This is a genomic window from Duganella sp. CT11-25 (assembly GCF_047302815.1).
In the GTDB taxonomy this organism is placed as follows: Bacteria; Pseudomonadota; Gammaproteobacteria; order Burkholderiales; family Burkholderiaceae_D; genus Rugamonas.
This window is the reverse complement of the sequence record NZ_JBKBFD010000001.1, coordinates 3083482-3535059: the sequence shown is the minus strand read 5'-3', so window position 1 is coordinate 3535059 and position 451578 is coordinate 3083482. Positions and strand designations below refer to the sequence as shown.

The window sequence follows — 451578 nt, the reverse complement described above, 5'->3', positions numbered from 1 at the left end:
GCCGCACCGTCAGCGAAGCGGACATCGTCAACTTCGGCGGCGTCTCGGGTGACTACTTCTACATGCACTTCGACGACATCGCCGCCAAGGACACGCAGTTCGGCCAGCGCATCGCGCACGGCTACTTCGTGCTGTCGGCCGCCGCCGGACTGTTCGTCTCGCCGGCGCCCGGTCCGGTGCTGGCCAACTACGGCCTGGACAACCTGCGCTTCATCACGCCGGTGGCGATCGGCGACACCATCCGCGCGCGCCTGACCTGCAAGCGCAAGGTCGACCGCAACCGCACCGACGACAAGGGCATCGGCCAGGGCGTGGTCGCATGGGATGTGCAGATCACCAACCAGCGCGACGAACTGGTGGCCAGCTACGACATCCTGACGCTGGTGATGAAGCGCGCCTGACGCCAAGCTGTAAGCGCAATTTCTTCTGTTGCGTTAGTATTGGAGAGAATTTCCAATGGGCAAGGCGGTTATGATGGCGCTCCAATGCCTATCTTCCTCTTTCTCCGCCTGCTCTTGAGCGCCTGCCTGGTCATTGCCGTCAGTGGCTGCGCGGTGCAGCAACTGGCCGCCGTGATGGCTCCTGCTGAAAGCGCCGAATATACGCTGGTGTCGGCCGCCGAACTACAGCTGAACACCGGCTACCGGCGCACCCTCAAGCAGGGTAGCCGCTGGACGCGCATTGGCCGCCTACCCCAGGGCGATGTGTACAAACCCTCGACGGACGTGTTCACCGTCGAAGGCGCGCATGTCCACGAAGCGTACCTGGTGGTGGATGGCGCGTCGTCGCTGGCGGGCTTCTACCTGCCTGCCGAGAAGAGCTATTCGGCATTGGATCAAAAAATCAAAATCCATTTCACCACTACAGGAACTCCATGAAAATCTTAAGCCTGGCTTTGATCAGCGCCACCCTCGTCCTGACCGGCTGCGCCGCCAGCGGTCCGAAGTTCACCGAAATGCAGGCGTCGACGCCGAAGCTGAGCGCCGATCAGGGCCGCGTCTACTTCTACCGCAAGAACAGCATGTTCGGCGCGGCGATCCAGCCAGCCATCAGCATGGACGGCAAGGAAGTGGGAAAATCGCAGCCGGGCGGCTACTTCTACGTCGATGCCGTCAGCGGCAGCCATGAGGCCAGCGCCTCGACCGAAGCCACCAACAAAGTCAGCTTCGTGCTGGCCAAGGGCGAAGTCAAATACGTCCGCACCGCGCCGCAAATGGGCCTGCTGGCCGGCCGCATCGTGCCGGAACTGGTGAGCGCCGACGAAGCGACCAAGGAACTGCTGGAAACCAGCTACACCGGCGGCGCCAAGTAATCTGCACTAGCCAAAAAAAAACGGCAGCACTTGCGTGCTGCCGTTTTTTTTCGCCTTAGCGCTGCAGACCGAATGGATCGTCGATGCTGTGGGCCGGTTCGGTGAACCATTTCGGACCGTTTTCGGTCATGTAGAAATGGTCTTCGTGACGCACGCCGAATTCACCTGGGATGCAGATCATCGGCTCGTTGGAGAAGCACATGCCGACGTCCAGCGGCGTCTTGTCGCCGCCGACCAGGTATGGCCACTCGTGGATGTCAAGGCCGATGCCGTGGCCGGTGCGGTGCGGCAGCCCGGGCAGCTTGTAGCCGGGACCGAAGCCGTCGGCTTCCAGCGAACGGCGCGCGGCCTGGTCCACCTGCTCGCACGGCACGCCCAGCTGCGCCGCCTCGAACGCCGCGGCCTGCGCCTTCTTCTCGCTGTTCCACACCGAGCGCTGACGCTCGCTGATCTCGCCGTACACATAGGTGCGCGTGATGTCGGAGATGTAGTTATGCAGCTTGCAGCCGGTGTCGATCAGCACCGTGTCGCCCGGCTTCAGCGTCTGCACATAGCTCACGCCGTGCGGATACGCCGTCGCCTCGCCGAACAGCACGATCACAAAGTAGGAGCCCGAAGCGCCGACCTTGCGGTGCGCCAGGTTGATGAACTCTTCCACCTCGGTGGTGGTGATCCCTTCGCGCAGCATGCTGGCGGTGGCCACGTGCACGGCCAGCGTCATGTCCTTGGCGCGCTGCATCAGTGCGATCTCGGCGGCCGACTTGCGGGTGCGGCAGTGCGCCGTCACGCTGCGCGCATTCTCCAGCGCATAGCCTTCGGCCAGAGGGCGGATACCGTCGTAGATGAAGAAGGCAGCGCTTTCGCAGATGCCCACGCGCGGCGGTTGTGCAGGATTCGGCGCGATGCCCATGCGTTTCAGCACAGCGACGAACAGCTGGTAAGGGCTCTCGTGCTCATGCCAGCAATTGACGCCGCCTTCGACGACCATGAAATCCTTCAGCGTGCTCTCTTCAAACGCGGGAGCGATGTACTCGACCGCGCCGCTGGCCGGCAGGATGGCGCCCACCATGCGTTCGCTGGCGTGCCACTTGGTACCGGTGAAGTAGGTCAGGTTGGCGCCGGCGTTGATGTAGATCGCGGCGATTCCCTGCGCCTGCATGTAGGCCTGGGCGCGCGCGATGCGCTGCAGATGTTCTTCCTTGCCGATAGGGACCGCGCCCGCGGTCATGTCCGACAAGGAGGCCAAAGCCTGTTCTATGGTCTTTCCGCCAATAGTCATTTTTATATCCCTGGTGTTGTTGTGCGAGGCTTGCGCAGATCGTGTGCTGCGCAAGCCTTCGATGATACCAGCAGCACGGGGGATCGTGTATGCCTAGCGGGTCAGCAGGCTGACCTTGTCGAGCACGAAGGAAGTCTGCTTCGAGCGGTCCTCGCGCATCGCGAACGATAGCGTCACGCTTTGCCCCTTCCAGGCGATCAGGTCGAATGTGCGGACCTGGTAGCCGTTGGCCGGTTCCAGGTTGCTGTAGGTGGCCAGCGTCGCCAGCACGGCGCCGCTGGTGTTCTTGACGGTGACCACCAGCCGGTCGTAGGCGGTGGCGCCGGTTTCGTCGGTGTCGATATGCAGCGCGAAGCTGAGCGCCGCGCGGGTGGCCGCGGCCGGGATGTCCACGCGCTGGGTCAGCGTCTCGGTCGCGCGGCGGCCGTTCCCGCCCAGCCATGCGAAGCGCGTGCCTTCGTAGGCGGTCTGGCCGGTGTGGCTGCCGATCACGCCGGTGGTGCCGCTCCAGCCGGTGATGCCGTTCTCGAAGCCGCCGTTGATCACGCGTTCGGTGTCGCCGCCGCCACCGCCGCCGCCGCCTTCCTCGTCGATGTCGGCGCCGACGTTGATCGCCGCATAGGCCCGCTGCACGGCAATGGCTTCCTTCGAGGTCGCGCCGTACAACTCCTGCGCGGCCTGCAGCACCTTGTTGCGGGCGTCGGCATAGTTGGTGGCCGCCGTGAACTTGGTGGTCAGCGCCTTGAACCAGATGCGGTAGGCCTTGTCGTTGCCGATGCCGGTCATGGCGGCCGGCGTCTTCACCAGGTAGGGGCTGTAGTAGTCGCTGGTGGCGCTGGCGTTGGAGCCCTGCGACAGAAAGTAGAACATGCGGTTATTCGGCCCGCTGGAATAGTGCACGTCCAGGTTTTTCAGGCTGGTGCTCCAGGCGTCGGGACTGCTGCCGTCCTTGATCGGCTTGTACATCCAGCGCAGCGGCTGGCCGGATCTGCTGATCTCCTTGCCCATCATCCAATCGTTGCCGGTCGCCGGGATCACCGTGCCGGTGCCGCCGTTGCGGGCATAGGCTTCCACCATCTCGCCACCGATGTCGGAATTCGATTCGTTCAAGCCGCCCGATTCGCCGGCGTAGATCAGGTCCGCCGTGGAAGCCGTCACGCCGTGCGACATCTCGTGGCCGATCACGTCGATCGAGCCGAGGCTGTAGAAGCTGTTGCCGTCGCCGATGTACATGCACTTGCAGCTGTCGTCGTAGAAGGCGTTGTCGTAGGACGTGCCGACGTGCGCGGCGATGTAGGTGGCTGTATTGTTCCCGTCCAGCGACTGCCATCCCAGCACGTTCTTGTTGGCGTCATAGGTGTTCATCAATCCCCACAGCGCGTTGACCGCCGCCGTCTGGCCGTTGGCGTTGGTGGTGCTGCCGCCGTTGTATTGCTGGCCATCGCCCCAGGTGTTGGCGGTGTTGGTGTAGACGGTGCCCGGATTGGGATTGTTGGGCGAGCTGTGATTGGCGTTGGTGATCGCCATCGCGCCGAACTTGCCGCCGGCGCCGCGCGAGGCATCCAGCATCTGGTAGGTGCTGCCGGACAGCGTGGTGTTGATCGGCACCACGCCGTTGTACTGGCTGTTGCCGGTGCCGACCACGGTTTGCAGCGCCGGCCACTGGCTGATGATGGCGCCGTTCCTGGCATCGACCACGACGTCGTAGTAGACCAGCTTTCCATCCTGCGCCATGCGCAGCTGCACCAGGTAGGCCAGCGCGTAGCGGTCAACCACCTCCTGTACATCCAGCGCGTTCAACTGCTCGTCCGGCTTGCCGGCGGCGGACGGCACGCGCACCGTTTTCATCACGGGATAGATCAGCAGTTCCGCGCTCGGCGTCCAACGGTGCGTGCCGTTCGGCGCGACCACCTGCGTCGCCAGCCGGATCGCCTCGCCGCTGCTGATGGTCGGTGTCATGTCGACCGGCGTAGTGGGGACGGCGGGCGTGACCGCGCTGGGCGCCAGGCCGGGCCGGCGGTCGGAGGTCGAGACGCTGACGATCTCGCCGGCGGCGTTGGTCACCACCACCGACTCGGAGCCCAGCACGCGCAAGCCTTTGTAGGTGTGCTGCGCGCGCGTGATTTTTTGGCCAACCACGCCCGGATGCTGGCTGCTGATGCGGAAGCTGTAGTCGGCGCCCAGGCCTTGCCGGTTTTCCAGCGCCGTCAGGCGCGCGACCAGTCCCGCGCTCTCTTGCGGCGTGGCGATGGCGACCGGCGCCGACATCAGTTGAATCGGGGCCGGTTGCGCCATCGCCGTCGCGACGCATGCAGAGAGGCATGCAAGGAGCAAGTGCTTACGTGGTTTCATCTCATCCTCCGGAGTTCAGTGGCAGATGATTCAAGCTAGACCGTGGAGGCCTGTGAGGTTCTGTCCTGGATCAACAAGGCAGTAGATAGTCAGCGCTTGATGCCGTTGCCCTGCGACGGCGTGAACAGATCGTAGGGATAGGTGAACACCCAGTCGGCATAGCGCGATTTCCTGGCCAGGCCGGCGTCGTCATCGTCGAAGTTATCCTGTTTGATGGGACGCTGCGTCGACAGCGAACGTATGCCGACAATGCGGCCTTGCTGCAGCACCAGACTCCATTCCGCCTTGCCGGTGATGGGATCGGCGTACAGGCGCCGCAGGTGGCGCCTGGCGTTGGGGAAGCGCGGATCCTTCAGCAGTTCCTCCAGCGTCAGCGGATATTGGTTCTGGCCCGGGTCGGCGGTGTAGTAGCGTTCCAGCGCATGGCGGAACTCATGGCCGATGAACAGCAGTTCGCGTTCCTTGTCGCGGCGCATCGCCGTCGCATACAGATCGGCGGCGATGGTCAGGCCGACACCCATGAAGGCCACCAGCATCAGCGTCCACAGATAGGCGAAGCCGTCCTGCCGATGGCGCATGTCAGAGTTGCCCGTAGGGCGTGCCATCGCGCGTCTTGCCTTTGGCGCCGCTGCGGATATCGGCCACGCCGGGCTTGTCGGCGTCGGCCGATGGCTGCAGCTGCCAGGTCGCAGCGGATTCCGTCACCGGGTCCATCGGGACCTTGCGGAAGTAGTGGTGGTTCACCAGGTCGTCCAGCGCGGCGGGGTACTCCCCCTTGTCGGCATAGTATTTATCGATGCCGCTGCGCAGCACCTGCAGGTTCTCCCGCAACGCCACTTCCTTCGATTTGTCGACCGAACTGAAATAGCGCGGCAGGGCGATCGTCAGCAGCAGCGAGATGATCGCCAGGACCACCAGCAGTTCGACCAGCGTAAAGCCTTTGGTGCGGTTCATGGCGTCACCATTGTTTGAGAGGGATGCCGTTCAAGCCGGTCTTGCCCGAACGGGAACTGACGTCGAATACGTCCTCACCCTCGACCGGGTTGTCGGGCGCGGAAGCATAGGAGCGCAGCGCCCAGCCGCTGCCGCTTGCCTCGGCCGGCGCGAAAGGATCGCGTGGGATGCGGCGCAGGAAGTACATATTCTGCTTGCGCGGGCTACGCTGGTCCGGCACGCCGGTGACCAGGTCTTCCAGTTTTTTCGGATAGCCGGAGTCGCCGATGGACAGCTTGATGCGGCCATTGTCGGCGGCGCGCTTGTAGGCGTCGATGGCTTCCCGGATCTCGATCAGGGCCGCGCGCAGCTGGTGCTCCTTGTCGCGTTGCACCGCAACCTGCGCCATCGGGGCGGCCACCATCGCCAGCGTGGCCAGGATGGACAGGGTGATCATCAGTTCGATGAAGGTGAAGCCGCGCTGGCCGGTGCTGGCCATGCTACTGGCCCTTCTTCGGCGCATCGCCACCGGTCATGCCGGAGCTGCCGCCCATCGCGGCGCCGCCCGCTGCCGGCGTCGCGATGGATTGCGGCTGCGGCATGGTGTCAGGCTGCGCGTCGCCCGCCGACGCCAGCGTCGTGCCGACCTGGCCGCGTCCACCGATATCGGACTCGGTGCCGGAATAGAATTCCGCCGCCGCCAGCTCGGGCCGGCGTATCGATCGCAGCACGCGCGGTGTGATCGACAGCACGATCTCGCTGCGGGTCGAATCGTCCTTCTGGCTGCCGAACAGGCGGCTCAGCATCGGCAGATCGCCGACGCCGGGAATCTTGTTGGCGGTGGTGCGGTCCTCGTCGCTGATCAGGCCCGCCAGCACCTGGGTCTCGCCATCCTTCAACCGCAGCACCGTCGCCGCGCTGCGGGTGCCGATCTGGTATGCCTGCGTGCCGGACTTGCTGACGATCTCCTTGACCACGCTGCTGACTTCCAGGTTGATCTTGATCGCCACCTCGTCGTCGAGATAGATATTCGGTTCCACATCCAGCTTCAGGCCGACGTCGACGTAATTGACACTGTCGGAGCTGACGCCGTTGTTGGTGGTCACGGTAATCACCGGTACCCGGTCGCCGATCAGCACCTTGGCCTTGTCCTTGTTGCGCACGCGGATGCGCGGATTGGCCAGGATATTGCTGTCGGTGTCGCTCTTGTTCGCATTGAGCTTGACGGAGCCGAGTTCCAGGCCGATATTGCCGCCGTTGATGTGCCGCAGGTCGCCGACGTTCAACGCGCCGTACTGGCCGCTGCCGAGCAAGGTCAGGCCGGCCGAATCGGGCCAGCGTATGCCCAGCTCCTGGCCGCGCGTGCGTTTCACCTCCAGCACTTCCACCTCCAGCATGACCTCGGGATCGGCGACATCCTGCACCGAGATGATGCGCTCGGCCATGCGTATCATTTCCGGCGTGTCGCGCATGATGATGGTGCCGATGCGCTCATCGGTGACGATGTCCCTGGCCTTCAGCAGCGTCTTGAGCGAGAAGGCCACCGTCTTGACGTCGGCGTTCGCCAGGAAGAAACTGCGCACCAGCAGCTGCTGGTAGTCCTTCTGCTTTTGCGGGTTGTTCGGGTAGATGGTGATCGAGCGTTCGCCGGTGATGCTTTGTTCCAGCTGGTTGGCGCTCAGCAGCATACCGATGGCATCCTCGATGCTGGTGTCGCGTACCGAAATGGTGGCGCGCAGCGCCGGATCGACGTCGCGGTCGAAGACGAAGTTCAGGCCCGACACCTTGCTGATGAAATCGAACACGGCGCGCAGCGGGGCGTCGCGGAACTCCAGCGTGACCGGCTTGCGATAGGCTGCGGCCAGGCGTCCGCTGGCGGGCCGCAGCTTTGCCTGCGCATCGGCGAGACGGGTTTTCAGGCGCAGCAGGTCGCGCTGGTTGGGACGCTCGACCAGCAAGGGCCGCAGCATTTCCTGCGCCTGAACCAGATTGGCCTCGCCGCCGCGCTGATACAGCGCCTCGGCGTCGCCCATCACCTGCTGGTGGCGCTGATCCTGCGCCAGCGAGGCCAGGCCCTGGCGCGCGACCAGGTTGGCGGAATCGATGGACAGCGCCTGCTGGTACAGCGCCTCCGCTTCGGCGGACTGTCCCTTCAGGCGCAACGTGTCGGCGCGGCCGTTCATCGCGTTGACCAGTTTGAGCTTGCGGTTCAACAGGACGATCCGATACTCGGCGTTGTGCGGATCGTCGTGCGCGGCCTGTTCCAGCTTGGCCAGGCCCTGGTCGACCTGCCCGGCGTCCAGCAGGGCGTTGCCTTCCTTGAAGGTCTGGCTGCCGGCGCAGGCGCTCAGCAGCAGGCAGGCTGCAAGGATATGCAGGCGTTTGGTGGCGGTCTGTTTCAATTGGTGTCCCCTACAACTAGAGTTTGTTTCTGGTTGAGCGGCAGGTAGATGAAGTTCATCGTATCGCCGCTCACGCTGTCGAGCAGATAGCTATCATTGACTTTTTCGCCGGGGCGGGCGACGACGTTCTGGCCGTCGATTTGCAGGAAATAGGCGGTTTTTCCTTCGTCGGTAAAGCGGCCCATGAACTGGAACGGCAGTGCCGGCGGACCGGATTGCGCGGCGGCCTGCCGTGCCTGCGGCACCTCTTCCTGCATGACCTTGAGCGGCGCCTGCGGCGCCCAGCTTTGCTTGGCGAAGACGTTGCCCATCTCGTCGTCGGCCACGCGCGGATGGATTTGCAGATCGACGCCGGGAGCCGGCGGCGGCCCGGCTTCCGTGGCGACGTCGATCGGAGGCCCCGCGATCACGGCTGCCGGCGCCGCATCGCGGGTGGTCGCGCCGGCGGGGCCGACCACGCCGCCGTCCTGGTCGGGTGCGAACCAGGCGGCCAGCAGGGTGGCGGCGGCCGCCGCGCCGATGACGATTTTTCTCATCGGCGCCGCTCCTGCCGCCGCACCAGCAGCATGAACTGGATGCGCGCCTCGACCTCGCCGGAGGCGATCTGCTCGCGCTTGAAGGCGACCGATTCCAGCGTTAGCGTCGGCAATGCCTGCAGCGCGTCGATGAGGAAGCTTTGCACGCTCGCGAATTCAGCCTTGACCGGCAGCGTAATGCGGTAACGCAGGAAGCCCGCCTTGTCGTCCTGTTCCGGCTTGTATTCGGCTTTGGACAGGGCGATGCCGCTTTGCTGGGCAATGCGCACCAGTTCCTTGAGCTGGTCGGGAATCGCGTCGTGCGGCGGCAGGTAGGCGTGGAAGGCTGCGACGCCGTCCGCTTCGGTGGCCGCCGGCGCGCGCGGCGCGGCGGCCGCGCGGACGGCGGCGTTCAACTGGCGGGCAAGCGCGGCCTGGCGCTGATCCAGTTGCGACGTGTGCCATAGCGCCAACAGCGCCAGTGTTGCGCAGACGGCGCCGATGATGGCGCCGGCGCCGGCCTGGCGCAGCAGGCGGCGCGCCTGCCACGCCAGGCGTGGCGCCAGATTGGGCGCGATCTTCAGCTTGAGCTGCAGGCCGGATTTTACTGCCGCCATTGGGCCTCCAGCTGGAATTGGTATGGCCGTTCCGGGCCGCCGCCCGCCGCCGCCATCTCGTGCTTGAGCAGATAGACGGAACGGAATATCGGCTGCTGATTCAGGAAGGCCAGGTAGTTGATCATGTCCTGCGCGGTTTCCGCCTCGGCGGCGATCTTCAGCGCGCCGGCGGGCGTGGTCAGCGCGGCAGCGCCGCTGTCCTGTGCCGGCTGGCTGTTCAAGTCGAGGCCGAGCAATGCGACGCGGACGTCGGCCGGCGCCTGCACGGTCTTGATCAGGCGTGCCACCGGCAGGTTCAGTTGGCGCACGGCTTCCGCCACGGCCTTCACCTGCTGATCCAGCTCCTGCTGCTGTGCGGGCGCCAGCGCGGGCCTGGTCAGGTGCTGCGGCCGCAGCGATGCCGATTGCGCGTCCAGGCGGGCCTGCAGGCGGTTGACGGTCTGCAGCTGGGCCATCCAGTTGGCGGCGGCCGGCAGCAGCATCAGCACGCCGAGCGCCGCCACGGCAAGCCGCCAGCCGGCAAGTGGCGCGGCGGACGGCAGGAAGTTAAGGCGGGTCATGCTGCTTCCTCCATGGGTCTGGCGGGCGGCGTGCCGAACGGGCTGTCCGCCAGGCGGAAGCGCGTCGGTAGAGCTGCTGCCTGGGCCGGGACGGTGTCCAGGTCGACCACAACCACCTGTTCGATGCCGGCCAGCTCGGGCGCGCGCAGCGTCCAGCGTTGCCACGCCTGCGGCAGTTCCAGCATCCACGCCACGCCGGCGGGCTGCGACTGCATGGCCGTGATGCGCCCGCCGTCCAGCGCCGCCATCGTGATGCGCCCGGTCTCCACCAGCGCAAGTGCCGCAGGCGGGGCATCGCCGCGTTGCGCCATCAGGCGCAGCACGGCGCCCAGCGCAGGTTCGATGGCATGGCATGGATGGCCGCACTCGGCGCCAGTCTCTTTTAGCGCCTGCAGCAGCGCGCTGTCCGCGCCGCTCACCGCGCGTGCCTGGCCGTATGGCGCGTCGTCGCTGGCGATACTCCAGCCGCGCGCGGCGTCGCCGTACAGCGCGGCCATCTGCGATTGCAGAAAGCGCGCGGCGGTCGACTCGGACAGCAGTGCATCGCTCCACGGCGCCAGCAGCATCTGGCTCCAGCGGCTGGACAGGCTGATCTCCAGCGGCAGCCCCGCCCATTCGGCGGCCTGTTGTTGCAGCAGGCCGCGCAGCGCATCCACGCTGGTTTGCCAGTGGCCATGGGGATTGGCGATGTCGACACGCAGGGCGCTGCCTTCGATCACGCGCCGTCCCTGGCGCGCCACGCACAGCAGCTGCTGTGGCGCCAGGTGGATGCCAAGGCTGCGCCGCGCCAGTTGCCTGAGATGGTTAGTAAGTGACACGGTTCAGCTCCAGTAAAGTCGTTTCTCCCTGCCGCACCAGATCCAGGCCGGCGCTGCGCGCCAACCGGAAACCCATGGTGGCGGCTTCCTCTTTCATGCGGCTGACCGGCGCGCGGGTGCAAATCATTTCGCGCATGGCGTCGTTCAGGATCAGGACTTCGGCTACCGCCTTGCGGCCTTTGTAGCCGGTGCCGCGGCAATGGCCGCAGCCGGCGCCGGCCTTGAAGCGCCACTCGCGCACGTGATCCGCGGTCAGGCCGCTGTCCTGCAGGTCCTGCGGATCGGGCGCGACGTCGACCGCGCAGTGCTCGCAGTTGAGCCGCAGCAGCCGTTGCGCGACGATGCCGTTCAGCGCCGCCGCAAAGCTGTACGGATCCACGCCCATGTGCAGGAAGCGGCCGACGACGTCGAACACATTGTTGGCGTGGACGGTGGTGAACACCAGGTGGCCCGTCAGCGAAGCCTGCACCGCGATCTGCGCGGTCTCGTCGTCGCGGATCTCGCCGATCATGATCTTGTCCGGATCGTGGCGCAGGATGGAGCGCAGGCCGCGCGCAAAGGTCAGCCCTTTCTTCTCGTTGACGGGAATCTGCAGCACGCGCGGCAGACGGTACTCGACCGGATCCTCGATCGTCACGATCTTGTCGCGTCCCGTATTGATCTCGGTGATGGCGGCGTACAGCGTGGTGGTCTTGCCGGAGCCGGTCGGTCCGGTCACCAGCAGCATGCCGTGCGGCTTGGCCGCCAGGCGGCGTATCTGCACGATGGCGTCGGCGTTCAGGCCCAGGCTCTCCAGCCGCAGCGCCTGCGCCGCCTCGGTCAGCGCGCGCCGGTCCAGCAGCCGCAGCACCGCGTCCTCGCCGAAGATATTCGGCATGATCGAGACGCGGAAATCGATCTCGCTGCCCTTGACGCGCACCTTGAAGCGGCCGTCCTGCGGAATCCGGCGCTCGGCGATGTCCAGCTCCGCCAGCACCTTGATGCGGGAGATGATCTGCTCGGCCATCTGCAAGCCCTGCACCTGGCCGGCCTGCACCAGCACCCCGTCCACGCGGTACTTGATGACCAGGCTGGCGGCGTCGCACTCCAGGTGGATGTCGCTGGCCTGGAACTTGAGCGCGTCGTAGATGGTCGAGTTGACCAGCTTGACCACCGGGCTGCTGTCCTCGCTGATCCGTATCAGCGAAATATCCTCGATGCTCTGGTCCAGCCCCGACAGCTCGCCGTGGCTGCCGTCTTCCATCATGTCGGCCATGGCCTGCTGCACGCTCTCCTGCTGCGCCAGATACGCCGTGAGGTCGTCCGGATGCGCCAGCGCCACGCTGTAGCCGCCGCCGATCGCATAGCCGGCCCAGTGCAGCGTATCCTCGGCAAAGGGATTGCCGATGACCAGTACCGGCTGGGCGTCGGCGCCGGCTTCGGCGCGCAGCAGCACGCAGTCGCGCTGTGCGCAGTCGGTATAGGACAGCAGGTCGAACGCCGGCGACGCCGCCTGCAGCCTGCTCATCGGCCAGGCCGGATAGCAGAACAGGCTGGCCAGCTGGCGGGTCAATTCTTCCGGCGTCAGGCCGGAGACTTCCTGCAGCACCGCCATCTGCGGCCGGCCTTGCGCCAGCGCCGTGGCGCGCGCGCCGTGCAGCATCTCGGGGTTGAGGACAGCCGGTTCGCGTGCGTTCAAGACAAACTCCCCGCCAACTCGAAGATCGGCATATACATCAACACGACAACGCCGCCGATCACCACGCCGATCAGCGTCATCAACACAGGTTCCAGCAGGCGCGAGGCCCAGTCCACCCAGCGCGCGAATTCCTCGTCGTGGAACTTGGCCGAGCGTTCCAGCATGTCGCCCAGGCGGCCGGTGTTCTCGCCGACCTTGAGCAGCGACTGCGCCACCGGCGTGGCCAGCGCGTTCTGTTCCAGCGCGGTGGAAAATGGCAGGCCCTGTTCGACCGCGCGCCGGGTCTGCACCAGTTGCAGCTGCTGCGCCGGCAGCAGCATGGCGTTGGTCATCGCCAGCGCCTTCGACAGCGGTATGCCGGCGTGCAGCAGCAGGCTGAGGGCGCGGTAGAAGCGCGCCAGCCGGAACTCGGCGGCCTTGGAGGCCAGCACCGGCAGCCGCAGCACCGCCAGCACCAGGCGCTGGCGCAGCGCAGCGTTGGCCAGGCCGAACACCACGCCGCCCGTCACCGCGGCCAGCGCGCCCGCGCACAGCCATGGATGGGCCGCCAGCGTCTGGCCGAAGCCCAGCAGCATTTGCGAGGCCCATGGAATCTCGCGCCCCGAGCTTTCGTACACCACGCTGAATTTGGGTACCACATAGCCCATCAGGAACAGCGCGACCAGCGTGCCGACCACCAGCAGCATGGTGGGATAGATGGCGGCCGAGATGAGTTTCTTGCGGATGGCGTCGAACTGCAGCTGGTAGCTGACGAAGCGCGCCAGCGCCTCCGGCAGGTTGCCCGAGCGTTCGGCGGCGTGCACGGTGGCGACGTAGAGTTCGGGGAAGACGGCCGGGAAATCGGCCAGGGTGTCGGAAAAGCTTTTGCCCTGCTGGAGCGAGCGCTGGATCGCCGCCAGCGTCGCGCGCGGGCCGCTGCGGTTTTCCTTGTTGAGCAGCGTGGCGGTGGCCTCGCTGAGGTTCAGCCCCGCTTCGAGCAGGGCCAGGAGTTCCTGGCTGAATTGCAGCAGCGGGAACGGTTGCTTGCCGATGCCGGAGGGCGCACGCTCCCCCGCACCGGTATCTCCGGTACTGTCGATGGCCAGCACGCGCCAGCCGCTGCGCGCCGCCTGCCGGATCGCCTCCGCCTCGCTGGCGGCGTCGATCGCTATGGTTTGCCGGCCCGCTGGCCCGCCTTGCACTTGTAAATGGAACTGCATCGCATGCTTGCTGCCTTACCTGACTTGACCTGACAAACAGCCCCGCCGTCGCCGGCGGGGCTGCCCTGTACTCGCTTAGTTGGTGATCAGGCTCACCTTGTCGACCACGAACGAGGTTTGCAGCGACGAGTCTTCCGTCATGGCGAACGACAGCGTCACGGTCTGGCCCTTGTACGCCAGCAGGCTGAAGGTACGGGTCTGGTAGCCGCTCGCCGCGTTCGCGTTCGAGTAGGTCGCCAGGGTACCGAGCACGCTGCCGGAGCTGTTCTTCACGGTGACGACCAGCTTGTCGTAGACGGTGCTGCCCGATTCGGCGGTGTCGATGTGCAGCGCGAAGGTCAGCGAGGCGCTGGTGGCGGCCGACGGGATCGTCACGCTCTGGGTCAGCGTTTCGGTCGTGGTCTTGCCATTGCCGCCCAGCCAGGCGAACCTGGTGCCTTCAAACGCCGTCTGGCCGGTGAAGCTGCCGATCACGCCGGTGGTGCCGGCCCAGCCGGTGATGCCGGACTCGAAGCCGCCGTTGGTCACGCGCTCGGTGCCGGCGCCGGTGGTGCCGACGGTCAGCGTGGCGTTGCCCGACGTCGCGGTCTTGACCGGCGACGACGCGTCGCTGACCACGGCGTTGAACACCGCGCCGTTGTCGGCCGTCTGTGCCGTCAGCGAGTAGGTGGCCGAGGTGGCGCCGCTGATCACGGCGCCGTTGCGGTACCACTTGTAGGTGTATGGCGCGGTGCCGCCGGTGGCGCCGACGCTGAACGAGGCGCTGGAGCCGGCCGCCACGTTCACGCTGGCAGGCTGGGTCGAGATCGACACGCCGGAACCGCCGGCGGCTTCGTCGATGTCGGCGCCGACGTTGATCGCCGCATAGGCGCGCGTGACGGCGATGGCTTCTTTCGAGCCGACGCCATACAGTTCCTGCGCCGCCGCCAGCACCTTGCTGCGCGCGTCGGCGTAGTTGGTCGAGGCGGTGAACTTGGTGGTGGCCGCCTTGAACCAGATGCGGAAGGCCTTGTCGTTGCCGATGCCGGTCATCGCCGCCGGGCTCTTGATCAGGTACCTGGAGTAGTAGTCGCTGGTCGTGCTGGCGTTGGAGCCTTGCGACAGGAAGTAGAACATGCGGTTGTTAGGGCCGCTGGAATAGTGCACGTCGAGGTTCTTGATCGTGCTGCTCCAGGCGTCCGGGCTGCCGCCGTCCTTGCTCGGCTTGTACATCCAGCGCAGCGGCTGGCCGGAGCGGCTGATCTCCTTGCCCATCATCCAATCGTTGCCGGTGGCCGGGATCACCACGCCGGTGCCGCCGTTGCGCGCATAGGCTTCGACCATCTCGCCGCCGATGTCGGAGTTCGACTCGTTCAAGCCGCCCGATTCGCCGGCGTAGGTCAGGTTGGAAGTGGCGTCGGTCACGCCGTGCGACATCTCGTGGCCGATCACGTCGATCGAACCGAGGCTGTAGAAACCGGAGCTGGAGCCGTCGCCGATGTACATGCACTTGCAGCTCGGGTCGAAGAAGGCGTTGTCGTAGGCCGTGTCGACGTGGGCGGCGATGTAGGTGGCGGTGTTGTTGCCGTCCAGCGACTGCCAGCCGATCACGTTCTTCAGCGTGTCGTAGGTGTTCATCAAGCCCCACAGCGCGTTGACCGCGGCGGTCTGGCCGTTGGCGTTGGTGGTGCTGCCGCCGTTGACGTACTGCTGGCCGTCGCCCCAGGTGTTGCTGGCGTTGGTGTAGATGCTTCCGGCGTTCGGATTGTCGGCCGAGCTGTGGTTGGCGTTGGTGATCGCCATGCCGCCGTACACGCCGCCGGTGCCGCGCGTGGCGTCCAGCATCTTGTAGGTGCTGCCGGACAGCGAGGTGTTGATCGGCACGGCGCCGTTGTACTGGCTGTTGCCGGTGCCGACCACGGTCTGCAGCGATTTCCATTGCGTGATGACGGCGCCGGTCTTGGCGTTGACCATGGTGTCGAAGTAGACCGGCTTGCCCTTGTCGGCCATGCGGGTCTGCACGTAGTAGGCCAGCTCGTAGTGGTCGACCACGTCTTCCACGTCCAGCGCGTTGAGCGCCGCTTCGGACTTGTTGAGGGCGGACGCGACGCGCACCGTCTTCATCACCGGATAGATCAGCAGCTCGGCGCTCGGCGCCCAGCGGTGCACGCCGCGCGGCGCGACGGCCTTGACCACCAGCGCGATGGCGTCGGTGGGGCTCAGCGCCGGCGTCAGGTCGGCCAGCGGCGCGGCCGCGCCTTCGGCGGCGACGGTGTTGCTGCCGGCGGCCAGGCTGGCGCGGCGGTCGGAGACCGACTCGCTCAGGATGTCGCCGGCGGTGTCGGTCACCACCACCGATTCCGAGCCGAACACGCGCAGGCCTTTGTAGGTGTGCTGGGCGCGGGTGATCTTCTGGCCGACCACGCCGGGATGCTGGCTACTAATGCGGAAGCTGTTGTCGGCGCCGAGGCCGCGCGCGCTGTCGATCGCCGCCAGCTTGGCCACCAGTCCTTTGCTCTCTTGTGGAGAGGCCAGGTTGACCGGTGCGGCCATCAACTGGTTGGCCGCGTGGGACGCCATCATCGGCAGGGTGGCGACGACGGATGCGGCAAGTAGGGTCTTACGTAGATTCATCTCTTCTCCATGGGTTTTGTGTGTTTGCGCGAAGTGCTGCGGGGCCGGGATAGGTGGCCCACCCGGCGTCCCCGGCGCTGCGTTAGCGGTTGGCTGTGCAGCGTCTTTTGTGCGGCTAAAACGGCGAGTAGGCTGGACACTATTCCGTTCGCGACGGCGAAGTCAAAAAACTTTGGAAATTGGTCGCGGGCGAAAAAAATGTCTTAAATTGGACATTCTTCGGGGCATTGGATGATGCATGCGCGGGCTCCATACCAAATGCGGAGCGTTGAGGCGCGCACGATTGAAGCCTTCTGTCTGAAATCCACAACGAACTAGGGCAGTCCCTCTATTTTCGGTGGCTACGCAACACTATGCCCAAAATTTCAGCAAAAGGTGGTTGCAGATTTTTAATATTGCGAATTAAACTAGTTGTAGCCGAGTCGGGTTATCTCCCGGCCGGCAACATAAAAAGCGCAGGGCACGACCCGTATAAAAACGCGCGTATCGGGAACCACAGGAAGAAGAAAATGACAGCACACCCAACGCAAGATTTGATTTCCGCCCACGCGCTACGCGCCTCTCGCACGACGCTGCCTCCCCCTATCTGACAGCGCCTCCGCACACCACATAAGCTGCATATCCGCCGCCGGCCGCGCCCCATCCGGGCACGCCGGCGCGGGCATGGTATCGCCCCGCGTTCGCCGACCAAGGCGGGCGCGCGGCGCAGCGCCTGCTGTTATTCAGTATTTGTCCGCCGGCGCGCGGGCAGGGGGATCTTTTATGCTGTCGATTGCCACCAAGGTAGAACGCATCGTCATGGAGTCGTCCTTTCTGACCGAAGGACTGCGGCGCGGCTTGATCAATTTGTCCGAACTGGCGCGCCAGCTGCAGCCGCAGCTGGAGAGCGATTTGTGGAAGCCGGTCGGCCAGGCCGCCGTGGTGATGGCGCTGCGCCGCGTAGCCGAACGCCTGCCGGAGGCGCAGCGCAGCGAGATCGCGCTGGCGCGGAAAACCGGCGAGCTGACCACGCGCACCGAGCTGACCGAATACACGTTCCGTTATTCCGACAGCATCCACGAATGCCATCGCCAGTTGCTGGCCAAGGCCGAGCCTTTGCGCGGCGCCTTCGTGACGGTGACGCGCGGCGTCAATGAGGTGATGGTGATCTGCAGCCGTACGCTGACCTGCGTGGTGGAGGAGGTGTTTGCCGGCGAGCGCCTGCTGGCGCGGCAGGATAACCTGAACGCGGTGACGCTGCACCTGAATCCGGACACCAGCCGCACGCCGGGCATCTATCACGCGATACTCAAGCAGCTGGCGTGGGACAAGATCAACCTGGTCAACATGATCTGCACCTACACCGAGCTGACCATCCTGCTGGAGCAGAACCAGACCGGCGCGGCGTTCTCCGTGCTGTCAAAGATGGTGATGCACTAGGAGCGCGGGCGCGCGGATGCCGCGCGCCCGGTGTGGCTTACTTCGCCAGCTGCCCGCGCACGCGGGCGATGGCCTGGCGCACCTGGTTCGGAGCGGTGCCGCCGACGTGGTCGCGCGCGGCGACCGAGCCTTCCAGCGTCAGCACGGCGAACACGTCGTCCGCGATCAGCGTCGAGAAGGCGCGCAGCTGCTCCAGCGTCATCTCGGCCAGGTCGATCTTCAGGTCGTCGCAGGCGCGCACGGCGTGCGCCACGGCTTCGTGGGCGTCGCGGAACGGCAGGCCCTTCTTGACCAGGTAGTCGGCCAGGTCGGTCGCGGTGGCGTAGCCCTGCAGGGCGGCGGCGCGCATCGCTTCCGGCTTGACGCTGATGCCGCCGGCCATGTCGGCGAAGATGCGCAGCGTGTCGACCACGGTGTCGACGGTGTCGAACAGCGGTTCCTTGTCTTCCTGGTTGTCCTTGTTGTAGGCCAGCGGCTGGCCTTTCATCAGGGTCAGGAGGCCCATCAGGTGGCCGTACACGCGGCCGGTCTTGCCGCGCGCCAGTTCCGGCACGTCCGGGTTTTTCTTTTGCGGCATGATCGACGAACCGGTGCAGAAGCGGTCGGCGATGTCGATGAAGCCCACGCGTGGGCTCATCCAGATCACCAGCTCTTCCGACATGCGCGAGATGTGCGTCATGATCAGCGAGGCGGCGGCGGTGAACTCGATCGCGAAGTCGCGGTCCGAGACGGCGTCCAGCGAGTTGTGGCAGACGTCGTCGAAGCCCAGCGTCCTGGCCACGCGCACGCGGTCGATCGGGAAGGTGGTGCCGGCCAGCGCGGCGGCGCCCAGCGGCAGGCGGTTGACGCGCTTGCGGCAGTCGGCCATGCGCTCGGCGTCGCGGCCGAACATCTCGACGTAGGCCAGCATGTGGTGGCCGAAGGTGATCGGCTGCGCCACCTGCATGTGGGTGAAGCCCGGCATGATGGTGTCGGCGTTTTTCTCGGCCAGGTCGGTCAGCGCGGCGCGCAGGGCGCTCAGCAGCTCGACCACGTCGTCGATGGCGGCGCGCACGTAGAGGCGGATGTCGGTGGCCACCTGGTCGTTGCGGGAGCGGCCGGTGTGCAGGCGCTTGCCGGCGTCGCCCACCAGTTCGGTCAGGCGTTTTTCGATATTCAGGTGGACGTCTTCCAGGTCCAGCAGCCATTCGAACTGGCCGGCGTCGATCTCGGACGAGATCTGCGCCATGCCGCGCTCGATCTCGGCGCGGTCGGCGGCGCTGATGATGCCCTGGGCGGCCAGCATCTCGGCGTGGGCCAGCGAGCCCTGGATGTCGGCTTTTGCCAGGCGTTTGTCGAAGAAGACGGAAGCGGTGTAGCGTTTGACCAGGTCCGAGACCGGTTCATTGAAGCGGGCCGACCAGGCTTCGGCTTTTTTGGAAAGTTGTGCAGTCATAGGGAAAGTAGTAGTTTGCGCTAGAGGTCAGCTTGGATTATAAACCGCAAGCTGCTCTAAAATACGTCAACATTGCCTTTTTAATCACGGAAAACATGACTACTCTGCACATCAGCACCGATAAGGACGCCCTCGACCTGCCTTTGATTTACCAATTCCTCAGCGAGCAGTCGACTTGGGCGATCGGCATTCCGCGCGCGGTGGTGGAGCGGGCGATTGCCAATTCCTTATGTTTCGGCGCGTATCTGGACGGCCGCCAGGTGAGATTTGCGCGCGTGACGACCGACCGCGCCACCTTCGCCTACCTGGCCGACGTGTTCGTGGTGGCGGCGGAGCGGGGCAAGGGCTACAGCAAGCGGCTGGTGGAGGCGGTGCTGGCGCACCCGGATCTGCAGGGGCTGCGCCGTTTCATGCTGGCGACCGCCGACGCGCACGAACTGTACGCGCGCTACGGCTTCACGCCGCCGGCCCGCCCGGCGACGCTGATGGAACGCTACTTCCCGACGATCTACGCGAATTGATGATGGACGGAAGGACCGCCGCATCGGCGATCCAACTGGCGTATTCGGTGCGCGTCATGCCGAGAAATTCGTGCAGAGTTTGTTTGCCCGGATTTTCATGCCATTGATCGATGAATTCATCGATATCTTCAGGATTGGCCTCGCGCGCCAGACACTTTTCAATAAAGTTAGACATCGATTTTCCTCCCCGCGACTGCGTCTTTGATGAATGTCCCTGTGACGGCGTCAAGGACGCCCAGATGGCGGCCGCGCTTGTTGAATACTTCAATTTCGCCGTGGGTCCAATCCCACGTATAGAGTCTAGTCCTATCTTTTGATATCCAGCGCTTCTCTCCATTGCGCACCCCGATGTAGATGCACTGATCGAGATAAGACGGTTTCGGGATAGGTGTCGGTGCCAAGTTCATCCCCGGTAGCGCCGGCCAGGCGGCAGGCCGGGTTTTAACTTAACACCTTTGGCTACTCACTTTTTGAGGCTGATCACTGCCAGTTCATCAGCACCGGCGGCACCAGCAGCGCCATCGCCATCACGGCGTAGATCAGCTGCAGCGGAATCATCCACTTGGCCCAGGTGATCCATGGCACCCGCGCCAGCGCCAGCACGCCCACCGTGATGCCGGAGGTGGGGATCATCGGCGTGGTCAGCTCGCCGAACTGGAACGCCAGGATCGCGGTCTGGCGCGTCACGCCCACCAGGTCGGCCAGCGGCGCCATGATCGGCATGGTCAGCGCGGCCTGGCCGGTGCCGGAGTGGATGAAGAAGTTGATCACGGTCTGGATGCCGAACATCTTCCACGCCGTGAAGATCGGGCTGGACGACTGCACCAGCGGCGTCAGCGCGTGCAGCATGGTGTCGATGATCTGGGCGTCGCGCGCCAGGATCATGGTGCCGCGCGCCAGCGCGATCACCAGGGCCGTGCCGACCAGGTCGCGCGCCCCCTGGATGAAGCCTTCGACGATCTGCGACGAGTCGAGCCGGCCCACCAGGCCGATCACCACGCCCATGGTCAGGAACAGCGCGGCGATTTCATCGATGTACCAGCCATAGTGGACCACGCCGGTCACCATGACGATCAGCGAGCCGGCGAAGATCCACAGCACTTGCTTGTGGCGCGCGGTCATGCCGTGGAACTCGCCCAGGCCTTGCGGCCGCTCCCGGCGCTTTTCCAGGTCCAGCGCGTAGGTGGGGCTGAGTTCGGGATTTTTCTTCACGCGCGCGGCGTACCACATCAGGAACAGCGCCGTGATGGCGGTGGCGATGCTCCATGCGATCAGGCGGTAGCCCCAGCCGGAAAACACCGGCACCCCGGCGATGCCCTGCGCGATGCCGACGTTGAACGGGTTGAGGAAGGCCGCGCCGAAGCCGACCTGCGAGCCGAGGAACGGGATCGAGACGCCGGTGATGGTGTCATAGCCCAGCGCCAGCGCCAGCGGCACGAAAATCAATATAAACGGTATGGCCTCTTCATTCATGCCGAAGGTGGCGCCGCCGATCGAGAACATGGTGACGAACACCGGTATCAGCGCCTTCTGGATGAACGCCGAGCTGGCGTGCGCGCGCGCCAGCGCCTTGATCATGGAATCGACCGCCTCGGTCTTCTGCAGCACGGCGAAGGCGCCGCCGACGATCAGCACGAAGCCGATGATCTGCGCCGCTTCGACGAAGCCCTTGATCGGCGCCTTGATCAGCGCCACCGGCCCCTGCGGCGCGCTCGGCACGTAGTGGAAGCTGTCGGGCACGATCAGCTGCTTGCCGTTGACCAGGTGGGTGTCGTATTTGCCGCCGGGGACCAGCCAGGTCGCCGTCGCGATCAGCGCCAGGATGATGAACAGCAGGACGAAGGTGTGCGGCAGCTTGAATTTTTTAGTGGTCATGGGTTCGACGATCATTGGCTCAGCAGGTCGCCTGCGCGGTAGGCCTTGGCGCCGGCGACCTTGCCGACGTTCATGCCGCGGATGACGTGGCGGTGCGCGCTGCGCGCGAAGAACACGCCGTCGACGGTGGCGCGCAGCACGGTGGTCCCGCCGCCGACCGGGTCGATCAGGTCGGCCAGCGCATCGCCGGCCGCCACCCGCGCGCCCAGCTCGCGGGTGTAGATCAGGATGCCCGCGTGCGGCGCATAGACCGGTTCCACCCCTTCCAGCGGCGTCGCCTCGCACAGCGGCGCCGGCAGCACGGCGGCGGCGGCGCCGCCATCGTCGGCCAGCAGCACGCCTTGCAGCGTCAGGAACTGCAGCAGGCCGGCGGCGTCCTTCTGCGCCAGCGCGTAGCTCACCTCCATTTCGCCGCGCAGCTCCACCGTGGTCGACAAACAGGCCGGCGGAATCGGGTAGCGCTGCCCGAAGTGCTGGTCGAGATCCCACCACAGGCGGCTGCAGGCCTCGTCGAACGGCTCGCCGCCGGCCTGGTAGGCCAGCAGCAGCGCATGCGCGCCGAGGATGGCCGACAGCGGCGCGATGGCGTCGGCCAGCGGCGTGCCGGCGTAGATATGCAGCACCGCCTCGTTGTCGCAATGCAGGTCGAGCACGATGTCGGCGTCGATCGCCAGCGTCATCAGGGTTTTCTTCAGCGTCTCGGCATCGGTGGCCGGCTGCCAGTCGGCGATCGAGGCGCGCGCGTGTTCGCGGATCAGCGCCACGTTGGCCTGCGCGTCCTGGCCCAGCTTACCCTCCAGCGATTTTTTCAGGTCCTCGGCCACGTGCTTGTAGGCGCGGTTGAAGTTGACGCCGGTGGTCAGGTCGAAGCGGCCGAAGGCGGCGCCGTGGATGGCCTGCGCCAGGCCGATCGGATTCGCGGCCGGCACCAGTATCACTTCGCCGGCGAGCTTGCCGGCCGCCTCCAGCGCGAGCAGCTCCTTGCGCAGGAACTGCGACACCAGCATGCCGGGCACTTCGTCCGCGTGCAGCGAACCCTGGATATAGACCTTTTTGCCGGCGCCCGGGGTGCCGAAGTGGAAGCTGGTCAGTTCATATACGGCGTTCGCGTGGGGGCCGGAGAGGGAATGTTTGTGTACTTGCATGGCGGGGGCAAATTTTCGGGTAAAGATTGAGTATGTAGCAGTATTTTCACAAAGTAAATCGTGCGGCGGCGAAAGGCGGGCCGCTTTCTTGAGTTTTCGGCTACAACTGCGTACAGTTAGTTTAAATGAAATTTTTATATATCAATCATCGGGGAGAGAATACATGAGTGAAATGCATACGCGGCGCAATGCGCCGATGGTGCGCGCGGTACGCCTGGCGCTGAGCGTGGGCGCGGCGGCCGGCATGATCGGCCAGGCGGCGGCGCAGGACGCGCCGCTGCCGCGCGTCGAGATCACCGGTTCGGCGATCAAGCGCATCGAGTCGGAGACGGCGCTGCCGGTGCAGGTCATCACGCGCGAGGAAATCGACAAGGTCGGCGTGACCACCGCCTCGGAAATCCTGGCGCGCCTGTCGGCCAACGTCGGCGGCCTGACCGACAGCGTCAGCATCACCGACGGCAAGGACCAGCGCGGCTTCAACAGCGCCAACCTGCGCGGCATCGGCACCTCCTCGACCCTGGTGCTGCTGAACGGCCGCCGCATGGCCAACTTCGCCTCGCCGGGCGACGACACCGGCGTCGATTTGAACAACATCCCGGCCGCCGCCATCCAGCGCGTCGAGGTGCTGCTGGACGGCGCCTCGGCGCTGTACGGTACCGACGCCATCGGCGGCGTGATCAACTTCATCACCCGCAAGGACTTCCAGGGCCTGGAGCTGAATGCCTACGGCCTGAAGACCAAGGAGGGCGGCGCCGGCAAGCGCACCGCCAGCATCACCGCCGGCCACGGCGACCTGGCCAAGGACGGCTACAACGTGTTCGCCGTGGTGGACCTGCAGCGCACCGACGCGCTGAGCACCTCGCAGCGCGGCTTCATCAACGACCTGCATATCCCCGAGCGCCTGCCGCACCTGCTGTCCGGCTGGACCTCGCCGGCCAACATCCGCCTGACCGGCGCCCAGCGCGACTACCTGAACGACCAGGGCTTCACCATCAACGGCAAGCCGCTCACCAACCGCACCATCAATCCGGCCGTGCCGACCTGCGCGCCGCCGGCCAATCTGTACCTGCCCACCGGCACCGGCGGCGTCGACGCCTGCACCTACAACTACATGGGCGACACCGAGCTGTATCCGAAGTCGGAAAAGGCCAACCTGCTGTCGCGCGGCGTGCTGCAGCTGAACGCCGAGAACCAGCTGTACGCCGAGGTGGCGCTGAGCCGCTCCAAGACCTGGTACGCGGCGTCGTCGGCGCGCGTGACCGGCTACCTCGATTACCGCAAGATCCCGGCGCTGGCCAAGTACGACCTGCTGTCGGAGGAAGCCAGCGCCGATGATGACGTGCCGGGTGAGGTGCAGGTCAACGTACGCCTCAACGAGGCCGGCCGCCGCACCTCGGAGCTGATCAGCGAGAGCCAGCGCTTCGTGGTCGGCTGGACCGGCAGCCGCAACGGCTGGGACTACGACATCGGCCTGAATCACAGCGTCAACACCATCAAGGACCGCGACACCCACGGCTACCTGCTGTACGACAAGCTGTTGGAAGGCATCGCCGACGGCCGTATCAATCCCTTCGGCCCATCGAGCCAGGCCGGCGTCGATCTGATCAACAGCATCCAGGTCAACCAGGAAGTGCGCCACGCGCGCGGCACCATGGATTCGCTCGACTTCAAGGTTTCGCACGCGATCGGCACGCTGGCCGGCGGCGACGCCGCGCTGGCGGTCGGCGGCGAGGTGCGCCGCGAGAAAACCGAGTTCAATCCATCGGCCCTGCTGATGAGCGACAACATCAACAACGACTTCGCGCCGGCCGGCGGCGAGGCCACCAGCTATGCGCGCAACATCCAGGCCGTGTACGGCGAGCTGCTGCTGCCGTTCACCAAGCAATGGGAAGCGCAGCTGTCGGCGCGCTATGACCACTACCAGGTGGTCGGCGGCGCGGCCAGCCCGAAAGTGGGCGTCAGCTACACACCGACCAAGACCATGCTGTTCCGCGCCTCGGCCGGCCGCGGCTTCCGCGCGCCGTCGATGACGGAACTGTACCGCCCGACCCAGATCGGCAGCACCGCCACGCTGCCGGATCCGGTCTACTGCGCCACGGTGGACAACAACTACGCCGACTGCGCCGAAAACTGGGAAGCCCACCGCTACTCTAACCCCAACCTCAAGCCCGAGCGCAGCCGCCAGTTCTCGGTCGGCATGGTACTCCAGCCGAGCAAGCAGGTGCTGTTGTCGCTGGACTACTGGAACATCAAGCGCACCGACCTGATCGCCGAAATCGGCGACGACATCATCCTGGCCAACCCGTCCAAGTACGGCAGTCTGGTGCACCGCGATGAAGACGGCTACATCGAATACATCGACATGTTCAAGGAAAACCGCGGCGCGCAGAAGGCCGCCGGTTTCGACCTGACGATCGACTACAAGGGCGTGCAGACCTGGGCCGGCCGCTTCGGCGGGCGCCTGTCCGGCACCTATGTGACGGACTCGAAGATCCAGAACGAGGTGGGCGACGCCTACGTCAGCAACCTGGGCCGCTTCGTCACCGACGGCGTGGTGCAGCGCTGGCGCCATACCATCTCGCTGGACTGGGACAGCGGCCCGTTCGCGGCCACCCTGTCGAACACCTTCTCCAGCGGCTATGAAGACCAGAACTCGGCGATCAACATCGACGACGGCAGCGTGGTGGCGGCCAACCGCGTGAAGTCGTATTCGCTGTGGGACCTGTCGGGCGCCTGGCAGGCGACCAAGGCGCTCAAGCTGCGGGCCGGCATCCAGAACCTGGCCGACACCGCGCCGCCGTACTCGAACCAGGCCTACCACTTCATTTCCGGCTACGATCCGACCTATACCGACGTGCGCGGCCGGCGTTTTTATGCGAGTGCGAACTATGCGTTCAAATAATGTAATCCCGTCTTAAGTAATTGATTGGTATCATCTGCACTATTAACGGCGCCCGGCGAGAGCCCTGGCGCCGGTTTTCATCGGAAGGGCAACATGAAATTAACAGGTTCTACGCTCCAGCGCCTCTGCATGCTTTGGCTGCTGGTGTTCGCCGGCGCCGGCGTGCAGGCCGCGCAGGCGGCGACCACGACGCCGGTGGCCAAGACCCCGCAGGTGACGGTCAAGGCCAGCAAGCCGGCCAAGGCGGTGCCGCCGCCGAAACCGGTGCTGGCGCCGCCGGCGGGCAACCTGGTCATCATCGGCGGCGGCCTGCGGGCCGAGAACGCGGAAGTATGGCAGCGCATCGTGCAGCTGGCCGGCGGCAAGGGCGCACGCATCGGCGTGTTCGGCTCGGCGTCGATCAACCCGGAGAAATCCGCCCAGAACACCGTCAATAAACTGAACCAGTACGGCGCCCAGGCGTTCTTCATCCCGCTCGGCGTGACGCTGCCCAACAGCGACTACCGCAAGGCGGCCGAAGACCCGGAAGTGGTGGCGCTGATCCATTCGGCCACCGGCATCTACTTCACCGGCGGCGACCAGGCCCGCATCACCAAGGCGCTGGTGCGCGCGGACGGCAAGCACACGGCGGCGCTGGACGCGGTGTGGGACGTGTACCGCGACGGCGGCGTGGTGGCCGGCTCCAGCGCCGGCGCGGCCATCATGAGCACCACCATGTTCTACGACGCCAGGGCGACGCTGGACATGCTCAAGCAGGGCGTCAACGACGGCCATGAAATCGCCTCCGGCCTGGGCTTCATCGGCGACGATGTGTTCGTCGACCAGCACCTGCTGGTGCGCGGCCGCTTCGCCCGCATGATCCCGGTGATGTTGAAAAAAGGTTACCAGATCGGCCTGGGCATCGACGAGAACAGCGCGATGGTGGTCAACGCCCGCCGCGACGTCGAGATCATCGGCTATAGCGGCGCGCTGCTGCTGGACCTGTCGGCGGCGATCACCGACCGCGGCATCAAGGGCTTCAACATCAGCAACGCCACCATCAGCTACCTCGACCGCGGCGACAAGTTCAACCTGGTCACGCGCGAGTTCACGCCGTCGCCGGACAAGGCCGACAACAAGCTCGATCCCAACCAGCCCGACACGCGCGAGCCGGTCTACACCAACGACATCCTGGGCAACAACGCGGTGCTGGACCTGATGGTCAACCTGATCGACAACGCCCAGCAGGAGGCCATCGGCATCGCCTTCGGCAACCCGCGCGACGGCAATCCGGACATCGGCTATGAATTCCGCTTCAGCAAGACCATCAACAGCGTCGGCTACAGCTCGACCGAGGTCGAGGCGTATTCCGTGCTCAAGCTGAGGATGGACATCCGGCCCATCCAGCTGCAGCAGCCGCTGTATCGCTACCGTTAGCCTCTCAAACAGGTATATATTAACGGGACGGCGCCGCAAGGTGCCGTCCCGTTTTTCTTTGGAGCCGTTATGCGGATGTCAATAAAATCGCTGAAGCGCCTGCTGCAGGCCGCGCTGGCGCTGGCCCCTGCGGGCGGCGCGCTGGCCGCGCCCATGGCCGGCCCGGCGCCCGCGCCGGACGCGCCCAAGGGCAATCTGGTGATCATCGGCGGCGCCCTGCGGCCCGACAACGCCGACGTCTGGCAGCGCATCGTGCAGCTGGCCGGCGGTCCGGGCGCGCGCATCGCCGTGTTTCCGTCGGCGGCGGCCGATCCGGCGCCGGTGGGCGCGGCCATCGTCGGCTATCTGCAGCGCTACGGCGCCGACGCCTTCCTGGTGCCGCTGGCCGTGCGGCTGGCCGACAGCGATTTCCGCAAGATGGCCGAGGATCCCCAACTGGCGGCCGATGTGCGCGGCGCCGGCGGCGTGTTCTTTTCCGGCGGCGACCAGGCCCGCATCACCCAGGTGCTGGTGCGCGAGGACGGCAGCCGCAGCGCGGTGCTGGAGGCGGTGTGGGACGTTTACCGCCGGGGCGGCGTGGTGGCCGGTAACAGCGCCGGCGCCGCCGTCATGAGCCGCACCATGTTCTACGCGCCGCCGCCGACCGTGTTCGCGACGCTGCGCGGCGGCGTCACCGAGGGCCGCGAAGTGGCGCCGGGGCTGGGCTTCATCGGCGACGACGTCTTCGTCGACCAGCACTTCCTGGTGCGCGGCCGTTTCGCCCGCATGATCCCGGCGATGCTCAAGACCGGCTACAAGTTCGGCCTGGGCATCGACGAGAACACGGCGATGGTGATCGATAGCCGCCGCCGCGTGGAGATCGTCGGCCACAAGGGCGCGCTGCTGGTCGACCTGACGCGCGCGACCACCGACGCCTCGCGCCCCGGCTTCAATGTCTCCAACGCGGTGATCAGCTACCTGGACCGGGGCGACCGCTACGACCTGGCCACGCACACCTTCACGCCGTCCGAGTCCAAGGCCGGCGGCAAGCTCAATGCGCGCAAGGCGTCGCTGGCGCAGCCGGTGTTTTCGGCCGATATCCTCGGCAAGAACGCGGTGGTCGAGCTGATGGAAAACCTGATGAACAACCGCCGCAGCGAGGCGATCGGCATCGCCACCAGCGGCCGCCACGCGACCTTGCCGGAGCTGGGCTTCCAGTTCACCTTCAGCAAAACGCGCGACAGTGTCGGCTATGCGTCGGTGGAGCCGCAAAGCTACTCCATCCTCAATATGCGGCTCGACATCCATCCGCTCGATATCGGCCAGTCGCTGGCGCCTAAGTGAGTCGTCAGGCAAGTTATCACGAAAATGTTAAGCCTTTGATTTGATCATGCTGGTACTATTTATCTCATCCGATTAAAGCGTGTACGATAAATAACCTGGAGTGATGATGAATCAAGCAACCGCGCCTGTGGGCGCACCCCCGGCGCTGATGGCGCGCCTGACGCGGCGCCTGCTGCCGCAAGCCTTGCAGCTGCTGCTGGCCCGCGTCGGCATCGCCGCCGTGTTCTTCCTGTCCGGCCGCACCAAGGTGCAGGGCTGGCTGACCATCAAGCCCTTCACCTACGAGCTGTTTCGCAGCGAGTACAAGCTGCCGCTGATCTCCGCCGAACTGGCCGCGCCGCTGGCCGCCTACGCCGAGCACCTGTTCCCGCTGCTGCTGCTGGCCGGCCTGTTCACCCGCTCGGCGGCGCTGGCGCTGCTGGGCATGACGGCGGTGATCGAGATCTTCGTCTATCCCAACGCCTGGCCGACCCACCTGCTGTGGAGCGCCGTGCTGCTGCCCCTGATCGCCCACGGCGGCGGCAGGTGGTCGCTCGACCGGCTGTTCTTCGATAAGTAAGTCGTATCCGCTGTTATCGGATGCGTTTCATGTAGTGCCTAACCACCGAAAGGAATCACCATGGGTATCTCCCGTTCCGCACTGGCCGCCTCGCTGGCCTTCTCCCTCGCCGCGCTGACCGCCGGCGCCCAAGCCGCCGACGCCCCCAAGCCGACCGAAAAATGCTTCGGCGTGTCGCTGGCCGGCCAAAACGATTGCGCCGCCGGCGCCGGCACCAGCTGCGCCGGTACCTCGGTCACCGACTACCAGGGCGACGCCTGGACGCTGGTCGAGAAGGGCACCTGCACCAAGATCAAGACGCCGAAGGGCTACGGCTCGCTGACCGCGAAGGACAAGAAATGAAAGCGTTGAACGCGATCGCCATGGCCGCCGCGCTGCTGGCCGCCGGCGCAGCCGTCACCTCGTCCGCATCGGCTGCCGAGGTGACGAGCGGCGCCAAAAACATCGTGCTGGTGCCGGGCTCCTTCGTCGACGGCTCCGGCTGGCGCACGGTGCACGACATCCTGTGGCTCAAGGGCTATCGCATCACCGTGGTCGGCCAGCCGCATACCAGCTTCGCCGACGACGTCGCCGCCACCCGCGTCGCGCTGGACCAGCAGGATGGCCCGGCGATCCTGGTCGGCCACAGTTCCGGCGCCGCCGTGGTTTCCACCGCCGGCGACAGCGACAAGGTCAAGGCGCTGGTGTTCGTGGCCGGTGTGCTGCCGGACGTCGGCGAGAGCCTGGGGCAGGTGATCGGCACCAAGCCGGCACCGAGCAACGACATCGTCGCCACCGCGGACGGCCACCTGTACTTCGACCGCGCCAAGTTCAACGCGGACTTCGCCGGCGACCTGACGCCGAACCGCACCAACTTCCTGGCGGCCTCGCAAGTGCCGGCCACCGCCGCCGCCTTCAGCACGAAGATCACCACGGCGGCATGGAAGAGCAAGCCGAGTTACGCGATCGTCTCCACCGAGGACCGCGCGCTGAGCCCGGACCTGCAGCGCTGGATGTACAAGCGGGCCGGCGCCAAGGTCACCGAGGTCAAGGGCAGCCACCTGGTCTACATCTCGCAGCCGGAAGCGGTCGCCAAAGTCATCATCGAAGCTGCGCAGAGCGCGCAGTAATTTTTCTATCTTACCTGGAGCCATAAAATGAAATCATCCGTCACCACCCGTGTCAGCCTCGCCGCCGCGTCCGCCCTGCTGGCGCTGGCCTCGCTGGGCGCCAGCGCCGCCGAAACCGGCGCCGAACCGGCCGCCGTCAAGGAGCCGCTGGGCCGCTGCTACGGCATCAACACCTGCAAGGGCACCAGCCTGTGTGCCACCGCCAAGAACGATTGCAAGGGCCTCAACTCCTGCAAGGGCGAGGGCGTGCTGGTACGCACCAAGACCGCCTGCCTGGCCGAAGGCGGCACGCTGACCGAAACCAAGTAAGCGGCGCGCGCCATGAGCACGAACAGCACGCATTTCTCAGGCTATGGCCTCGGCCTGCGCAAGGAGCACTACCGCGATTTCCTGGAAACCCGGGTGGCGGTGGACTTCGTTGAAGTCATCTCCGAAAACTTCATGATCGCCGGTGGCCAGCCGCGCCACATCCTGCGGCAGATCCGCGAACGGCATCCGGTCGCGCTGCATGGCGTGTCGATGTCGATCGGTTCCGCCGATGGCCTGCGCGCCGACTACCTGCAGCGGCTGAAGGCGCTGGCCGACGAGATCGAGCCGCTGTTCGTCTCTGATCATTTGAGCTGGTCGCGCTACGGCGCGTTCAACTCGCACGACCTGCTGCCGGTGCCGTACACCGAGGAGGCGCTGGACCTGGTCTGCGCCAATATCTCGCAGGCGCAGGATGTGCTGGGCCGGGCGATGCTGTTCGAGAATCCGTCCAGCTACCTCGCCTTTGACGGCGCGGACATGACCGAATGGGAGTTCCTGTCGGCGATGGCGCAGCGCACCGGCTGCGGGCTGCTGCTGGACGTGAACAACGTCCACGTCAGCGCCACCAACCACGGCTTCGACGCCCATGCCTACATCGCCGGCATCCCGTTCGAGCATGTGCGGCAGATCCACCTGGCGGGCCATAGCCAGGGTGCCGACCTGCTGATCGACACGCACGACAGCCCGGTCAGCGAAGCGGTGTGGCGCCTGTATTCGGAAGTGATGGGGCGTGCCGGTCCGGTCGCGACCATGATCGAGCGCGACGACGCTATCCCACCGCTGGCCGACCTGATGCTGGAGGTGTCGGTGGCGCGTTCGCTGGGCGCGTTGCGCGCATGGCATAGGGAGGCCGCATGATGCTGGCCGACCTGCAGCGCGATTTCCAGGCCTGGCTGGTGACGGCCACGCCCGGCGCTTCGCTCGGCAGCGATGCGCGCGCGCTGGCCGGCCTGGCGGTCTACCAGAACAACTACCGCGCGCAGCTGATGGGCTGCCTGGAGCAGTCCTACCCGCAGCTGCGCGCATGGATAGGCGAGGAGGCGTTCCGCACCGCCGCCATCACCCACATCGACGGCCATCCGCCGCATGCTTGGACGCTGGACGCGTATGCCGAAGGCTTCGACAGCACGCTGATCGCGCTATTCCCGGATAACCCGGATGTGCACGAACTGGCGTGGATCGAGCACGCGCTGGGCGCGGCCTTCATCGCATCGGACGCGCGCAGCGTGCCGGCCGATGCGCTGGCTGATATCGACTGGGACACGGCGTTGCTGAGCATCGCGCCATCGTTCCGCAGCGCCGTCGCCACCACCAACGCCGAGCAAATCTGGTCGGCATTGTGGGCGGGCGAGACGCCGCCGGAGAGCGCCATGCTGGAGCGGCCGGGCGGCCTGCTGGTCTGGCGGCGCGGCTACACCTCCTGCCTGAAGCAGGTCGATGCGCTTGAGCGCGAGGCCTTGCTGCGGCTGCATGCCAACGGCAGCTTCGCCGGCTTGTGCGACTGGCTGGTGGAACGTCTCGGCGAGGCCGATGGCGTCGCCAGGGCGGGACAGTTGCTGGCCGGCTGGCTGGCCAGCGAGCTCATAACCGGTATCGACGCGGCCTGACCGCACCCCACTTTATTAAGGAGCATCATCATGTCTGACTCTGTTCTGAATCGCCGTGGATTTTTGCTGTCGGCCGCCGCCGGCGCCGCAGGGTTGTCGTTGAGCGGCGTGGCCGCTGCCGCAACGCCGCGCAAGGACTTGCCGCCTCCGGTCAAACCCAACCAAGGTCCGCTGCCGGTGATGGCGGTGCGCCAGGTGCAAACCGACACGCTCGATATCGGCTATCACGAAACCGGGCCGGAGGACGGCCACCCCGTGATCCTGCTGCACGGCTTCCCGTACGACATCCACAGCTACGCGGACGTGGCGCCGATGCTGGCGGCTCAGGGCTATCGTGTGATCGTGCCCCACCTGCGCGGCCACGGCAGCACGCGCTTCCTGGACCGCGCCGCGCCGCGCTCGGGCCAGCAGGCCGCCATCGGCCAGGATGTGATCGACCTGATGAATGCGCTGCACATACCGGAGGCGGTGCTGGCCGGCTACGACTGGGGCGGCCGCGCGGCCTGCGTGGCGGCGGCGCTGCGGCCGTCGCGCGTGGTCGGGCTGGTGTCGGTCAACAGCTATCTGATCCAGGACATCGCCAAGGCGGAGACGCCGGCGCCGGCCAAGGTGGAGGCGGGCTTCTGGTATCAGTTCTACTTCCTCACCGAGCGTGGCCGCGCGGGGCTGACGGCCAACCGCGACGACATCGCCCGTATCATGTGGGAAGGGAATTCGCCGACCTGGCGCTTTGACGGTCAGACCTTCGACCGCGCGGCCAAGGCGTTCGACAATCCCGACTACGTCGAGGTGGTGCTGCACTCGTACCGCCATCGCCTGGGCCATGCGCCGGGCTTCGCCGAGTACGCGAAGCAGGAGGCCATATTGGCCACCGGCCCGGTGATCACGGTGCCGGCGATCACGCTGGATGGTATCGACGATGGCGTGATCCGCGCCACCGACGGCAGCGCGTCGGCCGCCAAGTTCAGCGGACCGCGCAGCCACCGGCGCATTCCGGGCGCCGGCCACAATCTGCCGCAGGAGGCGCCCAAGGCGTTTGCCGAAGCGGTGGCCGAGCTGGCGCGCAACGGAAAATGGCGCACCTGAGGCGGGGGCGGGATTACAATGGCGGTCACGTTTTCAATGACCGCCGAGAATCCCATGAACCGTTTCTTCTCTTTTGTGCTGGCGCTGGCCGTCACCGTACCGGCGCTGGCCGCGCAGCCGGCCACCGTCCGCCTCGATTATCTCCATAGCGGTAACGCGCTCGATGAACACTACGCGATGGAACGCGTGGTGATCGAGCCGTTGCCGTGGCCGGGCGATCTGCGCAGCACCATCGACAACACCAATCGCGGCAACAACCTGGTGGAAGTGGTGGATGCCAAGTCCGGCGAGCTGCTGTACTCGCGCGGTTTCTCGACCGTGTTCGCCGAATGGCGCAGCACCGAAGAGGCGGCGCGCATCAACCGCGGCTTCCAGGAATCGGTACGCTTCCCCAAGCCGGACAAGCCGGTGCGCGTGCGCATCCTCAAGCGCGACGAGCGCGGCGCTTTCTCGGTGGTGTGGACCGCCGATGTCGATACCGACGCGATGGACGTGGTGCGCAAGCAGGCGCCCCTGCCGGCCTCGGTCAAGCCGATCGGCATCCGCGTCAACGGCCCGTCGGCCGACAAGGTCGACCTGCTGATCGTCGGCGACGGTTACACCAAGGCCGAGATGAAGAAGTTCGAGGCCGCCGCGCGCCGCCTTGCCGATCATTTGTTCGCGGTGTCGCCGTTCAAGGAGCGCGCCAAGGACTTCAACGTCTGGGCGTTGGCGCTGCCGACCGAGGAGTCGGGCGTGTCGCGGCCTTCGACCGGCGTGCATCACGCTTCGCCGCTGGGCACGCGCTACGATATCTTCGGCAGCGAGCGCTATGTGCTGACCACCGACAACCGCGCGCTGCGCGAGCTGGCGCAGTTCGCGCCGTATGAGTTCATCGAGATCCTGGTCAACAACGAGACCTACGGCGGCGGCGGCATCTTTGGGCAGTTCAGCACCGCGGCGGCGGACAACGACTGGGCCAACTACCTGTTCGTGCACGAATTCGGCCACCACTTCGCCGGCCTGGCCGACGAGTACTACACCTCGCCGGTGGCCTACGCGACCGGCGGCGCGCGCCAGGAACCGTGGGAACCCAACGCCACCGCGCTGCGCGATCCGGCCAATGTGAAGTGGAAGAAGTTCGTCAAGGACGGCACGCCGCTGCCGACGCCTTGGCCGAAGGAGGCCTACGAGACCGCCTCGCGCGCCTACCAGAAGGAACGCGCCGCGCTGCGCGCCGCCAACAAGCCGGAGTCGGAGATGAGCGCCCTGTTCCGCAAGGACCTGGAATCGACCCATGCGCTGTTCTCCAGGGATCCGCACTTCCATACCGTCGGCGCGTTCGAGGGCGCCAACTACGAGGCCACCGGCTACTACCGCCCCGAGATGCAGTGCATCATGTTCGACCGCAGCGACAAGTTCTGCTCCGTCTGCGCCGATGCGATCAGCACCATCATCGACCTGTATTCGCGCCCGGCGAAATAAGCTTCAGATGCTGCCGCCCGGGAGTTCCATCCCGTGCAGGCGGCGGAACAGCGTCAGCGCGTAGGAATCGGTCATGCCCGAGACGAAATCCGTTGCGCCCAGCAGGCGCTGGTAGGGCGTGCCGCCGGAGGTGAACTGCTTCGGCAGGATCTGCAGGATTTTCTTGTGCGCGTTGCTGCGCCCGGCCTCGGGCGACAGCAGCGGCGGCACGATCTTGTTCAGCAGGCCGCCCAGGATGTCGTAGCCGGCCGCCTCGATCTGCAGCACCGCCGGCGTGGCGTAGATCTGCGTCCGCGACGCCGTCGAGATGCGCTTCAGGTCATCCGCGAACTTGCAGCCGCTGACCAGGTCCTGCTCGAACGTGCCCGCCATGATGGCGTCGTAACGCTCCTTGAACACCACCACCGCGGCCTGTATCAGGTTGCCGATGGCGCGCGCCCGCAGGTATTCGATGCGCCCCGTGTCCTCGTCGATCGCTTCGTAGGAGGGGCCGGGCTGCTGGCCGGACGGGAAGGCGATGGGCCACATCAGGTCGCGCGTGTCGGCGAACGAGACGCGGCCGAGATTGTGGCCGTCCTCCAGGTCGACGATGCCGTAGCAGATGTCGTCCGCCGCCTCCATCAGGAAGGCCAGCGGATGGCGGCACCAGGCGCCGTCGCTCTTGGCGATCAGGCCCGTGGCCTCGGCGACGGTGCGGAAGTTGTCGGCGTCGTGCGCGCAGTAGCCGAACTTCTTCTCGCTGATGCGGGCCTTGTCGGCGCCGGCCATGACCGAGCCGCGCGGATACTTTGCGAACGCCGCCAGCACCGCGTAGGTCAGCTGGAAACCGCCGCGATCGACCGCGCTTTGCAGGCGCGTGATCAGGCGGAAGCCTTGCGCGTTGCCTTCGAACTTGAGCAGGTCGGCGCGCTCGGCGTCCGACAGCGCTTGCAGGTAAGGGGCGCCGTTGAGGGCGAACCAGGACTGGATCGCGTCCTCGCCCGAGTGGCCGAACGGCGGATTGCCGATGTCGTGCGCCAGGCAGGCGGCGGCGACGATGCTGCCGAAATCCTGCGGACCGACGTCGAGTCCCGGCGTGTTGTGCAGGATGAATTCCCCGCACAGCGTGCCGAGCGAGCGGCCGACCGACGACACTTCGATGCTGTGCGTGAGGCGGGTGCGCACGTAGTCGCTTTCGGCCAGCGGAAACACCTGGGTCTTGTCCTGCAGCCGGCGGAAGGCGCTGGAGTAGACGATGCGGTCCCAGTCCTTCAGGTATTCCGAGCGCATGTCCGACACGCTGGGCGGCGTGCTGCGGCCCAGCCGCTGCGCGGAGACGAGTTTGTTCCAGTCCATTGCCATGTTCTGCCTCTTGCTCTGCTGTGATGGCGTACACGATAACAGTTTAGGTACGGTACCGTACAGAGTGTGGCGGCCTGAAGGCATATTCTGTACCCATGCACTCCAACTACACCGAAAGGAAATAACATGAATAAGATTATTGCTACCCTGATCGCCGGCCTGTTTGCCACCGCTGCCTACGCACAGACCCCTGCAGTCGACAAGGCTCAAGTTGAAGCCAACAAGGACGTCGCCAAGGCCGAACAGAAAGAACTGAAAGCCGATGCCAAAGCCGACAAGAAAGCCAACAAGGCGATCTCGAAAGCCGACAAGGCACATGACGAAGCCCAGGCCAAAGTCGCCGTAGAACACGCCAAAGCCAACGAAAAAGTAGCCAAGGCCGACCCGGAAGACAAAGCCAAAGCCGCCGCCAAGGGCGACAAGTCGATCGCCAAGGCTGAAGAAAAAGCCGAAAAGAAGACCGTGAAGGCCGACGCCAAAGCCATCAAGGAAACCGTTGACGCCACCGCCGACAAAGCGCTGGCCGCCAACAAGACCGACGCTGTGAAAGCGAAAGCCGCAGCCGACGTCAAAGAAGCCGCCGCCAAGCACTAAGCTGCCGGCAGCGTAAAAAAAGCCGGGCCCCGTTGAACTGGGTCCGGCTTTTTTCGTTGGGTGTCAGTGCCGACATTCGGACACGGGTTCAGCCTTAGCCTCAGCTATAGCTAAGCCCGTGTCCGAATGTCGGCACTGACACCGCGGTTTTTAGACGATAGGCGTCAGCGCATCCGGCTTGATCTTGGTCGCCAGCGCCTTGCCCTTGCGGGCGCGCTTGCCGAAGTGGACCGCCAGCGCCGATGCCGACAGGCGTTCTTCCTGCGGCTTGGCGCCGCGTCCGATGCCCGAGACGATCACGCCTTTCTGGCTGATCGGCTTGGCCGCGATCAGCGTTTCCTTCGGATCGAGCTCCATCAGGATCACGCCCCGGCCGCCGTTGGTCAGCACCTTCATCTCGTCCATGCCGAACACCAGCACGCGCGCATTGGCCGACAGCACCGCGACCGCGCTGGCGTTCTGGTCGACCACCGCCGGCGGCAGCGGTACGTCGCCGTCCTCCAGCGTGATGAAGGCCTTGCCGCCCTTGATGCGGCTGACCATGTCGCCGGCCTTGGCGATGAAGCCGAAGCCCGCGCTGGTGGCCAGCATCAGCTGCGTGGTGCCGCTGCCCGCGTAGTAGTGCAGGATGCGGGCGCCGCTGGCCAGGTCGATCAGGGTGGTGACCGGCACGCCGTCGCCGCGCGCGTTGGGCAGGGCGGCGACCGGCACGGAGTACACCTTGCCGTTGCTGCCGAAGGCCAGCAGGTTGTCGACCGTGCGGCATTCGAACGCGCCATAGATCGCGTCGCCGGCCTTGAAGGTGAATTGCGCGGCGTCGTGGCCGATGCCGGTGCGCGCGCGTATCCAGCCTTTTTCCGAGATGATGACGGTGACCGGCTCGTCCACCACCTTCTGCTCGACGACCGCTTTCTGCGCTTCTTCGATGACGGTGCGGCGGGCGTCGCCGTAGGTCTTGGCGTCGTTCTCGATTTCCTTGATGATGGCGCGCTTCATCGACGATGGATTGTCGAGCAGGTCCTGCAGCAGGCCCTTTTCCTTGCGCAGCTCGGCCAGTTCCTGCTGGATCTTGATCGCTTCCAGGCGCGCCAGTTGGCGCAGGCGGATTTCCAGGATGTCTTCGGCCTGGATATCCGACAGGCGGAAGCGCTCCATCAGCGCCGCTTTCGGTTCGTCCGAGTTGCGGATGATGTGGATCACTTCATCGATGTTCAGCAGGATGGTTTCGCGGCCCTCCAGGATGTGGATGCGCGCGTCGACCTTGCCCAGCTTGAACTGCGTGCGGCGGGTGACGGTGGCGAAGCGGAATTCGATCCACTCCTGCAGGATGTCGGTCAGGCCCTTCTGGCGCGGACGGCCGTCGCCGCCGATCATCACCAGGTTGATCGAGGCCGACGATTCGAGCGAGGTATGCGCCAGCAGCAGCAGCATGAATTCGGTCTGGTCCTGGTTCTTCGATTTCGGCTCGAACACCAGGCGCACCGGCGCGGCGCGGCCCGATTCGTCGCGGATGGTGTCGAGCGAATTGAGGATCAGCGATTTGAGCGCCAGCTGTTCCGGCGACAGCGCCTTCTTGCCCATCTTGATCTTCGGATTGGTCAGCTCTTCGATCTCTTCCAGCACCTTCTGCGACGAGGTGCCCGGCGGCAGTTCGTTGACCACCGCCTGCCACTGGCCGCGCGCCAGCTCTTCGATCTTCCAGCGCGCGCGCACTTTCATGCTGCCGCGGCCGGTCGCGTACATATCGCTGATCTGCGAGGCCGGGGTGATGATCTGGCCGCCGCCCGGGAAGTCCGGCCCGGGCACCAGCGCCATCAACTCGCCGTGCGAGATCTTCGGATTGCGGATCATGGCGACGGCGGCCTGCGCCACCTCGCCCAGGTTGTGCGACGGGATTTCCGTCGCCAGGCCGACCGCGATGCCGGAGGCGCCGTTCAGCAGCACCATCGGCAGGCGCGCCGGCAGCAGGCATGGTTCCTCGGTCGAACCGTCGTAGTTGGCCTGGAAGTCCACGGTGCCGAGGTTGATCTCGTCCAGCAGCACCTTGGCGATCGGCGTCAAACGGGCTTCGGTGTACCGCATCGCCGCCGCGCCGTCGCCGTCGCGCGAACCGAAGTTACCCTGGCCGTCGACCAGCGGATAACGCAGCGAGAAGTCCTGCGCCATGCGCACCATGGCGTCGTACACCGACTGGTCGCCGTGCGGGTGCAATTTACCCAGCACGTCGCCGACCACGGTCGCCGACTTGCGCGGCTTGGCGGCGCTGTTCAGGCCCATTTCGTTCATCGCGTACAGGATGCGGCGCTGTACCGGCTTCTGGCCGTCGCACACGTCCGGCAGCGCGCGGCCCTTGACCACCGAGATGGCGTAGTCGAGGTAGGCGCGTTCGGCGAAGGTGGACAGGGTCAGCGTGTCGCCGCCGTCGCCGCCGTCGCCCAGCGGACCGCCGGCGTCGCCGCCGCCACCGCCGTTGCCGCCGCCAGCACCGCCGGCGCCGCTGCCGCCCATGTCGCCGATCATGCCGCCGCCGATGTCGCCGACGCCGGCGTCATTGGTATCGCCGGCGGCCGGCGCCTGGGCTTCGGGCACGGCGCCGGTTGCGGCCGCCGGCGCGGCGCCGGCAGGCTTGCCGGCTGCTTGCGCCGGCTCGTCAAAGAGATTTGCTTGAGTCATAGTCAGTTCAAATATTAGATGTCTGCTTCGGCTTCGTTGCCGTGTTCTTCGATCCAGGCGCGGCGGGCGGCGGCTTCGCCTTTACCCATCAGCATGTTGAAGCGCGCGGCCGATTCGTTGTGCGCGTAGGCGCCCAGCGAGACCGGCAGCAAACGGCGCGTGTCCGGGTTCATCGTGGTTTCCCACAGCTGTTCGGCGTTCATCTCGCCCAGGCCTTTGAAGCGCGAGATCGACCAGGCGCCTTCCTTCAGGCCGTCCTTGCGCAGCTTGTCCTCGATGGCCACCAGCTCGCCGGCGTCCAGCGCGTACAGCTTCTGGATCGGCTTCTTGCCGCGCGCCGGCGCGTCGACGCGGAACAGCGGCGGGCGGGCGATGCAGATGTTGCCGTTGGCGATCAGGCCGGGGAAGTGCTTGAAGAACAGCGTCAGCAGCAGCACCTGGATGTGCGAGCCGTCGACGTCCGCATCGGAGAGGATGCAGATTTTGCCGTAGCGCAGGCCGCTCAGGTCCGGCATGGTGTCGACCGTGTGCGGGTCGACGCCGATGGCGACCGAGATGTCGTGGATCTCGTTGTTGGCGAACAGGCGGTCCTTGTCGGTCTCCCAGGAGTTGAGCACCTTGCCGCGCAGCGGCAGGATGGCCTGGAATTCCTTGTCGCGGCCCATCTTGGCCGAACCGCCCGCCGAGTCGCCCTCGACCAGGAACAATTCGGTGCGGGCGACGTCGGTCGATTCGCAGTCGGTCAGCTTGCCCGGCAAGACGGCGACGCCGGACGATTTCTTCTTCTCGACCTTCTGCAGCGAGCGCAGACGCGATTGCGCCTGCTTGATCACCAGCTCCGCCAGCTTCTTGCCGTAGTCGACGTGGTGGTTCAGCCACAGCTCCAGCGCGGGCTTGGAGTAGGTCGACACCAGGCGCACGGCGTCGCGCGAGTTCAGGCGCTCCTTGATCTGGCCCTGGAATTGCGGGTCCAGCACTTTGGCCGACAGCACGAAGGAGACGCGCGCGAACACGTCCTCCGGCAGCAGCTTGACGCCTTTCGGCAGCAGCGAGTGCATCTCGACGAAGTTCTTCACCGCGCCGTACAAGCCGTCGCGCAGGCCCGATTCGTGGGTGCCGCCGTTCGGCGTCGGAATCAGGTTGACGTAGGATTCGCGCACCACGGCGCCCTGTTCGGTCCATGCCACCACCCAGGCCGCGCCTTCGCCCTCGGCGAAGCCTTCGGCGTCGGGGCCGGCGAACTGCGCGCCCTCGAACAGCGGGATCAGGGTCTCGCCGTCGGTCGCCTGCGCCAGCGCCTCGGTCAGGTAGCCGCGCAGGCCGTCGTTGTACTGCCAGGTCTGCGATTCGCCGGTCTTGGCGTTGGCCAGCGTGACGGTCACGCCCGGCAGCAGCACGGCCTTGGAGCGCAGCAGGCGCTGAAGCTCGGTCTGCGAGATCGCCGAGCTGTCGAAATATTTGGCGTCCGGCCAGGCGGTGACGCGGGTGCCGGACTTCTTGCCGTCGCGCGGCGCGACCACCGAGGACAGCGGCTCGACCACGTCGCCGTGCTCGAAGGCCAGCTTGTGCAGGCCGGTGCCGTCGGGTTCCTTGCGCCAGACGGTGATCTCCAGGCGCTTGGACAGCGCGTTGGTGACCGAGACGCCGACGCCGTGCAGGCCGCCCGAGAAGGCGTAGGCGCCGCCCGAGCCCTTGTCGAACTTGCCGCCCGCGTGCAGCCGGGTGAACACGATTTCCACCGTCGGCACGCCTTCCTCCGGGTGCAGGCCGACCGGGATGCCGCGGCCGTCGTCTTCGACGGTGATGCTGCCGTCGGCGTTCTGCGTGACGATGATATTTTTGCAATGACCGCCCAGCGCCTCATCCGAGGCATTGTCGATCACCTCCTGGATGATGTGCAGTGGATTCTCGGTGCGGGTGTACATACCCGGGCGTTGCTTGACGGGTTCCAGGCCCTTGAGGACGCGGATGGATGATTCGCTGTAGTCGGAAACTGGTTTTTTAGTGGCCATACGTGATCAAGCTTGTAATTTCGATACTGGGTTTATGTACAGTTTTATGCGGACGTTTGCGTATTCTATCCTCAACCGGGCGAAATCGCGGGCAAAAAATCCGCGCGGCCCAATTTATACACGATGTTTACAACGGCGGGCCGCCTTTTTAGACCGTTTTTACGCGGGCGTCGATAAGCTGTTTTGTATCGCAACGATCAAGACGGAGGTCCCCGATGCATGCATTTTTCCATACCAAGGCAGCACAGCGCCGCTCATTCTGGGCCGCCGAGGCCCGCGGCAGGCCGCCGCGTCCCTGCCTGATGCAGCTCACCGTGGACACCCAATCGGTCACCGCGCTGCGCGCTTTGGTGATGCGCACCTGCGGCGGGACGATGGAATTCATGCGGGTCGAGGCCTGCGACCACGGCGCCCGCGTCAAGGTCTGGCTGTGCCTTTCCCGCGCGCTGGCCGGGCAGGTGATGGAGGCGGTGATGCGCGCCCTGCCGGGCGCAGAATTCGGCCGCATGACCGGTTTCGATGCGCAGGGGGCGGCATGATCGTCGCCATCGCCAACCAGAACGGCGGCGCCGGCAAGACCATCATCGCCAACAACCTGGCGCTGCTGCGTACCCGTAGCGGGCGCCGGGTCATGCTGGTCGATACCGATCCCAAGGCCGCGTCCTGCGCCTGGTGCAGCGAGCTGGCCGCCGCCGGCGTGCAGCCGCGCATCGCATCGCGCGCCATCACCGGCCGCACCCTGGTCAACGACCTGGAGATGCTGCGCAGCCGCTACAACGACATCGTCATCGACACCGAAGGGCGCGACACCGTCGAGAGCCGGGCCGCGCTGATCGCCGCGCGGCTGGTCGTGGTGCCGGTGACGCCGGAGCAGGCCGACCTGACCAGCCAGTACAAGCTGATCGCCCGGCTCAATTCGGCGCGCATGTTCAATCCGGGCCTGCGCGTGCTGTTCGTGCTGGTCGCCACCGATCCCAGCGACGACGAACGCGCCGCCGTGCGCGCCTATGCGGCGCGGGTGATGTCGGCGACGCTGGCCAGCACCATCATCCACGGCCAGGGACAAGCGGCGGCCGATATGGACGCCTTGTACCGCGAAGTATTTTTCACCCACCACTAAGTAGAAAGACCGTACCATGAAGAAGATCATTCTTGCCGCAGCCGTCATCGCTGCTTTCACCGGCAGCCGCGCTTACGCCGAGGATGCCGCGCCGGCGGCAAAGCCCGACAACGAAACCAGCTTCAACGCCGCCGTCGTCAGCGACTACCGCTATCGCGGCATTTCGCAGACGCGCCTGAAGCCCGCGCTGCAAGGCGGTTTCGATTACGTCAACAACCCGACCGGCCTGTATGCGGGCGTCTGGCTGTCGACCATCAAGTGGACCAAGGACGCGGGCGGCGACGGCGATGTCGAGATGGACATCTACGCCGGCAAGCGCGGCCAGGTCAGCGACGCGGTGGCGTACGACGTCGGCGTGCTGACCTATGTGTATCCGTCCAATGGCTTGAAGGATGTCAGCGGCTTCGTCAACGCCGACACCACCGAGATCTACGGCCAGCTGGCTTATGGTCCGGCCTACGTCAAGTATTCGCACTCGCTGACCAACCTGTTCGGCTACGTCGACAGCAAGAACAGCGGTTACCTGGATATCGGCGCCAACATCGACGCGGGCGAAGGCTTCACCATCAACCTGCATGCGGGCCACCAGGAAGTGAAGCACAATGACGCGGCCAGCTATACCGACTGGAAGATCGGCGCCACGCGCGACTTCGGCGTGGTGACCGGCGCGCTGGCCGTCATCGGCACCAACGCCAGCAAGACCGCCTACGCCTCGCCGGCCAACGGCAAGTTCCTCGGCAAGACCGCGCTGCAGCTGACCGTCAGCAAAGTGTTTTAACAGCGCTCTACAGGGAGTCGCGGCAGCTTGCTGCCCGCTCCCAGTTCTCTCCCGGCATTCGCAGCCAGATCACGCGCCATGCGTTGCGCACCGTGCCGTGCGCGTTGGCGAACTGGGACGGGGATAATCGTCGGCCTTGGCTGACGATGTCGTTGCCTTCCACGGTGGCATAGTATGCTTGTGCCTTGATCGTGACGCGCAGCAGCGTGCCCTCGGGCAGGAAAATCTGCTTCCATTGATAGCCGGCTTTGGAGCGCGGCTTGCCGTCGGGGTTCTCGCGTTCCTTGGCCAGCCAGTCGGTGACGGCTTCGCAAAGCGCCGCTTCGGTTTTGTCGCCGAACCACCCCTCGCCGGTGGCCTCGCACAACTTGATGAGCAGGTCTGATCTGAGGTGTATAGGTATGGGGTGTGCCATTTTCTCGCTCCCGGTCTATAAGGTCTGTTTCGGTCTAGAACGGTCTATGTAGGTCTATAACGGTCTATAAACGTTGCTTGCGGGGATAGAAAAAGTCTAGAACGGTCTATTCTTTCGCGCGCTCCCGCCATTTATAGACCGGTCTAGCCCGAGATAGTTCAATCTAGCCCGATCTAGACTTTCTAGACCGCCTGTCGCGGAAATAGGGCGCCCACATAGATCTCCTCCATGCGGTTGCGGAAGATCTCGCGGTAGAGGTGGCGTACTTCGGGGGCGCAGAGTTTGCGGTCCGCTTTGTAGGCATCCAGCTCAAGTTCGCTGTGGTGCGAATGGTAGGAGTCACCGCCGTCGTCGAGCACCAGGGTGTCGGCCAATCGGGCATGCCGCAGTTGGGCGACGAACACCAGTACGCAGCCCGTCTGATGCGGCGACAGCGGACGGCGGCCATGCGCCACCGTCACCAGCACCTGGGCGCCGGGATTTGCATGCTCCGCCCTGCGCAGGCGCTCCAGCAGCAATTGCTGGCCGCTTTGCTCCAGCGCCTCCGGCCGCAGCAGCACCACGATCACCGCCGCCCGCGCCAACGCACGATCCTCGCCGCGTTGCGATGCATCGATCAGAAGATCGTCGAACAACTGCGGATCATAAGGGCCGGGATTCGGCGACACCAGCAGCACGCGCTTGCCGGCCGCCACCCGCAACATCGCCAGGTCTTCGGCCAGATCGGAAACGGCGCCATCGCCGTCCATGCCAGTCAGCGCGACGATCATATGGCCTCCAGCGCTTCCAGCGCCGCCGCCAGCCGCGCCTTGCACTCGCCCGTGGCGGGCGTCATCGGCAGGCGCAGCTCGTCGCGCATCAAGCCCTGCATCGCCAGCGCGGCCTTCAACGGCGCCGGATTCGGCTCCGAGAACAGCAGTCGTATCATCGGCAGCAGCTTCCTGAACAAGTCGCGCGCCTCGTCGATCCGCTGCGCGCGCGCCAGTTCGTACAGCCGCACAAACAAATCGGGCCGGATATGCGCCGACGCCGATATCGCGCCGTGCCCGCCTATGCAAAGCGAGGAAAACAGCAGCGCGTCGTCGCCGCACAGCATGGCCAGCGGCGTATGCTGGACCAGGTCCGTCATCTGCCGCAGACTGCCCCCGGCCTCCTTGATGGCGGCGAACTGCGGCCGCTCCGCCAGCCTGCGCGCGGCGGCCAGCTCCAGGTTGACGCCGGTGCGCGCCGGCACGTTGTACAGCACGATGGGCCGCTCGGTCGACTCGGCGATGGTCTCGAAATGCCGCACCAGCCCTTCCTGCGAAGGCCGCACATACGCCGGCGTCGACACCAGGTAGCCGGCCAGCTCCATGTCGTCGAACTGCAGCACGCGGCTGGCGGCGGCGAAGGTATCGCTGCCGCCTATGCCCATCAGCACCGGGCAGCGCTTGTGCGCCGTCTCCAGCACGGCGGCCAGCACGGCGCTTTGCTCGGCCAGGTCCAGCTGAGGCGCCTCGCCGGTGGTGCCGCAGGCGACCAGCCCGTGCACGCCGCGCGCGATCAGGCCGTCGGCCAGGTTCTGCAAGCGGGATAAATCGATTTCGCCATGATGCATGGGCGTGACCAGCGGCACCCAGATGCCGCGCAGGGAAGTAAGCATGATTTCTTCAGGTAGTGACAATGGAAAAATCGTATTCCCCGGCGCGTAAAAATGTTCTAAAGAGTCGCACCGCGCCCGTAAACAAAGCGTAAATGCCGGCCATTTTTACGGTTTGTTTACACCCCGTCTCCAAGTCTTTACAAAATCTTTAGACCCTTCCCGCTAACCTTCTCCGTATCAAAACAAGACCTGTGAGGGTGTGATGGACATAGTATTTATCGGTGCAATGGTGGCGTTCCTTGCCGTGACCGTGGCGTTCGCCATCGGCTGCGACAAGCTGGGAGGCCAGCCATGAACATCTTCTATCTGATCGGCGCAATCGCCTCCTGCGGCCTGCTGGTGTACCTGGTGGTCGCCCTGTTGAATGCGGAGGAACTGTGATGACCGCTCAATCCCTGATACTGCTGGCGGCCTTCCTGGCCGTGCTGCTGGCGCTGGCCTGGCCGCTGGGCGTCCTGCTGACCCGCGTCGGCGACGGCGTCGCTGCATCCAGCCCCATGCGCGGCATGGGCTGGATGACCCGCATCGAAAAGCTGCTGTACCGCGCCGCCGGCATCGCCGGCAAGGACGGCGCCGTGGCCGGCCAGGGCTGGAAAGCCTACGCCATCGCGCTGCTGCTGTTCAACGGCATCGGCGCGCTGGTCACCTACGGCCTGCAGCGCGTGCAGGCCTTCCTGCCGCTCAATCCGCAGGGACTGGCCAACGTCAGCCCCGACTCGTCGTTCAACACCGCCGTCAGCTTCGTCGCCAACACCAACTGGCAGGGCTACAGCGGCGAGCAGACGATGAGCTACCTGACCCAGATGCTGGTGCTGGCCGGCCAGAACTTCTTCTCGGCCGCCACCGGCATCGCCGTGGCCTATGCGCTGATCCGCGGCTTCTCGTCGCGCTCGGCCAAGTCCATCGGCAACTTCTGGGTCGACGTCACCCGCTCCACGCTGTACGTGCTGCTGCCGCTGTCGCTGGTGTTTGCCGTGTTCCTGATGGGGCAGGGCGTGATCCAGAACTTCTCGGCCTACAAGGACGTGCAGCTGCTGGACACCGTCACCTACACCCAGCCTAAAGTGGGCGCCGACGGCCAGCCTGTGCTGGACGCCAAAGGCGCACCGGTCACCGAGACGCTGACCGCCACCACGCAGACCATCGCCATGGGCCCGGTCGCCTCGCAGGAGGCGATCAAGATGCTGGGCACGAACGGCGGCGGCTTCTTCAACGCCAATTCGGCCCACCCGTATGAGAACCCGACCGCGCTGGCCAACTTCATGCAGATGCTGGCGATCTTCCTGATCCCGGCCGGCCTGTGCTTCGCCTTCGGCCGCATGGTCGGCGACAGGCGCCAGGGCTGGGCGGTGCTGGGCGCGATGACGGTGCTGTTCGTCGCCTGCACGGTGGTGGTGCTGGGCGCCGAGCAGGCATCCCATCCGGCGCTGCAGGCGCTCAACGTCGACCAGGCCATGAGCGCGCTGCAATCGGGCGGCAACATGGAGGGCAAGGAGACCCGCTTCGGCATCAGCGCCTCGGCATTGTTCGCGGCCGTCACCACGGCCGCCTCGTGCGGCGCGGTCAACGCCATGCACGACTCCTTCATGCCGCTGGGCGGCATGATCCCGATGCTGCTGATCCAGTTCGGCGAAGTGATCTTCGGCGGCGTGGGCTCGGGCCTGTACGGCATGCTGGTCTTCGCCATCATGGCGGTGTTCATCGCCGGCCTGATGATCGGCCGCACGCCCGAATACCTGGGCAAGAAGATCCAGGCCTACGAAATGAAGATGACGTCGATCGCCATCCTGGTCACGCCGACGCTGGTGCTGGCCGGTACCGCCATCGCCGTCATGTGCGACGCCGGCAAGGCCGGCATCGCCAACCCCGGCGCGCACGGCTTCTCGGAGATCCTGTACGCCTTCAGCTCGGCCGCCAACAACAACGGCAGCGCGTTCGCCGGCCTGTCCGCCAACACGCCGTTCTACAACAGCATGCTGGCCGTGGCCATGTGGTTCGGCCGCTTCGCGATGATCGTGCCTATCCTGGCCATCGCCGGTTCGCTGGCCGGCAAGCAGCGCCTGGAAGCCAACGCCGGCACCATGCCGACCCACGGCGCCATGTTCGTCGGCCTGCTGTGCGGCGTGGTCGCGCTGGTTGGCGTGCTCAATTACGTTCCCGCGCTGGCGCTCGGTCCTGTGATCGACCACCTGCAGCTGTTCGCAAAATAAGGAATCACCATGTTGAACTCAACTCAAAAAGAGATGACGATCTTTACCAATCCGCCCGCCAGGAAGCTCGGGATGTTCGATTCCGAGCTGCTGATGCCGGCCATCGCGGACTCGTTCCGCAAGCTCAGCCCGCGCACCCAGCTGCGCAGCCCCGTGATGTTCGTCGTCTACGTCGGCAGCATCATCACCACGCTGCTGTACGTGCAGTCGCTGGGCGGCAAGGGCGAGGCCAGTTCAGGCTTCATCCTCGCCACCACCGTGTGGCTGTGGTTCACGGTGCTGTTCGCGAACTTCGCCGAGGCGATGGCCGAGGGCCGCAGCAAGGCGCAAGCCGCCTCGCTGCGCAGCCTGAAGCAAACCGTGGTCGCCAAGAAGCTGGCCACGCCCAAGCACGGCACCACCTGGCTGCCGCAGCCGGCGCTGGACCTGCGCAAGGGCCACTACATCCTGGTCGAAGCGGGCGATGTGATCCCGATCGACGGCGAAGTGATCGAAGGCGTGGCCTCGGTCGACGAAAGCGCCATCACCGGCGAATCGGCGCCCGTGATCCGCGAATCGGGCGGCGACTTCTCGTCCGTCACCGGCGGCACCCGCGTGCTGTCGGACTGGCTGGTGGTGAAGGTCACCGCCAATCCCGGCGAGACCTTCCTGGACCGCATGATCTCGATGGTGGAGGGCGCCAAGCGCCAGAAGACGCCCAACGAAATCGCGCTGACCATCCTGCTGGTGGCGCTGACCATCGTGTTCCTGATCGTCACCGTGACGTTGCTGCCGTTCTCGCTGTTCTCGGTGGCCGCCGCCGGCTCCGGCACGCCGATCACCATCACGGTGCTGATCGCGCTGCTGGTGTGCCTGATCCCGACCACCATCGGCGGCCTGCTGTCGGCCATCGGCGTGGCCGGCATGAGCCGCATGATGCAGGCCAACGTCATCGCCACCTCCGGCCGCGCGGTCGAAGCGGCGGGCGACGTCGACGTGCTGCTGCTGGATAAAACCGGCACCATCACGCTGGGCAACCGCCAGGCCTCGGCCTTCTTCGCCGCGCCGGGCGTGACCGAGCAGCAGCTGGCCGACGTCGCGCAACTGGCCTCGCTGGCCGATGAAACGCCGGAAGGCCGCAGCATCGTGGTGCTGGCCAAGCAGAAGTTCAACATCCGCGAGCGCGAGATGGCGTCGCTGAACGCCGTGTTCGTGCCGTTCACGGCGCAGACCCGCATGAGCGGCGTCGACATCGGCGAACCGGGTTCGGCCCGCGCGGTGCGCAAGGGCGCGGCCGACACCGTGCGCCAGTACGTCGAGTCGCTGGGCCAGCCCTATCCGGCCGACATCGCGCGCAGCGTCGACGACGTCTCGCGCCGCGGCAGCACGCCGCTGGTGGTGGTCGACGCCGGCCGCGTGATGGGCGTGGTCGAGCTGAAGGACATCGTCAAGGGCGGCATCAAGGAGCGTTTCGCCGAGCTGCGCCGCATGGGCATCAAGACCGTGATGATCACCGGCGACAACAAGCTGACCGCCGCCGCCATCGCCGCCGAAGCGGGCGTGGACGACTTCCTGGCCGAAGCCACGCCGGAGGACAAGCTCAAACTGATCCGCAGCTACCAGTCCGAGGGCCGCCTGGTCGCCATGACCGGCGACGGCACCAACGACGCGCCGGCGCTGGCCCAGGCCGACGTCGCCGTGGCGATGAACTCGGGCACGCAGGCCGCCAAGGAGGCCGGCAACATGGTCGACCTGGATTCGAATCCGACCAAGCTGCTGGAGATCGTCGAGATCGGCAAGCAGATGCTGATGACGCGCGGCTCGCTGACCACGTTCTCGATCTCGAACGACATCGCCAAGTACTTCGCCATCATCCCGGCGGCCTTCGTCGGCACCTATCCGCAGCTGAAGGCGCTCGACGTCATGCACCTGGCCAGCCCGTCGTCGGCCATCATGTCGGCGGTGATCTTCAATGCGCTGATCATCGTCGCGCTGATCCCGCTGGCGCTCAAGGGCGTGCAGTACCGCGCCATCGGCGCCGTTGCGCTGTTGCGCCGCAACCTGCTGTTGTACGGCGTGGGCGGCATCGTGCTGCCGTTCATCGGCATCAAGGCGATCGACATGGTGCTGTCGGCGTTCAACCTGGTTTAAGGAGTCCATCATGTCCCACATCCGTCCCGCCATCGTCGTCTTCAGCGCATTGACGCTGATCTGCGGCGTGATTTATCCGCTGGCCGTCACCGGTATCGGCGCCGCCGCCTTCCCGGCGCAGGCCGCCGGCAGCATCGTCGAAGTCAACGGCAAGGCGGTCGGCTCGTCGCTGATCGGCCAATCGTTCTCGTCGCCGCAGTATTTCTGGGGCCGGCCGTCGGCCACCGGCCCGATGCCCAACAACGCCGCCGGTTCCGGCGGCTCCAACCAGGGCCCGAACCATCCGGCGCTGCTGGACGCCGTCAAGGGCCGCATCGACGCGCTCAAGGCCGCCGATCCGTCCAACACGCTGGCGATTCCGGTCGACCTGGTGACGGCGTCGGCCAGCGGCCTCGATCCCGAGATCAGCCTGGCGGCCGCGCGCTACCAGGCCGGCCGCGTTGCCGCCGCCCGCAAGATGACGGCGCAGCAGGTGCTGGCGCTGGTTGACAGCCTCCAGCAGAAGCAGTACCTGGGCTTCTTCGGCGAGCCGCGCGTCAACGTGCTGGCGCTGAATCTGGCGCTGGATCGCGCAAAGCCGTTCAGCAAGGGGTAAAATCCGCGCATGGCCATGTTCCCCAACGATAGTGTGCGACCCGACCCCGATGCGCTGCTGGCGCAGGTGCAGGCGCAGGAGCGCAAGGCCGCGCGCGGCAAGCTGCGCATCTACTTCGGCGCCTCGGCCGGCGTCGGCAAGACCTACGCCATGCTGGCCGCCGCGCGCAAGCTGCAGGCCGGCGGCCAGGCTGTGCTGGTCGGCGTGGTCGAGACGCACGGCCGCGGCGAGACGGCGGCCATGCTGGAGGGGCTGGACCTGCTGCCGCCCAGGGCGGTGGACTACCGGGGCAAGCGCATCGCCGAATTCGACCTCGACGGCGCGCTGGAACGCCAGCCGCCGCTGATCCTGATGGACGAGCTGGCGCACTCCAACGCGCCCGGCTCGCGCCATCCCAAGCGCTGGCAGGATGTCGAGGAACTGCTCGACGCCGGCATCGACGTGCTCACCACCGTCAATGTGCAGCATTTGGAAAGCCTGAACGACGTGGTCGGCGGCATCACCGGCATCCGCGTCGGCGAGACCGTGCCGGACACGGTGTTCGACCAGGCCGACGAGGTGGTGCTGGTCGATATTCCCGCCGACGAGCTGCTGGCCCGCCTGAAGAGCGGCCGGGTCTACCAGGAGCAGCAGGCCGAGCGCGCGTCGAAGAACTTCTTCCGCAAGGGGAACCTGATCGCGCTGCGCGAACTGGCGCTGCGCCGCACCGCCGACCGCATCGAGGACGACGTGCGCGCCTACCGCGTCGAGAAGTCCATCGCCGACATCTGGAAGACCGGCGCCGCGCTGCTGGCCTGCGTCGGCCCGCGCCCGGGCGGCGAGCACACGGTGCGCAGCACGGCGCGGCTGGCCAGCCAGCTGGGCACCGGCTGGCACGCGATCTACATCGAAACGCCGTCGCTGCAACGGCTGCCCGCCGCCCAGCGCGAGCAGATCCTCAAGACCTTGAAGCTGGCCGAGGAACTGGGCGCCACGACGGCCGTCATCTCCGGCCACGACATCGCGCTGGCGGCGGTGGACTACGCGCGCAGCCATAACCTGTCCAAGATCGTCATGGGGCGCGGCCACCCGAGCTGGCCGTGGCGCGCGCCGCACATCAAGCGCATGGCCGGCTACGCGCCGGACATCGACCTGATCGAAATCGGCGAGGCGAGCAACGAGGCGGGCGGGGCGCAGCGCCCGGCCGGCGCCGGCGGTGGTGCGGACGGCTGGGGCGAGAGCCAAGGCGCCGGCGCCTCCGGCGGCATGTCCGCCGACGGCACGCCGGACGGCGAACCGCATAGCGCGCTGGTACGCAAGCGCGCCGTCGGCTACAGCGTCGCCGGTGCCGCCAGCCTGGCCACCGCGCTGGCGGCCACGCCGCTGCTGGCCTATCTCGACCTGGCCAACATCGCCATGCTGTTTTTGCTGGTGGTGGTGCTGGTCGCGGTGCGCTACGGGCGCGGACCATCGGTGGTCGCCACCTGCGTCAGCGTGGCCTGCTTCGACTTCTTCTTCGTGCCGCCGCGCTTCACCTTCGCCGTTACGGATTTCCAGTATGTGATCACCTTCCTGGTCATGCTGGCGGTCGGCCTGATCACCGGCCACCTGACCGCCGACCTGAGATTCCAGGCGCGGGTCGCCTCGCACCGCGAAAAGCGCTCGCGCGCGCTGTACGAATTCGCCCGCGAACTCTCCGGCGCCCTGCAAACCGAGCAAATCTTCGAGACCACGCAAAGCTTCATCCAGCGCGCCTTCCGCGCCCGCGCCACGCTGCTGGTGCCGGACGACGACGGCCGCCTGCAACTGCCGCCGCTGAACGCCGCCGACATCGCCACCAGCGCCCACCTGTCGGTGCTGGACACCGGCATCGCCCAATGGGCCTTCGACCGTGCGGAAAGCGCCGGCCTGGGCACGGGCACGCTGCCGGCCAGCCGCATCTTCTACCTGCCGCTGGTGGCGCCGATGCGCACGCGCGGCGTGCTGGCGATCGAACCGGAACACCGGCGCTGGATACTGATCCCCGAGCAGCGGCAGCAGCTCGACACCTTCGCCGCGCTGGCCGCCATCGCGCTGGAGCGCGTGCACTACATCGAAGTGGCGCAGAACGCGCTGGTCAACATGGAATCGGAACGGCTGCGCAACTCGCTGCTGGCGGCGCTGTCGCACGACCTGCGCACGCCGCTGACGTCACTGGTCGGCCTGTCCGAATCGCTGGCCGGCTCCAGGCCGGCGCTGGCGCAATCGCAGCTGGACGTGGCAGCGGCGCTGCACGACGAAGCGCTGCGCATGAGCGCACTGGTATCGAACCTGCTCGACATGGCCCGCATCCAGAGCGGCGAGGTCAAATTCAACCTGCAATGGCAGCCGCTGGAAGAAGTGGTCGGCAGCGCGCTGCGCGCCAGCGGCTCGATGCTCAAGGGGCACCTGGTGCGCACGCAGCTGCCATATGACCTGCCGCTGCTGCGCTACGACGCGGTACTGATCGAGCGGGTACTCAGCAACCTGCTGGAGAACGCCGCCAAGTACACGCCGGCCGGTTCGCGCATCGAGATCAGCGCCGCGCTGCACGGCGTGTGGATCAACATCATGGTCTACGACGACGGCCCGGGACTGCCTCCTGGCCGCGAAGAAGCGATCTTTGAAAAATTCACCCGTGGCGAGCGCGAATCGGCCAAGCCGGGCGTCGGGCTGGGGCTGGCGATCTGCCGCGCCATCGTCGAAGCGCACGGCGGCCGTATCGCCGCGGCCCCTTCGCCGCTGGGCGGCGCCGCCTTCGTCATCACGCTGCCGTTGGGCACACCACCGGCCATGCCGGAGCTGGAACAGGAACACCATCATGAATGACGTCACCGCCGCACCGACCGCGCTGCTGGTCGAAGATGAACCGCAAATCCGCCGCTTCGTGCGCGCCGCGCTGGAAGAGGAGGGCTGGCAGGTGCACGAAGCGGCCACACTGCAGCGCGGCCTGATCGACGCCGGAACGCGCAAGCCGGACCTGATCGTGCTCGATCTCGGGCTGCCGGACGGCGACGGCATCGACTTCGTCACCGACGTGCGCAAATGGTCGACGGTGCCGGTGATCGTACTCTCGGCGCGGGTCAACGAAGCCGACAAGATCCGCGCGCTGGACGCCGGCGCCGACGACTACCTGACCAAGCCTTTCGGCGTGGGCGAACTGCTGGCCCGCGTGCGCGCCACGCTGCGCCGCCAGCGCCAGCCGGCCGCCGACAACGCGGGCCTGATCCAGTTCGGCGACGTCGCGGTGGACCTGAAGAACCGCCGCGTCACCCGCGCAGGCGACAACGTGCACCTGACGCCGACCGAATACCGGCTGCTGGCGGTCCTGGTCAGCAACGCCGGCCGCGTGATGACCAATCCGCAGCTGCTGCGCGCCGTGTGGGGGCCGTCGCAATCGGAGAACGGCCACTACCTGCGCATCTACATGGGCCACCTGCGCCACAAGCTCGAAGCCGACCCCACCCAGCCACGCTACCTGCTGACCGAAACCGCGGTCGGCTACCGCCTGCAACTGCCTTAAACTCCGGTGTCAAACTCCGGTGTCAGTGCCGACATTCGGACACGAACTCGTCAATAGCGAAGAGCCACAGTTAAGCCCGTGTCCGAATGTCGGCACTGACACCGGCTTTGGATACTTCGCTCCAGGCCTAAGCGTCACTGCGGCGGCGTCGCTATAGTTTCTCCATCATTTTTGAGGAGAGCGTATGACCATCCATTCCTTCACGCTGTGTCGTGACGGCCAGCCCACGCTGGCTATGCGGATGCAGCGGCCAGTCGTGTCGCGGGCCGATGTCCTGTATGTACATGGCTCGACCTTCGGCGCCGACCTGTCCATCTTTCATGCGCTGGATGGCCGTAGTTGGGCCGATGCGCTCAACGATGGCGGCTTCGCGGCATGGGGTTTCGACTTTGCCGGTTATGGCGGCTCCGGCCGCTACGCCGGCGACTGCGGCCGCGCAGCCGGGCGGCTGGAGGAGGCCGTACCGCAGTTGCAGCGCGCGATACGGGCGGTGCGGGAACGCGGCGGCGACCAGCGCGTCCACCTGCTCGGCCATTCCTGGGGCGCGACGGTGGCCGCCGCCTGCGCCGCCGCATGCCCGGAAGATGTCGCCTCACTGGTGCTGTTCGCGCCCATCGTCATGCGTGGCGCGCCGGCGCGGCCCATCGGCGCCTACCTTCCCGCCGCCGTGGATGCTGGCGCCGTGCAATCGCATTTTCCGCTGACGTTGTGGGCGCAATATCGCCGCTTCGTCGAGGACGTGCCGCGCGGGCAGCCGCAGGTGTTTGGCGAGGCCCATTTCCAGGCCTGGGGCGAGGCTTTCCTGGCGACCGATCCGCAAGCGCAGTCCCGCGTGCCGCCGTCCGTGAACACGCCGGCCGGCCCGCAGCGCGATGTACAGGCGTTGTGGTCGGGGCAGCCGCTGTACGATCCGTCCCATATCTTGGCGCCGACGCTGCTGGTGCGCGGCGAATGGGACACGGTGTGCGATGCGAGCGACGCCGGCTCGCTGCTGTCGGCTCTGGGCGCGCCGGTGCGCGATAGCGCCGTCATCGAGCGCGCCACGCACCTGATGCATCTGGAGGCGCAGCGCGGCCGGCTCTACAATGTGGTGAACAACTTCCTGAACAGGAGTACGCAATGATCGCCGTGATATTTGAAGTGCTGCCGAGCGCCGAGGGCCGAGCGGCTTATATGGAGCATGCGGCCCGCCTGAAACCGATGCTGGAGCAGATCGATGGCTTCATTTCGGTCGAGCGCTTCCAGAGCCTGAGCAATCCGGACAAGTTGCTGTCGCTGTCGTTCTGGCGCGACGAGGAGGCGGTGCGCGGCTGGCGCGAGCACGGCGAGCACCGCGTCACGCAGGCGGCCGGCCGCGCCGGCATCTTCGAGGACTACCGCCTGCGCGTGGCCGCCGTGGTGCGCGACTACGGCATGTTCGAGCGCGACCAGGCGCCGCCACGCACCACAGGCTGACGCCTTACTTGCTCAGCGTGCGCATCGCCCGTTCCAGCCCGTCCATCGTCAGCGGGAACATGCGGTTGTTCATCAGCTGCCTGATGATGGCGATCGACTGGCGGTACTGCCAGACGCCTTCCGGTTCCGGATTGAGCCACACGAACTTGGGGAAGGCGGCCGTGAAGCGCGCCAGCCATGCGCTGCCGGCTTCCTCGTTGTTGTACTCGACCGAGCCGCCCGGCTGCAGCACCTCGTAGGGACTCATCGTGGCGTCGCCGACGAAGATCAGCTTGGTGTCCGGCGGGTACTTGCGCAGGATGTCCCAGGTCGGGAAGCGCTCCGAGTTGCGGCGCCGGTTGTTCTTCCACATGTAGTCGTAGACGCAGTTGTGGAAGTAGAAGAACTCCATGTTCTTGAATTCCGTCTTCGACGCCGAGAACAGCTCCTCGGTGCGCTCGATATGGTCGTCCATCGTGCCGCCGACGTCGAACAGCATCAAGACCTTGATGTTGTTCTTGCGCTCGGGCCGCATCTTGATGTCCAGGTAGCCGGCGTTGTTGGCGGTGGCGCGGATGGTCGCGTCCAGCGCCAGCTCGTCCTCGGCGCCCTGGCGCGCGAACTTGCGCAGGCGGCGCAAGGCCACCTTGATGTTGCGCGTGCCGATCTCACGCTCGCCGTCGTAGTCCTTGTAGGCGCGCGCTTCCCATACCTTGACCGCCGTGCGGTTGCCGCCCTTGCCGCCGATGCGTATGCCCTCGGGATTGGTGCCGCCGTTGCCGAACGGCGAGGTGCCGCCCGAGCCTATCCATTTGCTGCCGCCTTCATGGCGTTCCTTCTGTTCCTTCAGCAGCTCGTTCAGGCGGTCCATCAGCTTGTCGTAGCCGAACTTCTCCAGCGCGGCGATCTGCTCGGGCGACAGTTCGCGCTTCATGCGCTGCACCAGCCAGTCCAGCGGGATCGCGCTGTTGGTCTCGAAGGCGGCGTTGATGCCCTTGAAGTACTGCGCGAAGGCGCGGTCGAACTTGTCGAAGTGCGCCTCGTCCTTGACCAGCGTCAGGCGCGCCAGGTAATAGAAGTCGTCCATCGACGCTGCGATGACGTTCTTTTGCATCGCCTCCAGCAGCGTCAGGAATTCCTTGATCGTGACCGGGATCTTGGCGTCTTTGAGGGTAAAGAAAAAATCGATCAGCATGTCATTCCTTGCGATGCTGTTCCAGCTTGTAGCGCAGGTGCGCCTTGATCTCAGGCCATTCGCCGGCCGCCATGCTGTACATGACGGTGTCGCGCACCGTGCCGTCGCGGCGCTGCGCGTGGTGGCGCAGCACGCCGTCCTTTTTCGCGCCCAGCCGCTCGATGGCGGCCTGCGAGGCATGGTTGTAGTTGTCCGTGCGCAGGCCGACCAGCGCCGCGCCCAGCGTTTCGAAGGCGTGCGTCAGCAGCAGCAGCTTGCAGGTGGTGTTGACGTGGCTGCGCTGGCGGCTCCTGGCGTACCAGGTGTAGCCGATCTCCAGCCGGGCGATGGCCGGGACGATGTCGTGATAGCTGGTGGTGCCCATCACCGCGCCGCTCTCGATGTCGATCACGGCGAACGCCAGCCGGGCGGGGCGCATCTCGATGCCCTTGAAGATGTAGCCGTCCACCTCGTCCGGCTCCGGCACCGAGGTCACGCGCAGCTTCCACAGCTCGCCGTCCGCGGCGGCGGCGCGCAGGCCTTCGGCGTGATGCGGCGCCAGCGGCTCCAGGCGCACGCCGTTCAGTTCCAGCGTCGTCGGCAGCACGTTGTCCATCAGCGGTTGGTCCTCGACATGTACACCAGGCGCTCGAACAGGTGGATGTCCTGCTCGTTCTTCAGCAGCGCGCCGTGCAGCGGCGGCACGATGGCCTTGGCGTCCTTGCTGCGCAGCGCCTCGGCCGGGATGTCTTCCGCCATCAGCAGCTTGAGCCAGTCGAGGAACTCCGAGGTCGACGGCTTTTTCTTCAGGCCCTGGACGTCGCGCACTTCGTAGAAGGTCTGCAGCGCCTGCGCCAGCAGCTCCTGCTTCAGGTGCGGATAGTGGACGGCGACGATCTGTTCCATCGTGTCGCGGTCCGGGAATTTAATGTAGTGGAAGAAGCAGCGGCGCAGGAAGGCGTCCGGCAGCTCTTTTTCGTTGTTGGAGGTGATGATCACCAGCGGACGGTGCTTGGCCTGCACCATTTCGCGCGTCTCGTAGACGTAGAACTCCATGCGGTCCAGCTCGCGCAGCAGGTCGTTCGGGAATTCGATGTCGGCCTTGTCGATCTCGTCGATCAAGAGCACCACCGGCTCGGGCGCCGTGAAGGCCTGCCACAGCACGCCCTTGACGATGTAGTTGTGGATGTCGCGCACGCGCTCGTCGCCCAGCTGGGAGTCGCGCAAACGCGACACCGCGTCGTATTCGTACAGGCCTTGCTGCGCCTTGGTGGTCGATTTGATGTGCCACTGCATCAGCGGCATGTTCAGCGCGGCGGCCACTTCCTCGGCCAGCATGGTCTTGCCGGTGCCCGGCTCGCCCTTGATCAGCAGCGGGCGCTGCAGCGTCAAAGCCGCATTCACGGCCAGTTTCAGGTCATCGGTCGCGACGTATTGGTCGGATCCTTCAAAGCGTTGCTTGGCTTGCATACGAATGTGTCTCAATCAGAAAGGGGATAGTCGCGAGTATAGGGGAGAACGCTAGAGGAAGGGTTCAGGTCGCCTTGTCAACTGTGTGTTGTTCCGGCAATGATTCTGTGTAGCTTTGAAAAAATTCTTGAGTTAGAATCGCAGGTTAATAGTGCAAAAGTCAAGTTTTGCATCCGCGGTAGTATCCGATTACTTACCTTGCAAACACCATGAAAAAAATCACCGCACTCCTCGTGCTCGCAGGCATCGCTCAAATCGCTGTAGCCGCCGACGTTGTGGGCAATGTCCAGAACGCCAAGGCAAAGATTGAAATGTGTATCGGTTGTCATGGAATTCCCGGCTATAAAGCCACCTTTCCAGAAGTGTTTCAAGTGCCGATGATCGGCGGCCAGTCGGCCAAGTATATCGAGAGTGCGCTGCAGGCGTACAAGAAGGGTGATCGCAAGCATCCGTCCATGAAGGGCATCGCCGCCAGTCTGTCGGACCAGGATATCGCCGATGTGGCGGCGTTCTATTCGCAGCAGACCCGTACCGCGGACCCGAAATGAGGACTGGCCAAATGAAAAAACTGATCACTGCACTGTTCTGCTCCGCCGTTTCCTTCTCCGCCGTGGCTGGCGGCAACGTGGCGGCTGGCAAGGCGCTGTCCGACAAGTACAGCTGCTTCGCCTGCCATGGCAAGGACTACAACACGCCGATCGACCCGAGCTATCCGAAGCTGGCCGGCCAGCACCAGGATTACCTGGCGCACGCGCTGACCGCCTACAAGCGCGGCGACGGCGCCAACGGCCGCAACAACGCCATCATGACCGGCCAGGTCAAGCCGCTGAGCAACCAGGACATCAAGGACCTGGCGGCCTATTTCCACAGCCTGCCGGGCACGCTGGCCACGCACCGCTGATCGCTGCGCCGCAGCATATCCCGTCGGGGTCAGTGCCGACATTCGGACACGAGCTCAACTTTGAAATAGTTGAGCTCGTGTCCGAATGTCGGCACTGACCCCGATGTTATTTGAGGCGGCGCTTGACCGCTTCGATGTAGGCGTCGCCGTCCGGCGGCGTGCCGTTGCGCTGGGCGTTCCAGATCATCTCGCCCAGGCATTCCATGATGTCGTGCTGCGCCGCGTGGGCGTCGTCCAGCTTCAGGGTCAGCGCCGTGGCGGCGTCGCGGATGCCGCGCGGCTGGTCGATCGAGATCTGCTCGTCGATCGACAAGTGCATGGACAGGTGCAAAAACGGATTCGCCTGCGCGCCCTCGACCGAATAGTCGCGCGCCAGCGCCGCCTCGACGTCGGACAGCACGTCGTGGTACTCGGGATGGTGGCGTATCCAGTCGGACGCCATGGTTTCGAGCGGCGTCAGGATTTCGTTGGCCCGCTGTTTGCGGAAGGTCTCGCAAAAGAAACGGCGGACGTCGTCTGAAGAGGGATTAAACATGCCGATATTGTACCCGCTGGCGAAAATGTGTACGCTGCACTGCTCATGACCATTCAACAACCTTGACGGATACGCCATGCTGAACCAAGCCGCACTCGATACCCTGTTCTATCACGCCCATACCCACAACGGCTGGCTGGACCGCGAAGTGACCGACGCCCAGCTCGCGCAGCTGTACGATGTGCTGAAATGGGCGCCGACCGCCGCCAACGGTTCGCCGGCGCGGCTGGTGTTCGTGCGCTCGGCCGAGGCCAAGGCCAGGCTGTTGCCGGCGCTGTCGGCCGGCAACGCCGCCAAGACCATGGCGGCGCCGGTCACGGTGATCGTCGGCATGGACATGGCGTTCTACGAAAAGCTGCCGCAGCTGTCGCCGGCGGTCGATGCGCGCTCCTGGTTTGCCGGCAACGAGGAGGCGATCCGCTCGACCGCCTTCCGCAACTCCTCGCTGCAGGGCGGCTACCTGATCCTGGCGGCGCGCGCCATCGGCCTCGATTGCGGCCCGATGTCCGGCTTCGACAACGCCGCGGTGGACGCGGCTTTCTTTGCCGGCACGGCGGTCAAGTCCAACTTCCTCTGCAACCTGGGCTACGGCGACGTGTCCAAGGTGCGCCCGCGCGCGCCGCGCCTGGCCTTCGATGAGGCGTGCCGGATCGTCTAGGCGTAAAAAAAGCGGGACAGTCTGCGACTGTCCCGCTTTGGCGCCCCGGCCTAGCTGCCGGTCTTGACCGGCTCGGCCGGCGCCGCTGCCACCGGCGCCTCGGCCGGCGTGCCGCACGCCGAGCCCGGCGGTTCCGGATTCGGCCGCGGCGGATGCGGCTGGCGCAGATAGCGCGAGCCGTGTTGCCGGCGGTCGTGGCCGTTGGCCGGCCAGGTCAGGAAGCGCGACAGCTCCTGCAAGGCCCGCTGATACACTTCCCGCTTGAATTCAATCACGACATCCAGCGGCACCCAGTACTCATGCCAGCGCCAGGCGTCGAACTCGGGATGGTCGGTCAGGCGCAGGTTGACGTCGTTGTCGCGCGCGCACATGCGCAACAGGAACCAGATCTGCTTCTGGCCACGGTAGTGGCCGCGGATTTCCCGCTTGATGAAATGATCCGGCACCTCATAGCGCAGCCAGTCGCGGGTGCGGCCGACGATCTTGACGTGCTCGGCCCGCAGGCCGATTTCCTCTTCCAGCTCCCGATACATCGCCTGCTCAGGCGTTTCTCCATATTTGATGCCGCCTTGCGGAAACTGCCATGAGTGCTCGCGCACCCGCTTGCCCCACCACACCTCGTTCTGGGCGTTTAGCAGGATGATGCCGACGTTGGGCCGAAACCCTTCACGATCGAGCATATTGCACCTCAAACTTTCTGCGACTGAGCTCCCTGCTTATATTTTTGCCCACAAAAAGGCGCTCCGGCTGGGTTTTCGGGGTACGAAAACGGCCGGAGGCCTCTGATTTGAACGCATTTGTATAAAGTATGGACGCATCAGCCAGCTAATCCTTTAAAATTAGGTTGATTATAACTCTCTCTTTTTAAAAAGAATTCACCGTATGCGCGCCTCACGATTTTTTATTTCCACGCTTAAAGAAGCGCCTTCCGATGCCGAGATCGTCAGCCATCAATTGATGATGCGTGCCGGCATGATCAAACGCCTGGGTTCGGGCATCTACACCTACATGCCGATGGGCTTGAAAGTCATCCGCAAGGTCGAAGCGATCGTGCGCGAAGAGATGAACCAGGCCGCCGCCATAGAGCTGCTGATGCCGCTGATTCAGCCGGCCGAGCTGTGGCAGGAGACCGGCCGCTGGGACAAGATGGGCGCCGAGCTGCTGCGCATCAAGGACCGCCACGGCCGCGAGTTCGCCTTCCAGCCGACCGCCGAGGAAGTGATTACCGATGTTGTCCGTTCGGAAATTAAATCGTACCGTCAACTTCCGTTGAATTTTTACCACATTCAGACCAAATTCCGCGACGAACGCCGTCCGCGCTTCGGTTTGATGCGCGGCCGCGAGTTCACCATGAAGGATGCGTACTCGTTCGACCGCGACCTGGCCGGCATGCAGGCCTCGTACCAGATCATGTATGACGCCTACACCCGCATCTTCACCCGCTTCGGCCTGAAGTTCCGCGCGGTGGCGGCCGACAACGGCGCCATCGGCGGCACCGGTTCGCACGAATTCCACGTCATCGCCAGCACCGGCGAGGACGCCATCGTCTACTGCCCGAGCTCGGACTACGCCGCCAACATGGAAGCGGCCGAGGCGCTGCCGCTGGCCGCGAGCCGTCCGGCCGCCGCGCAGGCGCTGGCCAAGACCTCGACCCCGGACGCCACCAAGTGCGAAGCCGTGGCCGAGCTGCTGAAGATCGACCTGTCGCAGACCGTCAAGACCATCGCGCTGACGGTCGAAACCGAGAAGGACGGCAAAACAGCCAAACAGTATTTCATGCTGCTGCTGCGCGGGGACCATGAGCTGAACGAAGTCAAGGTCGGCAAGGTGGCTGGCCTGGGCGCGCACCGCTTCTCGACCGAAGCCGAGATCCTGGACGTGTACGGCTGCGTGCCCGGCTACCTGGGCCCGATCGGCACCAAGGCCCCGGTCACCGTGGTGGCCGACCGCACGGTCGCCAACATGGCGGACTTCGTCTGCGGCGCCAACGACGCCGGCTACCACTACACCGGCGCCAACTGGGGCCGCGACGTGGCCGAACCGGCGCTGGTCGCCGACCTGCGCAACGTGATCGCGGGCGACGCCTCGCCGGACGGCAAGGGCGTGCTGGCGATCGAGCGCGGCATCGAAGTCGGTCACGTGTTCCAGCTGGGCACCGCGTATTCGGAAGCGATGAAGGCCACCTTCCTCGACGAGAACGGCAAGCCGGCGCCGCTGCAGATGGGCTGCTACGGCATCGGCATCACCCGCATTCTGGGCGCCGCGATCGAGCAGAACTTCGACGACAAGGGCATCATCTGGCCAAGCTCGCTGGCGCCGTTCGAACTGGTGCTGTGCCCGATGGGCATGGACCGCAGCGAGGCGGTCAAGGAAGCCACCGAGCAGCTGTACGCCGAAGCGGTGGCGGCCGGCATCGACGTCATCCTCGACGACCGCGGCCTGCGTCCGGGCGGCATGTTCGCCGACTGGGAACTGATCGGCGTACCGCACCGCGTGGTGATCGGCGACCGCGGCCTGAAGGAAGGCAACCTGGAATACCAGGGCCGCCGCGACACCGAAGCGACCGCCGTGCCGGTGGCTGACATCGTCAGCTTCATCAAAGGCAAAATGGCGGCGTGATGATGAGCCGTCATTCCCGCGCAAGCGGGAAGCCATGCGGCGCTTCCGCGGACGGGGTCCATGGCTTCCCGCGTGCGCGGGAACGACGCCGGTGGTGGGGCGCCCTGTTGCTGGTGCTGGCCGTGCCGCTGGCGCTGGCCGGCAACCAGAAGGAAGAAGCGCTGGCCGATTCGGTGCGGCTGGCGCTGTCGAACGCCATCAAGGATGCGACGCCGCCGCAACCGACCTTCCGCAACGAGTCCGAACGCCTGCGCTACCAGGGCTGGCTGGCGCAGATGTCGTCGCGCCTCAAGCGCAAGCTGCCGGACGAGCAGACGCGCGGCGAGTTCCTCTCCACCGTCTGGTACGAAGCGCGCCGCGCCGGGCTCGATCCGGGCATGGTGCTGGGGCTGATCCAGGTGGAGTCGGCGTACCGCAAGTACGCGGTGTCGATCGTGGGCGCGCGCGGCTACATGCAGGTCATGCCGTTCTGGACCAACGTGATCGGCGACCGCAACCGCCGGGCGCTGTTCGACATGCAGACCAACCTGCGCTACGGCTGCGCCATCCTGCGCATGTACATCGACATGGAGGCGGGCAACCTCTACCTGGCCCTGGGCCGCTACAACGGCAGCCGCGGCAAGCCCGAATACCCGAACGCCGTACTCTCGGCCTGGAACAACTGGAAATAATCCCTTCGGTGTCCGCATGTCGGCACTGACACCGGCCATAAAAAAATGCCGTCGTCGCGTGAGCGAGGACGGCATCTCCGGCGCGGCTGTACTGGCCGCTGCGCTTATTTCAGGTGGTCGGAAATGAGCTTGGTCATTTCGAACATGGACACTTGGGCTTTGCCGCCGAATACAGCTTTCAGCTTGTCGTCGGCATTGATCATGCGGCGGTTGGCCGGATCTTGCAGGTCGAGCTTCTTGATGTAGTCCCAGACTTTCTTGGTCACTTCGGTGCGTGGCAGCGGTGCGGCGCCGACCACGGCGGCCAGCACGGTCGATGGCGTCATCGCTTTCATGAATGCGGCGTTCGGTTTGCGCGCTGCGGCCGGAGCGGCTGCTTTTTTCACTGCTGGTTTGGCTGCTGCTTTTGCTGGTGCTGCTTTTTTCGCGGCTGCAGGTTTCGCTGCCGCGGCCTTCTTAGCGGGTGCTGCTGGGGTTTTTTTGGCTGTTGCCATCTTCGAGCCTCCTTAACGAACACATGGAAAATTGCGCAATTGATCGCACCGGCTAATATTGGTGGTGATTTAAGCCTTATGCAAGTGTTTTTCGCGTTTTTTCCCGGAAACACCACGTAAACACGGGGTTTCCCGGGCTAGCGCACCTTCCAAGGGCGTAAACAGCGGCTTTTCGTGGCGTCTCCCCAGCTTAGCGCATGCCCGGCATCATGCCCTTCATCGAGCGCATCATCTTCATCATGCCGCCGCCGGACAGCTTCTTCATCATCGTCTGCATCTGCTCGAACTGGGTCAGCATGCGGTTCACTTCCTGCACCTGCACGCCGGCGCCGGCCGCGATGCGGCGCTTGCGGGTGGCCTTGATCAGCTCCGGCTTGGCGCGTTCCTGCGGCGTCATCGAGTCGATGATGCCGACCATGCGCCGCACCTGCTTGTCCGCCTGGTCCATGTTGGCGCCGCCGGCGGCCTGCTGGAACTGCGCCGGCAGCTTGTCGACCAGGCTGGCCATGCCGCCCATCTTCTTCATCTGGCCCAGCTGCGCCTTGAAGTCGTTCATGTCGAACTTGCCGCCCGATTTGACCTTGGCGGCCAGGTCGGCGGCGGCCTTGGTGTCGACGCCTTTGCGGGCTTCCTCGACCAGCGCCATGATGTCGCCCATGCCCAGCACGCGGCTGGCCATGCGGGCCGGGTCGAACGCTTCCAGCCCGTCCAGCTTTTCCGACACGCCGGCAAACTTGATCGGCTTGCCGGTGATGTGGCGCACCGACAGCGCCGCGCCGCCGCGCGCATCGCCGTCCAGCTTGGTCAGCACGATGCCGGTCAGCGGCAGCGCGTCGTTGAAGGCCTTGGCGGTGTTGATCGCGTCCTGGCCCAGCATGGCGTCGACCACGAACAGGGTTTCGATCGGCTTGACCGCCGCGTGGACGGCGGCGATTTCCTTCATCATCTCTTCGTCGATGCCGAGGCGACCGGCGGTGTCGATGATCAGCACGTCGTGGTAGTGCTTCTTGGCCCAGTCCAGCGCGGCCAGCGCGATGTCGACCGGCTTGTCCTGCGCGGTGGACGGGAAGAAGTCGGCGCCGACCTGGCCGGTCACCGATTGCAGCTGGGCGATCGCGGCCGGACGATACACGTCGGCCGAGACGGTCAGCACCTTCTTCTTCTTTTCTTCCTTCAGGTACTTGGCCAGCTTGCCGACGGTGGTGGTCTTGCCCACACCCTGCAGACCGGCCATCAGGATGATCGCCGGCGGCTGCTGGGCAAAGCTCAGCTGCGCCGCTTCCGGGCCGAGGTCGGCGCCCATCAGGGCGGCCAGCTCGCGCTGCACCACGCCGACCAGCGCCTGGCCCGGCGTCAGCGAGGAAATGACTTCCTCGCCCATGGCTTTTTCCTTGACCCGGGCGATGAATTCGCGCACGGCCGGCAGCGCGACGTCGGCCTCGAGCAGCGCCAGGCGCACTTCGCGCAGCATCTCGGCGGTGTTGGCTTCGGTCAGGCGGGCCTCGCCGCGCATGGTTTTAACGACCTTGGCAAGGCGTTGGGTAAGATTATCTAGCATGATGAACAGTCTGTAGGTAGGGGCGCCCGGCGCGGAGCCGGACAGTGGCCGCCATTTTACCCCATCGCGACCGCGGCACAGCCCCGGCGGCGCCGGAATCGGCCACTTGCCAAAAAAGTATAATTTCTCGTTGACAATACTGCAAGGAATAGGCATCGTCGAAGCTTCGCCTATCGAATGTCTGGAGAGAGTATATGGAGCAGTTTCTGGAACCAACGCCGGCCGCCGCGCAGGCCGAGCCGGCCGGACCGCAGCGCATCAAGTTCCACGCCAGCGGCAGCGAGTACTTCCGCATCTGGATCGTCAACCTGCTGCTGACCATCGCCACGCTGGGGATCTACTCGGCCTGGGCCAAGGTGCGGCGCAACCAATATATGTATTCCTGCACCGAGCTGGCCGGCGCCAGCTTTGAATACCACGGCAAGCCGATCCCGATCCTGAAGGGGCGCATCATCGCGCTGGTGCTGTTCGGCGGCTACAACCTGGCGTTCAAGTTCTCGCTGATCGCCGGCCTGGTCATGGTGGCGGTGCTGGCGGTGGTGATGCCGCTGCTGGTCTGGAACAGCCTGAAGTTCCGCCTGTTCTACACCAGCTATCGCGGCATCCGCTTCGGCTTCGACGGATCGGTGAAGGGGGCCTATGTCCATTTCCTGCTGCTGCCCATCCTGTACGTGTTCAGCCTGGTGCTGGCCTTGCCCTTTGTGCACCAGCGCATCAAGCGCTTCCAGCATACCGAGAGCCGCTACGGCACGCAGCATTTCTCGTTCGACGCCACCGTCGGCAGCTTCTACAAGCGCTACGGCATCCTGGTGGGGCTGGCCATCCTCGGCGGCGTGCTGACCGCCATCCTCGGCGCGGTGCTGACGTCGGCGATCGGCCGCTCCGGCGTGCTGGTGGCGATCGTCATCGGCTATGTGTGGATGCTGATGCTGGTCCCGGTGTTCATGAACATGATCCAGAACCTGATCTGGAACCACACCGGCCTGGGTCCGCACCGCTTCGCCTCGGACATGCAATGGAAGTCGGTGGCGTGGATCTCGCTGACCAATGTGCTGGCCATCGCTTGCACGCTGGGCCTGTTCACGCCGTTCGCCGTGGTGCGCTGGCAGCGCTATCACCTGGAGTCGATCTCGCTGCTGCCGGACGGCAGCCTGGACGACTTCGCGGCCGGCGCCGACGACGCCGTCTCCGCCACCGGCGTGGGCGCGACCGACATGATGGACTTCGACCTGTCGATCTGATGAGCGATACCGTCGAAGCCAGCTATTTTGACGGCCGCAGCTCGCGCCTGTACCGCGTGACGCTGCGGGTCGAGAACGGCGTGGCGCAGGTGCGCGGCGAGGCCGAGCGCGATAGCGCGCTGGGCGAACTGCGGGTGTCAGAACGCAGCCGCCACGCGCTGCGCAAGGTGACCTTCCCGGACGGCGCCTACCTGGAAATCCGCGACCTGGCCGGCATCGAGGCGATGCTGCACCGCACCGGACACAGCGACAGCTGGGTGGTCCGCATCCAGCAAAGCTGGCGCGGCGCGCTGGCGGCGGCCGTCGCCACCGTCGCGGTGCTGGGCCTGGGCTATGTCTACCTGCTGCCGGTCGCGGCGGACCGGCTGGCGCGCGCCATGCCGCCGAGCATGGAGCGCAAGCTGGGGCAGGGCGTGCTGGAGGTGCTCGACCAGCACATGTTCAAGCCGTCGCGTTTTTCGGACCAGCGCATGGAGGAACTGGAACGGCGCTTCAAGCAGCTGGCGCCGCCGCAGCAGGACGGCGCGCCGGCATGGCGGCTGGCCTTCCGCCAGAGCCGCTACGGCCCGAACGCTTTCGCGCTGCCGTCCGGCGACATCGTGCTGACCGATGAAATGGTGCGCCTGCTGAAGGACGACGACGCCGTGATGGGCGTGCTGGCGCATGAGCTGGGCCATGTGCACCAGCACCACATCACGCGCCGCATCATCCAGGGTTCGGTGGTGACGGCCGGCGCGGCGCTGCTGTTCGGCGACATTTCGTCATTGCTGACGACGGCGCCGGCCGCGCTGCTGGACATGAAGTATTCGCGCGACGCCGAACGCGACGCCGACGATTACGCGATCGCCTTGATGAAGCGTAACGGCATTCCGCTGGAACATCTGGTGCTGGTGTTCGAACGCTTGGACAAGCTGGAGCAGGAGCATGGCGGCCAGGCGGCGGCCTACCTGTCCAGCCATCCGGCCGGCGCGGAACGCATCGCGCGCGTGCGCGCCGCCATGGCCAATTAGTGCGGCACCACCAGGCGCAGCACGGCTGAACCGGAAATCACGGCGAAGCTGCCCGGGCCGGTAGGCACGACGCTGGCCGGCGTATCCAGCCCGCCCGGCAGCGCCCCCAGGCGGGTGCCGCGCAGGTTGGGCACGCCCGCCGCCACGGTCTTGCTGCCGTCGCCGGCGACGCGGTACACCACCGAAGCGTCGCGGTCGGCCGTGTAGGCATAGCCGTCGGGCGCCTTGCCCAAGTCGGCGGGCAGGGCGCTGATCGTGCTGACCTCGCCCTTGGGCGTGACCTTGCGGTAGCTGGTCTTGGTCGGCGTGACGCTGGCGTTGATGTCGGTCACATACAGGTTGCCGGCCGCGTCGATGCCGTTCAGCGCCGGGCGGGTAAAGGCGGCGGCCGCGCCGCTGCCGTCGACCGGGCCGGGCGGCGTGCCGTTGGCGCCGCCGCCGGCCAGCGTGCTGACGACACCCTGCGGCGTAACTTTGTAGACCTCGCCGCCCGCCGGTATGCCGGTCAGCGTGCCCAGCGGCCAGCGCGCCGAGATATATACATTGCCTTCACCATCGGCGGCGATGCCGGTCGCCACCAGCGCGCTGCTGACCGGGATACTGCCGACGTCACCGCCGAGGCTGATTTTGCGTAAATAGATACCGCTGGGCTCTATCTGATAGCCGTAACCCGCACCGCGCGGGCGTTCCAGCACAAACACGTTGCCGCCCAGGTCGGCGGCCAGCAGGGCCGGGGTGTTGAAGCGCGCCGCCGCGCCCTGGCCATCCTGGTCCTTGCCGCTGTCGCCTTCCAATCCCGCCAGCAGGGTGGCGCCGCTGGCGTTCTGCTGCGCCTGCAGCTGGCCTTTGCTGGCCAATACGATGGTGCCGCTGCTGCTCACGCTGATCAGGCCGTTGCTGGTCTCGGTACCGGCCGGCGCCAGCACGCCGTAGTTGACCGGATCGGCGCCGCTGTAGGGCGTGGTGACCACGCCGGCCGGCGTCACCTGGCGGATCAGGTAACCGCTGCGGCCGCCGCTGCTGTCGCGGTCCAGCACTAGGATATTGCCGCCGGGGCTGATCGACAGCGACAGCGGATTGCCGAAGCGCGCCGCGTTGCCGCTGCCATCGATGGCCATGTTGGCGCCATCGGAGGCCGGGAGGCCGGCCACGGTGCTGAGCACGCCGGCCGGCGTCAGCTTGCGGATGGCGTGGCCGTCAAGGATGTAGAGATTCCCCGCGCTGTCGGCCACGGCGTCGTTGATGTAGCTGAAGCGCGCGGCGTCGCCGCTGCCGTCCACGCTGCCGCTGCCGCCTGCCTCGCTGCCGGCCAGGCGCGCCAGCGCACCGTTGCCGACGGTGTAGGCGCTCAGCCAGCTCAGTACCGTGACGCGGCCGCCACCATCCACCACCACCTTGGCGCTGGCGCTGAAATTAAGCGCCGGCGCCAAGGTGGCGATGGTGCTCAGCTTGCCGTCGCGGGTCAGGCGGCGCAGATAGCTGGCGGCGCCGTCATTGTCGATCAAGTAGATGCTCTGGTCGGGCGCGACCGCCACCGACGCCACCTTGCCCAGCCTGGCTTGCGCGCCGCCGCCATCGGCATGGCCGAAGGCCGGACTGGCCAGGGTGCCGACCATGCCGGCGGCGCTGACCTGGCGGATGGCGGTCGGATACAGCAGCGCGGCGTCGCCGCCGGTGTTGTCGCCGAGGTCGGCCACGATGAAGCCGCCGCCGCCGTCGGGTGCGATGGCGGCGATCTGGTTGAAGCGCGCATTGCTGCCGCTGCCGTCGATGATGGCGTGGCCGCCCAGCGAGCCGGCCAGCAAACTGAGGCCGGGCGCGCCGGGATCGGGATACAGCGCCAGGCGCATGCCCTGGCTGACGCCGGACGAGGTGGCGGTGATGGTCACCGGCGTGATGGCGCTGACGCGCGCGGCCGGCGGCGTATAGCTGACGCTGCCGCCGCTGGCGGCCGACAGTGTGCCGGGGTTGCCGCTGCCCAGGCTCCAGCTGACGTCGGCCGCCTGGCCCAGCGCAGCGTTCAGGGTCACCGGCGCGGTGCCCAGCATGGTGCTGCCGGACAGGCCCAGGGTGACCGTCTGCGCCGGCGGCGGCGGTGTGACTGGCGGCGTGGCCGTGCCGCCACCCCCGCCGCAGGCGGCCAGCGCGGCGGCAATCAGGGCGGCAAGCACGGTGGCGGAAGAGGAGGTTGGCAGCGAACGGCGGACGGATATGGACATGGGCGTTTTCTTGCGGAAAAGGTTATATTTGCGATTTAACAATCGCATGGTACAACAATGAGGAAAAATGTGATCACGGCAGCAGTTCGCGTGTTTGCGTCACATAAGTAGCGATAGGCAAGCATGAACGGGCTTGGTATGATTTATAAACACACATAACAGGAGAGACGGATGAAACTGAAAGCGATCTGCGCCGCATTGTTGATGACCGCCGCGTTCAGCACGGCCCAGGCCCAGGAAGTGGTCCGGCTGGGCAACCTGAAGTTCGCCCACTACGGCGCCGTCTCGTACATCAAGGAGATCGCTCCCAAGTGCGGCATCAAGGTCGATGAGCACGTCTTTCCCAAGGGCCTGGATGTGATGCAGGCCATCATCGCCGGCGAGCTCGATGTCGGCACCACCGCGTCCGAGGCGGCGATCTCCGGCCGCGCCGGCGGCGCGCCGATCTACGTCGTGGCCGGCTTCGCCAAGGGCGGCGCCCAGCTGGTCAGCCGCGCCGACCTCAAGCTGAAGACCGTCAAGGATTTGAAGGGCAAGAAAGTCGGCGTCACCCGCGGCGGCATCCAGGAAGTGCTGCTGCTGGCCGAGCTGCAGCAGGCCGGCCTGAGCGTCGCCGACCAGCCGGGCAAGGACGTGCAGTTGGTGTTCCTGGCCTACGCCGATCTGAACCAGGCGCTGCTGGGCAAGCAGATCGACGCCATGATGCAGTCCGAGCCGCAGTCCTCGCAGGCGATCAACAAGGGCTTCGGCAGCGAGATGATCAAGCCCTACGACACCCCGATCGGCGAGCCGATCCGCACCATGGTGATGACCGAGAAGTTCTACAAGGAGAAGCGGCCGCTGGCCGAGAAGTTCATGAGCTGCTTCGTGCAGGCGACCAAGCTGTTCATCGAGAACAAGGCGGTGGCCGAGAAATATGTGCGCGAGGTGGTGTTCAAGGGCCAGATCACCAAGGATGACTTCGACGACGCCATCGGCAACTCGCCGTACAGCTACGACATCACGCCCGAGCACATCCAGACCACCACCGACGTCATGGTCAAGACCGGCGTCGGCCGCATGAGCAAGCCGCCGGTGGCCAAGGACTGGGTCAAGACCGATCTGCTGGACGCGGCCAAGAAAAGCCTGGGCGTCAAATAATGGCAACCGCCTCTTCATGGCGCCAGGGCGCCGTCGGCCTGGTGGTGCCGGCCGTCATCATCGCGCTGTGGCAGGCGTCGGCGATGCTGGGCTGGGTCAACCCGCAGGTGCTGCCGTCGCCGGTGGCGGTGGTGGAGAAGTGGGTGGCCTACCTGCTGCCGCTGCAGCCGCATGACCCGGCCGCCGGCAGCTGGCTGGCGTGGGCCTTCTCCGGCGAGCTGATCACCGATTCGATCGGCAGCCTGTACCGCGTGGTGGTGGGCTTCCTGATCGGCGCCGGGCTGGCGCTGCCGCTGGGACTGGCGATGGGGGCCAGCCAGCGCGTCTACGACTGGTTCAACGTGCTGGTGCAGATGGTGCGGCCGATCCCGCCGATCGCCTACATTCCGCTGTCGATGCTGTGGTTCGGCCTGGGCAACCCGCCGGCCATCTTCCTGATCGTGCTGGGCGCCTTCTTCCCGGTGCTGATGAACACCATCGCCGGCGTGCGCCAGGTCGACGGCATCTATCTGCGCGCGGCGCGCAACCTGGGCGCCACCGGCAGCACCATGTTCCTGCGCGTGATCCTGCCGGCCGCCGTGCCTTATATCTTGTCGGGCGTGCGGATCGGCATCGGCACCGCCTTCATCGTGGTGATCGTGGCCGAGATGGTGGCGGTCAACAACGGCCTGGGCTTCCGCATCCTGGAGGCGCGCGAGTACTTCTGGTCGGACAAGATCATCGCCGGCATGATCAGCATCGGCCTGATCGGCCTGGCGATCGACGTCGGCATGAACAAGCTGAACAACCACTTGCTGCGCTGGCACCGCGGGCTGGAAAACCAATGAGCGCTCATATCGTCGTATCCAACGTCAGCAAGGTGTTCAAGACCGCCGAGCGCGACGTCGTCGCCCTGCAGGACATCAACCTGGAGATCCCGCAGGGCCAGTTCGTCTGCCTGCTGGGGCCTTCCGGCTGCGGCAAGTCGACCTTGCTGAACGCGGTGGCCGGCTTCGCGCCGCCATCGGCGGGCAGCATCACCGCCGACGGCCAGCTGGTCACGGCGCCGGGCCCGGAGCGCGGCATGGTGTTCCAGGAATACGCGCTGTTCCCGTGGATGACGGTGGCCGACAACGTCGCCTTCGGCCTCGAGATCAAGGGCATGGCCAAGGGCGGGATCGACGCCATCGTCGACCAGCTGCTGAAGATGCTGTCGCTGCAGGACTTCCGCAACCGCTACCCGAAGGACCTGTCCGGCGGCATGCGCCAGCGGGTCGCCATCGCCCGCGTGCTGGCGCTCGATTCGCCCATCATGCTGATGGACGAGCCGTTCGGCGCGCTCGACGCGCTCACCCGCCGCAACCTGCAGGACGAATTGCTGCGCATCTGGGCCGAGCTGAAAAAGACCATCATCTTCGTCACCCACAGCATCGAGGAGGCGATCTACCTGGCCGACCGCATCGTCGTCATGACCTACCGCCCCGGCACTGTCAAGCGCGACATCATGGTCGACCTGCCGCGCCTGCGCGATCCGGCCGCCGCCGAGTTCAATGCGCTCAAGCGCGAACTGGGCCAGCTGGTGATGGAGGAGCAGCAGCGCCACCATAACGACGAACTGCGCATGGCAGCCGTGGATTGAGCGATGGTGTAAACTGAAGGAATGCAGACCTATTTATTCATCGCAGCCATCGCGCTGTACATCCTGTGCGCGGCCTTGCCCGCGCGCCGCGGCGGCCTGATTTCCGTCGTGACGCTGGCCGCCTGGCTGCTGCACGGCGCCGGCCTGTGGTCGGAAGTGGCGGCCGCCGGCTCGCTGCGGCTCGGCTTTGCCTCCATGCTGTCGTCGGCGCTGTGGGTGTCGGTGGCGGCCTACTGGGTCGAAAACCGCAACTTCAGCCTGGACGGCCTGCGCCGCCTGGTCATGCCCAGCGCCGCCGTCGCCACCGCGCTGCAGGCCATCTTCCCCGGCAACCTGATACCGCTGGGCGACAAGTCGCCGCTGTTCGGCTGGCATATCGCCATCGCCACCATGGCCTACAGCACGCTGACCATCGCCGCCTTCCACGCCGTGCTGATGGCCTTGCAGGAGTCGCGCCTGCACGCCGGCACCGACCGCAAGTCCTTCCTGTCCGGCGCGCTGGACCAGCTGCCGGCGCTGCTGACCATGGAGAAGCTGCTGTTCCGCATGATAGGCTTCGGCTTTGCCTTACTGAGCCTGACCGTGTTGTCGGGCATCGTGTTTTCGGAGCAGCTGTTCGGCCAGGCGCTCAAGTGGGACCATAAATCGGTCTTCACGCTGCTGTCGTGGGTGCTGTTCGCCGCGCTGCTGGCGGGCCGCCGCTTCCGCGGCTGGCGCGGCAAGACCGCGCTGAGCTTCACCTTGGCCGGATTCGCGACCTTGCTGCTGGCGTATGTCGGCAGCCGTTTTGTGTTTGAAGTCGTTTTGCATAAGGGTTGGGCATGAGCCGTATTATCTTTTGGCTGGGATTGATCTTCCTGGTGATCTTCGCCATCCGCAGCAAGATCCGCGCGGCGCAGAAGCGCCATCAGCAGCAGTTCCGCCAGCCGCAGCAACCGCCGCCGGTCCAGCCCGGGCAGCAGGGTGGTTCGCCGTTCTCGTATAAGGCGCGCGCCGCCGAAAAGGCGGCCAACGACGCCGAAGTCATGCTGCAATGCGCCCATTGCGGCGTCTATTATCCCGCCTCGGAAACGGTGCAGGCCAACGGCCGTGACTTCTGCAGCACGGCCCACGCCGCGTTGCCGGCCGCTTAAGGCCATCGGGGGTGTTCGCGCGCCTGCAAGCCCTGACGGCTGAATCGCGCGCCACCTTCTGGCGTTCGCTGCAAACGCTCAACGCCACCCGCGTGGTCATCGCGCTGGTGCTGCTGGTCTATCTGAGTTTCGACAACCGCGGCCTGCGCGCCTCCGGCCAGTACCTCTACCTGCAGATCTGCCTGATCTACCTCGGGCTGTCGATCGCCTTCGCGCTGTCGGCGGCCTATCTGCAGCGCCGCTTCCTGCTGCAGCTGCTGTCGCAGATCGCCTGCGACCTGGCCATCATCTCGCTGCTGTACCTGGCCGGCGGCGGCGCGCGCAGCGGCCTGGCCATCCTCTACCTGTTCCCGCTGGCCGGCCTGGCGATCCTGGCGCCGCTGCTGCTGGCGCTGTTCTGCACCTCGCTGGTGACGCTGTTCATGCTGGGCGAAAGCACCTGGCAGGTGTTCATGATGGAGGGCGACCGCGGCGTGCTGCAGTCCGGCCTGTACGGCGCGGCCTTCTTTGCCGCCGTGCTGGTGGTCAACCGCATGGCCGCCAAATTGATCGGCCAGGAGGAGCTGGCCAACCGGCGCGGGGTCGAGATCAATGTGCAGCAAGCCGTCAACAAGCTGGTGATGGCCAATATCGGCGACGGCATTTTGGTGGTCGATCCGGACGGCCAGGTCTTCGCCGGCAATCCGGCCGCGCAGCAGATGCTCGGGTTGCTGGGGCCGGAACTGAAGTTCAAGCTGTCGGCCGCCGCCGCGCTGGCGCCGCTGGCGCAGGCCTACCACGAATGGCGCGCCGACCCGGCGCGCAGCACCGCCTTCGTCACCATCAAGCCGTTCACCGACGCCGCGCTGGAGGGCGTGACCGCCGCCTGGAGCGCGCGCCGCGACCTGGCCGCGCATCTGAAGGTGCGCTTCGCGGCGGTCGACACCAGCGGCCCGGCCGCCGAGCGCAGCGTGATCTTCCTGCAGGACGTGACCGGCATCGAGAACCAGGCGCAGCAGCTCAAGCTGGCGTCGATGGGGCGGCTGACCGCCAGCATCGCGCACGAGGTGCGCAATCCGCTGTCGGCCATCGGCCACGCCACCGCGCTGCTGGGCGAAGACCTGGACAGCGCGGTCCACCTGCGGCTGCTCAAGATCGTCGGCGACAACGTGGCGCGGGTCAACCGCATGGTCGAGGATATCCTGCAGCTGTCGCGCAAGGTGCAGCCGCACAGCGAGCCGCTGGCGCTGGACGTCTTCCTGGCCGAGCTGAGGGCGGAATTCATCGAGACCCACAGCCTGCCGCCGGACCTGGTCGGGGTCTCGGTGGCCGGCGGCACGCGGGTGCGCTTCGATGCGCTGCACCTGCGCGAGGTGGTGCTCAACCTGCTCAACAACGCGGTGCGCTACGCCAGCGGCGGGCCCGGCTCGATCCGCCTGGACCTGGTGCGCGACAAGGCGCAGCGGCTGGAGCTGCACGTGCAGGACGACGGCCCCGGCATCTCGCCGGAAGTGCGGGCCCATTTATTTGAACCGTTTTACACCACCTCCAGCAAGGGCACCGGACTGGGGCTGTATCTGGCGCGCGAATTGTGTTTGAATAACGAGGCGCGGCTGGATTATGAATATCGTTTCGACAACCTGGACAGCGCCGACGGCAACCCGGTGTCGAGCGGGCGCTTTGTGATTACCTTCGCCTATCCGGCGCAAAAGCAAGTAAAGGCTGTTTGATGAATGCAAAAGGTTCCCAACGCGCGCCTCGCGTGCTGGTGGTCGACGATGAAGCCGACCTGCGCGAACTGCTGGAACTGACCCTGCTGAAAATGGGGCTGGACGTCGACAGCGCGGAAACGCTGAGGCAGGCGCGCGTCCTGCTGGCCGAAGCCGAGTACCAGCTGGTGCTGACCGACATGCGCCTGCCAGACGGCCTGGGGCTGGAGCTGGTGCGCGAAGTCTGCGCCGCCTATAAGAACACGCCGATCGCGGTGGTGACGGCCTTCGGCAGCGCCGACAACGCCGTGGTCGCGCTCAAGGCCGGCGCCTTCGACTACATTTCCAAGCCGGTGGCGCTGGACCAATTGCGCCTGATGGTGCAGTCGGCGCTGCGCCTGAACGCCGAGCCGGCGCCCGGCCTGGCGGCCAGCGCCGAACCGGCCGCCAGCCGTTTGAAGGGCGACTCCGCCGTGATCCAGGCGCTGCGCGCGCAGATCGCGCGGCTGGCGCGCTCGATGGCGCCGATCGCCATCAACGGCGAATCGGGCAGCGGCAAGGAGCTGGCGGCGCGCGAGATCCACGCGCAAAGCTCGCGCGCCGGCAAGCCCTTCATCGCGGTCAACTGCGGCGCGATTCCGGAGGCGCTGATGGAGGCCGAGTTCTTCGGCTACCGCAAGGGCGCGTTCACCGGCGCGGCCGACGAGCGCGACGGCTTCTTCCAGGCGGCCAACGGCGGCACCCTGATGCTGGACGAGGTGGCCGACCTGCCGCTGGCGATGCAGGTCAAGCTGCTGCGCGCGATCCAGGAGCGGCGCGTGCGCAAGATCGGCGCCACCGCCGAGGAGCCGGTCGATGTGCGTATTATTAGCGCGACCCATAAAAACCTGGAGCACTGCGTGGAGCAGGGCAGCTTCCGCCAGGACTTGTTCTACCGCTTGAACGTCATCGAACTGAGCCTGCCGCCGCTGCGCGAGCGGCTCGACGACCTCGGCGAGCTGACCGGCGCGATTCTTGAGCGGCTCGGCACCTTCGAGCACAAGGTGGTCCTGGGGCCGGGCGTGCTGGAGACGCTGCGCGGCTATTCCTTCCCCGGCAATGTGCGCGAGCTGGAAAATATCCTGGAGCGGGCGCTGGCCTTCGCCGACGACGGCGTGATCGAAGTCGGCGACCTGGCGCTGAAGGGCGCGCGCATGGTGGAGGCGGTGGTGCCGTTGCCGGTTCCGGCCACGCCGCTACCGCATCTGGCCGCGACCGAAGCGGAGATGTTCGGGCTGGCGCCGGCCGTGGCGCCAACCGCCGCGCCATCGGCCGCCGGCCAGCCGCCGCTGCCGCACCTCGACGCGCTGCCGAGCAGCCTGCCCGACTACCTGAACCAGATCGAGCGCGACATCATCCTGCGCGCGCTGGCGCAGACCCAGTTCAACCGCACCCAGGCCGCCCAGCTGCTGGGCATCAGCTTCCGCCAGCTGCGCTACCAGATGCAGAAGCTGAACATCCAGGAGCCCGAGGCATGAGCGGGGCCGCCGCGCTGACGGCCGACGGCTGGTGGCCGGCCGCGCAGCGCTACGACAGCCCGCACCGCGATCCGCGCCCCTGCGCGGGCTCGGGCCTGGCCGACATCACGCTGCTGGTGATACACAACATCTCCCTGCCGGGCGGCCGTTTCGGCGGCCCGCACGTGTCCGACCTGTTCACCGGCCGGATCGACTATAATGCTGACCCCTCGTTCGCCGGGCTGCGCGGGCTGAAGGTGTCCAGCCACTTCTTCATCCGCCGCGACGGCCGGGTGATCCAGTACGTTTCAGCCGACGACAGGGCCTGGCACGCCGGCCGCTCCAGCTTTTGCGGACGGGAAAAATGCAACGATTATTCGATCGGCGTCGAGCTCGAAGGCACGGACGACACGCCGTTCGCCGCGGCGCAGTACGCGGCGCTGACCGCGCTGACGCTGGCGTTGCAAACGCGCTATCCGCTGGCCGCCGTGCAGGGCCACGAGCACATCGCGCCGGGCCGCAAGACCGATCCGGGGCCCTTGTTCGATTGGGAATATTATCAAAAACTGCTTAAGAAAGAGGCAATGTTAGTAGGTGCTAGCGCTGAACTTGGCTTCCCTATTGGGCTTCTTTAATGTCAAGAGCAAAATTGCTGGAAACATCAAAATTTCTCACTTGCCGTGCTACGGTGTGACCACTACAATCAGTGGATAGGTTCTGGTCAATCACTAGATATAGTGGTTCTCAAGACATTGAATCTTGAGAGAATTACAAGTCTGCCGGGCCGGGTTACACCCTTTTATGGCATTTTTTTACACAACATACGCCGCGCAGCCATGACTGCACGCTGTTATCGGGGAGCTTAAATGCAATCTACTCAAGACATCACCATCAATCCAGCGCTGGTACCAGCAGCGTCTGCGAGCACCGCCAGCAGCCCGGTCACGGCCGCCAGCGACCTCGGTGACTACCGCATCATCCGCCGTAACGGCGCGGTCGTCGCGTTTGAACCGTCGAAAATCGCGATCGCCGTCACCAAGGCCTTCCTGGCCGTGAACGGCGGCCAGGGCGCCGCTTCGGCCCGCATCCGCGAATTGGTAGAGCAGCTGACCGCCAGCGTGGTCTCGGCGCTGGTGCGCCGCCAGCCGTCCGGCGGCACCTTCCACATCGAAGACGTGCAGGACCAGGTCGAGCTGGCGCTGATGCGCTCCGGCGAACATGACGTCGCCCGCGCCTATGTCCTGTACCGCGCCAAGCACATGGAAAAGCGTCTCGCCGCCAAGGAAGCGCAAGGCGCCGCCGCCGCGATCGACGCGCCGCAGATCCACGTGCTGGAAAACGGCGAGCGCAAGCCGCTGGAAATGAGCCGCGTGACCAGCCTGATCAACGCCGCCTGCATCGGCCTGGAAAAACACGTCGACGCCGACGCCATCGTCGCCGAGACCCTGAAAAACCTGTACGACGGCGTGCCGGTCGAAGAGCTGCACAAATCCGCCATCCTGGCCGCCCGCGCGCTGATGGAAAAAGATCCGGCCTACTCGCAAGTGACGGCCCGCATCCTGCTGCACACGATCCGCAAGGAAGTCTTCGGCAAGGAAGTCGCGCAGGGCGCGGCAGCGGCCGAATACGTGACCTACTTCCCGCAATACATCGCCAAGGGCATCAAGGAAGAACTGCTGGACGCCAAACTGGCCGAGTTCGACCTGGCCCGCCTGGCCAAGGCGCTGGTCGCCGACCGCGACCTGCAGTTCGGCTACATCGGCCTGCAGACCCTGTACGACCGCTACTTCTTGCACGTGCGCGACATCCGCATCGAAATGCCGCAGGCCTTCTACATGCGCGTCGCCATGGGCCTGGCCCTGAACGAAGGCGACCGCGAAGCGCGCGCCATCGAGTTCTACAACCTGCTGTCGACCTTCGACTTCATGTCGTCGACGCCGACCCTGTTCAACTCGGGCACGCTGCGTTCGCAACTGTCGTCGTGCTACCTGACCACCGTCTCGGACGACCTGGAAGGCATCTACGACGCCATCAAGGAAAACGCGCTGCTGGCCAAGTTCGCCGGCGGCCTGGGCAACGACTGGACCCCGGTGCGCGCGCTGGGCGCCCACATCAAGGGCACCAACGGTAAATCGCAAGGTGTGGTGCCGTTCCTGAAAGTGGTCAACGACACCGCCGTCGCGGTCAACCAGGGCGGCAAGCGCAAGGGCGCGGTCTGCGCCTACCTGGAAACCTGGCACATGGACATCGAAGAGTTCCTGGACCTGCGCAAGAACACCGGCGACGACCGCCGCCGCACCCACGACATGAACACCGCCAACTGGATCCCGGACATGTTCATGAAGCGCGTGATGGAAAAGGGCGAGTGGACCCTGTTCTCGCCATCGGACTGCCCGGACCTGCACGACCTGGTCGGCAAGGCCTTCGAGAAAGCCTACCTGGGCTACGAAGCCAAGGCCGCCGCCGGCGAAATCCGCGTGTTCAAGAAGATCGTCGCGCTGGACCTGTGGCGCAAGATGCTGTCGATGCTGTTCGAAACCGGCCACCCATGGATCACCTTCAAGGACCCATGCAACATCCGTTCGCCGCAGTCGCACGTGGGCATGGTCCACAGCTCGAACCTGTGCACCGAGATCACGCTCAACACCGGCCCTGACGAAATCGCCGTCTGCAACCTGGGTTCGGTCAACATGCCGGCCCACATGAAGGAAGGCAAGCTGGATCACGTCAAGCTGCAGAAGACCATCCGCACCGCCATGCGCATGCTGGACAACGTCATCGACATCAACTACTACGCGGTCGCCAAGGCGAAGAACTCCAATATGCGCCACCGTCCGGTCGGCCTGGGCGTGATGGGCTTCCAGGACTGCCTGCACATGATGCGCGTGCCGTTCTCGTCGCCGGAGTGCGTGGCCTTCGCCGACACCTCGATGGAAGCGGTGTGCTACTACGCCTACCTGGCCTCGACCGAGCTGGCCGAAGAACGCGGCCACTATCAGTCGTACAAAGGCTCGCTGTGGGACCGCGGCATCCTGCCGCAGGACTCGATCAAGCTGCTGGCCGACGAACGCGGCGGCTACCTGGAGCAGGACACCTCGGCCGCCATGGACTGGACCCCGGTGCGCGAGCGCATCAAGAAGTTCGGCATGCGTAACTCGAACTGCGTGGCGATCGCTCCGACCGCGACCATTTCGAACATCATCGGCGTGTCGGCCTGCATCGAGCCGACCTTCCAGAACCTGTACGTGAAGTCCAACCTGTCGGGCGAGTTCACCGAGATCAACGCCTACCTGGTGCGCGACCTGAAGGCGCGCGACCTGTGGGACGAGGTCATGATCGCCGACCTGAAGTACTTCGACGGTTCGCTGGCCAAGATCGACCGCATCCCGAACGACCTGCGCGACATCTACGCCACCGCGTTCGAAGTGTCGCCGACCTGGCTGGTGGAAGCCGCTTCCCGCCGCCAGAAGTGGATCGACCAGGCGCAGTCGCTGAACATCTACATGGCCGGCGCCTCGGGCAAGAAGCTGGACGAGACCTACAAGCTGGCATGGCTGCGCGGCCTGAAAACCACCTACTACCTGCGCACCACCTCGGCGACCCACACCGAGAAATCGACCTCCAAGACCGGCGCGCTGAACGCGGTGGCGGTGGACGGCGGCATGTCGGCCAGCGCCAAGGCTGCGGCGGCGCCGGCTGCTGCGGCCCCGGTGGCGGCGGCCGTGACGGCCGAGGCGGACGGCGAAGCCTGCTACCTGCGTCCTGGCGACGACGGTTTCGAGGAATGCGAAGCCTGTCAGTAAATCGTACTAATATATAGAGTGAACCGTCCCGGCCCGCCGGGCGGTTCTTTTTACACCGAATTCAGAAGGAAACTCACTATGTCGCTGTCCTGGGACGAAGAGGCCGCACCGGCCGCATCGCAAGCTGCTGTTAATCAAGCCGCGCTGGCCGCCACCGAAGGCAGTGTCGAGCAGGTCGCCCTGCGCGTCAACGCCGACGACAAGCGCATCATCAACGGCAAGACCGACGTCAACCAGCTGGTGCCGTTCAAGTACAAATGGGCATGGGACAAATACCTGGCCGGCTGCGCCAACCACTGGATGCCGCAGGAAGTGAACATGCAGCGCGACATCGAGCTGTGGAAGAACCCGAACGGCCTGACCGACGACGAGCGTCGCCTGGTCAAGCGCAACCTGGGCTTCTTCGTCACCGCCGACTCGCTGGCCGCCAACAACATCGTGCTGGGCACCTACCGCCACATCACCGCCCCCGAGTGCCGCCAGTACCTGCTGCGCCAGGCGTTCGAGGAAGCGATCCACACCCACGCCTACCAGTACATCGTCGAGTCGCTGGGCCTGGACGAGGCCGAGATCTTCAACGCCTACAACGAAGTGAAGTCGATCCGCGACAAGGACGAGTTCCTGATCCCGTTCATCGACACGCTGACCGACCCGGCCTTCACCACCGGCACCGTGGAAAACGACCAGAAGCTGCTGAAGTCGCTGATCGTGTTCGCCTGCCTGATGGAAGGCCTGTTCTTCTACGTCGGCTTCACCCAGATCCTGGCGCTGGGCCGCCAGAACAAGATGATGGGCGCCGCCGAGCAGTACCAGTACATCCTGCGCGACGAATCGATGCATTGCAATTTCGGCATCGACCTGATCAACACGATCAAGATGGAAAACCCGCTGCTGTGGACTCCGGCCTTCAAGGAAGAGATCAAGCAGCTGTTCCTGCAAGCGGTGGACCTGGAGTACGCCTACGCCGAAGACACCATGCCGCGCGGCGTGCTGGGCCTGAACGCCACCATGTTCAAGGGCTACCTGCGCTTCATCGCCAACCGCCGCGCCACGCAGATCGGCCTGGAGACGCTGTTCGACCAGGAAGAGAACCCGTTCCCATGGATGAGCGAGATGATCGACCTGAAGAAAGAGCGCAACTTCTTCGAGACCCGCGTCATCGAATACCAGACCGGCGGCGCGCTGAACTGGGATTAAGCTTTACAGTCACTTCGCATGCAGCCTCTTACTGTCAAAGTAAGGGGCTTTTTTTCGCACCTTCACTTCACATTCCCGGCCTTGCTTCCATGATCAAATCTATCGTTTTGGCAAGCTTGCTGCTTGTCGGCGCCATCAACTCCGGCGCCGCCGAGATCGATCGCGCCAAGGCGCTCTATCTCGCGGGGAAGCATGAAGAGGCCTTCCCACTCTAAATCCCTCTACTGGTATCAGAAGGCAGCCGCATCCGGCGACGCGCTGGCGCAGTACTATGTCGGACTGGCGTACACCCATGGCAGGGGCGTTGAGCGCGATCCCGCGAAGGCCGTTGAGATGATGTCGCTGTCCGCGAAGCAGGGCAATATGATGGGCCAGCACAACCTTGGCGTGGCCTCTCGCCGCGGACCCGGTCAAGGCGCAGGCCTGGTTCATGAAAGCCGCCGAAAGCAAGGACCGCGACACGCAGTATTCGGTTGCCAAGGCCTACATGCAGGGCCAGATCGTTTCGGCGGACAGTGTGAAAGGCGTCGACTACTTCAAGCGTGCGGCCGCGCAGGGCCACGTCGAGGCGCAGTACAGCCTGGGCTATATCTACACGAATGGCATGGGGGCCGCCCGCAATCTGGCCGAAGGCGCGCAATGGATGATTCTTGCGCAGCGGGGAGGGCATCCGCAGGCCGCCGCCGCGGTCGAATCTCTCCGCAAAATAATGGCCTCCGGCGATTTCGACGAGGCGGACAGGCTCGCGCAGCGCCGGTTGTAAACGCATCGCGCGATGCTCGCGCAGCACGGCCGGTACCGCTGCAGTGCTTAGCTTTGCAGGCCCACGGCCGCCAGGTACGCCGCCAGCGCCGGGCTGTGCTCGTCGCGGGTGAGGGCGGCGAGGTAGCCGTCGGGGCGGACCAGGGCGATGTCGCCGGCCTGGAAGCCGTAGGCGTCGCGCAGGTGGCCGCCGTTGTCGCGCAGCTCGGCGCCGGCGCCGACGTCGATGATGCGCAGGCCTGGGCGTGCCGGAATCGCCGGCGTGTCGCGCGCCTCATAGCGCAGCATAATCCACTCGCCGCTATTCAATAGTGTAAACAAACGTACAGCCTGTCCGGCCGCGCCGATGCATGGCGCATCCGGCGCGCGGTCGCCGGCGCGCGGCGCGGCGCCGTCGCCGCGTTCATCGAGCGACAAGGTGGACGAGCGATAGCCCAGGTCGAGCTGCTGCGCCTCGCGCCCGCGACGCACATCGCCGCGCTCGCGCATCGCGTCGAGCAGCCTGGCGGACAGTCCCAGCATGCCGGCGGCGATCCCGCGCCGCTCCGCTTCGTAGGTGTCGAGCAGCGCGTCCGGCGCGCCGGCCAGCACCGCCGCCAGCTTCCATCCCAGGTTCCAGGCATCCTGCACGCTGGTGTTCAAACCCTGGCCGCCGGTCGGCGGATGGATGTGCGCGGCGTCGCCGGCGATGAACACGCGGCCGACCCGGTAGCGATCCGCCAGCCGCGAACTCATTTCATACACCGAGCGCCAATGCACCGCCCGCACGTCGATGTCGCCGCGGCCGGTGCGCTCGGCGATGACGGCGGCCAGCCCCGCATCCGACGCGTCGAACTCGCCCTCCAGCGCGATCGGCATCTGCAGCTGGAACAGCGCGGTCCCCATCAGCGGGCACAAACTGATCTGGCGGGGGCCGTCGCCCCAGCGATGCCAGGCGTCGCGCGACAGCCCGGCCAGCGTCAGGTCGGCCACCACCGCGCGCATCTTCATCGCCTCGCCGGGGAAGCCGATCGCCAGCGCCTTGCGCACGAAGCTGCGGCCGCCGTCGGCGCCGACCAGGTAGCGCGCCCGCAGCGCGACCTCGCCGTCCGGCGTGACCACGCGCGCGGCGACGCCGTCCGCATCCTGCTCGAAGCCGTCCAGCGCATGCGCGTAGCGCGGCGCGTGGCCCAGCTCCGCCAGCCGCGCGCGCAGGATCGCTTCGGTCAGGTGCTGCGGCAGCATCAGCGGCTGGCCGTAGGGTTCGGACGGCGAGGGCGCCGTCGCGTCGATCGCCTGCTGCTCGTCGTAGCCGCCGTCGGCGCGGTACTTGCGCTGCGGCGGATAGTGGCCGCCGGCCGCCGCCATGCGGTCGGCCACGCCCAGCGCTTCGAAGATTTCCAGGCTGCGCGGCTGGATGCCTTTGCCGCGCGAACCGCTGAACGGCTGTTCAGCTTTATCGATCAGCACAAAGCCGACATGGCGCCGCGCCAGGTCGATGGCGAGCGTCAGGCCGGCGGCGCCGGCGCCGCAGATGAGGATGTCGGTGTGGATGGGATTCATGCTTCACTCCTATATGTGTGTATTTTGCACATATTATTCTTGGCCGAAAATCGTGTCAAGAATTATGTGTATAATGCACATATGAATAAAGATATCCGGGATATGCATGACGCGCTGCTCGACATCATCGGCTTCATGAGCCGACCCGAGCCCGACGTCGCACTGATGGCCGACATGTCGATGCCGCTCGAACGCGCGCTGCTGCCGCTGTTGGTGCGCATCGACCGGCGCGGTCCGATCGGCGTGGTGGAGCTGGCCGAAGTGGTCGGCCGCGACTACACGACCGTCAGCCGCCAGGTGGCGCGGCTCGACGAACTCGGGCTGGTGGTGCGGCGCGCCGGCGCGCGCGACAAGCGGGTGCGCGAAGCGGAGGTGACGGAGCTGGGACGCGAGATGGCCGACGCCATCGACCGCACGCGCGAGCAGCTGGTCGGCGAACTGATGGCCGATTGGACCAACGCCGAACGGCGCGATCTGGCGCGCCTGCTGAAGCGCGTCGCCGCCGACATGAACGAATGGCTGGCCAACCGCAGGCACGACGACGCCGAATAACTCGCCGCGCCATCTCGCAAGCAGCCCAAGCCGGCGCTGCTTAACGCCGATTTACAATCACGAAGCTGAGCGCGGGCGCGCTGGCGAAACGCAGAGGCGCTGCGGCGCACCGCTGTATTCTGCTTGCCATTCCTCGCACTCTGTCTCATAATCGCGACGAATTTAAAAACAGTGAGTAGCGGCGGCGCGCAGGCGATGCGCAAGCGCTCTCGAATTCGGAAGCGGGCGGCGCGATTTTCGCGGCGGCGATGGAGACATCGCAGAAACCCAGGCGGAATAAGGCGCGCTTTGAAGCGCGGATTTTCCGCGCGGCGCGCGCGGCGCCTTTCCGAACGAGATTGAGCGCGCACATCGCGAACGCGGCGACGCAAGCCGGCATGCCGAACCGGCATGCGTATGTGAATTGGCGAGCTTAAGTCGAAAAAAAAGCGCGTGATATCTATCGTGCTGGTTGCGCACCGACAAGGTTTTCGTGTACTTTACGAGATTGAAAATGCGTGAATGTAAATGCAGCGTTTTTTTAAAGCGCGCATGCCGCAGAAATGATCGCGATACGGGATTTGATTCACACAGATATGCACAAGACCACACCGTTTTTGTTCAACCGTCTTGCCTGATTAGGTTCGGGCTGGGCGGTTTTTTCTTTGAAAACGAAAACCGTGAATGGCTGCGACGTAGGTCCCTGGAGCTGAGTACACGCCCGACCACCCGCAAAACGTCGCAACAAGATTAGTACCTGTACGCCGCTCCGGCCACGGACGGCGGGCAGGTCGATGGCTGAAGCGCTGCACTCGTGAGGGGTTGCAGCAGTTCAGCTGGTGCCGAATTCATTAGCGCAAACCGTATTCTGTTTGTGCCGATGAATAATTCGCCTGGCCCAATCCGGGGCCGGACGGGTTTAAATCTTGTAATGAATTTTTCCCATCCCCGATGAAGGAGAACTAAAAATGGCAACTGCCGCAAAGAAACCAGCAGCAAAAAAGCCGGCCGCTAAAGCCGCCGCCCCAGCGAAAAAGCCTGTCGCAGCGAAAGCCGCCGCCAAGCCAGCAGCCAAAGCTGCCGCTAAACCAGCCGCTAAACCAGCAGTGAAAAAAGCCGCTGCCAAGCCAGCAGCGAAAAAAGTCGCCGCTAAACCAGCAGCTAAACCAGCTGTGAAAAAAGCAGCCGCCAAGCCGGCAGCGAAAAAAGTAGCCGCTAAACCAGCAGCGAAAAAAGTCGTCGCTAAAGCAGCCGCCAAGCCGGCAGCGAAAAAAGAAGCCGCTAAGCCAGCAGCGAAAAAAGTCGTCGCCAAAGCAGCAGCCAAGCCGGCAGCGAAAAAAGAAGCCGCTAAGCCAGCAGCGAAAAAAGTCGCCGCCAAGCCAGCAGCGAAAAAAGTCGTCGCTAAAGCCGCAGCCAAACCAGCCGCTAAAAAAGCAGCCGCCAAGCCAGCAGCAAAAAAAGTAGCAGCTAAGCCAGCAGCGAAAAAAGTCGCCGCCAAGCCAGCAGCGAAAAAGCCGGTTGCCAAAGCAGCAGCCAAGCCAGCAGCTAAAAAAGCTGTCGCCAAAAAACCAGCAGTAAAAGCGGCAGCCAAACCGGCTGCAAAGGCCGCGGCTAAGCCAGCAGCAAAAAAGCCGGTTAAGGCGGCCGCCAAGCCAGCAGCCAAGCCAGCAGCTAAACCAGCAGCCAAGAAGCCAGTCGCTAAGAAAGCCGCCGCTAAACCGGCAGCCGCTCCAGCACCGGTGGCAGCGGCAGCACCGGCAGCCGCTCCAGTAGCAGCTAAACCAGCTGTGAAAAAAGCTGCGCCGAAGAAGGCTGCACCGAAGAAGGAAGCTGTCGCCAAGCCAGCCGCTCCTGCTCCAGCAGCTGCTCCAGCAGCAAAAACCGTGTTGGCGCCGGCAGCAGCATGGCCGTTCCCAACCAGCACGCGTCCTTCCTAAGCCTCATCGCTTAGGTGCCTGCTGAGGCAACCGGCCGCTGTGTGAGACAATCACACAGCGGCTTTTTTATTGGAGGGGATTCGTGCTTAGTATTGTCATGTTGATTGTCGACGCCATTGCCACCCTGTTGGGCGGAGCCTTGTTGCTGCGCTTCTGGATGCAGGCGATCCGCGTCCGTCCGCCATCGTCGGTGGCGCAATTTACTTTCCAATTATCGGACTGGCTGGTGCGCCCCATGCGCCGCATCGTGCCGGGCGTGGGCGGCTACGACTGGGCCAGCCTGATCGGCGCCTTCCTGATCGTGCTGCTGGCGACGTCGGTGCTGTTCATGGCCGGCTGGAGCGCCCAGGCGGTGCTGCTGATGGCCTTGCAGCGCTTCCTGCAGTGGATTTTGTACGGCTTCATGGCGCTGCTGGTGATCGAGGCGGTCTTCAGCTGGATCAATCCGCATGCGCCGCTGGCGCCGTTCGTGCGCGCGCTCAACGAGCCGCTGCTGCGTCCCATCCGCCGCGTGGTGCCGCTGGTGGGCAACCTGGACCTGTCGCTGCTGGTGGCGCTGATCCTGCTGCAGATCGCGAATATCCTGCTGGGGATGGCGTTCAGCGGACGCTGAAACCCGTCGCCATAAAAAAGCCCCGTCGGCCCGAAAGCGCTCAAGATCGCGTTCGGTGCCGACGGGGCTTTTTTACTGCTGCTTAGTAGCGGTAGCCGAAGGCGGCTTCGAACTTGTCCGCGATCTCGGCGGCGGTCGGCTTGTGGTTCTGCGCGCCCTTGCTGGCGATCTTGATCGCGCCCAGCAGGCTGGCCAGGCGGCCGGTGGTTTCCCATTTCCAGCCGTTGGTGATGCCGAACAGCAGGCCGGCGCGGTAGGCGTCGCCGCAGCCGGTCGGATCGATCGCCTCGGCCACCGGCACCGCCGGGATCTCGATGCGCTGGCCGCCGGTGTAGATCTCCGAACCCTGCTCGCCGCGCGTGATGATCAGCGCTTCCAGGCGGCTGGCGATGTCCGGCACGGTCAGGCCGGTACGGTCCATCAGCAGTTCGATTTCGTAGTCGTTGGTGGTGACGTAGGTGGCCTTGTCGATGAACTCAATCAGTTCTTTGCCGTTGAACATCGGCAGCTGCTGGCCCGGATCGAAGATGAACGGGATCTGCAGCTTGGCCAGGTCGGCGGCGTGCTTCTGCATGCCCAGGTGGCCGTCCGGCGAGATGATGGCGAGCGCGGCAGGACCGGCCTTGGCGACCTCGTTCTCGTGCGCATACGACATCGCGCCCGGGTGGAAGGCGTTGATCTGGTTGTTGTCTTCGTCGGCGGTGACGAAGCACTGCGCGTTGTAGGCATCCTGCTTGACCAGGATGTTGTCGGTCGCCAGGCCCAGCTTGCGGAAGCGCTCCATGTAGGCGGCGTTGTCCTGGCCCATGACGCCGACGATGCGCGGGTCGCCGCCCAGCAGCTTGAGGTTGTAGGCGATGTTGGGCGCGCAGCCGCCGAACTCGGTGCGCATGGTCGGCGCCAGGAACGAGACGTTGACTTTATGCAGTTGGTCGGCCAGCAGGACGCTGTCGAAGCGGCCGGGGAATTGCAGGATGGTGTCGATCGCGATCGAACCGCAAATCAAAGAGGTTTTGGTCATGATAGTTCTTTATGGATAGAAGACTGCGATGTGATAGCCGGATGCTTTCAGCTCGCTCAATTCGAAGTACAGTTTGACAGATTGTTCGGTGTGCGGTGCGAAGCCTTTGTCCGGTGCGGCATCGGCGCCGAGGTAGTCGCGCGGCGCGAACACGCGGCGCAGGATGCGCTTGTCGGCGGCGTCGTCCAGCACCAGTTCGATGTGCGGCCAGGCTTGCGCGGTCGCACCCTGGTTGCGCAGCAGCGTGGTGAAGGAGAAGGTGGTCTCGCTCAGGGTCTGCAGCTCGCCCTGTTCGATGGTGAGGTCGTCGATCTGGGCCGGCAGTTCGATCTTGCAGCCGAGCGCGTTGCAGGCGGCCAGCAGCGCCGGCTTCAGCGGCGGCATGGCGGCGGCGATCTGGTTGCGGAAGGTGGTCAGGCCTTGCGCGGCCAGCGCGCCGACCAGCAGCAGCGAGCCCAGGCTCATGGCGATGGTCGCGGCCTTGCCGAACTTCTGGCGGCGGCGGTCGCGCTTGACGAAGCCGGGTTCGTCGGCATCCGGTTCGGTTTCTTCTTCGGGCGCTGCCGCTTCCACTGCGGCATGCAGATGAGCATGGGCGCGGGCAGTCTGTGCTTCGGCCAGGCCGGCGGAGGAGAGCTGGACCAGCGCTTCCTCGTCGACATCGTCGAGCTCGTCCGCACGCGGCGGGCGCGCCGCTTGCGGCTCTGCGGCGGATTCGGTGACGGACTCGGCGACGGCGTCGTCGGCCGCCGGCTCGTCCCACGTCGGCTCGCGGCGGTCGCCGGCGGCCAGCATTTCCGCGAAGAAGTCGGGCGATGGTTCGTCGACGGTCTCCGGCTCGCGTTCCGGCACGATGGACTGCTCCATGACGGCCAGTTCCGCTGCCAGCGCGGCTTCCAGTTCGTCGTCGGACAGCGCCTCGACGCTGAGCGCGTCCTCGAAAGGCGGCTCGTCCTCGGGCCGCGGTTCGGATTCGGCGGCCGGCTCAGGCTCCACGATCGGCTCTGGCTCCGGTTCAGGTTCGACGTCCAGGTCGAGATCCAGCGGCGCTTCGGCTGTGGCCGGCAGGATGGCGGGTTCGGCTGGCAGCGCAAACGGCGCCGGATCCGGCTCGACCGCAGGTTCGGGCGTCAGTTCTGGTTCCGGCTCCGGCGCGATGTCGAGCGCGATATCATCCGCGGGCGGCGCCGCTTCGGCGGCATCCAGCGCGGTGTCGAGTTCCAGCGTATAGATAGCTTCATTGCCCAGCACTTCGGCGGCGCGGGTGTCCAGCGCGGCCATCTTCTCGTCGAAGGGCGTGGTGTCGGGCAGGGGAGTCGCCGGCTGCGGTGCCGGCTGGGATTTGGCGATCGGCTCCAGCAGGGCCGCATTGCCGTCGAAGACTTCATTACAGGAGCCACAGCGCACTATGCCCCCACGTAATTTCAGCTGGTCATGAGCGACCCGAAATGTCGTGTTGCAGTGGGGGCATTTAGTGGCGAGCGCCATTGCCGTGGTTAGCGTGCCGCCGGAGCCGTGTCGCTGCCGAGGCGGCCGTGCAGCGCCACCCAGCCTTCTTGCTCAGCCCATACGCCCAGCTTGATGAACGGCGCGTAGGCCGCGGCCACTTCTTCCGCCTGGCGCGCCAGCACGCCGGACAGGATCAGCGCGCCGCCTTCGGCCACGCGGCCGGACAGCATTGGCGCCATCAGCTTCAGCGGGCTGGACAGGATGTTGGCGACCACGATGTCGAACTTCTGCGTCGCATGCTTCGACTCGGCGAAGGTATCCGGCAGGAAGAACGCGATCTCGCAGTGGTTGCGCTGGGCGTTGTCGGCCGCCGATTCGATCGCTTGCGGATCGATGTCGACGCCGGCCACTTCGCCCGCGCCGACCTTCTTGGCGACCATCGCCAGAATGCCGGAACCGCAGCCGTAGTCCAGCACGGTCTTGCCCGGCGCCGGATTCGCTTCCAGCCACTCCATGCACAGACGGGTGGTCGGATGGCTGCCGGTGCCGAAGGCCAGGCCAGGGTCCAGCTCCAGGATCAGGGCGTCGGGATTCGGCGCTTCATGCCAGCTCGGCACGACCCAGATGTTCTTGCCGATATGAATAGGCGCGAACTGCGACTGCGTCAGGCGCACCCAGTCCTGCTCCTCCACCTTGCGGGTGGTGAACTTCGGCAGCGATGCCAGGCCGACTTGCCCCGCTGCCGCTGCCACGATCACGGCCTGGTCGTCATCTTCGTTGGTCAGGGCGACCACGCGGCTGTGATCCCACGCCGCTTCGGTCGGTTCCATGCCCGGCTCGCCGAACAGCGGTTTTTCCGCGTCCGTGCCTTCGTCCGCGTCTTCCACGGACACCGACAGCGCGCCCACGTCCATCAGCGCTTCCGACAGTGCTTCCGCGTGCTCGCGCGCGATTTCGATGACGATTTCAGTCCAGCTCATTATTGTGGCGCCTTGTTGCTCAAGCTAAGTTTGTGCAGTTCCGGCATGTCGGCCAGCTTCTGCTCCAGGTAGTGGATGTTGGTGCCGCCTTCGATGAAACGGGCGTCGACCATCAGCTCGCGGTGCAGCGGGATGTTGGTCGAGATGCCTTCGACGACCATTTCCGACAGCGCGATCTGCATGCGGCGGATCGCCTGCTCGCGGGTGGCGCCGTAGGAGATCACCTTGCCGATCATCGAATCGTAGTGCGGCGGTACATAATAACCTGCGTAGGCATGCGAGTCGACGCGCACGCCCGGGCCGCCCGGCACGTGCCAGGAGGTGATGCGGCCCGGCGACGGCGTGAACTTGAACGCGTCCTCGGCGTTGATGCGGCACTCGATCGCGTGACCGGACAACATCACGTCGCGCTGGCGGAAGCGCAGCTTCTCGCCGGCGGCGATGCGGATCTGTTCCTGCACGATGTCGATGCCGGTGATCATTTCGGTGACCGGGTGTTCGACCTGCACGCGGGTGTTCATCTCGATGAAGTAGAACTCGCCGTTCTCATACAGGAACTCGAAGGTGCCGGCGCCGCGGTAGCCGATCTTGCGGCAGGCTTCGGCGCAACGGTCGCCGATTTTCTCGATCAGTTTGCGCGGGATGCCGGGCGCCGGCGCCTCTTCGATGACCTTCTGGTGGCGGCGCTGCATCGAGCAGTCGCGTTCGCCCAGCCAGACGGCGTTTTTGTGTTCGTCGGCCAGGATCTGGATTTCCACGTGACGCGGATTTTCCAGATACTTCTCCATATAGACTTCCGGATTGCCGAAAGCGGTGCCCGCTTCGGTCTTGGTCATGGCCACGGCATTGATCAGCGCCGCTTCGGTATGCACCACGCGCATGCCGCGACCGCCGCCGCCGCCGGCCGCCTTGATGATGACCGGGTAGCCGACCTTGCGCGCAATTTGCACGATCGCCTTTGGATCGTCCGGCAACGCGCCGTCCGAACCCGGCACGCACGGCACGCCGGCCTTGATCATGGTCTGCTTGGCCGATACTTTGTCGCCCATCAGGCGGATCGATTCCGAACGGGGGCCGATGAAGACGAAGCCGGATTTTTCCACGCGCTCGGCGAAGTCGGCGTTTTCCGACAGGAAGCCGTAGCCGGGGTGGATCGCTTCGGCGTCGGTCACTTCGGCCGCGCTGATGATGGCCGGCATGTTCAGATAGCTGAGCGTCGACGGCGCTGGACCGATACACACCGATTCATCCGCCAACTTCACGTATTTGGCGTCTTTGTCCGCTTCCGAGTGGACCACGACCGTCTTGATACCCATCTCGCGGCAAGCGCGCTGAATACGGAGGGCAATTTCGCCACGGTTGGCAATGAGGATTTTTTCAAACATGATAGGTTCGCGTATGTCTGTGAGCGCCGGCGGACCGGCAACGTCAGGTAGAGGAGGGAATGCGGACCAAGCCGGCGCGCCCGTCACCGATGGGGAGGGCGCGAGCCGGTCTTAGCCTATCACAAACAGCGGTTGGCCGAACTCGACCGGTTGGCCGTTTTCAACCAGGATCTGGGTGATCGTGCCGGATTTGTCGGCGTCGATTTCGTTCAGCAGCTTCATCGCTTCGATGATGCACAGGGTGTCGCCTTCCTTGACGGTGGCGCCCACTTCGACATAGGCAGGGGAGCCTGGCGCGGACGAACGGTAGAAGGTACCGACCATCGGCGACTTCACGATGTGGCCGGTCGGCTCGGCGGCGACGGCGGCGATCGGCGCGGCGGCTGCGGGAGCGGCGGCTGGGGCCGGGGCGGCATGGTATTGCGGCATGCCTTGCGGCTGCATCATCACCATTTGGTTTTGCGGCATGGCGGACGACTTGACGATGCGTACTTTGCTCTCGCCTTCGGTCACTTCGAGTTCGGCGATGTCCGATTCTGCGACCAAATCAATCAAGGTCTTCAGCTTGCGTAGATCCATGTAACCCCCAGGAATATCTTGTTATGAGTGTGAGCGGTGGCGCCTTGTGGGCGGAACCGAGCTTAAAATAAGCGCAGATCGCGTAGATTAACGCCTTTTAAGGGCGAAGTCGATGGCAAACCGATATCCTTCGATACCCAGTCCGCAGATCGTTCCTATTGCGATCGCGCTAAGGAAAGAGTGGTGGCGAAATGATTCGCGCTGGTAAATATTCGAAATATGCACTTCCACAAACGGAATCGCCACCCCCGCCAAGGCGTCGCGCAAGGCCACGCTGGTATGGGTCAGGCCGCCCGGATTGATGACGATGGCGTCCACGCCTTCCGTTCTGGCGGCATGGATGCGGTCGATCAGCGCCCCTTCGTGGTTGCTCTGAAAACAAGACAAGCTCGCGCCGGCGGCCTGGGCTTGCGCCTGGGCCGCCTGTTCGATGTCGGCCAAAGTGCTAGCGCCGTAGACCTCAGGCTCACGGCTTCCCAGCAAATTCAGGTTGGGGCCGTTGAGTAACAGGAGGTTTTTTGCCATGGGTTCAGGACCGTTTTCCGCGAAAGTTCCGCATTTTGCCGCCAACTGCGGGCATTGGCAAGAGAAAAAAACTTATGAATCTGCTTACAGCGTGGCCAGGTCCTTGCGCAGCTCGTCAAACTTCAGCTTGCCCAGATAGGTCTTTTTGACCTGGCCGTCGGCGCCGATCAGGACCGTGTAGGGAAGGCCGCCGCCGCTATTGCCGAACTGGCGCGACAGGTCGGTGCCACTCATACCGGCCACCAGCACCGGGTAGGTGATCTTATATTTGTTGCTAAATTCGGCGATATTTGTTGGCGAATCGATACCGATTCCGATAACTTGCAGCTTCTTGCCTTCTTCTCCGGCGGCCAGCGCCGACAGCTCCGGCATCTCCTGCACGCATGGGCCGCACCACGGGGCCCAGAAATTGACCAATAAAGCCTTGCCTTGGTACTGCGCCAGCGCGGTCGCCGCCCCTTTTGCGTCCGGCAGGGTTTGTTTATACAGCTCGCCCACCGGACCGGTCACGCCGGCCGGCGCCGTGGTGGTCACGGGTGGAATATCTTGTTTCTTATAGCCGACATAAGCGCCGGTGGCGGCGAATAGCAAAGCGACAACAACATAGGCGGTCAGGTGTTTTTGGTTCATGGCTGTGGAGGGGAGGTTGGGGTTTCGTGGGTGCTGTTAACTAGTAGGGCGCGCACGGCGGCGAGATCGGCGCGCAGCAATTTGCCGTCGCCGCGGGTCTTGACGGCGCCGCGCAGATCGTCCAGCTCATATAAAGCGGCATGCACGCCTTCTTTATGCCACATGAAGCTGACGGTCTCGACGGAGCCATGGCGCGGCCCCTTGAAGTGCGGCGTCTCGGAAATGTCGATTTGCAAATTGCGGTTCAGCAGGAAGATTTCCACTTCCTTGGCGCTGTCGGCAAACAACTGCAGGTGGATATCGTCGTGCGGACCGGCCGTGCCATTCAATACGGCGCCGGTCAGGTAGGGATGGAAGGCGGACAGGCCTTCCATGATGTCGACCGCCAGCGTGCGCAGCCGGAACAGGCGGGCGGGCTGGGTGTCGGCCTGGAACAGCGACTGGTAGATCCGCACTTCCGCCTCGATCTGCGCGTTGTCCGGCAGCAGGTTCAGCGGCGGCTGGGTGTCGCCGAGGATTTGCCTGGCGGCCTTGCGCTTGGCGGTGTTGTAGTCGGCGCCGTCCTGCACGATCAGGCGCGCGGCCGCCGCGGCGATCTCCGCACGCAGCAGCAGGACTTCTTCAATAACATTCGGCGTCATGGACGAGATAATACTCTGAACCGGGAAAAGCGCGGCGGGTCGGGTAAAATCCCGTATTCATTCGTCCTGTTACACACCATGCACATTCATATCCTCGGTATTTGCGGCACCTTCATGGGCGGCCTGGCCGTCCTGGCAAAAGCAGCGGGCCACCGCGTCACCGGTTGCGACGCCAACGTCTATCCACCGATGAGCACGCAGCTGGAGGCGCAGGGCATAGAACTGATACAGGGCTTCGGCCCGGAGCAGGTCGCACTCAATCCCGACCTGTATGTGATCGGCAACGTGGTTTCGCGCGGCAATCCGCTGATCGAGGAGATCCTGAACCGCGGCCTGCCCTACGTGTCCGGCCCGCAGTGGATCGGCGACCATATATTAAGAGACAAATGGGTGCTGGCCGTGGCCGGCACGCACGGCAAGACCACCACCTCGGCCATGCTGACCTGGATCCTGGAAGACGCCGGCTACGCGCCCGGCTTCCTGATCGGCGGCGTGCCGATGAACTTCGGCGTCTCGGCGCGGCTGGAAGGCGACAAGGATTCGATCTTCTTCGTGATCGAAGCGGACGAGTACGACACCGCCTTCTTCGACAAGCGCAGCAAGTTCGTGCACTACCACGCCAAGACCGCGATCCTGAACAACCTGGAATACGACCACGCCGACATCTTCCCCGACCTGGGCGCGATCGAAACCCAGTTCCACCACCTGGTGCGCACCGTGCCGGGCATCGGCCGCGTGGTCTTCAACGCCGACGAGGCGGCGCTGCAGCGCGTGCTCAAGCGCGGCTGCTGGAGCGAGAAGGAAAGCTTCGGCCGCGGCGTAGGCGCCGATTGGGCGCTGAACGAATACGACGACGGCAGCTTCGACGTGCTGTTCGGCGGCGAGGTGGCCGGCCATGTCGCTTGGTCGCTGACCGGCAAGCACAACCGCGCCAACGCGCTGGCCGCGATCGCCGCCGCCCGCCACGTCGGCGTGCCGGTGGCGCAGGCGGCCAAGTCGCTGGCCACGTTCGAGAACGTCAAGCGCCGCATGGAAGTGCGCGGCGTCGTCAACGATATGACGGTGTATGACGATTTCGCCCACCACCCGACCGCGATCGCCACCACGGTCGGCGGCCTGCGCCAGAAGGTGGGCAAGGACAGCCGCATCCTGGCCGTGCTGGAGCCGCGCTCCAACACCATGAAGCTGGGCGCGATGAAGGATGCGCTGCCGGGCAGCCTGGTCGATGCCGACCTGGTATTCGGCTTCGGCAGCCAGCAGGCCCTGGGCTGGAGCCTGGGCGCCGCGCTGGCGCCGCTGGGCCAGGTCGCCAGCGCCTATGAGGACATCGACGCGCTGGTCGCCGCCATCGTCAAGGCGGCCAAGCCGGGCGACCATATCATTGTGATGAGCAACGGCGGCTTCGGCGGCGTGCACGACAAGCTGCTGGAAGCGCTGGCCTGATGATCCTCTATCTGCACGGATTCCGGTCCTCGCCCCACTCCATGAAAGCGCGCCTGGTCGGCGAGCGCATGGCGGCGCTGGGCCTGGCCGACCAACTGATCTGCCCGCAACTGCCGGCCTCGCCGAAAGCGGCGATGGAACTGGCGCTCGCTTTAATAGAGGGCGTGCCGGCCGAGGCGTTGAGCATCGTCGGCTCTTCGCTGGGCGGCTACTACGCGACCTGGCTGGCCGAGCGCATCGGCTGCCGCGCCGTGTTGCTCAATCCGGCCATCGTCCCGCTCAAGGACCTGGACCAGCACATCGGCGTGACCACGCAATACCACTCCGACGAGCCGTTCGAGTTCAAGCGGGAATATATCGAAGAGCTGCGCGCGCTGGCCGTCAAGCCGGTCACCAGGCCGGAACGCTACTTCCTGATCGCCGCCACCGGCGACGAAGTACTGGACTATCGCGACATGGTGGCGCACTATGCGGGCGCGCGCCAGCAGGTGATCGACGGCAGCGACCACGCGATTTCCGAGTTCCCCGACTATCTGGAGGCGGTGCTGGCGTTCTGCGGCGTCGAGGCCGGGCGTTGAGCACGCCTTCGCTGCGACAGGCGCAATGGCAGCCGCACGTACTGGCGCTGAACGCCCCGCCGGGCTACCGCCCATGGCTGACGGCCGGCGGTTCGCTGACCGCCAGACTGAAGGCGCACAGCGACACTTTCCGCGTCCAATGCCTGCACCAGCGCACCGCGCGCTGCCTCACGGACGAGGCGGCGGCGGTCGGCATGCACCGCCCGGGGCGGGTTTGGGAGAGGGAAGTGCTGCTGAGGTGTGATAATACGCCCGTGGTGTTTGCGCACACGGTGGTGCCGATGTCGGCCACGGCGGCCGATTGGCCGCTGTTTAGCGCGCTGGGCGAACGCTCGCTGGGGACCACCTTGTTTGGCGACCCGCAAGTGCGGCGTGGTGTTTTGGAATTTGCAAGATTGCGCGAAGGTCATCCTTTGGCGCGGCGCGCACGCGAGGCGCTGGGGCTGGATGGCCCGAATGAACTCTTATTATATGCACGGCGCTGTCTATATCGGCGCCGTCAGGGTACCCTGCTGGTGACGGAAGTGTTTTTGCCTTCCGTGCTGGATTTAAAATTAACGAACACAAACAAGCAATGAATCTATTTTTCGAAGAATCCGGCGACTTCAAGGTCGGTACCATGATGTCGCAGGCGGGCGAGGCCTATCAGGTTGAGATGGCCAGCGGCAAGCGCACCAAGGTCAAGATCAAGGACGTGCTGCTGCAGTACGAGAAGCCGTCGCCGTCGGATCTGATGGAGCAGGCCAAGGCCGTCGCCGCCGACATCGACCTCGAATTCCTGTGGGAAGTCGCGGGCGAAGAGGAATTCGGCTTTGCCGAACTGGGCGCGGAATACTTCGGCCACGCGCCGCTGCCGGCCGAAGCGGCCGGCCTGATCCTGTGCCTGCACTCGTCGCCGATCTACTTCTACAAGAAGGGCCGCGGCCGCTACAAGGCGGCGCCCGAGCAATCGCTGCGCGCCGCCCAGGCCGGCATCGAGAAAAAGAAACAGCAGGCGCTGGTGCAGGCCGAGTACGTTGAAGAGCTGAAGGCCAACAAGCTGCCGGCGTCGATGCAGAACATCGTCATGCAGCTGCTGTTCAAGCCGGACAAGAATGCCATCGAGTACAAGGCGCTGGAAGCGGCCTGCAATGAACTGCACACCAATCCGCAGCGCCTGATGCTGGCGGCGGGCGGCATCGCCTCGCCGAAAGCGCTGCACATGGCCAAGTTCCTGTTCGAGAACTTCCCGCGCGGCGCCGGTTTCCCCGACGTGCCGGTACCGGCGACGCCGACCAGGCTGCCGCTGGCCGACGTGCGGGCGTTCTCGATCGACGACGTCACCACCACCGAGATCGACGACGCCTTCTCGGTCACCAGGCTGGCCGACGGCAACGTCAAGATCGGCATCCACATCGCCGCGCCCGGCCTGGGCATCAAGCCGGACGACGCGGTCGACAAGATGGCGCGCGCGCGCATGTCCACCGTCTACATGCCGGGCGACAAGATCACCATGCTGCCGGATTCCATCGTCGAAGCGTTCACGCTGGCCGAGGGCAAGACCTGCCCGGCGCTGTCGCTGTACGCCACCTTGAACCCGGCCGACTGGTCGGTGCTGGCCACCGAGACGCGCGCCGAAATGGTGCCGATCGCCAGCAACCTGCGCCACAACGACCTGGACGACCTGGTCAACGAGGAAACCCTGGCCAGCGGCGAGGGCGAGTACAAGCACAAGGAAGAGCTGGGCCTGATCTGGCAATGGGCGCAGGTGCTGGAGGCGGCGCGCATGGTCAAGCGCGAAGGTTTCGGCCTGAAGCCCGAGCAGAACAACCGCGTCGACTTCAACTTCTACGTCGAGGACGACGTGGTCACGGTCAGCCGCCGCAAGCGCGGCGCGCCGCTGGACAAGATCGTCGCCGAACTGATGATCTTCGCCAACAGCACCTGGGGCAAGCTGATGCATGACCACGGCGTGCCGGGCATCTACCGCAGCCAGGGCCAGGGCGTGGGCGGCTGGGCCGCCAAGATGCAGGTGCGCATGGTGACCCATGCCGCGCCGCACCAGGGCCTGGGCGTGGATCAATATGCGTGGAGCACCTCGCCGCTGCGCCGCTACACCGACCTGGTCAACCAGTGGCAGATCCTGGCCTGCGCCGAGCACGGCGTGACCGCGCCGCTGGTCGCGCATTTCAAGCAGAAGGACGCGGAGCTGTTCGCCATCGTGTCGCAGTTCGACGCCGCCTATGCCGCCTACGGCGACCACCAGGCCAATATGGAACGCTACTGGTGCCTGCGCTGGCTGGGCCAGGAAGACCGGCGCCAGGTCGAGGCCGTGGTGCTCAAGGATGAAGTGCTGCGCCTGGTCGACATTCCGCTGATCATCCGCCTGCCGGGCATGCCGTCGGTGGCGCGCGGCGCGCAGGTCAAGCTGGATATCCTGCGCTGGGACGAGGTCGACCTGACCATCGAAGCGCGCATCCTGGAAATCCCGACCTCCGAAGCGGTGGCCGCCGATGCCGAGCTGGACTATGAGGACGAGGAAGTGGTCGATGTCGGCGCCGAAGCCGATGCGGCGCCGGAAGCGGTCGAAGAGACCGTGGCTGAGGAACCGGCCGCGGAATAAAACCCGCAGCCTCGCGCTCGCTTTGACGTAAAATCAGCCCAATCTTTTCTCAGCCCGGCCTTCGCGTGAAGTCTTTCAAAGAAAATCGGTTCTTGTATCTCGCCACCGGCGTCTCGCTGATGGCGCATGGCGCCTTGCTTGCGGTGCACTTCGTGGCCCCGCAGCCGACGCCCGTGCAAGCCACCGATCCCGGGCTGGAAGTGATCCTGGTGAACGCCAAGCACAGCAAAGCGCCGCTGAAGGCCGACGCGCTGGCCCAGGCCAACCTGGACGGCGGCGGCAATGTCGACAAGGGCCGCTCCAAGTCGCCCATGCCCGACATGCGCAAGATGGAAACCGGCGACAGCATCAAGGCGGCCAAGCGCCGCATCGCCGAGCTGGAGGAGCAGCAAAAGAACCTGCTGACCCAGGCCGCCAGGCAGGTCCCGTTCAGCGCCGCGCCGGTGACGGAAAAATCCAGGCCCGATCCGCTGCCGAGCGGCGCCGACCTGCTGGACGCCAGCAAGGCCATCGCCCGCCGCGCCGCCGAGATCAGCGAAACCATCGACGACCAGAACAAGCGGCCGAAGAAGACCTTCATCACGCCGAGCACGCGCGGGGTCGGCTACGCGATGTACTACAAGACCATACAGAAAAAGATCGAGGATGTCGGCACGCTGAACTTCCCGAACGCCAACGGCCGCAAGCTGTATGGCCAGCTGGTGCTGTCGATCCCGGTGTTCCAGGACGGCACGATCTACGAAAAAGAAGGCGGCATCAAGGTGGACCGCAGCTCGGGCAATGCCGCGCTGGACGAGGCGGCGATGAACATCGTGCGGCGCTCGGCGCCGTTCGGCAAGTTCCCGCCGAATATGCTGTCCAATGAAAAAGACGATCTGTGGGTGATCGTCACCACCTTTAAATTTACCCGCGACGACAAATTACAAGCCGACTTAAGCGGCGGAGGACGTTAACCCATGGACCGCTACTGCGTATTCGGCAATCCGATCGCCCACAGCAAATCGCCCGAGATCCATGCCGCCTTCGCGGCGCAGACCGGGCAGGACCTGCAATACGAACGCCGCCTGGCGCCGCTGGACGGCTTCGCCGACGCCGTGCGCGGCTTCATCGCCGAGGGCGGCAAGGGCGCCAACGTGACGGTGCCGTTCAAGCTGGAGGCGGTCAAGCTGGCGCAGGCGCTGACCATCCGCGCGCGCGCGGCGGGCGCGGTCAATACGCTGCACTTCACCGAAGACGGCATCATCGGCGACAACACCGACGGCGCGGGCCTGGTGGCGGACATCGTCGACAATGCCGGCGTGCCGATCGCCGGCAAGCGCGTGCTGCTGCTGGGCGCGGGCGGCGCGGCGCGCGGCGTGCTGCTGCCGATCCTGGAACACCGTCCGGCGCAACTGGTGATCGCCAACCGCACCGTGGCCACGGCCGAGGCGCTGGTCGAGCAGTTTGCCGCGCTGGGCGGCGAGGGCGTGGTCTCTGCCTGCGGCTTTGCGCAGATCGAGGGCGCGTTCGATATCGTCGTCAACGCCACCGCCGCCAGCCTGAGCGCGGAAGTGCCGCCGGTGCCGCCGTCGGTATTCGCGCCGGGCGCGCTTGCCTTGGACATGATGTACGGAGCGGCCCCCACTGTATTTTTGCAGTTTGCCGAACAACACGGCGCACAGTTGCGCGATGGTTTGGGCATGCTGGTCGAACAGGCGGCGGAAGCGTTCGGCCTGTGGCGCGGCGTGCATCCGGCCACCGCCGAGGTGCTGCAGAAGCTGCGCGCGCAGCTATGAGCAAGTCGGCCGGCAAATGGCGCTGGGTGAAGTGGCTCTTCATCGTCCCGATGCTGCTGATCCTGGCGGTGCAGCTGTATTTCTTCCTGCAGATCTGGTGGTGGGTCGACCACAACCCGACCATGACCAGCTTCATGCGCGAGCAGCAGTCGGCGCTGCAGGAGAAAAATCCCAAGGCGAATATCCAGCAGGTGTGGGTGCCGTACAACCGCATCTCGAACAACCTGAAGCGCGCCATCATCGCCTCCGAGGACGCCAATTTCTCCGAGCACGAGGGCGTCGACTGGGAGGCGCTGCAAAAGGCCTACGAGAAGAACGCCAAGAAGAAAAAAGTGGTGTCGGGCGGCTCGACCATCACCCAGCAGCTGGCCAAGAATCTGTTCCTGTCCGGCTCGCGCAGCTATGTGCGCAAGGGGCAGGAGCTGATCATCACCTATATGCTGGAAACCCTGATGGACAAGGAGCGCATCTTCGAGATCTACCTGAACGTGGTGGAGTTCGGCAAGGGCACCTTCGGCGCCGAGGCGGCGGCGCGGCATTATTACGGCGTCAGCGCGGCCAACCTGGGCGCGGCCCAGGCCGCCAAGCTGGCCGTGATGTTGCCGAATCCGCGCTTTTTCGACAATCATCGCGATTCGAACTACCTGGCGCGGCGCACCGGCGTGATCCTGCGCCGCATGGGATCGGCGGAGCTACCTTAAGGAGATGCGCATGTTTCATCGGCAGCGTGGTATCGGTTTGATCCAGGTGGCCATCATCATGGCCTCGCTGGCGGCGATTGCGATGGCGTTTTTGATGTCGGCCCGCCATGAGCGCAACTTCTTCAGCGAGGGGCTGGCCAAGCTGGCCGGCAAGCCGGTCCCCGGCGCCGGTGCCGCATCGGCCGCCGCCGCCATCGTCCCGGCGGCGCCGGCCGGCGTGCTGCGCAAGTGCGTCGTCAACGGCAAAACCGTGCTGTCGGACGTCGACTGCAAGGACGGCCAGGTGGTCAAGGCCATCGACACCAAGGGCATCGAAGCCCCCAAAGCACCCAAGCCGGACCCCGCCGGGTCCGCGCCACAGTCGGCAACCGACAAAATGATTGAAAAAGCCACCCGCTAAGCTGAAAAACCGCATGGCAGGCTGGCCTCGGCAGGGGCTTTGCGGGTACACTTGCGCTGTTTTCCAGAAGGCGCGCTTCCTATGATTAATGTTTTCGTTCTCCAGAATGGCCGGCTCAACCAGGTGCCTATCGACACGCGCGCGGACCTGGAACAGGTCGAGCCGGTCTGGGTCGACCTGACCGACCCGACGGATGACGAACGCGCCTGGGTCAAAGCCATCTACGGCGTGACCCTGCCGGGCGAGGACGAAGTCAAGGACATCGAAGCGTCGGCCCGCTACTACGAAGCGGAAAACGGCGACCTGCACCTGCGCACCGACTTTTTGCTGGAGGAAGAGGACGGCCCGTCGCGCATCGTCACGGTGGCGTTCATCCTGGCGCGCAAGATGCTGTTCTCGGTGCATACCGACGATTTGCCGGTATTCCGCCTGGTGCGCATGCGCGCCCGTTCGCGTCCGGGCTCGATCGCCGACTACATGGACGTGCTGCTGGACCTGTACGCGACCGACGCCGAGTATTCGGCGGACGCGCTGGAAGGCATATACCAGAACCTGGAAGAAGTCAGCGGCCGCGTGCTGCAGGAACAATTCACCGACCAGGACGCGGCCTCGGCGCTGAACGCCATCGCCCACGAGGAAGACTTGAACGGCCGCATCCGCCGCAACATGATGGATACGCGGCGCGCGGTCAGCTTTTTGATGCGCGGCCGGCTGCTGAATTCCGAGCAGTTCGAGGAGGCGCGCCAGATTCTGCGCGACATCGAATCGCTGGACGGCCACACGTCCTTCCTGTTCGACAAGATCAACTTCCTGATGGACGCCACGGTCGGTTTCATCAACATCAACCAGAATAAGATCATCAAGATCTTCTCGGTGGCCAGCGTCGCCTTCCTGCCGCCGACCCTGATCGCATCGATCTACGGCATGAACTTCAAGTGGCTGCCGGAGCTGGAATGGGAGCTGGGCTACCCGTTCGCCATCGTGCTGATGGTCACCAGCGCGATCGCGCCGTTCCTGTACTTCCGCCACCGCGGCTGGCTCAAGTAGGTCGGAGTCGTTCCCGTGTTCGCGGGAATGACGGCTTATATGGGCTGCGGGCTGAACTCCAGCGAGAGCGTGCTGTAGTAGGGCGCGGCGCTCCATTTTTCGTGCAGGGCCAGCGCGCGGTCGTAGAGCGCGGCCTTGAGGTCGATCGCCAGGCCGGCGAAGTCGAACGGTTGCTTGTTGCGCGCCGTGCAGGCCGACGCGGCGCCCGCCAGGAACGCTTCCTGGTCGAAGGCGCCGGACCATAACTGGGCCTGCAAGCCTTCCACGATCGCCTCCGCCTGCACCGCCTCGGTCTCGACGTCCAGGTTGGCCTTGTCGTGCACCGCCTCCATGACGAATTGCGCATCGGCGCCGCGCGCCAGCAGGCTCAGGAAACCGTGCCGCAGCGGCAGCGCGGATTCCACCACATAATGCACCAGGTCATGCGGCAGAATGCCCTGGCGCGGCATCACCGCGTCGGTGCAGCTGCCGTTGTTGCGCACAAAGCGCAGGACATCGTATTTGTCGGTCTTGGACCTTTTCTCTGCTATCAGTTTCATCTTGCTTAATGTGGCTAAATCAATCACACCATTATGCCCTTTATAACAGCCTCCAATATTCACGAACTTTCACGATCGTAATAATTCGGTAGCAAAATCCAACTAAAATGGCGGGCTGTAGCCGAAGAAAGTAGAAATCATGAGCAAAAAACGGCAATTTTTCCCCCGCCAGGTGGTCGAAGCCGGCGGCAACCGCTGGGATTGGGCGCTGCTGCCCATCGTGCTCGCGGTGTTCGTGCTCCTGGCCTACGGCAGCCAGCAGATGGCGCGCCCGTATGAACTGGGCCAGGCGCTGCCGCTGTCGCTGGACCCGAGCTACCTGCCTTACTACCTGTTGCGCACCACGCTGCGCATGTTCATCGCGCTCGGCCTGTCGGTCATCTTCAGCTGCGTGTTCGCGGCGCTGACGACCAAGTACCGCATGGCTGAAAAAGTGCTGGTGCCGCTGCTCGATATTTTGCAATCGATCCCGATCCTCGGCTTCCTGTCGATCACGGTGACGGCGTTCATCGCGCTCTTTCCCGGCAACCTGCTGGGCGTGGAATGCGCGGCGATCTTCGCCATCTTCACCTCGCAAGCGTGGAACATGGCGTTCTCCGCCTACCAGGGCTTCCGCACCGTGCCGGCCGAATTGTCGGAAGCGGCCAGCGTGTTCCAGCTCTCCGGCTGGCAGCGCTTCTGGCGGCTGGAACTGCCGTTCGCCATGCCCGGCCTGTTGTGGAACATGATGATGTCGATGTCCGGCGGCTGGTTCTTCGTGGTCGCCTCGGAGGCGATCTCGGTCTCCAACCAGAACATCAAGCTGCCCGGCATCGGCTCCTACATCGCGATGGCGATCGAGCGGAGCGACATGGGCGCGATCGGCTGGGCCATCGGCGCCATGCTGGTCGCGGTGCTGATGTACGACCAGCTGTTCTTCCGTCCCTTGCTGGCCTGGGCCGACAAGTTCCGCTTCGAGGAGACCGGCAGCGACACCGCCCAGCAATCGTGGCTGCTGACCTGGCTGCGCCGCACCGAGCGCACGCAGGCGCTGGTCGAATGGTTCGGCAATATGCTGTCGCGCTCCATCGCGCTGTTCCGCCTCGGGCATGACGGCACCTCGATCCGCGCGCGGCGCGACAAGCCGACTCTGGTGCCGCAGCGCGTGTGGGACGCGGTGATCGCCGCCGTCGTGTTCTACGCCTTATGGAGCCTGGTGCACTTCATCAGCACCGAAGTGGGGTGGAGCGAAGTGGGGCATGTGCTGGTTCTCGGCCTGTACACGATGATACGGGTGGTGGTGCTGCTGGCGCTGGCCGCCCTGGTATGGGTGCCGATCGGCGTCTGGATCGGCATGAACCCGCGCTGGTCTTCGCGCACGCAGGCGGTGGCGCAGTTCCTGGCCGCCTTCCCGGCCAACCTGGTGTTCCCGGTGGCGGTGATCCTGATCGTGCGCTACAACCTGAACCCGGACATCTGGCTGTCGCCGCTGATGATCCTCGGCACCCAGTGGTATTTGCTGTTCAACGTGATCGCCGGCGCCTCGACGATCCCGACCGAGCTGCGTCACGCCGCCAAGAACTTTGGATTGACCGGATGGCTGAAGTGGCGCCGCTACCTGCTGCCGGCCATCTTCCCCAGCTTCGTGACGGGCGCGATCACCGCGTCCGGCGGCTCGTGGAACGCCGCCATCGTGGCGGAGTTTGTCAGCTGGGGGCCGACCACGCTGAAGGCGCACGGCATCGGCAGCTACATCCAGGAGATGACCGTGGCCGGCGACTTCCCGCGCATCGCGCTGGGCATCGGCGTGATGTGCATCTTCGTCATGGGCTTCAACCACTTCGTCTGGCGCCGTTTGTACACCATGGCCGAAAGCCGGCTGCATTTCTAGGAACAGAATCATGAGCACTCCTATCGTTGAATTGAAATCGGTCGGCAAACACTTCCGCGGCGCCGACGGCTCCGCGCGCTCGGTGCTGGAAGGCGTGGACTTCACGCTGAACGAAGGCGAGATCGTCGCGCTGCTGGGGCAATCGGGCTCCGGCAAGTCGACCATGCTGCGCATCATGGCGGGGCTGATCCAGGCCGACAGCGGCCAGGTGCTGTATCGCGGCATGCCCTTGTACGGCACGGCGCGCGGGATCCGCATGGTGTTCCAGTCGTTCGCCCTGTTCCCGTGGCTGACGGTGCAGAAGAACGTCGAACTGGGGCTGGAAGCGCAGGGCATGCCGGCCGACGAACGCGCGCGCCGGGCCGAGAAGGTGATCGACCTGATCGGCCTGTCGGGCTTCGAAGGCGCGCTGCCGCGCGAGCTGTCGGGCGGCATGCGCCAGCGGGTCGGCATCGCCCGCGCGCTGGTGATGGAACCGGAAGTGCTGCTGATGGACGAAGCGTTTTCCGCGCTGGACGTGCTGACCGGCGAACGGTTGCGCGAAGAGATCCTGGAGCTGTGGCAGTCGGGCCAGATCCCGACCAAGGCGATCCTGGTGGTCTCGCACAACATCGAGGAAGCGGTGATGATGGCCGACCGGGTGCTGATCTTCGCCAGCGATCCTGGCCGCGTGCGCGCCGAGTTGCCGATCTCCTTGCCGCAACCGCGCAAGGCCGAGGGGCCGGAAGTGCGTCAGCTGATCGACAAGGTCTACGAGTTGATGACGGCAGGCGCCGGGCGGCGTGGCCTGATCAGCGAGAAGGAAGTCAAGCTGCAGCTGGGCGACCGCCTGCCGCAGGCCGGCATCGCGCACATGGAAGGTATTTTGGAGTTGCTGGCCGAGGAGCCGTTCTCCGGCCGCGCCGACCTGCCGAAGCTGGCGGAAGAAACGGAGCTGACCGACGCCGAGCTGCTGGAAGTGCTGAACGCCTTGCTGCTGCTGGGCTTTGCCTGGCTGACCAACGGCGACATCCTGATGACGGAACTGGGAAGCCGCTACGTCGCCGCGACCAACACCGAGCGGCAGGAGATGTTCGGCAAGCAGCTGCTGGAGCATGTGCCGCTGATCGCCTACATCTGCCATGGGCTGCAGCAGGACAAATCGGGCGACTTGCCGGAGGACCTGTTCCTCAAGCTGCTGCGCTTCACGTTAAGCGAAGAAGAGGCCGAGCGCGCGCTGCGCGTCGCGATCGAATGGGGCCGCTACGGCGACCTGTTCGAATACAACTTCAACACCGGCGTCATCCAACTCTCCGAAGAGGACGAGGAAGGCGACGCCTGACCCCGGCGTTCTACAGGGTCTTGAAGGCGCGGCGGGCGGCTTCGATGGTGGCGTCGATCACTTCGTCGCCGTGCGCCGCCGAGACGAAGCCCGCTTCGAACGCGGCCGGCGCGAAGTACACGCCTTCGTCCAGCATCGCGTGGAAGAAGACGTTGAAGCGCGCGCGGTCGCCCGCCATCATTTCCGCGTAGTTGTTCGGCGGCGTCTCGCTGAAGTACAGGCCGAACATGCCACCCACCGAGTCGGCGCAGAAGACCACGCCCGCTTCCCGGGCCGCCGCCGTCAGGCCCGCGGCCAGGCGCGCGGCCGTCGCGCTCAATCTGTCGTAGAAGCCCGGCTGCTGGATGATCTTCAGCGTCGTCATGCCCGCCGCCACCGCGACCGGATTGCCCGACAGCGTGCCGGCCTGGTAGACGGCGCCCAGCGGCGCCATCTTGCTCATCAGTTCCGCGCTGCCGCCGAAGGCCGCCACCGGCAGGCCGCCGCCGATCACCTTGCCCAGCGCCGTCAGGTCCGGCTTGATGCCGTACAGTTCCTGCGCGCCGCCCAGCGCCACGCGGAAGCCGCACATCACTTCGTCGAAGATCAAGATGGCGCCATGCTTGCTGCACAGCGAGCGCATGGCCTTCAGGAAGGCTTCGCTGGCCTTGATCAGGTTCATATTGCCGGCCACCGGCTCGACGATGACGCAGGCGATCTCGCCGCCGAATTCTTCAAACGCCCGCTCCAGCTGCGCCACGTCGTTATAGTCCAGCACCAGCGTGTGCTTGACGAAGTCCTCCGGCACGCCGGCCGACGTCGGATTGCCGAAGGTGAGCAGGCCGCTGCCGGCCTTGACCAGCAGCGAGTCCGCGTGGCCGTGATAGCAGCCCTCGAACTTGACGATCTTGTCGCGGCCGGTGGCGCCGCGCGCCAGGCGCAGCGCGCTCATGGTCGCTTCGGTGCCCGACGAGACCAGGCGCACCTGCTCGATCGACGGCACCAGGCGGCAGATTTCTTCCGCCATTTCCACTTCGCCCTCGGTCGGCGCGCCGAACGACAGGCCGCGCGTGGCGGCGTCCTGCACCGCCTTGACCACCACCGGATGCGCGTGGCCGACAATCGCCGGACCCCATGAGCCGATGTAGTCGATATAGCGCTTGTCGTCCGCGTCCCAGAAGTACGGACCGTCGGCGCGCGTGATGAAGCGTGGCGTGCCGCCGACCGAGCGGAAGGCGCGCACCGGCGAGTTGACGCCGCCTGGCGTGGTTTTCTGGGCGCGTGCGAAAAGCGTGTCGTTCTTCGAGATCGTGGTCATGATGGCATCTTCAATATCAAGTTGGTAAGCGTCTGCCGCGGGCTATTGCATGTCCGCCGCGGTGGTCAGCAGATGGAAGAAACGGTTGGGCACGAATTTTCCCATACCGTAGCGTTGTGCGTGCGCCAGCGCGCCGACGGTGTATTCCTGCGCCGCCGCCACCGCTTCCGGCACGTCGGCGCCGCGCGCCATGAAGGCGGTGATCGCCGCCGACAGGGTGCCGCCGGCGCCGATGAACGGCCCGGCCAGGTGCTGCCAGGCCTCGTGGCTGACGACGCCGTCGGCGCCGAACAGGGTGTTGGCCAGCGTGTTCGGCGCGGCGCTTTCGCCCTGCGCCGCGGCGGCCGGCGTGCCGGTGACCAGCACGAATTCGCAGCCCAGGGCCAGCAGATGCTCGACGTCCGATTCCAGCGTGTCCTCGGCGCCTTCGCGCCAGGTTTCGGCCATGCGCCCCAGTTCCACCGTCGACAGCATCAGCAGCGTGGCCTGCGGCACCAGCAGCTGGCGCACGGCCGTCAGCAGTTCCTCGACGTCGTCGTCGGGCGGATCGGGCAGGCGCGAACTGAAGGGATCGAGGATCAGCGGCGCGTCCGGATAGTCGGACAGGATCTCGGCGATCGCCGCCACCTGCTCGACATTGGTCAGCGCGCCGACCTTGAAGGCGGCCATGGTCATGTCCTCCAGGACCACGCGGGCCTGGTCGGAAACCCAGTCCGGATCGATGTCCTGCACGTCTTCGACGCGCGCACTGTCGCCGATCAGCAACGCGGTGGTGACCGAGAGTCCGGTGCAGGAGAGGGCCGAAAAAGCCGCCAGGTCGGCCTGGACGCCTATCGCGCCAGCCGGATCGGCGGCGCCGAAGCTTAATATGAGAGGAGAAGTTTGGTTTTGCACGGCGGGTAGATTAAGATACCTAATTCAGCATTTTACTAGATTGAAGGGTGGCAGAACGTGAGTAGCAATGAAACAACGCAGGAGTTCAAGACCTGGATGTGCCTGATCTGCGGCTGGATCTACGACGAGGAGGCCGGCCTGCCCGACGAAGGCATCGCCGCCGGCACCCGCTGGGCCGACGTGCCGATGAACTGGAGCTGCCCGGAATGCGGCGCCCGCAAGGACGATTTCGAGATGGTAGCCATCTGATCTCCCCTGCGCAAAGCAGGCAATATCCCGCCAGGAAGGCGCACTCGCCGCCTTCCCTATGCTATGGTATAGCACCATTTCAGCGAACCGACTATGACGACCACGCCGCAAGCTAATGCCCTGAAAATCATGGTGATCGACGATAGCAGCACGATCCGTCGTTCCGCCGAGATCTTCCTGACCCAGGCCGGCTACCAGGTGGTGCTGGCCGAGGATGGTTTCGACGCGCTGGCCAAGATCAACGACCACCACCCGGCGCTGGTGTTTTGCGACATCCTGATGCCGCGCCTGGACGGCTACCAGACTTGCGCCTTGATCAAGAAAAGCGCGAAATTCCACGCCACGCCGGTGCTGATGCTGTCCTCCAAGGACGGTCTGTTCGACCGCGCGCGCGGCGCGATGGTCGGCTCGGCCGCCTATCTGACCAAACCTTTTACCAAAGACAGCCTGCTGGCGGCGGTGCGCGAGCACACCGGCGGCGCTGTCCCATCAGCCGAATAAGAAAGCAGCAGGGGGAAAACATGGCCATACAAAGAATTCTGATCGTCGACGATTCGCCCACCGAGCGCTATTACCTGACCGATATCCTGGTCAAGAACGGCTTTTCCGTGTCGGTCGCCGAAAACGGCGAGGAGGCGCTGGCCAAGATCAAGGCCGACAAGCCGCAGCTGATCCTGATGGACGTGGTCATGCCCGGCGCGAACGGCTTCCAGGTCACGCGCTCGATCGCCCGCGATCCGGAGCTGCAGGACGTGCCGGTGATTATCTGCTCCAGCAAGAACCAGGAGACCGACCGTATCTGGGGCTTGCGCCAGGGCGCGCGCGACTACCTGGTCAAGCCGGTGGACGCCGCCGAGCTGCTGGCTAAAATCGCGGCGCTTGGTTAACCGATGAGCAGCCAGACGCCCGACACGCCCAATCCATCGGCCGGCCCGGAGCGCCGCAGCCGCCTGCGCCAGTACCAGGTGCAGCTGCTCGAGCGCATGCAGGCCGCCAAGACCGGCGCCGCCGTCAGCGGGCGCGAATTGGGCGTGCAGATCGGCGGCCGTCTGTGCCTGCTGGACCTGACCCAGATCAGCGAGATCGTGCCGCTGCAGCCGGTCACCACGGTGCCGCTGGCGCAGGACTGGTATCTGGGCCTGGCCAATATCCGCGGCAACCTGACCGGCGTGATCGACATGGCGCGCTACCAGGCGCAGGACGCCGGCGAGACGCCGCTGGCCGAACGCCGCCTGATCACATTCGCGCCCGCATTGGGTTTCAATTGCGCGCTGCTGGCGGAGCGCGTGCTGGGCCTGCGCAAATTGTCCGACATGGCGGCGGCGGCAACGCCGGCCGATGGCGCGCCGTTGTGGCGCAACCAGCTTTTCCACGACGGCGAGGGCCAGCAATGGACCCGTCTCGACCTGGCGCAGCTGGTGCGTGAATCCCGTTTTTTGCAGGTTGGTCTCGTGTAGGAATCAGTAGCAAATTAATCCGGAGAGGGTGTAATGGCTTTCAACTTGGGTATTTTTTCGCGCGGCAACCGGAATGCCGGCCAGGACATGGCAGCGAATTCAGAATTCGGCGAAGCCGGCGACTCGCAGTTCCTGCAGTCCGCCGGCACGCCGGCAGCCGCGCCGGCAGCCGCACCGGCTTCGGCGCCCGCCGACACCGGTGGCGACAGCGCCGCGCCGCTGCGCCTGCGTGATGCGCTGGGCCGCCGCCGCGATGCGCCGGAGGCGCCGCCCGAACCGGGCGTCGGCTTCAAGCTGCCGCTGATCGGCCATTTGCCGGCCCAGCGCCAACTGAGCGTGCTAACCAGCGCGCTGGCGGTCAGCCTCGCCTTGAGCGCGGCGTTCGTCGCGCTGAACACCATCCACGGCGCCAACCGCTCCGCGCAAACCCAGGTGGCCAGCGATGCGCTGATGCACTCGCAGCGCATCGGCAAGGCGGCGCCGAACGCGGTGCAGGGCAGCGCGGAAGGCTTCCGCCAGCTGGAGGAAAGCCGCAAGGAACTCAATAACGACATCAAGCTGATGACCAGCGGCGGCCAGTACCAGGGCCGCAATGTCGGCGAACCGAGCGCGACCATCGCGCCGGTGGTGGCGGCCGCGCGCAAGCAGTGGACCGCGACCGACCTCGCCGCCGGCACCATCCTGACGCTGAAGGCGGACCTGAGCGGTGTCGACAAGACGCTGCAGAAGCTGAACGCGATGTCGCCGGACCTGCTGTCGCGCACCGAGGAAATCAGCGCGCTCAAGGTGCAGCGCGGCGGTTCCGCGCGCGAGATCGCGGCGCTCGGCAAGCTCACCATGCTGACCCAGCGCATGAGCCGCAGCGCCGGCGAATTCCTCACCGCCGGCGGCATCACTTCGGAGACCGCTTTCCAGCTGGGCCGCGACACCACGGTGTTCCGCAACACCATCGACGGCTTCCTTGCCGGCAGCGTGCCGCTGGGCCTGGGCGCGGTGCGCGATGCCGACCTGCGCGAAAAATTCACCGCGCTGAAGACCGACTTCGAGGAGTATCAGAAGCTGGTCACGGCCATCCTCGACAAGCTCGATAAGTTCAGCGCCGCGAAGGCCGCCGAACAGCTGATCTTCAACGACAACGAAGCGCTGCGCCAGCGCCTGTCGACCGTGCAGGCTTCCTACCGCGACGCCCAGGATTCGCTGGACATGACCTTCTGGCTGATGGTGGCCGGCGGCATGCTGACGCTGGTCTCGGCCGCCGCCATCGGCCGCGTGCTGCTGATGGATTCCTACAACCGCACGCGCGGCGCCGACCGCCGCCGCCAGGAAGCCGAATCCATGCGCCAGCTGTCGCAGCGCAAGGAAGAAGAAGCCAAGGCCATGAACGACCAGAACCAGGCCGCGATTCTGCGCCTGATGAACGAGCTGCAGGAAGTGGCGGACGGCGACTTGACGGTGCAGGCCACGGTGTCCGAGGACATCACCGGCGCCATCGCCGACTCGGTCAACTATACGGTGGAAGAGCTGCGCGGCCTGGTGGGCCGCGTGACCGCGACCGCCGAGCAGGTGACCAAGGCGTCGACCCACGCGCAAAGCATCTCCAGCGACCTGCTGCTGGCATCCCAGCAGCAGTCGCGCGAGATCCAGGACGCGTCGGCCACGGTGGTGAAGATGGCCAACGAGATTACCGACGTTTCGCGCTCGGCCAGCGAATCGGCCGACGTCGCGCTGCAGTCGGTGGCGGCGGCGGCGCAGGGTTCGACGGCGGTGGAAAACGCCATCAAGGGCATGCACGAGATCCGCGAGCAGATCCAGGATACCTCCAAGCGCATCAAGCGCCTGGGCGAATCGTCGCAGGAGATCGGCGAGATCACCGAGCTGATTTCCGATATTACCGAACAGACCAACGTGTTGGCGCTGAACGCGGCGATCCAGGCGGCGTCGGCGGGGGAGGCCGGCCGCGGCTTCTCGGTGGTGGCGGAAGAGGTGCAGCGCCTGGCGGAACGGTCGGCCGAAGCGGCCAAGCAGATCGGCGCGCTGGTGCGCACGATTCAGACCGATACCCACGACGCGGTGGCGGCAATGGAAAAATCGACGCAGGGCGTGGTCGAGGGCGCGCGCCTGTCCGACGCGGCCGGCGCCGCGCTGAACGACATTTCGCAGGTGTCGCACCGCCTGGCGGAGCTGATCTCCGGCATCTCGCTGGCGACCGGCCAGCAGGCCACGTCGGCGACCGGCGTGGCGCAGAACATCCAACACATTTTGACGGTGACCGAGCAGACGCAGGACGGTACCCAGCAAACCGCACAATCGATTCACAAGCTGTCAGTGCTGGCGCAGGAATTGAAAAACTCGGTGGCGCGATTCCGTATCGCGAACTGAGCCAGCTATCACTGAAAGACTGAAGGATTAAGGGAAGCGCATGACCACAACTGATTTTTCGACATCGCCGCAACCGCAATTGGACACCGGACCCCTGTCTTGGGTGATGGTGGAGATACGCGAGTCGCTGGCGCGCTCCCGCACCGCCTTGTTCGAGGCCGGTGGACGGGCGCCGGAAGATCAGGTCACCCAGCTGCAGCACGCGAAATCGCACCTGCACCAGGCGCACGGCGCGCTGCAGATGGTGGACGTGGACGGCGTCAGCCTGATGACCGAGACGGCCGAGGCGGCGCTGGACCGCTTCAAGGCCGGCACGCTCAAGTGCAGCACCGACAACGCCGAGACGCTGGCGCTGCTGTACCGCGCGCTGGTGGAGTATCTGGAAGAGCTGCTGGAAGGCGCGCCGTCGCAGCCGGCCAGGCTGTTCCCCTATTACCGCGCGGTGCTGGAGATGATGGGGGCGGACCGCATCCATCCGGCCGACTTGTTCTATCCCGATCTGTCGCAGGTCGCTGATCTGCCGCCGGCCGCCGAACCGGCAGCCGACGCCGATTACGCGGCCTACCGCCAGCGTTTCGAGCGCGCGCTGCTGCCGTACATGAAGAGCGGCGAGCCCGCGCAGCAGCAGGAGCATGCCGCCGCGCTGCTGGAGGCGGTCAAGCTGGTCGCCGGCGCGCAGCAGGACGGCAAGGCGCGCGCCTTCTGGCTGGCCATGCAGGGTTTTGCGGAGCTGGTCGCCGGCGGCGAGCTGGCGGGCGGCTTGTACGTCAAGCAGCTGTTCGGTCTGATCAATTTGCAGATACGCCGTTTGAGCCAGGGCCAGGCGGCGCTGCCGGACGCGATGCTGCGCGATGCGCTGTTCTTCATCGCGGCGGCGCCGGATTCCGCGTCGGCCACGGTGCGGCAGCTGCGCGGCGCCTACGCGCTGGGCGGCCTGGTGCCGGCCGACTACGAAACGCGCCGCTACGGCCAGATCGATATCGAGGCGCTGGAGCGGGCCAAGGCCGGCATGGCGCAGGCCAAGGCGAGCTGGGACCGGCTGGCCGACGCGGAGATCGATCCCGAGCTGGACGCGGCCTTCGGCAAGGCGCTGGCGGATGTCGCCGCCGGGTGCGACACACTGGATATTCCGGCCCTGAGCGCGCTGCTGCGCCAATTGGCCGATGTCGCGCACACGGCGGTGTCGGCCGGCCGCAGCGAGGAGCTGGCGCTGGAGATGGCGACCGCCTTGCTGTTCGCCGAGCATGGACTGGAACAGATACGCCATCTGCCGGACGAATTCGCCGCCCACGCCGATACCATCGGCGCGCGCTTGCTGGCGCTGGTGTCCGGCGATACGCCGCCGGAGCCCGCGCAGTGGCAGAACGGCCTGGCGCGCCAAATGCAGCAGGACGATACGGTGGTCGCGCTGGCGATGGAAATGAAGACCGGCCTGCGCCAGGTGGAGAAGGTGCTCGACGAGTACTACGCCGATCCGGCCCGACGCCCGGCGTTGACGGAACTCGACCCGGTGCTGCACCAGCTGCAGGGCGCGCTGGCGATCCTCGACCAGGAAGACGCGATGCAGGCCGCGCTGCATGTGAAGGCGGCGGTGCAATCGCTGGCGGCCGGCGGCGGCGACCCCGCGCTGGAACCGAAGACGCTGGACGATATCGCGCAGAACGTCGGCGCGTTGGGATTCTTTGTCGATATGCTGGCGCAGAACGCGGCCGGCGCGCGCGAGCGCTTTGCTTTCGACGCGGAGCATGGCACCTTCCGTTCGGTGCCGTTCAAGAAGATGCCGGCGTCGGAATCGATACCGGTGCTGGACGAGCAGGTGCCGGCGCCCGCGCCGGCATCCATGCCGGTCGAGGCGCCGCCGCCTGCCGCCAGCGATGCCGCGGTCGAGGCGGAGCTGCTGGAGATCTTTATCACCGAAGCGCAGGAGGTGCTGGCGTTTGTCGATGCGACGCTGGCCAAGCCGCGCGCGGAGTCCGGCAGCGAAGATAACCTGACCATGCTGCGCCGCTCCTTCCACACGCTCAAGGGCAGCGGGCGGATGGTGGGCTTGAACCAGTTCGCCGATGCCGCGCATGGCATCGAGCGGGTCATGAATATGTGGCTGGCGGACGGGCGTCCGGCGACGGACGCCTTGTTCGCGCTGCTCAACCACGCCGCGCTGGACATGGGCGCGTGGGTGGCGGAGCTGGCGGCCGCCGGCGTTTCGTCGCGCAATGCGGATGCGCTGGTTGCCGCCGCCGGGCGCGTGCAGGAGGGCGAAGATTTTGTCATCGACGAGCCGGCGCTTGTTCCTGCTCCGGCATCGGCCGATGAAGCACCGCCGGCCTCCGAGGAAATCGAAGCGCTTGCGCCGCCGGAGGAAGAGCTGGAGGACATCGCCTTCGAACCGGCCGCGCCGGCTCCGCCGCCGGTGCCACCAGCGCCGCCCGTCGTCCACGGCAACGTCATCGAATTCCCGACCATCGCGCAGCCGGTGCCGCGCGACGACAACGTCAAGCATATCGGCGAGCTGGAAATCGCTCTGCCGCTGTACAACATCTATCTGCACGAGACGGACGAACTGGTTCGCCTGCTGGTGCAGGACTTCGGCGAATGGCGCCATGAGCCGCGCCGTCCGGTCAATCCGGATGCGTTGCAGGCGTCGCATACGCTGGCCGGCACCTCGGGCACGGTGGGCTTCAAGGCCTTGCGCGAACTGGCGCTGGCGCTGGAGTCCACGCTGCAATCGCTGCTGCCGCCCGCGCCGCATCTGGACCAGGTGCAGCATGATTTGCTGGACTTTACGATCGAGCGCATTCGCCAGATGCTGCAAAGCTTTGCGGCCGGCGAGATGCCGGCTTCGCAGCCGGAGCTGATCACCGCGTTGCAGGACCTGCGCACGGAGCTGGCGGCCACGCCGCCGGCAGCCAGCAACGCTATCGAAGCGCGGTTGGACGACCTGGTTGCCGAGACGATGGACAGCATCACGGCGCCGCCACCACCAGCCGTGGAGTCGCCGCTCGACCAGCTGTTCCGCGAGGCTTACAACGCCATCAGCGGCAGTGTTCCGGAATCGGAGGCCGCCGCGTCGGCGTCGGCGCCGGCGAAGAAAAAGCCGGAAGTTCATGCGGACGACGGCATCGACGATTTATTCAACGCCGCCTTCGACGATGCTTTCGCCGAGCCGCCGCTCAAGATCGCCGAGCCGATTGCACCGGTGGCGCCGCCCATACCTGAACCGCAGCCGGAACCAGAGCCGGTGCCGGTAATCGAAGCCTTGCCTGCCGCTGAAGCGGAGCCAGAGCCAGAAATGGTCGAGGAGCTGGAGCCCGAGCCGCTCGCCGAGCTGGAACCTGCGCCGGAAATCGAACCGGACATCGAAGCCGATGCCGAAGTCCTGACGCTGGCGCCGGCCGAACCTGAAATCCTGACCGCCGCGCCAGCGCTCTTCAACGACGAACTGGATGCCGACCTGCTGCCGGTCTTCCTGGAAGAAGGCGCGGACCTGCTGCCGCAAGTCGGCGAAGCGCTGCGCACGTGGCAGCACAATCCCGCCGACACCGCGCAAGCCCAAAGCCTGCTGCGCCTCCTGCACACCGTCAAGGGCAGCGCCCGCATGGCCGGCGCGATGCGCCTCGGCCAGCATGCCCACGAAATCGAAACGCACATTGAAAACATGGTGCACGCCGGTTCCGCCACGCCGCAAGCGTTCGAGGAACTACTGGCCCACTACGACCATGCCTTGCTGCTGTTCGAGCAACTGCAGCACCCGGATGCGCTGCAAGGCGTCGCCGGCCTGGCCGCCGATGTCGCCAGCATGGACGCCGGCGCGCCGGCCATCAGCGGCGACAGCGATACCAGCACACTGGATGTCGGCCCTGGCCACGAGCCTGAGGCGGAACCAGTCATGGCCGCCGTACCGCCCGCAGCGCCGGTCGACGAACTCCAGCCTGGCGTCAAGTCCCCGCTGGTCCGCGTCCGCGCCGACATTCTCGACCGCCTGGTCAACCAGGCCGGTGAAGTCTCGATCTCCCGCTCCAAGCTGGAAAACGAAGTTGAAACCCTGCGTTCCTCGCTGTTCGACTTCTCCGAGAATCTGACCCGCCTGCGCCGCCAGCTGCGCGAAGTCGAAATGCAAGCCGAATCGCAAATCGCCTCGCGCATGTCGATCTCCAGCGAGCGTGAATTCGATCCGCTCGAATTCGACCGCTTCACGCGCCTGCAGGAACTGACCCGCATGATGGCGGAAAGCGTCAACGACGTCGCCTCCTTCCACGAAAGCCTGACCCGCAGCGTCGACAACGCCGGCAACGACCTGGTACTGCAAGCGCGCCTCACGCGCGATCTGCAGCGCGACCTGATGCGGGTGCGGATGGTGCCGTTCGCCAGCATCTCCGAACGCCTGTTCCGCGTCGCCCGCCAGAGCGCCAAGGAAGTCGACAAGCGCGTCAACCTCGACATCCGCGGCAGCGCCGTCGAAATCGACCGCAGCGTATTGGAGCGCATGGCCGCGCCGTTCGAACACCTGCTGCGCAACGCCATCGCCCACGGCGTGGAATCGCGCGCCGCCCGAGCCGAGGCGGGGAAGAACGAAACCGGTGAACTGCTGGTGCAGGTCGCCCAGCAGGGCAATGAAGTCGTCATTGAATTCAGCGACGACGGCGCCGGCCTCGATCTGGAGCGCATCCGCGCCAAGGGCATCAGCAACGGCTTGCTGGAAGAAGGCGAGGAAGTCACCGACGCCCAGATCGCCGACCTGATTTTCGAGCCGGGATTCTCCACCGCCGAAGCGCTGACCGAACTGTCCGGGCGCGGCGTCGGCATGGACATCGTGCAGTCCGAGGCGCAGGCGCTGGGCGGCCGCATCGACCTGTTCTCCGAGTCGGGCAAGGGCACGCGCTTCACCATCCGCCTGCCGCTGACGCTGGCCGTCACGCAGGTGGTGCTGCTGTCCGCCGGCGGCAAGACCTACGCCTTGCCGGCGATCCTGGTCGAGCAGGTGCTGCAGATGAAGGACGCCGCGCTGGCCGAGGCCCACCGCATCGGCCACGTGCCGATCCACGGCCAGCACGCCGCGCTGCACTACCTGCCGGCGTTGCTGGGCAGCGCCGACGCGCATCCGCCGGCACAGCGCTCGTCGCCGGTGATGATGCTCAAGAACGGCAATGAGCGTCTGGCCGTGCAGGTGGACGAGGTGCTGGGCAACCGCGAGGTCGTCATCAAGAACATCGGGCCGCAGCTGTCGCGCATGGTGGGAATCGCCGGCGCGACGGTGCTGGGGTCGGGCGATATCGTATTGATCCTGAACCCGGTCGCCCTGGCGCAGCAGCTGGCGCATCACCCCGAGATGGCGCCGCAGTACGCGCAGGCGGCGGGCGAGAGCCCGGCGGTGCGTCCGCAGGGGCGTTCGATCATGGTGGTGGACGATTCGATGACGGTGCGCCGCGTGACCCAGCGCCTGCTGGAGCGCGAGGGCTATCACGTGCTGCTGGCCAAGGATGGCGTGGATGCGCTGGAGCAGTTGCAGGGCATGCCGCCGGACCTGATGCTGGTCGATATCGAGATGCCGCGCATGGACGGCTTCGACCTGACGCGCAATGTGCGCGGCGACGACCGCACCAAGGACATCCCGATCATCATGATCACTTCGCGCAGCGCGGACAAGCACCGCAACTACGCGCTGCAACTGGGCGTGAACGCCTACTTCGGCAAGCCGTTCCAGGAGCCGGTGCTGCTGGACGCGATCAGCGGCCTGCTCAAGCGGTAGGCTTTTTCACCACCTCGTAGCGCTCAAGCGTACGCTTGCGCGCTTCGTCGTGCATGACGATCGGTGCGGGATAGTCCAGCGGCAGCATGCGCGGCGTCAGCCACGGCGCGTGGATTTCCTTGTCCGTCAGCTCCTTCAACTGCGGCAGGTAGCGGCGGATGAACTTACCGCTGCTGTCGAACTTCTCCGACTGCGTGATCGGGTTGAAGATGCGGAAGTAGGGCTGCGCATCGCATCCCGACGACGACGCCCACTGCCAGCCGCCGTTGTTCGACGCCAGGTCGAAGTCGTTCAGGTGTAGCGCAAAATAGGCCTCGCCGCGCCGCCAGTCTATCCCCAGGTCCTTGATCAGGAAGCAGGCCGTCACCATGCGCAGGCGGTTGTGCATGTAGCCGGTCTGGTTCAGCTGCGCCATCGCCGCGTCGACCAGCGGATAACCGGTGCGGCCCTCGCACCAGGCGGCGAACATCTCGTCCGCTTCCGGGCCCGTCTCCCACTGGATCGCGTCGTAGGCCGGCTTGAACGAAGCGCCCACCACGTGCGGATGGTGGAACAGGATCATCGCGTAGAACTCGCGCCAGATCAGCTCCGCCAGCCACACCGGCGCGCCTTCGCCGCCGGCGCCGCGCGCCATCAGATCCAGCACGGTGCGCACCAGGTGCCGCACCGACAGCGTGCCGAAACGGAAATGCAGCGACAGGTACGACGGCCCCTTCACGGCCGGGAAATCGCGCGCATCCTTGTAGCTGGCGATGCGCGGCAGGAAATCCTCGAACAGCCGCGCCGCGCCGGACATGCCGGTCGGAATCTTCAGCTCGGCCAGGTTGCTCGGTTCGAAGCCCAGCTCGGCCAAGGTCGGCAGGGCCGGCGCGGGCGAGGGCGGCGGCGCCAGGCGCGCCGCATGCGGTTCGACGTGGTAGGGCGCCAGCACCGACGGATCGGCGTCCAGCTTTTTCAGCCACGCATTCTTGTACGGCGTAAACACCGAGAACACGCCGCCGGTCTGCGACAGCACCTCGCTCTTCTCAAAGATCACTTGATCCTTGTAGCTGAGAAACTGCCTGCCGGCATCGCGCAGCGCGCGCCCCACCGTGGCGTCACGCGCCATCGCTTGAGGTTCATAATCGTGATTGCAGAACACCGCGTCCACGCCCAGTTCGGCCGCCAGCGCCGGAATCTCGGCCACCGGATCGCCGTGCCGCACGATCAGGTGGCCGCCGAGCTGCGCAAGTTCGGCGGCCACCTCGGCGATGCTGGCGTGGATGAAATCGACCCGGCGGTCGCGGCGCGGCAGGGCGTCCAGGATGGTGGTGTCGTAGATGAAAACGCAATGCACGATCGTGCTTGCCTGCAATGCCTGATGCAGGGCAACATGGTCGAAAACCCGCAGGTCGCGGCGCAGCCATACTAGTGAGGAATTCAGTTTCATTCAGTCTGTGTCAATCTTGTGCGGGACTCAATCATGGGCCGCATCGGCAATTCAGTGTAAACTATCGTTTAGACGGCACAGAAAGATCAAGCACCCTGCAGAGAGAGCAAAGCGTATGAAGAAGAGCAAAATCGACAAAACTCTACCTGTACCCGGCCTGTTACAGGATGCCGGCGATCCCTTGGACCCTATCGGTGCCAGTGACGCCGGCACCCTGAACCTGGCAAATCATTTCCTGATTGCAATGCCATCCATGCAAGATCCGGTTTTCGGCGGCACGGTGGTGTACGTTTGCGAGCACAATGAAAACGGCGTGCTGGGTGTGGTGATCAACAAGCCGACCGACATGACCATGCAGGTATTGTTCGAGCGCATCGACCTGAAGCTGGAGGACGGCCTGCAGTCGCACGTCGACGAGCCGATCATGTTTGGCGGTCCGGTCCAGGACGACCGCGGCTTCGTGCTGCACACGCCGGGCAACCGCTATTCGTCGTCGCTGACGGTGACCAAGGATGTGGCGTTTACGACATCGATCGACGTGCTGGAGGCGGTGGCCGCCGGCGATGGTCCGTCGCAGATGCTGGTGTCCATCGGCTATTCGGGCTGGAGCCCGGGCCAGCTGGAGGACGAGATCAGCCGCAACGGCTGGCTGACCGTCGGCGCCGATCCGCGCATCCTGTTCAACCTGCCCATCGAGGAGCGCTACACGGCGGCCATGCGCCTGCTGGGCATCGATCCGCTGATGCTGACTTCCGAGGCGGGGCATGCTTAATTCGATGCATAAGATGATGCGCCAACCGTGAGCATCGAAACCATATTCGCATTCGATTTCGGCGTCAAACGTATCGGCGTGGCGATGGGCAATACCATGATCCGCCAGGCCGCGCCAGTCAAAGTCATCACCGCCATCGACAACGCCACCCGCTTTGCCGATATCCAGGCGCTGCTGGACGAGTGGAAGCCGGCCCGCCTGGTGGTCGGCCTGCCCATGCATCCGGACGGCGCCGAGCACGAGATGACCGCGCGCGCCCGCAAGTTCGCCAATCAGTTGAACGGCCGCTTCAACCTGCCGGTGGAACTGGTCGACGAGCGCTATTCCTCGGCCGTGATTTCGGCCAAGCGCGGCGAGGTCATCGACGACCGCGCCGCCGCCATCATCCTGCAACAATACTTCGACACGAACTAAAAAAACCATGTCCACACTGAACCCCAACCAACTCGACGCCGAGGCGCTGTACGCGGCGCTGCTGGCCGACGTCAAAGCCGGCCTGGCCGGCGTGGCCGATGTCGCCATCGTCGGCATCCACTCCGGCGGCGCCTGGATCGCCGAGCGCCTGGCAGCAGACCTGGGCCTTTCCGCCCGCTGCGGCGTGCTCGACGTCTCCTTCTACCGCGACGACTACGCGAAGAAGGGCCTGCCGGCCGACGTCAAGCCGACCAGCATCAGCTTCGACGTCGCCGCCGCCAACATCCTGCTGGTGGACGACGTGCTGTACACCGGCCGCACCACGCGCGCCGCGATCAACGAGCTGTTCGACTACGGCCGCCCGGCGCGCATCATGCTGGCCGCGCTGGTCGACCGCGGCGAACGCCAGTTGCCGGTCGCCGCCGACTTCGTCGCCGCGCACGTGCAGGTGCCCCCCGGGCAGGCGCTGGTGCTGAAGCGCGCCGACGATGGAAAATTTACGCTAACCATAGATAACGCCTGAACATAACCATGCTTAATCCGCAACTGAATAAAAACGGCGAGCTCCAGCACTTGCTGTCGATCGAGGGACTGCCCAAGTCCATCCTCAATCACATCCTGGACACCGCCACCTCGTTCGTCGGCATCTCCGACCGCGATGTGAAGAAGGTGCCGCTGATGCGCGGCAAATCGGTGTTCAACCTGTTCTTTGAAAACTCGACCCGCACGCGCACGACGTTTGAGATCGCCTCCAAGCGCCTGTCGGCCGACGTCATCAACCTGAACATCCAGGCTTCGTCGGCCAGCAAGGGCGAATCGCTGCTGGACACCATCGACAACCTGTCGGCCATGCACGCCGACATGTTCGTGGTGCGCCACGCGCAATCGGGCGCGCCCTACCTGATCGCCAAGCACCTGCACGACACCAGACAGTCGCACGTCCACGTGGTCAACGCCGGCGACGGCCGCCACTCGCACCCGACCCAGGGCCTGCTGGACATGTACACCATCCGCCACTACAAGAAGGACTTCACCAACCTGACGGTGGCGATCGTCGGCGACATCCTGCACAGCCGCGTGGCCCGTTCGGACATCCACGCGCTGACCACGCTGGGCGTGCCGGAAGTGCGCGCCATCGGCCCGCACACCTTGCTGCCGGGCGGCCTGGAGCAGATGGGCGTGCGCACCTTCACCAACATGGACGAAGGCCTGAAGGGCGTCGACGTCATCATCATGCTGCGCCTGCAGAACGAGCGCATGAGCGGCGCGCTGCTGCCGTCGGCGCAGGAATACTTCAAGAGCTACGGCCTGACGCCGGAACGGCTGGCGCTGGCCAAGCCGGACGCGATCGTCATGCACCCGGGCCCGATGAACCGCGGCGTGGAAATCGATTCCGCCGTGGCGGACGGCCCGCAGGCAGTGATCCTGCCGCAGGTGACTTTCGGGATTGCAGTACGGATGGCGGTGATGAGCATAGTGGCGGGGACGCAGGGATGAAAGCAGGAATGAAACTTCATATCAAGAACGGCCACCTGATCGATCCGGCCAACGGCATCGACGGCAAGAACGACCTTTACATCGCCGACGGCAAGGTGCTGGCGGTGGGCATGGCGCCGGCAGGCTTCGCCGCCGACCAGACCATCGACGCCAGCGGCCTGATCGTCTCGCCGGGCTTCGTCGACCTGTCGGTGCGCCTGCGCGAGCCGGGCTACGAATACAAGGCCACGCTGGAATCGGAAATGCAGGCGGCGATGCAGGGCGGCGTCACCAGCCTGATCTGCCCGCCGGACACCGATCCGGTGCTGGACGAGCCGGGCCTGGTGGAAATGCTGAAGCACCGCGCGCGCGGCCTGAACCAGGCCCACGTGCATCCACTGGGCGCGCTGACCGTCGGCCTCAAGGGCCAGGCGCTGACCGAGATGGCCGAGTTGACCGAAGCGGGCTGCATCGGCTTCGCGCAGGCCGAAGAGCCGATCGAAGACACCAACGTGCTGCTGCGCGCCATGCAGTACGCCAAGACCTTCGAGTACACCGTGTGGCTGCGTCCGCAGGATGCGCACATCGGCCGCGGCGGCATCGCCGCCAGCGGTCCGCTGGCCTCGCGCCTCGGCCTGTCCGGCGTGCCGGTGATGTCGGAAACCATCGCGCTGCACACCATCTTCGAACTGATGCGCGCCACCGGCGCCCGCGTCCACCTGTGCCGCATGTCGTCGGCCGCCGGCCTGGAGCTGGTGCGCAGCGCCAAGAAGGAAGGCTTGCCGGTCACCTGCGACGTCGGCGCCCACCACATCCACCTGACCGACGCCGACATCGGCTTCTTCGATTCGAACGCGCGCGTCACGCCGCCGTTCCGCAGCCAGCGCGACCGCGACGCGATCCGCTTCGGCCTGCTGGACGGCACCGTCGATGCGCTGTGCTCGGACCACACGCCGGTCGACGACGACGAGAAGCTGCTGCCGTTCGGCGAAGCCTCGCCCGGCGCCACCGGCCTGGAACTGCTGCTGTCGCTGAGCCTGAAGTGGGCCGACGACTACGCCGCCTCGCAGGACACCGGCAAGGTGCGTCCGCTGGCGCGCGCCGTGGCCCGCATCACGTCCGACGCGGCGCGCGTGGCCGGCCTCGACGCCGGCACGCTGTCGGTCGGCGCGGTGGCCGACGTGTGCCTGTTCGATCCTGAAGCGCACTGGACGGTGGAAGCATCGGCCCTGGCCAGCCAGGGCAAGCACACGCCATTCCTGGGCTACAACCTGGCCGGGCAAGTTCAAACCACCATCGTGGCCGGCCACGTTGCTTACCAGCGTTGATCTCGTTGCATGAAACTTTCGATGATTTTCCGCCTTGCGCGGGTGATGTTGCACGTGTTCTGGGGCATGGCGATCTGCGCCACGGTGTTTCCGTGGCTGGGACAGGAAAAGCGTAACGGCCACATCCGCCGCTGGTCGACCAAGTTGCTGCGCATGTGCAATGTGACGGTGGAGCAGCGCGCCGGCGGCGCGCCGGTGCTGGCGCATGCGATGGTGGTGGCCAATCACGTCTCGTGGCTGGATATCTTCGTCATCCACAGCCTGCATCCGAGCCACTTCGTGGCCAAGGCGGAGATCCGCGCCTGGCCGCTGGCCGGATGGCTGGCGGAGAAGGCCGGCACCGTGTTCATCGCGCGCGGCAACCGGCGCGACCTGCGCCACATCTTCAAGGGACTGGTGCACAGCCTGGAGCGCGGCGAGCGCGTGGCTTTCTTCCCGGAGGGGACCACCTCGGCGCAGGGCAATCTGCTGCCGTTCCACGCCAACCTGTTCGAAGCGGCGATCGACGCCAGGGTGCCAGTGCAGCCGTTCGCGCTGACGTATGAGGATGCGGCGGGGCGCTCCCATCCTTCGGTGGACTTCATCGGCGAGATGTCGTTTGCCGAGAGCATCGTCGCCATCCTTGGCGGCGAGCCGGTCAAGGCCAAGCTGGCGATCCTGCCGGCCATCGACACCATCGGCGCGCACCGGCGCGACCTGGCCGAAACGACCCATGCGGCGGTTGCCGCGGCCTTGGGCGTCAGCTAGCCAACACGTCATTCCCGCTGTCGCGGGAATGATGCGACGCGGTTGCTTATTTTTTTCCGCTGTGCTGCTGGAACTCCGGGCACGGCACTTGCAGCAGGCTGCGGTCTTCCAGGCACACGGCCGACAGCTGGCCGCCCCACACGCAGCCGCTGTCGAGCCCGATCAAATGCGGCTTCAAGGTCAGCCCCAGCGCCGACCAGTGGCCGAACACCACCGTCTCCTTGGCCGATTTGCGGCCCGGCACCTCGAACCACGGCATCAGGCCCGAGCCTTGCTCCGCCGTGCCGCTTTCCTTCATCTTGAAATCCATCACGCCGTCGGCCGTGCAGAAGCGCAGGCGCGTCATGGCGTTGATGATGCAGCGCAGCCGGTCCGAACCCTGCAGATCGTCGGACCAGCGGTCCGGCATGTTGCCGTACATCTCGGCCAGGAACTCCGCCAGCCCCTCGCCGCGCAGCATCTGCTGCACCTCGCCGGCCAGCGCCATGGCCTGCGCCGGCGTCCATTGCGGCAGCAGGCCCGCATGCACCAGCACGTGGCCCGGCACGCGGATCGCCAGCGGACGATGGCGCACCCAGTCGATCAATTCGTCGCGGTCCGGCGCATGCAGGATCTCGGCCAAGGTGTCGGACTTGTGCTCGGGGCGGATGCCGTAGGCCACCGCCAGCAAGTGCAGGTCGTGGTTGCCCAGCACGCTATCGATGAGGCCGCCGCTGCCGATGGCCAGCTTGCGCACGTGGCGCAGCGTGGCCAGCGAGTCCGGGCCACGGTTGATCAGGTCGCCTGCGAACAAGATGGCGGGCTCGGCCACACCATCGCTGGCCGCGTGCGCGCGTATGCGGTCGAGCATGCACAGGGCCTGCTCGTGACAGCCCTGTAAATCCCCGATTACATAGGTTTTCATATGGATGCTCGCTGGTTCGTTGCTTTGGAATCTGAAATACCCTGAAATCAGAGTGAGCCATGTCGATTTTTGCCCGTTACCAGGACAGTTTCACATAAAATCATGCTTACGACTAATTTGACTCTTGCTGCGGGATACTAAATGATTTTTGTGACAGGTGGTGCTGGTTTCATAGGTTCAAATTTTGTCCTCGACTGGCTGGCCCAGTCGGATGAGCCTGTTATCAACTACGATAAGCTGACCTACGCCGGCAATCTGAACAACCTGGCCTCGCTCAAGCAGGACGCGCGCCACATCTTCGTGCGCGGCGACATCTGCGACCAGGCCCAGGTGCTGGCGCTGTTCCAGCAGCACAAGCCGCGCGCGGTGGTGCACTTCGCGGCCGAGAGCCACGTCGACCGCTCCATCCTCGGACCGGGCGAATTCATCAACACCAACATCAATGGCACCTTCAGCCTGCTCGAAGCCACGCGCGCCTACTGGTCGGCGCTGGCGGACGACGACAAGGCCGCGTTCCGCTTCCTGCACGTGTCGACCGACGAAGTCTACGGCACGCTGGGCCCGGACGATGCGCCGTTCAGCGAAACCACCGCGTTCGCGCCGAACAGCCCGTACTCGGCGTCGAAGGCCGCCTCCGACCACCTGGTGCGGTCCTACCACCACACCTACGGCCTGCCGGTGCTGACCACCAACTGCTCCAACAATTACGGCCCGTATCACTTCCCCGAGAAGCTGATCCCGCTGATCATCGCCAACGCGCAGGCCGGCAAGCCGCTGCCGATCTACGGCGACGGCCAGCAGGTGCGCGACTGGCTGTACGTCAGCGACCACTGCGCCGCGATCCGCCGCGTGCTGGACGCCGGCCGCCTGGGCGAGACCTACAACGTCGGCGGCTGGAACGAGATGGCCAACCTGGATGTGGTGCACACGCTGTGCGACATGCTGGACCAGCTGAAACCGAAAGCCGGCGGCGCCAGCTACCGCGCGCAGATCACCTACGTCAAAGACCGTCCCGGCCACGACCGCCGCTACGCCATCGACGCCCGCAAGCTGGAGCGCGAACTGGGCTGGAAGCCGGCCGAGACCTTCCAGACCGGCATCGCCAAGACCGTGCAGTGGTACCTGGACAACCAGGCCTGGGTCGCCGACGTGCAGTCCGGCGGCTACGCCAAGTGGGTGGAAACCAATTACTTTAACCGCGAAGGCCAGGCATGAGCACTCCAACCAATAGCCGCAAGGGCATCATCCTGGCCGGCGGTTCCGGCACCCGGTTGTATCCGGTGACGATGAGCGTATCGAAGCAATTGCTGCCGATCTACGACAAGCCGATGATCTACCATCCGCTGACGGTGCTGATGCTGGCCGGCATGACGGAAATCCTGCTGATCTCGACGCCGCAGGACACGCCGCGCTTCAAGGATTTGCTGGGCGACGGCAGCCAGTGGGGCATCAGCATCAGCTACGCGGTGCAGCCATCGCCGGACGGCCTGGCGCAAGCCTTCATCATCGGCAAGGAGTTCGTCGGCGACTCGCCGTCGGCGCTGATCCTCGGCGATAACATCTACTACGGCAACGACCTCGACGCGCTGCTGCGCCACGCCACCGAGCAGACCGACGGCGCCACCGTGTTCGCCTACCACGTGCAGGACCCGGAGCGCTATGGCGTGGTCGAATTCGACGCCGACCGCACCGCCGTGTCGATCGAGGAAAAGCCGAAACAGCCCAAATCGAACTACGCCGTCACCGGCCTGTATTTCTACGACAACCAGGTGTGCGATATCGCCGCCGGCATCAAGCCGTCCGCGCGCGGCGAGCTGGAGATCACCGACGTCAACCGCGTCTACCTGGAAAAGCAGCAGCTGAACGTGGAAGTGATGGGGCGCGGCATGGCGTGGCTGGACACCGGCACGCACGAGTCGCTGCTGGACGCCTCGCAATTCATCGCCACCATCGAGAAACGCCAGGGACTGAAAGTGGCGTGCCCGGAAGAGATCGCCTACCGCAAGGGCTACATCGACGCCGCCCAGCTGCGCAAGCTGGCCGAGCCGCTGAAGAAAAACAACTACGGCCAATACCTGTTGCAGATCCTGGAAGACAAGGTCGTGCCACGATGAACGTCATCGCTACACCGCTGGAGGGCTTGCTGGTGCTGGAGCCGCGCGTGTTCGGCGACGACCGCGGATTCTTCTTTGAAAGCTATAACGCGCGCCGCTTCACCGAGCTGACCGGCGTGACGGCGGAGTTCGTGCAGGACAACCATTCGCGCTCGGCCAAGGGCGTGCTGCGCGGGCTGCACTACCAGATCCAGCAGGCGCAGGGCAAGCTGGTGCGCGCCACCGCCGGTTCGGTGTTCGACGTCGCGGTCGATATCCGCAAGAGCTCGCCGACCTTCGGCCAGTGGTTCGGCATCGAGCTGTCGGCCGAGAACAAGCGCCAGATGTGGATACCGCCGGGCTTTGCGCACGGCTTCGTGGTCACCTCCGATGCCGCCGAATTCCTCTACAAGACCACCGACTACTGGGCGCCGGAACACGAGCGCGCCATCCTGTGGAACGATCCGGCCATCGGCATCGAATGGCCGGTGCTGGCGGCGGCCCCGCTGCTGTCCGGCAAGGACCAGGCCGCCGTGCCGCTGGCCGGCGCCGAGGTGTTCGCGTGAAGATCCTGCTGACCGGCAGCACCGGCCAGGTGGGCTACGAACTGGCGCGCAGCCTGCAGGGCGTGGGCCAGGTGGTGGCGGTGGACCGCAACGTCATGGACTTGTCCGACCTGGACCAGGTGCGCGATGTCATCCGCCGCGAAAAGCCCGGACTGATCGTCAATCCGGCCGCCTACACGGCGGTCGACAAGGCCGAGAGCGAGCCGGAGCTGGCCTACCGCATCAACGCCGAAGCGCCGGGCCTGATGGCGCAGGAAGCCAGGCTGCTGGGCGCGGCCATGGTGCACTATTCGACCGACTACGTGTTCGACGGCTCGCAGCCGGCGCCGCGCGTGGAGGACGACGCCACCGGCCCGCTCAATGTCTACGGCGCCAGCAAGCTGGCCGGCGAGCACGCCATCGCGGCGGCCGGCATCCCGCACCTGATCTTCCGCACCAGCTGGGTGTATGGCATGCGCGGCAAGAACTTCCTGCTGACCATGCTGCGCCTGGCCAGGGAACGCGACGAACTCAAGGTGGTGGCCGACCAGCATGGCGCGCCGACCTGGAGCCGCACCATCGCCGACATCTCGGCGCAGGTGCTGTCGCAGGCCCATGCGGGCGGGCGCGAGTGGTGGGTGCAGAACAGCGGCGTCTACCACCTGAGCGCGCAGGGCCAGACCACCTGGTTCGAGTTCACCCAGGCCATCGTCGAGGCGGCGGGGCTGGAATGCCGCGTGCTGCCGATCGCCACCGCCGATTATCCGACCCCGGCCAGGCGCCCGCAGTACTCGGTGATGTCGTCCGAGCGGCTGACGGCGCGCTTCTGCCACCTGCCGGAATGGAAGGAAGCGCTGCGCCTGTGCCTCGGTTGAGCCTGGCCGCACTTTGTATCGATTGGTAAGCGATATCCACCTGGCCCACCCCGTGCTGGTATGATGCCGGCGCGCGGTTCGCCGGGCATGGTTGCTTGCATGCGTGTCCACTGTTGCAAATGTGCTATTTTTGCGGCGACGGCCGTACTCCCTGCGATCAATCTAAATCGGCCGTTCCTAATCCGGTACAATCGGCGGATGGCGCGCTGACAATGCTTCGTGTTGCGGTGCAACGCAAAACTCTAAATAAAATATGTTTTCCTTCCTACTGAGCTTCGTCGCTTCCGCGCTGCTAACCCTGCTGGTGATTAAAGAAGCGCGATTGCACGGTCCGGCGCTGGATTCCGACTTCCAGGGTGTACAGAAAGTACACGCGCACCATGTCGCCCGCATCGGCGGCCTGTCGATTTTCCTGTCGGTGGCGCTCAGTTCCTGCATTTCCATCTGGCGCGTGCCGGCCATGAGCCACTGGCTGATGTCGCTGCTGGCCTGCTCGGCGGTGGCCTTCATCGGCGGCATCGTCGAAGACTACACCGGCCGCGTCAGCGCCTCGCGCCGGCTGATCCTGACCATGGCCGCCGCCGCGCTCGGCTATTTCCTGCTGGACGCGCGCATCGACCGCATCGACTGGGCGTTCTCGGTCTGGCCGCTGCAATACATGTGGATCACGCTGCCGCTGACGGTGCTGGCGGTGGCCGGCATCGCCAACGCGGTCAACATCATCGACGGTTTCAACGGCCTGGCCAGCGTGGTCTGCATCTGCATGCTGCTGTCGCTCGGCTATGTGGCGCTGCAGGTCAACGACATGTTCGTGCTGATCGCGGCGCTGATGGTGGCCGGCGCCACCGCCGGCTTCCTGATCTGGAACTACCCGGTCGGCATGATCTTCCTGGGCGACGGCGGCGCGTATTTCATCGGCTTCATGCTGGGCGAGCTGGCTTTGTTGCTGGTAATGCGCAATCCGCAGGTTTCCACCTGGTACGCCGCGCTATTATTGATTTATCCTACGTTTGAAACTTTATTTTCCGTGTATCGGCGGATGTTTGTTCGTGGAAAGTCCCCGGCCATGCCGGACGGCATCCACCTGCACAGCCTGATCTTCCGCCGGATCGTGCAATGGGCCGTGGGCCGCAAGGAGGCGCGCGCACTGATCCGCCGCAATTCGCTGACGTCGCCGTATTTGTGGATGTTCTCGCTGATGGCGGTGATACCGGCCACCGTGTTTTGGCGCCATACCTGGATTTTGATGTTGTCGTGTATTTTGTTTATCGGAAGCTATATCTGGATTTATGTTCGCATTGTTCGTTTTAAAGCTCCACGCTGGATGATTCGACATAAAAAAAATTAAAAAAAGTTGGTCCAAAAATCAGGGTGAAGCATGATTAAGACATTACAGCTGGGCCGTGGCCTGGCTGCGGTAAGCGTCATTGCGTTTCATTTGTCGTATATGATGGCGTCCCCCAAGTACGGTGGACAAGCCATCCTGGCGGATTACACCAGGCACGGGCATTACGGTGTCGAGTTCTTTTTCGTGTTATCCGGCTTTATCATTTTATTTGCCCACATTAACGATCTCGGGCGCCCGCAAGCCTTGGGCACCTTCCTCTACCGCCGTTTCGTGCGGCTATTCCCCACCTACTGGCTGTACACCGCCATACTCACCGGGATGATCCTGCTGGGATTGGGGAATTCCTCGATTCCCGCCACCGTGGAAGGCTGGTTCAGCGCCCTGACCCTGGTGCGCATCGACGGCTCGGCGCCGCCGCTGGCGCCGGCCTGGAGCTTGTTCCACGAAGTCGTTTTTTATTTGGTATTTTCAATACTAATACTTAATTTTCGTCTGGGACTACTGGCTTTCGCATTGTTTGTATGCACCGGACTATTCCTTCAGGAAATCACCATCGAGGGTCACCGCACGCCGCTGAGCGTGTACGGCTCGGTCTACAATGTGTTTTTTGTCTTCGGCATGGCGGCGTACAAGCTCTACCAGCGCGCCGGCAACGGCGTGCCGGAGCTGGTGGCCGGCGCGGCCCTGGCCTGGGCGGCGTTCTGGCTGGCGCCGGGCGACGATAGCCTGACGCGGCCGGTGGTGGTCGGCCTCGGCTTTGCGTTATTGCTGGCAGGTATTACCAAATGCGAGCGGGCCGGTTATATCGGCGTGCCGAAGTTTTTTGTGTATCTCGGCGATGCGTCTTATAGCGTCTATCTGATTCAGATTCCGGTGATGGGCGCCATGCTTAAACTGATGCGGAAAGCGCAGGAGTATACGGAACTCAGCCCTTATGTTGTTTATGTTATCGTTCTGGTGGCGACAACGGCGATCGGCTGTTGCGCTTATAGCGTTATCGAACGCCATATTATGAGCCAGCTGCGCCGCCGCGAAAAAAGCGCCGCCGCGCTACCAATCCAGGCCGCGAAAGCTTAATGCGCGCGTATTTATTTTTGAGGAAGGGAAGAATATGGATCTGACGAATATGTCTTCCGCGGATTTACGTAATCTGCAAGAGCAACTGAAGCGGGAATTGAAAAAGCGCGAAAGCCAGGACCTGGCCAAGGCGCGCGAGCAAATACTGGCCATCGCCCATAGCGTGGGCGTGCCTTTGAAGGACCTGGTCGGCGCCGCCGCCCCGCGCGGCAAGACCGGCAAGGTCGAACCGCGCTACCGCAACCCGGCCGACGCTTCCCAGCAATGGACCGGCCGCGGCCGCCAACCGAAATGGGTCAAGGACTGGCTGGCGGCGGGCCACAGCATCGACGGACTCAAGGTTTAACCCGGCGGCACCCGCCTGACGCGGCGGCGGCACTTGCCTGCCGCCCGCATCGCCCTTACTATGTGGTTGTTGTGCCTGCCGGATGCTTATCGCCGCAGGCGGCACTCTCCTCCAATCCGCGCATTGAACTCTGCAGCCCGGGCCGCAGCGCCTCGGTGCGCATCACGCTCATTCCAATTATGGTCAGCTTATCCAAAACGATTTTCAAAGCCTACGATATTCGCGGCATCATCGATAAAACCCTGGATGCGGGCGTCGCGCACCAGCTCGGCCAGGCCTTCGGCCGGGCGGCCCTCGCCAAGGGCGAAACCAAGGTGGTGATCGGCCGTGACGGCCGCTTGTCCGGGCCGTCGCTGTCCAAGGCGCTGGCCGAAGGCCTGCAGGCCGCCGGCGTCGATGTCATCGACCTCGGCGTGGTGGCCACGCCGATGGTCTACTTCGGCACCAACGTGCTGGGCGCGGCCTCGGGCATCATGGTCACCGGCAGCCACAATCCGCCGGACTACAACGGCTTCAAGATGGTGCTGGCCGGCGAAGCGATCCACGGCGAGTCGATCACCGGGCTGTACGACAGCATCGTCGCCCACGACGGCTCGTCCGCCGCCGCCCCGGGTGCCTACAGCACCCACGACATCCGCGCCCAATACCTGGAGCGCATCATCGGCGACGTCAAGGTCGCGCGCCCGATCAAGATCGCCGTCGACTGCGGCAACGGCGTGGCCGGCGCCTTCGCGGGCGACCTGTACCGCGGCATGGGCTGCGAAGTGATCGAGCTGTTCTGCGAAGTGGACGGCACCTTCCCCAACCACCACCCGGATCCGGCGCACCCGGAAAACCTGCAAGACCTGATCCGCTGCCTGCAGCAGACCGACGCCGAGATCGGCCTGGCCTTCGACGGCGACGGCGATCGCCTGGGCCTGGTCACCAAGGATGGCCAGATCATCTACCCGGACCGCCAGATGATGCTGTTCGCGGCCGATGTGCTGTCGCGCAACCCCGGCGAGCAAATCCTGTACGACGTCAAGTGCACCCGCCACCTGGCGCCGTACATCGAGAAATCGGGCGGCGTGCCGCTGATGTACAAGACCGGCCACTCGCTGGTCAAGGCCAAGCTGAAGGAAACCGGCGCCCCGCTGGGCGGCGAAATGAGCGGCCACATCTTCTTCAAGGACCGTTGGTACGGCTTCGACGACGGCCTGTACGCCGGCGCCCGCATGCTGGAAATCCTGACCAGGGAAGCCGATCCGTCGGCGCTGCTGAACGCGCTGCCGCAATCGGACAGCACGCCCGAACTGCACCTGCACCTGAAGGAAGGCGAGAATTTCTCGGTGATGGACAAGCTGCGCGCCGACGCCAAGTTCCCGGGTCACAAGCAGATCATCACCATCGACGGCCTGCGCGTGGAATACGAGGACGGCTTCGGCCTGGCGCGTTCGTCCAACACCACGCCGGTGATCGTGATGCGCTTCGAGGCGGAAACGCCGGCCGCGCTGGCGCGCATCCAGGGCCAGTTCAAGAGCGTGATCCTGGCCGCCAAGCCGGACGCGGAACTGCCGTTCTAAGCGGATGGCGACGCAAGCGCGCGGCGGCAAGCCGTTGAACATTTTGCTGGTGCGCGTGTCGTCGCTGGGCGACGTGCTGCATAACCTGCCGATGGTGGCCGACATCGCCCGCCATTTCCCGGACGCGAATATCGACTGGGTGGTGGAGGAGGGCTATGTCAGCCTGGTGCGGCTCAACGCGCGCGTGCGCACCGTCATCCCGTTCGCGCTGCGGCGCTGGCGCAAGAGTCTCGGCAAGCCGGAAACGCGGGCCGAGATCAAGCGTTTCTTCCGTAACCTGCGCGCGCAGGAGTACGACTATGTGTTCGACACCCAGGGACTGCTCAAGACCGGCATCATCATGGGCGCGGCCCGCGTGGTGAAGGGCGGCCGCAAGGTCGGCCTGGCCAACGGCAGCGAGGGTTCGGGCTACGAGGGCATCTCGCGCATCTTCCATCACCTGAGCATTCCGACCGATCCGCGCACGCACGCGGTGGCGCGCGGGCGCATCGTCGCCGGCGCGGCGCTGGGCTATGCGGTCGATACGCCGGCCGATTTCGGTTTGCCGGACGTGTCGGACAGCGAGCCGCGTCCCGATTGGATGCCGGCCGAGCCTTATGCCGTCTACTTCCACGGCACGGCGCGCGACCCGAAGAAGTGGGCGCCGGACAACTGGATCGCCCTCGGGCGCGAGCTGGCGCCGATGCCCATCCTGCTGCCGTGGGGTTCGCCGAAGGAGCAAGCCGAGGCGGAGCATATCGCCGCCGGCCTGCCGAACGCGCGCGTGCTGCCCAAGCTGTCGATGGCCGACGCCATGCTGCTGGCGCGTCACGCCGGCCTGGTGATCGGTGTCGACACGGGGTTGACCCATATCGCCGCTGCCTTCGTGCGGCCGACGGTGGAGATCTACGCCGACTCGCCGCGCTGGAAGACCGAGGGCAACTGGTCGCCGCGCATCGTCAACCTGGGCGATAGCGGCACGCCGCCGTCGGTGGCGGAAGTGCTGGCCGCGGCCAGGCAGCTGCTGGTCTGATCATGCGTATCTTATATTCTGTCATGTGGTGGCTGGCCTTGCCGCTGGTGCTGACGCGCCTGTGGCTGCGCGGCCGCCAGGAACCGGGCTATCGCCGGCATTGGGGCGAGCGGCTGGGCTTCTACAGCGGTGCCCCGTCGTCCGCGCCGACCCTGTGGGTGCATGCCGTTTCCGTTGGCGAGACACGCGCGGCCGAGCCGCTGGTCGATGCGCTGCTGGCCGAATACCCATCATCCCGCATCGTCCTCACGCACATGACGCCGACCGGCCGCGCGACCGGCAAGGCGCTGTTCGCCAAGCATGGCGAGCGGCTGGTGCAATCGTATCTGCCGTATGACACGGGCTTCATGGTCCGCCGCTTCATCAAGCATTTCAAGCCTTCGGTCTGCATCCTGATGGAGACCGAGGTGTGGCCCAACCTGATCGCCGTGTGCCAGCTGCGCAGCGTGCCGGTGGTGCTGGCCAATGCCCGCCTGTCCGAGCGTTCGCTGCGCAAGGCCACGCGGCTTGGCTCGCTGATGCTGAACGCCGCGCGCGGCATATCGCTGGTCGCCGCGCAGACCGAGGCCGACGCGCAGCGCGTGCGTTCGCTGGGCGTGCAGCGCGTGGAAATCACCGGCAGCATCAAGTTTGACGTGGTGGTGCCGGATACGGCGCTGGCCATCGGCGCATCGCTGCGCGCGGCCATCGGTGCGCGGCCGGTGCTGCTATGCGCCAGCACGCGCGAAGGCGAAGAGGAACTGATACTGGAGGCACACCGCCAGGCGCGTTCCACGTTGCCGGCCAACGTGCTGCTGCTGATCGTGCCGCGCCATCCGCAGCGCTTCGATGAAGTGGAGAAGATGATCGGCGCCCATGGCCTGAACGTGCAGCGCCGCTCGCTGCTGGCGCTGGATGGCGCCGTGCTGCCGGCCTTTGTGGATGTGCTGCTGGGCGATTCGATGGGCGAGATGTTCGCCTACTACGCCGCGTGCGACGTCGCCTTTGTCGGCGGCAGCCTGCTGCCATTGGGCGGCCAGAACCTGATCGAACCGGCGGCATTGGGCAAGCCGGTGTTGATCGGTCCCCATACCTTCAACTTCGCCTTGGTGACGGAAGATGCGCTGGCCGCCGGCGGCGCCCAACGCATCGCCAACGCGGCCGAGCTGATATCGCAAGCGGCGCGCCTGCTGGGCGACGCTGCTGCGCGCGAAGCGATGGGCGGGAATGCGCTGGCCTTCGCCAACCAGCATCGGGGCGCCACCCGCCGCACGCTGGCGTTGCTGCCGTCGCTGATTCAAAAGACGTAGTGCAGGCCCAGTTCCGCTGCGAACGCGCTGGAGTCCGCGATCGGCAGGCGGTTGGCGCGTAACCGGGCGCGGAACACGCCAAGCTCATACCCCAATCCCACCATGTTGAAACGCGTATCGTAGCTGGTGCTGAACGTGCCCCAGCGCGAGCGGTAGCTGCCCGATACCTGCGGGATGCTGGTGCCGTAGATGCGCTCGACACCGGCGCGCAGCGACCACTGGTCCTGGGTGTAGGTCAGGTTCAGCGCGCTGCTGGCGCCGATCGTGCCGCGCCTCTCTATCAGGCTGCTCTTGCCGTAGATCTGCGGCTGGTAATTGAGGTAGCCGTCGCTGTCGACCGTGCGCACATCGGAGTGGATCACTTTGTCGATGGACGGCAGGTCGGACCAGCGCATCCGGCTCCATAGATCGTTCACCGCCAGGTTGGCCGTGAGCTGGCTGGTCAACGGCCATTGCAGCGCCGCCGACATGCTGGCGCCGGACGATTTCTGCTCCGCATCCGGCATGAAGGGATACGTATAATTGCTGCTCGAACCGAAATACCTGGCATCGAAGCGATAGGTGTCGGATGGCAGGTAGTCCACCGTGCCGGACACATCGCCGTCGCGGTTGCGCGCATGGCCGTACAAGGCGCCCGAAACCATCAGCAGCGGCGCTTTGCCCGCAGCACTGCCCAAGGCGAACGTGCGCCCGACGCGCATGCCGGCCGCAAGCCACGATTTCATATGCGCGTCCGCCACGTAGCCGCGAGCGCCCTCCGGGTCGCGGCGCTGCAGGTAGAGGTGGTACATCTCCACCGTATCCCGGTTGGCTTCCAGCGAAATCTCCAGCCTGTATTCAAGGCCAACGCGCCAGCCATCCTTCTCCACACCGAACTCGGCGCGGTCGCGCTGCAGGAACACATTGCGGCCCTGGCGCGGCGTGTAGCGGGCGCCCCAATCGCCGGTGAAGTCACGGATCGGGATCGCGTCATAAGCAGCCCAGGCCTGGACCTTGCCATAGGCATGCCAGGCCTGATCCGGCGCGTGCAGCTGGATGTCGCTGTCCGCCACGGACATCTGTGCCGAAGCGGCCGGCGAGAGCAGCAGCCCCGCCAGCAAAAAACGATAACGCATGCCGGCCTTACTTGAGCGTCTCGAAGCTGCCGTCGCTGTAGGTGATCACTTTCGTGCCTACGTTGATCAGCGCGACTTTGCTGTTGTTGTTGAAGACGTCCAGGAACGTCGCGCCGTCGACCCACTTCAAGCTGATGCCGCTTGAGCTGGCGAGGTAGATCGTTCGTGGCAGGCTGTTGTCGCCGTTGAAGGAAATCAGATTGGCGTCGTCGGAATAGGTGCCGTTGTATTCCGTCGTCTTGTAGCCTGTATTCCGCAGCGCGAAAGTGACGGTCAGCGGCTTCAGGTTGCTGGCTTTCAGCTTGCCGCTGAACGATACGCTGCCGGTCGCGAAGTTGGACGCCGATTGCGGCGCGACACTGTCGACGGCCTTGTAGTTCAGGGCCTGCATGGTGATCGTGCCGTCGAAGCTTTCGCTGCGGGTATTGGTGAAACTGCCGATGAACTTGAGGTTGGTCGGCAGATAGCGGTTGCCGTTACGGTCGGTGGAGAACTGACTCAGCGACAGGCTGCCCTTGACGGTGCTGCTTCCCGCCGTCACGCCCACGGCCAGCAGTCCTTCCACCATACGATACTTGTCGTTGTTGCTGGTGGCGCGGATGAAGGAGGTGTCGTACACGGTGACCGCTCCCAGGCTGGCGCCATTCTTCTGCGCGTCGATCTTGCCGGAGAAGGCGTACTTGCTCACGCCACCGCTTTCGGCCGTGACGGCGTAACGGATGCTCCAGGTTTCACGGTCGGTCAGGGCGGCGCCGTTGGCATCCACGCGGGCCGGCATGTCGCCATTGATGGTGGCGGAGGTGACGGTGCCGCCGCTCATGGCGTAAGACAGCGTGCCACTGGCCGTGCTGCCGATCGGGGTCTTGCCGCTCAAGGTGCTGAAATCGTAGCCGGCGCCCGACACGTCCTTCCGGTATTCCTGCGTTTCACGCTGGGTGCCGGAGGTGTAGCTGAAGCTGGTGCTGCCGGTGGAAATCAGGGTGATGGTGCGGGCGATCTGATCGCGGTCGTACAGGCCGGGCGTCGATGCGGCGCGTTCCGAGTTGTCCAGCGTTTTCTTGTTCAGGATGCAGGAGACGCTGCCTGGGGCCGTGCCGGCATCTGCCGCGGTCATGGCGATCTGCGCCGCCGAGTCCTTGTACAGCGCGCAGGCACCGAGCGAGGATGCATCGCCGAGGTCGCCGACGGTGGTGCTGGTCGATTTGCGCTGGGCGAAATCATTGAACAACTTGATGCCGCGGCCGGAGACGACCACCCAGTCGGCCAGACTTTGATCCAGCGGCACGACGGCGTTGTTGAAATCCGCTTCTATCGTATCGAGACTGTTGCGCAAGCCACCGCTTTGGCTGGATGTTGACCAGGCCTGGAGATTGGTGCGCAGGCTGCCGAAGAATGTCTTGGCTTCACCGACCGGGTCGGGGGCTGGCGTCGGAGTTGGCGTAGGCGTCGGTGTTGGAGTCGGCGTCGGAGTAGGTGTCGGAGTTGGGGCCGGTGTCGGCGTAGGTGTCGGAGTCGGAGTTGGAGTTGGCGTAGGAGTTGGCGTCGGCGTAGGGGTTGGCGTCGGCGTCGGCGTCGGCGTAGGAGTCGAAACCGGAACGTCCGCGAATAGCTTTTGACCGTCCAGCGACTTGATCGTCGTCTTGTTGATGGCGGGGTCTTTGATCGTATCTGCCAGCGCGGTCAGCAGCGCATCCTTGGCCGGGCCGGAGATCGCCACGGTGCCGCCTGTCATGGTGACGGAACCTGTCGTCGCCGTCACGGCGCATTTGATTTTTTCGCTGTCCGTGCCGCTGCAACCCAGGCCGCTGTGATGCGCGATCCCTGAAATGGCGGCGAGTGCCAGCGCTTGCAGTTTCTCCGCCGCGTCCGAGGTATTGGCGGCGGCATCGCTGTTGGCGTTCAACGGCTTGGTGACGAGCGGATTGAAGCCGAGGATCTTGGTCACTTCCGCCTGCGCCTGCGCCACGTTGGATACGGTCAGGCCGCCGTTTGCATTGGCGCTGATCGCCGCCGTGACCAGCATGTCCGTGAACGGCGTGACGTGACCGGTGACGGTGCTGTTGCTGTTTGCGTCGAGCTGGACCAGTCCGCGCATCGTCATCCCGGCCGGCATGGGGATGGTGCCGCTGTACTCGTCGTCCATGGTGGTGCTGGCGTCGGGGCTGATTTCAACCGTAAACAGGCCCGTGCGCGAGCCGAGGTTGATACTGTAGCTGCCGTCGGTCCTGGAGGTGCGGGTCGTCAGGATGGGCGCGCTGGAGCGGTTGCCCGCGGCATCGTAGGCATAGACGTTGACGATGGCGTCCTTGATCAAGCCTTTGGATGCGACGCCGCCCAGCGTGATGCTGGGCGCGCCTGTTGGCGTGCTGGGAGTGCTGGTGTTCGGGGTGCTGCTACCGCCGCCGCCGCAGGCCGCCAGGGTGGAAGTCAAGGCACATGCCAGGCTCAAACGGGTTAATTTCATGCTTATTACCAAGAGTTTTAATCAATTGGCAATTGTAACATAAATAATATTCCTTCTGGAAAATTAACCTTGTTCCTGGTGAACTATGCCGGCGGCCTTGCGGTGCCTAGACCGCCGCCAGCGCGATATCGTCGGCGAATCGCAGGATGTCGGCGTGCTGGCGGCAGAACCGGGTCGCGGCCTTGTAGCCTACGTCGAACAACAGCTGCATGTTCGATGTCGACCAGTCCATCGTGTAAGGGATGTGCTGGTCAGGCACCGCCGCCATCAGCTCCAGCTTGAGCATGCGGCGCCTGGGCTCGCCGGTTTTCGGGTCGGTGTTGTGCTCCAGCTCGAACAGGCGCAGCTGGTTCTGCGACACGCTCACCAGCGGCGTGATCATCGAGCCGACCCACGAATCGTACAGGTCGCGCGGCTTGCGGAGCAGGCGCTCGTCGCCGAGGATGTCGAGCACGATCAATGTGTCGACGTCATGGTGTTCGCCCCTGCCTTCGATGAAGGGATCGAAGTTCAGCGTTTCCAGCGCGGCGCCCTCGATGTAGTCCTCGCCGTCGATTTCGGTCGGCGCGTACAGGAAGGGGAACGACAGCGCGGCGCGCACGTGCGGCGCCTGGATTTCATGCTTGCCCCAGCTGACCATGCGGTGTTGGTTCAGGTTGTAGGCATTGATGTAGAACTCCGGCTTCATGCTGGCGATCGCGGAAAAATCGACCGCGCCTTCCAGGAAGGGCGCATGGGCGCACAGGCCGAGGCTCTTGGCCGACAGGTTGGACGGCGACATGGTCGACATCATCAACTGCGTCCAGTCGGACCAGGGCGCGGTGCCGCCGGTCATCATGTCCCGCATGCCCTGAAACAGCGGATTGCCGGCCGGCGGCGCGAATGCGCCGCGGTAGGCGTCGGCTTCCTTGCCCGGCTTGTGGAAGATCTTGTAGTTGACCGGCATCATCTTGTAGATGGTGTCGGCCACGCCGGTGTCGGCCCAGCGCTTGAGCGCATCGCGCGGCACGCCTTCCAGCGGCGCCGCGTACAGCAAGCCCATCAAAACGCCCGCGCCGGAGGCCGAAATCACGTCGAATTCGACCTCCTGGTCGAGGAACGCCGCCAGCGCCCCCGCGATCAACGGCGAGTTCGGCGCGCCGCCACCCAGTACCAATCCCGTCTTCTTTGCAGCAGCCTTCTGACTCATATTGCCCCCTGATTGGTGTGGAACAAGCGAGACACAAGCTATCACAATAAAATGCCGTACGGCAATTTTATTAAAAGATAACGGATATTCACAAGCTGGATAAAACGGGCGTAGGGTCAGGGAAACAGCACCGGCAGCTCCTGTGCGCGCTTGCGCAGCAGGTTCTTGGCTTCCTCGTATTCCGGATAGATCAGGCCGACCGTGTTCCAGAACTGCGCGCTGTGGTTCATCTCGAGGATGTGCGACAGTTCGTGCGCGATGACGTAGTCGATCAGCGGCAGCGAGAAGTGGATCAGCTTCCAGTTCAGGCGGATCTTGCGGTCCACCGTGCACGAGCCCCAGCGCGTGCCGGCCGACGACAGGCCGAACGAGTGATAGCGCACGCCCAATCTCTCCGCATACATGTCCAGCCGCTGCTCGAACAGCACCTTGGCCTCCTGCTGGTACCAGGCCTTGACGCGCTCGCGCAGCAGCGTCTCGGTGGCGCCGGGCACCAGCACCATCGACAGCTCGCGCGTGGCCGGGTTGTAGCTGGTGCGATTGCGCCCGCCGACCAGCAGCCGCAGCGTGATGTCGGCGCCCAGGTAGGGCAGTTGCGCGCCATCGGTCCATTCCACCGGCGGTTTTTCGAGGCGCGCCGCGCGGCGTTCGCGCCGCTCTTTGAGCTTGCTCAGTATCCAGTGCTGCTTGGTGCGGATGGCGTTGTCGATTTCGGCGATGCTGATGCGCTTGGGCGCCGTCACGCGCAGGCCGTCGTCGTCGATCATGAAGCCGATCGAGCGCCGCGTCGAGCGCCGCAGTTCGTATTCGAGGATGAATTCGCCGACCATCAGCTGGCGCTTGGGCGGCTGGTCCGACGGTGGAGTCACCAGCGCGCGCGGCTTGACCGGCACCGCGGTCTGCGGCGGCGCGACGTAGGGAGAAACAGGAGGAGGGGTATTCGATGCGGACGGCGCGGGCACCGACCATACGGGGGCGGTATAGACCGGCTTGAGGGAAGCTTGTGCCTGCGCCTCCCGTCCAAACAGGTCGAGCTGGCTGGCGTCGTCGGCGGACGACGCCGGCTTCACCAGCGTGGCCAGATCATCTAGCCAGCGTTGTAGGCGTGGGGCGAAATGACGCGCATTTCTGATTCTATCCAATTTTCCACCTGTTGCATCATGCCGTCCGGCGTCTGGCCTTCGGGCGAAATTGGCTTACCTATCGATACTGTAACAAGGCCGGGGCGTTTGATGAAAGAGTTTTTTGGCCAGCACTCGCCGGAGTTGTGCGCGATCGGCACCACCACGGCGCCGGTCTCGATGGCGAGGCGCGTGCCGCCGCTCTTGTACTTGCCGGCCTGGCCGACCGGAATCCGCGTCCCTTCCGGGAACATGATAATCCATTGGCCGTCGGCGAGACGGCGCTTGCCGTGGCGGACCACATGCTTGAAGGCGTGCTTGCCCTGCGAGCGGTCGATCGGGATCATGCGCAGCAGCGCCATCGCCCAGCCGAAGAAGGGAATGTACAGGATCTCTTTCTTGAACACGAACACCAAAGGGCGCGGCATGTTAGGCAGCAGGAAGATGGTCTCCCACGCCGACTGGTGCTTGGACAGCACGACGGCCGGCGCATCCGGGAAGTTTTCGGCGCCCTTGATTTCGTAGCGGATGCCGCAGATGACCTTGAGGCACCAGATCATGAACACGTTCCAGCGCGAGGTGACCCAGAAGCGCTGGTTGTACGGCAGCGGCGCCACCAGGAAGCAGACGCAGGCCCAGACGATGGTCGACACCACCATGATGATGGTGAAAATAAGGGAACGCAAAAACAGTACGGGATGACCCAATGAAGACTCCAAAAACGCTAATTAGCTAACGACGTGCAGCGCCGGCGGGGCGCTGGTTTTCAGCAGGTGGCCCACCATCGCCGCGAGGTCGGCAAAAACCATTGTACCGGGCGGCAGGCCTCCTGTGGCCTGGGTTTTTTCACCCTTGCCGGTCAGGACCAGGTAGGGCACGCAGCCGCTGACATAGCCGGCCTGCAGGTCGCGCAGCGAGTCGCCGACCACCGGCACGCCCTTCAGGCTGATTTTGTAGCGCTGCGAGATTTCCGTGAACATGCCAGGCTTGGGCTTGCGGCAGTCGCAGTTGTCGGCCGCCGCGTGCGGGCAGAAGAACACCGCGTCGATGTCGGCGCCGACCTGCTGCGCCAGGTTGTGCATCTTCTGGTGGATCGCGTTGAGGATGGTCATGTCGAAGAATTCGCGGGCGATGCCCGACTGGTTCGACGCCACCACCACCCGGTAACCCGCCTGGTTCAGGCGGGCGATCGCTTCCATCGAGCCGGGGATCGGGATCCACTCGGCCGGCGACTTGATGAAGTCCGGCGAATCATGGTTGATGACGCCGTCGCGATCGAGGATGATCAGTTTCATGGACGGCGCACCCATTTAAGCCGCCAGTTTCGAGATGTCGGCCACGCGGTTCATCATCCCGTGCAGGGAGGAGAGCAGCGCCAGACGGTTGTTGCGCAGGGCGACGTCTTCGGCCATGACCATGACGTCGTTGAAGAAGGCGTCGACGTCGTCGCGCAATTGCGCCAGCGTCTTCAGCGTGCCGGCGAAGTCGCCGCGGTTGAACGCCGCGTCGATTTCAGGCAGCACGCGCACCACGGCGGCGTTGAGGTTCTTCTCCGCCAGGTCCTGCAGCAGCGAGACGTTGACGCCGGTGTTGCCGGCGGCGGCCAGCGCTTCCTCGTTCTTCTTCAGGATGTTGGTGATGCGCTTGTTGGCGGCGGCCAGCGAGGCCGATTCGGCCAGCGCGGCGAAGGCTTGCACGGCCTCCAGGCGCTGCACGATGTCGTCCAGGCGGTCCGGGTTCTGCGCCACCACGGCCTCGATCTCGTTCGGCGAGAAGCCGCGCTCGCGCAGGATGCCGCGCAGGCGGTCGAACATGAAGGTCGCGACGTCGGCGCTCGGGTCCTTGAAGCCGGCCACCGAGGCGAACAGGCCGGCGGCGTCGGCCAGCAGGCCGGAGATCGACAGCGGCAGGCGCTTCTCGATCAGCATGCGCAGCACGCCCAGCGCGTGGCGGCGCAGCGCGAACGGATCCTTGTCGCCGGTCGGGCCCAGGCCGATGGCCCAGATGCCGACCAGGGTTTCCAGCTTGTCGGCCAGCGCCACGGCGGTGCCGGTGACGGTGGACGGCAGGGCGTCGCCGGCGAAGCGCGGCTGGTAGTGTTCGGAGGCGGCCAGCGCCACGTCTTCCGGCTCGCCGTCGTTGCGGGCGTAGTAGGTGCCCATGATGCCTTGCAGCTCGGGGAACTCGCCGACCATGTCGGTCAGCAGGTCGGCCTTGGACAGGCGCGCGGCGCGCTGCACCAGCGTGACGTCGGCATCCAGCTTGGCGGCGATGGCGCCGGCCAGCGCGGTGACGCGCTCGCTGCGCTCGGCCTGCGTGCCCAGCTTGTTGTGGTAGACCACGTTCTTCAGCAGCGGCAGGCGCGATTCCAGCGTCTTCTTCTTGTCCTGCTCGAAGAAGAACTTGGCGTCGGACAGGCGCGGACGCACCACGCGCTCGTTGCCGTCGATGATGGCGGTCGGCGTGTCGGTGGCGATGTTGGAGACGATCAGGAAGCGCGAGCGCAGCTTGCCGTTGGCATCGGTCAGCGCGAAGTATTTCTGGTTGGTCTGCATGGTCAGGATCAGGCATTCCTGCGGCACGGCCAGGAATTCTTCCTCAAACTTGCACTCGTAGACCACCGGCCATTCGACCAGCGCGGCCACCTCGTCCAGCAGCGATTCAGGCATCAGCACCTGGTCGGCGCCGGCCTTGGCCAGCAGCTCGGCGCGGATCTGTTCCTTGCGCTGTTCGACGCCGGCCAGCACCTTGCCTTCGGTCGCCAGCGTGGCGGCGTAGCTGTCGGCGTTGGCGATGGTGATGGCGCGCTTGCCCGGCGCGGTCAGGAAGCGGTGGCCTTCGCTGACGTTCGATGCGGTCAGGCCCAGCAGGGTCAATGGCACGACGGTGGCGCCGTGCAGCGCGATCAGGCTGTGGGCCGGACGCACGAACTGCACGGTGGCCCCGTCCGGACGCTGGTAGCTCATCACTTTCGGAATCGGCAGCTTGGCCACGGATTCTTCCAGCGCGGTTTGCAGGCCCGATTGCAGCGCGCTGCCGGCCGCGGTGTAGGTGTAGAAGAAGCTGTCGGCCTTGCCGTCCTGCGCGCGTTCCAGTTCGGCCACGGTCAGGTTGGGGAAGCCCAGCGCGGCCAGTTTCTTGGCCAGCGGCGGCGTGCCGTTGCCGGCGGCGTCCAGCGCGACCGACACCGGCAGCACTTTTTCGCGGATCGATTTGTCCGGCGAGGTGGCGCGCACCCTGGTGATGGACACGGCCAGGCGGCGCGGCGTGGCGTAGGCGGTGGCGACGCTGTCGTGTTCCAGGAAGTCGCGCGATTTCAGGCCTTTGACGATGCCGTCGGCGAAGGCCGCGCCCAGTTTGGCGAGCGCCTTCGGCGGCAGTTCTTCGGTCAGCAGTTCGATGAGCAGAGTTTGAGTCATATCGTTTATATCGTTTATTCAGCGGCCGAAGGGGCGGCGACAGCGGCGGCTGGCGCCATAGGGAAGCCCAGGCGCTCGCGCGAATCGTAGTAGGCTTGTGCGACCAGACGCGACAGGGCGCGCACGCGGCCGATGTAGGCGGCGCGCTCGGTCACGGAGATGGCGCCGCGCGCGTCCAGCAGGTTGAAGCTGTGCGAAGCCTTCATGATCTGCTCGTAGGCGGGCAGCGTCAGCTGCGCTTCGATCAGGCGCTTGGCTTCCGATTCATGGTTGTTAAACTGCGAGAACAGCAGCTCGGTGTTCGAATGCTCGAAGTTGTAGGCCGACTGCTCGACTTCATTTTGATGGAACACGTCGCCGTACTTGAGCGTCTTGGTCACCCCGTTTTCTTCCCAGGTGGTCCAGACCAGGTCGTACATATTCTCGACGCCCTGCAGGTACATGGCCAGGCGCTCGATGCCGTAGGTGATCTCGCCCAGCACCGGCTTGCAATCGAGGCCGCCGACTTGCTGGAAGTAGGTGAACTGCGTCACTTCCATGCCGTTCAGCCAGACTTCCCAACCCAGGCCCCAGGCGCCGAGGGTCGGCGATTCCCAGTCGTCCTCGACGAAGCGGACATCGTTTTGCTTCAGGTCCAGGCCCAGCGCTTCCAGCGAACCCAGGTACAGGTCGAGGATGTTTTCCGGCGCCGGCTTCATCACCACCTGGTACTGGTAGTAGTGCTGGCCGCGGTTCGGGTTCTCGCCATAGCGGCCGTCCTTCGGGCGGCGCGACGGCTGCACGTAGGCGGCGCGCCAAGGCTCCGGGCCGATCGCGCGCAGGAAGGTGCCGGTGTGGAAGGTGCCGGCGCCGACTTCCATGTCGTAGGGCTGGAGCAGGGCGCAGCCTTGCTTGTCCCAGTAGGTTTGCAAGGTCAGGATAATTTGTTGAAATGTCAGCATCTTGTTTGGTCGGTGGCGCGCACTCAGTTAGCACTGGACAGCGCGCGGTTGCGGTTTCGCTAAAGCGGCAATTTTAGCGGGTTTTACAGGGAGCCTGTAGAGATTAAGCGGCTTTTGGCCGGTTTTTTGCGCGTCGCGCCCAAAACCATGCGCCAGCCAGCGACAGCGCGGCCAGCGCCAGGAACAGCTTGTTCCCCCACAGGATGTACGGGGTGCTGCCGGCCGTGCCTTGCACCTGCGCCGCCAGCACGCCATAGGTGTTGACCGGCAACTGCTGGACGATCACGCCGGCGCCATTGATGATGGCGGTGGCGCCGGTGTTGGTGGCCCTCAGCATCGGGCGGCCGGTTTCCAGCGTGCGCATCTGCGAGATCTGCAAATGCTGCGGGATGGCGATGGTGTCGCCAAACCAGGCCAGGTTCGAGGTGTTGAGCAGCATGGTGGCGGGCTTCTGGCCCTGCGCCGGGTGGTTCAGCTGGGCGGCGATTTCTTCGCCGAACAAGTCTTCGTAGCAAATGTTCGGCAGCACGCGCTGGTCCTTGATGGCGAACGCCGGCTGGATCTCGCGGCCGCTGGTCATGTCGCCCAGCGGGATCGACATCAGGTTGACGAACCAGCGGAAGCCGAGCGGAATGAATTCGCCGTACGGCACCAGGTGGTGCTTGTCGTAGCGGTAGTAGCTGGTGCCGAGCCTGGACGGAATGCCGATCACGCTGTTGAAGTAGGCGGTCTGGCTGTCGGCCATCGGGATGCCGAGGATCAGGTTGCTGTTGGTCTGGTTCAGGAACTGGGCGATGCCGGACAGGTAGTCCGGCGGCAGTTGCTGCGGCAGCATGACGACCGCCGTTTCCGGCGTGGCGATCAGGTCGGCCGGCGCCGCCATGATGGCGTCCTGGTACAGCTTCATCGTCGCCATCACGTGGGCGCCGTTGAATTTTTCGTCTTGCGGGATATTCCCCTGCAGCAGGCGCACCGAGATCGGCTTACCTTCCGGGTAGGTCCACTGCAGGAAGCCCAGGCCCGCGCCGGCCGCCGAGATGGCGAGGATCAGCGCGCCGGCTTGCAGGCGGGTGCGGTGCAGCAGCAACAGCAGGGCGCCGGCGATCACCGCCGCCAGCCAGCCCAGGCCGTACATGCCGATGATGGGTGCGTAGCCGGCCAGCGGGCTGTGATTGTGGGCGTAGCCGGCCGACAGCCACGGGAAGCCGGTGAACAGCCAGCCGCGTATCCATTCGAACAGCGCCCACATGGCCGGCAGCACCAGCAGGTTGGCGGCCGGCAGCGGCAGCGCCCAGCGCTTGCGCAGCCAGGCCGCGCCGCCCATCGCCAGCGCGACGTAGATGCCCATGGCGGCGGCCAGCAGCAGTACGGCGGCCACCGCCAGCGGCGCCGGCATGGCGCCGTAGGTGTGCAGGGAAACGTAGAGCCAGTGGGTGCCGGCGGCGGTCCAGCCGAAGCCGAAGGCCCAGCCGATCAGCGCGGCGGCCTTGACGTCGGCGCTGCGCAGCACCTGGTAGAACAGGGTCGCCAGGCCGAGGATCTCCAACGGCCACCAGCCGAACGGCGCAAAGGCGAATACGCACAGCGCGCCGGCCAGGCCGGTGATGATCATCCGGCCCCGGGTACTGCGTTGCGGCTTGGGGGGATCGTTGGGACGGGCGCGGCGAAAGCGCATTATGCGTCGTCGCCTTCGGCTGCCGCCGGCGGCAGTTTTTCCACCAGCAGCACGTGGATCTGGCGGGCGTCGGCGCGCAGCACTTCAAAGCGCATGCCGTCCATGTCGAAGGTGTCGCCCTTGTGCGCCATGCGGCCCAGGTGCTTGGAGACCAGGCCGCCGATGGTGTCGGCGTCGTCGTCGGGCAGCGCGGTGTCGAGTTCCTCGTTGAACTGCTCGATCTCGGTCAGCGCCTTGATGCGCCAGCGCGGGCCGTGCACGCCTTCCTTGATCGACAGGATGTTGTCCTCTTCCTCGTCGAAGTCGTATTCGTCCTCGATGTCGCCGACGATCTGCTCCAGCACGTCCTCGATGGTGATCAGGCCGGCCACGCCGCTGTACTCGTCGACCACGATCGCCATGTGGTTGTGGTTGGCGCGGAAGTCGCGCAGCAGCACATTCAGGCGTTTGGATTCTGGAATGAAGATGGCCGGGCGCAGCATGTCGCGCACGTCGAACGATTCTTCGGCGTAGTAGCGCAGCAGGTCCTTGGCCAGCAGGATGCCGATCACCTTGTCGCGCTCGCCTTCGATGGCGGGGAAGCGCGAGTGGGCGGTCTGCAGCACCGCGGGCATCCACTCCTCGATCGGCTTGGAGATGTCGATGACATCCATCTGCGAGCGGGGAATCATGATGTCACGGGCGGACAAGTCGGAGACCTGGAACACGCCTTCGATCATCGACAAGGCGTCGGCGTCGATCAGGTTGCGTTCGTGGGCATCGTGCAGAACTTCAAGCAGTTCCGCTCGGTTCTCTGGCTCGGGGGAAATCAGTGCGGTCAGGCGTTCAAACAGTGACCGATGGGGTTTAGCGTCAGTCTTGACGCTACTAGAGTGCTCTTGCATAGGAGGCGTGAGCCGTTGTTTCGAAGGGGTATAGGATACACCAAAAGCGGGAAGGGACTGGTTTTTGTCAAAAAAACAGCAGGTTTGATGGCATGGCCGAATTGTTTTCTCTTGTGCTTTCTCAGCGCCCCCGGTATGCACACGGAGCATGCTATACGGATTGTTCAGTATGGCGGATGCGACATGAGTATGTTTGCAGGCTCCATCCGGGCCATTAATCCCGGCCGTGGCACTATGAATTGTGTTAATTGCGCCATTGCGACGGACGCGCTTTGGGCTGGTCGCCCAGCATCGGCTTTACTTGGCGGCCCATACAAGATCGGTGCACTTGAGCAGATATTTGGAGCAAAATTCAGTGTGCCGGTGGATATTGGCAAAGTAGTTGAAGCGCTGTCGGCCCCAGGCTCAGGCAGCCGTGCGATTGTTTTTGGCATGAGGAGTAGCGGCGTTGGGCATGTCTTTAACGCAGTCAATCAACACGGTACCATTCGCTTTCTCGATGGACAAACAGGAACTGCGGCGGCACTCACCGGCTATGCCGAATTTCGCTTTTTGAGGACTAACTAATGGATACGATCAACCACAGTGCAGCTTTAAAAATAGCGCAAGCGAAAGTCCGTGAACTTGCCCTCGCTTCTGGTGACGAATTTGAGATTCTTTCCGGCGAAACGCGAGAGATGGAACAGGGCTGGGTATTTTTCTTTAATTCGTCAGATTACGTCCGTACCCAGGACTCCATGTCTGCACTGGCCGGTAACGGCCCTCTTTTGGTTCTGCGGAGTGGACAGGTTGCTATGTTGCCTGCATCGGTGCCATGGCAAGAGGCCGTGATGCAAATACATCAGCTGAATACCGGGTGGGCGGCTTGATCTGATCGGAGTTATTCCGCGTACGGGTCGGCCATGCCGAGGCCGGCCAGGATCTCGGTTTCGATGCCTTCCATCTCGGTGGCCTCTTCATCGTCCATGTGGTCGTAGCCCTGGGCGTGCAGCACGCCGTGGACGATCAGGTGGGCGGCGTGTTCCTCCACGGTCTTCTTTTGCTCGGCCGCTTCCCGCTCCAGCACGTCGGTGCAGAGGATGATGTCGGCCTGGGTCGGGGCGTCGTCCGGCAGCTCTTCCTCGCCTTCGTTGTAGGCGAAGGTCAGCACGTTGGTGGCGTAGTCCTTGCCGCGGTATTCGCGGTTCAGCGTGCGGCCTTCCTCGGCGTCGACGAAGCGGATGGTCAGCTCGGCCGGCGCGAACAGCGCGGCCTGCACCCAGCGGCGGATTTTGGGACGGGTGATGGTTTCCTGCAGGCGCGTGTCGGGATATTGCACCGACAGCGCCAGTTTATTTTTTGCGGACATTTTTAAGAGCGGTGGCTTTGAGTAACGGGGCGATCTCGGCTTCGTGGTTGTGCGCCGTTTCGTAGGCGTCGACGATGCGCGCGACCAGCGGATGGCGCACCACGTCTTCGCTGTTGAAGTGGCTGAAGGCGATGCCGCGCACGTCCTTCAAGACCTGGATGGCGTCGACCAGGCCGCTCTTCTGGCTCTTGTGCAGATCGACCTGCGTGATGTCGCCGGTGACCACGGCCTTGCTGCCGAAGCCGATGCGGGTCAGGAACATCTTCATCTGCTCGACGGTGGTGTTCTGCGCCTCGTCGAGGATCACGAACGCATGGTTCAGCGTGCGGCCGCGCATATACGCCAGCGGCGCGATTTCGATGACTTGCTTCTCGAACATTTTCTGCGTGCGGTCAAAGCCCAGCAGGTCGTACAGCGCGTCGTACAGCGGGCGCAGGTACGGGTCGACCTTTTGCGCCAGGTCGCCCGGCAGGAAGCCCAGGCGCTCGCCCGCTTCGACGGCGGGGCGGGTCAGGATGATGCGCTTGACGGCGTCGCGCTCCAGCGCATCGACCGCGCAGGCCACGGCCAGGTAGGTCTTGCCGGTGCCGGCCGGGCCGACGCCGAAGCTGATGTCGTGTTCCAGGATGTTGCGCAGGTAACGGATCTGGTGCGGCGTGCGGCCGCGCAGGTCGGCGCGGCGGGTTTTCAGGATAGGGCTGTTGATGTCCGGTTCGACGAACGGCGCGATGACGTCGACCGCCGCGTGCGGCTTGTCGCCGCCGCTGGCGGCGATGGCGGCGTGGACGTTGGCGCGCTGCTCGACCAGCGCCAGTTGCACTTCCTCGATCGGCACGATCTTGTTGGCGACCGCATAGAACTGTTCGAGGATCTGCACCGCGCGTTCGGCGTTGTGGCCGCTGACGATGAATTTCTCGCCGCGACGGAAAATGGTGACGTCCAGCGCGGCGGAAATCTGGCGCAGGTTTTCGTCGAGGGGGCCGCACAAATGGGCCAGGCGCGCGTTATCGAGCGGCTCCGGGACAAAGTAGTGCGGCTGGACTGGAGTTTTGGTTTTCAATGGGATGCTTTATGAGAGGGGCCGGCCTTGCCGGCACAGGCGATAGTTTAACGTAATTTACCGGCCGTAACCGCGATAGTCCTTGATTTTGGCGGTCGGCGCTTCTACAGTGAAAGAGTAGCCTGCTGGCAATTTCCGATGGGAGGAAGACATGGCGGTGAATGTGATGTCGTCGCTGGACCGGGTCCAGGCGGCCAACCTGCGCGAGGCGCGCGCCGACCGCGCCGGGCAGCGCAGCCAGGAAGCGCGCCAGGCGCAGCGCGCCGAACAGGGCGAGCGCAGCGAGAAGAGCGGGGTGGAATTGAAAAAGCGCGTCGAGCAGAACGCCGACGCCGGACGCGCGCGCGCCCAGGCCAACGACGATGCCGCCACCGCGCAGCGGCGCGCGGCCCAGGCCGCCGACAAGAAGGCCGACGCCGACCGCCGCCAGACCGAAAAATCCACCATCGGCAGCCGCATCGACACCACCGCCTGACCCCCTCCGCCGGGCCGCTCGCCCGGCTCACGCCGCCTTGTAAAGACGAACTTGCTTTGTGTAACAGTTTCCTACAAGTTCTTGCGTGCGACACCCTCCAGCCCCATGTGATGAAATAGCATTGTTGCTAAGGTTTCTAGCCACTGATTGATGTCGAACAATCTTCGCTCGGCGCGCGCTGGCGGGAACGGTCCCTTTTAAGCATAGAATAACTTGCACGAAAGGCAATCATCAGTATGCGAACTTTATTGAAAGCACCTAAGTTGTCCTTAAGTTCGGACTAGCACTATCTCTACACCCAACCACACGAGGAAAATCATGGCACACCACGCTCTCGCTTCCCAGGAAAGCTACAACCCCAACCATCTCCTGGATATCTTGCTCGGCAAGATGCAGTTGAAAAACGACGCTGCGCTGTCGCGCCTGCTGGAAGTCGCGCCGCCGGTCATCAGCAAGATCCGCCACCACCGCCTGCCGGTCGGCGCCTCGCTGCTGATCCGCATGCACGAAGTGACCGGCATGAGCATCCGCGACCTGCGCGACTTGATGGGCGACCGCCGCACCAAGTATCGCCTGTCCGACGCCCAGGGCCGTCCGAAACCAGAGGAACGCACTGAAAAGGCTGAAGCAGGCAACTACGCGCGTCACTGATGTGCCCGCAGCGCCAGCACTTGCCGCGCCGGTGGTCAAAGCCGGCCCGGCGGGTAGCCGCTTCAGCTCAGCAGCACCATAGAAATTTCTTCATACTGCAGCTCCGTTTCGCGGAATAACTGCAGATAGATTTCTTCATCGAGGCCCAGCGCAGTCCAGGCCACGGTGGAAACGGGCGGCACCAGATCGTCCTGCACCTGCGCCAGATCGAGCGCGTGCACGATAGCGTCGGCCACATGAATGATGGCCGCCAGGAAGCCTGCGCCCGGCGCTTCCGGGTCATGGTGACCGCCGATGGCCAGCCGCATCGTGTCTGAAAAATTCCAATGTTCCGCCAAGGCCAGGCCGGCGTCGACGTGATCGACGCCGAGCACGGTGCGTTCCGCTTCCAGCAGGTAGCAGTCATGCTGCGCGCGGTAGGCGATGGTTTCCGAATACTGGTTCGGGAAGCACGACACCAGCACCAGCCGGCCGATATCGTGCAGCAGCCCGGCCGTGAAGGCGTAATCCTGGTTGAAGCGCATCTGCCGCGCCAGCACCTTGGCGCAGGCGGCGGTGGCGATCGAATGGCGCCAGAACGCCTTGTGGTCGAAGCCGGGGCAATGGCCCTCGGCAAAGCAGCCGGTGACGGCGGCCGCCGTGATCAGGTTGCGCGTGGTCTGGAAGCCCAGGTAGGTGATCGCCTGCTGGATGGTGGTGACCTTGACCTGCAGCCCGTACAGCGAGGAATTGGCCAGCCGCAGCGTCTTGGCGGTCAGCGCCTGGTCGTGCGAAACCTTCTTGGCCAGCACCGAGATATCGATGTCGTCCTGGTCTATGCTGTTCAGCAGTTCCATCACCACCGCCGGCAGCGACGGCAGGTCGTCGAGGTTGCGCACCACGTCGTCGTAACTCAGCGTATTACTCATGTTCGGGCGTCTCCTCTATGCCGAGGCGGAAGTCGGTGACAAAGCGGCGCAGCGTGGCGGTGGCCCAGTCGCTGTCGCTGTCGGCGTCGTTCTTGCGGAACAGGTGGGCGATGCGCGCCTCGTGGTGATGCAGGGTGGCCTCCGCCTGCTCGGGCGAGACTTCGTCCTTGACGATGGGCAGGACGGCGATGCCGTGGCGCGGCATCAGCGCCAGCATGGCCTCGGTCAGCACCGTGCCTTGCGGCAGCAGCACGTGGCCCTGCACGTCGAGCAGCACGTCGGACAGGATCATGCCCGGCCGCACCTCCGCCAGCGTCAGTTGATGATAATTGCCTGTCATGCTGCCTCCCGGTTGCTTCCTGAACTATATTTCCCGATCTTACCATTCCGGGCCTGCAAAGTCTGCCGCGCCGGATCAAGGCCCGGATCCGCCGGTTTTGCCTATTTCTTGCCAAGTCGCAGTCCATACCGTACATTGGGACGTTGCCGTCAAATCCATATTGTCGGGGAGGTTGGTAGATGTTTGGTATTCAAGGCCGCTTGACGCTGCTTTTCGTCGTCATCGTGACGCTGGTGCTGGGCATTTCCGGCACCTACGCGCAATACAGTCTCGGCCACGAACTTGAAGTCAGCAGCCAGCGCCTGCGCCAGGGCGTGCTGACCCGGCTGCAAACCAGCCTGCCGTCGGCGCTGTGGGACCTGGACAAGGCCAAGGTCGACAACATCGTCGCCGCCGAAATGCTGCCGCCGGAGCTGGTCTCGATCCGCGTCTACGACACCTCGGTGGGCCTGTTCTCCGGCAAGCTGCGCAATGAAAACGGCACCATCAGCGCCATCGAGAACGATGCCGCCGTGGCCGGTTCGCCGGTGGTGGCCGACCTGGCCTACCGCGATTCCGGCGCCGCCGGCGCCTCGCTCAAGCCGGTCATCGTCGGCCGCGTGGTGGTCAACTTCAGCCGCGCGCAGATCGACGCCACGCTGGCCGCCGAGGTGCGCCGCAAAGTCACCGAGGTACTGCTGCTGGACTTGATCCTGGTGGCGGCGCTGGCGCTGTCGCTGCGCATCGTGTTCGATCCGCTCAAGCAGCTGCGCGACGGCCTGTTCGACCTGGCCACGCGCGGCAGCGACGAGGTGGAAGAGCTGCCCGACAGCCGCCACGACGAGCTGGGCGAGGTGATCCGCGGCTTCAACGCCATCCAGCGCAAGGTGAAATCGAATATCCAGCGCATCCGCGAGGCCGAGGACGAGGCCCGCAAGTCGGCCCAGGCCACCACCAAGGCGCTCGACGACCTGCGCCGCACGCAAGAGTCGCTGTTGCAGGCCGAGCGCCTGGCCTCGCTGGGCGGGCTGGTGGCCGGCGTCGCCCACGAGATCAACACGCCGGTCGGCATCGCGCTGACCAGCGCCTCGGTGCTGATGGAGGCCACCGAGAAGGTGCAGCTGGCGGTCCAGGACGGCAACATCAAGAAATCCGACATCACGCGCTACCTGGAGACGGCCGGCGAAAGCACGCGCCTGATCATGAACAACGCCTACCGCGCCGCCCACCTGATCCACAGCTTCAAGCAGATCGCGGTCGACCAGGTCAGCGAGGCGCGCCGCCGCTTCGAATTGCGCGACTATATCAACGAGGTGGTGTCCAGCCTGCAGCCCAAGCTGAAGAAGACCCGCATCACGGTCAGCATCGCCTGCCCGCCGGACATCATGCTCGACAGCTATCCGGGCGCGCTGGCGCAGGTGATCACCAACCTGACGCTGAATTGCGTCGAGCACGCCTTCGACGCCGAGGACGAGGGCCGCATCATGATCGGCGTGGCGCAGCAGGCCGACTGGATCGAGATGCAGGTGACCGACAACGGCAAGGGCATCCCGCCGGACATGCTGGACAAGGTGTTCGATCCCTTCGTCACCACCCGCCGCGGCCAGGGCGGCACCGGCCTGGGCCTGAACATCGTCTTCAACCTGATCGCCAAGCAGTTCGGCGGCAGCATCACCGTCTCCAGCGTGCTGGGGCAGGGCGCCAGCTTCGTGCTGCGCATGCCGTGCGTGACGCCGGCCGACGATGCCGCCGCGCCCGCCGACGCCCGCCTGCACGCCTGAGAGGAAACGCCATGCCTGTTGTTACCGGAGAATTCGACGTCAAGATGAACCCCGAAGCCATGTCCGCCGTGGCGGACGGGACCGGCTTCGGCCGCATGTCGCTGGACAAGCGCTACCACGGCGCGCTGGAGGCGAGCGGCAAGGGCGAGATGCTGGCCTATATGGACCGGGCGCTGATGTCCGGCGCCTACCTGGCGATGGAGCGGGTGGAGGGCCGGCTGGAGGGCCGCAGCGGCAGTTTCTTGCTGCATCACACCGGCGTCATGACGCGCGGCGCGCCGGGCTTGACGGTGGCGGTGGTGCCCGATTCGGGGCGCGACGAACTGGCCGGCTTGAGCGGCACGCTGGATATCCGCATCGAAGGCGGAAAACACTACTACGACTTCGACTATACGCTGTCTGCCGTTGCTTAAGCGCATGGCGCCACGCTAGAATGTGGCATGGATAAAGAGACGATCAAAGGCTTGTTGATACTGGCCGGCATAGTGGTGGCGGTGGGCTTGTTTACGGTGATCGCCACCGACAACGGCTGGCAGAAGCTGGGCTGCGTCTGCCGCGCCATCCTGCACGGCGTGGCGCTCAGCAATATCCGTTCGATCTGCCTATAAAAAAATCCCGCGCCAGGCGGGATTCTTGTCGGGGCCGGCGCAGCTCGCTTAGCCTTTGAATTTTTCCGATTTGCGGCGGCGCGAGGTAAAACCCAGCACCACCAATCCCAGCATCAGCATGACAAAGGTTTGCGGTTCCGGCACCGGCGCGGCCGGATCGGCCGCCTGTTGCTGTTTCGGGTCCGCCGGCGGCAAGGCATGCAGGTCGACTTCGGCAGCCTTGCTCTCCTTGGCATTGATGCCGCATGGCGCGGGGCTGTCGGCGTCGCATTGTGCGAGTTCAATTGTTGCAGGTGCAATATGGTTTGCGGCAGGCGCGGCTGCCTGGGCCGGGGCGGCGCCGGCGAGGCTCAAAGCAAGTAAGACAGTCGAAATCAAGGATAAAACTTTCACATTACACTCCTGGCACACAGCATGAACAGGGCGTTAAGGGCTATTTAATATGGAGAACCTACAGTGCACGGTCCGAAGTGTTGCATTACCTACCGTTTTGACATTAAACCACATGCAGTAGCATAATGCCATCTTTATTTCTCGGGATGCAATCTATTTTTTGCGCCGCAACAACAGCCGCGTCCGCTGCGCCAGCGGCGCGGATGATTTACACTTCTCCAACGATGCAACAGGATGCCTAGCGCCGCAGATCAGATGATTTCCACCTACACCAAGAAGTTGACCGCCGGCGCCGCCGCGCTGGTCTTGCTGGGCGGCTGCGCCAGCGGCGGCAAGCCGGCGGCACAGACCGGCGAGCTTGCCTCCGGCAATCCCCAGGTGCTGCTGCTGGGCGAAGTGCACGACAACGTCCAGGGCCACAAGCTGCGCTACGAGCTGCTGCGCCAGCGGGTGGAGGCGGGCTGGCGCCCGGCCATCGTCATGGAGCAGTTCGACCGCGAAAGCCAGGATGCGCTGACCCAGGCCCAGAAGGGCTGCCTGGATGCGCAATGCGTGATCCGCGTGGTCGGCGGCGCGCGCTGGGACTGGCAGCTGTACTATCCGGTGATCCAGCTGGCGCTGACCTACCACCTGCCGCTGGTGGCCGCCAACCTGTCGCGCGCCGACGCCTCGCGCGTGGTGCGCGACGGCGTGACGGCCACCTTCGACCAGAAAAGCATCAAGGACTACCACCTGGACCAGCCGCTGCCGGCCGACATCCGCAGCGCCCAGCAGCAGGAGATCGTGGTCGGCCACTGCAATATGCTGCCGGAGATGATGGTCGGCGGCATGGTCGAGGCCCAGGTGGCGCGCGACATCTGGATGGCCAAGATCCTGCGCGACCAGCAGCCGCGCGACGTGGTGCTGATCGCCGGCAACGGCCACGTGCGCAAGGACATCGGTGTCGCGCGCTGGATCAACCAGACTGCGCCTACACTGACGGTGCGCAGCATCGGCTTTACCGAAGGGCGGGAGGATGCCGGCCGCTACGACAGCATCCAGACCGTGGCCACGCAGCAACGCAGCGACCCATGCACACAAGTCAAGGCAAAATGAAGACACGTTATACAAGCGAGGCGCCGCAGCGCGCCGAAGTCGACGCCCTGAAGGGCGCCACCCTGCTGGAGTTCGGCGCCAACTGGTGCGGCCACTGCATGGCCGCGCAGGCGCCGCTGGCCGAGGCTTACGCCGGCCACGACGGCGTGGCGCATTACAAGGTCGAGGACGGCCCCGGCCGGCCGCTGGGGCGTTCCTACCGCGTCAAGCTGTGGCCGACGCTGGTCTTCCTGCGCGACGGCCAGGAGGTGGCGCGGCTGGTGCGGCCGTTGGCGGCGGACGACATCGCCGCCGCCTTGGCGCAGATCGATACCGCCGTGTAATCATATCTGCTTGGCAAGCTGCGGAGGGGGTGTGTATGATGGCCCGCACCACCCATCCGCGCAGGAGCGTCAAGCATGAGTCAGTCCCACTCCGGATCGATCAAGACCAATTCCCCGGCCACCGTGCTGTTCGCCAGCCTGATCGGCACGACCATCGAATTCTTCGATTTCTACATCTACGCCACCGCCGCGGTGCTGGTGTTCCCGAAACTGTTCTTCCCCGGCAGCGACCCCGCCGCCGCCATCCTGCAATCGCTGGCCACCTTCGCCATCGCCTTCTTCGCGCGCCCGGTCGGCTCGGCCGTGTTCGGCCACTTCGGCGACCGCATCGGCCGCAAGGCCACGCTGGTGGCGGCGCTGTTGACGATGGGTATCTCGACCGTGGTGATCGGCGCCTTGCCGACCTACGCCTCGATCGGCACCTGGGCGCCGGCGCTGCTGGCGCTGTGCCGCTTCGGCCAGGGCCTGGGCCTGGGCGGCGAGTGGGGCGGCGCGGTGCTGCTGGCCACCGAGAACGCGCCGCCGGGCAAGCGCGCCTGGTACGGCATGTTCCCGCAGCTGGGCGCGCCGATCGGCTTCTTCCTGTCGGGCGGCATCTTCCTGCTGCTGAGCCAGACCCTGAGCGATGCCGAATTCTTCAGCTACGGCTGGCGCATTCCCTTCCTGGCCAGCTCGCTGCTGGTGATCGTCGGCCTGTACATCCGCCTGAAGATCCACGAAACGCCGGACTTCCAGAAAGTGCTGGAAAAGAACGAGCGCGTCAAAGTGCCGATGGTCACCGTCTGGCGCGACCATCGCCGCGTGCTGGTGCTGGGCACGCTGATCGCGCTGGCCACCTTCGTGCTGTTCTACCTGATGACGGTGTTCGCGCTGAGCTGGGGCACCACCGCGCTCAAGTTCTCGCGCAAGGATTTCCTGATCCAGCAATTGTTCGCCGTGATCTTCTTCGGCCTGACGATCCCGGTCGCCGCGCTGTGGGCCGACCGCTACGGCCGCCGCATCACGCTGATCTGGGTGTCGGCCGCGATCGCCGTGTTCGGCCTGGCGATGGCGCCGATGTTCGGCTCCGGCAACAGCGTGCAGGTCACCATCTTCCTGTCGCTCGGCCTGGGCCTGATGGGCATGACCTACGGCCCGCTGGGCACCATCCTGTCCGAGCTGTTCCCGGCCGAGGTGCGCTACACCGGCGCCTCGCTGACCTTCAACCTGGCCGGCATCCTGGGCGCCTCGCTGGCGCCGTATGCCGCCACCTGGCTGGCGACCAACTACGGACTGCAGTATGTGGGCTACTATCTGTCGGGCGCAGCGCTGATCAGCCTGGCGGCGCTGGTGCTGGCGAAGTCGGCCAAGTGAATATTGTAAAAATAGTCATCATACAACATTGACTGACTGTCGCAGGGGAAACTGGCGTTTCAGCGGTTTCCCCGCATCTTCCGCTTGCTTATCGCGTTTTATGGTTGTACGATGACATACGACTAGAATGATCTCGTGGAGACCGAGAGATCATCACCAAAAACCAAATATAAAGTGATGCCATGAACCTGAGCGAGCCTGTAAATGCGCAAGCGGTGGGACAGACCGTCGGTAAATACCGCTGGACCATCTGTGCACTGTTGTTTTTTGCCACCACCGTCAACTACCTGGACCGCCAGGTACTGAGCTTGCTGGCGCCGGCCTTGTCCACCGAGTTTGGCTGGAGCAATACCGACTACGCCAATATCGCCGCCGCCTTCCAGTTCGTCTACGCGATCTCGATGTTGTTCGCCGGCCGCGTGGTCGACAAGATCGGCACCAAGGCCGCGTACGTGGTCGCCATCTGCGTCTGGTCGATCGGCGCGCTGATGCACGCTGCCTCGGTGCCGATGGGCGAGGCGGCCGTCAAGGTGCTGGGCCTGTTCGGCGTGGTGGCGGTGCCGTCCATCATGGGCTTCATGATTTCGCGCGCGGTGCTGGCGGTCGGCGAGGCGGGCAACTTCCCGGCCGCGATCAAGGCCACCGCCGAATACTTCCCGAAGAAGGAACGCTCCTTCGCCACCGGCATCTTCAACTCCGGCGCCAACGTCGGCGCGATCCTGGCGCCGATCTGCGTGCCGCTGATCGCCGCCATCTGGGGCTGGCAGTCGGCCTTCGTCATGATCGGCATGCTGGGCTTCATCTGGATGAGCGTGTGGCTGTGGCTGTACGAAAAGCCGGAGCAGCAAAAGCGCTTGTCGAAGGCGGAACTGGCCTACATCCGCAGCGACTCGGCGGCGCCGGTGGAAAAGACCGAGGAAGCCTCGATCGCCGCGGCCAAGAAGGTCTCCTGGTTCCAGCTGCTGAAGTATCGCCAGACCTGGGCCTTCGCGTTCGGCAAATTCATGACCGACGGCGTCTGGTGGTTCTTCCTGTTCTGGCTGCCGACCTACCTGTCGGCGCAGTACAACATGAAGGGCGAAGCCATCGTGCTGCCGCTGGCCGTGTTGTACAGCATGACGATGGTCGGCTCCATCGGCGGCGGCTGGTTCCCGAGCTACTTCATGGCGCGCGGCTATGCGCCGTATGACGGCCGCATGAAAGCCATGCTGGTGATCGCCTTCTTCCCGCTGGTGGTGCTGCTGGCGCAGCCGCTCGGCTCGATCAGCTACTGGGTGCCGGTACTGCTGATCGGCGTCGGCGCTTCGGCGCACCAGGCATGGTCGGCCAACATCTTCACCACCGTGTCGGATATGTTCCCGCAAAAATCGGTGGCCTCGGTGATCGGCATCGGCGGCATGGCCGGCGGCATCGGCGGCGTGCTGCTGACCAAGCTGGGCGGCTGGGTGTTCGACTACTACAAATCGGTCAACGACATCCACACCGGCTACATGATCATGTTCGCCATCTGCGCGCTGGCCTACCTACTGGCCTGGGGCGTGATGAAGGCCCTGGTGCCGCGCCACAAGGAAATCACCGATCTGTAAGCGTGCCATATGGATGCTGGTCCCGTTGCTGGCCGCAGGAGCGGCGGCAGCGGCCACCGGCATCCGCGTCCAGCCATACGGCGTGACCAGCAAGGGCGCGCCGGTGGACAAGGTCGTGCTTGAAAACGACAACGGCATGCGGCTGGCCTACATCGACTACGGCGCCACGCTGGTCGCCGCCGAGGTGGCCGACCGGCGCGGCAAGCGCGGCAACGTCATCCTCAGCCTGCCCGACCTGCCGGCCTTCGAACGCACCCAAGGCCGCTACGGCGCCATCATCGGCCGCTACGCCGGCCGCATCGGCGGCGCACGCTACACGCTCGACGGCAAGACCGTCCAGCTCAGCGCCAACGCCAGGGGCGTCGCCATCCACGGCGATCCCGACCCGTACGACAAGCGCGTCTGGCGCCGCCAGGATTTCGCCGACCGCGAATCGATCGGCTCGGTCTACCGCCTGCACAGCCCCGACGGCGACCAGAACTTCCCGGGGGCGATGGACATCAGCGTCACCTACCGCCTGCTGCGCAAGCGCGACGAATTCCGGATCGAATACCGCGCCACCACCAGCGCGCCGACGGTGCTCAACCTGACCAACCACGTCTACTTCAACCTGGCCGGCGCCGCCGCCGGGGTCGAGGGCATGGAGACGCACCGCTTCCAGATCGACGCCGACCGCTACGCCGAAACCGACGCCCGGCGCGTGCCGACCGGCGTGCTGCACAGCGTGGCCGGCACGCCGCTCGATTTCCGCGGCGGCGCCAGCGTCAGCGCGCGGCTGCGCGCGCCGCAGGGCACGCCGCTGCAGGCGCCGAACGGCGGACTGCCCGGCTACGACCACAGCCTGTTGTTCAGCAAGAAAGAGGGCGCGTATGCGCGGGTGGCCGTGATCGGCGAAACGGCCAGCGGGCGGCGCCTGGAAGTGCGCACCAGCGAGCCGTCGGTGCAGCTGTACAGCGTCAATGGTTTCGACGGCCGGGAAATCGGCGGCGAGGGCGTCGGCTACCAGCGTTATGGCGCCTTCGCGTTTGAAACCCAGCACCTGCCGGACAGCCCGAATCACGCCAACTTCCCGAGCACGGCGCTGTATCCGGGGCAGCGTTTCGAGTCGCTGACCAGTTTCCGCTTCTCCGCCGGATCGTCGCGCCGCTAGACCGGCCATGCCGTCATGCTAAGATTGTCCCTTTGGCGCAGCAGCCGCCACGCTTTCCGACAGTCTGATCATGAAAAAAAACGTAGCAACCATCCGCGATGTCGCGGCGGCAGCCGGGGTCTCCACCGCCACTGTCTCCAAGTTCGTCAACGGCGCGCAGCGCTTTTCGCCTGCCGTTGAAGCGACCATCAAGGAAGTGATCGCCAAGCTGGGCTACCGTTCCAACCCGCTGGCGGCGTCGATGATCACCGGCCGCACCAAGAGCATCGGCCTGTCGGTGCTGGACGTCAGCAATCCCCACTTCACCAGCATCGTCAAGGGCGCCAACCGCGTCGCGCAGGCGCACGGCTACACGCTGCTGCTGGTCGACACCGAAGAGAATCCCGGCCGCGAACGTCCCCTGCTGGAAGCGCTGAGCCGCCGGGTGGACGGCATGATCGTGTTCTCGCGCATGGTCGAGGCGGAGATGGACTGGATGACGGAACTGGGCAAGCCGCTGGTGTTCTTCGGCCGCCTGACGCGGCTCGACATCCCATGGGTGATCAGCGACGACCATCGCGGCGCCTACATGCTGACGCGGCACCTGGTCTCGCTGGGGCACAAGCGGATCGCCTACCTGGGTTTCCCGCGCTCGCGCCGCGACGAGGAGCGCCTGGGCGGGATCCGCGAATGCCTGGCCGCGCACGGGCTGGCGCTGGCGATGCACGAAGGCAGCGCGCCGACGTCGGCGGAAGGGGAGCGCGTCTGCTCGTCCATCATGCTGGGCGCCGAGCACCCGGAAGCGCTGATCTGCTACAACGACCTGATGGCGCTGGGCTTCATGAAATCGGCGCAGACGCTGGGCTTCAAGCTGCCGGAGGATATCTCGGTGGCCGGCTTCGACAACATCCAGTACGGCCTGTACACCTCGCCGCCGCTGACCACGGTGGATCTGCAGAGCGAGCGCATGGGCGCCGCCGCGATGGAAAAACTGCTCGCCGCCATCGACGGCAAGCCGGCACCCAGCGCCACCACCATCGAGCCGCAACTCATCCTGCGCAGCTCGATCGCCAAGCGCAATTGAGCCGCCAACGTTCAGCCGGCGCTCTGTTCCTTAGGTGCCGCTGGCGTTTCGTCGCGTTGTCTACCCAGCAGCTTCGATTCTTCGTCGCTCAGCTGACGTATTTTCACCATGAAGGTATTGAACACCTGTAGATCTGCTTCGTCGTCAAATAGCAGGCGCCCGTCCTTCAGGTGCAGCTTGCCCAGCCGCGATTGCGAGAAAGCCAGCACGCGGCCAAAGGTGTCGAACAGCGCGCGCTGGTTTTCGCCGAAGCCGACGATGAATTCGTATTGGCGCGTGATCATGGGCTCGAACGACGCCAGCGACTGCGGATTTTGCACCATCTTTGCCAGACGCTGGCGGAAAGAGGTCTGCAGCAGTTCCATCACCCGCAAAAAACGCTCCATCCGCTCTTCGCTTTGTGTCAGCCCGCGCTTGCTGAGGGCGATGCCGTCCGCCGACGCCAGTCGTTCCTTTGCCAGTATGCCGCGGATATCGTAGCTCTCCAGATCGCTGCGCATGGCGATGCTGGCGTTGCTGAGGGCAATGGTGTGCTCGGCCATCAGTGTCACCACCTTGTCCAGCGTGGCCAAGCCGGTACGCTGGAATGTCAGCTGCGGCTCGGGATCGCCTGGCTGACGCCGGGACACCGTGGTGTTGAGTTCATGCAGCGCGGCCAGCCCCCGCCGCGTATAGCTTACGTAGTAGGCATTGCGCCACGCCGTCATGGTACTGATGGTTTCTGCCTTGAGCGTATCGCTCGCCGCAGCGATGGCCTTGCTGGCCGGCAGCGCATCGATCGCACGCGCCTCGCGTACTTCGGCGGCGGTGAGGGGCGGCTTGCGCAGACCTTCAAGCACGCCTTGCTGCGCCAGCAGGTTGGAGATCAGGCGGCGTCCGATGGTGGATTCATAGGCGCTCGCCAGACGCTCGATCTCGGACGCTGGCGCATGTTTGGCGTAGACCGGCGCCAGCACGGCGCAGAGTTCGGGATCGCTGGCATTGCGGCTCATGTGTTGCGCGACATCGTAGCTCTCCTGGTCGATATTGGGGGCGCGCGCCATCGCATTGCGGATAATCTTGGGCATCGCCATCGCCTGCATCAGGTGGCGGGCCGCAGTCAGTTGCTCAGGGCTGGCGCTCGTCGACGGCGCAGCCGGCGCGGACAGAACCGCCAGCGCCAGGCCGGCAAAAAGGATCAGGGAACGGTGTATTGTCTTCATGCGATGGTGGTGGATGTCATGGCAGGCGCGCCAGTTCGAGGCGCGCCAGTTGGTGGTAGCGGCTGGTGAGCGCGCCCTTGTCGATGGCGCGCTGGAAGTACACGCGGGCCCGCAGTTTGTCCTGCGCCATCAGATACGATTTTCCGGCGTAAAAATAGGTTTCGACCAGGCGCGACTCCAGCCCGCTGGCGCCGTCGCGGCTCGCCAGGCGCAGCATCTGTTCCGGGGAGCCTTGGGACTGGAACATTTCCAGCGCGGCGCTCAGCCAGGTTTCTGTCAGCGGAAGATCGGCTGCCGCGGGACGCGGCCCGGCCGGCGCGCCGCCGATCGCTTCCCAGATCCGCCCCCGCGTTTGCTCGAGCGGATCGCTGGCGGCTTTGCCGGCGCGGGAGAAATCGCTCAAGGCCTCGCGCTTGTTACCCTGGTAGAGATTGGCCCAGCCTTTGAGCAGCCAGGTGCCGCTGTCGTTCGCGCCCAGCGCCACGGCACGCGCGAAGTCGGCCGCGCTGTCTTTGAAATTGCCGGCGGCGAAACCGGTCTCGCCACGGCAGGCCAGGCTTTCCCAGCCGTCGCCCTGCTGTTGCACAGCCTTGGCCGCATCCTTCAGCGCCTCGGCGGTCCTGCCCAGCAGCGAATACGCGCGCGCCCGCTCGCACCATGCGCCGCCGGGATCCTGGCCGGTCAGCGCCGCATCGTTGATGACCTTGGTCGTGGCCTTGACGGTAGCCTCGATGCGGGCCTGCATCGCCTGTTTGTAATCCAGCGCGGCGCCGGTCTTGATGATGCCGGGCTTGACGTACAGGCTGCCCTGCAAGGCCTCGTTCATTTTGCGCGCGGCGCCGACAAAGGCTGGCACTTCGGCGGCGGGCACGCGGTCCGACGTCGTCTCCAGCCGCAGCTTGGCCTGCGCCAGGCGGCCGTTGAACGACAGCGCCTCGGTCAGCGTGAAGCCGCTGCTGCTGACGGTGTTCTGCGACGGCGTGTAGCGCGCGTCCACTTCCGGCGGCAGCGTCACCTCGAAGTCGTAGTTATGGATGGCCGGATAGAACGGCACCAGCAATGGCAGCGCGCGCTGGGCGACATCCGGCACGTACAGCTGGTCAATCAGGTTGCTTGGCCGGTAGCGCATCTGCCATCCGCGCTCGTCCTTTTCCATGAACTTGTCGATGCGGTAGCGCAGGTCGATGCTGAGCCGGTTGTTGACGCGATCGTCGGTGATTCTGGGATCCTCCAGCAACGCGAACTCGGTATAGCGCCGGCCCATCGAGGCTTCGTAGAACTTGCGCAACTGCTGGGCGCTGACATTGGCCAGCTGGACGCGACCATTCTCGGCATCGGCGCCGGCGAATTCGAGGTGGGCCCGCAGTTCGGCAGGCTTGTCCAGCGCGCTGACCTCCACGCGCTCGCTGCGCTGGTCGGTGTACAGCGCGGCGTCGGCCGGATGCGGGATGTATTCCAGCGCTTCGGTGCCGGCGGCGATGGCCAGCACTTGCGCGCCGCCGTGGATCTGGCCCATGCGGTCCAGTGCGCCGTACTGGCCCAACCGGGTTGGATCGAAGTAATACGTCTTGCCCTGCACGCGGGCGCGAACGATGGCGTGATCGAACAGCGTGGGACTGGGCAGCATTTGCTCCAGCCCCTTCCTGGACGCGGTGGAGACCAGCACCGGGTGCGCCTCGATGCCCAGCGCGCGCAGCATGGTCACCATCAGCAGCGTCTTGTCCTTGCAGTCGCCGTAGCGGCGCTGCAGCACCTGCGCCGGCGGGTAGGGGCGGTGCGAGTTCTCGCCCATCGACAGCGACAAGTAGCGGATGTCGTTCTGTACGAATTCAAGCACCTTGGACACCTTGTCCGGCAACGTGGCGGCCAGGCGCGCGCTGCGCAGGGCCTCCTCCAGGGCCGGGCCGGCCGGCCCGGTTTCGAACAGTCCGAGCGCCCAATGGTTAACCTCTCCCCAGTTGTCCATTTCAGAGAACTGGATGAAGCGGTAGCCATGCACGTCCCGGGGCACGTACGGCTCGCCCAGCAAAGCCGGCATGCCGCGCGCTTCAAAGCGCAGGATACGGCGGCCGTTGGCGACGGTCTCCGCCGGCTTGAGCGTGGCGCCGACGCCGATCATCCGATAGTGGATGGTGCGCTGCTGCGGCATGTCGATCGACACGCGGCGCAGGCTGAGCGGCGCCGGGCTGTCCCATGACGCGGCTTCGAAGAATTTCCCCTCGAAGACAGGATTCTGGCCGATCACCGAATACGCCAGCTCCAGCGTGTCGCCCACGCGCACGTCCTCGGTGACGATGGCGGCGGTGACGGTGCCCGAGTACAGGCCCTGGTCCAGGCCGGTCTCGCGCTGCAGGAAGCGGATGTCGGCGGTTTTTAGCTTGTCGATCGTTTGTCCGCCGCGCAGGACGCGCAGGCTATGCAGCTGCACGCGTTGGTACTCGGGCTGGAAGCTGATCTCGTACTGGCCCAGCGCCGACAGGCTCGCGGCCTCGTTGGCGGTCAGCGCGCGGTGCGCGTAGACGGTCGGACGCTCGGCCACATGGAACTGCACGTCCGCCAGACGTACGGAGAGCGGTCCGCCCTTGAGCGGCGGCGGAATCTCGCGCACATCGTCGACCCAGGCCGGTACCGGATCGCCGCGGGTAAACGCGCTTTCCGCGACTTGCACGCTGCGGGGCCCGCTTGGCTGGGCTGGAAGTTGCTGAGCTATCGTACAGGTGGAGAGCAGCAGGACGGATACACAGCAGGCGTGCAAGAAACGGGAGGGACGCATTGTAGAGGCAACGGATTAATTTCAATAAGGCAATTTTACCTTATAAAATGACTAACGCCCTTGGCTTTCCACTATTGGCCGGGGTTGCTCCTCCGCCGCTTTCTCAAGCTGGTCCAGCATGGCGTTGAACAGCGGGACATCATCGTCGTCGTCAAATTCCAGCTGTTCATCTTTCAGGTGGATTTTGCCTTGCCGCGATTCGGCGAAATCGAGTACGCGCCGCAGCGCGTCCAGGCCTGCGCGTTCGCTCTCGGCGAATGCCACTTCGTGGCTGTACAGTGCGGACCAGCCGGTTGCCAGTCCCGCGCGCAGCTTGCGGTCGGAAAACAGCGCCTCTGTGCGCGGCCGGTAGCCTGCTTGCAGTTTTTCCCGCTCGTGGAGGTAGCTTTCCAGTTGTTCTTCCAGCTTGAGCAAACTTGCCCTGGATCGGGCGATGCCGGCCGGGCTAGCCAGACGCGCGGGCTGCAGCAGTTCCCCAAGCTCCGGGCTCCTGAAGACCTTCTCCAACGCCTGGTCCAGCCGGGTGGATGTGGCCCTGATTTCCGCTATTAATGCCAGTGCCTGGTCCACGGCCGGCAGGCCGATGGGCGGCGGCGTCACGTCCGGAACCGGCGCGCCGGCCGGCTGCCGGTCAATCGCCGCGTAGATGCTTTTTATGCCGATCGCCAGGCGTTCGGTGTAGTAGTCGCGGCACCAATCGACCAGCGCGGTATCGAACTCCGGCTCGACCAGTTTTTTCAGGTTGCCATAGGCTTGGGCATTGGCCAGGCCGGTGGACAGCCGGTTGGCGTCGCTGATCGAGACATGCCGCGCGTAGAGCGGGGACATGCCGCGATAGATGTCGTCATCTGTGGCATGGGTACTCATGTAGACCATGACTTCCCGCAGGCGCGCATCGGCCTCCGGCGGGTGCGCCAGCCGCTGTCGTATCATCGGCGGCAGGTCGAAGCGCTTGAGCAGTCTGATCACCGCCACATTCTCGGTAAAGACGGCAGGCTGTTGCCGGGCTTGAGCATGGCTTGCTTCGGCGATGGAAGCGGCGAGCAGCATGGGCAGCAGCTTGCGGATTGCTGGCATGAAGCCAGGCGGATAAGTCGTCATTGTAACCGGCGTGAAATCGATAAGGCATTCTACCTTATCGATTATTTAAGCTCGCAAGACCGCCGGTCCGGTACCGCTTAGAACAGCGTGCTGACGTCGGGACGGGTCGCCAGCGCCTGCTGGACGATGGCGGTGACGCGGGCGCGGTCGGCGCCTTGCAGCGGCTGGCGCGGACGGCGTACGTTTTCGTTGCCGACGCCGGCCAGCGTTTCCACCAGCTTCAGGTTCTGTACCAGCTTGTTCGAGACGTCCAGGTGCATCAGCGGCATGAACCACTGGTACAGCTTGAGCGCTTCATCCCAGCGCTTGGCTTTCATCAGCTTGTACAGCGCGACCGTCTCTTTCGGGAACGCCACCACCAGGCCGGCCAGCAGGCCGTCCGCGCCCACCGCCAGGCCTTCGAACGACAGGTCGTCCACGCCCATGAACAGCTGGTAGCGGTGGCCGACGGCGTTGCGCAGGTCGGTGATGCGGCGCACGTTGTCGGTCGATTCCTTGATCGCGACGATCCATTCGCAGTCGGCCAGTTCCTTGAAGTCTTCCGGCGTCAGGTCCACCTTGTACGAGACCGGGTTGTTGTAGACCATGATCGGCAGCTGCGCCGCCTTGGCGATGGTGCGCAGGTTGTCCATCGCTTCGCGCGAGTCGGCCGCGTACAGCACCGACGGCATCACCATCAAGCCCTGCACGCCCAGCTCGTGCGCCTTCTCGACGAAGCGGCAGGCGGTCGCCGTGCGCGTTTCGCTGACGTTGACCAGCACCGGCACGCGGCCGGCGGCGACGTTCAGCGCGGTCTTGGTCACTTCCAGTTTTTCATCGAAGGACAGGGTGCTGGCTTCGCCCAGCGAGCCGCAGGTCAACAGCGCGTTGACGCCGCTGTCGATCTGGAAGGCGAAGTGCTTTTCCATTTCGGCGTGGTCGAGGTCCTCGTTCTCTTTGAACTTGGTGGTGACTGCGGGGAAGACCCCTGCCCATTTTGCTGCTGTCATGCTGTTCTCCTTTGAGTTGGTGCTAATCGATGATGCTTGAGACCCGTGCGGGCGATATCGGCAGGCGGACGGCGTCGGGACGCCAGCCGTACAGAATTTCAGTGGCGCCGCCGCAGATGCGGCCCTGGCATGGCCCCATGCCGCAGCGCGTTTGCAGCTTGGCGCTGCGCCAGGCGGTGTGCGTGCGCAGCTCGCCGTGGCAGACGTCTTCGCAGCGGCAGACGATGGTGTCGTCTCCGGCCAGCGTCCGCAGTTCCGGCCGCAGCGCAAAGGCGCGCTCCAGGCGGCCGGCGAATTTCTGCCAGCGCGCGCGGCGGCCGAAGGCTTCCTGCGCCGCTTCGACGTGGCCGCTGGCGGCCAGGCCGGCGATGCGGCCTTCGGCCAGCGCCAGGTCGACGCCGCCCACGCCCGTGCCTTCACCGGCGCAGTAGATGCCGGGCACGGAGGTATGCTGCCATTCGTCCACCTCGACCACGGTTTGGGCGCCGCGCTGAACGGTGGCGCAGCCCAGCGCTTGCGCCAGTTCCAGGTTGGGCAGCAGGCCGTAGCCGCAGGCCAGGTAGTCGCATTGCAGCGCTTCCAGTTCGCGTTCGCCGCCGCGTTGTATCTGCACCGATTGCAGCGTGCCGTCGCCATGCGCCGAGCACACGTAGCTGTCGCGCATGTACGGCACGCCTTTGAGCTGTCCCGCCAGTTGCAGCGCCTGCGTGATCTTGGATGGCGTCGCCAGCAGGCCGAAGCCGAAGCGCGCCAGCGCCGGCGTCGACGCCTGTTCGACGATGGCGACGATCAGCGCGCCCTTGGCTTGCAGCGTGGACGCCACCGCCAGCAGCAGCGGGCCGCTGCCGGCCACCACCACGCGTTTGCCCTGCAGCGGATAGCCGCCCTTGGCCAGGGCCTGCAAGCCGCCGGCGCCGGTGACGCCGGACAGCGTCCAGCCGGGGAAGGGCAGCAGCCGCTCGCGCGCGCCGGTCGCCAGTATCAGTTGATCGTGGTGCAGCGTGTCCGACGCCGTTGGCGTCTGCACCAGCAGCCGGCCCGTTTCCGGCGCGTACAGCACGCGCGTCTGCTGCAGGAAGTGGACGCTGGCCGATGCCCGCAGCTCGCTCCACAACTGCTGCGCGCGCGGATCGGTTTGCCTGTCCAGTCCCCCGCGCCAGATCTGGCCGCCCGCCAGCGGGTTGTCGTCGACGATGGCGATGCGCGCCCCGTGCGAGGCGGCGGCATGGGCCGCCGCCAGTCCCGCCGGGCCGGCGCCGACGACGATGATGTCGTAGCGTTTCATGCGGCGCCCTCCGTGACCACGTGCATGCCTTCGGCGCACAGGGTCTGGCAGGACAGCTGGTGCATGCGGCCGTCGATGGTGACGCGGCATTCCTGGCAGATGCCCATGCCGCACAAGGGGGCGCGCGCGGCGCCGCCGACCGAGCGGCGGGTCACGCCGCTGCCGGCGATCGCGATCGCGGCGGCCACGGTGACGCCCGCCTCGACGCTGACGCTGCGGGCGTCGATGCTGAGGGTGACGGTGGTGCCTGTGCCGGCGCTAGTCATGGAAGCGCCCCGGCAGATACGGCGCGGCGGGAATGCGCGCGCTTTCGCCCTGGATCTGGGCGGCCAGCAGCTGCGCCGTCGCCAGCGAAGTGGTGATGCCGAGGCCTTCGTGGCCGGTGGCCAGCCACAGTCCGCGCCGCGCGGCGCAGGGGCCGATCAGCGGCAGGCCGTCCGGCGTGGCGGCGCGCAGGCCGGTCCAGCAGCGCACGATATTCAGTTCCGCCAGCTGCGGCGTGAAGGTGGCCGCATGGCGCAGCATCCGTTGCAGCATGGCCGGCTCCACCGCCGGGTCGATTGTGTCGAACTGGCGGGAGGAGCCGATCAGGATTTGTCCGGTAGGACGGGGCTGCAAATTGAAGGCGACCGAGTCGCCGCTGGCCGCATGGGCGCTCTTGATATAGCCCAGTTCCACCAGCTGGTGCCGGACGAAGCCCGGATAGCGGTCGGTGATGGCCAGGTGTCCTTTTTTGGGCTGCACCGGCAGCTCCGGCAGCAGCGCGGTCGAGCGCGAGCCGGCCGCCAGCACGATGTGCTGCGCCTGGTGGCGGGTGCCGTCCGTCAGCAGCACGCCGTGGTCTTCGATCGCCGCCACCGTGGCGCGCCTGGTGACCGTGCCGCGCCGCATGGCGCGGTCCAGCAGGATGCGCGCGCTCTTGGGCGGATAGACCAGCCCGTCGCCGCCGACCAGCAGGCCGCCGGCCAGCCCGGCGCGCAGTTGCGGTTCGCGCGCATACAGCGCGGCCGGCGACAGCAGCTCGCAATCGAGGCCGTGGGCCGACAGCGTCCGCGCCTTGACGCGCGCGGCGTCCATTTCTTCCTCGTCGGCGGCGACCCAGATGGTGCCGCAGCCGCTGTATTCGTGACGCTGCGGGCGGTCGCCCACCAGGTCCTTCCACAGCGAGACCGAATACGCCGACAGCGCCAGCTCGGCCTCGTTGTCGTCCATGACCACCAGGTGGCCCATGCCGGCCGCGGTGGCGCCGCCGCCGGCGATGTCCTGCTCGATGACCGCCACCCGCACGCCGCGCTCGCTGAGCGCGTCCGCACAGGCGGCGCCGACGATGCCGGCGCCGATGACGATCACTTCGGCGTTATTCACCGGATGCCCCACACGAAAGGATCGGCCGGATCGAGGATCAGCTGCGCCTGCGCGTTGACCCAGGCCTTGCCGCGGATGCTGGGGATCAGCTGCTGGCCGCGATAGGCGTAGGACGCTTCGAACACGCTGCCGATCACGCTTTCCTGCTTCCACAGCGCGCCCTCGGCCAGCTTGCCGTCGGCCGCCAGGCAGGCCAGCTTGGCGCTGGTGCCGGTGCCGCAGGGCGAGCGGTCGTAGGCCTTGCCGGGGCAGAGCACGAAGCTTTGGCTGTCGGCGCCGGTGCGCGAGTCCGCGAACAGCTCGATGTGGTCGATCAGCGCGCCGTCGTCGCCGGTGATGCCGGCCTGCGACAACGCCGCGCCGACGGCCACGCTGTAGGTGGTCAGCGCCTCGACATTGTGGACGCCCAGTTCCAGCCCGTGGCCGGACACCAGGAAGAACCAGTTGCCGCCGTAGGCGACGTCGCCCGTTACCGTGCCGTAGCCCGGCACCTCGACGCCGACCTGCGCGCGGCTGCGGTAGGACGCGACGTTGTCGACGGTGACGCTGCCGTCCGCATGCAGTTCCGCCTCGACCACGCCGACCGGCGTATCGATGCGGTGGCGCCCGGGCGCGATGCGGCCCATGAAGGCCAGCGAGGCGACCAGGCCGATGGTGCCGTGGCCGCACATGCCCAGGTAGCCGACGTTGTTGAAGAAGATGACGCCGGCCGCGCAATCGGGTTCGTGCGGTTCGCACAGCAGCGCGCCGACCAGCACGTCCGAGCCGCGCGGCTCGCACACCACGGCGGAGCGGAAGTTGTCGTGCGCGGCGCGCAGCCGGGCCAGGCGTTCGCTCAGCGGGCCGGCGCCCAGGTCCGGGCCGCCGTCGGTGACCAGGCGGGTCGGTTCGCCGCCGGTATGGGAGTCGATGATGGAGATGGTTTTCATGCTTAAATCTTAGGCTTCCCGGCCGCCGCTGTCTTGCACCGTTTGCGCACGTTGAATGACGAAATCTGCACAACCGCAAAAAAAGCTGGCACAATCGGGCCATGAAAACCGAATCTCCGCACGACGACGCCCGCCGCGCCCTGGGCGCCGGCATCGCTGATCCCTTCTTCGCCGAAGCGCTGTTCGACGCGCTGCCGGACGTGGTTTTTTTCGTCAAGGATGCGCAGGGACGTTATGTGGTGGTCAATCAGACGCTGGTGCAGCGCTGCGGCCAGCGGCACAAGTCGGCGCTGATCGGGCGCACCCCGGCGGAGCTGTTCGCCCATCCTTTCGGCCAGACCTATCTGGCCCAGGACATGGCGGTGCTGGCCGGCGACAGCGATATCGCCGACCAGCTGGAACTGCACCTGTATCCCAACCGCGATCCCGGCTGGTGCCTGACGCGCAAGACCGCGCTGCGCGACACCGGCGGCCGCATCGTCGGCCTGACCGGCGTCTCGCGCGACCTGGCGATGGCGGACAAGAAGAATCCGGCCTACCGCAAGGTGGCGGCGGCGGTGAGCTTGATCCACGAGGAATACGGCCAGCCCCTGCATTTGCCGGAGCTGGCGCGCACGGCGAATATGTCGGTGGCGCAGATCGAGCGCTACTTCCTGCGCATCTTCCACCTGACGCCGCGCCAGATGATCATCCAGACCCGCGTGGAAGCCGCCTCGCGCATGCTCAACGGCGACGCCAGCGTGGCGGAGATCGCCCAGGCCTGCGGCTACGGCGACCATTCCGCCTTCACCCGGCAGTTCAAGGCAACCACGGGCCTCACGCCCAGCCAGTACCGCCAGCTGTCCGCCGGCGGCTAGGCGCCGGTCCCGGCGTCATCCGGTTCGACGAGGTGGTCGCGCCGCTGCCTGGCGCTGAGCGCCGCCACCAACTCATTGGATAGCTCCAGCTCGCGCGTGCGTTGGCGCACGCGGCTTTCCAGTTCCCGCTCGCGCGCCTGCAGCTCGTTCAGCAGCACCGCGAAGCCGATGCCGACGATGCACAGCGTGAGGATGAATTCCTGCGCCCGCACCGTCTCCAGGTGCACTGGCACGTCGCCGAAGGGTTTGAGGCCGGTCGTCATCATCATCGCCGTCGCCAGCGAGATCAGGGCCACGAACAGCGTGGTCAGGCGGGTTCCGAAGCGGAAGGCGATCACCGCCACCGCCGGCAGCAGCAAAGTGGGGGTGACGGAGACGCCGTCGATCTCGCCGCCGTGGGCCGACAGCACGGCGGTCGCCAGCAGCAGCGTCAGGACCAGCGCCGCATCGTCCCAGCGGGTCAGCCGCACGCGCTGGTGCTGGCGCAGCGTGAAAGCCAGCAGCAGCGGCGTGTAGATCAGCAGCCCAAGGCCGTCGCCGAACCACCACAGGCGCGCCAGCGTGAAGTAGGAGGTGGTGGAGCCGCCCACATGCTGCAGCACCAGCGCCGCCAGCAGGCCCGCCATCAGCGCGCCGAATACCGGGCCGGCCAGGATGAAAGTGACCAGGTCCCGCACGCGCTGCAGCCGGAACGAGGCGCGGTGGTGGCGCATCAGCAAATAGGTGACGACCACTTCCAGCAGGTTGACGACGCTGAGCAGTACCGCTTCGTACCAAGGGAAGGGGACCAGGTTGGCCAGCACGTCGGAGGTGAAGGTGAGGGCGGCCAGCAGCGGTCCGCGCTGGCCGCGAAAGCGCAGCAGCGCGGCCAATAGTACGGCATTGGGCAGCCAGACCACCACCACGTTTTCCGGCGTGACGGCGCAGAAGAAGGTCAGTTTGACACTGGCGAAGTGGAACAGGGGCAGCAGCAGGCAAAACAGCCAGGTGGGCCGCTCCCAGAATTTATGACGGTTGATCATCCGCGGTTCGCCTTTAGTCGGGCAGAATGCGTGATGATTGCCTGACAACCCGGGGACTGTCAATCCCCGGGTTGTCAGCGGTGCGCGGGCCTAGCCCTTGGCCAGCTGGTCGCCGACGTAGACGCGGTAGCGGCGGATGCGGCCGGTGACGCCCTCCGGTCCCTGGCGCGGCGTGTAGCGCATGCCCGCCACGATGGCCGGCTTGCCCAGGTCGATGATGATGCGGTGCGGATGGGCGGCGTGCGGCGCCTTGCCGCTGTAGGCCGTGTGCCAGTGGTCGGTGGCCTGGCCGTTGATGGCGTTGAGCGCCGAACCGTCCTCCCTGGTCGCCTCCTCGCTGCTGGCGTAGGCGATGGTCCAGTTGGACTGGTTCAGCGGCTTGCCGTCCACGCCCAGCAGCGCCAGTTCCGCCACGGCGGCAAAGGCCTTGCCGTCGAAGGCGTCCAGCGATTCAAGGCAGAACTGGCGGCCGCCGGCCGGCTGCGCAAACATCACGTCCTGCGTGGCGGCGCCGCGCGCGAACTCGCCTTCATGCACCGGCTTGACGCCGTCCAGTTGCGGCTTGACCTTGCTCGGCGGGCGGGCCAGGTCGCGGTCGGGACGCAGCTGGTCGAGGATCGGCGCCTTCAGGCCGGCGATGCGCGCGCTTTGCGGCCCGGTCAGGTCCAGCACCACCACCTCGTTGCGTCCGCGCTTGAGCCACGGGCCGGGCAGATACATGGTCTGGGTCGGGCCGATGCTCCAGTAGCGTCCCAGGCAGCGGCCGTTGATCCAGACGATGCCCTGGCCCCAGCCGGACATGTCGAGGAAGGTGTCGCCGGCCTGGGCGGCGTCGAAGCCGCCGCGCCAGAAGGCCGGACCCTGGGTGCGGCCGGTCTTCCACGTCAGCGGCGGCAGCACGCCGTCGGCGTCGAAATCGATGGCGCGGATTTCCCAGTTTTCCAGCGGCTGTCCGCCCAGCCGCACCGGCCCGTGCAGGCCCTTGCGGTCGTGGATCTCGACGCCGAAGTTGACGCGGGCGATGGTGTACAGCAGGATCTCCAGCACCGCCGGTTTGCTGCGCGCCGGCAGCTCGACGCTGAAGCGGCGGTGGCGCGTATCCATGGTGCCGACCTGCTTGCCGTCGACGTAGACCCAGGCCAGGTCGCGCACCTTGGCCGCTTCCAGCGTGGCGGCCGGGCCGGCCGGCAGCGTGACGCGGTACGACACCATGCCGCGGCTGATGTCGTACTGCTCGATCGGCTGCGGCGACACGGCCTTGATGGCGGCGGCGGGCAGCGCCGCGAACACGGACGAGGACTCCTTCAGCGCGAACGGCGCGATGGCGATCAGCGGATTTTGCGGCGGCGCCGGCGGCAGCTTTTCGCCGGCCTGCAGGTAGGGCTTGATGCCCTCGCGGTAGGCCTGGAATTTTTCGCCGGTCCATCCGGCCTCGCTGATCGGCGCATCGTAGTCGTAGCTGCTGGTGTCGGGCCGGAACGGGCGGTCGCAGCCGCCCCACAGGCCGAAGGTGGTGCCGCCGTGCGCCATGTACAGGCTGAAGGAGCCGTTCGCCTTCAGCATGGTCTGGATGTCGGCGACGGCGCCGTTGGCCGAGCCGCGCCGGTGTGGCGCGCCCCAGGTGTCGAACCAGCCGGAGTAGTATTCGCCGCACATGCGCGGGCCCTTCTGGACCTTGTCCAGTTCCTTGAAGCCGGCCACCGGATCGCTGCCGAAGTTGGCGACGTCGAACAGGCCTTCGATATGCGACTTGACCACGGCATTGGTCGGATTGCACTGGAACAGCGGCACCTCGAAGCCGGCGCCGAGCAGCATGCCGCGCATCTCGCGCATGTAGTCCAGGTCCTCGCCGAAGAAGCCGTATTCGTTCTCGACCTGCACCATCAATATCGGGCCACCCTTGGTGATCTGCTGCGCGCCAAGCACGCGGCCCACTTCCGCCATCCAGCGGCGCGCGGGCTGCACGAAGGCCGCGTCGCGCGTGCGCAGGAAGGCGTCGCCGGGACTCTTCAGCAGCCACCACGGCAGGCCGCCCATTTCCCATTCCGCGCAGGCATAGGGACCGGGGCGCAGGATCACCCACAGGCCTTCCTGCTGCGCCAGGCGGCAGAATTCGGCGGCGTCGCGCTGGCCCTGCCAATCGTATTTGCCCTCGCGCCATTCGTGGTAATTCCAGAACAGGTAGGCGCAGACGGTGTTCAGGCCCATGGCCTTGATGGCCTTCAGGCGATGGGTCCAGTATTCGCGCGGGACGCGGGCGAAGTGCATCTCGCCGCAGCGGATCTGCAGGCGCTGGCCATCCAGCAGGAAGTCGCTGTCGCCGATGGCGAAGCGCGCGGAGGCGGCCGCATGGACCTGCGCCGCGACGGGCAGCAGCAGGCTGCCCACGGCGGCGCTGGCGCCGCGCAGTACGCGGCGTCGTGTAACCAGGTTGGAAGTCATAGGCTCAATAGCTCATCGGCTCAATAGTTTACAGGGTAGTCTTTCGGGAATCGGGCGCCGGCGAACGCCTTCTTCTGCGTCCAGTCCTGCGCCGGCTCGGTCCAGTAGCTGTCGCTCTCTGGCAGGCCCAGCGGCAGCAGGCTGGCCGAGGCGATGTACATGCTGCCGTTGTTCGAGTACCAGTCGCCCAGCTCCGGCTGATGGCCGACGAAGCCGATGGTCAGGTAGCCGTCCTTGAAATTGCCGGGCGCCGACCACACGGCCTTGTGCACCGCCTGCAGCGCGGCGCGCACCTGGCCTTCCGGCAGGCTGGCCGGCAGCTGCTTGCGCAGGGCCAGCAGCGCCAGCGGCTGGAACGCCGCCGTGCGGTAGGTGAGCGAGCGGCCGATGGGCGGGAAGCTGCCGTCGGTGGAAATGAAGCGTTCCAGGTGCTCGCTGTAGCGCTGCATGCGCTTGACGGCTTGCGCGCGCAGCTCTTCCGGCTTGCCGTTCCAGAACGCGCCCTTGCGCTGGTCGAGCACGTCGAGGATCTCGACCAGCATCGGATGCATGACGAAGGCGTTGTAGTAGTCGAAGTGGAAGGCGTCGCCGTCCTTGATCCAGCCGTCGCCGACGTACCATTCGTTGATTTTTCGGATGGCGACGTTCATGCGCAGCGGATCGAACTCCTCGCCGATCGACATCAGCCAGGCCTCGTTCATGGCGGCGAACAGCATCCAGTTGATGTACGGCGGCTCGATGCGGCGCAGCGACTTGATCTCGGCGATGATGCGCTGCTTGGTCCTGGCGTCGAGCGGATCCCACAGCGCCTTCGGCGCGCGTATCAGCGCGTTGGTGAAGTAGGCCGAATCGACCAGCGTCTGGCCCGGCCCTTTCCACAGCAGGTAGTCCGGGTTGGACGGATCGACCGAGTTGGCATAGCTTTGCAGCGCCAGTTGCTGCAGGCGCTTGCGGGTGCGGCCTTCCGGCGTGCCGTCGTCCGCCAGGGCCAGCCACGGCGCGACGCCGGCGATCAGCCGGCCGAAGCATTCGAGGTAGGCCACGCCCTTGTCGCGGCCATCCCAGGTCGGGCTGACCTCCAGGACGAAGTTTTTCTTCAGGGTGCCGGCCGCCAGATTGGTCAGCACCGGTTCGGACATCTTTTGCGCCAGCGCCGCCAGCTGCGCGCGGGCGTCGCCGGCCGCCGCAGGCTTGGCGGTTGCAGCCGCCGCGCCCTGCGCCGCCATCACGCCGCCGGCGGCGGAGCCGGCCACCATCGCCTGTATGAAGTTACGTCGTTCCATCGTGTCTCCGTATTATTGTCGCAGCAGGCGTACCAGCTCCGACGAGGCCAGCAGGTAAGCGCCCACGCCGAACGCCGTGGTCGAGTTCTGGTCGACCACCTGTCCGGGTATCGCGCGGTCGCCGATCGGCTGCACATAGCCGATCTTGCCGTCCGCCTGCAGCGCGGTCTTGCTCAGGTAGTGCCAGCCCTTGCGCACCGTCGGCAGGTACGCTTCGCGATCGAGCACGCCGTTGTTGATGCCCCACAGGTAGCCATACACGAAGAAGGCGGTGCCGCTGGTTTCCGGCCCTGGCGCGTGCTGCGGATCGAGCAGGCTGCGGGTCCAGTAGCCATCGCTGGTCTGCGCCTTCTGCAGCGCCTGCGCCATGCCCTTGAACTTGGCAAGGTATTCGGCGCGGTAGGGATCGCCCTTGGGCAGGTCCTTCAGCACCTTGGCCAGGCCGGCGAACACCCAGCCGTCGCCGCGCGACCAGAAGTCCTTCTTGCCGTTCACGCTCTGGTGCTTGGGATAGACGTAGCGCGCGTCGCGGTAGTAGAGCTGCTCGGCGTTGTCGAACATGATGCCGTTCGAGTACTCGAAGTATTCATGCAGCTTCTCCAGGTACAGGCGGTTGCCGGTGATGTTGTACATCTTGGTCATGACCGGCATCACCATGTACAAGCCGTCCGACCACCACCAGTAATCCTTGTTCGGCGTGCTCATCTGGTATTCCATCACCTCGCGGGCGCGGGCGATCTTTTGCGGGTCTTGGTCCAGTTGATAAAGATCCGCATAGGTCTGGAAGCAGATCTGCCAGTCGCCGAACATCACGTGGTCGTCGGTCTCGCCGTACTGGTACTTCCATTTGGATTTGTCGGCGGCCTTGGCGCCTTGCCACTGGTTGTGGGCGGCCCAGTCCTCCGAGTATTTGCGCCAGGCCGGATTGCCGGTGACCTGGTAGGCCTCCATATTCCCCGTATGGTAGGCGGCGATATCCCAGAACGACCATTTCTGCGGCGTCTCGCGCTGCTGCCAGTAGCCGTTGACCTTGTTGATAATGCCGACCACCTCCTGTTCGGAGGTGCCGACCGCCGGCTGCAGCGCGCTGCAGCCGGCCAAACCCAGCGCCAGGGCGCTGGTTGCCAGGAGTCGTTTCATCATGGATTAGAGTTTTCCCCGGATACCGAACTTGATCGTCCGGCCATCATACTTCGCGTAGTCCATGCGGGTCTTCTTGCCGCTGCCGTACTGGCCGCTGGCGTCTTCGAAGTAGTCGTAGGCCAGCGTGTTGCTCAGGTTGAGCGCATCGATGCGGAACTCCAGCATGTCGTTGATCTTGTAGCTGACGTTGGCGTCGAGGTAGCCGCGGCCTGCGCGCCAGCGGATCAGGTCATCGCCCAGGTTGCGCGGGTTATCCGGATGCAGCGACTTGTCCTTGTAGTTGTAGGACATGCGCAGCGCCAGCGGGCCCTGCTCGTAATAGACGGTGGCGCTGTAGGCATACTTCGGCACCGAGTTGACGTCGATGACCTTGCCCGCATTGGTGATCCAGGCCGCGCTGTTGAACGGATTGATGTGCGTGTAGCTGGCCAGCGCGCCCATGCCGTTGAACGGCGCGGGCAGGAAGCTGAACGCCTGCTGGTAGGCCAGCTCGTAGCCCTTCAGCGTCTGCTGGCCGGCGTTGGTGTAGCTGCGCAGCGTCATCGCCAGGTTGGGATCGACGTGGCCGTTGGCATCCTGGAACAAGGGACCCAGGGCCGTATCCGGCAGGCCCAGCGAACCGAAGGTGACCACCTGGGTGTTGGCGACGGTGGCGTCGGTCAGGTCTTTCTTGAACACGGCGGCCGACAGCATGCTGCCCGGCTGGAAGTACCATTCCAGGCTGGTGTCCAGGTTCTTCGACTGCTGCGGACGCAGGTTCGGATTGCCCGAGGTGGCCGAGTTGTCGAACTGGTTAGGGATCACCGTCTGGCCGGCGATGATCGACAGCGAGGCGCGGGTGATGGTCTTGCCCCACGAGGCGCGCCACATCAGGTCGTCCGTCAGGTCCAGCGCGCTGCTGACGGCCGGCAGCACATTGCTGTACGAGCCGCTTTCATGGTTGGGCGAGTACACCAGGCCGGCGCCCTTCTGCTTGAAGTTGTCGATGCTGGTGTCGGTGCCGGAGAAGCGCACGCCGGCGTTGAAGCGCAGCGCATGGCCGCCCACATCACCCTTGAAGTCGGACTGCACGAAGGCGGTCTTGACCGCTTCCTCCGCCGAGAAGCTTTGCGACGGCGTGAACGAGGAGTCCGGGTTGTAGGCGTTCGGGTCGAACTGCGAATAGAAGTAGCTGCTGTTCCAGGTGGCCCAGCTGTGCGGCCAGCCGGCGCCGAAGTCCAGGTTGTCGATCGGCAGTTGGCTGGTCATGGCGTTGCGCAGGCCGGCCGCGCCGATGCTGTTCAACTTGGCGGTGGCCAGCGCGGTGCCGTTGCGCTTGTTGACGCCCTTGGTGGTGGAGACGTAGCTCAGGCCGGTCTTCAGGTGGCCGGTCCATTCGCCGGGCAGGTCGTAGTCCCAGTCGGCGATCACGCGCGCCTGCTTGCCCTTGTCGGTTTCCTTGGTCCAGCCGGTGCCGATGGTGAAGCCCGACCAGCTGTTCGGATCGGTGTAGCTGGTCGGCGAGGAGATCGACGGGTAGACGTGGTCGCTGCCGTAGTCGATGGTCGATTGCGCGCCGTAGATGTAGCCGGACAGCTGGCCGGTGGCGCTGGTCGCGGTGCTTTGGTTCAGGCTGGCCTGGCCGGACAGCGTCAGCTTCGGACTGGCCTTCCAGCTGCCGTTCAGGGCGCCGTAGCCGAACTTGGTCTCGTCTTCGGTGTAGGCCGCGCCGGCGTTGTAGGTGGTGTTGGCAAAGGTGCCGGTCAGCAGGTTGGTGGCCGGGTCGATGTGGACGTTGACCGGAATCAGGCCGTTGTTGCCGGTGGCGCCGGCGGGCAGCGTGCGGTTGGTGGTCTTGGTGCTGCGGACCAGGATGCCGAACAGCTGTTCGGCGCGGGTGTTTTCCAGCTTGGAGTACATGGTGTCGAAGCTGAGGTTCAGCGTCGGCGTCTTCCATTGCAGCGACGACACCAGGCCGTCGCGCGTGCGCTCGTTCTGCGAGCCGTAGAAGCGGTAGATGCGCGGCAGCAGGGCGTTGTCGATCTGGTCCCTGGTGTAGCCGGACAGGTTGGCGCGCGGATCGTCGTAGTCCAGCGTGACGGCGAAGTTGCCCTTGACCGGATTCTGGCTGCCGCGGAAGGAGCTGTTGTAGCCGCCGGTCGCCTCGAAGCCCGAGCGCGTGTTGATGCTGCCCGAGTGCGACACGCCGACCAGGAAGCCGAGCTTGTCCCAGGTGTTGGAGTACAGCGCGTAGCCGTTCGGGTCGTTGTGCTTGGAGCTGGTGTTGTAAGTGTCGGTCAGGCCGTAGCGGATGGTGCGCTTCGGATTGTCGAACGGGCGCGGGGTCTGCAGATCGACCACGCCACCCAGGCCGCCCTCGGTCAGCTCGGCCAGCGGCGATTTGTAGAAGTCGACGCGGCCGAACAGCTCGGAGGCGAAGACGTCGTAGTTGAAGCCGCGCGCGGCGCTGCCGATGGTGGCGGTCGAAGTGGTGTTGACCGGCGCGCCGTTCAGCGTGGTGACCGAGTAGTCGGTCGGCAGGCCGCGGATCGAGATGCGCTGGCCTTCGCCCGACGATTCGTCGCGGTTCAGGATCACGCCCGGCACGCGCTGCAGCGATTCGGCGACGTTGGCCTCGGGGAACTTGCCGATGTCCTCGGCAACGATGGAGTCGCGCACGCCGATGGCCTGCTGCTTCAGGTTCAGCGCCTTTTGCAGGCTGGAGCGGAAGCCGGTGACGACCACGGTCTCGACCTTTTCTTCCGGCGCGGCGGTCGGCGCGGTGTCGGCCGCGCCGCTGGCGGGCGCCGCCTGGGCGAACGCCGATGGGTTGTACAGGGCCGCCAATGCTAGCGGTACCATTGTCTCCAGTATTTTCTTTTTCATATCGTCCTCAGTGGCAAATCGGGATCTCTGAGTAATCTTCTCAGTATGGTCAGACTAAGCACTTACACGGCGGGCGGCAATGTGGCGAAAATCGCCATGTGCGGCAAGAAAAACAACGGGTGGCATGGGCTTGCACTCTGAAACGCAGTCCGCCGCCTGGCCGCGGAGCGGAAAATAATCAAGATGGTGATTATTTAAATGGGCTGCTATTCCGACTTCGTATAGGCTAACGCAAATTTTCTATACGAGTTGTGGGGAAAAAACTACGCCGCGGCCGGCCCGATGAACTGGCGCCGCGCACGCAGCATCTGCTCCAGTTCCGGCGCCGGCACGGGCCTGGAAAAATAGTAGCCCTGCATGGTGTCGCAGCCGGCCTCGCGCAGGAATTCCATCTGCTGCGCGTTCTCCACGCCCTCCGCCACCACCGACAGATCGAGGCTGTGCGCCAGCGCGATGATGGCGATGGCGATGGCGGCGCCGTCGCCCGGCACGTCGCTGACAAAGCTGCGGTCGATCTTGAGCTGGTCGATCGGGAAGCGCTTCAGGTAGGCCATCGACGAGTAGCCGGTGCCGAAATCGTCGATCGACAGGTGGATGCCGGCGTCCTGGATGCGCTGCATCAGCGTCAGGTTGGCGTCGACGTTTTCCATCATCGCGCCCTCGGTCAGCTCCAGCTCCAGCAGCTGCGGCGGCAGCCCGTTCTCGGCCAGCAGCGCCAGGATGTCGTCCATCAGGCCGGTGTCGCAGGTCTGGCGCGCGGACAGGTTCACCGCCACGTGGGCGATGCCGTCCAGCAGGCCGAGCCGGTGCCAGGCGCCGGCCTGGCGGCAGGCGGTCCGCAGCACCCAGCGCCCGAGCGGCACGATCACGCCGCTGTCCTCGGCCACCGCGATGAACTCGGCCGGGCTGACCGGTCCCAGTTCCGGGCAGGTCCAGCGGGTCAGCACTTCGAAGCCGGTCATGCGGCCGCTGCGCACGTCGATCTGCGGCTGGTAGTGCAGCGTCAGCTCGTCGTTCTGCAGCGCGCGCCGCAGGTTGGCCTCCATCTTCAGCCGCTTGTGGGCGCGCAGCGTCATCTCCTGGCGGAACATCTGGTAGCCGTTCTTGCCCAGGTTCTTGGCGTGGTACATGGCGGTATCGGCGCCGCGCATCAGCGACTGCGGGTTGTCGCCGTGCGCCGGATAGGCGGCCATGCCGATGCTGGCGCTGACATGCAGCAGCTGGTGCTCGATCGAGAACGGCGCCGCCAGCGCCAGCAGGATCTTGCGCGCCACCGCGTCGGCCTCGCGCGCGGCTTCCGCCGCCTCGATGATGACGACGAATTCGTCGCCGCCGATGCGGCAGATGACGTCGTGCTCGCGCAGGGTGTCGCGCAGGCGCTGCGCGACCAGCTGCAGCAGCAGGTCGCCGCTGTTGTGGCCCAGCGTGTCGTTGACCACCTTGAAGTTGTCGAGGTCGAGCAGCAGCAGGCTGACTGCGGTGAGCTGGCGGTCGGCGCGTTTCAGGCTGGCGCTCAGGCGTTCGTTGAATTCGTTGCGGTTCGGCAGGGCGGTGACCGGGTCGACGTGCGCCAGGTAGTGCAGATGCTGTTCGGCGCTGCGCACGGCCGCGCGCATGCGCGTCACCAGCAGCCAGGCCAGCGCCAGCGAGGCCAGCGCCACCGCCACGGTGAAGCCGGCAAACGACGCCAGGCGCCGGTGCAGCGGCGCCAGCGTGGCGCGCATGACGACGTGGCCGATCACTTCGCCGTTGGCGCGGATCGGTTCCAGCACTTCCAGCGAGCCGGCGCTGAAGTGGTGGCGCTCGGCCAGCAGTTGCGCGCTGGCGGCTGGCGGCGGCTGGCCGGCGCGCCGGTAGCTGGCCAGTGGTTCGCCGCGCGGATCAAGGATGGCGGCGCCGTCCACCGCCGGCGACAGCGCCAGCCCGGCCAGCGTTTCGGTGGCCGCGCGCTGGTCGCGGAACAGCAGCGCGGCGGTGCTGTTGTTGCCGGCGATGCGGGCCTGCACCAGCAGGTCCTCCAGCAGCGCCCCGCGCAGCGCGATGTACTGGAACAGCACCAGCAGCACGCCGGCCACGCTGAGGGCGGCGCCCGCCACCAGCATGTTGCTGCGGGCGACCTTGCTGCCGAGCGGTCCGGCGCGCAGCGAGACGTTGGGCGTGCGCGTCGTCATTGCGCGCTCCTTGCCAGGCGCAGCAGCTTGGAGCTGAGCGTCAGGCCGGCGCCGCGCAGCGCGGCCAGATTGGCGTCGAACACGATGCGCTTGTCCTCCATGGATAGCGCCAGCATCGCGCCGTCGGCGGCGATCTGCCTGTCGTCGGCGATGGTGAGCACGCTGGCCGTGCCGAGTTCGCGGTGCAGCTGCGGCCAGCGCTCGCGGTCCTGGCGGTCCAGCACCAGCAGGTGGCAGTTGCGCGCCGCGCCCCCGGCCGCCAGCGCGCGCGCTTCCAGCCGGTGGCCGTTGATGTTCTTGTCGGCCAGCGCCTGCAGCGCCGCCAGCAGGGCGTTACCCTGGTAGGCGCACAGCGTCAGCGGGCCGGCCGGCGGCAAGGCGGCGGCCGGCCATTCGGCGAACACCGCGAAATTGAAGATGACGGCCGCTTTCAGCTGGTATTCCGGCACGGCCGCCTGCGCGTGCGTGACGCCGCTCCAGCCGCCCAGCAGCAGGGCCAACGGCAAGGGCAGCGACCACGCCGCGGCCGGCCAGCGCGCGCAGCGCCGCCACAGCGCGCAAGCAGCGCGGGCGGGGGAAGCGGCGGCGAAGGAGGCGGTCGGCATCTCAGTACGCCAGGGTCAGTTTCAGCTGCAGGCGGCGGCCATCCTGCGCGATCGCGTTTTGCAGATGCTCCTCGGAGGCCGGATCGGCGTAGCGGCGGTCGAACAGGTTGTAGGCCGTCAGCGCCAGGTCGGCATGCGGCGTCAGCCGCTGAGAATACAGGTTCAGGTTGGCCAGCAGCACGGCGCCGGTGCGGCCGCCCTGGAGCATATTGCGCTGGCTGATGTACTGCGCCTCCAGGCCGGCGCGCCACGGGCCGCGCAGCGGCAGCGTCAGGTTCAGCTTGGCCAGGTGGGCCGGCGTGTTGACGCTGTCGTCGGCGTCCTGCGTGGTGCGCTGCCAGCTGTAGCTGGCCCTGAGGCGCGCCGCGTTCTCCCAGTTCTGCTCGTATTCGGCCTCGACGCCGCGCGCCACCGCGTGGTTGGCGTTGACGAACATCGGCAGTTCGCCGCGCTCGACCTGCGAGATCAGGGCCGAGACCTCGTTGCGGAAGACCGACAGGGTCAGGCGCCGGTTGTCGGCCAGCTGGCGTACCAGCGCCAGTTCGGCGCTGCGGATACGCTCCCGGCCCAGCGCCGGATTGGCCAGCTGGCCGCCGGCGCCCGGCACGCCGTAGTACAGCTCGTAGTTGTTCGGCGCGCGGTAGGCGCTGCCGTACAGGGCCTTGACGGTGGTGCCGTTGCCCAGTTGGCGCACCAGCGCCAGGCGCGGATTGAACACGCCGCCGGTGGTGGCGTGATGGTCGTAGCGCAGGCCGGCGTTCAGCAGCAGCTCGGGCGTGAGCGCCAGCTGGTCCTGCAGGTACAGGCCGTAGCGCTTGCCGCTGTGGCTTTCGGCCAGGTAGCTGTGGTAGGGATCGAGATCGAAGTTGAGCATGCGCTGCCGGTAGTCGTCTTCGAACTCCAGCCCCGCCAGCAGCTTGTGGCCGCCGGCCACGGTGGCCAGCGCGGTCAGCTCGCCGCCCCACCAGCGGCTGACGCTGAGGTCGCGGTTCAACGTGGCGTGCTCGTCGTCGGTCGCATAATCGCCGTCCGATTGCACATTGCCCCAGTACAGGCGGGCGTTGACCTCCAGCTGCGGCGTCGGCGTCGCGTGGTAAGCCAGGTCGGCGTAGTTCTGGGTATCGATGGTGCGCGAGCGCGGATCGTTGAAGCGCTGGCTGAACGAGGCGGTCGGCACGCCCTTGTCGCGCCGGGCGTGGATCAGCGTCGCGGTATAGTCGCCATGGGTGGCCTTGGCGAACAGCCGCCGGCCGCTTTCGTAGTCGAGGCCGCGGGCGACGCCGTCGCCCTGGTTGGGGCCTGTCCCGGCGTATTCGGGATAGAACAGGTCGCGGCCGTCGGTCTTGACGCGGCTCGCGGCCAGCAGCCATTCGGTGCCCAGGCCGTCGCGCCATGCCTGGCTGGCCGCCGCCCGGCGCGCGCCGTCCTGGCCACCGCTGAGCGTGGCGTTGCTGCCTTCGAGGTCCTGCGGCCGGCGCGTGATGACGTTGATCACGCCGAAGAAGGCGTTGCTGCCGTACACCGACGAGCCGGGGCCGGGGACGAATTCGATACGCTCGACCAGCTCCAGGTCGAGCGGGAATTCGCCGCCCATCGGGGCCTGGTCGAACACGGCGTCGTTGATGCGGTTGCCGTCGATCTGCAGCAGGAAGCGGGTGTTGTAGTCGCCCGGACGCAGGAAACCGCGCGCGCCCAGATAAGTGTAGTTGCGGTCGTAGCTGGCGTACAGGCCGCGCACGCTGCGCAGCGCGTCGCCCAGCGTGCGCCAGCCGTAGGCGCGGATATCGGCCGCGGTCAGCACGGTGACGCTGGACGGCGCCTCGCTGGCCAGCTGGACGAACTTCGAGGCGCTGTAGACCTCCAGCGACATCAGTTTCTCCAGTGGCAACGCGGTCAGGTCGTCGCCCTCGGCGGCGCCCTGCGCGTTGCGCTGCATCGCCAGCAGCAGCGCGCACAGCAAACCTGCCTGCACGCGCGATGAACGCGCTTTTATTGTCATTGGCATATATAGCTTTGTTTTAGTCTTGCCTCCGTACAAGATGTTGGCAGGTTGCCCTGTGCTTGTACAGGCGGACGGGGCCGATAGCGCGGTTGCACGGGCTTTTCCGCAACAGTGGCGCGACACCGGTATCGCCGCGCAGCGCGCCGAAACATTAAATTTCATTGGGCATTTGGTGATTTTCGCAATTGCGACACTATTGCACTCAGTACAAAATTGTCGGCCTGTAATCACAGGATACGTCCCATGAAACTGCTCCCTCTTCGCGCCGCCTCGGCGGTACTTGCCTCGGGCCTCGCGCTCGCCTCCGCAGCGCAGGCCGCGCCGCTCGTCACCCTGGACCGCAACGGCGCCTGGGTGTCGGTGCAGGCCTATGGCCCGAACATCGTCCACGTCACCATCGCCGCCGACAAGGCCGAGGCGCTCAAGACGCCGGGCTACGGCATCATCGCCGAGCATGCCGACAGCGGCGCCTTCAAGCACACGGCCGGCGCCGACGGCGACACCTTCGCCTCCCCGGCGCTGACGCTGCACATCAATCCGGCGCCGGCGCCGAGCGTGCCGACGATGGGACAGAAATACTTCGCGCCGTCGTTGGCGCCGGTCGGCCTGCAGGTGCGCAACGCCCGGGGCGAGACGGTCCTCAACATGAACGGCTGGGAGATGTCGCCGCAGACCGTCAACACGGAAAAGACCTACCAGGTGGGCGCCTCGTTTGCCGCGCCGGCCGACGAGCATTACTACGGCATGGGCCAGAACCAGGAATCGACCGGCGCGCTGGACCTGCGCGGCCGCACCATCGACTGCGCGCACTGGTATGACGCGCCGGCCGGCGAGACGGTGTGCGTGCCGTTCATGGTCAGCTCCAAGGGCTATGGCATCGTCTGGGACAACCCGGCCGCCACGCGCTTCGTGGCCGGCATCAATGGCCGCACCTCGTTCCAGTCGAAAGTGGGGGAGCGCGTCAGCTTCTTCGTCATCACCGGCGACAAGCCGGAAGCGCTGTACTCGGGCTATGCGCGGCTGACCGGCAAGACGCCGATCCCGCCCAAGGCCGCCTTCGGCCTGATCCAGTCCAAGGCCCGCTACGACAGCCAGGAAGCGCTGCTGAACGTGGCCAAGACCTACCGCGAGAAGAAGTACCCGCTGGACGTCATGGTGCTGGACTGGTTCTACTGGACGCGCATGGGCCAGATGGACATCAACCCGGCCGAGTTCCCGGACCCGGACGGCATGAACAAGCAGCTGCACGAGATGGGCATGCAGTCGATCATCTCGATCTGGCCGCGCTATGAAACGGCGGGCCGCTACTTCAACGAGCTCGATACCAAGGGCTATCTGCTCAAGGACAAGGATGGCAAGACCGTCGACGGCCTGCCGTTCCGCTCCGACCGCACCGGCGGCCTGATCGACCCGACCAACCCGGCCGCGCGCGCGTGGTTCTGGGAGAAGGCACGCGACAACATCCTGTCGCACGGCTTCGACTATCCATGGCTGGACGAGACCGAGCCTGACCTGGTACCGGACGGCTTCTTCTACTCGATCGGCTCGGGCGACCGCTATCACAACCTGTTCCCGCTGCTGCACGTCGAAGGCGTGGCGCAGGGCCTGCGCGCGTGGAAGCCGGGCAAGCGCGTGCTGATCCTGTCGCGCGCCGCGTATCTGGGTTCGCAGCGCAGCGGCGCGCTGTTCTGGTCGTCGGATATCCAGCCGACCTGGGAAGCGCTGGCGCGCCAGGTGCCGACGGGCCTGAACATGACGGCTTCCGGCATCGCCTATTGGGGCAACGACATCGGCGGCTGGCAGAAACTGTCGCCGACCACCCAGGCCACCAAGGCACCGTTGCTCGATCCGTCCGACGCGCGCGACGTGGTCGGCCAGTATCACGACTATCCGGAGTTGTTCACGCGCTGGTTCCAGTACGGGACCTTCCTGCCGACCTTGCGCGTGCACGGCGACCGCAAGGGCGTCGAGCTGTGGGCCTTCGGCCGCGCCGCCGAAACCGTGCTGGCCGATTACGACCGCCTGCGCTATCGTTTGATCCCGTACCTGTATTCGAGCGCCAAGAACACCTACGACACCGGCGCGCCGTTCATGCGTCCGTTGTGGATGGACTTCGCCAACGATCCTAACGTCAGCAACATCGGCACCGAATACATGTTCGGCCCGGCCTTCCTGGTGGCGCCGGTGACGGAGCAGGGCCAGACGCAGAAGGATGTCTACCTGCCGGCGGGCGCCGACTGGTACAACTACTGGACCAACGAGAAGTTCAGCGGGGGCCAGTGGATCAAGGTCGCGGCGCCGATTACGCAGATACCGGTGTTCGTCAAAGCGGGATCGATCGTGCCGGTGGGCGCCGACATCCAGTCGACGGCGACCAAGCAGGCGATCGCCGCCATCCACGTCTATCCGGGCAAGGACGGCGAGTTCGCGCTGTACGACGACGACGGCGCCAGCTACGACTACGAAAAAGGCAAGGGCGCGACCACCACCACGCTGCGCTGGAACGACGCCACCCAAAGCCTGACCGCCAGCGGCGGCGACAAGGCGCTGGCCGGTTCGGCGGCCAAGCTGGTCAAGGTGATCGGAAAGTAAGATTGGCAGCGTGGAGAGGCTATGGGGTCATAGCCTCTTCCCGTTGGCGTTTGATCTGTTGAAATATAAATCCGTTGTCCGCGCTGAGACCGATATCGATGAGATAACGATCTAGACCGATTTGGCTGTCGCATCTGGCTGCGCACCAAAGACGGAAGGTCATTTCATATTTTTCGGGTACTACCAGCATTATCGTTCTCATGAAGCCATTGCTGCTATTGCGCACGTCCAGCCGCAATTGGGCCAGTCCTTGCGGCGTGAGGTCGAACCATTTGTTATTGATTTCCGGTTGCCACCCTCCGGCCTGGAATTGACGCTGTAGGCGTGCGAGCTCCGCCGCTGCTTTATCGAAAGTCAGCTTGTGCAGCATCGGCGAGGTCGCAATCGTGCTTACTTTATTGTCGATATAGCTAATTCCGGCAAATGTCGTGGGGGGAAGGGTGAATCCGTGTTTGGCGTCGTTAAAGAAAATGATGACCGCAGGCTCTTTTATCAAAGTGACGCCAAAACCAACTTCTTCATCGTTAGGGATGTTGGATGATGCCTTGACAGGAAAAGTCGACGAACGTACCACTTCTTCAAATGTCTGACCGACTCTTACCGATATCATCGTCGAGCTGGGAGTGGAAAACAGTGCCAACGTAACGCAGCCAAGGATCAAAAGTCCTGCTATATAGCGGGTTTTCATCGTGTGCCACCGCTGATCGCAATGTCGCCAATCGACTTTTCGACCGCCGCACGTTCGCTACCATGCAGTAGCATGTCGAAGCGATTTGCCGCCTCATATACGAATGCCATCCGCTGGTCTTGGTCATACAACTTTGCCGTTTTTTTGTTGGAGAACCATATGGTTGCCGGTCCTGGTCTTGATTGGCATTCCGCTGATAAAGTCAATTGGACCTCAGCGGCTACACCGGAATAGGGAAAGTTAGTCGCCCAAGAAAATTGGTTGGAATCTAATGCACGCCTCATTGCGAAATCCTCGTACATTGCTGTCTGTAGTATGTTGATTTGTTCGTGATACGCTAGGAATTGGACACTTCTGGCGATTTCATCACCTTCAACCATGGCGAAGCCGGTGATAATTTCATTGAAAAACTTACCGAATGGGAGCTTGGCCTCCTCAATTGGCCACACAACCTTGTCTGAAATCGTCGAGCGTTGCTGTAGGCACTTCTTTAAATGCTCGAATCCGCGCAGCATGTAAAAACGATGTAATGGATAAATGTCGAGAAAGAGTAATGTGTTTCCTAAGGCAAGCTGCTCATGCATATATGCTGAGCCAAATCCAATGCTACTCGGCATGACGTTGATCGCTGCGCCGTCGCTGCTGTTCAGGATGTCGGTTCGAAGGTGATTCTTCAGCATCTCTTCCTGCGACTTCTTGATATTGTCGGCCGAATGTAGCAAGCCGCACCCCACTTGCTTGGAGGCAAATGCCGCCAAACCCGCCCATTGAAAACGCTTGTCCGCCAACCACAACTGGGCATAGGCCTTGTTGATTTGGCGATTGCGCTGAATCGGATCGGCAATGAGTTTTCCATCGACAGTAATCCACGCTTCCGCTTCCTTTTGCACGCGCAACCAGACACTCGCGCAACTGAGGATGGGGACGTCGATTGCCTTGCACGGCTTGCCGCCGACGGTCGCGCTGTGCACGCCGCATTCGGCGACGGGCATCGTATTGCGATGCAGTGGAACAGGATCATGCTGGTGCTTGGTGAAGACCTCGTTCGACATGATCGGCTCCTGTGTCTAGTCAAGGATTTGCCATGCGACCAGGCGAGTGCGGTCGCCGGCGTCGATGGGTTGCGTGTAACCGTCGGCGTCGGTCAGCCCTTCGATGACCCGCTCTGGCAGTTCCAGCCGGTAACGCTTCGAGGCGATCGGCACCTGCGTGAATTCGTCCACGAAGCGCAACGCGACCTGTCCGGCCTGCTCAGCCAGGGCCGCCGCCTGCGCCAGCACGCGGACAGCGGAGGCGGCGCTCGCCGCCGCCGGCTTGGCGTGCGCGGCGCCGCCGCCACCGCCGCCGCCGACGACCTGGCATTTCAAGCTTTGACTGGCGACCAGCCGGGGCGGCGACGGACATGCGCAAACACACAGGTCGTCCTGCAGCGCGACTTGCTTGCCGTTCCAGCTTTCCGGAATGCGTGGGCCAAAGATGTGGATGACGCCTTGAGACCGGCAGGCGGGACAAACGATGGAGTCGCCTTCGACGGCGACCTTCACGCCGTTGATCGAGCAGCAACTGCCGGCGGAGATGACGGTGCCGCCGGCTGTGGTCTTGGCGCCTAAGGTGATGTGATAGCGTTTCATGGGCATCTCGCACAGAGGCGGAGAGGCTCAAATGTAGCGGCGCGGCTTGTGTATTGTCTTGTCACAGGACAATAAACACCTGAATTTCCGCAGTGCTCGCCACGGCGATAGCGTATTATTATTAATTATTTGATATTGCTTAAGCTGCTCTTAATTTCAATCGAGATACTGTTGGTCGGGACATAAATTGAACGCCCGCATCCGCGCGAGTCGCATCTTCGTACACAAGGATCTCCATGCGCGTCTGGTTCAACCGAACTTTCTCCTCCGTCTATACGGCGCTGCGACTGATCCGCGAAGCGGACCAGGAGCGGCGCTATCACCTGATTTACACCAGCACCTCGCCCGTCCCGGCCGGCCAGGCGGCGCATCAGTTCGAGCTGGAGCCGGTCGGCCTGAAAGGCGAGGACTATGTCGGCTGGTGCCTGGATTTCTGCAGCCGGCATGGCGTCGGGATCTTCGTGCCCGGCAAGGAGGCGCGCCTGATCAGCGCCGCTCGCCAGAGCTTCGCCGACGCCGGCACACGCGTGCTGGCAGTGGCGCAGGCCGAGGTGCTGCAGCTGCTGCACGACAAGGCGCGCTTTTACGCCACCGTCGATTGCGCCGCCGCGCCGCCGCCGCACTCGATCGCGGTCCACACCGTGGCGCAGTTCGACGCCGCCTATGCCGAGCTGCGCGCGTTGTATCCGAAGCTGTGCATCAAGCCGTCGGAATCGGTGTATGGGCTGGGCTTCAGCGTGATCGACGAGCAGCGCAGCTGCGCCGAGCTGTTGCTGGCCGGGGCGCAGTACACCATCGGCCTGGCCGACCTGCGCGGCGGCCTGGCGCAACTGCCGGAGTTCCGCACCATGCTGGTGATGGAGTATCTGGAAGGGCACGAGTACAGCGTCGATTGCGTGGGCGACCATGGCCGCCTGCTGTGCGCCGTGCCGAGGAAGAAGCCGCTGGCGGCCGGCGTCGGCCAGACCATCGATTTGAATCCGGAGATCCTGGCGGCCAGCGCGGCGCTCGCCAAGGCCTATGGGCTGAATGGCGTGTTCAACGTCCAGTTCCGCGAGACCGGCGGCGTCGTGCGCCTGCTTGAGATTAATCCGCGCATGTCGGGCGGGGTCGGTATGGCGTGCATGGCGGGACCGAATTTACCGTACATCGCGCTGGCCGGCTTCGATCGCGGTTTCGACCAGGTCGGGATCCCCGCGATCCGTGCCGGCATGCGCGTGGCCGAAGTCTCCAGCGCGGTCGAGGTGTTCTGATGGAGTTGCTTGCCGAACGCGAAGCCACGCGCGCCGACGTCCTGCGCGAAGTGCGGTTGCCGACAGGTCTGCTCAAGGTCAAGGCCAGGCTGGGGCGCTACGCGCTCGATGCGCTGGTCGGTTTTGCCGCGCGCGCCAACGCCAAGCGCGGCTTCCTGTTTGTCAGCAAGGTTCTGGGCAAGCACTGGCCGGCGCGCCCGGGCGTCATGCGCGAGCTGCATGTGTCGCTGGCGCGCGACCTGCCGGCGGCGCTGCCCGGACCCGTGGTCTTCATCGCCATGGCCGAGACGGCGGTGGGGCTGGGGCAGGGCGTGTTCGAAGCCTGGCTCGATGCCGATGCGGGGCGCGAGGCGGTGTTCCTGCACACCACGCGTTATCGCGTCGGCCAGGGCGCGCTGATCGAGTTCGAGGAAGCGCACAGCCATGCGCCGCGCCAGTTCCTGCACATGCCGCAGGATCCGGCGATCGCGGCGCGATTCGCGCGCGCCCGCTCCATCGTGCTGATCGACGACGAGGCCAGCACCGGCAACACCTTCGTCAACCTGGCGGCGGCCTGCCGCTCGGTCAACCCGGCCATCGAGCATGTGCACCTGGTGACGATCACCAATTTCATGGGCGAGGAGGGCAGCGAGCGCCTGATGGGACGCTTCGGCGTGCGCGCCAGCCATAGCGCGGCGCTGAACGGCGAGTTCGCGTTCGAGGCCGGCCAGTTGACGCCTGCCGAGGCGCCGGCCCAGCGCTACGATGGCGAAGCCGATCGCGGCGCCAGCGGCGCTTTCGGGCGGCTGGGTGTCGCCGCGCAATTGCCGCCGCCGCGCGAGCTGGCGGCCAGCCTCAAGCCGGCCATCGCCGCCGGCGAGCGCGTGCTGGTGCTGGGCACCGGGGAATTCATGCATCCGGCCTTCCTGCTCGGCCGCGCGCTGGAAGCCTGTGGCGCCGACGTTTCGGTGCAGTCGACCACCCGTTCGCCGATTCTTGAATGGGGCGCGGTGGCCAGCGCGCTGGCCTTCCCGGACAACTACGGCGAAGGCATCGCCAACTTTGTCTACAACGTCGTGCCCGGCCAGTACGAGCATGTCTTGATCTGCCACGAGACCCCGCCCACCGCCGCCTTGTACGAGCTGGCGGCCAAGGTGCGGGGACGTTTGTTCCATTTCCAGCCGGAGAACATCGTTGAAGAAATACCTGTTCGTTGATCTTGACGATACCCTGTTCAGTTCCCTCGCCAAGTGCGAGAGCGACGCTGGGCTGCAGCCGGCGGCCTATCTGAAGGACCGCACGGCGTGCTCGTTCACGACCGCCAGACAGCGCGCCTTCTTCGGCATGATGGAGGCGTCGATGACGCTGATCCCTGCCACCGCGCGCAACCGCGATGCCTTCGGCCGCGTCGACCTGCCGTTCAACAGCTACAGGATACTCAACTACGGCGGCCTGATACTGAAACCGGACGGCGAGCCGGACGCGCACTGGATGGAACACATGGGCAGCGCGATGGCGGCCGCGCTGCCCGGCCTGCGGCAGGCGATGGCGCTGATCGACAGCTACGCCGACAGCGTCGGCCTGAAGACGCGCGCGCGCCTGATCGAGGATTGCGGACTGCCGTTCTACGTCGTGGCCAAGGATCCGGACAAGATCGGCGAGCGCCTGGCGCCGTTCGACACCGAGGCGCTGGCGCCATGGGTCGCCGGCGCCGGCAAGGATTTCTACATCCACCGCAACGGCAACAACCTGGCGCTGCTGCCGAACGCCTTGAACAAGGCGCGCGCGGTGGAATACGTCACGCGCCTGCTGCGCGAACAGCACGGCGAGATCCTGACCATGGGCATGGGCGACAGCCGCTCCGACGCCCGCTTCATGGCCGCCTGCGACTATGCCATCGTCCCGAACGGCACCCAGCTGGCGGCGTTGACGGTGGGTGCGCTATGACCTTCTTCTCGGGCAGCTACCGTGCGGACGACGTGCAGATCCTGCTCAAGCGGCTGCCGTTGCAGCAGTTCGTCAGCGTCGAAGAAAAAGAGGTGCTGATCCAATCGAGGCAAAAGCACTACAGCGAAATGCTGTCGCCGGAATCGCTGCCGTCCGGGCGCTACCTGCAAATCTTTGAAGACGCCTGCGCCGCCAACCTGCCGCAGATGGCGCGCGACTGCCTGAAGCTGGCCGGCCTGATCGCCGAGCGCCGCGAAGGCGACATCACGCTGGTGTCGCTGGCGCGTGCCGGCACGCCGGTCGGCGTGGTGCTCAAGCGCCTGCTGGGCGGGATGTTCGGCCGCCGCGTCAGCCACTACTCGGTGTCGATCATCCGCGACCGCGGCATCGACGAGGCGGCGCTGCGCTTCATCCTCGGCAGCGGCCATGCGCCGGAGTCGATCGTCTTCGTCGACGGCTGGACCGGCAAGGGCGTGATCTCGCGCGAGCTGGCGCGCCGGGTCGGCAAGTACAACCAGGAACATGGCACGCGCATCGACTCCGGCCTGTACGTGCTGGCCGACCTGGCCGGCACGGCGGCCTGCGCCAGCTCGTCGGCCGACTACCTGATCCCGTCGAGCATCCTGAACGCCACCGTGTCCGGCCTGATCAGCCGCTCCATCCTCAACGACGCCATCGGCGCCGGGGATTTCCACGGCTGCGTCTACTATGAAGAGTTCGCGCCGCACGACCGCTCGCGCCAGTTTGCCGACGCCGTCGTGCAGGCCGCGATCGGGATCGGCCGCGATGGCGTTCCGGCGCCGGTGGCGCAGGATCCGCAGGCCTCGGCGCGCGTCTCGCGCGCCAGCATGGCGCGGCTGCTGGAAGCGCACGGCATCGCCGATCCCAATCTGATCAAGCCAGGCATCGGCGAAGCCACGCGGGTGCTGCTGCGCCGCGTGCCGCGCCTGCTGATCCTGCGCGACGCCGACGCGCCGGATGTGCGTCACCTCAAGTTGCTGGCACAGGAAAAGCATGTGCCGGTTGTGATCGACCCAGCACTGCCTTACCAGGCGGTGTCTCTGATTAGGAGTGCGCTGGATGGTTAACAAACCGATGGGTGCATCGCTGTATGTGCCGGCAACCCACAAGGAACTGCTGGAAATCGCCAATGGCGAAAAGATGCCGAAACTGCGCTCGGTGATCTTCTGTACCGAAGACGCGGTGGCCGACCGCGAGCTCAGTTACGCGCTGTTCAATCTGTCGATGATGCTGGAGAATATGGATCCGGTCGGCGTGCTGGATCGCTTCGTCCGCGTGCGCAACCCGGAAGTGCTGGAGCGCGTGCTGGCCATGAAGGGCGTGGAAAACCTGACCGGCTTCGTCATCCCCAAGGCCACCCGCTCCAACTTCGACGCCTATTTCAAACAGGTCAAGCACACCAGCCACCTGCTGATGCCGACGCTGGAAACGGCCGAGGCGTTCGACGACCGCGAGATGGCGCTGTTCCGCGACGTGCTGCGGGCGCCGGGCGTGGTCGGACGCATCCTGGCGCTGCGCATCGGCGGCAACGACTTGCTGGCGCTGCTGGGCATACGCCGTCCGCGCACCATGACGATTTACCGCACGCCGCTGGGGCCGGTGATCGCGCGGCTGGTGACGACGTTCGCGCCGTACGGCTTCCGTTTGACGGCGCCGGTGTTCGAGCATCTCGACAACGAGGAACTGCTGGATGCCGAGGTGCTGGAAGACCTGGCGCACGGCCTGGTCGGCAAGACCGCGATCCACCCGGACCAGCTGCCGCTGATCGAGAGCCACTACCGCGTGCAGCCGATCGACGTCGCGGTGGCGGAGAAGATCATGGAAAAGGACAGCCCGGCCGTGTTCAAGATGGGCAATTCGATGTGCGAGGTCGCCACCCACCGCGCTTGGGCGCAGGCGGTGATCCTGCAGGCCAACCATTTCGGCACCTATCCGAACAACAATCTGCCGGTGTACAACCCTGCCGGCGACCCGAATTAAGCCGAACGGCAACAAAAAAGCCGTTGACCCTGACGGGACAACGGCTCTCGGAATCTTGGTGGTGATAGGTGGACTTGAACCACCGACCCCAGCATTATGAATGCTGTGCTCTAACCAACTGAGCTATATCACCTGCAACGCCCAGCATTATCGGGGTTGGGACTTGGACTGTCAAGACCGACCCAAAACTTTTTTGAAAAAAGTGCGCCGGATCGCGCGGCAGTCGTCAAAACGTTGGCATATTGGTATTCTGGCCCCTGGCGTGTGATTATTTTTCTAACGGGGACAACATGGCTACCAATATCTATGTCAACTTGCCGGTGCGCGACTTGCAGGCGTCGGTCAAGTTCTTCACCCATCTGGGCTACAGCTTCAACCAGCACTATACCGACGACAGCGCCACCTGCATGGTGGTGGCCGAGAATATCTTCGTCATGCTGCTGACCGAGGCGCGCTTCAAGGAGTTTACGCCGAAACCGATTGCCGACGCGCGCGCGTCGACCGAGGTGCTGGTTTGCCTGCAGGTGGAGTCGCGCGACGCGGTGACCTCGCTGGTCAACAAGGCCATCGAGGCCGGCGGCAGCGCCTACAAGGAGCCGCAGGACCACGGCTTCATGTACGGCCACGGCTACCAGGACCTGGATGGTCACCTGTGGGAACTGGTGTATATGAGCGGCGAGCCGCCGAAGGCGTAATTCAGCTGTCTAGCCCAGCCGGTCGGCGATCCGCGCCAGCATGGCGCCGGCCGGATCGGGCGCGAGGCAGTCCAGCACCACGCGGTCCGGCATCGAGCGCAGCCACGTCAGCTGGCGCTTGGCCAGTTGGCGCGTGGCGATGATGCCGGTCTCGCGCATGGTCTTGTAGTCGATGCTGCCGTCCAGGTATTCCCATGCCTGGCGGTAGCCGACGCAGCGTATCGACGGCAGGCCCAAATGCAGGTCGCCCCGGCGGCGCAGCGTCTCCACTTCGGTCAGCAGGTTACCGTCCGGCGTTTCTTCCAGCATCAGGTCGAAGCGGCGCGCGATGCGTTCGTGCAGCACGGCGCGGTCGGATGGCTCGAGCGCAAACGACAGCAGATCGAAGGGCAGCTCGGTCTTCTCGCGCTGGGCCAGCAATTCAGACATCGGCCTGCCGCTCAGGGCATGAATTTCCAGCGCGCGCTGGATGCGTTGCGAGTCCGCCGGCGCCAGCCGCGCGGCGGTCTCCGGGTCCACCGCGGCGAGGCGCGCATGCATGGCGGGCCAGCCGAGACGGGACGCTTCTTCATCCAGCGCGGCGCGCACCGCGGGATCGGCGCCGGGCAGGTCGTCCAGGCCGTCCGCCAGGCCCTTGAAATACAGCATGGTGCCGCCCACCAGCAAGGGCAGCCTGCCGCGCGCGACGATGTCGTCGACCAGCCGCAGCGTGTCGATGCGGAACTGCGCCACCGAGTACGCATCCAGCGGGTCGATGATGTCGATCAGGTGATGCGGCGCGGCGGCCAGCTCTTCGCGCGTGGGCTTGGCGGTGCCGATGTCCATGCCGCGATACACCAGCGCGGAATCGACGGAGATGATCTCGGACGGGATGCGCGCGGCGATGGCCAGCGCGGACGCGGTCTTGCCCGACGCTGTCGGCCCCATGATGGCGACCGCCAGCGGCTTTGATACTGTGGCGCCCATGTTATTGGCCGCGCAGGAAGAGCTTGTCGAGCGCGCCGATTTCGACCTGCACCCAGGTCGGGCGGCCGTGGTTGCACTGGTCCGCGCGTTCGGTGATTTCCATCTGGCGCAGCAGGGCGTTCATTTCCTGCGTCGCCAGGATGCGGTTGGCGCGCACCGCCGTGTGGCAGGCCAGGGTGCCGAGCAGTTCGTTCTGGCGCTCGATCAGTACCCGCGAGCCGCCGAATTCGCGCACGTCGCGCAGCACGTCGCGCGCCAGCGTCTGGGCATCGGCGTTCTTCAGCAGCACCGGCACCGAGCGCACCGCCAGCGTGGTCGGCGACAGTACGGCGATGTCGAAGCCCAATGCCTGCAAGGTCTCCTGGTGTTCTTCGGCGGTGCCGACTTCCACCGCGTCGGCATAGAAGGTGACGGGGATCAGCAGCGGCTGCACCTGCATCTCTTCGCCGGCGACGCGGCTGTCCAGCGCGGTCTTCAGTTGTTCGTACAGGATGCGCTCGTGCGCGGCGTGCATGTCGACCAGCACCAGGCCCTTGGCGTTCTGCGCCAGGATGTAGATGCCGTGCAGCTGCGCCAGCGCGAAGCCGAGCGGGAATTCTTCCTGCGCCATCGCGGCGGGCGAGACGCTGAACGGGCTGGCCTGCGGCAGCGCCATGTCGGACTCGGCGCGGTAGCTGCTGACCGGACCGGCGCCGCCGAACAGCGCGCCGTATTTTTCCGTGCTCTGGGCGACGCCGCCTTCCGCAGCGCCGAAGCGCGGCGCAGGGTAGCCGTTGCCCGCGCCACCGCCGCTGCCGCCGTCGCGCGATCCGAACGGCGACGGCGAGAACGTCGGCGCGTAGTTGGGATCCAATACCGCCGGCGCCAGCAGCGAGCCGAAAGACGTCTGTTCGCCGCGCCAGGTGGAGCTGCCCAGGCTTTCGGCCGCCGGCAGCGGCGACGGCACGCTGCCGTGCGACGTGGCCGAGGTCTGCGCCAGCGTGCGCTGCACCGCGTGGAACACGAATTGGTGCACCGCGCGGCTGTCGCGGAAGCGCACTTCGATCTTCGATGGATGGACGTTGACGTCGACCAGCGCCGGATCGAGATCGAGCGCCAGCACGTAGGAAGGGAAGCGGTCGCCGTGCAGCACGTCCTGGTAGGCGGCTTTCACCGCGTGCACCAGCACCTTGTCGCGCACGAAGCGGCCGTTCACGTAGAAGAACTGGCCGTCGGCGCGCGCCTTGGAGGCGGTCGGCAAACCGACAAAGCCGTGGATGCGCAGCGGGCCGGCCGATTCGTCGAGCGCCAGGCGCGCCTCGGCAAAGCCGTCGCCGAGGATGTGCGCGCTGCGCTTGGCCATTTCGGTGACGTTCCAGTGGTCGATGGTGCGGCCGTTGTGGCTCAGCGAGAACGACACGTCCGGCCGCGCCAGCGCGATGCGGCGCACGACTTCGGCGCAGTGGCCGAATTCGGTCTGCTCGGACTTGAGGAACTTGCGGCGGGCCGGCGTGTTGAAATACAGGTCCTGCACGTCGACGGTGGTGCCCTGGGCGCCGGACGACGGCGCGACCGCGCCGTTGTGCGAGCCGACGATTTCCCAGGCGTGGGCGCCGTCGGCGGTGCGCGAGGTCAGCGTGACGGCGGCGACCGAGGCGATCGAGGCCAGCGCCTCGCCGCGAAAGCCCAGCGTGCCGACGTTTTCCAGGTCGTTCAGCGAGGCGATCTTGGAGGTGGCGTGGCGCGCCAGCGCGAGCGGCATCTGCTCGGGCGGGATGCCGCGGCCGTTGTCGGTGATGGCGATGCGTTTGACGCCGCCTTCCTCCAGCCGCACGGTGATTTGCGTGCCGCCCGCGTCGAGGGCGTTTTCCAGCAGCTCCTTGACCACGGCGGATGGCCGCTCGACCACCTCCCCGGCGGCGATTTGTGAAATCAGCTGATCAGGCAGGGCCTGGATGGGGCGCGGGGCGCGGGAGGAGGTGTCTGGAGCGTTCATCCCGCGATTATAACTTGGGCCGCTCGCGCACCGGGATTGTGGCGTTGCACAGTTCGACGTAGTTGGCCGCGTATTTATTCCACGGCCCGCCGCGATTGCGCTGGGCTTCGATCACCTTCTGGTAAATCGGCGCGTCGCTGCGCATCACTTCCAGGTTGCTGCGCTCCGCCTCCGGCACGTCGGCCGCCAGCCGCACCGATTTGATCGGCAGGCGGGCCTCGCTCTCACCATAAAAGCCCATCGTCTCACCACCGCGCGGCAGCGTCGCCAGCAGCGCCATGCCCGACACCACCCGGCCAACCACCGTAATATTGCGGTCCAGGTGGCGCGGCGCGTGGCCGTTCACCGCATACAGCTCGGCGCCGTTGCCGCTGTCGGTGTCATTGTCGCGCCCCACGCCGACCATGCCGTAGCAGTGCGCCAGCCAGGTCGTCCTGGCCTTCGGATCGCGTCCGACCGGGAAGCCGTTCGAATGGCCGACCTGCGGCGCATAGCCGTCGAAGTCCTTCTGGCGCACAAAGTGCCTGTCGTTGGACATCGGCACCGTGAACTCGCCCGGCACCTTGGCCTTGGCCGAGCCGAGCGGCTTGGGATTTTTCTCGGCGTTCGGGTCGCCCCACTGCGCCACGTAGTTGTCCTGCGAGCGGTTGACGGCCAGTCCGTCGTAATAGCGTTCCCTGGCCAGCGTCTTGATATTGGCGACGTTCAGCGGCGCGAATTCCGGCGCCAGCTCGATCACCACGCGGCCGGTCGGCAGCTCCATATAGAGCGTGTTGTCGGGGTCCAGCGGGCGCCAGTCGGACGGCTGCGAGGTCTTGATGATGTCGCCGGCGCTGGCGCGGACAGGCAGGTCGGCGGCGGCAACGGAAGCGGCCGCACCCAGGCTGATGGCCAGGGCAGGGAGGGGCAGGGTGCGTAACAGGTGGGTCAAAGACATCCGGAATCTCCTTAGTTGGTCGAGCCCGCTTGCTGAGGGGGCTCGGACGATTGTAAACTGGATATCATGGGGCTGGAAACTTCCGCCGCGGCGCCGCCGGTGGTGTATGATTCCGGCGCACACTTTATGGGAAGAATATGGATTTTATGCAATTTTTTGACATGATCCTTCATGTCGACAAAACATTGGAAGTTCTGATTCAACAATACGGAACGCTGATCTATGTCGTGTTGTTTGCCATCATTTTCTGTGAAACCGGCCTGGTCGTCCTGTTTTTCTTCCCCGGAGACACCTTACTGTTCATCGCCGGCGCCCTGTGCGCGGTCGGTGAAATGAACCTGCCGCTGTTGATGGTGCTGCTCAGCGTGGCGGCGATCACCGGCAATACGGTCAACTATTGGATAGGCGAGAAGGTCGGCCAGCGGGTGTTTACCCATGATTACCGCTGGCTCAACAAGGCCGCGCTGACCCGCACCCACGAGTTCTTCGAGAAACACGGCGGCAAGACCATCGTGCTGGCGCGTTTCGTGCCGGTGGTGCGCACCTTCGCCCCGTTCGTGGCCGGCGTGTCCGACATGACCCATACCCGCTTCCAGCTGTACAACATCTCCGGCGCCGTGCTGTGGGTGGTGCTGCTGACCACGGCCGGCTACTTCTTCGGCAACATGCCGATCGTGCGCGACCACCTGACCGAGATCGTCCTGGTCGGCGTCGGCGTGGCCGTCGTGCCGATGGCGCTGGGCGGCGTGTACAAGCTGGTGCGTCGCCTGCAGACGCGCTGAAATCCGCATGCATGCACGCTGCGCGGGCCGCGCGGCGTGTTGTTGTGGAAATAATTTCTCTGTGCAAGGCCGGCACGTCTCAAGTTTTGCCCAAATGCATCCGTAAACCAGTATGTAATTCCTTTACTTCTGGACACCCATGCGCACTCTCCTCACCCTGATTGCCTGCTGCTGCGTCGCTGCCGCCGCCAGCGGCGCAAACGATCCGCTCATTTCGCCGTCGACGAAATCGGCGGTGGTCGGCGGTGCGGGTGCCATGTCGTCCGGCGGCGCTTCGTCCGCCTCCGGCGCGTCGTCCGCGCCCGCGCGCAAGCTGACCGAGCGCGAACGCGAGGCCGAGGCGGAAGCGGATTTGTCGGCCAAGATCGCGGCCCGCCTGGCCATCATGCGCGCCAACCAGCAGGCCCGCGTGGCCGCCGCGGCCAAGGCCAAGAAGGCCGCCGCCGTTGCCGCCGCCGCGCCGCCGCCGCCCAAGGTGTTCAGCAATGTCTGGTCGTACGAGGGCGAGTACGGCCCGGCCAACTGGGGCAAGATCAATCCGGCGTGGGCCAAGTGCGGCGACGGCAACCGCCAGTCGCCGATCGATATCCGCGACGGCATGAAGGTGGAGCTGGAGCAGATCACCTTCGACTACCATCCTTCTTCGTTCAACGTGACCGACAACGGCAAGACCGTGCAGGTGATGGTCGGCAGCGGCAATTTCATCACGGTCAACAACCGCACGTATGAGCTGATCCAGTTCCATTTCCATCGTCCGTCGGAGGAGCGCATCAACGGCAAGGGCTACGAGATGGTGGTGCACCTGGTGCACAAGGACGGCGAGGGCCGCATCGCCATGCTGGCGCTGCTGCTGGAGCGCGGCAAGCCGCAGCCGGTGATCCAGACGGTGTGGAACAACCTGCCGCTGGAGAAGCTGGAAACGCTGGCGCCGGCCATCGAGCTCGATCCGATGGACCTGCTGCCGGCGAAGCGCGAGTATTTCACCTTCATGGGGTCGATGACCACGCCGCCATGCCAGGAGGGCGTGCTGTGGCTGGTGATGAAAGAGCCGGTGCAGGCTTCGCCGGCGCAGATGGCGCTGTTCAGCCGCCTCTATCCATTGAATGCGCGGCCTACCCAGCCGAGCTCCGGCCGCATCATTAAAGAGTCGAACTAAACACAGATCCGGTGCTTGCCGGTCCAGGCGGCGCCGGCTTCCAGCGGCTGCTGGTCGATGCGCGCGGGTTCGATGCAGACGAAGCGCAGGTACTCGTCGTCCGCCAGGTCCACCAGCGCGGCGGCATCGGCCCGGCCCGGATTCCACACCACCCATTCGCTAAAGCCTTGCTGCTCCAGGCGCAGCGTGGCGTTGGCCGTGTTCAGCGTCAGCGCCGGCGTCGACTTGTACAGCCGGTCGTGCTTCTCGGTGAAGTGCAGCGCCGGATGTTCCTGCGCCAGCGTGTTCAGATGATGGTCGGTGTACTGCTGGTGCTGCAGGCCGCTGATGCTGGTCGCCGCCAGCTGGCCGACGTCGTAATAGGTGTGCAGCGCGACGCCGAACGGGAAGGCCTGGGCGCCGGTGTTATTCACCGTGAACGCGACATCGAGCGCGTCGCCGTGCAGCGTGAAGCGCAGCGTCAACGCGAAGGCGTGCGGCCAGGCTTGCGCGTGTTCCGGCGACAGGTCGTTCTGATCGAGGCTGAATTCCAGGAAGGAGCTGCCGCCGTCGCCGCCGCTGCCGGCCAGGCGCCAGGTGCTGACGCGCGCGAAGCCGTGGCGCAGGCCGGGGCCGCGCACATTAAACTGCGGGAAGATGACCGGCACGCCGCCGCGGATCGCCTTGCTGCCGTCGAGCGGCGTTTGCGCGCTGACGAACAGGCGCTCCTGGCCGTCGGCGGTTTTCCAGGACAGCAGGTGCGCGCCGAACAGCGACACCGTCGCCTGCGCGCCGTCGGCCGCGGTGATTTGTACTGCCGGCAGCGCGCCGTATTCGGTCATCGTTACAACAGCCATGTCTCTTCCAGTGAGGTGATCGGTTAAGTAAGCCGGTTCTTCGCCAGCGGTGGGTTCTTTGCGAAATAGCGCCGTATGCCCTTGACGATGGCATCGGCCATTTGGTTCTGGTAGCGCTCGTCGAGCAGCTTGGCTTCTTCTTCCGGGTTGGAGATGAAGGCCGTCTCGATCAGGATCGACGGGATGTCCGGCGCCTTGAGCACCGCGAAGCCGGCCTGTTCGACCGATCCCTTGTGCAGGCGGTTGATGCCGCCGATCTCGCCCAGCACCGAGCTGCCCAGCTTCATGCTGTCGTTGATCTGGGCCGTGGTGGACAGGTCGAACAGCACGCTGGCCAGCTGCTTGTCGTGGCTCTTGACGTTGACGCCGCCGATGGTGTCGGCCAGGTTTTCCTTGTCCGCCAGCCAGCGCGCCGCCGTCGAGCTGGCGCCTTTTTCCGACAGCACGAACACCGACGAGCCGCGCGCGGACGGCTGCACGAAGGCGTCGGCGTGGATCGAGACGAACAAGTCGGCCTGCACCTTGCGGGCTTTTTCCACGCGCGTGCCGAGCGGGACGAAGTAGTCGCCGTCGCGGGTCAGCATCACGCGCATATTCGGATATTCCTCGATCCTGGCCTTGAGGCGCTTGGCGATGGACAGCACGATATCCTTCTCGCGGCTGCCGTTCTTGCCGGAGGCGCCGGGGTCTTCGCCGCCGTGGCCGGGGTCCAGCACCACCGTCAGCATGCGTACCAGCTTGCCCGGCTTGTCGCCCTTGGCCTGCGCCTCGGCGGTTTTCAGTTCGTTTCGGAGTTCCGCGCGCGGCTCTTCCTTCAGGTCCGGCTTCAGCGCTTCCAGCTGTTCCTTCGGCGGCTGCGGCGCGGCGGCGACGGCTTCCGCCTCGCCCGGCTTCAGCGGCGGCATCTCGGCCTTGCCCTTTCCGTCGTTGGACCAGTCGCCTTTTTCGATCATCGCCGCGATCGGATCGACCGGCTTGACCGGATACAGGTCGAAGATCAGGCGGTGCTTGTAGTTGCCGGCCGGCGCCAGCGTGAACACCTGCGGCGTGATTTCTTCCTTCAGGTCGAACACCAGCCGCACCACGTTGGGCCGGTTCTGGCCCACGCGCACCTGCTTGATGTACGGGTCGTTGGACTGGATCTTGGCCACCAGGCTCTTGAGCGTCGGGTTCAGCTCCAGGCCTTCGATGTCGACCACCATGCGTTCCGGGTCCTTGACGATGAAGTGGGTGGCCTTGAGCACGGCGTCGTTTTCCAGCGTGACGCGGGTGTAGTCCTCGGCCGGCCAGACGCGCACCGCCAGGATTTGCGCGGCGTAGGCGCGGATCGGCGCCACAACGGAAAGCAGCAGGGTGGCGCCGGCCTTCAGGACGGTGCGCCGGGAGACGGCGTTGGCGCTCACATGTTGGGAGCGAATTTGAGGCGTTGAAGGCATGAATGACCCAGGGCGGTGGACGCCTGCAATTCTACATCACGACCGTGGCCGGCCACAGTCAAAAACAGGTTCAGATCGGGCGGCGGCAGCACGCCGTCGGCCTTTTCCGGCCATTCGACGATGCAGATGTTGTCGCCGTTGAAATCCTCGCGGAAGCCGGCGTCGAGGAATTCCTCGGCGCTGCCCATGCGGTACAGGTCGAAATGGATGACGTTGACGGTGCGCTCGCCGAGCCGGATCTGGTACGGTTCGGACAGCGTATAGGTCGGGCTCTTGACCGTGCCGACGTGGCCGGCCGCGTGCAGCAGGGCGCGGGTGAGGGCGGTCTTGCCGGCGCCGAGGTCGCCGTGCAGGTGGATCGCCAGGCCGGGCGCCAGCGCGCGCGCCAGCGCCGCGCCTAGGGCGGCGGTGCCTTCTTCGTCGTGGAGATGGGCTGTAAAGTGCTGCATCGAATAGAATGTGGTGTTGGTGGTACTGCCAGCCATTGTAACCGCTCTTATTGCCCCGCCGATGTCCCTGCCTGAATCCAATTTAGCCGAACTTGCCCTCAGCATCAAGCGCTGGGGTGTGGAGCTGGGCTTCGCCGAAATCCGCATCACCGATATCGACCTCAGTCACGCCGAGGCCGGCCTGCAGGCGTGGCTGGACGCGGGCATGCACGGCGAGATGGACTACATGGCCGCCCACGGCATGAAGCGCGCCCGCCCGGCGGAGCTGGTGCCGGGCACGGTGCGGGTGGTCAGCGCCCGCATGAACTACCTGCCGGGGGACACGGCAAGCGACTGGCGCGAGCGCGAGGCGGCGCGCCTGGCCGATCCCGGCGCGGCCGTGATCTCGGTCTATGCGCGGGGGCGCGACTACCACAAGGTGCTGCGCGCGCGGCTGCAGCAGCTGGCCGACAAGGTCAAAGCGGAGATCGGCGACTTCGGCTACCGCGTGTTCACCGACTCGGCGCCGGTGATGGAGCTGCCGCTGGCGGAGAAGGCCGGCCTGGGCTGGCGCGGCAAGCATACCTTGCTGCTGAGCCGCACGGCCGGCTCGATGTTCTTCATGGGCGAATTCCTGGTCGACCTGCCGCTGCCGGTCGACCAGCCGACCGGCGCCCATTGCGGCCAGTGCACCTCCTGCATCGACATCTGCCCGACCCAGGCCATCCTCGGGCCGGGCCGGCTCGACGCCCGGCGCTGCGTGTCCTACCTGACCATCGAACTGAAAAGCGCGATCCCGCCGGAGATGCGCCCGCTGATCGGCAACCGCGTCTACGGCTGCGACGATTGCCAGACCGCCTGCCCGTGGAACAAGTTCGCGCAACGCGCGGTGCTGCCGGACTTCGACGAGCGGCATGGCCTGGGCTCGGCGTCGATGGTGGAGCTGTTCGGCTGGAGCGAGGACGAATTCAATCGCAAGATGGAAGGCAGTCCGATACGCCGCATCGGCCATGAGCGATGGCTGCGCAATCTCGCGGTCGGCCTGGGCAACGCGGCGGCGGCCGGCGCCAAGGGCGACGCGGCCATCGTCGCCGCGCTGTTGGCGCGGCGCGACAACCCGTCGGCGCTGGTGCGCGAGCATGTCGAATGGGCGCTGGCCTGCCACGTCTGACTGGGCTACACTCGCTGGGTTCTTTCCTTACAAAGGCCCAATGTAATGACTTCAACTAAATTCATCGCGCTGCTCGCCGGCGCATCCTTGTCCATCGCCGCACAAGCCACAAGCTTCGACGACTGGGCCGACAAGGTCGCCAACGCCAAGGTCCGCAGCGACCCTGAGCAGGCCACGCAGAAGCAGTACTTCGACGGCAGGGAGCAGGACGCGCTGGATCGCAGGCTGACGCCGAACACCATCGTCTACCGCGCCGGCGAAGTGGCGAACGCCAAGAAATCGCTGGCGCAGCTGGCCAGGATCAACCAGAAGACGCTGACGCCGCAGCAGCGCGCCAGCGCCGCCACCATCGCCTGGAACCTGCAGGCGACGGTCGATGCGTATCCGTACATGGACTACAACTTCGTGTTCAACCAGTTCACCGGCGTGCACGTGCAGATCGTGAACTTCCTGACGCAGGCGCATCCGATCCGCAATCGCCGCGACGTCGAGAACTACCTGGTGCGCCTGAAGGCGGTGGCCGGCAAGATCGAGACCGGCATCGTGCAGTCGCGCGGCGTGGCCATGCGCGGCATCCTGATGCCGACCTTTATCACGCAGGCCTCGATCGGCCAGCTGGACCGCTTCCTTGACGGCGCGCCGGAGCACAACGTCTTCGTCGCCACGCTGACGCAGCGCATGAGCGGCTTGAAGGATGTCTCCGCGGAAGACCAGGCCAGGTTCGCCGCCGAGGCGACGGCCATCGTCAAGCAGTCGGTGATCCCGGCATTCGAGAGCACGCGCGCCCTGCTGAAGGAGCAGCTGCCGCGCACCAACAACGACGCCGGCCTGTGGCGTCTGCCGAACGGCGACAAGGCCTATGCGGTCGTGCTGCGCCAGATGACGTCGACCGACTACACGCCGGAGCAGATCCACAACATCGGCCTGAAGGAAGTGGCGCGCATCGAGAAGGAGATGGACGGCTTGCTGGTATCGATCGGCTACACCGAGGGTTCGATCAAGGACCGCATCGCCAGGCTGGAGAAGGATCAGCAGCCGAAGGACGCCGATCCGCGGCCGCAGCTGCTGGCGCGCTACGACGAAGTGCTGCGCGACGCCGAGGCGCGCGCGAAGGACTTGTTCGACATCACGCCGAAGGCGCCGGTGGTGGTCAAGCGCGAGCCGGTCTTCACGGAGAAGACGGCGGCGGCGCACTACACCGGTCCGGCCAAGGATGGCACGCGCCCGGGCATCTTCTGGGCGCCGTTGCCGGGGCCTGATTTCCGCATCGTCGGCATGCGCACGCTGGTGTATCACGAGGGCGTGCCGGGCCACCACTTCCAGGTCGCGCTGCAGCAGGAGAACAACGGCTTGCCGCGCTATCGCCGCGACCGCGTGTTCGGCGTCGGCTCGGCGTATGGCGAGGGCTGGGCGCTGTATGCGGAGCAGCTGGCGTCGGAGAACGGCTGGTACGGCGACGATGTGGTCGGCCGCTTGGGCCAGCTGGATGCGGAACTGTTCCGCGCGCGCCGCCTGGTGGTCGACACCGGCCTGCACGCGATGAAATGGACGCGCCAGCAGGGCATCGACTTCGGCATCCCGCCGGCGGAAGTGGACCGCTACGTGGTCATGCCCGGCCAGGCGTGCGCCTACAAGATCGGCATGATCCGCATCCTCGACCTGCGCGCCAAGGCGAAGGCGGCGCTGGGCGACAAGTTCAACATCAAAGGCTTCCACAACACGGTGCTGGAGACCGGCAACGTGCCGCTGCCGGTGCTGGAACAGGTCGTGGACGAATGGATCGCCAGGCAGAAGGCCGCCTAAAACCCCGAAGGTTATTTGAGCAGGCCGGCCAGCTCGACGGCGGTTTTGACCTGCATCTTGTCGAAGATGTGGGCGCGGTGGACTTCCACCGTGCGCATGCTGATGCCGAGCTGGTCGGCCACCACCTTGTTCATCTTGCCGGCCAGGATCAGGTCCAGCACTTCGCGTTCGCGCACCGATAGCGTCGCCAGGCGCGCGTGCACCGCCGCCATTTCGCTGGCCTGGCGCGAGTTGGCCAGGCCTTCCTGCACGCGGTCCATCAGCTGATTGTCGTTGAACGGCTTTTCGAAGAAGTCGAAGGCGCCGCGCTTCAGGGTGTCGACCGCCATCGGCACGTCGCCGTGGCCGGTCAGGAAGATCACCGGCATGCGCTGGATCAGGCCGCGCGCGCTCAACTGATCGAATACCGCGACGCCGTTCATGTCCGGCATGCGCACGTCGAGCAGCACGCAGTCGCCGCCGGCGTCGAACTGGCCCGCCTCCACCTGCTTGAGGAAGCCCGCGCCCGAGTCGTAGGCGCGCGAGGCGATCGCCCGCGAAGTGGCCAGCCAGGTCAGCGAGTCGCGCACGACCGCTTCGTCATCGACGATATGCAGCATCTGTTATGTCTCCTGTTCCGTCTCCACCGGCGCCGCCGGCAGGACGAACGTGAATATGGTTCCGCCTTGCGGATTGGGGCGGTAGCTCAGCGAGCCGCCATGGAATTCTATCGCAGTCCGGCAGATGTTGAGGCCCATGCCCATGCCTTCGGCCTTGGTCGAGAAGAACGGCGAGAACAGCCGCTCCGCCACTTCCTGCGGGATGCCGTGGCCCTGGTCGATCACCGCCACTCTGACCTGCGCCGTGGCGGCGTCGTACCCGGCCACCACGTTGAGCACGCGCCGCTGCGGCGGGATGTGCTGCATCGCCTCGATGGCGTTGCGCGTCAGGTTCAGCAGCACCTGCTCGATCATCACGCGGTCGGCGCGCACCATCGGCAGGTCGGCCGGGATGTCGGCGCGGAACGAGACGTAGCTCTGGCGCGCCTGCAGGTCGATCAGCGCGCGGATGCCGTCCAGCAGCGAGGGGATGGCGATCGACTGCCGCAGCGGCTCGCGCTTCTTGACGAATTCGTGCACGCTGCGGATGATCTGGCCGGCCCGCTGCGCCTGCGCGCTGGCCTGTTCCAGCGCCGGTTTCAGGACGCCGCAATCGACCGCGTCGCCGCCGGCCTCGGCCCGTCCCAGCACGTTGAGCGCGCCGGTGGTGTAGCTGGAGATCGCCGCCAGCGGCTGGTTCAGCTCATGCGCCAGCATCGAGGCGATCTCGCCCATCGTCGCCAGCCGCGCCGACGCCTGCAGCTTTTCGTGCTGCTGGCGGTTCAGTTCCTCGATGCGCTTGCGGTCCGAGATGTCGAGGATGGAACCCATCCAGCCGGTCTGCCGACCGTCCTTGTCGACCAGCGGCGCCTCGAAGATCAGCACCGGCACGCGCTCGCCGTCGGGACGCTGGAAGACGGTCTCGAACTGCGGCGTGACCTTGCCCGCCAGCACGTTGGCGAAGCGGGTCTGGTATTCGGCCATCGCTTCCGGCGCCCAGTAGGGCATGGGCGGCAGCTTGCCGACGATGTCCTCGGCCGGATAGCCGACGATCTGGCAGAACGCCGGATTGACGTAGGTGATGCGCCCTTCCAGGTCGCGCGCGCGCAGGCCGGTCACCAGCGAGTTCTCCATCGCGGTGCGGAACGACATTTGCTGGCGCAGCGCGCCTTCGGCCGCGAGCCGCCGCGAGATGTGGCCCCACAGGGCCAGCAAGCTCCAGAGCAATCCCAGCGACAGCACGATCACCGAGCCGACCAGCAGGTTGGGCAGCAGCCGCGGCTCGCTCTTGACGCTGTCGGTGACCAGCGTGACCGTGGCGCCCGGCAGGTCCAGCGCGCGCTTGTGGGTGTAGACGCCGTGGCCGGGGCCGGCGGCGGCGCGCCGCGCCAGCACCTTGTCGTCGCGGTCGACCAGCGTCACCTGGTTGTCCTGCGCGAACCACCACGGCACCATTTCGTCGAGCAGCGCGCTGGTTTTGTAGGTGGCGACCAGATCGCCCAGGTAGTCGTCGCCGCGGTACAGCGGCACGTGGTAGTCCATCAGCACGGCGGCGGGGGCGGCCGACTGGTCGGGCGTTTGCGCTTCCGGCTGGGTGTACATCGGCCGCCGCGTCTTGCGGGTGATGTCGGCGGTGGCTTTCGAGGCCTCGGTCAATTCGACCGGCGCCGGCAGCGGATCGCTGCTGGCGGCCGGCGCGCCGTCCGGCTTGAGCCAGACCACGCGCAGCAGTTCATGGCCGTTCTTCAGCAGCCGCGCCATGTGCTCGTGCAGCAGCGCCGGCGACAGCCGGCCGGCGCTGATCTCCAGCGCCAGGCCGCGCAGGCTTTCCTCGTCCCGCCCCAGCTGGAAGCGGATGGTTTGCTCGACCCACAGCGTGTCGGCGATCAGCTGTTCCTGGCGCTCGTTGCTCTCCATCTGGCGCGCCTGCCATGGCAACCAGATCAGGATCGCCAGGAAAAACAACACCAGCATGACGGGCAGCAGCCAGCGCAGCACATAGCTGGTTTGGGGGCGGCGGACTGATGGCGTGAGGGTTGGCGCGGACATGGCGATCAGGGTATATCCTTGGGTTGGGAAGGGCATTGTGGTTTTCCACAATTGCCAGCCTTGCCACGGATGGCAAGAATGATTCAAACTAGAACAAGTGTAACTTTAAACCCCCAGGAGACTCCATGAAACTGAAATCCGTCCTGCTCGTCCTGAGCGCCGCCCTGAGCTTCAGCGCCCACGCGCAAGCTCCTATCGTTATCAAGTTCAGCCACGTAGTGGCCACCGATACGCCGAAAGGCCAGGCCGCCGAGCGCTTCAAGCAGCTGGCGGAGAAGGCCACCAACGGCCGCGTCAAGGTCGAGGTCTACCCGAACAGCCAGCTGTACAAGGACAAGGAAGAGCTGGAGGCGCTGCAATTGGGCGCGGTGCAGATGCTGGCGCCGTCGCTGGCCAAGTTCGGCCCGCTGGGCGTGAAGGAATTCGAAGCGTTCGACCTGCCGTATATCTTCCCGTCGAAAACCGCGCTGTACAACGTCACCGAAGGCGAAATCGGCAAGGGCCTGATGAAAAAGCTGGAGCCGAAGGGCATCACCGGCCTGGCGTTCTGGGACAACGGCTTCAAGGTCATGTCGGCCAACAAGCCGCTGCGCGCGCCGGCCGATTTCAAGGGCTTGAAAATGCGCATCCAGTCGTCCAAGGTGCTGGACGCGCAGATGCGCGCGCTGGGCGCCAACCCGCAGGTGCTGGCCTTCTCCGAGGTCTACCAGGCGCTGCAGACCGGGGTGGTGGACGGCACCGAGAACCCGCCGTCGAATATGTACACCCAGAAGATGCACGAGGTGCAGAAATATGTGACCGTGTCCAACCACGGCTACCTGGGCTATGCGGTGATCGTCAACAAGAAGTTCTGGGACGGCTTGCCGGCCGATATCCGCGCCGCGCTGGACAAGGCCATGAAGGATGCCACCACCTTCGAGAAGGCGATCGCCCAGCGCGACAACGACCTGGCGATGGACGCCATCAAGAAGACCGGCAAGACCGAGATCTACACGCTGAGCGTGAAAGAGCAGGCGGAGTGGCGCAAGGCCCTGCTGCCGGTGCAGCAATCGATGGAAGGCCGCATCGGCAAAGACCTGATCTCCGCGATCAACAAAGAAGCAGCCAAGTAAATCGTCAGGCAACAAGCTGCCACGGGGCGGCGCAAGACCGTCCCGTTTCCGTCCTCCTCTAGAAGGTTACATCATGAAATTCCTCGATAAGCTCGAAGAATGGCTGATCGCGTCCCTGATGGCCGCGGCAACCATCCTGATCTTCGTGGCGGTGCTGCACCGCTACCTGTCCGGGTTGCCGATTCCCGGCCTGCAGGATTACCTGATCACGCTGAACACCAGCTGGGCCCAGGAAGCCTGCATCTATATGTTCGTCTGGATGGCCAAGTTCGGCGCGGCCTACGGCGTACGCACCGGCATCCACGTCGGCGTCGACGTCCTCATCAACCGCATGAACACGCCTTGGCGCAACAAATTCATCGTCTTCGGCCTGCTGGCCGGCGCCACCTTCACCGCCATCGTCGGCACGCTGGGCGCGACGTTCGTGCTGCACATGTCGCAGACCGACCAGACCTCGGCCGACCTGGAGATGCCGATGTGGATCGTCTACCTGGCGGTGCCGCTGGGTTCCTACCTGATGTGCTTCCGCTTCCTGCAGGTGCTGGTGTCCTTCGTCAAGACCGGCGCGCTGCCCAAGCATGACCACTCGCACGTCGAGGGCCTGGAAGACGAACTGACGGCGGAAGAAAAAGGAGCCAAAGCATGAACGCCATGATTATCTTCGTGCTGCTGCTGGCGCTGATGTTGACCGGCATGCCGATCTCCATCTCGCTCGGCCTGACGGTGCTGACCTTCCTGTTCACCATGACCCAGGTGCCGATCGAATCGGTGGCGCTGAAGCTGTTCACCGGCATCGAGAAGTTCGAGATCATGGCCATCCCGTTCTTCATTCTGGCGGGCAACTTCCTCACCCACGGCGGGGTCGCGCGGCGCATGATCAACTTCGCCAGCTCGATGGTCGGCCACTGGCACGGCGGGCTGGCGCTGGCCGGCGTGCTGGCCTGCGCGCTGTTCGCGGCGGTGTCGGGCTCGTCGCCGGCCACCGTGGTGGCGATCGGCTCCATCATCCTGCCGGCCATGGTGCGCCAGGGCTATCCGAAAAGCTTCGGCGCCGGCGTCATCACCACCTCCGGCGCGCTGGGCATCCTGATCCCGCCGTCGATCGTGATGGTGATGTACTCGGTCACCACCAACACCTCGGTCGGCAAGCTGTTCATGGCCGGCGTGGTGCCGGGCATCATGCTGGCCTTCTTCCTGGGCCTGACCACCTGGTACTTGGCGCGCAAGCACGACTACCCGCGCATGGCCAAGGCCAGCTGGGGCGAGCGCTGGAGCACCTTCCGCAAGAGCGCCTGGGGCCTGCTGCTGATCGTCATCGTGATGGGCGGGATCTACTCAGGTTCGTTCACGCCGACCGAAGCGGCGGCGATGGCGGCCGTGTATGCCTTCTTCATCGCGGTGTTCGTCTACAAGGACTTGAAGATCAAGCAGGTGGGCAAGGTGCTGCTGGATTCGGCGGCGATGTCGGCCATGCTGCTCTACATCATCACCAACGCCATCCTGTTCTCGTTCCTGATGACCAGCGAAAATATCCCGCAGGCGATGGCGGAATGGATCACCGGCCAGGGACTGGGCGTGATCAGCTTCCTGCTGGTGGTGAACGTGCTGCTGCTATTGGCCGGCAACGTCATGGAACCGTCGTCGATCGTGCTCATTATGGCGCCCATCCTGTTCCCCGTGGCGATGAAGCTGGGGATCGATCCGGTGCACTTCGGCATCCTGATCGTGGTCAACATGGAGGTGGGCATGTGCCATCCGCCGGTCGGCCTGAACCTGTATGTGGCCTCGGGGATTACCAAGATGGGCATAACAGAATTGACCGTTGCCGTGTGGCCTTGGCTGCTGACAATGCTTGCGTTCTTGATATTGGTCACATATGTACCACAAATTTCTTTATGGCTCCCCAATTTAATTTACTCTTAAAGTAGTACCTGTTCTTGCTACAAAAAAAGCTGGGAAAAAGCCAAAAACTTACGTTATGATTGCGTCGCTCTCAAGGGATAAGCAGATAACGATATGATGCCTTGTAGCAAGAGCCCAGAATTGTTAGTGGGGAGTGTATATAGAACGGTAATCCATACCGCCGATAGATCGAGGAGACACACGTTTTACAGAATGTCGTTGTTATAGTCGCTGAAGGCCGCCACAAGCGCGCTACGGGGACAGGCAAACGACCGGGAACGTGAAGCAGGATTTGAAAACGCACCTAACGGTGCGTTTTTTTTTGCCGTTGGCATTTACAATGCGGCCATGGCGGTTTTTTGCGTTTGTTTGGTTGTGGCATGCATGCAACAAGTTGGTGCGTTAGCACATAAATGAAGTACTTTTTTGGTGCGGAAACTGTGACGAGAATACAACAGGGCAGTGAAATCTTTTCAGCCATCTTGGAATTGCCATTCGGAAAGCTCGGCGTGCGCACGGCGGCCGGCCTGGTCACCGAACTGTGCTATCTGCCGCCCCATTTTGATGCGAAAGCGCCACAGGACGCGACGGCCGAACTGGCGGCCCATCAGCTGGCGCAGTATTGCGAGGACGCCGACTTCAGGTTCGCGCTGCCGCTCAAGCGCGCCGGCACCGACTTCCAGCACACGGTGTGGGACGCGATCAGCTCGATCCCGCGCGGCAGCGTGCGCACCTACGGCGAGCTGGCCAGACACATCGGTTCGGCGCCGCGCGCGGTCGGCCAGGCCTGCGGCGCCAACTGGTTCCCGGTGGTGATACCCTGCCACCGGGTGACGTCGTCGACCGGCCTGGGCGGCTTCGCCAACAGCGACGATCCCAACGGCTACCTGCTGGGCGTGAAGCGCTGGCTGCTGGCGCATGAAGGTTCAAGCGAGTACGCATGGCAACAGACAACACTGCTCTGATCGACGAGTTCTGCGACAGCCTGTGGCTGGAGGACGGGCTGTCAAAGAACACGCTGGACGCCTACCGGCGCGACATGCGGCTGTTCGCCGCCTGGCTGGAGACGATGCGGCCCGGCGTCGGCGGCCTGGGCGCCGTGGCCACGCACGACATCCAGGGTTATATCGCGGCCCGCCACAACGACAGCGGCAAGGCCACCTCGTCCAACCGGCGGCTGTCGGTGATCAAGCGCTTCTACCAGATGCTGCTGCGCCAGCGCCGCATCACGGACGACCCCAGCCTCAAGCTGGTGTCGGCCAGGCAGCCGCAGCGCTTCGTCCACACCTTGAGCGAAATTCAAGTGGAGGCCTTGCTGGGCGCGCCCGACGTCAACACGCCGTTGGGCCTGCGGGAACGCACCATGTTGGAGCTGATGTACGCCAGCGGCCTGCGGGTGTCCGAGCTGGTGGCGCTCAAGCTGCTGGAGCTGAGCCTGAACGACGGCGTGCTGCGCATCACCGGCAAGGGCGCTAAAACGCGCCTGGTGCCGTTCGGCCAGCAGGCCCGCATCTGGATCGAACGCTACCTGAAAGAGGCGCGTGGCGTGATCCTGAACGGCCAGCAGGACGATGCGCTGTTCGTCACGGGGCGGGGCGGGGCGATGACGCGGCAGATGTTCTGGGTGTTGATTAAAAAGCATGCCTTGAAGGCTGGCATCACGGCGCCGCTGTCGCCGCATACGCTGCGCCACGCGTTCGCCACCCACCTGCTGAACCACGGCGCCGACCTGCGGGTGGTGCAGCTTTTGCTTGGTCATTCGGATATCTCGACCACCCAGATTTACACCCATGTGGCGCGCGAGCGCCTCAAGCATTTGCATGCGCAACACCATCCGAGAGGGTGAAAAACTTGCGCCGGCCCTAACTGCGTCATAATGTGACCAGGTAATCGAACCGGATAAAGAAGAGGTAGCAAATGGCAAAGACAAACTTCGCGTACGAAAAACGGCAGCGTGAGTTGGAAAAGAAGAAAAAAGCTGAGGAAAAAGCCCGCCGCAAGGCCGAGCTGAAGCAGAATCCCGGCCTGGCTGAGCCGGGCGAGCTGGACGACGACGACGGCGAAGCCGCCGGCGACGACGCAGCCAAAGAATAATACCGGGGTCAGATCCGACATTTCAGAAATGAAAAAACCGGGCGCTGCATCTGCCCGGTTTTTTTGTTTTACGCCACCTCGGCTTCCTGCTTGACCTCGTGCAGGTGCTCGTCCACATCGTGCTTGCCCTTGAAGAAGCGGGCGCAGCGCTTGCCGAGGCTGTCGAGGTAGGTGTAGGCCACCGGCACCACCACCAGGGTCAGCAGGGTCGAGGTGATCACCCCGCCGATCACCGCGCGGCCCATCGGCGCCTGCGTCTCGCCGCCGTCCCCCATGCCGATCGCCATCGGCAGCATGCCGAACACCATCGCCAGCGTGGTCATCACGATGGGACGCAGCCGCACCTGGCCGGCGCTCATGATGGCGTCGAACTGGCTCAGGCCTTCCTTCTGCGCATGGTTGGTGAAGTCCACCAGCAAGATCGCGTTCTTGGTCACCAGGCCCATCAGCATGATGAAGCCGATCACCGAGAAGATGTTCAGGGTGCTGCCGGTCGCCAGCAGCGCCACCAGCACGCCGATCAGCGACAGCGGCAGGGACATCATGATCGCCACCGGCTGCAGGAAGCTGCCGAACTGCGAGGCCAGCACCAGGTAGATGAAGATCACCGCGATGCCCAGCGCGATCATGGCCGAGCCCATGCTTTCCTCCATGTCCTGGGCGTTGCCGCCGACATCGAAGCGCACGCCGGCCGGCAGGTCGATTTCCTTCATGGCCTTCTTGACGTCGCTGTCGACGTCGCCGCCCGGACGGCCTTCGACGCCGGCGTACACCGCCACCCGGCGCTGCAGCGCCTGGCGCTTCAGCACCTGCGGGCTGAAGCCCGGCACGAACTCCACCACCTGGCGCAGCGGCACCATCACCGGACGGCCGTCCGGGCCCAGCTTGCTGGAGGCCAGCGACAGGTCGGCCAGGTCGGCGATCTTCTGGCGGCCCGACTTCGGCAGCTGCACGTTGACGTCGTAGTTCTGGCCGTCGTCCGCCAGGAAGTGGCTGGTGGTGTCGCCCGCCACGAACGGCCGCAGCGCGATGCCGATCTGCTGCGTCGTCAGGCCCAGGTCGCTGGCCAGCTCGTTGTTGATCTTGACGTTGGTCGACGGGTTGGCGCCCTCCTGGCTGTACTCCAGGTCGGCGACGCCCTTGATCTTGCGCATCTTGTCCATCAGGCGGTGCGCCACGTCGTCCAGCTTGCCCTCGTCGGTGCCGAGGATGGCGATGAAGATCGGCTTCCAGCCCACCGTCAAGGTGATGCCGGCGATCTTGCCCAGCCGTTCGCGGATCGCCGCCTCCATCTCCTTCTGCGAGCGCCGATGGTGCAGCTTGCGGTCCAGCAGCTTCATGTCGATCTGCGCCGTGTTGCGGCCGTCCTGGGTGCCGACCACCGCCACCACGCTGGCGATCTCGGGGAAGGCCTTGAGCGCCGCCTCGACCTGCTGCACCTTGTTGTCGGTATATTCCAGGCTGGAGCCGACCGGGGTCTTCATCAGCAGGTTGACCCAGCCGTTGTCCTGCTCCGGCATCATCTCGCCGCCGATCATCGGCACCAGGAACAGGCTGCCGGCGAACAGCGCGAACGCGCCCGCCAGGGTCAGCTTGCGCCAGCGCAGGGCCACGCCCAGCACCTTGCCGTAGACCCTGTGCAGCCACTCGACGCCGCCCTCCAGCCAGTGCATGAAGCGGCCCAGCCACGGCACGTACTTGAAGCGGTCCTTGACCGGGTCCGGCCACACCGACGACAGCATCGGGTCGAGCGTGAAGCTGACGAACAGCGACACCAGCACGGCCACCGCGACGGTGATGCCGAACTGCAGGAAGAAGCGGCCGATGATGCCCTGCATGAAGGCCACCGGCACGAACACGGCGACGATCGCGAAGGTGGTGGCCATCACGGCCAGGCCGATCTCGTTGGTGCCGTCCTCGGCTGCCTTGCGATGGCGCTTGCCCATGCCCAGGTGGCGCACGATGTTCTCGCGCACCACGATGGCGTCGTCGATCAGCAGGCCGATGCACAGCGACAGCGCCATCAGGGTCAGGAAGTTCAGCGTGAAGCCGAAGGCCTTCATGGCGATGAAGCTGGCCATCACCGCGATCGGCAGCGTCAGGCCGGTGATGATGGTCGAGCGCCACGAGTGCAGGAAGAAGAACACGATGATCATCGTCAGCACCGCGCCTTCGATGATGGTTTCCTTCACGTTGTCGAGCTGGCTTTGCACCTTGACCGATTCGTCGTTCAGGATGGTCAGCGTGATATCGGACGGCAGCGTCTTTTGCAGGTCCGCCGCCACCTTCTGGATGCGCTTGCCCACTTCGACCACGTTGGCGTCCTGCACCTTGGTGATGTCGATCGACACCGCGCGCTTGCCGTTCAGGCGCGAGATCGACAGTTCTTCCTGGGCGCCGTCGATCACGGTCGCCACCTGTTCCAGGTACACCGGGCCGTTGGCGCGGCGGGCGACGATGATCTTGTTGAACGCGCGCGCATCCTTCATCTTGCCCTCGACCCGCACCAGCTGCTCGGTGGCGCCGAACGCCAGCGAGCCGGCCGGCAGGTTGGTGTTGGTGGCCTGGATGGCGGCGATCACCTCATCGACGCCGACCGCCTGCGCGGTCAAATCGTTGGGGCGCAGGCTGATCAGGATCTGGCGCGAGGTGGTGCCGTTCAGCCGCACCTGGCCGACCCCGGCCACGCCCTGGAAGCGCTTGCCGATCACCTGGTCGGCCATGGTCGACAGTTCGCGCAGCGTGTGGTCGCTGGCGGTCAGGGCGATCTGCGCGATCGGGCGGCTGTTCTCGCCCTCGAAGCGGACGATGAACGGATCCTTGGCTTCCTTGGGGAAGCGCGGGCGCACCTGGGCCACCTTGTCGCGCAGGTCCTGCATGGCCTTGTCCATATTGGTCGACAGCTCGAAGTCGATGTAGACGCCGGCCCGGCCTTCCCACGAGTTGGCGCGCAAGGTCTTGATGCCGCTGACGGTGTTGACCACGTCCTCGATCGGGCGCGTGATGTCGTTCTCCACCGCCTCCGGCGAGGCGCCCGGATACTGCACCTCGATCAGCGCGCCGGGAATGTCGACGTTGGGCATGGCCTCCAGGCCCAGTCCCCGGTAGGAGAACAGGCCCAGCACCACCAGCGCCACCATCACCATGGTGGCGAAGACCGGGTTCTGAATACTGGTTTTAGTGATCCACATGATTTAGCCTTTCGCCAGCATGGCGGACTTCGGCGGCTGGGCCGGGGTGGCCACATTGGCGGGCAGCTTGACCTGGCTGCCGGGCTTGACGCTGCCCAGCTTGGAGACGATGACGTTGGCGCCGGCATCCAGGCCGTCGGTCACTTCGACATAGCCTTCGTCGTCGTTGCGCAGGCCCAGCTTGACCGGCTGGGCGATCACCTTGCCCTGTTCGATCTTGTAGACCACCTGCTGGCCGTCGGTGGTGCGCAGCGCCGCCAGCGGCACGATGGGCGCCACGGCCGAGCGGTCGGTGACGATGCTGCCCTTGGCGAACATGCCGGCGCGCAGCGCGCTGTCGTCGTTCTTGACCGAGATATAGACCAGCATCGCGCGCGAGCCCACTTCCGTGGCCGGGTTGATGCGCGCCACCTTGCCGTGGAAGTCGCGCTGCTGGAAGCCGTCGACCCTGAACTTGACGTCCTGGCCGACCTTCACGCGCGGGATTTCCGAGGCCGGCACCTGCGCCTCCAGGGTCAGTTCCGACAGGTTGACGATGCTGTAGACCGGCATGTCCGGCGCCAGCTTCTCGCCGGCCTGCACGTGGCGCTTGCTGACCACGCCGCTGATCGGCGCCTTGATCACGCCGTCGTTGAGGGCGATGCGGGCGATCTCCACCATCGCCGCCGCCGACTTGACGTTGGCGCGCGCCAGGTCGACCGTGTTCTGGGTCGAGTCGTAGGCGTTTTGCGAAATGTATTTCTGCTTGAGCAGGGTCTGGCTGTTGCCCTCGTTCTTGCTGGCCATCGCCAGCTTGGCCTGGGCTTCGTCCAGCATCGCCTGCTGCTGTTGCAGGCGCGCGCGCAGGTCGGCCTGGTCGATGCGGGCCAGCACCTGGCCGGCGCTGACGGCCATGCCTTCCTGCAGAGTGGTGGCCTCCACCACGCCCGAGACCTTGGACTTGATGGTGGCCGAACTCAGGGGCGCCAGCGAGCCGGATAAGGGCAAGCTGACCGCCAATGATCGTGCTCCGACCGCCGCGATGTCGCCGCTGGACAGCTCGAAGACTTCCTTCTTGTCTTTCTTGTCGCCTTGCGCCGCCTGCGCCGGCGGCGGCGCCTCCTTCTTGTGCAGCACGGTCCAGCCGCCGCCGGCCAGGCCGATCACGATCAGGACGGCTACCGGCGCGCGCCAGCGCTTGCTGCGCGCGGTAGGCTGGAAGGAAGGTGGCAAGGTTTCAAGTTTCATATCGTTCTTCTGGTGAGGTTGGCGCATGTTGTCACTTTAGGCATTTTCAAGGGCGGCGGCCACCTCAATGCGATGAGCTGTGCAAAAACACGACTGAAATGCAGAAAGCCGGGATCGAATGCATTTGAGCCAAGTCAATGGCGGTTTTACCCGGAGGGCAAGAATGGGGCAGGCCTGAGAGGGCGTCCAGCCAGAGAGGCACCCCGTGCTTGCCGATTTCAGTGACATGTTCCAAAAGACCAGCGACGCCGTCATCTTCACCCGGCAGGAGTTGATCGTCGATGTGAATCCGGCCGGGCTGGCGCTGTTCGGCTGCGAGGACCTGGCGCAGATGCAGGGCCGGCGCCTGGCCGACTTCTCGCCGCTGCAGCAGGCCGAGGGCACGGCGTCGGCGCCGACGCTGGCCGGCATGGCGGCGCGCGCCCACAGCGACGGCAACCACCGCTTCGAATGGTGCTGGGTGGGCGGCGGCGGCCGCCAGTTCTGGGGCGACGTGCTGCTGACGTCGATGGCGCCGGACACGCTGTGCGCGGTGATCCGCGACATCTCGACCCGCCGCATGGACCAGCTGCTGCTGTCGCTGGCGCTGATGCGCGGCGTCAGCGACCGCCGCCGCTCCGAGGCGCGCACCCGCCACCTGGCCGAGCACGACTTCCTGACCGACCTGCCCAACCGCGTGCTGCTATTGGACCGCATGAGCCTGGCGCTGGCGGCGGCGCGCCGCCGCGGCAGCATGCTGGCCATCCTGTTCCTCGACCTGGACCGCTTCAAGAACATCAACGACACGCTGGGCCATCACATCGGCGACCTGCTGCTCAAGGAAGTGGCGGCGCGGCTGGTCAAGTGCGTGCGCAGCGTCGACACCGTCAGCCGCCAGGGCGGCGACGAGTTCGTCATCATCCTGGCCGACATCGGCGGCATCGACCAGGCCGCCCATGTGGCGGCCACCATCCTGCAGGCCTTCGAGCAGGAGTTCGTGCTGGAGCCGCACCGGCTGCATATCACGACCTCGATCGGCGTCAGCATCTTCCCCGGCGACGGCGCCGATATCGACACGCTGATGAAGAACGCCGACCTGGCCATGTACCACGCCAAGGAGAGCGGGCGCAACAGCTACCAGTTCTTCAGCCCGGAGATGAACGCGCAGATCGTCGAGCGGGTGGCGTTTGAAAACGAGCTGCGGCGCGCGCTGGCGGAACAGCAGTTCGTGCTGGAGTACGAGGCGCAGATCGATATCGACAGCGGCCGGCCGTTGGCGGCCGAGGCGCTGATACGCTGGCGCCATCCGTCGCTGGGCCTGCTGCGGCCGGAGCGCTTCATCGGCGTGGCCGAGGACAGCGGCCTGATGGTGCCGATCGGCCGCTGGGTGCTGGAGCAGGCCTGCCGCGAGGCGCAGCGCTGGCGCGAGGCCGGCCAGCCGCTGGTGGTCGCGGTCAACCTGTCGCAGACGCAGTTCCTGCAGCGCGACCTGGCCGACAGCGTGCAGGCGGCGCTGGCGGCGTCCGGCCTGCCGCCGGCGCTGCTGGAACTGGAGCTGACCGAGGCGGCGATCATGAAGCACAGCGCGATCGCCCATGCCCGGCTGGCGGCGCTGCGGGCGCTGGGCGTGCGGCTGACGATCGACGATTTCGGCACCGGCTATACCCGCGTCGGCCATCTGCGCGAGTACCCGGTCGACAAGCTGAAGATCGACCACAGCTTTGTCTACGGCATCCTCGACGGCGACGGCGCACCGGTGGTCGCCATCATCGCGATGGCGCACAGCCTGGGCCTGACGGTGCTGGCCGAGGGGGTGGAGACCGAGCATCAGCTGCTGTTCCTGCGGCAGCACGGCTGCGACCAGTACCAGGGCCGCTACGCGATGCAGGATGGCCGGCTCGACGGGCTGAACGGCCTGCTGGACGGGGCGTGACGCTAGCGCGCGCCGTACAGGCGCAGCCGCACCAGCACCTGGCCGTGGTCCGACGCCTCCGGCTTGTCCTGCAGCAGGTGGTCGTTCAGGTAGGTCACGTCCAGCACCTCGCCGACCGCGCAGCGCGAGGCCGGATTGAATTCCTCGGACACCAGCACGTGGTCGATGGTCATGTAGTGGCCCTCGTGGATGCTGGTGTAGCCGACGTTGCGCAGGCGGTCGCGGCCCAGCTGGATCTGGTTGCAGTCGAACATGCGGCCGCTCAGCTCCTCGCCCTCGACGCCGGCCGCGCCGGAGCCCATGACGATGTTGGTGGTGACGGCGTCGGCGGTGTCGTTGAAGTCGCCCAGCACCACGCGCGGGCGGCGGCCGGCGCGGTCCATGTCGCTGAGCAGGGCGCGCAGCGCCACCGCCTCGGTGCCGCGCCGGATCAGCGAGCGCAGGTTGGCCTGGGCGTACAGCATGGCGTCGTCGCCGCTGTCGCCGCTGCGGTAGTCGGGGCGCTTGGACTTCAGGTGGATCACGATGACGTCGACGATGCTTTGGTCCGGCAGCACCACCTGCGCATGCAGCGGCGCGCGGGCGAAGCGGTCGGCGTCGCGGCTGCCGGCCGGCAAGGTCACGCCTTCCGGGAACAGCAGGTAGGCGGCGGCCGGCGCGGCCAGCGGCAGGCGCGAGACCAGCGCCACCTGCGGCGTCATGCGGCTGTCGCCGGTGACCGGGTCGGGCGGCGGGTCGAAGCCGGCCAGCTCGGCCTCGCGGTAGCGCCGGCTGCGGGCCAGCACGTCGCGCAGCGCCGCCATCGAGAAGATTTCCTGCAGGCCGATGACGTCGGCGTCCAGCTGGTCCAGCTGCTGCGCGGTCCAGGCGACCTTCGCTTCGTACTCCGCCTCGGTGAGCGGCGACAGATTGTCGTACAATTTCGCCCCAGGCTGGGAAAGATTGCAAACATTGAAAGTGGCAAAGCGAATTTCCTGCTGCATAATGAGAAACTCCTGATAGAACCTACTTCACAAGCAGCGTATCACGCATGGCGAAAAAAGAGCACATCTCCGAAACTCCGGCCACCCAGCTGCTGCGCAAGCACAAGGTGGCGTTTTCCGAGCATCCCTACGACTACGAGGACCACGGCGGCACCAGCGTGTCCTCGCGCGAGCTGGGCGTCGACGAACATCACGTGGTCAAGACCCTGGTGATGCAGGACGAAGCCGCCAAACCTTTAATTGTGCTGATGCACGGCGATTGCAAGGTCTCGACCAAGAATCTTGCGCGCGGCATCGGCTGCAAGTCGGTCGAACCGTGCAAACCCGAGGTGGCCACGCGCCACAGCGGCTACCAGATCGGCGGCACCTCGCCGTTCGGCACCCGCAAAGCGATGCCGGTATACGTCGAGGATAGCATCCTTGCGCTGGAAACGATTTATATCAATGGCGGCAGGAAGGGCTATCTGGTCGGCATCAAGCCGCAGGTGCTGGTCGAACTGCTGAACGCCAGGCCGGTGCACTGCGCTCTGGCCGAGTGAGACGCGACAGTGTATATTCGTCTGCCCCCAAGGGCATGACACTACTTTGAGGAAATAATGAATACAGTTTGGATGACCGTCGCCGCCTATCTGCTCGGCTCGATCTCGTTTGCCGTGATTACCAGCAAGTTGTTCGGCATCGCCGATCCCCGTACCTACGGCTCGAAAAATCCCGGCGCCACCAATGTGTTGCGTAGCGGAAATAAAGCGGCGGCCATCGTCACCCTGATCGGCGACGGCGCCAAGGGCTGGCTGGCGGTGTGGCTGGCGATCCATTTCCAGTCGCAGCTCAACATCGGCGACGCCACCATCGCGCTGGTGGCGATCGCGGTCTTCCTGGGCCACCTGTGGCCGGTATTCTTCCGCTTTGTCGGCGGCAAGGGGGTGGCGACCGCGCTGGGCGTGCTGCTCGGCCTGGATCCATGGCTGGGCCTGGCCACCCTGGTGACCTGGCTGGCGGTGGCGTTCGCGTTCCGCTACTCGTCGCTGGCGGCGCTGGTGGCGGCCTTGTTCGCGCCGTTCTATTATGGTTTATTGTTCGGCATGGAGCCGCAGCTGCTGGCCGTGTTCGCGATGAGCGCGCTGTTGGCTTTCCGTCACAGCAAGAATATCTCCAACCTGATCGCCGGCAAGGAAAGCCGCATCGGCAGCAAGAGCAAAGACGCGGTTAAAAAGAAAGGGAAATAATGGCTACGCCTGTCAAAATCGATTTTGTCTCCGACGTTTCCTGCCCGTGGTGCGCGATCGGCCTGAAGTCGCTGCAAAAAGCGCTGACGGCCATCGGCGGCGAGGCCGAGGTGGCGCTGCATTTCCAGCCCTTCGAGCTGAATCCGAACATGGGGCCGGAAGGCCAGGACATCGGCGAGCACCTGGCCGAAAAATACGGCTCGTCGGCCGCCCAGCAGGAGCAGGCGCGCGAGATGATACGCGCGCGCGGCGCCGAAGTCGGCTTCGATTTCGCGATGGGCAAGCGCAGCCGCATCTACAACACCTTCGACGCCCACCGCCTGCTGCACTGGGCCGAGGCCGAGGGCAAGCAGCGGGAACTGAAGGAAGCCCTGTTCGCGGCCTACTTCACGCTGGGCGACGATCCGAGCTCGCACGCGGTGCTGCTGCGCGTGGCCGGCGAGGTGGGCCTGGACACCGACGGCGCCCAGCATGTGCTGCAGTCGAACCAGTACGCCGACGAGGTGCGCGAGCGCGAGCAGTTCTTCCAGCGCCACGGCATCAACTCGGTGCCGGCCGTGATCGTCAACGAGCGCCACCTGATTTCCGGCGGCCAGCCGGCCGAGGTGTTTGAAAAAGCGCTGCGCGAGATTATGGCCAAAGGATAAATAAAAAAATGCCATCATCGGCGGGGGCGGTTGCTCCCGCCGCCCCTGTTTTGCGATAAACTGGCCGGGTAGCACCACATTCATGACCCGCGCCTACGTCGCTACAACAGGGAGGCCCATGCTGGCCGCAGAAAAAGTACATACGCTGACCACCGCCCGTCCGCAGGCAGACCAGTTCCGGCTGGCCGCGCTGCATCGCTACCACATCCTCGACACCCCCGCCTGCGAAGACTTCAGCTTCCTGACCGAACTGGCGGCGAAGATCTGCGAGGTTCCCTACGCTTTCATTTCGCTGGTCGACGCCGAACGGGTGTGGATCAAGTCCTGCGCCGGCATGCGGATGGGCGAACTGCCGCGCGGCGAGAGCTACTGCTCGCTGGCCGTGCTGGGCGAGGCCGCCACCGAGATCCCCGACCTGACGCAGGACTTCCGCACCGCCCACATGGCGTTGACCGTCGGCGAACCGCATATGCGCATGTACAGCAGCGTGGCGCTGACCTCGTCCGACGGCTTCGCCATCGGCACGCTGTGCGTGATGGACACCAGGCCGGGCGTCCTGAGCACCGCGCAGCGCGCCACGCTGGCCAGGCTGGCGCGCCAGGTGATGGCGCTGATCGAACTGCGCGCCAACGAAAAGACGCTGTCGGCCACGGTGCGCGAGCTGGAGATGCTGGCCACCACCGACGAGCTGACCGGCCTGCACAACCGCCGCTCGCTGCTGCACCGCTTGAAATTCGAGACGGCGCGCGCCAAGCGTTTCCGCTCGCCGCTGTCGGCGGTGATGATCGACCTGGACCGCTTCAAGCAGATCAACGACGATCACGGCCACGCGGTCGGCGACCAGGTGCTGGCCAATGTCGGCCGCCTGCTGCGCGAGAGCGTGCGCGTGATCGACGTGCCGGGCCGCTACGGCGGCGAGGAACTGTGCGTGATCCTGCCGAACACGCCGCTAGAGGGCGCCGGCAAGTTCGCCGAGACGCTGCGCGCCAAGCTGGAGGCGCAGCTGCACTACGCCGGTCCGCGCCAGCTGTCGGTGACCGCCAGCATCGGCGTCGGTTCCTTCGACCATATGGAAATCGCCGACGCCGAGAGCCTGCTGCGCCAGGCCGACGCCGCCCTGTACCGCGCCAAGCACGCCGGCCGCAATCGCGTGGAGTGCGGCTCCCCCTGAAAGGATTTTGTCATGCCTACCGCCAGCTGGAACGGCGTCGTCATCGCGCAAGCGAGCGACGATGAAGTTGAAATCGTCGAAAACAATGTCTACTTCCCGCCGTCCAGCGTGAAGCGGGAATATCTGCAGCCCAGCGCGCACACCTCGCGCTGCCCGTGGAAGGGCCTGGCCAGCTATTACAGTGTCAGCGTGAACGGCAAGGTCAACGAGAACGCGGCCTGGTATTACCCTGAGCCGTCCGAGAAGGCCGCGCAGATCAAGGACCACGTCGCCTTCTGGCGCGGCGTGGACGTGCAGCGCTAGGAATGGGCCTGCTGGCCAAGCCCTATCTGCAACGGATCACGGCGCAGTTTGGCGATCATATCGACTTCGAGCGCCATCCCTACAATGTGCCGTCGATACGCGGGCTGGCGTCGATCAGCTTTCACGCGGACGTGACTTTCTTCATCGGCGAGAATGGCGCCGGCAAGTCGACCATGCTGGAGGCGATCGCGCTGGCGCTGGGCTTCAGCATGGAAGGCGGCACCAAGAGCGTGCGGCTCAACACCGCGAGCGAGGCGGCGCCTTTGCACGAGTCGCTCAAGCTGTCCCGCAGCTACAAGACGCCGCGCGACGGCTACTTCTTCCGCGCCGAGAGCTTTCACAACGTCGCGACCTACATGGACACGATGCCATCGGAGTATCTGGACAGTTACGGCGGCGGCTCGCTGCATGCCCGGTCGCACGGCGAGGCTTTCATGGCGGCCTTGCTGCACAAGTTCAAGGGCAGGGGCCTGTACCTGCTGGACGAACCTGAAGCGGCGCTGTCGCCGAACCGCCAACTGGCGGCGCTGAGCGCGATCCATCAACTGGTCGAGCAGGACTCGCAGTTCATCATCGCCACCCATTCGCCCATCCTGCTGGCCTATCCGAACGCCAAGATCCTGCAGTTCGACGGCAGCGGCATTTCCGAGGTGGCCTATGAAGACACCGAGCACTTCGCCATCACGCGCGACTTCCTGAATCACTACCCACGACGGCTGGAACAGCTGCTCAAATCCGAATAGGTCCATGGACAATATCACCCACAGCATCATCGGTTTCGGCGTCGGCGAACTGGTACATCGCAGCTTGCCTGACGAGGCGGATGATGGCGCGCAGCGCGTGCGGCACCGGCTGTTGCTGGTGTCCTGCGCGCTGGCCAGCAACTTCCCCGATCTCGACCTGTTCCTGACCAAGCTGCTGCCCGATCCTCTGGGCTATCTGCTCAATCATCGCGGGCATACGCATACGGTGTTGTGGGCCTTGCCGCAGGCTTTGCTGCTGGCGGCCTTGCTGTGGCTATGCTGGCCGTCGGCGCGGGCGCTGCTCAAGGCCAGCGGGCCGGCGCGGCTTGGGCTGGCGCTCAGCGTCGGCGTCGGCTTCGCGCTGCACCTGCTGATGGACTTCACCAATTCGTATGGCATCCATCCCTGGTATCCGCTCGATGGGCGCTGGTTCTATGGCGACATGGTGTTCATCATCGAGCCGCTGTTCTGGGTGGCGATCGGCGTGCCGATGGCGCTGATCATGCGCTGGCGCTCGCTGCGCATGGCGGGCCTGGCGTGCCTGCTGGCGGCGCTGGTGGCGTTTGCGTCGAAAGGCTATCTGGGTTGGCCTTCGTTTGCGGGCTTGCTGCTGATCGCCGCGGTGTGCGGCGCGGTGCAATGGCGCGCCGGCTTGCGTGGCATGGCGGGGTTGCTGCTGGCGCTGGGCGTCGGCGTGGGATTTATCGCGTTGCAGGGCTATGCTTCGCATGTGGGGCGCGCGCAGATCATCGCTGTTTTGCAGCAGGCGGATGCTTCATCGCGCGTGCTGGATGTGTCGATGACGGCGTTTCCGTCGCAGCCTTTGTGCTGGGCTTATGTCAGCGTGGAGAGCAACGAGGCGGCGGACCGCTATCGCCTGCGGCGCGGCGTGGCCAGCATCGCGCCGGACTGGCTGGCGCCGCTGGCTTGCCCTGCGGGCCTGGTGGAGCGGCTGCCTTCGGTGGCGCTGTCCACCGGCGTGCGGCAGTTCGATATGGCCGAGGCCAGCTTGCGGCAGCTGCGGGCCTTGAAGGCCGGGCGTTGCGATGTGGATGCCTGGCTGCGCTTCTCCCGGGTGCCGAAGCTGGATACGGCGGCCCACGAGTTATCCGACTACCGCTTCGCCGCCACGCCGCGCGGCAACTTCACGACGCTGCATTTTGCGCAAGCCATGAAGTGCCCGGACGGCGTGCCGCGCTGGGGCTACCCGCGCGCGGACCTGCTGTCGCCGCAACCGTAGCATGCTCTGTATGGATTCCCGCCTGCGCGGGAGTCCATGCCGAGTAACCTTAAGCAGCTTGCTTCAGCGCCGTGTGGTCGGTCGACACGGCCAGCTCCAGCCACTCGCTCATCTCTTTTTCGACGAACAGGTTTTTGGCGCGCACGCGTTCCACCGTATCCGAGCCCAGTTGCAGGCGCACCGGCGGCTGTTCGCTGTCGGCCAGTTGCAGCAGGGCGCCGGCCAGCTTGAGCGGATCGCCCGGCTGCTGGTGATTGGCTCCGTCGGCAAACTCGCGCATGGCGCCGACGGTGGCGGCGTAATCCTCGATGCGGTCGCGGGTGGCCACCAGCGACGAGGCGTCGAGGAAGTCGGTGCGGAAGAAGCCCGGTTCCACCACCGTCACGTCGATGCCCAGCGGCGCCAGTTCCATCGACATCGCCTCGCTCAGTCCCTCGACGGCAAACTTGGTCGAGCCGTACACGCCCCAGCCGGCGTAGGCCGAGTAGCCGCCGACCGACGAGATGTTCATGATATGGCCGCCGCCTTGCTTGCGCATCGCCGGCAGCACGGCGCGGGTGACGTTGAGCAGGCCGAAGACATTGGTCTCGTACAGCGCCCGCACTTCCTCGGCGTTGGCTTCCTCCACCGCGCCCAGCAGGCCGTAGCCGGCGTTGTTGACCAGGACGTCGATGCGGCCGAAGCGCGCCACCGCCTGTTGTGCCGCGGTGATGGCCTGGGCTTCCAGCTTGACGTCCAGGCGCAGGGCCAGCAGGTTTGGATGTTCGCCCAGCGCGGCGATGACGGTGTTGGGATCGCGGGCGGTGGCGACCACGAAATCGCCGCGTTCGAGCGCTTTTTGAGCGGTCAGCACGCCGAAGCCACGCGATGCGCCGGTGATGAACCATACTTTTTGTGCAGTGCCAGTCATGATCGTTTCCTTGAGGTTGGGTGAGTTGGTAGACGCAAGTTTAGGCCGCCGTTACCTGTTACACTAGCCATAGGAAAGCTGTTTGATTTTCACCTTATAGTTGTAAATGAAAACATGGATAAAGCCCGGGTCATCAGTTTGTTCATCGGCGTGGTGCGCGCCAGGAGCTTCAGCCAGGCGGCGGTCGATGCCGGCCTGACGCCGCAAGCGGTCAGCAAGGCGGTGCGGCAGTTGGAGGATCACCTGGGCGTGCGCCTGTTCCACCGCACCACCCGCAGCCTGAGCCTGACGGACGAAGGCACGCGCCTGTTCGAGCTGGCCAACCCCGGACTGCGCCTGCTGGACGAGGCGCTGGACCAGATCCAGAACAGCCGGCTGGAGGTGGACGGCCTGATCCGCGTTGCCGCGCCCATGTCGATCGGCAACTCCATCATCGTGCCGCTGCTGCGTGAATTCCAGGAGCGCTACCCCGGCGCGCATTTCGATATCCAGCTGGACGACCACTTCACAGACTTGGTGGAGAGCAAGATCGATGTCGGCTTCCGTGCCGGCAGTCCGCCCGAGCGCAACCTGATCTCGCGCAAGCTGGGCGAGATCACGCTGCTGACCTGCGCCGCGCCGGCCTACCTGGACCGGCATGGCACGCCGAAGAAGGTGGCGGACCTGGCCGAGCATCGCTGCACCGGCTTCCGCCAGCCGAATACCGGCCGCCTGATGCCGTGGGAACTGCATGTGGACGGTGCCACCGTCTACCTGGACGCGCCGGCCGTCGCCAGTTTCAATACAGTGGAGGGGGAGTTGACGGCGGTGCTGAACGGCGTCGGCATCGGCCAGATGCCGGTATTCATGATCGAGCGGGAGCTGGCCAGCGGCGCGCTGGTACCCTTGCTGACCAATACGCTCACCGCCAACAACGGCGTTTTCATGTACTACCAGCAACGTACGCAGATGCCGATGCGGGTGCGGCATTTCATCGATTTCGTCTCGGAGCGGGCGCCGCTGCGGCTTCAGGCCCAACGGCGGGCCGTCAATGCCTCCAAGGGCAGATAGCGGGCGGCGTGCCCGGTGATGGTGCTTTCCCGGCCGTATCGTGTGGCGTCTTCACCACAAAAGCGCCTAGAATCAAGCTGTATAGGCAAATTTATGCTTATTTGGTTGGCACGACAATTGCATTGCCCTCCAGAAAGGAAGATGATCGACAAACATGGAGGCTGTTATGAATACCGCAACTGAACAAAAAGTAAAGAACACGGTGGCACACGAATCGCCGGCCGACGAACACCGCTTGCGCAGCGAGCGCATTGCCGCCCGTGGCGTCAGCCTGGGCAAGGGCAAGGCGAAATACCTGATCCCGTTGGTCGGCCTGGCCGTGCTGGCGTCGATGGCTTTCGCCCAGGGCTAATTACACGACCTTGATCTCGTCCAGCGGCCAGCGCGGCCGCACATTGAACGAATAGTCCTTTTTCGCCGCTTGCGGGTTGATCATCAAGCGCATGGCGCCGGCGAAGGCGATCATCGCGCCGTTGTCGGTGCAGAATTCCAGTTCCGGGTAATAGACCTTGAACTTCTTCTTGGCTGCCGCCTCGTTCAGCGAGGCGCGCAGTTGGGCGTTCGCACCCACGCCGCCGGCGATCACCAGCCGCTTCAGGCCCGTATGCTTGAGCGCGGACACGCATTTGGCCGTCAGCACCTCGACAATCGCGTCGACGAAGCCGCGCGCGATGTTGGCCTTGTCCTGCTCGCAGATATTCGCGATCACTTTTTCCTCGTGGTTCTTCACCACCGTCAGCACCGCCGTTTTCAGGCCGGAGAAGCTGAAATTGAAATCCTTGGTATGCAGCATCGGGCGCGGCAGCTTGTACGCCAGCGGATCGCCGAACTCGGCCAGGCGCGAAATCGCCGGACCGCCCGGGTAGCCCAGGCCCAGCAGCTTGGCCGACTTGTCGAAGGCTTCGCCGGCGGCGTCGTCCAGCGTTTCGCCCAGCAGCGTGTACTGGCCGACGCCGTCCACCCGCATCAGCTGGGTGTGGCCGCCCGAGACCAGCAGGGCGATGAAGGGAAACTCCGGCGGCTGCGAAGCCAGCAGGGGCGACAGCAGATGGCCTTCCAAGTGGTGGACGCCCAGCACCGGCTTGTCCAGCGCCAGACCCAGGCTGCAGGCCACGGAGGAGCCGACCAGCAGCGCGCCAGCCAGGCCGGGACCTTGGGTGTAGGCGATGGCGTCGATGTCGGCCAGCGTCTTGCCGGCGCCTTCCAGCGTCTGCGTCAGCAGCGGAATGGCGCGGCGGATGTGGTCGCGCGAGGCCAGTTCCGGCACCACGCCGCCGTACTCTTCGTGCATCGCCACTTGCGAATACAGGGCGTGGGAAAGCAGGCCGTGTTGCGTGTCGTACAGCGCAAGGCCGGTTTCGTCACAGGAGGATTCGACGCCGAGAACGATCATGAAAGAAGCACAAAGTGAAAGGGGAATCCGCCATTGTAAAGGAAAGTGCGCTCCGGCATGCACCAGCGCGGGTCCGGCCCGCACTGGCAAAGTGCGAAATTTTGCCATTCGGTCAGGATTTGCACAGGCCTTGCCCCTGCGGGCGCGTGGCATCGCTTTTGCTTAGACAACGCCATGAAGTCGATAGCAGGAGGTCGCGATGTCTGGACAATGGAAGCAGATCTGCAAACTCAAGGACGTGCCTCTGGACGGCGCGCGTCTGGTGCCGCGCGGCCTGGCCTGGCAGGAATTGCCGGGCGTGGCGCTATTCCGCACGGATGAGGAAAGCGTGTATGCGGTGCTGGAGAGCAGCGGCGTCGACCCGCGCTGCAGCAACGCGCGCAAGTATTCGGTGAAGGTGGAAAACTTCAAGGTCTACCTGGACCTGGAGGAACTGAGCGCCCCTGCCAGCAAGGCCGAAGCGGCGCTGGCGGGGGCGTTTGGCGTGGCCACGCGCGTGATGGCCTTCGGTTAAACAGCGGGGTTACGGGCGCTGTTGCAGTTGCTTGTGCGCGTCGCGCAGCATCTGCTCGGTGGTTTCCCAGTCGATGCAGCCGTCGGTCACGGAGCAGCCGTACTTCAGCTCGCTCAGGTCCGCCGGGATCTTCTGGTTGCCGCCGACGATGTTCGATTCGATCATCACGCCGACCAGCGACTTGTTGCCCTGGACGATTTGGTGGATCACGTCGGCCATCACCAACGGTTGCAGTTCCGGCTTCTTGTAGCTGTTGGCGTGCGAGCAGTCGACCACCAGGTTGGCCGGCAGCTTGGCCTTGGCCAGCGCCTGCTCGGCGATCGCGATCGATACCGAATCATAATTGGGACGGCCGTCGCCGCCGCGCAGCACCACGTGGCCGTAGGCGTTGCCGCGCGTGCGCACGATCGCCACATTGCCCTGCGCGTTGATGCCCAGGAAGGAGTGCGGATGCGCCGACGACAGGATGGCGTTGATGGCGATGCTGATGTCGCCGTCGGTGCCGTTCTTGAAGCCCACCGGCGTGGATAAGCCGGACGACATCTCGCGGTGGGTCTGCGATTCCGTGGTGCGGGCGCCGATGGCGGTCCAGGCGATCAAGTCGCCCAGGTATTGCGGCGAGATCGGATCCAGCGCCTCGGTCGCGGTCGGCAGACCCAGTTCGCAGACGTCCAGCAGGAACTGGCGCGCCTTTTCCATGCCGACGTTGACGCGGAAGGAGTCGTCCATGTCCGGATCGTTGATATAGCCCTTCCAGCCGGTGGTGGTGCGCGGCTTTTCGAAATACACGCGCATCACCAGCAGCATGGTGTCGGCCACTTCGGCTTGCAGCGCCTTCAGGCGGCGCGCGTAATCCAGGCCGGCCACCGGATCGTGGATCGAGCATGGACCGACGACCACGAACAGGCGCTTGTCCTGGCGGTCGATGATGTTGCGCAGGGCTTCGCGGCCCTTCATCACGGTGTCGGATGCGCTGTCGGTCAGCGGCAGCTTGCTGTGCAAGGCTTCCGGCGACGGCATCGGCGCAAACGAGGTGACGTTGATATTTTCGATGTCTGGGGAGATCATGATTCTCTACGATATTTATTTCGGGGGAGAGATAGTGTAGCCGAAATGCGGCTTAGTGGTTTAAGCTTGCTGCCATGACGACATCGAACACTGAACCATTCCTGGCCGCCCGGCTCATCAAGGAAATCGGCCGCGGCAAGAACGGCGCCCGCAGCATGAGCCGCGACGACGCCCACGACCTGTACCAAGCCATGCTGGATGGCCGCGTTTCCGACCTGGAAATGGGCGGCGTGCTGTTGTCCATGCGCATCAAAGGCGAGTCCGTGGAGGAGATCGCCGGCTTCCTCGATGCGGCCGAAGCCGCTTTCGAGCCGCTGACCGCGCCGCCGGGACAGTTCGCGCCGGTCGTGATCCCGACCTACAACGGCGCCCGCAAGATGGCCAACCTGACGCCGCTGCTGGCCATGCTGCTGGCGCGCGAGGGCGTGCCGGTGCTGGTGCACGGCGTCTCCCGCGACCTGGGTCGGGTGGCCACGGCCGAGGTGTTCGAGGCGCTGGGCGTGACCGCCGCCAGCCACCGCGCCGAGGCGGAGGAGGCGCTGGCGCAGGGGCGCCCGGCCTTCATCACCATCGACGCGCTGGCGCCCAAGCTGGCCTATATGCTGTCGCTGCGGCGCCGGCTGGGCGTGCGCAACTCCACCCACACGCTGGTCAAGATCATGCAGCCGTTCGCCGGGCCGGCGCTGCGGCTGGTGTCCTACACCCACCCGGAATACCTGGAAATGCTGGGCGAATACTTCACCACGGCGGCGCTGCACGAGCGCGGCGACGCCTTCCTGATGCGCGGCACCGAGGGCGAGACCGTGGCCAACGCCAACAAGGCGCAGCAGATCGACTGGTTCCACGGCGGCCTGCGCACGACGCTGGTGCCGAAGCAGACCCAGGTCGGCGAATTGCCGCTGCTGCCGGAGGACAAGGATGCGGTCACCACGGCGGCCTGGATCGCCTCCGTGCTGAAGGGCGAGGTGCCGGTGCCGCCGTCGATCGCCGAGCAGGTGGCGCAGTGTCTGCTGGTGTCGCGCACCCTGCAATCGCGCCAGCGGGTCAGCGAACCCATCGAGTAAGGCGGGCCCTTCAAGTACAATACGCCTTTGGACGATTGGATTTGATATGGCAAAGTTTGATGTAGCGGTAATCGGCGCGGGCGCGGCCGGCATGATGTGTGCGGCAACGGCGGCGCAGCGCGGCAAGCGCGTGGTGCTGATCGACCACGCCACCAAGCTGGCAGAGAAAATCCGCATCTCCGGCGGCGGCCGCTGCAACTTCACCAATATCAACGCCGGACCGGCCAACTTCCTGTCCGAGAATCCGCACTTCTGCAAGAGCGCGCTGTCGCGCTACACGGCGGCCGATTTCGTCGCGCTGGTCAAGAAGCACCGCATCGGCTACCACGAGAAACATCGCGGCCAGCTGTTCTGCGACGACTCGGCCGAACAGATCATCGACATGCTCAAGGACGAATGCGCCGGCGGCGACGTGCACTGGCGCATGCCGTGCAAGGTCGAGAGCCTGGAGCAGGGCGCCGACGGCGGCTTCGTGCTGCAGACCGACAACGGCGAGATCGAGGCCGACGCCGTGGTGATCGCCACCGGCGGCCTGTCCATCCCGAAGATCGGCGCGACCGACTTCGGCTACCGCATCGCCAGGCAATTCGAGCTGCGCATGGTCGAACCGCGCCCGGCGCTGGTGCCGCTGACCTTCGACCCGCAGCAATGGGCGCCGTTCGTGGAAATGGCCGGCATCGCGCTGGAAGTCGACGTCGAGACCGGCTCCCTCAAGGGCCGCAACCCGACCGGCGGCCGTTTCCGCGAGGATTTGCTGTTCACCCACCGCGGCCTGTCGGGCCCGGCCATCCTGCAGATTTCCTCGTACTGGACGCCGGGCACGCCTATCGTCATCAACCTGCTGCCGGAGCTGGACCTGGCGCAGACGCTGATCGAAGGCAAGGGCACGATCAAGAAGCAGCTGGGCAATGTGCTGTCGCAGTGGCTGCCGGCGCGCCTGGCGGAAGGCTTGCTGCTGGCGCACGGTTTCGAACTGGACGCGCGCCTGGCCGACATGCAGGACGCGCAATTGCGCAAGCTGGGCGCGGCGGTCAACCAGTGGACCATCACGCCGAACGGCTCCGAAGGCTACAAAAAGGCCGAAGTCACGCGCGGCGGTGTCGATACCCGCGAGCTGTCGCAGCAGAGCATGATGGTCGCCAAGGTGCCGGGCCTGTACTTCATCGGCGAGGCGGTCGACGTCACCGGCTGGCTGGGCGGCTACAATTTCCAGTGGGCGTGGGCATCCGGCGTGGCCGCGGGCCAGGCAGTCTGATATAATGGCTGTCCTTGCTGTAGCGGCGCCTGTGCAATCGTTGAGTTTGTTGAAAGATTGTCTAATACGCCGCGTTGTTTTTGCCATGAAAGCCGCTCAACAGGCCATCCTGATGGTCGGGCATCTTCCATTTTCCGGCAAAAGCTGCTATAGTCTCTTTCTCCCTATAACCTCAACGGTTTGAATTTTTACATGACCACTATTCGCCTTAAAGAAAACGAGCCGTTCGAAGTCGCAATGCGTCGCTTCAAACGCACCATCGAAAAAACCGGTCTGCTGACCGAACTGCGCGCACGCGAGTTCTACGAAAAGCCAACGGCTGAGCGCAAGCGCAAGCTGGCAGCTGCCGTAAAGCGTCACTACAAGCGCATCCGCAGCCAACAGCTGCCGAAAAAACTCTTCTAAGACTGCTTACGCAGACCCAACCCGGCAGCATGGCGCATACGCCGCGGGTTGTATCTTGCTGCATCTAGAGAACACCCGCTCCGGTTCGCCGCGGCGGGTTTTCGCATTTTTACTCCACTAATTTTCTGAGAGAAATCCTATGGGCTTGAGAGAACAAATCACCGAAGACATGAAAGCCGCGATGCGCGCCAAGGAAACCGGCAAGCTGAACACCATCCGCCTGATCATCGCCGAGATCAAGCGCAAGGAAGTGGACGAGCGCATCGAGATCACCGACGACCAGACCGTGGTGGCCATCGTGGAAAAAATGATCAAGCAGCGCAAGGATTCGATCACCCAGTTCGAAGCCGGCGGCCGCGCCGACCTGGCCGACATCGAAAAAGCCGAACTGGCGGTGCTGGCCGCCTACATGCCCGCCGGCCTGTCCGACGAGGAAGTGGCGGCCGAAGTGGCCGCCGCCGTGGCTGCCTCCGGCGCCGCCGGTCCGCAGGACATGGGCAAGGTCATGGCCATCGTCAAGCCCAAGCTGACTGGCCGCGCCGACATGACGGTGGTGTCCGCGCTGGTCAAGAAAGCGCTGTCGCCGGCCTGACCGCCGCGATGTTCCTCTGCCTTCCTTGATCCGTGTCAAAACCGGGTCTGGAAGGCGGTATAGTCTGATCAATAACAAGACCGCCCAGCCAAGTGATCCCACAATCTTTTATCGCCGATCTGCTGAACCGCGTCGATATCGTCGACGTTGTCGGACGCTACGTGCAGCTGAAAAAAGGCGGCGCGAACTTCATGGGTTTGTGCCCGTTTCACAATGAAAAATCGCCCAGCTTCACGGTCAGCCCGACCAAGCAGTTTTATCACTGCTTCGGCTGCGGCGCGCATGGAACCTCGATCGGTTTCCTGATCGAGTACTCCGGCATGGGCTTTGTCGACGCCGTCAAGGACCTGGCGCAAAACGTCGGCATGGTGGTGCCCGAGCAGGACGACAAAATCCCGCCGGCCCAGCGCGCCCAGATGCAGGCGCAAAGCATGGCGCTGAGCGAGGCGATGACCAAGGCGTGCGACTTTTACCGCGGCCAGCTGCGCGGCGCCACCGACGCCATCGCCTACCTGAAGAACCGCGGGCTGACCGGCGAAATCGCGGCCCGCTTCGGCCTCGGCTACGCGCCGGCCGGCTGGGACGGCCTGAAGAGCATCTTCCCCGACTACGAGGCGGTGGCGCTGGCCGAGGCCGGCCTGGTGATCGACAAGGTGGACGAGGATGGCGGCAACCGCAAGCGCTATGACCGCTTCCGCGAGCGCATCATGTTTCCGATCAAAAACACCAAGGGCCAGGTCATCGCCTTTGGCGGCCGGGTGCTCGATCACGGCGAACCTAAGTACTTGAATTCCCCGGAAACGCCTTTATTTTCTAAGGGATTCGAGCTGTATGGCTTGTTTGAAGCGCGCCAGGCGATCCGCGATGCGGGGTATGTGCTGGTGACGGAAGGTTATATGGATGTGGTGGCGCTGGCGCAGATGGGGTTCCCGCAAGCCGTGGCGACCCTGGGCACCGCCTGCACCACCAACCACGTACAGAAACTGTTGCGTCAGACCGACACGGTGATTTTCAGTTTTGACGGCGACAAGGCCGGCCGCCGCGCCGCGCGGCGCGCGCTGGAGGCTTGCCTGCCGCACGTGACGGACAACAAGACCATCAAGTTCCTGTTCCTGCCGACCGAGCACGACCCGGACAGCTACGTCCGCACCTACGGCAACGAGGCGTTCGAGCAGGAAATCCACGAGGCCATGCCGCTGTCGCAGTTCCTGGTCAAGGAAGCGGTCGGCGAGCATGATTTGCAGAGTCCGGAAGGCCGGGCCCGCGCCCAGTTCGACGCCAAGCCGATGCTGCAGGCCATGACGCCGACCGCGCTGCGCCTGCAGATCGTGCGCGGCCTGGCGCAGCTGACGCAGAGCACGCCGTCCGAGATCGAGGTGCTGTTCGAGCTGGCCAAGCCGGTCGCCACCGTGCGCAAGGCGCCGCCCAAGACGGGCCGCCCGGTGCCGGTGGGGCTGGAGTTGCAGATAGTGCGGCTGGTGGTGGCTCATCCGCCGCTGGCGCTGGACATCGATGCGGCGGCGCTGGCGGCGTTCCAGTTTTTCGGCGCCGAACCGGGCGAGCGGCTGGCGCAGCTGGTGGCGACGGCCCAGGCGCTGGGGCCGAATGGCGGTTTCGCCGCCTTCGCCCAGCACCTGAAGTCGCAGGGGGACGAGTACGACGGCATCATCTCGGACATCGTCAAGGATGTGGAATCGGATATCGATGCGGTGCGGCTGGAATTGCGCGGCTTCATCCGCCAGGTCAAGAATGACGCGTTGAAGCAGGAGCTGAGCCAGTTGTTCGCGGCCGGCCTGTCTTCCGACGAGATCGGCGTGCGCTACCGTGAGTTGACGGCGCAGCAGGATCAGTTGTTGCGGGAGGCCCAGGCGGAGTTGGCAGGTAGGTAAGATCGCGGGGCGTTTTGTGACGTAATGTTTCTGACATTCTTCCGGCGGCGGAAGTGGGGTTCTGCCCTCTGGAAATTGAAAAGTGACGTGCTATAATAAAACGCTAAGTGTTGTATGTTTTGGCATCGTTTTTCTGTTCAGAGTGTGTTTGTTTTCAGTGAGTTAGGCTCTTGATCGACGCGGATGGACGGGTGTCGGCGGCCAGGGCCAGCTTTGGTTTAGTCAGCGTACCGTTACGGTCGCTGTTAGCAGACGTTCTGTTTGCTTTCTAACCTAGTCATGGTTTCTTGCCCCCACGCACGTGTCTGATGCAGTAGAATTTCCGCCAACGAGGGGGATGTTCTGTCGGGGTCGGTCGGCCTGACCAGGTGTAAGTAAGTCGTAGTATTGTCGAACTTGTGTAGTCGGCATGTTCGAAGACGTAGGATCCCACAAGGATCGCAAGAACTTTATCCTAAATAAGCAAGTCGTTGTGTAATCGAAAGCGCCTGTGCCAATCAAGAAACCTGAATCCAAAGCGGCTGCAAAGCCGAGCAAAGTGACCGCTCAATCCGCCAAAACAGCGGACAAGCCGGAAACGCGTGTCGCCAGCAACCCGCCTGTGGTCAGCCAGACCACGGACGCGGCCACGCTGGCCGCGATCGATACCTCGGGCTATGTGCTGCCATCGGTCAAAGTACCGGGCCGCCGCGGACGCAAGCCGAAAGAATTCCAGCCGGAAAACGACGAAGTCGCCGCGCTGAATGCGGTCGAGCGCGCCGAGCTGAAGGCGGTCGACAAGGCCAAGGCCAAGGACCGCAAGGCCAAGGAAAAAGCGCTGCTGAAGGATGCTTTCTCGTCGGACACGGAAGCCACCGAGGAAGAACTCGAACGCCGCCGCCAGAAACTCAAGACCCTGATCAAGTTCGGCAAGGAACGCGGTTTCCTCACGTACGCCGAGATCAATGACCACTTGCCTGAAAATATCGTCGATCCGGAAGCGATCGAGGGCATTATCGGCACCTTCAACGACATGGGCATCGCCGTCTACGAGCACGCGCCGGACGCCGAGACGCTGCTGCTGTCGGACAACGTGGCCACCGTCACCAGCGACGACGAAGCCGAGGCGGCCGCCGAAGCGGCGCTGTCGACCGTCGACTCCGACTTCGGCCGCACCACCGACCCGGTCCGCATGTACATGCGCGAAATGGGCTCGGTCGAGCTGCTGACGCGCGAAGGCGAAATCGAGATCGCCAAGCGCATCGAAGACGGCCTGAAGGACATGATCCAGGCCATCTCCGCCTGCCCGGTGACGATCGCCGAGATCATCGCCGCCTCCGACCGCATCCGCGCCGACGAGATCAAGATCGACGAAATCGTCGACGGCCTGGTCGATGAAAACGAGGAAGTCGCCGCGCCGGTCGCGGCCGCGCCGGCCGAAGAGGACGAGGAAGAGGAAGACGAGGAAGAAGAGGAAGCCGAGGAAGAGGAAGAAGCGAGCGCCTCCGGCGCCGCCGGCTTCTCGGCCGAACAGCTGGAAGCGTTGAAAAACGCCGCGCTGGAAAAATTCGACACCATCTCCCTGCAATTCGACAAGATGCGCCGCGCCTTCGAGAAAGAGGGCTACAACTCCAAGGCCTACATCAAGGCGCAGGAAGCGATCTCGTACGAACTGCTGGGCATCCGCTTCACCGCCAAGGTGGTCGAGAAGCTGTGCGACACGCTGCGCGGCCAGGTCGACGAAGTGCGCCACATCGAGAAGCAGATCCTCGACGTCGCGGTCAACAAGTGCGGCATGCCGCGCGCCCACTTCATCAAAGTGTTCCCGGGTAATGAAACCAACCTGGACTGGGTGGATGGCGAAGTCAACGCCGGCCACGCCTACAGCGCCATCCTGGGCCGCAACATCCCGACCATCAAGGAACTGCAGCAGCGTTTGATCGACTTGCAAGCGCGCGTCGTGCTGCCGCTGCCGGACCTGCGCAACATCAACCGCCAGATGGCGGCCGGTGAAATGAAGGCGCGCAAGGCCAAGCGCGAAATGACCGAGGCCAACTTGCGCCTGGTGATCTCGATCGCCAAGAAATATACCAACCGCGGCCTGCAATTCCTCGACCTGATCCAGGAAGGCAACATCGGCCTGATGAAGGCGGTCGACAAGTTCGAATACCGCCGCGGCTACAAGTTCTCGACCTATGCGACGTGGTGGATCCGCCAGGCCATCACCCGCTCGATCGCCGACCAGGCGCGCACCATCCGTATTCCGGTGCACATGATCGAAACCATCAACAAGATGAACCGGATTTCCCGCCAGATTCTGCAGGAAACCGGCGCCGAGCCGGATCCGGCCACGCTGGCCATCAAGATGGAGATGCCCGAGGACAAGATCCGCAAGATCATGAAGATCGCCAAGGAACCGATATCGATGGAGACGCCGATCGGCGACGACGACGACTCGCACCTGGGCGACTTCATCGAGGACAACAACACGCTGGCGCCGTCGGACGCCGCGCTGCACGCCTCGATGCGCGGCGTGGTCAAGGACGTGCTCGACTCGCTGACGCCACGCGAAGCCAAGGTGCTGCGCATGCGTTTCGGTATCGAAATGTCGACCGACCACACGCTGGAGGAGGTCGGCAAGCAGTTCGACGTCACCCGCGAGCGGATTCGTCAGATCGAAGCCAAGGCCCTGCGCAAGCTGCGTCACCCTAGCCGTTCCGACAAGCTGAAAAGCTTCTTGGAAGGCAACTAAGACTTGACTAGCGCCTGCGCTAACCCTTATGCTCGCGAGTTCGTTTAAAAGCGAGCGCGTGTCAGAGGGTCTAGCCAGGCCCCAGCGCATCTGCAACACTCTGGGCCTCTAGCTCATGCTTGGTTAGAGCAGCGGACTCATAATCCGTTGGTGCCGTGTTCGACTCACGGGAGGCCCACCAGACTCAGAATCAAGCCCTTACGAGTGATCGTAAGGGCTTTTTCTTTGCATCAGCAGAAGCGTTCAGATGCCATCAGCGCGCCGCCAGTACATCTTTGCGGAACCAGTCGTCGAGTAGTTGTTTCTCGTGTCCGTACATCTCGTTGTTGTAGCGGTTTGAACCCATCAGGTAATTTGGATCGGCCAGCTCGCGGTCGCCGCTGCGCAGCACTTTGCCGTCCTGTTCGATGGTGTAGCGCAGGTGCACCCTGGGCCAATCCGCCCGGCCCTTCATCACGCGGATGTCCCGCACCGCCACGCGCGGGAAGACATCGCCGGCGAGATCGATATCGAGAAACTCGACTTTCAATTCCTGGCCTGCGGGGAGCTTGGCCGCCAGCTCGTCAAGGTGCTCGCGAAACACCATCTCCATCGATTTGAGGTCTGAGGCGAAGTGCGGCACATCGGTCATCTTTTCGGGATTGACGAAGCTGACTGTGGCAGCGGCCGATGCACTGGCGGAGGTCATCAGGCACACTAAGGTTATCCCGACTCCTCGAATGAAGTGACTCATGAATGACAACTCCTTCTTACGTATGCGAGTCATTAATATACGCCGATTCCTCTGGGGGTTTTGTTTCAGATGGCCTTTATAGGCCCGGGGTATTGGGCGACCAATGGATCGGCTGTTAGCAACGTGAGGTCGTCAACAAGCGCTTGTGCTACAAGTCTTCGATGCAATGCCATAACCTTCACCAATGGTTTTCCACCTTGGCAATGATGAAGGGTTCGCCTTTCACCGCAAGTTCTACCAGGCGAGAAAGATGGGTCTTTGCTTCGTGGATATTGGTGATTTGCATAACGGAGAAGGGAGGGGACTAAGTCGTCCTAGTTTAGTTTTCGCTTCAAGCTTGTCAAATGAATGCACGGAGCTCTCCTGCAGTGCTACTGGCTTGTGATGGCATGCTTTTTTCATAACGATTAAATTAATTAGTTCAACCGTTCAACCAATGCGTTGTATTCATATTAAAATTGCTTGGCAATCTTGATGACAAATACAAGGAGACATTGGAATGATCGATTTGAATCGGCGTGGTCTTGTTCTTGCCGCTGGCGGCGCGCTTGCCGCGTCTGCGGTGGGCGCACCTGTCTGGGCAGCTACCCCTGAGCGCAAGCTGGGCTATGCGGTTGTCGGCCTGGGCGGATACGGACTCGGGATCATCATCCCGCAATTTAAGAATTGCCAGCACAGCAAGCTGGTCGCGCTGGTCAGCGGCGATCCGGCCAAGGCCAAGCGGGTGGCGGCCGAGTACGGCGTGCCCGACAGCGGCATCTACGATTACAAGAATTACGACAGCATCAAGGACAATCCGGACATCGATATCGTCTACGTCTGCCTGCCTGTTTCCATGCATGCGGAATATACGATTCGCGCGGCCAAGGCCGGCAAGCATGTGCTGTGCGAGAAGCCGATGGCGCTGTCGTCGGCTGAGTGCGAGTCGATGATCGCGGCCTGCAAGCAGGCGGGCAAGAAGCTGATGATCGGCTATCGCTGCCATTTCGAGCCGCACAACCTGGAGGCGCGGCGCATCGCGCGGGCAGGCGAGATCGGCAAGCTGCGCTATTTCCGTTCCGAGCACGGCTTCACGCAAGGCAATCCGAATTCATGGCGCCTGAAGAAGGCGATGTCGGGCGGCGGTTCGATGATGGATATCGGCATTTATGCGCTGCAGGCGGCGCGTTACATGACGGGCGAGGAGCCGATTTCCGTGTACGCGCATGAAACCACCGACCGCTCCGATCCGCGCTTCCGCGAGGTGGAGGACATGATCGAGTTCCAGCTGGAGTTCCCGTCCGGCGTGATCGCGTCGTGCATGTCGATGTACAGCGCCAACCAGAATCACATTCTGCTGATGGGCGACAAGGGGCGTGTCGAGCTGGAGCCTGGCACTGGGTATAACGGCAACCGGTTGTGGGTCGGCAATGGCCGCAGCAATGAGGTCACGCCGCCGCCGGGGCCGGGTGCGACGCAGTGGGCAGGCCAGCTCGATCACATGGCGCAATCGGTGATCCAGAACCGCGAGCCTATCGTCTCCGGCGAAGAAGGCTTACGCGACATGCGCCTCATCGAGGCGATTTATAAATCGGCGCGAGAGCAGAAGCGTATCGTGCTGCGCTAGTTACTGCGCCGCCGCCTCGGCGACTTTGACGTCCAGCATCGACACCACGATGTCGGCTTCGGCCAGCCATTCCTTCAACGGGAAGCCGTCTTCCAACGCGACGACGGCGCCGTCGGGAATCGGGCCTTTGCCGTCGTTGCCGGGGCTGTGCGGCATGTAGGCGAAGTGCGGGAATTTGGTCTGGCCGTTCTGCGCGATCTCGTGCACCGTGCGTGGCGCAGCGCGCAGCAGGCCGTTGCGCACGCAGTGCTGGCGCTCGTCGCTGCGCTCTTTCAGCATCGCCGTCAGATGCGCGATCTGCTTGCCCAGCCGGTCGGCTTCCGCGCGGTAGTTGTGCAGCTCATCGTCGCTGAGCGCTTCTTCCCATTGGGTCAGCTTCAACAGGCCGCGCTTGTACAGGCTTTGTCGTTCGAGGTCGATCTCCAGTGTGGACAGGCGCGCCTTGTGCGCTTCCAGATCCTGGACTTCCTGCACGTCGCCATTGGCGCGATGCCATTTGTCGCTGAAGTCGAATACCAGGCCGTCGAAGTAGAAGTACATCGGCAGGCCGTGCTCCAGCACTTGGCGGGAGGTCTTGTTCCAACGCGCGGCCAGCTCTGCCACCGTCAGGGTGAGGGGTTCAATCATAAAATTTCTGTCGCAAGGTGATGGCACGCTATTTTCTCATGATGTGCGCGTGTTGCGCCGCCGTTTATGTTTGGCGCGCGGCGGTGATCCAGGCCGTCAGCGCCATGTCGGACCACACGGACTATCTCAACGCAAACGCTTGCGCATGAAGAGGGTGGCCTGCGGGTTGTCGTTGTAGCGCTCGCAGCGTTCGTAGCCGAGCCGGCCGTACAGCTTGATGGCGCCGATCAGGTCGTCCTTGGTGTCGAGGTAGACGGCGTCATGGCCGGCCTTGGCGGCGTGCGTTTCCAGCGCCTGCATCAGCGCTTCGGCCAGGCCGCGCCGGCGGTATTGGTCGACCACGTACAGGCGCTTGCATTCCGCCGCGCCGGCCACTTCCGGCAGCCGGCGCATCGCCACGCAGGCGGCCGGCGCGCCATCCACATAGGCGATCCACATGGCCGAACTGGGATCGTTGAGGAAGGCGCGGATGGCGGCGTCGTCATCGCGCAGCACGACGCCGATGATGTCGAAGTATTCATGGAGCAAATGACGCGCGTCCTTCAGGTGCGCGGCGGTGGCGCGGATCACGCGTACCGACGGCGGCGACAGGATGTCCTGCACCTTGCGCATCGCTTCCAGCAGCTCGGTGCGTTGCCCTTCGCCCAGCTGGTTCAGCATGCGCACCGTTTCCGCCGACGCCTGCCGGTTGATGTCGGCCACCGTCGTTTGGCCGAGCTCGGTCAGGCTGAGCAGGGTGGCGCGCTTGTCTTGCTCGGAGCGCGCGCCTTGCACCAGGCCGCGTTCGGTCAGCGAGCGCAGCAGGCGGCTCATGTAGCCGGCGTCGAGGTCGAGCTTGTTGCGCAGCTGGTTGGCGGTGCAGCCGGGATTTTGCGCCAGTTCGTACAGGATGCGGCCTTCGCTGAGCGAATAGTCGGTGTCCAGGTAGCGCCCGCGCAGCAAGCCCAGGTGCACGGTGTAAAAACGGTTAAATTGCCGCACAACGTCGGCTTGCTGCTGCATGCTCTTGTCCATACGATCTCTCTATTGATTGCTTTTGGCAACTATATCCCTGTCGGACGATGCGGTCAACCGGGTGGGCGCGACAGGCAGTAAAATGGGCGCCTTCCTGTCGCGGAGTATCGAAGATGATGTTTCTAAAAGTGCCGTTTGCGGAAAAAGATGAGGCCAAGGCGCTGGGCGCACGCTGGAACGGCGAGCGCAAGTCCTGGTATGTCCCGGACGGCAAGCCGACCGAGCCGTTCGAGCGCTGGCTGGCGCCGGGAGGGACCGATTTCGTGCCGGCCAAGGCAGCCGTGGCGCCCAAGGCCAAGCCGGCTTCGGTCGATTCCTATATCGGCAAATCGGTGGTCGGCAAGCTGTACCTGGAACTGCCGCACGATTGCAATCCTTTCGAATCCTGCCCGGTGTGCGCGCCGGCGCTGGCCACGTCCGGCTGGCAGGCCGGGCATGACAGCGTTGTACAAATGCTCGCCACATTGCGGGCGGCATAGTAGTTTATTTACAAATCGGGCCGGAAGTGCAATGCTCGCAAGCATTTCCAACTGCCTGACGCCCGATGAATCGTGTATCCCCGCCTGGCGCCGCCATCCTGGCCTCCGCCGTCCTGACCATCATCGGCTCCAGCCTCGGCGGCGATGCCTTGTGGCTGCACTACATCTTCAAGCCGGCCACCACGCTGCTGGTGTGGTGGAGCGTGTGGCGTACCACCGCGCCGCTGCATCCACTGTACCGTCGCGCGGTGCTGGTGGCGCTGTTGCTGTCGCTGTGCGGCGACGTCTTCCTGATGCTGCCCAAATCCGTGATCGGACTGGGGTTTGAGCTGGGGCTGGCCAGCTTCCTGGTCGCGCACCTGTTCTTCCTGCGCGCTTTCACGCGCGACGCGCCGCTGTTTGGTCGGCGTCTGCCGCTGGTCCTGTTGCTGTTGTTGAGTTTTGCCAATCTGCTGGTGCTGTGGCCGGGCATAGGCAAGGCACTGCAGCTGCCGGTGCTGGCTTACATGCTGTGTCTGGTGTGCATGAGCGCGCAAGCGGTGTCGCGCGCGATCAGCCTCGGCACGCCGAGAGGCCGGCTGGCGGCGTTTGGCGGCATCGCTTTCCTGGTTTCCGACACGACGCTGGCCTACAACAAATTTCACGCGCCGATTCCGGCCTCGGCGCTGCTGGTGCTGGGCACCTACTACGCGGCGCTGTACCTGATCGCCCGTTCGGTGGAAACTAGGGATGAAGCAGCCATTTGCGTGCAGTAGCGATCACGTTGTCCGACAATGCGCGCGTAAATGGCGTCTGGATGTCCCACATATGCCATACCAGCGGGATGTCCAGCCATTCTCCCGGCGTCAGGTCGATCAGCGTGCCGGCCTTCAGTTGCCGCTCGCATTGCAGGATAGGCAGCATGCCATAGCCGAATCCGGCCTCGACAAAACGCACAAACCCATCCGAACTGGCAAATGAATGGTGCGGATAGCGGCCCGTGTAGCCGGTGTGTTTGGCGATGAAGCGGGATTGCAGCGCATCCTTGCGGTCGAACTCCAGTACCGGAGCATGCTGCACCGCCGCCGCCGTCACGCCGCCGGGGAACCAGCGCGCCGCGAACGCCGGGCTGGCCACGCACCGGTAGCGCATCACGCCCAGCGGCGTCGCCGTGGTGCCCGCGACTTGCGCCGTTTCGCTGGTCACGCAGCCGAATACGCGGCCTTCGCGCAACATCGTCAGCGTGTGATCCTGGTCGTCCAGGCGGATTTGCAGCATGCAGTCGCCGCTGCTCATCAGCGGCGTCACGGCTTCCTGCAGCCAGGTGGCGGCGCTGTCGGCGTTGATGGCGATGGCGATCTCGGGCCTCGCTTTACTATCTTCGTCGCCGGAACTGCGCGGCAGGGCCGCCTCCAGCAGCCGCACCTGGCGGTAGTGGGCGATCAGTTTCTGGCCCGCCTCGGTGGGCGAGGGCGGCTGGCTGCGCACGACCAGCAACTCGCCGGCGCTGTTTTCCAGCATACGGATGCGCTGGGAGACGGCCGATTGCGTGATCGACAGCGCGGCGGCGGCCTTGTCGAAGCTGCCATAGTCGATCACGGCGTCCAGCGCCGCCAGTCCCCGGTAGTCGACTCGGCTCATTAGTTTTCCTAATATTTAGCAAATAATATTAATTATACTTATCTTTCGGCGAAGGCTAAGCTGGCGTCCTTGTTCAGGGAGGAAAACATGGAAGTCAGCGCTTTTTTGAAAGGCATGGGTTTGGGCGGCGGCCTGATCGTTGCCATCGGATCGCAAAACGCCTATTTATTACGGCAGGCGCTGAAGCGCGAATTCGTACTGACGTGTATTGCGATTTGTATCGCTTGCGACGTGGTATTGATCGCCGCCGGCGTGGCGGGCATGGGCCAGTTAATCGTCGATGCGCCAACGCTATTACTCTGGATTAAGGTGGCCGGCGCCGGTTTTTTATTCTGGTACGGTTTGCGGGCGGCGCGCTCCGCACTGAATCCCTCGGCAATGATTACTGGAGATGAAGCCACTGCCGGTAATCGCGGTACTGTTATTGCGGCGATGCTGGCGTTCAGTTTATTGAATCCCCATGTTTATTTGGATACCGTCGTTTTATTGGGATCGATAGGTGGCCAGCAGGCGGGCAATGGACGCTGGTATTTTATGTTCGGCGCAATGCTGGCATCGGTAATCTGGTTTAGCACTTTAGGTTTGGGCGCGCGCTATCTGACGCCGGTTTTTGCCAAGCCGCGTGCATGGCAGATATTAGACGGAATAATCGCCTTGGTCATGTGGACCCTGGCCGCCTCTTTATTTACTTAAACCCCGAGTCCGGTGCCAAGCGTCGTGCACGCCGGATTCGGCACATCGGCCCGGCTTTGGCGCCCCCCCTCGGAGTCACGCTGGAAATTGGCAAGTACATGCCAATTTTTGGCATGAAACGGACATGAAACGACGAGGAGAAGGGGGTAAAACGGCGATCTTTGGATAAAAAGTAATAGTGGCGATTAGTTATCCGATGTGCCAATAGGCAACAGCAAAACCACCAGGTTCGCCGCTGTGGCTGCGGTTCGGCATACAATGCGGATAGTCACTATGAAGCAGCGCCGCAAGGCGGTGAATATCAATGAGCATCGACCCTGGCCTTCCCATCAATATCTCAGTCATGGCGGCTGCATTTGCAGCGGACGCCATTTTGAGCGCATTGCTTATTTTTCTTTGGCTGATGCAGCCAAAAGAAAAGCATGCGCTATTCTGGGGTTTGGGCCAATTGGCCATTATGACAGGCAGCATATTATGGTTTTTAGGTGGCGCTTATTTATCTGATGTGCTGCGCCTGACTTTATGCGCCATATTATTATGTTTAGGTATGGCAGGTTATTGGGCTGGGACGCAATTCTTCGTTGGCGCTTTACGCCGTTATCACCTGCGTTGGATGGCGACAGTCGTCATATTCATGAGCGGAATTTTCGCTTTAATATGGCACTGGAATGAAACCTGGGTGGTTCCCGGCAGCGCCGCCGCTCTCGGTATGGTCATGTGGTGGTCCGGCACGCGGCTGGTGGGCGTACAAAACCGTTATCGCTGGCTGGGCTTGACATTGATGCTGCGCGGCGGATTTAATATGCTCAGCGCATTTACCTTGGGGCCGGATTTATATCCGATCTGGTTTGCCGGCACCACCATCCTGAAAACCCTGTCCATGCTGGGGCTGATCTATGCGGTCCAGGATGAAATCCAGCAGCGTTATGTCACCACCATCGATAGCCTCAGCCATGGCTTCCTGATACGCGACCGGCGCGGCTATGTGCATGTCGCCAACGAGCGCTGTGCGAAATTGCTTGGCTACAACGGTCCAGGCGACCTGATCGGCCGCCACGTCAGCGAGCTGCTGCCCGGCCTGACCCGCGACATGGCCGACGAATACTTCCGCCGCTTCGAGACCGATGGCGTGCAATACCCGATCAGCGAAACCGCGACCTTCAACTTGCATAACGGTACCCGCCTGCCGGTCGAGCTGCTGGGTTCGCCCTACATCGAGCGCGGCAGGTTGTACTGCCTGGTCCAACTGCTGGACATCAGCGAGCGCAAAAAGAAGGACGATTTGCTGTATCAGGCGGCGCGCATCGATCCCATCACCGGCTATTTCAACCGCCATGCCCTGTCGTCGCGGCTGGCGCAGGAGGTGGCCCACGCCGCAGCCGCCGGCCGCGAGTGCGCGGTGCTGTTCATCGACCTGGACAAATTCAAGCGCGTCAACGATTCCTTCGGCCACGCCGCCGGCGACGAGCTGCTGCGCGATGCCGCCCATCGGCTGCACAGCCTGCTGTTGCCGGCCGATATCCTGGCGCGCTTCGGCGGCGACGAGTTCATCGTCGTCATCCCCGACCTGGCGCCCGGGACCGGCGCGCGGATGGCGGGCGACTGCGCCGAGCAGATCATCGCCGCCATGGCCAACGGTTTCGAGCTGTCCTACCATGCGATCAGCGTCTCGGCCAGCATAGGCGTCGCCTGCTATCCGATGCACGGAATCGATAGCGAGACGCTGATACGCAACGCCGATATCGCCATGTACGAGGCCAAGAAGGCCGGCCGCGGCGAGTTGCGCTTCTTCAACGACGCCATGAACGCCGCCGCCAAGGATGCGCTGGTGATCGACGGCGCGTTGCGCGGCGCCATCGAGGCGGGCGAGTTCCATCTGGTTTACCAGGCCATCACCGACGCCCACACCGGCAAGCTGACCAAGGTCGAAGCGTTGCTGCGCTGGCATAGTTCGTTGCTGGGCGCGGTGCCACCCGACCGCTTCATCGCCGTGGCGGAAGACAGCGGCATGATCGTCGCGCTGGGCACCTGGGTGCTGGACCAGGCTTGCCGCCAGGTTGCGCTATGGCGCGGCGGCGCGCTGGGCGAGGTGACCATCAGCATCAATGTCTCGGCCCGGCAGCTGGCCGACCCGGCTTTCGTGGCGCTGGTAACGCAGGCGCTGAGCCGCAACGGCCTGCGCCCGCGCCAGCTGGAGCTGGAGCTGACGGAACGGGTGCTGATCGACGACGGCGGCGCGGTGCACAGCGTGCTGGAACAGCTGCGCATGCTTGGCGTCAGTATTTCACTGGACGATTTCGGCACCGGCTATTCGTCGCTGAGCTACCTGACCCAGTTCCACCTGAATACGCTGAAGATAGACCGCGCCTTCGTCATGGACATCGAGCATAGCGAGCGCAGCAACAATCTGGTGCACGCGATCATCGCCATGGGCCACAGCCTCGGTTTGCAACTGGTGGCCGAAGGCGTGGAAACGGCGGGCCAGGCGGCGATCCTGGAAAAGATGGGCTGCCATTACCTGCAGGGCTATCACATCGCCCGGCCGATTCCGCCGGACGACATGCTGCGCTTCGCCGACAGCCTGCCGCCGCAGCAGCCGATGCAGGCGGACTTCGCTATTTAGCGGCGGCCGCCTCGGCCGCGGTCGGCACCTTCAGCGCCGCCTCGTCCGTGGTGAGTATCCAGATGCGGTCGATATCGCCCACGCCATCGACCGTGTAGTTGACCACGATATTGCTGCCGCGCAGGGCGGCCGGCATCTCGATCATATTGTCCTGGTTGAAGATGCGCGCGGACGGCGCCAGCTTGCGCGCCTTGCCGTCGATGGTCAGGTCCGGGTAGTAGCCCGGCGTCATCTTGCCGCGCAGCGCGCCGGGCGGAAACGGCCGGTCGAAGGCCAGCGCGGGCAGGGCAATCAGCGCGGCGAAAAACAGCGCAAGCAATCGCGGCATGGTGGCATCCTGAAAAAAAATACCAGCTTACCCGATTATTTTCCCATCGTGGCGAACATCGCCAACACCGCCGCCGCCATCACGCCGGTGCACAGCCAGCCCAGCACGGCCAGCCGGCGCGAGATGACCAGCGCGCCCATGACGGCCTTGCGCGTCGCCAGCAGCATGACCAGCACCATCACCGGCACCGAGATCACGCCGTTGACCACCGCGCTCCAGTACAGCGCCCGGATCGGATCGATATCGGTAAAGCACAGCGCGGTGCCGATCAGCGTGGCGCCGATGATGATGGCGTAGAACTTCCTGGCGCCCGAGTATTGCAGTTCCAGGCTGTTCTTCCAGCGCATGGCGCCGGCGATGGCGTAGGCGGCCGAGCCGGCCAGCACCGGTACCGCCAGCAGGCCGGTGCCGATGATGCCCATGCTGAACAGCGCGAAGGCGAAGTCGCCGGCGATGGGCCGCAGCGCGGAAGCCGCCTGCGCCGACGATTCAATCTGCGTCACGCCATGCGCGCCCAGCGTGGCCGCCGTGGTCAGCATGATGCACAGCGCCACCAGGTTGGAAAAGCCCATGCCGACCACGGTGTCGACCTTGATGCGGTGCAGTTGCTCCTCGGCCTGCGGCTGCGCGCGCTTGAGCGGTTGCGCCTGCGGATCGGCGCGCAAGTCCTCCACTTCCTGCGAGGCCTGCCAGAAGAACAGATAGGGACTGATGGTGGTGCCGAAGATCGCCACCACGGTGGTGATATAGACCGGTTGCCAGGACAGCTTCGGCAGCAGGGCGTCGTGCAGCAGCGTCAGCCACGGCAGCTTGAGCGTCAGCGCGGTGCCGACATAGGCCAGCAGCGCCAGGGTCAGCCATTTGAGCACGCGCACGTAGCGGCGATAGGGCAGCGCCACCTGCAGCGCCAGCGACAGCACGCCGGCGCCGGCGGCATACCAGTGCGCCGGGCCGCCGGCCAGCAGGCGCACGGCCTGGCCCATGGCGGCGATGTCGGCGGCGATGTTGATGGTGTTGGCCACCAGCAGCGCGCCGACCACGGCGTACAGCAGCCAGGCCGGGAAGTGGCGGCGGATGTTGGTGGCGAGGCCGTGTCCGCTGACGCGGCCGATGCGGGCGCTGATGGCCTGGATGCCGACCATCAGCGGATAGGTCAGCAGCATGGTCCACACCATGCCATAGCCGAATTGCGCGCCGGCCTGCGAATAGGTGGCGATGCCGCTGGGGTCGTCGTCGGCGGCGCCGGTGATCAGGCCGGGGCCGAGCTTGCCGAGCCAGCCGTTTTTCGCGGCCGGCGGCGTGGCTGCCGTTTCCCCCGTGCCGGTGTGCATGCCGTCCATGAAGTCTCCTTGTTTTCCTCATGCTAGGGCGCGTAGACGTGCCGGTCCGTGCGATGACGTACTGAGACTGGATGAATAGCTGTTGCTCTGTCATCAAGATGTCATGGTTGCGTCATCCCGGCGTCACATGCTCTTCCTACAATCTTGCCAGTTGTTAATCCACTAACCAGCAAGAAAGAAGAACAATCATGCAACAGCGCTTCCCTCTGAAACCTTTGTGCCTGGTCGTCCTGCAAGCACTGGCCGTCCACGCCTACGCCGCCTCCGCCGATGCCGCCGCTGACGACAGCGCCGTGGCGGGCGCCGCCGTCGGCCCGATCCAGACGGTGGAAATCACCGGCCGTGGCCAGTCGCGCCAGGTACAGAACATCAACAAGGCCGATCTGGCCGAAGCGCTGCCGGGCACCAGCCCGCTGAAAGTGCTGGAAAAACTGCCGGGCGTGAACTTCCAGTCCGCCGACCCGTTCGGCGCCTACGAGTGGTCGACCCGCTTCAGCATCCGCGGCTTCAACCAGAACCAGCTGGGCTTCACGCTGGACGGCATCCCGCTCGGCGACATGACCTACGGTAACAACAACGGCCTGCACATCAGCCGCGCGATCTCGTCGGAAAACATCGGCAGCGTGTCGGTGTCGCAAGGCGCCGGCGCGCTAGGCACCGCCTCGACCAGCAACCTGGGCGGCACCGTGCAATTCTTCACGCTGGCGCCGACCGACGAGCGCGGCCTGACCTTCGCGCAAACCTTCGGCAGCGACTCGACCTCGCGCACCTTCGCCCGCGTCGATACCGGCCTGATCAACGGCGTGGTCAAGGCCTACATCAGCGGCACCCGCCAGCGCACCGACAAGACCAAGGGCGAAGGCGGCCAGGACCAGGATCAGCTGAACTCGCGCTTCGTGTTCAACTTCGGCGAAAACAGCCTGACCGGCTTCGTCAACTACTCGGACCGCCGCGAAGTCGACTACCAGGACATGTCGCTGGAAATGGTGCGCCGCCTGGGCTACGACTGGGACAACTACCAGCCTGACTGGCAGCGCGCGGTCAACGCCGCCAAGGGCGTGTTCACCGGCGGCGTCACCAGCCTGGACGATGCCTACTACTCGGCCGGCGGCCTGCGCAAGGACACCATCGGCGGCCTGACGCTGGACCTGAACTTCACCCCGACCCTCGGCCTGAAGACCACCATCTACCACCACGACAACGAAGGCCAGGGCCACTGGTACACGCCTTACGTGCCGACCAACGCCACCAACCCGATCTCGCTGCGCACCACCGAGTACAGCATCGGCCGCGACGGCATCACCAGCGACCTGACCTGGGAACTGGGCAGCCACACCATCAACGCCGGCCTGTGGGGCGAGCGCAGCAACCACACCGCCAGCCGCAACTACTACGCGGTGACCGGCCCGGCCGACACCATGTACTTCCTGTCCAATCCGTTCGCCACCGACTGGAAGCAGAACTTCATCACCACCACCTCGCAGTACTACCTGCAGGACACGCTGAGCCTGATGGACGGCAAGCTGAAGATCAACGCCGGCTTCAAGTCGATGGACGTCGACATCAAGGCCACCAACCTGGTCGGCACCCGCGCCGCCGGCGAGCTGACGGCCGAGAAGAAATTCCTGCCGCAGGCCGGCTTCAACTACGCCATCACCGCCGACGACGAAGTGTTCGGTTCGGCCTCGAAAAACATGCGCGCCCACCAGCCGGGCGTGACCGGTCCGTTCTCGCAGACCCAGGCCGCCTACAACGCCGGCGTCGCCAGCCTGAAGCCGGAAACCTCGACCAACATCGACCTCGGCTACCGCTTCAAGCGCGCCAACATCCAGGGCTCGCTGGCCGTCTACAACGCCGACTTCGACGACCGCCAGCTAAGCGTGGCGACCTGCGCCGGCATCGTCGGTTGCGCCTCGACCTTCGTCAACGTCGGCAAGGTGGCGACCAAGGGCGTGGAAGCGATCGCCGTGTGGAAGTTCAACCGCGAGATCAGCTGGTTCAACTCGGCCACCTTCAACGATTCCAAGTACAAGTCGAACTACATGGACGGCACCACGCTGGTCGCGGTCAGCGGCAAGACCGTGGTCGACGCGCCGCGCACGCTGTTCAACACCGAGCTGTCGTATGACAGCGGCGCCTGGTTCGCCCGCGCCGGCGGCAAGTACACCGGCAAGCGCTACTACACCTACCTGAACGACGGCGGCGTGCCGTCGTTCTGGCTGGCCAACCTGTCGGGCGGCTACAAGATGAAGTCGCTGGGCTTCGTCAAGGACCTGACGCTGCAAGTCAACGTGACCAATCTGTTCGACAAGCAATACATCAGCGCGATCGGCACCAACGGCTTCCAGGCCAGCGACGTCAACGGCACCGCCCAGACGCTGCTGACCGGCGCCCCGCGCCAGGTCTTCATCACGCTGAACGGCAAGCTGTAACGGCCAGCGTGCCAGCGCTGTTGCACGGATAACACATCGTAAGTGTGGCGCTGGCACGGCGCTCCACATAGCTGCATACTGGCTAGCCCGGTAGAAGCTATGAGGAGACGGCCATGAAATGGTTTTATGATCTGAAAATAGCCACAAAACTGATTGTTTCTTTTGGTGCAGTGCTGTTGCTGACGCTTGCCATGGGCGTCAGCGGCATCTATTCGATGAGCCTGGTCAACCAGGCCTCGACCGACATCGCGGAAAACTGGATGCCCAGCGTGCGCGCCGTCATGGACCTGCGCACCGACGTGGGCGAGCTGCGGCGCTGGGAGCTGGCGCATATGCTCAACGACGATGAAAAGGGCATGACCGGCTACGAAAAGCGCATGGAGGAATCGCTGGCCACCATGAAGACGCACCGCGACGCCTATGAAAAAATGATCTCCAGCCCGGAAGAAAAAGCGCTGGCGACGGAATTCGATAAAAGCTGGTCCGCCTTCATGGCCGATCACGCCAGGATGATCGCGCTGTCGCGCGCCAACCAGAAAGTCGAGGCGCGCGCCGTGGCCAGCGGCAGTTCGGCCAAGACGCTGGGCGAGATCAACGGCATCGTCAGCAAGCTGGTGACCCTGAATACCGAGGGCGGCGACGCCGCCAGCGACGCCGCCACCGCCACCTACAACAGCGCCCGCATGACCTCCATCATTTTGCTGGTGCTGAACATCGGCATCGGCATGGCGCTGGCGATGTGGATCGCCCGCATCGTCTCGGCGCCGCTGCAGGAAGCGGTATCGCTGGCGCGCGACGTCGCCGGCGGCGACCTGACGCGCTCGATCGACGTCAAGACCGCCTGCGAAACCGGGCAGCTGATGCAGGCGCTCAAGGACATGACGGGCAATCTGCAAACCCTGGTCAGCCAGGTGCGCCACGGTACCGACACCATCGCCACCGCCTCGTCGGAAATCGCCAGCGGCAACCAGGACTTGTCGTCGCGCACCGAGGAGCAGGCCAGTTCGCTGGAGGAGACGGCGTCGTCGATGGAGGAGTTGACCAGCACCGTCAAGCAGAACGCCGACAATGCGCGCCAGGCCAACCAGCTGGCGCAGTCGGCGTCCGGCATCGCGGTCAAGGGCGGCGACGTGGTGGGGCAGGTGGTCGGCACGATGGCGTCGATCAACGAATCGTCGCGCAAGATCGTCGACATCATTTCGGTCATCGACGGGATTGCCTTCCAGACCAATATCCTGGCGCTGAACGCGGCGGTGGAAGCGGCGCGCGCGGGCGAGCAGGGCCGGGGCTTCGCGGTGGTGGCGTCCGAGGTGCGCAACCTGGCGCAACGCTCGGCGGCGGCGGCCAAGGACATCAAGGCGCTGATCAACGATTCGGTGGAGAAGGTGGAGGCCGGGTCGTCGCTGGTCAACCAGGCGGGCAGCACCATGAACGAGATCGTCACCAGCATCACGCGGGTGACCGACATCATGAGCGAGATCACCTCGGCCAGCGTGGAGCAGAGCGCCGGCATCGAGCAGGTCAATACCGCGATCGTGCAGATGGACCAGGTGACGCAGCAGAATGCGGCGCTGGTCGAGGAGGCGGCGGCCGCGGCGGAATCGATGCAGGAGCAGGCCGCCAGGTTGAGCGAGGTGGTCAGCGTGTTCAAGCTGCTGGCGTCGGCAACGCCGGCGATGGCGGCGCCGGCGCGCAGGGCCGCGCCGAAACCGGCGGCGCGGGCGGTGACAGCCGCCGCGCGTCCCGCGCTCAAGAAGCCGGCGACGACCGCCGGCGACGAGTGGGAAACCTTCTAAGCCATGCCGCGTCGCTCCCGCGACAGCGGGAGCCCATACCGGGCATGCGTTCCATGGACTCCCGCCTTCGCGGGAGCGACGGCTATTCGGGGTGGCGTTGTTGCCACGCCTTCAGCGCGGCCTGGTAGCGCTCCAGCTCATCCTGGTACATATCCTCGACGCAGAAGGTGCAGCCGCTGTGGCAGCAGTCGCCCGGTTCGGGCGGTTGCGGCGGCACCGGTTTCGGATCGTCGTCGTTGCTCGCGTTCATCGCGCACTCACATCGGCGGCATGGCCAGCAGCGCCATGTTGCGGCCCTTTTCCTTGGCGCGGTACAGGGCGCGGTCGGCCATCTGCACCAGCAGCTCCGGCGAGGTGTCGTCGGTCGGCACCATCACCGCCACGCCGATGCTGATGGTCAGCATGCCGAACGGCGATTCCGCGTGCGGCAGCTGCCGGCGCGCCAGTTCCGCGCAGATTTCCTCGGCGATGCCGAAGGCGTCGGTCGCATCGGTGGCCGCCGCCAGCAGCGCGAATTCCTCGCCGCCGTAGCGCGCCACCAGATCGGTGGTGCGGCGGCCGTGCGAGGTGATCAGCTCGGCCACCGTGCGCAGCGTGGCGTCGCCGGCCAGGTGGCCGTAGTAATCGTTGTACTTCTTGAAGTAGTCCACATCCAGCATCGACAGCGCCAGCGTCTGGCCGGTGCGGGCGGCGCGGCGCCATTCGGCCTCCAGCGCCAGGTCGAAGCCGCGCCGGTTGCTGACGCCGGTCAGGCCGTCGGTGGTGCTGAGCGCGGCCAGCTTGCGGTTCGATTCCTCCAGCTCGGCCGTGCGCGCGGCCACCGTCTGCTCCAGCTCGGCCTGGTGGCGCGTCAGCCGCTGGATGCGGATCTTGTACGCCAGCAGCAGCGAGCCCACCACCAGCGCGGCGGCGCCGGTGCGGAACCACCAGCGCTGCCAGAACGGCGGCGTGATGGTGATCTTCAGCGTGGCCGGTTCCTCGTTCCACACGCCCAGGTGGTTGGCGGCCTTGACCCGGAACACGTAATGGCCCGGATTGAGGTTGGTGTAGCTGGCGCTGCGGTGCGCGGCGTCGGTCTCCACCCAATCGCGGTCGAAGCCCTGCAGCTGGTAGGAATAGCGGTTCTCGGACGGCTCGGTGTAGTGCAGCGCGGCGAATTCCAGCGAGAACACCGAGGCCTGCGACGACAGCGTCAGCGCGGTGGGCGCGGTCACCGGGCCCTCGGCCTTGACGTTGGCGCTCGGCTTGCCGTCCTGCAGCGAGTGGTTGAACACGGTGATGTCGGTGATCGCCACCTGCGGCGCGACCGAGCTGCTGCGCACCGCCGACGGCGTCACCGCCGTCATGCCGTGCACGCCGCCGAAGTACAGCACGCCGTCGGCCGAGGCCGACGACGAGTTGACGGTGAAGCCTTCGGTCAGGCCGTCCGACGAGGTGAAGTGGCTGACCTTGCCGGTGGCCGGATCGAGCCGGTACAGGCCGGCGATCGTGCTGCTCCAGATCTTGCCGTCGTTGTCGTGCTGGATCGACAGGATCTTGTGCGCGCGCATGAAGGCCGCATACGACTTGAAGCTGACCGCGCCGTCCGGCTTGAACACCACCAGGTTCAAGCCCTTGCTGGTGCCGACCCAGATGCGGCCCTGCGCGTCCTCGTGCAGGCTGGCGATGTTGTCGTCGCTCAGGCTGGCGGGATTGGTGCTGGAGTAGCGGAAGTGGCGGAACTTGCCGGTGACGGGGTCGAGCATGTCGAGGCCGCCGCCGTTCCATTCCGAGCCGGCCCACACGCGGCCCTGGCGGTCTTCCAGCACCGCCGAGGTGCCGTTGACGCTGCGGCTGTTCGGGTCTTGCGGATCGTTGTAGTAGATCTTGCGGGCGTCGGTCTTGATCTCGTAGCGGATCAGGCTGTTGCCGGTGGCCAGCCACAGCATGCCGCCGGCGCCGGGCGCGATGGAGTTGATGTAGTCGCTGGCGGTGTTGCCGAAGTGGATGGCCTGGAACGGCGAGTCCGGCGTGTCGAGGCGGTTCAGGCCGTTCGACGTGCCCAGCCACAGCGGGCCCTTGCCGTCGTCGTCCTGGTACATGCTGTAGACGATCGAGTGCGACAGCTTGCCCGGCGTCTTGTCGTCCGCGCGGTAGCTCTTGATGACGGTGCTGGTGGCCGGGGCGTACAAGCTCATGCCGACGTTGCCGCCCAGCCAGATGCGGCCGTTGGGCGCGCGGGCCAGGCTCAGCAAGGCGTTGCTGGCCGGCGCCGAGCGGCTGTCGATGCGGAACGGCACGTGGCGCGTGAAGCCCTCGCTCGACAGGTTGGCCAGGCTGATGCCGTCGGTGAAGGAGGCGATCCACAGCATGCCGCCGCGGTCCTGCATCACGGCGCGCAGGTTGTCGCCGGGCAGGCTGTACGGATCGTCGGCCGCGTGCACGAACTGGTCGAACTCGGCGTTGGCCTCGTTCCAGCGCAGCAGGCCGGCCGACAGCGTCGTGCACCACAGCACGCCCTTGTTGTCGACGTTGAAGTTGGTGATGCGGCTGTACGGCGAGGCGATCGCCTTGCGCGTGTCCCAGTCGCCCTTGCCGTCCCAGCGGATCACGCCCGACTCGGTGCCTATCCACAGCGCGCCGCCCTGGTCGAACTGCAGCGCGCGGACGATGTTGACGCGCGCGTCCGGCTTGGGCGCCGGATCGACCTGGTGGTGCTTGAACACGGTGGCGCCGGGCGCCAGGTAGTCGAGGCCGCCGGGCCAGGTGCCGATCCAGACGCCGCCCCTGGCGTCGAGCGCGAGGGCGTTCAGGTCGTTGCTGGCCAGGCTGCCGGGATCGGCCTCGTCGTGCGCGTAGACGGTGAACTTGCCGGTGTTGGGATCGAAGTGCTGCAGGCCGCCCCAGCTGCCGACCCACATGCCGTTCTTGCCGTCGGAAATGATGTTCTTGACGATGCGGTGGTTCTTCGGCGCCTTGCCGGCCGGCGCGAACACGGTGAAGTTATTGCTCTCCGGGTTGAAGCGCGCCAGCCCGTTCTGGGTCCCGGCCCAGATGCGGCCCTGCTTGTCCTCGTAGATGGCCGAGACGCGGTCGTGCGGCAGGCTGTGCACGTCGCCGGGGTTGTTGATGTACTTGACGGCCTGGTAGCCGTTGTAGCGGTACAGGCCGTTGGTGTGGGTGCCGACCCAGACGAAGCCCTTGCGGTCCTGCATCAGCGACAGCATCGACGGCTCGTCGCCGCCCAGCGGCCCGAGCTTCTTGAAGCGCAGCGAGGGGGCCGGCGCGGCGCCGGCGTCCAGCAGGGCCAGCAGCAGGGCCAGCAGGGGGAATAGGAAGAGAAAACGGCGAACTACCGGCGAAAGCACGAGCATGTGGGGGTATCCGATGGCGTAGCTGGGTTGCGCGACTCTGGGCGGCGTTGGCCCGCGATTCACATAGATTCTGGACAGAATGGCTATTATACATGCCATTGATGCAATGGTTTCGTTATAAAGACTGCTGGTTTTTAGCGCAGTTGCCGGAAGTAGGGTATAGTTTACGGCGCTTCATTGTCTCTCTTTCTGTGACGGCGTACTTTTTCCAGCCCCGTCACCCTTCTGCACACACTATGTCCGACACCGAGATTATCACCCCGTCCATTCCCGAGCAGGCCGCCGCCGACTCCGTCGCCGCCGCTCCGGCCCAAGTCCGTTTCGCCGATTTCGGCCTGTCGCCGGCCATCCTGCGCGCGCTGGACGACCAGGGCTATGTGCATCCGACGCCGATCCAGGCCCAGGCCATTCCCGTGCTGCTCAAAGGGCGCGACGTCATGGGCGCGGCGCAGACCGGCACCGGCAAGACCGCCGGCTTCTCGCTGCCGATCATCCAGATGCTGCTGGCCCACGCCAGCAGCAGCACCTCGCCGGCGCGCCACCCTGTGCGCGCGCTGATCCTGACGCCGACCCGCGAACTGGCGGTGCAGGTGGCCGAGAACGTCAAGGCCTACGCCCAGCATACACCGCTGCGCTCGACCGTGGTGTTCGGCGGCATGGACATGAAGGGCCAGACCATCATCCTGAAGGCCGGCGTCGAGATCGTCATCGCCACCCCGGGCCGCCTGCTGGACCACATCGAGCAGAAAAACATCAGCCTCAGCCAGGTGCAGATGCTGGTCATGGACGAAGCCGACCGCATGCTGGACATGGGCTTCCTGCCGGACCTGCAGCGCATCATCAACCTGCTGCCGAAGCAGCGCCAGAACCTGATGTTCTCGGCCACCTTCTCGCAGGAGATCAAGAAGCTGGCCAACACCTTCCTCAACGATCCGGTCACCATCGAAGTCGCGCGCAGCAACCAGACCGCCGACAAGGTCACCCAGATCGTCTACAAGGTGGCGGACAACCAGAAGCACGCGCTGACCGCGCACCTGCTGCGCCAGCGCGAGCTGAAGCAGGTGATCATCTTCTCCAACACCAAGATCGGCGCCTCGCGCCTGGCCAAGGGGCTGGAGCAGGAGGGCATGAAGGCGGTCGCCATCCACGGCGACAAGACGCAGCAGGAACGCATGGCCGCGCTGGACGCCTTCAAGAAGGGCGAGATCGACATCCTGGTCGCCACCGACGTCGCCGCGCGCGGCCTCGACATCACCGACCTGCCGTGCGTGATCAACTACGACCTGCCGTACAACGCCGAAGACTATGTGCACCGCATCGGCCGCACCGGCCGCGCCGGCGCCTCGGGCGACGCGCTGTCGATCTACTCGGACAAGGACGAGCGTCTGCTGGCCGACATCGAGAAACTGATCAAGCAGACCATCAAGCGCGGCGACCTGGACGGCTTCAATCCGGCGCCGACCTTCGCCGACGAGCGCGGCGAACGCCGTCCGCGCCGCAGCGAAGACGCCGGCCGCCCGGCGCCGCCGGCCCGTTCCGGCGAGCGTGGCGAACGTCCGCCGCGCGCCGCCGGCGCACCGTCCTACGGTGCCGGCCGCCGCGAAAAAGTCGATCCATGGTTCCTCAAACCGTACGAACCGGCCAAGGCCGCCGTGCCGGCGCCAAGCGCCGCGCTGGGCAGCGCGGCCGCCAAGCCGAAGCAGAAGGTCGCCTTCCTGCTGGGTGGCGCACCGAAGCAGCCGGCCCAGTAAGCACCGGGGCCGCGCCCAAAGACCGCCAGGCCGACTGGCGGTTTTTTTTCGTCCGCTGCCGGCCGTGGCGATGTTGTATTATTCAATTCGATAACATTTCTTATTTCCAAATGAAACTGGCGCGTACCTACCTGCTGCTGGCGCTGATCGCCACGTTGTTCAACATCGGCGTCCAGGATGTCTTCATCCGCGTGTATTCCGGTCCGTACGGCGTGCTGCTGGCGGCCTGCGGCGGCACCGGCGCCGGCCTGGTGCTCAAGTACCTGCTGGACAAGCGCTACATCTTCCGCTTCCGCGCCGACAGCGTCGGCCACGAGGGCCGTGTGTTCGTGCTGTACACGGTGGCCGGGCTGGCCACCACCGCGATCTTCTGGGGCTTCGAGTTCGGCTTCGACTACCTGTTCGACAGCCGCGCGGCGCGTTACACCGGCGCCGCGCTGGGCCTGGGCATCGGCTACCTGTGCAAGTACCAGCTCGACCGGCGCTACGTGTTCCGTACGGCGGCGGCCTGATGCGCATTCACGGCTGGGGACGCTACCCGGTGGCCGAGGCGCGCGTGCTGGCGCCAAGCACCGCCGGCCAGCTGGCGACGGCGCTGGCCGGCGCGGACCAGCCGCTGATCGCGCGCGGCCTGGGCCGCAGCTACGGCGACAGCGCGCTGGCGCCGCTGGTGCTGGACAACACGCCGCGCCATCTGCTGCTCGGCTTTGACGAGGGCAGCGGCGTGCTGCGCTGCGAAGCGGGCGCCACGCTGGCCGACCTGCTCGACGTGCTGCTGCCGCGCGGCTGGTTCCCGCCGGTCACGCCGGGCACCAAATTCGTCACCGTCGGCGGCGCCGTCGCCAGCGACGTGCACGGCAAGAACCACCATCTCGACGGCTGCTTCAGCGCCCACGTGCTGGCGCTGGAACTGATGCTGGCCGACGGCGGCGTGCTGCGCTGCTCGCGCAGCGAGCATCCCGAGCTGTTCCGCGCCACCTGCGGCGGCATGGGCCTGACCGGCGTCATCGTCGCCGTCACGCTGCAAATGCGGCGCGTGGCCAGCGCCTATATCGACCAGACCACCGTGCGCGCCGGCTCGCTGGCCGAAGTGCTGGAACTGTTCGAGATGCACCGCGCCGCCACCTATTCGGTGGCCTGGATCGACTGCCTGGCGCGGGGCGCCAGCCTGGGCCGCTCGCTGCTGATGCTGGGCGAGCATGCGGCCGAAGGCGGACTGGCGCCGCTGCCCAGGCGCAGCCGCACGCTGCCGGTCGACCTGCCGCCGCAGCTGCTTAACCGCTATTCGATCGCCGCCTTCAACGCGCTGTATTTCAACAAGCCGCGCAGCGCGCAACAGCGGGTGCACTACGAACCGTATTTCTATCCGCTCGACGGCCTGCTGCACTGGAACCGGCTGTACGGCAAGGCCGGTTTCGTGCAGTACCAGTTCGTCATCCCGCGCGCGGCCGGCGCCGCGCCGCTGGCGGCGATCCTGGAACGCATCGCGGCGGCCGGACGCGGCTCCTTCCTGGCGGTGCTGAAAACCTTCGGCCCGGCCAACGACAACTACCTGTCCTTCCCGGTCGAAGGCTACACGCTGGCGCTGGACTTCAAGCTGGAGCCCGGCCTGTTCGCCATGCTCGACGCGCTGGACGCCATGGTGCTGGCCGCCGGCGGCCGCCTCTACCTGGCCAAGGATGCGCGCATGAGCGCCGCCACCTTCCAGCAAAGCTATCCCCAGCACACCCAATTCCAGCAGGTGCGGCGCCAGTACGGCGCACTGGGCGCTTTCGCCTCCTGCCAATCCAACCGACTCGGACTCTGACCCATGCAAAAAATCCTCATCATCGGCGCCACCTCCGCCATCGCCGAAGCGACCGCGCGCCGCTTCGCCCAGCGCGGCGACAGCCTGTACCTGCTGGCCCGCAACGGCGAACGCCTCGATGCGCTGCTGGCCGACCTGAAGCTGCGCGGCGCCGCCGCCACCGCCGGCGCGCGCTTCGACGCCAACGACCATGAGCGCCACGCGGCCGTCGTCGCCCAGGCCGCCGAGGCCATGGGCGGGCTGGACGCGGTGCTGATCGCGCACGGCACGCTGCCCGACCAGCAGGCCTGCCAGGCCGACGCCGCGCTGGCCTTGCGCGAGATCGGCACCAACGCGCTCAGCGTGGTCGGCCTGCTGACCCATGTCGCCAACCGCTTCGAGGCGCAGCGCGGCGGCGTCATCGCTGTGATCGGCTCGGTGGCCGGCGACCGCGGCCGCCAGTCCAACTATGTGTACGGCAGCGCCAAGGGCATGCTGGCGATTTTCCTGCAGGGCTTGCGCAACCGCCTGCAAAAGGCCGGCGTCCACGTGCTGACCATCAAGCCCGGCTTCGTCGACACGCCGATGACGGCGGCCTTTCCCAAGGGCCCGCTGTGGGCCACGCCGGAGCAGGTGGCGCAAGCCATCGTCAAGGCCATGGACCGGCGCCGCAACGTGCTGTACACGCCGTTCTTCTGGTGGGGCATCATGGCCATCCTCCGTTCCATCCCCGAAGCCATCTTCAAGAAACTGAGCCTGTGATGCGGGCGGTCAAATGGATGGCGCCGGCGCTGCTGGCGCTGCTGGCGGCCGCCTGCCTGGCGCTGGTCTACCTGAAGCAGGGCGTCGAGCCTTCGCTGTTCTTCAACTCCGACGCCAGCTACCTGCCGGCGCTGTACTACGACCTGTTCGAGCGCGGCGGCCACCTGCGCGCCTGGTTCCTGACGCCGGCGCCGTACTTCTTCCCTGACTGGCCGCTGTACTTCGGCATGCGCTGGCTGACCGGCAGCGCCTACCACGCGCTGGCCGGCGTCATGGCGGCGCAGGCGCTGCTGATGTGGGGGCTGGCGGCGCTGGTGCTGCGCCATTTCGCCGCCAACGCCAACGCGCTGGCGGCATCGGCGCTGGCGACCGTGGCGGTGTGCCTGGCCGCCGTCAACGGTCTGTTCCCCTACACCTATGTGATGCTGGCCAGCTACCACTTCGGCACCTTCCTGGTGCTGCTGGCGGCGCTGGCGCTGATGCTGCCGCTGCTGCGGCAAACGGCGCCGCCGCCGCGCGGCCGCCTGGCCGGCCTGGTCCTGCTGACCGCGCTGACGGTGCTGTCGGACCGCCTGTACCTGATGCAGTTCGCGCTGCCGGCGCTGGCGCTGCTGGCGCTGATGCGCGGCCGCGTGCCGCAATGGCGCCCGCTGGCGCTGGCGCTGCTGGCCGGCTGCGTGGCCGGCGTGCTGCTGTACAAATGGAAGCTGCTGGTGCCGAACAGCGTCAGCATGCCGTGGCATTTGTCGCTGCGCAGCGCCGGCGCCAACCTGCAGGCGCTGGCCGCGATCGGCGAGGCCGTGGGCCGGCGCTATCCGCTGCTGGCGCTGTACTGCGCGCTGTACTATGCGCTGCTGCTGTCGCTGGCGCCCGGCACGCTGCTGAACCGCGGCTGGCGCCTGGCGGAGACCGGCGCCGCCTGGATGAACATGCTGGCGCTGGCCGGCACGGCCGGCCTGCTGCTGGTGATGACGGTGTCGAAGGCGCCGCCGACCGAGCGCTATCTGATCCCGGCCTTCCTGCTGCCTGTGCTGCTGGGCGCCGCGCTGGCCTGGTCGCTGGCGGCGCAGCTGCGCGGCGGCGCGCGGCGGCGCAACGACGTCGGCGGCGTGACATTGCTGCTGGGCGGCGCGCTGCTGGCCTGGCCGCTGATGCAGGTGGTGCTCAGGTCGGGACCGATCCAGCAGGATTATTATCCGCCGCAGATCGCCTGCGCCGACCGCATCTTCGCGCAATACGATGTGCACCACGGCTATGCCGGCTATTGGGATGCGTCCTGGCTGGCCATGAACAGCCGGCGCAAGCCGGTGGTGGCGGTCACCGAGGGCGAATTGCTGGAGCAGCACTGGATCACGACCGGCGAGAATTTCCGTCCGCGCTACGACTTCGCGCTGGTGGCGATGGATGCCGCCGACCGCGAACGGCCGTCGGAGGCCTTGGTGGTCCGGCACAACGGCGCGCCGGAGGCGATCGCGCAGTGCGGCACGCTGAAGATGCTGATTTATCCGCGCGGCAGCCTGAAGCCGCTGGCGCCGATCAGGTAGGGCGCTTCAGGTCGCGGCCCAGAAAATCAGCGCGAACAGCGCGCCGACCGCCAGGCTGGCGCGGTCCTTGAGCGCGAACACCACCGGGTCGTCGTGCATCTGGCCGCGGTGGGTCAGCATCCAGGTGCGGGTGACCCAGAACAGCAGCAGCGGGCAGGCCAGCCAGATCAGCTGCGGCTGGCGGTACAGCGCCACCGTCGCGTGGTCCTGCGTGTACAGCGCCAGCACCAGCACCGACAGATAGCCGGACGCCGCGCCCAGCGCGGAAATCATCTCCAGGTCGCCCGGGAAGTAGCCGCGTCCGCGCGCCTGGCCATGGTCGCCGCGATGGCGCGCCTCGCGCAGCTCGGCGTAGCGCTTGACCAGCGCCAGGCTGAGGAACATGAACATCGAGAAGGCCAGCATCCAGAACGTCAGCGGCACGCTGAAGGCGGCCGCGCCGGCGATCAGGCGCAGCGTGTACAAGCCGGCCAGCGTGATCGCGTCCAGCGCCATGACGCGCTTGAGCGCCAGCGAATAGGCCAGCGTCAGCGCGTAGTAGCCGAGCAGCACGGCGCTGAACTTCCATGGCAGCAGCCACAGCGCCAGCCCGAACGCGGCCGCCAGCAGCAGCGGCGCCAGCGCCACGCCGGCCAGCAGCGGCAGCGTGCCGGCCGCGAACGGACGGTGGCGCTTGCTGCGGTGGTGGCGGTCGTCGGCGATGTCGAGCAGGTCGTTGAGCAGGTAGACGCTGGAGGCGCACAGGCTGAAGCAGACGAACGCCAGCGCGCCGGCCGCCAGCCTGGCCGGCTGGTCGAGCACATGGGCCGCCAGCAGCGGCAGGAACAGCAGCAGGTTCTTGGCCCACTGGTGGGCGCGCAGCGCCTTGAACACGGCGCGCAGCCGCTCGCCGCGCGGCGCGCGCGGCAAGATCTGCGCGACGTTGCCGTGGGCCTGGGCGCGCCGCAGCAGCAGGCCGCCGGCGCCGACCACGTAGGCGTGGCGCGCGGTGGCCCATACCGCCAGGTCGTCGCTGGAATTGCCGGCGTAGTCGTAGCCCTGGTGGCCGTAGCGCCGCAGCAGGCTGTCGCGCTTGCGCTCGGCCGACAGGTTGACGCCGTCCTCGGTGGCCAGCACCTCGTCGAACAATTGCAGGTGGGCGGCGATGCGGTCGGCATACAGCCGGTGGCTGGCGGTGGCCAGCACGATGCGCCGCCCCAGCGCGCGCTCGCGCGCGATCAGCTCCAGCACGCGGACATCGTAGGGCAGGGTGGCGACGTCGATCTCGGCCGCCTCGGCCAGGCGCTGCTTGAGCGCGGCCTTGCCGCCGCCCAGCCAGGCCAGCGGCGCCAGTGCGCGCAGCGGCTGGGCGCGGGCGAAGGCCAGCGCCGATTCCACCAGCAGGTCCGAGCGCAGCAGCGTGCCGTCGAGATCGACGACCAGCGGCACCCCGCCTTGGTCGCGGGCGGCAGGCCCGGTCACAGGGCCTCGCGCAGGGCGCGCAGCACGCGCTCCTGTTCGTCTTCCAGGCCGACCCACAGCGGCAGGCGCAGCAGGCGGTCGGACAGCGCGTTGGTGTGCGCCATGTCGCCGACGTGGCGGCTGTGCTTGACGCCGTACGGCGCGCTGTGCAGCGGCACGTAGTGGAACACGCAGCTCACGCCCTGGCTCTTCATGCCGGCGATCACCTTGCTGCGCTGCTCCAGCGAGTCCAGCAGGATGTAGTACATATGGGCGTTGTGGACGCAGCCTTCCGGCACCTGCGGACGGCGCAGGCGGCCCTCGGCCTCCAATGGCGCCAGCGCCGCGTGATAACGGTCCCACAGCGCCAGCCGGCGCGCGGTGATGCTGTCGGCTTCCTCCATCTGCGCCCACAGGAAGGCGGCGATCACTTCGCCCGGCAGGTAGGACGAGCCGATGTCGACCCAGGTGTACTTGTCGACCTGGCCGCGGAAGAACTGGCTGCGGTTGGTGCCTTTTTCGCGGATGATCTCGGCGCGCTCGGCCAGCTCGGGATCGTTGACCAGCAGCGCGCCGCCCTCGCCGGCGATGATGTTCTTGGTCTCGTGGAAGGAGTAGGCGCCCATGTGGCCGATGGTGCCCAGCGCGCGGCCCTTGTAGGTCGACATGATGCCCTGCGCCGCGTCCTCGATGACGATCAGCTTGTGGCGCCTGGCGATGTCCATGATGGTGTCCATCTCGCAGGCCACGCCGGCGTAGTGCACCGGCAGGATGACCCGGGTGCGCGGCGTGATCGCCGCCTCGATCTTGCTTTCGTCGATGTTCAGCGTGTCCGGGCGGATGTCGACGAACACCGGCACCGCGCCGCGCATGACGAAGGCGTTGGCGGTGGAGACGAAGGTGTAGGACGGCATGATGACTTCATCGCCCGGCTGCAGCTCGGCCAGCAGCGCCGACATTTCCAGCGCTGCGGTGCACGAGTGGGTCAGCAGCGCGCGCCGGGTGCCGGTGCTGCGCTCGATCCAGCCGTGGCATTTCTTGGTGAACTGGCCGTCGCCGGACAGGTGGCCGTTGGTGTGGGCCTGGGCGATGTACCACAGCTCGCGGCCGGTCATGAAGGGTTTGTTGAAGGGAATCGGGTTCACGGGCTCTCCTTAGCCTTGGGCGGCGACGACGGTGCCGATGCAGATCAGCGCGACGCCGGCCATGCGGGTGACGGACATGGGTTCGTTGAACAGCCAGGCGCTCAGCACCAGCACGATGACGAAGTTCAGCGCCATGAACGGGTAAGCGTGGCTCAGTTCGAATTTGGTCATCGCGCCCATCCACGAGATCGACGCCAGGAAGGCGGCGGCGAAGGCGCTGATGATCCAGGGGTTGAGCAGCAGGCGTATCAGGAACGCCAGCTTGTCGCCGCCGGCTTCGGGCAGCGCGCCGGCCTGCGCCACCTGCATCTTGATGGCGATCTGGCCGAACACGGTCAGGGCGATGGTCAGGACGATGTATAAATAATTCATGGCATGCTCACTTGACGATGCGGTGATAGATGTCTTGCGGATTCTTGAAGGAAAAGCCTTGCGTGGCGTACAGGTTCAGCACCGCCATGTTGCCGGCCGAAATGGAACTGGTGACGGTGTCGTGGCCGGCTGCGAACAGCTCGGAGATCACCTGGCGCCACCAGTACTTGGCCAGGCCGCGGCCGCGGAAGGCCGGCGCCACCGCGTGCAGCACCAGCGCGTTGCCGCTGTAGCCGATGAAGCCGGCCAGCTCGCCCTCGGCGAACAGGCCGTAGACCTGGCCGGCCGCGGCCAGCTGGCGCAGCCAGTTGTCGTAGCGCAGCTTGGCGCCGGCCGGGTCGATCTGGAAGTCGCGCTGGAAGCGGCCGTGCGCGAAGGCGCCGTGGCAGATCGCCAGCGCGGCGTCGAGGTCGAACGCGCGGCCGATGCCGACGATCTTCGCCGCCACCGACATATTGTGGCCGTCGAGCGGCTTGAGCGCGCGCAGCTGGTCGCGCGCGGCCCAGGTTTCCAGCAAGGTGTCGGTGTAGTAGAAGCCGCGCTCGTGCAGCGCGCGCTTGTCGGCCAGCGGCGCGACCTTGATGGTCTGGTGGCCGGGCGTGGCGTCGGCGGCGGCCAGCGCCGCCGCGCTGTATTCGCTCAGCTCCCACGCCGGGAAGCCGAACGCGGCCTGGTCCCACGGCGCCGCCTTTAACAGTTCAGTCATCGCTGATCTCCCGCGCGTTCGGCGTCAGGCGGCGCACGATGTACAGCGGGCGCTTCTTGGTCTCGTCGAAGGCCTTGCCCAGGTAGACCCCCATGATGCCCAGGATGCCGATGATCAGGCCGCCGATGAAGTACAGCGAGACGATCAGGCTGGACCAGCCGGGGATCGGCGAGCTGTGGATCATCGAGCGGATCAGGATGAAGGCGCCGAAGCCCATCGACACCGCCGCCATCGTCAGGCCCAGCCGCGCGGCCATGCGCAGCGGCTTGTCGGAGTAGGCGATGATGGTGTCGGCCGCCAGCTTCCACAGCTTGGCGAAGGTGTAGGTGGACTTGCCCTCGGCGCGCTCGGCGTGCTGCACCTGCAGGCCGGTGGTGGGAAAGCCCATCCACTGCACGTGGCCGCCGAAGAAGCGCAGCTGCTCGCGCATGCGGTTGAAGTTCTTCACCACCTGGCGCGACATGATGCGGAAGTTGCCGCTGTCGCCGCTGAAGTCGATGTCGGCCAGGTAGCTGAACAGGCGGTAGAACAGCCACGAGGTGAAGCGCTTGAGCGGCGGGTCCTGGCGCTGGCCGCGCAGGGCCAGCACCACGTCGTAGCCTTCCTGGGCCTTGTGGTACAGGCGCGGGATTTCCTCCGGCGCATCCTGCAGGTCGCAGTCCATCACCACCACCCAGTCGCCGCGGCACTGGTCCATGCCGGCGGTGATGCCGTAGTGCTGGCCGAAGTTGCGCGAGAATTGCAGGCCGACCACGCGCGGGTCGGCCTGGGCCAGGCGCTCGATCACCTGCCACGAGCGGTCGCCGCCGCAGTCCTCGACCAGCACGATTTCAAAGTTGGGGCTGACCGTTTCCAGCGCGTCGCGCAGGCGGGTGTACAGCTCGTCGAGCATCTTCTCGGCCTTGTAGACCGGGATCACGACCGAGATCAAAGGTGTTGCTTGCATTACGGTTTCTCCGGGGAAGGGATGCGTTCGAGGTCGATGCCGCTCAGCGCGAAGCGCCCGCGGCCGCTGCTGAAGACGCGGAATTCCACCTGTTCCAGCACGGCCGCGGTGTCGAAGCGCAAGGTCACGCGCTGCTTGCCGGCGGCGGTGATGGCCTGGCGCGCGTGCAGCTTGGCGCCGGCCTGGGTGACCACGTCGACCATGCCGAAATCGCCGGCGCCGCCGCCTTCGCCGGCGTCGATGTCGAAGCTGACCGCGTAGGCGCCGCGGCCCAGCGTGCGCATCGGGCCGAAGTGCAGGTTGCCGTCTTCGCCGGGCTGGGCGCTGACCACGCCGTTGTCGACCGCGCCGCGCTGGTGCAGGGTGCGCTGGTCCATGCGGTAGTGCACCGGCCGGCGCACGTCGATGTCCCAGGTCGGCAGGCTGGCGGCCAGGTTGGCCGGGTAGACGAAGATCGTCATGTCCTGCAGGCGCAGCACGCGCGGCTGGCCGGCATAGCTGGCCAGCAGGGGCTGGTCCAGGTACTTCAGTTCGTCATCGCGCAGGATCAGGAAGCTCGGCCCCTGCCAGGCGTCGGGCGTGTACCAGCGGTTGGACGCCAGCTTGCGCACCGGCAGCGGCAGGCCGCGCTCCATCATCACCTGGCGCACGCGCACGGCGCCGTCGCTCAGCACCGAGGTCTTGCCCGCGGTCCAGAAGGTGGCGTAGCCGTAGCGCAGGCCCTCGCGCTGCAGGAAGTCGGCCAGCTGCTGCTGCGGGGTCAGCAGGATCACGCCGCGCCACGGCAGGTGGGTCTGCACGAATTCGTTGAACGGGTACAGGTAGGAGGCCGGCGCGCTGGTCGCCAGCAGCGCGATGGCGGCGATGCCGGCGGCGCGCGTCAGCGGCGCCACGGCGCGGCGCTCGAGCATGACGCCGACCAGGATCAACAGCAGGAACAGCAGCGACGGCACCAGGTAGCGCACCGAGCCGTCGGGCGAGCTCATGTCGGCCAGCGTGGTGGTGACCATCATGAACAGGTTGGCGGCGAAGGAGATCGCGGCAAACACCACCACCAGCTGGCGCGGGCCGCTCCGCGGCTGCAGCGCCTTGTACAGCGCCCACGGCAGCAGGAACACCAGCAGCAGCGCGCCCACCAGCCGCAGCGCCGCATAGGCGCCGGCCAGCGAGGCGACCTTGCCGCTGGCGTTGGGGATGCCGTCGAACAGGATCACCACGCCGTTGAGCACGCCCAGCAGATTGCGCGCCATGCCGTTGAAGTCCAGCCAGGACAGCTGCGTCAGCCCCAGGTTGTTGTTGACATGCAGCAGCGTATAGCCGTTCAGCTGGATGCCGGCCAGCGCCGCCGCCAGCACCACCGCCAGCGCCTGCAGCTGGCGCCACGACGGCCGGCGCCGGTCGTCGCGCGCGGCGCGCCATTCCAGTCCTTGCTGGACGGCGCCGGCCGCCAGCAGCGGCAGGCCGTAGCACAGCGCGGCGCGCTGCGGATTGGCCCAGAACACCAGCAGCGTCAGCACCGCCGTGGCGGCGCCCCACAGCACGCGCTGGCCGCCGCGCGCCTGGCCCAGCGACCAGTAGGCATGGAGCAGGAAGCAGGCCATGTAGTACATCGAGCCGTAGGCGGCCTGGCCGTAGATATGTTCGGCCATCATCAGCGACATGCCGCCCGACACCACCAGCATGCCGGTCAGGCGCGCCAGGCGGCCCTGTTCCAGCAGGCCGGTCAGCAGCCAGCTGCTGTACAGGATCAGCGCCGCCGACACCAGGTCGGAGCCGAAGTGGGCCAGGTAGCCGTTTTGCATGAACAGCAGCAGCGGCACGACGAAGGTCTGGGTGTAGAACACCCACAGATCGCCGTTGGTGTAGTTCCAATCGCGGGGGAAGTACTGGCCGGTCTCGACGATCTCTTGCGCCAGCAGGTTCTTGACGGCGGAATCGGAGTGGAAAATTAACTGGTAGTCGATCAGCAGGAAAAACACCAGCAGCAGGATGTTGAAACAGAGCAATAGCGGCAGCCAGCGTTTCGTCAGCAGGTGAGTGGAGAATAGGCGCGGCGGCATAGGCATCGGAGGCAAAAGGTAAAATTGGGTAAAACCCGGCTAGTATATCGCGGGGTTATAAAATCAGCAATGCGGCCGCCGCGCCGGGGACGCCGGCCTGATCGCGAAAACCCGCATGGATACAGGGTTTGCGCGGCGCCGGGACGGCCGGGCTCGGGGGCATTAAATTGTGAAACTTTGTAACCTGGGGTCGCTGCGGGCTCAGGCCAGCCAGGTGGGCGCGGCGCGGTACCAGTTGCGGCCCCGCAGGCACTCGGCGATGCCGGCCGCGCATTGGGTCCAGCTCAGGTAGGGCAGGCCGGCCGAGGACGGCGCCTGGCCGGCCGCGTGCAGCGCCAGCCAGGCGTGCAGCGCATCGGCCAGCGCTTCGCTGCCGTCGGCGTCGAAATACCAGGCATGGCCGGCGCCCACTTCGCGGAACACCGGCGTGTCGCGCGCGATCACCGGCAACCCGTGCTGGGCGGCCTCGATCAGCGGCAGGCCGAAGCCCTCGGCCACCGAGGCCGCCAGCAGCGCCGAGGCGTGCGCGTACAGCTGCAGCAGCATGGCGTCGCTGGCGCGCTCCAGCCAGAACAGCCGCCGTCCCGCCTCCGGGTGCTGGCGCAGGCGTTCGCCCAGCAAGCCCATCTTCCAGCCCAGCTTGCCGACGATGACCAGGCTGGCGTCGTCGCCGCGCCGCCACAGCAGCTCGAAGGCGTCGAGCGCCTGGCCGTGCATCTTGCGCGGCTCCAGCGTGCCCACCATCAGCAGGCTGGGGCGCGCCGGCAGGCCGGCCAGCAGCGCCGCCTCGGCGGTGGACAGCGGCTGGCCGGCCGCTTCGCGCGGCAGGTCGGCGCCCAGGTGGCAATAGCCGACGTGCAGCGTGTCGGGGCGGCGGATGCCGTCCTGTTCCAGCCATGCGATCAGTTCGTCGGCCACCGCGCGCGAAATGCAGATCAGGCCGTCGGCCATGTGCGCCACCGTGCGCAGCCAGTGGCTGAACCACGGGCGGGCGCCGGCCACGAACATCTCGGCATGGTTGATCGGCAGCAGGTCGTAGACCATGAAATACAGTTGCACGCCGTGGCGGCGCAAATCCTGCAGCACCGCCGCGTTGGCCGGCACTTCGTTGGGGCACAGGTCGAGGCCGTAGAAGATGTCGCCGGCCCGCACCTGGATCGGCGTGTCGTCCTCCGCCGCGCTGGCGCCGAACTGGCGCGCGTAGGCGTAGTAGCCGCCGGCGTCGTACACCGGCTCGATGCGCATGCCCGGCGGCGGCGCCAGCTGCAGCTCGCGCAGCACGCTGCGCACCACGCGCTGGATGCCGGACTGGTCGTCCTGCTTGACCAGCACCGACAGGTCGACCAGCAGTTGCGCCTTAGCCTGCATGGCCGCCATCCTTGGCCAGCAGCGCGGGCAGGCCCAGCGCCAGTCCGGCCAGCACGGCCTGCCAGTCCGGCTGCGGCTGCAAGGCCAGCAGCAGGTCGGCGGCGGCCAGCGGCGCGATCGACGGATCGGCGTCCAGCAGGCGGTAGCGGCCGTCCCGCGCCAGCGGCGATTGCCGCCAGGCTTCGCGCACGGCGGCGTGGCGGGCATCGTCGGCGCCGGTCAGCAGCACCAGCACGTCGTCCGCTTGCAGGCCCAGCGCGGCGCGGGCGGCGGCGCGGCCCTGGCCGGCGGCGGCCGGCAGCCAGGCGGCCGCGGCGTCGCCGGCGGCGGGACCGGTCAGGCACAGCAGCTCGCCGGCTTGCGCCAGCACCGGCAGCAGCGCCGGCAGCGCGGCCGACTGCGCATCCGGCGCGCTGAATTGCAGCGTGCCGTGCAGGATGCCGCGATTGCTCAGCGCGCGGTCCTCGTCGGCCGCCGCATCGTTCCAGCGCAGCACGATATCGTTTTGCTTGAGCTCGGCCACGCTGTCTTCCAGCACCAGTTCCGGGCGGCCGATCAGCGCCAGCGCGGCGGCGCGCGCGTAGCGGTGGACCGCGCCGTCGCGCCGCAGCGGCTCGACGCGGAAGCCGGCCGGCGGCGTCGCCAGCAGGTGGCACAGCAGCGCTTGCTGCGCCGAGCCGTCCCGCACCCCGCCGGTGTCCGGCAGCAGCTGGCGGCCCTGGTGGCCGGCCTCGTTGGCGGCGATGCAGTTGGCGACCTGCATCCAGTCCTGCTCGCCCGGCTCGACCGTGGTCTGGATCGCGGCCAGTTCGTCGCGCAGCTCGGCGTAGCGGGCGGCGCGGCTGTGCTGGGCGAAGTGCTCGATGGCGGCGCGGTACAGCACGCCGACATGGGCCGGCTGGTGCACGCGGCGCATATAGTCCTCGGCGCCGGCGCTGAGCCGGGCGGCCAGCGCGCGGTCCTGGCGCAGGCGCTCCATGGCCGCGCTCAGCTCGGCCTCGGTGCAGGCGTCCGGCAGCTTGATGGTGATCTCGGCCGGCACCTCGACCGCCGAGCCGTGGCTGTTGATGATGGTCGGCAGGCGGTAGGACAGGCAATCGAGGATGGTGGCCGAGGTCTCGCCGCGCGAACGGCTGCGCAGCTGGACGGCGGCGTCGGCCGCGCCCAGGTAGTTGCGGTACAGCTCGGGCGAGGCGAAGCCGGTGATCTTGATGCGCGGATGGCTGGCGATGCGCTTGGCCAGGTCGTTGCCGAACTTCTCGATATTGTTTTCGCCGACGAACACCAGGTGGCAGCGCGGGTCGTCCGCCAGCGCCGAGTTCAGCCAGGCTTCGACGATCAGGTCGTTGCACTTGGTGATGGCCAGCAGGCCGAACGAGCACATCACGAAGTCGTCCGCGCCCAGGCCCAGGCCGGCGCGCGCGGCGGCACGGTCGATCTCGCCGGGCAGCACGCGCAGCAGCGGGATCTGGCGCCACTCGTCGGCGCGGCCGGCGCCATACCATTGCTCGGCCAGGTCGCGCGAATAGGACGAATGCACGATCACGCCGCTGGCCTGGTCCAGCACCGCCTTGTTGCACGGGTACTGGTAGTAGGAGGCTTCGCGGCCGTGTTGCAGTTCATGGATCAGCGCGGCATAGCCGTGCGATTCGTACAGCGTGCGGCCGTAGGCGTTCGGCTCGCGGCCGACCGCCGAGGCGTAGTGCACCACGCCGCTGAGGAAGAAGTCGTGCAGCACCACCACGCCCGGATGGCGTTGCAGCATCGGGAACATGTGGCGGTGGAACGACGAGTTGCCGAAGTGGTAGACGATGCGGTCGTAGCGCTCGGCGTTGGCGTCGAACCATGCCACGCTGCGCTGCGGGAAGTTGGCGGCGGCCCAGGTGTCGTGCAGCGCCGGCTGGTCCAGCACCACTTCGATCTCGTAGTAGCGCGCCAGTTCCGGCAGCAGCTCGGCGCTGTGGTCGGCGATCCCGGAGCGTTCCGGCGGCAGCGGCGAGACATAGGCCAGGCGTGGTCGGCGCGCCGGCGTCGCGCCGACCGCGACCGCTTCGGCCTGGCGGCGGTGCGCGTGGCCTTCCTCGAACGCGTCCAGCGTCTTGCGCGCGCTGGCGTCCCACGAGAACAGCCGGGCCTGCGCCAGGCCGTGCTCGCGCAGGCTGGCGTGGAAGCCGCCGTCGGTGACGGCGCGCTGCATCAGCGCCGCGATCTCGGTCGGCCGGGTCGGGTCGAACAGCGCGTCGGCGCGGCCGATCACTTCCGGGATGCTGCTGTTGTTGGAGCCGATGGTGGCGGCGCCGCAGGACATGGCCTCCAGCGCCGGCAGGCCGAAGCCCTCCTGCAGCGACGGGAAGACGAACAGGTCGGTCAGGTTGTACAGCGTCACCAGGTCGTCGTCGGGGACGAAGCCGGTCAGCACCAGCTCGTCGTCGGCCAGCCGGAAGCGCGCCGCCAGTTGCTGCAGCTGCAGGCGCGCGGCGTCCGTCACGCTGCACACTACGGCCAGCTGGTAGCGGCTGCGCAGCTCGTACGGCAGCAGCGAGAAGGCTTCGATCAGGCCGTCGATATTCTTGCGGTAGTCGATGCCGCCGGTGTACATGATGAACGGCCGCGTCAGGCCGTAGCGGCGGCGCAGCGCCTCGGCCGCTTCCGGCGCGATGGCGCGCTGCTGGAAGATGTCGTCCACCGCCGACGAGATGTTGACGATGCGCTCGTCCGGCAGCTGCAGCGCGTCCATCGCTTCGCGCTTGGAGTGGCCGGAGATGGCCAGCAGCAGCTCGGCGTTCTTCAGGCTTTGCAGCTTGCGGTAGTACCAGCTGGCCACGCCGGGGTCGGTCAGGTAGGTCTGCTTGCGGATCAGCGGGATCAGGTCGTACAGCGTGACGGCGGTGTCGAACTCGCCGCGGCTGTGCAGCACCGAGCCGCAGGCGTTCTCGCCCAGCCCCTCGAACAGGCTGGACATGTGCACCACGTCCGGCCGCAGGCTGGCCAGGTGGTATTCGCGCAGCTGCTCGGCGGCGCGCAGGCGCCAGCTGTTGCCGCGCTCCTGTTCCCACAGCGGCACCGGCAGTTCGTAGGTCGAGATCTGCGACTGCGGCAGCACGCCGTCCAGCGCGCGGCGCAGCTGCGCCACGCTGTCGGGGAAGTGGCCGTTGAGGACGATACGGTAGTCGTGGCCGGGTCCCTGGCGCAGCATGGCCTGGGCCAGCGCCATCGAGTAGCGGCCGATGCCGCGGTGCATGCTGGAACCCTGGCATGCTTGCAGGTCGAGAACGATACGCATAGGTGTTTTTTCTATTGTGCGCTGGATGAGGTGGGCCTTAGCGGCGCGGAACGGCCTGGCGGCTGCGGCGCAGGTCGTCGTAGACCTGGCGCGCGGCGGCCGGCAGCTGCTGCAGTTCGGCCGAGGCCGGCGCCTGCGCCGCGTCGGCGGCCTGGGCCTGGGTCTGCATGGCGATGCGGCGCAGCACGCGCACCAGCAGCGGGAAGCGCGCCGCCGCGCGGCGCACCAGGAACGACAGCCGTGGACGCGAGGTGACGAAGTGCACCGCGTAGCGCAGCACGCGCTTGACGGCGCCGACGGCGCCGCGCTTGACGCGGCCGGCGACCCGGCGCGCCAGCCGCACGGCCTTGCCGGCGTACAGCTTGCCGGTGCGCAGCGGCAGCGTCACGCGCCACGACAGGCTGGCGTAGACGGCGCCCAGCGTGCCTTCGGCGTGGGACGTGCGCTCGCGCAGCGGGCCGAGCTGCGATTCCGCCGCCAGCGCGCGCGCCGTCATCAGTTCCAGCGCGGCGCTGGCGCGTTCGGCGCGCAGCTTGTTTTCGGTCGACAGGTAATCCTTCTGCTTCCATTCCTCGACGTGGGCCATGGCCCAGGTGCGCGATTCCTGCGACGCCGCCTCGGCCGTCGCGGTGCGCTGGCGCCATTCGGCCAGCGGGTGGCTGTACGGGTGGTCTTCGCACAGCTGGAAATCGTCGGCCGGGTGCGGCGGCAGGCGCAGCGCGGCCAGCACGGCGGGCTGCTCGACGGCGGCGTAGTAGTGCTGCATGCCGTCGTCGTGCGCCAGCGCATAGCCGTTGTCCAGCAGGCGCTGCTGCGGGCCGCCGGCGGCGATCACCACCCACGGCCGCCAGCGTCGCAGGTCCAGGCCGGCCAGGGCCTCGGCGGCGTCGGCGCCGGCGTGCAGCAGGTGGATGGCCGGCGCGGCGTGTTGCGCGCACAGCTGGTCCAGCGCGTGCACGGCGATCTCGCGCTGCAGGACGTCGCGGCCGGCGGCGCGCTGTTGCTGCGCCTGTTCGGCGTCGCGGGTCGCGGTGTGCAGGTCCGGGATTTCATACAGCATGGCGCTGCCCGCCCGCGGACCGGCGGCGCCGTCCAGCGTGGCGTCGGCCGGGCGGGCGACGCGCAGCGCGCGCGCCAGCGCCGGCGAGGCCGCCAGGTTGAGGCCGCGCCAGCCGCGCTGGTAGAACGCGTGGGTCACCGAGCCGACGGGCGCGGCGTTCGGCTGCAGGTCGATGTAGTAGCCGTGCCCGATGTGGCGCAGCGCGCGCCACAGCAGCACGTCCTCGAAGTTCGGGGCGTAGGAGATAAAGCTCATGTCGGCTCGCTGTCTAGCAATTCAACTTGCGGGGCCAGCCAGGTGCTGCCCTCGAAATACACGTGCTGCAGGTTCATCACCTGGAACACCAGCGCCAGGTCGCGCCATTCGTAGTTGTCGACCAGGTGGGTGTCGGCGCTGTGCAGCGCGGTGGCCACCGAGTAGCTGCCCGGCCCCAGGTTGAGCGGGAAGCGGAAGCGCAGCGTCAGTTCCTGGCCGGCCACCACCGGCGGCAGCTCCTTGCCCATGTGGAAGGTGTTGGTGCCGAACACCGGCTGGCCCAGCCGGTCCTTGATGCGGAAGCCCAGCGTCAGGCGGGCGATCGGCGCGTGCACCGCCACCGTCACCGCCAGCGTGACGTCGCTGCCGACGCCGTGCACCTCGGCCGGGTTGCCGTCGGCGTCGAGCAGGTCGATCCGCTTGACGGTGGCCTCGCCGCTGCCGGAGATGGTCTGCACCTTGCCGCTCTCGTGGGTTTCCTGGCGCACGCTCTGGTTCTCGCGCTCGGCCAGCATGGCGTTGTAGAAGTCCATGATTTCTTCCGGCGAGCCCTGCTTGGCGATGCGGCCGGCGTCGAGCAGGATGGCGCGGTCGCACACCGACTGGATCGCGCCCTTGTCGTGCGAGACGATCAGCAGCGTCGTGCCCTGTTCGCGGAAGCTGCGGATGCGCTCGAAGCTCTTGTGCTGGAAGTAGGCGTCGCCGACCGACAGCGCCTCGTCGACGATCAGCACGTCCGGGCGGCGCGCGGTGGCCACCGCGAACGCCAGCCGCATCTGCATGCCGCTCGAATACACGCGCACCGGCTGGTCGAGGTAGGCGCCGATCTCGGCGAAGGCTTCGATCTCCGGCATCAGCGCCGCCATCTCGGCGGCGCTGATGCCGAGCAGCTGGCCGGCCATCAGCGCGTTCTGGCGGCCGCTGAAGTCCGGGTGGAAGCCCATGCCCAGCTCCAGCATCGCCGCCACGCGGCCGCCGATGGTGACGCTGCCGGTGGTCGGCGCGGCGGTGCCGGTGATCAGCTTGAGCAGCGTGCTCTTGCCTGCGCCATTGATGCCGATGATGCCGACCGCTTCGCCGGGCTGGACGTCGAAGGCGATCTCGCGCAGCACCCACACGGTGTCGTGGCGCGGCGCGCCCTTGGGCAGCAGCCATTCGAGCAGGCGGGCGCGGTGGGTCGGATAGCGCTTGTAGGCCTTGCCCAGGTCGCGTACTTGGATTTGACCGTTCACAGTTCGTCCACCATTTCTCCCGCGCGCAGGCGGAACAGTTGCAGGCCCAGCGCGCACAGCAGCAGCGCCAGCACCGCCGGCACCAGCAGCGTGCCCCAGTGCGGCCATTGATGGCTGACCAGGACGTCCTGGTAGCCGACGATCAGCGGCGCCATCGGGTTCCACACCAGCCAGGCGCGCACGTTGGCCGGCAGCACGGCCACCGGGTAGACCACCGGCGTGAACCAGAACCAGAACTGCAGCGCGATGCTGAAGAACTGGCCGACGTCGCGGAAGAACACGTTGAGCACGCCCAACACCAGGCCGAGGCCGATCGCCAGCGCGATCTGCAGCGCCAGCAGCGGCAGCAGCGCCACGAAGGTCCAGCCGGGGAAGTTGCCCGACACCAGCAGGAAGGCGGTGAACAGGCCGAAGATGATGGCGAAGTTCAGGCTGGCGTTCAGCACCACGATGATCGGCAGGCAGATGCGCGGGAAGTTGATCTTCTTGATCAGGCCGGCGTTGTCGAGGAACATGCTCTGCGCCTTGGTGGTGATCTCGGCGAAGTAGTTCCAGGTCAGCACGCCGGCGCACAGGTAGATGCTGTAGGCGAAGGTGGTGTCGCTGCCCGGCAGGCGCGAGCGCATCACCTGGGCGAACACCACGGTGTAGACCACGATCATGGCCAGCGGGTTGAGTACCATCCAGGCCGCGCCCAGCACCGAGTTGCGGTATTTGGACTGGAATTCGCGCTGCACGCTGCCCTGGATGAAGCCGCGGAAGTTGGCGATATTGCGCAGCTGTCCCAGCGCCATCATGGGGCGGCTCCGGGCGTCGGGCAAGCGAGAGTAGGGTGGGGCATCATGGTCGTTCGTTGATTGATAAGCGGGCGCGCGCGCTGGCGGCGCCCGGGTGCGGCATTCGGGGCGGCATTATATACCGGGCCGTGGCGCGCGGCGCGCACGCGGCGGCGCCGTCACGGCGGCCCTTCGACCAGCTTTTGCAGCGCCTGCGGGTCGAGGATGATCAGGCGGTGGGTATCCTTTTGCACGATGCCCTGCTGGGTCAGCGTGGCCAGCGCCCGCGTCACCGTCTCGCGGCTGGTGTTGATCATGTTGGCGATGTCCTGGTGGGTCGGCAGGTTTTCCACCACGTCGGGCTGGCCCGGCTGGTTCTTCTTGAGCTGGGTGATGAAGGTGTAGATGCGGCGCGTGGTGTTGTTAATGCTGAGCAAGGTGCGGAATTCGGAATCGCGCTGGATCTTCTCGGCCAGGTGGCGCAGCATCTTGTTGGCCACCGACGGCGCGTGCGAGAACAGGTGCAGCGCGGCCGGCGCCGGCAGGAAGGCCACCAGCACCTCGTTCATCGCCACCACCGAGGCGGTGCGGGTGGAGCCGCTGATGACGGCGATCTCGCCGAAGAAGTCGCCGGGCGCCAGCATGCGCAGGCCGATCGCGCGGCCGTCCTCGGTGACGTCGATCACCTGCAGCTGGCCCGACAGCAGGAACAGCAGGCCGTCGCCCATGCCGCCCTTTTGCAGCACGACGTCGCGCTTGCTGTACTGGCGGTAGCGCAGCTCCGGCCGGATGCGCAGGAAGTCCTCCTCCTCGAGGTCGGACAGCAGCGGAATCTTGCGCAGGTGGACCTGCACATTGACGGTCTTGGGCTCTTCGCCGGGGGCCGGCTGGCCGGCGGCGGCGGTATCGAGGGGGGCTTTGGTCTGGGACTTCATGGGCGTATTGTAGCGCTAGGACCGCGGTCAGCGTCCGTCCTGCCATCGCCAGCTCAGCTGCAGCTGGCGATTGTCGTATTGGAAAATGGAAATATTCTCGCGGTTGTGCACCTGGCGCCATTCCAGCTGCAGCGTGGCGTTGCGGCTCAGCGGGTACAGCAGCGCGGCGCGCAGCGTGCGCGTGTCCTGGCGGCGCACGACATCGATCACTCCCGGCGAATAGTCGGTGGCGCCGGCCCCGCGCTGGGCCGACCAGTCCAGTTCGCCCTCCAGGCCGCGCCCCAGCGCGCCGTGCGCGAACAGGCCCATGCTCCAGCCCCGGCGGTCGCCGCCGGGACGGTCGGCCACCGCGTGATCGTTTTGCCAGCCCAGCGTGACCTGGGTCTGGTAGTCGGCGCCCCGGTAGCCGAGCACGTTGCGCAGCTCGGTGATGTTCGAGTCGAAATTGCTCAACGTCTGGTAGTTCATGTGGGTCAGGCCGCTCATCACGGTCCACTCCAGGCCCTTGGGCAGCTTGAGCGGCGGCGTCACGCGCACCTGCAGCTGGCCCTGCTTCTGGTACAGCTGGCCGCCCAGCGACAGCGCGCCCAGCCCGCCGGTCACGCGCAGCAGCCAGCGCCGGTAGCGCCAGGCCCGCTCGACGCCGCCGTAGGCCGAGATGGTGTTGTAGCGCGACAGGCGGTCGTTGGCGCGCGCGTACAGCTGGAAGAAGCCGAGCGTGCCGTTCTGGTCGAGGTCGCGCAGGTAGTCGGCCGAGACGATGCTGTAGCGGTCGGCCTGCGGCAGGTATTCCGGCAGCAGTTCCAGCGTGTTGCCGGGGATGCTGCCGTCGCCGATGGTGTACAGCGGGTTGCTGGCGCCCTGGTTGACGTTGCGGTCGTCGCCGCGCGCCACCGTCAGCGCCCACTGGCTGTGCGCGCTCCAGCGGTAGCAGCCCTGCACGCGCTGCTGCTCGATGATGTCGCGGATGCCCTTGGGCGGGTCGAAGCGGTTCTCGATGCTCTGGAAAATCTGCTCGGCCTCGTCGCTGTGGCCCAGCGCGCATTGCAGCATGCCCAGGTCCAGCCATTCGCCGGCGTTGGCCGGGCCCTGGGCGATCATCAGCGCCAGCGTGCGGCTGGCGTCGGCCTGGCGGCCCTCGGCGATCGACTGCATCGCCTCCTGGTACAGGTCCAGCTGCACCGCCTGGGCGGCGGCGCTTTGCTGGTCGTCGCCGTCGGCCGGGGCCGGACGCGCGGCCGCGTGCGGCGCCGCGGCCAGCAGCCAGGCGGCGGCCAGCAGCATGCCCAGGCGCTTGAGGTGGTTCAACGGCCTCATGCGGCGGCCTCCGGCGAGGCGGCCAGCGCGCTCAGGGTGTACAGGGTGGTAAGGTGTTCTCTGCCGCGCAATATGTAGTCGCCTAATAATAAAAGGGGGTGGCGCGTGCAGCGCGCCGCCGTGCCGGGGCCGACGATGACGTCGTACGGGAAGTCGCGCGCCGCCGTTTCCAGCCGCGAGGCGACGTTGACGCTGTCGCCGACCGCCGTGTAGATGCTGCGCGAGCTGGAGCCGAAGTCGCCGGCCAGCGCGACGCCGCTCTCGATGCCGATGCGCACCCGCAGCGGCGCCAGGCCGCGCTTGGCGCGCCGCAGGTTGAAGGCGCGCACCGCCTGGACGATGGCCAGCGCCGCGTCCAGCGCCTGGTCGGCGTGGTCGGCCACCGGCAGCGGCGCGCCCCAGAACGCCACCAGGCCGTCGCCGGTGTACTTGTCCAGCGTGCCGTGGCGTTCCAGCACCGGGCCGGTCAGGCAGTCGAGGAAGTCGCGCGTCAGCTGCGCCGCCTGCTCGACCGGCAGCGCCTCGACGTGGCTGGTGTAGCCTTGCATGTCGGCGATCAGCGTGGTCACTTCGCCGCTGCGCGGCGCCAGCGGATCCTTGAGGCCCTGGCGCAGCAGCTCGTCGACCACGGCGTCGGCCACGTACTGGCGCAGCGTGCCGAGCAGCTGGCGCGAATGGCGCTGGGTCGATTGCCAGGCCAGCGGCACGCCGACCATCAGCAGGAACAGGTTGACCAGCAGCGGGCCGGCCGGATTGAATTCGGCGTCGTGCGGCAGCAGCCGCCACACCAGCAGCAGCCAGGCCGCCGAGGCGGCCGCCAGCAGGCCCATGCTGCTCCACGCCGGCAGGCGCGGGAAGGCCCAGGTGGCCAGCAGCGTGACCAGCAGCGCGTAGGCCGCCGCGATCCAGCGCCCGGGCCACGGCGCCGGCGCGACGCCGTCGCGCACGTCGAGCTGGGCGGTGAGGGCGGAGGCGTGCACCAGCAGGCCGCTGGTCAGCGGCGACAGCGGCGTGGCGACGCGGTCCGACAAGCCCAGCGACGACGAGCCGATCAGCACCAGCTTGCCGGCCACCAGCGCGGCCGGCCAGCGCTGCTCGAGGATGTCGGCGGCCGGCACCACGGTATAGGCTTCCCAGTTGCGGCTGTAGGGCAGGCGGCGCAGGCCGGGGCCGGCGGTCAGGCCGTCGGTGGGGCCGGCGGCGCGGACGGGGGCGGCCTGGGCGGCGCAGCAGTCCAGCAGGCCCAGCGACAGGGTCGGGTAGCTGCGGCCGTCGAACCAGGTTTGCATCGGCAGCCGGCGTATCATGCCGTCCTTGTCGGGGATGAAGCCGATGTTGGCGACGTGGGCGGCCTGGCGCAGCCCGGCGTGGTTGGCGATGTAGCCGCTGGCGGCGACGGCGCCGCCGGGGCGCGGCGCCGCCGTGCCGCCGGCCAGCGCGCCGACGCGCAGCGGCAGGTAGCCGTTGTAGTCGAAAGCCTGCGGCAGCACCACCGGGCCGTGCTGGGCCAGCAGCGCGATGCGCTGGTCGCCGGCGGCGTCGGCCGGTTCCGGCAGGGTGATGTCGAGCGCGACGCCGCGCGCGCCGTACACGCCGAGCAGCAATTCCAGCAGCGTGGCCAGGCGCTCGCGCGGCCATGGCCACGGGCCGGCCTTGGCCAGGCTGGCCTCGTCGATGTCGATCACCACCAGCCGCTGGTCCGGCGCATCGCTGGCCTGGGCGCGCACCAGCCGGTCGCGCAGCCATTCGTCGGGCACGTAGGGCTGGGCCGCCGGCGGCAGCCATTGCGACCACAGCGCCAGCACGATCGCCGCCAGCGCGACCAGCGCCGACAGCGGTGGTGTCGGAATGCGGAACGGCGTGGTCATGGAAGGATGTGACGCTTATGCATGCGGATCAAGGAATGATAATTGGCGGCAAGTATAGCGTGATGTTGCTTGCTGGGTAAGAGAAAGTTAGCTTTAGTGTAAGCAGTTGTAAGACCTGGCCGCGGTCCTGTCCCGACCGTTGCGCGCGATGCTAGAATTTAAGAATTGTTCGTGGTCAATGTGATGGCCGTCACAGTATTATGGCGTATAAAGCGGACAATGGGAAAAAAAGGAGTATTAATATGTTGTCCCCAATTTCAGCTTTGCTTACTTTGACTGGCGCGCGGCGCTGGCTGGCCATTGGCCTGCTGGGCCTGGCGTCCGTCGCCCATGCGGGCGAGGCTGCGCGGATCGTCTTCGTCACCGGCCAGGTACATACCGGCGGCCGCGCGCTGGCGATAGGCGACGCGGTGCAGGAAGGCGACGAGATCGTCACCGGCACGCAAGGCACCACCTATCTGAAAACCGTCGACAACGGCTTGCTGATCCTGCGCCCGTCGAGCCGCGCGCGCATCGTCACCTACCATGTCGACAAGGTCAATCCGGCCAACACCCAGATCAAGTTCGAACTGCTGTCCGGCGTGGCGCGCAGCGTTTCCGGCGACGCAGTCAAGCTGGCGCGCCAGAACTTCCGCTTCAACACCCCGGTCGCGGCGATCGGCGTGCGCGGCACCGACTTTACCGTGTCGACCGACGCCGAGACCTCGCGCGTGACGGTGATCTCCGGCGCCATCGTGGTCAGCGGCTTCGGCGGCGCCTGCATGCCGGGCGGCAGCGGCCCGTGCGAGCAGGCGGCCAGCCGCGAACTGGCGGCCACGCAGGCCGGGCAGATGTTGCAAGTACGCAAAGGCCAGCCGGCGCCACAACTGCTGAGCACGGCCGGCAGCGCGCTGGCGCCCGATGCCGTGGCGCCGCCGCGCAGCGACGAGCCGATCGGCAAGGGCACCGGCACGCCGGTGACGGGCGATGTCAGCCTCGATCCGAAAAAAACCGAAAACCTGCTGACACAGGCCGCCGTGAAGTTGACCAACACGCCGACCTTGCCGCCGCCGACCGTGGTGGCGCCGCCGGATGAGCCGGTGGTGGTCGTGCCGGTGGTGCAAAGCCAGCTGGTATGGGGACGCTGGCAGAAAGTGGCGAATGCGGCTGCCACCGTCGATAGCATCCAGGTACTGAACGCGGGCGCGCAGGAAATCGGCCGCAATAGTTATTACGCATTGTTCCGCACACCGGGTGAGACCTGGCAGTCGCCGGCGCAGGGCAGCATCGGTTTCTCGCTGGCGCAGAGCGAGGCCTACATACTGAACGAGACCACGCATGTGAATTCGTTGGCGTCGCTGGAAAACGGCAAATTGAATGTCGATTTCGGCAAGGCCGCTTTTACTACCTCGTTTGACTTGCTGAGTCCAGGCGGCCGATATCAGTTGCAGGCCGAGGGCACTGTTTCCAAGGACGGTATCTTGACCGGCAATGGCCAGTTCCAGGCTCCGACCAATATGGCGGTCAGCGGTGCGCTGAGTAATGAGAACGGTGGCAGCGCCGCTTATATATTCAGTTCGCGGCTGGACGAGCGGCGCGTGGTGAACGGCGTGACTTACTGGCGCAAATAAGCGCGTTATTAATAAAAAATAAAGAAAGGGCGGATCTTTGTATCCGCCCTTTTTGTATTTATATTAAAAGTGGATAAGCATAAAATCTAGCGTTGCTTATCTGATAATTTTATATTGATTTCCATGATGTCTTCTTACATAATGCAGCGCGGGCTTATTTCGTGGCTTTTTTATGAAAGAAGAGAGGTTTTTGTTGTTTTGTGTGACGACCGTCACATAAATGAACAAGGGCCTTCTGCCATTATGGCTGCCGTAGCACTGCAAGCATCAGAGCTTCAAACCTCTGCAGTTTGAAACTTATTGAAACGACCTTTAGGAGTTCTAAATGACTATCAGCACCGCCGATATCCAATCTCTGTACATCGCTTACTTCAACCGTCCTGCTGATCCTGTGGGCCTGCAGTTTTACCAGACTTCCCCGAACCTGACGGTTGCCTCGATCGGCGCCGCTTTCGCCGCTTCGCCAGAATACACCTCGATCTACGCCGGCAAACAGCCTGCTGAAATCGTCAGCATCATCTACCAAAACCTGTTCGGCCGCGCTCCAGAGCCAACCGGTCTGCTGTTCTGGGCCGACGCTCTGAACAAGGGCTATGTGACCGCCGGTAACATCGCTTTCCAGATCCTGCAAGGCGCGCAAAACGACGACAAAATTGCTATTCAAAGCAAAATCACCGCGGCGACCACGTTCACCACCTCGCTGAATACCAGCGCTGAAATCGTTGGCTACAGCGGCGCAGCTGCTAACGCCGTCGCCAGCGATTGGCTGAAAGGCATCACCAACCCAACCAACCTGGCAGCAGCGACCACCGACGACGCACTGTTGGCTGTCTCGACCGCCGCTACCGCCGCGCACGACGGCCAGAACAACACCGGCAGCTCGTTCGCTACCACCGTTGCTATCGACACCATCGTCGGCACCAACGGCAACGACATCATCAACGTGTACGCCAGCGGCACCAAAGCTGACGGCACCGACGGCGCCACCCTGAGCGCAAACGATTCGATCGACGGCGGCGCTGGCATCGACACCCTGAACCTGGAAGTTGGCGGCACGGGCGGTCCTTTCAATAACCTGCAAGTTGGCACCATCAAGAATGTTGAAATCATCAACATCTCCGGCGCTGATGTGCTGGGTGCGGTTGCTGGTACCATCGACGCATCGAAATACCAAGGTTCGACCAACATCAACATCCAGAGCGCTGCTGGCGCCGTGACCGTTACCGGTCTGGCTGGCAAGACCCTGGGCGTTGGCGCTGGCTACGATGCAGCCAACACCATCACCGCTGACTTCAACGCTGCTTCGGCAACCGTTGCCCTGACCAACGTTGGTGATGGCCTGACCATCGACACCAAAAACGTCAAGTCGACCACGCTGAACCTGTCGGGCACCAACGCCGACGACGGCGCTGGCGGTCCAGGCACCATCACCCTGACCAACACCGGTGCCAAGGTTGCAACCCTGAACCTGAACCTGAAGTCCGACGCTATCGTTGAAGTTGCTGCCCTGGCTGCGCTGACCTCGATCGTTTCGACCGGCTCCAACGCACTGGACGTCTCCGACGCGGCTGCAACCGTGCAGAACATCAGCACCGCTGGTGGCGATGACACCGTGAAGATTTCGTTCGCTACCGCAGCAGCTGCTGGTTCGGTCGCTGCTAAAAACGCAACCGTCAGCACCGGCGCAGGCGACGACACGATCACCGTGTTGACCACCGGTACCGCACTGACCACCGTCGATGCAGGCGCAGGCGACGACACCATCACCGTCACCAAAGTGGCTGGCGCTGCTCTGTCGATCACCGGCGGCGCTGGCGACGACTCCGTCACCATCCTGGGTACCGCCCTGGCAACCACCGACGTGATCGATGGCGGCGACGGCACCGATACCGTTGCAGTGGCTGGCTCGACCACCGCTCGCGTTGCCGATGACTTCATCGTTCTGACCAAAGTGATCAAGAACTTCGAATCGCTGGAACTGACCACGGCTGAAGGCGCTGTTGGTACCGCTCTGCTGACCGAAATCGCTCTGGACGCATCGAAACTGGCTGGCTACAGCACCTTCACCTTCGATGCAGGCGCATCGTTCGTTAAGAGCGTTGCTGCTGCCCAGGCTATCGTTGTTGGCACCGCTGCTACCTCGGTGACCGCTTCGGCTGCCGGCTACGTCGCTAAAGGCGCAGGCGGCGCGACCAGCACCACCTACGCTGGCACGCTGAACGTCACCGACAACGTCGACGCTACCGCTTCGACCGTTGTTGCACGTGCTGACACCGTCAACCTGACCGTTAAAGCAGTCAACACTGCCGTCGACGCAACCCTGGTTTCGACCGACGTGACCCTGACCGGCGACGTGAAAACTGCTGTTGTTACCGTGAACAACGGTATCGATGCACAAGACGGCGTTACCCTGCACGACAACCAAGCTAACGTTGCTATCACCACCGGCGCTGGTGTTAATGCTCTGTCGGGCAACACCGCGCTGGCCGCGCTGGGCAACCTGGCTACCCTGACCCTGTCGGGCAGCGGTTCGGCTACCGTGGTCAACGTTGACACTACCAAATTGGTAACCGTTGATGCGTCGGGTCTGGGCAGCACCTACACCGTGACCGCCGACGGCCACACCAAGGGCGATGCAACCCTGGGCCTGACCTACACCACCACCAACACCGCAGTTGAAACCATCAAACTGGGTTCGGGTATCGACACCATCACCTTCGGTGCCGCTTCCTCGACCTACGGTAAAGTGGACTCGCTGTCGGGCCTGAACCTGGTGCTGAACGCTGCTGGTACCGCCCTGGTTGTTGGCGCTAGCGATACGCTGGCCGTGACCGGTGCCACCACCGCAACCAAAGTCACCACGACCCAGACCGACATCGATCTGGCTCTGAAGGACTTCGCAGCTGCTCACGTCAACGGTACCGTTGTGTTCGCCTTCGGCGGCGACACCTACGTCTACCACGACGTTGGTGCTGCTCCTGGTGTTGACCAAGGTAAAGTCGACGCAGCCGACATCCTGGTCAAGCTGGTTGGTACCGTCAACCTGGACGCTCTGGTCGTCGCTCTGGGCTAATCCCCAAGTGCTTCCCTGGCCTTGGCCGGGGAATGTATCAGACTGGCGGGAAGGGCGAACATCGCCTTCCCGCCGCACAAAAAGCCAAGCGCACGCTTGGCTTTTTGTTTTTTTGCGCCAAACTAACCTAACCGTAAGCCACCGTGACCAATAAGTGATGGAAAAAGAAATTTTCGTGTGTTAATCTTCGAAAATGTGATGTGGATCACATTTTCCGCCCTAATTGAGCGATAATGTCGCGTCTCCCGCTGTTCCATGCCTTACAACACTGCACTGCGCATGCCTATACATGAAAAATTTCCTCAAACCTAAAAACGAGATCGAACAGGCGCTGCTCAGCTTCAAGAGCACCTTTATGACGGTCGGCTGCTTCAGCGCCGTCAGCAACCTGTTGATGCTCGCCCCCTCGCTGTACATGCTGCAGGTGTATGACCGTGTGTTGCAAAGCCGCAACGAGATCACGCTGCTGATGCTGACGCTGATGATGCTGGGCGCCTACGCCATCATGAGCCTGCTGGAACTGGCGCGCAGCTTCGTGCTGGTGCGCGTCGGCGCCCGTTTCGACATGGAGCTCAACAAGCGCGTGTACACCGCCGCCTTCGAGCAGAACCTGAAGAAAGCCGGCGGCAATGCCGGCCAGGCGCTGCAAGACCTGACCAACATCCGCCAGTTCCTGACCGGCAACGCGCTGTTCGCCTTCTTCGACGCGCCATGGTTCCCGGTCTACCTGATCGTGATCTTCTTCTTCGAGCCGTCGCTGGGCCTGTTCGCGCTGGGCGGCACGGCGATCCTGGTGCTGCTGGCCTACATCAACGAGCGCACGACGCGCCAGCCGCTGGCCGAAGCCAACACCATGGCGATCGCCTCCAGCACCATGGCCTCGAACAACCTGCGCAACGCCGAAGTGATCGAATCGATGGGCATGCTGCCCAACCTGATCGGCCGCTGGTTCAAGCTGCATGGCAAGTTCCTGCACCTGCAGGCGGAAGCCAGCGAAAAGGCCGGTAAGATTTCGGCCGTGACCAAGTTCGTGCAAACCTCGCTGCAATCGCTGGTGCTGGGCTTTGGCGCGCTGCTGGCGGTGGAAGGCAAGATTACCCCCGGCATGATGATCGCCGCCTCGATCCTGGTCGGCCGCGCGCTGGCGCCGGTGCAACAGGTGATCGGCGTCTGGAAAACCTTCGGCAGCACCCGCAGCGCCTACCAGCGCCTGACGGCCCTGCTGGAACTTAACCCGGCCCGGCCGGCCGGCATGCCGCTGCCGAAACCGACCGGCGCGATCCACGTCGAAAACGTCACCGCGATGCCGCCAGGTTCGCAGGTCACCGTGCTGCGCAGCCTGAGCTTCGCCATCAACGCCGGCGACGTGCTGGGCGTGGTCGGCCCTAGCGGTTGCGGCAAGTCGACGCTGGCCCGCCTGCTGGTCGGCGTATGGCCGGCCGCGTTGGGCAAGGTGCGCCTGGACGGCGCCGATATCTATCAATGGAACAAGGGCGAGCTGGGACCGAACGTCGGCTACCTGCCGCAGGACATCGAGCTGTTCGCCGGCACCGTCAGCGACAACATCGGCCGTTTCGGCGAGATCGATGCCGAGAAAGTGGTGCTGGCGGCGCAGCGCGCCGGCGTGCACGACATGATCCTGCACTTGCCCAAGGGCTACGACACCATGCTGGGCGACGGCGGCGCCGGCCTGTCCGGCGGCCAGAAGCAGCGCCTGGGCCTGGCCCGCGCGATGTATGGCGATCCGTCGCTGATCGTGCTGGATGAGCCCAATTCCAACCTGGACGATGTCGGCGAAGCGGCGCTGCTGCAGGCGATCAACGATCTGCGCCAGCGCGGCAAGACCATCGTGCTGATCACGCACCGCACCAGCGTCATCGGCGCCACCACCAAGCTGCTGGTCATCGCGGATGGCACGGTCAGCATGTTCGGCCCGACCCGCGATGTGCTCAACGCCTTGACGGAAAACCAGAAAAAGGCGCAGCTGCAACAGCAGCAGGCGCAAGCCGCGCACGCCCAGGCCGCGCAGGCTCAAGCCCAAGCCCAGGCTGCTCAAGCGCAGGTCGCTCCAGCCCCGGTCCAGACCCAGGCGCAGAACGATGCTGACCAGCAGGCCGTCGTGCGGCAGCAAGCCGAGGCCGCAGCGGCCAAGGCAACCACGGAACAGGAATAAACCATGCGTAATTTAGTCACTAAAAAAGAGGAAGCGGTCGAAGTCATCAGCCACGATGTCACGCCGCTGACCGTCAACACCGATGCCCGCTCGTACAGCCGCTTCGGCTGGATCGTGATCGCGCTGGGCGTCGGCGGCTTCTTGCTGTGGGCAGCGACCGCGCCGCTCGACAAGGGCGTGCCGATGGCCGGCTTCGTGGCCAAGGAAGGCAACCGCAAGACGATCCAGCACCAGAGCGGCGGCACCATCCAGGACATCCTGGTCAAGGACGGCGACCAGGTCAAGAAGGGCCAGGTGCTGGTGCGCATGAACAGCGTGCAGGCCGGCTCGCTGGCCGAAACCAGCCGTGCCCAGTATTTCGCTTCGCGCGCCACCGAGGCGCGCCTGCTGGCCGAGCGCGACGGTGCATCCTCGGTGAGTTTCCCGCCGGACCTGGAGAAATACAAGGACGATCCGCGCGTGGTCGAGGCGATGGGCACGCAGCGCCAGTTGTTCGCATCGCGCCGTGGCGGATTGACCAGCGAACTGTCGGCCTATGAAGAGAATATCCTCGGCCTGAAATCGCAGATCCAGGGTCTGGAAGAATCGCGCAACAGCAAGAAGGTGCAGCTCGGCATCCTGCAGGAGCAGCTCGACGGCATGCGCGAACTGTCCCGCGATGGCTATATCGCCCGCAATCGCCTGCTGGACGTGGAGCGCACCTATGCGCAGATCAACGGCGCGATTTCCGAAGACATCGGCAACATCGGCCGCACCCGCAGCCAGGTGCTGGAAATGACGCTGCGCCGCTCGCAGCGCATGCAGGATTACCAGAAGGAAGTGCGGACGCTGCTGTCCGATACCCAGCGCGAAGCCGAGGCGCTGGCGGCCCGCATCAAGGGCCAGGACTACGAGCTGGCCAACACCGACGTCCGGGCGCCGGACGACGGCGTCGTGGTCGGCACCACCGTGTTCACCCGCGGCGGCGTGGTCGCGCCGGGTGCGCACATGATGGACATCGTGCCGAGCGACGACGCGCTGGTGGTCGAGGGCCAACTGGCCGTCAACCTGGTCGACAAGGTACACAATGGCTTGCCGGTCGAGCTGATATTCTCCGCCTTTAACACCAACAAGACGCCGCACATCCCGGGCGTTGTGATCCAGGTCTCGGCCGACCGCACCATCGAAGAGCGCAGCGGCCAGCCGTACTACAAGGTGCGTGCCCGCGTGACGCCGGAAGGCGCCAGGCTGATCACCGCCAAGAAGCTCGATATCCGTTCCGGTATGCCGGTGGAAATGTTCGTCAAGACCGGCGAACGCACCATGATGAGCTACCTGCTCAAGCCGGTGTTCGACCGCGCCAAATCGTCGATGGCGGAGGAGTGATATGACGCTGCGTACTCAAAAAGCGCCGCGCAGGCTGGCGCTGGCAGCGGCGGCAGCGCTGCTGCTAGCCGGTCATGCCTCGGCCATCACGCTGAACCAGGCCTACGAGGCGGCGCTGCAGAATGACCCGACTTTCCAGACCGCAGTGCAGGATGCGACGGCGGGACGCGAGTACCGCGTTATCGGGCGTTCCAACCTGCTGCCGAACGTGCAGGCCAACTATTCGCTGAGCAAGAACAATTCGGATCTGATCACGACCCAGTCGGGCATCGACTTCCCGTCGTCGCCGCAGTACTACAGCCGTTCGGCCTCGGTCTCGCTGCGCCAGCCTCTGTACGCGCCACAAGCCTGGGCGCTGTACAAGCAGGGCTCGGCGCAGTCGGACTACAACGTGGCGCAGTTTGATGCGCGCGTGCAGGAAATGATCTTGCGCGTCACCGGCGCCTATTGCGACGCCCTGTTCGCGCAGGACCAGGTGCGCATCGCCACCATCCAGCGCGACATGTATATCGAGCAGGGGCGCGTCAACGATCACCTGTTCGCCAAGGGCGAAGGCACCAAGACCGATATGCTGGAAACCCAGGCGCGGCTGGACCTGTCCGAAGCGCAGTTGCTGGAAGCGCTGGACAACCAGACCAGCACCTTGCACACGCTGTCGACGCTGGTGGGCCAGGACGTGACCTCGCTGGATGTGCTGCGGCCCGAGTTCCGCCTGGCGCCGCTGCCCGAGGGCGGTTACGAAGAGCTGCGCCGGGTCGCGACGATACGTAATCCGGAACTGGTGGCCCAGGCCTTCTCGATCGAGGCGGCCAAGCAGGAAGTGGCCAAGAGCAATGCGGGGCACAAGCCACGGCTGGACATGGTGCTCAGCTATACCAAGGCCAACGCGGAATCGCTCAATACCTACAACCAGCAATCGACCGCGCGCGCGATCGGTATCCAGTTGAACGTGCCGCTGTATTCGGGCGGCCAGGTCAGCGCGATATCGCGGCAAGCGGTTGCCGGACTGGAAAAGGCGCGCAGCCAATTGCAGGCCACGACCGACAAGGTCTTGATCGACTTGCGCAAGCAGTATCTGGCGGTGGTCAGCAGCCGTTCCCGCATCGCGGCGCTGGACAAGGCCGTGGAGTCGGGCAGGTTGCTGGTGACGGCCACCGAGCAAAGCATCAAGGGTGGCGTGCGCATCAACCTGGACTTGCTGAATGCGCGTCAACAGTTGTACACCAGCGAGCGCGATCTGGCGCAAGCCCGCTACAACTACCTGGTCGCCTCGATGAAGATGCGCGCCGCCGCCGGCACCCTCGGTGCCGACGACGTGCGCGAGCTGACGAACTACTTCCGTTAAGCTATTTGACGGCGGCCCCGGCGTTTTCGCCGCGCGGCCGCCGTTGCATGATCGCCGCCGCCCAACGCTTGCCGACTTCGCTGGCGGCGGTTTCCACCGTACGATGCAGCACCCATGACAGCGCCAGCACCAGCGCCAGCGTCACGCTGACCGCCGGACCGAACGCCAGGCCCCGGTCCATCAGGATCTTGAGCGCCGTATAACCTGCCAGCGCATGCACCGCATACAGCGGATAGCTGATATCGGCCAGGAAGTCGAGCACGGCGTTGCGGCGGAAATGGCCGCGCGCCGCATAGCACAGCGCAAACACTCCCAGCGCATACGCATAGTATTTGCCGATGATGGGCAACAGTCCTTTCTGCACGCCCAATCCCCATGCGACGCCGAACGCCGCCAGCATCAGCAGCGCGCCGGCCGCCAGCCAGCTGGCCGACAGCTGGCCCTGGTAGTGCTGGTGGAACAGCACGCCGATCAGCATGAACAACACATAATTCAGATCCACCACCAGCGCCGACAGCGCGTGCAGCCAGGCGCGCCACGCGGCCTCGTCGGGCAGCAGCGGCACAACGGCGTTCAGGCCGATCACGCCCAGCGCGAGCGCGCCGAACAGCAGCGGCGTGTTGCGCACGAAGCCGCGCCAGCACAGCGCCGCCAGCAGGTAGAACTTGATTTCAATCGCCAGCGTCCAGTTGATGTCGTCCAGCGACGGCATGGATGCCAGGTTGTGTAGCAGCAGGCTGTTCATCAGCACGTGGCGTGCCTCGAGCGCATGCGGCACGCTCCAGTAGCGCGACGAGGCGTGCACGCACAGCAGGCCGATGGCCAGGCAGACGATATAGGTCGGATAGATGCGCCAGGCGCGCGCGGCGAGGAAGGCGCCGGCGCGGTTCTTTTGCAGGCTGAAGGGAATCACGAAGCCGCTGATCAGGAAGAACACCGCGACGCCGAACGGGCCCTTCAGCACGGGGAAGTCCATCCACGCGACCCATGGCGCCGCCTGCAGGTGCAGGTCGGGCGAGGCGGTCAGGCCGGCGACCACGCCCTGGGCGCCATAGTAAATGCCGAAATAGTGGGTGATGACGATCAGCAGCGCCGCGATACCGCGCAACTGGTGAGCAAAGGCGAGTTTGGCCATGTGGGTCGCGGCGTCCTGTGGGCGCAAGTAAGACTTGCTGATTACTTATGATAGCAGTGCGGACAAGACTTTTCGTAGACATATTCCGGCGACAGCTGCTGGCGCGGCGTCACCACCGAACGGCAGACGAAGCACTGCACGGTCTCGGTCGGTTCCAGTTTCGGGTTCAGCGCGGTACGGTAGTCGAACACGAAGCAGTCGCCGGTGTAGTGGTCGCCGCCGACCTCCTCGAAGTACTTGAGGATGCCGCCTTCGAGCTGGTAGACGTTTTCGTAGCCGATGTTTTGCATGTGGATCGCGGCTTTTTCGCAACGGATGCCGCCGGTGCAGAAGGTGACCACGGTCTTGCCGTCGAAGTCGGCCTTGTGGTCGGCGATCACTTGCGGGAATTCGGTGAACTTGGCGATGCGGTAGTCGACCGTGTTGTCGAAGGTGCCGACGTCGACTTCGAAATCGTTGCGGGTATCGACCATGACCACCGGCTTGCCGCTGTCGTCGACGCCGGCGTCCAGCCAGCGCTTGAGCGTCTGCGCGTCGACGAAGGGCGCGCGGCCTTCCTCGGGCTTGATCAGCGGCATGCGCATGGTGATGATTTCTTTTTTGATCTTGACCAGCATGCGCTTGTGCGACTGCTCGGCCGAATAGCTTTCCTTCACTTCCAGGTCGGCGAAGCGGACGTCGCCGCGGACCCAGGCCAGGAACTCGTCGATCTTCGCGCGCGGGCCGGACAGGAACATATTGATGCCCTCCGGCGTCAGCAGGATGGTGCCCTTCAGGTCGAGGCGCTTGCAGATGTCCTGGTACAGCGGGCGCATCTCTTCGGTGTTGTCGAAGGTGATGAACTTGTAGGCGGCGATGTTGACGTGAGCGGCAGCGGCAGCGAGGGCGGCGGCATGCGCTTCAGCTTGTAAAGCAGTATTAGCGTGCATGATGGACAGGATCGAAAAAAACGGGAAAGGCGACATTATACGCGCTATTGCCGGCTGTTTGACGGTCATTCGATGCTGGCCTCGGCGGCGACCGCGAGTGGTATGATTAAGGGTTTCCCCTATTGTTGATGCGGCATTTTATAATGGTTTTATTGCAACAGCCCCTGATTGTCAACCTGGCCCCCACCGGTATGGTTCCCACCCGCGACCAATCGCCCTTCGTCCCGCTCACGCCGGCGGAAATCGCCGACGATGTGGTGCGCTGCGTGGCGCAGGGCGTGTCCATGGTACACCTGCATGCGCGCGGGGCCGATGGCGCGCCCACCGACGAGCTGTCCGTGTATGCCGACATCATCGGCCGCATCAGGGCGCGCGCGCCGGACACCGTCATTGTCACCACCACCAGCGGCCGGCTGGTCGCCGACGTCGAGCGGCGCGCCGCCACGCTGTCTCTGGAGGGCGAGCTGAAGCCCGACATGGCGAGCTTGACGCTGGGCTCCATGAATTTTGCGCGCGACGCCAGCGTCAACGCGCCCGCCACCATCACGCGGCTGGCGCAGATCATGCACGAACGCGGCATCAAGCCCGAGCTGGAAGTGTTCGACCTCGGCATGGTCAATATTGCCCACATGCTGATCGACAAGGGTTTGATACAGGCGCCGTATTATTTCAATATCCTGCTCGGCAATCCGGGCACGGCGCAATCCACGCTGCTGCACCTGGCCGCCATCGTCGGCTCGCTGCCGCCGGACTCGGTCTGGTCGCTGGGTGGGATCGGCCGCTTCCAGGCCCAGTCCAATGCGCTGGGCGTGGTGATGGGACATGGCGTGCGCGTCGGGCTGGAGGACAACCTGTGGTTCGATGACGAGCGCACCCAACTGGCGGACAACCCGCGGCTGGTGCGGCGCGTCGCGGCCCAGGCCGCAGCGCTGGGGCGGCCGCTGGCCAGCGCCGCCCAGACGCGCAGCCTGCTGGGATTGGAGGCTGTGCAATGACGGGCGCGCCACTGGTTATTTTCGGCATCAGCAATATGCTGTCGGACCTGTTCGACTGCGCGCTGGCCAACGGTCTGCGGCTGGCCAAGGTGGTCGAGCATTTGCCCGAGGAGCAGGGCGAGCGCAGCGTGAGCCTGGCGACGCGGTTGCAGGCGCTGAGCCGGCATTGCACGCCACCGGAGGTGCAGACGCTGGCGCAGTTTGCGCCGGTGGACGGTGAAATCTATCTGCTGGGGCCGACGACGCCGGAGCGCGAACAGCTGGCGCTCGAACTGACGCGCCGCTTCGGGTTAAGCTTCGCGACCCTGATCCATCCGACCGCCTATGTCTCGCCGCTGGCCACCCTCGGCCAGGGCGTGTTTGTCGGCGCCAACAGCATCATCGGCCCGGGCGCCGTGCTCGATGAGCACGTGTTCGTCAACCGTGGCGTGACCATCGGCCATGACACGCACATCGGCGCCTACTCCCGCGTGCAGCCGGGCGCCAACGTCGGCGGCTTGTCGCGCATCGGCCGCGGCGTGACGGTGGCGATCGGCGCCACCCTGATCGAGCGCCTGGTCGTCGGCGACCGCGCGTTCATCGGCGCCGGCGCCGTGGCCGTCGCCGATGTGGACGGCGGCACGCTGGTGGTCGGCGTGCCGGCCAGGTTCAAGCGCCTGGTGCCGTGATGCGCTGCCGGTAGCGCTGCATCGCGGTTTGGCACGCGGCCAGCAGGCTGGGGCCGGACGCCGCCAGGTCCAGCATGGTGTCGAAGTGGTTCCGCATCTGCTGACCCCATGTCCGCCGCAGCGCGGCGTCGCCGGCCAGCGCATCGAGTTGCGCGAAATAGTCGTCCAGGCTGGCGACGGCATGGCCGCCGGCCTTGTCGCCGCCGTCCGAATCGGCCAGCGCCAGTGCCGGAATTCCCAGCGACATCGCTTCCGCCACCGAAAAGCCGCCGCCCATGATGGGGGGATGGATGTAGAGGTCGCTGGCGGCCAGCCACTGCATCGCTTGCGGCGTGTGTTTATACAGCCGCAGCCGTCCCGGCGCCAGGCCCGCCAGCGCGGGCGGCAGCTTGCCTTCGCCGCCGAGCAGTATCCACACCAGCTTGGGATGGCGTTCCATCGCGGCGCACATGCGCTGGGCCCACTCGCCGTCGATCTTCAGTTGCAGATGCGCGCCTATCGATATCAGCAGCAGGGCGTCATCCTCCAGGCCGAGACTGTCACGCGGCAGCGCCGCACCGACGGCTTTGCGCCGTACGCGGAACGGATGGTGGCAGGCCATGGTGTCCGGAAATGCCTCGCTCCATGGCCGCGACACCTTGTCGGCCAGTGTGGCCTGCGCGGTCAGCCACGCATCGGTCGGGACGATGGGCGCGATCGAATTGGTGGACAGGCCCAGCACCGGAAAGCGCTGGTACAGCGCCGGCACGAGTCCCGAATGCAGCCCGACAAACAGCACCAGGTCGGGGGCAAACGCATCGATCTGTTCGAGCATGCCGAGCCAGCGGCGCCGCAGCGACAGGCGGGGATCGGCCAGGTGCACCCGGACCGGGGCGTCGACGGCATCGAGCCATGGCTGCAAGTCCGTCCGCAACTGCGGATTGCCGGCGCTGGTGCCGAGCAGATGGGCCGCATCCGGCACCAGGCTTTCCTGGCAGCTGAACAGGTTGACCTCGATGCCGAATTGGATCAGCGTGCGCGCCTGGTCCAGTGCCATCAGCGTTGGCGGGTGTGCGGGCGAGGCCAGGTGCGGCGCGATCAGCGCCACTCGCCGCAGCGCTGGCTTGGTTGCTGGCGCGACGGCGGGCGGGCGCGCTTGCGCCTGTTGGTGGTGCGCCAGTTGCCGTCCGATCAGCAGCGACAGTTCCGGCAGGCCGATATCCTTCAAGCGCTGGCGGAACGCTGCCCGGCCGTCAGCGTAGATCAACGCGCGTTGCCAGGTCAGGTCGAAGAAGGCGGTGCAGCGGTCGAGGTCCGGCGGCGCGATGCTCCGCAGGCAGGCGCATGCTTGCGGCAGCAGGGCGGGATCGCCCGTGGCCAGGTCGAGCGCGGCGGCGCGGTAGAAGCCGGCCAAGCCGTGGTCGGGCACCAGCGCGGCGATCGCGTCCACCACGCGCGCCAGCAACTCCGCGCTGGAAATGCCGCGCATCAGTTGCGTCAGGTTGAGCCACAGATGGCTGGCGGTGGGGTTGGCCGCGACCCGGTCCAGCGCGTCGCTCAGCATCAGGTGCTGCTGATTGGAGGAGGTCATGTTCGGGCCGGGCGGCTTTCCGTTATCAGTTCCAGGAGCCGGCATTATATGCGCTAATGCTGGTGAGTTCCTGGCCTTGCGCGGTGTCATTATGAAGATGCGCTCTCGCCGCATCATATTCATTTGAACCGCATCGTCATGGATGATGTCAAATGGATACCAATGAAGACCGATCTGTGATGCGTTTGCCAAATGGAGACTATCTTTCGGCTTGGCGGTTGAGTCCGCAGCAACTTCGGTGTGTGCTCAGTACAGGCAGGTTGGGGGGAGGGGCAGAATGAATAAGGTATTTGAGATGTATGTTGATTTGATAGAGGCATTCCTGGACCATAGGGTATCCCTGCAGGAGTTTAGCGCTACTTTTATGGAGCGGTTTCTGAATGAAACTGAACAACTGGATGAACCGCTCTTCCTGCTGCTTGACGAACTTTTTGGTGACGTCGACTCTTTTACCGACGATCCTGAACTTTTAGCTGAGAACCCAGGCTTTTATCTGGACCACCAAGGATTGGAAGCCAAAGCAAGAGATGTTTTGCGCCGGATGCAGGTGTGGCGCGCGCATCGACGGACCGCGTAGCAAATCAGATTCTCGGTCCGGGCCGCCGCACGGTAAAATAGCTGGATATCGAACCAGCAATGAGCAGCGTATGAACATGGTAGCAAACGAACAAGAATCGGCGGCGCTCGCCGTGGTCCCGGCCGGACCGGCTTTCGTCCATCTGCGGGTGCACTCCGAGTATTCGATCGCGGACGGCCTGGTCCGCATCGACGACCTGATCGGCGCCGCCGCCAAGGACAAGCAGGCGGCGCTGGCCGTCACCGACTTGGCCAATATGTTCGGCATGGTCAAGTTCTACAAGGCTGCGCGCGGCAAGGGCATCAAGCCGGTGGTCGGCGTCGACGTCTGGATCACCAACGACGATAACCGCGACAAGCCATCCCGTTTGATGCTGTTCGCGAAAAACCGCATGGGCTACCTGCAGCTGTGCGAGCTGCTGTCGCAAGCTTCGCTGACCAACCAATACAAGGGGCGCGCCGAGATCCGCACCGAGTGGCTGACCGAGCTGACCGCCAAGACCTATGCGCTGCTGCCCGACGATAGCCCGGCCAACGGCCTGATCGCGCTGTCCGGCGCGCATTTCGGCGACGTCGGCCAAGCCATCGAAAACGGCAACCCGGCGCTGGCCGAGCAGCAGGCGCAGAAGTGGGCGCGGATTTTCCCCGGCCACTTCTACATCGAGATCCAGCGCGCCGGCCAAGCCAACCAGGAAGCCCAGGTGCGCCACGCGGTGGCGCTGGCGGCCAAGCTGGGCCTGCCGGTGGTGGCGACCCATCCGGTGCAGTTTATCCGCAAAGACGAGTACATCGCCCACGAGGCCCGCACCTGTATCGCCGAAGGCGAGATGCTGGCCAATAACAAGCGGGTGCGCCGCTTCAACGAGCAGATGCGTTTCCTGTCGCAGGCCGAGATGCGCGAGCTGTTCCACGACCTGCCGGCCGCGCTGCAAAACTCGGTGGAGATCGCCAAGCGCTGCAACCTGACGCTGACGCTGGGCAAGCCGCAGCTGCCGAACTTCCCGACGCCGGGCATGACCATCGACGAATTCCTGCGCGCGGAAACCAAGAAGGGCCTGGAGGAACGTCTGGAGCAACTCTACCCGGATCCCGTCAAGCGCGAGCAGCAACGCCAGCGCTACGAGGAACGGCTGGAGTTCGAGAACAACACCATCATCAACATGAAGTTCCCGGGCTACTTCCTGATCGTGGCGGAGTTTATCCAGTGGGGCAAGAACAACGACGTGCCGATCGGGCCGGGCCGCGGTTCGGGCGCCGGCTCGCTGGTGGCCTACGCGCTGAAGATCACCGACCTCGATCCGCTGAAATACAACCTGCTGTTCGAACGTTTCTTGAATCCCGAGCGCGTCTCGATGCCCGACTTCGACATCGACTTCTGCCAGGAGAAGCGCGACCTGGTGATCCAGCACGTCAAGGACCTGTACGGCCGCGACGCGGTGTCGCAGATCGCCACCTTCGGTACCATGGCGGCCAAGGGCGCGATCCGCGACGTCGGCCGCGTGATGGACTTCGGCTACAACTTCTGCGACGGCGTGTCCAAGCTGATCCCGTTCAAGCCGGGCAAGCCGGTGTCGATCGCCGAGGCGATCGAGGAAGAGCCGATGCTCAAGGAACGCCAGCAGAACGAGGAGGAAGTGGCGCAGCTGCTGGACCTCGCGCAGCAGGTCGAGGGCATCACCCGTAACATCGGCATGCACGCCGGCGGCGTGTTGATCGCGCCGGGCAAGCTGACCGACTTCTGCCCGCTGTACACGCAGGGCGGCGACGGCGGCGTGGTGTCGCAGTACGACAAGGACGACGTCGAGGCCGTGGGCCTGGTCAAGTTCGACTTCCTGGGTCTGACGACCCTGACCATTCTCGACCGCGCGGTGCGCTACATCAAGGCGCTCGACCCGGCCGAATCCGCGTTCGACCTGGCCAAGCTGCCGCTGAACGACCGCCCGTCCTACGAGCTGCTGACCAAGGCGAAAACCGTCGCCGTGTTCCAGCTGGAGTCGCGCGGCATGCAGGGCATGCTGAAGGACGCGCGTCCCGACCGCTTCGAAGACATTATCGCGCTGGTGGCGCTGTACCGTCCGGGCCCGATGGACCTGATCCCGGACTTCTGCAAGCGCAAGCACGGCGAGAAATTCGACTATCCCGATCCGCGTACCGAATCCATTCTGTCCGAAACCTACGGCATCATGGTGTACCAGGAGCAGGTGATGCAGATGGCGCAGATCGTCGGCGGCTACTCGCTGGGCGGCGCCGACATGCTGCGCCGCGCGATGGGCAAGAAGAAGGCCGAGGAGATGGCGGAGCACCGCGAGATCTTCCGCGCCGGCGCCGCCAAGGATGGCCTGACCGCGCAGAAGGCCGACGAGATCTTCGATCTGATGGAGAAGTTCGCGGGCTACGGCTTCAACAAGTCGCACGCCGCCGCCTACGCGCTGCTGTCGTACCACACCGCCTACCTGAAGGCGCACCATCCGGCCGCGTTCATGGCGGCCAATATGTCGCTGGCGATGGAGGACACCGAGAAGGTCAAGATCCTGGTCGAGGATTCGATCGACATCTGCGGCCTGACCATCCTGCCGCCGGACATCAACAAGTCCGATTTCCGCTTCATGCCGGACGGCCCGGCGCCGTCGGTCACCGGCAAGAAGGTCACGCAGATCCGCTACGGCCTGGGCGCCTGCAAGGGCGCGGGCCAGAACGCGATCGAGGCCATCATCGCCGCCCGCAATGCCGGCGGTCCGTTCGTCAGCCTGTTCGATTTCTGCAAGCGGGTCGACAAGAAGCAGATCAACCGCCGCACCATCGAATCGCTGATCCGCGCCGGCGCCTTCGACTGCCTGGGCATCGACCGCGCCATCCTGCTGGCTTCGGTCAGCTTCGCGATGGAGTGTGCCGACCAGGAAGCCAAGGCGGCCAACCAGGTCAGCCTGTTCGGCGGCGATGACAGCGATCTGGTGGCGCCGCCGGAATACGTCAAGGCCGCGCCGTTCACCGACCGCCAGAAACTGGCCGAGGAAAAGATCGCGCTGGGCTTCTACCTGTCCGGCCACATGTTCGACTCGTTCGCGCCGGAAGCGCGTCGCTTCGCCCGCACCAAGCTGGCGGACCTGGAGCCGTCGCGCGATCCGCGCATGCTGTGCGGCGTGATCACCGGCATCCGTCCGCAGATGACGCAGCGCGGCAAGATCCTGATCGTCACGCTGGACGACAAGACCGCGGTGGTCGAGGTGACCGTGTATTCCGAGGTGTTCGAAGAGAACAAGAAGATGTTCAAGGACGACGAGTTCCTGGCCGTGGTGGGCAAGGTGTCGGAAGACCGTTTCTCGGGCGGCCTGCGGATCTCGGCCGAGAAGGTGTTCGACATGACCACCGCGCGCGTCAGCTACGGCAAGCAATTCGGGCTGGCGCTGCCGACCACGGTCGATGCGCGCAAGGTGGCCGAGGTGCTGGCGCCGCACCGTCACGCCGATGGCTTGCCGGTGTCCGCGCGCATCACGCCGCAGGGCGTGAGTTGCACGCTGCAGCTGGGCGAGGCCTGGCGCGTGGCGCCGTCGGACGAACTGACGCTGGCGCTGCAGCAACTGGGCGCCAGGGATGTCGCCGTCGAATACTAAGTGGCATATGAACGCAATAAGCAAGATTGAGAAGTTTATTTTTGAGGCGCCGGCGTGGAAGCTGATACTTGCCATCGCCGCGCTCACGCTTTTCAAGACGGGGATTTGGTCCATTCCCAACTTGGGAGAATCCCAAGCCATTGCGGATAATCCGTTCACCAATCCGCTGCCCAATCCGGACGCGCACTATTTGTTGTGGAGCTGGCTGGAGCCATTCCTCGCATGGGGTATAGGCATCAAAAGCCAATGGCAGTTCTTTGTCTTTCGCTTGCTGGCATCCATTGCGTTTACGCTTTTATTTGTGCGAATTGCGTTCGTCTATCTGTCGAATAAGCTGGCCAGGTCGTCCATCGTTCTATTCAGTATTCTTCCCGTCTCGGCCACGGCATATTTCTGGGTCAGCGGCGATGCGCTGACGCTGTTGTTGATGCTCGTGGCATTGGCCTTTCCGGTATCGCCGATCTTCACATGCGCGGTTGGCGTCTTGCTCGGCATGCAGCACTTTGAGCAGGGATTCTTCGCGGCTGCGGGATTATTGTTTGCCGTCGCGATCAGCCACAAGCAGAACTATGCGTTAAAGCACTCGTGGAAGTTTTGCCTGTGCTTGCTGCTGGGCGTCATTGCCGGGAAGTTGGTATTGGTCGGGATATTCAAGCATTATGATGTGCAGGTCAATTCCGGCAGGGCGCATTGGCTGCGGGCGCACATCGGCGCGCTGCTGAACCAGTTTTTCTATCACTTCCACTCCATCGTCTGGTCGGTTCTGGGCCTGGGGTGGCTGGCCGCGCTCAGGTTCAGCGACTGGGGCAAAAAGTCGCTCCCATTTTTCTTGTCGCTGGCGGGGCTCTGCCTGCTGCTGCCGGTGTCTGGCGACCAGACCCGCGTCCTGGCCATAGTCACCTTCCCATTGATATTCACGTATTGGCTGCTGAATGTGGATTTCCTGGAAAAGATATCCAAACGAGAAGTCTCGGTGATATTCACCCTATGGGCGCTGATGCCCTGGGCGTGGGTGTGGGAGGGCACCCCCAGATGGTCGGCGCTGCCCTACGACATCGCCTACCTGCTGCACCACGCTTTCGGCTGGTTCAATGTCCCGGCAGACGCCACCGTGTGGCCATTTTGACCGCGAAATATCAGATCGATATCAACCTTTAGTTGGTGCTGTATCGCTTTTTGTCGCCTACCCTGGCTGTGGCCGCCACCCATATAGTTCGCTGTTAAGCGATATGGAGAGCAGCATGGATTGGGATGATCTGAAGATATTTCTGGCGGTGGCCCGCAAGGGCTCGCTGGGCGGCGCAGCGCAGGTGCTGGACCTGTCGCAGCCCACGCTGGGGCGCCGCATCAAGGGGCTGGAGGCCGAGTTCGGCGTGCAGCTGTTTCACCGCGACGGCGCCGCCGGCCTGTCGCTGACCGGCGACGGCGCCACCATCCTCGACCACGTCGGCAATATGGAGCGCGAGGTGGACGCGCTGGTGCTCAAGCTGCGTTGTCCCACACATCTGCAAGGCATACTGACGGTCGCCTCGGCCGACTGGTACAACACCATCGTGCTGGCGCCGATCTTCGCGCGGTTTTCAGAACAACATCCGAGAGTGGTGGTGGAGCTGCTGAACGAAACGCGCGAAGTCCAGCTGGCGCGGCGCGAGGCCGACCTGGTGTTCCGCTTTTTGCCGTTCGACGAACCCTCCGTCATCCAGCGCAAGGTGGGGCTGGTCGAGTTCGGCGTCTATGCCGCGCGCGACTATCTGCAACAGCATGGCGAACCCACCCGCAGCGGACTGGGCCACGGCCTGATCCTGCTCGACGGCGACGCCAACGACTTGCCGGATTCGCCGTGGCTGCGCGCGCGGCTGCCGCAAGCCCAGGTCCGCCTGCGCACCGGCAGCCGCCATATGCAGGCGCAATTCTGCCGCGCGGGGCGCGGGCTGGCCCTGCTGCCGCGCGTGCTGGGCGATACGATGGAGGAGCTGGTGTTGTTGAGCCTGGGCGAAGCGCCGCCGGCGCGCCATGTGTGGGCCGGCTATCACCTGGACTTGAAGAGTTCGCCGCGCTTGCGCGCCTTGCTGGATACCACGCTGGAAAGCTTGCGGGAGGCCGAAGCGGCACATCCCGCAAGCAAGGCGGCTTAGAAGCGGTAAGCCGCGCCGACGCTGAAGAAGCGTCCGACAGCGCCAGCCTGGTGCAACGTGGCGTTGTACGAGGTGATGGCGTTGGAATTGCCGTAGGTGCCGAGGTCGAACGGCGGCGCGCGGTCAAACAGATTCAGCACGGTGCCGTGCAAGGTCCAGTGCGCATCGAGCTTGTAGGTCAGCGTCAGGTCGGTCGAGACAAACGACGGCACCTGGCAATACGCCAGCGGCGTCTTGCCGCCGAAGTAGTAATTGCGGCCGGCCTGCTCGTTCGATGCCGTGGCGCAGTCGTTGGCTCCCACCGACGGATCCAGGATCGAATAATCGCCGATCCAGTTCAGCGTGGTGGTCACGTTCAGCGGGCCGCGATCGTAGCCCAGCGTGAACTGGCCGCGATTCTTCGGATTGCCGGTGTTGCCGCTGATGACGGACGGGCCGTGGGTGCCGGCCAGCTGGTAGGTCACGCCGCTCTGGGTCAGCAGGTAGCTGATCATGTGATTGAACTGCAGCCCCGCCTTGATGGTGCCCGCATCGCCCAGCTTGAACTTGTAGGACGTATCGAGCTCCACCCCGGTGGTCTGGGTGCTGCCGGTGTTCAGGTAGGTCGACGGTGCGTAGGCGATCTGGCCGACCGGCGGCGCGGCGATGATGGTGCCGCCGTTGCCGTCCGCGATCGCGGTCGGCAGTATCGGGCCGCGCACATATTGCGGCACGAAGTCCGGCAGGCCGGAAGCGGTGTTGATCTGGTTGTTGACCTTGATGTTGTAGTAGTCGACCGTGGTGGCCCACCCCTTCACCGGTTCCAGGATCATGCCTAGCGTGGTCGATTTCGATTTTTCCGGCTGCAGGTCTTTATTGGTCTGCTGGACGTAAGGCAGCGAGAAACCGCAGGCGGCGACGACGTTGCCCTTGGTCTTGGGATTGCCGTCCGCGCACAGGATGGGATCGTTGATCGCGTTCGACAGGTAGGCGCTGCCGGCCGTGCCGTTCTCGGCGCCGTTCGGCGCGCGGAAGCCCTTGGCGAAGGTGCCGCGCAAGCTGAGGCCGCGCAGCGGCGTGAACTTGAAGCCGGCCTTGGGCGTGAACGAATGGCCGTAGGTGTCGAAGTGGTCGTAGCGGCCGGAGACGTTGGCCTCCAGCGATTTCAGCAGGGGGGCGTTGAGCTCGGCGAAGGCGGCGCTGTTGGTCTCCTTGCCGAACGCATAGGCCGAACCGTTGGCGACCACGCCTTGCTGCAACAGGGCGGGCGAGGGCGCGTCCAGTTTCTTGTGCGTCATGCTGATGCCGCCGGACACGCCCAGCGCGCCGCCCGGCAAGGCCGCCAGGTCGCGGCCGGCGCGCAGTTCGGCGTAAGCCAGCGCGTCGGTGGAGCGGTTGGAGAAGGCCGGCGCGATCCTGGCCATGTCCTCGGCGCTGTTGCCGCCGCCCAGCTTGAACGGACTGGCCGCGCGCGTCAGCGCCGCATACAGCGCGCTGCGGTCGATGTAGCCGGTGTAGTCGACCTCGGTGGTGACCTTGCTGTAGCCCAGCGCGGCGCCGATGTTCCAGCCCCGCCATTCACCGCTCAGGTCGGCCGCCACGCGCAACGCCGTCGATTGGGTGTCGGTGGAGTTGCGCGGCGTCAGGTCCGGAATATAGCCGTACAGGCGCACCGCCTTGCCGAAGGTGTTGCCGGGGTAGCTGGCCGGCATCAGGAACGACGGGAGGACGTTGACGATGGCGGCCGGCTGGCCCGGCACCAGCGCGATGTTGCCGGCGAACGAGCCGGCCGGATAGGTCAGCGGCAGGCCGCGGTTGTTCTTGTCTTCGCTGGAGAACAGCGAGGCCTTGAGGTTCAGCGTCCAGTCCTCGCCCAGCGCCTTGCTGGCGCCCAGCAGCAGGTTCAGGTTGTGGGTTTCCGGCTGCAGGTTGGAGACGGTGTCGCGCACGGCACAGCCGCCGGCCGTATATTTGGCGAAGTCGCAATTGGCGTCGAGGAACTTGAAGTTGGCCGGATTGCCGGCGCCGCCGGTGCCGGTCTGGTCGTACAGGAACGGCGAGCTGGCGGCGGTGCGGCCGGCGTTGAGCGCGTTCGGCACGCCCGGTGCCAGGTTGATGCCGCCGCGCTTGCTCCAGTCGCCGTTGGCCCAGGCCTGGTCGTCGCGGCCGGCGATCTTGATGGCGCCGGCGCGGCGGTACTCCAGGCTGCCGAACACGTTGTAGCCGTCGGTGGCCAGGTCGCCGATGCCGTGGGTCAGCGCCAGGTGGACGGTGTTGCCGCCGCCGTGCTGCGTGCTGCCGCCTTCGGCGCTGACGGTGGTGCCGTTGAACGATTTCTTCAGGATCACGTTGACCACGCCGGCGATCGCGTCCGAGCCGTAGATCGACGACGCGCCGTCCTTCAATACCTCGATGCGCTCGACGGCGTCGAACGGAATGCTGGAGACGTCGACGAAGGCGCGCTGGCCGTCGTCCGACAGCGGATACGGCGCCATGCGGTGGCCGTCGATCAGCACCAGCGTCAGGCCGACCGTCAGGCCGCGCAGCGAGACGCCGCTGCCGCCGCCGGCAAACGCGCCGGAGAAGCCCTGCGACAGCGCGCCCTGGCCGTTGGAGGTCAGGTTGGCCAGCACTTCGGCCACCGTGGTGAAGCCGGACTTGGCCATGTCGTCGGCGGTCAGCACCTGGACCGGGCTCGGGGTTTCCGCGTCGGCGCGGCTGATCATCGAACCGGTGACCACCACACGCTGCGGCGCGGCCGCTTCGCCGGCTTGCTGCGCCATGGCCGGCACGATGGCGGCGGACAGCGCGCTGCCCGCAAGTACCCGCAAGATCGCGGCAGGCATTGATTTCAATTTCATCTGGAAAAACTCTTTCTGGCTCAGCGCCTTAACTATCGGAATGCCTTGAAAGGCGGGCCATGGGATCATGGCCGACGACCGACGGTCAACGCGGTGCGGTGCTCAGATGCAACGGTTTTTCATGGAGGAAATCGTGGCGGCGCCAGCTTTCCATAGGGTGGCGGCGGTGCGCGCGGCCCGTGGATAAAAATGACTTTTGGTATTTTAAAAATGCATGGCCCAACCGGCGCCGGGCCATGTTATGGCGGCTAGAGCTGTCCGCTCAGGCTGGTGATGGCGTAACCCTTGTCGCCGATCTGCTCCAGCGGGTGCACGATGTGATAGCGCGGCAGGTCGTCGCTGTCGTCATCGACCTCGACGTGCTGGGCTTCGGGATGCCAGTCGGTGTTGGTGGCTTCTTCGGGGATCGGTTTCCCTTCCGGCACGGCCAGGTAGCTGTGCTTGCCCTTTGCTTCATCTCGGTAATAAATATCCACACGCATGGTATTTCTCCTTGGACGAAAAAGCCCATGGTACCGGATTTTTTTATCCGGCCGCGTACTGGTCGCTGGCGTCCGCTTCCTCGGCGTAGTGCGGCTCGGCCAGGCTGGTGACCGCGACAAAGCGGGGCGCGTGCAGCGCGACGGCGATCTCGGCCGCCAGCGCGGCCAGCAGTTCGTGCCGCTTGCGCGCTTCCGAACGCTTCTTCGATGCCACCAGCGCCAGGTCCGGCTCCGTGATCGGCGCGCAGGCCAGCTGGTAGTCGCCGTCGGCGCGCCGAGTGGCGTCCAGCTCCTGCCACAGGGCGTCGTAGTCGGCATGCACCTTGCCCTGGCGCGTGGCGCCGCACACGGCGCGGTTGGCGTTGCCCACCAGCCGCAGCTGCACGCAGCCGTGGTCGTGGCCGATCTGGCCCAGCAGCTTGAGCATCAGGTTCTTCGGCCGCAGACCGTGCAGCTCGCGGGTGGCGTCCTTGATCAGTTGCAGGCCGTGCTCGCCGCGCGGACCCTGCATGCAGCCCACGCCCAGCACCATGCCGTGCTCGCCGTTGAAGAATGAAAACGCGCAACCGTAGACCAGCTCGTCGCCCTGCATCAGCTGCAGCACCAGTTCGCCCTCGCGCTCCATCGGCTCGATGGCGCGCAGCTGCACGCGGTAGGGCAGGCCGCTCTTGCCGTCGATGTTCCCCAGCAGCACGGCGGTGCGCGCGGCGCGCACCGTCAGCGGTCCCAGGCCGAGCCGGAACACGTGGCGGTAGTGCTCGCGCAGCAACTCCACGCGCTGCGCGCAAGTCATCGTGTTGCTCAGGTAGGGGCGGTAGATCTTGTAGATCAGGCGCGGGCGCGTCCTGGCCAGCTCGATCAGCAGCGTATGCGAGTTCAGCAGTTCCAGCCAGCCGTCGGTGGCGTGGCGATGCAGCAGGGCGCGCACGCCGAGCTTGAGCGTCTCGCGGACCCGTTTCAGGCCCGCGAAACCCGCCGCGCCGGTGCGGATGGTGATCAACTGCGACATCGTCAACTCTCGAAGTGGTGCCATTCGGGCAAGCTGCGATGGTAGTCGTCGTGTAACGCATTGTAAATTGGTGTAAAGACCTACGCCTTTCCCCTAATAATTGCGGCCTGAATTCGTTGACTGTTGTATAGAGGAGATGCCGCCGGGATAGGGGTTCCACTTAGTAGAGAAAAGCAATGCGTAATGAATTCAGGCAATGCATAATGATACATAACGATACAAACCGGCCCGTATGTCCTCCTCCTCTCCGCTCCGTCACCTGGTATTTCCCGCGTTCGTCGCGCTGTACCTGCTGTTCGACTGGGCGACCTATATCGACCCGCTATACGGCCTGAACATCACGCCGTGGAACCCGGATCCGGCGCTGGGGCTGGTGTTCTGGCTGCGCTATGGCTGGCGCGCGGCCGGGCCGTGGTTCGTGGCGCTGTGCGCCGGCGAGATCCTGGTGCGCGGCATGCCGGCCGGGCTGGGGCTGACCCTGCTGCTGTCGCTGTGGCTGACCGTGGGCTACGGCCTGACCGGCGCGGCGCTGCGCCGCAAGTTCGGCGGCGGCGGCGTGTTCGACAACCGCAGCCGGCTGTTCCAGTGGGTCGCCATCGTCGCGGCCGGCACGCTGTTCAACGACGTCGTGTACATGTCGCTGCTGTCGGCGGCGGGGCTGATCCCGGCCGGGCAGTGGGGCGCGGTGGTGCTGCGCTTCGGCATCGGCGACATGGTGGGCGTGGTGGTGTCGATGCCGCTGATCTGGATGCTGTCCAGCGCCCAGGGCCGGCGGCGCCTGCGCACCACCGTCTGGCGGCTGGAGACGCTGGGCTACCTGGGACTGGCGATCTGCGTGCTGTACCTGGTGTTCGGCTCGATCGCGACCTCGTCGTTCAAGCACTTTTATTTCCTGTTCCTGCCGGTGATCTGGGCCGCCTCGCGCCAGGGGCTGTACGGCACGGCGCTGATGGTGTTCGTGCTGCAGGCCGGCATCGGCGCGCTGGTCAAGTGGAACAACGCGGTCGACATCGCCGTGCCGGAACTGCAGATGCTGGACGCGGTGCTGGCGCTGGTCGGCTTTTCGATCGGCATCGTGGTCGACGAGCTGCGCCAGGTGGCCGGCGACCTCAAGCAGTCGCTGCGGCTGGCGGCGGCCGGCGAGATGGCGGCGGCGCTGGCGCATGAATTGAACCAGCCGCTGACGGCGCTGGGCGCCTACGGCAAGGCCTGCGAATTCCTGGTCGAGCGCGGCGAGACCGGCGAGATGCTCAAGAGCGCGATCCAGCGCATGATCGCCGAATCGGGCCGGGCGGCGGAAGTGGTGCGGCGGCTGCGCGATTTCTTCCGCACCGGCGCCATGAAGCTGGAGCCGGTCGACGCCGGCCAGCTGGTGTCGGGCGTCAGCCAGCAGTTCTTCGCGCAGCTGCGCGAGCATGGCGTCGAGCTGGTGATCAACGACATGCCGTCGCTGGCGATGCACGCCGACCGCCTGCAGATCGAGCTGGTGCTGCGCAACCTGCTGGCCAACGCGCTGGAGGCGGTGCAGGAGCGGCCGGCCGGCGCGCGCCGCATCACGCTGTCGGCGCAGTTGCTTGACAGCAAGCGGCGCGGCGTCCAGCTCAAGGGCAGCTGCCTACAGCTGACGGTGGAGGACAGCGGCAAGGGCGTGTCGGAAGCGCTGGCCGCGCGTCTGTTCGAACCATTTGTATCGTCCAAGGCCAGCGGCCTGGGACTGGGGCTGGTGCTGAGCCGGGCCATCATGGAGGCGCACGGCGGCTCCCTGTGGGCCGAGGTGGGCGATCACGGTATTTTCAGGTTGGCGCTGCCGCTGGCGCGCGTCGAAAGGCAGGAGAACTATGTTGCAGCATGATTTGACCGTATTCATCGTCGACGACGATCCCGCCGTGCGCGATGCGCTGGGCCTGCTGCTGGGCGTGCGCGGCTACCGCACCGCCGTGTTCGCCAGCGCCGAGGCTTTCCTGCAGGGCTGGCAGCAGGCCTGGAGCGGCTGCCTGCTGATCGATATCCGCATGTCCGGCATGGACGGCCTGACGCTGCAGCGCGAGCTGCTGACGCGCGGCTGCCGCATCCCGGTGATCATCATGAGCGGCCACGGCGACGTCGGCACGGCGCGCGCCGCGTTCAAGGCCGACGCCGTCGATTTCCTGGAGAAGCCGTTCGACGACGCCAAGCTGATCGCCGCGCTCGACGAGGCGCTGTCGCGCGCCCGCAGCGACTACAGCGAGCAGCTGCGCCGCAGCCACAGCAGCGGCCTGCTGGCCGAGCTGACGCCGCGCGAGCGCGAGGTGATGCAGCTGGTGGTGACCGGCCGCCACAACCGCGAGATCGGCCCGGCGCTGGGCATCAGCGTGCGCACGGTGGAGGTGCACAAGGCGCGCCTGATGAGCAAGCTGGGCGTGGACAACGTGGCCGACCTGGTGCGCATCAGCATGCTGGACGGCGGCGCCTGACGCGGCCTAGCGGGCGATCGCCCGCGTGCGCGCCATGCGCCGCCACAGCTTGAGCTTGCGCACCGCGCTTTGCTGCAGGTGGAACCAGCGGCTGTCGTCGAGCGCGTTGCGCACCTGGCGCGCGGTGCGCGCGTCGGCGCCGCGCGCGCTCATGCCGTCGAGCACCTGCTGCGGCGGGGAAAACAGGCTGGAGAGGAAAATCCCGCGCACCCGGCTGCGCACCGCCGCGCCGGCCGCGGCCGGCAACTGGTAGGAATTCTTGATCATGCCGATGTAGAAGTGGCAGGCGGCGACGTCGAACTGCGCCCGCACCGCCGCGCTGACCCCGGCCAGCTCGAAGTGCGGCTTGACCGCCGCCAGCGCCGAGACGAAATCCACGCACCACTGCTCGCTGATGACGCGGGTGATGCTGACCGGATGCTGGCGGTAGGCCAGCAGCACGTGCGGCAGGTAGACCAGGCTCCGGCAGCGCTGCAGCAGGCGCGGCACCACGGCCACGTCCTCGAACAGGCGGCGCGACGGGAACAGCGGCATCGCCAGCTGCGCATAGATGTCGCGCCGGAACACCTTGCACCAGACATACATGTGGCGGTCGGAAAAGAAGGCGGTGAGGATGGCGTCCTGGCAGGTGATGGTCTGCTCCGGCGCATAGCTCATGTAGACGTCGCGGTCCTTGTCCGGCGCGTCCGGATGCCACATGCGCAGCGCCGTGGCGATCACGTCCGGCCGCTGGCGGTCGATCACGCGCTGCAGCGCTTCAAGCGAGCGCGGCAACAGGCGGTCGTCGCTGTCGACGAACAGGATGTAGTCGCCGCGCGCCTCGGCCAGCGCGCGGTTGCGGGCGTCGGCGATGCCCTGGTTGGCCTGCTGCACCAGCGCGATGCGCAGGCGCGGATAGACGGCTTGCAGCGCGCGCACGCGCTCGGCGGTGGCGTCGGTCGAACCGTCGTCCACCACGATCAGCTCGTGGCCCTGGTGCATCTGTTCGGCGATGTGCTCGAGGCAGTCGGTGATGTAGCGCTCGACGTTATAGGCCGGCACCAGGATGCTCAGCAGCGGCGCGCCGGGCGGCTGCTGGCTCATGCGCGCAGTCCCCGCACGGCCTGGGTGCTGCGGTCGGCGGCGCGCCGCAGCACGGTGGCGCGGTTGCTGGTTTCCTGGTCGCGGGCGTTTTCCTTGTGCCACAGGTGGAACACTTCGGTGGCGTAGGCGCCGTCCTTGCGCATCACGCCGGCGTTGAACAGGCGCACCACCAGGTCGGAATCCTCGTGGCCCCAGCCGAGGAAGCTTTCATCGAAGCCGTTGACCAGCTCGAGGTCGCTGCGCCAGACGGCCAGGTTGCAGCTCTTGATGCGGCGCCAGGTGAAGCGGCGGCTGGTGCGGCCCACGTCCGGCAAGGTCAGCAGCAGCGGCAGCACCTTGTTGAGCGCGCCGCTGCGGCGCCAGGCCAGCTTGTCGCCGGCACCCAGGCGCTGCAGGTCGAGGTGCTGCGCCAGCACCCGCGCCGTGGCCCGCTCGTCGAGCAGGATGCGGCTGCCCTGCACCAGATGGCCGCGCTGCGCCAGTTTGCGGTGCTGGCTGATAAAATTCCGCTGCGGCACGCAATCGCCGTCGAGGAAGATGATGTAGTCGCCCTTGGCGTCCAGCGTGCCGAGGTTGCGCACGCGGGCGGCGCGGAAGCCCAGGTCTTCCTGCCAAACATGGCGCAGCGGCACCGGCGAGCGCGCCTGCAGCGCGGCCACGGCCTGCTGCGTGTTGTGGCCGGAGCCGTCATCAGCGATAATGATTTCGAACCCTTGGTCGTCCTGGGCGAAGCACGCTTCGACCACGGCGGTCAGCGCATCCGGCCGGTTGTAGGTGGTGATGATGACGGAAATGTTGGCGGATGACATCTTGCAATATATGAATAATAATGAATGAATAATAACTTAGCCAAGTCCAGCGCCAGCACTGTCTTTATCCACAGCCTGATTTTCCTGTTTCCCTTCCTGGTGCTGATCACCAGCGTCGGGGTGGGCCTGTGCAGCTTCGCGTTCCTGCTGGCGGCCGTGGCCTACCGGCGCCAGGGCTGGCCGGCCTTGTTGCACCATATTACTGAGATTCGCGGCGTATTGATAGCTTTCGGCGCGGTGCTGTTGCTGGCGCTGGCGGTCTTGCTGTTCAGCCCGGACGCCCGCCTGCGCGACATCGAAAAGCCTTTCCGCATGCTGGCCGCCGCCACCGTGATGCTGACGGTGCTGGCCTGCCGTCCCAGCCGCAAGGCGCTGTGGTGGGGCCTGATCGCCGGCGCCTGCGCCGGCTGCGCCTTCATCGTCTACCAGCGCTGGGGCATGGGGGTCGAGCGCCCGGGCGGCTTGATCAACTCCATCACCTTCGGCGACATCGTCCTGTGCATGGGCCTGCTGTGCCTGGCCGGCACGCTGGACTTCGCCGGCCGCGCCGCCATCTGGCCCGGCCTGGGGGCGCTGGCCGGCCTGACCGGCTCGATCGCCACCGGCACCCGCGGCGGCTGGATCGCCATCGTGTTTTCCGTGATCCTGCTGATCCACTACGGCCACGTGCTGCGCGGCCGCCTGCGCAAGGGGCTGGCGCTGCTGGCGCTGGCTTTGCTGGTGAGCACTTACTTCATTCCGCAGACGGGCGCCCGCGAGCGCGTCGACCAGGGCATCAGCGACATCCAGCAGTACTTCAGCGGCGGCGAAACCTATACCAATGTCGGCATCCGCCTGGAACTGTGGCGCGGCGCGCTGCGCCTGATCGAGCGCCATCCGCTGCTGGGCGCCAGCGGGCCGGCGGTCAAGGCGGAACTGCAGCAGCTGGCGGCGGCCGGCCAGGTCCACCCCTATGTGCTGGATTTTGAACATTTCCACAACGATATCCTGCAGGCGCTGGTGTTCGGCGGCGTGGTCGGCCTGGCCGCCTGGGGCGCGACCCTGCTGCTGCCGTTCCTGTTCTTCCTGCGGCAGCTGCACCGGGGCGGCCCGACCGCGCCGGCGCTGGCCGGCCTGCTGCTGGTGCTGAGCTACTTCAGCTTCGGCCTGACGGAAGTGATCTTTTGGTCGGTGCGCAGCAATATGTTCTACGCGATGATGCTGTTCCTGCTGGCGGGATTGTGCCTGAATGCGAAGGAGGAACGGGCATGAGCGCGTCACGGATACTGGTCATTTCGCCCAACTGGATCGGCGACGCGGTGATGGCGCAGCCCCTGCTGCAACTGCTGCGCGCGGCCCATCCCGAGGCGGCCATCGACGTGCTGGCGCCGCCGGCGGTGTCGCCGGTGTGGCGCCAGGCCGCGGAGGTGGCCGAGGTGCTGGAGACGCCGTTCCGCCACGGCGCGCTGCAGCTCAAGGAGCGCTGGAAGTATGCGCGCCTGCTGAAGCGGCGCGGCTACGCGGCGGCCTACATCCTGCCCAACACCATCAAGTACGCGCTGATCCCGTGGCTGGCCGGCATCAAGCGCCGCGTCGGCTACAAGGGCGAGAGCCGGCATGGCCTGATCAACGTCATGCACCACGACGAAACGCCGCCGCGGCCGATGGTGGCGTTCTACGCGGCGCTGGCGGCGGCGCCGGTGACCACGCAGGGCGCCGCCGTGCGCGCGGCGCTGCCGCGTCCCAGGCTGGCGGCCAGCGCGGCGCAGATCGCCGCGGTCTGCGAGCGCACCGGCATCGCGCCTGCGCGGCCGCTGGTGGCGTTCGCGCCGGGCGCGGAATTCGGCGGCGCCAAGCGCTGGCCGGCGCGCCACTTCGCCGGCCTGGCGCAAGCCATCCTGGCGCGCGACCCGTCGACCCAGATCGCCTTGCTCGGCTCTCCCAAGGACAAGCAAGCCTGCGCCGAAGTAGCGGCCGGCCTGCCGGCCGATGCGGCGGTGTTCAACCTGGCCGGCGTCACCAGCCTGGCCGAGGCGATCGCGCTGATCGCGCGCAGCGCGGCGGTGGTGGCCAACGATTCCGGCCTGCTGCATATCGCCTCGGCGCTGAACCGTCCGGTGGTGGCGCTGTACGGCCCCACCGATCCGGATCACGCGCCGCCGTTCTCCGATCTGGCGGCGTCGATTTCGCTGCGCCTCGATTGCGCCCCGTGCAAGCAGCGCGAGTGCCCGCTGGGACACCAGGATTGCATGGTCAAGCTGGTGCCGGACCTGGTGTGGCAACGCCTGCAACCGATGTTGCCGGCCCATTAGGCCGCGGCCTCGAAAACGGGCGTCACCGATCAATTTGCTGTATAAAGCAGGGAATCCCTCGCCCTGTGCTCATGGGCCATTTCGCCATGTTTAAACGATATTCCATCACCTTCTGGGCCACCGTGTTTGTCAGCGTGGTATGCCTGTCGCTGATCGTCGTCGACGTCTGGCGCAGCCTCAATGCGCGCAGCGCCCAGCTGCAGGAAATGGAGCGCCTCAGCGCCAACGTGGCGCGCGCCATGGCGCAGCAGGCCGACGACACCATCAAGGCCGCCGACACGGCGCTGGCCGACATCGTCGAGCGCATCGAGACCGAGGGCCGGGGACCGCGGCAGCTGGAGCGGGTGCACAAACAGATGCTGGCGCAGGTGGCCAACCTGCCGCAGCTGGTGGGGCTGTTCGTCTACGACGAGGATGGCAAGTGGATCGTCAATTCGCGCGGCGTGGTGACGCAGACCTACAACAACGCGGACCGCGAGTATTTCATCCATCACAGCACGCACCCGGAACGTGGCCCGCACGTCGGCGATCCGGTGATCAGCCGTTCCAGCGGCAAGTGGATCATGCCGGTGTCGCGCCGCCTGAACAAGCCTGACGGCAGCTTCGGCGGCGTCGTGCTGGCCACGCTGGACCTGGACTACTTCCGGCGCTTCTATCAAAGCTTCGACGTCGGCGCGCGCGGCGCGGTGGCGCTGATCTCCAACACCGGCGTGCTGATGCTGCGCCAGCCCTTCGACGGCGACCGCGTCGGCCGCGACCTGCGCGGATCCGACCTGTTCCGCCACTACAGCGCGCGCAGCGGCGCCGGCCGCACCGGCAGCGCCTCCTTCGCCTCGCCCAACGACGGCGAGATGCGGCTCAACAGCTTCCGCCCGCTGGAGCACTATCCGCTGTTCGTGACGGCGGCGCTGTCGCGCGAGGAGATGCTGGAGCGCTGGCGGCGCGACACCTTCACGCGCTCGATCGGCGTGGTGCTGCTGGCGGCGCTGCTGGGATTCTTCGGCAAGCGCCTGGTCGGCCAGATCAAGCTGCGCGAACTGGCCGAAACCGAATTGCGCAAGGCGCGCGACGCGCTGGAAAGCGCCAACCGCACGCTGGAGCGCCAGGCCATGCAGGACGGCCTGACCGGGCTGGCCAACCGGCGCCAGTTCGACGTCACGCTGGGCAATGAGTTCAGCCGCGCCATGCGCCACGAGGACACGCTGGCCTTCATCATGATCGACGTCGACTACTTCAAGCAGTACAACGACGTCTACGGCCACAGCGCCGGCGACGAGGTGCTGCGCGCGCTGAGCAAGCTGATACGCGCGCTGACGCCCAAGCGGCCCGGCGACCTGACGGCGCGCTACGGCGGCGAGGAAATCGGCATCCTGCTGCCGAACACCGATATCGAAGGCGCCTGGGCGGTGGCCGAGCGCATTAGGCTGGCCATCGAGCGCCTGCGGATGCCGCACAGCGGCAGCCCGTATGGCTTCGTCAGCATCAGCGCCGGCGTGGCGACGCTGTCGCCCAAGCGCGGCGTGCACCTGGCCGGCATGCTGGTGGAGGCGGCCGACAAGGCGCTGTACGCGGCCAAGTCCGCCGGCCGCAACATGGTCTGCCTGGCCGGGCGCGAGGCCACCGCCGGCGCCGCGCTGGAGCCTTAGCGCACGGCCAGCTGGCGCAGCGCCTCGCGCGCGATCGCCGGTTCGACCAGGTGGGCGCCGTCGAACTCCGCATACTGGACGTCGTAGCCTTCGCCGGCCAGGCGCTGGGCGATGGCGTGGCCGCGCTCCACCGACAGCACCTTGTCGGCCAGGCCGTGCGAGACGAAGATGCGCGGCTGGCCCACGCGCCGCAGCGGCGCCATGAAGCCCGGCGAGAACGCCAGGATGTCGCCGAACAGATCGCCGTTCATCAAGCCCACCGACAGCGCATACGAGGCGCCGTCCGAAAAGCCGCCGATGCCGATGGCGTTGGCATCGACCGCATGGCGCTGCATGGTCCACAGCAGCGCGCGGTCGAGGAAGGACAGGTCCGGGCCGTAGCCGCCGCGCAGCACGTCCCAGCTGCTGGTCAGCGCATCCGGTATCAGCAGCAGCGAGCCGTGGCGCGCGGCGTGGGCCAGGGCGATGGCGTCGCCGCCGCCGTGCCGGCCGCCGGCGCCGTGCAGCAGCACCAGCAGCGGCAACGGCCGGCCTTCGTCATGCGGGGGGACGTGCAGCAGCGCGTGGCGGCCGTCGGCGAATGCCAGCTTGTGGGTGCCGCTCTCCAGCGGCGCCGGCGATTGCGGCGTGCGCGGCACGGGGCGGGCATGCAGCCGGCCGTCGCTGTAGGGCGGCGCGGCGTTGGTGGCTTGCATCATACCTCCCTGTGGACGTAGCGGCTGATGGCGGCAAGTTTACACCCGCCGCCGCCCGCGCGTCGTCCGGCATCGCCGCGCCGGTGCTCAGTGCGCGGCCGCCACCGGCGGCGCCTTGCGGACGTAGGACAGCAATTCCCAGCTGTCGCGGTTGAAGATGCGGCCCTGCCAGTCGGTGTCCTGGTAGTCGAGCTTGACGAAGTTGTTCAGCTCGGGGACGAACCAGACGGTCTCGGTCAGGTGGCCGCTGCCGCCGTTGCTGCCGACCTCCTCGCCGTTGTAGAGCGCCTCGACGACGATCTTCAGCGCCTCGAATTCGCCGGCCGGCACCTTGACCTTTTCCCAGTCCAGCACCTTGCCTTGCACCCGGTAGCGCCAGCGCTTGCCGGCTTTGGGGTTGTCGCCGGTGGCGTGGCTGGTCCACTCCTTGCCCGGCGCCAGCGGGAAGGCGTAGCGCGCAAACGACGGCGCGAAGTGCATATTGCCGCGATCGATGGGATTCATTTCCGCGCTGAACAGCAGCTTGCTCAACAACGCGCCGCTGGCCGCGCGCTTGACGTCGACGTGGACGCCGTCGTTGTCGATGGCCGCGACTTCGATGCGGTTGACATTGCCTTTGGCGCCTTTCCACACATCGGTGTATTGATAGGTCCATGAATCGCCGACGCCGGGCGCCGGCAGCGGCACCGGGCCGTGATCGGCGGCCAGCGCAAGCTGCGACGCGAGTAACACGCCGACGGCTGCCAGGGTATGGATGGCGCGGTGCAAAGTCATGCTGTCTCCTCAGGTGGTTGGAAGTGGATTTTATTGTAATATAAATAATATCACGAGGGCGAAACGGCGCGCCGAAAGCGATAAGCCGGCTGGTTTTGTACATTACAATTGCGCATGAAATTATTTATGCGCCCGCGCAGTCCCGTCCTCATCCTGTTGGTTACGCTGGCGCTGCTGCTTGCCGCCGTCCTGTCCCTCCAGTCCGCCGGCACGACAGCGCAGGCCGGCGTCAGCCACATCACGCAAGGCGCATGGCAGGTGGCCGCCGCACCGGCGTTCGATGCCGCGCCGGCGCTGCTGGACAGCCGGTCCTTGCCCGGCCCATGGCGGCCCGCCGGGCTGCCGTTGTCCTTGCCGCACGTCGACGCGCCGCAGGGCGGCGTCAGCATCACCTGGTTGCGCGTGGCGTTGCCGGCGGCGGGCCAGGCGGGCGCCGGCGCGCTGGCGCTGTATGGCGCGCGCATCAAGAGCGACGGTCCGATCGCGGTCTATGCCGACGGCAAGCTGCTGCAGACATCGCAGGAGCAGGGACAGTTGTGGAGCAGCCTGTTCACGCCGCTATGGCTGACGCTGGAGCGCAGTGACAGCGATGCGCCGCTGGGCGAGCTGCTGATACGCATCCAGCACAAGCCTGATTACCTGGTCGCCGTCTCGTCGCTATGGCTGGGACCGGCCGACAGCCTGCGCAGCCGCTACCAGCTGCGGCTGTGGCTGCAGCGCGGCCTGCCGCAGATGCTCAACTCGGCCTTCCTGGCGGTCGGCGTGTTCGCGCTGTTCGTCTGGCTGCGGCGCCGGGAATCGGGCTACCTGCTGTTCTTCGTCCTGGCCACGGTGTCGTATGTCGCGCACCTGCACTACTACGCCGAACTGCCGATCGCCGGCGACTGGTTCGGCTGGGTCACGCTCAATTCGCTGTTCTGGTTGCTCGCCGTGGTGCACGTCTTCCTGCGCCAGCTGCACGGCCGGCCGCTGACGGTGCTGACGCGCTGCCTGGTCGGCGCCACCATCGCGGTCGGCCTGGCGACCATGCCGCTGCCGGGCGCGCTGCCGAACAGCCCGCTGGTGCTGGCGATGATCTACGCGGTCGCGCTGACGATCGGCGTGACGGTGGCGGTGGTGGGCGGCGTCAGCGCCTGGCGCACCTCGCACGAGGGGCGCTGGATCGCGGCCGGCCTGTGCCTGTGCGTGGTGCTCGGCATGTCGGACTGGATGCTGCACAACAATGTCATCGACACCGAGCACTGGTTCCTCGGCGCCTACACCAACGCCGTCACCTTCATCATGTTCGGCGGCTTGATGTACCAGCGCTACGTGCATGCGATCCGCGAGGTCGAGACGGTCAACGCCAGCCTGGCGCAGCGGCTGCTGCAGCGCGAGCAGGAACTGGAGCTCAGCCACGCGCGGTTGCGTGCGGTGGAGATGCGGCAGACCATCAGCGACGAGCGCCAGCGCCTGATGCAGGACATGCACGATGGCCTCGGCTCGTCGCTGATCGGCGCGATCCGCGCGGTGGAGCGGGCCGACGCCGGGATCGACGTCTCGCACATCCTGCGCGGCTGCCTGGACGACCTGAAGCTGACCATCGATTCGATGGAGCCGGTGGAGGCCGACCTGTTGCTGCTGCTGGCGACGCTGCGCTTCCGCCTGGAGCCGCGCCTGGAAAGCGCCGGCGTGGCGCTGCAATGGAAGGTGCGCGACGTGCCGGCGCTGGACTGGCTGGACCCCACCAGGGCGCTGCACATCCTGCGCATCGTCCAGGAAAGCATCGCCAACATCCTGCAGCACACGCGCGCCACCGAGATCCGCATCGAGACGGCGGCGGAGCGGGAGCATGTGCTGATCAGCGTGACCGACAACGGCCACGGCTTCGACACGGCCGCCGCGCTGGCGGCGGCCAGGGGACACGGGCTGCAGAACCAGCAGCGCCGCGCCAGCGCCCTGGGCGGCGCGGTGGCATGGGCATCGGACGCCGGCGGCACCCGCTTCACGCTGCGGCTGCCGCTGGCGGCAACAACCGGGGCAACAACCGGGGCAACAACCGGGGCAACAACCGGGGCAACAACCGGTTGCCGGACCTGACCCCGGTTATCGCCGGTTATCGCGACTATCAGGCGATGGTGTCGACCACGCCGCCGTCGACCCGCAGCGCCGCGCCAGTGGTGGCCGAGGCCTGCGTCGAGCACACATAGACCACCATGTTGGCCACTTCCTCCGGCGTGGCGACGCGCTGCAGGATGGACGAGCTGCGGTGCGCCTTCACGAAGTCGTTCGCGGCACGCTCGGCGGCGGCGTAGTCGCCATCCGGCGCCACCAGCTGCTGCACGCCTTCCGACAGCGTCGGGCCGGGCAGGACCGCGTTGACGGTGATGCCGGTGCCCGCCAGGCTCTTGGCCAGCCCGCGCGAGATGGCCAGGTTGCCGGTCTTGGTGAAGCCGTAGTGGATCATGTCGGCCGGGATGCTGAGCCCGGATTCGGACGAAATAAAGACGACGCGGCCCCAGTTTTTCTGCTGCATGCCAGGCAGATAGGCGCGGCTGGCGCGCACGCCGGACATGATGTTGATCTCGAAGAAGCGGGTCCATTCTTCGTCCGGGATCTCGGCAAAGGGCTGCAGAGCGAATACGCCGAGATTGTTGACCAGGATGTCGGCCTGCGGTTCGGCGGCCTTCAGCACCTCGAAACCGGCCGCGTTGCCCAGGTCGGCCGCCACGCCGCGCACCACGGCGCCCGGCACGCTGGCGCGCAACGACGCCAGCGCGCTGTCGACGTCCTGCTGCTTGCGGCCGGTGATGACCACGGTGGCGCCCGCGCCGGCCAGTCCGGTGGCGATGGCGTAGCCTATGCCGCGCGTGGAGCCGGTGACGATGGCGGTCTTGCCGCTTAAGTCGATACGCATGATGAATCCTTCATAAGTTGGTCAGTACAGACAATATAGTCCCTGCGGCGGTCTTTTATTATCTGCTATAAGTTCAGGTCACCTTTTGAAGATCCACAATCATGCCGGCGTTCAGCGGCGCGCCAGCCAGGCTTCGTAGCGCGTCCTGGTTTCAGGTGCGGTCGGCGGATACAGGCCGATGATGGCGACGCCGCGCCGCACTTCCTCCAGCACGAACTGTTCGAAGCGTTCCATCTCGACCGCTTCGACGGCGATCTCGCCGGCCAGGTGCGCCGGGATGCAGACCACGCCATCGTCGTCGCCGACCATGATGTCGCCGGGGTAGACCGGCACCCCGCCGCAGCCGATCGGCGCGTTGATGTCGAGCGCGTGGTGGCGTATCAGATTGGTCGGCGCCGAAGGGCCGGAGCACCAGGCCGGCATGTCCAGCGCGGCGATGCCGGAGGCGTCGCGCAGGCCGCCGTCGGTGACGATGCCGGCCGCGCCGCGCACCTGCATGCGGGTGGCCAGGATGCTGCCGGCCGAGGCCACCGATGCGTCGCCGCGGCAGTCCATCACCAGCACCGCGCCCGGCGGGATTTCTTCCACCGCCACGCGCTGCGGATGGCGCGGATCGCGGAAGGCTTCGATGCCGTCCAGGTCCTCGCGCGATGGAATGTAGCGCAGCGTGTAGGCGGGGCCGGCCAGGCGCTGTCCGGGCTTCAGCGGCCGCGCGCCCTGGATGAACACATTGCGCAAGCCGCGCTTGTACAGCAGCGAAGTGAGGGTGGCGGTGCTGACCGTCTTCAGCGTCGCCAGCGTGTCGGGATCGGTCATTTCGCCTCCTGGCCACGCTCGAACACCGTGTTGCTGAAACTTACCTGGCTGTGGTCGATGCGGTTCTGCAGATAGTAGGCATCCCACTTGGCGGCGACGATGGTGTGGGCCTTGGTGTCGGGATCCAGCGCCTGCAGGTAGTCGCCGAACTTGAAATAGATATTCCGGTTGTCGGCCTTGACCTTGGTGAGCCCGGTCTGGATGGCGCCGCCCTTGTCGGTCTTGACCGCGACGATAGCCTCGCGGTTGGCAAAGCGGATATCCAGGTCGAAGCTCTCTCCGGAACGCGCCGTGCCCATCGCCGTCGTCACTTCCTTGCCGTCGGTGCCGAGGATCCGCACCAGCACGTCGAACACGCCGTTGCCGGCCTTGCCGTCCATGCCTTTGGCGTCGGCGCTGTCCTGCACGAAGACTTTCACCAGCGTATCCAGGCCCTCGCCGTGATACTGGGCGACGATGGTCTTGGCGCCGTCGGGCAGGTTGATCGTGACGCGGGCGGAGAAGTGCTCCCGCGTCTGGTCGGCGGTGCGCCGCTGCTTGCCGGTCACTTTCAGCTCGTTGCGGTAGCCGTGCCCATGGCCGGAATCGTAGCGCGAGCTGAAGGCGCTGAAGTTGAGCGTGCCGGCGTAGGGCGATGGATACGGTGTATTGCCCTCCAGTTCAAACACGCCGCTCAATTCCTGCTGCGGCGTGAAGGCCGTCTGCGCATGGCTGGGCGCGGCCAGCAGGCTGGCGCCCAGCAGGCACAAGGTGCGGTTCAATATATTCATGAAAACTCCCTGGTGGCGACGTGCTGCGTTTGCGTGCCCAATCCGGCGATGCCGAGCCGGAGCACATCGCCTTTCTGCAGAAAACGCGGCGGCTTCAAGCCGATGCCGACGCCGCCGGGCGTGCCGCTGACGATCACGTCGCCGGGCAGCAGCGTCATGAACTGGCTCAGATAGGAAACGATGTAGGCGACGGGGAAGATCATGTCCGAGGTATTGCTGGACTGTTTGACCTCGCCGTTCAAACTCAGCTCCAGGTCCAGCACCTGCGGATCGGGAATCTCGTCGGCGGTCACCAGCCATGGGCCGATCGGGCCGAAGGTGTCGAAGCTTTTGCCCTTGTATAGCTGGCCGTTGCGATGGTTCTGCCAATGGCGTTCCGACAGGTCGTTGGCCACGCAGTAGCCGGCCACGTACTGCAGCGCATGCTCCTGCGCGACGCTGCGCGCGGTGCCGCCGATGATGACGCCAAGCTCAATCTCCCAGTCGCTGTGCCCGGAGCCTGGCGGCATGACGATGTCGTCGTTCGGGCCGCTCAGCGAGGTGAGCGCCTTGGTGAAGACGATGGGTTCGGCCGGCAGCGCCTGGCCGGATTCCTCGGCGTGCTTGCGGTAGTTCAGCGCGATGCCGATGAACTGGCGGATGCCCGCCACCGGCACGCCGATGCGCACGCCCGGATCGACCAGCGGCAGCTGTTCAAGATCGATGGCGGCCAGCGCGCGCAGGCGCTCAGGCGACAGCCACTCCGGCGTCAGGTCCGGCACCAGCGCCGATAGATCGCGGATGCCGCCTTGCGCATCAAGCGCGGCGGGTTTCTCGGCGCCCGGAGCGCCCACGCGTAACAGTCTCATATTGGGGTTCCCGTTTATTTGATCATGCTGTCGAGCAGCGGCTGCATCGCGTCCGCCCACAGCTGGTAGCCGGCCGGGCCGGGGTGCAGCTGGTCCGGCATGATGGCGCTCGGGATCTTGCCATCCTGGCCGAGGAAGACCGGGTTGATGTCGAGGAAGCGGATGGTCTTGCCGTCGTCAAGCTTGGCCAGGTCGCGGTTGACGGCGTCGATGGTCTGCATGCGCTTGGCCGTTTCGTCGACGGAAGCCTGGGTGATGGCGCCGCCCTTGGGTTCGCGCGGCCCGCGCGGGAAGATGCCCAGCACGAGGATCTTCGTCTGCGGCAGCCTGGCGCGGACCATGGCGACGATCTTGCGGTCGGCCGCGGCGATTTCCTCGGCGTTGTAATCGAGGCTGTTGTTCGTGCCCAGCATCAGCACCGCGACTTTGGGCGCGATACCGTCAAGTTCGCCGTGCTCGATTTGCCAGATCAGGTTTTGCGTGCGGGCGCCGCCGATGCCGAAATTGGCCGGCTGGTATTTGCCGTAGTAGGTTTCCCAGATATGCGGCGCCACCTTCCAGCGCTCGGTGATGGAATCGCCGAGGAACAGCAGGCCGATCGGGCCGCTCTTCGCGCGCGCGAGGAAGGTTTCGTGGTGCTTGAGGAAGACGCCATTGTCCTGCTTCTCGAACGCTTCCGAGGCGCTCAGCCTGGGCTTGGCGGGCGGGCTGACCTGCGCGCAGGCCTGGCAGCTGATCAGGGTCAGGGCGATGAGCAGTTTGCTGAAACGATGGTTCATGGTTTTTTCTCCTTGACGGGGACGACGGGACCGCCGAGCCAGATCGCCAGATACACCAGCGGCACCAGCACGGCCCCAAGAACGAAGAACGGCGTGTAATTCCCGCCGGCGGTGAGTTCGGGCACCAGCTGCATGCAGACGATCACGCCGATCACCGCCGACGTGCCGCTGATGCCGGCCAGCGAACCGACTGTCTTGCCCGAGTAGAAATCGCTGGGCAGGGTCTGGATATTGGTGATCGCGGCCTGGAAGCCGAACAGGATCACGCCGATCGACAGCACCGCCAGCAGCGGCGTCGCCGCCATGGCGCTGAGGATCAGGGCGGGGAACATGATCGCCAGTCCCAGCGCGATCACCAGCTTGCGCGCCGCGTTGACCGACCAGCCGCGCTCCAGCAGCGAGCCGCACAGCCAGCCGCCGGTGATCGCGCCGATGCCGGCGCCGACATACGGTACCCAGGCGAACATGCCGATCTGCTTGACGTCGAAATGGAATTTCTCGTTTAGGTACAGCGGCAGCCAGCCGACGAACAGCCACCAGATCGGATCGATGAAGAAGCGCGCAACGATCACGCCCCAGCTCTGGCGGTGGCTTAGCAGCTGCGACCAGGTCGGCACATACTCGGCGGCGGCCTTGGCCTCGGCCGGACGCTGTTGGCCGGTGAGGATGTAGTCGCGTTCCCCGGTGCTGATCCATGGATGCGAGTCCGGGCCCGATTTGTAGATGATCATCCAGGGCACGATCCAGATGAAGCCCAGGGCGCCGATCAGGATGAAGGTGGTCTTCCAGCCGACATAGGCGTACAGGAAGGCCACCAGCGGCGGCGCGATGATGGAGCCGACCGAGGCGCCGGCGCCGAAGATGCCTTGTCCCAGCGCGCGTTCGCGTACCGGGAACCATTCGGCGATGGCCTTGGTCGCGCCGGGCCAGTTGCCTGCTTCGCCCACGCCCAGCATGATGCGGAACAGGCTGAAGGACAGCGCCGAGCGCGCGACGAAGTGCAGGCCGATGGACACCGACCACACCGCGATCGACAGCAGGAAGCCGATGCGGGTGCCGAGCGCGTCGAACAGCTTGCCGAACAGCGATTGGCCGACCGCGTAGCCGATCAGGAACACCGTGATGATGTTGGCGTAGTCGCGCTTGTCCATGCCCAGTTCGGACGCGATACCCGGCCACATCACCGCCAGCGCCGAACGGTCGATGTAGTTGATAATTGTCGCGATGGCGACCAGTGTGATCACCAGCCAGCGCAAACCTTTCATTGTTCTCATGCCCATGTCTCCAGAATTCTTTATGGTTTATGTGGTCAGGCTATGAATCAGGGTGGGTGCGCCTCCCCGAGTTGCGCGCGGTCGGGCAGGCCCTCGCAATCGCCGCGATACTGCACCACGCGCGCGCCGATGGCGTTGCCGCGCGCCGCCGCGGCAGCCAGCGGCAGGTCCTCCAGCAGCGCGCTGATGACGCCGACCGCAAAGCCGTCGCCGGCGCCGACGGTGTCGACCACCTTGGCCACCGGCAGGCCGGGCGCGATGCCGCGTTGCCGGGCATCCGCGAAATACGCGCCTTCCGCGCCCAGCTTGATGACCACCTGGCGCGCGCCGAGCGCGAGGTAGAAGTCGGCGATATCGGTCGCGTGCCGGCGGCCGGTCAGCAGCCGGCCTTCGGCCAGGCCGGGCATGACCACGTCGGCCATGCCGGCCAGGGCATTTAGCGTCGCGATCATCTCTTGCTGCGAAGGCCACAGGCGCGGCCGCAGGTTGGGATCGAAGGTGACGATGCGGCCGTTGGCCCGCGCCTGTGCCGCCAGTTCCAGCACCAGCTTGCGGCAACCGGTCGACAGCGCCGGCGAGATGCCGGTCAGGTGCAGCAGGCGCGCCTGCCGGAAGTCGTCGCCATTCGGCGGCATGTCGGCGGCCGATAAATAACTGGCCGCCGAGCCGCGCCGGAAGTATTCCACTTCCGGGTCCGTGCCGTCGTGCACCGCGGATTTCAACATGAAGCCTGTCGGGTAGCGCGGATCGGTATGGACGTGGCGCAGGTCGATTCCCTCGGCCGTCATGAAGTCGCGCAGGTTGCTGCCCAGGCTATCCTGGCCCAGGCTGGTGATATAGCCGACCTGGAAGCCCAGCCGGCTCAGGCCCACCGCGACATTCAGCTCCGCGCCGGCGGTGGCGCGCTCGAATTCGACAACCTGGGCCAGGGGGCCCGGCTGGCGCGCGATCATCAGGGCCATCGCCTCGCCAATGGTGACGACGTCGGGAATCCGCATGGAATGCTCTCCTTAGAACTTCATGCCGGTGACCAGCGTGGCGTCCTTGCCGGCCGGGAGCGACAGGCGCAGCACGGTGCCGCGCTCTTCGCGCGGTCCCTTGTCGACATTGCCCGGCGGTCCGGCAGCGATCACCACGCCCGGTTCGATGATGGCCTTGACCGCCTTGCTGCGGACCTCGACCTTCAGCGACGATGGCTGGCCGGCGACGACAAAGCGGCTGTCCGCCTGCTTCGTGATCGCGTGGTCGCCGTGCACCTGCGCGGTCAGCACCACCGGCTTGCTGGCGCGCATGCGGTCGGTGGTGGTCCAGGCGCCGCGTGCAAGGCTGAAGCGGCGCTCCAGCCGTTCGACGCCCAGCTCCGGGCGATAGGCGCCGGTCAGGTCGGCGACGATGTCGGCATGGTCGCGTCCCAGCTTGATGCTGGTGATGCGGATGCTGTCCAGCCGCGCATACGGATAGTCGCGGAAGGCGTCGTGACCGCCGCCTTCGTTGGCCTGGCCCTGGCCGTCGATCAGCAGCGTGTTGCTCAACTTGCTGCTCGGGATGCCGGCGTAGCCCATCGGGCCGGTCAGATAGCTGCCGCCGCCGTATAGCATGAAGCTGCCGGCGTCGGGGTGCGAGTGACCCATCTCCAGGTGCCAGTCGGGCATCCTGGCCATCAGCGCGGAGACGTGGTGGCCTTCCGGCGGGCCGGCGCGGAAGGCGAAGGCGGTGGCCTTCGGCGTCCAGTCGCTGCGCCAGTAGACCGTGCCCAGGTCTTCGAAGTGATGGTGCGGCGCGATGGACGACATCGGGCTGGCGGCCAGCGCCGGGTCGTACCACTGCAGGCTCCAGAAGTCTTCGGCGCACACATGGCCCAGCGACGCCATCCAGTTGGCGACGCCCTGCGCATCCTTGTTGCCGAAGCGAGCGGCCAGGCGGTACAGCAGGTTGTAGTTGGAGTGCAGCTTGCCGTCCGGGTGCGTACGCGCCGCCTCCGCGCCGTGGCGCGCACGGGTCAGCGGGCCTTCGAACACGTCGCCGAAGTCGAATACGTCCTGGCCGTTTGGCGTCAGCGAGTGCGCCATGTAGAGGTGGGCATTGCGCAGGGCAGGGGCATCGTACATATCGTCGCCCGCCGCGTGGGCAAAGGCGTCCAGCGCGTGGATAATCCACGGCATCGAGAACACCCAGTATTCGACGCCTTCGTAGAAATAGCCGTCCGGCGAGGAGATATCGATCACGCGGCTGAAGATTGCGCGCGACAGCGCGGCCCACGTGGCCGCTTCCGGCACCTCGTCCCACACCGCATACGCCGCCACCGCCAGTCCGGCGATCGGGATGAAGCAGTGGTTCTGGCTGTACGAATACGACTTGCCCGGCTTCGGCATGAAGTGCGCCGACAGCAAGCGCGCCTGGCGCACGATCTTGTCGCGGTAGCGCTTGCGCTCTTCTTCATTCAGCACATCGAACAGCAGGTCGTAGGCGGTGCCCATGCCGTACAGCAGATGTCCGGCGGCCAGGTCGATGTCCGGCTTGCTGAAGGTATAGCCCCAGACCGGATAGCTGACCGCCGCATCCATATAGCGTTTGGCGGCGTCGAGATAACGCTGGTCGCCCTCGATCTTGTAGGCCAGCGCGGCGCCCGTCATGCCGATCGCCACCGTGTTCTGCGCGCGCCGGACCTGCGCCGGCGACGCCGCCGGCTCCTCGCGCATGGCGACCAGTCCGGCCAGGGCCTTTTCCCAGATGGCGCGGTGGCTGGTGCGGGCGCGCTGGCGCATGTCCGTCAGGCCGGCGGCCGTGGTGAACACGCGCGGATGCACGCCGCGCAGGTCGGCGCGCAAGGCCGCCGGATGCGCCTGCATCAGGGTTTCCAGCGGATGGGCGCCGGGCAGCGCCTTGCCGATCATGGTACCCAGCGCCTCGCGCGCATCCTGCGCCATGACCTGGCGCGCGCTTATCACAGGCAAAGCGAGGGCAGCGGCGCCAACAAACTGGCGTCGTGTGAAGTGATGATTCATGGATTCTCCGGATCTTGTCAGTAGAGACCGAGGCCGCCATTGACCTGGATGATTTCGCCGGCGAGGAAGGCGGCGCGTTCGGAAGCGAGGAAGACGACGACGTTGGCCACATCCTCCGGCTCGCCTTCGCGGCGTGCCGGCGTGCGTTCGGCGATGGCCTGGCGGTTGGCCGGGGTGTTGAAGGTGTCGTGGAAGCGGGTGGCGATCAGGCCCGGCGAGACGCCGTTGACGCGGATGCCGAGCGGGCCGACTTCCTTGGCCAGCGCGCGCGTGAAGGTGGCGACGGCGGCCTTGGACGAGGCGTAGTGCGCCGAACCGGGACCGCCGCCGTCGAATGCCGCCAGCGACGACATGGTGACGATCACGCCGCTCTTGCGCGGCTCCATGCGCTTCAGCGCCGCCTGGCAGATCAGGAAGGTGCTGGTGAGGTTCAGGTTCATCGCCTCGTTCCACAGCGACAGCGGCATGTCGACCACGCGGCAACGCTGGATCAGGCCACCGATGTTGGCGAACAGCGTGTCGATCTCGCCGATCGCGCCTTCGGCTTCGGCAAACACCTGCTCGGCGATGGCGCTGTCGGTCAGGTCGGCCTTGATGGCCTGGGCGCGGCGGCCCATGGCGCGGATCTGCGCCACCACTTCCTGTGCTTCGTCGCTGCTGCTCCAGTAGGTCAGGACGACGTCCGCGCCCGCCTGTGCCAATGCCAGCGAGGTGGCCTTGCCGATGCCCGATGCGCCGCCCATGACCAGGGCGCGTTTTCCGATAAGTTCCATAGCAGTGCTCTCTTTAGTGTGTGGGTGGGGTGTGCTGGTTACTTTGCTGGCGCCGCTGTCGAGGCCCGCACGATCAGCTCCGGCGCGAACAGCTCGGCGACCGGCGTCGTGCCCGGCGCGAGGATGCGCTGGACGGCGGCGTCGGCCATCGCCTGTATCGGCTGGCGCAAGGTGGTGAGCGGCGGGTCGTGCGCGGCGGAGAAGAAAATATCGTCAATCCCGATCAGCGAAAAATCGCGCGGTATCTGCTTGCCCAGTTGTTTCAGGCCGATGCCGATACCGATCGCCATCATGTCGTTGATGGCGATGGCCGCCGTCGGCTTGCCCGGCGCCGCCAGGATGCGCGCTGCGGCGCTGCGGCCCAGTTCAAACAACTGGGTGTCGCCGTGCGGATCGCTGGGTGCGTCGGTGGCATCGGCGATCACCAGCTCGCCGGCGATGCCGGCCTGCGCGACCGCCTGCTGGAAGCCCTTGAGCCGGTCCTGGCGGTTCAGCGTGTACGGCGGCGGCGAGACCAGCGCGATCGAGCGGTGGCCCAACGCCACCAGGTGCTCGACCGCCATCGCCGTCGCGGCGGCGTTGTCCACCGAGATCGTCATGATGCGTTCATGGTTGTCCTCCGAGCGCTTGATGTCGAACGCCACCACCGGGCAGCGCGAGGTCATCGCCGCCAGGTGGTCGGTGTCGTTCAGCGCCGAGCCGGTGATGATGCCTTGCACCCCATAGGCCAGCAGGTCGGCCATCACCGCCCGTTCGCGGTCGGGATCGCGGAAGGTGCTGAAGGTCATGACGTGGCACTGGTGCCGCGCGGCGGCCGTCTCCACCGCGCAGGCGAGCGATCCGAAGAACTGGTTCGCCAGCGACGGCACCAGCAGGCCGACCATCTTGGCCACGCCGGTTTTCAGCTGGCGCGCGGCGTTGTTGGGCCGGTAGCCCAGCTGCTCGATCGCCTGCTGGATCTTGCGCTGGGTGTCCGGCCGCATCTGCTCCATCCGGTTGTTCAGAAAATTCGAGATGCTGGACGGGGACACGCCGGCCAGCCGTGCCACGTCCTGAATTTTTGGTTCGCTCATAGTTTCCTTTTTAATTCATCGGTCAAAAGACCATGTCGAGGCGGATCGTCGCATAGCGGAAGGCGTCGCGCGCAGGTTGCCAGCCGTAGGACTTGATGTCCGGTCCGGAGGTCTGCTTGAAGTTCAGGAAGGAACCGACGTTGCCCGATGCGTAGTGATGATCGAACAGATTCTTGATGCCGACCGAGAGCTTGTATTTGCCCTTGTTGTCGCTCAGCGATGCACCGAGATCAAAGATACCATAGCCGGGCCGGTTCAAACCTGGATCCTGGCTGATCGCGCCCACCACCGCCGACTGCGCGCGCATCTGCATATTGACCGCGGCGACGTAGGGGATGGCGGCGAGCGGCATGGTGTACTCGCCGCCCATGCTCATCTTCCACTTGGCCGAGTTGGGCATGCTGCCGCCGCTGGCGTCGCGCACGAAGGCGCCGGGCACCAGCACGTTGGGCACGGTGCAGTCCTTGGCGCCGCTGTAGCACGGGCCCTGGTTCCAGTCGAGGATCGTGGCGCGGGTGTAGGCAACGCTGGCCTTGACCATCAGCGCGCGCGTCAGCAGCGCCGTGCCGTCCACTTCGAAGCCACGCGTCTGCAGTTCCGGGATGCTGTACAACACGCTGGCCTGGCTGCCGTCGGAGAAGCGCTCGGTGGCCGAGGTCTGGTAGTCGCGGAAGCGGGTCTGGAACAGCGCCGCGTTCAGCGTGGCGCGGTTGTTCCACAGGTTGGCCTTGAACCCCAATTCGAAGCTGGTGGCCTTTTCCGACGCCAGCGGCAGGTGCGCGAACACGTTGACGTTGTTGGCGCCGCTGGTCATGTCGTAGGCCACGCCCTTGCTGCCTGTGGACGCCGAGCCATACGCCATCACGTCCGGCGTGAAGTGGTAGCTGTAGGCCACCTTGCCGGTGGTGGCGTTCTCGGTGTGCTGCGGCGCCTGGTAGTAGTTCTCGCCGGTGTGCACGTTCGACGGCGCGCTGGACGACAGGCTGTCGATCGTGTGGAACATGTAGTCGTTCGACTCCTGATTGAAGCGCAGGCCGCCGGTCAGGCTCTGGTTCGGGGCGAAGTCCCAGTTGGCGTTGGCGTAGATCGCGTGGTTCAGGCTGCCGGACGCGGTTTCGTAATTGGTGTAGTTGGTTTCCTTGACGAAGGCGTTGCCTCGGTAATAGGTGCGGTCCACCGAGTTGCGGGCGATCCACAGTCCGACCAGGTAGCGGAACGATCCGTCGTCGGGCGAGGTCAGTCGGATTTCCTGGGTCGAGGTCTTGCTGCCGGTGGTGCCGTTGATCATCGGCGAATCGGCGATGCCCGACGGCTTGCCGGCCGCGTTCACCTGGTAGTAGGTGGAGATCAGGTCGATGTTGTCGTTGTCGCGGAAGTCGTTGGACAGGTTGTTGTCGACCGAGGAGATCGAGGTCAGCACATGGCCGGCCAGCGGCGAGCCGTCCGGGAACGCATAGTTGATGCGCAGGCCCAGGCCGCGGTCGGTCGACTCCAGGCCGGACGGCGAATCGTTGCGGATCTCGCGGTTGAACGGGCTGACGTGGATGCCGCGCAGCACCTGGGTGTTCGACAGCGCGGTGTAGTTCTTGTTGTACAGGTAGCCGACGCCGGGATCGATGGAGGTGATGGCGGCCGTGTTGCCGGTCGACAGCGAGTGGTCGAAGTGCGGCGAGATCAGCAGGTCGAGGTCGCGGTTGATTTTCCATTGCAGCTTGGCCATGAAGTTCCTGCCGCCCGAGCCGTTCTGCATGCTGTCGTTGGTCAGGTTGTGCAGCAGGCCGGGGAAGTTGGTCTTGCTGGCGAACAGGCGCAGGCCGACGTCGTCGCTGAGGCGGCCGCTGAGCGAGGTGGCGACGCGGTATTCGTGGTCGCTGGTGTTGAACAGGCTGACCCGGCCCTGCATCGGGCCTGAGCCGATCGGCTTGGTGGTGATGACCACGGCGCCGGCGATCGCGCTCTTGCCGAACAGCGTGCTTTGCGGCCCCTTCAGCACTTCGACGCGGGCGACGTCGGACATGTCCTTGAACGCCTGCTGCGCCTGGGCGTACGGCAGGTCGTCGACGATGACGGCGATGTCGCCCTCGATGCCGAGGTTGTTGGAGGTGGTGCCGATGCCGCGCATATTGATGCTGTTGGTGCCGACCTGGGTGCCGACGGAGATCGACAGGGCGGGTGACAGGTTGACGATGTCGACGAATTCGCGCACGTTGTTGCGCTTGATGTCTTCCTCGCCGAGCACGGTGATCGACGCCGGCACGTCCTCGAGTTTTTCGATGCGGCGGTTGGCCGAGACCACGACCGTCTCCAGCTTCAGTTGTTCAGTGCTATCGGTGGCGGCTTGCTGCGCCTGCGCCGTCAGGCTGGTACCAAAAATCGTTAAAGCAACTGCAGATGCGATGGGGCTGAGCCGGTGCTGCACGGCCCCCCGTTTTCCTTGACCAGTCATCTTTGTCTCCGTTTTATATTTATGATTTTTGTACATTCAACTGTACAACCATTGCCGCAGAAAAGCTGCAACGATTTACTGTATCGTTGCAGTAAAATCGCAAAAAAATATATTTACAACAATTTACGGCTCATTCGGAGTTGGCGGCCGTGAGCTGTAACGATTTACTGCAACGATTTAGTAAGGATAAAGCATCGCTCAGCAAAGTCAACCAGAATTTGTCTGGCGGCGCCGCGTTCCCGTTGCCTCGCTCCGACACAACGACCTTCGAATGCGTTAGAGTATTCTTACCGCCGCCGGCCAATTCCATGCGTCCACTCCAATGGAGAAATCAGAATGACACGAGTCCGAGTTGAAAGCTTCACGATATCTATAGACGGATATGGCGCGGGTCCGGATCAAGATATCGATAATCCGCTCGGCGTGGGTGGGACCGATTTACACCAGTGGTTCATCCCGACACGCACCTTCCAGCGGGCCCACGGCGAGGGCGATGGCACGACCGGCGTCGACGACGATTTTGCCGCGCGGGGATTCAGCAACGTCGGAGCGTGGATTCTGGGGCGGAACATGTTCGGACCGGTTCGGGGGCCTTGGCCCGACATGCGCTGGAACGGCTGGTGGGGAGACAACCCACCCTACCATGTTCCGGTCTTCGTCCTGACCCATCATGCGCGTCCATCTATCCAGATGGAAGGCGGCACGACGTTTCACTTCGTCACGGGCGGCATACACGAAGCACTGGACCGCGCGCGCGAAGCGGCGAACGGCATGGACGTGCGCATTGGGGGAGGGGCCAACGTGATCCGACAGTATCTGCAAGAGGCGCTCATCGATGAACTGCATATCGCGATCTCGCCGGTCCTGCTGGGGAGTGGCGAGCGCCTGTTCGAGGGGGCGGACCTGCGGGCTCTCGGTTATGAGTGCGTCGAGTTCGTGGGGACGGAGAAGGCGACCCATGTTGTGCTTCGGCGCCGCCAGCCCGGCGACGCCTGACAAATCGGGCTAGTGTGAGTCGGCCATGATCGATTCCACGAACGCGGTGAAGGCGCGCGCTTTCGCGCTTGCCTTCCTGCCTGCGGGGTACACGGCCCACAGATCGATCGGGTCCAGGCGCCATTCCGTCAGCACTTCGCGCACGGAGCCGTTGGCCAGCTCTGGCGCGAACATCCATCGGGAGGCGATCGCCAGACCCATGTTCGCCAGCACCGCGGCCCGGACGCCTTCGCCAGCCGACACTTTGATCCTGCCGCCGACCGCAATCGCGACTTCGGCATCGTCCTGGCGGAAAGACCATACCGCGCCCCCTCCGGCGCGTCCATAGACGACCGCTTCGTGCGCGGCAAGGTCTTCCGGCGTCGCGGGTTCGCCGCGCAGCGCGAAGTAGGCCGGCGTTGCCAGCACCACCCGCTGGCTCTGCGCGAGTTTTTTTGCCGTCATGGTGGAGTCGCTCAACGTCCCCATGCGCAAAGCGACGTCGATGCCGTTTTCCAGCAGGTCGATGTTCCTGTCGTCGAGGACGATATCGATGGTGAGTCCCGGGTTTTGCGCCAGGAACCGGTCGATGTGGGGAATGATGTGGATGCGGGCGAACGTCACGGCCGCGCAGATTTTCAACCGCCCAGTCAAGCCGGAACTGGCGCCGCGCGCGTCCAGTTCCGCTTGATTGGTCTCGCTGATCGCGCGCAGCGCGCCTTCGTAATAGCCTTGCCCCGCTTCGGTGGGCATCAAGCCGCGCGTGGAGCGCAGGAGCAGCTGGATGCCCAGGTATTCCTCCAGCTGGGCGATCGCTTTCGACACGGCGGGCTGGCCGATATTGAGCCGGCGCGCCGCGGCGGAAAAGGACCCGGATTCGACCACGCAGACAAAGGTTTCCATCGCCGACAGCCTATCCATTTAATCCTCCTCCGCGAAATCGATCCCGCATTGTCGCCGATATCAGACCGCGCCCATGCCGCCGTCCACGCTCAGGTCGATGCCGGCGACGAAACTGCTCTCGTCCGACGCCAGGAACAGCGCGGCGGAAGCGATTTCGTCGGCACGTCCCATGCGGCCAAGCGGTATCACCGACTTGAAGAAATCGCGCAGCTTGTCCGCGCCTTCCTTGCTGTCGGCCTGGCCGTCGATGATCGGCGTATCGACCGGGCCGGGGCTGATGTTGTTGACGCGGATGCCGCGGTCCTTGAACTCCGAGGTCCAGGTGCGCGCATACGAACGCACGGCGGCCTTGGTGGCGCTGTAGGTGCTGTGGTTCGGGAAGCCCATGTACGAGGCGATCGATCCGATCAGGATGATCGACCCGCCCCGGTCGAACAGCGGCAGCGATTTCTGCACCGTGAACAGCAGGCCGCGCGCGTTGATGCCGTAGGTACGGTCGTAATGCGCGGCACTGATTTCCTCGAGCGGGACCTGTTCGACGATGCCGGAGTTGGCGACCAGCACATCGATGCGGCCCTTCTGCTGCTTGACGATGCCGAACAGCCGGTCCAGGTCCTCCAGGCTGGCGACGTCGCCCTGCACGGCGGTGACGTTGCTGCCGATCAGTTCGACGGCCTTGTCCAGCTCCGTCTGGCGGCGGCCGGTAATGAAGACATAGGCGCCTTCCTTGACGAAGCGTTGGGCGGTCGCCAGGCCGATGCCGCTGCTGCCACCGGTGACAACAGCGATTTTTCCTTGTAAGCGAGACATAGTGATTCCTTTGGATAAGTTAAAGACAGAGGCGGTTCGTCGAAGCAGGACGGCGGGGCATTCCCGGCGCCAGTTAGCTGGACGAAACTGTTTGCTACCTGTCGATAATAGTTACCCGTGCCGGCAGGGGGTAGGCAGCCGGCGGAGATATGTCTTATTCCGTTCTGGAATGGATAGCGATGGGCGCATGTTCCTGCATGAGCTCGGCCACCCAGTCGATAAACACGCGCAGCCTGGTGCTGGCATAGCGGTTCTGCGGATACGCCACGTGCAGCGGCATCGGATCGAGACGCCAGTCTTCCAGCAGCGGCAGCAGTTCGCCGCTGGCCACGTGCTGCTTCGCCATATACCGCGGCAACCACAGCACGCCCATGCCAGCCAGGCCGGCCGCCAGGTACGCATTGCCGTCGTCGACCGCGACCACGTATTGGCCGTGTATGGTCAGCGTGTCGCCATCCCGGTGCACCACCACCGGATAGGTCTTTCCGGTTCGCCCCCATAAAAAGCCGACGATGCGGTGCTCGTCGCCCTCCAGCTCGCGCGGATGGGACGGCACAGTTGTGCGCGCCAGATAGGCAGGCGCCGCATACAGGCCGAGCTGCAGGTCGCCGACGTGCCGGGCCTTGAGCGACTGGTCGCTGAGTTCGCCGCCACGGACCACGCAATCGACGCTTTCCCCGATCAAGTCGATCGTGCGGTCGCTGACGCCCATGTCGATCTGCAGCTCGGGATATCGGGCATGGAACGCCGGCAGCGCCGGCATCAGTATCATGCGCGCCAAAGGACTAGGCACATCCACCTTGAGCTTGCCCTTGGGCTGCGCCGACGCATGGGACAAGCCCGATTCGATATCGTCGAGATCGGCCAGCAGGCGGATCGCGCGCTCGTAATACGCTGCACCGTCGGCCGTCACGTTGACCTTGCGCGTGGTGCGGTTGAGCAGTTTGACGCGCAGTCGCGCCTCGAGCTGCTGCACCAGTTGCGTCACGCTGGTGCGGCTGACATTGAGCGTCTCTGCCGCCCTGGTGAAGCTGCCGGCTTCCACCACCCGGACAAACGCCGTCATCGCATCAAACCGGTCCATGTCGCCCTCCAAGCATCGATAAATTGTTTGGATTATACAAACAGTGATGGGCTGTTTCTGCGATTTATCTTCAATTCAAATGCAATTAGACTGGCTCCATCTTAAAACTTCGAGGGAGTTGAACATGGCAACACGTGATGTGGTTTTTCCGGCGGGCCGTCAGGCGCTGTATGAAAAAAACCGCTATTCGCCCGCAGTGCGCGCCGACGGCCTGCTGTTCGTGTCCGGCCAGGTCGGCAGCCGCGAGGACGGCTCGCCGGAACCGGAACTGAAAGCGCAGGTGAGGCGCGCGTTCGAGAACCTGAACGCGGTCCTGGCCGCCGCCGGCTGCAGCTTCGACGACGTGGTCGACGTCACCGTCTTCATGGTGAACCCCGAGCAGATCTTCGAGCAAGTCTGGCAGGTGGTGCCGGAGTATTGGGGCGAGGCGCCGTTCCCGAACGTGACGGCGGTGGGCGTCACCTGGCTGTACGGCTTCCAGTTCGAGATCAAGGTGGTGGCCCGGTTGCCGAAGAGCCTGGCCCAGGCGCAGGATTCAATGAATTAACTGCGCGATCGCCGCCTCGTTCTCGCGATCCGCTGCGACGTGAGCACTACATCAAGATCACGTCGTACTGTTCCTGGTGGTAGGCGGTTTCAACCTGCAGGGAGATTTTCTTGCCGATGAAATCGCCCAGCATCGCCAGGTGCTGCGACTCCTCTTCGAGGAACATGTCGACCACTTCCTGCGAGGCGAGGATGCGGAATTCGCGCGGGTTGAACTGCTTGGCTTCGCGCAGCAGTTCGCGCAGGATTTCGTAGCAGATGGTGCGCGAGGTTTTCACCTGGCCCTTGCCGGCGCAGGCCGGGCAGGGTTCGCACAGGATGTGCGCCAGCGATTCGCGGGTGCGCTTGCGCGTCATCTCCACCAGCCCCAAGGCCGAGAAGCCGGACACCGAGACCTTGGTGCGGTCGCGCGACAAGGTCTTCTTCAACTCCTGCAGCACCGCGTTGCGGTGCTCGGTGTTTTCCATGTCGATGAAGTCGAGGATGATGATGCCGCCCAGGTTGCGCAGCCGCAGCTGGCGCGCGATGGCGTGCGCCGCCTCCAGGTTGGTCTTGAAGATCGTGTCGGCGAAATTGCGCCCGCCGACAAAGCCGCCGGTGTTGACGTCGATGGTGGTCATGGCCTCGGTCTGGTCGACGATCAGGTAGCCGCCGGATTTCAGGTCGACGCGGCGGCCCAGCGCGCGCAGGATCTCTTCCTCGACACCGTACAGGTCGAACAGCGGACGCTCGCCGGTGTAGTGCTGCAGGCGTGACAGCACGCCCGGCGTGTAGGCCTGGCCGAACTCCTGCAGGTTCAGGTAGTTCTCGCGCGAGTCGACCTGGATGGTGGCGGTGTCGTCGTGCACGAAGTCGCGCAGCACGCGCTGGGCCAGGCTCAAGTCCTGGTGCAGCAGCGTGGTGGCGGGCTTGGTGCGGGCGCCGTTGGTGATCGCGCTCCAGGTCTTGCGCAGGTATTCGACGTCGGCGGCGATGTCGGAGTCGGAGGCTTCCTCGGCCTGCGTGCGGACGATGTAGCCGCCTTTTTCATCGGCCGGCAGCAGGCTTTGCAGCCGCGCGCGCAGCGCTTCGCGCTCCGCTTCCTTTTCGATTTTTTGCGAGATGCCGATGTGGGCGTCCTGCGGCAGGTAGACCAGCATGCGGCCGGCGATCGAGATCTGCGTCGACAAGCGCGCGCCCTTGGTGCCGATCGGGTCCTTGATCACCTGCACCGTCAGCACCTGGCCGTCGAACAGGATCTTCTCGATCGGCGTCGGCACGGCGTTCTGGCCGCCGTCGTGCGGGCGGGCTTCCCAGATGTCGGCCACGTGCAGGAAGGCGGCGCGTTCCAGGCCGATGTCGATGAAGGCCGACTGCATGCCGGGCAGCACCCGCACCACCTTGCCGGAGTAGACGTTGCCGGCCAGGCCGCGCGTCAGCGTGCGTTCGATGTGGAGTTCCTGGACGGCGCCTTGCAGTATCAGGGCGACCCGGGTTTCCTGCGGGGTGATGTTGATCAGGATGTCTTCGTTCATTTGTCTCTAAGGCCGGTCAAAGTGGAATTCGCCGGCTTCTTTAGCGTCTGGTGGTTGAACGTCGATCATACACGCCGCTCAGGGTAGCGGCAAACCCGCTTGGCGCAGCAGCTGGACGGTTTCGTACACCGGCAGGCCCATGATGCCGGAATGGCTGCCGGCGATGTGTTCGATGAACTGCGCCGCCGGGCCCTGGATGCCGTAGCCGCCGGCCTTGTCGTAGGGCTCGGCGGTGGCGCAGTAGGCGGCGATGGCGGCCGGCGACAGCACGCCGAAGCGCACGTCCGACACCTGCGTGATCGCGCCGGTGAAGTCGGCCGACTGCACCGCGATCGCGGTCAGCACCTGGTGGGTGCGGCCGGAGAGCTTTTGCAGCATGGCGATGGCTTCGGCGGCGTTGGCCGGCTTGCCGAGGATGGCGCCGTCGATGGTGACGGTGGTGTCGGCCGACAGCACGGCGCGCGGCGCCATGCGGCGCTTGACCACCAGGTCGGCCGCGAAGGCGGCTTTTTCACGCGCCACGCGGGCCACGTAGTCGAGCGGCGCTTCGCCGGGCAGGACTTCTTCGGTGACGTCGGGGCCGCGCGGGCCGTCGCTGCGCAGCAGCAGCAGCTCGAAATCGATGCCCACCTGGCGCAGCAGTTCACGCCGGCGCGGGCTCTTGGAGGCGAGGTAGATCTTTTTGTCGACCGGTTTCATGGATGACCGTTCTCTTTTAAACGCGGTGGTACGGGTGGTTCTGCGTAATCGACCAGGCGCGATACAGCTGCTCGGCCAGCATCACCCGCACCATACCATGTGGCAGCGTCATGCTGGAAATGCGTATCAGGCCTTCGGCGCGCGCTTTCAGCTCCGGATCGAGGCCGTCGGCGCCGCCGATCAGGAAGGCGGTGTCGCGGCCGTCCTGCTGCCAGGCTTCCAGCTGCTGCGACAGGCCAACCGAGGTCAGGTCCTTGCCGCGCTCGTCGAGGGCGATGATGCGCACGGATTTCGGCAGCGCCGCCTCGATGCGCTCGCGTTCGAGCGCCATCGCGGTGGCGGCGGTCTTGCTGCCCGAACGGTCGACCGGCTTGATTTCCTTCAGCACGATCTTCAGTTCCGGCGGCATGCGCTTCGCGTATTCGGCGAAGCCTGTCTCTATCCAGGCCGGCATCTTGTGGCCGACCGCAGCGATAATCAGCTGCATACGGCTTTACTCTTCGACTTTTTTGATGCGCTTGATGACGGTCTTGACCGGGGCTTCGTCCGCCTTAGGCTTGGCGGCCTTGCGCTTCGGTGGCAGGGCTTTCAGCACTTCGGCGGCGGCGACGGCCGACTTGGTCTTGCCGACCTTGATGGTCTTGCCGGCCGGGACGGCGGCTGCCTTCTTGGCGGCCGGCTTCTTCACCGCGGCCGGTTTGGCCGCGGCGGCTTTGCGGGCCGGGGTCTTTTTCTCGATCACCGGCGACGCGTCGACGGCTTTCTTGCCGGCGGCCAGGTGGCTGCTGACCTTCTTCGGCACGTCGGCTTCCTCGCCTTCCTTGGTCGATTTGCGCTTGGCGGCGCCCATCTTGACCGGCTTGTCGCCCCAGATCTCTTCCAGTCGGTAGTAGGCGCGGATCGGCGCCTGCATGATGTGGACGATCATGTCGCCCAGGTCGACCAGCACCCATTCACCGGTGTCCTCGCCTTCCATGCCGTAGACGTCGCCGCCGGCGGCCTTGACCTTGTCGCGCACCGAGGCGGCCAGCGCCTTGGTCTGGCGGTTCGAGGTGCCGGACGCGATGGCGATGCGGTCGAACAGGCTGGTCAGGTGGGTGGTATCGAACAGGGCGATATCTTGGGCCTTGACGTCTTCGAGGGCGTCAACGACGAGGGATTGCAGTTTTTTGATGTCCATTTAGCTTTTGTATAGATTATGTTGTTCAATATAGTCTAGCACTAGCGGCGGGATAAGCGAGTTTGCGCTATCCCCCCGTTGTAATGCCGCACGTATTTGGGTGGCGGAAATATCCACCGCGAAGTCTTGTGCCAGATAAGTCAGACCGTGCGGCGTGTTACGGATTTGTTGCGGCGTTCCCAGTCGGCTGGAAAACGCCTGTTCGACGGCGGCCGGCAAGCCGGCGCTGTCGATGCTGAAGCCAGGGCGGGCCGCTACGCAGATATGGGCGTAGTCGAACAGCGCCTGCCATTCGTTCCAGGTGTCGAGCCGCTGCAGCTGGTCGGCGCCCATCAGGAAGGCGATGGAGGCCGACGGCCCCAGCTCGGCGCGCACCTGGCGCAGCGTGTCGATCGTGTAGGTGGCCAGGCCCTGGGCGGCGCGGTCGATTTCCTGCATGTCGACCATGACGCTGAACGGCTGGCCGGCGAAGGCCAGCGCCACCATGTCGGCGCGCTGCTGCGGCGTCGCTTTCAGCGTCGATTTCTGCCAGGGCAGGCCGGTCGGGATCACGCGCAACTGGTCTACCTGCAGCAGTTGCGCAAAATAGGCGCCTAAAGCGATGTGACCGTGATGCACCGGATCGTAGCTGCCTCCCAGCAGTGCGACGCGATAGTTCACGTCGGTCACTCGGTCAGCCAGTCGCGATGCGGCAGGAAGTCGGAGTACAGCGCCGCTTCCGGGCTGCCCGCTTCAGGCTCCCAGCGATAGCGCCATTTGACGATCGGCGGCATCGACATCAGGATCGCCTCGGTACGTCCGCCCGATTGCAGGCCGAACAGCGTACCGCGGTCGAAGACAAGATTGAATTCGACGTAGCGGCCGCGCCGGTAGGCCTGGAAGTCGCGTTCGCGCTCGCCGTAAGGCGTGTCCTTGCGCTGCTTCAGGATCGGCAGGTACGCGGCCAGGAAGGAATCGCCCACGCTTTGCATCATGGCGAAACTTTGCTCGAAGCCGGCGTCGTTGTAGTCATCGAAGAAGATGCCGCCGACGCCGCGCGCTTCCTGGCGGTGTTTCAGGTAAAAATACTCGTCGCACCATTTCTTGAACCGGCCATGCAGGTCCGCGCCGAACGGGGCGAGGGCGTCATGGCAGGTGCGGTGGAAATGCCTGGCGTCGTCCACGTTGCCGTAGTACGGCGTCAGGTCCATGCCGCCGCCGAACCACCACGCCGGCTGGCCGTCGGCCGTGGTCGTGGTGAAGAAGCGCACGTTCATGTGCACCGTCGGCGCGTACGGATTGCGCGGATGGATCACCAGCGACACGCCCATCGCTTCCCAGGGCTTGCCGCCCAGGTCGGGGCGGTGCGCCGACGCCGACGGCGGCAGCCTGGCGCCCATCACGTGCGAAAAATTGACGCCGCCACGCTCGATGACGTTGCCTTCCTCGACCAGGCGCGAAATCCCGCCGCCGCCTTCGGCGCGGTCCCACGCATCGCGCAGGAACGGCTTGCCGTCGACGGCCTCCAGCGCCTGCACGATGCGATCTTGCAGATCGAGCAGGTAGGCTTTAACGGTGGCGGGATTCGGCGCTTGCGACATGGATCAGTGTTTCAGGCCGCGCCAGCCGATATCGCGGCGGCACTGCATGCCGTCGAACGAGATCTGGTCGACCACTTCATAAGCCGTCTTCTGGGCGATCTTGATGCTGTCGCCCAGGCCGACCACGCACAGCACGCGGCCGCCGGTCACCTGCAGCTGGCCGCCGACGTCGGCGGTGCCGGCGTGGAAGGTCACCGATTCCGGCGTTTCGGCCGGGATGCCGTCGATCGCGGCGCCTTTCAGCGGCGCGTCCGGGTAGCCGGCCGCTGCCAGCACCACGCCGACGGCGGTGCGGCGGTCCCATTCCAGTTCGATCTGGTCCAGGGTGCCGTTGACGGCGTGTTCCATCACTGCCACCAGGTCGGTCTTCAGGCGCGACATGATCGGCTGCGTCTCAGGATCGCCCATGCGGCAGTTGAATTCCAGGGTGCGCGGATTGCCCTGGGCGTCGATCATCAGGCCGGCGTACAGGAAGCCGGTGAAGACGATGCCGTCCTTGGCCATGCCGGCGATGGTCGGGTTGATGATCTCGCGCATCACGCGGGCGTGCATCGCCGGCGTGACGATCGGAGCAGGGGAGTACGCGCCCATGCCGCCGGTGTTCGGGCCTTCGTCGTTGTCCTTGAGGCGCTTGTGGTCCTGGCTGGTGGCCAGCGGCAGGATGTTCTTGCCGTCGCACATGACGATGAAGCTGGCTTCCTCGCCGGCCAGGAATTCCTCGATGACGATGCGGGCGCCGGCGTCGCCGAAGCGGTTATCGGCCAGCATGTCGTCGACCGCGCGGTGCGCTTCTTCCAGCGACATCGCCACCACCACCCCCTTGCCGGCGGCCAGGCCGTCGGCCTTGATGACGATCGGCGCGCCGTTGGCGTCGATGTAGGCGTGCGCTTGCGCCACGTCCGAGAAGGTCTGGTACTTGGCGGTCGGGATGCCGTGGCGCTGCATGAAGGCCTTGGCGAAGTCCTTCGACGACTCCAGCTGCGCCGCTTCCCTGGTCGGGCCGAACACCTTCAGGCCACGGGCGCGGAACAGGTTGACGATGCCGCCGGCGAGCGGCGTCTCCGGGCCGACCACGGTCAGTCCGATGTTCTCGCTCTCGACGAAGTTCGCCAGTTCGTGCAGGTCCGTGATGTTGACGTTGACCAGGCGCGCGTCGCGCGCGGTGCCGCCGTTGCCAGGAGCGACGTACACCATCTGGATGCGTTCCGATTGCGCCAGTTTCCAAGCCAGCGCATGCTCACGGCCGCCGGAGCCGACTACCAATATTTTCATAATCCCTCAGTCTTCGATCAGCGTGTTGGAATAGACTTCCTGGACATCGTCCAGCGCTTCCAACGCGTCCAGCAGTTTTTGCATCTTGACGGCGTTGTCGCCGGTGATGACGGTTTCGGTATCCGGTTTCATGATGATCTCGGCCACTTCGGCCTTGAAGCCGGCCGCTTCCAGCGCATCCTTGACGGTGGCGAAATCGTGCGGGCCGCAGAGCACTTCGAAGCCGCCTTCTTCATCGGCCACGACGTCTTCGGCGCCGGCTTCGAGCGCCACTTCCATCAGCGCGTCCTCATTGGTGCCGGGGGCGAACAGGAACTGGCCGCAGTGCTTGAACATGAAGGCCACCGAGCCCTCGTTGCCCATGTTGCCGCCGTTTTTGTTGAACGCGTTGCGGACTTCGGCCACCGTGCGCACGCGGTTGTCGGTCATGCAGTCGACGATGATGGCCGCGCCGCCGATGCCGTAGCCCTCGTAGCGGACTTCCTCGTAGGCCGCGCCGTCTTCGCCGCCGGTGCCGCGGGTGATCGCGCGCTGGACGTTATCTTTCGGCATATTGGCGTCGGCAGCCTTGTCCACGGCCAGTCGCAGGCGCGGATTGGTCTGGATGTCGCCGCCGCCCATGCGTGCGGCAACGGTGATTTCCTTGATCAGACGGGTCCAGATCTTGCCACGTTTAGCGTCGGTTGCAGCTTTTTTGTGCTTGATGTTGGCCCATTTGCTGTGTCCAGCCATGTTCGGTCTTCCTTCGGCGCGGTTTTGTTTGTAGTCAGTGGTATGCGGTGAGGGCGGTATTTTAGCATAAGAGGGGCGTCAAAAACCGCCGGCCCCTCGGCGCTCAGGCCGCCTCGATCTTCGCGCCTCCGCTAGAGGGCGCGCTCCATTTTTTGTAGGGATGCTGTCACATGCGGATGATAACATTTATTTTTTAACATCATCGCGGCTTGGAGCGGACATGGACAGAAGGCAGTTTCTCAAATTCGGCAGCTTTATCACGGTATCGGTGGCTTCGGGCGCGGGCCTGAGCGCCTGCGGCGGCAGCAGCTCGCCGGCCGGCGCCGCCGACCTGCCGCTGGCCAGCGGCGCCTGGAAGTTCCCGCAGAGCGTGGCCTCCGGCGATCCGCGCGCCGACAGCGTCCTGCTGTGGACCCGCGCCGTGCCGTCGTCCGCCGACAACGTCGCCGCCGCGCCGTCGGCCGCCGACAGCGCCATCCGCCTGATCGTCACGGCCGCCGACAACAGCAAGGCGCTGGGCGGCAACACGGCGCTCAGCGGCGCCACCGTGGTCGACGTCAAGCTGCCGCTGCAGGCGCAGTACGACAACACGGTGCGCCACAAGGTGACCGGCCTGTCGGCCGGCACCGTCTATTACTACCAGTTCGTCGCCGGCGACACGCGCTCCAACGTCGGCCGCTGCAAAACCGCGCCGGCCGCCGACGCCGACGTCTCGCAGCTGCAGTTCGTCTATATGACCTGCCAGGACTGGAGCGTCAACCACTGGGGCGCGATGTCGTCCATCGCCGGCGAGAACCTGGACTTCATCGTCCACCTGGGCGATTACATCTACGAGACCGTGGGCGAGGACTTCCAGCTCGGCGCGGTCGAGTCGCGCCACGACGCGCTGGCGCTGCCGGACGGCGCCTTCAAGAGCGGCAATGCGGGCGCCAGGTACGCCACCACGCTGGCCGACTACCGCTACTTGTATAAAAAATACCGCACCGACGCGCGCCTGCAGGCGCTGCACGAGCGCTTCGCCTTCATCGCCATCTGGGACGACCACGAGTTTTCGGACGATGCGTGGCAGGATGCGCAGACCTACGACGGCTCGTTCAACGCCGACGGCTCGGACCTGCACCAGACGGGCCGCCGCCGCAACGCCAACCAGGCGTGGTTTGAATACATGCCGGCCGACGTCTCGCTCGACAGCGCGAACGCCACCTTCCAGAACATCAAGATCTACCGCGATTTCCAGTTCGGGAAGCTGATGCAGCTGGTGATGACCGACGAGCGCCTGTACCGCGCCGACCACGTGATCCCGGAATCGGCGGTCAACCCGGCCACCGGCCAGCCGCTGGGCCGCATCGGCTCGCGCTATCTGGTGCCGCAGGACCTGTTCAATTCGGTGGAAGCGCAGAAGATGGCCGGCGCCACGGCGATCTCGCTGCCGCCGCTGACCACCGTGACCATGCTGGGCAACGACCAGCGCCAGTGGTGGATGGACAAGATGAAGGCCGCCACGTCGACCTGGAAATTGTGGGGCAACGAGGTATCGTTGCTGCGCATGGGCCTCAACGGCAGCGACGCGATCGCCGCCCTGATCGCGCTGAATGCGATTCCATCGCTGGCGGCATCGGTGATCTCGACGGCGTCGGCGATCGGCAACAACTTCCAGCTGGCCGGAGCGATCGTGGCGGCGGTGACGGCCGGCGCCCCGGCCACGGCTGCGCAGCCGGCCGGCGTGGCGATCCAGCAGGCATACTCCAGCAGCCAGGGTTCGGTGGTGGCGATGACGGCGGCCGGTGTTGCCGCCGGCCTGACGACGGCGCAGGCGGGGCTGGCGGCGACCGTGTTCAGCGCGGTGTATGTCGCGGCCAGCGGGATCGTGGCGGCGACGCCGGCCATCCTGGCCGGGACGGCGGCGCAGACCATCGCCTTCGGCTACATCAAGCCGGAGGTGCAGACCAACAAGGCGGAATCGGTGTTTGTGGCGGCGTCGGGCAAGAAGGCGGCGCTGGCGCCGTTCTTCGCGCGCTTCCTGCTCAACTGCGACCAGTGGGATGGCTACAACAGCGAGCGCAAGGCGCTGATGTCGCACCTGAAGTCGAACAACGTCGGCAACGTGGTGGCGATCACCGGCGACATCCACTCCTTCTTTGCCGGCACGGTCAGCGACGACTTCGACGCGGCCAACGGCGGCACGCCGGTGATGGTGGACCTGGTATCGGCGGGTATCAGTTCGGACTCGTTCTTCAGCTACCTGCGCGATGCGGCGGCCGCGCTGGGCGATATCGGCACGCTGGTGTCCTACCCGCTGGCGATCCCGGTGACGGGACTGGGCACGGTGAACCTGAGCTTCAACCTGCTGGACTACACGATGGGCAAGGCCGCGCCGACCGTGGCGAGCCTGCTGGAGCAGACCCGGGTGCAACTGCGCGGCGGGCTGGCGGCGAAAGGCGTGCCGGAGGCGCAACTGGAAGCGACGGTGGGCGCGGTGCTGGCCGGCCTGCAAGCCAGCAGCGACTTCAACACCAGCCTGCTGGGCCTGGCGCAGCAGCTATCGGCGCTGGGCAACAACCCATGGCTCAAGCATCTGAACACGGACGCGCAGGGCTACACGCTGGTCACGCTCACCCCGGGCAAGCTGGTGGCGCAGTTCAAGCAAGTCAACAAGCTGGTCGGCACCAGCGCGCCGGCGACGATAGTGGCGCGCGTCGCCACGGCGACCGTCACCGCCGGCACGCCAGCGGTAGCGATCAGCTAGGGGCCATCGCTATACGACCGAAAGAACAGCCGGGTCTCCAGAACGCCAGACGTTGTCGACCGTGGTCCGCGTGATGACCCAGACGTCGTGCCTTCTTGCCAGCTCAACATCGTAGCGGTTCTTCATCAGATAGTGGCGAGCAGGATCGTCTCGTGGGACATGCTGCGCTTCCACGAGTGCATCCAGGCGCGCCGTGTCGCCGTCGATGGTGACACGTGGGTTGGTGACGGAGTGGGTCGTATCCAGCGTCGCGAGAGAGGCCGCAAGGGCGGCAACGATAAAGTCCCTGCCCTCAATCACCGGATATTCAAACCCGGCTTTGGCGGCGGCCGGGCGAAAGTCCGATACGGCTTCTTCTGCGAGTGCGGACGACAGGAGGTTCTTGTCGCGGAGATCGATGCCAGCGGCGAAACGATAGAGCGCATCGATGACCGCAAGCTTGTCTGCGGCCTCGTTGGCGAGTGATGGTGACATGGTCATAAGCATTTCCTTTGCTGTTCCGGCGGCTTGCGAAATGAAGCCAGTCCCGGCATCGGCACCCTTGCAGGCGCCGATAATTGTTTTCTGTGATCGTTATTCGAGATCAGCGTCGATGCGTTCGATCAGACCGGCAGCGTTGGCCTGGATTTTGAGAGACCCGATCTCGTGGCCAAAAGTGCCGGTGAAATCAAGGCGAACGAGCGCCACCAAGTCGTGCGCTTGCTCCAGCGACAGCAGCTTGCTGGCGGTCTTGTAACCGACGAAGAACTGTTCGAGGTAGCGACGAATACCTTCGGTGCCGATGAAGGCACTGCCAACCGAAACGTCATCGATGACCGCATCGGGCGTGAAAAGGGCCAACGTGCCTTCGATGTCAAAGGCATTGGCGAGCCGTATGAATTTATTGACGAGCTTTTTCACGGGCCGTTCCTCAGGCATCGACGATCGTGGTGTCGGCGATGGTCTCGGCAAACCCGTTGCCGAAGAGCATCGCAGGCGTCTGGAAGCCCGGACGGCGCTCGCCGGCGAGAACGCGCCGGCCGGCTTCGGCGGCAGCGGTCGCGGTGAACGTGTAGCCGTTGACCGTGTCGAGTACCGAGCGGACGACACCGCCGTCGGAACTGGTGACCTCGGCGACAGCCTGATAACGATGGGCCAGCCGTTCTTGCTCGCTTGGTCCATCCGGAAGCGCCGAGAGATCACCTTGAGGAAATCCGTCGCCGGTCACGTGGACGAACGTCTCAATCTCAGGAACGCCCGTTGACCGCCAGATCGTCATCAGATCGGGAAGCGTCACCTGAAAGCAGTCGACCGCACCCTTGCCAAAGTCGAGTTTTCGGATGGCTCCGGGCGGCCGCGCAACGAGGGCTCCGGCGGTGCGCGCCAGCGTTTCGGCGGTGACGCTCCCCATGGCGCTGACGGCAGAACCTCGCGACAAACCTCCCGATACATGCATGGCCACACGGATGCTCGATGGATTTCTTGTCCTCGCAACGGCGTGTCCGGCAAGACAACCGAGCATCGCCACGCTGCCACCGCTGCCCGGCAGAAGCATCACACCTGCAGCCCTGGCCTCGGCGTCGAGCACTTCGGCCAGGCGATAGCTGTCAAGTTCCGCGGCGACGTCAAGATAATGGACGCCATGGCGAATACAGGCTCTCATCAGGACATCGGCGGTCCTTGCGAACGGACCTGCGCAATTGAGGAAGACATCGACGTCGCCCAGTGACCGATCAATCGCTGCGATGTCTTCCAGCGCGAAGACGCGGTACTCCACGCCGAGGCTGGCGGCGATTGGTACGAGCGTCGCCTCGTTACGTCCAGCAAGGATGAGCGGCGTGCCTGCCGCTGCGGCGCACTCCGCCGCCATGCGGCCGGTGTAGCCGGCCGCGCCATAAATCATCAGTTTCTTCATGTTAGTGCTGCCATTCCTTGTAGACGAATTCGAGGCTGTAGCCATCCGGGTCGCGAACCTGCGCCGCGTAATAGCGCGGGTCATAGTGAAGCTGCGGTCCGGGCGGATGGATTTCGGTGGCGCCTGCGGCCATTGCCGCCGCAAAGGCCGCTTCGACCGCGCGCTTGTTATCCGCGATGAAACCCACGTGTGCGGCGCGGCCTTCTACGGTTCCGTCGCGCAGCCAGAAAAACACGCGGCCGTTCGCGCCGAACCCCTTGAGATCGGGGTGGCCGGCGGGGCCTTGCCGGCCGTCGTAGTCAATCGCATGGGTGATGCCAAGCGGTGCAAGCGCCTTTTCATAGAAGGCGATAGAGCGATTGATATCGCTGACGCTTAGGAAGACGTGATCGAGCATGGTGCTTTCTCCTTTATTCAGATGGCGTAGCCGCCCGCCACTTCGATGTTCTGGGCATTGATCCAGCGGTTCTCTTCGGACAGTAAACTGGCGATGACGCCACCGACCTCTTCCGGTTCACCCACCCGGCCGAGCACCGTCTGATCAGCAAGTATGGCCTCGAATTCCTCACTCAATCCGCCGCCCAGCTCCGTGCGGATCGCGCCGGGAGCGATCGAGTTCGCCCGAATTCGGCGCGCGCCGAATTCCTTGGCCATATAGCGCGTGAGAACCTCCAGGCCGCCCTTGAAGGCGGCATAAGGCGCGACGCCCGCGGTGGCAACGCGGCTGGTCGCGCTGGCGACGTTGACCACGTGGCCGCCAGCTTCGATGAGCGGCAGCAGCGTCTGGGTCAGGAAAAACGGCCCCTTGAGGTGGACGTTGAACAGGCCGTCGAACTGTTCCTCGGTCACATCAGGGATCGGCGCATAAAGCCCGTATCCGGCGTTGTTGACCAGGAAGTCGAATGTTTCCCTGCCCCAGATGGCGTTAAGCTGTGTAGACAACGCATTGCGGAAATCGGGGAACGATTGGCTGTTGCCGACGTCAAGCTTCAAGGCGACCGCCTTTTCACCCATCTCGGCGATGGACTTCACGACCGCTTCCGCCTTTTCCGGATTGCGGTTGTAAGTGACGACCACCCCCATCCCGCGCTTGGCGCATTCGAGCGCGGTGCTGGCGCCGAGGCCGCGACTGCTTCCTGTCACGATCACAATCTTCATTCAATTCCTCCGGGGTGTGTAGTGAGAGCGATGATAGGACCGCCGACTGCCACGCACTCACCCGATCCTCCTCAAAGCTTGCCTATTCCTACTTTCCCGTTGCATCCCTGGATGGCCCCTGTTAGTGTCGAAGCATGGAACAGCAAATGCAAGAACTGAGAGCACTGGCCGCAGGGGCCGAGAATCGGCGCACCGAAACGGGCATCCCACGTGTCGCAATGGTCCAGGGGGAGATCCCGGAGCACCTGCTTGCCGCCGTCTACGATCCAATGGTCAACCTGATCCTGACGGGATCAAAGACGATGACGGTCGGGGACCGCACTTTTCAGTATGATCCGGCGACCTACTTCGTCATGTCCGTGGATCTCCCCGCCGTTGGGGCCGTTCATCCTGCAGCGACAGGCGAACCGTATCTTGCTGTCAGCTTGACGCTCGATCCCGCGATCGTCGCCGCGCTTATCCGCGACTTGCCGGCGCAAGTATGCAGCACGCTGTTCGGCTCCGGATTCTCGGTTGCGCCGGTCAATGGCGAGCTGCTCGACGCATGGATCCGAATGCTCCGGCTAATCGAGCGGCCGGACGAGATCGCGGTGCTCGCTCCCGCCTACGAGCGGGAGATACTGTTCCGTGTGCTTCAGGGGCCGCTCGGCTGGATGCTGCGAGACATCGCATCGCCAGACACGGCACTTTCACGTATCGGTGTCGCAATCAACTGGATACGTCGCAACTTTACCCAGCCGATAAAGGTGGAGGCACTGGCTGAGATGGCGGCATTCAGCGTTTCGGCATTCCATCGCCATTTCAAAGCGGTAACGGCGTTGAGTCCGTTGCAATATCAAAAACGCATCCGTTTGCTCCATGCGCGGTCGCAACTGATCTCCGGCCAAGGCAGCGCGACGTCGATTGCGTTCAGCGTTGGCTACGAAAGCCCGAATCAGTTCAGCCGGGAATATGCCCGCTTATTCGGCCTGCCGCCTTCCAGGGACCTTGCGAAAGCCACGCAAGAGCTCCGGGGCGGATAGCAACCAAAAAACGGAGCTGCCAAGCGGCATTGGGCGTTAGGCTATACAATTTGCCTATGGACAAAAGCATCACAAACAGCGCGCCGGCGCGTGCCGCCTATCTCGGCGGCCTGGGAATCGCCATCGGCGGGGCGGTTCTCTTCTCGACCAAGGCCGTTGTCGCCAAGCTGCTGTACCGCTACCAGATCGATGCCGTCACCCTGATCGCCTTCCGCATGATCTTCTCGCTGCCGGTGTTTGCCGCCGTGGCGGTCTGGAAGATGCGCACCGAGGCGCCGCTCTCCAAGTCGGACCGCTGGCGCCTGATCGGACTCGGGCTGGTCGGCTACTACCTCTCCAGCTTCCTCGACTTCCTCGGCCTGCAATACATCTCGGTCGGCCTGGAACGGCTGATCCTGTTCCTCACGCCCACCTTCGTGCTGCTGATCAGCTCCACCGTGCTCAAGCAACACATCAGCCGCAAGCAGTGGCTGGCGCTGCTGATTTCCTATTGCGGCATCGTGTTCGTCTTCCTGCACGACCTGAAAAGCGGCGGCGGCAACGTCGCCCTCGGCGCCACGCTGGTCACCGGCTCGGCCGCCGCCTACGCCATCTACCTGCTGCTGTCCGGCGAAATGGTCAAGCGCCTCGGCGCGCTGCGGCTGGTGTCCTACGCCATGTGCGTCTCCAGCGCCGCCTGCATCGGCCAGTTCTTCCTGCTGCGGCCCGCCTCCGGACTGATACAGCCGCTGCCGGTGTACGGCCTGTCGCTGGTCAACGGCATCCTGTGCACGGTGATGCCGGTGTTTATGACGATGGCCGCGGTCGAGCGCATCGGCGCCGGCACCGCCTCGCAGGCTGGTATGATCGGCCCCGTCTCAACATTGTTTTTAGGCGCGCTGCTGCTCGGCGAGCCTGTCACCTCCTGGCAGTTGGGCGGCACCGCGCTGGTGCTGGCCGGGATCTATCTGCTGTCTAAAAAATAGGATCAAGACATGAAATTCCGCATTGCCCTGATTGCCCACGATAAGAAAAAAGACGACATGATCGCGCTGGCCGGTGAATACAAGGCCTTCCTGGCCGGTTGCACGCTGGTCGCCACCGGCACCACCGGCGGCCGCCTGGCCAACGAACTGGGACTGACCGTGGACCGCAAGCACTCAGGCCCGTTCGGCGGCGATTTGCAGATCGGCTCGATGCTGGTCGAAGGCTTGATCGACTGCGTGATCTTCCTGCGCGACCCGATGACGCCGCAGCCGCACGAACCGGACATCAACGCGCTGGTGCGCGCCTGCGACGTGCACAATACGCCGTGCGCCACCAACGTCTCGTCGGCACATCTGGTACTGTCGCAGCTCCAACTCAAAGCAGCAATCTGACGATTTAACGGAGGCAGTCATCATGGTCAAGGCAATCCGCATGAGCCGCGTCGGCGGTCCGGAAGTGATGGAATTGGTGGACGTGGAGCTGGGGCCGCCCGGCCCGGGCGAGGCGCAAGTGCGCCATCACGCCATCGGCCTCAACTTCATCGACGTGTATTTCCGCACCGGCCTGTACCCGCAGCCGCTGCCGGGCGCCTTGGGCATGGAAGGCGCCGGCGTGGTGGAGGCGATAGGCGAGGGCGTGACCGAAGTGCAGGTCGGCGACCGCGTGGCCTATGCCGGCCGCCCGATCGGTGCCTACGCCGAGGCGCGCAACATGCCCGCCTCGCAGCTGCTGGTGCTGCCGGAGAAGGTCGGCTTCGACACCGCCGCCGCCATGATGCTGCAAGGCTTGACGGTGCAATACCTGTTCCACCGCACCGTGCCGCTCAAGGCCGGCGACACCATTCTGTTCCACGCGGCAGCCGGCGGCGTCGGCCTGATCGCCTGCCAGTGGGCCAAGGTGATGGGCGTGACCCTGATCGGCACCGTCGGTTCGGAAGAGAAGGCGGCGCTGGCCACCGAGAACGGCGCGCACCACGTCATCAACTACAACAAGGAAAACTTCACCGAGCGTGTGAAGGAAATCACCGGCGGCAAAGGCGTGTCGGCGGTGTACGACTCGATCGGCAAGGACACCTTCATCGGCTCGCTCGATTGCCTCAAGCCGCTCGGCACCATGGTCAGCTTCGGCAATGCCTCCGGGCCGGTGCCGCCGTTCAGCCTGAGCGAGCTGGCCAATCGCGGCTCGCTGTTCATCACGCGGCCGTCGATGATGGCGTATATGTCCACCCGCGAGGAACTGGAAGCGTCGGCCAAGTCGCTGTTCGGCGTGGTCAGCAGCGGGGAAGTCAAGATCGACATCCGCCAGCGCTATGCACTGGCCGACGTCGCCCAGGCCCACATCGACCTCGAAGCACGCAAGACCACAGGCTCGTCGATCCTGCTGCCATGAACGACTTGCCGGACCAGGATCGCGACGAGGAAAAGGACGGCGACGGCGATTTCTCGGACATGCTCAGCGAGATGCGCATCCTGCTGCCGGGCGCGCAGATGCTGTCGGCCTTCCTGGTCATCCTGCCGTTCAACGAAGGTTTCGGCAAGATCGTGCACACGGAGAAGCTGCTGTTCCTCGCGACCTTCTTCTTCGCGCTGGCCGCCCTGGTGCTACTCAGCGCGCCGGCGGTCCAGCACCGCGTGATGCGGCCACTGAAGGACAGGGCGCGCTTCAAGCGGGTCGCCACGCGGCAAATCGTCGCCGGGGCGTTTTCGCTGGCGATCGCGCTGGTGCTGGGGACGGACCTGGTGATCTCTGAAGTATTCGGCGCCACGGTCGGCATGGTGATGGCGGTCATCATGGCGCTGCTGATCCTGTGCTTCTGGTGGCTGATGCCGGTCTGGCTCAAGCGGCACGACAAAATCTAGAAACCCCAAGAAAAATGCCGAGCAGTGCTCGGCATTTCTTCATCAGTTGGCCTTGGCCGGCGCATCGCCCGCCACCTTGGCCGGCGGACCCTCGTAGGTCTCGGTCTTAGGCTCGATCTTGATATCGATCTTGCGCGGCACGCCGCTCTGGCCCGGGAAGCCCGTGAACGCGCTCTGCACCAGCGCCGGCATCACATGCGGCGTGGCCTGCACCGAGCTGGTGTTCTGCACCGTCACGTCATACAGCTTGCGGCCGGTGGTGGTGTTGATGGTCACGCGCAGCTCGCGCTGATACTGGTGCTTGATGCGCTCCTGCACCATCAACGGCGGACCGAAGCGATACGGATCGTAGAAGAACGGACGATAACCCCAGCGCGAATAGCCCCAGCCATAGCGGCCGTAGCCAGGACCCCAATACGGTCCCATGAATGGATCATCGCTCTCCAGCACGCGCACCGGATGGTCGATGGTGACGAATTTCATGCCGACCAGCAACTTCGGCTGCTGGTTATCGGCCACCTGGCGGAAGCCCAGCTTGCCCAGTTCATTGCTCACGAGCACTTGATAGTTGCGGTACTCCAGCGTGTCGTCGGCGCCCTGCGGGGCTTCGAAGGCATAGGATTTGTCCTGGATATCGCCCTGCCAGTCGTTGAAGGCAGTGACATCGCTATGAATGGTGGTGGCGCAGCCGCTCAACAGCACGATGGCGGCAGTCGCCAAGACGGCGAGATATTTCATGGTATGACCTCTTTCAGATAAGACGGTATTTTCCAGAGCTAAGTTTATGACGCACACCTGGACATTGCATGATTATTACAGATTGTTACGGCAAGGTGGAAACCAGCAACTTTACTGACCTGCCGCAGGGAATTGAAGCATCCGTCCGGCCGCTGGTATTGGTAAAATAGGCTTTTGCCTACGTCACCAGAGCCCCCAATGCGCACAGACAGCAGTCCACAGACGATATTCCGCAAAGACTACACCCCTCCAGCCTTCCTCGTTGACACCGTTGAACTGGGCTTCGACCTGCATCCGGAACGCACCATCGTCGCCAACCGCATCACCATGCGCCAGAACCCGGCGTCCAAGAGCCGCGACATAGTGCTGCACGGCGAGGAAATCGAACTGGTCCAGCTGCGCATGAACGGCAAGCTGCTGGCCAAGGGCGAATACGTGCTCGACCACGCCACGCTGACCATCAAGAAAGCGCCGGCGCAAGTCGTGCTGGAAATCGAAACCCTGTGCGTACCGGTGGAGAACACCACGCTGTCCGGCCTCTACGTCTCGAACGGCAACTTCTTCACGCAATGCGAGGCCGAAGGCTTCCGCCGCATCACCTACTTCCCGGACCGCCCGGACGTGATGGCCAAGTACACCGTCATGCTGCGCGCCGACAAGGCGCTGTACCCGGTGCTGCTGTCGAACGGCAACCTGATCGAAGAGGGGGCACTGGACGACGGCCGCCACTACGCCAAATGGGAAGACCCGTTCAAGAAGCCATCCTACCTGTTTGCGCTGGTCGCCGCGCGCCTGGTCTGCCAGGAAGAGCGCTACACGCTGCAATCGGGCCGCGAAGTGCTGCTGCAGGTGTGGGTCGAAGAGGGCAACCTCGACAAGACCGACTACGCCATGCAGTCGCTGAAGAACTCGATCCGCTGGGATGAAGAGCGCTTCGGCCTGGAGCTGGACCTGGACCGCTTCATGATCGTCGCCGTGGGCGACTTCAACATGGGCGCGATGGAAAACAAGGGCCTCAACATCTTCAACACCAAGTTCGTGCTGGCCAACCCGCGCGTCGCCACCGACATCGACTACGCCGGCATCGAAGCGGTGGTCGGCCACGAATACTTCCACAACTGGACCGGCAACCGCGTCACGTGCCGCGACTGGTTCCAGCTGTCGCTGAAGGAAGGCCTGACCGTGTTCCGCGACCAGGAATTCAGCGCCGACATGATCGGCACCGACACGGGCCGCGCCGTCACCCGCATCGACCAGGTGCGCACGCTGCGCCAGGCGCAGTTCCCCGAAGACGCGGGCCCGATGTCGCACCCGGTGCGTCCCGACTCCTTCGTCGAGATCAACAACTTCTACACGGTGACCGTGTACGAAAAAGGCGCCGAAGTGGTGCGCATGTACCAGACGCTGGTGGGCCGCGACGGCTTCCGCAAAGGCATGGACCTGTACTTCAAGCGCCACGATGGCCAGGCGGTCGAATGCGACGACTTCCGCGCCGCCATGGCCGATGCCAATGGCCGCGACCTGCGCCAGTTCGAGCGCTGGTATTCGCAAGCCGGCACGCCGGTCGTCACCGCGCGCACGCGCTACGACGCCGTCAAGCGCAACTTCGACATCATCCTCAGCCAGCGTTGCGCGCCGAGCGCCGGCCAGCAGGACAAGCTGCCGTTCCACATCCCGGTCGCGGTCGGCCTGCTGGGCGCCAACGGCAAGGACCTGGCGCTGCACCTGGAAGGCGGCAAGCACGAAAAGGGCGCCACCACGGTGGTGCTGGAGTTGACCGAGCAAGAGCAGATCTTCCGCTTCCGCCACGTCGACGAACGTCCGACGCCATCGATCCTGCGCGACTTCTCGGCGCCGGTGGTACTCGAATACGACTACACCGACGACGAACTGCTGCACCTGTTCAGCCATGACAGCGACCCGGTCAACCGCTGGGAAGCGGGCCAGCGCCTGGCGATGGAGCGCCTGCTCAAGCTGACCGCGCAAGTGGCGGCAGCGGGCGGCAGCGACGCCGGCTTGAAACTGGACACCACCTTCATCAACGCCCAGCGCGCCGTGCTCACCGACGAAACGCTGGACGCGGCCTTCCGCGAACTGGCGCTGATCCTGCCGTCGGAAACCATCATCGCCGAGCAGATGGACGTGGTCGATCCGCAAGCGATCCACACCGCGCGCCAGTTCATGCGCCGCACCATCGGCGCCGTGCTGAAAGAGGAATTGATCGAGCAATACCACGCCAATCAAACGCCGGGCGCCTACAGCCCGGACGCACTGTCGGCCGGCAAGCGCGCGTTGAAGAACCTGTGCCTGTCGTACCTGATGGTCGCGCCGGACATGGCGGAACTCAAGCTCGCGCAGCAGCAGTTTGAAAAAGCCGGCAACATGACGGACCGCTCGGCCGCATTGGTCGCCATGATCCACAGCGGCGCCGAAACCGGCCCGTACCTGAAGAACTTCTACGAAGACTTCGAAAGCGAAGCGCTGGTCATCGACAAATGGTTCGCCATGCAGGCCGCCGCGCCGACCACCAATGTCTCGGCGGTGCGCAAGCTGATGCAGCATCCGGCCTTCACGCTGAAGAACCCGAACCGCGCGCGCAGCCTGATCTTCAACTTCACCAGCAACAATCCGTCGCAGTTCCACGCCGCGAACGGCAGCGCCTACGACTTCTGGGCCGAATACGTGATCAAGCTCGACGCGATCAACCCGCAAGTCGCCGCCCGCCTCGCGCGCGGCATGGACCGCTGGCGTCGTTACGCGCCCGCGCTGCAAGCCAAGATGAAACAAGCGCTGGAAAAAGTCGCCGCTCACGCCAAGCTGTCGAATGACGTGCTTGAAGTCGTCAGCAAAGCCCTAGCCAACTAAACGTCGTTCCCGCGAAAGCGGGAACCCATGCTGAGCCAAGCGCCAGCCCAAAAAATTTATATGCCACCACAAGGGAACCCATGAAACGCGTCAGCCTCACACAATACCTGGTCGAAGAACAACGCCAGCACAACACGATCCCGGCCGAACTGCGCCTGCTGATCGAAGTGGTCGCACGCGCCTGCAAAACCATCAGCCACTCGGTAGGCAAGGGCGCACTGGGCGAAGTCCTCGGCACCGCCGACACGGAAAACATCCAGGGCGAAGTGCAGAAAAAACTGGACATCATCTCCAACGAAATCCTGCTCGAAGCGAACGAATGGGGCGGCCACCTGGCAGCGATGGCATCGGAAGAAATGGAGTCGATCCACCCGATCCCGAACCGCTATCCAAAAGGCGAATACATGCTGCTGTTCGACCCACTGGACGGTTCCTCCAACATCGACGTCAACGTCTCCATCGGCACCATCTTCTCCGTGCTGAAAGCGCCTGAAGGCATGGGCCAGCCGACCGAAGCGGACTTCATGCAAGCCGGCACCAAGCAAGTGGCCGCTGGCTACGCCGTGTACGGCCCGCAGACCATGCTGGTGCTCACCACCGGCAACGGCGTCAACTGCTTTACCCTGGACCGCGAGATGGGCTCGTGGGTCCTCACGCAGCGCGACATCAAGATCCCGGCCACCACCAAGGAATTCGCGATCAACATGTCGAACCAGCGCCACTGGCACCCGCCGGTGCAGCGCTACATCAGCGAACTGCTGGCCGGCGACACCGGCCCGCGCGGCACCAACTTCAACATGCGCTGGATCGCCTCGATGGTCGCCGACGTGCACCGCATCCTCAACCGCGGCGGCATCTTCATGTACCCGGCCGACACGCGCGACACCTCGATGCCAGGCAAGCTGCGTTTGATGTACGAAGCGAACCCGATGGCCTTCATCGTCGAGCAGGCGGGCGGCGCGGCCACCGACGGCCAGAATCGCATCATGGACATCCAGCCGCACAAGCTGCACCAGCGTGTGCCGGTGTTCCTCGGATCGCGGGATGAAGTGGCGGTGGTGACGGGCTACCACGCTGGTCAATAAGTTTGTAAATCGCACAATGCAATGACATTTTTGCATCATGGCCAAAATTTATCGTTTTGGGACTAGCGTGTAGCAAGAAATATTTGTTAGAATGTGCGACTTCGCCGCTTTAGCTCAGTTGGTAGAGCAGTTCATTCGTAATGAAAAGGTCGCCAGTTCGATTCCGGCAAGCGGCACCAAGACACAAACCTGCAATAGCAGGCAAAAACCGCCAGACCCCTTTTTCATAGGGGGACGGCGGTTTTTTTACGTCTATCGATTTCGCAAAGACCGGCGTTTTACGGCAATATCCTGATACCATGTGGCAGAAAATGGCATAGGAAATGGCATAAATGGCGGCACCAACAAAGCTAGGCACGAAGTGGATTCACCGGGTCCAGGTCAACGGCAAGCGCACTTCCGGCACATTTGACACCAAAGCGGCCGCGCTGGCTTGGGAGGCGGAGCAGCGGGTGGCCACGCCGAAGGGCAAACTAGGCCTTACCAAAACCTGCGCCGACGCGTTCGAAAAGTACGAGCTGGAGGTTTCCAAGCAGAAGCGCGGCTATCGGTGGGAGGCGCTGCGCCTGGCGGCCATGGCTGAGACCGACCTCGGCAAGGTCAAGATGGTCGACCTGGACAGCACGCACATCGCCGCCTGGCGCGACCAGCGCCTAAAGCAGGTGGCTCCTGGATCGGTCACGCGGGAAATGAATCTGCTGTCGAACGTATTCTCGGTGGCGCGCAAGGAGTGGAAGTGGATCAGCACCAGCCCGACGGCCGACGTCAAGCGACCGAAGGCGCCGCCGGCGCGCAATCGGCTGGTCTCGCAGAAGGAAATCGAGACGATGTGTATCGCGCTGGGCTGGCGGCACGACATCGTCGACGTCGCACCGACCACGAAGCAGCAGCGAATTGCCCTGGCGTTCCTGTTTGCGATCGAGACCGCGATGCGCGCCGGCGAGATTTGCAGCTTGCGGGAAGACGACGTGCAGGGCCGGGTGGCCAGGCTGCACATGACCAAGAACGGATTGCCGCGTGACGTGCCGCTTTCGGCGCGCGCGCTGGAGATTTGGGGGATGGTTCCCGAGGGTTTCGGCGTGACGGCCGCCACGCTCGATGCGATGTTCCGCGTTGCGCGGAAGCGGGCGGGCATCACCGACATGACGTTTCACGATACCCGGCACGAGGCTATTACCAGGTTGGCCAAGAAGCTGCACGTGCTCGACCTGGCCAGGATGGTGGGGCATTCCGATATTCGGCAGCTGCAGACCTACTACAACGAGACGGCGGCGGATATCGCTGCCAAACTATGAGGCATAGCGCCATTCGCCATCAGCAAGCTCCCAGTGATCCGTCTTACGACCAAAGTCCTCAAGCCACACCGTGCCTGCGTCATTTATAAGGACTGAAATACCCTCGCAGGCACCTGTTCCTCCGGCCGCACTAAGCGCAATGTACGCTTTGCCGTGTCCAGATGCTACGGCTTTGGCTAACTCGGCCGCGAGCTCTTCGACGGTAATTCCATTTGGATACCAGTTGGATGCCCATTTCAATTTGCCGTCGCTCATGTCATCTTCCTCACATTGCAATCCATAGGAATGCTGATAATACCGCAGGGCGACGCAGTCGGCATCGCTGCCATGCTACGCCGTGTGCTTCTCGGTCCACGCGATCACCTCGCGCGCTTTGTATAGCGCTTGCGCGCGGCCCTTCACCGGCAAGCGGATTGGTTTCGGAAAGGTGGGCAGGCAGACGATGTCGCTGTAGACGCGGTCCTTGGAACGCTTCAGGTAGGCCGCGATGTCGTTGGTGTCCCACAGAGCGATCGAGATCGGCTGCTGCGGTGCCGGCGCCGGCGCGGCCAGGCGCTCCAGTAGTTTTTCGAGAAGTTCTTCGGTGCTCATGTCAGGTTCCGTAGGTGGTGTCGTTGATGGAGGCACGCTGGGCCGTTCTGTGCAGCGGGTCAGCCCCGATATAGACTGCCTCGGGTGCATCGGGCCAGTTCCGGCGAAGAATATCGAATTCGCCCTCGTTCCAATACCGCAGAAATTCAACGGGGTCTTCATCATCAAGAGCGAACTCGATCGCGGCGACTGCGGCGCCGTAGTCGCACGCGGAGGGCTGCTCCCGGATCTCGAACGGAGGGAATTTATCAGGAGCATCGCCGGCCAGCAACGAACCAATACGGCTGCTGAGGCTTTGAAGTCGATCCCCGATCGAGCGCTCATTGTCGTGAATCATGGCAAGCCAATTCTTCAGATCGATCAGGGTCGGCAATTTGGCACCGCCGGTGACCAGGTCCAGTACCGCAATCTCGAAAGCGCGCTTCTCGGTATGCAGCGGCGCTTCTTCGCCGGCCGCGCGCTGATCTCGAAGTTCGCAAAAACGTTGATAGGTCGTCGGGTTCATGGCAGGTCCTTGCGTGCGAGTGGCGCAACGTTGAAGATGGTCAGATCCGGTAGCGCCGGCAACGACATCGTGGAGCCTTCCTCGCCGACAATCTTCCAGCCCTGCCGCGCCTCGATGTGCTCGGTCCGAATACCGTCGAATGCGTTCCAGCATGCCTCGATGCGGCGCGCGTCAGCTGGGTTGCGAAATTCCCGGGTCGACCAGTTGATGAGATCCTCGACCCAGCCTTTACCATCTGGGATCAGGCCGTATGCACGGCCGCCAGGCGTGATCAGCGCGGTCAGGCGGCACTGCGTGTGCTCCAGGCCGGCGCTGGCCGGCGCGCCGGCGAACTGGTTCTTCAGCAGCAGGCCGAGTGCTTGGCGGTATTCCGTGACGGTTGCGCAGCTGCTGGCCAGCTCGTCGTCCTCGAGGAGGATCTGCAGCGCATTCGGGGCGCTGCGGGACAGGTTCATCGTATTCAATTCGGTTTCTCCAAAGACGGTAAAACGACGCGAGGTGCAATTTGACGGTGGCATTGCGTGAGGTAAGCTGGTGACATGGAGGATCTTCACGGTGTGGATTCCTTTACCATCAGCGGCCGCATACTGCCGGTGCGCAAGTTGACGAAGGCGCCATGCCAGGTGAGGCGGCCGTAGCGGAAGAATTCCCACAGGATGCTCAGCGCCGGCGTGACGATCGCCTGGTTGATGAACAGCTCCTGGCGCTCCAGCGCCTCGGCCAGGCCGCAGCTGGGTGTGTCGTCCTCCTTCGCCTTGAAATCGATCAGCTCCGGTAGCATCGCGTAGGGGCTAGGCAGGTGGACGTGGCCTTTCTGCAATTTCTTGTGCTCGTCGCTGTCCTGGCCTTCTCCGAAGATGACTTGTCCGTCGGCCGCGCGATTGCCGAGATCCAGGATGTATTCCGGGCCGTATGGCAAGGTCGTCCGGTGGATCTCATAACGGGCTTTGGCGCTGTCGACACAGCTGATCAGGATGTCGGGCTGGCTGTAGTTGCGCTTTTCGTATCGACCGTAGTGCGATTCCCAGCTCAGGCCGAAGAACGCATTTATCCGGTTCACCAGCACATGGGCCTTGCTGGAGCCGACGTCGAACTGACCGAACAACTGGCGGCCCATGTTGGCCTCGCTGACGACGTCCGGATCAAACGCGCACACGTGCAGGCCTGGGTGGCCTAAAGCGGTAATGGCGTGATTCAGCCTGGCCAGGCCGGTGAGCATTTGGGATCCGTTGCCGCCGCAGCCAGCCAGGGAGATCTCGACCTTGTCGCGCAGAAGCGCTGGAGGGGTAAAGTGAGGCATGGTGCTTCCTTCACGCGAAGATTTTTTCGGCAGGCACGTTGATCGGGATGTTCAAGCCGAGCGCGCAAAGACGGAAAGCGACGGTCGGGGTGTCCTTATCCAGGCTCCCATACACGCCAGCGATCTTCACGCTGCCGGCGTCATCCTTGTCGTCGGTGTCACTGAAGAATGCGTGCAGGTTGCCGTGGCTGTGGAGGTCGATGACCATGTGCTCGTTGTCGCTGGGGATGGCTGCGGTGTAGCTGATGCTCGCTGGCGTCGCGACGACGTCGTCGGGATACGCCAAGCGCCAGGTGTTGCTCGAGCTGTTCCACATGAGGGCGGCCGCAGCTTCGTTTGGCGCCATAGCTGTCGCGTGCAGCGCGAACTCCTGGAGCTGCGGCATGGCCTTGCCCAACGTTCCGAAGCTGAGCTCCGTCATGGCTTTTACTGGGCCATACGGAACGTGGACATCGATCTCGGCCAGGCGGTGAATGAACTTCAGCCAAGGGCGGCGGATCTCAAGATACAACCCACCCCGTGCTAGCAGGAAACGATGACCGTCTTCCTGCAGCGGCTGGAATTCGCTGAAGGCCGGAACTGCGACGATCGGTGCTGCACGCAGCAGCGCTTTGTCCAGCTTGAATTTCTCTGTGTCGATATTGTCCTCATCGACCGCCAGGATTTGAGGGCGCTCCGCGCGCAGCGCGGCCTCGGTGTTTGCAGCGAATTCAGTAAAAGCAGCCTTGGTCATTTCGAGAAGTTGATCCATTTTGATCAGGTAGTCTTGTGCGTTCATCGTGCTCTCCAGTTAGTTAATTTCAATGGTTCGGTTGGTGATCTTCTCTATCGTCTGGCGCAGAGTTTTTCCAGATGAGCGCAGTGCGCCGCGCATTTTGGCCATATCGGCCGTCTTGATCTGCGAACGCCAGAGCATGGTGATCCCGCCCTTATAGTTGACCGCGCCGGCGCGATTCGGATGAGTGAAGTTACTGCGGAAAAAAGCGTCCTCGTATTGACGGATAGCACTCGCGTCGATCGTCTCCGGCAGATCGACGTTGCCGGTGCAGATGCGGCCTCCATCCCAAACGTTGAAGTGTGGGGAGTGCTGCAGCTTCGTGTCCGGACCCGGTCGGGCTGATTCTTTCAAAGCGAATACGAACCAGTCGCCGGGCGTGATGATGAAGACCATTGCCGGGTGGGCTACGTCCGCCACCTGCTTGCCAATAAACTTGTTCTGCGTGGAGTTAAACCAGCAGCGGCGAATCGATTCAGGAACCCACCAGGCGATCATGTTCGGCGAGGTGTAGAGCAGGTTATCCGGCACAAACCCGGCGAACGATGTGGCAGCGCCTACCGCTTGCGCGAAGGCCGCCAGACCGTCCTTGGTCAGCGGCGTGCCGGCACCGAGAATCTTCCGTTCGGGATTGTTTGTCTCGGTCTGGATTGGGTGCGTCGTCGCATAAACCGCCGTCCCGTCGCTCGATCGGTACATCAGCAGCGCCTCGGTTAAGTTCAGCTGGGAGTCTCGCCCAGCAAGTACCATTACTCGGCTCAATATGGTTCTCCCAGTAGGTCGATGAGGCGTTCCGTCACCATGGCCAAATGCATCATGCGGTCGATCTTCTCCAGGTGCGCGACCACATCCTGGGCATTGAGATTCACCTGCATCAAGGCGATGAAATCGACGCTCTCCCCTGACTGCATGTTCATGTTGAGCCAGTCGTCAATGACCGCCCCGATTGAATCGCCCTCACGCCACAGCATTGCTACAGCGCCGTCCGTCGAATATTGACCTGATCGATTGTGTCCGCAATCGAGCGATAGGTAGCGAAAGGCTGGCTGATTGACCAGGGTCGCGATGTCGTCACACGCGGCGATGACGTCCTTCTCGAATTTTTCGCGCGCAGCGCGCACAATTTTGTCTCTCGAAAGCACGCGCTTCGGTGCCACGACCCAGCGAGGCATGTCGCCAAAGAAACGAGCGCGCGTCATCAGATCAGCGTCGTATTCTCCTGGGACTGGGCCGCCAACTTGGACGCGAATGCGTCCATCCTCTCGCGCTTGCGCGAGCATCTCTTCGTCGGTCGTACACTCCTGCCAGTGCATCATTTCCGCCCAATCGTGAGCAGCCCATGGGGTGAGTGAATCGGGAAGCGCACGCAACGCGTCTCGAAGAACCGCGAGCGCTGTCTGACCAAAGCCTTCCAGGCGGTGTTCGAGTAAGCCCACCGCATGCGCCAGCGAGAAGCGGGGTAGATCGCGATTTTGGTTGCGCGTGAAAGCAAACCAGCCGAGGGGGGAAGGGGAATTTCGCGCGCTTTGAGTCAAGTCCTCGACGTTGCTGATGTCTTGGACGTGCATCTCCCAATGGAAATATTTCATTGGGTAACGTGCCTGTGTGTCGGTCCACCAGGCGGACAACGCGGCGACCGCCAGATCCTGCTCGGTCGGTGAGGCGAACACCTTCACCAGTGGCGCGTCGGCGCCGAGCACTAGCATCTCATCGGTCACCAGGCTGGCCTCCAGTAGTGCGATGGCCAGCGGGGTGCAGAAGCCACTCGATCCCGGCAGGTTGTAAGAGAATGGGATGTCAGGGGAGAGCTTGGGCAGCGCCATGACGCTGGAATCGATGGTGGGCATCATGGCAGCACCGACTGATAGGCGGCGGGTGCGAACCACCGAACGCCGCGCGCGTGTTTCTGATCTTTAAGGATCCGCGCCGCTTGCATCGTCGCCGGGTTCTTCGCATCAAGCGCGGTGATGGTATTCTCCGGACGGCGTCCGACCAGCGTGCCCTCAGTCTTGAGCGTCTCGATAAGACGAGTGCGAATCTGTGCGGCAGTGCTCATGCCGCATCTCCGTGCATACGGCTGCAGTGGATGGCATGCAACTCGTCGATGTCGACATGGAGAATGAGGTTGATCTTCATTCCAGCTTGGACCGCTGCGACCGCCTGCTGAATCAAATGGCCGTCGTAGCGATCAGTGTGAAACCATCCGATCTGATACAGCGCGTCGAGGTCGCTGATTTTCTGGTGGAGGGATACGACAGCGGCCTGTTCGGGGATGCCGGCGGGTTCGAGCTCGCGAGAGAAGCACCAGTTCTGGAGGCCGACGCCAGCAATAAACGCACGGCCTCGCTTCCAGCCGAGTTTTGCCATCTGGTGGGAGATCTCCGCGAGTTCCTTGCGGCTCGGCGCCTGCAACTTCAGGATATCCATCGCGACTTGCTGCACGGTGACCGTCGTCCGCCCCTCAAGCAATCGGGGATCGATATGGATGCCGTGTGCGAATGCGGCGCCGTGGCCCTTGGTGCCGACCGCGCGCCGGAAGCTGTAGATTTGCTTGCTGCCGATGACTTCCGGGCCATCGATGTCGGCGTTGATTATCTCAGGGTAGACGTTGGCGAAGAAGTCTCGCACCTGGGTGAGGCTGAACGTCGAGCTCGGGTCGGCCAACTTGACACCGTTGTATTTAAACTCACGCTGCAGTTCTTGGATTTTCATGGGGAATCCTTAGAAGAGTTCTAGGGTGAATACATCGTCTGCTGGACCGAGCGTTGCGCCCGGCGGCGGTTCGTTGATCGTGACGTCGACCAGGCCCGTTTCCGCGCTGTTGGCCGCGTCGGCGTCACCTGGTGCGGCATCGCCGCCAGCGTCGGCCGGCGCGCTGCTGGCCGTGCCGTCGCCTGGTGCTGGTGCTACGCCGTCGGCGCCGGCCGCCGTGCTGCTCGCCGCGTCGCCACCTGGTGCTGGTGCTGCGCCGACGGCGCCAGCCGTCGCGCTGGTGGTCGCGCCGTCGCCACCTGGTGCTGCATCGCCGTCACCTCCGGGCGGAGGGAGTCCGCGCGCAGCTTTATCCTTGGGCTTCGGCCCCGGCTTCCCTGGGGTGGGCTTTGCAGCAGCTGGTTTAGCTGCGGCGGGCGGGCTAGCCTTTGCCGCATCGTCGCTTCCATCTGCGGCGGCTTGGGCCTGCTCTTGAAGCGTCTTCTTCGGGCCCTGCCAGGTGAGCAGTGCGGCGGCCAGACCTTCGTCCAGTTCGGCGGCAGTGCCGACGAGCGATACGGGCGTGATGGCCTGTTTGGCCTTGCTGTCCGCCGGCGTCGGCGTGACACTAAGGCGGAGATATTCGCCCTCAGCGCTGATTGAGATCAGCAGGGGGCTGCGGCGCACAAGCGCCTCCAGTTCGATGAACATTGAGTACTCCTTGGTTTAGTTGAGGTGGGCTTGAGCCAGCGGCACGGTGAACAATGGACGGCGTGGTGTTCCGCGCCGTTCGATGCGCGCCTCCAGCACCAGCATGCTGAGGACGGGCGCCATCACGGTGGAGGACTTCGAGAACATGCGGCACAGGTCGCGCGCATCCATTTCCTTGGTGCCGAGGACACCGACGATCTTCGCGTGCAGGTCGGTGTCGAGCATTGCCGCGCGCTGCTGTGTTCCTTTGTTGCGGTTCTGAAACTGGCTCACGTGGCGCTGGCAATCGCCGACATCCGGATAGCTGATCTGGCAGCCGGCGATATCGTCGCCAAGCATGGTGCTGTAGCGGATGTAGTTTGTGTGTGCGACCCGTGTGCGGCGGACAGTGAATGAACCGACGCGCAGCGGCGACAAGTCGACCGGCGCCGTGGGATCGAATCGAATGATGGGGGATGGTGCAATCAGGGTAGGCATGATGGCTTTCAAAGTGGTGCTGCTGTTAATCGATGTCGTTTGCGGCCGCGCGTTTGTGGTCCAGCTGGCGGGCTTGCCATCGCGCTTGCCGGCGGCGCTCGCAGTCGGCCATGCGGCGGATCACGATCGCAAGCGACGGGTTGCTCATGGCTTGCTCGAACGAGAGATTCAAAAGCCTGCAGGCGCGCCACGCGCGCTGCAGCTCCTCATCCGTGTGCGTGGCCACGGTCATGGCCTAGAAGCCGTTGCTGTACACGTGCAGCGCTTTGCGAGCCGCCGCCTGGAGGGTCGCGCCTTGGCGGCGATAGAAGCGGAAAAGGTGAAAAATGGTTCGCATTTCTAGTCCGTGTCAAAATGGATTTTTATAAGGAGCTGCCATGAGACTGTTTCGCCAAGTTCACCTGCCTTACGTCATCCAGTCACTGGACGATGGTCGGCACATCGTTCTAAATCGCCTTTACAAGCCGCTCGGGATCGACACCAACGAACATCTCGATTACGCGACTGAGCCCAGCGCTATGAAAATTCATGGGCTCACTGCGGCAAAAGCTAGATCTTTGGCGCACGACGGCGATGCGGACATCGAGCAGATTTACCTTTACGACGATGGCTGCACACCCGATAGCTCGCCGGCAAACTGGGCTGCTTATTCCAAGCGCTTGCAGATTCTCTGCAAGCTCAAGGTGGGCGCTAAGCCTTAATACCTGCACGCGACATCGCGGTCCGGAATGGCATCGAACCAGGCAGCGGCTCGTTGGAGAACACAATTAGGTTGCCGGCGTAGCTGGTGCGCGTAACGTCATAGTCCACCGCCGCGCGCTTGCCGAAGAATTTGCACAGCGCCGCCGCGTTGCGGGTTTTTCCGCATCCCTGCGGGCCGTGGATGAACATGGCTCCGCCGGTGGGTGCTGGCCGCGCCCCGCGACTTTGTGCCACGCGCCCGGGCTTGCCGGCGGTGATGGTCGCCTTGGCCTTGGTTGCGGCTTCATTGAGCGGCATGCCGGCGGCCTGGAGCTTTGCTGCCAGTTTGGCGACGGCGGGCCGGCGCACTTCGTGGTCCATATGCTTGGTCATGGTGAATCCTTAGAGAGGTTTGACGGAAATGCCGCATGCACCAAAGTGCAGGGCGATGAAGTCGCCGACGTCGCCGCTGCCGGCACCGATGGCGTAGAACTTGAGGGGAGGGTGGCCCAGCTGGCGGACCGTGACGGAATAGGCGCTCATCAAGACATCCGCCCATCGCTGATTGTAAAAACCTTAATTTTTTGTGACAGAATAGGGTTCCCAATCACCCACGAGGAACGTCCATGACACAAATCGCCGAAATTCTGAAGTCGCTGCAATTGATCAAAAGCGCCGCTTTTGACGCAAAGGACGTCACCCAGAAAGCGGGCCTGTATGCGGCTGCTCGTTTTTTGCTGAACGATATGGAGGTCGACTTTGACCGCCACCCTTTGATTCCGAAGCTGCACGAGGAGCGTTTGCGGATCGAGCAATCGCTGTATCAAATGCTCGGTTACGCGGCCGGTCCAACCTTCCAGGACGGAAGCCATCAACTGGCACAGTGGGTAAACACGGCGATCATCGCGATCCAAAAAATCCATCCGGACCTGCGGTAATCTGACATTTTGGTGCGCGGCGCTGATCATGCCGCGTCTCCAACGATGTTAGCTGGTACGTAGTCAGCGTTGGTGCGTGCACTGCTGAGAGCGCGCAGTTGGGGACCCAGCGGCTCCTCTAAGAGGTCAAGCTCATTGGCCAGTGCCACGACGAAGAACATCGATCGCATGCAGGCGTCGTTCGGATAGCATTCGCGCGCATCGGCCGTGCACTTCTCCATCAGTTTCAGCATGTTTTTCGCGTTCATCCACATCTCCTCGAAAGTTCGAGGCGATTATTACATACGTATTTTTCAAAAACAATACATATGTAATTAAAAAGCGCGCGATTCCGCTAGCCGCGCAACGGCGTGGCGATCGTCACGGATCAGGAATGATTGTGTGAGCTAAATTTCGTCGAGCACTTTGCGAAGCATCTGCTTCAACTCTGCCAGTTCGGCGAGCACGGCGCTTGAATTGTCCTGCTGAAGGCGCGCGATAATCTCTGAGTTCGCGCTATGACCTGCTAGTTTCGCGGCCTTATGGATCGCTTCGTGTAGCTCTGGAGGTAGGCGCAGGTTGGTTTTCTTATACGTCTGTTGCGTTGATTTTTTGATGGGCGGATTCGTCATCGCCCAATTTTTCCATCGTGTCTGATTTTGCGGGTAAATCTGGCCCTATTTTGGTACTAAAAATGTGAGAATCTGTTACATTTCGCGTTAGAGATGATGCACTATTGGTGGTCTATTCAAGTGATGCAGAACCTAAGACTGTAATATAGTTAACACAGTGTAAACATTTGGTGCTTTCGTGAAATGAACAATCTAGACCGGTGGATTCAGGCGTACAAGGATATGGATCAGCGCCGACGAGAAGAAAATCTTGACTTGGCTGAAGCAGATGCCGTAGCACACCCAGAGATCCAGCGCCCTAAATTACGACTCGTTGCCAACGGCTCTCGCGGGGACCACCTTCGGGACGCGCGACGCGGCCCGCATAATTTTGTCTCGTCCGGCGTCATCGGTCCCGTGAAATAGGGTTAATAGTTCCAAATCCCGCGCGTCGACCCACATCAAACTAATCGGCGGTGGCGTCGGCGGTGCTGCCGGCGACGGAGCGGGCTGAGGTTCCAGGTCGCGCCAAATGCCATCCGGCGACAGTCCTTGAAATTTTCCGTCGTGTTCAACTGGAGATTCAAGGAATGGCTTACCTTTGCCCTCGGCGAGCCACTGAGGTTGGACATCTAGTGCTTCGGCAATCGCCACCATCCTTCGTGACGTCTTTGTACGTCCCGACTCTAAATGCGCAATATTGCCCTGCGAAACCCCCGCCTTCCCAGCTAGGTCCTGTTGGGTAAATTCGCGCCCGTGGCGCTGGCTCTTCATGGCGCGCGCCCAAATAAGTCTACTTTGTAGTGTGTTCATATTCCGATTGTAATAACAAACAATATTACATAGGTATTGCTGCTGAAAAATACGTATGTAATAATGCGGCCATGGATACCCAAAAAATCACGTTGGAACTGCTTGCGACCGGCCTTACGCAGCAGCAACTGGCAGACCGCGTTCCTTGTAGTCAACCTGCCATTAGTGCCTTTGCCAGTGGTCGGCGTGGCGCTCGTTTGGCCTATGCCACAGGCACACGATTGCTGGAGTTGCACGCTGAACTTTGTCCGCCAGATTCCGCGCGGGATAAACAGCTCTGATTTGCGAGCACTTCGTATTTCTGAAAATTCAATCATGTCGAATGGTAGCTGCGCCTACCGAAGACAGTAACCCCTGAAATCAAAGGAACTTCAATGGATGCGATGACGACCACCTATCAGGAAATGATCAAGGTGCACGGCTGGATCGGCACCTGCGCGCAGCTCAACATGACGCGCTCGCAGCTGGAGGCCCGCGTGTACGAAGTGAAAGGCAGCGGCATGCGTGTGTCGACTGCGCAGCTGCTGCAGCGCCTCTCCGGCACCACGCTGTTCGCGCAGGCTGTTGCGGCCGAGGCTGGCGGCGTCTTCATTGAAATGCCGGCGGGCGCGGCTGCGGATAAATCTGGACTGATGACGAAGTTCCTGGAGCTGCAGGTCGAGATCGGCGAACTCTCGAAAGCCTACACCGCTGCTATTGACGATTCCGTCATTGACAGCCGCGAGCGACGTGAGCTCGAGGAAATCGAGCAGCGCATGCACAAGACGGTCAGCGAGCTGATGGCGACCATGTTCGCGATGCACTGCCGCCAGCCTGCCGTCATCCCCGAATAATTTCCCCTTCCCCTGGAGACATCATGACCTTGCTTGCCGCAGGCCCCAACTATCTCATCGACATGCTGCTGGAAAAGTACAAGCTGAAGAACGATGCTGCCCTGGCGCGCGCCCTCAAGGTCGCACCGCCAGTGATCAGCAAAGTCCGGCATCTCCGCCTTCCTGTCGGTCCCTTCCTGATCCTGCGCATCCATGAAGTGTTCGGCACGCCGGTCGCGGACATCCGTGCCTGGGGTGGCCTGGTCGACCCGCGCGCATGAGCATCCGCATTCGTGCCAACGCCACCGAGGATCCGGTCAACAACCTCCATGTCCATCGTTACCCGGCAGAGTGGGCTCAGTTCAACCAAGCGCGGCGAATCTGCCAGATGGACAGCCAAGACGCGCGGCGCGCTTTTGTAGCGAACCTGCGCTTCAAGGAGACTCCACAGTACATGATCGACCTTGACGTCGAGGTCAGACGCCAGTGGCCGCTTCGGAAGGCGCCGCTCGTGATACCGCCGGCACTGGTCGCGCTCATGGAGCAATCGCAGCAATCTAACACGGTGGTTGAATGACAACGCTTGAGCAAGCAAAGATTCAGATAGAACTCAACGGTACGCTGCTGCCAGTCGGCCATCCGGTGTTGGACGGGAAGTTCCACCGGTACGGCCCAAAGAACAAGTATTGGTACAAGCTGCACGAGGTCATCACGAAATCCGGACAGCAGCTGGTTTTCGGCAGCTACGGCTTTTGGCAGGGCGATAACGAGAACACCGAGAATATCGCCATGGACTGGACCGACGTAACGCCGGAGGACCGCGCCAACGCGGAAGCGAAGCGCAGCGAGACCGAGCGCCGCGAGGCCGCCAAGAAGGCGCAGGAGGCCTCCAACGCGGCGATCCGCGCCGGCCAGCAGTGGCAGGCGGCGAGCCGCGAGGGCGAGTCGCCGTACGCGGCCCGCAAGCAGGTCACCGCGCCTGGTGTGCGCTATCAGCAGGATGGAACGATGTTGATACCGCTGGTGGTGCTGGAACGCGGCGAGCAGCCGCGCCTGGTCGGTCTGCAGAAGATCGACCCGTCCGGCGAAAAGCGGTATAACGCCGGCGTGGCGAAGCAGGGCGCTTGTTGCCCTGTAGGTCGTATCACCGAAGAAAACAGCGTTCTGTTCATCGCCGAGGGCTGGGCGACAGCACGGTCGATCAGTATGGCGACCGAGGGCGCGCTGGCCGGCTATGTCGCATTCGATGCCGGCAATATCCTGCCCATCGCGCAAATGGCGCGTTTGCTGTATCCCGACATGCACATCCTGCTGTGTGCTGACGACGACTTCCTGCTTGAGAAGCGCGCGGCGAGCTGGCTGCTGGAGAAGTGGAAGCTCGATTGCCCGGTTGTGATCGACGGTACAGAGCGCGTTTTCACAGCGACCGACGGCGCCAAGGTGAAGGTGCTGGCGACCTGGCGCAAGGATGCGCGTGGGGTGCCGTTCATCGAGATCGACGCGCGCGCCGGCCGCAAGGTGCAGACCGGTACCTTCGCAAACGCCGGCCTGGCCCGCGCCACGGAGGCGGCCCGCGCCGTCGGCAATGCATCGATCGTCTGCCCGCGCTTCTCTGCGCGTGGCGACAACAAGTGGACCGATTTCAACGACCTGCACGTGCATGAATCTCTCGATGCTGTGCGCGGGCAACTGGCCGCCGCGATCATGGCTGCCTTCGCCGTCGCTGGCGACGATGAGCAGAAGGCCGAGGTGGCCGCAGCGCAGGCTTCCGCCACGCCGGCGAGCAACGTCGTCCCGCTGTCCACGGGCAATAAGAGTAAAAAGAAAACCGGCGCGACCGCCGCTGGCGCAGCGCCAGGGGCAGGAGAGCCGCCTGAATGGCCTGGTGGTGGTGATGGTGAACCTGCAGGTGAGCAGGATCGTGACTGGATTCGCAACTTGGCGCGAGCGGAGAAAAGCGGCGCCGTGCTGCCCACGCTCTCCAACGTCTACATGATTCTGGACAACCACTCAAAGTGGAACGGCGTCATCGCCTACGATGAATTCAGCGGCGTGGTGGTGAAGCTGAAGAACCCGCCGTTCGCCGGCGCCGAGCTGGGCGAGTGGTCCGACATGGATGACCTGCGTTGCACCCTGTGGATGCAGCAGAAGTTCGGCTTTGCACCGCGTCAGGACGTGGTGATGGGCGCGGTGCTGCTGATTGCGGACCTGCACAAGTACCACGTCGTGCGCAACTATCTCAACGCGCTGCAGTGGGATGGCCAGCCGCGGCTGAAGCGATGGCTGGTCGACCGCCTCGGCGCGCAGGACATCCCGTACAACGAAGTGGTGGCCCTCAAGTGGCTGGTGGCGGCCGTGGCCCGCATCTACAAGCCTGGCTGCAAGGCCGACAACGTGCTGATCCTGGAAGGCGATCAGGGTATCTACAAATCGACGGCGCTAAAGGTGCTGGGCGGCGAGTGGTTCACCGACGCGCCATTCCGGCTTGGCGACAAGGATGCTTACATCGTCATCAGGGGCAAGTGGCTGGTGGAGCTGGCCGAGCTCGACTCGTTCAACAAGGCCGAATCGACCGGTGCAAAGCTGTTCTTCGGCCAGTATGTCGACCGGTATCGCAGCCCATACGGCAAGCGAGCCATCGACGTGCCGCGCCAGCAGCTTTTCGCGGGCACGACGAACAGCGACGCCTACCTGAAGGACGACACCGGCAACCGGCGCTACTGGCCGGTGAAGGTGACCAGGATCGATCTGGAAGGACTGAAGGCCGAACGCGACCAGATCTGGGCGGAGGCGGTGCACGAGTTCCGCGCCGGCACCGAATGGTGGCCGACATCGGCGGAGAAGGACATGTTCGAAGAGCAGCAGGATGAGCGCTATGTGGGCGACGCCTACACCTCGCTGATCAACGCCTGGCTGGTCGGCAAGAACAGCACCACCATGACGGAGATCCTCGGCGAGTGCCTGAAGCTGGACACCGCGAAGTGGACGCGTCCGGAGCAGCAGCGGGTGGGCCGCTGCATGTCGGAGATTGGCTGGACACGGGTCAAGGCAAGCAAGGCAGTGGCCGGCAAGCGCGAGTGGTCCTATAAACGGCCTGAGGAAGGTGGGCAACCAGCGCCTGCCCATGCGCAGCAGGAGGACGACGATGAGCCGTACTGAGATCAAAGACCCAATGTCCCATATCGCTATTCATCGGGACGGGACATTGGGACGCCGCTCAGCTATGGGACGTCCCAATGTCCCAATGTCCCAACGACCCAACGCCGCACATGCATGCGTGTGCGCAAGCGGGCGAGCGCGTATGTGCGTGTGATGTGCGTGGGCGTGCGCGTGTGCGCGCACGTCATCAACCTCTATCTCATTGGGACATTAGGACATTGGGACATAGAGAGATAGCCAGGAATGTAGAGGAGTAGTCAAGATGGCGGTAAATGTTCAAGAAGCGATAGCGTCGATCACAGCGCTGTGCACAGCTGGGCCGAAACAGGTGACGTTTGCAACGCGAGTTGCGCTGACCAGGACCGCGAAGCGGGCGGCCGATGCCGAGGTCAAGGAGATGCGCGACGTTTTCCGCAATCCGACGCCTTATACGCTGGGTGGCGTCTACGTGCTGCCCGCCACTAGCAACAGGCTTCAGGCTGAAGTCAAGCTCAAGGATGATGCTACCAAGGCGGTGCCCGCTGCTCGATATCTCGCGGCCCAAGTAAGTGGTGGACAGCGCCAATTGAAGCGCTTCGAACGCGCCCTTCAGTCGGTAGGCGCTATGCCTAATGGATTCCGTGCCGTACCAGGTCAAGGCGCCAAGCTTGATGGCTTCGGCAACATGAGCCGAGGCCAGATCGTTCAAATTCTCGCGTTCTTCCGCGCGTTCCCTGAGATGGGCTACAAGGCCAACATGACCGACAAGGGCCGGGCACGGTTGGCGCGCGGCTCGAAGCGGCAGCAAGGCTTCGCTTATTTCGTCGGCAGCCCGGGCGATCGCCTGCCGCTCGGGATCTATCAGCGCACGCGCTTCTACGGCGGCGACGCCATCAAGCCTGTGATGCTGTTCGTGCGGTCCGCTGTGTATGAGGCCATCTACGACTTCGAGTACGTGGTCGAGCAGACGGTCAAGAACGAGTTCGCGGGCGAGTTCGCAAAGGCGTACATCCAAGCCATCGAGACCGCGCGATGATGCTGTGCGGAAACGTATTCACTATGGAAACATTGTCCAATGACAAGGCTGTGCTTCCATGCAACGTTTCCATATTGAAATGTTTCTTTAAGGTACCTCTAGCCATAGGGCGTGGCACGGGTAATTCGAACCCCGTCAAAGCGCTAGCCACAGCCGGAATAATTTCCTGACATATATCCTGACACCTCCATATTACGCATGCCGAACCTGACAAAAATCGCCGACTGGGCCAAGACGCTGGGAATATCCCGCCAGCAGGGCTATGCCGCCATCGACCGATGCGAGATCCCGGTCACCGACGGTAAGGTCGACCTGGAATATGCGACGGTCCTTTACAAGCGACACACGCGCGCACGCGCCGGCAAAAACAGCGCGTCTTCGGCTTCGCCAGAAAACGACGATCCCGCTAGCGCAGGGACAGGCTACGAGACGAGTCGGGCGCGGCGCGAGGCTGCGGAGGCGGAGATCTCGGAGATCAAGCTGGCGGAGATGGCGGGTAAGTATCTGCTGAAATCCGACGTCGACGCCGCAGTCTATGAGGTCGCGCGCGCGCTGCGCGACGGCCTGACGAATTGCGCGCGGCGAATCGCGGGCGACGTGGCCGGTCTGGCCGACGCCGGCGCATGCGAGGAAGTGATCGAACGCGAGCATCGCCAGCTGCTGGAGAGCATGACCCACGCGTTTACCGCCCAGGTCGGTGTGTCCGCGGAGGGCATGGACGAATGACGCCAGCTAGCGACATCGTCTGCGGCGCCGTGGCGCGCGGACTCCAGCCGGATCCGAACATGACGGTCGACGAGTGGAGCGATCGCTACATGATCATTCCCAAGTCCAGCGGAGCGAACGAGTACGGAAAGTACCGTACCAGCCGGACGCCGCACGCGCGCCGGGTCATGCAGGTCCTGTCCGACAATCACCCGTGTAAGAGGGTGGTGTTGATGGGGGCATCGCAGATGCTCAAAACTCAGGTGGGCCTGAACTGGTTCGCGTGCAGCGTCCATCAATCCCCGTCAAACTTCCTATGGATACTGCCCACTGGCAAACTGCAAAAGCGCACCAGCACGCGCGTGAGCAAAACGATCGAAGCGGTGCCGGAGTTGAGGGAACGAGTCGCAGCGCCGCGATCGCGCGACTCGGTCAACACCATGGACACCAAGGAGTACATCGGTGGTGCGCTGACCATCGTGACCGCCGGCGCCGCAGCGAACTTATCCGAGCTGCCGGCGCGCCGTGTGCTGTTCGACGAGATCGACCGGGCCGTGCAGAACGTCGACGGCGAGGGCTCGCCGGTCGCGCTGGCCGAGGCGCGGCAGACGACGTTCGAACGCAACCGCAAGGCCTATTATCCGAGCTCGCCCACCATCGAGGACGAGTCGCCCATTGCCGAACTCTACGCGCGTGGCACACAAGAGGAGGCGCTGGCCGATTGCGTGCATTGCGGAGCGGCGCAGCCGCTGGTGTTCGAACGCCTGAAGCTCTCGGAAGACGGCCAGGTCGCGATGTACCCTTGCAGCGATTGCGGGGCGATGATGTATGAGGCTGACAAGAACCGCATGTTCGCGCGCGGCGCGTGGTCCGACGGCGTCGCCGGCGACGGCGAGACGGTGAGTCTGACGATCAGTGGGATGTTCTTGCCGTACGGCTGGGTGCCGTGGCTGGTGCTGATGAAGGAATACAAGGCCGCTAAGACTGCGCTCGATGCCGGCGACGACACGTTGATGATCACCTTCTACAACACACGACTGGCACGCGTGTGGGCGCGCGCCAAGGAAAAAACCAAGCACGAGGACCTGATGAAGCGCGCGGTCATTAGCGGCTATTCACTAGGCAAGGTGCCGGCGGGCGGCATGGTGCTGACGGCAGCAATTGATACCCAAGGGGATCGCCTGGAATTCAAGGTTGTCGCTTGGGGCGAGGGGATGGAGAACTGGGTTGTCGATTACCAGATCGTGCACGGCGATCCAGCGGAGGACGCCACCTGGAAGAAGGCGTTGCAACTGCTGCAGGGCCAGTATCGCCACGCCGGCGGCGAGATCCTCGGCATCGACGGCGCATTCGTGGATTCAGGCGGCTCGCACACGCAGGAAGTCTACAACTTCGCGTACACGCAGCGGAGAAACCACGTGTTCGCGATCAAGGGGGCATCGCGCCCGAATCGACCGATCATCAGTTCGAAACCGACGCTGGTCGACGTCAACCCGCGCGGGAAGGTCGAGAAGCACGGCGCCCAACTGTGGTTCGTCGGAACCGACACCGCCAAGGACTACCTCACCAACCGATGGAAGATCGTCGACGGCCCGGGTGCCACGCACTTCGCCAGCAACCTCACCGAGGACTACTTCAAGCAACTGACTTCGGAGTTCCGCGTCACCAAATACCGACGCGGCCACAAGTTCAGCAGCTGGGACAAGAAAGCCGGCGACCGCAACGAGGCCCTGGATTTGATGGTCTACAACCTGGCGGCCGCCCACCACCTGGGCCTGCACAAAAAGAGCGAGCTGTATTGGCAGAACATGCGCGCGCGGCTGAACCCGGCAAATCTGGACTTGTTCAAACAGGCGGAACCGGAGCATGTGCCGGCGGGCGCGCCAACGGAAACCATTGTCGCGCACCAGGTAGCCGAGCAGACACCGGACGAGGCCGTGGCCGGTGCGGCGCCGGCCACGTCCCTGCCGCCGGCACCGCGCGCGGCAGCCCGCGTGGCCGGCGGACGCATTTCGCTTAAAGGAACCAGGCGGGGTGGTGCATGAACCTCGATCCGGATCCGGATATCGTCGAGATCATCCTTCGGGCGTGCAGGGCGGAGGGGCTCGACGCCGACGTCGCGCATCTCATCGAAGCGAAGATCAGGGCGGAATACGGCGGCTTGCGGGTTCGGATTCCCAAGCGTAAGAAGCACCTCACACGCATGGAGCGCGCGCAGGCATTTGCCGACGGTGCGACAGAGATGTCCACTGAAGAGGTGACTGCGAAGCACGGCATCAGCCGCGCCTCGCTCTATAGGCTCATGAAGAAGGGCGGCGAATAACGTCTCAATTTGCCCTGTTTTCGTCCCCGTAGTTCCCATAGAGTTCCAGCTGGTCACGAAAGGAATCTCAATGGCAGGAATTACGCTACAACTCGCGCAGGCGCAGCTCGAAAGTTACCTTGCGGCCGAGACCGCCGCCCTCGCAGGCCAGAGTTACGAGATAGCAGGCAGGAAGCTCACGCGTGCCGATCTCGCCACAATCCAAACCGGCATCACCCTGTGGAACCGGCGCGTCGGCGAACTGGCCAGCCGGGCAACGGGCCGTGGCCGCAGCCGCACCTTGGTCCCGGGCGGCTAATATGGGCGACCGATTTAATCCATTCGCCCAGCAAAACATACTGGACAAGGTAATAGCGTACGTCTCGCCGAAGATTGCGATGCAGCGCATGTCGGCACGCGCGCAGCTGGCCGTGGCTGGCGGCTATACCGGCGCCCGCCTCGATCGCACCGCACTGAATCGGTACCTGCCGATGGGCGGATCGCCCACCGCCGACATCATCCGCGACCTGCCAATGTTGCGCAGCCGCAGTCGCGATCAGATGCGCAATGCACCGGTTGCCCTGGGTGCCCTCAACACGAAGGTCAGCAGTGTGGTTGGAACCGGGCTCACGTATACGCCATCGATCAACGCCGAATTGCTTGGGCTTTCCGAAGAGGAGGCTGAGGATTGGAGCGTAGTGACGAAGGCGAGATTTGACGCTTGGGCGAACTCGCCCGATTGCTCGCTGGATCGCCGACTGAATTTCTACGGCATCCAAGACCTGAGTTACCGCTCGACTTTGGAGAGCGGTGACAACTTCTTGCTCACACCGCGCGTCACCCGCACTGGCAAGGAGCCGGTACTCGCGCTTCAGATCATCGAGGCGGACCGCGTTTCGAACCCAAACAAGGGAGCTAACACGGACACGCTCATCGATGGCATCGAGCTCAGTCCGGAAACTGGTGAGACCGTCGCCGTGCATATCTCGAAGAGGCATCCTGGTGACGGTGCCGGCAACAACACCTGGGAACGTCGCGTGGTGCGCGGCGATAGCACCGGCCGCCTGAACGTCATCCACCTGTTCGATGTCATCCGCCCTGGCCAGGTGCGCGGCGTCCCGTGGATCGCACCAATTATCGAGCCGTTGAAGCAATTGGGTCGCTGGAGCGATGCGGAGTTAAATGCTGCGGTGGTGAGCGGCATGTTCAGCGTCTTCATCAAGATGGACCCGGAAGCGTTTCAGGACATGTTCGACGAGGATGCTCAGGGCACGATCGTCAGCAAGGCGAGCGACTGGAGCGGCGAGATGGAGTCCGGCAAGGCCATCAATCTGCTGCCTGGCGAAGAGGTGCAGACGACAACACCTGGGCGCCCCAATCCTGCGTTCGACCCATTTTGGACGGCGATGGTACGCCAGATCGGCATGGCCCTGGAGATGCCGTTCGAGGTGTTGACGATGCACTTCCAAAGCAGCTACAGCGCCGCGCGCGCCGCACTGCTGATGGCTTGGAAGGCATTCCGTCGAAACCGCGACCGGCTGTCCACGTACCTTTGCCAGCCTGTATTGGAACTGTGGCTCGCTGACGAGGTGGCCACTGGACGCATCCGCGCTCCAGGCTTCTTTGCTAGCGATCTGATTCGCGCTGCCTGGTGCGGCGCCGTGTGGACCGGCGATGGTCCTGGCAGCATCGATCCCGGCAAGGAAGTCGATGCTGCGGAGAAGCGCATCGCGCTGAATATCAGCACGAAGGACGCCGAAAGCATCGCTTACGACGGCTTGTCGTGGCAAACCAAGCACAAGCAGCGAGTCAAGGAAATACGTGCGGAGCAGCGCGACGGCATCTATACGCCGCCAGGTGCGCCAACTGCGAAGACGCCACCTCATCCCGATGCTGAGACGCCAGCCGCTCCAAACGATTCGAGAACTACCACCACAGCATAGCGAGGACCCATCATGGCCCCTGATTTTAAAAAGCTTACCTACACCACGGTCTATCAGGATGTGGGGCCAATCGCCGTCACGCTGACGGCCGGCACTGCCGCAGCCGTGATAGCCACCTTCGACGTCACGCCGCTGAGCCGACTGACGATTTCGGTTGCAGTCACCGTCGCTGCCTTGACTGGCTTTGAGGTATGGGCGCGTGGTGACCGCAACGCCAAGTGGATCCCTTTGGCGCTGAGCCAGGTCGAGGCATATGGCCGCGATGACGCTGGCACGGATGTGACAACGACTCCTGCCGGCGCAAGTGGCTTCGTTCAGCTGGTGGCTTTGGGCTGGTCCGAAGTGCAAATCCGTGCCAAGTCAGCTGGCGCGGCAGCGTTGACCATCACCGCAGGAGGCAAATAATGGCGGCCGTCGTCAATACGGGCAAGGGTGGAACGGCCGCAGCGACCCTGACTGGAATATTCACCCTCGATCAGACGATCACTGCGACGCTGCCGGCCGGCGTCATCGGCACGCTGCAGTTCACGCGCTCGACAATCCCGGTGCCGCCGGCGGCGCCTGTCAAGACGCCGATCTCTGGTGCTGTAGCCAACGCGGTCAATTCGCTGACGTATCAGATCCAGGCGGGCGATGTCGGCTTTGTCGTCGGATGCGATGCGTCGAACCAGGTGACGCCGGCTGTAGGTGTGGCCGTGTCGGCGTACGTACCCGTGACTAAGCTGCTTTCCGCCAGCACGCGCGGAAAGATCCCATTCACCACCGGCCAGTTTTCCACCGCGTTCCCAGTCAAGTACTACCGTGGCTACGACAAGAGCAACGTCGCCGTGGCCAATCCTCGGCCGACGATCTTGCACGGGTATGTTGTTGGGGTGACCGGGGAAGAACGTGGCTGCAACCCGACGCTGCCGTCCACCACCACCGTGGCGTATGAATATTCGCAACTGAGAAACATTACCGGGCGAGGGGAAGATCAAAGTGGCGCCACACTGGTGCTGGCCACGTTCAACCTCACGGCTGCGGATGCGGACTTCATCGCTGCTGGCGGCAGCGTCACTGGCGGCGGCTACGTGGCGAATGTCCCGGAAGGCTGGAAGCTGCGGCCCGATCCGATGCCTGCCTTGGCTGCGGGGGAAGCCTATTTCCACCAGCTGAAGATCAAGGGCGCTAACTTGGTACGCCATCCGGCGAATATCAGCAGCCACGCGACTGGCATGGGCGATTTGATCTACAACGCGGCCGGAGAGGCAGGCCCGGGCGCAACAGGCGACCTGATTCGCGCCAAGAACTGGACGGGGGTTCCAGCCCCCAGTAAATTCGGTGCCATTCTGGCGCCGTGGATGGTGCTGGGCGACGGCGACCCGTCGATTCCCGTCTTCGGTATCAATGGCGACTCTATCGAGAACGGTGTCGCCGGCGACGCGACTCTCGCATTGACGTCAGAGGACCTGGGCGACGCGGATGGCGTCCAAAACTACGCCAAGCGCGGGCTGAACATGGCCGGAAAATCCTTCATCGACGCCTCCGTTTCCGGCTCCAACATACGAAACATGCGCGACAGCTTCCCAGCGACGCAAAACGGCTGGCGTATGCAGGCCATGCAATTGTGCGACCACGTGTTCACTGGCCTAGGAAAGAATGACCGCTCCAGTGGTCACTCTTACTACGACGCCGCCGGTCTCGGCACGCTGACCGAATGGATGACCACTCTGTTGCGGAGCAAGATCAAGCCAGGCGGCAAAGTCTATGGCTTCACGTTCCCACCTGCCACGAACTGCACCGTCGCCAACACCGCGATCACCAGCTCGGGAACCACGGCAACGGCAACGACAGGGTCCACTGCCAACATGGTCAGCGGCGCTCCGCATACGATCGCTAGCGCGACTCCGGCCGGCTTCAACCAGCTCAATGCGGTCTGCACGGTCATCGGCCCGACGCAGTACACCTACCAGATCGCCGACCTGGCGGGTGCTTCGGCATCCGTTCCCGGCACCTGGGCGGACGGCTGGAAGACGGAGGCCAACCAGACACCAAAGAACGGCGACGCCACTTGGCCATCCTTGGGCGAGGCGGCGCTGACCGGGCAGCAGCACACCTACAACGACCGGACTATGCGGCGCGGAACCTACGCCAGTCTCGATTACGGCGGCGCCGCAAAGGAGTACGACGGTGCCTTCGACTTCTCTGCGTTCGCCCAGGGCACCAACGGTGGGCTGGCGGGTGTCAACGGCACGCGCTACTGGAAGTATGACGACGGCACACATCCGAAAGACGACTCCGTCCACGTGCCGGCCGCGTCGGCGTTTGCGGCTCAAGTCCTGGCGTGGTTCCCGGCGTGAGGTTGGTCTCGATGGTAGTGAATACCGGAGCTGATCCGCCGAACGTCGTGGTTACCCGATGCGGGAGTTGTCTCAATTTGCCCTGTTTTCAGCTTGGTCGAATCAGTAGAGTTCAGGCTCAAGTCCACATTTCGAGCCACAGATGAATATCTTCGATGTCCTTAACGCACCATGGGCGATTGAGCCGAGCAAGCTGATTGAGCTGCACGCGATCTATGGCGCGCACGTACGTGGCGAGCATATCGACATAGAGGCAGTCGAGAAGCGTCTGGGCCGGCCGATGGCGAACGAGCAGAAGGACTACGAGATTGTCGATGGTGTAGCTGTCGTACCGATCAACGGCGTCATCGCCAAGAAGATGAACATGTTCAGCCAGATCTCGGGCGGCGCCAGCAGCCAACTGGCGATGCGCGCGATCGATGGCGCAAAGCGCGACCAGGCCGTGCACAGCATCATGCTTCACTACGATAACTGCCCTGGCGGCACCGTCGACGGCACGGAATTGTTTGCCAATGCGGTCAAAGAAGCACGTAAGGTCAAGCCTATCGTCGCCTTGGGGGCTGGCATGATCGCGAGCGCGGGCTACTGGAGCGGCAGCGCCGCACAGAAGGTCTACATCGTTGACGGCACCACGGCCGTCGGCTCGATCGGCGTGGTCGCCGCACACAAGGATATCAGCGCAGCTGAAGCAGCGCGAGGCATCAAAACCACCGAGATCAGCGCTGGAAAATTCAAGCGCATCGCCAGCCAATATGGCCCGCTCTCCGATGAAGGCCGCCAATCCATTCAGGATCAGCTGGACTATATGTATTCGCTGTTTGTTGGCGCCGTCGCCGACCACCGCAGTGTCGCTCCTGAAAAGGTGCTCGCGGATATGGCCGACGGCCGGATCTTCACTGGTCAGCAAGCCGTCGATGCTGGACTTGTGGACGGGATCATGACCTTCGACGCGCTGATCGCGAAACTGAACGACGACCGCCAGCAGGGCGGCCGCGTGTTTGTACCTGGCCGCGCACCTGCGGCATCCACCACCACCATCCCCAAGGGAGAAAACATCGTGACCCCAGAAGAAATGAAAGCCGCACATCCGGCTGTCGTGCAAGGTTTTATCGCCGAAGGTGCCGCTGCGGAGCGCGCGCGTATTCAGGCCGTCGAAAGCCAACTGATTCCTGGACATGAGGCACTGATTGCCGGCATGAAGTTCGATGGAAAGTCCACTGCGGGCGATGCCGCGCAGGCCGTGCTGGCTGCCGAGCGCACCAGCCGCGAAGCACACGCTCGTGCTTCCGCTGCTGACGCGCCTCTGCCAGTGGTTCAGGTTCCCGCTGCCGTTCTGCCCGCAGCGCAGGAGCAGGAGCCTTCCCGCCAGGAACTGGACGCGAAGGCTAAAACCCACATGGCCGCCAACCCGGGCATGACCTACGTCGCTGCGTACAAAGCGGTCGGCGGCAAGTAGTAGCGTTTTTAACATTTCAATATCGAGGAGTAAATCATGGCAGCAGTTGGCATCAAAATCTTGACCCTGTCAGTGGTAGCAACTGCTGCCTTGTCCGCAAACCGTGCCGTCACCGGCACTGGCGCAGTTCCAGCGGCCGGCGCGCGCTGCTTGGGCGTGACCGATTTCGCAGCCGCCATCGGCGAGCGTGTATCGGTTGGCGTCCAGGGCACCATGCCTGGCGAAGCTGGCGCCGCGTTCGCAGCTGATGCGGCGCTGGAGCTGGACGCTGTAGGGCGGTTCATTACCAAGGCATCGGGTGTCACCGTGGGGCGGGCCATCACCGCCGCCGTCGGCGCTGGCAGCTTGGCTGAGATTCTGCTCATTCCGAACTGATTCTCTCACCCAAACAACATAACTAAGGAATCAACATGGGCCAAATGAACAACTCCCAAGCGCGCGTCATCGATCCGGTACTGACCAGCGCGGCGCAGGGTTACACCAATAACGAATTCGTGGGCGGTGCACTGTTCCCGCTGGTGCCGGTCGCGCAGCGCGGCGGCAAGATCGTCCAGTTCGGCAAAGAAGACTTCATGCTGTACGCGACCGGCCGCTCGCCCGGCCAGAATACCAAGCGCGTGCAGTTCGGCTACCTCGGCGCGTCGTACACGCTTGAAAGCCACAGCCTGGAAGGCGTCTTGCCGATCGAGACCATGCAGGAGGCCAGCGCTGTCCCGGGCATCGACATGGGCGTCACCACGGTGAACAAAACCCAGAACATCATCGCACTGCGCCTGGAGAAACAGCGCGCCGACGTCGCTCGCGACGCGTCCAAATACAGCGCCTCCAACAAGGTAACGCTGTCCGGAACGTCGCAGTGGAGTGATTTCAGCGGCGTGAGCGATCCGGTCGCCAACATGGAAACCGGCAAGGAAGCCGTGCGCAAGAAAATCGGCAAACGGCCAAACGTCGCGGTAATCGGCGCCGCTGTACTGGCGATGCTGAAACAGCATCCGAAGATCATCGAACGCACGAAGTACACCGGCCGCGACGTTCCGACGCTGGAGCTGTTGGCCCAATTCTTCGGCCTGGCAGCGGTTCTGGTTGGCGATGCGGTTTATGCGGATGATGCCGGTAATTTCTCCGATGTGTGGGGCAAGGACGTCGTGCTCGCTTACGTCGAGATCGGCACGCTGGCCGAGCAAGGCAAGCCGTCCTACGGCTACACCTATCAGCTGGACGGCTATCCACTCGTCGAAGAGCCGTACTACGACCGCAACACCAAGAGCTGGATCTATCCGGTGACGGATGAAGTTGCTCCAGTGGTCGCGGGCGCCGACGCAGGCTATCTGATCACCAACGCTGTTGCATAAGGGGTGGACATGAAAATTCTCATTACTTCCCCCGTGAACCATGATGGCGAGTCGTTGGAGATCGGCGCCACGCCAAATGTGTCGGACCGGCAGGCCAGGGCGCTGATCGCCGCAGGTTCCGCCGAGCCATACTCCGGCAAGGAGAAGGCCGACAAGGACAGCGGCAAACCCGGCAACGAGCCTAGAACCCCTGCTGGTGGCGGCAAGGCCGAAGGCGGTAGCGATACCCCGGCTGGCGACAAGTCCGATGTCAAGCCCGATACCCCGGCCGGCACCGATCAGGACGGCAAGTAAGTCATGATCGGTGATGACCTGACCCCGTTTTTCGTCGCCGGCGAGTTCTCGCATGGCGGCGACCTGCTGGGCGGCGTCGCGGTCGCGGGCATTTTTGACAGTGCTTATGTTCGCGCCGGCGGAGGGTTGGGTATGTCCAGCATTCACCCGGCCTACTCCATGGCGTCTGCCGCCGTGCCGGCCGAGCCGATCGGCCAGCTTCTGACCCACAAGAGCATCAACTACAGCGTGGTTGATCTCGAGCCGGATGGCACCGGCCTGACCGTGCTGATCCTGGAGGTTTCATGATGGCCACGACCTTTTCCGGAATTGTCGGCGCCGTAATTGAACTGCTCGGACAGGCGCCAGCCGTTTCGCCGAATATTTATCGTGCCCGCGACCGCGCGATTCCGAAGCAGAACGAAACGGCGGTCACGGTCTTATGGGATGGCGCAATGCCAACTCCTGGCGCCATCGTCAACGCCCCGGTCGACTGGCAGACACGCGTTGTGGTCGAGTGCTATGCGCGATCGACCGACACGGGTGGTGATGAGGCGGTCGACCCGCTGTTGCTGGCGGTCTATGACCGCATGGCGTCGGATACCACCTTAGGCAATCGCGTATTCGATATCGGTTCCCCCGCGCTGGAGGCGGAGTACGGCGCCGATGGCGAAAAGACCGGCTGGGTACGCATGACCTACGTCGTTAGACACCGTACGAAAAACTCAACCTTGGAGGTAACTTTATGAGCAGTAAGAAAACCGCCGATTCGGCAGCAGCGCCAAACGGCGTCGTGGTCGCAGATCAGCAGGAAGAGCCGCAGCAGGGCGGAAGCTATACCCGCACGCCGGAGACCGGAGCGATCAGCCGGACCTCGGTGCCTTCAGCAGATCAACCCGTTCAGGAGTAAGCCATGACCCGTCTTATCCGCAACACCGCGATCCTGGTCAAGTTGGAAACGACCTACGGCCAGGATGCATTGCCGTCCGGCGCCGCGAACGCGCTGCTGGTCAGCAACCTGTCCATCAATGTGCTGAACGCACAGAACGTCGCCCGCGACGTCGTTCGACCGTACCTTGGCAATTCGGAGCAGCTGGTCGGCACCCGGTACAAAGAAGTCGGCTTTGATGTCGAACTGGTCGGTTCCGGAACGCCAGGTATCGCGCCAGCATGGGGCCCTTTGATGCGCGCCATCGGCTTTGCAGAAGTGCTGACCGCAACGACCCGTGTCGACTATACCCCCGTGTCAACGAGCTTCGAATCCGTTACGGCCTACTGGTTCGATGACGGGGTGCTCCACAAGCTTCTCGGTGCGCGCGGCACAGCGTCACTGAAAATGAGCGTCGGTGAGATACCAAAGCTCAGCTTCAAGTTTGTCGGCATCGATGGCGGTGACACGGCGCTGGCCGCTCCGTCCACGACGTTGGACGCGTGGCGCGTACCGCAGGTTGTGGTCGACGCCAACTCCGGCGACCTGACCTTCGGCGCCACGCACGCGGTCGGCATTGCGCCGGCGCTGGTCACCGGCACGACCTATCCGAGCGAAGGTCTCACGGTCGACTTCGGGATCCAGACGCCATTCCAGTCCTTGCTGGGCGGCGAGTCCGTGCCGATCACCGATCGCAAGGTCACGGGCTCCATCAAGTTGGAGCTGACCGCCGCTCAAGAGGTGGCGATGATGGCCGACGTCAAAGGCGCAGCACTGACCAGTATCGGGCTGCAACACGGCACGGTGGCCGGCGACAAGGTGCTGATCTTCATGCCGGCCGTGCAGCGTACCGATCCAACCAAGGAAGACAAGAACGGCAACCGGATGATCGGCTACAAGCTGAACATCAGCCCTAAAACCGGCAACGACGAAATCCGCATCGTCACCAGCTTCTAATCGGCGCAAGCCATTCATTGAAAGTCGAAAAAATGAGCTCGAAATACAAAGTCGTCATCAGCAACACCGTAATCGTCCCCGTCAGCGGACATACCAAGGACGGCGCTGGCCGCCAGGTTCCTTTCCGCTTCTCCCTGATCTGCACCCGAAAGGGCGCCGACGAGCTGAAGGATCAGCTGGATAACGGCGCGCTGACCAAAGACGTTTTGCGCGAAGTGACCACCGATTGGCGCGACCAGCGCTTGGTGCTGGAGCAGGACGACACGCCCGCCGCATTCAGCGCCGATGCCTTCGACGCTCTTCTCGACATCGCCGGCATGGCCACGCTCTGCTTTAACAAGTATTACAAAGAGAACGGCGCAGCGGAAAAAAACTAGCCGATCTCGCCCGGCTGTCTGCGCTCGGCCTCTTCCATTCGGAAGCCGACACGCGGAACCGGGCGAGTGCGGTGGAAGAGGCGGCCCAGGCGTTTGGTTTGATAGCCGTCTGGCCGGAAGATCGGGAAAAGCCGCCGGAAGTCTATCTCTGGCCGGAAAACGTCTATATCTGGCGACTGTTTCAAGCGGTGCGTACCCAGTGGAGCATCGGGGTCGGCGGGCCAACAGGACTTGACTACGTCAACGTCGAGGTGGTCCTTCGAAAGTGGCGCGTGAAACGGTCGGAAGAGTTGGACGTCTTTTCAAAGATTCAAGCAATGGAACGAGCAATGCTCGACGCCTGGAGCGAAAAACGTAATGGCTGAAACACGGGTAATCATCACGGCTGAAGCCAATCAGGCGATCCAGGAGTTTAGCCGCCTGCGCGCCGAAGCAAGCGGCGCGCTCAATCAAATCGGACGCGGCGGCGGCCAGCTCGACTCCGTCGGCATGTCGGCGAGGGCGACCGCCGCTGCGCTGCGCCAGGTGCCAGCGCAGTTTACCGATATCGTGGTCAGCCTGCAGGCCGGCCAAAATCCTCTGACCGTCCTTCTGCAACAGGGTGGCCAGCTGCGCGACATGTTCGGCAGCACCGGCGCTGCGGCTCGCGCGCTCGGCGGCTACGCCATCGGCTTGATCAACCCTTACACTGTTCTCGCCGCAGCTGCCGCTGCGGTAGCGCTTGCCTACTATCAGGGCAGTAAAGAAGGCGACGCCTACACGAAAGCGATCGTCATGTCCGGGAACGCCGCCGGCGTGTCGAAGGGCCAACTGGCCGACATGGCACGCGAGATCGGCAAGGGCAGCAATACCCAAGGTGCGGCCGCTGCGGCGCTGGCCGAGCTGGTTGGTACCGGCAAGGTTGCGCGCGACAATCTGCAAGCCTTCGCGCTCACCGCGGTAAACGCGCAAAAGTCGATTGGCGCCGCTGTTTCGGATACGGCCAAGGATTTCCAGGAACTTGGCAAGTCGCCGCTCCAGGCCACGGAGCGCCTGAACGAGCGATACAATTACCTGACCGCATCGGTCTATGAGCAGATCCGCGCCCTGGAGCGCAGGGGCGACGTGGACGCCGCTGCCGATATCGCGCAGAAAGCCTACGCCTCGGCGATGGACTCGCGCGCATCCGCGTTGAAGGCAAATCTCGGCACACTGGAATCGGCTTGGGATTGGGTCGCCACCAAATCACGCAAGGCTTGGGACTCGATGCTCGATATCGGCCGAGAAGACACGCTGACACAAAAAATCGACAAGGTCAAGAAGCAAATTCAAGGCATCGATCTGGAGCAGATGTCATTCGTCGGTAGCAGTAAAGAAAACAAGGCGGAATCCAATGTCCGGAAGCAGGCGCTGAAGGACCAGCTGGAAGGCTTGGAAAAGACCCAGCGCGATCAAGATCGCGTCAATGCCGCCAAGGCGGTGGAAAACAACCTGGAGCAGGCGAAGATCAAGTGGCTGCAGGACGGCGAAAAGTACCTGTCGCGTCAGCAGCAGTTGCAGGATGCTGTGACCAAGGCGCGCACCGAGGGCGCGGCGGCGGGCAAGAGCGAGCTGGAGATCAATACGCGCGTCGCCCAGGTAACACAAAGCTACAGCGATATCGCCAACGATTCCATCAATGCTCAGATCGAGGCCATCAAGCGGCGTGGTGCGACCGAGGACTCGGTAGCGCGTCGGTCGATGGATCTGCTCGTGAGCAAGCACAACGTCGGTCTCGTCAACGAGCAGGACTACATCAGCGCCGTGGCGCAGATGGACAACGCGGCGTTCGAAAAGGAAAAAGGGCGCCTCGCTGAGGAACTGGCGCTCACTGCTAAGAAACAGAATAGCCAGAAGGACCAAGCTGCCTTGAGAGGGCAGATTGACCAGGTCTCCGCCGACCAGGCCACGCGGGCTTTAAAGGCGGAGGACGAACTGTTCGAACTGGAGGTACGTAACACGCGCGCCGCTGCGGACAACTACGCGAACGCCTTCGATAAGCAGCAGGCCGCCACGCGCCAGGGCGCAGAGCAGCTGACTGCTCAACGGGACTTTAATGCGCAGATCGGCCTGACGAAAAGCGGGATAGCGGAACTGGCGGCAGCACGCCTTGAGGACCGCGCTGCGATCGCAGAACAGAACGCAGGAATTGCCGACGGGCTGGATTTCAGCGGAAAACTGTCGGAACAATATCGTCAACAGGCCAAGGATCTGCGGGATCTGGCCGCCGCCCAGCGCGAGGGTGCCGCCAAGTCCGCGATCTCCGACAAGTTCAGCCCGAAAGACCTTGAGGACTTCCTGGACCCAGCGAAGGCAAAATCATTTGGTGAGTCCCTGAAGGACGCGTTCGGTGGCGCGGGCGACGCGCTGACAAAGCTCCGTACCTCGCTGGATGACTACGGTATCGCTCAACAGACCATCGAACGTGCACGCGCTGCGGCCGCCGTGGCATTCGCAGGTGATGCTGACAAACTGGCCTCGGCGAACGCCACGATCGCGCGCAAGGAGGCCCAGGCGCGCGTCGGCGCGTACGGAGACATGGCAGGGGCTGCGAAGGGTTTCTTTAAAGAGAATACAGCCGGTTACAAAGTGCTCCAGGGCGCGGAAAAAGCATTTCGCGCCATGGAACTGGCGATGGCGATCGAGAACGCCGTTGCAAAGAGCGGCCTCCTCAGCAGCTTCACCGGTCTCTTCGTAGCCAGCAAGGCGACCGAGACTGCCGCCGACACGACGGCGACCGGCACCTCCGTCGTCAACTCGGGCGTCCGTGCCGCCGCAGATGGCGTGGCAGCATTCGCCAAGACACTGGCGTCCATTCCGTTCCCGTTCAACATCGCCGCCGGCGCCGCCGTAGTCGCGCTGCTCGCCGGAATGGGCGTGGCCATCAGCGGTGGTGGCGGCGGGATCGACGTTTCAAAGCAGCGACAGGAGACGCAAGGCACGGGTTCCGTGTTCGGCGACAGCTCGGCAAAGTCTGACTCGATTGCACGATCCATTGAGCTCGCTGCGACCAATTCCAGCATCGAACTGACGCACACTGCCGGCATGCTGGCTTCGCTGAAGGCGATCGAGAATTCGATCGGTGGACTCGGGAACCTGCTCGTTCGTGGGTCCGGCCTGACCGGCGAAGTGTCTGGCGGAAGCAAGAGTGCGGCTGAAAACCTCGTCAACAACGATACGTTCCAGTTGGCGTTTGGCGGGGTGATTGGGCTGGCCTTCAGCAAGTTGGACCAGGCGCTTGGCGGTTTTGGTGGGAAGCTGGCCAGTTCCATTTTTGGCGGCAAAGTCACCGCGCTAGATACGGGAATCACGGCGAACGCTGCCTCGCTGGCCGCGATCATGTCCGGCGGCCTGAACGCTCAGCAGTACACGGACATTAAGAAGTCTGGTGGGCTGTTCCACAGTGATAAATATGACTCGCCGAAAACCGATCTTGGCGCCGAGGCCAATGACCAGTTCGCAAAGGTTATCCTCGGTCTCTCGAACAGCGTCAAGACCGCAGCCGAGTTGCTAGGCGCCGGCGGCGACGAATTCACCGAGCGCCTGAATTCGTTCGTCGTCGACATCGGCAAGATCAGCCTGAAAGATATGGACGGGGAGGAGATCCAGGCCGCACTGGAGGCGGTGTTCTCGAAGGTGGGCGACGACATGGCACGGTTCGCAGTCGACGGCCTGGAATCATTCCAAAAGGTGGGAGAGGGCTACTTCGAGACATTGACCCGCATCGCTACCGACTATGCGAACGTTGACTCCATTCTGGAGTCTTTGGGCGGCTCGTTCGGCCAGACAGGCATGGCCAGCATCGAAGCGCGCGAGCGGCTGATTGACCTGAACGGCGGCATCGATGAACTTGCGTCGCAAACCTCCTCGTTCGCCGACAACTTCCTCACGGAGGCTGAGCGGCTGGCGCCAGTCCAAAAATACGTTACAGAGCAATTGGCGGCCATGGGCTTGCAGAGCCTGGATACTAGCGAAAAATTCAAGGAATACACGCTGGAGCTGGTCAACTCCGGCGCGTTGGCGACCGAGGCTGGCGCACAGCGATATGCTGATCTGATGGCCTTGCAAGAGGCTTACGCGAAAACCCACGCGGCGAATGTGGATCTCACCAAATCCGAGCAGGCGATTGCCGACGAACGGAAGGACTTGCAAGACCAATATGATGATTTGACGATGTCTGCAGCACAGCTGGCCGAGAAGGCTCGCGCGGCGATCGATAGCCATAACCTGGCATTGTACGATCAGGTACAAGCCGCTCAGGCTGCAGCCGCCGCAGCAGATGCCGTGACCGAGGCGCAATCTGGTTTGCTCTCCGCCTATCAAAAACAGCGGTCTGAGCTCAAGGGGGTTGTCGACGCGCAAAATGCCGCCGTAGCAGCGACCCAGAAGCAGATCGACTCCTTGAAGCTTGGGACACTGTCGAACTTGTCACCCGAACAGAAGTACCAGGAGGCGCAGCGCCAATTCGACGCTGCGGCCGAGGGCGACGCGAAGATCGCCGCCGGACAGGCGTTGCTGCAAGCGTCCCAGGCGTTCAATGGATCCAGCGAAGCATACTCGAAGGACTATGCGAAGGTGCAGGCCCAGTTGGTCCTGCAGGTTGCCTCGCAGCGCGCGGCCGCGTCAATCGCTCAGCAGCAGCTTGCTGCGCTTGATACTCAGATCGGCAAGCTGGTCGATATCGATTCCGGCATTGGAACGCTGAACAGTACGATGGTGGAATTGCAGAAAGCGATTCTGACCCTAGGGGCGGCGATGTCCGCCCAAGCGGTTGCTGCTGCGGCGGCGGGCAAGCCGAACAAGGCCCTTGCGGACCAGGGGCACGCGGCGATTACCGGTGTGGTCGAGAACCTTTACTCGACGCTCCTTGGCCGTCACTCGGAAACCGAAGGATTGAACTTCTGGACCGCTGCAGTCGAGTCTGGTCAGATTACCTACGATCAACTGGTTGCCGGCTTCACCGGATCCGATGAATACAAGGCCCTCAACGTCACGGCCCATGCGAAAGGCGGTATCGCGGACGACTGGGCACTTGTTGGTGAGGAAGGGCCAGAGATGGTCAACTTTAGCGAACCTGGCCGCGTGTACACCGCGAGCGAGACGCGCAGCGCGCTCAGCGGCGGCAGTTCGTCAGAAGAGTCCGCAAAGCCGTCAAGAGCGATCGAGCAACAGAACAGATTGATCGAAGCGAATAACAGGCTGTTGGAGCGTCAGAACGAATTGTTGGAAGCACTAGCCAGTGGCGCGGCCACCAGCGACGATATTCGCGGATTGAAACAATCCATCGTCGTGGCGGTTTCCAAAAAGGCGGTGCTCACATGAGTGAGCAGATCCTGCTGGTCGAGATCGACGGGTTCAATACCGACACGGGCGCAGTTGAGACGTTGCGGTTTTGCGATGGCCTGGCTTACCGTCTCCGTCCATCCGAGGTGCCGGCTAACGCCCTGTACCGGCCCTTCGTCAAGGATCCTGGCTGGAGCCGTGTCGATGTCTTCACCGGGCCGGGCCAGTATGGCCATATCACGCCGGGTGAGTGTGTCTTGGACGATAGCAGTGGCGAGATCGGCGCCCACCTGATCAAGTATGCCTTCGACGGCCGCCGTATCGTTGTGCGTACCGGTTTGCGCGGTGCGCCATACCCTGCTGGCTTCGTGACAGTCATCAACGGGACGATGGCGCGTGCGCCGATGTTTGGCTGGGGCCAGATCACCTTTGTCCCGGCCGACCTGACTGCAGCGCAGGCCAAGACGCTCCAGACGGTGCGATTCTCTGGAAGCAATGTGCTCCCGAACGGCGTGGAAGGGTTGGATGACTTGCTGGGCAAGGTGAAGCCGCTCGTCTTCGCACTGGCCTCGAACATGACACCGGTACTGTGCAACACGTCGAAGTTGATCTATCAAGTATCGACCGTCATTGATGCCGGCTTGGTCGCGGTCTCTGCCGTGCGCGACGGCGGAGTGCCGCTCACACTTGGCGCGGCCTACACGTCGGTCGCTGACATGCTGGCGACAGGGCCGGCAGCGAACTCCTACCGCGTCCTCTCGACCGCTACCGAAGGGTGCTACATCCGTTTGGGTAGTTCGCCCGTGAAGGGCATCACTTGTGACGCGGCGTATGGGGCATCCGCCGATCGGACTCATGCGCAAGCGTGGCGCCGGGTGCTCACATATTCCGGTGTTTCAGGCGTCCAGATATCCGATTCTGACATTGCCGCGCTCGATGCTGCACTGCCTGCGGAGATTGAGTTTGCTGTGTTCGACGAAACGAACGCCGACAGTGCTTTATCAGTCATCGCAAACAGTGCGGCAGCTGCTTGGTATGGCGATCCATCCGGTATTCATCGTCTTGTCCAGTGGGCGGCCCCTTCCGGCGCGCCAGTTGCTACGCTCACCTCCTTGCGGACAGACACGATGGGCATAGATGATCCAGTTGGTAACGACGGCGTCGCGCCAGCATACTTGGTGAGCCTGTCTTACGGGCGGAACTGGACCCCTCAAAAAGACGCTGACCTCAATGGGGATAAGACAAGTGCGTCGGACAATGTGCGCGCACCAGGATCACGCGCTGGTTTGCCGGCGCGCGTCTGGCTCGAAAGCCAGTATCGCGTGGCCATAGCTATCGATACCGATGTCCTGGTGCGCTATCGCAATGCGGTGAAGTTGGAGTTGACTTCGCTGATCTCGGCCGCCGGCGCTGCGCAGGCATTCGCGGACACCTTGCGAGACACCTATAAGGTGGCGCGCCAGATGACATCTTTCTCTGGCTGGCTATCCGATTCGCAGATCAACGTCGTTCGACCTGGAACCGTGGTGTTGTTGCGGCAGGAGCGCTGGAACTATGGGCCTGGCCGCCTTATGCGAGTCGCTGGGGTGCAGATCGACCGGCGCACAAAAAAAACCGAACTTACCTGCTGGGGCTGATGAATGGCAAATCCGAAATTTTGTTTTCCCAACTGGACGCTGCCAACCGCCAACGTCGCTCCGACTGCGGCTGGTCCTGGCTGGCTTGATTTGGACAAGCTGCAGGGCGATGTGCTATCTGAAATGGCACGATATCCAGGCGTTGACTTGACCGGTTCGCGCCTGGTGATCGACTTGGGGCAACTGCGAAACGTCGCCATCCTGGCGCTACCTCACCACAATGCGGGGATTTACGACAGCGCGCGGATCCGGTTTTGCACCGATGCGGCGTTGACCGATGCCGTCATCGACTCGGGATGGAAGGAATTCTTTGGCGTCATCTATCCGTATGGCACGCTTGATCCATCCCGCGCCGAGTGGATCGATGGCCGCCTGACCGCCGAGGATGCTGTCGGTGTGGTCTACGCGTGGATGCATGAGGTGCCTGTCGCGCAGATTGGTCGTTACCTCGATATTCAGCTCGACTTCAGACACAATCCCGATGGCTACGTGGATCTCGGCCAAGTGGTCGCATCCCCATTGCTGGCTTCGGTTCAGGGCATTTCCTACGGGGCCACGCCACCTTTCTACGTCGATCCGTCTACCAAAACGAGGGCGAAGGGCGGCCCGCAGTTTGCGGACAAACAGCGGAAATATCTGATGTCCAAGGTCCAGTTCAACTGGCTCGGCACCGCTGAGATGTACAGCGGATTTTTTGAGCTAGTACGTCGGTATGGCTTGACGCAGCCATTCTTCTTCATCTACGACTCCGACGCAGATCCTGTGCTGCTTCAAAAGCAGTGCTTCATGTGCACGGCTGACGAGATCACGCCTCCCAGCAACACGATGCTGAACGTCAACACTCTGGCGCTCACCCTTACGCAGGCATTTTAGAAAGGCAACACCAAATGAATTCCATTGATTTCACCATCAACGGCCACCGCTATACGAACGATCCTGCCATTGTCGAGAGTGCGGCGATCCCGCCGGAGTATCAGTTCATCGGCTACAACGCAATCAACGCGTTGGCCAATTACGCTATCGATGTCGTTGCGGTGGGCGGGAGTACGATCGGCGATGCCGAGATCGCGGCAGCGGCAGCGGCGGCCAGCGCGGCGTCGGCGATCGTGTCCGCGAGTACTTCGGGCAGCAGCACGTCGGCGGTCCTGGTGGGCGTTGGCAATAAGTCCTTTGTAATGCAGCCAGGTAAAAATTTCCTGAAAGGCATGTGGGTCACTTTAGCGCGTACTTCTGCGGCGTCAACCATATGGATGAACGGTCCACTTGACAGCTATGATCCTGTGACCGGCGCCTCGACGGCTGTCATGACGCGTGCGCAAGGTACCGGCACTTTCACGGATTGGACAGTGGCCCTGTCGTCGCCGGCATCACCAGCAACCGGCGGTGCTCAGGTTAACGGCCCTGGCGCACTGACTACAACATCATTGCGTTACCAGGAGATTCAACCAAGTGGACCAGGGGATGGATTTACCGTTCCCTCATCGGTTGTCGGAGTGCAGGGGCCGGGCCTGTTCACGATTAAAAACCGTTCAGTGGGTTACGGTTGGGAAACAAATATTAGAAACAGCATCAATGGGCTTATTGGATTTGTTCGTCCAGGCCGGCGCGCATACATCGATGCCAGAGTTTCGGCATTCGATGTCGCGGACACCTCCCCGATCGGCGCAAACCAAATCAAGCAAGTCAGCTTCAGCGGTATTGTTGCCGGCACTTCCGGCCTGTGGACGAAAGCGGTCCGCCTTCCGTCCGGAGTAGAGATCATTCTGGTGCATGGTGCAGCGCTGCATGCCGTTGTTTATGACGGCTTTGGGAACTATAGCGGAACGCTGCTGATCCGCGCTGCCTTGTCGACCACCGGAAGCGAGTCGACCGTCGCTGCAGTGCCCGTTGGAGACGGTACCGACAATATTCTGATCACGTCGGTGCCTGATGGCGGAACGGCGCTTCAATCAGTCGTGCTCGCTAGCTCCGTCTCCGGCGTTTCGCTGGGTACGCCTGTTCCAACGACAGTAACGGCGGTCGGCCGCATTGTCGAGCTGCGCCAGGTTGCCGACGCGGGCGGTGCGCTGATCTTTATCTTGGGCTTGATGAATTCGGCGGGCACTTCATTGGCAACCTACGGGATCAGCGTCACTACGGCAGGTGCCACCCCATTAACGGTCGGGGCCGTTCGCACCGATACGACTACTGGTGGGGTTGCGGCGCTGCTGACTGATCCCGCGAACCCCAACGTGTTCATGACCGTTACCGCATCGGCGACGACGACATTGACGGTCAAGGCCGTCACCTTGTCTGCGGCAGCCGCGCAGACGCCCGGGGGATCTGCCAGCGCAACTGTTACCGCCAGCACGCCGATTATCGTGCGCGGGCAGAGTGACAACATCACAGAGTACGGCCCGTGGGCGGTCGCCTATACGGTCACCAACTCGGTGAAGGTTGCAAAGTTGACGTTGACCGGCACTGCGCCGGCGCTAAGCGCTCCGGCTTCCGTCAACTCCGCAATCACCACGGTGTCGGGTAGCGCACTGGGTCAGACGTTCGCCGCTAACACCGGATACCTAAGTGCTGCGGTGACTGGCACCGACTCCAGCGGACGTCCTTTGGTGGAGATGCTTGACTTCGACATCTCCGGTATCGCACCGGTAGGAGTGGGGGCCATTACGGCGGTTGCCATGGCAGCTGCAGCAACAGCTGTTTGGATCGGGCCAGGCACCGGCACAATCGTGGGATTGTGGCAGTTGACGTCGACCTCTGAAGCGCTGGTCGCGAACACGCAGCCTGCCGGAATAACGGTGCCAAGCACCTATCGCATGGGGAATGTCGGCGCGTATGCGCAAATGCTGCTGGCGCCGGATCCGTTGACGATCAAGGCGTCTCGGCACCGGACGACTATGAGGTCCGTCAATAAGTGCATGGCGATCGGCGATGGATCGAAACCCAGCATCGAATACAGCATGATGGGCGCGTTCGGCGAACCAACCGTCAGGCCGATTCCGGCCGTTGCCCAGCTGACCTTCGGCAGCTTCAATAACGACACCTATACCGATAGCACGTGGGTCGCCGCCGGTCTCGCTCCTAATACCAACATCATCCTCGAAAACATCGTTCTAGTGAGCGCCCTATGATCGTCTCGACTTCTATTGGCCTGTTTGGTCCCTTTGAGCGGCGCGAAATGTTACCAGACCGTATCCGCACCTGGCCATACGGCTTTGTTGAAGGCGATGCCGGCGCTGATTTGCCGCTAGCAGTGGTTGGCGCCGTCGAAATTATCGACATCGAAACGCCGGCAGGATTTAGCGCTGATGCCTTCGCCTGGAATGGCACCGAGCTGGTGCCGAATCCTCCGGCAGAGACTGCTGGGCCGATCGAACCGATCGCCGAATAATTTCAACAATAGCCCTCGCCACGGGCATATCAAACAAGGGCCAATATGACCGAACCAGTAACCACCACCGCCGCCATTGTCGCCGCCGGCATGAAATCCGCGATGGTCTACCTTCCAGGCGCTGCCGGCGCCGCAATATCGCTCAAGTTCCTTGGCCAGGAGCTGGGCTTCTGGCAGCGCGTCACCTCGTTCGCCATTGGGCTGACCTGCGCAGTATACGTGGCGCCGGCGGCCGTCGAGTATCTCGACATCAAAGGGGATCGCGTGCACTCGGGTATTCAGTTTCTGGTCGGACTGTTTGCGCTGGCCGTTTGCCGCGAGATGTTCGTCGAGATTAATTCTGCGGACCTGATCGGGTCGATCAAGCGCCGCATTTTCGGGAGTAATCCATGAATCCTGCCGCTGTCCAGCAGCTCCTGGCGAGCGCCATTCTTGGCGCCTGTGTATGGGGCGTCTTGAATCCCAAGCTTCACACGCGCACCAGCGGAACCCTGGTGCTTTCCTTGATCGGTATCCTTGCCTTTATGAGTCTGACATGAACCTTTCCGAACACTTTACCCTTGAAGAACTGGTGGCCTCGCAGATCGCGGCGCGCCGCCGCATCGACAACCGGCCGCCACCGGCGATCATCGAGAACCTGCGCCGTGTCGCCGCCGTACTCGAGCAGGTGCGCGCGCTGGTCGGTCGCGCCATCACAGTGTCCAGCGGCTACCGTTCGCCTGCGTTGAACGCCGCCGCCGGAGGCGCGCGCGAGAGCGCTCACCTGCAGGGCCTGGCCGCCGACATCACGGTGTCGGGCCTCGCACCAAAGGATCTTGCCAAGGCGATCGTCAAGGCCGGCATTGAATTCGACCAGCTGATCTACGAGGGTACATGGGTGCATATCGGCCTGGCCGCCGGCAAGCTGCGCGGCCAAGTGTTGACCGCCACCTTCGCGCCCGGCGGCGTCGTCTATTCGGTGGGGATCGCATGAGCGCCGGCGTGAAAGCTAAAGCCATGAGCGACAACCAAGTGGCATTCGATTGTCCTGGGTGTGGTGAGATTCACGTGCTGCCTATTGGCCCGGCAGCCGATGGCCGCCCGCGACCGATGTGGGGCTACAACGGCAACAGCGCGGCGCCGACGTTCACACCTTCGGTGCTGGCGACGAATGGCCATTACATGCAGGGCCATGCCGGTCCTGAGTGCTGGTGTACTTACGAAGCCCGAACCGGCCGCAGTTCACCGTTCAAGTGCGGCATTTGCCATTCGTTCGTGACCGATGGACAGATTCAGTTCCTCAACGATTGTACCCATGCGCTCGCCGGACAAACCATATCCCTTCCAGATTGGAGTTGATGATGAGCATTGACGTTATCCCATGGTGGTGGAAGCTGCTCGGCGCCGGCGCACTGCTGGCCGGCCTGTTTGTTGCGGAACAGGCTTACGAATCGCATCTGGTGAAACAGGGCGACATCTCCGGCTATGCGCGCGCAAAAGGCGAATGGGCATCTGCTGAATCCAGGATCAAGGCCGAGGCCGAGCGCCTAGCCAGCGAGGAAACCAAGAAGGCGCGCGAGGAAACCGCCGCGCTGCAACTGAAGTTTGACCAGCTGGGCGACGTCCAGCAGAAAGCCAGAATCGATCATGAAAACGATATCCGCATTGCTGTTGCTGGCGTCCTCGCTGGCACTGAGCGCCTGTCAATCCCTACCGCCGCCGGCTCCGGTAGTGCGCTACCTGAAGCCGGAGCGGTCGAAAGTGCCGCAGCTGGAGCCGGCGCTGCGCCAGAAGCGCGAGTCGAACTCCTGCCGGGAGTTTCTGCAGCTATTTTCCGCTTCGCCGGCGAGCATGGACAGCTTGTGCGGGACTATAACGACGTCCTCGATCGATTCGACGCCGTCCGCGCCAGCTGCAATGCCGACTAAATAACGGTCGGCATTCCGTCGATCAAGACCTGCAGGCGCTCCAAGTCCTCGGCGCGCGCCGCCGGCCCAGCCTGCGCCTGCCACAGCTGAAGCGCGCCAATGGCCATGCTTCGGCGCACGATCAGCTCCGGCGCACCTTCAATCTCCCAGGCTGAGGTCAGGCGTGCAATCGTCTCCTCGGCGTGGCGCGTGATCCAGCTGTATATCTCCACGTGCGAATTCCTCACTACTGAGCCGACTACCTCCAGCTGTTCCGCTGCGTACCCTTCGCGGTATGTCACGCCGTCAACCATCCACTCGCATACAACCGCGTTTGCGATTCCCTCCCAAGTCGCCTGGTCGCCCAGGTCCGAGTTCATCACGACCATAGCCTGGCCGTGGCCTTGCACCTGTACGATGTCGCCCTCAGTGGGCCGCTTCGCTTCCATATTTTTTTCCATCAAAATCCTAAATCGAGGTTGCTGCCTCGTGGTTCGGCCGGCGGCGCTGCGGCCTTCGTTGTGCGCGGCGGCACCGGGAATTCCCACGACTTCATCAGCTCGGCCGGGTAGGGGCGCAGGAAGCTGCGCGCATATTCCGGATCCTTGCACTCCAGCCATTCATCCCACTCTGCCTGCGGCACGATGACCAGCGCGCGCTTCTCGTCGCCCGGCTTATGGAAGCGACGCATCAGCTGGTGGTCGTCGGCGTTCATGGTCAGTTGCGTGAACGACGCCTCTTTGCCGCCCTCGCTTTCCCATTCCCGCCACAGGCCGGCCACAGCGAACATCGACTGGTCCGCCATCCCAATACCCCACCGCACCGGCTTGCCGCTTTCGTAGCAGGGCTCATAGAACGCCGTCATCGGCACCAGGCACAATTGTGTTCGCCTCCAGGCGCCGGAGAATGAGCGCAACTGGCCGATGGTCTCGGCACGCGCGTTCATCGTGTCGAAGGGGCGCACTCCTACTGGAATGTGCTTGCGCGGCACCATCCCGTAGCTGGCCAGTACTCCCTCGCGCTTGCCGTCGGCGCCGCGCCTCACGATTGGCGCGTTGTAGTCCTTCCAGGTCTCCGTTTTCCAGAAGCCCGTATCGTGTAGATTGATCACCACGCCCATGACGGCATCGAGCATTTCAGGGTCTGGCGGGCGAAAGTTGACACACATGGCTGCCTCGGAGGTGTAAAGACAACATCATAGCGCTTTTCTGAGATGGCGATTATACTGTATGTATGTACAGTAAAATCATCCAAAAGAGGTATCGCGGCGTAGAGCGCCCGGACCGCGACTTATCGAACGACCCTGGCACCTTCGGCATGATCGAGATGCATCGTGTCGGGGGATTTGTTCGGATGCAAGTGCGCATGTACGGCAATCAGTTGCCCGAGGCCGTATTGCTGCCCGCGTTATGGGATGCCACTTGCGAAGAATGGAGCGGAACAATGATGAGCTGGAACGGTTACCAGCAGGCGCAACTTCCAGAGAAAAAGGGGCAGTCGGCATATTTCCAACAATGGATTATTGAGATCATCGGCGAGCGGCCGCCGCCAGATAAAATCAAGGGGCACTTCGACACCTACAATGTGGGACGGGGCGATCCACCAGCTGACGCCGCCGGCAGGACTCCAGCAGCGCCCTGAACGGTACGGCAGAAAGGTTTTCCTGGCGGCGTAGCTTTTAGTGTCACTTTATGTAGACGATTGCGTTTCTCTTGGGGCGAAGTACTAATGCAACATAGGTGATTATTGCATATTTGCACATGTACTAGAATTGAGGTACTGTCTCATTGGAAAATATGTAAATTCTCAAGAGGATATAGCGATGACTGCGGCTAAAGCGATTCTGGACGATTACGATTATATGCGGCCAATTGAGACAATATATTTTGATGTTGATCGTTGTATTTATTGCGGCTGTAAAAATGGTCTCGATAAGGAACATATTGTCCCTTACTGGATGATGGGGGGGTATGTCATTAGAAATGCCAGCTGCAAAGTTTGTGCAACAATTACTAGTCGTTTTGAGAATGAATTATCTAACACTTCGTTTGCAGTACTTAGGAGAAGAATGAGATTTCAATCTCGCTCATCAAAGAAGGAAAGAAAAAACAACGCACCTCCTCCTTTGTTTGAACTCATTGTAAATGAAGCGGGAGATGAGTCGGTTAAATTTGTGCAGGCGCATCAGTTGCCGGCCGTAGTCGTGTCGCTGCAGTACCCGCCTGCAGGCATACTTGAGGGACGTGCACCCTTACCAGCACTCCGTCCGCGAGACTTGCCCGTTAGGATAACATTCATGAATATTACTGGAATGGTTCCGAAGAGGAAGGAGATTTTATACGGGAAATTTAAAATTCCCTTTAATCCAACAAGTTATATGCGGTTAGCGGCAAAAATTGCTCATGGTTTTTTTAGCGTGGCAAAAGAATTTTCGGATTTTAAGCCACTTTTGAATGGGGCAATACTCACAGGCCATTATGTTTCCTACTTTGTCGGGATGCCTGTTGAAAGGCCCGATGTTGACAAGTCAGGTCACATGGTTACATTATCCGTGCGGACCATACCTCCTGACAGTTACTATGAATATGCGGTGGCTACAATTAATCTGTTTTGTGAATTTGGCGGGCCATGCTTTGAAGTCGTAACTGGACGGAGGAGAATCGAAGGCCTCGGAGGTGACTCATCTAGCGAAAAGTATCTTCCGGAGATTTACGGGAGCGAAGGCAAGTTCGAGAGCTGTATAATATTGTCTACGGCTAGCGCATCCGCTCCTGTTGCGATCAATCAAGGGACTTCTGCATAGTAAACACTTCTGATGCAAGTGCATTTGCTGTTCGGCGTAGATTTTTGTACAGACGTCCTATATGCATTACACCGCTTCGCTCACATCCGCGTGCGGGTGCCAGTTCGGTTCCCGAAATGCTGCTCGGAAAATGTGGCAATGAAATGGCAAAAATAATTGTAAGTATTTGATTTTACGGGTGTATTGTTTCCGGCAAGCGGCACCAGAACACAGCAGTAAGAAGTACCAAGAAGTCTCAAAACCCGCTCTCCTCATAGGAGAAGCGGGTTTTTTATTGTCTCTTCAAATCCGTCGGAGTACCATGAAATCCACGACGAGTGAGGGACAAAAAAGCGCCAGGTCCCTCACTTGGAAGTTTGGTCCCTCATTCGGCGCCAGATCACTCCGGGAGGCAGTCATGGCCCTTACCGACCTTTTCGTACGGAAACTCAAGCATTCCGGCAAACCCAGCGGCGACAAATACAGCGACGGCCGATCGCTGTACCTGCTTGTCAAAGAGTCAAATAAGTACTGGCGCATGAATTACCGGTTCGATGGCAAGCACAAGACTTTGGCTCTCGGCATCTATCCTGAAGTCTCGCTGGCGGAAGCACGCGAGCTGTGCGCGGATGCACGCAAGCAGTTGCGGGCTGGTGTCGATCCGAAGCCGCTGAAGGTCGACGCGCGCGCGGATCTGCAGGAGCCTGAGCAAAACACCTTTGAGGCGCTGGCGCGTCAGTGGCTCACGAAGATGGAGGCCAGCCGCAGCGCGCACACCCAGGACAAGGTATTGGCCTGGCTGGAACACGACCTATTTCCCTTTATTGGCAACTTGCCGGTATCGACTATCAAGCCGCGCGATGTGCTTGGCGTCATACAGCGCGTCGAGGCGCGCGGTGCGATTGATTCGGCCCACCGCATCAAACAAGTATGCGGCCAGATTCTTCGCTTTGGCGTGGCGATAGGATGGTTGGAGCGCGACGTGACACCGGACTTGAAAGGCGCATTGGTCGCCATACCGCAGACGAATTTCGCGGCGATCACGGAGCCGAAGGAACTGGCGGTGTTGTTACGCTCGATATCCGCCTATAACGGTCATGTGGTGGCCGTGGCGGCGTTAAAACTAACACCGCTGCTGTTTGTACGTCCGGGCGAATTACGCGCCGCAGAATGGCGGGAATTCGATCTGGATGCGGCGGAGTGGCGTATCCCGGCGGCGAAAATGAAAATGAAGATGGAGCACATGGTGCCGCTCCCCACGCAAGCCGTGGAAATTCTGCGCGAACTTCACCGCGTGACCGGGCATGGGAAGTATGTCTTCCCCAGTCTCCGTACAGAGGATGCATGTATGAGCGAGAACACCATCAACGCGGCGCTGCGCGGCATGGGATTCGCGAAAGACGTCATGACGGCGCATGGTTTCCGCGCTACGGCGCGAACGATCCTGGACGAGGTGCTGAACGAGCGTGTGGACCTGATCGAGCATCAACTGGCGCACCGCGTGATCGATCCGAACGGGCGCGCATACAACCGCACCGCGCATCTACCGGCCCGCGCTGCGATGATGCAGCGCTGGGCCGACTACCTCGATAAGCTGCGCCTCGGTGCCGACGTTGTTCCGATCCGTCCTGCTCCGGGGATTGGCTAGTGTTGACCGTAGCGTTATTGGGCAGGCTTGTAGAGGATTTGGGTGAGCAAGGCTATGTGGCGATACTGGTCACGGCAACTGGGCTGATTGACGATGCTTCATCGTGCGAAGCTTGATTCGGAGTTCGGCCCATTCCAGCACCTCGCTTTGAAGCCAAGCCACTGAGCGTGTTGAAATCCTGATAGGCTCGGGGAATTGACGCTCCTTGATGTTGTTGTACAGTGTGCTTCGGGACATTCCGCATATCCGCAATACTTCCTTCAGGCGAATCAAACGAATGGTTTCGGGGAGACTGTCGTCGCTTCTCATATTGTCCTCCAGTGTTGGTTGTCGCTGTACGATACGATGCACCGTTGTCCGTGCACGCGCCAATCGAAATCAGACCGTTTATCGCGGCCCTTTTCTCATCAGCGTTCGACAAATAAATCGATGAGAATTTTGTGTTTGCGGTGCCGGCGCGAGCGCCTAGTGGCGGACAGTTAATATGCTTTTCGACGCGAAGGGTGTAAGCGTCTTTCCAACGCCGTCTGCACTGTCTGACCAGCGTCATCCATGATCGAATTTTGGCACAGGATTTGTGCCCACAAATTCGGATTATGGACACAAATTTTCAACCGATCATTTCCACGAATGCACGCGGCCACTACCGCCAGCACCCGTTGGAATTCAAGCGCGCATTGGTGGCGCTGTCGCTGGAACCGGGCGCCTCAGTCGCGCGCATCGCGCGCGATCACGGCGTCAACGCCAACCAGGTGTTTAGCTGGCGCCGCCTGTATGAGCAAGGGCGGCTCGGCGTGCCTGCGTTGATGCGTGACGATGGCCTGTTGCCGGTGGTACTGGCACCAGCGGCGCCTGCTCCGAGTAACGGCACTTCCGAAGCCAATGGCATTATCGTGCTGGAGCTGGGCGAGGTGCGCGTGCGGATCGAAGGCCAGCCGAACGCCTCTACGCTGGCGCAAGTGTTGGATCGGGTGCTGCGATGATCGGGCTGCCGGCAGGCACCAAGGTCTGGCTCGCCGCCGGCACCACCGACATGCGCTCCGGCTTCAATGGCCTTGCTGCAAAAGTGCAGACGGCGCTGGAGGAGGACCCGTTCAGCGGGCACGTGTTTGTATTCCGAGGCCGGCGCGGCGACCTTGTCAAATTACTGTGGTGGACCGGCGATGGCCTGTGCTTGTTGGCCAAGCGGCTTGAGCGCGGTCGCTTCATCTGGCCCCAGGCCAGCAACGGCTCGGTGGCGTTGACGCAGGCGCAGCTGTCGATGCTGCTCGAAGGCATAGACTGGCGGCGGCCCGAGCGGACGTGGAAACCGACGTCGGCTTCATCGCCGGCATGATCATCGACAAGTTCGCCTACCACCAGCCCTTGTACCGCCAGTACGTCAAATTGCAGGACTCCGGCATTTCCCGGCCTGGGGTGCACGTCCGCCTTGCGGGTGCGCCGCCTTGCCTCCTGCCGGGCCTATGGCCCACATTGCGCTTCCACCAATACAACCTAAAAATTTATTTTTAACACGTAAAAAGAAGTACGGGTTACGATGTGATTTATGCAATTTTCTGTGTCTTCGAAAACTGAACAGGAGCCCTGATCTATGCCTATCCACGTCGACCGCCGCAGCTTCATGATCGCCGGAAGCGCTCTCGCGGCTGGCGGAGTCATATCGAATCCAGCTGCTGCGCGGGACGCGGGCGGAGCTGGAATCGACTTGATCATTTTGATTCCCGGCATCGGTGGCAGCGTGCTTTCTCAGAACGGGAAGGATGCTTGGGCGCCCTCGGCCAAAGGGATGCATCGGGCAATTAAGAGCCTCGGAAGCAGTTTGGCATCCCTTAAACTGGTGAACGATCCGGTGGACTCCGATGACTGCGGAGACGGTGTCACTGCTGACAGGCTGGTTCCGGATGTACATCTTATTCCAGGTCTCTGGCGTATCGACGGCTACACAAAAATATCCGATACGATCGTCGCAATGCCGGGAGTTGTCAAAGACAAAAATTTCTTCACTCTCCCTTATGATTGGCGACGGGACAATCGTGTGAGCGCCCGCAGGCTCGCGAAAAAAAGCGAACTGTGGCTTCAGGCCTGGCGAGAGAGTTCAGGCAATCGCGATGCCAAGCTGATCCTTGTCTGCCACTCAATGGGCGGGCTGGTGGCAAGATATTTCTTGGAGTGTATGACGGGGTGGAAAGTTACGCGAAAGCTGATCACTTATGGCACTCCCTACCGAGGGTCCCCGATCGCGCTCGACTTCATTCACAATGGAATGAAGGTCGGCCCAATCAAGTTGGATGGCATCAGTGCACTGTTCAGAACGTTTACCTCGGTTTACCAACTGCTCCCGATCTACCCCTGCATTGAAAGCGGCGGTGTCATATCGCGCGTATCCGAACTCAACGGAATCGAGAACGTTGATCAACAAAGAGCGATTCACGCACTAAAATTTCATCAGGAAATTGAGGCGGCGGTGAAACGTAATCAACGCGTTACGCAGTATCGTCAGAAGGGATACCAGATTCATCCCATCGTCGGAATATCGCAGGATACCCTGCAATCTGCACGCCGCAGCGAGCATAAACTGATCATGTCGCGTGCAGTCCCGAACTTGGTCTTCTCTGGGGACGGGACAGTACCGCGAGCTTCTGCCACGCCGATTGAAATCCAGGAGAAGAATCTCGAATTGTTTGTGTCGGAAAATCACGGCTCTTTACAAAACTCTGATCTCACACTCGGGCAACTGAAAGGCCTACTGACAGCCGGCGCGATGGATTGGACGGCTTATCGTGGAGTAGATGGAGCCTTGGCCCTGAACGTTCCCTCCGCGATGCGCTTAGGAGAGACCTTTCAGTTTAAGGGGGCGCTTGATGCTGCGATTTTTCGACGGGCTATCACGATAACATTTTCGGATGCCTATTCAGGGAGTATTTTAAAGACAGTCAGCTTGACCGCTACTCCGGATGGTAAGTACGCAGGCAAGACTGCAGGCTTGAATGAAGGCACCTATCGAATCAAAGCTGAATTTACCAAGCTGACTACGCCTGACAACGCAACCATTTCCGACGTCTTTATCGTCGTTGCGGCTTAGATAGTCAACGAATACCACAATGGGGAGGATCACATGTTCGTCACGTCGCAAACTTTGCTTTGCAAAATTTCCGGGCTTGCGGCGGCGATGATGTGGTGCATGGCCAGTGCGGGCGCGATCGCTGCAGAGGTGATCCAAGAGGTTGAACTGTGCAGACAAGCAGCGGGCTTCGATACAAAGGGAGGCTACCAGCTCTCCGCGCCCACTGCAGATGCTATAGCAGTTTGTGAACGCGCAATGCATCACAACGTAGTCGATGTGCAGGCCTATTTAGGCCGCGCTTACTATTTCGCTAAGCGCTTTGAAGATGCAAAACGTGTCATCAGTGCGGCGAACGATGGCGGCAGCGTGACCGCCATGGGCATGATGGGCGTCCTACATGGAAATGGATATGGCTTCGTCGAGGACAGGTCCCAGGCCTTGTCGTGGTATCAGCGGGCGGCGGAAAGAGGCAATGCTATCGGCCAAGTCAATCTTTCTGCTCTATTTTCACGAGAAGATGAACACCGCGATTTGACGAAGGCAATTACTTGGGCTCGTTTGGCAGCAGACCAAGGAAATGCTGTCGGTCAAGTGATGCTTGCCAAAAAGTATCGTGATGGTGAGGGAGTATCCGCGGACAACGCAAGCGCGTTGGCATTCTTCAGGGCCGCTGCCGAGCAGGGCAACTCAGACGCTCAGGTGAATTTGGCGAGTATGTATAAATTGGGTTTGGGTACACCAAAGGATGAACGAAAAGCTTTTTCCTGGTATCGCAGGGCTGCCGCACAAAATGCTCCATTTGCACAGTTGAAGGTTGGCGAGTACTACGAGAGGGGTACTGGCGGCCTCGCAGTCGACTTGAAGGAGGCCGCGTCTTGGTACAGAAAATCTGCCGAAAATAATAATAAAATTGCACAGTTCAATCTCGGTAACATGTATGACAATGCAAGAGGCGTGATTCGCGATTACGGCGCTGCGGCAGAGTGGTATCGGAAATCAGCCATTCAAGGGGATGCGGACGCGCAGTTGTACCTCGGGCTTATGTATCTAAACGGCCAAGGTGTTGAAAAAGACGCTGTGCAGGCCGCACATTGGATTGAAAAGGCCAGCGCACAAGGCAACATCGCTGCGCAGTACGAGCGGGCAATGCTGGTTGGGCGCGGATGGCAGGGCAACCCGCCCAACTCTCAAGAATCACTGGCATTGCTCACGGGACTACGCGAAAAAGATGACAATGCGTACTTGATGTGGTTGAAGTTGCAACCGGTGCCGGGAGCCATGCTTGATATTTCGAATAGGGAAAAAGCTGGCTGGGGGGGAGGGTTCATGATGCGGTGCCGGTTTCTTATAGCGGCAGAGCTAGGGGGGCAGGCAGTACGCGAAATCGAACAATATTTGCGCTCAAAAGTTTACTCGTCTCTTTCTCGTGAAAAGAAACGTGAAACAGTCGCTCGGCTGGATATGGCTGTCAACAAAATCTCGTCTTTCACCGATGCAGATTTGGAACATTTGCATGTGCTTGCCGATTTTGGACTTCCCGGTGCTGCTAGGGTTTTAGGAAGGCATTATCAAAAGCGAGGGAGTCCAAGGGATCAGACTGCTGCAGTGGCTTGGTTCTTGAAATCAGCGTCGGCGGGCTACGCCAAAGCGCAGACAGACCTTGGCGTAATGTATTTGAACGGTACGAATCTGAAGCCCGATCTTCCCAAGGCTGTGTCCTGGTTGCGTAAAGCGGCAGGCAATTCTCATCCTGACGCACGCGCACAGTATCAATTAGCGAAACTCTCAGAATCCGGACGTGGAATCCCACTGGACCGGACCGCCGCACTGGTTTGGTATCAGACAGCAGCGGCCGATGAAAATGTAGATGCCCAAAAGCGCTTGGGGGAAATATATGAACAGGGCGTATTCGGTGTAACAGATCTGACAATCTCGGCCCAGTGGTATCGACGTGCTGCCGATGAAGGAGATGCTGCCGCACAATTCAAACTGGGCGAGCTATATCAGCAGGGAAGTGGCCTGGAAAAAAACGAAACCAGAGCGATGTTTTGGTATCGGCGAGCGCTCGCGAATGGCAGTCCTGAGGCCAAGTCCAGTCTTGCTTTACTTCGTAAAACTAGCCGAAGTGACGAAGCCGCTTCTGCTCTAATCGAGGAAGGCACCAAGTTGGCAGATTCAGCTTTGGTGAGCGCCTCCGCACATGATTACCTCGACGCTGCAAAAAGCTATGAATCGGCGGCCGATTGGTATTTGGCCGCTGATCGAATCGATGACGCGATTGGCGTTCAGGTAAAGGCAATTGCAATGCGCGAGGTATTTGCGGAGACGTTTGGCGGTGGCGAAAATAATTATTTTGGGCTGCTGAATAGTTCTTGCACATGGGCCCGGGCAGGACGTTGGGCTGTGGCCCACAAGCTGCCTGAACTTGGGCTCGTATTTGCAAAGCATTCAGTCAACCGACTTCAACAGGCTCGGGAACAGTTGGGCCAGCTGGACTCGGCGATGAGAGAGTGCTTCCTCAAAGTGCATGAGGATCGGTACCGTTGGCTTGCTGACCTTATGGTCGATTTAGGGCAACTGCGTGAAGCTGAGCAGGTACTTGGTATGCTGAAGCATTTTGAAGTAGAAGAATACACACAACGCGCAGGACGCTCGCCAACGGTGGAGAAGTTTAATTTCAATTCTCGCGAGCAGGCACTACTTGACTCTGCTAAAGAGGCAGGGGCTGAGATTGCAGCCGCAACAACGCTGCGTCGACTCGAGGATATCGAACTAAAGCAAAAACGTAAGCTGAGCGCACAAGAACAAGTCACCAAAGCCGCGACAATCGAACTTTTGCGAAACGTGCAGGTTAAATTGAACAATCAAATGAAAGGAATCCTCGCGGATTTGCGAGCGGCGAATCCCAATGTGACAACCGACGTGACCCAACGTGCGTCTGAACTGACCTCCGCAATATCAATCCAACGCAGCCTTCGTGACGTCTTCCGGCGTAAAGCCGTCGTGATTCAGGCTGTGGTGCTACCCCATCGCACCCATCTTGTTCTGACGAGCGCCGACGCACAGAAAGTGGTCACGATCGACGTAACGCGTACCGAATTGAGTCGTAAGGTGGCTGCGATGCGTAAGGCAGTTCAGAACACAACGATAGAATCACGAGTTATAGGAAAAGAACTTTATTCATTGCTCATCGCGCCGGCCAGATCTTTTCTCAGCGGTGCGGATACCCTGATGATCTCGATGGATGATGTGCTGCGCTACCTACCTGTTGCAGCGCTGTACGATGGCGAAAAATACTTGGTGGAGGAGTTTTCTGTCACAAACTACAGTCCAACCACACGCGATATCCTCGTCGCTCCTGCCCAGCGAGGCAATTGGCAGCTTGCGGCGTTCGGAAGTTCAAAAGCTCAGCCAAAGTTCGGCTTTTCAGCGCTTCGCGAGGTTCCCGGAGAACTGCGTCAAATTGTGCGCGAAGCCGGAGAAAAAGATGGCGCATTTCCTGGTGTGCGACGCCTGGACCAGGCATTTACTCGGGTAAGTCTTTCGCATGCTCTGCGGCGATATCCGGCGGTACACATTGCAAGTCATTTCCGTCTCAGCTTTGGGGATATGAAAAATTCAGTCATGCTACTAGGCGACGGGGCAACGTTGCCGATGAGTGACCTCACTACCAATGCCATTGATTTTGGGATGTCGTATGTCGATCTGTTGACGCTCTCTGCATGCGAGACGGCTATTCCCATCGGTCTGGATACAGCCACGGGAGCGGAGATTGAAAGTCTAAGCTCGTTGATTCACAAGGCCGGGGCGCGTTCTGTTATCGCGACCCTGTGGCCAGTAAGCGACAGTGCGACAACGATCATGATGGGCAGCTTTTACCGGAATCTGGCGCGTTCTACAAAAATGAGTAAAGCGGGTGCGCTGAGAAAGGCGCAAATCGAATTTATTCGGTCCGGACGATTAGCCAAGACAAGTCAGAAAACTTTCCTGAAACCAGATCTTAGCCATCCATATTACTGGGCGCCTTACACTCTTTTAGGAAACTGGCTCTAGCTGAAGAACGCTTCAGAGCGGCGCATAACGATTGGTGTTTCTCACAGACGCAGAAGTGATTTCCGCAGGCGGCCTTGCTCTCGGGGCTCGGATGTTGGCGCCGACCGAAAATTGACCGGTAGGTCAATATTGGGTCGGCGCCAACAGGCAGGCGCATGCTCACCGGCTGGCCGTACAGGAAGACACGCACCTGGCCTTCGGGAAAGAACATCAGCGCCTCGCGATCGTCAGCACGACACCGCCGCCGAGATCGATACGAATGTCTAGGCCGGGCGTGGCCGGTGGCGCGTGTATTGGCCCTGGTGCCGGTGAAGGCTCGGGGGCCCTGCGGACGATGGCGCTGCTGACGGCGCCGAGATCGATGAATGTGGATGCTGGCGTCGGCGGCACAGCCGCACCTCCGTTGGTGGCGTTCGCCAGTTTTGTGCACCAGACGTGAAAGTTGGCCTGCGAGATCGCCTCATCCCGGCAGAAGGCGGCGATGCTCTTGCCGCTCGCGGCATGCCGCGCCAGTTGATTACGCCAACTCGCTTCTTTTGAGGTCTGGAATTCCTGCTTGTTCAGTAAGCGTCCGCCCAGTGACGTCTTGAGTATTTGGGGAAACAGGTAGTTGCGGCGGCCTATCGCCACGCCACGCAGTGCGCGTTCGGCCGCCGAGTTGTCGATCTCGATGGCGCCGTCGTCGCAGTAGCGCAGCAGCGCCGGCCAAAGCTTCAGCGCGTACAGAATCGCCGCCGCCGTGTCGGACTTGCGCGATAGCGTGTCGAGCGTGGTGAGCAGCCAGTGTTCAAAGCCATCGAGCAAGGGGCGCGCGCGAGCTTGCCGTACCTGTCTTCGCTCGTCGGGCGGCTGGCCCCGGATCTCGGCTTCGATCACGTACAGTTCGGCGATGCGGCGCTTCTCTTCCGACACCGGAGCATTACGTCTCCAATCGAAATTTACACGGATTGGTTGTTGATGGTCTGATTGAGGTCCGACAGCAAAAACGATATTACATTCGTCTTCATTGACATTACGGAATTTGCAAACAGAGTGGCACTATTAATGAGTTCCGCAAGTTCGCGCAGTGACGAGACAGCTTTAATTCGCCTATCAAGCGTCTCCAGTATGCCGAGCATTTCTTGCTGACTGATTGCGAGACCCGGCCGCGCCAGCCTCTTCGCTTCGATTAGCAAAGTGTTCGCTCGGCTTCGGAGGGCATATTCCTCCGTTAGCAGAGCATATGGTAAGGTATTGTCCTCTTTGCTTGCAGTTCCGGACAACTCCCGCAGACTGTCATGGATGGCTCCGCAAGCTCGCATAATAGACAACGCGAGTTCCCGAACTTGTTGTTCGGTCTGTAGGGCATTTGATTCGGTGCAGTTTTCCATTTTTTTCTCCGAGTGATCACAGTGTATGTTACGGTCTACTTGGGTTACTTAGACAAACAGCAACGGTCCCCGCTTGCTTGGCGTTCTATCGTCACGCGGACTAACGCAGGCATAGTTTCTTGCAGTTCGCGGAAAACGTAGGTGCAGAGGTTTTCGAGTGTTGCAGGGCCAATCCCTTCAACCTCATCTAGAAAACGGTGGTCTAGTTTTTCTCGGACCCGTTCAATTTCTCTGCGCACAAATCCGAGATCGGTGAGCATCCCAGTTTCAGGGGCTGGCTGGCCTTCCAATGTAATTTCACAGTGGTAAGTGTGGCCGTGAATGCGACGACTTCCTTCGGAGTCGACGTTGCGTTCGAGGGTGTGTGCTGCCTCGAAATAGAATTTTTGACTCAGTTCGTACTTCATCGAATACCGATCACCTTATGAGTTTGAACGCTCAAATTCCAGCGCGGATTTTGCTTGCAATACGCCACTGCCAACACTGTATTCTTGACTTGCACAGGACCGTCCATTGGTTGCAGGAGAAAATGCTCGAACTCGAATTGCTCGAAGAGTTCCGGCTCGGCGCCGTGTTGCGGATAGACTAACTTCAGTTCTTGCCCTTTGCGAATGACCAATGTCGTCCCTGCCTTTGGGCTGACGCAAATCCAGTCTATATTTGCTACTGGTTCGATCGTGCCGTTTGTCTCGACCGCGACAAAAAAATCCCTGTCATGTAAGGCAGTCACGAGAGGTTCATCAATTTGCAACATCGGCTCACCACCAGTGAGGACGACAAAACGGTGCTTTCGATCGCTTGCTTTCCAGTGCTGTTCGATTGCGTCCGCCAAGGCGTCCGCAGATTTGAATTTTCCACCGCCGGTGCCATCGGTTCCGACGAAGTCAGTGTCACAAAACGAACAGATGGAAGTACTACGATCCGCTTCGCGTCCTGTCCACAAATTGCAACCGCTGAAACGACAGAATACCGCTGGGCGGCCCGCATGTGTTCCTTCGCCTTGAAGTGTATAGAAAATTTCTTTAACGCTATATGTCATACCTGACCTGCCTCAACGAAGCTTTTGAATCCACTCTTGCGAAGTTCGCAGGCGGGGCATAAGCCGCAACCGTAGCCCCAATCGTGTTTGGCCTGGCGGTCGCCCAAATAACAGGTGTGCGATAGTTCACGCACAATGTCGAGGAGGTCTTCGCCGCCCAGTTCGACTGCCAATTGCCAGGTTTGCTTCTTGTCGAGCCACATTAGTGGCGTCTCAATTACAAGCGGGGCATCCATGCCTAAGCTAAGAGTTACTTGTAATGACTTAAGAGTATTGTCGCGGCAATCGGGATAACCGGAATAGTCAGTCTCGCACATGCCTCCAACAAGTGATTTCAGTTCACGCCGATATGCGACCGCAGCAGCAAAATTGAAGAACAGTAGATTGCGTCCCGGGACGAACGTGTTGGGCAATCCGCTCTTTTCCATTTCAATCGCTTTATTTGACGTCATTGCTGTGTCACTTATCTCGGACAGCAACTTCATGTCAAGCATATGATCCGAACCAAGTCTGGTGGCCCAGGTAGGAAATTTTTCCCGGATAGCCGACAAGATATGTTGCCTGCATTCCAGTTCTACGGCGTGTCGTTGACCATAATCAAATCCAATTGTTTCGACGTGGTCGTAGTTTTTCAGAGCCCAAGCCAAGCATGTTGTGGAGTCTTGTCCACCAGAAAAAAGTACCAAAGCGGTCCGTATCATCTTTCATGCTCCCTTTAAGCTGCGCTGCGTGCCAATCGACGCAGGCTCCGTTTCACAGAGCGAACTAGGAAATTCGCAAGCACATCGATATCCGAGGACGTATTCTGTATCCCGTTCCATGGACGCTGATCGAATTCCGACAGATGCCAAGTGCCACTGGTCCACGCAGTATGGGCTTTTAGTTCGTTAAGACCGACAATAAATTTGTCGTGCAGCGTCGGGCAGGTTGGCAAATCAGCAGAGTAGAGTTGCTCCATCACGAAACCCATCGCCACCAAGCCGGCTCCATGTCGTAGGCGTGAAGTCTTTGGGCTCATACCGATCCATTCATTGCCAAATACTTCGCGTACGGCTTTGAAGAAAGAGTTCAGAAGATCAAACGCAAGTTCCTCAAAATTGTCCTCTTTGATCATGTGACGGATGGCGCCGTCAGAAGTCGAGTTCATGACGATCTTTTGCATGGCGGTGTCGCTCAAAATCCCCTGCGGATTCGTGTGTTGGCGAATTTCGCCACACAAAACTGAGTCAGGTCGGAAATTGAGCCGGTCAACAAGCCGTGCGGCCAATTTTCTTGAAGTAAAGCGTTCTGGCAATCCTTCTACTGTCGGCAAAAGTTCGTAGATCAGCGTCTTTGGAAGAGGGCGCGTGTTGTTGATCAGTACAAACTGCTGCCGCAACTCGTTGTAGTCCTTGCAGACCAGTGCGGAAACGAACACCTGGAAACCTGGTTTGCGAATGCCTGATAGAGCCGTAAGACGTTGCTGACCATCGACAACGAAACCTGGTGGTTGCTCGTTGTCTGGTGCGGTGATCTCGACGTCAACGATTCCTTCACCTAGATCAGTCACCTTCACGTTTCCGAGGAACGCCACAATCACTGCATTGGGAAGTAGCGCATCTTCGCGGCCCAAGTAGTCACGAATTTCTTTGATGTGAGGTGCTATTTGATGTCGCTGGAATCCACGAAGTTCGCCATTTTCCTGGCGTCCAACTCTCTCGATTTCCGAGAACGCCAGTACGTCAGACGGATCAGCTGCGAAGCAGAACACGTCGTGATCTTTGGCCTGCGTTGCTCGTATTGCTTTGAATCGATAAGTTTTCACCGGGACTTCTCCAATATTCTTTGTACATGTTGATGGTAAACGCCCAGGTTATGGAAGCCACGCCGACGATTGCGATTGGCCGAGCGGAAAATAATCACCTCAACGCCAACTTTTGCGCAAACGTCGCAATCGCAATTCTTCCAAGGAGCATCTGCGAGCGTGCGCTCAAGGCGCTGTCGCACCTTCACCAGATTTTTACCGATTTTCTCATCGTCACCGCTCAGCGTCGCGAATTGCTGATAATCCATAATCGCTTCGATGGTCGACTCTATATCCTGGTTTCCCTGATCGAATTGTCGTAGTGCAATCAGCGCTCTTGTTTCGCGTCGCACCAGATCCTCAGGATTAAAAATCCCTCGTTTGATCCCTTGCATCAGACGCGGATTTTCGGTAGCTTGGGGAATTCGAATTGCGGCGTAGTAATCTAAACCACCTTTGCCGTTGGGCATGTAGTAATTGGCTTTCTCATCCATGAACGCTCGTATTAATGGTGAGGTGGAGTCGAAGCTCGTAATGCCGTAATTGGTGAACTCTTGTATTGAGTCGGCTTTTGCAAATCCGAGCAGATGGATTTTTGTGTCCGGCTTGATTTGCTCGCGCAAGGCTTTGAGTACCTGATGGATAACGTCAACTTTAAGTGGAACCAAACCACCGATGGCGAGATAGCAGTAGCCCATCTTTTCCATCGCTACAGCAGCCTCGGCGATGCTTTGCGGTGACCACCCTTGCACCGCGCCCATCGGCTCAAAGGGGAAGCCTTCGGACTCGCAGATGCGCATGAATTCACGCGCATTTTCAAGCGTGAGATCATATCGAAAGAGAACGTCTTCACCCATTGCTTCCCTAGGCGGATTGTCGATATCGCACGCAAATATGATGTGATCGGGGGATACACCATGCGTAAAGCAAGCATCGGCGTAAAACTCGAAGACCTCCTCTGCGTCATAGGCAGGCTTCTCCTGCTCAACATAGGCAAACGAACCGCAATCGCCCATCATCATTGCGTCTTGGTACTTCGGACCGTCAAATCGAAGAAATTTTCGCACGCCGTCGCGAAGAAGTCGTTGTTCCTCGGACGTCGAATATCTTACCTTGGAAGTGGCCACGCCTGGTGCCGAGCGAACAGCGCTCATCGCAACCAATAGACCATCATATGGGGTAGGGGCCATGAGCTCGTGAGCGTACACGTCGTCCCAGTAGCGGCGACGGCCTGGAGCATTCCTATCGGTGGAAAAGTCGTACTCCGGGTCGACGTAATCCTGCGTGTCTGAATATAGGAATTTCATTTTTTTACTTCTGTTGTATAGGCGCGCACTAGTGCGTCCTGTAATTTTTTAATATCGCGGCTGGTATTTTGCAGTTCGTTCCATTCCACACCGATGCTCTCCCATATGCCGGCTGTCCATCGGCAGGATGGAGCTATCTTTTCCAGCTCTTTTCGCACTGTCTTATAGTCTTCTCCGGCACTTGGCAGGCGAGCGTAGATCCGATCCATAAGCACCCCCATGGCTTCTATCCCGGCCGAGTGCATTAACCGACTTTGGCGGGGATCTTTGGCCCATGCGTCCGGGAAGACATCGCGTACTGCGGACCAAAAGGTCACCACGATGTTGTACATCGCTTGAGTGTCGCCTGCTTCCGTGCCATTAGGTTTGTAGGGATAGAGTGCCCCCAAAGGATTGTTCATACTGTTGCGTATCATCTTCGTCACAGCCGAATCGATTATGACTGCCAATCCCGGTTGCTTGCTATCTGATGGGCGCTTGATCAGCTTGTGAAAAGGTGATTTTGGATCTCGATTTAGTAGGTTGCAAATCTCGTACGGGACTTTTCGCAAGTTGAGTTCGCGCGGCAGCAGAACGCTTCGGGTCTCAGGCAGCAATTCGTTAATCAAGCGCGTAGGAAGAGGTTTCGCCTTGTTGACCAAAATGAATTGCTCACGTTGGATTTCCAGGCTGTCGGAGATAAAGGCTATCACCGGAACTGGAAGAGTCTTGTTTTTAGACTGAGCTAAAGCGATCGAGCGCTGCTGGCCATCCACGATCCATGCGACGCGTTCTCCCTCATCGTAGATAGGGATTGTCAACGTGCCTGTTTGACCGATTCCAGCGTCGCCGGTTGGTTTGGTACCCCGAGACGCACTAAACCGTACATCGGGCGACATTGCGAGGATGATGGAGTTTGGAAACAGGACCTGGCCTTGGTTCAAATAGTCGACAATGCCTTTGACATGCTGTTGAATTTCTGGGCGCTGAAATCCCTTCAGCGTGTCGTTATCGCTCCGCTCAATTCGAGAGATATCTGCAACCTTAATTATGTCTTCGCCTCGGATAAAAAAAGCATAGAGATCCAGACCATCGCCCTGCGAGGCATGCAGCGCACGTACTACAATTTCATGCTTTGCCATTATTACCTCTGCTCGCTACCGTCATTTTTAATTGAACTCGTTGCCATAAAAGCCGAAAACGACTCTGCTCGCAAGAAACTAACTGCTGATCCCGAAGCCAGCGCAGCAAGGCTGACTGTGAACCCCTGCAGTAATCCCAATTTTGGAAAATCAAAGCCTCAATCGCTTCGTCGCTTTTTCTTTCCCTTTGTGGTGGACTGCGTTTCACCAAGGCCTCCATTGCAGATATCACTCCTTGGCGAGCTATACTCATAGGGATTTCATGGCCTCGCAGTTCCACCATAAAGTGTCGTAGCGCGCGCTGGGCGAAATCATTGCGTGTTCCCGCATATGACACACTTCCTTCTAGGCGCTCATCATATGGCAAAGCCATTTTGCGTATGTGCTCAGGTAGCTTCGATGCGCCAAATTCCGACGTAATAATACGGAGTCGAGAGATCTGATGTTCGTTCAATCCAGCGAGATCATCGTGGAGCATCGCTAGGTACGTTGACGACATAGCGAGCACTACAATGCAGTTTTTCGAAGCATGACTATCAAGAAGTGTTGCTAATGATCGGGAGGCTTCAAAGCAAGCTGTTAATGCCTGCCACCAGTCCGCAGGAGTTTTGTGGAGTCGAGCTAACATCGCGTGCAGGAGATTTCCTGGCGCTGCTACCACAGTAAGATCATATGATGGCAGTAAGACTTCGCAGTTAACTAAGCCGTGCCCCGCTGAAGCGACATACAACGTAGCCCCTGCGGCGTCTGCCGCGAGCTTCGCTTCTGAAAATGCCCTTCCTTGGTATAACGACCGTACAGGTTCGCGTCGCTGAACTGCATTCACACGTGCAATCCAAATCCGTGCCAACGCTTCAACTGAGGTCACTGCATCATCAACGTGCAGCCTAACCACGTCACCAAGCTCTTTCTTGCGATTTGTGCAACTTGTTATGACGATAGTGCTTGACGGGGCTTGCATGGCGAGGGGGGACCGAAGGGGAGTAATTTCGGACGAATTTTCGCATGTCCTGCAGTTATTTTCTAGTGCTAATTTTAAGAGGTGTAATTAGCCGCCTGGCCAGTATTTTGCGTGAAAAATGAGATTGTTAGTAGGTTAGTGGCCTATGTGCGACAGGATGTCTAACGCTTTTGGGCGGCGGCGCCATAGTGGTTGCGGGGGCGGGATGTCTTGAGATGCGTGCCGGCTGTGTTAGCGCGCTCTAGGCCCTGTGCATCGTCGTTGAACTTGGCTGCTTTGATGGGAGGGCTGCATCTTTGAAACCTGCGTTTTACGCGGGGCCGGCGCTCCGCTGCGCGCATTGCGGAGAACATTTATTTCGAGTGCAGTCGGAGAGCGGCCATGCAAGGGCGAACTCGCCGAGCATCAATTCGGCGTTGACGATGTTTATTTCGGCCAACAAGTTTACAGATTTGACGCTAAGGTCGTGGCAACCTCCTCAATTGTTAATGGTTGGTCTGTAACTGTGAGGTGCACCCCATTAATTGAACGCCATTTACTAATAGTATTTATTTCATAGCGGAAAGTTGTTATAATTTAAATTGCGGGCTACGAGGCGACCTAGCTAGGAGGGCATATGCCCACTGGTCCAGCCGGTCAGCAAAAACGATGACGACCTTGCATCATTTTGAAAAATTAGTAGGCGGAGAAGAGTTGTCATGGCTGTGGATCCAAGATTGGTTGGCCGATTCGTGCGCCTGCAGACATTTGGGCCAGGTAAGGTCGTCTCGGTCGAGTCGAATCGGTATAAGGTCGAGTTTTTTTATTCGCCTTGGAAGAAACAAACGATTTCGCAAAATGAGCAGAATGTCGCTGCATATGATTTACCGCTGAAGACCAGGGTTTACGTCAATCTAGACGATGGCTGGAAGGCAGGGCAAATCAAAGCCGTTCACCGAGTTCGCACATTTGGCGGTGGCAATGAGTATGACGTTGACTTCCTTCACCGTCCTTCGTTGCGCCTTCACGAGCGGTATGTGTTCTGCCGGTGTTGGGATGGCTACGACGATCCCACATTGAGTTTGGCGGCACGCGGTGTCGAGAACCAGTATTGGCACGAGCGTAGACACCATTTCATCGCTAGTTTGCTTGAGCAGCGAGCTGCCGCCGGCGGATTAGGGGCGCTGTTGTCGTCGGCAATTCGTTTTGTACCCCACCAAATCGAGGTTGCTCGGCGTGTGCTCGAGGATCCACTCCAACGCTACCTTCTTGCCGACGAGGTCGGCATGGGAAAAACCATCGAAGCCGGTCTTGTCATCAGGCAGTTTCTGCTGTCGATGTCAGATGGGCATGTGTGGGTGATTGCGCCGCCCCACTTGTTGGTACAATGGAAAAAGGAATTGCGATCCAAGTTCTATATCGACAATTTTCCAAATCAGGTGCGCTTTTTTAGTCCGACTCAATTTGGTACATTGCCCGACAAGCCGCCGGGACTGCTGGTGGTGGACGAGGCGCATCATGTTGTTAGCAAAGAGATTCATCCCGACTTGTGGTGGGCAGCGTCAACTGCGCCGCGTTTGCTGCTATTGTCGGCCACGCCTGCTCTCGGTCGCAGCGACATTTTGTTGCGTTTGCTGCGCCTGATCGATCCGGACTGCTATGCTGAAGTCTCGGCCGAGGCGTTCCAAACGCAAGTCGATCAACGTGAGGCTATTGGTTTTTTTCTGCGTGGCCTGCGGGCCGATGCCAGTACTGTGCTGATAAGGCAGCGACTGCGCACATTGCCGCAGTTGCTTCCACACGATGTGGAAGCACTGCATCTCGGCTCGAAAATTGCCGCTGCGATCGAATCAGAGGATCCCAACGAGACTAAGCGTAACGTCAATCTGCTGCGAAGTCACGTTGCAGATGTCCACCGGCTAAATCAGCGTCTGATTCGTACCCGACGCCGCGATGCGGTGCAATGGGCATTCCGGCAGCGTGGTCCGGTTATCCAAGACGGTGGTACGGCTGATGTCTCGCACGTACATTGTGCGTATATCGACGATGACAGAGCCTACAACATTCTTGACCTCTTTGAGCAATGGCGAAACGAAACTGCTGCAGTGATCGATCAGGGACGAGTCGATCCGGAGACTATCGTTCCCTGGCTGACCACCCTGTTCGAAGCGTTTGGAATCGGCTTGGACACTTTCGGTACTGTTTTGTGCACGCTTCCCGATGCCATCATGTCGGCCGCTTGGAAAATGGAATTCCGATCGGTATTGGCTTCTGAATTTTCCAGTGGCGCGCGTTGCAATCAGGTTGCCGCCCGAATCGAAGATTTCTTTCACCGGGTCGGGAGGGTTGCTCATACGGCGACTCCACGGATTGCCGTTTTCGGTAGCGATACGAACGACGTTCGGCGCTGCGCTGCAGCGTTGTCCGAGCGGATGGGGCACTCGTGCGTGATGCTGGCGGCCGATTTGAGGGAGACCGAAGACATCGCCACCATTTTCGGCGCCAATGCGACGGTTAATTTCCTGTTCTGCGGCCCAGCGGAGGAGGAGGGATTGAACCTCCATTTTATGGACGCCATTGTCCACCTTGATTTGCCGCTTTCACCAATGCGCGTCGAACAGCGCATTGGTCGATTGGACCGTTTCGGCAGAAAAGCGGCGCATCTCGAACAACAAGTCATCCTGCCAACACTGCCTCTAGAATTCCATTACTGGTATGCATGGTATGAGATCCTGGTGAAGTCATTCCATGTCTTCAACCAACCGCTTACTGATGTGCTGTTTTCGCTGGAAGAGGTGATGTCTGAGTTGACGCGGACGATGTTGCTCGAAGGTGTTCCTGGACTGCGCAATTCTACTCAGCGCTTTCAAGACAAGCTGCGCCAGGAGCGTGACCGACTCGATGATCAGCACGCTCTGGACAAGGTATTGCTTGAGCAGCAGGGGCAAGCTAACGTGTGCGACGCCCTCGTGCGAGTGGACGATAAGGACAATGACATCCGCGCTGCAACTCTCGACTGGATGGCAAAGTGCTTGGGTTTTCAAATTTCAGGTGACCAGACGAAAATCTTCGACCTGCAGTGGCCCGAGCAACGCATACAGTTGCCCACCACGCCCTGGGCGCCGATTTTTGCCAAATCACTCAACACGAAGCTAACGTTCAAGCGCTATCTGGCGCTTAAGGATGGACTTAAACAACCACCGCAGATCGTCCGTTTCGGATCGCCAATCATGAGGCAATTGGAAATGCAATGTCGTTTGGAGGACCGTGGGACGGCCTTCGCGACGTGGCGTCACCAACCGCAACTTGAAGACGATTTGTGGCTTGGTTTCAAGCTTTGCTATGTTGTCGAGGCGCGTCTGCCTTTCGGCCTTAGAACCGAGGAGAGCCAGAGCCTGCGCGCGCGGATGGACTCCTATCTGGCTCCCTGGCTGCAAACATTTTTTGTCGACGCAGAACTCCAGGTCGTCAACGACCCTGCTCGTTTGCAGATGCTGGAGCGGCCATACGACGAACATTCTGATATTAGTCTGGTGCGTCGTCCGCAATTGTTCGATCACTTGATGGGGCGAACGCAATTCGCGCAGTTGTGTCTGGAGGTGCGTGAACATTCGGAAGCTTGGTTGAGGAATGACGCTGACTTTCACAAGGCTATCGATAGCGCCATTGACAAGGGCGGCCTCGACATCAGACGACGTAACAGTAGGCTCAATCAGCGCAAGACAAACCGGGCAAACCGAAGTGAACCGATCGATTCGGGCTTGGACCGGGAGATTGAACTCAACGATAAATTGCTTACGGCATTGCGCAATCCTGTCGTACGCCTCGATGCGATTGGCCTGATCGCCTTGAGCAGACTATCGCCCGAGGAGTTCAGCGGACAATGATGATGAACACGTTTGTAGGTGAGAGCGCGTACACGCAACTGCGCGCCGCGCTTGTCGATGCGTCGTTGGCCGCGTCCTTCACATGCTCCGAAGCACCCTTCGAGCGGCTACGGCGCGCAATTGACGACGATGACTTTAGTCCTCTGGACCGGTGCGTTCGTTTGCGTCACGCTTTGCGTTACGCGGACCTAACGCTGTCGACGCGTGGCGCGAGGCGTGCCTTGCCCCGCCCAGTCGGCCCACGGTGGCCCAACGACAAGCAGTATGCCGCATGCGGCCTTCTGCTGCGTGCAGGCAACCTCGTTGAGGCAGATCCCTGGCAACCGGAATGGCTCGATCGCGGTGCTATGGCCGTCGATGCACAGGCAATGCAGCAACAGGGGCGACCGTGGATCCAGCGTCCGCCCCAGGCAGACCTTTGGTTGACTTCACGCTTCCGCTATCAACATTTCCGGGGACCCGGGCAGGCGTTGGCTGTGCGTTCGGCACTGCATATGCCAGTGGGGGGCGCACTACTTGCCGTGCTACCTACCGGCGAGGGAAAGAGTTTGGTTTTTCACGCGCTTGCCGCTGCACATCAAGGGGAGGTGGTGGCAGTGGTAGTGCCCACCGTCGCGCTTGCGGAGGATCATGGCAATAGTGTAGGAAAATACGGCGAACTGTTTGCTAAGCACCCGCGCGCGTACGTCGGTGGACGAGATCAGCAGAATGCCGAAATCATCGATCGCACCGCCACCGGCGAACAAGGTTTATTGTTTGGCGCGCCCGAAGCGTTTGTGGGACGCTTGCGGCCAGCGCTGCTTAGTGCGGCTAAGGCAGGCAAGCTTGCGGCGGTGGTGATTGACGAGGCACACCTCGTTGACGCTTGGGGAACTGATTTCAGGAATGAATTTCAACTGCTGGCCGCCTTGGTGGCAGAATTACGACTGCGGGCGCCGCCGGCGCGGCAGCCACGCCTGATTTGCCTATCGGCGACTGTGACCCAACTTGCTTACGATACCCTACAGCGACTGTTCTCACCTCACGCGCCGCTAGCGTTGGTCGCCGGCGCGCGCCTCCGCCCGGAGCCCGATACATGGATAGCACCTATCGCCCCCGACGCGGCGACGCGCCAAATGCGGATATTGGAAGCGGTTATGCATTTGCCGCGTCCGGCCATCTTGTATGTGACAAAGGTTGAAGACGCGCAGAACTGGTATCAATTTTTGCATGACACGGGCTTTCGTCGCATGCGCGTCCTACATGGCAAGTCGTCTACTACTGATCGCAGTTCCACCGTGAAGGACTGGAGTGCCGGAGACTTGGACCTTGTTGTTGGTACCTCTGCGTTTGGTCTGGGCATCGACTATCCTCATGTCCGCACAGTCATTCACGCCTGTATTCCCGAGAGCCTCGACCGCTACTATCAGGAGGTCGGCCGTGCGGGGAGGGACAATCAGGCCAGCGTGGCGCTGCTTGCCGCAGCGCCCGAAGACCAAATGGTTGCGCGTTCGGTCGCCAGTCAAAAGATCATTTCGTTGGCGAAGGGGTTGGAACGTTGGAGATCGATGTTTGCTCGAGCCATACGCGATCCTGATTCGGCTTCTCATGCGCGCTTCTATATTGACACCTCGGTGGCACCTCCTTATGACATGGACATGATGGGCGAGCGAAACGAGGACTGGAACGGCCGTGTGCTATCGCTAATGGCACGCTCCGGAATAATTTCTTTCGCCGGTCTGCACTTTAATTTGGATACCGTGCGCACCGACGTCGCTGTCGATATCCTCGATGAGGGACACCACGATCGCGATACGTGGATCATGCGGGTCGAGTCTGTGCGCAGGTCCTTGCTGTCGACATGCCGGCAACGCCTGCAAGGTATGCAGGAATTGCTAAGGGACGCTTCTTGCCCGAGTCAGCAACTCATAGAACTGTACGCCTTGCACAATGGTTGCAGGGTACTGCCGGTAATACCCGCTTGTGGAGGCTGTACAGTATGCCGCGCAATGGAAGAGCAAGGCTGGTACTCGGTGATGCCAGGCGCGCCCTCCGCGCCCTGGGCGCTTGGCAATCTGTCATCGCGTTTGTTGCGCCACGTTGTTCAGGGACGGGGCCTGTTTGAGCACGACAATGATTTATTCGAGAAACCGGCTCAACGACGTTTTATCCGTGAATTAATGAAAGGTTTGTGGGAAGACGGAATACGCAAATGCATCTTGATCGGCACGGCGCCGGAGTCCGTCACACATGCATTGGCTGAACGCCCTTGGTGCACGGTACAATCTGTTGATTCGAGGTTGCTCAGTAGTAACGGACTCCCACCCGGGCCAACGGTGGTCTGGGTCGGTTCCGAAGCCACCATTCCGGAACGCGGTTTTTTCTCGCGCGAAGCCGGGCAGGAACGCATATTCATTGTTCCTGCGGGGTTGCGTAACCCTGACCGTCCGGGAGGGCTGATCGGTGACCAGTTCCCGACCGCTACTCTTAACTCTCTTTACGAATCCCTACAAACATGAGCGTCATTAGCAATTTGGTTGCCCAACCGAATCGGATCATCATTGCCAGCGAGTTCGTTCTTAGTTTTGGTGAGAAAGGCGCCAGTATGGCTGACCTGGAGAAACTACTTTCGCCACTGCCGCCGCAGCAAAACCTATCTGAGGGGACTCCAGACGGTGATGAGCGCAGTGGAACTACCATTGCCAAGGGCGTCCTCAATGAGTTACTACGGTTGAATATTCTGGAGCGCGTGGGAAACGAGTTGGTGCGCGTATGTGGGGCACTCATGTCAGACGGCCGGACCGTCGATTGGGCGGGGCGTCTGCAGAACTATCTTTTCCCACTGTTGACAACATCCCACCTTGCACGTGAGCATGCGCAAGGAGATTTGCCGGATGCGTTATGCTGGTTATTGCAGCAGAGTCCGGTGCATCCGCTTGGATTTAGCGCGGGAAAACACTACAACGTTTTATCTAGTCAGATGGTGGACAACGACCCTCTGTGTAGCAGTGTCGCGACTGATGCAAGGTATCAAAACTTGATTTATTGGGCCCGCTATCTCGGTTTGGCCGAGCGGATTACCGTGAAGCAGGCGGCGGAAATGGTAATTGCTGACCCGACTCGCGCGATTGCGCTCCAGTTGCCAAAGGTCTTTGGTACAGACCAACAATTGACGATACAAACATTTTTGCAAAGGCTTTCTGCCCAGATTCCGGTGCTCGATGGTGGGGGGGTCTGGCAAGACATCCAAGGCCGACTCAAGGAGCCAATGCAGGTCAAGGATAAGCATATTAGCCAAGCGACCAGTCTTGCACTCCTGCGACTGCAGCGTGTCGGAAACATTCAGCTAGAGGGACTGTCTGACGCGGCGGCATGGGTCCTGGAAATCGGCCGTGAAACGAAATCCGTCAGTCATATCAGTTATGTGGAGAACAGAAAATGACATCGCTTGCACCATGCTGGAACGAAGTCGAGTTGCTCCACATTCTCAAGCCCGATGCGGAAGAAATCGACGACAGGGTTTTTCTCGCCGTACATTGCCCGACCGAATTGCAGATGCAGGTCGGGGATTGGGCCTCTGGTAGCCTGATGCCCACTTCACCAGAAAATTTGCTAAATGACTTTCTAGATCCCTTGCGTAACTATGTGCAAATGGCCGTGGTCGGTGAATCTGGCACAGGTAAATCGCACTTTATCCAATGGTTGCGGTTGAACATTCCGGCGGATACGTCGACGGTTTTGCTTACCATTCCGCGTACCGGCACCAGCCTGAGAGGCATCATCGAACGAATCATTAGTCAATTGCCCGAAGGCGAAAGAACTGTTTATGAGGAGCGTCTCAAAACAGCGGGTAACCATGCGATGACGCAACCTGCGAAGGTCAGCCGGTTTCTTAACGAGTTGGCACACGCCATCGAACATAGCAATACCTGCACCGATCCGCTGGATAAGGACTTGGCGTTGGAGTTGCCAAACATCTTCCTCGATCCGAACTTGCGGGCAGGATTTTTTACGCAACCCGGTGGGACGACAGATCTGATTGTCCAGCATATCTTCAGTGATCCAAGCAGCCGAGATCAGGATGATCGCAGGCGTGAATTCCGTATGGGGGACTTACCTTTGGATGGGCGTAGCTACGGGCAGGTTGCGGGCAAGTCCAGAGATGCGATCGATTTCATCAACGGCGAAAACGGAATGGAGCAGCGGGCGATTAACTTGATGAATGTTCACCGGAACATTGCGATCGCCCAGACCCTTAACTTCTCGGCTGATCACCTGATCGAATTGATGAACGCGTTGCGCCGGCACCTGAAGCAGGAGGGTAAGCGCTTGATCCTTCTAATCGAAGACTTTGCCCGAGTACAAGGCATCGACACGGCCTTGCTGCAGGCGTTGATTACACCGCCCGATCAAGGTACGGAGCAACTGTGTGAGTTGCGTTGGGCGATGGCGGTGACGACAGGGCCCTACAAGTTGCTCGAAGCGACCGTAAGAAGCCGGGCTACGATTGTCGTTGACATGGACCGGAGTCAACCGGCCAGCATTGAGCGTCTGACAGCGGGGTATCTAAATGTGCTGCGCCTCGGTACGCGGCGGCTTGAACAGTTGCCTGCTATGGAAACTCCCCCTTCCTACTGTGACACCTGTCGGCATAAGGACCCGTGCCTTGCAGCCTTCGGGCAAGTCGACGGCATTGGCTTGTTCCCCTTTACGCAAACTGCTGTCAATACAATGGCGCGCCGTACCGGGTCTGTAAATGCGGATGGCTCGTTTAACGCCCGCCGTTATATGCGCTCGGTACTAGAAAGCGTACTGAAGCATCACTATGGTGAATTGTCCCAGGGCGAGTTTCCGTCCAGTGCACTAGTGCGTCGAATCGGCGGTACCAGCGCGCTAACCCCGGCACAAAAGCAAAATCTACAAGAACGAGATGGTGTGTCTTTCGATCGCCGCATTGCATTGCTTGAATTATGGAGCGATAGGGGAGAAATCATCAACCTCGACCATGGCATTCAGCAAGCGTTTGGGATCGAGCATCTCCGAGATGCGGGAACAAGTACGGACAAGGAAGATTTAGAGGCAGTGGTTGATAGAAACCGAATAAATCAACCGCGTTTGCCGGCCCATGTTTCCACTCTGCACAAATGGGCTAATGGCGAACTCGTATTGCCTTCTGCTGTAGTGAACGATCTCCGTGTGCTCGTCTACGGAGCTATAGAAAGCTACATCGACTGGGACATGCTGGGCATGGAAAGGATCGCTGTGGCAGGTGCCGTGACGACTAAAGCTGCCTTCCGCCAAACCAGTATTAACTTCGAGTCACAACAGACCCAGCGACTGACTGCCATGGTAACGCTTGACCTAGCGCGCGATAGCGCGCTTGCCCTGGAAGCCTTGCTATCATTCAAACACTACCAAAACTGGGATTTTCCAGATGGTGTGCAGTTGTTGACGAACCTGATGGACTACCTGGAGCAGTGGTCGACACAAGTCAAGCAGCAACTGCTCCGAATTTTCGGCTCGCAAGATGGCTGGCACCCGGTGACGGCAACTGCTGAATTGCTCGCGATTGCGCACCATATGTGTGGACGAGTCAAACTTGACACCGCACAAGACATGCTAGCGATCCAAGTTTGGGGGAAGCCTCAGTTGGTGCCGGCTGTGCACGCGTCCCTGGCACTGAGGCCAATTGCGCAAAAACTCGCCGAGAAAGTGCCAATGCTGCAGGAATTCCTTCGCGCCCACGCATCGGGTACCAAAGGCGGACAGGCAGGTAATTTTGTACGCATGACGCCAGTATTGGCTGCGGTGCGCTCTCTGCGGCAGAAAACTCTTCAGTTGACGTTGACGCCACCAGAAAAATCGGACAGTCCTGACATGCAGACGCTGGGCGAACTGTATCGTTTCGTCAAGGATAGTTTACCATTGGCGATAGAAGCGGAAAGGCAGGCACGTGATGCCTGGTATCAAACTGTGGCGCAGGGTTTAGGGCCGGGTAAAGTAACTGCTCTCATCGCTGCCTTGCGTACATTGATTGACAATGCCTTAAGCAAAGGAATTAGTACTGGGCATACACGTGCTCAACTTAGTGACCTGCTCGCCGAGTTGAAACCGAATTCGCTGGATGCTGCCATTATGCACGGCGCCGCAATCGCGACTGTCAATAGAACCGAAGTTCTGGTTCGTAGCGCCATCATTGGCTCGAATGCCACCCTGGTAACGCAGTTGCTGGAACGATCAGATAACTTTATCCGCGCGGTTGACCAATATATTGACAACCAGCGCCATCAACTTGAGCAACAATCTGGCGCCGGACTAGCGGACAGTGAATCGCGTATCGCCGATGCCCTCGATGGCATTCTCCATACCCTCGAAGGAGTGGTGCATCTTCCACGGAGTAACTATGAGCCTGCTTGAACGAGTCGAACTTACTAGTGGGCGCATTGAGTCCCTGCAATCGTTGAAAGACCTGGCAGCACAGGCTGCCGAGTTTGAGCAGCGTGCCAAGACCTTGGAGGGACTGGCAAACGAATTCGAAGAGTTGCGCGTACCCGCAGCGGTGCTGGAGGAGGTTGGTATCGAAGTTTCTCTTGACGCGAAATTGCTAGGTGCGTTGCATTCCAAAGCCGTCCTGTTAAAGGACGGCTACACGCGGGAACGCAACTTTATCCTTACCCCATTTCCAGGAGAAGACTTTCGCTTCGTGTTCGTGAACCCATGTGTTTCGTTCAAGAAAAAGACGGAAGCCGCCCTTCACGACGCATGGTCAGGTTGGGTTCAAAAAAATACACCTGCGATTGATCACGATGTCTTGCAGGTGCTATCAACAATTAGCGCTTTAGGTACGGCAGTGGCCAGTATCCAAGCTGTTCTCGGGGTGATTCATCGTTTAGCTACTACCTTGCCTCAGAGCGTGCACGAGGCTAGGCAGGTAGTTGCGTTTTGCTCGCAGGTTAACGAAGCCTGGCATCAACTCGCCGGAGACGGGATTGCACAGGAAGTATTGGCTTTCCTACGGGCAGCCGGTGGTAGCGTAGGCGCAACCTACGATTTACTGACGCCGTCTATTCTTGAATGGCTCGATGAACACAACTTGCGGCACGTGCTGCGAATTCGCCTAGGCTGAGATTGATGACAATTAACTGTCTTGAGTTACTCGATGCAATCGAGCGTCAGGAGATGCTGTCCCTGACCTGGGGGAATGTTGACGGCAGCATGTCGCGTTCAGAGGTGCTTACCGTGCTGCCCGACCTACCGGAAGAGGTAGACGTTGAGGCTCTGTTGGAGGAATTGATAGAGCGGTGCCTTGTGATCGAGACAGCCCAGCGGCGTATCCGTTCGCGTTTTGCAGAGTCGATTCGACTGCTCACTCGCACGCGGCAGTTGTTTGACGGACGCCCCTGGCATGCCGCGCCGCGCCTTGTTTCTGATTTTCGAGTCGACTTGAGGCGGCGCCGGTATCCGAGTCGCAACTTAAAAGCGGTCGACATTGCAAATAATCACCTGCAATTGCTCGGCAAACCAGGAATCAGACGAGATGCATGGCAGGCCCTGGCCGAGGAACCGGGGCTTGAGCTCGCCGGTTTCCAGCAGCGGGCAACGATGCGCCTTCTCGGCAGCAAGCCTGATTCCGGCACTATCGTCACGGCGGGTACTGGCAGCGGCAAAACGCTGGCGTTTTATCTCCCTGTTTTGATCCGGATCGCGGAGTACGTCGAACCCCATCAATCTTGGGTTAAATGCCTCGCCATTTACCCGCGCATTGAATTGCTCAAAGACCAACTCGCCGAGGCATTCCGGCGCGCACGCGGACTTGACTCGATCCTGTTGCAAAAGGGTAAGCGTTTGATTCGGGTTGGCGCATATTTTGGATCAACACCAAGGCGGGCGACCGTCATGGACGTGAAGGAAAAATGGCCCACTCGGGGCGGTTCTTTTATCTGCCCGTGGATGCGCTGTCCGGCCTGCGATGGGGACCTGGTCTGGAAGTCTGAGGACCTACAACGTAAGGCCGAGAGATTGGTATGCGCTGCTGCCTCTTGCCACACGGTGATTACTGGTGAGCAATTGGCGTTAACACGCGAAAGTCTGAACGCTGCGCCTCCCGACATCTTGTTCACCACTAGCGAAATGCTTAATCAGCGCATGTCTGATTTACGTAGTCGGAGTCTGTTCGGTATTGGGCAGCCAGCGGGAAAGCGTCCCCTCTTTGCGCTGCTCGACGAAGTGCACGCCTATATTGGTACGAGCGGCGCTCATGCAGCGCTGGTACTACGGCGCTGGCGCCATTTGGTTGATGCGCCGGTCGTATGGTGCGGCTTATCAGCAACATTGCAGGAGGCGCCGCGGTTTTTTGCAGATTTGGTAGGACTCGGCATTGATCAAGTCGAGGAAGTTACACCAAAAGCGGACGAGATGCGCGAAGAGGGGGCGGAGTACCAAGTAGTGGTGCGGGGCGATCCATTGCTTGAAGCTTCGTTGCTGTCGACAACCATTCAGTCCACCATGCTTCTGGCTCGCATGATGGATCCGGAGCGGGATATTCCATCCGAAGGGGCATTCGGACGTCGGATATTCGTGTTCACCGACAACCTGGACGTCATCAATCGTTTGTACAACACTCTGCAGGACGCCGAGGGCTACACGATTTTCGGCCGTCCCGATCCTACGCGGCTACCTCTGGCAGCCTTGCGTGCTGGCGGAAGTGACGATGACCTACGCCGTGACCGAGACGGTCAACGGTGGCGCGCTTGTGAGAAAATTGGCCGCAACTTATCTGACCGCCTCGTAATTGGACGCACCAGCTCTCAGGATCCAGGCGTGCTGGCGGGCGCCGACGTTATTGTTGCCACACCATCGCTCGAGGTTGGCTACAATGATGACCAGGTAGGTGCGGTTATCCAACATAAGGCGCCGCGCAACATGGCGTCGTTTTTGCAACGTAAGGGGCGCGCTGGCAGACAGCGAAGGATGCGTCCTTTTACCGTTACGGTTCTATCCGATTACGGCCGCGATAAGATCGCCTTTCAGACCTACGAGCATCTCTTCGATCCGGTGCTGCCTCCGCAGTATCTACCGGTAAAAAACCAGTACGTCTTGCGCATGCAGGCGGTGTTCGCATTGCTGGAGTGGCTAAGCCTGCAGGTGAAGGACACGTCGGCTTCTGCTTGGATGTGGGACCTACTCAGTCGGCCGAAGAGCTCGACGAGCGATTCGGTCGGGCAACAGGTGAAAACGGCGTTGGGGGCGCTGGCCAAAGGCGAGCCTATAGTTATGGCTTCTTTGCGCAAGCATCTGCGCTTGGCGCTACAGTTACCAGAGGAAACCGTGGATACGATCCTGTGGGATCCTCCTCGCTCGCTAATGCTGGAAGCCGTTCCTACGTTAGTTCGCCGCTTTTTCATGGACTGGCAGTTGGTGAAGCCTAATGGCAGCATTGTCACTGATATGCAAGTGAACTGGCATCCCTTGCCAGATTTCATGCCGCGAAACTTGTTCAGCGATCTCAGCTTACCGGAGGTACAACTCCTTATTCCGGCAGCAACCGTGAACCATGAAGCGCGGCATGAGTCTATGCCCATCGTGCAGGCGCTCCAGCAGTTGGCGCCAGGACGTGTCACACGGCGATTCGCATTCGAGCGCGGTGGTCTTTATCATTGGGCCGCGATCTCGACTGAACACGATCAGTCATACTTAAAGGTTGACGACTACGCGCGACAGAATGAATATTTGGGCGAGTTCGAAGGTCTAGACCAGGACGGCATAAAACGACGCTTTCCAGTGTTCCGTCCATGGATCGTAGAACTGACCATACCCGACACGAAAAAGGTGCTACCTACGTCGAACGCGATGCCGCGCTGGATAAGCGCGTGGACGCCGCACGGAGTCCCACTAACTGTCGATGTGCCGAGCAAAAGCGCGTGGTATACGTGTGTGGCGGCTGTACGTTTTCACCTGCACCGGTTCCGAAGCAGCGTCGGCGTCCAGCGTTTCACGCACCAAGTTGACGCCACAATACGCCAGCATTCTGGCGATCGATTGGTCGATGTGCTGTTCACCGATTCTGAGGAGCGTTTGGCGGCGGTTGGTTTTGAAATGGAGGTCGATGGCTTTTATGTTGACGTGCGTGTTCCGTCTGCCCACCAATTAGCCGAATCGACGTTGCCTGCCGCGCTTGCGCAAAGCAATCGGACTGGCTATTTTCGATATCGCCTCCTTAGCACCACAGCGTTGCCGAAGGAAGTCAATGCTCTACAGCGCGAATGGATATTCCAGATTTTCTTGTGCGCCGTACTTGATCGAGCTGTCGCGCGCGATCTGTCTCTGTCGCAGGCAGCATTAGAGCTATTTGCAGAGAATCCATTGCAGGCATTTTCGGATGTTATGCGTTCGATGTTTGTCTTGCGTGAACATGAGCCAGCACAGGCCGACGAGGAAGACGAGAATGATGCTGAAGAGAACTCCGGCCAGCGCATGAGTCGGCTAGAAGAGCGCTTATCCGACAGTTTGGGCCGCCCGGACGTCCTAGCTGTACTTGTGCGATTAGCCGAGGAACTCGATAGACCAGATCCAGAGGCTTACGGTGCTTGGTTACGTACAACGATCCACGAGACCTTGGGGGAAGCACTGCTGCAGGCCTGCATCAACACTGCGCCAAGACATGCGGCCCTGGACACTCTGTTGGTCGATATCGATACAGATCGTCTTGACGACTCCGTGCGAATCTGGATAACTGAGTCGACGCTAGGCGGAGCCGGGGTTATCCAAGCGTTTGCGGAGGCCTTCACGAGCGAACCTCGGGCTCTGTTCCGTGCTGTGGAAGCCGCGATCGCTCCCAGTGACCTCGAATTAGCGAGTTACGGCATGCGTCAGTTTGTCGAACTTGTCACGACGGATGCTGACATAGGCGCTCTGACCAAAGAGCTACGTGCTAGCCAGGGGCATGAGCAGAGCAAAAAGTTGCGTGACCGTTTATATCGAGCCCTCAGTTCTCGCAGCGTGGAACCGAGCCATGCGTTTTCGGTGTCGCTGAACGCGCGCCTGCTGCGCCCGGGAAGTACTGCTCAGATGGATTCCTTGCTTGCGCGACTGGCCCGACATTGGGAAGACCTAGAGCAGCGCTTTGGTGTCGCGATCGGATTGCGCGAATTCTGTTGTATCGCGGTAAAAATTGGTGGAGTCCGCGATCAGATCATTGCAACATTCGGGGAGGTGCTCGGCGCTGCTCCTCAAGATGTGGAACTCATCGCGATGTTGAGCGGAGTCTTGTGGCCCAAAGGTATCGAGATCCGGCAACGTACCCTGCAGTCTTATAACCCCTTCCGCCAGCGCCGTCTGTCGGACCCGGCGCTCATCCGCCACTTGCTGCTCGATCCCAACTTGATAGTGGTTCGGCTTGCCGATGACGAGGAGGATTGGTATCCCCAGTTCACGTGCGCCATCGCTCAACATGGCATCGTGCAATTGGCTGCGTCAAGGAATGCAGACCAGCGTTTGCGCAGCGCGATCGTTCGGATTGTTTCTAGCGCAGTTGATGTCGGCTTCCTACAGTTTTTCCCGTGCGTAGAGCGAATCGAGAAAGATGAGAATGAAATGCGAGTCATAGTTACCATCAGGGAGCAGGCATGAGCGGTAGTCCATCCCCAGCACGCGATCTGTTCGGGCCGGAACAGACCGGCGCAATTCGTGATCTTTTGCAAAGTTTGTTCATTGCTGAATTACTAAAGCCGAGTTCTTGTTTATGGATGGCATTTGGTTGGATTTCCGACATTGAAGTGATCGATAATCGGGCGAGGCAGTTTGGTGCCCTGCAGCCCGACTGGCCGGCGAGCGGTATTCGCCTGTCACAACTGATGAGCGCGCTAGTTGAGGCCGGCGGGCAACTCTCCCTTGTACTTCGCGATGTTGATCACAATCGGCAATTTATCAGTGCCATTAAGCCCATGCGTGAGCGGTTCCCAGGGCAGGTGAAGATCGCGGTGGGAGCGGAGGTGCACGACAAAGGGATTCTCGGCGATGATTTTCTGTTGAGTGGTTCAATGAATCTTACCTATAACGGCGTCACCATTAACGATGAGCACCTCACTCTGCGTACCGATATGGCGTCGGTCCAGGAATGGCGTCTGACACTAGAACAGAAATGGGGTAGGGCGCTTGTATGATCGGTAAAAATATTGAAGCGGCGCGACTCTTGGTCGAGGCGTTCCGAGGATTAATCGACTTCTCTGCTTTCCCCGTGCAGAATTTGAAGGAGTTCGACGCGCTCGCGCGAACGGCGACAGACGAACGCTTTCCGGGGGCGTTACTGACTTTGCCACGGGTCGGCAAGCGGAGTGTCTACTATGCAATTGCGGACAATGCTGCTGAGTGGCGCCGACTGCGGCCACTATTGATCGCATACGCGGGTCCAACGTTGACGTCATTCCAAGGTTGGCCGGAACCCCTGCTACCCCACTTGCTGCCCATCGAAGCTCTGTTGGAGGCGGGCTGCTTTCATGTTGTCGCCCGAATCGTCCCCGGAGAGACCGAAAAAGTTCAGAAATACACTAGTCGTAGCTTGTTGCGGTTGGTCGACATGGTCACGACGGCTCCTTCCACCACGAGCGCCGTGCCATTGTCAACAAGCCGCTTGCTAGCGCATTTCTCCGATTGCCTAAACGGTAACGATTTTGTTGGAGCGGAGCGCATACTTGAACAGTGCGCACGTGAATTGCGCATTGATGCTCTTAATCTATTGTTTCTACGTATTCGTTTGCTGTCCTGGTTCAACAACTGGCAAGGCCTTGTTGAGATGCCAGAATTCCGTTCAGTTTGTCATACGCGCCGTCCGCCTGCCGTCACGGCAGCACTATTAGAGGCGGTGTATCAGGTGTGGGTGCGCGATAAGGGAGACATTCCTGAGCTCTCAGAACTCTGGGCGAAGAAGCTGCGGCCAGAATTCCTCACGCTACTTCAGTTGCCGATTCTGCCCGGCGTCTCGAGTGGTGCATTGACACTATTTGCGCTGGAAGCGTTATCGGTCGCGACTCGCAATCCAGTTATTGAGATGGCGGTTATGTCGCATCGTGATGCGACGCCTGAATTGGCCGCGGCGCTGCAGGCCGCTGGCCGTACCGGTGCCGCGTGCACGACTGAGGATACAGTCGGACTGGGCGGAAGACTTCCGACTGCTCAGCAAGCCCTGGTTCAGGCCGAGCGGAGCAATACGCTAGAGACGATCGCACGTGCGCTGCAACTGATCGACGCGCTCGAGGCGGGAGAGCGGGAGAGCCTGTTAGCCTCAACGCCATTTCGCTCTCTATGGCAAAGTGTTAGCACGCAGAGCGGAAAAGCGCCACCGGCGTCTTGGCAAGATTGGTTTAGGCGCTTGCAAACTCCGGAATTCACCGATGCACTCGCAGTGCTGAGTCATGCCGTCACGGAGTGGCCGGCCGCCTTGCTTAAGGATACAGTCGAGATCAACGCATTCGTATCCGCACTGCAGGAAGTGCCTGATATTTTCCCTTCAGCGGACCGCTTGGCGGACGCATTGCCGGCTTTAGTGACTTGGGTGCTCGAAGATCAAGTTTTCCCGCGCCCAAGCATGCTTCCAGTTTATGACGCGTTGCTATACCAGTTGTTGGTGGGAGTTCGCAGGTCTGGTGTGGTATTCGAATCTGCAGCAGTTCTCATCCGTGCGTTGCTTTGTTTGGGCCTCAGCCCTAGTCGTTATCGAGAATTGCTGGATGACTGCCTAATGCTGACCGGTGAGGCCATGTCTAAGCGCACGGTGTACTGGGTGCTCGATACGCTTGAGGAAACGCTGCTTAACCCGTGCCCCGATGAGGAGGCGCGGCGCGGTTTCTGGTACGCGGCCTGTGCCCGGTTGATGCAGATGAAACCATTTTTTAGCCCTGGTCAGAAGATCGTTTTCGTGTGGTTGTCGGCGGAACTGGGGTGGCAGTCGATACAGGAAGTCGAAGAGCGCATCGCAGTGGATCCTATGGGGGCTCAGCGGCACCAACTGCAAAGCGTGCTTGACGGTAGCTACGTTGCAATTTACACCCTTACCGAATCGGCGGGGAGGCAAGCGGCAACCGTTCTCAAGGAATTATCACCTAGTGTGCGCGTTGAGATGTCGCACGACAAGGTGGCATCATCCGCCCTGAAAAGCATGGCTCAACAGGCAGATATCTTTGTCATGGTGGCAGCCTCAGCCAAGCATGCTGCGAGTGGGTACATTCAGCAGGAAAGACAAGGTAAGCCGCTACTATATGCAAATGGCCGAGGATACTCGAGCATTATCCGTGCCGTTGAAACCTTTATCCTTGGCGGTGAGTAACCGCTACTTTGAAGGTTAAGTCGACTAGCACCGGTGAGACCTCATTCGCCAGCCTCGGAACCGGCGCTAAAAGCACTCTGTCAGCGCAAACCGCAAAGCAGAAAGCGGAGGACGATGTTGCCCGAAGATGTATTTGTAGTCGCTTTCGATGCCAAAACTGCAGCGGCCGACGCTCAGTTAGCCTTGAGCATCACCAGCAAAACAGGTACGCCGCTTGTTCATGCCGTCGTGGAGGGCGCTGCCGTGAAGGCGGAGCCGGTCACTATCTAGTGGTGCGGCGTCGCTACGGCCCAATGGATCCGCGTAATTGATGACGCGGGTGGGCTAGGATGATGGCCGCGCTCTGTTCGTTTACGCGGGTGCGCGCAAGGTAGCGAAGCGCGATCTCGATGCCAAAGGAGCTGCACAGGCGCAGGCCGTACGCCAGGTGGCTGGCTGTCTCGTGATCGATCCTATGCGGCATCTGTCTGGTGGCGAACATAGTGCCCAATGATCGCAGAGTCCCGAATGCGATTTTTTGATGTGGAGCGGTGAGCGGCAGTATTTTGCGGCGGGATGCGCGGACGACCGGAGGGGTTGACGTGGAGTGGAATTGACCTGCTACCCAATTTAGTACGAAACCGCACTAGAGTCTGCAGTTAAAAATCGCTCTGCGAACTGCTTCGGCGTTTGATAGCCAAGTGAGCTGTGTGGCCGCTCATCGTTGTATTCCTCACGCCAGCTCTCGATCACCTGCCGGGCGTGGCGCAGCGATAAGAACCAGTGCTCGTTCAAGCATTCATCGCGGAACTTACCATTGAAGCTTTCGATATAGGCGTTGTGCTGCGGCTTGCCCGGTTCGATAAATTTCAGCTGCAACTGTTTCCCGTAAGCCCATTTATCCAGCGTTTTACCGGCAAACTCCGGCCCATTATCAACGGTCACCGAGATTGGCAAACCTCGCTTCTCGGCCACCCGTTCCAGCACCGATACGACCCGATAGCCAGGCAGTGACGTGTCGACTTCGATTGCCAAGCATTCCTTCGTAAAATCATCCACGATGTTCAGGCAGCGCAACCTGCGGCCATCAACAAATCCATCCGATACGAAATCCATCGACCAACTCTGATTCGGGGCCGTCGCCAGCACGCTGGCTGCTCGCTCGATCCCGGCGATGCGCTTGCGCTTGCGACGACGAACCATCAGGCCTGCCGCGTGGTACACGCGGTAGGTGCGTTTGCAGTTAAGTTCCCAGCCTTCTCGCCGCAACAGCACATGCAAACGTCGATAGCCGTAACGGCGCTTCTGTTCTGACAGCGCAGTCAGGCGTTCCAGCAATGGCCCGTCGTCAGGCCGTGTCGATGCGTACTGGAACAACGATCTCGAGATGCCAATCAGCCCGCAAGCCCGCGTCACACCTAACGCATGGACGGTCATTAAATGTGTCACAGCGAACCGCTTTGCTTGCGGGCTTACCACTTTCGGCCAACAACATCCTTCAGCGCCGCGTTATCCAACATCGCGTCTGCTAGTAGCCGTTTAAGCTTGGCGTTTTCTGACTCAAGTTCCTTTAACCGCTGCGCCTCTGAGACCGTCATGCCGGCAAACTTCGCCTTCCAGTTGTAGAACGTTGCTTCGGCAATCCCATACTTCCTGCTCAGATCGCCTACCTTGGCGCCAGCTTCAGCTTCCTTGAGTACCGCAATGATCTGCTCTTCCGTAAATCGCTTTTTCATGCCTGCCTCCCAGTTGGCAGACTCTAGCTTAGCACCGTACTAAACTGGGGTAGCAGGTCAAACAACCTTTCTGCGGTTTGCCTATGGTGCCTGCGGTGATCACCGGCAAGGATTGGGCGGCCAAGATCAAGGGCAAGACCGGCATCATCTTTTTCAAGGACTACTGGCGGCGGGACGGACAGAGCCACGCGAGCGGCGATCACATCGATTTGTGGAATGGAGCGAAACTGACGTCCACTGGACTGCTGGGTACCCTGGAGACGTTCGCGCGGTTCACGGTCGGCTTGCAGAGCTTTCGGGGTTTATACTCGAATCTTGGCGACTCATCGGAGATCCTTTTTTGGGAAATAAATTGATACGTATCGTCGCCATCCTCGGCGCGGGCCTGACGGGATTTGTCGTCACGTGCCTCAGCAAGCTGCTTTCCCAGCAGATCCACTGGCCCGGAGCGCCTGCGCCGACGAGCGGATGCTTTTCGGTGAGCGATTGCCCGCAGAGCTGGTGGACGCTGCCTCTGTTCCTCTTCCTGTTGTTCGGACCGGCGCTGCTGTACATGGCGCTCGCGCTAGCAGGGTTTTCCGGGCGGTGGAACCGACGAAACTGGATGAATGTTTTCCTCTTCGCCGGTTTCCTGACGCTGCTGTTCTACATTGCCTATGACGCGATCGGCGTCTATGCCGGCTGGGCTTCCTGATCGTGCAAAAACGACAAACTTGGAGGCGAAAATTCCCCCACAGCATACACAACGTCTCGCAGTTGGTCAGGCAGCCAGCAGGTGCGCGTAGAACGGCCCTTCCCTGTCATCGAGAATGGATTGGTAATCGGCTGGCGTTGCAACGGCGTGTTGGCGCCGACCCAATAATGCTGGGTCAGTTTTCGGTCGGCGCCAACATCCGACTTTCCGCTTTCACTTTCGTTGGAATTCTAAACTGTTGGATAGTCCTCTTGCATGCATGAAATATGCGGGAAATATCACATTTTGGGCATCAAAATCTGATTGAACGTTCGGATATCGCGCTAGTCCAACTGGGTTCAATCAATCGGTCCTAAGCCAGTTTGGATCCGTACTGGCGAACATGAGCCCGCTTGAGGGACCACGGAGGGACAAAATGGGTCCATCAGACTTTTTTTCATAGGATATTCGATTCCGGCAAGCCGAACACATTGCCAACTAAAGCAATCTCTCCACGTGATAGGGGAAACTGGTCCCTTAGAATTGATCGGCGCTGGTAAGCCGATCGAGAAGGCCAACACCAAACCCTACGGCTGCTCGGTCGAGTACGCGGGTTAAACCTTGGCATGGTTTTGGAGCCCGCCCCTCATAGGAGCGCGTTTTTTTATTGCGCCAACGTATCGCCAGTAAAAATATTCTTTCGAGGTCGGCCGTTTCGTATTTGCTGTAGCATTCACCCTTCCATAGCGCCGAACCAAGGAAAATAATGAGGATGAATTCTCGTGCGATCACCTATATCACATTAGTTCTGGCGCTTGGGGCCAGCGTCTGCCGCGCTGCCGAGCCAAGCCCGGTGAAAATCACAGGCGGAGAAGTCGTAGGTGTACGTGCCGATACGTTGATAAGCTACAAGGGCATCCCCTTCGCCGCGCCGCCTGTTGGCAATCTCCGTTGGCAGGCACCGCAGCCCGTCGTGCCTTGGACGGGCGTGAAGGAGGCGCGCAGCTTCTCCGCAACCTGCGCGCAGACCGCAGTGTGGATCACGCTGCCCAAGAGCGAAGACTGCCTCTATCTGAACATATGGGCGCCTGAAAAAGCCACGAAACTTCCCGTGATTGTCTGGATTCATGGCGGCGGCTATTACGGCGGCACTGCCGCGCAACCGGGCTACGACGGCGCCAACCTGGCTAAGCGCGGGGCCATCGTCGTTACGCTGAACTATCGCCTCGGGATATTTGGCTTCTTTGCTCACCCGGAATTGACGGTGGAGTCGCCGAACCGCACCTCCGGCAACCAGGGTATCCTGGACCAGATCGCCGCATTGCGCTGGGTGAAGAACAACATCGTGGCTTTTGGTGGCGATGCCGACCGTGTGACGATTGTTGGCGAGTCGGCCGGCGCCATATCTGTCGCGATCCTGACCGTATCCCCGCTGGCGAAAGGCTTGTTCCAGCGCGCCATCGCCGAGAGTGGCAGCGATATCCTGGACAGCCAGTCCGACCGCAAGACCGTCGAGGCCAAAGGTGTGGCTTTCGCCAAGACCGCAGGTGCGAAAAACCTAGCGGACTTGCGCGGCATGAGTGTCGAGGCCTTGCATAAATCGGCGTGGTCGCCGGACGCGGTGATCGATGACTATGTACTGCGCGAAGACTTGCCGACGGCATACCGCAATCACCGTCAAAATGACGTGCCGTTGCTGGCCGGTTGGAACGCCGAGGAGGGCAAGGACCTGGCGCCGGAGATCCTGGGGACCGGTGATTTTACGGTAACCAACCATCCCAAACTGATGGCGAAGATGCTGGGCTATGCGCCTTCGGATGCTTTGTTGGCCGCCTATCCTGTGACTACGAATGATCAGGCCAAGGCGTCCATGTATCAATTCACGAATGACTGGTGGGGCTGGCGCACGACGCATTGGGCGGGGCTTCAAGGGAAATACGGTCGATCCAAACCGTATGTCTATTTCTTTGCTCACCGGCCGACGGCGCCGCTGACGCCTTGCGGTTATGGCTGTGGCGCAGGCCATGGCGCGGAGATCCCGTTCGTGTTCGATAATATCGATCAGGACCAGCGCCCGTGGAGCAAGGCTGATCGGGAAGTGGCGACACGGCTTGCCGATACCTGGGTCAATTTCGCCCGCACCGGAAATCCGAACGGAAAAGGCTTGCCGGCTTGGCCGGCATTCGATGGATCGAATGCGTCCATCTTCCGCATCGGTGACCAGGACCGGCTGCCCGATTTCTTATTGTTTCAGCGGGTTGGAAAAGATTAGTAATTGGCTGGCTTGACGCCGGTACTTATTTCTTTTTGTCCGGCGTAATAATCGGCTTGATCGTGCAGATCGGATTCTTTGGATCATCACAGCAGGTCATGATCTTCTCCAGCGACTCCAGATTGGCCTTGGTCCAAAACGCCTTGGTCTGGTCGTTATTCACCGGCATCCAGTGACTCAGCGGATAGCTCTTGGCCAGCGCGTCGCCACCTTTCGGGGGGATCTGCCCCGTAGCCATCGGCACAAACTGCGAGCAGCTGGCCTGGTCGCCGATGCGGTGGCAACCCACACACGTGTTGTCCCGCGTGCTGATGCTGTTCGAGTGCCACTTCGCGAAGTCCTTGCCGATGTTGCTGTACTTGCCGAGCGGGTCGGTCGGTACCTTGTGCCAGACCTGTCCCAGCCACGGGCTGTACATGAACGGATCGGCGTCGTGGCAGCTGGCGCAATTCTTTTGCGCGGTGCGGCCCGGCGTCCACCAGAAGTCCTTGGCGGAGACGCGCTTGGGCGGCGGCACCTTCTCATTCGGCGGCGGCACGCGCGAGGCGTCGAAGCCGCTGCGCTGGCCCGGCTTGCCTTCGGCGTGGAACCAGCAGGTTTTGCCGCTGTCGGCGCTGTGCGCGATGATGTCGACTTCGTCGAACATCTTGCTCTTCGGCTCGCGCAGTTGTTCGCGCCGGCAGAAGGCGGAGATCTGCACCTTGTCGCGCGAGAAGTTGAGGATGCGCGAGTACGGCGTGCACTGGCCGAACGTCTCCGGCCCATACGGCAGCAGCGCCGGGCGGTCGCAGGTCATGCCGGGCGTGTATTCGGACGGCGTCTTGCCGTCGACGGTGATCGGGACGATGGTGCCGTCGGTGCAGTCGAACACAGGAATCTGCCCAATCATGTCGGCGCATTCCTGCCCGTACTCGTGCAGGCTTTGGCTGATTACCTTGGGCGCCGCCGCGTGCGCGATGCCGATGGCGGCGGCCAGGCACAGCGCGGATATCAGTGACGTGATCTTCATGCTTCATCCTCGCGCGCGGCCTTGGCGTAGGGCAGGGCGACCTGGCGGATCGCTTCCATGTAGCGGACGTAGCCGGTACATCGGCACAGGTTGCCACCGACCCAGGTGTTGATGACCTCGTCGAGTTGCTCAGCGTAGACCGGCGCGTCCTTCAGGTGCGACAGCATGGCGGTGGCGGCCATCAAGAAGCCCGGCGCGCAGTAGCCGCATTGGAACGAGAAGTTTTCCAGGAACGCGAGCTGCAGCGGCGCGAGCGCTTCCTGGCTGCCGAGGCTTTCGACGGTGTAGATCCGCATGTCCTTGACGGCGCTGACCGGCGTCGAGCAGGCGAGCGTCTTTTCCATCAGCGCGCCTTTTTCGTTGCGGGTGGCGACCGTGCAGGCGCGGCAGACGCCGATGCCGCAGCAGAACTTGGTGCCGGTGAGGTTCTGGCGTTCGTGCAGATAGTCGATCAGGGCCATGTCGCTGTCGGCCGCGTCGGCGTGCACCGCTTTGTCATTGATGTGGAAACGGATGGTCTGGCTCATTTCAGCGACTCCAGGACGTTGTGTGCGGTGACGGGCAGCTTGCTGTAGCGATGGCCGCCGGTGGCCATGGCCAGCGCGTTCAGGATCGATGGGGCGATCGGGCACATAACCGCTTCGGCGATGCCGCGTGCGGTGGTTTCGCCAGGCGCCGGCGGCAGGATCACCAGTTCCTGCCGGGGGATGTCGGTGGAACGGGCGATGGCGTATTTGTTGAGGTTCCAGGTGCCGTTGCCCGGACCTTCGGCGTTGTTGGGGCAGTGTTCCAGCAGGACGTTGCCGATCGCCATGGCGATGGCGCCTTGCGATTGGCCGGACACCATTTGCGGGCAGTGCAGCACGCCCGCGCTCAGCACGGAGACCACGGATTCAATCGCGATCTGTCCGCTCTTCGGATCGATGGTGGCGGCGACCAGCGAGCCGCACGGCGCGTACGTGGTGCGGCCGAACTTGCTGTTGATCGGCGGCGGATTGTTCAGCTGGCTGCGGGCGATGGGCTGCAGCGTGTCGACCGTGATGCCCATGGCGATGTAGTCGAGCGGCACGGTGGCGGCGCCGCTGGTGAACGCATATTGCGCCGTGGCGAACTGGCCGACGTAGCTGGCGTGCACCACGGCCACCATCGGCAGCTTCATGCGCATCGCTTGCTTGATCAGTGCGGACCACGGCAGCGATGGCAGGTTGCCGGCATGGAGCCGGTTGTCCTTCCAGCTCAGCGCGGAGGCGGGCGGTTCGGCTTTCCACAGGGCCCGCGCGGCGGGCAGCAGGCTTTGCAGGATCAGCGCCAGTCCCGCTTGCTCGACCACATGGTATTGATAGAAAGCGCCCAGGCAGGCGCTGGAGGAGCCGGAACTCTTCAGCACGTAGTTGGCCGGCGGCGGCGTCGCGGATTTCGTGGTGAGTCCCAAGGCATCGAACAACTGGGTTTCGCCCATGTTGATGCTGTTGGCGTTGCGTCCGAGGTAGGCGGCGGGCGCGAGGCCGAGCGCGGTGGCGGCGCCATTGCCCATGTCGACATATGGCGTGTAGACCGTGATGGTGCCGGTGGGTTCGATCTGCACTGCGCCGAACATGCCGTCACCGGAGGTGCCGTAGGCTTCGTTGGACATCGCGAAGCCCACGCCGTACAACAGGCCTTCGCGCTTCTTGGCTTGCTGCGCGGCCTTGCGGTTTTGCCACAGCGGATGCTGCTCCAGGCGCTTGAGCATGTCGTCCAGTTGCAGGTCTTGCAGGATCGGCGCGCCGGTCACGGTGGCGCCGCGGTTTTGTCCCAGCAGGTTCCGCCGGCGCAGCTCGAACGGATCGATCTTCAGCGTTTGCGACGCTTCGTCGAGCAGGGTTTCGATGGCGATGAAGGCTTGCGGTCCGCCGAAGCCGCGCTGGGATCCGCCCAGCAGTTGCGGGGTCTGCATGGCGCTGGCGGTGGCGACGACGCGCGGGATGTTGTAGCAGCTCATGGAGCTGAGCGCGGCCAGCTGCGCGACATATGGGCTGAGATTTTTCTGGTCGCCGGCGTTCAGCGTGAAGTTGCAATCGATCGCCTGGATCTTGCCGTTGCTGTCGACGGCGAGCGTTTCGCGGAAGTCGGTTTCGCAGCGCTTCAAGCCGATCTGGAATTGCTCGAAGCGGTTCTGCGCCCAGCGCAAGGGCTTGGCGGAGAACGGCGCGGCCATCGACAGGTACATCGAGAAGTAGGATTGGTCGCGTCCGCCGAAGCCGCCGCCGGGATAGCACGACACCAGGTCGATGTCCTTGACCGGGAAGGCGCTGTTTTCAAAGATGCCGGCGGCGTCCGCCGCGTCGCCGGTTGGCGATTGCGTGCCCAGCACCAGGTTCAGTTGCTGCGCGCCCGGGTCGTACCATGCCAGTCCGGATTCCGGTTCCATGAACATCGGGTCGATGGTTTGCGTGTAGAACACGCGCGAGAATGTCGGCCAGGTGTTGCCGGCGATCGAGGCCTTGATTTGCTTGGCCACTTCGGCCTGCTTTGCCTGGTAGTCGGCGCTGTACACGTAGTTGAAGTTCTGCGCGTCGTCGCGGACGTAGCTGAAGCTCGGCGAGTAGACCGTGTTCTTGGTGCTGGCCTTGGCGCCGTAGGAGATGACGGCGGGATTGAACTGCAGGATCTTGACGGCGTGGCGATAGATGTCGAAGCTGGCGAAAATCAGCATGACCACCGGCTGCCCGAAAAAGTCCGCCGGCTTGCCGATCTGGGCCAGGAAGGGGCTGTTCATATTGCTGGCCAAGTTCATCTTGTTGGCGACCAAGGCCGCCGCGTCGATGATGGCCACCGGCTGCAGCTCCTTCGGCAGCATGCTCAGGTCGTAGCCGTTGATGATCTCGTCGTAGCGGTCGCAGCGCACGGCGTACAGGAAGTATTCGCCGTCCTGCGGCCAGTCCTTGAAATCACGTGCCTTGAAATCGCGCGCGTAGATTTTCTGGCCGAGGACTTTTTGCATGCCGTCGATACGCCAGCGCGCCTTGCCCGGCTCGGGCGCCCATTCCGGCACTTCGGTCAGCCGGGGCCGGGAGGCGTTCATGGCCATGGCGGTCAGGCTGGTCACGGACAGGCTGACCGTGGCACCGCCGGCCAGGACTTTCAAGAAGGTACGACGCGTGACTTGCGACGAAATATCCATAATTCAGTTCACCCGGGAATAGCCGTTGTGAGCTGATTATAGATAAGTTGACAATTGGAAATCTATCCAATTATTGCGTTGTGGAATTGAATGTTGGCCGTGCCGATCAGGTACTTGAGGGCTCCGATTGGACGCAGACCGGCATTGGCTGGGAGAAGCCGTCAAACAGCTGATGGATCAGTAATCGGCCAGCTTGACGCCATCGACTTCTATGAGCTGGTCCAGGCGCACGGTTTCGCCGGTGCTCAAGGAGAGATAGTCGGCGCCCGCGCGAGCGAAGACGTCGGTGATGACGGCGCTGGACTGCTTCACCGTGCCGTCGTTGTCGCGGAACGAGATCTGCGTCGCCTTGCGGTTGGTCGCGTGTACTTCAAGCAGATCGTGAAACTCGCAGCTGACCGGTTGGTAGCTGGATGGCTTGTCCGTCATGACGATTTCCTCTTATTTTGCTGGCGCCTGTTTGGCGCGGATGGGCCGGGTGCTCTCTCCGAGCTTTACAAGATCCCTGATCTTACGCTGATAAAATATAGAAGCAAGCCGACACCGGGAGAGACTATGAACGATTACATCATCCTCATGCTTGACGATACCGCCAACCCCGACGCCGCAGACGGCGCGCTGTGGGACGCCTACATCACCGGCCTGAGTCAAAGCGGCCGGTTCGACGGTGGTAGTTCCATCGGCCGAGGCGCGCTGTATCGCAAAGGCGCCCCCGCCGACACCGCCAGCCTGGACGTGACCGGCTTCCTGCGCGTGCGCGCCGAGAGCACGGATGATGCCGCGCGCTTCCTGGTCGGCAATCCGCACTACGAAGCCGGCGGCGGCGTCGAAATCCGCGAACTACCTCGGGACTAGCCTTAGCGCGTCCAGGAAAGTGGCCAAGGCCGTCGCGCGAGAAAATTCCAATATGCCCAGCCGAGCATCACCAGTAGCAGCGCACCGACCGCGACGGGAAACAGCAGGAAGGGCCAGCCGGCGTGGCCCAGGAAGACGATGGCGGGATTGCTGCCGGCCGGCGGATGCACTGTGCGCGTCGCCATCATCAGCATGAGCGCGCACGCGCTTGCGGCGGCCAGCGATGGCCATCCGGGTCCGAGCATCTGCAGGAACAGCAGGCCGCAAACCGTCGTCAGCAGGTGCCCGCCGATGATGTTGCGAGGCTGCGAGAAGGGACCATCGGGGAAACCGAAGAGCAGTACGCAGGTGGCGCCGAAGGAGCCGAGGATCATGGGCTTGCCGCTGGCCGAGGCCAACCAGCCGATGAAGGCGAACGCGAGAAAAGTCCCCATGCCCGCCGTAGCGGGTGAAGCCGGTTTTACCTGGGAGGTCATAGGAGGCCTGATTGGTTAGCGGCGGCGGCATGGTCGACATGCCGCCGCCTTGTGCCGCCTAGGCAGCTTTTTTCTTCTCGAACTTGGCCGCCTCTTCCGAGCCGCCCGTCGCGTTGCCCTTGCTGTAGGAGTGCGCGCCGACGCCGGCCAGCTTGCCATCCTGGACGATCAGGTACTCGTCACGGATCGGCCGCTGCTCGAAGTAGCATTCGAGGATTTCGCGCGTGCCGGCCGCGTAGCGGGTTTGCGCCGACAGGCTGGTGCCGGAAATGTGCGGCGTCATGCCATGGTGCGGCATGCTGCGCCATGGATGGTCGTTGGGCGCCGGTTGCGGGAACCAGACGTCGCCGGCATAGCCTGCCAGTTGGCCGCTTTCGAGCGCGCTGACGATCGCATCGCGGTCGCACAGCTTGCCGCGCGCGGTGTTGATCAGATAGGCGCCGCGCTTGAAGTGCTTCAGGCTTTCCGCATTGATCATGTGCTCCGTCTCGGGGTGCAGCGGGCAATTCAACGTCACCACATCGCACACCTTGGCCAGGCTTTCCAGGCTGCTGTGGTAGGTCAGGTTCAACTCGCGCTCGACCGCCGTCGGCAGGCGGTGACGGTCCAGGTAGTGCAGCTTGACGTCGAACGGATGCAGCAGGCGCAGCACGCGCAGGCCGATGCGGCCGGCCGCCACCGTGCCGACGTTCATCGCTTCGAGGTCGTAGGAACGGGCCACGCAGTCCGCGATGTTCCAGCCGCCGTTGACCACCCAGTTGTAGGACGGGATGTAGTTGCGCACCTGAGCCAGTATCATCATCAGGACGTGCTCGGCCACGCTGTTGCTGTTGCAGTAAGTGACTTCCGCCACCGTCACATTGCGCTCCATCGCTGCCTGCAGGTCGGTGTGGTCGGAGCCGATGCCGGCGGTAACGATCATCTTCAGCTTCTTGGCCTTGGCGATGCGTTCGGCCGTCATATAGGCTGGCCAGAACGGTTGCGAGATGACGATCTCGGCGTCGTGCAGTTCGCGGTCCAGCACGCTGTTGTCGCCGTCCTTGCTGGAGGTGACGATCAATTGATGCCCGTTCGATTCGAGATACTTGCGCAGGCCCAGCTCGCCGGACACGCTGCCCAGCAGGGCGCCGGGCGTGAAATCGATCGCCCTTGGCGTCGGCAGGGTCTGGCCGTCCGGGTATTGCGTCGGTTGCGGCAGATCGTCGCGGGCGTAGCTGGTTGGATAGCCGGTGACGGGGTCGTCGTATAAAACACAGATAATCTTGGCCATGCTTGTCTCCTGGTTTTTACCCGCGCCGGATGGCGGCAGGTCGTGGAGAGATCATGAGCGCTTCAGCCCGGGCGATCCAATACCGCCAGGAGATCGTTCAATAGATATCGCTTATCAAACTGTCGAAGCGCGCCTGCAGCGGTACCTGCAGGGCCATATTCAACACGGCCGCTGTCACCGCAGGCAGCGGATCCTGGTTCCGCAACACCAGTCCTATCTGGCGCGACAACTGCGGCAGGATGGGGACGATCGCCAGTTCCTGGCGCAACTCGATCAAACTCAATACGCTGTGCGGCACCACCGCGCACAGGTCGCTGAAGCGCACTTGCGCATACAGCGCAAAGATGGAATCCGTCTCGACCTTGATGCGGGGTTTCGCGGCCACGCTGCGGAAGGAGGCGTCGATGATTTGCCGGCTTTGCATATTGGCGGTCAGCAGGCACAGATCAAGCTCCGCGGCCTCGGCCCAGTTCAGCGATGTCCGGCCGCCGAAAACAGCCGCGTCGCGCGCCACCAGCACGTAGCGCTCGTGGAACAAGGGGTGCACCTGGAATCCGGCCAGCGTGTTACCGTCCAAAAAAGTCAGCCCCAGGTCGAGGTCGCAATTATCCAGCCGTCTGACGATCTCGTCCGACGGCAGCGACAGGATAGTCAGCTTGATGGCGCTGTACCGGTCCTGGCAGCCTGCGGTGAGGAACGGCACCAC

419 protein-coding genes, 3 tRNA genes and 2 pseudogenes (2 of these 424 cut by a window edge) are annotated in these 451578 nt (G+C 63.8%); 231 read left to right on the top strand and 193 right to left on the bottom strand.

Annotation, left to right across the window (positions count from 1 at the left end; all coding sequences use genetic code 11):
• The 3 genes from paaZ to ACEN9F_RS15220 form a co-directional block, all read left to right on the top strand.
• Positions 1–401: the 3' portion of a phenylacetic acid degradation bifunctional protein PaaZ gene (gene paaZ / locus ACEN9F_RS15230; RefSeq protein ID WP_413420898.1), read on the top strand. Its footprint begins 1645 nt before the window's first position; 401 of the gene's 2046 nt are visible here — the last part of the coding sequence; its start codon lies off the left edge, out of view; the stop codon is at positions 399–401.
• Positions 402–485: 84 nt separating this feature from the next.
• Positions 486–878, top strand: a complete 393-nt coding sequence (locus ACEN9F_RS15225) for a hypothetical protein (RefSeq protein WP_413420896.1) — start codon at positions 486–488, stop codon at positions 876–878.
• Positions 875–1312, top strand: a complete 438-nt coding sequence (locus tag ACEN9F_RS15220; RefSeq protein ID WP_413420894.1) for a DUF2846 domain-containing protein — start codon at positions 875–877, stop codon at positions 1310–1312. Before ACEN9F_RS15225 ends, ACEN9F_RS15220 begins: the two co-directional genes overlap by 4 nt.
• 55 nt (positions 1313–1367) lie before the next feature.
• Here the strand turns inward: ACEN9F_RS15220 and ACEN9F_RS15215 are convergent, their stop codons facing one another.
• From ACEN9F_RS15215 to ACEN9F_RS15155, 13 genes are all read right to left on the bottom strand, one after another.
• Positions 1368–2591 carry a M24 family metallopeptidase gene (locus ACEN9F_RS15215; RefSeq protein ID WP_413420892.1) on the bottom strand — a complete coding sequence of 408 codons (1224 nt, stop codon included), beginning with the start codon at positions 2589–2591 and terminating at the stop codon, positions 1368–1370.
• Between the two features lie 93 nt (positions 2592–2684).
• On the bottom strand, positions 2685–4943 hold the full coding sequence (locus tag ACEN9F_RS15210; RefSeq protein WP_413420890.1) for a M4 family metallopeptidase: 2259 nt from the start codon (positions 4941–4943) through the stop codon (positions 2685–2687).
• Between the two features lie 89 nt (positions 4944–5032).
• Positions 5033–5521 carry a type II secretion system protein gene (locus tag ACEN9F_RS15205; RefSeq protein ID WP_413420888.1) on the bottom strand — a complete coding sequence of 163 codons (489 nt, stop codon included), beginning with the start codon at positions 5519–5521 and terminating at the stop codon, positions 5033–5035.
• A 1-nt stretch (position 5522) separates the two neighbouring features.
• Positions 5523–5897 (bottom strand): type II secretion system protein, encoded by a 375-nt coding sequence (locus ACEN9F_RS15200; protein ID WP_413420886.1) that lies wholly within the window; start codon positions 5895–5897, stop codon positions 5523–5525.
• Between the two features lie 4 nt (positions 5898–5901).
• Positions 5902–6375, bottom strand: coding sequence for a type II secretion system protein (locus ACEN9F_RS15195; protein ID WP_413420884.1), 474 nt, complete (start codon positions 6373–6375; stop codon positions 5902–5904).
• A 1-nt stretch (position 6376) separates the two neighbouring features.
• Positions 6377–8278 (bottom strand): secretin and TonB N-terminal domain-containing protein, encoded by a 1902-nt coding sequence (locus tag ACEN9F_RS15190; RefSeq protein ID WP_413420882.1) that lies wholly within the window; start codon positions 8276–8278, stop codon positions 6377–6379.
• The gene (locus tag ACEN9F_RS15185; RefSeq protein ID WP_413420880.1) at positions 8275–8814 is read right to left on the bottom strand and encodes a hypothetical protein; all 540 of its coding nucleotides are present in this window, start codon (positions 8812–8814) and stop codon (positions 8275–8277) included. Before ACEN9F_RS15185 ends, ACEN9F_RS15190 begins: the two co-directional genes overlap by 4 nt.
• Positions 8811–9410, bottom strand: coding sequence for a hypothetical protein (locus ACEN9F_RS15180; protein ID WP_413420878.1), 600 nt, complete (start codon positions 9408–9410; stop codon positions 8811–8813). Before ACEN9F_RS15180 ends, ACEN9F_RS15185 begins: the two co-directional genes overlap by 4 nt.
• Positions 9398–9970: a hypothetical protein gene (locus tag ACEN9F_RS15175; RefSeq protein ID WP_413420876.1), complete on the bottom strand. Its 573-nt coding sequence runs from the start codon at positions 9968–9970 to the stop codon at positions 9398–9400. The genes ACEN9F_RS15180 and ACEN9F_RS15175 overlap by 13 nt, the downstream gene beginning before the upstream one ends.
• Entirely contained in the window at positions 9967–10788 is an 822-nt protein-coding gene (locus tag ACEN9F_RS15170) for a hypothetical protein (protein WP_413420874.1), read from the bottom strand. Before ACEN9F_RS15170 ends, ACEN9F_RS15175 begins: the two co-directional genes overlap by 4 nt.
• Positions 10775–12430 carry a GspE/PulE family protein gene (locus ACEN9F_RS15165; RefSeq protein ID WP_413427074.1) on the bottom strand — a complete coding sequence of 552 codons (1656 nt, stop codon included), beginning with the start codon at positions 12428–12430 and terminating at the stop codon, positions 10775–10777. Before ACEN9F_RS15165 ends, ACEN9F_RS15170 begins: the two co-directional genes overlap by 14 nt.
• A gap of 32 nt (positions 12431–12462) precedes the next feature.
• Complete coding sequence (locus tag ACEN9F_RS15160; RefSeq protein ID WP_413420872.1) at positions 12463–13665, bottom strand: type II secretion system F family protein; 1203 nt, start codon at positions 13663–13665, stop codon at positions 12463–12465.
• A gap of 75 nt (positions 13666–13740) precedes the next feature.
• Positions 13741–16278, bottom strand: coding sequence for a M4 family metallopeptidase (locus ACEN9F_RS15155; RefSeq protein WP_413420870.1), 2538 nt, complete (start codon positions 16276–16278; stop codon positions 13741–13743).
• A gap of 762 nt (positions 16279–17040) precedes the next feature.
• Here ACEN9F_RS15155 and ACEN9F_RS15150 point away from each other — a divergent pair.
• A complete protein-coding gene (locus ACEN9F_RS15150; RefSeq protein WP_413420868.1) occupies positions 17041–17697 on the top strand; it encodes a hypothetical protein in 657 nt (218 codons plus the stop codon).
• Between the two features lie 37 nt (positions 17698–17734).
• Here ACEN9F_RS15150 and argH read toward each other — a convergent pair whose 3' ends face one another.
• Entirely contained in the window at positions 17735–19132 is a 1398-nt protein-coding gene (gene argH / locus ACEN9F_RS15145) for an argininosuccinate lyase (protein ID WP_413420866.1), read from the bottom strand.
• Between the two features lie 95 nt (positions 19133–19227).
• Between argH and ACEN9F_RS15140 the strand changes: the two genes are divergently transcribed.
• A complete protein-coding gene (locus tag ACEN9F_RS15140; protein ID WP_413420864.1) occupies positions 19228–19653 on the top strand; it encodes a GNAT family N-acetyltransferase in 426 nt (141 codons plus the stop codon).
• Here ACEN9F_RS15140 and ACEN9F_RS15135 read toward each other — a convergent pair.
• The 4 genes from ACEN9F_RS15135 to ACEN9F_RS15120 form a co-directional block, all read right to left on the bottom strand.
• A complete protein-coding gene (locus ACEN9F_RS15135; RefSeq protein ID WP_413420862.1) occupies positions 19589–19828 on the bottom strand; it encodes a hypothetical protein in 240 nt (79 codons plus the stop codon). The two genes, ACEN9F_RS15140 and ACEN9F_RS15135, sit on opposite strands and share 65 nt — an antisense overlap.
• Positions 19821–20060, bottom strand: coding sequence for a colicin E3/pyocin S6 family cytotoxin (locus ACEN9F_RS15130; RefSeq protein WP_413420860.1), 240 nt, complete (start codon positions 20058–20060; stop codon positions 19821–19823). Before ACEN9F_RS15130 ends, ACEN9F_RS15135 begins: the two co-directional genes overlap by 8 nt.
• Positions 20061–20133: 73 nt before the next feature.
• Entirely contained in the window at positions 20134–21528 is a 1395-nt protein-coding gene (locus ACEN9F_RS15125; RefSeq protein WP_413420858.1) for a YfcC family protein, read from the bottom strand.
• 11 nt (positions 21529–21539) lie between these two features.
• Positions 21540–22673: a succinylglutamate desuccinylase/aspartoacylase family protein gene (locus tag ACEN9F_RS15120; protein ID WP_413420856.1), complete on the bottom strand. Its 1134-nt coding sequence runs from the start codon at positions 22671–22673 to the stop codon at positions 21540–21542.
• Positions 22674–22836: 163 nt separating this feature from the next.
• On the opposite strand from ACEN9F_RS15120, the gene ACEN9F_RS15115 reads away from it, so the two are divergent.
• From ACEN9F_RS15115 to ACEN9F_RS15065, 11 genes are all read left to right on the top strand, one after another.
• Positions 22837–25575 (top strand): TonB-dependent receptor, encoded by a 2739-nt coding sequence (locus ACEN9F_RS15115; protein WP_413420854.1) that lies wholly within the window; start codon positions 22837–22839, stop codon positions 25573–25575.
• Between the two features lie 129 nt (positions 25576–25704).
• Positions 25705–26991, top strand: a complete 1287-nt coding sequence (locus ACEN9F_RS15110) for a cyanophycinase (protein WP_413420852.1) — start codon at positions 25705–25707, stop codon at positions 26989–26991.
• Between the two features lie 69 nt (positions 26992–27060).
• Positions 27061–28314, top strand: coding sequence for a cyanophycinase (locus ACEN9F_RS15105; RefSeq protein ID WP_413420850.1), 1254 nt, complete (start codon positions 27061–27063; stop codon positions 28312–28314).
• Positions 28315–28420: 106 nt separating this feature from the next.
• Entirely contained in the window at positions 28421–28873 is a 453-nt protein-coding gene (locus ACEN9F_RS15100) for a DoxX family protein (protein ID WP_413420849.1), read from the top strand.
• Positions 28874–28933: 60 nt separating this feature from the next.
• The gene (locus ACEN9F_RS15095; RefSeq protein WP_413420848.1) at positions 28934–29215 is read left to right on the top strand and encodes a DUF2282 domain-containing protein; all 282 of its coding nucleotides are present in this window, start codon (positions 28934–28936) and stop codon (positions 29213–29215) included.
• Positions 29212–29982, top strand: coding sequence for an alpha/beta hydrolase (locus ACEN9F_RS15090; RefSeq protein WP_413420846.1), 771 nt, complete (start codon positions 29212–29214; stop codon positions 29980–29982). The genes ACEN9F_RS15095 and ACEN9F_RS15090 overlap by 4 nt, the downstream gene beginning before the upstream one ends.
• Before the next feature lie 27 nt (positions 29983–30009).
• On the top strand, positions 30010–30291 hold the full coding sequence (locus ACEN9F_RS15085; protein WP_413420844.1) for a hypothetical protein: 282 nt from the start codon (positions 30010–30012) through the stop codon (positions 30289–30291).
• A gap of 12 nt (positions 30292–30303) precedes the next feature.
• The gene (locus ACEN9F_RS15080) at positions 30304–31149 is read left to right on the top strand and encodes a DUF692 domain-containing protein (protein WP_413420842.1); all 846 of its coding nucleotides are present in this window, start codon (positions 30304–30306) and stop codon (positions 31147–31149) included.
• Entirely contained in the window at positions 31146–31898 is a 753-nt protein-coding gene (locus tag ACEN9F_RS15075; protein ID WP_413420840.1) for a putative DNA-binding domain-containing protein, read from the top strand. The genes ACEN9F_RS15080 and ACEN9F_RS15075 overlap by 4 nt, the downstream gene beginning before the upstream one ends.
• 30 nt (positions 31899–31928) lie before the next feature.
• Positions 31929–32984 (top strand): alpha/beta fold hydrolase, encoded by a 1056-nt coding sequence (locus ACEN9F_RS15070; protein ID WP_413420838.1) that lies wholly within the window; start codon positions 31929–31931, stop codon positions 32982–32984.
• 54 nt (positions 32985–33038) lie between these two features.
• A complete protein-coding gene (locus tag ACEN9F_RS15065; protein ID WP_413420837.1) occupies positions 33039–34448 on the top strand; it encodes a M64 family metallopeptidase in 1410 nt (469 codons plus the stop codon).
• A 3-nt stretch (positions 34449–34451) separates the two neighbouring features.
• Here ACEN9F_RS15065 and ACEN9F_RS15060 read toward each other — a convergent pair whose 3' ends face one another.
• On the bottom strand, positions 34452–35789 hold the full coding sequence (locus ACEN9F_RS15060; RefSeq protein ID WP_413420835.1) for a deoxyguanosinetriphosphate triphosphohydrolase: 1338 nt from the start codon (positions 35787–35789) through the stop codon (positions 34452–34454).
• A 126-nt stretch (positions 35790–35915) separates the two neighbouring features.
• Between ACEN9F_RS15060 and ACEN9F_RS15055 the strand changes: the two genes are divergently transcribed.
• Entirely contained in the window at positions 35916–36383 is a 468-nt protein-coding gene (locus ACEN9F_RS15055) for a hypothetical protein (RefSeq protein WP_413420833.1), read from the top strand.
• A 150-nt stretch (positions 36384–36533) separates the two neighbouring features.
• On the opposite strand, the gene parC is transcribed toward ACEN9F_RS15055, so the two are convergent.
• Complete coding sequence (gene parC, locus ACEN9F_RS15050) at positions 36534–39056, bottom strand: DNA topoisomerase IV subunit A (RefSeq protein WP_413420831.1); 2523 nt, start codon at positions 39054–39056, stop codon at positions 36534–36536.
• 14 nt (positions 39057–39070) lie between these two features.
• Complete coding sequence (locus ACEN9F_RS15045) at positions 39071–41068, bottom strand: DNA topoisomerase IV subunit B (protein ID WP_413420829.1); 1998 nt, start codon at positions 41066–41068, stop codon at positions 39071–39073.
• Positions 41069–41382: 314 nt separating this feature from the next.
• Here ACEN9F_RS15045 and ACEN9F_RS15040 point away from each other — a divergent pair, with 314 nt between their 5' ends.
• Genes ACEN9F_RS15040 through ACEN9F_RS15030 form a run of 3 tightly spaced genes read left to right on the top strand, consistent with a single transcriptional unit; the run spans position 41383 to position 42966 of the window.
• On the top strand, positions 41383–41607 hold the full coding sequence (locus ACEN9F_RS15040) for a hypothetical protein (protein WP_413420827.1): 225 nt from the start codon (positions 41383–41385) through the stop codon (positions 41605–41607).
• Positions 41604–42188, top strand: a complete 585-nt coding sequence (locus ACEN9F_RS15035) for an AAA family ATPase (protein ID WP_413420825.1) — start codon at positions 41604–41606, stop codon at positions 42186–42188. Before ACEN9F_RS15040 ends, ACEN9F_RS15035 begins: the two co-directional genes overlap by 4 nt.
• Before the next feature lie 16 nt (positions 42189–42204).
• Positions 42205–42966: a TorF family putative porin gene (locus ACEN9F_RS15030; RefSeq protein WP_413420823.1), complete on the top strand. Its 762-nt coding sequence runs from the start codon at positions 42205–42207 to the stop codon at positions 42964–42966.
• Between the two features lie 7 nt (positions 42967–42973).
• Here the strand turns inward: ACEN9F_RS15030 and ACEN9F_RS15025 are convergent, their stop codons facing one another.
• The 3 genes from ACEN9F_RS15025 to dapA form a co-directional block, all read right to left on the bottom strand.
• Positions 42974–43381: a hypothetical protein gene (locus ACEN9F_RS15025; protein WP_413420821.1), complete on the bottom strand. Its 408-nt coding sequence runs from the start codon at positions 43379–43381 to the stop codon at positions 42974–42976.
• Positions 43382–43563: 182 nt separating this feature from the next.
• Entirely contained in the window at positions 43564–44151 is a 588-nt protein-coding gene (locus ACEN9F_RS15020) for a hypothetical protein (RefSeq protein ID WP_413420820.1), read from the bottom strand.
• Positions 44148–45023, bottom strand: a complete 876-nt coding sequence (gene dapA, locus ACEN9F_RS15015; protein ID WP_413420819.1) for a 4-hydroxy-tetrahydrodipicolinate synthase — start codon at positions 45021–45023, stop codon at positions 44148–44150. Before dapA ends, ACEN9F_RS15020 begins: the two co-directional genes overlap by 4 nt.
• A gap of 291 nt (positions 45024–45314) precedes the next feature.
• On the opposite strand from dapA, the gene kdpF reads away from it, so the two are divergent.
• The 8 genes from kdpF (at position 45315) to ACEN9F_RS14975 (ending at position 54933) form a co-directional block, all read left to right on the top strand.
• Positions 45315–45404 (top strand): K(+)-transporting ATPase subunit F, encoded by a 90-nt coding sequence (kdpF, locus tag ACEN9F_RS15010; RefSeq protein WP_413420818.1) that lies wholly within the window; start codon positions 45315–45317, stop codon positions 45402–45404.
• Complete coding sequence (gene kdpA / locus ACEN9F_RS15005; RefSeq protein WP_413420817.1) at positions 45404–47233, top strand: potassium-transporting ATPase subunit KdpA; 1830 nt, start codon at positions 45404–45406, stop codon at positions 47231–47233. The genes kdpF and kdpA overlap by 1 nt, the downstream gene beginning before the upstream one ends.
• A 33-nt stretch (positions 47234–47266) precedes the next feature.
• Positions 47267–49363 carry a potassium-transporting ATPase subunit KdpB gene (kdpB, locus tag ACEN9F_RS15000; RefSeq protein WP_413427072.1) on the top strand — a complete coding sequence of 699 codons (2097 nt, stop codon included), beginning with the start codon at positions 47267–47269 and terminating at the stop codon, positions 49361–49363.
• Positions 49364–49370: 7 nt separating this feature from the next.
• Positions 49371–49958 (top strand): potassium-transporting ATPase subunit KdpC, encoded by a 588-nt coding sequence (gene kdpC / locus ACEN9F_RS14995; RefSeq protein WP_413427070.1) that lies wholly within the window; start codon positions 49371–49373, stop codon positions 49956–49958.
• Between the two features lie 15 nt (positions 49959–49973).
• A complete protein-coding gene (locus tag ACEN9F_RS14990; RefSeq protein ID WP_413427069.1) occupies positions 49974–52784 on the top strand; it encodes a DUF4118 domain-containing protein in 2811 nt (936 codons plus the stop codon).
• Positions 52777–53478 carry a two-component system response regulator KdpE gene (gene kdpE, locus ACEN9F_RS14985; RefSeq protein WP_413420816.1) on the top strand — a complete coding sequence of 234 codons (702 nt, stop codon included), beginning with the start codon at positions 52777–52779 and terminating at the stop codon, positions 53476–53478. The genes ACEN9F_RS14990 and kdpE overlap by 8 nt, the downstream gene beginning before the upstream one ends.
• A 184-nt stretch (positions 53479–53662) precedes the next feature.
• A complete protein-coding gene (locus ACEN9F_RS14980; protein WP_413420815.1) occupies positions 53663–54601 on the top strand; it encodes an alpha/beta hydrolase in 939 nt (312 codons plus the stop codon).
• Complete coding sequence (locus tag ACEN9F_RS14975; RefSeq protein ID WP_413420814.1) at positions 54598–54933, top strand: antibiotic biosynthesis monooxygenase family protein; 336 nt, start codon at positions 54598–54600, stop codon at positions 54931–54933. The genes ACEN9F_RS14980 and ACEN9F_RS14975 overlap by 4 nt, the downstream gene beginning before the upstream one ends.
• Positions 54934–54937: 4 nt before the next feature.
• On the opposite strand, the gene ACEN9F_RS14970 is transcribed toward ACEN9F_RS14975, so the two are convergent.
• Genes ACEN9F_RS14970 through ACEN9F_RS14960 form a run of 3 tightly spaced genes read right to left on the bottom strand, consistent with a single transcriptional unit; the run spans position 54938 to position 57556 of the window.
• The gene (locus ACEN9F_RS14970; protein ID WP_413420813.1) at positions 54938–56107 is read right to left on the bottom strand and encodes a vWA domain-containing protein; all 1170 of its coding nucleotides are present in this window, start codon (positions 56105–56107) and stop codon (positions 54938–54940) included.
• A 1-nt stretch (position 56108) separates the two neighbouring features.
• Positions 56109–56702 carry a GNAT family N-acetyltransferase gene (locus ACEN9F_RS14965; RefSeq protein WP_413420812.1) on the bottom strand — a complete coding sequence of 198 codons (594 nt, stop codon included), beginning with the start codon at positions 56700–56702 and terminating at the stop codon, positions 56109–56111.
• Entirely contained in the window at positions 56702–57556 is an 855-nt protein-coding gene (locus ACEN9F_RS14960) for an AAA family ATPase (RefSeq protein ID WP_413420811.1), read from the bottom strand. The genes ACEN9F_RS14965 and ACEN9F_RS14960 overlap by 1 nt, the downstream gene beginning before the upstream one ends.
• Positions 57557–57765: 209 nt before the next feature.
• Here ACEN9F_RS14960 and ACEN9F_RS14955 point away from each other — a divergent pair, with 209 nt between their 5' ends.
• Positions 57766–58104, top strand: a complete 339-nt coding sequence (locus ACEN9F_RS14955) for a c-type cytochrome (protein WP_413420810.1) — start codon at positions 57766–57768, stop codon at positions 58102–58104.
• 11 nt (positions 58105–58115) lie between these two features.
• Positions 58116–58457 carry a c-type cytochrome gene (locus ACEN9F_RS14950; protein WP_413420809.1) on the top strand — a complete coding sequence of 114 codons (342 nt, stop codon included), beginning with the start codon at positions 58116–58118 and terminating at the stop codon, positions 58455–58457.
• Between the two features lie 106 nt (positions 58458–58563).
• On the opposite strand, the gene ACEN9F_RS14945 is transcribed toward ACEN9F_RS14950, so the two are convergent.
• On the bottom strand, positions 58564–58992 hold the full coding sequence (locus tag ACEN9F_RS14945) for a DUF1841 family protein (protein WP_413420808.1): 429 nt from the start codon (positions 58990–58992) through the stop codon (positions 58564–58566).
• A 76-nt stretch (positions 58993–59068) separates the two neighbouring features.
• On the opposite strand from ACEN9F_RS14945, the gene ACEN9F_RS14940 reads away from it, so the two are divergent.
• On the top strand, positions 59069–59650 hold the full coding sequence (locus tag ACEN9F_RS14940) for a malonic semialdehyde reductase (RefSeq protein WP_413420807.1): 582 nt from the start codon (positions 59069–59071) through the stop codon (positions 59648–59650).
• A 50-nt stretch (positions 59651–59700) separates the two neighbouring features.
• On the opposite strand, the gene ACEN9F_RS14935 is transcribed toward ACEN9F_RS14940, so the two are convergent.
• Positions 59701–60330 (bottom strand): RNA pyrophosphohydrolase, encoded by a 630-nt coding sequence (locus tag ACEN9F_RS14935; RefSeq protein WP_413420806.1) that lies wholly within the window; start codon positions 60328–60330, stop codon positions 59701–59703.
• A 202-nt stretch (positions 60331–60532) separates the two neighbouring features.
• Between ACEN9F_RS14935 and ACEN9F_RS14930 the strand changes: the two genes are divergently transcribed.
• Complete coding sequence (locus ACEN9F_RS14930; protein ID WP_413420805.1) at positions 60533–62269, top strand: proline--tRNA ligase; 1737 nt, start codon at positions 60533–60535, stop codon at positions 62267–62269.
• A gap of 107 nt (positions 62270–62376) precedes the next feature.
• Positions 62377–62940 carry a lytic transglycosylase domain-containing protein gene (locus ACEN9F_RS14925; protein WP_413420804.1) on the top strand — a complete coding sequence of 188 codons (564 nt, stop codon included), beginning with the start codon at positions 62377–62379 and terminating at the stop codon, positions 62938–62940.
• 104 nt (positions 62941–63044) lie between these two features.
• On the opposite strand, the gene ACEN9F_RS14920 is transcribed toward ACEN9F_RS14925, so the two are convergent.
• Both ACEN9F_RS14920 and ffh read right to left on the bottom strand, forming a co-directional pair.
• Positions 63045–63434, bottom strand: coding sequence for an SWIB/MDM2 domain-containing protein (locus tag ACEN9F_RS14920; RefSeq protein ID WP_413420803.1), 390 nt, complete (start codon positions 63432–63434; stop codon positions 63045–63047).
• Between the two features lie 190 nt (positions 63435–63624).
• Entirely contained in the window at positions 63625–64992 is a 1368-nt protein-coding gene (gene ffh / locus ACEN9F_RS14915) for a signal recognition particle protein (protein WP_413420802.1), read from the bottom strand.
• Positions 64993–65186: 194 nt separating this feature from the next.
• On the opposite strand from ffh, the gene ACEN9F_RS14910 reads away from it, so the two are divergent.
• Positions 65187–66233 (top strand): YjgN family protein, encoded by a 1047-nt coding sequence (locus ACEN9F_RS14910; protein ID WP_413420801.1) that lies wholly within the window; start codon positions 65187–65189, stop codon positions 66231–66233.
• Positions 66233–67243, top strand: a complete 1011-nt coding sequence (locus ACEN9F_RS14905; RefSeq protein ID WP_413420800.1) for a M48 family metallopeptidase — start codon at positions 66233–66235, stop codon at positions 67241–67243. The genes ACEN9F_RS14910 and ACEN9F_RS14905 overlap by 1 nt, the downstream gene beginning before the upstream one ends.
• Here the strand turns inward: ACEN9F_RS14905 and ACEN9F_RS14900 are convergent.
• Entirely contained in the window at positions 67240–69462 is a 2223-nt protein-coding gene (locus tag ACEN9F_RS14900; RefSeq protein WP_413420799.1) for a hypothetical protein, read from the bottom strand. The genes ACEN9F_RS14905 and ACEN9F_RS14900 overlap by 4 nt on opposite strands.
• Positions 69463–69633: 171 nt before the next feature.
• Between ACEN9F_RS14900 and ACEN9F_RS14895 the strand changes: the two genes are divergently transcribed.
• The 13 genes and pseudogenes from ACEN9F_RS14895 (at position 69634) to ACEN9F_RS14835 (ending at position 82300) form a co-directional block, all read left to right on the top strand.
• Entirely contained in the window at positions 69634–70602 is a 969-nt protein-coding gene (locus tag ACEN9F_RS14895) for an ABC transporter substrate-binding protein (protein ID WP_413420798.1), read from the top strand.
• Positions 70602–71429 carry an ABC transporter permease gene (locus tag ACEN9F_RS14890; RefSeq protein ID WP_413420797.1) on the top strand — a complete coding sequence of 276 codons (828 nt, stop codon included), beginning with the start codon at positions 70602–70604 and terminating at the stop codon, positions 71427–71429. The genes ACEN9F_RS14895 and ACEN9F_RS14890 overlap by 1 nt, the downstream gene beginning before the upstream one ends.
• Positions 71426–72220 (top strand): ABC transporter ATP-binding protein, encoded by a 795-nt coding sequence (locus tag ACEN9F_RS14885; RefSeq protein ID WP_413420796.1) that lies wholly within the window; start codon positions 71426–71428, stop codon positions 72218–72220. Before ACEN9F_RS14890 ends, ACEN9F_RS14885 begins: the two co-directional genes overlap by 4 nt.
• A 21-nt stretch (positions 72221–72241) precedes the next feature.
• Entirely contained in the window at positions 72242–73045 is an 804-nt protein-coding gene (locus tag ACEN9F_RS14880) for an inner membrane protein YpjD (protein ID WP_413420795.1), read from the top strand.
• Positions 73042–73353 (top strand): PP0621 family protein, encoded by a 312-nt coding sequence (locus tag ACEN9F_RS14875; protein WP_413420794.1) that lies wholly within the window; start codon positions 73042–73044, stop codon positions 73351–73353. The genes ACEN9F_RS14880 and ACEN9F_RS14875 overlap by 4 nt, the downstream gene beginning before the upstream one ends.
• An 11-nt stretch (positions 73354–73364) precedes the next feature.
• Entirely contained in the window at positions 73365–75062 is a 1698-nt protein-coding gene (locus tag ACEN9F_RS14870; RefSeq protein WP_413420793.1) for a sensor histidine kinase, read from the top strand.
• Entirely contained in the window at positions 75062–76558 is a 1497-nt protein-coding gene (locus ACEN9F_RS14865) for a sigma-54-dependent transcriptional regulator (protein ID WP_413420792.1), read from the top strand. The genes ACEN9F_RS14870 and ACEN9F_RS14865 overlap by 1 nt, the downstream gene beginning before the upstream one ends.
• Positions 76555–77172, top strand: coding sequence for a 1,6-anhydro-N-acetylmuramyl-L-alanine amidase AmpD (ampD, locus tag ACEN9F_RS14860; RefSeq protein ID WP_413420791.1), 618 nt, complete (start codon positions 76555–76557; stop codon positions 77170–77172). The genes ACEN9F_RS14865 and ampD overlap by 4 nt, the downstream gene beginning before the upstream one ends.
• Positions 77173–77403: 231 nt before the next feature.
• Positions 77404–80340, top strand: a complete 2937-nt coding sequence (locus ACEN9F_RS14855; protein ID WP_413420790.1) for a ribonucleoside-diphosphate reductase subunit alpha — start codon at positions 77404–77406, stop codon at positions 80338–80340.
• 78 nt (positions 80341–80418) lie between these two features.
• On the top strand, positions 80419–81537 hold the full coding sequence (locus ACEN9F_RS14850; protein WP_413420789.1) for a ribonucleotide-diphosphate reductase subunit beta: 1119 nt from the start codon (positions 80419–80421) through the stop codon (positions 81535–81537).
• An 89-nt stretch (positions 81538–81626) separates the two neighbouring features.
• A complete protein-coding gene (locus ACEN9F_RS14845; protein WP_413420788.1) occupies positions 81627–81752 on the top strand; it encodes a hypothetical protein in 126 nt (41 codons plus the stop codon).
• Positions 81730–81888, top strand: a pseudogene (locus ACEN9F_RS14840) (hypothetical protein); the annotation flags it as partial. The gene ACEN9F_RS14845 and the pseudogene ACEN9F_RS14840, both read left to right, overlap by 23 nt.
• 79 nt (positions 81889–81967) lie before the next feature.
• Positions 81968–82300, top strand: a complete 333-nt coding sequence (locus tag ACEN9F_RS14835) for a tetratricopeptide repeat protein (RefSeq protein WP_413420787.1) — start codon at positions 81968–81970, stop codon at positions 82298–82300.
• Between the two features lie 47 nt (positions 82301–82347).
• Here the strand turns inward: ACEN9F_RS14835 and ACEN9F_RS14830 are convergent, their stop codons facing one another.
• Entirely contained in the window at positions 82348–83841 is a 1494-nt protein-coding gene (locus tag ACEN9F_RS14830; protein WP_413420786.1) for an FAD-dependent oxidoreductase, read from the bottom strand.
• 81 nt (positions 83842–83922) lie between these two features.
• On the opposite strand from ACEN9F_RS14830, the gene ACEN9F_RS14825 reads away from it, so the two are divergent.
• The 3 genes from ACEN9F_RS14825 (at position 83923) to ACEN9F_RS14815 (ending at position 86922) form a co-directional block, all read left to right on the top strand.
• The gene (locus ACEN9F_RS14825; protein ID WP_413420785.1) at positions 83923–84393 is read left to right on the top strand and encodes a MarR family winged helix-turn-helix transcriptional regulator; all 471 of its coding nucleotides are present in this window, start codon (positions 83923–83925) and stop codon (positions 84391–84393) included.
• 947 nt (positions 84394–85340) lie between these two features.
• Complete coding sequence (locus ACEN9F_RS14820) at positions 85341–86309, top strand: transcriptional regulator (protein WP_413420784.1); 969 nt, start codon at positions 85341–85343, stop codon at positions 86307–86309.
• Between the two features lie 97 nt (positions 86310–86406).
• The gene (locus ACEN9F_RS14815) at positions 86407–86922 is read left to right on the top strand and encodes a YggT family protein (RefSeq protein WP_413427067.1); all 516 of its coding nucleotides are present in this window, start codon (positions 86407–86409) and stop codon (positions 86920–86922) included.
• Between the two features lie 82 nt (positions 86923–87004).
• Here ACEN9F_RS14815 and ACEN9F_RS14810 read toward each other — a convergent pair whose 3' ends face one another.
• The 8 genes from ACEN9F_RS14810 to ACEN9F_RS14775 all read right to left on the bottom strand — a co-directional run bounded on the left by ACEN9F_RS14810 (position 87005) and on the right by ACEN9F_RS14775 (position 94132).
• Positions 87005–87943 carry a carbohydrate kinase family protein gene (locus tag ACEN9F_RS14810; protein ID WP_413420783.1) on the bottom strand — a complete coding sequence of 313 codons (939 nt, stop codon included), beginning with the start codon at positions 87941–87943 and terminating at the stop codon, positions 87005–87007.
• 9 nt (positions 87944–87952) lie between these two features.
• Positions 87953–89431 (bottom strand): DUF3426 domain-containing protein, encoded by a 1479-nt coding sequence (locus ACEN9F_RS14805; RefSeq protein WP_413420782.1) that lies wholly within the window; start codon positions 89429–89431, stop codon positions 87953–87955.
• Between the two features lie 8 nt (positions 89432–89439).
• Entirely contained in the window at positions 89440–90372 is a 933-nt protein-coding gene (gene prmA, locus ACEN9F_RS14800) for a 50S ribosomal protein L11 methyltransferase (RefSeq protein WP_413420781.1), read from the bottom strand.
• Positions 90372–91757, bottom strand: coding sequence for an acetyl-CoA carboxylase biotin carboxylase subunit (gene accC, locus ACEN9F_RS14795; protein ID WP_413420780.1), 1386 nt, complete (start codon positions 91755–91757; stop codon positions 90372–90374). Before accC ends, prmA begins: the two co-directional genes overlap by 1 nt.
• A 111-nt stretch (positions 91758–91868) precedes the next feature.
• Positions 91869–92336, bottom strand: coding sequence for an acetyl-CoA carboxylase biotin carboxyl carrier protein (gene accB / locus ACEN9F_RS14790; RefSeq protein WP_413420779.1), 468 nt, complete (start codon positions 92334–92336; stop codon positions 91869–91871).
• Positions 92337–92423: 87 nt separating this feature from the next.
• Positions 92424–92861 (bottom strand): type II 3-dehydroquinate dehydratase, encoded by a 438-nt coding sequence (gene aroQ / locus ACEN9F_RS14785; RefSeq protein ID WP_413420778.1) that lies wholly within the window; start codon positions 92859–92861, stop codon positions 92424–92426.
• Positions 92862–92945: 84 nt separating this feature from the next.
• Positions 92946–93491: a TlpA family protein disulfide reductase gene (locus ACEN9F_RS14780; RefSeq protein WP_413420777.1), complete on the bottom strand. Its 546-nt coding sequence runs from the start codon at positions 93489–93491 to the stop codon at positions 92946–92948.
• Complete coding sequence (locus ACEN9F_RS14775) at positions 93488–94132, bottom strand: hypothetical protein (RefSeq protein ID WP_413420776.1); 645 nt, start codon at positions 94130–94132, stop codon at positions 93488–93490. Before ACEN9F_RS14775 ends, ACEN9F_RS14780 begins: the two co-directional genes overlap by 4 nt.
• A gap of 78 nt (positions 94133–94210) precedes the next feature.
• Between ACEN9F_RS14775 and mpl the strand changes: the two genes are divergently transcribed.
• The 9 genes from mpl (at position 94211) to corA (ending at position 102678) form a co-directional block, all read left to right on the top strand.
• A complete protein-coding gene (mpl, locus tag ACEN9F_RS14770) occupies positions 94211–95575 on the top strand; it encodes a UDP-N-acetylmuramate:L-alanyl-gamma-D-glutamyl-meso-diaminopimelate ligase (RefSeq protein ID WP_413420775.1) in 1365 nt (454 codons plus the stop codon).
• A complete protein-coding gene (locus tag ACEN9F_RS14765) occupies positions 95575–96153 on the top strand; it encodes a YqiA/YcfP family alpha/beta fold hydrolase (protein ID WP_413420774.1) in 579 nt (192 codons plus the stop codon). The genes mpl and ACEN9F_RS14765 overlap by 1 nt, the downstream gene beginning before the upstream one ends.
• Positions 96150–96731, top strand: coding sequence for a chorismate--pyruvate lyase family protein (locus ACEN9F_RS14760; RefSeq protein ID WP_413420773.1), 582 nt, complete (start codon positions 96150–96152; stop codon positions 96729–96731). The genes ACEN9F_RS14765 and ACEN9F_RS14760 overlap by 4 nt, the downstream gene beginning before the upstream one ends.
• Positions 96728–98755, top strand: coding sequence for a ribonuclease catalytic domain-containing protein (locus ACEN9F_RS14755; RefSeq protein WP_413420772.1), 2028 nt, complete (start codon positions 96728–96730; stop codon positions 98753–98755). The genes ACEN9F_RS14760 and ACEN9F_RS14755 overlap by 4 nt, the downstream gene beginning before the upstream one ends.
• A 119-nt stretch (positions 98756–98874) precedes the next feature.
• A complete protein-coding gene (locus ACEN9F_RS14750; protein ID WP_413427065.1) occupies positions 98875–99708 on the top strand; it encodes a TonB family protein in 834 nt (277 codons plus the stop codon).
• Positions 99709–99711: 3 nt separating this feature from the next.
• Positions 99712–100530, top strand: a complete 819-nt coding sequence (gene aroE / locus ACEN9F_RS14745) for a shikimate dehydrogenase (RefSeq protein ID WP_413420771.1) — start codon at positions 99712–99714, stop codon at positions 100528–100530.
• Positions 100527–101231 carry a monofunctional biosynthetic peptidoglycan transglycosylase gene (gene mtgA, locus ACEN9F_RS14740; RefSeq protein ID WP_413420770.1) on the top strand — a complete coding sequence of 235 codons (705 nt, stop codon included), beginning with the start codon at positions 100527–100529 and terminating at the stop codon, positions 101229–101231. Before aroE ends, mtgA begins: the two co-directional genes overlap by 4 nt.
• Before the next feature lie 10 nt (positions 101232–101241).
• Positions 101242–101631, top strand: a complete 390-nt coding sequence (locus ACEN9F_RS14735) for a DUF4124 domain-containing protein (RefSeq protein ID WP_413420769.1) — start codon at positions 101242–101244, stop codon at positions 101629–101631.
• Between the two features lie 81 nt (positions 101632–101712).
• Positions 101713–102678, top strand: coding sequence for a magnesium/cobalt transporter CorA (gene corA / locus ACEN9F_RS14730; RefSeq protein ID WP_413420768.1), 966 nt, complete (start codon positions 101713–101715; stop codon positions 102676–102678).
• A 35-nt stretch (positions 102679–102713) separates the two neighbouring features.
• Here corA and ACEN9F_RS14725 read toward each other — a convergent pair whose 3' ends face one another.
• Positions 102714–103217 (bottom strand): hypothetical protein, encoded by a 504-nt coding sequence (locus ACEN9F_RS14725; protein ID WP_413420767.1) that lies wholly within the window; start codon positions 103215–103217, stop codon positions 102714–102716.
• A 139-nt stretch (positions 103218–103356) separates the two neighbouring features.
• Here ACEN9F_RS14725 and ACEN9F_RS14720 point away from each other — a divergent pair, with 139 nt between their 5' ends.
• Entirely contained in the window at positions 103357–105087 is a 1731-nt protein-coding gene (locus tag ACEN9F_RS14720) for an ABC transporter permease (protein ID WP_413420766.1), read from the top strand.
• A gap of 10 nt (positions 105088–105097) precedes the next feature.
• Positions 105098–106408: a nitrate/sulfonate/bicarbonate ABC transporter ATP-binding protein gene (locus tag ACEN9F_RS14715; RefSeq protein ID WP_413420765.1), complete on the top strand. Its 1311-nt coding sequence runs from the start codon at positions 105098–105100 to the stop codon at positions 106406–106408.
• Positions 106409–106418: 10 nt separating this feature from the next.
• On the opposite strand, the gene hemL is transcribed toward ACEN9F_RS14715, so the two are convergent.
• Together hemL and thiD are read right to left on the bottom strand one after the other, a co-directional pair.
• Entirely contained in the window at positions 106419–107705 is a 1287-nt protein-coding gene (gene hemL / locus ACEN9F_RS14710; RefSeq protein ID WP_413420764.1) for a glutamate-1-semialdehyde 2,1-aminomutase, read from the bottom strand.
• A 42-nt stretch (positions 107706–107747) separates the two neighbouring features.
• Positions 107748–108599 carry a bifunctional hydroxymethylpyrimidine kinase/phosphomethylpyrimidine kinase gene (thiD, locus tag ACEN9F_RS14705; RefSeq protein ID WP_413420763.1) on the bottom strand — a complete coding sequence of 284 codons (852 nt, stop codon included), beginning with the start codon at positions 108597–108599 and terminating at the stop codon, positions 107748–107750.
• A 96-nt stretch (positions 108600–108695) separates the two neighbouring features.
• On the opposite strand from thiD, the gene ACEN9F_RS14700 reads away from it, so the two are divergent.
• The 6 genes from ACEN9F_RS14700 to ACEN9F_RS14675 all read left to right on the top strand — a co-directional run bounded on the left by ACEN9F_RS14700 (position 108696) and on the right by ACEN9F_RS14675 (position 118430).
• A complete protein-coding gene (locus ACEN9F_RS14700; protein ID WP_176652487.1) occupies positions 108696–108848 on the top strand; it encodes a rubredoxin in 153 nt (50 codons plus the stop codon).
• A gap of 93 nt (positions 108849–108941) precedes the next feature.
• On the top strand, positions 108942–109349 hold the full coding sequence (locus ACEN9F_RS14695) for a response regulator (RefSeq protein ID WP_413420762.1): 408 nt from the start codon (positions 108942–108944) through the stop codon (positions 109347–109349).
• Positions 109350–109369: 20 nt separating this feature from the next.
• Positions 109370–109735 carry a response regulator transcription factor gene (locus ACEN9F_RS14690; RefSeq protein WP_413420761.1) on the top strand — a complete coding sequence of 122 codons (366 nt, stop codon included), beginning with the start codon at positions 109370–109372 and terminating at the stop codon, positions 109733–109735.
• 3 nt (positions 109736–109738) lie between these two features.
• Positions 109739–110305, top strand: a complete 567-nt coding sequence (locus ACEN9F_RS14685) for a chemotaxis protein CheW (protein ID WP_413420760.1) — start codon at positions 109739–109741, stop codon at positions 110303–110305.
• A gap of 87 nt (positions 110306–110392) precedes the next feature.
• Entirely contained in the window at positions 110393–112684 is a 2292-nt protein-coding gene (locus ACEN9F_RS14680) for a methyl-accepting chemotaxis protein (RefSeq protein ID WP_413420759.1), read from the top strand.
• 40 nt (positions 112685–112724) lie between these two features.
• Complete coding sequence (locus tag ACEN9F_RS14675) at positions 112725–118430, top strand: Hpt domain-containing protein (RefSeq protein WP_413420758.1); 5706 nt, start codon at positions 112725–112727, stop codon at positions 118428–118430.
• On the opposite strand, the gene ACEN9F_RS14670 is transcribed toward ACEN9F_RS14675, so the two are convergent.
• Positions 118420–119859: a cryptochrome/photolyase family protein gene (locus ACEN9F_RS14670; RefSeq protein ID WP_413420757.1), complete on the bottom strand. Its 1440-nt coding sequence runs from the start codon at positions 119857–119859 to the stop codon at positions 118420–118422. The two genes, ACEN9F_RS14675 and ACEN9F_RS14670, sit on opposite strands and share 11 nt — an antisense overlap.
• A 115-nt stretch (positions 119860–119974) precedes the next feature.
• Between ACEN9F_RS14670 and ACEN9F_RS14665 the strand changes: the two genes are divergently transcribed.
• Genes ACEN9F_RS14665 through ACEN9F_RS14640 form a run of 6 tightly spaced genes read left to right on the top strand, consistent with a single transcriptional unit; the run spans position 119975 to position 124596 of the window.
• A complete protein-coding gene (locus ACEN9F_RS14665) occupies positions 119975–120631 on the top strand; it encodes a YqgE/AlgH family protein (RefSeq protein WP_413420756.1) in 657 nt (218 codons plus the stop codon).
• Between the two features lie 27 nt (positions 120632–120658).
• A complete protein-coding gene (gene ruvX / locus ACEN9F_RS14660) occupies positions 120659–121045 on the top strand; it encodes a Holliday junction resolvase RuvX (RefSeq protein WP_413420755.1) in 387 nt (128 codons plus the stop codon).
• A gap of 7 nt (positions 121046–121052) precedes the next feature.
• A complete protein-coding gene (gene pyrR / locus ACEN9F_RS14655; RefSeq protein WP_413420754.1) occupies positions 121053–121568 on the top strand; it encodes a bifunctional pyr operon transcriptional regulator/uracil phosphoribosyltransferase PyrR in 516 nt (171 codons plus the stop codon).
• Between the two features lie 8 nt (positions 121569–121576).
• A complete protein-coding gene (locus ACEN9F_RS14650; protein WP_413420753.1) occupies positions 121577–122542 on the top strand; it encodes an aspartate carbamoyltransferase catalytic subunit in 966 nt (321 codons plus the stop codon).
• Between the two features lie 8 nt (positions 122543–122550).
• Entirely contained in the window at positions 122551–123849 is a 1299-nt protein-coding gene (locus ACEN9F_RS14645; RefSeq protein ID WP_413420752.1) for a dihydroorotase, read from the top strand.
• A 21-nt stretch (positions 123850–123870) separates the two neighbouring features.
• Positions 123871–124596, top strand: a complete 726-nt coding sequence (locus ACEN9F_RS14640) for a lysophospholipid acyltransferase family protein (RefSeq protein WP_413420751.1) — start codon at positions 123871–123873, stop codon at positions 124594–124596.
• Positions 124597–124642: 46 nt separating this feature from the next.
• Here the strand turns inward: ACEN9F_RS14640 and ACEN9F_RS14635 are convergent, their stop codons facing one another.
• Positions 124643–125500 carry a symmetrical bis(5'-nucleosyl)-tetraphosphatase gene (locus ACEN9F_RS14635; protein WP_413420750.1) on the bottom strand — a complete coding sequence of 286 codons (858 nt, stop codon included), beginning with the start codon at positions 125498–125500 and terminating at the stop codon, positions 124643–124645.
• Between the two features lie 141 nt (positions 125501–125641).
• On the opposite strand from ACEN9F_RS14635, the gene rfbB reads away from it, so the two are divergent.
• The 10 genes from rfbB to waaA all read left to right on the top strand — a co-directional run bounded on the left by rfbB (position 125642) and on the right by waaA (position 135647).
• On the top strand, positions 125642–126715 hold the full coding sequence (gene rfbB, locus ACEN9F_RS14630; protein WP_413420749.1) for a dTDP-glucose 4,6-dehydratase: 1074 nt from the start codon (positions 125642–125644) through the stop codon (positions 126713–126715).
• The gene (rfbA, locus tag ACEN9F_RS14625; RefSeq protein ID WP_413420748.1) at positions 126712–127614 is read left to right on the top strand and encodes a glucose-1-phosphate thymidylyltransferase RfbA; all 903 of its coding nucleotides are present in this window, start codon (positions 126712–126714) and stop codon (positions 127612–127614) included. Before rfbB ends, rfbA begins: the two co-directional genes overlap by 4 nt.
• Entirely contained in the window at positions 127611–128159 is a 549-nt protein-coding gene (rfbC, locus tag ACEN9F_RS14620; RefSeq protein WP_413420747.1) for a dTDP-4-dehydrorhamnose 3,5-epimerase, read from the top strand. The genes rfbA and rfbC overlap by 4 nt, the downstream gene beginning before the upstream one ends.
• Complete coding sequence (gene rfbD, locus ACEN9F_RS14615) at positions 128156–129013, top strand: dTDP-4-dehydrorhamnose reductase (protein WP_413420746.1); 858 nt, start codon at positions 128156–128158, stop codon at positions 129011–129013. Before rfbC ends, rfbD begins: the two co-directional genes overlap by 4 nt.
• 253 nt (positions 129014–129266) lie before the next feature.
• Positions 129267–130361: an MraY family glycosyltransferase gene (locus tag ACEN9F_RS14610; protein WP_413420745.1), complete on the top strand. Its 1095-nt coding sequence runs from the start codon at positions 129267–129269 to the stop codon at positions 130359–130361.
• Positions 130362–130391: 30 nt separating this feature from the next.
• Positions 130392–131438: an acyltransferase family protein gene (locus tag ACEN9F_RS14605; RefSeq protein WP_413420744.1), complete on the top strand. Its 1047-nt coding sequence runs from the start codon at positions 130392–130394 to the stop codon at positions 131436–131438.
• Positions 131439–131472: 34 nt separating this feature from the next.
• Positions 131473–131784 carry an H-NS family nucleoid-associated regulatory protein gene (locus ACEN9F_RS14600; protein ID WP_413420743.1) on the top strand — a complete coding sequence of 104 codons (312 nt, stop codon included), beginning with the start codon at positions 131473–131475 and terminating at the stop codon, positions 131782–131784.
• Positions 131785–131963: 179 nt separating this feature from the next.
• Positions 131964–133346 carry a phosphomannomutase/phosphoglucomutase gene (locus ACEN9F_RS14595; protein ID WP_413420742.1) on the top strand — a complete coding sequence of 461 codons (1383 nt, stop codon included), beginning with the start codon at positions 131964–131966 and terminating at the stop codon, positions 133344–133346.
• 4 nt (positions 133347–133350) lie between these two features.
• Entirely contained in the window at positions 133351–134358 is a 1008-nt protein-coding gene (gene waaC / locus ACEN9F_RS14590) for a lipopolysaccharide heptosyltransferase I (RefSeq protein WP_413420741.1), read from the top strand.
• A 2-nt stretch (positions 134359–134360) separates the two neighbouring features.
• Positions 134361–135647, top strand: a complete 1287-nt coding sequence (gene waaA / locus ACEN9F_RS14585; protein ID WP_413420740.1) for a lipid IV(A) 3-deoxy-D-manno-octulosonic acid transferase — start codon at positions 134361–134363, stop codon at positions 135645–135647.
• On the opposite strand, the gene ACEN9F_RS14580 is transcribed toward waaA, so the two are convergent.
• The 10 genes from ACEN9F_RS14580 to ACEN9F_RS14535 form a co-directional block, all read right to left on the bottom strand.
• Positions 135635–136762: a hypothetical protein gene (locus ACEN9F_RS14580; RefSeq protein ID WP_413420739.1), complete on the bottom strand. Its 1128-nt coding sequence runs from the start codon at positions 136760–136762 to the stop codon at positions 135635–135637. The genes waaA and ACEN9F_RS14580 overlap by 13 nt on opposite strands.
• A gap of 7 nt (positions 136763–136769) precedes the next feature.
• Entirely contained in the window at positions 136770–139226 is a 2457-nt protein-coding gene (locus ACEN9F_RS14575; RefSeq protein ID WP_413420738.1) for a hypothetical protein, read from the bottom strand.
• Positions 139227–139332: 106 nt separating this feature from the next.
• Positions 139333–140415, bottom strand: a complete 1083-nt coding sequence (locus ACEN9F_RS14570; protein WP_413420737.1) for a patatin-like phospholipase family protein — start codon at positions 140413–140415, stop codon at positions 139333–139335.
• Between the two features lie 116 nt (positions 140416–140531).
• Positions 140532–141485 (bottom strand): M48 family metallopeptidase, encoded by a 954-nt coding sequence (locus ACEN9F_RS14565; protein WP_413420736.1) that lies wholly within the window; start codon positions 141483–141485, stop codon positions 140532–140534.
• A gap of 17 nt (positions 141486–141502) precedes the next feature.
• Positions 141503–142195, bottom strand: a complete 693-nt coding sequence (locus ACEN9F_RS14560; RefSeq protein ID WP_413427062.1) for a lysophospholipid acyltransferase family protein — start codon at positions 142193–142195, stop codon at positions 141503–141505.
• 69 nt (positions 142196–142264) lie between these two features.
• Complete coding sequence (gene gmhB, locus ACEN9F_RS14555; protein ID WP_413420735.1) at positions 142265–142831, bottom strand: D-glycero-beta-D-manno-heptose 1,7-bisphosphate 7-phosphatase; 567 nt, start codon at positions 142829–142831, stop codon at positions 142265–142267.
• Between the two features lie 15 nt (positions 142832–142846).
• Positions 142847–144955: a glycine--tRNA ligase subunit beta gene (gene glyS / locus ACEN9F_RS14550; RefSeq protein ID WP_413420734.1), complete on the bottom strand. Its 2109-nt coding sequence runs from the start codon at positions 144953–144955 to the stop codon at positions 142847–142849.
• 14 nt (positions 144956–144969) lie between these two features.
• On the bottom strand, positions 144970–145896 hold the full coding sequence (gene glyQ, locus ACEN9F_RS14545) for a glycine--tRNA ligase subunit alpha (protein WP_413420733.1): 927 nt from the start codon (positions 145894–145896) through the stop codon (positions 144970–144972).
• 103 nt (positions 145897–145999) lie between these two features.
• A complete protein-coding gene (gene lnt / locus ACEN9F_RS14540) occupies positions 146000–147571 on the bottom strand; it encodes an apolipoprotein N-acyltransferase (RefSeq protein ID WP_413420732.1) in 1572 nt (523 codons plus the stop codon).
• Positions 147571–148455 carry an HlyC/CorC family transporter gene (locus tag ACEN9F_RS14535; protein WP_166106488.1) on the bottom strand — a complete coding sequence of 295 codons (885 nt, stop codon included), beginning with the start codon at positions 148453–148455 and terminating at the stop codon, positions 147571–147573. Before ACEN9F_RS14535 ends, lnt begins: the two co-directional genes overlap by 1 nt.
• 183 nt (positions 148456–148638) lie before the next feature.
• Here ACEN9F_RS14535 and ACEN9F_RS14530 point away from each other — a divergent pair, with 183 nt between their 5' ends.
• Together ACEN9F_RS14530 and ACEN9F_RS14525 are read left to right on the top strand one after the other, a co-directional pair.
• Entirely contained in the window at positions 148639–149022 is a 384-nt protein-coding gene (locus ACEN9F_RS14530) for a toxin glutamine deamidase domain-containing protein (RefSeq protein WP_413420731.1), read from the top strand.
• On the top strand, positions 149022–149324 hold the full coding sequence (locus ACEN9F_RS14525) for a YrhB domain-containing protein (protein WP_413420730.1): 303 nt from the start codon (positions 149022–149024) through the stop codon (positions 149322–149324). The genes ACEN9F_RS14530 and ACEN9F_RS14525 overlap by 1 nt, the downstream gene beginning before the upstream one ends.
• Before the next feature lie 11 nt (positions 149325–149335).
• Here the strand turns inward: ACEN9F_RS14525 and ybeY are convergent, their stop codons facing one another.
• Both ybeY and ACEN9F_RS14515 read right to left on the bottom strand, forming a co-directional pair.
• On the bottom strand, positions 149336–149803 hold the full coding sequence (gene ybeY / locus ACEN9F_RS14520; protein WP_413420729.1) for an rRNA maturation RNase YbeY: 468 nt from the start codon (positions 149801–149803) through the stop codon (positions 149336–149338).
• Positions 149787–150863 carry a PhoH family protein gene (locus tag ACEN9F_RS14515; RefSeq protein WP_413420728.1) on the bottom strand — a complete coding sequence of 359 codons (1077 nt, stop codon included), beginning with the start codon at positions 150861–150863 and terminating at the stop codon, positions 149787–149789. The genes ybeY and ACEN9F_RS14515 overlap by 17 nt, the downstream gene beginning before the upstream one ends.
• A gap of 151 nt (positions 150864–151014) precedes the next feature.
• Here ACEN9F_RS14515 and ACEN9F_RS14510 point away from each other — a divergent pair, with 151 nt between their 5' ends.
• Both ACEN9F_RS14510 and ACEN9F_RS14505 read left to right on the top strand, forming a co-directional pair.
• Positions 151015–151338: a hypothetical protein gene (locus ACEN9F_RS14510; protein ID WP_413420727.1), complete on the top strand. Its 324-nt coding sequence runs from the start codon at positions 151015–151017 to the stop codon at positions 151336–151338.
• A gap of 318 nt (positions 151339–151656) precedes the next feature.
• Entirely contained in the window at positions 151657–151989 is a 333-nt protein-coding gene (locus ACEN9F_RS14505) for a hypothetical protein (protein ID WP_008451968.1), read from the top strand.
• Positions 151990–152051: 62 nt separating this feature from the next.
• On the opposite strand, the gene ACEN9F_RS14500 is transcribed toward ACEN9F_RS14505, so the two are convergent.
• Both ACEN9F_RS14500 and ACEN9F_RS14495 read right to left on the bottom strand, forming a co-directional pair.
• Positions 152052–152897 (bottom strand): HDOD domain-containing protein, encoded by an 846-nt coding sequence (locus tag ACEN9F_RS14500; RefSeq protein ID WP_413420726.1) that lies wholly within the window; start codon positions 152895–152897, stop codon positions 152052–152054.
• On the bottom strand, positions 152890–153237 hold the full coding sequence (locus ACEN9F_RS14495; RefSeq protein WP_413420725.1) for a hypothetical protein: 348 nt from the start codon (positions 153235–153237) through the stop codon (positions 152890–152892). The genes ACEN9F_RS14500 and ACEN9F_RS14495 overlap by 8 nt, the downstream gene beginning before the upstream one ends.
• Before the next feature lie 179 nt (positions 153238–153416).
• Between ACEN9F_RS14495 and ACEN9F_RS14490 the strand changes: the two genes are divergently transcribed.
• From ACEN9F_RS14490 to ACEN9F_RS14480, 3 genes are read left to right on the top strand one after another with little or no spacing between them, the layout of a single operon-like run.
• On the top strand, positions 153417–154997 hold the full coding sequence (locus tag ACEN9F_RS14490; protein WP_413420724.1) for a sensor histidine kinase: 1581 nt from the start codon (positions 153417–153419) through the stop codon (positions 154995–154997).
• Positions 154998–155008: 11 nt separating this feature from the next.
• Positions 155009–155410 carry a DUF3224 domain-containing protein gene (locus ACEN9F_RS14485; RefSeq protein WP_413420723.1) on the top strand — a complete coding sequence of 134 codons (402 nt, stop codon included), beginning with the start codon at positions 155009–155011 and terminating at the stop codon, positions 155408–155410.
• 27 nt (positions 155411–155437) lie between these two features.
• Entirely contained in the window at positions 155438–155605 is a 168-nt protein-coding gene (locus ACEN9F_RS14480) for a hypothetical protein (protein ID WP_413420722.1), read from the top strand.
• 48 nt (positions 155606–155653) lie between these two features.
• Here the strand turns inward: ACEN9F_RS14480 and ACEN9F_RS14475 are convergent, their stop codons facing one another.
• Positions 155654–155998: a PEP-CTERM sorting domain-containing protein gene (locus ACEN9F_RS14475; protein ID WP_413420721.1), complete on the bottom strand. Its 345-nt coding sequence runs from the start codon at positions 155996–155998 to the stop codon at positions 155654–155656.
• A 255-nt stretch (positions 155999–156253) separates the two neighbouring features.
• On the opposite strand from ACEN9F_RS14475, the gene ACEN9F_RS14470 reads away from it, so the two are divergent.
• From ACEN9F_RS14470 to ACEN9F_RS14445, 6 genes are all read left to right on the top strand, one after another.
• Positions 156254–157093: a ChaN family lipoprotein gene (locus ACEN9F_RS14470; RefSeq protein ID WP_413420720.1), complete on the top strand. Its 840-nt coding sequence runs from the start codon at positions 156254–156256 to the stop codon at positions 157091–157093.
• A complete protein-coding gene (locus ACEN9F_RS14465; RefSeq protein ID WP_413420719.1) occupies positions 157090–157416 on the top strand; it encodes a thioredoxin family protein in 327 nt (108 codons plus the stop codon). The genes ACEN9F_RS14470 and ACEN9F_RS14465 overlap by 4 nt, the downstream gene beginning before the upstream one ends.
• Before the next feature lie 75 nt (positions 157417–157491).
• Complete coding sequence (locus ACEN9F_RS14460; RefSeq protein ID WP_413420718.1) at positions 157492–158769, top strand: MFS transporter; 1278 nt, start codon at positions 157492–157494, stop codon at positions 158767–158769.
• A 182-nt stretch (positions 158770–158951) separates the two neighbouring features.
• Positions 158952–160355 carry an MFS transporter gene (locus ACEN9F_RS14455; protein WP_413420717.1) on the top strand — a complete coding sequence of 468 codons (1404 nt, stop codon included), beginning with the start codon at positions 158952–158954 and terminating at the stop codon, positions 160353–160355.
• A 13-nt stretch (positions 160356–160368) separates the two neighbouring features.
• Complete coding sequence (locus ACEN9F_RS14450; RefSeq protein WP_413420716.1) at positions 160369–161505, top strand: aldose epimerase family protein; 1137 nt, start codon at positions 160369–160371, stop codon at positions 161503–161505.
• Between the two features lie 70 nt (positions 161506–161575).
• Entirely contained in the window at positions 161576–162568 is a 993-nt protein-coding gene (locus ACEN9F_RS14445; protein ID WP_413420715.1) for a LacI family DNA-binding transcriptional regulator, read from the top strand.
• 11 nt (positions 162569–162579) lie between these two features.
• On the opposite strand, the gene ACEN9F_RS14440 is transcribed toward ACEN9F_RS14445, so the two are convergent.
• The 8 genes from ACEN9F_RS14440 to ACEN9F_RS14405 form a co-directional block, all read right to left on the bottom strand.
• Positions 162580–163770: a hypothetical protein gene (locus ACEN9F_RS14440; protein ID WP_413420714.1), complete on the bottom strand. Its 1191-nt coding sequence runs from the start codon at positions 163768–163770 to the stop codon at positions 162580–162582.
• A 16-nt stretch (positions 163771–163786) separates the two neighbouring features.
• The gene (locus ACEN9F_RS14435; RefSeq protein ID WP_413420713.1) at positions 163787–166438 is read right to left on the bottom strand and encodes a DUF3857 domain-containing protein; all 2652 of its coding nucleotides are present in this window, start codon (positions 166436–166438) and stop codon (positions 163787–163789) included.
• A 156-nt stretch (positions 166439–166594) separates the two neighbouring features.
• Positions 166595–167644 carry a hypothetical protein gene (locus ACEN9F_RS14430; RefSeq protein ID WP_413420712.1) on the bottom strand — a complete coding sequence of 350 codons (1050 nt, stop codon included), beginning with the start codon at positions 167642–167644 and terminating at the stop codon, positions 166595–166597.
• Positions 167645–167721: 77 nt separating this feature from the next.
• The gene (locus tag ACEN9F_RS14425) at positions 167722–168633 is read right to left on the bottom strand and encodes a dihydrodipicolinate synthase family protein (RefSeq protein ID WP_413420711.1); all 912 of its coding nucleotides are present in this window, start codon (positions 168631–168633) and stop codon (positions 167722–167724) included.
• Positions 168634–168655: 22 nt separating this feature from the next.
• Positions 168656–169918 (bottom strand): FAD-dependent oxidoreductase, encoded by a 1263-nt coding sequence (locus ACEN9F_RS14420; RefSeq protein ID WP_413420710.1) that lies wholly within the window; start codon positions 169916–169918, stop codon positions 168656–168658.
• On the bottom strand, positions 169915–170184 hold the full coding sequence (locus tag ACEN9F_RS14415) for a 2Fe-2S iron-sulfur cluster-binding protein (protein ID WP_413420709.1): 270 nt from the start codon (positions 170182–170184) through the stop codon (positions 169915–169917). Before ACEN9F_RS14415 ends, ACEN9F_RS14420 begins: the two co-directional genes overlap by 4 nt.
• Positions 170177–171283, bottom strand: a complete 1107-nt coding sequence (locus tag ACEN9F_RS14410; protein ID WP_413420708.1) for an NAD(P)/FAD-dependent oxidoreductase — start codon at positions 171281–171283, stop codon at positions 170177–170179. Before ACEN9F_RS14410 ends, ACEN9F_RS14415 begins: the two co-directional genes overlap by 8 nt.
• Positions 171280–172212: a 4-hydroxyproline epimerase gene (locus tag ACEN9F_RS14405; protein ID WP_413420707.1), complete on the bottom strand. Its 933-nt coding sequence runs from the start codon at positions 172210–172212 to the stop codon at positions 171280–171282. Before ACEN9F_RS14405 ends, ACEN9F_RS14410 begins: the two co-directional genes overlap by 4 nt.
• A gap of 101 nt (positions 172213–172313) precedes the next feature.
• Here ACEN9F_RS14405 and ACEN9F_RS14400 point away from each other — a divergent pair, with 101 nt between their 5' ends.
• Positions 172314–173069, top strand: a complete 756-nt coding sequence (locus tag ACEN9F_RS14400; RefSeq protein WP_413420706.1) for a helix-turn-helix domain-containing protein — start codon at positions 172314–172316, stop codon at positions 173067–173069.
• On the opposite strand, the gene ACEN9F_RS14395 is transcribed toward ACEN9F_RS14400, so the two are convergent.
• The 8 genes from ACEN9F_RS14395 to ACEN9F_RS14360 all read right to left on the bottom strand — a co-directional run bounded on the left by ACEN9F_RS14395 (position 173066) and on the right by ACEN9F_RS14360 (position 186605).
• On the bottom strand, positions 173066–174091 hold the full coding sequence (locus ACEN9F_RS14395; protein WP_413420705.1) for an MASE1 domain-containing protein: 1026 nt from the start codon (positions 174089–174091) through the stop codon (positions 173066–173068). The two genes, ACEN9F_RS14400 and ACEN9F_RS14395, sit on opposite strands and share 4 nt — an antisense overlap.
• Before the next feature lie 90 nt (positions 174092–174181).
• Positions 174182–176533: a beta-galactosidase gene (locus ACEN9F_RS14390; protein ID WP_413420704.1), complete on the bottom strand. Its 2352-nt coding sequence runs from the start codon at positions 176531–176533 to the stop codon at positions 174182–174184.
• Positions 176534–176553: 20 nt separating this feature from the next.
• Positions 176554–177816: a DUF2264 domain-containing protein gene (locus tag ACEN9F_RS14385; protein WP_413420703.1), complete on the bottom strand. Its 1263-nt coding sequence runs from the start codon at positions 177814–177816 to the stop codon at positions 176554–176556.
• Positions 177817–177828: 12 nt separating this feature from the next.
• Positions 177829–178959: a glycoside hydrolase family 88 protein gene (locus ACEN9F_RS14380; protein ID WP_413420702.1), complete on the bottom strand. Its 1131-nt coding sequence runs from the start codon at positions 178957–178959 to the stop codon at positions 177829–177831.
• A 3-nt stretch (positions 178960–178962) separates the two neighbouring features.
• Positions 178963–181824 (bottom strand): TonB-dependent receptor, encoded by a 2862-nt coding sequence (locus ACEN9F_RS14375; RefSeq protein WP_413420701.1) that lies wholly within the window; start codon positions 181822–181824, stop codon positions 178963–178965.
• 263 nt (positions 181825–182087) lie between these two features.
• Entirely contained in the window at positions 182088–183995 is a 1908-nt protein-coding gene (locus ACEN9F_RS14370) for a putative bifunctional diguanylate cyclase/phosphodiesterase (RefSeq protein WP_413420700.1), read from the bottom strand.
• Complete coding sequence (locus tag ACEN9F_RS14365; protein ID WP_413420699.1) at positions 183992–184600, bottom strand: YfiR family protein; 609 nt, start codon at positions 184598–184600, stop codon at positions 183992–183994. The genes ACEN9F_RS14370 and ACEN9F_RS14365 overlap by 4 nt, the downstream gene beginning before the upstream one ends.
• 1 nt (position 184601) lies before the next feature.
• Positions 184602–186605 (bottom strand): TonB-dependent receptor plug domain-containing protein, encoded by a 2004-nt coding sequence (locus ACEN9F_RS14360; protein WP_413420698.1) that lies wholly within the window; start codon positions 186603–186605, stop codon positions 184602–184604.
• Positions 186606–186845: 240 nt separating this feature from the next.
• On the opposite strand from ACEN9F_RS14360, the gene ACEN9F_RS14355 reads away from it, so the two are divergent.
• Entirely contained in the window at positions 186846–189194 is a 2349-nt protein-coding gene (locus ACEN9F_RS14355; RefSeq protein WP_413420697.1) for a TIM-barrel domain-containing protein, read from the top strand.
• A 19-nt stretch (positions 189195–189213) separates the two neighbouring features.
• Here ACEN9F_RS14355 and ACEN9F_RS14350 read toward each other — a convergent pair whose 3' ends face one another.
• The 3 genes from ACEN9F_RS14350 to ACEN9F_RS14340 are packed head-to-tail and all read right to left on the bottom strand — an operon-like array spanning position 189214 to position 191513.
• Positions 189214–189882, bottom strand: coding sequence for a hypothetical protein (locus ACEN9F_RS14350; RefSeq protein ID WP_413420696.1), 669 nt, complete (start codon positions 189880–189882; stop codon positions 189214–189216).
• Positions 189879–190934 carry a DUF2515 family protein gene (locus ACEN9F_RS14345; RefSeq protein WP_413420695.1) on the bottom strand — a complete coding sequence of 352 codons (1056 nt, stop codon included), beginning with the start codon at positions 190932–190934 and terminating at the stop codon, positions 189879–189881. Before ACEN9F_RS14345 ends, ACEN9F_RS14350 begins: the two co-directional genes overlap by 4 nt.
• Before the next feature lie 15 nt (positions 190935–190949).
• Positions 190950–191513 (bottom strand): PAAR domain-containing protein, encoded by a 564-nt coding sequence (locus ACEN9F_RS14340; RefSeq protein WP_413420694.1) that lies wholly within the window; start codon positions 191511–191513, stop codon positions 190950–190952.
• A 236-nt stretch (positions 191514–191749) separates the two neighbouring features.
• Between ACEN9F_RS14340 and ACEN9F_RS14335 the strand changes: the two genes are divergently transcribed.
• The 5 genes from ACEN9F_RS14335 to ACEN9F_RS14315 are packed head-to-tail and all read left to right on the top strand — an operon-like array spanning position 191750 to position 196693.
• Complete coding sequence (locus tag ACEN9F_RS14335) at positions 191750–192766, top strand: ATP-grasp domain-containing protein (RefSeq protein WP_413420693.1); 1017 nt, start codon at positions 191750–191752, stop codon at positions 192764–192766.
• Entirely contained in the window at positions 192766–193962 is a 1197-nt protein-coding gene (locus ACEN9F_RS14330; RefSeq protein ID WP_413420692.1) for a phosphoribosyltransferase domain-containing protein, read from the top strand. The genes ACEN9F_RS14335 and ACEN9F_RS14330 overlap by 1 nt, the downstream gene beginning before the upstream one ends.
• Positions 193940–194692 carry a hypothetical protein gene (locus tag ACEN9F_RS14325; protein ID WP_413420691.1) on the top strand — a complete coding sequence of 251 codons (753 nt, stop codon included), beginning with the start codon at positions 193940–193942 and terminating at the stop codon, positions 194690–194692. The genes ACEN9F_RS14330 and ACEN9F_RS14325 overlap by 23 nt, the downstream gene beginning before the upstream one ends.
• Positions 194689–195780: a cysteine protease StiP family protein gene (locus ACEN9F_RS14320; protein WP_413420690.1), complete on the top strand. Its 1092-nt coding sequence runs from the start codon at positions 194689–194691 to the stop codon at positions 195778–195780. Before ACEN9F_RS14325 ends, ACEN9F_RS14320 begins: the two co-directional genes overlap by 4 nt.
• The gene (locus ACEN9F_RS14315) at positions 195773–196693 is read left to right on the top strand and encodes an HpcH/HpaI aldolase/citrate lyase family protein (protein WP_413420689.1); all 921 of its coding nucleotides are present in this window, start codon (positions 195773–195775) and stop codon (positions 196691–196693) included. Before ACEN9F_RS14320 ends, ACEN9F_RS14315 begins: the two co-directional genes overlap by 8 nt.
• A 56-nt stretch (positions 196694–196749) precedes the next feature.
• Here the strand turns inward: ACEN9F_RS14315 and ACEN9F_RS14310 are convergent.
• Positions 196750–196826: transfer RNA gene (locus ACEN9F_RS14310), tRNA-Met, on the bottom strand.
• A gap of 157 nt (positions 196827–196983) precedes the next feature.
• On the opposite strand from ACEN9F_RS14310, the gene ACEN9F_RS14305 reads away from it, so the two are divergent.
• A complete protein-coding gene (locus ACEN9F_RS14305; protein ID WP_413420688.1) occupies positions 196984–197388 on the top strand; it encodes a VOC family protein in 405 nt (134 codons plus the stop codon).
• A gap of 9 nt (positions 197389–197397) precedes the next feature.
• On the opposite strand, the gene miaA is transcribed toward ACEN9F_RS14305, so the two are convergent.
• The 3 genes from miaA to ACEN9F_RS14290 are packed head-to-tail and all read right to left on the bottom strand — an operon-like array spanning position 197398 to position 201266.
• On the bottom strand, positions 197398–198354 hold the full coding sequence (gene miaA, locus ACEN9F_RS14300; protein ID WP_413420687.1) for a tRNA (adenosine(37)-N6)-dimethylallyltransferase MiaA: 957 nt from the start codon (positions 198352–198354) through the stop codon (positions 197398–197400).
• 1 nt (position 198355) lies between these two features.
• On the bottom strand, positions 198356–200329 hold the full coding sequence (gene mutL, locus ACEN9F_RS14295; RefSeq protein ID WP_413420686.1) for a DNA mismatch repair endonuclease MutL: 1974 nt from the start codon (positions 200327–200329) through the stop codon (positions 198356–198358).
• A 7-nt stretch (positions 200330–200336) separates the two neighbouring features.
• Positions 200337–201266, bottom strand: coding sequence for a peptidylprolyl isomerase (locus tag ACEN9F_RS14290; RefSeq protein WP_413420685.1), 930 nt, complete (start codon positions 201264–201266; stop codon positions 200337–200339).
• 137 nt (positions 201267–201403) lie between these two features.
• On the opposite strand from ACEN9F_RS14290, the gene ACEN9F_RS14285 reads away from it, so the two are divergent.
• Together ACEN9F_RS14285 and ACEN9F_RS14280 are read left to right on the top strand one after the other, a co-directional pair.
• Positions 201404–202048, top strand: a complete 645-nt coding sequence (locus ACEN9F_RS14285) for a VTT domain-containing protein (RefSeq protein ID WP_413420684.1) — start codon at positions 201404–201406, stop codon at positions 202046–202048.
• Between the two features lie 139 nt (positions 202049–202187).
• Positions 202188–203204, top strand: coding sequence for a carbonic anhydrase (locus tag ACEN9F_RS14280; protein ID WP_413420683.1), 1017 nt, complete (start codon positions 202188–202190; stop codon positions 203202–203204).
• Here ACEN9F_RS14280 and ACEN9F_RS14275 read toward each other — a convergent pair.
• Genes ACEN9F_RS14275 through tsaE form a run of 3 tightly spaced genes read right to left on the bottom strand, consistent with a single transcriptional unit; the run spans position 203201 to position 205925 of the window.
• Positions 203201–204040, bottom strand: coding sequence for a D-hexose-6-phosphate mutarotase (locus ACEN9F_RS14275; RefSeq protein ID WP_413420682.1), 840 nt, complete (start codon positions 204038–204040; stop codon positions 203201–203203). The genes ACEN9F_RS14280 and ACEN9F_RS14275 overlap by 4 nt on opposite strands.
• 23 nt (positions 204041–204063) lie before the next feature.
• On the bottom strand, positions 204064–205476 hold the full coding sequence (locus ACEN9F_RS14270) for an N-acetylmuramoyl-L-alanine amidase (protein ID WP_413420681.1): 1413 nt from the start codon (positions 205474–205476) through the stop codon (positions 204064–204066).
• Positions 205440–205925, bottom strand: coding sequence for a tRNA (adenosine(37)-N6)-threonylcarbamoyltransferase complex ATPase subunit type 1 TsaE (gene tsaE, locus ACEN9F_RS14265; protein ID WP_413427060.1), 486 nt, complete (start codon positions 205923–205925; stop codon positions 205440–205442). Before tsaE ends, ACEN9F_RS14270 begins: the two co-directional genes overlap by 37 nt.
• 61 nt (positions 205926–205986) lie before the next feature.
• Between tsaE and queG the strand changes: the two genes are divergently transcribed.
• Complete coding sequence (gene queG, locus ACEN9F_RS14260) at positions 205987–207075, top strand: tRNA epoxyqueuosine(34) reductase QueG (protein ID WP_413420680.1); 1089 nt, start codon at positions 205987–205989, stop codon at positions 207073–207075.
• 45 nt (positions 207076–207120) lie between these two features.
• Positions 207121–208878: a DUF885 domain-containing protein gene (locus ACEN9F_RS14255; protein ID WP_413420679.1), complete on the top strand. Its 1758-nt coding sequence runs from the start codon at positions 207121–207123 to the stop codon at positions 208876–208878.
• Between the two features lie 11 nt (positions 208879–208889).
• Here the strand turns inward: ACEN9F_RS14255 and ACEN9F_RS14250 are convergent, their stop codons facing one another.
• Both ACEN9F_RS14250 and ACEN9F_RS14245 read right to left on the bottom strand, forming a co-directional pair.
• Entirely contained in the window at positions 208890–209477 is a 588-nt protein-coding gene (locus ACEN9F_RS14250; RefSeq protein WP_413420678.1) for a response regulator transcription factor, read from the bottom strand.
• Between the two features lie 3 nt (positions 209478–209480).
• Complete coding sequence (locus ACEN9F_RS14245) at positions 209481–211505, bottom strand: two-component system sensor histidine kinase NtrB (protein WP_413427058.1); 2025 nt, start codon at positions 211503–211505, stop codon at positions 209481–209483.
• A 125-nt stretch (positions 211506–211630) separates the two neighbouring features.
• Here ACEN9F_RS14245 and ACEN9F_RS14240 point away from each other — a divergent pair, with 125 nt between their 5' ends.
• The 6 genes from ACEN9F_RS14240 to ACEN9F_RS14215 all read left to right on the top strand — a co-directional run bounded on the left by ACEN9F_RS14240 (position 211631) and on the right by ACEN9F_RS14215 (position 216613).
• Complete coding sequence (locus tag ACEN9F_RS14240; RefSeq protein ID WP_413420677.1) at positions 211631–212617, top strand: TRAP transporter substrate-binding protein; 987 nt, start codon at positions 211631–211633, stop codon at positions 212615–212617.
• Positions 212618–212690: 73 nt separating this feature from the next.
• Positions 212691–213263 (top strand): TRAP transporter small permease, encoded by a 573-nt coding sequence (locus tag ACEN9F_RS14235; protein WP_413420676.1) that lies wholly within the window; start codon positions 212691–212693, stop codon positions 213261–213263.
• A complete protein-coding gene (locus ACEN9F_RS14230; RefSeq protein WP_413420675.1) occupies positions 213260–214540 on the top strand; it encodes a TRAP transporter large permease in 1281 nt (426 codons plus the stop codon). Before ACEN9F_RS14235 ends, ACEN9F_RS14230 begins: the two co-directional genes overlap by 4 nt.
• 392 nt (positions 214541–214932) lie before the next feature.
• Positions 214933–215484 (top strand): methylated-DNA--[protein]-cysteine S-methyltransferase, encoded by a 552-nt coding sequence (locus ACEN9F_RS14225; protein WP_413420674.1) that lies wholly within the window; start codon positions 214933–214935, stop codon positions 215482–215484.
• Positions 215460–216365 carry a site-specific tyrosine recombinase XerD gene (gene xerD, locus ACEN9F_RS14220; protein ID WP_413420673.1) on the top strand — a complete coding sequence of 302 codons (906 nt, stop codon included), beginning with the start codon at positions 215460–215462 and terminating at the stop codon, positions 216363–216365. Before ACEN9F_RS14225 ends, xerD begins: the two co-directional genes overlap by 25 nt.
• 71 nt (positions 216366–216436) lie before the next feature.
• Entirely contained in the window at positions 216437–216613 is a 177-nt protein-coding gene (locus tag ACEN9F_RS14215) for a hypothetical protein (RefSeq protein WP_413420672.1), read from the top strand.
• A 68-nt stretch (positions 216614–216681) separates the two neighbouring features.
• Here ACEN9F_RS14215 and ACEN9F_RS14210 read toward each other — a convergent pair whose 3' ends face one another.
• Positions 216682–219804: an efflux RND transporter permease subunit gene (locus tag ACEN9F_RS14210; RefSeq protein WP_413420671.1), complete on the bottom strand. Its 3123-nt coding sequence runs from the start codon at positions 219802–219804 to the stop codon at positions 216682–216684.
• Between the two features lie 3 nt (positions 219805–219807).
• Complete coding sequence (locus ACEN9F_RS14205) at positions 219808–221031, bottom strand: efflux RND transporter periplasmic adaptor subunit (protein WP_413420670.1); 1224 nt, start codon at positions 221029–221031, stop codon at positions 219808–219810.
• Between the two features lie 226 nt (positions 221032–221257).
• Between ACEN9F_RS14205 and ACEN9F_RS14200 the strand changes: the two genes are divergently transcribed.
• Positions 221258–222943 carry a putative bifunctional diguanylate cyclase/phosphodiesterase gene (locus ACEN9F_RS14200; RefSeq protein ID WP_413420669.1) on the top strand — a complete coding sequence of 562 codons (1686 nt, stop codon included), beginning with the start codon at positions 221258–221260 and terminating at the stop codon, positions 222941–222943.
• A gap of 2 nt (positions 222944–222945) precedes the next feature.
• Here the strand turns inward: ACEN9F_RS14200 and ACEN9F_RS14195 are convergent, their stop codons facing one another.
• The gene (locus ACEN9F_RS14195; RefSeq protein WP_413420668.1) at positions 222946–223926 is read right to left on the bottom strand and encodes an endonuclease/exonuclease/phosphatase family protein; all 981 of its coding nucleotides are present in this window, start codon (positions 223924–223926) and stop codon (positions 222946–222948) included.
• A 47-nt stretch (positions 223927–223973) separates the two neighbouring features.
• On the opposite strand from ACEN9F_RS14195, the gene ybaK reads away from it, so the two are divergent.
• From ybaK to ACEN9F_RS14160, 7 genes are all read left to right on the top strand, one after another.
• On the top strand, positions 223974–224465 hold the full coding sequence (gene ybaK / locus ACEN9F_RS14190) for a Cys-tRNA(Pro) deacylase (RefSeq protein ID WP_413420667.1): 492 nt from the start codon (positions 223974–223976) through the stop codon (positions 224463–224465).
• A gap of 57 nt (positions 224466–224522) precedes the next feature.
• Positions 224523–225152: a glycerol-3-phosphate 1-O-acyltransferase PlsY gene (gene plsY / locus ACEN9F_RS14185; protein ID WP_413420666.1), complete on the top strand. Its 630-nt coding sequence runs from the start codon at positions 224523–224525 to the stop codon at positions 225150–225152.
• Positions 225152–225799: a DsbA family oxidoreductase gene (locus ACEN9F_RS14180; RefSeq protein ID WP_413420665.1), complete on the top strand. Its 648-nt coding sequence runs from the start codon at positions 225152–225154 to the stop codon at positions 225797–225799. The genes plsY and ACEN9F_RS14180 overlap by 1 nt, the downstream gene beginning before the upstream one ends.
• Positions 225800–225917: 118 nt before the next feature.
• A complete protein-coding gene (locus ACEN9F_RS14175) occupies positions 225918–226970 on the top strand; it encodes a diguanylate cyclase (RefSeq protein ID WP_413420664.1) in 1053 nt (350 codons plus the stop codon).
• 12 nt (positions 226971–226982) lie between these two features.
• A complete protein-coding gene (locus ACEN9F_RS14170) occupies positions 226983–227273 on the top strand; it encodes a DUF427 domain-containing protein (RefSeq protein ID WP_413420663.1) in 291 nt (96 codons plus the stop codon).
• Between the two features lie 2 nt (positions 227274–227275).
• Entirely contained in the window at positions 227276–228016 is a 741-nt protein-coding gene (locus ACEN9F_RS14165) for an AAA family ATPase (RefSeq protein ID WP_413420662.1), read from the top strand.
• Between the two features lie 4 nt (positions 228017–228020).
• Positions 228021–229256 carry a metal-dependent hydrolase gene (locus tag ACEN9F_RS14160; protein ID WP_413420661.1) on the top strand — a complete coding sequence of 412 codons (1236 nt, stop codon included), beginning with the start codon at positions 228021–228023 and terminating at the stop codon, positions 229254–229256.
• A 49-nt stretch (positions 229257–229305) separates the two neighbouring features.
• On the opposite strand, the gene ACEN9F_RS14155 is transcribed toward ACEN9F_RS14160, so the two are convergent.
• Positions 229306–230166 carry an oxidoreductase gene (locus ACEN9F_RS14155; RefSeq protein ID WP_413420660.1) on the bottom strand — a complete coding sequence of 287 codons (861 nt, stop codon included), beginning with the start codon at positions 230164–230166 and terminating at the stop codon, positions 229306–229308.
• A gap of 114 nt (positions 230167–230280) precedes the next feature.
• Between ACEN9F_RS14155 and ACEN9F_RS14150 the strand changes: the two genes are divergently transcribed.
• Together ACEN9F_RS14150 and ACEN9F_RS14145 are read left to right on the top strand one after the other, a co-directional pair.
• A complete protein-coding gene (locus ACEN9F_RS14150; protein WP_413420659.1) occupies positions 230281–231216 on the top strand; it encodes a LysR family transcriptional regulator in 936 nt (311 codons plus the stop codon).
• Positions 231217–231382: 166 nt separating this feature from the next.
• The gene (locus tag ACEN9F_RS14145; RefSeq protein ID WP_413420658.1) at positions 231383–231568 is read left to right on the top strand and encodes a hypothetical protein; all 186 of its coding nucleotides are present in this window, start codon (positions 231383–231385) and stop codon (positions 231566–231568) included.
• Here ACEN9F_RS14145 and tsaD read toward each other — a convergent pair whose 3' ends face one another.
• Entirely contained in the window at positions 231569–232609 is a 1041-nt protein-coding gene (gene tsaD / locus ACEN9F_RS14140) for a tRNA (adenosine(37)-N6)-threonylcarbamoyltransferase complex transferase subunit TsaD (RefSeq protein WP_413420657.1), read from the bottom strand.
• Between the two features lie 199 nt (positions 232610–232808).
• Between tsaD and ACEN9F_RS14135 the strand changes: the two genes are divergently transcribed.
• Positions 232809–233123 carry a hypothetical protein gene (locus ACEN9F_RS14135; RefSeq protein WP_413420656.1) on the top strand — a complete coding sequence of 105 codons (315 nt, stop codon included), beginning with the start codon at positions 232809–232811 and terminating at the stop codon, positions 233121–233123.
• A gap of 9 nt (positions 233124–233132) precedes the next feature.
• Here ACEN9F_RS14135 and ACEN9F_RS14130 read toward each other — a convergent pair whose 3' ends face one another.
• Complete coding sequence (locus tag ACEN9F_RS14130; protein ID WP_413420655.1) at positions 233133–234191, bottom strand: 3-deoxy-7-phosphoheptulonate synthase; 1059 nt, start codon at positions 234189–234191, stop codon at positions 233133–233135.
• A 74-nt stretch (positions 234192–234265) separates the two neighbouring features.
• Between ACEN9F_RS14130 and ybiB the strand changes: the two genes are divergently transcribed.
• The 7 genes from ybiB to ACEN9F_RS14095 all read left to right on the top strand — a co-directional run bounded on the left by ybiB (position 234266) and on the right by ACEN9F_RS14095 (position 242308).
• Positions 234266–235255 carry a DNA-binding protein YbiB gene (gene ybiB / locus ACEN9F_RS14125; RefSeq protein WP_413420654.1) on the top strand — a complete coding sequence of 330 codons (990 nt, stop codon included), beginning with the start codon at positions 234266–234268 and terminating at the stop codon, positions 235253–235255.
• 46 nt (positions 235256–235301) lie between these two features.
• Positions 235302–236510 carry an NAD(P)/FAD-dependent oxidoreductase gene (locus ACEN9F_RS14120; RefSeq protein WP_413420653.1) on the top strand — a complete coding sequence of 403 codons (1209 nt, stop codon included), beginning with the start codon at positions 235302–235304 and terminating at the stop codon, positions 236508–236510.
• Between the two features lie 192 nt (positions 236511–236702).
• Positions 236703–236915 carry a 30S ribosomal protein S21 gene (gene rpsU, locus ACEN9F_RS14115; RefSeq protein ID WP_008451879.1) on the top strand — a complete coding sequence of 71 codons (213 nt, stop codon included), beginning with the start codon at positions 236703–236705 and terminating at the stop codon, positions 236913–236915.
• 139 nt (positions 236916–237054) lie between these two features.
• Complete coding sequence (locus tag ACEN9F_RS14110; protein WP_413420652.1) at positions 237055–237507, top strand: GatB/YqeY domain-containing protein; 453 nt, start codon at positions 237055–237057, stop codon at positions 237505–237507.
• A 92-nt stretch (positions 237508–237599) separates the two neighbouring features.
• On the top strand, positions 237600–239396 hold the full coding sequence (dnaG, locus tag ACEN9F_RS14105) for a DNA primase (protein ID WP_413420651.1): 1797 nt from the start codon (positions 237600–237602) through the stop codon (positions 239394–239396).
• A gap of 538 nt (positions 239397–239934) precedes the next feature.
• Positions 239935–242127, top strand: coding sequence for an RNA polymerase sigma factor RpoD (gene rpoD / locus ACEN9F_RS14100; protein ID WP_413420650.1), 2193 nt, complete (start codon positions 239935–239937; stop codon positions 242125–242127).
• Positions 242128–242229: 102 nt separating this feature from the next.
• Positions 242230–242308 (top strand) — tRNA-Ile (locus tag ACEN9F_RS14095).
• Positions 242309–242380: 72 nt separating this feature from the next.
• On the opposite strand, the gene ACEN9F_RS14090 is transcribed toward ACEN9F_RS14095, so the two are convergent.
• The gene (locus ACEN9F_RS14090) at positions 242381–242860 is read right to left on the bottom strand and encodes a DUF3016 domain-containing protein (protein ID WP_413420649.1); all 480 of its coding nucleotides are present in this window, start codon (positions 242858–242860) and stop codon (positions 242381–242383) included.
• A gap of 499 nt (positions 242861–243359) precedes the next feature.
• Between ACEN9F_RS14090 and ACEN9F_RS14085 the strand changes: the two genes are divergently transcribed.
• Positions 243360–244466, top strand: coding sequence for a Gfo/Idh/MocA family protein (locus ACEN9F_RS14085; RefSeq protein WP_413420648.1), 1107 nt, complete (start codon positions 243360–243362; stop codon positions 244464–244466).
• On the opposite strand, the gene ACEN9F_RS14080 is transcribed toward ACEN9F_RS14085, so the two are convergent.
• Positions 244467–245093 (bottom strand): hypothetical protein, encoded by a 627-nt coding sequence (locus ACEN9F_RS14080; RefSeq protein ID WP_413420647.1) that lies wholly within the window; start codon positions 245091–245093, stop codon positions 244467–244469. It lies immediately after the preceding gene.
• A gap of 126 nt (positions 245094–245219) precedes the next feature.
• Positions 245220–246107 carry a GNAT family N-acetyltransferase gene (locus ACEN9F_RS14075; protein WP_413420646.1) on the bottom strand — a complete coding sequence of 296 codons (888 nt, stop codon included), beginning with the start codon at positions 246105–246107 and terminating at the stop codon, positions 245220–245222.
• A 113-nt stretch (positions 246108–246220) separates the two neighbouring features.
• Between ACEN9F_RS14075 and ACEN9F_RS14070 the strand changes: the two genes are divergently transcribed.
• Together ACEN9F_RS14070 and ACEN9F_RS14065 are read left to right on the top strand one after the other, a co-directional pair.
• Entirely contained in the window at positions 246221–246586 is a 366-nt protein-coding gene (locus ACEN9F_RS14070) for a DUF5710 domain-containing protein (protein ID WP_413420645.1), read from the top strand.
• 65 nt (positions 246587–246651) lie between these two features.
• Positions 246652–247341 (top strand): lysoplasmalogenase, encoded by a 690-nt coding sequence (locus ACEN9F_RS14065; protein ID WP_413420644.1) that lies wholly within the window; start codon positions 246652–246654, stop codon positions 247339–247341.
• On the opposite strand, the gene ACEN9F_RS14060 is transcribed toward ACEN9F_RS14065, so the two are convergent.
• On the bottom strand, positions 247310–248206 hold the full coding sequence (locus ACEN9F_RS14060) for a LysR family transcriptional regulator ArgP (protein WP_413420643.1): 897 nt from the start codon (positions 248204–248206) through the stop codon (positions 247310–247312). The genes ACEN9F_RS14065 and ACEN9F_RS14060 overlap by 32 nt on opposite strands.
• Before the next feature lie 87 nt (positions 248207–248293).
• Between ACEN9F_RS14060 and ACEN9F_RS14055 the strand changes: the two genes are divergently transcribed.
• The 3 genes from ACEN9F_RS14055 to ACEN9F_RS14045 all read left to right on the top strand — a co-directional run bounded on the left by ACEN9F_RS14055 (position 248294) and on the right by ACEN9F_RS14045 (position 251522).
• On the top strand, positions 248294–248899 hold the full coding sequence (locus ACEN9F_RS14055) for a LysE/ArgO family amino acid transporter (protein ID WP_413420642.1): 606 nt from the start codon (positions 248294–248296) through the stop codon (positions 248897–248899).
• Between the two features lie 273 nt (positions 248900–249172).
• Positions 249173–249403: a hypothetical protein gene (locus tag ACEN9F_RS14050; protein WP_413420641.1), complete on the top strand. Its 231-nt coding sequence runs from the start codon at positions 249173–249175 to the stop codon at positions 249401–249403.
• 130 nt (positions 249404–249533) lie between these two features.
• Positions 249534–251522, top strand: coding sequence for a putative bifunctional diguanylate cyclase/phosphodiesterase (locus tag ACEN9F_RS14045; protein WP_413420640.1), 1989 nt, complete (start codon positions 249534–249536; stop codon positions 251520–251522).
• Here the strand turns inward: ACEN9F_RS14045 and ACEN9F_RS14040 are convergent.
• Both ACEN9F_RS14040 and ACEN9F_RS14035 read right to left on the bottom strand, forming a co-directional pair.
• Positions 251515–251850: a hypothetical protein gene (locus ACEN9F_RS14040; protein ID WP_413420639.1), complete on the bottom strand. Its 336-nt coding sequence runs from the start codon at positions 251848–251850 to the stop codon at positions 251515–251517. The genes ACEN9F_RS14045 and ACEN9F_RS14040 overlap by 8 nt on opposite strands.
• A 35-nt stretch (positions 251851–251885) precedes the next feature.
• The gene (locus tag ACEN9F_RS14035) at positions 251886–253190 is read right to left on the bottom strand and encodes an NRAMP family divalent metal transporter (RefSeq protein WP_413420638.1); all 1305 of its coding nucleotides are present in this window, start codon (positions 253188–253190) and stop codon (positions 251886–251888) included.
• A gap of 188 nt (positions 253191–253378) precedes the next feature.
• Between ACEN9F_RS14035 and ACEN9F_RS14030 the strand changes: the two genes are divergently transcribed.
• A complete protein-coding gene (locus tag ACEN9F_RS14030; protein WP_413420637.1) occupies positions 253379–255622 on the top strand; it encodes a TonB-dependent receptor in 2244 nt (747 codons plus the stop codon).
• 113 nt (positions 255623–255735) lie between these two features.
• Positions 255736–257418, top strand: a complete 1683-nt coding sequence (locus ACEN9F_RS14025; protein WP_413420636.1) for a methyl-accepting chemotaxis protein — start codon at positions 255736–255738, stop codon at positions 257416–257418.
• Positions 257419–257500: 82 nt separating this feature from the next.
• Here ACEN9F_RS14025 and ACEN9F_RS14020 read toward each other — a convergent pair whose 3' ends face one another.
• Positions 257501–257668: an oxidoreductase-like domain-containing protein gene (locus tag ACEN9F_RS14020; RefSeq protein WP_413420635.1), complete on the bottom strand. Its 168-nt coding sequence runs from the start codon at positions 257666–257668 to the stop codon at positions 257501–257503.
• Between the two features lie 7 nt (positions 257669–257675).
• Positions 257676–260771 (bottom strand): diguanylate cyclase, encoded by a 3096-nt coding sequence (locus ACEN9F_RS14015; RefSeq protein ID WP_413420634.1) that lies wholly within the window; start codon positions 260769–260771, stop codon positions 257676–257678.
• Positions 260772–261007: 236 nt separating this feature from the next.
• Between ACEN9F_RS14015 and ACEN9F_RS14010 the strand changes: the two genes are divergently transcribed.
• The 5 genes from ACEN9F_RS14010 to ACEN9F_RS13990 all read left to right on the top strand — a co-directional run bounded on the left by ACEN9F_RS14010 (position 261008) and on the right by ACEN9F_RS13990 (position 266614).
• On the top strand, positions 261008–262522 hold the full coding sequence (locus ACEN9F_RS14010) for a DEAD/DEAH box helicase (RefSeq protein ID WP_413420633.1): 1515 nt from the start codon (positions 261008–261010) through the stop codon (positions 262520–262522).
• A 110-nt stretch (positions 262523–262632) separates the two neighbouring features.
• Positions 262633–263034 carry a GtrA family protein gene (locus ACEN9F_RS14005; protein ID WP_413420632.1) on the top strand — a complete coding sequence of 134 codons (402 nt, stop codon included), beginning with the start codon at positions 262633–262635 and terminating at the stop codon, positions 263032–263034.
• Positions 263034–264329, top strand: coding sequence for an FAD-binding oxidoreductase (locus ACEN9F_RS14000; protein WP_413420631.1), 1296 nt, complete (start codon positions 263034–263036; stop codon positions 264327–264329). The genes ACEN9F_RS14005 and ACEN9F_RS14000 overlap by 1 nt, the downstream gene beginning before the upstream one ends.
• A gap of 3 nt (positions 264330–264332) precedes the next feature.
• On the top strand, positions 264333–265070 hold the full coding sequence (locus tag ACEN9F_RS13995; RefSeq protein WP_413420630.1) for an SDR family oxidoreductase: 738 nt from the start codon (positions 264333–264335) through the stop codon (positions 265068–265070).
• Positions 265070–266614 carry a hypothetical protein gene (locus ACEN9F_RS13990; RefSeq protein WP_413420629.1) on the top strand — a complete coding sequence of 515 codons (1545 nt, stop codon included), beginning with the start codon at positions 265070–265072 and terminating at the stop codon, positions 266612–266614. Before ACEN9F_RS13995 ends, ACEN9F_RS13990 begins: the two co-directional genes overlap by 1 nt.
• Before the next feature lie 6 nt (positions 266615–266620).
• On the opposite strand, the gene ACEN9F_RS13985 is transcribed toward ACEN9F_RS13990, so the two are convergent.
• The 14 genes from ACEN9F_RS13985 to ACEN9F_RS13920 all read right to left on the bottom strand — a co-directional run bounded on the left by ACEN9F_RS13985 (position 266621) and on the right by ACEN9F_RS13920 (position 285377).
• On the bottom strand, positions 266621–268075 hold the full coding sequence (locus tag ACEN9F_RS13985) for a UbiA family prenyltransferase (RefSeq protein WP_413420628.1): 1455 nt from the start codon (positions 268073–268075) through the stop codon (positions 266621–266623).
• Positions 268072–269199, bottom strand: coding sequence for a dTDP-4-amino-4,6-dideoxygalactose transaminase (gene rffA, locus ACEN9F_RS13980; RefSeq protein WP_413420627.1), 1128 nt, complete (start codon positions 269197–269199; stop codon positions 268072–268074). The genes ACEN9F_RS13985 and rffA overlap by 4 nt, the downstream gene beginning before the upstream one ends.
• Before the next feature lie 9 nt (positions 269200–269208).
• Complete coding sequence (locus ACEN9F_RS13975) at positions 269209–269571, bottom strand: EamA family transporter (protein WP_413420626.1); 363 nt, start codon at positions 269569–269571, stop codon at positions 269209–269211.
• A 7-nt stretch (positions 269572–269578) separates the two neighbouring features.
• Positions 269579–270277 carry an N-acetyltransferase family protein gene (locus tag ACEN9F_RS13970; RefSeq protein WP_413420625.1) on the bottom strand — a complete coding sequence of 233 codons (699 nt, stop codon included), beginning with the start codon at positions 270275–270277 and terminating at the stop codon, positions 269579–269581.
• Positions 270270–271223, bottom strand: a complete 954-nt coding sequence (locus ACEN9F_RS13965) for a glycosyltransferase family 2 protein (protein ID WP_413420624.1) — start codon at positions 271221–271223, stop codon at positions 270270–270272. Before ACEN9F_RS13965 ends, ACEN9F_RS13970 begins: the two co-directional genes overlap by 8 nt.
• On the bottom strand, positions 271223–273283 hold the full coding sequence (locus tag ACEN9F_RS13960) for a hypothetical protein (protein WP_413420623.1): 2061 nt from the start codon (positions 273281–273283) through the stop codon (positions 271223–271225). The genes ACEN9F_RS13965 and ACEN9F_RS13960 overlap by 1 nt, the downstream gene beginning before the upstream one ends.
• A gap of 201 nt (positions 273284–273484) precedes the next feature.
• The gene (locus ACEN9F_RS13955; RefSeq protein ID WP_413420622.1) at positions 273485–274651 is read right to left on the bottom strand and encodes a glycosyltransferase family 4 protein; all 1167 of its coding nucleotides are present in this window, start codon (positions 274649–274651) and stop codon (positions 273485–273487) included.
• Positions 274641–277934, bottom strand: coding sequence for a glycosyltransferase (locus ACEN9F_RS13950; protein WP_413420621.1), 3294 nt, complete (start codon positions 277932–277934; stop codon positions 274641–274643). Before ACEN9F_RS13950 ends, ACEN9F_RS13955 begins: the two co-directional genes overlap by 11 nt.
• A 37-nt stretch (positions 277935–277971) precedes the next feature.
• Complete coding sequence (locus ACEN9F_RS13945) at positions 277972–279249, bottom strand: hypothetical protein (protein ID WP_413420620.1); 1278 nt, start codon at positions 279247–279249, stop codon at positions 277972–277974.
• Positions 279246–280481 (bottom strand): ABC transporter ATP-binding protein, encoded by a 1236-nt coding sequence (locus ACEN9F_RS13940; protein WP_413420619.1) that lies wholly within the window; start codon positions 280479–280481, stop codon positions 279246–279248. The genes ACEN9F_RS13945 and ACEN9F_RS13940 overlap by 4 nt, the downstream gene beginning before the upstream one ends.
• A complete protein-coding gene (locus tag ACEN9F_RS13935) occupies positions 280478–281278 on the bottom strand; it encodes an ABC transporter permease (RefSeq protein ID WP_413420618.1) in 801 nt (266 codons plus the stop codon). Before ACEN9F_RS13935 ends, ACEN9F_RS13940 begins: the two co-directional genes overlap by 4 nt.
• A gap of 158 nt (positions 281279–281436) precedes the next feature.
• On the bottom strand, positions 281437–282192 hold the full coding sequence (locus ACEN9F_RS13930) for a Crp/Fnr family transcriptional regulator (protein WP_413420617.1): 756 nt from the start codon (positions 282190–282192) through the stop codon (positions 281437–281439).
• 27 nt (positions 282193–282219) lie between these two features.
• Positions 282220–283509, bottom strand: a complete 1290-nt coding sequence (locus ACEN9F_RS13925; RefSeq protein ID WP_413420616.1) for a tetratricopeptide repeat protein — start codon at positions 283507–283509, stop codon at positions 282220–282222.
• On the bottom strand, positions 283506–285377 hold the full coding sequence (locus tag ACEN9F_RS13920) for a CHASE2 domain-containing protein (RefSeq protein ID WP_413420615.1): 1872 nt from the start codon (positions 285375–285377) through the stop codon (positions 283506–283508). Before ACEN9F_RS13920 ends, ACEN9F_RS13925 begins: the two co-directional genes overlap by 4 nt.
• Before the next feature lie 263 nt (positions 285378–285640).
• Between ACEN9F_RS13920 and ACEN9F_RS13915 the strand changes: the two genes are divergently transcribed.
• The 5 genes from ACEN9F_RS13915 to ACEN9F_RS13895 all read left to right on the top strand — a co-directional run bounded on the left by ACEN9F_RS13915 (position 285641) and on the right by ACEN9F_RS13895 (position 294943).
• On the top strand, positions 285641–286987 hold the full coding sequence (locus tag ACEN9F_RS13915; protein ID WP_413420614.1) for a FecR domain-containing protein: 1347 nt from the start codon (positions 285641–285643) through the stop codon (positions 286985–286987).
• Positions 286988–287312: 325 nt separating this feature from the next.
• Positions 287313–290060: a DUF4214 domain-containing protein gene (locus tag ACEN9F_RS13910; protein ID WP_413420613.1), complete on the top strand. Its 2748-nt coding sequence runs from the start codon at positions 287313–287315 to the stop codon at positions 290058–290060.
• A 289-nt stretch (positions 290061–290349) separates the two neighbouring features.
• Positions 290350–292233: a type I secretion system permease/ATPase gene (locus ACEN9F_RS13905; protein ID WP_413420612.1), complete on the top strand. Its 1884-nt coding sequence runs from the start codon at positions 290350–290352 to the stop codon at positions 292231–292233.
• Between the two features lie 3 nt (positions 292234–292236).
• A complete protein-coding gene (locus tag ACEN9F_RS13900) occupies positions 292237–293598 on the top strand; it encodes an HlyD family type I secretion periplasmic adaptor subunit (protein WP_413420611.1) in 1362 nt (453 codons plus the stop codon).
• 1 nt (position 293599) lies between these two features.
• Positions 293600–294943, top strand: a complete 1344-nt coding sequence (locus ACEN9F_RS13895) for a TolC family outer membrane protein (protein ID WP_413420610.1) — start codon at positions 293600–293602, stop codon at positions 294941–294943.
• 1 nt (position 294944) lies between these two features.
• Here ACEN9F_RS13895 and ACEN9F_RS13890 read toward each other — a convergent pair whose 3' ends face one another.
• Positions 294945–296078: an acyltransferase family protein gene (locus tag ACEN9F_RS13890; RefSeq protein ID WP_413420609.1), complete on the bottom strand. Its 1134-nt coding sequence runs from the start codon at positions 296076–296078 to the stop codon at positions 294945–294947.
• Between the two features lie 41 nt (positions 296079–296119).
• Positions 296120–297007, bottom strand: a complete 888-nt coding sequence (locus ACEN9F_RS13885; RefSeq protein ID WP_413420608.1) for a sulfurtransferase — start codon at positions 297005–297007, stop codon at positions 296120–296122.
• 128 nt (positions 297008–297135) lie between these two features.
• Here ACEN9F_RS13885 and ACEN9F_RS13880 point away from each other — a divergent pair, with 128 nt between their 5' ends.
• On the top strand, positions 297136–298002 hold the full coding sequence (locus tag ACEN9F_RS13880; RefSeq protein WP_413420607.1) for a 3-keto-5-aminohexanoate cleavage protein: 867 nt from the start codon (positions 297136–297138) through the stop codon (positions 298000–298002).
• A complete protein-coding gene (locus tag ACEN9F_RS13875; RefSeq protein WP_413420606.1) occupies positions 297999–298670 on the top strand; it encodes a hypothetical protein in 672 nt (223 codons plus the stop codon). Before ACEN9F_RS13880 ends, ACEN9F_RS13875 begins: the two co-directional genes overlap by 4 nt.
• Here the strand turns inward: ACEN9F_RS13875 and ACEN9F_RS13870 are convergent.
• Entirely contained in the window at positions 298651–300240 is a 1590-nt protein-coding gene (locus ACEN9F_RS13870; RefSeq protein ID WP_413420605.1) for a hypothetical protein, read from the bottom strand. The two genes, ACEN9F_RS13875 and ACEN9F_RS13870, sit on opposite strands and share 20 nt — an antisense overlap.
• Before the next feature lie 277 nt (positions 300241–300517).
• On the opposite strand from ACEN9F_RS13870, the gene ACEN9F_RS13865 reads away from it, so the two are divergent.
• From ACEN9F_RS13865 to ACEN9F_RS13850, 4 genes are all read left to right on the top strand, one after another.
• Positions 300518–300817 (top strand): colicin immunity domain-containing protein, encoded by a 300-nt coding sequence (locus tag ACEN9F_RS13865; RefSeq protein WP_413420604.1) that lies wholly within the window; start codon positions 300518–300520, stop codon positions 300815–300817.
• Positions 300818–300887: 70 nt separating this feature from the next.
• The gene (gene dnaE, locus ACEN9F_RS13860) at positions 300888–304427 is read left to right on the top strand and encodes a DNA polymerase III subunit alpha (protein WP_413420603.1); all 3540 of its coding nucleotides are present in this window, start codon (positions 300888–300890) and stop codon (positions 304425–304427) included.
• Between the two features lie 7 nt (positions 304428–304434).
• On the top strand, positions 304435–305553 hold the full coding sequence (locus tag ACEN9F_RS13855; protein WP_413420602.1) for a hypothetical protein: 1119 nt from the start codon (positions 304435–304437) through the stop codon (positions 305551–305553).
• A 115-nt stretch (positions 305554–305668) separates the two neighbouring features.
• Positions 305669–306562, top strand: coding sequence for a LysR family transcriptional regulator (locus ACEN9F_RS13850; protein ID WP_413420601.1), 894 nt, complete (start codon positions 305669–305671; stop codon positions 306560–306562).
• Here ACEN9F_RS13850 and ACEN9F_RS13845 read toward each other — a convergent pair.
• From ACEN9F_RS13845 to ACEN9F_RS13835, 3 genes are all read right to left on the bottom strand, one after another.
• Positions 306559–309402, bottom strand: coding sequence for a TonB-dependent receptor domain-containing protein (locus ACEN9F_RS13845; RefSeq protein WP_413420600.1), 2844 nt, complete (start codon positions 309400–309402; stop codon positions 306559–306561). The two genes, ACEN9F_RS13850 and ACEN9F_RS13845, sit on opposite strands and share 4 nt — an antisense overlap.
• Positions 309403–309650: 248 nt before the next feature.
• Positions 309651–309884 carry a DUF6139 family protein gene (locus tag ACEN9F_RS13840; RefSeq protein ID WP_413420599.1) on the bottom strand — a complete coding sequence of 78 codons (234 nt, stop codon included), beginning with the start codon at positions 309882–309884 and terminating at the stop codon, positions 309651–309653.
• Between the two features lie 43 nt (positions 309885–309927).
• Positions 309928–310917 carry a DUF535 family protein gene (locus ACEN9F_RS13835; RefSeq protein ID WP_413420598.1) on the bottom strand — a complete coding sequence of 330 codons (990 nt, stop codon included), beginning with the start codon at positions 310915–310917 and terminating at the stop codon, positions 309928–309930.
• 208 nt (positions 310918–311125) lie between these two features.
• Here ACEN9F_RS13835 and ACEN9F_RS13830 point away from each other — a divergent pair, with 208 nt between their 5' ends.
• Together ACEN9F_RS13830 and ACEN9F_RS13825 are read left to right on the top strand one after the other, a co-directional pair.
• Positions 311126–312745, top strand: a complete 1620-nt coding sequence (locus tag ACEN9F_RS13830) for an ATP-binding protein (RefSeq protein WP_413420597.1) — start codon at positions 311126–311128, stop codon at positions 312743–312745.
• Entirely contained in the window at positions 312732–313346 is a 615-nt protein-coding gene (locus ACEN9F_RS13825) for a response regulator transcription factor (RefSeq protein ID WP_413420596.1), read from the top strand. The genes ACEN9F_RS13830 and ACEN9F_RS13825 overlap by 14 nt, the downstream gene beginning before the upstream one ends.
• 6 nt (positions 313347–313352) lie before the next feature.
• Here the strand turns inward: ACEN9F_RS13825 and ACEN9F_RS13820 are convergent, their stop codons facing one another.
• The gene (locus tag ACEN9F_RS13820) at positions 313353–314429 is read right to left on the bottom strand and encodes a glycosyltransferase family 2 protein (protein WP_413420595.1); all 1077 of its coding nucleotides are present in this window, start codon (positions 314427–314429) and stop codon (positions 313353–313355) included.
• Complete coding sequence (locus ACEN9F_RS13815) at positions 314426–315238, bottom strand: glycosyltransferase family 2 protein (protein WP_413420594.1); 813 nt, start codon at positions 315236–315238, stop codon at positions 314426–314428. The genes ACEN9F_RS13820 and ACEN9F_RS13815 overlap by 4 nt, the downstream gene beginning before the upstream one ends.
• A 24-nt stretch (positions 315239–315262) precedes the next feature.
• Between ACEN9F_RS13815 and ACEN9F_RS13810 the strand changes: the two genes are divergently transcribed.
• The 3 genes from ACEN9F_RS13810 to ACEN9F_RS13800 all read left to right on the top strand — a co-directional run bounded on the left by ACEN9F_RS13810 (position 315263) and on the right by ACEN9F_RS13800 (position 319175).
• Positions 315263–316489, top strand: coding sequence for an O-antigen ligase family protein (locus ACEN9F_RS13810; RefSeq protein WP_413420593.1), 1227 nt, complete (start codon positions 315263–315265; stop codon positions 316487–316489).
• Entirely contained in the window at positions 316486–317529 is a 1044-nt protein-coding gene (gene waaF / locus ACEN9F_RS13805) for a lipopolysaccharide heptosyltransferase II (protein WP_413420592.1), read from the top strand. Before ACEN9F_RS13810 ends, waaF begins: the two co-directional genes overlap by 4 nt.
• 86 nt (positions 317530–317615) lie before the next feature.
• Complete coding sequence (locus tag ACEN9F_RS13800; protein WP_413420591.1) at positions 317616–319175, top strand: diguanylate cyclase; 1560 nt, start codon at positions 317616–317618, stop codon at positions 319173–319175.
• Here the strand turns inward: ACEN9F_RS13800 and ACEN9F_RS13795 are convergent.
• Positions 319172–319873 (bottom strand): alpha/beta hydrolase, encoded by a 702-nt coding sequence (locus ACEN9F_RS13795; protein WP_413420590.1) that lies wholly within the window; start codon positions 319871–319873, stop codon positions 319172–319174. The genes ACEN9F_RS13800 and ACEN9F_RS13795 overlap by 4 nt on opposite strands.
• Before the next feature lie 84 nt (positions 319874–319957).
• Positions 319958–320644, bottom strand: coding sequence for a hypothetical protein (locus ACEN9F_RS13790; protein WP_413420589.1), 687 nt, complete (start codon positions 320642–320644; stop codon positions 319958–319960).
• A gap of 114 nt (positions 320645–320758) precedes the next feature.
• Here ACEN9F_RS13790 and ACEN9F_RS13785 point away from each other — a divergent pair, with 114 nt between their 5' ends.
• On the top strand, positions 320759–322723 hold the full coding sequence (locus tag ACEN9F_RS13785; protein ID WP_413420588.1) for an ATP-binding protein: 1965 nt from the start codon (positions 320759–320761) through the stop codon (positions 322721–322723).
• Positions 322724–322751: 28 nt separating this feature from the next.
• Here the strand turns inward: ACEN9F_RS13785 and ACEN9F_RS13780 are convergent, their stop codons facing one another.
• The 11 genes from ACEN9F_RS13780 to ACEN9F_RS13730 all read right to left on the bottom strand — a co-directional run bounded on the left by ACEN9F_RS13780 (position 322752) and on the right by ACEN9F_RS13730 (position 335324).
• Positions 322752–323540: an SDR family NAD(P)-dependent oxidoreductase gene (locus ACEN9F_RS13780; protein WP_413420587.1), complete on the bottom strand. Its 789-nt coding sequence runs from the start codon at positions 323538–323540 to the stop codon at positions 322752–322754.
• 111 nt (positions 323541–323651) lie between these two features.
• Positions 323652–324356: a ribonuclease activity regulator RraA gene (locus ACEN9F_RS13775; protein ID WP_413420586.1), complete on the bottom strand. Its 705-nt coding sequence runs from the start codon at positions 324354–324356 to the stop codon at positions 323652–323654.
• Positions 324353–325126 (bottom strand): polysaccharide lyase family 7 protein, encoded by a 774-nt coding sequence (locus tag ACEN9F_RS13770; protein ID WP_413420585.1) that lies wholly within the window; start codon positions 325124–325126, stop codon positions 324353–324355. The genes ACEN9F_RS13775 and ACEN9F_RS13770 overlap by 4 nt, the downstream gene beginning before the upstream one ends.
• Positions 325123–325974 (bottom strand): fumarylacetoacetate hydrolase family protein, encoded by an 852-nt coding sequence (locus tag ACEN9F_RS13765; protein WP_413420584.1) that lies wholly within the window; start codon positions 325972–325974, stop codon positions 325123–325125. The genes ACEN9F_RS13770 and ACEN9F_RS13765 overlap by 4 nt, the downstream gene beginning before the upstream one ends.
• A 14-nt stretch (positions 325975–325988) precedes the next feature.
• The gene (locus tag ACEN9F_RS13760) at positions 325989–326753 is read right to left on the bottom strand and encodes a GDSL-type esterase/lipase family protein (RefSeq protein WP_413420583.1); all 765 of its coding nucleotides are present in this window, start codon (positions 326751–326753) and stop codon (positions 325989–325991) included.
• Positions 326750–328027 carry an MFS transporter gene (locus ACEN9F_RS13755; protein ID WP_413420581.1) on the bottom strand — a complete coding sequence of 426 codons (1278 nt, stop codon included), beginning with the start codon at positions 328025–328027 and terminating at the stop codon, positions 326750–326752. The genes ACEN9F_RS13760 and ACEN9F_RS13755 overlap by 4 nt, the downstream gene beginning before the upstream one ends.
• 47 nt (positions 328028–328074) lie before the next feature.
• Positions 328075–329025 carry a sugar kinase gene (locus ACEN9F_RS13750; RefSeq protein WP_413420580.1) on the bottom strand — a complete coding sequence of 317 codons (951 nt, stop codon included), beginning with the start codon at positions 329023–329025 and terminating at the stop codon, positions 328075–328077.
• Between the two features lie 12 nt (positions 329026–329037).
• The gene (locus ACEN9F_RS13745) at positions 329038–331032 is read right to left on the bottom strand and encodes a DUF4962 domain-containing protein (RefSeq protein WP_413420579.1); all 1995 of its coding nucleotides are present in this window, start codon (positions 331030–331032) and stop codon (positions 329038–329040) included.
• 17 nt (positions 331033–331049) lie between these two features.
• Positions 331050–331805 (bottom strand): SDR family NAD(P)-dependent oxidoreductase, encoded by a 756-nt coding sequence (locus tag ACEN9F_RS13740; RefSeq protein WP_413420578.1) that lies wholly within the window; start codon positions 331803–331805, stop codon positions 331050–331052.
• A 38-nt stretch (positions 331806–331843) separates the two neighbouring features.
• Positions 331844–332878: a LacI family DNA-binding transcriptional regulator gene (locus tag ACEN9F_RS13735; RefSeq protein ID WP_413420577.1), complete on the bottom strand. Its 1035-nt coding sequence runs from the start codon at positions 332876–332878 to the stop codon at positions 331844–331846.
• Between the two features lie 22 nt (positions 332879–332900).
• Complete coding sequence (locus tag ACEN9F_RS13730) at positions 332901–335324, bottom strand: TonB-dependent receptor (protein ID WP_413420576.1); 2424 nt, start codon at positions 335322–335324, stop codon at positions 332901–332903.
• 336 nt (positions 335325–335660) lie between these two features.
• Between ACEN9F_RS13730 and ACEN9F_RS13725 the strand changes: the two genes are divergently transcribed.
• Positions 335661–336320 (top strand): dihydrofolate reductase family protein, encoded by a 660-nt coding sequence (locus tag ACEN9F_RS13725; RefSeq protein ID WP_413420575.1) that lies wholly within the window; start codon positions 335661–335663, stop codon positions 336318–336320.
• A 9-nt stretch (positions 336321–336329) separates the two neighbouring features.
• On the opposite strand, the gene ACEN9F_RS13720 is transcribed toward ACEN9F_RS13725, so the two are convergent.
• The 3 genes from ACEN9F_RS13720 to ACEN9F_RS13710 all read right to left on the bottom strand — a co-directional run bounded on the left by ACEN9F_RS13720 (position 336330) and on the right by ACEN9F_RS13710 (position 339096).
• Entirely contained in the window at positions 336330–337220 is an 891-nt protein-coding gene (locus ACEN9F_RS13720; RefSeq protein ID WP_413420574.1) for a LysR family transcriptional regulator, read from the bottom strand.
• A gap of 42 nt (positions 337221–337262) precedes the next feature.
• Positions 337263–338012 carry an SDR family NAD(P)-dependent oxidoreductase gene (locus ACEN9F_RS13715; protein WP_413420573.1) on the bottom strand — a complete coding sequence of 250 codons (750 nt, stop codon included), beginning with the start codon at positions 338010–338012 and terminating at the stop codon, positions 337263–337265.
• 154 nt (positions 338013–338166) lie between these two features.
• Entirely contained in the window at positions 338167–339096 is a 930-nt protein-coding gene (locus ACEN9F_RS13710; RefSeq protein ID WP_413420572.1) for a LysR substrate-binding domain-containing protein, read from the bottom strand.
• A 124-nt stretch (positions 339097–339220) separates the two neighbouring features.
• Between ACEN9F_RS13710 and ACEN9F_RS13705 the strand changes: the two genes are divergently transcribed.
• Entirely contained in the window at positions 339221–339643 is a 423-nt protein-coding gene (locus ACEN9F_RS13705) for a RidA family protein (RefSeq protein WP_413420571.1), read from the top strand.
• Positions 339644–339689: 46 nt separating this feature from the next.
• Here ACEN9F_RS13705 and rng read toward each other — a convergent pair whose 3' ends face one another.
• The 8 genes from rng to ACEN9F_RS13665 all read right to left on the bottom strand — a co-directional run bounded on the left by rng (position 339690) and on the right by ACEN9F_RS13665 (position 346619).
• Positions 339690–341156, bottom strand: a complete 1467-nt coding sequence (gene rng / locus ACEN9F_RS13700) for a ribonuclease G (protein ID WP_413420570.1) — start codon at positions 341154–341156, stop codon at positions 339690–339692.
• 78 nt (positions 341157–341234) lie between these two features.
• Entirely contained in the window at positions 341235–341855 is a 621-nt protein-coding gene (locus tag ACEN9F_RS13695; RefSeq protein WP_413420569.1) for a Maf family protein, read from the bottom strand.
• Between the two features lie 16 nt (positions 341856–341871).
• A complete protein-coding gene (gene rlmH / locus ACEN9F_RS13690) occupies positions 341872–342342 on the bottom strand; it encodes a 23S rRNA (pseudouridine(1915)-N(3))-methyltransferase RlmH (RefSeq protein WP_008451768.1) in 471 nt (156 codons plus the stop codon).
• 6 nt (positions 342343–342348) lie between these two features.
• Positions 342349–343035: a ribosome silencing factor gene (gene rsfS, locus ACEN9F_RS13685; protein ID WP_413420568.1), complete on the bottom strand. Its 687-nt coding sequence runs from the start codon at positions 343033–343035 to the stop codon at positions 342349–342351.
• Positions 343036–343695, bottom strand: coding sequence for a nicotinate-nucleotide adenylyltransferase (locus ACEN9F_RS13680; RefSeq protein WP_413427056.1), 660 nt, complete (start codon positions 343693–343695; stop codon positions 343036–343038).
• 5 nt (positions 343696–343700) lie between these two features.
• The gene (gene hemF / locus ACEN9F_RS13675) at positions 343701–344615 is read right to left on the bottom strand and encodes an oxygen-dependent coproporphyrinogen oxidase (RefSeq protein ID WP_413420567.1); all 915 of its coding nucleotides are present in this window, start codon (positions 344613–344615) and stop codon (positions 343701–343703) included.
• 3 nt (positions 344616–344618) lie between these two features.
• Positions 344619–345887, bottom strand: a complete 1269-nt coding sequence (purD, locus tag ACEN9F_RS13670; RefSeq protein WP_413420566.1) for a phosphoribosylamine--glycine ligase — start codon at positions 345885–345887, stop codon at positions 344619–344621.
• A gap of 6 nt (positions 345888–345893) precedes the next feature.
• Positions 345894–346619 (bottom strand): YebC/PmpR family DNA-binding transcriptional regulator, encoded by a 726-nt coding sequence (locus ACEN9F_RS13665; RefSeq protein ID WP_413420565.1) that lies wholly within the window; start codon positions 346617–346619, stop codon positions 345894–345896.
• Positions 346620–346839: 220 nt separating this feature from the next.
• On the opposite strand from ACEN9F_RS13665, the gene ACEN9F_RS13660 reads away from it, so the two are divergent.
• On the top strand, positions 346840–349365 hold the full coding sequence (locus ACEN9F_RS13660) for an alkaline phosphatase D family protein (RefSeq protein WP_413420564.1): 2526 nt from the start codon (positions 346840–346842) through the stop codon (positions 349363–349365).
• Positions 349366–349374: 9 nt separating this feature from the next.
• On the opposite strand, the gene ACEN9F_RS13655 is transcribed toward ACEN9F_RS13660, so the two are convergent.
• From ACEN9F_RS13655 to ACEN9F_RS13635, 5 genes are all read right to left on the bottom strand, one after another.
• Positions 349375–349845: a nuclear transport factor 2 family protein gene (locus ACEN9F_RS13655; protein WP_413420563.1), complete on the bottom strand. Its 471-nt coding sequence runs from the start codon at positions 349843–349845 to the stop codon at positions 349375–349377.
• A 93-nt stretch (positions 349846–349938) separates the two neighbouring features.
• Positions 349939–350265 carry a nuclear transport factor 2 family protein gene (locus ACEN9F_RS13650; protein ID WP_413420562.1) on the bottom strand — a complete coding sequence of 109 codons (327 nt, stop codon included), beginning with the start codon at positions 350263–350265 and terminating at the stop codon, positions 349939–349941.
• Positions 350266–350275: 10 nt separating this feature from the next.
• The gene (locus ACEN9F_RS13645) at positions 350276–351259 is read right to left on the bottom strand and encodes a saccharopine dehydrogenase family protein (protein ID WP_413420561.1); all 984 of its coding nucleotides are present in this window, start codon (positions 351257–351259) and stop codon (positions 350276–350278) included.
• 1 nt (position 351260) lies between these two features.
• Entirely contained in the window at positions 351261–351656 is a 396-nt protein-coding gene (locus ACEN9F_RS13640) for a VOC family protein (RefSeq protein ID WP_413420560.1), read from the bottom strand.
• Positions 351657–351673: 17 nt separating this feature from the next.
• The gene (locus tag ACEN9F_RS13635; protein WP_413420559.1) at positions 351674–352417 is read right to left on the bottom strand and encodes an SDR family NAD(P)-dependent oxidoreductase; all 744 of its coding nucleotides are present in this window, start codon (positions 352415–352417) and stop codon (positions 351674–351676) included.
• A gap of 134 nt (positions 352418–352551) precedes the next feature.
• Here ACEN9F_RS13635 and ACEN9F_RS13630 point away from each other — a divergent pair, with 134 nt between their 5' ends.
• Genes ACEN9F_RS13630 through ACEN9F_RS13610 form a run of 5 tightly spaced genes read left to right on the top strand, consistent with a single transcriptional unit; the run spans position 352552 to position 356264 of the window.
• Positions 352552–353439, top strand: coding sequence for an AraC family transcriptional regulator N-terminal domain-containing protein (locus tag ACEN9F_RS13630; RefSeq protein ID WP_413420558.1), 888 nt, complete (start codon positions 352552–352554; stop codon positions 353437–353439).
• Positions 353440–353495: 56 nt separating this feature from the next.
• Positions 353496–354404, top strand: a complete 909-nt coding sequence (locus ACEN9F_RS13625; protein WP_413420557.1) for a DMT family transporter — start codon at positions 353496–353498, stop codon at positions 354402–354404.
• 9 nt (positions 354405–354413) lie between these two features.
• Positions 354414–354797, top strand: a complete 384-nt coding sequence (locus ACEN9F_RS13620; RefSeq protein ID WP_413420556.1) for a methylglyoxal synthase — start codon at positions 354414–354416, stop codon at positions 354795–354797.
• A gap of 22 nt (positions 354798–354819) precedes the next feature.
• Entirely contained in the window at positions 354820–355794 is a 975-nt protein-coding gene (locus tag ACEN9F_RS13615; RefSeq protein ID WP_413420554.1) for a quinone oxidoreductase family protein, read from the top strand.
• Entirely contained in the window at positions 355791–356264 is a 474-nt protein-coding gene (locus ACEN9F_RS13610; protein WP_413420553.1) for a DUF6328 family protein, read from the top strand. Before ACEN9F_RS13615 ends, ACEN9F_RS13610 begins: the two co-directional genes overlap by 4 nt.
• 42 nt (positions 356265–356306) lie before the next feature.
• On the opposite strand, the gene ACEN9F_RS13605 is transcribed toward ACEN9F_RS13610, so the two are convergent.
• Positions 356307–357002: a DUF4136 domain-containing protein gene (locus tag ACEN9F_RS13605; RefSeq protein WP_413420552.1), complete on the bottom strand. Its 696-nt coding sequence runs from the start codon at positions 357000–357002 to the stop codon at positions 356307–356309.
• 198 nt (positions 357003–357200) lie between these two features.
• Between ACEN9F_RS13605 and pepN the strand changes: the two genes are divergently transcribed.
• From pepN to ACEN9F_RS13585, 4 genes are all read left to right on the top strand, one after another.
• Positions 357201–359867, top strand: coding sequence for an aminopeptidase N (pepN, locus tag ACEN9F_RS13600; protein WP_413420551.1), 2667 nt, complete (start codon positions 357201–357203; stop codon positions 359865–359867).
• Between the two features lie 80 nt (positions 359868–359947).
• Positions 359948–360952 (top strand): class 1 fructose-bisphosphatase, encoded by a 1005-nt coding sequence (locus ACEN9F_RS13595; RefSeq protein ID WP_413420550.1) that lies wholly within the window; start codon positions 359948–359950, stop codon positions 360950–360952.
• 103 nt (positions 360953–361055) lie between these two features.
• A tRNA-Thr gene (locus ACEN9F_RS13590) sits at positions 361056–361131 on the top strand.
• Between the two features lie 153 nt (positions 361132–361284).
• On the top strand, positions 361285–362247 hold the full coding sequence (locus ACEN9F_RS13585; protein ID WP_413420549.1) for a tyrosine-type recombinase/integrase: 963 nt from the start codon (positions 361285–361287) through the stop codon (positions 362245–362247).
• Here the strand turns inward: ACEN9F_RS13585 and ACEN9F_RS13580 are convergent.
• The 12 genes from ACEN9F_RS13580 to ACEN9F_RS13525 form a co-directional block, all read right to left on the bottom strand.
• On the bottom strand, positions 362242–362502 hold the full coding sequence (locus ACEN9F_RS13580; RefSeq protein WP_413420548.1) for a hypothetical protein: 261 nt from the start codon (positions 362500–362502) through the stop codon (positions 362242–362244). The genes ACEN9F_RS13585 and ACEN9F_RS13580 overlap by 6 nt on opposite strands.
• A gap of 75 nt (positions 362503–362577) precedes the next feature.
• Positions 362578–362838 (bottom strand): hypothetical protein, encoded by a 261-nt coding sequence (locus ACEN9F_RS13575; RefSeq protein WP_413420547.1) that lies wholly within the window; start codon positions 362836–362838, stop codon positions 362578–362580.
• A 1-nt stretch (position 362839) separates the two neighbouring features.
• Positions 362840–363343 (bottom strand): hypothetical protein, encoded by a 504-nt coding sequence (locus ACEN9F_RS13570; protein WP_413420546.1) that lies wholly within the window; start codon positions 363341–363343, stop codon positions 362840–362842.
• Positions 363340–363807, bottom strand: a complete 468-nt coding sequence (locus ACEN9F_RS13565; protein ID WP_413420545.1) for a hypothetical protein — start codon at positions 363805–363807, stop codon at positions 363340–363342. The genes ACEN9F_RS13570 and ACEN9F_RS13565 overlap by 4 nt, the downstream gene beginning before the upstream one ends.
• Positions 363808–363893: 86 nt before the next feature.
• Positions 363894–364643 carry a PRTRC system ThiF family protein gene (locus ACEN9F_RS13560; protein ID WP_413420544.1) on the bottom strand — a complete coding sequence of 250 codons (750 nt, stop codon included), beginning with the start codon at positions 364641–364643 and terminating at the stop codon, positions 363894–363896.
• A gap of 10 nt (positions 364644–364653) precedes the next feature.
• Entirely contained in the window at positions 364654–365421 is a 768-nt protein-coding gene (locus ACEN9F_RS13555) for a PRTRC system protein A (RefSeq protein WP_413420543.1), read from the bottom strand.
• A 12-nt stretch (positions 365422–365433) separates the two neighbouring features.
• Positions 365434–366168, bottom strand: a complete 735-nt coding sequence (locus ACEN9F_RS13550) for a PRTRC system protein B (protein WP_413427054.1) — start codon at positions 366166–366168, stop codon at positions 365434–365436.
• 8 nt (positions 366169–366176) lie between these two features.
• A complete protein-coding gene (locus tag ACEN9F_RS13545; RefSeq protein ID WP_413420542.1) occupies positions 366177–367268 on the bottom strand; it encodes a PRTRC system protein F in 1092 nt (363 codons plus the stop codon).
• Positions 367265–367474 carry a hypothetical protein gene (locus ACEN9F_RS13540; RefSeq protein ID WP_413420541.1) on the bottom strand — a complete coding sequence of 70 codons (210 nt, stop codon included), beginning with the start codon at positions 367472–367474 and terminating at the stop codon, positions 367265–367267. The genes ACEN9F_RS13545 and ACEN9F_RS13540 overlap by 4 nt, the downstream gene beginning before the upstream one ends.
• Entirely contained in the window at positions 367471–368130 is a 660-nt protein-coding gene (locus ACEN9F_RS13535; RefSeq protein ID WP_413420540.1) for a PRTRC system protein C, read from the bottom strand. The genes ACEN9F_RS13540 and ACEN9F_RS13535 overlap by 4 nt, the downstream gene beginning before the upstream one ends.
• Positions 368131–368139: 9 nt before the next feature.
• The gene (locus tag ACEN9F_RS13530; protein WP_413420539.1) at positions 368140–368820 is read right to left on the bottom strand and encodes a PRTRC system protein E; all 681 of its coding nucleotides are present in this window, start codon (positions 368818–368820) and stop codon (positions 368140–368142) included.
• 15 nt (positions 368821–368835) lie between these two features.
• Positions 368836–369297 carry a hypothetical protein gene (locus ACEN9F_RS13525; RefSeq protein WP_413420538.1) on the bottom strand — a complete coding sequence of 154 codons (462 nt, stop codon included), beginning with the start codon at positions 369295–369297 and terminating at the stop codon, positions 368836–368838.
• On the opposite strand from ACEN9F_RS13525, the gene ACEN9F_RS13520 reads away from it, so the two are divergent.
• Positions 369296–369640: a hypothetical protein gene (locus ACEN9F_RS13520; RefSeq protein ID WP_413420537.1), complete on the top strand. Its 345-nt coding sequence runs from the start codon at positions 369296–369298 to the stop codon at positions 369638–369640. The two genes, ACEN9F_RS13525 and ACEN9F_RS13520, sit on opposite strands and share 2 nt — an antisense overlap.
• Positions 369641–369674: 34 nt before the next feature.
• Positions 369675–369998 carry a hypothetical protein gene (locus ACEN9F_RS13515; RefSeq protein WP_413420536.1) on the top strand — a complete coding sequence of 108 codons (324 nt, stop codon included), beginning with the start codon at positions 369675–369677 and terminating at the stop codon, positions 369996–369998.
• On the opposite strand, the gene ACEN9F_RS13510 is transcribed toward ACEN9F_RS13515, so the two are convergent.
• On the bottom strand, positions 369988–370371 hold the full coding sequence (locus ACEN9F_RS13510) for a hypothetical protein (protein WP_413420535.1): 384 nt from the start codon (positions 370369–370371) through the stop codon (positions 369988–369990). The two genes, ACEN9F_RS13515 and ACEN9F_RS13510, sit on opposite strands and share 11 nt — an antisense overlap.
• Before the next feature lie 9 nt (positions 370372–370380).
• Positions 370381–370521 (bottom strand): hypothetical protein, encoded by a 141-nt coding sequence (locus tag ACEN9F_RS13505; RefSeq protein WP_413420534.1) that lies wholly within the window; start codon positions 370519–370521, stop codon positions 370381–370383.
• Between the two features lie 83 nt (positions 370522–370604).
• Here ACEN9F_RS13505 and ACEN9F_RS13500 point away from each other — a divergent pair, with 83 nt between their 5' ends.
• Positions 370605–370916, top strand: coding sequence for a hypothetical protein (locus ACEN9F_RS13500; protein ID WP_413420533.1), 312 nt, complete (start codon positions 370605–370607; stop codon positions 370914–370916).
• A 26-nt stretch (positions 370917–370942) separates the two neighbouring features.
• On the opposite strand, the gene ACEN9F_RS13495 is transcribed toward ACEN9F_RS13500, so the two are convergent.
• The 3 genes from ACEN9F_RS13495 to ACEN9F_RS13485 all read right to left on the bottom strand — a co-directional run bounded on the left by ACEN9F_RS13495 (position 370943) and on the right by ACEN9F_RS13485 (position 372280).
• Positions 370943–371164 (bottom strand): hypothetical protein, encoded by a 222-nt coding sequence (locus tag ACEN9F_RS13495; RefSeq protein ID WP_413420532.1) that lies wholly within the window; start codon positions 371162–371164, stop codon positions 370943–370945.
• Positions 371165–371302: 138 nt separating this feature from the next.
• A complete protein-coding gene (locus tag ACEN9F_RS13490; RefSeq protein ID WP_413420531.1) occupies positions 371303–371527 on the bottom strand; it encodes an Arc family DNA-binding protein in 225 nt (74 codons plus the stop codon).
• A gap of 303 nt (positions 371528–371830) precedes the next feature.
• A complete protein-coding gene (locus ACEN9F_RS13485) occupies positions 371831–372280 on the bottom strand; it encodes a helix-turn-helix domain-containing protein (protein ID WP_413420530.1) in 450 nt (149 codons plus the stop codon).
• A gap of 413 nt (positions 372281–372693) precedes the next feature.
• Here ACEN9F_RS13485 and ACEN9F_RS13480 point away from each other — a divergent pair, with 413 nt between their 5' ends.
• From ACEN9F_RS13480 to ACEN9F_RS13325, 32 genes are all read left to right on the top strand, one after another.
• The gene (locus ACEN9F_RS13480) at positions 372694–373152 is read left to right on the top strand and encodes a YmfL family putative regulatory protein (protein WP_413420529.1); all 459 of its coding nucleotides are present in this window, start codon (positions 372694–372696) and stop codon (positions 373150–373152) included.
• Between the two features lie 23 nt (positions 373153–373175).
• Positions 373176–373412 (top strand): hypothetical protein, encoded by a 237-nt coding sequence (locus tag ACEN9F_RS13475; protein WP_413420528.1) that lies wholly within the window; start codon positions 373176–373178, stop codon positions 373410–373412.
• Positions 373409–373708 (top strand): hypothetical protein, encoded by a 300-nt coding sequence (locus tag ACEN9F_RS13470; protein WP_413420527.1) that lies wholly within the window; start codon positions 373409–373411, stop codon positions 373706–373708. Before ACEN9F_RS13475 ends, ACEN9F_RS13470 begins: the two co-directional genes overlap by 4 nt.
• A complete protein-coding gene (locus tag ACEN9F_RS13465) occupies positions 373705–376290 on the top strand; it encodes a VapE domain-containing protein (RefSeq protein ID WP_413420526.1) in 2586 nt (861 codons plus the stop codon). Before ACEN9F_RS13470 ends, ACEN9F_RS13465 begins: the two co-directional genes overlap by 4 nt.
• A 262-nt stretch (positions 376291–376552) precedes the next feature.
• Entirely contained in the window at positions 376553–377305 is a 753-nt protein-coding gene (locus ACEN9F_RS13460) for a hypothetical protein (RefSeq protein ID WP_413420525.1), read from the top strand.
• A 198-nt stretch (positions 377306–377503) separates the two neighbouring features.
• On the top strand, positions 377504–378031 hold the full coding sequence (locus ACEN9F_RS13455) for a hypothetical protein (RefSeq protein WP_413420524.1): 528 nt from the start codon (positions 377504–377506) through the stop codon (positions 378029–378031).
• Positions 378028–380055 carry a phage terminase large subunit family protein gene (locus ACEN9F_RS13450; RefSeq protein ID WP_413420523.1) on the top strand — a complete coding sequence of 676 codons (2028 nt, stop codon included), beginning with the start codon at positions 378028–378030 and terminating at the stop codon, positions 380053–380055. Before ACEN9F_RS13455 ends, ACEN9F_RS13450 begins: the two co-directional genes overlap by 4 nt.
• Positions 380052–380333 carry a hypothetical protein gene (locus ACEN9F_RS13445; RefSeq protein WP_413420522.1) on the top strand — a complete coding sequence of 94 codons (282 nt, stop codon included), beginning with the start codon at positions 380052–380054 and terminating at the stop codon, positions 380331–380333. Before ACEN9F_RS13450 ends, ACEN9F_RS13445 begins: the two co-directional genes overlap by 4 nt.
• Positions 380334–380403: 70 nt before the next feature.
• Positions 380404–380631, top strand: coding sequence for a DUF6148 family protein (locus tag ACEN9F_RS13440; RefSeq protein WP_413420521.1), 228 nt, complete (start codon positions 380404–380406; stop codon positions 380629–380631).
• Between the two features lies 1 nt (position 380632).
• Positions 380633–382255, top strand: coding sequence for a phage portal protein (locus ACEN9F_RS13435; protein WP_413420520.1), 1623 nt, complete (start codon positions 380633–380635; stop codon positions 382253–382255).
• Between the two features lie 12 nt (positions 382256–382267).
• Positions 382268–382660: a hypothetical protein gene (locus ACEN9F_RS13430; protein WP_413420519.1), complete on the top strand. Its 393-nt coding sequence runs from the start codon at positions 382268–382270 to the stop codon at positions 382658–382660.
• On the top strand, positions 382660–384594 hold the full coding sequence (locus tag ACEN9F_RS13425; RefSeq protein ID WP_413420518.1) for a hypothetical protein: 1935 nt from the start codon (positions 382660–382662) through the stop codon (positions 384592–384594). Before ACEN9F_RS13430 ends, ACEN9F_RS13425 begins: the two co-directional genes overlap by 1 nt.
• A 142-nt stretch (positions 384595–384736) precedes the next feature.
• Positions 384737–386050, top strand: coding sequence for a S49 family peptidase (locus ACEN9F_RS13420; RefSeq protein ID WP_413420517.1), 1314 nt, complete (start codon positions 384737–384739; stop codon positions 386048–386050).
• A 36-nt stretch (positions 386051–386086) separates the two neighbouring features.
• Positions 386087–386425: a capsid cement protein gene (locus ACEN9F_RS13415; RefSeq protein ID WP_413420516.1), complete on the top strand. Its 339-nt coding sequence runs from the start codon at positions 386087–386089 to the stop codon at positions 386423–386425.
• Between the two features lie 44 nt (positions 386426–386469).
• Complete coding sequence (locus ACEN9F_RS13410; protein WP_413420515.1) at positions 386470–387402, top strand: hypothetical protein; 933 nt, start codon at positions 386470–386472, stop codon at positions 387400–387402.
• A gap of 9 nt (positions 387403–387411) precedes the next feature.
• On the top strand, positions 387412–387696 hold the full coding sequence (locus ACEN9F_RS13405; protein ID WP_413420514.1) for a hypothetical protein: 285 nt from the start codon (positions 387412–387414) through the stop codon (positions 387694–387696).
• Between the two features lie 3 nt (positions 387697–387699).
• The gene (locus ACEN9F_RS13400) at positions 387700–387984 is read left to right on the top strand and encodes a hypothetical protein (RefSeq protein ID WP_413420513.1); all 285 of its coding nucleotides are present in this window, start codon (positions 387700–387702) and stop codon (positions 387982–387984) included.
• Positions 387981–388424: a hypothetical protein gene (locus ACEN9F_RS13395; protein ID WP_413420512.1), complete on the top strand. Its 444-nt coding sequence runs from the start codon at positions 387981–387983 to the stop codon at positions 388422–388424. Before ACEN9F_RS13400 ends, ACEN9F_RS13395 begins: the two co-directional genes overlap by 4 nt.
• Positions 388421–388585, top strand: a complete 165-nt coding sequence (locus ACEN9F_RS13390) for a hypothetical protein (RefSeq protein ID WP_413420511.1) — start codon at positions 388421–388423, stop codon at positions 388583–388585. The genes ACEN9F_RS13395 and ACEN9F_RS13390 overlap by 4 nt, the downstream gene beginning before the upstream one ends.
• A 3-nt stretch (positions 388586–388588) precedes the next feature.
• Positions 388589–389560: a phage tail tube protein gene (locus ACEN9F_RS13385; RefSeq protein WP_413420510.1), complete on the top strand. Its 972-nt coding sequence runs from the start codon at positions 388589–388591 to the stop codon at positions 389558–389560.
• 32 nt (positions 389561–389592) lie between these two features.
• Positions 389593–389937, top strand: coding sequence for a hypothetical protein (locus ACEN9F_RS13380; protein WP_413420509.1), 345 nt, complete (start codon positions 389593–389595; stop codon positions 389935–389937).
• Positions 389938–390008: 71 nt separating this feature from the next.
• On the top strand, positions 390009–390302 hold the full coding sequence (locus ACEN9F_RS13375; protein ID WP_413420508.1) for a DUF1799 domain-containing protein: 294 nt from the start codon (positions 390009–390011) through the stop codon (positions 390300–390302).
• Complete coding sequence (locus tag ACEN9F_RS13370; RefSeq protein WP_413420507.1) at positions 390295–395277, top strand: phage tail length tape measure family protein; 4983 nt, start codon at positions 390295–390297, stop codon at positions 395275–395277. The genes ACEN9F_RS13375 and ACEN9F_RS13370 overlap by 8 nt, the downstream gene beginning before the upstream one ends.
• Positions 395274–396875, top strand: a complete 1602-nt coding sequence (locus ACEN9F_RS13365) for a hypothetical protein (RefSeq protein WP_413420506.1) — start codon at positions 395274–395276, stop codon at positions 396873–396875. The genes ACEN9F_RS13370 and ACEN9F_RS13365 overlap by 4 nt, the downstream gene beginning before the upstream one ends.
• A gap of 3 nt (positions 396876–396878) precedes the next feature.
• Positions 396879–397748, top strand: a complete 870-nt coding sequence (locus ACEN9F_RS13360; protein ID WP_413420505.1) for a hypothetical protein — start codon at positions 396879–396881, stop codon at positions 397746–397748.
• Between the two features lie 14 nt (positions 397749–397762).
• A complete protein-coding gene (locus ACEN9F_RS13355; RefSeq protein WP_413420504.1) occupies positions 397763–400000 on the top strand; it encodes a hypothetical protein in 2238 nt (745 codons plus the stop codon).
• Positions 399997–400260, top strand: coding sequence for a hypothetical protein (locus tag ACEN9F_RS13350; protein ID WP_413420503.1), 264 nt, complete (start codon positions 399997–399999; stop codon positions 400258–400260). The genes ACEN9F_RS13355 and ACEN9F_RS13350 overlap by 4 nt, the downstream gene beginning before the upstream one ends.
• A 45-nt stretch (positions 400261–400305) precedes the next feature.
• Positions 400306–400653 carry a holin gene (locus ACEN9F_RS13345; RefSeq protein WP_413420502.1) on the top strand — a complete coding sequence of 116 codons (348 nt, stop codon included), beginning with the start codon at positions 400306–400308 and terminating at the stop codon, positions 400651–400653.
• Complete coding sequence (locus tag ACEN9F_RS13340) at positions 400650–400799, top strand: hypothetical protein (protein WP_413420501.1); 150 nt, start codon at positions 400650–400652, stop codon at positions 400797–400799. Before ACEN9F_RS13345 ends, ACEN9F_RS13340 begins: the two co-directional genes overlap by 4 nt.
• Positions 400796–401233 (top strand): D-Ala-D-Ala carboxypeptidase family metallohydrolase, encoded by a 438-nt coding sequence (locus ACEN9F_RS13335; protein ID WP_413420500.1) that lies wholly within the window; start codon positions 400796–400798, stop codon positions 401231–401233. The genes ACEN9F_RS13340 and ACEN9F_RS13335 overlap by 4 nt, the downstream gene beginning before the upstream one ends.
• On the top strand, positions 401230–401598 hold the full coding sequence (locus ACEN9F_RS13330; RefSeq protein ID WP_413420499.1) for a DUF6527 family protein: 369 nt from the start codon (positions 401230–401232) through the stop codon (positions 401596–401598). The genes ACEN9F_RS13335 and ACEN9F_RS13330 overlap by 4 nt, the downstream gene beginning before the upstream one ends.
• The gene (locus ACEN9F_RS13325) at positions 401598–402167 is read left to right on the top strand and encodes a hypothetical protein (RefSeq protein ID WP_413420498.1); all 570 of its coding nucleotides are present in this window, start codon (positions 401598–401600) and stop codon (positions 402165–402167) included. Before ACEN9F_RS13330 ends, ACEN9F_RS13325 begins: the two co-directional genes overlap by 1 nt.
• Here the strand turns inward: ACEN9F_RS13325 and ACEN9F_RS13320 are convergent.
• Positions 402164–402607, bottom strand: a complete 444-nt coding sequence (locus ACEN9F_RS13320) for a hypothetical protein (RefSeq protein WP_413420497.1) — start codon at positions 402605–402607, stop codon at positions 402164–402166. The two genes, ACEN9F_RS13325 and ACEN9F_RS13320, sit on opposite strands and share 4 nt — an antisense overlap.
• The gene (locus ACEN9F_RS13315; RefSeq protein ID WP_413420496.1) at positions 402607–403314 is read right to left on the bottom strand and encodes an SOS response-associated peptidase; all 708 of its coding nucleotides are present in this window, start codon (positions 403312–403314) and stop codon (positions 402607–402609) included. Before ACEN9F_RS13315 ends, ACEN9F_RS13320 begins: the two co-directional genes overlap by 1 nt.
• Positions 403315–403379: 65 nt before the next feature.
• On the opposite strand from ACEN9F_RS13315, the gene ACEN9F_RS13310 reads away from it, so the two are divergent.
• The 3 genes from ACEN9F_RS13310 to ACEN9F_RS13300 all read left to right on the top strand — a co-directional run bounded on the left by ACEN9F_RS13310 (position 403380) and on the right by ACEN9F_RS13300 (position 406576).
• Positions 403380–403787 (top strand): hypothetical protein, encoded by a 408-nt coding sequence (locus ACEN9F_RS13310; RefSeq protein ID WP_413420495.1) that lies wholly within the window; start codon positions 403380–403382, stop codon positions 403785–403787.
• Positions 403788–403968: 181 nt separating this feature from the next.
• Positions 403969–404949: a hypothetical protein gene (locus tag ACEN9F_RS13305; RefSeq protein WP_413420494.1), complete on the top strand. Its 981-nt coding sequence runs from the start codon at positions 403969–403971 to the stop codon at positions 404947–404949.
• Positions 404950–405346: 397 nt separating this feature from the next.
• Positions 405347–406576, top strand: a complete 1230-nt coding sequence (locus ACEN9F_RS13300) for a tyrosine-type recombinase/integrase (RefSeq protein WP_413420493.1) — start codon at positions 405347–405349, stop codon at positions 406574–406576.
• Between the two features lie 69 nt (positions 406577–406645).
• Here ACEN9F_RS13300 and ACEN9F_RS13295 read toward each other — a convergent pair whose 3' ends face one another.
• Positions 406646–406885 carry a helix-turn-helix transcriptional regulator gene (locus ACEN9F_RS13295; RefSeq protein WP_413420492.1) on the bottom strand — a complete coding sequence of 80 codons (240 nt, stop codon included), beginning with the start codon at positions 406883–406885 and terminating at the stop codon, positions 406646–406648.
• Between the two features lie 287 nt (positions 406886–407172).
• Here ACEN9F_RS13295 and tnpA (ACEN9F_RS13290) point away from each other — a divergent pair, with 287 nt between their 5' ends.
• The 5 genes from tnpA (ACEN9F_RS13290) to ACEN9F_RS13270 all read left to right on the top strand — a co-directional run bounded on the left by tnpA (ACEN9F_RS13290) (position 407173) and on the right by ACEN9F_RS13270 (position 413693).
• Positions 407173–407559 (top strand): IS66-like element accessory protein TnpA, encoded by a 387-nt coding sequence (gene tnpA, locus ACEN9F_RS13290; RefSeq protein WP_413420491.1) that lies wholly within the window; start codon positions 407173–407175, stop codon positions 407557–407559.
• Positions 407556–407912 (top strand): IS66 family insertion sequence element accessory protein TnpB, encoded by a 357-nt coding sequence (gene tnpB, locus ACEN9F_RS13285; protein ID WP_413420490.1) that lies wholly within the window; start codon positions 407556–407558, stop codon positions 407910–407912. Before tnpA (ACEN9F_RS13290) ends, tnpB begins: the two co-directional genes overlap by 4 nt.
• A complete protein-coding gene (locus tag ACEN9F_RS13280; protein WP_413420489.1) occupies positions 407879–408088 on the top strand; it encodes a hypothetical protein in 210 nt (69 codons plus the stop codon). Before tnpB ends, ACEN9F_RS13280 begins: the two co-directional genes overlap by 34 nt.
• Before the next feature lie 79 nt (positions 408089–408167).
• Entirely contained in the window at positions 408168–409658 is a 1491-nt protein-coding gene (locus tag ACEN9F_RS13275) for a lipase/acyltransferase domain-containing protein (RefSeq protein ID WP_413420488.1), read from the top strand.
• Positions 409659–409691: 33 nt separating this feature from the next.
• Positions 409692–413693 (top strand): CHAT domain-containing protein, encoded by a 4002-nt coding sequence (locus ACEN9F_RS13270; protein WP_413420487.1) that lies wholly within the window; start codon positions 409692–409694, stop codon positions 413691–413693.
• A gap of 210 nt (positions 413694–413903) precedes the next feature.
• On the opposite strand, the gene tnpA (ACEN9F_RS13265) is transcribed toward ACEN9F_RS13270, so the two are convergent.
• The 10 genes and pseudogenes from tnpA (ACEN9F_RS13265) to ACEN9F_RS13220 all read right to left on the bottom strand — a co-directional run bounded on the left by tnpA (ACEN9F_RS13265) (position 413904) and on the right by ACEN9F_RS13220 (position 420941).
• Positions 413904–414257, bottom strand: coding sequence for an IS66 family insertion sequence element accessory protein TnpA (gene tnpA / locus ACEN9F_RS13265; protein WP_413427052.1), 354 nt, complete (start codon positions 414255–414257; stop codon positions 413904–413906).
• Positions 414258–414293: 36 nt separating this feature from the next.
• Positions 414294–414602: pseudogene (locus tag ACEN9F_RS13260) on the bottom strand (IS66 family transposase); the annotation flags it as partial.
• Positions 414603–414631: 29 nt separating this feature from the next.
• Complete coding sequence (locus ACEN9F_RS13255; protein ID WP_413420486.1) at positions 414632–415063, bottom strand: hypothetical protein; 432 nt, start codon at positions 415061–415063, stop codon at positions 414632–414634.
• Positions 415064–415107: 44 nt separating this feature from the next.
• The gene (locus ACEN9F_RS13250) at positions 415108–415470 is read right to left on the bottom strand and encodes a 6-carboxytetrahydropterin synthase (protein ID WP_413420485.1); all 363 of its coding nucleotides are present in this window, start codon (positions 415468–415470) and stop codon (positions 415108–415110) included.
• Positions 415467–416102, bottom strand: a complete 636-nt coding sequence (gene queE / locus ACEN9F_RS13245; RefSeq protein WP_413420484.1) for a 7-carboxy-7-deazaguanine synthase — start codon at positions 416100–416102, stop codon at positions 415467–415469. Before queE ends, ACEN9F_RS13250 begins: the two co-directional genes overlap by 4 nt.
• Positions 416099–416803, bottom strand: coding sequence for a 7-cyano-7-deazaguanine synthase QueC (queC, locus tag ACEN9F_RS13240; protein ID WP_413420483.1), 705 nt, complete (start codon positions 416801–416803; stop codon positions 416099–416101). The genes queE and queC overlap by 4 nt, the downstream gene beginning before the upstream one ends.
• 14 nt (positions 416804–416817) lie before the next feature.
• The gene (gene dbpB / locus ACEN9F_RS13235; protein WP_413420482.1) at positions 416818–417906 is read right to left on the bottom strand and encodes a DGQHR domain-containing protein DpdB; all 1089 of its coding nucleotides are present in this window, start codon (positions 417904–417906) and stop codon (positions 416818–416820) included.
• Positions 417903–419192: a tRNA-guanine transglycosylase DpdA gene (dpdA, locus tag ACEN9F_RS13230; protein ID WP_413420481.1), complete on the bottom strand. Its 1290-nt coding sequence runs from the start codon at positions 419190–419192 to the stop codon at positions 417903–417905. Before dpdA ends, dbpB (ACEN9F_RS13235) begins: the two co-directional genes overlap by 4 nt.
• Positions 419189–420313 carry a DGQHR domain-containing protein DpdB gene (gene dbpB / locus ACEN9F_RS13225; RefSeq protein ID WP_413420480.1) on the bottom strand — a complete coding sequence of 375 codons (1125 nt, stop codon included), beginning with the start codon at positions 420311–420313 and terminating at the stop codon, positions 419189–419191. Before dbpB (ACEN9F_RS13225) ends, dpdA begins: the two co-directional genes overlap by 4 nt.
• On the bottom strand, positions 420300–420941 hold the full coding sequence (locus ACEN9F_RS13220) for a hypothetical protein (protein ID WP_413420479.1): 642 nt from the start codon (positions 420939–420941) through the stop codon (positions 420300–420302). Before ACEN9F_RS13220 ends, dbpB (ACEN9F_RS13225) begins: the two co-directional genes overlap by 14 nt.
• A gap of 1031 nt (positions 420942–421972) precedes the next feature.
• On the opposite strand from ACEN9F_RS13220, the gene dpdE reads away from it, so the two are divergent.
• From dpdE to ACEN9F_RS13175, 9 genes are all read left to right on the top strand, one after another.
• Positions 421973–425140, top strand: coding sequence for a protein DpdE (gene dpdE, locus ACEN9F_RS13215; protein WP_413420478.1), 3168 nt, complete (start codon positions 421973–421975; stop codon positions 425138–425140).
• Complete coding sequence (gene dpdF, locus ACEN9F_RS13210; RefSeq protein WP_413420477.1) at positions 425137–427638, top strand: protein DpdF; 2502 nt, start codon at positions 425137–425139, stop codon at positions 427636–427638. Before dpdE ends, dpdF begins: the two co-directional genes overlap by 4 nt.
• Complete coding sequence (dpdG, locus tag ACEN9F_RS13205; protein WP_413420476.1) at positions 427635–428561, top strand: protein DpdG; 927 nt, start codon at positions 427635–427637, stop codon at positions 428559–428561. Before dpdF ends, dpdG begins: the two co-directional genes overlap by 4 nt.
• Entirely contained in the window at positions 428558–431536 is a 2979-nt protein-coding gene (dpdH, locus tag ACEN9F_RS13200) for a protein DpdH (protein WP_413420475.1), read from the top strand. Before dpdG ends, dpdH begins: the two co-directional genes overlap by 4 nt.
• On the top strand, positions 431523–432245 hold the full coding sequence (locus tag ACEN9F_RS13195; protein WP_413420474.1) for a hypothetical protein: 723 nt from the start codon (positions 431523–431525) through the stop codon (positions 432243–432245). The genes dpdH and ACEN9F_RS13195 overlap by 14 nt, the downstream gene beginning before the upstream one ends.
• Positions 432246–432250: 5 nt before the next feature.
• The gene (gene dpdJ / locus ACEN9F_RS13190) at positions 432251–436747 is read left to right on the top strand and encodes a protein DpdJ (RefSeq protein ID WP_413420473.1); all 4497 of its coding nucleotides are present in this window, start codon (positions 432251–432253) and stop codon (positions 436745–436747) included.
• Complete coding sequence (dpdK, locus tag ACEN9F_RS13185; protein ID WP_413420472.1) at positions 436744–437280, top strand: phospholipase D-like domain-containing protein DpdK; 537 nt, start codon at positions 436744–436746, stop codon at positions 437278–437280. The genes dpdJ and dpdK overlap by 4 nt, the downstream gene beginning before the upstream one ends.
• Positions 437277–439439, top strand: a complete 2163-nt coding sequence (dpdD, locus tag ACEN9F_RS13180; RefSeq protein ID WP_413420471.1) for a protein DpdD — start codon at positions 437277–437279, stop codon at positions 439437–439439. Before dpdK ends, dpdD begins: the two co-directional genes overlap by 4 nt.
• Positions 439440–439553: 114 nt before the next feature.
• Positions 439554–439709, top strand: coding sequence for a hypothetical protein (locus tag ACEN9F_RS13175; RefSeq protein ID WP_413420470.1), 156 nt, complete (start codon positions 439554–439556; stop codon positions 439707–439709).
• Between the two features lie 339 nt (positions 439710–440048).
• Here ACEN9F_RS13175 and ACEN9F_RS13170 read toward each other — a convergent pair.
• Positions 440049–441154 (bottom strand): IS3 family transposase gene (locus ACEN9F_RS13170; protein ID WP_413420469.1). Its coding sequence is split into 2 segments (ribosomal slippage): positions 440049–440905 and positions 440905–441154, totalling 1107 coding nucleotides; the frame shifts between segments, so codons are not numbered across the junction.
• Between the two features lie 95 nt (positions 441155–441249).
• On the opposite strand from ACEN9F_RS13170, the gene ACEN9F_RS13165 reads away from it, so the two are divergent.
• The 3 genes from ACEN9F_RS13165 to ACEN9F_RS13155 all read left to right on the top strand — a co-directional run bounded on the left by ACEN9F_RS13165 (position 441250) and on the right by ACEN9F_RS13155 (position 444099).
• On the top strand, positions 441250–441510 hold the full coding sequence (locus ACEN9F_RS13165; protein ID WP_413420468.1) for a T6SS effector amidase Tae4 family protein: 261 nt from the start codon (positions 441250–441252) through the stop codon (positions 441508–441510).
• On the top strand, positions 441507–441848 hold the full coding sequence (locus ACEN9F_RS13160; RefSeq protein ID WP_413420467.1) for a hypothetical protein: 342 nt from the start codon (positions 441507–441509) through the stop codon (positions 441846–441848). The genes ACEN9F_RS13165 and ACEN9F_RS13160 overlap by 4 nt, the downstream gene beginning before the upstream one ends.
• 745 nt (positions 441849–442593) lie before the next feature.
• Complete coding sequence (locus ACEN9F_RS13155) at positions 442594–444099, top strand: carboxylesterase/lipase family protein (protein WP_413420466.1); 1506 nt, start codon at positions 442594–442596, stop codon at positions 444097–444099.
• A 25-nt stretch (positions 444100–444124) separates the two neighbouring features.
• On the opposite strand, the gene ACEN9F_RS13150 is transcribed toward ACEN9F_RS13155, so the two are convergent.
• The 4 genes from ACEN9F_RS13150 to ACEN9F_RS13135 form a co-directional block, all read right to left on the bottom strand.
• Positions 444125–445108 carry a hypothetical protein gene (locus ACEN9F_RS13150; RefSeq protein WP_413420465.1) on the bottom strand — a complete coding sequence of 328 codons (984 nt, stop codon included), beginning with the start codon at positions 445106–445108 and terminating at the stop codon, positions 444125–444127.
• Positions 445105–445635, bottom strand: a complete 531-nt coding sequence (locus ACEN9F_RS13145; RefSeq protein WP_413420464.1) for a (2Fe-2S)-binding protein — start codon at positions 445633–445635, stop codon at positions 445105–445107. Before ACEN9F_RS13145 ends, ACEN9F_RS13150 begins: the two co-directional genes overlap by 4 nt.
• Positions 445632–448271 carry a xanthine dehydrogenase family protein molybdopterin-binding subunit gene (locus ACEN9F_RS13140; protein ID WP_413420463.1) on the bottom strand — a complete coding sequence of 880 codons (2640 nt, stop codon included), beginning with the start codon at positions 448269–448271 and terminating at the stop codon, positions 445632–445634. The genes ACEN9F_RS13145 and ACEN9F_RS13140 overlap by 4 nt, the downstream gene beginning before the upstream one ends.
• Positions 448272–448448: 177 nt before the next feature.
• The gene (locus ACEN9F_RS13135; protein ID WP_413420462.1) at positions 448449–448700 is read right to left on the bottom strand and encodes a hypothetical protein; all 252 of its coding nucleotides are present in this window, start codon (positions 448698–448700) and stop codon (positions 448449–448451) included.
• A 126-nt stretch (positions 448701–448826) separates the two neighbouring features.
• On the opposite strand from ACEN9F_RS13135, the gene ACEN9F_RS13130 reads away from it, so the two are divergent.
• Positions 448827–449126: a hypothetical protein gene (locus ACEN9F_RS13130; protein ID WP_413420461.1), complete on the top strand. Its 300-nt coding sequence runs from the start codon at positions 448827–448829 to the stop codon at positions 449124–449126.
• A gap of 2 nt (positions 449127–449128) precedes the next feature.
• On the opposite strand, the gene ACEN9F_RS13125 is transcribed toward ACEN9F_RS13130, so the two are convergent.
• The 3 genes from ACEN9F_RS13125 to ACEN9F_RS13115 form a co-directional block, all read right to left on the bottom strand.
• Complete coding sequence (locus tag ACEN9F_RS13125; protein WP_413420460.1) at positions 449129–449602, bottom strand: HPP family protein; 474 nt, start codon at positions 449600–449602, stop codon at positions 449129–449131.
• A gap of 58 nt (positions 449603–449660) precedes the next feature.
• Positions 449661–450872: an NAD-dependent formate dehydrogenase gene (locus ACEN9F_RS13120; protein ID WP_413420459.1), complete on the bottom strand. Its 1212-nt coding sequence runs from the start codon at positions 450870–450872 to the stop codon at positions 449661–449663.
• A 97-nt stretch (positions 450873–450969) separates the two neighbouring features.
• Positions 450970–451578: the 3' portion of a LysR family transcriptional regulator gene (locus tag ACEN9F_RS13115; protein WP_413420458.1), read on the bottom strand. It continues 309 nt past the right edge of the window; the window shows 609 of its 918 coding nt (coding positions 310–918); its start codon lies off the right edge, out of view; its stop codon occupies positions 450970–450972.

Bases quoted from the DNA above. Each gene is read 5' to 3' on its own strand.
- rng (WP_413420570.1), bottom strand. From the start codon at position 341,156: ATGAACGAAGACATCCTGATCAACATCACCCCGCAGGAAACCCGGGTC.
- ACEN9F_RS13780 (WP_413420587.1), bottom strand. From the start codon at position 323,540: ATGCGTATCGACTTAAGCGGCAAGACCGCCATCGTCACCGGCTCCACG.
- ACEN9F_RS13970 (WP_413420625.1), bottom strand. From the start codon at position 270,277: ATGACTGAACTGTTAAAGGCGGCGCCGTGGGACCAGGCCGCGTTCGGC.
- ACEN9F_RS13520 (WP_413420537.1), top strand. From the start codon at position 369,296: ATGATGGCTTTCAAAGTGGTGCTGCTGTTAATCGATGTCGTTTGCGGC.
- ACEN9F_RS13425 (WP_413420518.1), top strand. From the start codon at position 382,660: ATGGCGGCCGTCGTCAATACGGGCAAGGGTGGAACGGCCGCAGCGACC.
- ACEN9F_RS14920 (WP_413420803.1), bottom strand. From the start codon at position 63,434: ATGGCAACAGCCAAAAAAACCCCAGCAGCACCCGCTAAGAAGGCCGCG.
- ACEN9F_RS14575 (WP_413420738.1), bottom strand. From the start codon at position 139,226: ATGAAATTAACCCGTTTGAGCCTGGCATGTGCCTTGACTTCCACCCTG.
- waaC (WP_413420741.1), top strand. From the start codon at position 133,351: ATGGCGACGCAAGCGCGCGGCGGCAAGCCGTTGAACATTTTGCTGGTG.
- ACEN9F_RS13580 (WP_413420548.1), bottom strand. From the start codon at position 362,502: ATGAGCGACGGCAAATTGAAATGGGCATCCAACTGGTATCCAAATGGA.
- ACEN9F_RS14765 (WP_413420774.1), top strand. From the start codon at position 95,575: ATGATCCTCTATCTGCACGGATTCCGGTCCTCGCCCCACTCCATGAAA.
- ACEN9F_RS13455 (WP_413420524.1), top strand. From the start codon at position 377,504: ATGCCGAACCTGACAAAAATCGCCGACTGGGCCAAGACGCTGGGAATA.
- dnaE (WP_413420603.1), top strand. From the start codon at position 300,888: ATGAACATGGTAGCAAACGAACAAGAATCGGCGGCGCTCGCCGTGGTC.
- ACEN9F_RS14855 (WP_413420790.1), top strand. From the start codon at position 77,404: ATGCAATCTACTCAAGACATCACCATCAATCCAGCGCTGGTACCAGCA.
- accC (WP_413420780.1), bottom strand. From the start codon at position 91,757: ATGTTTGAAAAAATCCTCATTGCCAACCGTGGCGAAATTGCCCTCCGT.
- ACEN9F_RS13405 (WP_413420514.1), top strand. From the start codon at position 387,412: ATGAAAATTCTCATTACTTCCCCCGTGAACCATGATGGCGAGTCGTTG.
- ACEN9F_RS13440 (WP_413420521.1), top strand. From the start codon at position 380,404: ATGGCAGGAATTACGCTACAACTCGCGCAGGCGCAGCTCGAAAGTTAC.
- ACEN9F_RS13945 (WP_413420620.1), bottom strand. From the start codon at position 279,249: ATGAGCTTTATCTCCTACGCCCCGAACTTCGAGGACGTGCTGCTGTGG.
- ACEN9F_RS13760 (WP_413420583.1), bottom strand. From the start codon at position 326,753: ATGAACCATCGTTTCAGCAAACTGCTCATCGCCCTGACCCTGATCAGC.
- ACEN9F_RS14395 (WP_413420705.1), bottom strand. From the start codon at position 174,091: ATGATCAACCGTCATAAATTCTGGGAGCGGCCCACCTGGCTGTTTTGC.
- ACEN9F_RS13995 (WP_413420630.1), top strand. From the start codon at position 264,333: ATGCAAAAAATCCTCATCATCGGCGCCACCTCCGCCATCGCCGAAGCG.
- ACEN9F_RS14895 (WP_413420798.1), top strand. From the start codon at position 69,634: ATGAAACTGAAAGCGATCTGCGCCGCATTGTTGATGACCGCCGCGTTC.
- ACEN9F_RS13155 (WP_413420466.1), top strand. From the start codon at position 442,594: ATGAGGATGAATTCTCGTGCGATCACCTATATCACATTAGTTCTGGCG.
- ACEN9F_RS14725 (WP_413420767.1), bottom strand. From the start codon at position 103,217: ATGAAACTGATAGCAGAGAAAAGGTCCAAGACCGACAAATACGATGTC.
- ACEN9F_RS14835 (WP_413420787.1), top strand. From the start codon at position 81,968: ATGAAAGCCGCCGAAAGCAAGGACCGCGACACGCAGTATTCGGTTGCC.
- ACEN9F_RS13695 (WP_413420569.1), bottom strand. From the start codon at position 341,855: ATGAAACCGGTCGACAAAAAGATCTACCTCGCCTCCAAGAGCCCGCGC.
- ACEN9F_RS13750 (WP_413420580.1), bottom strand. From the start codon at position 329,025: ATGCGGATTCCCGACGTCGTCACCATTGGCGAGGCGATGGCCCTGATG.
- ACEN9F_RS13380 (WP_413420509.1), top strand. From the start codon at position 389,593: ATGAGCTCGAAATACAAAGTCGTCATCAGCAACACCGTAATCGTCCCC.
- ACEN9F_RS14950 (WP_413420809.1), top strand. From the start codon at position 58,116: ATGAAAAAACTGATCACTGCACTGTTCTGCTCCGCCGTTTCCTTCTCC.
- ACEN9F_RS13725 (WP_413420575.1), top strand. From the start codon at position 335,661: ATGACACGAGTCCGAGTTGAAAGCTTCACGATATCTATAGACGGATAT.
- ACEN9F_RS13315 (WP_413420496.1), bottom strand. From the start codon at position 403,314: ATGTGTGTCAACTTTCGCCCGCCAGACCCTGAAATGCTCGATGCCGTC.
- ACEN9F_RS15185 (WP_413420880.1), bottom strand. From the start codon at position 8,814: ATGAGAAAAATCGTCATCGGCGCGGCGGCCGCCGCCACCCTGCTGGCC.
- ACEN9F_RS13845 (WP_413420600.1), bottom strand. From the start codon at position 309,402: ATGAAATTGAAATCAATGCCTGCCGCGATCTTGCGGGTACTTGCGGGC.
- ACEN9F_RS14290 (WP_413420685.1), bottom strand. From the start codon at position 201,266: ATGTCTTTGACCCACCTGTTACGCACCCTGCCCCTCCCTGCCCTGGCC.
- accB (WP_413420779.1), bottom strand. From the start codon at position 92,336: ATGGATCTACGCAAGCTGAAGACCTTGATTGATTTGGTCGCAGAATCG.
- ACEN9F_RS13395 (WP_413420512.1), top strand. From the start codon at position 387,981: ATGATGGCCACGACCTTTTCCGGAATTGTCGGCGCCGTAATTGAACTG.
- ACEN9F_RS14825 (WP_413420785.1), top strand. From the start codon at position 83,923: ATGAATAAAGATATCCGGGATATGCATGACGCGCTGCTCGACATCATC.
- ACEN9F_RS14160 (WP_413420661.1), top strand. From the start codon at position 228,021: ATGGACAATATCACCCACAGCATCATCGGTTTCGGCGTCGGCGAACTG.
- mtgA (WP_413420770.1), top strand. From the start codon at position 100,527: ATGAGCAAGTCGGCCGGCAAATGGCGCTGGGTGAAGTGGCTCTTCATC.
- ACEN9F_RS14355 (WP_413420697.1), top strand. From the start codon at position 186,846: ATGAAACTGCTCCCTCTTCGCGCCGCCTCGGCGGTACTTGCCTCGGGC.
- xerD (WP_413420673.1), top strand. From the start codon at position 215,460: ATGGCAACAGACAACACTGCTCTGATCGACGAGTTCTGCGACAGCCTG.
- gmhB (WP_413420735.1), bottom strand. From the start codon at position 142,831: ATGAAACTGATCATCCTCGATCGCGACGGCGTCATCAACCATGATTCG.
- ACEN9F_RS14285 (WP_413420684.1), top strand. From the start codon at position 201,404: ATGGATTTTATGCAATTTTTTGACATGATCCTTCATGTCGACAAAACA.
- ACEN9F_RS14750 (WP_413427065.1), top strand. From the start codon at position 98,875: ATGGCGCATGGCGCCTTGCTTGCGGTGCACTTCGTGGCCCCGCAGCCG.
- ACEN9F_RS15105 (WP_413420850.1), top strand. From the start codon at position 27,061: ATGCGGATGTCAATAAAATCGCTGAAGCGCCTGCTGCAGGCCGCGCTG.
- ACEN9F_RS15115 (WP_413420854.1), top strand. From the start codon at position 22,837: ATGAGTGAAATGCATACGCGGCGCAATGCGCCGATGGTGCGCGCGGTA.
- ACEN9F_RS14180 (WP_413420665.1), top strand. From the start codon at position 225,152: ATGGCTACGCCTGTCAAAATCGATTTTGTCTCCGACGTTTCCTGCCCG.
- ACEN9F_RS13930 (WP_413420617.1), bottom strand. From the start codon at position 282,192: ATGAAGTCCCAGACCAAAGCCCCCCTCGATACCGCCGCCGCCGGCCAG.
- ACEN9F_RS14210 (WP_413420671.1), bottom strand. From the start codon at position 219,804: ATGTGGATCACTAAAACCAGTATTCAGAACCCGGTCTTCGCCACCATG.
- waaF (WP_413420592.1), top strand. From the start codon at position 316,486: ATGAGCGCGTCACGGATACTGGTCATTTCGCCCAACTGGATCGGCGAC.
- ACEN9F_RS14635 (WP_413420750.1), bottom strand. From the start codon at position 125,500: ATGAAAACCTATGTAATCGGGGATTTACAGGGCTGTCACGAGCAGGCC.
- prmA (WP_413420781.1), bottom strand. From the start codon at position 90,372: ATGAGCTGGACTGAAATCGTCATCGAAATCGCGCGCGAGCACGCGGAA.
- ACEN9F_RS14530 (WP_413420731.1), top strand. From the start codon at position 148,639: ATGAGTATGTTTGCAGGCTCCATCCGGGCCATTAATCCCGGCCGTGGC.
- ACEN9F_RS14830 (WP_413420786.1), bottom strand. From the start codon at position 83,841: ATGAATCCCATCCACACCGACATCCTCATCTGCGGCGCCGGCGCCGCC.
- ACEN9F_RS13640 (WP_413420560.1), bottom strand. From the start codon at position 351,656: ATGCTCGATCACGTCTTCCTAAGCGTCAGCGATATCAATCGCTCTATC.
- ACEN9F_RS14255 (WP_413420679.1), top strand. From the start codon at position 207,121: ATGACTTCAACTAAATTCATCGCGCTGCTCGCCGGCGCATCCTTGTCC.
- ACEN9F_RS13610 (WP_413420553.1), top strand. From the start codon at position 355,791: ATGAACGACTTGCCGGACCAGGATCGCGACGAGGAAAAGGACGGCGAC.
- ACEN9F_RS13785 (WP_413420588.1), top strand. From the start codon at position 320,759: ATGAAATTATTTATGCGCCCGCGCAGTCCCGTCCTCATCCTGTTGGTT.
- ACEN9F_RS13570 (WP_413420546.1), bottom strand. From the start codon at position 363,343: ATGAACCCGACGACCTATCAACGTTTTTGCGAACTTCGAGATCAGCGC.
- ACEN9F_RS14685 (WP_413420760.1), top strand. From the start codon at position 109,739: ATGAGCAGCCAGACGCCCGACACGCCCAATCCATCGGCCGGCCCGGAG.
- ACEN9F_RS14970 (WP_413420813.1), bottom strand. From the start codon at position 56,107: ATGCTGATCGATTTTTTCTTTACCCTCAAAGACGCCAAGATCCCGGTC.
- ACEN9F_RS13505 (WP_413420534.1), bottom strand. From the start codon at position 370,521: ATGAGCGCCTATTCCGTCACGGTCCGCCAGCTGGGCCACCCTCCCCTC.
- dpdE (WP_413420478.1), top strand. From the start codon at position 421,973: ATGGCTGTGGATCCAAGATTGGTTGGCCGATTCGTGCGCCTGCAGACA.
- ACEN9F_RS14605 (WP_413420744.1), top strand. From the start codon at position 130,392: ATGATTAAGACATTACAGCTGGGCCGTGGCCTGGCTGCGGTAAGCGTC.
- ACEN9F_RS13815 (WP_413420594.1), bottom strand. From the start codon at position 315,238: ATGTCATCCGCCAACATTTCCGTCATCATCACCACCTACAACCGGCCG.
- ACEN9F_RS13825 (WP_413420596.1), top strand. From the start codon at position 312,732: ATGTTGCAGCATGATTTGACCGTATTCATCGTCGACGACGATCCCGCC.
- ACEN9F_RS13525 (WP_413420538.1), bottom strand. From the start codon at position 369,297: ATGCCTACCCTGATTGCACCATCCCCCATCATTCGATTCGATCCCACG.
- ACEN9F_RS13745 (WP_413420579.1), bottom strand. From the start codon at position 331,032: ATGAATCATCACTTCACACGACGCCAGTTTGTTGGCGCCGCTGCCCTC.
- ACEN9F_RS13120 (WP_413420459.1), bottom strand. From the start codon at position 450,872: ATGGCCAAGATTATCTGTGTTTTATACGACGACCCCGTCACCGGCTAT.
- ACEN9F_RS14595 (WP_413420742.1), top strand. From the start codon at position 131,964: ATGGTCAGCTTATCCAAAACGATTTTCAAAGCCTACGATATTCGCGGC.
- ACEN9F_RS14675 (WP_413420758.1), top strand. From the start codon at position 112,725: ATGACCACAACTGATTTTTCGACATCGCCGCAACCGCAATTGGACACC.
- ACEN9F_RS14600 (WP_413420743.1), top strand. From the start codon at position 131,473: ATGGATCTGACGAATATGTCTTCCGCGGATTTACGTAATCTGCAAGAG.
- ACEN9F_RS14165 (WP_413420662.1), top strand. From the start codon at position 227,276: ATGGGCCTGCTGGCCAAGCCCTATCTGCAACGGATCACGGCGCAGTTT.
- ACEN9F_RS14755 (WP_413420772.1), top strand. From the start codon at position 96,728: ATGAATCTATTTTTCGAAGAATCCGGCGACTTCAAGGTCGGTACCATG.
- ACEN9F_RS15165 (WP_413427074.1), bottom strand. From the start codon at position 12,430: ATGCTGCACGGCGCGCGCGCCACGGCGCTGGCGCAAGGCCGGCCGCAG.
- ACEN9F_RS15060 (WP_413420835.1), bottom strand. From the start codon at position 35,789: ATGGCAATGGACTGGAACAAACTCGTCTCCGCGCAGCGGCTGGGCCGC.
- ACEN9F_RS14485 (WP_413420723.1), top strand. From the start codon at position 155,009: ATGCCTGTTGTTACCGGAGAATTCGACGTCAAGATGAACCCCGAAGCC.
- mpl (WP_413420775.1), top strand. From the start codon at position 94,211: ATGCACATTCATATCCTCGGTATTTGCGGCACCTTCATGGGCGGCCTG.
- ACEN9F_RS13430 (WP_413420519.1), top strand. From the start codon at position 382,268: ATGGCCCCTGATTTTAAAAAGCTTACCTACACCACGGTCTATCAGGAT.
- ACEN9F_RS15210 (WP_413420890.1), bottom strand. From the start codon at position 4,943: ATGAAACCACGTAAGCACTTGCTCCTTGCATGCCTCTCTGCATGCGTC.
- ACEN9F_RS14075 (WP_413420646.1), bottom strand. From the start codon at position 246,107: ATGGACAAGAGCATGCAGCAGCAAGCCGACGTTGTGCGGCAATTTAAC.
- ACEN9F_RS13560 (WP_413420544.1), bottom strand. From the start codon at position 364,643: ATGCCTCACTTTACCCCTCCAGCGCTTCTGCGCGACAAGGTCGAGATC.
- ACEN9F_RS13345 (WP_413420502.1), top strand. From the start codon at position 400,306: ATGACCGAACCAGTAACCACCACCGCCGCCATTGTCGCCGCCGGCATG.
- ACEN9F_RS14200 (WP_413420669.1), top strand. From the start codon at position 221,258: ATGTTCCAAAAGACCAGCGACGCCGTCATCTTCACCCGGCAGGAGTTG.
- ACEN9F_RS14640 (WP_413420751.1), top strand. From the start codon at position 123,871: ATGATTTTCCGCCTTGCGCGGGTGATGTTGCACGTGTTCTGGGGCATG.
- ACEN9F_RS14385 (WP_413420703.1), bottom strand. From the start codon at position 177,816: ATGGAACGACGTAACTTCATACAGGCGATGGTGGCCGGCTCCGCCGCC.
- dpdJ (WP_413420473.1), top strand. From the start codon at position 432,251: ATGACAATTAACTGTCTTGAGTTACTCGATGCAATCGAGCGTCAGGAG.
- ACEN9F_RS14610 (WP_413420745.1), top strand. From the start codon at position 129,267: ATGTTTTCCTTCCTACTGAGCTTCGTCGCTTCCGCGCTGCTAACCCTG.
- ACEN9F_RS13775 (WP_413420586.1), bottom strand. From the start codon at position 324,356: ATGACCGATCCCGACACGCTGGCGACGCTGAAGACGGTCAGCACCGCC.
- ACEN9F_RS14250 (WP_413420678.1), bottom strand. From the start codon at position 209,477: ATGCTGCATATCGTCGATGACGAAGCGGTCGTGCGCGACTCGCTGACC.
- ACEN9F_RS14930 (WP_413420805.1), top strand. From the start codon at position 60,533: ATGCGCGCCTCACGATTTTTTATTTCCACGCTTAAAGAAGCGCCTTCC.
- ACEN9F_RS14025 (WP_413420636.1), top strand. From the start codon at position 255,736: ATGAAATGGTTTTATGATCTGAAAATAGCCACAAAACTGATTGTTTCT.
- ACEN9F_RS13630 (WP_413420558.1), top strand. From the start codon at position 352,552: ATGGAACAGCAAATGCAAGAACTGAGAGCACTGGCCGCAGGGGCCGAG.
- ACEN9F_RS13575 (WP_413420547.1), bottom strand. From the start codon at position 362,838: ATGAGCACCGAAGAACTTCTCGAAAAACTACTGGAGCGCCTGGCCGCG.
- tnpA (WP_413420491.1), top strand. From the start codon at position 407,173: ATGGACACAAATTTTCAACCGATCATTTCCACGAATGCACGCGGCCAC.
- ACEN9F_RS14965 (WP_413420812.1), bottom strand. From the start codon at position 56,702: ATGGACAACGTGCTGCCGACGACGCTGGAACTGAACGGCGTGCGCCTG.
- ACEN9F_RS14560 (WP_413427062.1), bottom strand. From the start codon at position 142,195: ATGGTGGTGTCGACCATCGTCTGGGCCTGCGTCTGCTTCCTGGTGGCG.
- ACEN9F_RS14270 (WP_413420681.1), bottom strand. From the start codon at position 205,476: ATGCCTTCAACGCCTCAAATTCGCTCCCAACATGTGAGCGCCAACGCC.
- ACEN9F_RS15030 (WP_413420823.1), top strand. From the start codon at position 42,205: ATGAAGAAGATCATTCTTGCCGCAGCCGTCATCGCTGCTTTCACCGGC.
- ACEN9F_RS14040 (WP_413420639.1), bottom strand. From the start codon at position 251,850: ATGCCGCGATTGCTTGCGCTGTTTTTCGCCGCGCTGATTGCCCTGCCC.
- ACEN9F_RS14335 (WP_413420693.1), top strand. From the start codon at position 191,750: ATGCGCGTCTGGTTCAACCGAACTTTCTCCTCCGTCTATACGGCGCTG.
- ACEN9F_RS14650 (WP_413420753.1), top strand. From the start codon at position 121,577: ATGCTTAATCCGCAACTGAATAAAAACGGCGAGCTCCAGCACTTGCTG.
- ACEN9F_RS13880 (WP_413420607.1), top strand. From the start codon at position 297,136: ATGCGGCATTTTATAATGGTTTTATTGCAACAGCCCCTGATTGTCAAC.
- ACEN9F_RS14015 (WP_413420634.1), bottom strand. From the start codon at position 260,771: ATGCTCGTGCTTTCGCCGGTAGTTCGCCGTTTTCTCTTCCTATTCCCC.
- ACEN9F_RS15125 (WP_413420858.1), bottom strand. From the start codon at position 21,528: ATGACCACTAAAAAATTCAAGCTGCCGCACACCTTCGTCCTGCTGTTC.
- ACEN9F_RS13475 (WP_413420528.1), top strand. From the start codon at position 373,176: ATGACCTTGCTTGCCGCAGGCCCCAACTATCTCATCGACATGCTGCTG.
- ACEN9F_RS13305 (WP_413420494.1), top strand. From the start codon at position 403,969: ATGACTGCGGCTAAAGCGATTCTGGACGATTACGATTATATGCGGCCA.
- ACEN9F_RS13415 (WP_413420516.1), top strand. From the start codon at position 386,087: ATGGCAGCAGTTGGCATCAAAATCTTGACCCTGTCAGTGGTAGCAACT.
- ACEN9F_RS14505 (WP_008451968.1), top strand. From the start codon at position 151,657: ATGGCACACCACGCTCTCGCTTCCCAGGAAAGCTACAACCCCAACCAT.
- ACEN9F_RS14130 (WP_413420655.1), bottom strand. From the start codon at position 234,191: ATGATCTCCCCAGACATCGAAAATATCAACGTCACCTCGTTTGCGCCG.
- ACEN9F_RS14170 (WP_413420663.1), top strand. From the start codon at position 226,983: ATGCCTACCGCCAGCTGGAACGGCGTCGTCATCGCGCAAGCGAGCGAC.
- ACEN9F_RS14175 (WP_413420664.1), top strand. From the start codon at position 225,918: ATGCTGGCCGCAGAAAAAGTACATACGCTGACCACCGCCCGTCCGCAG.
- ACEN9F_RS13585 (WP_413420549.1), top strand. From the start codon at position 361,285: ATGGCGGCACCAACAAAGCTAGGCACGAAGTGGATTCACCGGGTCCAG.
- ACEN9F_RS14235 (WP_413420676.1), top strand. From the start codon at position 212,691: ATGAAATTCCTCGATAAGCTCGAAGAATGGCTGATCGCGTCCCTGATG.
- ACEN9F_RS14320 (WP_413420690.1), top strand. From the start codon at position 194,689: ATGACCTTCTTCTCGGGCAGCTACCGTGCGGACGACGTGCAGATCCTG.
- ACEN9F_RS13645 (WP_413420561.1), bottom strand. From the start codon at position 351,259: ATGAAGAAACTGATGATTTATGGCGCGGCCGGCTACACCGGCCGCATG.
- ACEN9F_RS13615 (WP_413420554.1), top strand. From the start codon at position 354,820: ATGGTCAAGGCAATCCGCATGAGCCGCGTCGGCGGTCCGGAAGTGATG.
- ACEN9F_RS13710 (WP_413420572.1), bottom strand. From the start codon at position 339,096: ATGGACCGGTTTGATGCGATGACGGCGTTTGTCCGGGTGGTGGAAGCC.
- ACEN9F_RS14440 (WP_413420714.1), bottom strand. From the start codon at position 163,770: ATGAAGACAATACACCGTTCCCTGATCCTTTTTGCCGGCCTGGCGCTG.
- ACEN9F_RS14955 (WP_413420810.1), top strand. From the start codon at position 57,766: ATGAAAAAAATCACCGCACTCCTCGTGCTCGCAGGCATCGCTCAAATC.
- dbpB (WP_413420480.1), bottom strand. From the start codon at position 420,313: ATGGCAAAGCATGAAATTGTAGTACGTGCGCTGCATGCCTCGCAGGGC.
- ACEN9F_RS14975 (WP_413420814.1), top strand. From the start codon at position 54,598: ATGATCGCCGTGATATTTGAAGTGCTGCCGAGCGCCGAGGGCCGAGCG.
- ACEN9F_RS13715 (WP_413420573.1), bottom strand. From the start codon at position 338,012: ATGTCTCGCTTACAAGGAAAAATCGCTGTTGTCACCGGTGGCAGCAGC.
- ACEN9F_RS14645 (WP_413420752.1), top strand. From the start codon at position 122,551: ATGAAACTTCATATCAAGAACGGCCACCTGATCGATCCGGCCAACGGC.
- parC (WP_413420831.1), bottom strand. From the start codon at position 39,056: ATGACTCAAGCAAATCTCTTTGACGAGCCGGCGCAAGCAGCCGGCAAG.
- tsaD (WP_413420657.1), bottom strand. From the start codon at position 232,609: ATGATCGTTCTCGGCGTCGAATCCTCCTGTGACGAAACCGGCCTTGCG.
- pepN (WP_413420551.1), top strand. From the start codon at position 357,201: ATGCGCACAGACAGCAGTCCACAGACGATATTCCGCAAAGACTACACC.
- pyrR (WP_413420754.1), top strand. From the start codon at position 121,053: ATGTCCACACTGAACCCCAACCAACTCGACGCCGAGGCGCTGTACGCG.
- ACEN9F_RS13605 (WP_413420552.1), bottom strand. From the start codon at position 357,002: ATGAAATATCTCGCCGTCTTGGCGACTGCCGCCATCGTGCTGTTGAGC.
- ACEN9F_RS13635 (WP_413420559.1), bottom strand. From the start codon at position 352,417: ATGAAGATTGTGATCGTGACAGGAAGCAGTCGCGGCCTCGGCGCCAGC.
- ACEN9F_RS14365 (WP_413420699.1), bottom strand. From the start codon at position 184,600: ATGCCGACCGCCTCCTTCGCCGCCGCTTCCCCCGCCCGCGCTGCTTGC.
- ACEN9F_RS14060 (WP_413420643.1), bottom strand. From the start codon at position 248,206: ATGAGCCGAGTCGACTACCGGGGACTGGCGGCGCTGGACGCCGTGATC.
- ACEN9F_RS13890 (WP_413420609.1), bottom strand. From the start codon at position 296,078: ATGGCCAAACTCGCCTTTGCTCACCAGTTGCGCGGTATCGCGGCGCTG.
- ACEN9F_RS14110 (WP_413420652.1), top strand. From the start codon at position 237,055: ATGGGCTTGAGAGAACAAATCACCGAAGACATGAAAGCCGCGATGCGC.
- ACEN9F_RS13865 (WP_413420604.1), top strand. From the start codon at position 300,518: ATGAATAAGGTATTTGAGATGTATGTTGATTTGATAGAGGCATTCCTG.
- aroQ (WP_413420778.1), bottom strand. From the start codon at position 92,861: ATGGCAAAAAACCTCCTGTTACTCAACGGCCCCAACCTGAATTTGCTG.
- ACEN9F_RS14080 (WP_413420647.1), bottom strand. From the start codon at position 245,093: ATGATTGAACCCCTCACCCTGACGGTGGCAGAGCTGGCCGCGCGTTGG.
- ACEN9F_RS14735 (WP_413420769.1), top strand. From the start codon at position 101,242: ATGTTTCATCGGCAGCGTGGTATCGGTTTGATCCAGGTGGCCATCATC.
- ACEN9F_RS14665 (WP_413420756.1), top strand. From the start codon at position 119,975: ATGAAGAAGAGCAAAATCGACAAAACTCTACCTGTACCCGGCCTGTTA.
- miaA (WP_413420687.1), bottom strand. From the start codon at position 198,354: ATGGGCGCCACAGTATCAAAGCCGCTGGCGGTCGCCATCATGGGGCCG.
- ACEN9F_RS14380 (WP_413420702.1), bottom strand. From the start codon at position 178,959: ATGATGAAACGACTCCTGGCAACCAGCGCCCTGGCGCTGGGTTTGGCC.
- ACEN9F_RS14525 (WP_413420730.1), top strand. From the start codon at position 149,022: ATGGATACGATCAACCACAGTGCAGCTTTAAAAATAGCGCAAGCGAAA.
- dpdK (WP_413420472.1), top strand. From the start codon at position 436,744: ATGAGCGGTAGTCCATCCCCAGCACGCGATCTGTTCGGGCCGGAACAG.
- ACEN9F_RS13925 (WP_413420616.1), bottom strand. From the start codon at position 283,509: ATGAGGCCGTTGAACCACCTCAAGCGCCTGGGCATGCTGCTGGCCGCC.
- ACEN9F_RS14010 (WP_413420633.1), top strand. From the start codon at position 261,008: ATGTCCGACACCGAGATTATCACCCCGTCCATTCCCGAGCAGGCCGCC.
- ACEN9F_RS14450 (WP_413420716.1), top strand. From the start codon at position 160,369: ATGCTGGTCCCGTTGCTGGCCGCAGGAGCGGCGGCAGCGGCCACCGGC.
- ACEN9F_RS14415 (WP_413420709.1), bottom strand. From the start codon at position 170,184: ATGACTAGCGCCGGCACAGGCACCACCGTCACCCTCAGCATCGACGCC.
- ACEN9F_RS13755 (WP_413420581.1), bottom strand. From the start codon at position 328,027: ATGAGAACAATGAAAGGTTTGCGCTGGCTGGTGATCACACTGGTCGCC.
- ACEN9F_RS13275 (WP_413420488.1), top strand. From the start codon at position 408,168: ATGCCTATCCACGTCGACCGCCGCAGCTTCATGATCGCCGGAAGCGCT.
- ACEN9F_RS14045 (WP_413420640.1), top strand. From the start codon at position 249,534: ATGAGCGGAATTTTCGCTTTAATATGGCACTGGAATGAAACCTGGGTG.
- ACEN9F_RS14050 (WP_413420641.1), top strand. From the start codon at position 249,173: ATGAAGCAGCGCCGCAAGGCGGTGAATATCAATGAGCATCGACCCTGG.
- ACEN9F_RS14005 (WP_413420632.1), top strand. From the start codon at position 262,633: ATGAAACTGGCGCGTACCTACCTGCTGCTGGCGCTGATCGCCACGTTG.
- rfbC (WP_413420747.1), top strand. From the start codon at position 127,611: ATGAACGTCATCGCTACACCGCTGGAGGGCTTGCTGGTGCTGGAGCCG.
- ACEN9F_RS13660 (WP_413420564.1), top strand. From the start codon at position 346,840: ATGGACAGAAGGCAGTTTCTCAAATTCGGCAGCTTTATCACGGTATCG.
- ACEN9F_RS14680 (WP_413420759.1), top strand. From the start codon at position 110,393: ATGGCAGCGAATTCAGAATTCGGCGAAGCCGGCGACTCGCAGTTCCTG.
- ACEN9F_RS14000 (WP_413420631.1), top strand. From the start codon at position 263,034: ATGCGCATTCACGGCTGGGGACGCTACCCGGTGGCCGAGGCGCGCGTG.
- dapA (WP_413420819.1), bottom strand. From the start codon at position 45,023: ATGCTTACTTCCCTGCGCGGCATCTGGGTGCCGCTGGTCACGCCCATG.
- kdpB (WP_413427072.1), top strand. From the start codon at position 47,267: ATGACGATCTTTACCAATCCGCCCGCCAGGAAGCTCGGGATGTTCGAT.
- ACEN9F_RS14880 (WP_413420795.1), top strand. From the start codon at position 72,242: ATGCAGACCTATTTATTCATCGCAGCCATCGCGCTGTACATCCTGTGC.
- ACEN9F_RS13950 (WP_413420621.1), bottom strand. From the start codon at position 277,934: ATGCGTATCGTTCTCGACCTGCAAGCATGCCAGGGTTCCAGCATGCAC.
- ACEN9F_RS14070 (WP_413420645.1), top strand. From the start codon at position 246,221: ATGATGTTTCTAAAAGTGCCGTTTGCGGAAAAAGATGAGGCCAAGGCG.
- ACEN9F_RS15220 (WP_413420894.1), top strand. From the start codon at position 875: ATGAAAATCTTAAGCCTGGCTTTGATCAGCGCCACCCTCGTCCTGACC.
- ACEN9F_RS13765 (WP_413420584.1), bottom strand. From the start codon at position 325,974: ATGAGACTGTTACGCGTGGGCGCTCCGGGCGCCGAGAAACCCGCCGCG.
- ACEN9F_RS14150 (WP_413420659.1), top strand. From the start codon at position 230,281: ATGGATAAAGCCCGGGTCATCAGTTTGTTCATCGGCGTGGTGCGCGCC.
- ACEN9F_RS13530 (WP_413420539.1), bottom strand. From the start codon at position 368,820: ATGTTCATCGAACTGGAGGCGCTTGTGCGCCGCAGCCCCCTGCTGATC.
- ACEN9F_RS15215 (WP_413420892.1), bottom strand. From the start codon at position 2,591: ATGACTATTGGCGGAAAGACCATAGAACAGGCTTTGGCCTCCTTGTCG.
- ACEN9F_RS13870 (WP_413420605.1), bottom strand. From the start codon at position 300,240: ATGACCTCCTCCAATCAGCAGCACCTGATGCTGAGCGACGCGCTGGAC.
- ACEN9F_RS15180 (WP_413420878.1), bottom strand. From the start codon at position 9,410: ATGGCGGCAGTAAAATCCGGCCTGCAGCTCAAGCTGAAGATCGCGCCC.
- hemL (WP_413420764.1), bottom strand. From the start codon at position 107,705: ATGACCACGATCTCGAAGAACGACACGCTTTTCGCACGCGCCCAGAAA.
- kdpE (WP_413420816.1), top strand. From the start codon at position 52,777: ATGAATGACGTCACCGCCGCACCGACCGCGCTGCTGGTCGAAGATGAA.
- ACEN9F_RS14775 (WP_413420776.1), bottom strand. From the start codon at position 94,132: ATGACGCCGAATGTTATTGAAGAAGTCCTGCTGCTGCGTGCGGAGATC.
- ACEN9F_RS15175 (WP_413420876.1), bottom strand. From the start codon at position 9,970: ATGACCCGCCTTAACTTCCTGCCGTCCGCCGCGCCACTTGCCGGCTGG.
- ACEN9F_RS14245 (WP_413427058.1), bottom strand. From the start codon at position 211,505: ATGTCCGCGCCAACCCTCACGCCATCAGTCCGCCGCCCCCAAACCAGC.
- queG (WP_413420680.1), top strand. From the start codon at position 205,987: ATGTCCCTGCCTGAATCCAATTTAGCCGAACTTGCCCTCAGCATCAAG.
- ACEN9F_RS13800 (WP_413420591.1), top strand. From the start codon at position 317,616: ATGTTTAAACGATATTCCATCACCTTCTGGGCCACCGTGTTTGTCAGC.
- ACEN9F_RS15075 (WP_413420840.1), top strand. From the start codon at position 31,146: ATGATGCTGGCCGACCTGCAGCGCGATTTCCAGGCCTGGCTGGTGACG.
- waaA (WP_413420740.1), top strand. From the start codon at position 134,361: ATGCGTATCTTATATTCTGTCATGTGGTGGCTGGCCTTGCCGCTGGTG.
- ACEN9F_RS14315 (WP_413420689.1), top strand. From the start codon at position 195,773: ATGGTTAACAAACCGATGGGTGCATCGCTGTATGTGCCGGCAACCCAC.
- ACEN9F_RS15080 (WP_413420842.1), top strand. From the start codon at position 30,304: ATGAGCACGAACAGCACGCATTTCTCAGGCTATGGCCTCGGCCTGCGC.
- ACEN9F_RS13975 (WP_413420626.1), bottom strand. From the start codon at position 269,571: ATGAATTATTTATACATCGTCCTGACCATCGCCCTGACCGTGTTCGGC.
- ACEN9F_RS13490 (WP_413420531.1), bottom strand. From the start codon at position 371,527: ATGACGAATCCGCCCATCAAAAAATCAACGCAACAGACGTATAAGAAA.
- ACEN9F_RS14205 (WP_413420670.1), bottom strand. From the start codon at position 221,031: ATGAAACTTGAAACCTTGCCACCTTCCTTCCAGCCTACCGCGCGCAGC.
- ACEN9F_RS14480 (WP_413420722.1), top strand. From the start codon at position 155,438: ATGGATAAAGAGACGATCAAAGGCTTGTTGATACTGGCCGGCATAGTG.
- ACEN9F_RS13465 (WP_413420526.1), top strand. From the start codon at position 373,705: ATGACAACGCTTGAGCAAGCAAAGATTCAGATAGAACTCAACGGTACG.
- ACEN9F_RS15195 (WP_413420884.1), bottom strand. From the start codon at position 6,375: ATGGCCAGCACCGGCCAGCGCGGCTTCACCTTCATCGAACTGATGATC.
- ACEN9F_RS15100 (WP_413420849.1), top strand. From the start codon at position 28,421: ATGAATCAAGCAACCGCGCCTGTGGGCGCACCCCCGGCGCTGATGGCG.
- ACEN9F_RS14720 (WP_413420766.1), top strand. From the start codon at position 103,357: ATGAGCAAAAAACGGCAATTTTTCCCCCGCCAGGTGGTCGAAGCCGGC.
- ACEN9F_RS13830 (WP_413420597.1), top strand. From the start codon at position 311,126: ATGTCCTCCTCCTCTCCGCTCCGTCACCTGGTATTTCCCGCGTTCGTC.
- ybiB (WP_413420654.1), top strand. From the start codon at position 234,266: ATGACGACATCGAACACTGAACCATTCCTGGCCGCCCGGCTCATCAAG.
- ffh (WP_413420802.1), bottom strand. From the start codon at position 64,992: ATGCTAGATAATCTTACCCAACGCCTTGCCAAGGTCGTTAAAACCATG.
- ACEN9F_RS13370 (WP_413420507.1), top strand. From the start codon at position 390,295: ATGGCTGAAACACGGGTAATCATCACGGCTGAAGCCAATCAGGCGATC.
- ACEN9F_RS15140 (WP_413420864.1), top strand. From the start codon at position 19,228: ATGACTACTCTGCACATCAGCACCGATAAGGACGCCCTCGACCTGCCT.
- ACEN9F_RS13955 (WP_413420622.1), bottom strand. From the start codon at position 274,651: ATGCAGGCTAAGGCGCAACTGCTGGTCGACCTGTCGGTGCTGGTCAAG.
- ACEN9F_RS13450 (WP_413420523.1), top strand. From the start codon at position 378,028: ATGACGCCAGCTAGCGACATCGTCTGCGGCGCCGTGGCGCGCGGACTC.
- ACEN9F_RS14425 (WP_413420711.1), bottom strand. From the start codon at position 168,633: ATGACAGCAGCAAAATGGGCAGGGGTCTTCCCCGCAGTCACCACCAAG.
- ACEN9F_RS15120 (WP_413420856.1), bottom strand. From the start codon at position 22,673: ATGCAAGTACACAAACATTCCCTCTCCGGCCCCCACGCGAACGCCGTA.
- ACEN9F_RS13125 (WP_413420460.1), bottom strand. From the start codon at position 449,602: ATGACCTCCCAGGTAAAACCGGCTTCACCCGCTACGGCGGGCATGGGG.
- ACEN9F_RS13550 (WP_413427054.1), bottom strand. From the start codon at position 366,168: ATGGTACTTGCTGGGCGAGACTCCCAGCTGAACTTAACCGAGGCGCTG.
- ACEN9F_RS14370 (WP_413420700.1), bottom strand. From the start codon at position 183,995: ATGACGACGCGCACGCCCAACGTCTCGCTGCGCGCCGGACCGCTCGGC.
- ACEN9F_RS13820 (WP_413420595.1), bottom strand. From the start codon at position 314,429: ATGAGCCAGCAGCCGCCCGGCGCGCCGCTGCTGAGCATCCTGGTGCCG.
- ACEN9F_RS15110 (WP_413420852.1), top strand. From the start codon at position 25,705: ATGCTTTGGCTGCTGGTGTTCGCCGGCGCCGGCGTGCAGGCCGCGCAG.
- ACEN9F_RS13810 (WP_413420593.1), top strand. From the start codon at position 315,263: ATGAATAATAACTTAGCCAAGTCCAGCGCCAGCACTGTCTTTATCCAC.
- ACEN9F_RS13720 (WP_413420574.1), bottom strand. From the start codon at position 337,220: ATGGATAGGCTGTCGGCGATGGAAACCTTTGTCTGCGTGGTCGAATCC.
- ACEN9F_RS15135 (WP_413420862.1), bottom strand. From the start codon at position 19,828: ATGTCTAACTTTATTGAAAAGTGTCTGGCGCGCGAGGCCAATCCTGAA.
- ACEN9F_RS14420 (WP_413420710.1), bottom strand. From the start codon at position 169,918: ATGAAACGCTACGACATCATCGTCGTCGGCGCCGGCCCGGCGGGACTG.
- ACEN9F_RS14865 (WP_413420792.1), top strand. From the start codon at position 75,062: ATGAATGCAAAAGGTTCCCAACGCGCGCCTCGCGTGCTGGTGGTCGAC.
- ACEN9F_RS13705 (WP_413420571.1), top strand. From the start codon at position 339,221: ATGGCAACACGTGATGTGGTTTTTCCGGCGGGCCGTCAGGCGCTGTAT.
- glyS (WP_413420734.1), bottom strand. From the start codon at position 144,955: ATGACTCAAACTCTGCTCATCGAACTGCTGACCGAAGAACTGCCGCCG.
- ACEN9F_RS14900 (WP_413420799.1), bottom strand. From the start codon at position 69,462: ATGTCCATATCCGTCCGCCGTTCGCTGCCAACCTCCTCTTCCGCCACC.
- ACEN9F_RS13220 (WP_413420479.1), bottom strand. From the start codon at position 420,941: ATGTTAGCTCGACTCCACAAAACTCCTGCGGACTGGTGGCAGGCATTA.
- dpdG (WP_413420476.1), top strand. From the start codon at position 427,635: ATGAGCGTCATTAGCAATTTGGTTGCCCAACCGAATCGGATCATCATT.
- ACEN9F_RS14940 (WP_413420807.1), top strand. From the start codon at position 59,069: ATGCTGAACCAAGCCGCACTCGATACCCTGTTCTATCACGCCCATACC.
- ACEN9F_RS14905 (WP_413420800.1), top strand. From the start codon at position 66,233: ATGAGCGATACCGTCGAAGCCAGCTATTTTGACGGCCGCAGCTCGCGC.
- ACEN9F_RS14580 (WP_413420739.1), bottom strand. From the start codon at position 136,762: ATGCGTTATCGTTTTTTGCTGGCGGGGCTGCTGCTCTCGCCGGCCGCT.
- ACEN9F_RS13900 (WP_413420611.1), top strand. From the start codon at position 292,237: ATGCGTAATTTAGTCACTAAAAAAGAGGAAGCGGTCGAAGTCATCAGC.
- ACEN9F_RS14375 (WP_413420701.1), bottom strand. From the start codon at position 181,824: ATGAAAAAGAAAATACTGGAGACAATGGTACCGCTAGCATTGGCGGCC.
- ACEN9F_RS14230 (WP_413420675.1), top strand. From the start codon at position 213,260: ATGAACGCCATGATTATCTTCGTGCTGCTGCTGGCGCTGATGTTGACC.
- ACEN9F_RS13555 (WP_413420543.1), bottom strand. From the start codon at position 365,421: ATGAACGCACAAGACTACCTGATCAAAATGGATCAACTTCTCGAAATG.
- mutL (WP_413420686.1), bottom strand. From the start codon at position 200,329: ATGAACGCTCCAGACACCTCCTCCCGCGCCCCGCGCCCCATCCAGGCC.
- ACEN9F_RS14570 (WP_413420737.1), bottom strand. From the start codon at position 140,415: ATGAGTCAGAAGGCTGCTGCAAAGAAGACGGGATTGGTACTGGGTGGC.
- ACEN9F_RS13885 (WP_413420608.1), bottom strand. From the start codon at position 297,007: ATGCACGCTAATACTGCTTTACAAGCTGAAGCGCATGCCGCCGCCCTC.
- rsfS (WP_413420568.1), bottom strand. From the start codon at position 343,035: ATGGACATCAAAAAACTGCAATCCCTCGTCGTTGACGCCCTCGAAGAC.
- ACEN9F_RS14820 (WP_413420784.1), top strand. From the start codon at position 85,341: ATGGCAACTGCCGCAAAGAAACCAGCAGCAAAAAAGCCGGCCGCTAAA.
- ACEN9F_RS15020 (WP_413420820.1), bottom strand. From the start codon at position 44,151: ATGATCGTCGCGCTGACTGGCATGGACGGCGATGGCGCCGTTTCCGAT.
- ACEN9F_RS13150 (WP_413420465.1), bottom strand. From the start codon at position 445,108: ATGAAGATCACGTCACTGATATCCGCGCTGTGCCTGGCCGCCGCCATC.
- ACEN9F_RS14850 (WP_413420789.1), top strand. From the start codon at position 80,419: ATGTCGCTGTCCTGGGACGAAGAGGCCGCACCGGCCGCATCGCAAGCT.
- ACEN9F_RS13145 (WP_413420464.1), bottom strand. From the start codon at position 445,635: ATGAGCCAGACCATCCGTTTCCACATCAATGACAAAGCGGTGCACGCC.
- ACEN9F_RS14445 (WP_413420715.1), top strand. From the start codon at position 161,576: ATGAAAAAAAACGTAGCAACCATCCGCGATGTCGCGGCGGCAGCCGGG.
- ACEN9F_RS14885 (WP_413420796.1), top strand. From the start codon at position 71,426: ATGAGCGCTCATATCGTCGTATCCAACGTCAGCAAGGTGTTCAAGACC.
- ACEN9F_RS14470 (WP_413420720.1), top strand. From the start codon at position 156,254: ATGATTTCCACCTACACCAAGAAGTTGACCGCCGGCGCCGCCGCGCTG.
- ACEN9F_RS13855 (WP_413420602.1), top strand. From the start codon at position 304,435: ATGAACGCAATAAGCAAGATTGAGAAGTTTATTTTTGAGGCGCCGGCG.
- ACEN9F_RS14980 (WP_413420815.1), top strand. From the start codon at position 53,663: ATGACCATCCATTCCTTCACGCTGTGTCGTGACGGCCAGCCCACGCTG.
- ACEN9F_RS14065 (WP_413420644.1), top strand. From the start codon at position 246,652: ATGAATCGTGTATCCCCGCCTGGCGCCGCCATCCTGGCCTCCGCCGTC.
- dpdH (WP_413420475.1), top strand. From the start codon at position 428,558: ATGACATCGCTTGCACCATGCTGGAACGAAGTCGAGTTGCTCCACATT.
- ACEN9F_RS14500 (WP_413420726.1), bottom strand. From the start codon at position 152,897: ATGAGTAATACGCTGAGTTACGACGACGTGGTGCGCAACCTCGACGAC.
- ACEN9F_RS13740 (WP_413420578.1), bottom strand. From the start codon at position 331,805: ATGGAACTTATCGGAAAACGCGCCCTGGTCATGGGCGGCGCATCGGGC.
- ACEN9F_RS14345 (WP_413420695.1), bottom strand. From the start codon at position 190,934: ATGTCGAACGAGGTCTTCACCAAGCACCAGCATGATCCTGTTCCACTG.
- ACEN9F_RS13335 (WP_413420500.1), top strand. From the start codon at position 400,796: ATGAACCTTTCCGAACACTTTACCCTTGAAGAACTGGTGGCCTCGCAG.
- ACEN9F_RS13875 (WP_413420606.1), top strand. From the start codon at position 297,999: ATGACGGGCGCGCCACTGGTTATTTTCGGCATCAGCAATATGCTGTCG.
- ACEN9F_RS14875 (WP_413420794.1), top strand. From the start codon at position 73,042: ATGAGCCGTATTATCTTTTGGCTGGGATTGATCTTCCTGGTGATCTTC.
- ACEN9F_RS13175 (WP_413420470.1), top strand. From the start codon at position 439,554: ATGTTGCCCGAAGATGTATTTGTAGTCGCTTTCGATGCCAAAACTGCA.
- ACEN9F_RS14455 (WP_413420717.1), top strand. From the start codon at position 158,952: ATGAACCTGAGCGAGCCTGTAAATGCGCAAGCGGTGGGACAGACCGTC.
- ACEN9F_RS13270 (WP_413420487.1), top strand. From the start codon at position 409,692: ATGTTCGTCACGTCGCAAACTTTGCTTTGCAAAATTTCCGGGCTTGCG.
- ACEN9F_RS13355 (WP_413420504.1), top strand. From the start codon at position 397,763: ATGAATTCCATTGATTTCACCATCAACGGCCACCGCTATACGAACGAT.
- ACEN9F_RS14430 (WP_413420712.1), bottom strand. From the start codon at position 167,644: ATGACGACTTATCCGCCTGGCTTCATGCCAGCAATCCGCAAGCTGCTG.
- ACEN9F_RS14945 (WP_413420808.1), bottom strand. From the start codon at position 58,992: ATGTTTAATCCCTCTTCAGACGACGTCCGCCGTTTCTTTTGCGAGACC.
- ACEN9F_RS14805 (WP_413420782.1), bottom strand. From the start codon at position 89,431: ATGGCGCTCGCCACTAAATGCCCCCACTGCAACACGACATTTCGGGTC.
- ACEN9F_RS13390 (WP_413420511.1), top strand. From the start codon at position 388,421: ATGAGCAGTAAGAAAACCGCCGATTCGGCAGCAGCGCCAAACGGCGTC.
- ACEN9F_RS13320 (WP_413420497.1), bottom strand. From the start codon at position 402,607: ATGGAAAAAAATATGGAAGCGAAGCGGCCCACTGAGGGCGACATCGTA.
- ACEN9F_RS15095 (WP_413420848.1), top strand. From the start codon at position 28,934: ATGGGTATCTCCCGTTCCGCACTGGCCGCCTCGCTGGCCTTCTCCCTC.
- ACEN9F_RS13420 (WP_413420517.1), top strand. From the start codon at position 384,737: ATGAATATCTTCGATGTCCTTAACGCACCATGGGCGATTGAGCCGAGC.
- ACEN9F_RS13625 (WP_413420557.1), top strand. From the start codon at position 353,496: ATGGACAAAAGCATCACAAACAGCGCGCCGGCGCGTGCCGCCTATCTC.
- ACEN9F_RS14030 (WP_413420637.1), top strand. From the start codon at position 253,379: ATGCAACAGCGCTTCCCTCTGAAACCTTTGTGCCTGGTCGTCCTGCAA.
- ACEN9F_RS13400 (WP_413420513.1), top strand. From the start codon at position 387,700: ATGATCGGTGATGACCTGACCCCGTTTTTCGTCGCCGGCGAGTTCTCG.
- ACEN9F_RS14695 (WP_413420762.1), top strand. From the start codon at position 108,942: ATGACGACCACGCCGCAAGCTAATGCCCTGAAAATCATGGTGATCGAC.
- ACEN9F_RS13500 (WP_413420533.1), top strand. From the start codon at position 370,605: ATGACACAAATCGCCGAAATTCTGAAGTCGCTGCAATTGATCAAAAGC.
- ACEN9F_RS13935 (WP_413420618.1), bottom strand. From the start codon at position 281,278: ATGATGGCGCTGGGACAGCTGCGCAATATCGCCAACTTCCGCGGCTTC.
- ACEN9F_RS13495 (WP_413420532.1), bottom strand. From the start codon at position 371,164: ATGAACGCGAAAAACATGCTGAAACTGATGGAGAAGTGCACGGCCGAT.
- ACEN9F_RS13340 (WP_413420501.1), top strand. From the start codon at position 400,650: ATGAATCCTGCCGCTGTCCAGCAGCTCCTGGCGAGCGCCATTCTTGGC.
- ACEN9F_RS14810 (WP_413420783.1), bottom strand. From the start codon at position 87,943: ATGACCAAAACCTCTTTGATTTGCGGTTCGATCGCGATCGACACCATC.
- queE (WP_413420484.1), bottom strand. From the start codon at position 416,102: ATGACATATAGCGTTAAAGAAATTTTCTATACACTTCAAGGCGAAGGA.
- ACEN9F_RS14035 (WP_413420638.1), bottom strand. From the start codon at position 253,190: ATGGACGGCATGCACACCGGCACGGGGGAAACGGCAGCCACGCCGCCG.
- ACEN9F_RS14460 (WP_413420718.1), top strand. From the start codon at position 157,492: ATGAGTCAGTCCCACTCCGGATCGATCAAGACCAATTCCCCGGCCACC.
- ACEN9F_RS13195 (WP_413420474.1), top strand. From the start codon at position 431,523: ATGAGCCTGCTTGAACGAGTCGAACTTACTAGTGGGCGCATTGAGTCC.
- ACEN9F_RS14215 (WP_413420672.1), top strand. From the start codon at position 216,437: ATGGCAAAGACAAACTTCGCGTACGAAAAACGGCAGCGTGAGTTGGAA.
- ACEN9F_RS14390 (WP_413420704.1), bottom strand. From the start codon at position 176,533: ATGACTTCCAACCTGGTTACACGACGCCGCGTACTGCGCGGCGCCAGC.
- ACEN9F_RS13730 (WP_413420576.1), bottom strand. From the start codon at position 335,324: ATGACTGGTCAAGGAAAACGGGGGGCCGTGCAGCACCGGCTCAGCCCC.
- ACEN9F_RS15090 (WP_413420846.1), top strand. From the start codon at position 29,212: ATGAAAGCGTTGAACGCGATCGCCATGGCCGCCGCGCTGCTGGCCGCC.
- ACEN9F_RS15160 (WP_413420872.1), bottom strand. From the start codon at position 13,665: ATGCAGTTCCATTTACAAGTGCAAGGCGGGCCAGCGGGCCGGCAAACC.
- ACEN9F_RS14275 (WP_413420682.1), bottom strand. From the start codon at position 204,040: ATGGCTGTTGTAACGATGACCGAATACGGCGCGCTGCCGGCAGTACAA.
- glyQ (WP_413420733.1), bottom strand. From the start codon at position 145,896: ATGCTGACATTTCAACAAATTATCCTGACCTTGCAAACCTACTGGGAC.
- ACEN9F_RS13665 (WP_413420565.1), bottom strand. From the start codon at position 346,619: ATGGCTGGACACAGCAAATGGGCCAACATCAAGCACAAAAAAGCTGCA.
- ACEN9F_RS14715 (WP_413420765.1), top strand. From the start codon at position 105,098: ATGAGCACTCCTATCGTTGAATTGAAATCGGTCGGCAAACACTTCCGC.
- purD (WP_413420566.1), bottom strand. From the start codon at position 345,887: ATGAAAATATTGGTAGTCGGCTCCGGCGGCCGTGAGCATGCGCTGGCT.
- tsaE (WP_413427060.1), bottom strand. From the start codon at position 205,925: ATGCAGCACTTTACAGCCCATCTCCACGACGAAGAAGGCACCGCCGCC.
- ACEN9F_RS14020 (WP_413420635.1), bottom strand. From the start codon at position 257,668: ATGAACGCGAGCAACGACGACGATCCGAAACCGGTGCCGCCGCAACCG.
- ACEN9F_RS15205 (WP_413420888.1), bottom strand. From the start codon at position 5,521: ATGCGCCATCGGCAGGACGGCTTCGCCTATCTGTGGACGCTGATGCTG.
- ACEN9F_RS13965 (WP_413420624.1), bottom strand. From the start codon at position 271,223: ATGCAAGCAACACCTTTGATCTCGGTCGTGATCCCGGTCTACAAGGCC.
- ACEN9F_RS14145 (WP_413420658.1), top strand. From the start codon at position 231,383: ATGAATACCGCAACTGAACAAAAAGTAAAGAACACGGTGGCACACGAA.
- ACEN9F_RS13595 (WP_413420550.1), top strand. From the start codon at position 359,948: ATGAAACGCGTCAGCCTCACACAATACCTGGTCGAAGAACAACGCCAG.
- ACEN9F_RS14815 (WP_413427067.1), top strand. From the start codon at position 86,407: ATGTTGATTGTCGACGCCATTGCCACCCTGTTGGGCGGAGCCTTGTTG.
- ACEN9F_RS13795 (WP_413420590.1), bottom strand. From the start codon at position 319,873: ATGATGCAAGCCACCAACGCCGCGCCGCCCTACAGCGACGGCCGGCTG.
- ACEN9F_RS14225 (WP_413420674.1), top strand. From the start codon at position 214,933: ATGAAGTACTTTTTTGGTGCGGAAACTGTGACGAGAATACAACAGGGC.
- ACEN9F_RS13840 (WP_413420599.1), bottom strand. From the start codon at position 309,884: ATGCGTGTGGATATTTATTACCGAGATGAAGCAAAGGGCAAGCACAGC.
- dpdD (WP_413420471.1), top strand. From the start codon at position 437,277: ATGATCGGTAAAAATATTGAAGCGGCGCGACTCTTGGTCGAGGCGTTC.
- ACEN9F_RS14495 (WP_413420725.1), bottom strand. From the start codon at position 153,237: ATGACAGGCAATTATCATCAACTGACGCTGGCGGAGGTGCGGCCGGGC.
- ACEN9F_RS15035 (WP_413420825.1), top strand. From the start codon at position 41,604: ATGATCGTCGCCATCGCCAACCAGAACGGCGGCGCCGGCAAGACCATC.
- ACEN9F_RS14690 (WP_413420761.1), top strand. From the start codon at position 109,370: ATGGCCATACAAAGAATTCTGATCGTCGACGATTCGCCCACCGAGCGC.
- ACEN9F_RS13920 (WP_413420615.1), bottom strand. From the start codon at position 285,377: ATGACCACGCCGTTCCGCATTCCGACACCACCGCTGTCGGCGCTGGTC.
- ACEN9F_RS14350 (WP_413420696.1), bottom strand. From the start codon at position 189,882: ATGAAAACCCGCTATATAGCAGGACTTTTGATCCTTGGCTGCGTTACG.
- ACEN9F_RS14890 (WP_413420797.1), top strand. From the start codon at position 70,602: ATGGCAACCGCCTCTTCATGGCGCCAGGGCGCCGTCGGCCTGGTGGTG.
- ACEN9F_RS13655 (WP_413420563.1), bottom strand. From the start codon at position 349,845: ATGACCATGTCACCATCACTCGCCAACGAGGCCGCAGACAAGCTTGCG.
- ACEN9F_RS14360 (WP_413420698.1), bottom strand. From the start codon at position 186,605: ATGCCAATGACAATAAAAGCGCGTTCATCGCGCGTGCAGGCAGGTTTG.
- ACEN9F_RS13545 (WP_413420542.1), bottom strand. From the start codon at position 367,268: ATGATGCCCACCATCGATTCCAGCGTCATGGCGCTGCCCAAGCTCTCC.
- ACEN9F_RS14780 (WP_413420777.1), bottom strand. From the start codon at position 93,491: ATGAACCAAAAACACCTGACCGCCTATGTTGTTGTCGCTTTGCTATTC.
- ACEN9F_RS14670 (WP_413420757.1), bottom strand. From the start codon at position 119,859: ATGAAACTGAATTCCTCACTAGTATGGCTGCGCCGCGACCTGCGGGTT.
- kdpF (WP_413420818.1), top strand. From the start codon at position 45,315: ATGAACATCTTCTATCTGATCGGCGCAATCGCCTCCTGCGGCCTGCTG.
- ACEN9F_RS13135 (WP_413420462.1), bottom strand. From the start codon at position 448,700: ATGACGGACAAGCCATCCAGCTACCAACCGGTCAGCTGCGAGTTTCAC.
- ACEN9F_RS14535 (WP_166106488.1), bottom strand. From the start codon at position 148,455: ATGCAAGAGCACTCTAGTAGCGTCAAGACTGACGCTAAACCCCATCGG.
- ybaK (WP_413420667.1), top strand. From the start codon at position 223,974: ATGGCGAAAAAAGAGCACATCTCCGAAACTCCGGCCACCCAGCTGCTG.
- ACEN9F_RS13310 (WP_413420495.1), top strand. From the start codon at position 403,380: ATGTACAGTAAAATCATCCAAAAGAGGTATCGCGGCGTAGAGCGCCCG.
- ACEN9F_RS15070 (WP_413420838.1), top strand. From the start codon at position 31,929: ATGTCTGACTCTGTTCTGAATCGCCGTGGATTTTTGCTGTCGGCCGCC.
- ACEN9F_RS14120 (WP_413420653.1), top strand. From the start codon at position 235,302: ATGGCAAAGTTTGATGTAGCGGTAATCGGCGCGGGCGCGGCCGGCATG.
- ACEN9F_RS13515 (WP_413420536.1), top strand. From the start codon at position 369,675: ATGAGACTGTTTCGCCAAGTTCACCTGCCTTACGTCATCCAGTCACTG.
- ACEN9F_RS13835 (WP_413420598.1), bottom strand. From the start codon at position 310,917: ATGGCACCACTTCGAGAGTTGACGATGTCGCAGTTGATCACCATCCGC.
- dpdF (WP_413420477.1), top strand. From the start codon at position 425,137: ATGATGATGAACACGTTTGTAGGTGAGAGCGCGTACACGCAACTGCGC.
- ACEN9F_RS15045 (WP_413420829.1), bottom strand. From the start codon at position 41,068: ATGGCCACTAAAAAACCAGTTTCCGACTACAGCGAATCATCCATCCGC.
- ACEN9F_RS14280 (WP_413420683.1), top strand. From the start codon at position 202,188: ATGCGCACTCTCCTCACCCTGATTGCCTGCTGCTGCGTCGCTGCCGCC.
- ACEN9F_RS13535 (WP_413420540.1), bottom strand. From the start codon at position 368,130: ATGAAAATCCAAGAACTGCAGCGTGAGTTTAAATACAACGGTGTCAAG.
- ACEN9F_RS13770 (WP_413420585.1), bottom strand. From the start codon at position 325,126: ATGAATATATTGAACCGCACCTTGTGCCTGCTGGGCGCCAGCCTGCTG.
- hemF (WP_413420567.1), bottom strand. From the start codon at position 344,615: ATGTCGCAAGCGCCGAATCCCGCCACCGTTAAAGCCTACCTGCTCGAT.
- ACEN9F_RS13960 (WP_413420623.1), bottom strand. From the start codon at position 273,283: ATGCCGCCGCGCCTATTCTCCACTCACCTGCTGACGAAACGCTGGCTG.
- dpdA (WP_413420481.1), bottom strand. From the start codon at position 419,192: ATGAAATTCCTATATTCAGACACGCAGGATTACGTCGACCCGGAGTAC.
- ACEN9F_RS13435 (WP_413420520.1), top strand. From the start codon at position 380,633: ATGGGCGACCGATTTAATCCATTCGCCCAGCAAAACATACTGGACAAG.
- ACEN9F_RS14405 (WP_413420707.1), bottom strand. From the start codon at position 172,212: ATGAAAACCATCTCCATCATCGACTCCCATACCGGCGGCGAACCGACC.
- ACEN9F_RS14990 (WP_413427069.1), top strand. From the start codon at position 49,974: ATGTTCCCCAACGATAGTGTGCGACCCGACCCCGATGCGCTGCTGGCG.
- ACEN9F_RS13895 (WP_413420610.1), top strand. From the start codon at position 293,600: ATGACGCTGCGTACTCAAAAAGCGCCGCGCAGGCTGGCGCTGGCAGCG.
- ACEN9F_RS13295 (WP_413420492.1), bottom strand. From the start codon at position 406,885: ATGAGAAGCGACGACAGTCTCCCCGAAACCATTCGTTTGATTCGCCTG.
- ACEN9F_RS13385 (WP_413420510.1), top strand. From the start codon at position 388,589: ATGACCCGTCTTATCCGCAACACCGCGATCCTGGTCAAGTTGGAAACG.
- ACEN9F_RS14155 (WP_413420660.1), bottom strand. From the start codon at position 230,166: ATGACTGGCACTGCACAAAAAGTATGGTTCATCACCGGCGCATCGCGT.
- lnt (WP_413420732.1), bottom strand. From the start codon at position 147,571: ATGCGCTTTCGCCGCGCCCGTCCCAACGATCCCCCCAAGCCGCAACGC.
- ACEN9F_RS13910 (WP_413420613.1), top strand. From the start codon at position 287,313: ATGACTATCAGCACCGCCGATATCCAATCTCTGTACATCGCTTACTTC.
- ACEN9F_RS13255 (WP_413420486.1), bottom strand. From the start codon at position 415,063: ATGGAAAACTGCACCGAATCAAATGCCCTACAGACCGAACAACAAGTT.
- ACEN9F_RS13460 (WP_413420525.1), top strand. From the start codon at position 376,553: ATGGCGGTAAATGTTCAAGAAGCGATAGCGTCGATCACAGCGCTGTGC.
- ACEN9F_RS15065 (WP_413420837.1), top strand. From the start codon at position 33,039: ATGAACCGTTTCTTCTCTTTTGTGCTGGCGCTGGCCGTCACCGTACCG.
- ACEN9F_RS14510 (WP_413420727.1), top strand. From the start codon at position 151,015: ATGGCGGTGAATGTGATGTCGTCGCTGGACCGGGTCCAGGCGGCCAAC.
- ACEN9F_RS14845 (WP_413420788.1), top strand. From the start codon at position 81,627: ATGATCAAATCTATCGTTTTGGCAAGCTTGCTGCTTGTCGGCGCCATC.
- plsY (WP_413420666.1), top strand. From the start codon at position 224,523: ATGAATACAGTTTGGATGACCGTCGCCGCCTATCTGCTCGGCTCGATC.
- ACEN9F_RS13990 (WP_413420629.1), top strand. From the start codon at position 265,070: ATGCGGGCGGTCAAATGGATGGCGCCGGCGCTGCTGGCGCTGCTGGCG.
- ACEN9F_RS15085 (WP_413420844.1), top strand. From the start codon at position 30,010: ATGAAATCATCCGTCACCACCCGTGTCAGCCTCGCCGCCGCGTCCGCC.
- ACEN9F_RS13905 (WP_413420612.1), top strand. From the start codon at position 290,350: ATGAAAAATTTCCTCAAACCTAAAAACGAGATCGAACAGGCGCTGCTC.
- ACEN9F_RS13250 (WP_413420485.1), bottom strand. From the start codon at position 415,470: ATGAAGTACGAACTGAGTCAAAAATTCTATTTCGAGGCAGCACACACC.
- ACEN9F_RS13130 (WP_413420461.1), top strand. From the start codon at position 448,827: ATGAACGATTACATCATCCTCATGCTTGACGATACCGCCAACCCCGAC.
- ACEN9F_RS14490 (WP_413420724.1), top strand. From the start codon at position 153,417: ATGTTTGGTATTCAAGGCCGCTTGACGCTGCTTTTCGTCGTCATCGTG.
- ACEN9F_RS13470 (WP_413420527.1), top strand. From the start codon at position 373,409: ATGAGCATCCGCATTCGTGCCAACGCCACCGAGGATCCGGTCAACAAC.
- ACEN9F_RS13325 (WP_413420498.1), top strand. From the start codon at position 401,598: ATGATGAGCATTGACGTTATCCCATGGTGGTGGAAGCTGCTCGGCGCC.
- ACEN9F_RS13410 (WP_413420515.1), top strand. From the start codon at position 386,470: ATGAACAACTCCCAAGCGCGCGTCATCGATCCGGTACTGACCAGCGCG.
- ACEN9F_RS14085 (WP_413420648.1), top strand. From the start codon at position 243,360: ATGATCGATTTGAATCGGCGTGGTCTTGTTCTTGCCGCTGGCGGCGCG.
- ACEN9F_RS13510 (WP_413420535.1), bottom strand. From the start codon at position 370,371: ATGACCAAGCATATGGACCACGAAGTGCGCCGGCCCGCCGTCGCCAAA.
- ACEN9F_RS13485 (WP_413420530.1), bottom strand. From the start codon at position 372,280: ATGAAGAGCCAGCGCCACGGGCGCGAATTTACCCAACAGGACCTAGCT.
- ACEN9F_RS14700 (WP_176652487.1), top strand. From the start codon at position 108,696: ATGTGCCTGATCTGCGGCTGGATCTACGACGAGGAGGCCGGCCTGCCC.
- queC (WP_413420483.1), bottom strand. From the start codon at position 416,803: ATGATACGGACCGCTTTGGTACTTTTTTCTGGTGGACAAGACTCCACA.
- ACEN9F_RS14305 (WP_413420688.1), top strand. From the start codon at position 196,984: ATGGCTACCAATATCTATGTCAACTTGCCGGTGCGCGACTTGCAGGCG.
- ACEN9F_RS15025 (WP_413420821.1), bottom strand. From the start codon at position 43,381: ATGGCACACCCCATACCTATACACCTCAGATCAGACCTGCTCATCAAG.
- ACEN9F_RS14055 (WP_413420642.1), top strand. From the start codon at position 248,294: ATGGAAGTCAGCGCTTTTTTGAAAGGCATGGGTTTGGGCGGCGGCCTG.
- ACEN9F_RS14935 (WP_413420806.1), bottom strand. From the start codon at position 60,330: ATGCTCGATCGTGAAGGGTTTCGGCCCAACGTCGGCATCATCCTGCTA.
- kdpA (WP_413420817.1), top strand. From the start codon at position 45,404: ATGACCGCTCAATCCCTGATACTGCTGGCGGCCTTCCTGGCCGTGCTG.
- ACEN9F_RS14910 (WP_413420801.1), top strand. From the start codon at position 65,187: ATGGAGCAGTTTCTGGAACCAACGCCGGCCGCCGCGCAGGCCGAGCCG.
- ACEN9F_RS13540 (WP_413420541.1), bottom strand. From the start codon at position 367,474: ATGAGCACTGCCGCACAGATTCGCACTCGTCTTATCGAGACGCTCAAG.
- ACEN9F_RS14465 (WP_413420719.1), top strand. From the start codon at position 157,090: ATGAAGACACGTTATACAAGCGAGGCGCCGCAGCGCGCCGAAGTCGAC.
- argH (WP_413420866.1), bottom strand. From the start codon at position 19,132: ATGACTGCACAACTTTCCAAAAAAGCCGAAGCCTGGTCGGCCCGCTTC.
- ACEN9F_RS15200 (WP_413420886.1), bottom strand. From the start codon at position 5,897: ATGAACCGCACCAAAGGCTTTACGCTGGTCGAACTGCTGGTGGTCCTG.
- ACEN9F_RS14195 (WP_413420668.1), bottom strand. From the start codon at position 223,926: ATGCAGCAGGAAATTCGCTTTGCCACTTTCAATGTTTGCAATCTTTCC.
- rfbA (WP_413420748.1), top strand. From the start codon at position 126,712: ATGAGCACTCCAACCAATAGCCGCAAGGGCATCATCCTGGCCGGCGGT.
- ACEN9F_RS13360 (WP_413420505.1), top strand. From the start codon at position 396,879: ATGGCAAATCCGAAATTTTGTTTTCCCAACTGGACGCTGCCAACCGCC.
- ACEN9F_RS14960 (WP_413420811.1), bottom strand. From the start codon at position 57,556: ATGCAAGCCAAGCAACGCTTTGAAGGATCCGACCAATACGTCGCGACC.
- ACEN9F_RS15130 (WP_413420860.1), bottom strand. From the start codon at position 20,060: ATGAACTTGGCACCGACACCTATCCCGAAACCGTCTTATCTCGATCAG.
- ACEN9F_RS14135 (WP_413420656.1), top strand. From the start codon at position 232,809: ATGTCTGGACAATGGAAGCAGATCTGCAAACTCAAGGACGTGCCTCTG.
- ACEN9F_RS13735 (WP_413420577.1), bottom strand. From the start codon at position 332,878: ATGAGCGAACCAAAAATTCAGGACGTGGCACGGCTGGCCGGCGTGTCC.
- ACEN9F_RS14090 (WP_413420649.1), bottom strand. From the start codon at position 242,860: ATGAGTCACTTCATTCGAGGAGTCGGGATAACCTTAGTGTGCCTGATG.
- tnpB (WP_413420490.1), top strand. From the start codon at position 407,556: ATGATCGGGCTGCCGGCAGGCACCAAGGTCTGGCTCGCCGCCGGCACC.
- ACEN9F_RS15225 (WP_413420896.1), top strand. From the start codon at position 486: ATGCCTATCTTCCTCTTTCTCCGCCTGCTCTTGAGCGCCTGCCTGGTC.
- ACEN9F_RS15055 (WP_413420833.1), top strand. From the start codon at position 35,916: ATGAATAAGATTATTGCTACCCTGATCGCCGGCCTGTTTGCCACCGCT.
- corA (WP_413420768.1), top strand. From the start codon at position 101,713: ATGATTAATGTTTTCGTTCTCCAGAATGGCCGGCTCAACCAGGTGCCT.
- ACEN9F_RS13350 (WP_413420503.1), top strand. From the start codon at position 399,997: ATGATCGTCTCGACTTCTATTGGCCTGTTTGGTCCCTTTGAGCGGCGC.
- ACEN9F_RS13330 (WP_413420499.1), top strand. From the start codon at position 401,230: ATGAGCGCCGGCGTGAAAGCTAAAGCCATGAGCGACAACCAAGTGGCA.
- ACEN9F_RS15150 (WP_413420868.1), top strand. From the start codon at position 17,041: ATGCTGTCGATTGCCACCAAGGTAGAACGCATCGTCATGGAGTCGTCC.
- rlmH (WP_008451768.1), bottom strand. From the start codon at position 342,342: ATGCAGCTGATTATCGCTGCGGTCGGCCACAAGATGCCGGCCTGGATA.
- ampD (WP_413420791.1), top strand. From the start codon at position 76,555: ATGAGCGGGGCCGCCGCGCTGACGGCCGACGGCTGGTGGCCGGCCGCG.
- ACEN9F_RS14240 (WP_413420677.1), top strand. From the start codon at position 211,631: ATGAAACTGAAATCCGTCCTGCTCGTCCTGAGCGCCGCCCTGAGCTTC.
- rfbB (WP_413420749.1), top strand. From the start codon at position 125,642: ATGATTTTTGTGACAGGTGGTGCTGGTTTCATAGGTTCAAATTTTGTC.
- ACEN9F_RS14340 (WP_413420694.1), bottom strand. From the start codon at position 191,513: ATGAAACGCTATCACATCACCTTAGGCGCCAAGACCACAGCCGGCGGC.
- ACEN9F_RS14330 (WP_413420692.1), top strand. From the start codon at position 192,766: ATGGAGTTGCTTGCCGAACGCGAAGCCACGCGCGCCGACGTCCTGCGC.
- ACEN9F_RS13790 (WP_413420589.1), bottom strand. From the start codon at position 320,644: ATGACTTTGCACCGCGCCATCCATACCCTGGCAGCCGTCGGCGTGTTA.
- ACEN9F_RS14400 (WP_413420706.1), top strand. From the start codon at position 172,314: ATGAAAACCGAATCTCCGCACGACGACGCCCGCCGCGCCCTGGGCGCC.
- rpsU (WP_008451879.1), top strand. From the start codon at position 236,703: ATGACCACTATTCGCCTTAAAGAAAACGAGCCGTTCGAAGTCGCAATG.
- aroE (WP_413420771.1), top strand. From the start codon at position 99,712: ATGGACCGCTACTGCGTATTCGGCAATCCGATCGCCCACAGCAAATCG.
- ACEN9F_RS13445 (WP_413420522.1), top strand. From the start codon at position 380,052: ATGAACCTCGATCCGGATCCGGATATCGTCGAGATCATCCTTCGGGCG.
- ACEN9F_RS13480 (WP_413420529.1), top strand. From the start codon at position 372,694: ATGGATGCGATGACGACCACCTATCAGGAAATGATCAAGGTGCACGGC.
- ACEN9F_RS15155 (WP_413420870.1), bottom strand. From the start codon at position 16,278: ATGAATCTACGTAAGACCCTACTTGCCGCATCCGTCGTCGCCACCCTG.
- ACEN9F_RS13300 (WP_413420493.1), top strand. From the start codon at position 405,347: ATGGCCCTTACCGACCTTTTCGTACGGAAACTCAAGCATTCCGGCAAA.
- ACEN9F_RS13620 (WP_413420556.1), top strand. From the start codon at position 354,414: ATGAAATTCCGCATTGCCCTGATTGCCCACGATAAGAAAAAAGACGAC.
- ACEN9F_RS13850 (WP_413420601.1), top strand. From the start codon at position 305,669: ATGGATTGGGATGATCTGAAGATATTTCTGGCGGTGGCCCGCAAGGGC.
- ACEN9F_RS13365 (WP_413420506.1), top strand. From the start codon at position 395,274: ATGAGTGAGCAGATCCTGCTGGTCGAGATCGACGGGTTCAATACCGAC.
- ybeY (WP_413420729.1), bottom strand. From the start codon at position 149,803: ATGTCCGCAAAAAATAAACTGGCGCTGTCGGTGCAATATCCCGACACG.
- ACEN9F_RS13140 (WP_413420463.1), bottom strand. From the start codon at position 448,271: ATGGATATTTCGTCGCAAGTCACGCGTCGTACCTTCTTGAAAGTCCTG.